At 61.1% G+C, this 380,547-nt stretch carries 344 protein-coding genes, 5 tRNA genes, 4 other RNA genes, 5 pseudogenes and 1 riboswitch (1 of these 359 only partly in view); of the genes and pseudogenes, 226 read left to right on the top strand and 132 right to left on the bottom strand.

Annotated features, from left to right (window positions below):
- Window positions 1–243: 243 nt before the first annotated feature.
- The 3 genes from F506_RS22440 to F506_RS22425 form a co-directional block, all read right to left on the bottom strand.
- Window positions 244–1,011, bottom strand: a complete 768-nt coding sequence (locus tag F506_RS22440) for a class II glutamine amidotransferase (RefSeq protein WP_053201084.1) — start codon at window positions 1,009–1,011, stop codon at window positions 244–246.
- 273 nt (window positions 1,012–1,284) lie between these two features.
- Window positions 1,285–1,605 carry a hypothetical protein gene (locus F506_RS22435; protein ID WP_053201082.1) on the bottom strand — a complete coding sequence of 107 codons (321 nt, stop codon included), beginning with the start codon at window positions 1,603–1,605 and terminating at the stop codon, window positions 1,285–1,287.
- A gap of 479 nt (window positions 1,606–2,084) precedes the next feature.
- Window positions 2,085–2,330: a hypothetical protein gene (locus F506_RS22425; RefSeq protein WP_053201077.1), complete on the bottom strand. Its 246-nt coding sequence runs from the start codon at window positions 2,328–2,330 to the stop codon at window positions 2,085–2,087.
- A 164-nt stretch (window positions 2,331–2,494) separates the two neighbouring features.
- On the opposite strand from F506_RS22425, the gene F506_RS22420 reads away from it, so the two are divergent.
- On the top strand, window positions 2,495–3,454 hold the full coding sequence (locus tag F506_RS22420) for a LysR family transcriptional regulator (RefSeq protein ID WP_053201076.1): 960 nt from the start codon (window positions 2,495–2,497) through the stop codon (window positions 3,452–3,454).
- A 58-nt stretch (window positions 3,455–3,512) separates the two neighbouring features.
- A complete protein-coding gene (locus tag F506_RS22415) occupies window positions 3,513–5,543 on the top strand; it encodes an AsmA family protein (protein ID WP_053201074.1) in 2,031 nt (676 codons plus the stop codon).
- Between the two features lie 341 nt (window positions 5,544–5,884).
- On the opposite strand, the gene F506_RS22410 is transcribed toward F506_RS22415, so the two are convergent.
- Both F506_RS22410 and F506_RS22405 read right to left on the bottom strand, forming a co-directional pair.
- Window positions 5,885–6,193 carry a 2Fe-2S iron-sulfur cluster-binding protein gene (locus tag F506_RS22410; RefSeq protein WP_053201853.1) on the bottom strand — a complete coding sequence of 103 codons (309 nt, stop codon included), beginning with the start codon at window positions 6,191–6,193 and terminating at the stop codon, window positions 5,885–5,887.
- Window positions 6,194–6,618: 425 nt separating this feature from the next.
- Window positions 6,619–7,500: a LysR family transcriptional regulator gene (locus F506_RS22405; protein ID WP_053201071.1), complete on the bottom strand. Its 882-nt coding sequence runs from the start codon at window positions 7,498–7,500 to the stop codon at window positions 6,619–6,621.
- A gap of 191 nt (window positions 7,501–7,691) precedes the next feature.
- Here F506_RS22405 and F506_RS22400 point away from each other — a divergent pair, with 191 nt between their 5' ends.
- From F506_RS22400 to F506_RS22295, 22 genes are all read left to right on the top strand, one after another.
- Window positions 7,692–9,209: a CoA-acylating methylmalonate-semialdehyde dehydrogenase gene (locus F506_RS22400; RefSeq protein ID WP_053201069.1), complete on the top strand. Its 1,518-nt coding sequence runs from the start codon at window positions 7,692–7,694 to the stop codon at window positions 9,207–9,209.
- Between the two features lie 43 nt (window positions 9,210–9,252).
- Window positions 9,253–10,899, top strand: coding sequence for a GMC family oxidoreductase (locus F506_RS22395; protein ID WP_053201067.1), 1,647 nt, complete (start codon window positions 9,253–9,255; stop codon window positions 10,897–10,899).
- 223 nt (window positions 10,900–11,122) lie between these two features.
- Window positions 11,123–11,893, top strand: coding sequence for an ABC transporter ATP-binding protein (locus tag F506_RS22390; protein WP_053201065.1), 771 nt, complete (start codon window positions 11,123–11,125; stop codon window positions 11,891–11,893).
- Window positions 11,893–12,648, top strand: a complete 756-nt coding sequence (locus tag F506_RS22385; protein ID WP_053201063.1) for an ABC transporter ATP-binding protein — start codon at window positions 11,893–11,895, stop codon at window positions 12,646–12,648. The genes F506_RS22390 and F506_RS22385 overlap by 1 nt, the downstream gene beginning before the upstream one ends.
- A 259-nt stretch (window positions 12,649–12,907) precedes the next feature.
- A complete protein-coding gene (locus tag F506_RS22380) occupies window positions 12,908–14,119 on the top strand; it encodes an ABC transporter substrate-binding protein (protein WP_053201060.1) in 1,212 nt (403 codons plus the stop codon).
- Between the two features lie 159 nt (window positions 14,120–14,278).
- The gene (locus F506_RS22375) at window positions 14,279–15,163 is read left to right on the top strand and encodes a branched-chain amino acid ABC transporter permease (protein WP_053201058.1); all 885 of its coding nucleotides are present in this window, start codon (window positions 14,279–14,281) and stop codon (window positions 15,161–15,163) included.
- A gap of 10 nt (window positions 15,164–15,173) precedes the next feature.
- On the top strand, window positions 15,174–16,166 hold the full coding sequence (locus F506_RS22370; protein WP_235471299.1) for a branched-chain amino acid ABC transporter permease: 993 nt from the start codon (window positions 15,174–15,176) through the stop codon (window positions 16,164–16,166).
- 243 nt (window positions 16,167–16,409) lie between these two features.
- On the top strand, window positions 16,410–17,438 hold the full coding sequence (locus tag F506_RS22365; RefSeq protein ID WP_235471297.1) for a helix-turn-helix domain-containing protein: 1,029 nt from the start codon (window positions 16,410–16,412) through the stop codon (window positions 17,436–17,438).
- Between the two features lie 141 nt (window positions 17,439–17,579).
- Window positions 17,580–18,464: an ABC transporter substrate-binding protein gene (locus F506_RS22360; RefSeq protein ID WP_235471575.1), complete on the top strand. Its 885-nt coding sequence runs from the start codon at window positions 17,580–17,582 to the stop codon at window positions 18,462–18,464.
- Window positions 18,465–18,485: 21 nt separating this feature from the next.
- On the top strand, window positions 18,486–20,003 hold the full coding sequence (locus F506_RS22355) for a sugar ABC transporter ATP-binding protein (RefSeq protein ID WP_053201052.1): 1,518 nt from the start codon (window positions 18,486–18,488) through the stop codon (window positions 20,001–20,003).
- Complete coding sequence (locus F506_RS22350; protein ID WP_083458180.1) at window positions 19,969–20,997, top strand: ABC transporter permease; 1,029 nt, start codon at window positions 19,969–19,971, stop codon at window positions 20,995–20,997. The genes F506_RS22355 and F506_RS22350 overlap by 35 nt, the downstream gene beginning before the upstream one ends.
- A gap of 79 nt (window positions 20,998–21,076) precedes the next feature.
- Window positions 21,077–22,153, top strand: a complete 1,077-nt coding sequence (locus F506_RS22345; protein ID WP_235471295.1) for a zinc-binding dehydrogenase — start codon at window positions 21,077–21,079, stop codon at window positions 22,151–22,153.
- Window positions 22,154–22,166: 13 nt separating this feature from the next.
- Complete coding sequence (locus F506_RS22340) at window positions 22,167–23,711, top strand: FGGY-family carbohydrate kinase (protein WP_053201047.1); 1,545 nt, start codon at window positions 22,167–22,169, stop codon at window positions 23,709–23,711.
- A gap of 22 nt (window positions 23,712–23,733) precedes the next feature.
- Entirely contained in the window at window positions 23,734–24,471 is a 738-nt protein-coding gene (locus tag F506_RS22335) for an SDR family oxidoreductase (RefSeq protein WP_162490555.1), read from the top strand.
- Between the two features lie 642 nt (window positions 24,472–25,113).
- On the top strand, window positions 25,114–25,899 hold the full coding sequence (locus F506_RS22330; protein ID WP_053201044.1) for a sulfite exporter TauE/SafE family protein: 786 nt from the start codon (window positions 25,114–25,116) through the stop codon (window positions 25,897–25,899).
- Window positions 25,900–26,148: 249 nt separating this feature from the next.
- Window positions 26,149–28,083 carry a tRNA uridine-5-carboxymethylaminomethyl(34) synthesis enzyme MnmG gene (mnmG, locus tag F506_RS22325; protein WP_053201041.1) on the top strand — a complete coding sequence of 645 codons (1,935 nt, stop codon included), beginning with the start codon at window positions 26,149–26,151 and terminating at the stop codon, window positions 28,081–28,083.
- 5 nt (window positions 28,084–28,088) lie between these two features.
- The gene (gene rsmG / locus F506_RS22320) at window positions 28,089–28,748 is read left to right on the top strand and encodes a 16S rRNA (guanine(527)-N(7))-methyltransferase RsmG (RefSeq protein WP_053201039.1); all 660 of its coding nucleotides are present in this window, start codon (window positions 28,089–28,091) and stop codon (window positions 28,746–28,748) included.
- A complete protein-coding gene (locus F506_RS22315) occupies window positions 28,749–29,312 on the top strand; it encodes a lipocalin family protein (RefSeq protein WP_053201037.1) in 564 nt (187 codons plus the stop codon).
- Between the two features lie 31 nt (window positions 29,313–29,343).
- Complete coding sequence (leuE, locus tag F506_RS22310) at window positions 29,344–29,976, top strand: leucine efflux protein LeuE (RefSeq protein WP_053201035.1); 633 nt, start codon at window positions 29,344–29,346, stop codon at window positions 29,974–29,976.
- Window positions 29,977–30,051: 75 nt separating this feature from the next.
- Entirely contained in the window at window positions 30,052–30,822 is a 771-nt protein-coding gene (locus F506_RS22305) for a ParA family protein (RefSeq protein ID WP_053201033.1), read from the top strand.
- A gap of 81 nt (window positions 30,823–30,903) precedes the next feature.
- Complete coding sequence (locus F506_RS22300; protein ID WP_053201031.1) at window positions 30,904–31,812, top strand: ParB/RepB/Spo0J family partition protein; 909 nt, start codon at window positions 30,904–30,906, stop codon at window positions 31,810–31,812.
- Between the two features lie 62 nt (window positions 31,813–31,874).
- Window positions 31,875–32,279 carry a tautomerase family protein gene (locus tag F506_RS22295; protein ID WP_053201029.1) on the top strand — a complete coding sequence of 135 codons (405 nt, stop codon included), beginning with the start codon at window positions 31,875–31,877 and terminating at the stop codon, window positions 32,277–32,279.
- Window positions 32,280–32,291: 12 nt separating this feature from the next.
- On the opposite strand, the gene F506_RS22290 is transcribed toward F506_RS22295, so the two are convergent.
- The gene (locus tag F506_RS22290; RefSeq protein ID WP_053201851.1) at window positions 32,292–33,272 is read right to left on the bottom strand and encodes a GlxA family transcriptional regulator; all 981 of its coding nucleotides are present in this window, start codon (window positions 33,270–33,272) and stop codon (window positions 32,292–32,294) included.
- A 318-nt stretch (window positions 33,273–33,590) separates the two neighbouring features.
- Between F506_RS22290 and F506_RS22285 the strand changes: the two genes are divergently transcribed.
- Window positions 33,591–34,217 (top strand): M24 family metallopeptidase, encoded by a 627-nt coding sequence (locus F506_RS22285; RefSeq protein ID WP_053201850.1) that lies wholly within the window; start codon window positions 33,591–33,593, stop codon window positions 34,215–34,217.
- 22 nt (window positions 34,218–34,239) lie between these two features.
- Here F506_RS22285 and F506_RS22280 read toward each other — a convergent pair whose 3' ends face one another.
- On the bottom strand, window positions 34,240–36,081 hold the full coding sequence (locus tag F506_RS22280) for an ABC transporter ATP-binding protein (RefSeq protein ID WP_053201027.1): 1,842 nt from the start codon (window positions 36,079–36,081) through the stop codon (window positions 34,240–34,242).
- Between the two features lie 83 nt (window positions 36,082–36,164).
- On the opposite strand from F506_RS22280, the gene F506_RS22930 reads away from it, so the two are divergent.
- The 4 genes from F506_RS22930 (at window position 36,165) to F506_RS22265 (ending at window position 39,659) form a co-directional block, all read left to right on the top strand.
- Window positions 36,165–36,239: non-coding RNA, sX9 sRNA (locus F506_RS22930), on the top strand.
- A gap of 222 nt (window positions 36,240–36,461) precedes the next feature.
- Window positions 36,462–38,219 carry an ABC transporter ATP-binding protein/permease gene (locus F506_RS22275; protein ID WP_053201025.1) on the top strand — a complete coding sequence of 586 codons (1,758 nt, stop codon included), beginning with the start codon at window positions 36,462–36,464 and terminating at the stop codon, window positions 38,217–38,219.
- 137 nt (window positions 38,220–38,356) lie between these two features.
- Window positions 38,357–39,208 carry a D-amino acid aminotransferase gene (locus tag F506_RS22270; RefSeq protein WP_053201023.1) on the top strand — a complete coding sequence of 284 codons (852 nt, stop codon included), beginning with the start codon at window positions 38,357–38,359 and terminating at the stop codon, window positions 39,206–39,208.
- A gap of 175 nt (window positions 39,209–39,383) precedes the next feature.
- Window positions 39,384–39,659, top strand: a complete 276-nt coding sequence (locus tag F506_RS22265) for an HP0495 family protein (protein WP_053201021.1) — start codon at window positions 39,384–39,386, stop codon at window positions 39,657–39,659.
- Window positions 39,660–39,771: 112 nt separating this feature from the next.
- Here F506_RS22265 and F506_RS22260 read toward each other — a convergent pair whose 3' ends face one another.
- Window positions 39,772–41,313, bottom strand: coding sequence for a methyl-accepting chemotaxis protein (locus F506_RS22260; protein ID WP_053201019.1), 1,542 nt, complete (start codon window positions 41,311–41,313; stop codon window positions 39,772–39,774).
- Window positions 41,314–41,638: 325 nt separating this feature from the next.
- Window positions 41,639–42,559 (bottom strand): transcriptional regulator GcvA, encoded by a 921-nt coding sequence (gene gcvA / locus F506_RS22255; RefSeq protein WP_053201017.1) that lies wholly within the window; start codon window positions 42,557–42,559, stop codon window positions 41,639–41,641.
- A gap of 159 nt (window positions 42,560–42,718) precedes the next feature.
- On the opposite strand from gcvA, the gene F506_RS22250 reads away from it, so the two are divergent.
- From F506_RS22250 to lipA, 3 genes are all read left to right on the top strand, one after another.
- Complete coding sequence (locus tag F506_RS22250; RefSeq protein WP_053201015.1) at window positions 42,719–43,048, top strand: DUF2917 domain-containing protein; 330 nt, start codon at window positions 42,719–42,721, stop codon at window positions 43,046–43,048.
- Between the two features lie 81 nt (window positions 43,049–43,129).
- Entirely contained in the window at window positions 43,130–43,822 is a 693-nt protein-coding gene (gene lipB, locus F506_RS22245; RefSeq protein WP_053201013.1) for a lipoyl(octanoyl) transferase LipB, read from the top strand.
- Window positions 43,823–43,842: 20 nt separating this feature from the next.
- Window positions 43,843–44,814: a lipoyl synthase gene (gene lipA / locus F506_RS22240; protein ID WP_053201849.1), complete on the top strand. Its 972-nt coding sequence runs from the start codon at window positions 43,843–43,845 to the stop codon at window positions 44,812–44,814.
- Window positions 44,815–44,901: 87 nt separating this feature from the next.
- On the opposite strand, the gene F506_RS22235 is transcribed toward lipA, so the two are convergent.
- Both F506_RS22235 and F506_RS22230 read right to left on the bottom strand, forming a co-directional pair.
- Complete coding sequence (locus tag F506_RS22235) at window positions 44,902–45,801, bottom strand: polysaccharide deacetylase family protein (protein ID WP_053201011.1); 900 nt, start codon at window positions 45,799–45,801, stop codon at window positions 44,902–44,904.
- 91 nt (window positions 45,802–45,892) lie between these two features.
- Window positions 45,893–47,122: an MFS transporter gene (locus tag F506_RS22230; RefSeq protein WP_053201009.1), complete on the bottom strand. Its 1,230-nt coding sequence runs from the start codon at window positions 47,120–47,122 to the stop codon at window positions 45,893–45,895.
- Between the two features lie 154 nt (window positions 47,123–47,276).
- Here F506_RS22230 and F506_RS22225 point away from each other — a divergent pair, with 154 nt between their 5' ends.
- Window positions 47,277–48,161 carry a LysR family transcriptional regulator gene (locus F506_RS22225; protein WP_053201007.1) on the top strand — a complete coding sequence of 295 codons (885 nt, stop codon included), beginning with the start codon at window positions 47,277–47,279 and terminating at the stop codon, window positions 48,159–48,161.
- Between the two features lie 3 nt (window positions 48,162–48,164).
- On the opposite strand, the gene F506_RS22220 is transcribed toward F506_RS22225, so the two are convergent.
- Both F506_RS22220 and F506_RS23810 read right to left on the bottom strand, forming a co-directional pair.
- Window positions 48,165–48,839, bottom strand: coding sequence for a glutathione S-transferase family protein (locus tag F506_RS22220; protein ID WP_053201848.1), 675 nt, complete (start codon window positions 48,837–48,839; stop codon window positions 48,165–48,167).
- Window positions 48,840–48,847: 8 nt separating this feature from the next.
- Window positions 48,848–49,303 (bottom strand): annotated as a pseudogene (locus F506_RS23810) (DoxX family protein).
- A gap of 80 nt (window positions 49,304–49,383) precedes the next feature.
- On the opposite strand from F506_RS23810, the gene F506_RS22210 reads away from it, so the two are divergent.
- Window positions 49,384–50,277 carry a LysR family transcriptional regulator gene (locus tag F506_RS22210; RefSeq protein WP_053201005.1) on the top strand — a complete coding sequence of 298 codons (894 nt, stop codon included), beginning with the start codon at window positions 49,384–49,386 and terminating at the stop codon, window positions 50,275–50,277.
- A 181-nt stretch (window positions 50,278–50,458) separates the two neighbouring features.
- Window positions 50,459–51,205, top strand: a pseudogene (locus F506_RS22205) (YoaK family protein); the annotation flags it as partial.
- Between the two features lie 86 nt (window positions 51,206–51,291).
- Here the strand turns inward: F506_RS22205 and F506_RS22200 are convergent.
- The 5 genes from F506_RS22200 to F506_RS22180 all read right to left on the bottom strand — a co-directional run bounded on the left by F506_RS22200 (window position 51,292) and on the right by F506_RS22180 (window position 58,282).
- Window positions 51,292–51,963 (bottom strand): DUF1120 domain-containing protein, encoded by a 672-nt coding sequence (locus tag F506_RS22200; protein WP_053195226.1) that lies wholly within the window; start codon window positions 51,961–51,963, stop codon window positions 51,292–51,294.
- A 167-nt stretch (window positions 51,964–52,130) separates the two neighbouring features.
- Complete coding sequence (locus tag F506_RS22195; protein ID WP_235471289.1) at window positions 52,131–54,608, bottom strand: hypothetical protein; 2,478 nt, start codon at window positions 54,606–54,608, stop codon at window positions 52,131–52,133.
- 1 nt (window position 54,609) lies between these two features.
- Window positions 54,610–55,782: a DUF3142 domain-containing protein gene (locus F506_RS22190; RefSeq protein WP_235471288.1), complete on the bottom strand. Its 1,173-nt coding sequence runs from the start codon at window positions 55,780–55,782 to the stop codon at window positions 54,610–54,612.
- A gap of 268 nt (window positions 55,783–56,050) precedes the next feature.
- The gene (locus F506_RS22185; protein ID WP_053200999.1) at window positions 56,051–57,121 is read right to left on the bottom strand and encodes an SMP-30/gluconolactonase/LRE family protein; all 1,071 of its coding nucleotides are present in this window, start codon (window positions 57,119–57,121) and stop codon (window positions 56,051–56,053) included.
- A 255-nt stretch (window positions 57,122–57,376) separates the two neighbouring features.
- The gene (locus F506_RS22180) at window positions 57,377–58,282 is read right to left on the bottom strand and encodes a LysR family transcriptional regulator (RefSeq protein ID WP_053200997.1); all 906 of its coding nucleotides are present in this window, start codon (window positions 58,280–58,282) and stop codon (window positions 57,377–57,379) included.
- 168 nt (window positions 58,283–58,450) lie between these two features.
- On the opposite strand from F506_RS22180, the gene F506_RS22175 reads away from it, so the two are divergent.
- Together F506_RS22175 and F506_RS22170 are read left to right on the top strand one after the other, a co-directional pair.
- Window positions 58,451–59,206 carry an SDR family oxidoreductase gene (locus tag F506_RS22175; RefSeq protein WP_053200995.1) on the top strand — a complete coding sequence of 252 codons (756 nt, stop codon included), beginning with the start codon at window positions 58,451–58,453 and terminating at the stop codon, window positions 59,204–59,206.
- Between the two features lie 27 nt (window positions 59,207–59,233).
- Entirely contained in the window at window positions 59,234–60,130 is an 897-nt protein-coding gene (locus F506_RS22170; RefSeq protein WP_053200993.1) for an SDR family oxidoreductase, read from the top strand.
- Between the two features lie 85 nt (window positions 60,131–60,215).
- Here the strand turns inward: F506_RS22170 and F506_RS22165 are convergent, their stop codons facing one another.
- On the bottom strand, window positions 60,216–62,363 hold the full coding sequence (locus F506_RS22165; protein WP_053200991.1) for a TonB-dependent siderophore receptor: 2,148 nt from the start codon (window positions 62,361–62,363) through the stop codon (window positions 60,216–60,218).
- Between the two features lie 470 nt (window positions 62,364–62,833).
- Here F506_RS22165 and F506_RS22160 point away from each other — a divergent pair, with 470 nt between their 5' ends.
- The gene (locus tag F506_RS22160; RefSeq protein ID WP_053200989.1) at window positions 62,834–63,724 is read left to right on the top strand and encodes an EamA family transporter; all 891 of its coding nucleotides are present in this window, start codon (window positions 62,834–62,836) and stop codon (window positions 63,722–63,724) included.
- A gap of 18 nt (window positions 63,725–63,742) precedes the next feature.
- On the opposite strand, the gene F506_RS22155 is transcribed toward F506_RS22160, so the two are convergent.
- On the bottom strand, window positions 63,743–65,350 hold the full coding sequence (locus tag F506_RS22155) for an EAL domain-containing protein (RefSeq protein ID WP_053200987.1): 1,608 nt from the start codon (window positions 65,348–65,350) through the stop codon (window positions 63,743–63,745).
- A 164-nt stretch (window positions 65,351–65,514) separates the two neighbouring features.
- On the bottom strand, window positions 65,515–67,110 hold the full coding sequence (locus F506_RS22150) for an EAL domain-containing protein (protein ID WP_053200985.1): 1,596 nt from the start codon (window positions 67,108–67,110) through the stop codon (window positions 65,515–65,517).
- 207 nt (window positions 67,111–67,317) lie between these two features.
- On the opposite strand from F506_RS22150, the gene F506_RS22145 reads away from it, so the two are divergent.
- A complete protein-coding gene (locus tag F506_RS22145) occupies window positions 67,318–68,181 on the top strand; it encodes an NmrA family NAD(P)-binding protein (RefSeq protein ID WP_053200983.1) in 864 nt (287 codons plus the stop codon).
- Between the two features lie 11 nt (window positions 68,182–68,192).
- Here the strand turns inward: F506_RS22145 and F506_RS22140 are convergent, their stop codons facing one another.
- A complete protein-coding gene (locus F506_RS22140; RefSeq protein WP_053200981.1) occupies window positions 68,193–69,143 on the bottom strand; it encodes a DMT family transporter in 951 nt (316 codons plus the stop codon).
- A gap of 130 nt (window positions 69,144–69,273) precedes the next feature.
- On the opposite strand from F506_RS22140, the gene F506_RS22135 reads away from it, so the two are divergent.
- Complete coding sequence (locus tag F506_RS22135; protein ID WP_053200979.1) at window positions 69,274–70,179, top strand: LysR family transcriptional regulator; 906 nt, start codon at window positions 69,274–69,276, stop codon at window positions 70,177–70,179.
- Window positions 70,180–70,194: 15 nt separating this feature from the next.
- Here F506_RS22135 and F506_RS22130 read toward each other — a convergent pair whose 3' ends face one another.
- The 4 genes from F506_RS22130 to F506_RS22115 form a co-directional block, all read right to left on the bottom strand.
- Window positions 70,195–70,593 carry an OsmC family protein gene (locus F506_RS22130; protein WP_053200977.1) on the bottom strand — a complete coding sequence of 133 codons (399 nt, stop codon included), beginning with the start codon at window positions 70,591–70,593 and terminating at the stop codon, window positions 70,195–70,197.
- A gap of 68 nt (window positions 70,594–70,661) precedes the next feature.
- Window positions 70,662–72,923 carry a xanthine dehydrogenase family protein molybdopterin-binding subunit gene (locus tag F506_RS22125; RefSeq protein ID WP_235471280.1) on the bottom strand — a complete coding sequence of 754 codons (2,262 nt, stop codon included), beginning with the start codon at window positions 72,921–72,923 and terminating at the stop codon, window positions 70,662–70,664.
- Window positions 72,920–73,939, bottom strand: coding sequence for an FAD binding domain-containing protein (locus tag F506_RS22120; RefSeq protein WP_053200974.1), 1,020 nt, complete (start codon window positions 73,937–73,939; stop codon window positions 72,920–72,922). Before F506_RS22120 ends, F506_RS22125 begins: the two co-directional genes overlap by 4 nt.
- Window positions 73,940–73,966: 27 nt before the next feature.
- Window positions 73,967–74,515, bottom strand: coding sequence for a (2Fe-2S)-binding protein (locus F506_RS22115; protein WP_144424211.1), 549 nt, complete (start codon window positions 74,513–74,515; stop codon window positions 73,967–73,969).
- A gap of 524 nt (window positions 74,516–75,039) precedes the next feature.
- Between F506_RS22115 and F506_RS22110 the strand changes: the two genes are divergently transcribed.
- The 3 genes from F506_RS22110 (at window position 75,040) to F506_RS22100 (ending at window position 82,706) form a co-directional block, all read left to right on the top strand.
- Window positions 75,040–78,672: a response regulator gene (locus tag F506_RS22110; RefSeq protein ID WP_053200970.1), complete on the top strand. Its 3,633-nt coding sequence runs from the start codon at window positions 75,040–75,042 to the stop codon at window positions 78,670–78,672.
- A 107-nt stretch (window positions 78,673–78,779) separates the two neighbouring features.
- On the top strand, window positions 78,780–80,009 hold the full coding sequence (locus F506_RS22105; protein ID WP_083458170.1) for a serine hydrolase domain-containing protein: 1,230 nt from the start codon (window positions 78,780–78,782) through the stop codon (window positions 80,007–80,009).
- 462 nt (window positions 80,010–80,471) lie between these two features.
- The gene (locus tag F506_RS22100) at window positions 80,472–82,706 is read left to right on the top strand and encodes an NADP-dependent isocitrate dehydrogenase (protein ID WP_053200966.1); all 2,235 of its coding nucleotides are present in this window, start codon (window positions 80,472–80,474) and stop codon (window positions 82,704–82,706) included.
- A 231-nt stretch (window positions 82,707–82,937) separates the two neighbouring features.
- On the opposite strand, the gene F506_RS22095 is transcribed toward F506_RS22100, so the two are convergent.
- Window positions 82,938–83,219, bottom strand: a complete 282-nt coding sequence (locus tag F506_RS22095) for a DUF4148 domain-containing protein (protein ID WP_053200964.1) — start codon at window positions 83,217–83,219, stop codon at window positions 82,938–82,940.
- 413 nt (window positions 83,220–83,632) lie between these two features.
- Between F506_RS22095 and F506_RS22090 the strand changes: the two genes are divergently transcribed.
- On the top strand, window positions 83,633–84,301 hold the full coding sequence (locus F506_RS22090; protein WP_235471278.1) for a hypothetical protein: 669 nt from the start codon (window positions 83,633–83,635) through the stop codon (window positions 84,299–84,301).
- 5 nt (window positions 84,302–84,306) lie between these two features.
- Window positions 84,307–85,371 carry an Lnb N-terminal periplasmic domain-containing protein gene (locus F506_RS22085; RefSeq protein ID WP_083458168.1) on the top strand — a complete coding sequence of 355 codons (1,065 nt, stop codon included), beginning with the start codon at window positions 84,307–84,309 and terminating at the stop codon, window positions 85,369–85,371.
- A 1-nt stretch (window position 85,372) separates the two neighbouring features.
- On the opposite strand, the gene F506_RS22080 is transcribed toward F506_RS22085, so the two are convergent.
- Entirely contained in the window at window positions 85,373–86,347 is a 975-nt protein-coding gene (locus F506_RS22080) for a LysR family transcriptional regulator (protein WP_053200962.1), read from the bottom strand.
- 98 nt (window positions 86,348–86,445) lie between these two features.
- On the opposite strand from F506_RS22080, the gene F506_RS22075 reads away from it, so the two are divergent.
- From F506_RS22075 to F506_RS22060, 4 genes are all read left to right on the top strand, one after another.
- Entirely contained in the window at window positions 86,446–87,684 is a 1,239-nt protein-coding gene (locus F506_RS22075) for an MFS transporter (RefSeq protein ID WP_053200960.1), read from the top strand.
- Between the two features lie 180 nt (window positions 87,685–87,864).
- Window positions 87,865–88,512, top strand: a complete 648-nt coding sequence (gene ribA, locus F506_RS22070) for a GTP cyclohydrolase II (RefSeq protein WP_053201844.1) — start codon at window positions 87,865–87,867, stop codon at window positions 88,510–88,512.
- A gap of 44 nt (window positions 88,513–88,556) precedes the next feature.
- On the top strand, window positions 88,557–89,714 hold the full coding sequence (locus F506_RS22065) for a CobW family GTP-binding protein (protein WP_053201843.1): 1,158 nt from the start codon (window positions 88,557–88,559) through the stop codon (window positions 89,712–89,714).
- A gap of 296 nt (window positions 89,715–90,010) precedes the next feature.
- A complete protein-coding gene (locus tag F506_RS22060) occupies window positions 90,011–92,872 on the top strand; it encodes a bifunctional diguanylate cyclase/phosphodiesterase (RefSeq protein WP_053200958.1) in 2,862 nt (953 codons plus the stop codon).
- A 12-nt stretch (window positions 92,873–92,884) separates the two neighbouring features.
- On the opposite strand, the gene F506_RS22055 is transcribed toward F506_RS22060, so the two are convergent.
- The 4 genes from F506_RS22055 to F506_RS22040 all read right to left on the bottom strand — a co-directional run bounded on the left by F506_RS22055 (window position 92,885) and on the right by F506_RS22040 (window position 97,100).
- On the bottom strand, window positions 92,885–93,694 hold the full coding sequence (locus tag F506_RS22055; RefSeq protein WP_053200956.1) for a metallophosphoesterase: 810 nt from the start codon (window positions 93,692–93,694) through the stop codon (window positions 92,885–92,887).
- A gap of 12 nt (window positions 93,695–93,706) precedes the next feature.
- A complete protein-coding gene (locus tag F506_RS22050; RefSeq protein WP_053200953.1) occupies window positions 93,707–94,639 on the bottom strand; it encodes an AEC family transporter in 933 nt (310 codons plus the stop codon).
- A gap of 125 nt (window positions 94,640–94,764) precedes the next feature.
- Complete coding sequence (locus tag F506_RS22045; RefSeq protein WP_053200951.1) at window positions 94,765–96,051, bottom strand: MFS transporter; 1,287 nt, start codon at window positions 96,049–96,051, stop codon at window positions 94,765–94,767.
- Window positions 96,052–96,167: 116 nt separating this feature from the next.
- A complete protein-coding gene (locus F506_RS22040; protein WP_053200949.1) occupies window positions 96,168–97,100 on the bottom strand; it encodes a LysR substrate-binding domain-containing protein in 933 nt (310 codons plus the stop codon).
- Between the two features lie 135 nt (window positions 97,101–97,235).
- Here F506_RS22040 and mnmC point away from each other — a divergent pair, with 135 nt between their 5' ends.
- On the top strand, window positions 97,236–99,026 hold the full coding sequence (gene mnmC, locus F506_RS22035) for an FAD-dependent 5-carboxymethylaminomethyl-2-thiouridine(34) oxidoreductase MnmC (protein ID WP_083458165.1): 1,791 nt from the start codon (window positions 97,236–97,238) through the stop codon (window positions 99,024–99,026).
- A gap of 98 nt (window positions 99,027–99,124) precedes the next feature.
- On the opposite strand, the gene F506_RS22030 is transcribed toward mnmC, so the two are convergent.
- Complete coding sequence (locus F506_RS22030) at window positions 99,125–99,451, bottom strand: YXWGXW repeat-containing protein (protein WP_053200947.1); 327 nt, start codon at window positions 99,449–99,451, stop codon at window positions 99,125–99,127.
- A 273-nt stretch (window positions 99,452–99,724) separates the two neighbouring features.
- Here F506_RS22030 and F506_RS22025 point away from each other — a divergent pair, with 273 nt between their 5' ends.
- On the top strand, window positions 99,725–100,933 hold the full coding sequence (locus F506_RS22025; protein WP_053200945.1) for a low temperature requirement protein A: 1,209 nt from the start codon (window positions 99,725–99,727) through the stop codon (window positions 100,931–100,933).
- Between the two features lie 14 nt (window positions 100,934–100,947).
- Here the strand turns inward: F506_RS22025 and F506_RS22020 are convergent, their stop codons facing one another.
- Genes F506_RS22020 through F506_RS22010 form a run of 3 tightly spaced genes read right to left on the bottom strand, consistent with a single transcriptional unit; the run spans window position 100,948 to window position 102,996 of the window.
- Entirely contained in the window at window positions 100,948–101,736 is a 789-nt protein-coding gene (locus tag F506_RS22020; protein WP_053200943.1) for a molybdopterin-dependent oxidoreductase, read from the bottom strand.
- On the bottom strand, window positions 101,733–102,356 hold the full coding sequence (locus F506_RS22015) for a cytochrome b/b6 domain-containing protein (protein WP_053200941.1): 624 nt from the start codon (window positions 102,354–102,356) through the stop codon (window positions 101,733–101,735). Before F506_RS22015 ends, F506_RS22020 begins: the two co-directional genes overlap by 4 nt.
- A 10-nt stretch (window positions 102,357–102,366) precedes the next feature.
- Window positions 102,367–102,996: a DUF5666 domain-containing protein gene (locus F506_RS22010; protein ID WP_053200939.1), complete on the bottom strand. Its 630-nt coding sequence runs from the start codon at window positions 102,994–102,996 to the stop codon at window positions 102,367–102,369.
- 215 nt (window positions 102,997–103,211) lie between these two features.
- Here F506_RS22010 and F506_RS22005 point away from each other — a divergent pair, with 215 nt between their 5' ends.
- A complete protein-coding gene (locus F506_RS22005; protein ID WP_053200937.1) occupies window positions 103,212–104,825 on the top strand; it encodes an NAD(P)/FAD-dependent oxidoreductase in 1,614 nt (537 codons plus the stop codon).
- Window positions 104,826–104,890: 65 nt separating this feature from the next.
- On the opposite strand, the gene F506_RS22000 is transcribed toward F506_RS22005, so the two are convergent.
- From F506_RS22000 to F506_RS21945, 12 genes are all read right to left on the bottom strand, one after another.
- A complete protein-coding gene (locus F506_RS22000; RefSeq protein WP_053200935.1) occupies window positions 104,891–105,130 on the bottom strand; it encodes a 2-hydroxymuconate tautomerase family protein in 240 nt (79 codons plus the stop codon).
- 155 nt (window positions 105,131–105,285) lie between these two features.
- Window positions 105,286–105,864, bottom strand: coding sequence for a HutD/Ves family protein (locus F506_RS21995; RefSeq protein WP_053200933.1), 579 nt, complete (start codon window positions 105,862–105,864; stop codon window positions 105,286–105,288).
- Window positions 105,865–105,940: 76 nt separating this feature from the next.
- On the bottom strand, window positions 105,941–106,873 hold the full coding sequence (gene hutG, locus F506_RS21990) for a formimidoylglutamase (RefSeq protein WP_083458163.1): 933 nt from the start codon (window positions 106,871–106,873) through the stop codon (window positions 105,941–105,943).
- A gap of 12 nt (window positions 106,874–106,885) precedes the next feature.
- Window positions 106,886–107,662, bottom strand: a complete 777-nt coding sequence (locus F506_RS21985; protein ID WP_053200930.1) for an amino acid ABC transporter ATP-binding protein — start codon at window positions 107,660–107,662, stop codon at window positions 106,886–106,888.
- Window positions 107,662–108,327 (bottom strand): ectoine/hydroxyectoine ABC transporter permease subunit EhuC, encoded by a 666-nt coding sequence (gene ehuC, locus F506_RS21980; protein ID WP_053200928.1) that lies wholly within the window; start codon window positions 108,325–108,327, stop codon window positions 107,662–107,664. The genes F506_RS21985 and ehuC overlap by 1 nt, the downstream gene beginning before the upstream one ends.
- Before the next feature lie 29 nt (window positions 108,328–108,356).
- Entirely contained in the window at window positions 108,357–109,121 is a 765-nt protein-coding gene (locus F506_RS21975) for a transporter substrate-binding domain-containing protein (protein WP_053200926.1), read from the bottom strand.
- Window positions 109,122–109,187: 66 nt separating this feature from the next.
- Complete coding sequence (locus F506_RS21970; protein WP_053200924.1) at window positions 109,188–109,952, bottom strand: IclR family transcriptional regulator; 765 nt, start codon at window positions 109,950–109,952, stop codon at window positions 109,188–109,190.
- Between the two features lie 244 nt (window positions 109,953–110,196).
- The gene (locus F506_RS21965; protein WP_053200922.1) at window positions 110,197–110,988 is read right to left on the bottom strand and encodes an SDR family NAD(P)-dependent oxidoreductase; all 792 of its coding nucleotides are present in this window, start codon (window positions 110,986–110,988) and stop codon (window positions 110,197–110,199) included.
- 151 nt (window positions 110,989–111,139) lie between these two features.
- Window positions 111,140–111,628, bottom strand: a complete 489-nt coding sequence (locus F506_RS21960; RefSeq protein ID WP_053200920.1) for a DUF2846 domain-containing protein — start codon at window positions 111,626–111,628, stop codon at window positions 111,140–111,142.
- A 226-nt stretch (window positions 111,629–111,854) separates the two neighbouring features.
- Entirely contained in the window at window positions 111,855–112,109 is a 255-nt protein-coding gene (locus F506_RS21955; RefSeq protein WP_053200917.1) for a hypothetical protein, read from the bottom strand.
- 46 nt (window positions 112,110–112,155) lie between these two features.
- Window positions 112,156–112,650: a hypothetical protein gene (locus F506_RS21950; protein ID WP_053200914.1), complete on the bottom strand. Its 495-nt coding sequence runs from the start codon at window positions 112,648–112,650 to the stop codon at window positions 112,156–112,158.
- 171 nt (window positions 112,651–112,821) lie between these two features.
- Window positions 112,822–113,406: a TetR/AcrR family transcriptional regulator gene (locus F506_RS21945; RefSeq protein WP_053200912.1), complete on the bottom strand. Its 585-nt coding sequence runs from the start codon at window positions 113,404–113,406 to the stop codon at window positions 112,822–112,824.
- Window positions 113,407–113,978: 572 nt separating this feature from the next.
- Here F506_RS21945 and F506_RS21940 point away from each other — a divergent pair.
- A pseudogene (locus F506_RS21940) lies at window positions 113,979–115,013 on the top strand (diguanylate cyclase domain-containing protein); the annotation flags it as partial.
- Between the two features lie 83 nt (window positions 115,014–115,096).
- On the opposite strand, the gene phaP reads toward F506_RS21940, so the two are convergent.
- The 5 genes from phaP to F506_RS21920 all read right to left on the bottom strand — a co-directional run bounded on the left by phaP (window position 115,097) and on the right by F506_RS21920 (window position 118,821).
- Window positions 115,097–115,657 carry a TIGR01841 family phasin gene (phaP, locus tag F506_RS21935; protein WP_053200910.1) on the bottom strand — a complete coding sequence of 187 codons (561 nt, stop codon included), beginning with the start codon at window positions 115,655–115,657 and terminating at the stop codon, window positions 115,097–115,099.
- A 213-nt stretch (window positions 115,658–115,870) separates the two neighbouring features.
- A complete protein-coding gene (locus F506_RS21930) occupies window positions 115,871–117,049 on the bottom strand; it encodes a patatin-like phospholipase family protein (protein ID WP_053200908.1) in 1,179 nt (392 codons plus the stop codon).
- A 133-nt stretch (window positions 117,050–117,182) separates the two neighbouring features.
- Window positions 117,183–117,428 (bottom strand): DUF3717 domain-containing protein, encoded by a 246-nt coding sequence (locus F506_RS21925; RefSeq protein ID WP_083458157.1) that lies wholly within the window; start codon window positions 117,426–117,428, stop codon window positions 117,183–117,185.
- Window positions 117,429–117,450: 22 nt separating this feature from the next.
- Window positions 117,451–117,591: a hypothetical protein gene (locus F506_RS23520; RefSeq protein WP_167552713.1), complete on the bottom strand. Its 141-nt coding sequence runs from the start codon at window positions 117,589–117,591 to the stop codon at window positions 117,451–117,453.
- Window positions 117,592–117,603: 12 nt separating this feature from the next.
- Window positions 117,604–118,821 (bottom strand): MFS transporter, encoded by a 1,218-nt coding sequence (locus tag F506_RS21920; protein ID WP_053200906.1) that lies wholly within the window; start codon window positions 118,819–118,821, stop codon window positions 117,604–117,606.
- A 376-nt stretch (window positions 118,822–119,197) separates the two neighbouring features.
- Here F506_RS21920 and F506_RS21915 point away from each other — a divergent pair, with 376 nt between their 5' ends.
- Together F506_RS21915 and F506_RS21910 are read left to right on the top strand one after the other, a co-directional pair.
- Entirely contained in the window at window positions 119,198–121,474 is a 2,277-nt protein-coding gene (locus F506_RS21915) for a catecholate siderophore receptor Fiu (RefSeq protein WP_053200904.1), read from the top strand.
- Window positions 121,475–121,579: 105 nt separating this feature from the next.
- Window positions 121,580–122,272, top strand: coding sequence for a Fe2+-dependent dioxygenase (locus tag F506_RS21910; RefSeq protein WP_053200903.1), 693 nt, complete (start codon window positions 121,580–121,582; stop codon window positions 122,270–122,272).
- A 171-nt stretch (window positions 122,273–122,443) separates the two neighbouring features.
- Here the strand turns inward: F506_RS21910 and F506_RS21905 are convergent, their stop codons facing one another.
- The 5 genes from F506_RS21905 to F506_RS21885 all read right to left on the bottom strand — a co-directional run bounded on the left by F506_RS21905 (window position 122,444) and on the right by F506_RS21885 (window position 126,893).
- Window positions 122,444–123,310 carry an ABC transporter permease gene (locus tag F506_RS21905; RefSeq protein WP_053200901.1) on the bottom strand — a complete coding sequence of 289 codons (867 nt, stop codon included), beginning with the start codon at window positions 123,308–123,310 and terminating at the stop codon, window positions 122,444–122,446.
- Between the two features lie 184 nt (window positions 123,311–123,494).
- Window positions 123,495–123,890 carry a nuclear transport factor 2 family protein gene (locus F506_RS21900; RefSeq protein ID WP_053200899.1) on the bottom strand — a complete coding sequence of 132 codons (396 nt, stop codon included), beginning with the start codon at window positions 123,888–123,890 and terminating at the stop codon, window positions 123,495–123,497.
- 118 nt (window positions 123,891–124,008) lie between these two features.
- On the bottom strand, window positions 124,009–124,887 hold the full coding sequence (locus F506_RS21895) for an ABC transporter ATP-binding protein (RefSeq protein WP_235471277.1): 879 nt from the start codon (window positions 124,885–124,887) through the stop codon (window positions 124,009–124,011).
- Window positions 124,868–125,875, bottom strand: coding sequence for an ABC transporter substrate-binding protein (locus F506_RS21890; RefSeq protein ID WP_053200898.1), 1,008 nt, complete (start codon window positions 125,873–125,875; stop codon window positions 124,868–124,870). Before F506_RS21890 ends, F506_RS21895 begins: the two co-directional genes overlap by 20 nt.
- 1 nt (window position 125,876) lies before the next feature.
- On the bottom strand, window positions 125,877–126,893 hold the full coding sequence (locus F506_RS21885; RefSeq protein WP_053200895.1) for an ABC transporter substrate-binding protein: 1,017 nt from the start codon (window positions 126,891–126,893) through the stop codon (window positions 125,877–125,879).
- 421 nt (window positions 126,894–127,314) lie between these two features.
- Between F506_RS21885 and F506_RS21880 the strand changes: the two genes are divergently transcribed.
- On the top strand, window positions 127,315–129,216 hold the full coding sequence (locus F506_RS21880; RefSeq protein WP_053200893.1) for a potassium transporter Kup: 1,902 nt from the start codon (window positions 127,315–127,317) through the stop codon (window positions 129,214–129,216).
- 13 nt (window positions 129,217–129,229) lie between these two features.
- Here F506_RS21880 and F506_RS21875 read toward each other — a convergent pair whose 3' ends face one another.
- The 7 genes from F506_RS21875 to rsmB all read right to left on the bottom strand — a co-directional run bounded on the left by F506_RS21875 (window position 129,230) and on the right by rsmB (window position 136,920).
- Entirely contained in the window at window positions 129,230–130,066 is an 837-nt protein-coding gene (locus F506_RS21875; RefSeq protein WP_053200891.1) for a DMT family transporter, read from the bottom strand.
- A gap of 94 nt (window positions 130,067–130,160) precedes the next feature.
- Window positions 130,161–130,850, bottom strand: coding sequence for a tRNA (guanine(46)-N(7))-methyltransferase TrmB (trmB, locus tag F506_RS21870; protein ID WP_053200889.1), 690 nt, complete (start codon window positions 130,848–130,850; stop codon window positions 130,161–130,163).
- A gap of 195 nt (window positions 130,851–131,045) precedes the next feature.
- Window positions 131,046–131,303, bottom strand: a complete 258-nt coding sequence (locus F506_RS21865) for a BTH_I0359 family protein (RefSeq protein WP_016836074.1) — start codon at window positions 131,301–131,303, stop codon at window positions 131,046–131,048.
- Window positions 131,304–131,739: 436 nt separating this feature from the next.
- Window positions 131,740–132,471, bottom strand: coding sequence for a response regulator (locus F506_RS21860; protein WP_053200887.1), 732 nt, complete (start codon window positions 132,469–132,471; stop codon window positions 131,740–131,742).
- A 210-nt stretch (window positions 132,472–132,681) separates the two neighbouring features.
- The gene (locus tag F506_RS21855) at window positions 132,682–134,955 is read right to left on the bottom strand and encodes a sensor histidine kinase (protein WP_053200885.1); all 2,274 of its coding nucleotides are present in this window, start codon (window positions 134,953–134,955) and stop codon (window positions 132,682–132,684) included.
- The gene (locus F506_RS21850) at window positions 134,952–135,560 is read right to left on the bottom strand and encodes a DUF4390 domain-containing protein (RefSeq protein ID WP_053200883.1); all 609 of its coding nucleotides are present in this window, start codon (window positions 135,558–135,560) and stop codon (window positions 134,952–134,954) included. The genes F506_RS21855 and F506_RS21850 overlap by 4 nt, the downstream gene beginning before the upstream one ends.
- A 31-nt stretch (window positions 135,561–135,591) precedes the next feature.
- Complete coding sequence (gene rsmB / locus F506_RS21845; protein WP_200907696.1) at window positions 135,592–136,920, bottom strand: 16S rRNA (cytosine(967)-C(5))-methyltransferase RsmB; 1,329 nt, start codon at window positions 136,918–136,920, stop codon at window positions 135,592–135,594.
- Between the two features lie 250 nt (window positions 136,921–137,170).
- Here rsmB and F506_RS21840 point away from each other — a divergent pair, with 250 nt between their 5' ends.
- Window positions 137,171–138,379, top strand: coding sequence for an MFS transporter (locus F506_RS21840; protein WP_053200881.1), 1,209 nt, complete (start codon window positions 137,171–137,173; stop codon window positions 138,377–138,379).
- An 80-nt stretch (window positions 138,380–138,459) separates the two neighbouring features.
- Here F506_RS21840 and F506_RS21835 read toward each other — a convergent pair whose 3' ends face one another.
- Window positions 138,460–138,804, bottom strand: coding sequence for a DUF1840 domain-containing protein (locus tag F506_RS21835; protein ID WP_053200879.1), 345 nt, complete (start codon window positions 138,802–138,804; stop codon window positions 138,460–138,462).
- On the opposite strand from F506_RS21835, the gene F506_RS23760 reads away from it, so the two are divergent.
- Window positions 138,761–138,886: a hypothetical protein gene (locus F506_RS23760; protein ID WP_268762611.1), complete on the top strand. Its 126-nt coding sequence runs from the start codon at window positions 138,761–138,763 to the stop codon at window positions 138,884–138,886. The two genes, F506_RS21835 and F506_RS23760, sit on opposite strands and share 44 nt — an antisense overlap.
- 71 nt (window positions 138,887–138,957) lie before the next feature.
- On the opposite strand, the gene F506_RS21830 is transcribed toward F506_RS23760, so the two are convergent.
- From F506_RS21830 to F506_RS21820, 3 genes are all read right to left on the bottom strand, one after another.
- Complete coding sequence (locus F506_RS21830) at window positions 138,958–139,485, bottom strand: hypothetical protein (RefSeq protein ID WP_053200877.1); 528 nt, start codon at window positions 139,483–139,485, stop codon at window positions 138,958–138,960.
- Between the two features lie 13 nt (window positions 139,486–139,498).
- Window positions 139,499–140,470 (bottom strand): DMT family transporter, encoded by a 972-nt coding sequence (locus F506_RS21825; RefSeq protein ID WP_053200875.1) that lies wholly within the window; start codon window positions 140,468–140,470, stop codon window positions 139,499–139,501.
- A gap of 86 nt (window positions 140,471–140,556) precedes the next feature.
- The gene (locus F506_RS21820) at window positions 140,557–141,027 is read right to left on the bottom strand and encodes a hypothetical protein (protein WP_053200873.1); all 471 of its coding nucleotides are present in this window, start codon (window positions 141,025–141,027) and stop codon (window positions 140,557–140,559) included.
- Window positions 141,028–141,165: 138 nt separating this feature from the next.
- Between F506_RS21820 and F506_RS21815 the strand changes: the two genes are divergently transcribed.
- Window positions 141,166–143,187 carry an OPT family oligopeptide transporter gene (locus F506_RS21815; RefSeq protein ID WP_053200871.1) on the top strand — a complete coding sequence of 674 codons (2,022 nt, stop codon included), beginning with the start codon at window positions 141,166–141,168 and terminating at the stop codon, window positions 143,185–143,187.
- A 44-nt stretch (window positions 143,188–143,231) separates the two neighbouring features.
- Here F506_RS21815 and F506_RS21810 read toward each other — a convergent pair whose 3' ends face one another.
- Together F506_RS21810 and F506_RS21805 are read right to left on the bottom strand one after the other, a co-directional pair.
- Entirely contained in the window at window positions 143,232–144,761 is a 1,530-nt protein-coding gene (locus F506_RS21810; RefSeq protein ID WP_053200868.1) for a YifB family Mg chelatase-like AAA ATPase, read from the bottom strand.
- A 10-nt stretch (window positions 144,762–144,771) separates the two neighbouring features.
- A complete protein-coding gene (locus tag F506_RS21805) occupies window positions 144,772–145,014 on the bottom strand; it encodes an accessory factor UbiK family protein (protein ID WP_016836063.1) in 243 nt (80 codons plus the stop codon).
- A gap of 531 nt (window positions 145,015–145,545) precedes the next feature.
- On the opposite strand from F506_RS21805, the gene F506_RS21800 reads away from it, so the two are divergent.
- The 64 genes from F506_RS21800 (at window position 145,546) to F506_RS21490 (ending at window position 199,500) form a co-directional block, all read left to right on the top strand.
- The gene (locus tag F506_RS21800) at window positions 145,546–146,319 is read left to right on the top strand and encodes a TorF family putative porin (RefSeq protein ID WP_053200866.1); all 774 of its coding nucleotides are present in this window, start codon (window positions 145,546–145,548) and stop codon (window positions 146,317–146,319) included.
- 11 nt (window positions 146,320–146,330) lie between these two features.
- A complete protein-coding gene (locus F506_RS21795) occupies window positions 146,331–146,669 on the top strand; it encodes a P-II family nitrogen regulator (protein ID WP_007884397.1) in 339 nt (112 codons plus the stop codon).
- A gap of 12 nt (window positions 146,670–146,681) precedes the next feature.
- On the top strand, window positions 146,682–148,205 hold the full coding sequence (locus tag F506_RS21790; RefSeq protein ID WP_053200865.1) for an ammonium transporter: 1,524 nt from the start codon (window positions 146,682–146,684) through the stop codon (window positions 148,203–148,205).
- A gap of 271 nt (window positions 148,206–148,476) precedes the next feature.
- Window positions 148,477–149,772 carry a glutamate--cysteine ligase gene (gene gshA, locus F506_RS21785; RefSeq protein WP_053200863.1) on the top strand — a complete coding sequence of 432 codons (1,296 nt, stop codon included), beginning with the start codon at window positions 148,477–148,479 and terminating at the stop codon, window positions 149,770–149,772.
- A gap of 24 nt (window positions 149,773–149,796) precedes the next feature.
- The gene (gene gshB, locus F506_RS21780) at window positions 149,797–150,744 is read left to right on the top strand and encodes a glutathione synthase (RefSeq protein WP_053200860.1); all 948 of its coding nucleotides are present in this window, start codon (window positions 149,797–149,799) and stop codon (window positions 150,742–150,744) included.
- A gap of 49 nt (window positions 150,745–150,793) precedes the next feature.
- The gene (locus F506_RS21775; protein WP_029363889.1) at window positions 150,794–151,201 is read left to right on the top strand and encodes a PTS sugar transporter subunit IIA; all 408 of its coding nucleotides are present in this window, start codon (window positions 150,794–150,796) and stop codon (window positions 151,199–151,201) included.
- Between the two features lie 21 nt (window positions 151,202–151,222).
- Window positions 151,223–151,492: an HPr family phosphocarrier protein gene (locus F506_RS21770; RefSeq protein WP_016836057.1), complete on the top strand. Its 270-nt coding sequence runs from the start codon at window positions 151,223–151,225 to the stop codon at window positions 151,490–151,492.
- Between the two features lie 162 nt (window positions 151,493–151,654).
- Entirely contained in the window at window positions 151,655–153,445 is a 1,791-nt protein-coding gene (gene ptsP / locus F506_RS21765; RefSeq protein ID WP_053200858.1) for a phosphoenolpyruvate--protein phosphotransferase, read from the top strand.
- Between the two features lie 268 nt (window positions 153,446–153,713).
- Entirely contained in the window at window positions 153,714–154,853 is a 1,140-nt protein-coding gene (gene metX, locus F506_RS21760) for a homoserine O-succinyltransferase MetX (protein ID WP_053200857.1), read from the top strand.
- Entirely contained in the window at window positions 154,850–155,452 is a 603-nt protein-coding gene (gene metW, locus F506_RS21755; RefSeq protein ID WP_053200855.1) for a methionine biosynthesis protein MetW, read from the top strand. Before metX ends, metW begins: the two co-directional genes overlap by 4 nt.
- A gap of 151 nt (window positions 155,453–155,603) precedes the next feature.
- Window positions 155,604–156,872 (top strand): AmpG family muropeptide MFS transporter, encoded by a 1,269-nt coding sequence (locus tag F506_RS21750; RefSeq protein WP_053200853.1) that lies wholly within the window; start codon window positions 155,604–155,606, stop codon window positions 156,870–156,872.
- A gap of 88 nt (window positions 156,873–156,960) precedes the next feature.
- Window positions 156,961–157,046 (top strand) — tRNA-Tyr (locus F506_RS21745).
- A 62-nt stretch (window positions 157,047–157,108) separates the two neighbouring features.
- Window positions 157,109–157,182: transfer RNA gene (locus tag F506_RS21740), tRNA-Gly, on the top strand.
- Window positions 157,183–157,232: 50 nt separating this feature from the next.
- Window positions 157,233–157,307: transfer RNA gene (locus tag F506_RS21735), tRNA-Thr, on the top strand.
- 94 nt (window positions 157,308–157,401) lie between these two features.
- On the top strand, window positions 157,402–158,598 hold the full coding sequence (gene tuf, locus F506_RS21730; RefSeq protein WP_016836040.1) for an elongation factor Tu: 1,197 nt from the start codon (window positions 157,402–157,404) through the stop codon (window positions 158,596–158,598).
- Window positions 158,599–158,710: 112 nt separating this feature from the next.
- Window positions 158,711–158,786, top strand: a tRNA-Trp gene (locus F506_RS21725).
- Window positions 158,787–158,821: 35 nt separating this feature from the next.
- The gene (secE, locus tag F506_RS21720; protein WP_016836053.1) at window positions 158,822–159,202 is read left to right on the top strand and encodes a preprotein translocase subunit SecE; all 381 of its coding nucleotides are present in this window, start codon (window positions 158,822–158,824) and stop codon (window positions 159,200–159,202) included.
- A gap of 2 nt (window positions 159,203–159,204) precedes the next feature.
- Window positions 159,205–159,795 carry a transcription termination/antitermination protein NusG gene (nusG, locus tag F506_RS21715; protein WP_053200851.1) on the top strand — a complete coding sequence of 197 codons (591 nt, stop codon included), beginning with the start codon at window positions 159,205–159,207 and terminating at the stop codon, window positions 159,793–159,795.
- A gap of 134 nt (window positions 159,796–159,929) precedes the next feature.
- On the top strand, window positions 159,930–160,361 hold the full coding sequence (rplK, locus tag F506_RS21710) for a 50S ribosomal protein L11 (RefSeq protein WP_007875265.1): 432 nt from the start codon (window positions 159,930–159,932) through the stop codon (window positions 160,359–160,361).
- Complete coding sequence (gene rplA, locus F506_RS21705; RefSeq protein WP_053200850.1) at window positions 160,361–161,056, top strand: 50S ribosomal protein L1; 696 nt, start codon at window positions 160,361–160,363, stop codon at window positions 161,054–161,056. Before rplK ends, rplA begins: the two co-directional genes overlap by 1 nt.
- A 325-nt stretch (window positions 161,057–161,381) precedes the next feature.
- Entirely contained in the window at window positions 161,382–161,879 is a 498-nt protein-coding gene (gene rplJ, locus F506_RS21700) for a 50S ribosomal protein L10 (RefSeq protein ID WP_053201821.1), read from the top strand.
- 99 nt (window positions 161,880–161,978) lie between these two features.
- Window positions 161,979–162,356 (top strand): 50S ribosomal protein L7/L12, encoded by a 378-nt coding sequence (gene rplL / locus F506_RS21695; protein WP_007875269.1) that lies wholly within the window; start codon window positions 161,979–161,981, stop codon window positions 162,354–162,356.
- Between the two features lie 335 nt (window positions 162,357–162,691).
- Window positions 162,692–166,798 carry a DNA-directed RNA polymerase subunit beta gene (gene rpoB, locus F506_RS21690; RefSeq protein ID WP_053200558.1) on the top strand — a complete coding sequence of 1,369 codons (4,107 nt, stop codon included), beginning with the start codon at window positions 162,692–162,694 and terminating at the stop codon, window positions 166,796–166,798.
- Between the two features lie 288 nt (window positions 166,799–167,086).
- Complete coding sequence (gene rpoC, locus F506_RS21685) at window positions 167,087–171,325, top strand: DNA-directed RNA polymerase subunit beta' (protein ID WP_053200556.1); 4,239 nt, start codon at window positions 167,087–167,089, stop codon at window positions 171,323–171,325.
- Window positions 171,326–171,734: 409 nt separating this feature from the next.
- The gene (locus F506_RS21680; protein WP_053201820.1) at window positions 171,735–173,987 is read left to right on the top strand and encodes a TonB-dependent hemoglobin/transferrin/lactoferrin family receptor; all 2,253 of its coding nucleotides are present in this window, start codon (window positions 171,735–171,737) and stop codon (window positions 173,985–173,987) included.
- Window positions 173,988–174,029: 42 nt separating this feature from the next.
- On the top strand, window positions 174,030–175,163 hold the full coding sequence (locus tag F506_RS21675) for a hemin-degrading factor (protein ID WP_053200554.1): 1,134 nt from the start codon (window positions 174,030–174,032) through the stop codon (window positions 175,161–175,163).
- Between the two features lie 301 nt (window positions 175,164–175,464).
- Window positions 175,465–175,848, top strand: a complete 384-nt coding sequence (rpsL, locus tag F506_RS21670) for a 30S ribosomal protein S12 (protein WP_053200552.1) — start codon at window positions 175,465–175,467, stop codon at window positions 175,846–175,848.
- Between the two features lie 147 nt (window positions 175,849–175,995).
- Entirely contained in the window at window positions 175,996–176,466 is a 471-nt protein-coding gene (gene rpsG / locus F506_RS21665; RefSeq protein ID WP_016836042.1) for a 30S ribosomal protein S7, read from the top strand.
- Window positions 176,467–176,592: 126 nt separating this feature from the next.
- Window positions 176,593–178,698 carry an elongation factor G gene (gene fusA / locus F506_RS21660; protein WP_053200848.1) on the top strand — a complete coding sequence of 702 codons (2,106 nt, stop codon included), beginning with the start codon at window positions 176,593–176,595 and terminating at the stop codon, window positions 178,696–178,698.
- A gap of 83 nt (window positions 178,699–178,781) precedes the next feature.
- A complete protein-coding gene (gene tuf, locus F506_RS21655) occupies window positions 178,782–179,978 on the top strand; it encodes an elongation factor Tu (protein ID WP_016836040.1) in 1,197 nt (398 codons plus the stop codon).
- A 64-nt stretch (window positions 179,979–180,042) separates the two neighbouring features.
- Complete coding sequence (gene rpsJ / locus F506_RS21650; protein ID WP_016836039.1) at window positions 180,043–180,360, top strand: 30S ribosomal protein S10; 318 nt, start codon at window positions 180,043–180,045, stop codon at window positions 180,358–180,360.
- A 205-nt stretch (window positions 180,361–180,565) separates the two neighbouring features.
- Complete coding sequence (rplC, locus tag F506_RS21645; RefSeq protein WP_053200846.1) at window positions 180,566–181,222, top strand: 50S ribosomal protein L3; 657 nt, start codon at window positions 180,566–180,568, stop codon at window positions 181,220–181,222.
- Window positions 181,223–181,225: 3 nt separating this feature from the next.
- A complete protein-coding gene (rplD, locus tag F506_RS21640) occupies window positions 181,226–181,846 on the top strand; it encodes a 50S ribosomal protein L4 (protein WP_016836037.1) in 621 nt (206 codons plus the stop codon).
- Entirely contained in the window at window positions 181,843–182,157 is a 315-nt protein-coding gene (rplW, locus tag F506_RS21635; protein ID WP_016836036.1) for a 50S ribosomal protein L23, read from the top strand. Before rplD ends, rplW begins: the two co-directional genes overlap by 4 nt.
- Window positions 182,157–182,981: a 50S ribosomal protein L2 gene (gene rplB / locus F506_RS21630; RefSeq protein ID WP_053200844.1), complete on the top strand. Its 825-nt coding sequence runs from the start codon at window positions 182,157–182,159 to the stop codon at window positions 182,979–182,981. Before rplW ends, rplB begins: the two co-directional genes overlap by 1 nt.
- 9 nt (window positions 182,982–182,990) lie before the next feature.
- Window positions 182,991–183,266 (top strand): 30S ribosomal protein S19, encoded by a 276-nt coding sequence (rpsS, locus tag F506_RS21625; RefSeq protein ID WP_007875308.1) that lies wholly within the window; start codon window positions 182,991–182,993, stop codon window positions 183,264–183,266.
- Between the two features lie 6 nt (window positions 183,267–183,272).
- Complete coding sequence (rplV, locus tag F506_RS21620; protein ID WP_016836033.1) at window positions 183,273–183,605, top strand: 50S ribosomal protein L22; 333 nt, start codon at window positions 183,273–183,275, stop codon at window positions 183,603–183,605.
- Window positions 183,606–183,614: 9 nt separating this feature from the next.
- On the top strand, window positions 183,615–184,433 hold the full coding sequence (gene rpsC / locus F506_RS21615) for a 30S ribosomal protein S3 (protein ID WP_053200843.1): 819 nt from the start codon (window positions 183,615–183,617) through the stop codon (window positions 184,431–184,433).
- A gap of 2 nt (window positions 184,434–184,435) precedes the next feature.
- Complete coding sequence (gene rplP, locus F506_RS21610) at window positions 184,436–184,855, top strand: 50S ribosomal protein L16 (RefSeq protein ID WP_007875315.1); 420 nt, start codon at window positions 184,436–184,438, stop codon at window positions 184,853–184,855.
- A gap of 12 nt (window positions 184,856–184,867) precedes the next feature.
- Window positions 184,868–185,059, top strand: a complete 192-nt coding sequence (gene rpmC, locus F506_RS21605; RefSeq protein WP_016836031.1) for a 50S ribosomal protein L29 — start codon at window positions 184,868–184,870, stop codon at window positions 185,057–185,059.
- On the top strand, window positions 185,056–185,328 hold the full coding sequence (gene rpsQ / locus F506_RS21600) for a 30S ribosomal protein S17 (protein ID WP_016836030.1): 273 nt from the start codon (window positions 185,056–185,058) through the stop codon (window positions 185,326–185,328). The genes rpmC and rpsQ overlap by 4 nt, the downstream gene beginning before the upstream one ends.
- 201 nt (window positions 185,329–185,529) lie before the next feature.
- Window positions 185,530–185,898 (top strand): 50S ribosomal protein L14, encoded by a 369-nt coding sequence (rplN, locus tag F506_RS21595; RefSeq protein ID WP_016836029.1) that lies wholly within the window; start codon window positions 185,530–185,532, stop codon window positions 185,896–185,898.
- A 9-nt stretch (window positions 185,899–185,907) separates the two neighbouring features.
- Entirely contained in the window at window positions 185,908–186,222 is a 315-nt protein-coding gene (gene rplX, locus F506_RS21590) for a 50S ribosomal protein L24 (protein WP_016836028.1), read from the top strand.
- Between the two features lie 6 nt (window positions 186,223–186,228).
- A complete protein-coding gene (gene rplE, locus F506_RS21585; protein ID WP_016836027.1) occupies window positions 186,229–186,768 on the top strand; it encodes a 50S ribosomal protein L5 in 540 nt (179 codons plus the stop codon).
- Window positions 186,769–186,775: 7 nt separating this feature from the next.
- Window positions 186,776–187,081: a 30S ribosomal protein S14 gene (gene rpsN / locus F506_RS21580; protein ID WP_007875333.1), complete on the top strand. Its 306-nt coding sequence runs from the start codon at window positions 186,776–186,778 to the stop codon at window positions 187,079–187,081.
- A gap of 14 nt (window positions 187,082–187,095) precedes the next feature.
- Window positions 187,096–187,491: a 30S ribosomal protein S8 gene (rpsH, locus tag F506_RS21575; RefSeq protein ID WP_007875335.1), complete on the top strand. Its 396-nt coding sequence runs from the start codon at window positions 187,096–187,098 to the stop codon at window positions 187,489–187,491.
- A gap of 10 nt (window positions 187,492–187,501) precedes the next feature.
- On the top strand, window positions 187,502–188,035 hold the full coding sequence (rplF, locus tag F506_RS21570; protein ID WP_016836026.1) for a 50S ribosomal protein L6: 534 nt from the start codon (window positions 187,502–187,504) through the stop codon (window positions 188,033–188,035).
- Window positions 188,036–188,047: 12 nt separating this feature from the next.
- The gene (gene rplR / locus F506_RS21565) at window positions 188,048–188,410 is read left to right on the top strand and encodes a 50S ribosomal protein L18 (RefSeq protein ID WP_016836025.1); all 363 of its coding nucleotides are present in this window, start codon (window positions 188,048–188,050) and stop codon (window positions 188,408–188,410) included.
- A gap of 11 nt (window positions 188,411–188,421) precedes the next feature.
- Window positions 188,422–188,940: a 30S ribosomal protein S5 gene (gene rpsE, locus F506_RS21560; protein ID WP_016836024.1), complete on the top strand. Its 519-nt coding sequence runs from the start codon at window positions 188,422–188,424 to the stop codon at window positions 188,938–188,940.
- Between the two features lie 10 nt (window positions 188,941–188,950).
- Window positions 188,951–189,130, top strand: a complete 180-nt coding sequence (gene rpmD, locus F506_RS21555; RefSeq protein ID WP_007875342.1) for a 50S ribosomal protein L30 — start codon at window positions 188,951–188,953, stop codon at window positions 189,128–189,130.
- A gap of 27 nt (window positions 189,131–189,157) precedes the next feature.
- Window positions 189,158–189,589, top strand: a complete 432-nt coding sequence (rplO, locus tag F506_RS21550) for a 50S ribosomal protein L15 (protein ID WP_053200841.1) — start codon at window positions 189,158–189,160, stop codon at window positions 189,587–189,589.
- A 25-nt stretch (window positions 189,590–189,614) separates the two neighbouring features.
- Complete coding sequence (secY, locus tag F506_RS21545; protein ID WP_029363882.1) at window positions 189,615–190,946, top strand: preprotein translocase subunit SecY; 1,332 nt, start codon at window positions 189,615–189,617, stop codon at window positions 190,944–190,946.
- Between the two features lie 34 nt (window positions 190,947–190,980).
- Window positions 190,981–191,199: a translation initiation factor IF-1 gene (gene infA / locus F506_RS21540; RefSeq protein WP_005663428.1), complete on the top strand. Its 219-nt coding sequence runs from the start codon at window positions 190,981–190,983 to the stop codon at window positions 191,197–191,199.
- A 38-nt stretch (window positions 191,200–191,237) separates the two neighbouring features.
- Complete coding sequence (gene rpmJ, locus F506_RS22925) at window positions 191,238–191,351, top strand: 50S ribosomal protein L36 (RefSeq protein ID WP_014004415.1); 114 nt, start codon at window positions 191,238–191,240, stop codon at window positions 191,349–191,351.
- A 28-nt stretch (window positions 191,352–191,379) separates the two neighbouring features.
- A complete protein-coding gene (gene rpsM, locus F506_RS21535; RefSeq protein WP_016836021.1) occupies window positions 191,380–191,745 on the top strand; it encodes a 30S ribosomal protein S13 in 366 nt (121 codons plus the stop codon).
- 43 nt (window positions 191,746–191,788) lie between these two features.
- Window positions 191,789–192,193: a 30S ribosomal protein S11 gene (gene rpsK, locus F506_RS21530; protein WP_016836020.1), complete on the top strand. Its 405-nt coding sequence runs from the start codon at window positions 191,789–191,791 to the stop codon at window positions 192,191–192,193.
- Window positions 192,194–192,361: 168 nt separating this feature from the next.
- Window positions 192,362–192,985, top strand: a complete 624-nt coding sequence (gene rpsD / locus F506_RS21525) for a 30S ribosomal protein S4 (protein WP_053200839.1) — start codon at window positions 192,362–192,364, stop codon at window positions 192,983–192,985.
- Window positions 192,986–193,090: 105 nt separating this feature from the next.
- On the top strand, window positions 193,091–194,068 hold the full coding sequence (locus tag F506_RS21520; protein ID WP_007875351.1) for a DNA-directed RNA polymerase subunit alpha: 978 nt from the start codon (window positions 193,091–193,093) through the stop codon (window positions 194,066–194,068).
- A gap of 189 nt (window positions 194,069–194,257) precedes the next feature.
- Complete coding sequence (rplQ, locus tag F506_RS21515; RefSeq protein WP_053200838.1) at window positions 194,258–194,647, top strand: 50S ribosomal protein L17; 390 nt, start codon at window positions 194,258–194,260, stop codon at window positions 194,645–194,647.
- A 242-nt stretch (window positions 194,648–194,889) separates the two neighbouring features.
- A complete protein-coding gene (locus tag F506_RS21510) occupies window positions 194,890–195,822 on the top strand; it encodes an ATP-binding cassette domain-containing protein (RefSeq protein ID WP_053201838.1) in 933 nt (310 codons plus the stop codon).
- Window positions 195,823–195,837: 15 nt separating this feature from the next.
- Complete coding sequence (locus F506_RS21505; RefSeq protein ID WP_053200836.1) at window positions 195,838–196,614, top strand: ABC transporter permease; 777 nt, start codon at window positions 195,838–195,840, stop codon at window positions 196,612–196,614.
- A gap of 17 nt (window positions 196,615–196,631) precedes the next feature.
- Window positions 196,632–196,964: a divalent-cation tolerance protein CutA gene (cutA, locus tag F506_RS21500; protein WP_053200834.1), complete on the top strand. Its 333-nt coding sequence runs from the start codon at window positions 196,632–196,634 to the stop codon at window positions 196,962–196,964.
- On the top strand, window positions 196,957–198,738 hold the full coding sequence (gene dsbD / locus F506_RS21495) for a protein-disulfide reductase DsbD (RefSeq protein ID WP_053200832.1): 1,782 nt from the start codon (window positions 196,957–196,959) through the stop codon (window positions 198,736–198,738). Before cutA ends, dsbD begins: the two co-directional genes overlap by 8 nt.
- Before the next feature lie 123 nt (window positions 198,739–198,861).
- Window positions 198,862–199,500: a peroxiredoxin gene (locus F506_RS21490; protein WP_053200830.1), complete on the top strand. Its 639-nt coding sequence runs from the start codon at window positions 198,862–198,864 to the stop codon at window positions 199,498–199,500.
- Between the two features lie 55 nt (window positions 199,501–199,555).
- Here F506_RS21490 and F506_RS21485 read toward each other — a convergent pair whose 3' ends face one another.
- Complete coding sequence (locus tag F506_RS21485; RefSeq protein ID WP_053200829.1) at window positions 199,556–200,500, bottom strand: LysR family transcriptional regulator; 945 nt, start codon at window positions 200,498–200,500, stop codon at window positions 199,556–199,558.
- 181 nt (window positions 200,501–200,681) lie between these two features.
- Between F506_RS21485 and F506_RS21480 the strand changes: the two genes are divergently transcribed.
- From F506_RS21480 to F506_RS21470, 3 genes are all read left to right on the top strand, one after another.
- Entirely contained in the window at window positions 200,682–201,821 is a 1,140-nt protein-coding gene (locus tag F506_RS21480; protein ID WP_053200827.1) for an iron-containing alcohol dehydrogenase, read from the top strand.
- A gap of 18 nt (window positions 201,822–201,839) precedes the next feature.
- The gene (locus tag F506_RS21475) at window positions 201,840–203,435 is read left to right on the top strand and encodes an aldehyde dehydrogenase (NADP(+)) (protein ID WP_053200825.1); all 1,596 of its coding nucleotides are present in this window, start codon (window positions 201,840–201,842) and stop codon (window positions 203,433–203,435) included.
- A gap of 118 nt (window positions 203,436–203,553) precedes the next feature.
- Window positions 203,554–204,729: an ABC transporter substrate-binding protein gene (locus tag F506_RS21470; RefSeq protein WP_407638249.1), complete on the top strand. Its 1,176-nt coding sequence runs from the start codon at window positions 203,554–203,556 to the stop codon at window positions 204,727–204,729.
- 171 nt (window positions 204,730–204,900) lie between these two features.
- Here F506_RS21470 and hemB read toward each other — a convergent pair whose 3' ends face one another.
- Together hemB and yihA are read right to left on the bottom strand one after the other, a co-directional pair.
- Complete coding sequence (gene hemB, locus F506_RS21465) at window positions 204,901–205,911, bottom strand: porphobilinogen synthase (protein ID WP_053200823.1); 1,011 nt, start codon at window positions 205,909–205,911, stop codon at window positions 204,901–204,903.
- Window positions 205,912–206,253: 342 nt separating this feature from the next.
- Window positions 206,254–206,982 (bottom strand): ribosome biogenesis GTP-binding protein YihA/YsxC, encoded by a 729-nt coding sequence (yihA, locus tag F506_RS21460; RefSeq protein ID WP_053200821.1) that lies wholly within the window; start codon window positions 206,980–206,982, stop codon window positions 206,254–206,256.
- Between the two features lie 198 nt (window positions 206,983–207,180).
- Between yihA and F506_RS21455 the strand changes: the two genes are divergently transcribed.
- The 7 genes from F506_RS21455 (at window position 207,181) to F506_RS21425 (ending at window position 214,303) form a co-directional block, all read left to right on the top strand.
- Window positions 207,181–207,849, top strand: coding sequence for a c-type cytochrome (locus tag F506_RS21455; RefSeq protein WP_053200819.1), 669 nt, complete (start codon window positions 207,181–207,183; stop codon window positions 207,847–207,849).
- A gap of 164 nt (window positions 207,850–208,013) precedes the next feature.
- Window positions 208,014–210,125: a cytochrome c biogenesis protein ResB gene (locus F506_RS21450; RefSeq protein ID WP_053200817.1), complete on the top strand. Its 2,112-nt coding sequence runs from the start codon at window positions 208,014–208,016 to the stop codon at window positions 210,123–210,125.
- A 144-nt stretch (window positions 210,126–210,269) separates the two neighbouring features.
- A complete protein-coding gene (gene ccsB / locus F506_RS21445) occupies window positions 210,270–211,421 on the top strand; it encodes a c-type cytochrome biogenesis protein CcsB (RefSeq protein WP_053200815.1) in 1,152 nt (383 codons plus the stop codon).
- Between the two features lie 12 nt (window positions 211,422–211,433).
- On the top strand, window positions 211,434–212,099 hold the full coding sequence (locus F506_RS21440) for an HAD-IA family hydrolase (RefSeq protein ID WP_053200813.1): 666 nt from the start codon (window positions 211,434–211,436) through the stop codon (window positions 212,097–212,099).
- A gap of 108 nt (window positions 212,100–212,207) precedes the next feature.
- On the top strand, window positions 212,208–213,188 hold the full coding sequence (gene msrP, locus F506_RS21435) for a protein-methionine-sulfoxide reductase catalytic subunit MsrP (protein ID WP_053200811.1): 981 nt from the start codon (window positions 212,208–212,210) through the stop codon (window positions 213,186–213,188).
- Between the two features lie 8 nt (window positions 213,189–213,196).
- Window positions 213,197–213,820, top strand: coding sequence for a protein-methionine-sulfoxide reductase heme-binding subunit MsrQ (locus F506_RS21430; RefSeq protein ID WP_053200809.1), 624 nt, complete (start codon window positions 213,197–213,199; stop codon window positions 213,818–213,820).
- Window positions 213,821–214,054: 234 nt separating this feature from the next.
- The gene (locus F506_RS21425; RefSeq protein ID WP_053200807.1) at window positions 214,055–214,303 is read left to right on the top strand and encodes a hypothetical protein; all 249 of its coding nucleotides are present in this window, start codon (window positions 214,055–214,057) and stop codon (window positions 214,301–214,303) included.
- Window positions 214,304–214,395: 92 nt separating this feature from the next.
- Here F506_RS21425 and F506_RS21420 read toward each other — a convergent pair whose 3' ends face one another.
- From F506_RS21420 to F506_RS21400, 5 genes are all read right to left on the bottom strand, one after another.
- Window positions 214,396–215,394, bottom strand: coding sequence for an NAD(P)H-dependent glycerol-3-phosphate dehydrogenase (locus tag F506_RS21420; protein WP_053200804.1), 999 nt, complete (start codon window positions 215,392–215,394; stop codon window positions 214,396–214,398).
- Window positions 215,395–215,448: 54 nt separating this feature from the next.
- Entirely contained in the window at window positions 215,449–215,904 is a 456-nt protein-coding gene (locus tag F506_RS21415) for an SH3 domain-containing protein (protein WP_053200802.1), read from the bottom strand.
- A 149-nt stretch (window positions 215,905–216,053) separates the two neighbouring features.
- Window positions 216,054–216,548: a protein-export chaperone SecB gene (gene secB, locus F506_RS21410; protein ID WP_053200800.1), complete on the bottom strand. Its 495-nt coding sequence runs from the start codon at window positions 216,546–216,548 to the stop codon at window positions 216,054–216,056.
- A 77-nt stretch (window positions 216,549–216,625) separates the two neighbouring features.
- Window positions 216,626–216,886, bottom strand: a complete 261-nt coding sequence (gene grxC, locus F506_RS21405; RefSeq protein WP_053200798.1) for a glutaredoxin 3 — start codon at window positions 216,884–216,886, stop codon at window positions 216,626–216,628.
- Complete coding sequence (locus tag F506_RS21400; RefSeq protein ID WP_053200796.1) at window positions 216,883–217,299, bottom strand: rhodanese-like domain-containing protein; 417 nt, start codon at window positions 217,297–217,299, stop codon at window positions 216,883–216,885. Before F506_RS21400 ends, grxC begins: the two co-directional genes overlap by 4 nt.
- A gap of 122 nt (window positions 217,300–217,421) precedes the next feature.
- On the opposite strand from F506_RS21400, the gene gpmA reads away from it, so the two are divergent.
- The 8 genes from gpmA to F506_RS21360 all read left to right on the top strand — a co-directional run bounded on the left by gpmA (window position 217,422) and on the right by F506_RS21360 (window position 227,100).
- Entirely contained in the window at window positions 217,422–218,168 is a 747-nt protein-coding gene (gene gpmA, locus F506_RS21395; protein ID WP_053200794.1) for a 2,3-diphosphoglycerate-dependent phosphoglycerate mutase, read from the top strand.
- Between the two features lie 14 nt (window positions 218,169–218,182).
- Window positions 218,183–219,574 carry a murein hydrolase activator EnvC family protein gene (locus tag F506_RS21390; protein WP_235471275.1) on the top strand — a complete coding sequence of 464 codons (1,392 nt, stop codon included), beginning with the start codon at window positions 218,183–218,185 and terminating at the stop codon, window positions 219,572–219,574.
- A 3-nt stretch (window positions 219,575–219,577) separates the two neighbouring features.
- Window positions 219,578–221,074 (top strand): S41 family peptidase, encoded by a 1,497-nt coding sequence (locus F506_RS21385; RefSeq protein ID WP_053200792.1) that lies wholly within the window; start codon window positions 219,578–219,580, stop codon window positions 221,072–221,074.
- A gap of 65 nt (window positions 221,075–221,139) precedes the next feature.
- The gene (locus tag F506_RS21380) at window positions 221,140–221,898 is read left to right on the top strand and encodes a HesA/MoeB/ThiF family protein (RefSeq protein ID WP_053200790.1); all 759 of its coding nucleotides are present in this window, start codon (window positions 221,140–221,142) and stop codon (window positions 221,896–221,898) included.
- 755 nt (window positions 221,899–222,653) lie between these two features.
- The gene (gene dksA, locus F506_RS23805) at window positions 222,654–223,058 is read left to right on the top strand and encodes an RNA polymerase-binding protein DksA (protein WP_016835981.1); all 405 of its coding nucleotides are present in this window, start codon (window positions 222,654–222,656) and stop codon (window positions 223,056–223,058) included.
- Window positions 223,059–223,248: 190 nt separating this feature from the next.
- Window positions 223,249–223,701: a hypothetical protein gene (locus F506_RS21370; RefSeq protein ID WP_083458154.1), complete on the top strand. Its 453-nt coding sequence runs from the start codon at window positions 223,249–223,251 to the stop codon at window positions 223,699–223,701.
- A 92-nt stretch (window positions 223,702–223,793) separates the two neighbouring features.
- Complete coding sequence (locus F506_RS21365) at window positions 223,794–225,818, top strand: TonB-dependent receptor (protein WP_053200788.1); 2,025 nt, start codon at window positions 223,794–223,796, stop codon at window positions 225,816–225,818.
- Between the two features lie 157 nt (window positions 225,819–225,975).
- Window positions 225,976–227,100 carry a branched-chain amino acid ABC transporter substrate-binding protein gene (locus F506_RS21360; RefSeq protein ID WP_053200786.1) on the top strand — a complete coding sequence of 375 codons (1,125 nt, stop codon included), beginning with the start codon at window positions 225,976–225,978 and terminating at the stop codon, window positions 227,098–227,100.
- Window positions 227,101–227,103: 3 nt separating this feature from the next.
- Here the strand turns inward: F506_RS21360 and F506_RS21355 are convergent, their stop codons facing one another.
- Window positions 227,104–227,568: an Lrp/AsnC ligand binding domain-containing protein gene (locus F506_RS21355; RefSeq protein WP_016832045.1), complete on the bottom strand. Its 465-nt coding sequence runs from the start codon at window positions 227,566–227,568 to the stop codon at window positions 227,104–227,106.
- Window positions 227,569–227,851: 283 nt separating this feature from the next.
- Between F506_RS21355 and F506_RS21350 the strand changes: the two genes are divergently transcribed.
- The 8 genes from F506_RS21350 (at window position 227,852) to F506_RS21315 (ending at window position 235,677) form a co-directional block, all read left to right on the top strand.
- The gene (locus F506_RS21350; RefSeq protein ID WP_053200784.1) at window positions 227,852–228,979 is read left to right on the top strand and encodes a branched-chain amino acid ABC transporter substrate-binding protein; all 1,128 of its coding nucleotides are present in this window, start codon (window positions 227,852–227,854) and stop codon (window positions 228,977–228,979) included.
- A 255-nt stretch (window positions 228,980–229,234) separates the two neighbouring features.
- On the top strand, window positions 229,235–230,245 hold the full coding sequence (lhpH, locus tag F506_RS21345; protein ID WP_053200782.1) for a trans-3-hydroxy-L-proline dehydratase: 1,011 nt from the start codon (window positions 229,235–229,237) through the stop codon (window positions 230,243–230,245).
- A 4-nt stretch (window positions 230,246–230,249) separates the two neighbouring features.
- On the top strand, window positions 230,250–231,188 hold the full coding sequence (locus tag F506_RS21340; RefSeq protein WP_053200780.1) for a delta(1)-pyrroline-2-carboxylate reductase family protein: 939 nt from the start codon (window positions 230,250–230,252) through the stop codon (window positions 231,186–231,188).
- Between the two features lie 99 nt (window positions 231,189–231,287).
- Window positions 231,288–232,217, top strand: a complete 930-nt coding sequence (locus F506_RS21335) for a branched-chain amino acid ABC transporter permease (RefSeq protein ID WP_053196745.1) — start codon at window positions 231,288–231,290, stop codon at window positions 232,215–232,217.
- 31 nt (window positions 232,218–232,248) lie between these two features.
- Entirely contained in the window at window positions 232,249–233,466 is a 1,218-nt protein-coding gene (locus tag F506_RS21330) for an ABC transporter permease subunit (protein WP_053196743.1), read from the top strand.
- 39 nt (window positions 233,467–233,505) lie between these two features.
- Window positions 233,506–234,276: an ABC transporter ATP-binding protein gene (locus F506_RS21325; RefSeq protein ID WP_053196741.1), complete on the top strand. Its 771-nt coding sequence runs from the start codon at window positions 233,506–233,508 to the stop codon at window positions 234,274–234,276.
- Window positions 234,277–234,300: 24 nt separating this feature from the next.
- The gene (locus tag F506_RS21320) at window positions 234,301–235,026 is read left to right on the top strand and encodes an ABC transporter ATP-binding protein (RefSeq protein WP_053196739.1); all 726 of its coding nucleotides are present in this window, start codon (window positions 234,301–234,303) and stop codon (window positions 235,024–235,026) included.
- Window positions 235,027–235,110: 84 nt separating this feature from the next.
- Window positions 235,111–235,677 (top strand): NADPH-dependent FMN reductase, encoded by a 567-nt coding sequence (locus F506_RS21315; protein ID WP_053200778.1) that lies wholly within the window; start codon window positions 235,111–235,113, stop codon window positions 235,675–235,677.
- A 75-nt stretch (window positions 235,678–235,752) separates the two neighbouring features.
- On the opposite strand, the gene F506_RS21310 is transcribed toward F506_RS21315, so the two are convergent.
- On the bottom strand, window positions 235,753–236,217 hold the full coding sequence (locus F506_RS21310; protein WP_053200776.1) for a PA2169 family four-helix-bundle protein: 465 nt from the start codon (window positions 236,215–236,217) through the stop codon (window positions 235,753–235,755).
- Between the two features lie 496 nt (window positions 236,218–236,713).
- Between F506_RS21310 and F506_RS21305 the strand changes: the two genes are divergently transcribed.
- The 13 genes from F506_RS21305 to F506_RS21245 all read left to right on the top strand — a co-directional run bounded on the left by F506_RS21305 (window position 236,714) and on the right by F506_RS21245 (window position 244,529).
- Window positions 236,714–236,908: a hypothetical protein gene (locus tag F506_RS21305; RefSeq protein WP_016833184.1), complete on the top strand. Its 195-nt coding sequence runs from the start codon at window positions 236,714–236,716 to the stop codon at window positions 236,906–236,908.
- A 33-nt stretch (window positions 236,909–236,941) separates the two neighbouring features.
- Window positions 236,942–237,148: a hypothetical protein gene (locus F506_RS21300; protein ID WP_144424139.1), complete on the top strand. Its 207-nt coding sequence runs from the start codon at window positions 236,942–236,944 to the stop codon at window positions 237,146–237,148.
- 362 nt (window positions 237,149–237,510) lie between these two features.
- Complete coding sequence (locus F506_RS21295; protein ID WP_053200772.1) at window positions 237,511–237,822, top strand: DUF883 family protein; 312 nt, start codon at window positions 237,511–237,513, stop codon at window positions 237,820–237,822.
- Window positions 237,823–237,911: 89 nt separating this feature from the next.
- Window positions 237,912–238,466: a ferritin-like domain-containing protein gene (locus F506_RS21290; RefSeq protein WP_053200770.1), complete on the top strand. Its 555-nt coding sequence runs from the start codon at window positions 237,912–237,914 to the stop codon at window positions 238,464–238,466.
- 76 nt (window positions 238,467–238,542) lie between these two features.
- Complete coding sequence (locus F506_RS21285) at window positions 238,543–238,755, top strand: CsbD family protein (protein WP_053200768.1); 213 nt, start codon at window positions 238,543–238,545, stop codon at window positions 238,753–238,755.
- A gap of 81 nt (window positions 238,756–238,836) precedes the next feature.
- Window positions 238,837–239,214 carry a hypothetical protein gene (locus F506_RS21280; protein WP_053200766.1) on the top strand — a complete coding sequence of 126 codons (378 nt, stop codon included), beginning with the start codon at window positions 238,837–238,839 and terminating at the stop codon, window positions 239,212–239,214.
- Window positions 239,215–239,338: 124 nt separating this feature from the next.
- Complete coding sequence (locus F506_RS21275; RefSeq protein ID WP_053200764.1) at window positions 239,339–239,656, top strand: BON domain-containing protein; 318 nt, start codon at window positions 239,339–239,341, stop codon at window positions 239,654–239,656.
- A gap of 243 nt (window positions 239,657–239,899) precedes the next feature.
- Window positions 239,900–240,529 (top strand): response regulator, encoded by a 630-nt coding sequence (locus tag F506_RS21270; protein WP_029363191.1) that lies wholly within the window; start codon window positions 239,900–239,902, stop codon window positions 240,527–240,529.
- A gap of 108 nt (window positions 240,530–240,637) precedes the next feature.
- Entirely contained in the window at window positions 240,638–241,111 is a 474-nt protein-coding gene (locus F506_RS21265; protein ID WP_053200762.1) for a response regulator, read from the top strand.
- Window positions 241,112–241,266: 155 nt separating this feature from the next.
- Entirely contained in the window at window positions 241,267–243,282 is a 2,016-nt protein-coding gene (locus F506_RS21260; RefSeq protein WP_053200760.1) for a PAS domain-containing sensor histidine kinase, read from the top strand.
- 213 nt (window positions 243,283–243,495) lie between these two features.
- Window positions 243,496–243,669 carry a CsbD family protein gene (locus F506_RS21255; protein ID WP_053200758.1) on the top strand — a complete coding sequence of 58 codons (174 nt, stop codon included), beginning with the start codon at window positions 243,496–243,498 and terminating at the stop codon, window positions 243,667–243,669.
- Between the two features lie 206 nt (window positions 243,670–243,875).
- Window positions 243,876–244,196 (top strand): hypothetical protein, encoded by a 321-nt coding sequence (locus F506_RS21250; RefSeq protein ID WP_144424138.1) that lies wholly within the window; start codon window positions 243,876–243,878, stop codon window positions 244,194–244,196.
- 117 nt (window positions 244,197–244,313) lie between these two features.
- Window positions 244,314–244,529, top strand: coding sequence for a glycine zipper 2TM domain-containing protein (locus F506_RS21245; RefSeq protein ID WP_053200754.1), 216 nt, complete (start codon window positions 244,314–244,316; stop codon window positions 244,527–244,529).
- 92 nt (window positions 244,530–244,621) lie between these two features.
- Here F506_RS21245 and F506_RS21240 read toward each other — a convergent pair whose 3' ends face one another.
- From F506_RS21240 to F506_RS21230, 3 genes are all read right to left on the bottom strand, one after another.
- Window positions 244,622–244,942 carry a hypothetical protein gene (locus F506_RS21240; protein WP_053200753.1) on the bottom strand — a complete coding sequence of 107 codons (321 nt, stop codon included), beginning with the start codon at window positions 244,940–244,942 and terminating at the stop codon, window positions 244,622–244,624.
- A gap of 105 nt (window positions 244,943–245,047) precedes the next feature.
- Window positions 245,048–245,206, bottom strand: coding sequence for a DUF3309 family protein (locus tag F506_RS21235; protein WP_083458346.1), 159 nt, complete (start codon window positions 245,204–245,206; stop codon window positions 245,048–245,050).
- A 73-nt stretch (window positions 245,207–245,279) separates the two neighbouring features.
- A complete protein-coding gene (locus F506_RS21230; RefSeq protein ID WP_053200748.1) occupies window positions 245,280–246,122 on the bottom strand; it encodes a hypothetical protein in 843 nt (280 codons plus the stop codon).
- A gap of 467 nt (window positions 246,123–246,589) precedes the next feature.
- Between F506_RS21230 and F506_RS21225 the strand changes: the two genes are divergently transcribed.
- From F506_RS21225 to F506_RS21185, 9 genes are all read left to right on the top strand, one after another.
- A complete protein-coding gene (locus F506_RS21225; protein ID WP_053200747.1) occupies window positions 246,590–247,213 on the top strand; it encodes an ANTAR domain-containing response regulator in 624 nt (207 codons plus the stop codon).
- Window positions 247,214–247,651: 438 nt separating this feature from the next.
- Window positions 247,652–248,824 carry a CmpA/NrtA family ABC transporter substrate-binding protein gene (locus F506_RS21220; RefSeq protein ID WP_407638194.1) on the top strand — a complete coding sequence of 391 codons (1,173 nt, stop codon included), beginning with the start codon at window positions 247,652–247,654 and terminating at the stop codon, window positions 248,822–248,824.
- Between the two features lie 63 nt (window positions 248,825–248,887).
- Window positions 248,888–249,811 (top strand): nitrate ABC transporter permease, encoded by a 924-nt coding sequence (gene ntrB, locus F506_RS21215; protein WP_053200745.1) that lies wholly within the window; start codon window positions 248,888–248,890, stop codon window positions 249,809–249,811.
- A gap of 63 nt (window positions 249,812–249,874) precedes the next feature.
- Window positions 249,875–250,684, top strand: coding sequence for an ABC transporter ATP-binding protein (locus tag F506_RS21210; RefSeq protein WP_053200743.1), 810 nt, complete (start codon window positions 249,875–249,877; stop codon window positions 250,682–250,684).
- 32 nt (window positions 250,685–250,716) lie between these two features.
- Window positions 250,717–251,427, top strand: a complete 711-nt coding sequence (locus F506_RS21205; RefSeq protein WP_144424137.1) for a methyl-accepting chemotaxis protein — start codon at window positions 250,717–250,719, stop codon at window positions 251,425–251,427.
- 83 nt (window positions 251,428–251,510) lie between these two features.
- Entirely contained in the window at window positions 251,511–252,425 is a 915-nt protein-coding gene (locus F506_RS21200) for a LysR family transcriptional regulator (protein WP_053200740.1), read from the top strand.
- A gap of 135 nt (window positions 252,426–252,560) precedes the next feature.
- A complete protein-coding gene (locus tag F506_RS21195) occupies window positions 252,561–253,433 on the top strand; it encodes an NAD(P)-dependent oxidoreductase (protein WP_053200739.1) in 873 nt (290 codons plus the stop codon).
- 26 nt (window positions 253,434–253,459) lie between these two features.
- Window positions 253,460–254,971 (top strand): aldehyde dehydrogenase family protein, encoded by a 1,512-nt coding sequence (locus F506_RS21190; RefSeq protein ID WP_053200737.1) that lies wholly within the window; start codon window positions 253,460–253,462, stop codon window positions 254,969–254,971.
- Between the two features lie 208 nt (window positions 254,972–255,179).
- Entirely contained in the window at window positions 255,180–256,505 is a 1,326-nt protein-coding gene (locus F506_RS21185) for a DUF3100 domain-containing protein (RefSeq protein WP_053200735.1), read from the top strand.
- A 97-nt stretch (window positions 256,506–256,602) separates the two neighbouring features.
- Here the strand turns inward: F506_RS21185 and F506_RS21180 are convergent, their stop codons facing one another.
- Both F506_RS21180 and F506_RS21175 read right to left on the bottom strand, forming a co-directional pair.
- The gene (locus F506_RS21180) at window positions 256,603–256,977 is read right to left on the bottom strand and encodes a DUF423 domain-containing protein (RefSeq protein WP_053200733.1); all 375 of its coding nucleotides are present in this window, start codon (window positions 256,975–256,977) and stop codon (window positions 256,603–256,605) included.
- 86 nt (window positions 256,978–257,063) lie between these two features.
- Window positions 257,064–258,065: a ChuX/HutX family heme-like substrate-binding protein gene (locus F506_RS21175; RefSeq protein WP_053200731.1), complete on the bottom strand. Its 1,002-nt coding sequence runs from the start codon at window positions 258,063–258,065 to the stop codon at window positions 257,064–257,066.
- A gap of 677 nt (window positions 258,066–258,742) precedes the next feature.
- Here F506_RS21175 and F506_RS21170 point away from each other — a divergent pair.
- The 3 genes from F506_RS21170 to F506_RS21160 all read left to right on the top strand — a co-directional run bounded on the left by F506_RS21170 (window position 258,743) and on the right by F506_RS21160 (window position 262,095).
- Window positions 258,743–259,636: a phytanoyl-CoA dioxygenase family protein gene (locus F506_RS21170; RefSeq protein WP_053200729.1), complete on the top strand. Its 894-nt coding sequence runs from the start codon at window positions 258,743–258,745 to the stop codon at window positions 259,634–259,636.
- A gap of 14 nt (window positions 259,637–259,650) precedes the next feature.
- Window positions 259,651–260,538 carry a sugar phosphate isomerase/epimerase family protein gene (locus tag F506_RS21165; protein ID WP_053200727.1) on the top strand — a complete coding sequence of 296 codons (888 nt, stop codon included), beginning with the start codon at window positions 259,651–259,653 and terminating at the stop codon, window positions 260,536–260,538.
- Between the two features lie 168 nt (window positions 260,539–260,706).
- Window positions 260,707–262,095, top strand: a complete 1,389-nt coding sequence (locus F506_RS21160) for an MFS transporter (protein ID WP_235471269.1) — start codon at window positions 260,707–260,709, stop codon at window positions 262,093–262,095.
- A gap of 22 nt (window positions 262,096–262,117) precedes the next feature.
- Here the strand turns inward: F506_RS21160 and F506_RS21155 are convergent, their stop codons facing one another.
- The 10 genes from F506_RS21155 to F506_RS21110 all read right to left on the bottom strand — a co-directional run bounded on the left by F506_RS21155 (window position 262,118) and on the right by F506_RS21110 (window position 269,685).
- Window positions 262,118–263,149, bottom strand: coding sequence for a LacI family DNA-binding transcriptional regulator (locus tag F506_RS21155; RefSeq protein WP_053200724.1), 1,032 nt, complete (start codon window positions 263,147–263,149; stop codon window positions 262,118–262,120).
- 311 nt (window positions 263,150–263,460) lie between these two features.
- Window positions 263,461–263,536, bottom strand: a tRNA-Lys gene (locus F506_RS21150).
- 54 nt (window positions 263,537–263,590) lie between these two features.
- Window positions 263,591–264,361, bottom strand: coding sequence for a tol-pal system protein YbgF (gene ybgF, locus F506_RS21145; RefSeq protein ID WP_053200722.1), 771 nt, complete (start codon window positions 264,359–264,361; stop codon window positions 263,591–263,593).
- A 5-nt stretch (window positions 264,362–264,366) separates the two neighbouring features.
- Window positions 264,367–264,891, bottom strand: coding sequence for a peptidoglycan-associated lipoprotein Pal (pal, locus tag F506_RS21140; protein ID WP_053200720.1), 525 nt, complete (start codon window positions 264,889–264,891; stop codon window positions 264,367–264,369).
- Between the two features lie 39 nt (window positions 264,892–264,930).
- Window positions 264,931–266,241 (bottom strand): Tol-Pal system beta propeller repeat protein TolB, encoded by a 1,311-nt coding sequence (gene tolB, locus F506_RS21135; protein ID WP_053200718.1) that lies wholly within the window; start codon window positions 266,239–266,241, stop codon window positions 264,931–264,933.
- 11 nt (window positions 266,242–266,252) lie between these two features.
- Window positions 266,253–267,173 carry a cell envelope integrity protein TolA gene (gene tolA / locus F506_RS21130; RefSeq protein ID WP_053200716.1) on the bottom strand — a complete coding sequence of 307 codons (921 nt, stop codon included), beginning with the start codon at window positions 267,171–267,173 and terminating at the stop codon, window positions 266,253–266,255.
- Between the two features lies 1 nt (window position 267,174).
- Entirely contained in the window at window positions 267,175–267,603 is a 429-nt protein-coding gene (locus F506_RS21125; protein WP_053200713.1) for an ExbD/TolR family protein, read from the bottom strand.
- The gene (tolQ, locus tag F506_RS21120) at window positions 267,603–268,304 is read right to left on the bottom strand and encodes a protein TolQ (protein WP_053200711.1); all 702 of its coding nucleotides are present in this window, start codon (window positions 268,302–268,304) and stop codon (window positions 267,603–267,605) included. The genes F506_RS21125 and tolQ overlap by 1 nt, the downstream gene beginning before the upstream one ends.
- 140 nt (window positions 268,305–268,444) lie before the next feature.
- Window positions 268,445–268,918, bottom strand: coding sequence for a tol-pal system-associated acyl-CoA thioesterase (ybgC, locus tag F506_RS21115; protein WP_053200710.1), 474 nt, complete (start codon window positions 268,916–268,918; stop codon window positions 268,445–268,447).
- 14 nt (window positions 268,919–268,932) lie between these two features.
- On the bottom strand, window positions 268,933–269,685 hold the full coding sequence (locus F506_RS21110; RefSeq protein ID WP_053200708.1) for an SDR family oxidoreductase: 753 nt from the start codon (window positions 269,683–269,685) through the stop codon (window positions 268,933–268,935).
- Between the two features lie 159 nt (window positions 269,686–269,844).
- Window positions 269,845–269,948: riboswitch (ZMP/ZTP riboswitch) on the top strand.
- Window positions 269,949–270,107: 159 nt separating this feature from the next.
- Between F506_RS21110 and glyA the strand changes: the two genes are divergently transcribed.
- Together glyA and nrdR are read left to right on the top strand one after the other, a co-directional pair.
- Window positions 270,108–271,355, top strand: coding sequence for a serine hydroxymethyltransferase (gene glyA / locus F506_RS21105; RefSeq protein ID WP_053200706.1), 1,248 nt, complete (start codon window positions 270,108–270,110; stop codon window positions 271,353–271,355).
- Between the two features lie 169 nt (window positions 271,356–271,524).
- A complete protein-coding gene (nrdR, locus tag F506_RS21100) occupies window positions 271,525–272,007 on the top strand; it encodes a transcriptional regulator NrdR (RefSeq protein ID WP_053200704.1) in 483 nt (160 codons plus the stop codon).
- A 120-nt stretch (window positions 272,008–272,127) separates the two neighbouring features.
- Here nrdR and ssrS read toward each other — a convergent pair.
- The 4 genes from ssrS to F506_RS21085 all read right to left on the bottom strand — a co-directional run bounded on the left by ssrS (window position 272,128) and on the right by F506_RS21085 (window position 274,230).
- Window positions 272,128–272,306, bottom strand: a non-coding RNA gene (gene ssrS / locus F506_RS22920) — 6S RNA.
- A gap of 235 nt (window positions 272,307–272,541) precedes the next feature.
- Window positions 272,542–272,853, bottom strand: a complete 312-nt coding sequence (locus tag F506_RS21095) for a cell division protein ZapA (protein ID WP_200907695.1) — start codon at window positions 272,851–272,853, stop codon at window positions 272,542–272,544.
- On the bottom strand, window positions 272,853–273,083 hold the full coding sequence (locus F506_RS21090; protein ID WP_053201831.1) for a BRLZ domain containing protein: 231 nt from the start codon (window positions 273,081–273,083) through the stop codon (window positions 272,853–272,855). Before F506_RS21090 ends, F506_RS21095 begins: the two co-directional genes overlap by 1 nt.
- 223 nt (window positions 273,084–273,306) lie before the next feature.
- Window positions 273,307–274,230: a DNA-3-methyladenine glycosylase family protein gene (locus tag F506_RS21085; RefSeq protein ID WP_053200700.1), complete on the bottom strand. Its 924-nt coding sequence runs from the start codon at window positions 274,228–274,230 to the stop codon at window positions 273,307–273,309.
- 162 nt (window positions 274,231–274,392) lie between these two features.
- Here F506_RS21085 and F506_RS21080 point away from each other — a divergent pair, with 162 nt between their 5' ends.
- Both F506_RS21080 and F506_RS21075 read left to right on the top strand, forming a co-directional pair.
- Entirely contained in the window at window positions 274,393–274,872 is a 480-nt protein-coding gene (locus F506_RS21080; RefSeq protein ID WP_053200699.1) for a hemerythrin domain-containing protein, read from the top strand.
- Between the two features lie 237 nt (window positions 274,873–275,109).
- Complete coding sequence (locus F506_RS21075) at window positions 275,110–275,340, top strand: hypothetical protein (protein ID WP_053200697.1); 231 nt, start codon at window positions 275,110–275,112, stop codon at window positions 275,338–275,340.
- An 81-nt stretch (window positions 275,341–275,421) separates the two neighbouring features.
- Here F506_RS21075 and ssrA read toward each other — a convergent pair.
- From ssrA to F506_RS21050, 6 genes are all read right to left on the bottom strand, one after another.
- Window positions 275,422–275,784: a transfer-messenger RNA gene (gene ssrA, locus F506_RS22915) on the bottom strand.
- An 87-nt stretch (window positions 275,785–275,871) separates the two neighbouring features.
- Window positions 275,872–279,588 carry a DUF748 domain-containing protein gene (locus F506_RS21070; protein WP_053200695.1) on the bottom strand — a complete coding sequence of 1,239 codons (3,717 nt, stop codon included), beginning with the start codon at window positions 279,586–279,588 and terminating at the stop codon, window positions 275,872–275,874.
- Between the two features lie 104 nt (window positions 279,589–279,692).
- Window positions 279,693–280,352, bottom strand: a complete 660-nt coding sequence (locus F506_RS21065) for an HAD family hydrolase (protein WP_053200693.1) — start codon at window positions 280,350–280,352, stop codon at window positions 279,693–279,695.
- A gap of 97 nt (window positions 280,353–280,449) precedes the next feature.
- Window positions 280,450–281,148, bottom strand: coding sequence for a bifunctional 2-polyprenyl-6-hydroxyphenol methylase/3-demethylubiquinol 3-O-methyltransferase UbiG (gene ubiG, locus F506_RS21060; RefSeq protein ID WP_053200692.1), 699 nt, complete (start codon window positions 281,146–281,148; stop codon window positions 280,450–280,452).
- A gap of 109 nt (window positions 281,149–281,257) precedes the next feature.
- The gene (ompA, locus tag F506_RS21055) at window positions 281,258–281,878 is read right to left on the bottom strand and encodes an outer membrane protein OmpA (protein ID WP_053200690.1); all 621 of its coding nucleotides are present in this window, start codon (window positions 281,876–281,878) and stop codon (window positions 281,258–281,260) included.
- A gap of 285 nt (window positions 281,879–282,163) precedes the next feature.
- Complete coding sequence (locus F506_RS21050; protein WP_235471267.1) at window positions 282,164–282,937, bottom strand: OmpA family protein; 774 nt, start codon at window positions 282,935–282,937, stop codon at window positions 282,164–282,166.
- 212 nt (window positions 282,938–283,149) lie between these two features.
- Here F506_RS21050 and gyrA point away from each other — a divergent pair, with 212 nt between their 5' ends.
- From gyrA to F506_RS20925, 25 genes are all read left to right on the top strand, one after another.
- Window positions 283,150–285,798, top strand: coding sequence for a DNA gyrase subunit A (gene gyrA / locus F506_RS21045; RefSeq protein WP_053200686.1), 2,649 nt, complete (start codon window positions 283,150–283,152; stop codon window positions 285,796–285,798).
- Between the two features lie 184 nt (window positions 285,799–285,982).
- Window positions 285,983–287,080: a 3-phosphoserine/phosphohydroxythreonine transaminase gene (serC, locus tag F506_RS21040; RefSeq protein ID WP_053200684.1), complete on the top strand. Its 1,098-nt coding sequence runs from the start codon at window positions 285,983–285,985 to the stop codon at window positions 287,078–287,080.
- Between the two features lie 203 nt (window positions 287,081–287,283).
- Window positions 287,284–288,357: a prephenate dehydratase gene (gene pheA, locus F506_RS21035; RefSeq protein WP_053200682.1), complete on the top strand. Its 1,074-nt coding sequence runs from the start codon at window positions 287,284–287,286 to the stop codon at window positions 288,355–288,357.
- A gap of 18 nt (window positions 288,358–288,375) precedes the next feature.
- Window positions 288,376–289,482 carry a histidinol-phosphate transaminase gene (gene hisC, locus F506_RS21030; RefSeq protein ID WP_053200680.1) on the top strand — a complete coding sequence of 369 codons (1,107 nt, stop codon included), beginning with the start codon at window positions 288,376–288,378 and terminating at the stop codon, window positions 289,480–289,482.
- 12 nt (window positions 289,483–289,494) lie between these two features.
- Window positions 289,495–290,391 (top strand): prephenate dehydrogenase, encoded by an 897-nt coding sequence (locus F506_RS21025; protein WP_053200678.1) that lies wholly within the window; start codon window positions 289,495–289,497, stop codon window positions 290,389–290,391.
- A gap of 77 nt (window positions 290,392–290,468) precedes the next feature.
- Window positions 290,469–291,800 (top strand): 3-phosphoshikimate 1-carboxyvinyltransferase, encoded by a 1,332-nt coding sequence (gene aroA, locus F506_RS21020; protein WP_053200676.1) that lies wholly within the window; start codon window positions 290,469–290,471, stop codon window positions 291,798–291,800.
- 34 nt (window positions 291,801–291,834) lie between these two features.
- Window positions 291,835–292,497, top strand: a complete 663-nt coding sequence (gene cmk, locus F506_RS21015) for a (d)CMP kinase (protein ID WP_053200674.1) — start codon at window positions 291,835–291,837, stop codon at window positions 292,495–292,497.
- Window positions 292,498–292,672: 175 nt separating this feature from the next.
- On the top strand, window positions 292,673–294,388 hold the full coding sequence (rpsA, locus tag F506_RS21010) for a 30S ribosomal protein S1 (protein WP_083458148.1): 1,716 nt from the start codon (window positions 292,673–292,675) through the stop codon (window positions 294,386–294,388).
- Between the two features lie 13 nt (window positions 294,389–294,401).
- Entirely contained in the window at window positions 294,402–294,707 is a 306-nt protein-coding gene (locus F506_RS21005; protein ID WP_007876341.1) for an integration host factor subunit beta, read from the top strand.
- Between the two features lie 201 nt (window positions 294,708–294,908).
- Window positions 294,909–295,235 carry a LapA family protein gene (locus F506_RS21000; RefSeq protein ID WP_053200670.1) on the top strand — a complete coding sequence of 109 codons (327 nt, stop codon included), beginning with the start codon at window positions 294,909–294,911 and terminating at the stop codon, window positions 295,233–295,235.
- Between the two features lie 12 nt (window positions 295,236–295,247).
- Window positions 295,248–296,423 carry a lipopolysaccharide assembly protein LapB gene (lapB, locus tag F506_RS20995; RefSeq protein WP_053200667.1) on the top strand — a complete coding sequence of 392 codons (1,176 nt, stop codon included), beginning with the start codon at window positions 295,248–295,250 and terminating at the stop codon, window positions 296,421–296,423.
- 32 nt (window positions 296,424–296,455) lie between these two features.
- Window positions 296,456–297,832 (top strand): UDP-glucose dehydrogenase family protein, encoded by a 1,377-nt coding sequence (locus F506_RS20990; protein WP_053200665.1) that lies wholly within the window; start codon window positions 296,456–296,458, stop codon window positions 297,830–297,832.
- Window positions 297,833–297,836: 4 nt separating this feature from the next.
- Window positions 297,837–298,754: a D-glycero-beta-D-manno-heptose-7-phosphate kinase gene (rfaE1, locus tag F506_RS20985; RefSeq protein ID WP_083458145.1), complete on the top strand. Its 918-nt coding sequence runs from the start codon at window positions 297,837–297,839 to the stop codon at window positions 298,752–298,754.
- A 197-nt stretch (window positions 298,755–298,951) separates the two neighbouring features.
- Entirely contained in the window at window positions 298,952–299,329 is a 378-nt protein-coding gene (locus F506_RS20980; protein ID WP_053200661.1) for a ComEA family DNA-binding protein, read from the top strand.
- A gap of 309 nt (window positions 299,330–299,638) precedes the next feature.
- Window positions 299,639–300,607 (top strand): GGDEF domain-containing protein, encoded by a 969-nt coding sequence (locus F506_RS20975; protein WP_053200659.1) that lies wholly within the window; start codon window positions 299,639–299,641, stop codon window positions 300,605–300,607.
- A 30-nt stretch (window positions 300,608–300,637) separates the two neighbouring features.
- Window positions 300,638–302,083, top strand: a complete 1,446-nt coding sequence (locus tag F506_RS20970) for a mannose-1-phosphate guanylyltransferase/mannose-6-phosphate isomerase (RefSeq protein ID WP_200907694.1) — start codon at window positions 300,638–300,640, stop codon at window positions 302,081–302,083.
- Between the two features lie 116 nt (window positions 302,084–302,199).
- The gene (locus F506_RS20965; RefSeq protein ID WP_053200656.1) at window positions 302,200–304,221 is read left to right on the top strand and encodes a DNA polymerase III subunit gamma/tau; all 2,022 of its coding nucleotides are present in this window, start codon (window positions 302,200–302,202) and stop codon (window positions 304,219–304,221) included.
- A gap of 115 nt (window positions 304,222–304,336) precedes the next feature.
- Complete coding sequence (locus tag F506_RS20960; protein WP_053201829.1) at window positions 304,337–304,663, top strand: YbaB/EbfC family nucleoid-associated protein; 327 nt, start codon at window positions 304,337–304,339, stop codon at window positions 304,661–304,663.
- A 126-nt stretch (window positions 304,664–304,789) separates the two neighbouring features.
- The gene (locus tag F506_RS20955; protein WP_053200654.1) at window positions 304,790–305,092 is read left to right on the top strand and encodes a YciI family protein; all 303 of its coding nucleotides are present in this window, start codon (window positions 304,790–304,792) and stop codon (window positions 305,090–305,092) included.
- Entirely contained in the window at window positions 305,089–305,685 is a 597-nt protein-coding gene (gene recR / locus F506_RS20950) for a recombination mediator RecR (protein ID WP_053200652.1), read from the top strand. Before F506_RS20955 ends, recR begins: the two co-directional genes overlap by 4 nt.
- Before the next feature lie 107 nt (window positions 305,686–305,792).
- Window positions 305,793–306,860 (top strand): alpha/beta hydrolase family protein, encoded by a 1,068-nt coding sequence (locus F506_RS20945; protein ID WP_053200650.1) that lies wholly within the window; start codon window positions 305,793–305,795, stop codon window positions 306,858–306,860.
- 18 nt (window positions 306,861–306,878) lie between these two features.
- Complete coding sequence (locus F506_RS20940; protein ID WP_053200648.1) at window positions 306,879–308,126, top strand: CaiB/BaiF CoA transferase family protein; 1,248 nt, start codon at window positions 306,879–306,881, stop codon at window positions 308,124–308,126.
- 61 nt (window positions 308,127–308,187) lie between these two features.
- Window positions 308,188–309,225 (top strand): ABC transporter substrate-binding protein, encoded by a 1,038-nt coding sequence (locus tag F506_RS20935; RefSeq protein WP_053200646.1) that lies wholly within the window; start codon window positions 308,188–308,190, stop codon window positions 309,223–309,225.
- 152 nt (window positions 309,226–309,377) lie between these two features.
- Window positions 309,378–310,187, top strand: a complete 810-nt coding sequence (locus F506_RS20930; protein ID WP_053200644.1) for an ABC transporter ATP-binding protein — start codon at window positions 309,378–309,380, stop codon at window positions 310,185–310,187.
- 45 nt (window positions 310,188–310,232) lie between these two features.
- Window positions 310,233–311,084, top strand: coding sequence for an ABC transporter permease (locus tag F506_RS20925; protein WP_053200642.1), 852 nt, complete (start codon window positions 310,233–310,235; stop codon window positions 311,082–311,084).
- Window positions 311,085–311,179: 95 nt separating this feature from the next.
- Here the strand turns inward: F506_RS20925 and tal are convergent, their stop codons facing one another.
- The 5 genes from tal to pgi form a co-directional block, all read right to left on the bottom strand.
- A complete protein-coding gene (gene tal, locus F506_RS20920) occupies window positions 311,180–312,115 on the bottom strand; it encodes a transaldolase (RefSeq protein ID WP_053200640.1) in 936 nt (311 codons plus the stop codon).
- A 55-nt stretch (window positions 312,116–312,170) separates the two neighbouring features.
- Window positions 312,171–313,388: an AGE family epimerase/isomerase gene (locus F506_RS20915; RefSeq protein WP_235471265.1), complete on the bottom strand. Its 1,218-nt coding sequence runs from the start codon at window positions 313,386–313,388 to the stop codon at window positions 312,171–312,173.
- A gap of 46 nt (window positions 313,389–313,434) precedes the next feature.
- Complete coding sequence (locus F506_RS20910; RefSeq protein WP_053200635.1) at window positions 313,435–314,289, bottom strand: SIS domain-containing protein; 855 nt, start codon at window positions 314,287–314,289, stop codon at window positions 313,435–313,437.
- Window positions 314,290–314,357: 68 nt separating this feature from the next.
- A complete protein-coding gene (gene zwf / locus F506_RS20905) occupies window positions 314,358–315,827 on the bottom strand; it encodes a glucose-6-phosphate dehydrogenase (RefSeq protein ID WP_053200633.1) in 1,470 nt (489 codons plus the stop codon).
- Between the two features lie 72 nt (window positions 315,828–315,899).
- Window positions 315,900–317,558: a glucose-6-phosphate isomerase gene (gene pgi, locus F506_RS20900; protein ID WP_053200631.1), complete on the bottom strand. Its 1,659-nt coding sequence runs from the start codon at window positions 317,556–317,558 to the stop codon at window positions 315,900–315,902.
- Between the two features lie 260 nt (window positions 317,559–317,818).
- On the opposite strand from pgi, the gene edd reads away from it, so the two are divergent.
- The 5 genes from edd (at window position 317,819) to F506_RS20875 (ending at window position 322,554) form a co-directional block, all read left to right on the top strand.
- The gene (gene edd / locus F506_RS20895; RefSeq protein WP_053200629.1) at window positions 317,819–319,672 is read left to right on the top strand and encodes a phosphogluconate dehydratase; all 1,854 of its coding nucleotides are present in this window, start codon (window positions 317,819–317,821) and stop codon (window positions 319,670–319,672) included.
- A complete protein-coding gene (locus tag F506_RS20890; protein WP_053200628.1) occupies window positions 319,669–320,292 on the top strand; it encodes a bifunctional 4-hydroxy-2-oxoglutarate aldolase/2-dehydro-3-deoxy-phosphogluconate aldolase in 624 nt (207 codons plus the stop codon). Before edd ends, F506_RS20890 begins: the two co-directional genes overlap by 4 nt.
- A 203-nt stretch (window positions 320,293–320,495) precedes the next feature.
- The gene (locus tag F506_RS20885; protein ID WP_053200626.1) at window positions 320,496–321,050 is read left to right on the top strand and encodes an outer membrane beta-barrel protein; all 555 of its coding nucleotides are present in this window, start codon (window positions 320,496–320,498) and stop codon (window positions 321,048–321,050) included.
- A gap of 366 nt (window positions 321,051–321,416) precedes the next feature.
- Entirely contained in the window at window positions 321,417–321,803 is a 387-nt protein-coding gene (locus tag F506_RS20880) for a thioredoxin family protein (RefSeq protein ID WP_053201828.1), read from the top strand.
- A gap of 22 nt (window positions 321,804–321,825) precedes the next feature.
- Window positions 321,826–322,554 carry a cytochrome c biogenesis CcdA family protein gene (locus tag F506_RS20875; protein WP_053200624.1) on the top strand — a complete coding sequence of 243 codons (729 nt, stop codon included), beginning with the start codon at window positions 321,826–321,828 and terminating at the stop codon, window positions 322,552–322,554.
- A 145-nt stretch (window positions 322,555–322,699) separates the two neighbouring features.
- Here F506_RS20875 and lgt read toward each other — a convergent pair whose 3' ends face one another.
- Both lgt and F506_RS20865 read right to left on the bottom strand, forming a co-directional pair.
- Entirely contained in the window at window positions 322,700–323,509 is an 810-nt protein-coding gene (lgt, locus tag F506_RS20870; RefSeq protein ID WP_053200622.1) for a prolipoprotein diacylglyceryl transferase, read from the bottom strand.
- A 59-nt stretch (window positions 323,510–323,568) separates the two neighbouring features.
- Complete coding sequence (locus F506_RS20865) at window positions 323,569–324,474, bottom strand: LysR substrate-binding domain-containing protein (RefSeq protein WP_144424136.1); 906 nt, start codon at window positions 324,472–324,474, stop codon at window positions 323,569–323,571.
- A gap of 223 nt (window positions 324,475–324,697) precedes the next feature.
- Here F506_RS20865 and ilvD point away from each other — a divergent pair, with 223 nt between their 5' ends.
- Window positions 324,698–326,368, top strand: a complete 1,671-nt coding sequence (ilvD, locus tag F506_RS20860; protein ID WP_053200618.1) for a dihydroxy-acid dehydratase — start codon at window positions 324,698–324,700, stop codon at window positions 326,366–326,368.
- Between the two features lie 179 nt (window positions 326,369–326,547).
- Entirely contained in the window at window positions 326,548–326,859 is a 312-nt protein-coding gene (locus tag F506_RS20855; RefSeq protein ID WP_053200616.1) for a c-type cytochrome, read from the top strand.
- A 171-nt stretch (window positions 326,860–327,030) separates the two neighbouring features.
- Here the strand turns inward: F506_RS20855 and F506_RS20850 are convergent, their stop codons facing one another.
- Complete coding sequence (locus F506_RS20850) at window positions 327,031–328,173, bottom strand: branched-chain amino acid ABC transporter substrate-binding protein (protein ID WP_053200614.1); 1,143 nt, start codon at window positions 328,171–328,173, stop codon at window positions 327,031–327,033.
- Between the two features lie 271 nt (window positions 328,174–328,444).
- On the opposite strand from F506_RS20850, the gene F506_RS20845 reads away from it, so the two are divergent.
- From F506_RS20845 to rpiA, 3 genes are all read left to right on the top strand, one after another.
- Window positions 328,445–328,954 carry an Lrp/AsnC family transcriptional regulator gene (locus tag F506_RS20845; RefSeq protein ID WP_053200612.1) on the top strand — a complete coding sequence of 170 codons (510 nt, stop codon included), beginning with the start codon at window positions 328,445–328,447 and terminating at the stop codon, window positions 328,952–328,954.
- Window positions 328,955–329,427: 473 nt separating this feature from the next.
- A complete protein-coding gene (locus F506_RS20840) occupies window positions 329,428–331,191 on the top strand; it encodes a cation:proton antiporter (protein ID WP_053200611.1) in 1,764 nt (587 codons plus the stop codon).
- A gap of 34 nt (window positions 331,192–331,225) precedes the next feature.
- Window positions 331,226–331,897: a ribose-5-phosphate isomerase RpiA gene (gene rpiA, locus F506_RS20835; RefSeq protein WP_053200609.1), complete on the top strand. Its 672-nt coding sequence runs from the start codon at window positions 331,226–331,228 to the stop codon at window positions 331,895–331,897.
- A 75-nt stretch (window positions 331,898–331,972) separates the two neighbouring features.
- Here the strand turns inward: rpiA and F506_RS20830 are convergent, their stop codons facing one another.
- From F506_RS20830 to argA, 3 genes are all read right to left on the bottom strand, one after another.
- A complete protein-coding gene (locus tag F506_RS20830) occupies window positions 331,973–334,711 on the bottom strand; it encodes a M16 family metallopeptidase (RefSeq protein WP_053200607.1) in 2,739 nt (912 codons plus the stop codon).
- A 201-nt stretch (window positions 334,712–334,912) separates the two neighbouring features.
- On the bottom strand, window positions 334,913–335,185 hold the full coding sequence (locus F506_RS20825) for an oxidative damage protection protein (RefSeq protein ID WP_053200604.1): 273 nt from the start codon (window positions 335,183–335,185) through the stop codon (window positions 334,913–334,915).
- A gap of 115 nt (window positions 335,186–335,300) precedes the next feature.
- A complete protein-coding gene (gene argA / locus F506_RS20820; RefSeq protein ID WP_144424206.1) occupies window positions 335,301–336,629 on the bottom strand; it encodes an amino-acid N-acetyltransferase in 1,329 nt (442 codons plus the stop codon).
- Window positions 336,630–336,772: 143 nt separating this feature from the next.
- On the opposite strand from argA, the gene hrpA reads away from it, so the two are divergent.
- The 3 genes from hrpA (at window position 336,773) to F506_RS20805 (ending at window position 342,381) form a co-directional block, all read left to right on the top strand.
- Entirely contained in the window at window positions 336,773–340,786 is a 4,014-nt protein-coding gene (hrpA, locus tag F506_RS20815; protein WP_053200602.1) for an ATP-dependent RNA helicase HrpA, read from the top strand.
- Window positions 340,787–340,872: 86 nt separating this feature from the next.
- Entirely contained in the window at window positions 340,873–341,439 is a 567-nt protein-coding gene (gene dcd / locus F506_RS20810) for a dCTP deaminase (RefSeq protein ID WP_053200600.1), read from the top strand.
- A gap of 333 nt (window positions 341,440–341,772) precedes the next feature.
- Window positions 341,773–342,381, top strand: coding sequence for an outer membrane beta-barrel protein (locus tag F506_RS20805; protein ID WP_053200598.1), 609 nt, complete (start codon window positions 341,773–341,775; stop codon window positions 342,379–342,381).
- A gap of 76 nt (window positions 342,382–342,457) precedes the next feature.
- On the opposite strand, the gene F506_RS20800 is transcribed toward F506_RS20805, so the two are convergent.
- Window positions 342,458–343,399: a LysR family transcriptional regulator gene (locus F506_RS20800; protein ID WP_053200596.1), complete on the bottom strand. Its 942-nt coding sequence runs from the start codon at window positions 343,397–343,399 to the stop codon at window positions 342,458–342,460.
- A gap of 109 nt (window positions 343,400–343,508) precedes the next feature.
- On the opposite strand from F506_RS20800, the gene F506_RS20795 reads away from it, so the two are divergent.
- Together F506_RS20795 and F506_RS20790 are read left to right on the top strand one after the other, a co-directional pair.
- Entirely contained in the window at window positions 343,509–344,147 is a 639-nt protein-coding gene (locus tag F506_RS20795) for a chromate transporter (RefSeq protein ID WP_053200594.1), read from the top strand.
- Complete coding sequence (locus F506_RS20790) at window positions 344,144–344,668, top strand: chromate transporter (protein ID WP_053200592.1); 525 nt, start codon at window positions 344,144–344,146, stop codon at window positions 344,666–344,668. The genes F506_RS20795 and F506_RS20790 overlap by 4 nt, the downstream gene beginning before the upstream one ends.
- Before the next feature lie 88 nt (window positions 344,669–344,756).
- On the opposite strand, the gene F506_RS20785 is transcribed toward F506_RS20790, so the two are convergent.
- Complete coding sequence (locus F506_RS20785; protein ID WP_053200590.1) at window positions 344,757–347,021, bottom strand: arginine/lysine/ornithine decarboxylase; 2,265 nt, start codon at window positions 347,019–347,021, stop codon at window positions 344,757–344,759.
- Between the two features lie 367 nt (window positions 347,022–347,388).
- Window positions 347,389–347,904: a dihydrofolate reductase gene (locus tag F506_RS20780; RefSeq protein WP_053200588.1), complete on the bottom strand. Its 516-nt coding sequence runs from the start codon at window positions 347,902–347,904 to the stop codon at window positions 347,389–347,391.
- A gap of 407 nt (window positions 347,905–348,311) precedes the next feature.
- Here F506_RS20780 and F506_RS20775 point away from each other — a divergent pair, with 407 nt between their 5' ends.
- From F506_RS20775 to F506_RS20760, 4 genes are read left to right on the top strand one after another with little or no spacing between them, the layout of a single operon-like run.
- Complete coding sequence (locus F506_RS20775) at window positions 348,312–349,895, top strand: glucan biosynthesis protein G (protein ID WP_053200586.1); 1,584 nt, start codon at window positions 348,312–348,314, stop codon at window positions 349,893–349,895.
- The gene (mdoH, locus tag F506_RS20770; RefSeq protein ID WP_053200584.1) at window positions 349,868–352,432 is read left to right on the top strand and encodes a glucans biosynthesis glucosyltransferase MdoH; all 2,565 of its coding nucleotides are present in this window, start codon (window positions 349,868–349,870) and stop codon (window positions 352,430–352,432) included. The genes F506_RS20775 and mdoH overlap by 28 nt, the downstream gene beginning before the upstream one ends.
- Window positions 352,429–353,682 (top strand): efflux RND transporter periplasmic adaptor subunit, encoded by a 1,254-nt coding sequence (locus tag F506_RS20765; RefSeq protein ID WP_083458344.1) that lies wholly within the window; start codon window positions 352,429–352,431, stop codon window positions 353,680–353,682. The genes mdoH and F506_RS20765 overlap by 4 nt, the downstream gene beginning before the upstream one ends.
- 27 nt (window positions 353,683–353,709) lie before the next feature.
- Complete coding sequence (locus F506_RS20760; protein WP_053200582.1) at window positions 353,710–355,188, top strand: efflux transporter outer membrane subunit; 1,479 nt, start codon at window positions 353,710–353,712, stop codon at window positions 355,186–355,188.
- Between the two features lie 51 nt (window positions 355,189–355,239).
- On the opposite strand, the gene F506_RS20755 is transcribed toward F506_RS20760, so the two are convergent.
- From F506_RS20755 to F506_RS20735, 5 genes are all read right to left on the bottom strand, one after another.
- Window positions 355,240–355,497, bottom strand: a complete 258-nt coding sequence (locus F506_RS20755; protein WP_144424135.1) for a hypothetical protein — start codon at window positions 355,495–355,497, stop codon at window positions 355,240–355,242.
- Window positions 355,498–355,615: 118 nt separating this feature from the next.
- Entirely contained in the window at window positions 355,616–356,410 is a 795-nt protein-coding gene (locus F506_RS20750) for a thymidylate synthase (protein ID WP_053200577.1), read from the bottom strand.
- 437 nt (window positions 356,411–356,847) lie between these two features.
- The gene (locus F506_RS20745; RefSeq protein WP_053200575.1) at window positions 356,848–358,617 is read right to left on the bottom strand and encodes an allantoate amidohydrolase; all 1,770 of its coding nucleotides are present in this window, start codon (window positions 358,615–358,617) and stop codon (window positions 356,848–356,850) included.
- 99 nt (window positions 358,618–358,716) lie between these two features.
- Complete coding sequence (locus F506_RS20740; protein ID WP_053200573.1) at window positions 358,717–360,120, bottom strand: nucleobase:cation symporter-2 family protein; 1,404 nt, start codon at window positions 360,118–360,120, stop codon at window positions 358,717–358,719.
- 223 nt (window positions 360,121–360,343) lie between these two features.
- Window positions 360,344–361,279 carry a LysR substrate-binding domain-containing protein gene (locus F506_RS20735; RefSeq protein WP_053200571.1) on the bottom strand — a complete coding sequence of 312 codons (936 nt, stop codon included), beginning with the start codon at window positions 361,277–361,279 and terminating at the stop codon, window positions 360,344–360,346.
- Window positions 361,280–361,763: 484 nt separating this feature from the next.
- On the opposite strand from F506_RS20735, the gene F506_RS20730 reads away from it, so the two are divergent.
- The 3 genes and pseudogenes from F506_RS20730 (at window position 361,764) to F506_RS20720 (ending at window position 369,280) form a co-directional block, all read left to right on the top strand.
- Window positions 361,764–363,044, top strand: coding sequence for a urate hydroxylase PuuD (locus tag F506_RS20730; RefSeq protein WP_053200569.1), 1,281 nt, complete (start codon window positions 361,764–361,766; stop codon window positions 363,042–363,044).
- Window positions 363,045–363,103: 59 nt separating this feature from the next.
- Window positions 363,104–364,737, top strand: a pseudogene (locus F506_RS20725) (HAL/PAL/TAL family ammonia-lyase).
- A gap of 49 nt (window positions 364,738–364,786) precedes the next feature.
- Window positions 364,787–369,280, top strand: a complete 4,494-nt coding sequence (locus F506_RS20720) for a translocation/assembly module TamB domain-containing protein (protein ID WP_083458138.1) — start codon at window positions 364,787–364,789, stop codon at window positions 369,278–369,280.
- An 80-nt stretch (window positions 369,281–369,360) separates the two neighbouring features.
- On the opposite strand, the gene corA is transcribed toward F506_RS20720, so the two are convergent.
- From corA to F506_RS20705, 4 genes are all read right to left on the bottom strand, one after another.
- Entirely contained in the window at window positions 369,361–370,341 is a 981-nt protein-coding gene (gene corA, locus F506_RS20715) for a magnesium/cobalt transporter CorA (RefSeq protein ID WP_053200568.1), read from the bottom strand.
- A gap of 34 nt (window positions 370,342–370,375) precedes the next feature.
- Window positions 370,376–370,450, bottom strand: a non-coding RNA gene (locus tag F506_RS22910) — sX9 sRNA.
- A 62-nt stretch (window positions 370,451–370,512) separates the two neighbouring features.
- Window positions 370,513–371,412, bottom strand: coding sequence for a DMT family transporter (locus F506_RS20710; protein ID WP_083458135.1), 900 nt, complete (start codon window positions 371,410–371,412; stop codon window positions 370,513–370,515).
- A gap of 30 nt (window positions 371,413–371,442) precedes the next feature.
- The gene (locus F506_RS20705) at window positions 371,443–372,852 is read right to left on the bottom strand and encodes a DHA2 family efflux MFS transporter permease subunit (RefSeq protein WP_053200566.1); all 1,410 of its coding nucleotides are present in this window, start codon (window positions 372,850–372,852) and stop codon (window positions 371,443–371,445) included.
- Window positions 372,853–373,044: 192 nt separating this feature from the next.
- On the opposite strand from F506_RS20705, the gene pabB reads away from it, so the two are divergent.
- Window positions 373,045–374,913, top strand: a complete 1,869-nt coding sequence (pabB, locus tag F506_RS20700) for an aminodeoxychorismate synthase component I (protein WP_053200565.1) — start codon at window positions 373,045–373,047, stop codon at window positions 374,911–374,913.
- Window positions 374,914–374,959: 46 nt separating this feature from the next.
- Here pabB and F506_RS20695 read toward each other — a convergent pair whose 3' ends face one another.
- From F506_RS20695 to F506_RS20685, 3 genes and pseudogenes are all read right to left on the bottom strand, one after another.
- Window positions 374,960–376,450: an efflux transporter outer membrane subunit gene (locus F506_RS20695; protein ID WP_053201823.1), complete on the bottom strand. Its 1,491-nt coding sequence runs from the start codon at window positions 376,448–376,450 to the stop codon at window positions 374,960–374,962.
- Window positions 376,451–376,473: 23 nt separating this feature from the next.
- Complete coding sequence (locus F506_RS20690) at window positions 376,474–379,707, bottom strand: efflux RND transporter permease subunit (protein ID WP_053200563.1); 3,234 nt, start codon at window positions 379,705–379,707, stop codon at window positions 376,474–376,476.
- Window positions 379,708–379,719: 12 nt separating this feature from the next.
- Window positions 379,720–380,547 (bottom strand): annotated as a pseudogene (locus F506_RS20685) (efflux RND transporter permease subunit); its annotated part runs 909 nt beyond the window's last position; the annotation flags it as partial.

The raw sequence follows: 380,547 nt of genomic DNA, 5'->3' as shown, positions 1-380,547 counted from the left end.
TATAAAAAACGGGTGGGATGCGTGTTGACCGGCTTGGGCTGAAGGAATCCTGGAGCGCCCGATATCAACACCATAAGGGCGCCATTCTACTCTGACCGGCAAAAGTTATCCACAGGCTGGGGCGGTTTTTGACAGAGTAAAAATGTATATCGATAGCCGGCAAAAGCTTCGCCGGAAATATCGAAGGAGTGCGACATAAAGAGGCAGGCGGCAAGGAGGGAAAACTCTTGCCGCCTGGACAATCTATTCCACCACGGCGCCGTCGACGAAGACTTTCAGCTCGCCTTGGGCGAACTGGGTCCAGGTCTCGTTGGTGGTGAGCGGCTGGGTCACGATGACCGCGACGCGGTCGTTGGCGGTGGTGAGTTCGGAGAAGTCTACCGACACGTCCTGGTCGGACAGGTGGGCCGAGGCGAACGGATGCTGGCGGATGATGTAGTACAGATTGGTGGAGCAATGCGAGAACAGCGCCGAACCATCCGACAACAGCATGTTAAATGGCCCATGTCCGGCGATATATGCCGTAAGTTCGCGCAACACCGGCGTTAATTCGGCCAGGGACGGCAAGGTCTCGCCAAAGCGCTTGCGCAGCTCCTGCAACAGGTAGCAAAACGCCAGTTCGCTGTCGGTAGTGCCGACCGGGCGATAAGGGCCGTCGAGCGCGGGGGTGAAATTCTTCAGGTCGCCGTTGTGGGCGAATACCCAGTAGCGTCCCCACAATTCGCGCACGAAGGGATGGCAGTTGGCCAGCGAGACGCGGCCTTGCGTGGCTTTGCGGATGTGGGCGATGACGTGCTGCGATTTGATCGGACAGCTCTTGATCAGCTCGGCCACCGGCGAACTGACCGCCGACTGGTAGTCGACAAAGTGACGCACGCCGGAGCCTTCAAAGAATGCGATGCCCCAGCCGTCGCTGTGGTGATCCGTCAGGCCGCCGCGGGTTGCAAAACCGGTGAAGCTGAAAACGATGTCGGTGGGCGTGTTGCAATTCATCCCGAGTAACTGGCACATGATGTCGACGAGGTGTTGAGGCTGGAGTAGCGGAAATACGAAGGAGATCAGGCCCCTACGTTATCACGCGGGCATGGTGCAAGAAAGCCGTCAGGCCCCAAAACCCGGCTGATTTCCACAAATACCTTGGCGCACATAAAAAAAGCCCCACGAATTGGGGCTCGTGGGGCTAATCCTTCCTGAAGAGGGAGGAGGAGACGCGGTACTTACTGCTTGATCGGTACTAATAAACTCTGGCGCCTGATGGCGGCTATCGTCTGCTATCTGCGGCGATCAGTTGTCGCGCGCGGCCAGGTTGCGCAGCTCGGCTGCGAAATTCGGTTGGCTGCCGCTGTAATCATTGGCCATGCGGTTGAGCATGCGAACGCCGCTGAAACGGTGTGCGGCGACACGTTGCTCGAACGACTTGCGCGGCACGAAGAAGGCGACCACGGCGCGCATGATGCCGGCCAGCAAGGGCTTGAACACCATGAGCAGCGTCACGAGCGCGCCCAGGCCCAGCAAGGGGCGCGTCAGCGCGATGCCGGCTCCGATCAGCGATTGCGCGACCGGCACGGCGGCTTCAACTGGAAAGGCGATGGCGAGGACTGACATGATATTGATTTCCCTGATATGAAACTGCTTTTGAGCTCGATTGCTTTGTTGTTGCATTGCAGTATAGGTTTTCCGGCACGGGATAGCCAATTTAGACTGGGGATATCAGATATAGGTATTGTGAATAAAGCCGGGGATGCAGTATGCTCAAGGCTTGTGGAGGGGGCTCTCGAACAATCACCGGACTTCATAGACAAAAAAATCCCCGCGAAGCCGAAGCTTGCGGGGAAATCCTTCCTAAAGAGGGAGGAGGAGACGCCGGACAGATTCCCATGTCGCGCGATCGCTGCGGGCTTGTTTGCCTGCATACGCGCCAGGACGCGGGCCTGAGAAACTCAGGACTGAAACCGTTGTTGCCCTACAGAACTGCTGAAATGCGTCGTTACCGGTTGGTTCCGCGCACTACGCGCCGTGCTGTAGTGTTGCTGCAAATGCTTGTTGCTGCTCTATACCCAGATACTCAGATACCTGGATGCAGATCAGCCGCGCGATGCGATGAAACGCAGTTCGGCTGCCAGGTTAGGCTGGCTGGATTCGAACTTGTTGGCCAGGCGGTTCAGTTGCGAAGCGCCTTCGACCTTGCTGTTGTAGTCAGCGGTCATCAGAGCGGCTTGCGATTCGTGGGCTTGGACGAAGCGAACGAAGATGTTGCGCAGGGCGGCGCCGAACTTGCTGGAACCGGCTGCAGTAGTCTTCGAAGAGTAATTGGCGGTCAATGTAGTCATGATGGACTCCTTGCGAAATGTGTTATGTTGCATTGCAGTGTAATGACGACCGACTGCCTTTACCAATTTCGTTTTCAGATATCAGTTATACCTTTTGTGAATAGCGTTTTTTTGACCTTGAAGATTTTTCTCTCCTCCTCTCTGCCTTATGGGGCGCGGCTGACATGAGCTTCCTTACTCTTGACCTTAACCTGTTGCGCGTCTTTGACGCGGTGATGACGGAGCAGAACCTGACGCGCGCGGCCAATCTGCTGGCGATGACCCAGCCGGCCGTGTCAAACGCGTTGCGCCGGCTGCGCGACACGCTCAACGATGAACTCGTGATACGCACCGCGCACGGCGTCAAGCCGACGCCGCGCGCCGAAGAGTTGTGGCCGACCGTGCGCCGCGCGCTGTCGGAACTGGAAGCGGTGATCACGCCTGAGACCTTCGACGTGACGCGCGCACAAAACACCTTCCGCATGGCGATGGTCGATGCGACTGCGGCGCTGTGGCTGCCATCGCTGGTGCGCACCATCATGCGCGATGCGCCGCGCCTGAAAATCCGCATGATGCCGCTGACCACGCGCGATCCGCGCGCCATGCTGCTGCGCGGCGACGTCGATCTGGCAGTGGGATTTTTCCCGGGCGTGACGGCGCAGCTGGCCGACGGCCAGGGCACGGTCAAGACGCAGATCAGCCACGAACGTTTGTACACCGGCCAATATGTGTGCGTGATGCACAAGAACCATCCGCTGGCCGACAAGGAACTGACGCTCGACAATTATTGCGCCGCCGACCACTTGCTGGTCAGTCTGTCAGGCAAACCCCATGCCGTGATTGACGATGTCCTCGCCGGCATGGGACGCGAACGTAAGATTCTGCTGACGGTGAACCAGTTCTTCACTGCCGGTCGCATCGTCGCCAGTTCGGAGCTGATTACGGTGTTGCCGCGCCATCTGATTGCCGCCACCGGCATGACGGAAGTCCTTGTGGTGAAAGAGCTTCCGTTCAAGACGCCGGAAGAACATGTGGACATGCTGTGGCACGAACGGGACGCGAGAAATCCGGCTCACAAATGGCTGCGCGCGCATTTAGTTGCAACAACTCATGACGAATTCGGTCGTATCAACATGAAGCGCTGACGACCGCCTGAATTTTCCTTGATGCCGTCGGCGCAGTCACTCACCTTCAGGATGGTTTATGCCACGGACATCAAAAATAATCGGATTCAGTCTGGCCGGCGTCATTGCGCTGATCGTGTTGCTGGTCATTCTGATCATCACCTTCGACTGGAATCGCGCGCGGCCGTGGATCAACCAGCGCGTCAGCGACGCCACCGGACGCCACTTCGCTATCCAGGGCGATCTCGTCGTCAAATGGCGGGCACCTGATTCTCCGCAGACCAGCTGGGCCAGATGGATCCCGTGGCCGCATGTGAGCGCCAACGACATCGTGCTCGGCAATCCCGATTGGGCGCCGGCCAACTCCAACATGGCGACGGTCAAACAACTCAACGTCACGCTCAATCCGTGGCCGCTGCTGCAGCACAAGATCGTGCTGCCCGATCTCGAAGCGCAGGATCCTTACCTGCAATTGCTGCGCAGGAAAGACGCCGTCAACAACTGGACGTTCAAGTCCGACGACAGTCCGTCGACCTGGCAATTCCGTCCTGAAAAAATCGTCATCCGCAAAGGCGTGGTTGAGCTCGACGACGCGATTCAAAAAGCACGCGCGCGCGCTGAAATCGATACGCTCGATCCCGACAAGGAAAAAATCTACGGCATCGGCTGGAGTGTGAAGGGCTCGTTCAACAAGGCCGACATCAACGGCGAAGGCAAGGCCGGCGGCGTGTTGTCGCTGCAGGATGAAAGCAAACCGTATCCGCTCGAAGCCGATGTGCGCGTCGGCAAGACGCGCATCGCCGTCAAGGGCACGCTGACCAAGCCGCAGGAGTTGGCCGCGCTAGACCTGCAGCTGAACCTGTCGGGCGACAGCATGGCGCATCTGTTTCCGCTGACCGGCGTGCTGCTGCCGGAAACGCCGCCATTTTCCACCTCCGGCCATCTGATCGGCAAACTCAATACGGTGGGTCAGAAGAACGGCAGCACTTGGACCTATGAAAAATTCAAGGGCCAGGTCGGTTCCAGCGACATCGGCGGTACGCTCGAATATCAATCGAAAGAACCGCGTCCCCTGCTGCAGGGTGAAGTGGTATCGAACCTGCTGCGCTTTGAAGACCTGGGCCCGCTGATCGGCGCCGACTCCAACGCCAGCAAGGAAAAGCGCGGTGCGGAAGAGCGCCAGCCGGCCGACAAGGTGTTGCCGGTCAAGGAATTCCAGACCGAAGCCTGGGGTGCGATCGACGCCGACGTCAAGCTGACTGCACATCGCGTGGTCAAGGAAAAGGATCTGCCGGTCAACAACATTCAGGCCGATCTGCACCTGAAGGACAAAGTCTTGTCGCTGACGCCGCTGAACTTCGGCATCGCCGGCGGCAACCTGACGTCGAACATGCGGCTGGACGGCCGCGAGCCGAAGATGAAATCCGACGTCAAACTGTCGGCGCGACGCATCAAGATCCAGCAGTTGTTCCCTAATCTCAATGCGGCCCAGACCAGTTTCGGTGAGATCAACGGCGACGCGGCGTTGACGGCGACCGGCAATTCGGTGGCGGCAATGCTGGGTTCCTCCAACGGCGAACTGAAGACGCTGATCAATCACGGCGCCATCAGCAAGCTGCTGCTGGAAGAGATGGGTCTCAACATCGGCAACGTGGTGGTGTCCAAGCTGTTCGGCGACAAGCAGGTCAAGCTCAATTGCATGGCCGGTGATTTCACCGTGACCAACGGCCTGGCGCAGGCGCGCACGTTCACGCTGGATACCGAGGACGCAATCATCACCATCACCGGCGACGTCAACCTGGCGCAGGAACAGCTGAACCTGACCATCAATCCGCGCAGCAAGGGCTTGCGCATCATTTCGCTGCGCTCACCCCTGTATGTGACCGGTCCGTTCAAGGATCCGAACGTCGGCGTCGACAAGGGCGTGCTGGCGCTGAAGACCGGAGGCGCAATCGCTCTGGGTGTGCTGGCGCCGGTGGCGGCGATCCTCCCGCTGATCAATATCAGCGGTGAACAACAAACGGATTGCGCCAATCTTTTGCAAGAAGTGCAAAAAAAACCGACTGCGCCTCCACCCGGCAAAACCAGGCCAGAGGCGGCCAGGCGGTAGATTGTCGTTTGGCAATACGAATTCTTATCAGAACGTCATCCTGTGGATAACTTTGTGAATAAGGTTTGCGCGGATTGGGGATAGTTGACGAGTTTTACACAGGCGCGATTTCTGTCCCCGAACTGTTCTTTTGTCATACAAGACTTGCCAAGCGTTTATGAATTTCGCAAGTCGATGATTCAATGACGATTTACCGGGTTATCCACAGAAAAGGCGCTGCGTTAACTACTACTACTATTTATATATATATAAACTTTTATATAAAAACCAGAAACCCTGAAAACCCGCTTTCTTTCCAAACGGGTTAAAAAATTGAAAAACACTTCAAAAGCCGAAGATGCTCATTTCAGGGAAAGAGCATCCGGTGCATCAATGACCAAGTCCGATTCGGCAACCGCCACGCAGGGCAACAAATAGCCTTCGGCTTTTTCTTCCCTGGTCAGACCGGGCCAGTCGATCTGGTAACTGATTTCCCCGCTTTTCAACATGCACAGGCAAGTGCGGCATGTCCCATTTCGGCAAGAACTGGGCAAACGTATTTGCGCTCGCAAAGCCGCCTGAAGCAAAGAACTTTCCGCACCGGCTTCAAATTCCAATCCTGAAGGCAGCAAGGAGACCTTGTAGGCATGTTTGGGTATTGGTTCATCCATGGGCATTGGAAAAATCTGTTTGGCTCTGGAGCTTGATTGAAGGCCATCCATGCCGAAAAGGCGAATCTGGATGGATACAGGTCTATTGTTTTGGTTTGATTAACAAAATACCAATAAAAACAGCTATTTTCAGCTAATCTGTGGATAAGTCTTTGGATAACTCGGGTGTGAATTGGGGATAGCTCAAGAGTTTTGCACAGCGTGCATTTCTCTCCAACATCTGTTCTTTTGCCATACAAGACTTGCCAAGCACTTATGAATTTCGCAAGTCGATGATTCGATGAAGGTTTACCCGGTTATCCACAGAAAAGTGCCTGTGTTAACTACTACTACTATTTATATATATAAACTATTAATTTAAAAACCAAATCACCTCATTTTCGGGAAACCTGAAAAATTCCTTTCTGGAAACCTACATAAAAAACTCAGCTCCAGACGTTCTGCAACAAGGCAAACACCGCGCTGATGGCTGGTTCATTCCTGCGTTTCTCCAGCGCAATGAAAGACAGTTCGGTAGAAAGATCCACCGCATCCGCGATCACCAGCCCGTGTGCATGGGACTGGCTCAGCGCAATCGACTCGCGCGCCAGCGACAGGCCGACACCGGATTTCACCAGATCCAGCATGGAGGATTCCTGATCGACCAGCGCGACGGTATTGGGCGTCAGCTTGTATTGCGTGAAAACCCGGTTTAGCAGACGGTGATGCGCGGACTCCGGTGGGGTCCAGATCCAGGGAAGCTGTGCCAGCTCCTTCCAGCCCTTGCCAGCGACGCGGTTCTTCCAACCGGCGGGGGCGATGACGTTGTAGGTGAACGGCGTCAGGGTGAGGCTGTGGAAGCCCTTGCCGGGCGTTCCCAGGAAGAAGCCGACGTCGAGTTCGCCGTTTTTCACCAATTGCAGCACCGAACCGGACATATGATGTTGAAGACGTGTGGACAGTTGGGGATAACGTTCGACCAGCAGCTTGAGGAAGGCGCCAAGACGGATGAATTCGGGATCGAGGATGGTTCCCAGCGATAAGGTGCCGCTCAGGGTGCCGGCGCTGGTGTGGAGGGCATCGGCGTGCTGGTGGAATTCCTGCAGGGTGTTGAGTACGCGTTCCGCGACCGGCAACAGCTTGCTGCCTTCGTTGGTCAGCCGCATGCCGGCGCTGGTGCGCACGAACAATTGCAGCTTGAGCCGTTCTTGCAGGAGTTTGATCTGGAGGCTGACGGCCGGCTGGGTGACGTGGAGCCGGTCGGCGGCGCGCGTCAGGTTACCTTCCTCGGCGACGGCGATAAAAGCGCGTAACTGCGTGAAATCCATGGCTAAATGCGGAAAAAGAAGAATAAACAGCCAGGTGGAAACCTTCGCTGGCCGCATTATTATCAGCGATTCTTATATTGCTGTTGATAATAACTGATTGGATTCATCTGAATCTACGCGATATTCTCCCAAAACAAGATAAATACGCCATTTTTTCCAATCTGACATTACTTCATACCAAAGGGACGCTTATGACTGCCGCACCATCCACGATTCAGCATTACATCAATGGCCGCATCGCGCCGTCCGAAAGCGGACGCCGGCAGGACGTATTCAACCCGGCGACCGGCGAAGTCTCCGGCCAGGTCGTATTGGCCTCGACAGCGGAAGTCAATGCGGCGGTCGCTTCCGCCAGCGCCGCTGCGCCTGGCTGGGCCGAGACCGCGCCGTTGAAGCGCGCCCGCGTGCTGTTCAAGTTCAAGGAGCTGATCGAGCAGCATCACGACGATCTGGCTGCCGCGATCACGCGTGAACACGGCAAGGTGTTTTCCGATGCCAAGGGCGAAGTTACGCGCGGCCTGGAAATCGTCGAGTTCGCTTGCGGCGTGCCGCAATTGCTGAAGACCCAGTTCACCGACAACATTGGCGGCGGCATCGACAACTGGAATCTGCGCCAGCCGCTGGGCGTCACCGCCGGCATCACGCCGTTCAATTTCCCCGTCATGGTGCCGCTGTGGATGGCGCCGATGGCGATCGCTACCGGCAACAGCTTCATCCTCAAGCCGTCCGAGCGCGATCCGACGCCGTCGCTGATGCTGGCCGACCTGTTCAAGCGCGCCGGTTTGCCGGATGGCGTGTTCAATGTGGTCCAGGGCGACAAGGTGGCGGTCGATGCGCTGCTGCAGCATCCGGAGGTGCAGGCGATTTCCTTCGTCGGCTCGACGCCGATTGCGGAATACATTTACAGCGAGGCGACCAAGCGCGCCGGCACTTTCCCGTTGCGTGCGCAAGCGCTGGGCGGCGCCAAGAATCACCTGGTGGTGATGCCCGACGCCAACCTGGAGCAGGCGGTCGATGCGCTGATCGGTGCGGCCTACGGTTCGGCCGGCGAACGCTGCATGGCGATTTCGGTGGCGGTGGCAGTCGGCAGCGTGGCCGACAAGCTGGTAGAAGCGCTGATTCCGCGCGTGAAAGCCCTGAAGATCAAGAACGGCATGGAAGCCGACGCCGAAATGGGCCCGCTGGTCACTGCGGCGCACAAGGCTAAGGTGGAAGGCTACATCGACGACGGCGTCAACGCCGGCGCCAAGCTGCTGGTCGACGGCCGCGGCATCAAGGTGCCGGGTCATGAAAACGGCTTCTACGTCGGCGGCACCTTGTTCGACCACGTCACGCCGGACATGAAGATCTACAAGGAAGAAATTTTCGGACCGGTGCTGTGCGTGGTGCGCGTGCCCGATTTCGCCGAAGCGGTGCGGCTGATCAATGCACATGAGTACGGCAACGGCGTGTCGCTGTTCACCGCCGACGGCAACACGGCGCATGAGTTCTCGCGCCGCATCCAGGTCGGCATGGTCGGCATCAACGTGCCGATTCCGGTGCCGATGGCCTGGCATTCGTTCGGCGGCTGGAAGCGTTCGCTGTTCGGCGATACGCATGCTTATGGCGAAGAGGGCATCAAGTTCTATACGCGATATAAGTCCATTATGCAGCGCTGGTCGGCTACTATCGGCAAGGGCGCGGAATTTACGATGCCGGTGGCGAAATAATTGCGCAGCAAAACCAAGCGATAAAAATAACGGAGACAGGAATATGGAGTCAGCAGGTAAATACGATTACATCATCGTCGGTGGCGGCACGGCTGGTTGCGTGCTGGCCAACCGCCTGAGCAAGGATCGCGGCGTCAGGGTGCTGCTGATCGAGGCGGGCGCCAAGGATGATTACCTGTGGATCCATATTCCTGTCGGTTACCTGTATTGCATCAACAATCCGCGCACCGACTGGCTGTATCGCACCGAAGCCGATGTCGGCCTCAACGGCCGCAGCCTGATTTATCCGCGCGGTAAAGTGTTGGGCGGCTGCTCGTCGATCAACGGCATGATCTACATGCGCGGCCAGGAACGCGACTACAACGAGTGGGCGCAACTGACCGGCGACGACAGCTGGCGCTGGGATCAGGTGCTGCCGCTGTTCAAGAAGAGCGAAGACCATTACAAGGGCGCCGACCAGTTCCACGGCGCCGGCGGCGAATGGCGCGTCGAGAAGCAGCGGCTGTCGTGGGAAATCCTCGACGCCTTCCGCGATGCGGCGGCGCAAACCGGCATTCCCAAGATCGACGATTTCAATCGCGGCGACAACGAGGGCAGTTCCTATTTCGACGTCAATCAAAAACGCGGCATCCGCTGGAACGCATCGAAGGCATTTTTGAAACCGGCCATGAAAAGCGGCAACCTCGACATCATGACCGGCTCGCACGTGAAGCGCCTGCGCATTGAACAACGCGAAGTCAATGGAATAAGCGGTCCCGTGTGCGTCGGTGTGGAATTCACTGGCGGCGGCAGCGAGTGGTATGCCGAATCGACCTGCGAAACCATTCTCGCCGCCGGTGCGGTGGGTTCGCCGCATCTCCTGCAGTTGTCCGGAATCGGTCCGGTCGCCTTGCTGCAGCAACATCAGATTCCGGTGGTGAAGGAACTCGCCGGCGTCGGTGAAAATCTGCAGGATCATCTGCAGATCCGCATGGCATTCAAGGTGAAGGGCGTGAAGACGCTCAACATGATGGCCGGCAACTGGTACGGCAAGATGATGATCGGCGTGCAGTACGCGATGTTCCAGAGCGGCCCGATGTCGATGGCGCCGTCGCAGCTCGGCGTGTTCGCCAAGTCCGATCCGTCGCAAAGCAGCGCCAACCTCGAATATCACGTGCAGCCCTTGTCGCTGGAAAAATTCGGCGATCCGCTGCATCCGTTCCCGGCGTTCACCGCCAGCGTCTGCAACCTGCGTCCGACTTCGCGCGGGCATATCCGACTGGGTAGCAATGACGGTGCTTTAGCGCCAAAAATCACGCTCAATTATCTGAGCACGGAAGCCGATCGCAAGGTTGCCGCCGACTCGCTCAAACTGACCCGAAAAATCGTCTCCGCGCCGGCGTTGCGAAAGTACCAACCCGATGAATGCAAGCCCGGTGTGGAATACCAGTCTGAGGAAGAGTTATACAAGGCCGCCGGCGAAATCGGCACGACGATTTTCCATCCGGTCGGCACCTGCAAGATGGGTCGCGCCGACGACTTGCACGCCGTGACGGACAGTCAGCTGCGCGTGCGCGGCGTAGGCGGGCTGCGGGTTGTAGACGCGTCCGTGATGCCCACCATCACCTCCGGCAACACCAACTCTCCGACCCTGATGATTGCCGAAAAGGCAGCAGAATTGATCCGCGCAGCACGGCGCGGAACACCCTGAAAGTTGCGCCGAAAATAAAATTTCCGACCTTTCCCCAATACGGTACTTATACGTATTGTAGTAATGGTACGACTCGGCTACTATGCGCCAGATATTAAAAAAATAAGACTCTCGCACGAGAGCCTCACAGGCTCAGATTGCGGCGCCAGAAGCGTAGCGATTTACACAAGGCGGCCTTGCGGACACACGCAAGGTATTCATGGGAAGAATGAGAAGAGACACTATGACAGATGTCATTCTGGAGACAAAAAACCTGACGAAGGAATTCAAGGGTTTTACAGCAGTAAGCAAAGTCAACCTGCAAGTCGAGCGCGGCCATATCCATGCGCTGATCGGCCCGAACGGCGCCGGCAAGACGACGTGCTTCAACCTGCTGACCAAATTCCTGGTGCCGACCTCGGGCCAGATCCTGTTCAACGGCCGTGACATCACGATGGAAGCGCCGGCGCAGATTGCGCGCCAGGGCATCATCCGTTCGTTCCAGATTTCCGCGGTGTTTCCCCACCTGAGCGTGATGGAGAATGTGCGCATCGGTTTGCAGCGCACGCTCGGCACCTCCTTCCATTTCTGGAAGAGCAGCGACAGCCTGAAGCAACTCAACGACCGCGCCATGGCCTTGCTCGACGAAGTCGACCTGACCAGTTTCGCCGATACGCTGACCGTCGATTTGCCGTACGGCCGCAAGCGCGCACTGGAAATCGCCACGACGCTGGCGATGGAACCCGAACTGATGCTGCTCGATGAACCGACCCAGGGCATGGGCCACGAAGACGTCGATCGCGTGACGGCGCTGATCAAGAAGGTTTCCGCCGGCCGCACCATCCTGATGGTGGAACACAACATGAACGTCATCGCCGGCATCTGCGACCGCATCAGCGTGCTGCAACGCGGCGCCGTGCTGGCCGAAGGCACGTATGACCAGGTATCGAAGAATCCGCAGGTGATGGAAGCCTACATGGGCACCACTGCCGGCGCGCTGGAAGGAGCACACTGATGAGCACGGCGACAATGCAACAAGGCGGCGTGGCCTCCACCGGCAGCGGCACGGCCGCGCTGGAGATCTCCGACCTGCAATCCTGGTACGGCGAATCGCACATCCTGCACAACGTCAACCTGTCGGTGAACAAAGGTGAAGTGGTGACGCTGCTGGGCCGCAACGGCGCCGGCCGCACCACGACGCTGCGTTCCATCATGGGACTGGTCGGCGCGCGCAAGGGCTCGATCAAGATCAACGGCAATGAAACCATCGCCATGCCGACCTACAAGATCGCGCATCAGGGTGTCGGTTATTGTCCGGAAGAGCGCGGCATCTTCTCATCGCTGTCGGCGGAAGAGAACCTGATGCTGCCGCCGTTCGTATCGAAGACAGACAAGGGCATGTCGATCGAAGAGATCTACGACATGTTCCCCAACCTCAAGGAACGCCGCAACAGCCAGGGCACGCGTTTGTCCGGCGGTGAACAGCAGATGCTGGCGGTGGCGCGCATCCTGCGCACGGGCGCCCGCCTGTTGCTGCTCGACGAGATTTCCGAAGGCCTGGCGCCGGTGATCGTGCAGGCGCTGGCGCGCATGATCCTCATGCTCAAGGCCAAGGGTTACACGATTGTGATGGTGGAACAGAACTTCCGCTTTGCCGCGCCCCTGGCTGATCGTTTCTATGTGATGGAACACGGCCAGATCGTCGAGTCGTTCGCTTCTTCGGAACTCGAGTCGAAGACGCAGAAGCTCAATGAGCTGCTGGGCGTTTGAGTAAAGCAGAGGCGGATCATCGTTTCGCTAGTTTCGCTGGTTTCGCTATCCAAGCTGTCGCATCATTATTCTGAATTAACAAAGCAGTCATAAAAAGAATGCACCATGGTTCGTGGATCATGGTGCGACGAGCGGTCGCGTGATCATTCATGCGCCCGTTTGTAAAAATCGGCATTACGCACGTATTGAATAAATACTTATTGAGCGGGCATCACAAACGTTACCAGCATCACTGGCGTTATAACAAAAGGAGATGGAAATGAAGTTAAAGGCAATGTCACTCGCCGTGTCGACTGCAGCAGCAGCGTTCGCATTCGCGGCACCGGCTTCGGCGCAAATTTCCGGAGACGTGATCAAGATCGGTTTCATCACCGACATCTCCGGCGTCTATTCGGACATCGACGGCCAGGGCGGTGCGGAAGCGATCAAGTTCGCGATCGCCGACATGGGCGGTTCGATCAACGGCAAGAAAATCGAACTGGTTGTCGCCGATCACCAGAACAAGGCTGACGTCGCCGCCAGCAAGTCGCGCGAATGGTTCGACCAGCAGGGCGTTGACGTCCTGATCGGCGGCACCAATTCCGGCACGGCGCTGGCAATGGCCAAGGTCGCCAACGAAAAGAAAAAGGTCTTCATCGAAAACGGCGCCGGCTCGGCTCGCCTGACCAATGAAGAATGCTCGCCTTACACCGTCCACTACGCCTACGACACCGTCGCGCTGGCCAAAGGCACCGGTTCGGCAGTCGTGAAGCAGGGCGGCAAGAGCTGGTTCTTCCTGACCGCCGACTACGCGTTCGGCCACTCGCTGGAAAGCGACACCAGCAACGTCGTCAAGGCATCGGGCGGCACGGTCGTGGGTTCGGTCAAGCATCCACTGGGCGCATCCGACTTCTCGTCCTTCCTGCTGCAGGCGCAGACTTCCAAGGCCCAGATCATCGGCCTGGCCAACGCCGGCGGCGACTTCATCAACTCGGTGAAGGCAGCCAACGAGTTCGGCATCACCAAGACCGCCAAGCTGGCCGGCCTGCTGGTGTTCATCAACGACGTGCACTCGCTGACGCCGAAGCTGACCCAGGGCATGTACCTGACCGACAGCTGGTACTGGGACACCAACGACGAGACTCGCAAGTTCGCCAAGCGCTACTTCGAAAAGCAAAAGAAGATGCCGTCGAGCCTGCAAGCGGCCGACTACTCCGCCGCGCTGCAATACCTGCAAGCGGTGAAGGCTGCCGGTACGGATGATTCGGACAAGGTCATGGCACAACTGCGCAAGACCAAGTTCAACGACGTGTTCCAGAAGAACGGCTACCTGCGCGCCGACGGCCGCGTGGTCCATGACATGTACCTGTACCAGGTCAAGACACCGGCCGAGTCCAAGTATCCATGGGACTACTACAAGCTGGTCCAGACCATCCCTGGAGAACAAGCCTGGACCACCAAGGCTGAATCCAAGTGCTCGGCCTGGAAATAATCCGCCGGTAATCGACGGACAATCAACGCACCAAAAGGATCTGTCATTTCTGATTTCTGTTGAAGAATCGGGATGACAGATTTTTCTTGTTGTATTTGATAAGCCGGAAGCGAGCGGTCCGCCGCGCAACTTCCGGTCAATCGGAATGAATGAGTTTCTATGGAATTATTCGGCATACCCCTGCAAGCCTTGTTGAGCCAGCTGCTGTTGGGCCTCGTGAACGGTTCGTTCTACGCGATGCTGTCGCTGGGACTGGCGGTCATCTTCGGCCTGCTCAACGTGATCAACTTTGCACACGGCACCCTTTACATGCTCGGCGCGTTCGCGGCATGGATAGGCTTGAGCTATTTCAATATCAATTACTGGGTGATGCTGATTCTGGCGCCGCTCATCGTCGGCGCATTCGGCATCGTGATCGAAAAGACCATGCTGCGCTGGCTCTACAAGCTCGATCACCTTTACGGTCTGCTGCTGACCTTCGGCATCACGCTGATGGTGGAAGGCATCTTCCGTTCGATCTACGGCGTCTCCGGTCAACCTTACTCTGTGCCTGACGCACTGCAGGGCGCCACCAACCTCGGGTTCATGGTCTTGCCGAACTACCGTGCCTGGGTTGTGCTGGCGTCGGTGGTGGTGTGTTTCTCGACCTGGTTCGTGATCGAAAAGACCCGTCTGGGCGCCTACCTGCGCGCCGGCACTGAGAACCCGAAGCTGGTGGAAGCCTTCGGCATCAACGTGCCGCTGATGGTGACCCTGACCTACGGCTTCGGCGTGGCGCTGGCGGCATTTGCCGGCGTGCTGGCGGCGCCGGTGATTCAGGTGTCGCCGCTGATGGGCTCGAACCTGATCATCGTGGTGTTTGCGGTGGTGGTGATCGGCGGGATGGGATCCATCCTCGGCTCGATCGTCACCGGCCTGGGCCTGGGCGTGATCGAAGGCCTGACCCGCGTGTTTTATCCGGAACTGTCGGCAACCGTCGTGTTCATCATCATGGCCATCGTGCTGATGATTCGTCCGGCCGGTCTGTTCGGTAAAGAGAAATAAGGCGCACAAGATGAACAACCCATTGAACAAGAAACTTTTTTACGGCGTGCTGCTGATCCTCGCGTTGCTGGCGCCGTTCGGCCTGTATCCGGTGTTCCTGATGAAGATGCTGTGTTTCGCGCTGTTCGCGTGCGCCTTCAATCTGCTGATCGGCTACACCGGCCTGCTGTCGTTCGGCCATGCCGCTTTCTTCGGCGGCGCCGGTTACGTCGCCGGTCAGGCGATCAAGGCCTGGGGCGTGCCGACTGAAATCGGCCTGATTCTGGGTACGCTGACAGGCGCGCTGATCGGTCTGGTGATGGGCCTGCTGGCGATTCGCCGCCAGGGCATCTACTTCACCATGATCACCCTGGCGCTGGCGCAAATGCTGTTCTTCGTTGCGCTGCAGGCGCCGTTCACCGGCGGCGAAGATGGCCTGCAAGGCATCCCGCGCGGCAAGCTGCTTGGCTTCATCGATCTGTCCAGCGACATGACCTTGTACTACGTCGTGCTGGCGATCGCGATTGCCGGCTTTGCCCTGATCGTGCGGACCATTCACTCGCCGTTCGGCCAGGTGCTCAAGGCGATCAAGGAAAACGAGCCGCGCGCGATCTCGCTGGGCTACGACGTTGACCGCTACAAACTGCTGGCGTTTGTGCTGTCGGCGGCGCTGACCGGTCTGGCGGGTTCGACCAAGGCGCTGGTGCTGGGTTTCGAAACGCTGACCGATGTGCACTGGAGCATGTCGGGCCTGGTGGTGCTGATGACGCTGGTCGGCGGCCTGGGCACGATCGTCGGTCCTATCGTCGGCGCGGTGATCATCATCATGCTGGAGAACAAGCTGGGCGACATCGGCAACTGGCTGGCCGGCGTGACGCACATCGAGTGGTTCAATACGCTGGGCGACTCGGTCACCATCGTGACGGGCTTCATCTTCATCGTCTGCGTGCTGGCGTTCCGCCGCGGTATCGTGGGCGAGATCCTGCACCTGTTCGGCAAACGTTCGCCGACTGCATCACACTAGTTTGTCGCTCAGGCCGGCTTGCCGGCTAGAGCAATCGCAACAACCGCAGCAATCACTGCCGCCGCACAGTTCAGACTGTCCGGCGGCAGTTTCATTTGAACTCGCACGGACATGGCGTGCAGCAAGGGAGAGTGCGTGCTGTTTTCGTCACGATAACACTGCCGTCCATGCTCATCTGAACGCGGTTCTTTCAAGCATCGGTTGCATCAATCTAGTCAAAAAAGTATCTGAATCTTCAAGTATTTGTATTGGCGTAACTGTGCGCGACTCTCTATATTAGGAATCATAAAAAAGAGCGGCAAGCCAAAACAAGGAGACAGTACGATGAAAGGTTGTATCTCGGACAGTGGCGTCGGGCATGGGCGTGCAACAAACCTTGCTGCGCTGCCGGATCTGGAACTGGTGGATGTGCGTCGGAACGAGTCTTTCACGATCTGGTCGCATGGTTATCCGTATCGGACGGTGCGCTGGCACTTTCATCCCGAATACGAAATCCAGTTTATCACCGCGACCAGCGGTAAATATTTTGTTGGCGATTTCATCGGCCAATTCGAACCCGGTAATCTGGTGCTACTGGGACCGAACCTTCCGCACAACTGGGTCAGCGATGTCGCTCCCGGCGAACAGGTGCCCGAGCGTGGCCTCATCATCCAGTTCCCCAGCGAGTTCATCAACAACGGCATCCACGCATTCGCCGAATTACACGAACTGGAAGACCTGTTGCTTGATGCCCAGGCCGGGCTGGTGTTTACCGCTGCTACCGGCGCCGCAGCCGAATCCATCATGCGCCAGTTGCTGACGGCCCAAGGATGTAAGCGGATACAACTGTTCCTGGCCTTGTTTGATCTGATGATCGCCGATGCCGGCCGCATGCCGTTGGCTAGTCCCGGCTATGTGCCGGATGCGCTGGCGTACATGTCGTCGCGGCTGAATCATGTATTGCGTTTCATTGCTGAGAATCTTGATACCGACTTGCGCGAATCCGTGCTGGCGGAACTGGCGCAGCAAAGCACTAGCGCGTTTTCGCGATCATTCCGCAAACATACCGGCATGAGTTGCATCCAGTACATCAACCAGTTGCGCATCAACGGCGCGTGCGAATTGCTGATGCAGGGCGACCTGGGCATTACGGATATCTGTTTCCGCGTCGGCTTCAACAACGTTTCCAATTTCAATCGCCATTTCCTGATACAGAAGGGCGTTTCGCCGTCCGCCTTTCGTAAGTACCAGGAGATCAACATGGCGTCGCGCAATCTTGCGCAAGCCGCCTGAATGGCGGGTACACGCGAGTACGTAAGCGCGTGTTTCTACAGCGGCTGCGCATCGTTTCATTCACTGTCAGGCAATCAAAGGAGATCAAGCATGTTCCATCCCCGTCGGTCGCATTTTTGTAAATTCGTGTCATCGATCTGCATGGCATTTGGTTTCACCGGCCTGTCGTTTTCGGTTTCAGCGGCACCGCCATTGAAGATCGGTTTGTCTTTGCAGGAGATGAACAATCCCTACTTCGTCACCATGAAAAAGGCTGCTGAAGAAGCCGCTACCAGCATCGGTGCCACGCTGATCGTGACGGATGCGCGGCACGACATTGCCAAGCAGACCAGCGATGTGGAAGACCTGATTCAAAAGAAGATTGATATCCTGCTGCTCAATCCGACCGATTCCGTCGGCATACAGTCGGCGGTGAAGTCAGCCAAGAAGGCCGGTATCGTGGTCGTTACCGTGGATGCCAATGCGCAAGGCCCGGTCGATTCCTTCGTCGGCTCCAAGAACTTTGATGCCGGTCAGGCGGCCTGTACGTATCTGGCGAATACCCTGAAGGGCAAGGGAGATGTCGCCATTCTCGACGGCATTCCGGTCGTTCCTATTCTGGAGCGTGTGCGCGGCTGCAAGGCAGCGTTCACCAATTTCCCCGGCATCAAGTTGGTCGCTACGCAAAACGGTAAGCAGGAGCGCGACCAGGCTCTGAGCGTGACGGAAAACATCTTGCAATCGCATCCCCGGCTGCAAGGCATGTTCAGCGTCAACGATATCGGCGCGCTGGGAGCATTGTCAGCGATCGAATCGAGCGGCAAGGACGTCAAGCTGGTGAGTGTGGATGGCGCGCCGGATGCGATCAAGGCGATCCTGAAGAGCAATGCCAAATTCATCGCGACCGCCGCGCAATATCCGCGCGATCAGATCAGGCTGGCACTCGGCGTGGCGCTGGCGAAGAAGTGGGGGGCGACGCCGCCGGCGACCATTCCCGTGGACATCAAGCTGATCGACAGAGAACAGGCCGCCAGTTTCCGCTGGTAAGTATGCGCTACTGAGATAATCATGCACACCATTCTGGAATTGCAGGGCATCTGCAAACAGTTCGGCCGGATCAAGGCGCTTAACGGCGTTGATCTGGCAGTCGCCGGCGGCGAGATTCACGCGCTGCTCGGCGAGAACGGCGCGGGTAAATCGACGCTGATGAAGATACTGGGCGGTGTCCACCGTCCAGATCAGGGCCGCATCATCGTGGGCGGCGAGGAGCGGCATTTTACCAGTTACCATGACGCGATCAAGTCGGGCGTCGCGATCATCTTTCAGGAATTCAGCCTGATACCTTATCTCAACGCGGTGGACAACATGTTCCTCGGCCGCGAGATGCGCAACACCTTTGGCCTGTTGTCGAGAACGATGATGCGCAGACGCGCGGAAGCGATTTTCCGGCGTCTTGGCGTCACGATCGATTTGTCGATGGAGGTCAGGCGCTTGAGCCTGGCGCAGCAGCAGTTCGTGGAGATCGGCAAGGCCTTGTCGCTGGAGGCGCGCATCCTGATTCTCGATGAACCGACGGCGACGCTGACGCCAGCGGAAGCCGCGCATCTGTTCACGGTGATGCGTGAACTGAAACGGTTGGGCGTGGCGATGATCTTCATCTCGCACCATATGGAAGAGATTTTCGAAGTCTGTGATCGCGTTACGGTGTTGCGCGACGGTGCTTATGTTGGCAGTGCGGAGGTGGTGGCGACGACGGTAGACGATCTGGTGGAAATGATGGTCGGTCGGCGTTTGCAAAATACCTTTCCTCCCAAAACGGCGGCGCGCATGTCGACGTCAATGAGAACCGCGATGGATGTGCGCGCCATACAATTGCGTCGTGACGGTCCGGTTAATCGTTTTCAGTTGCGTGAGGGCGAGATACTCGGCTTCGCCGGTCTGGTCGGCTCCGGCCGCACCGAGCTGGCATTGGGGCTGATCGGTGCGGATCCGTGTCATCGCAAGGATGTATCGGTACACGGCGTGACGATGGCCTTGCACGATCCCGCCGAGGCGCTGGTCGCCGGCGTCGGTCTGCTGCCGGAGAATCGCAAGACCGAGGGACTGATTCTCGACTTCAGTATCAAGGACAACATTTCGCTTAACAACCTGCAGAAGTATTGCAGCGCTTTGCCGTTCATTCGGCGCGGCGCAGAGCGCGAGGATGCGCAATGCATGTCTCGCGATATCGATATCAAGGCGCCGGACGTGTTTGCTCGCGTGGGCAATCTGAGTGGCGGCAATCAGCAAAAGGTCGTCATTGCGCGCTGGCTCAATCACCATTGCAAGATTTTGATTTTCGATGAGCCGACACGTGGCATCGACGTCGGCGCCAAGGCGGAAATCTATCGCTTGATGCGACGGCTGACGGTACAAGGCTACGCGGTCATCATGATCTCTTCCGAACTGCCGGAGATCGTCGGCATGTGCGATCGCGTCGCTGTGTTCCGGCAAGGAGCGATCGTCACCATTCTGGAGGGAGACTCCATTCAATCTAACGAGGTAATGCGCCATGCAACCACAGGTTCGCGACTTGAATTCGTCTGAATCACACAAAGTAGATACCGGCATTGATGTCAGCGTCGGGATCAGAACGCGCATCTCACTGGCGCGTTTCGCCAAAGGACCGGTGTGTTATCCGCTGGTCGGACTGATGATGGTGTGCCTGGTGATGGTGACGATGACGGATGCATTTCTGACGCCAGACAATTTGATCAACGTCGGCCGGCAAGTATCTATCAACGCCATCATCGCGGTCGGCATGACCTGCGTCATCCTGAGCGGCGGCATCGATTTGTCGGTGGGGTCGGTGATGGCATTGTCGGGTACGCTGACTGCCGCACTGATGATTGCCGCCGTGCCGCCGGCGCTGGCGATACCGATCGGTTTTGCCGTTGGTATCGCCGTCGGCCTGGTGAACGGCTTTTGCATTGCCTATGCCGGAATGCCGCCGATCATCGTGACGCTGGCGACCATGGGTATCGCGCGCGGCATTGCGCTGGTGGCGACCGGCGGCTATCCAATCGACGGGTTGCCTGATTGGTTCGAGTTCTTCGGTCGCGGCGACGTATTCGGTTTGCAGACGCCAATCTTGATCATGCTGTTGGTGTTCGCCGTCATGTATGTGGTGCTCGACCACACGCCATTCGGGCGCTACGTCTACGCTCTCGGCGGCAATGAAGAAGCGGCGCGTCTGAGTGGCGTGCGGGTGGCGCGTTACAAGCTGCTTGTCTACGCCATCAGCGGGCTGTGCGCGTCAATCGCCGGACTGGTTCTGACGTCTCGCCTGATGAGCGGTCAGCCGAATGCGGGCGTGTCGTTCGAACTCGATGCGATCGCCGCTGTGGTGATAGGCGGCACGTCGATCAGCGGCGGGCGCGGCTCCATCATCGGCACGCTGATCGGGGCGATGCTGCTGGGCGTGCTGAACAATGGCCTGAACATGATCGGCGTCTCTCCGTATGTGCAGAACATCATCAAGGGCGTGATCATTCTGCTTGCCATTTATATCAGCCGGGAGCGCAGCAAGCGGCTGAGCTGATTGTATTCGTCTCCGCCCATTCCTTTCTATCTCTCTTCATCATCCTTCAGGAGAAAAAATGCAGTATTCAGCAGTGGACATGAAAGCCGTCGTTTGCCACGGTCCCAAGGACTATCGTTTGCAAACGATTCGTTGTCCGCAGGCGGGGCGCAATGAGCTGGTGATCCGGATCGGCGCATGCGGTATTTGCGCCAGCGATTGCAAGTGCCATTCCGGGGCGGCGATGTTCTGGGGCGGCGACGGTCAGGACTCCTGGGTCAAGCCGCCGGTGGTGGCGGGCCATGAATTTTTCGGCTACGTCGCCGCGTTGGGCGAGGGTGCCGCCGAGCACTTTGGCGTGCAGCAGGGCGATCGCGTGATAGCTGAACAGATCGTGCCTTGCGAAGCATGCCTGTTCTGCAAGACGGGCAAGTACTGGATGTGTGAAGTCCACAACATCTTCGGCTTCCAGCGAGAAGTCGCCGATGGAGGCATGGCGGAATACATGCGCTTGCCGTCGAACGCGGTGGTGCACAAGATCCCGATGGACATGCCGTTGGAAGACGCGGCAATCATCGAACCGTTGTCCTGCGCCATTCATACCGTCAATCGCGGCGACATTCAGCTCGACGATGTGGTGGTGATCGCCGGAGCGGGTCCGCTGGGACTGATGATGACCCAAGTGGCGAAACTGAAGACGCCGAAGAAACTGGTGGTCGTCGATCTGGTGCCGGAACGACTGGCGCTGGCGCGCGAATTCGGCGCCGATGTGGTCATCGATCCGACCAAGGAAGACGCTTTGGCGGTGATCAAGGGATTGACCGGAGGTTATGGCTGCGATGTCTATATCGAGACCACCGGCGTGCCCGCAGGCGTAACCCAAGGGCTGCAACTGATCCGCCGCTTGGGGCGCTTCGTGGAGTTTAGCGTGTTCGGGAAGGAAACCAGCGCGGACTGGTCCATCATCGGCGACCGCAAGGAGCTCGATGTGCGTGGCGCGCATCTCGGTCCTTATTGCTATCCCGTAGCGATTGATCTGCTGGCACGCGGGCTGGTGACGTCAAAGGGGATCGTCACTCACAGCTTCCCGCTGGAAAAATGGGAAGAGGCTTTCGCCTTGGCGAATTCGGTGGCGTCCATCAAGGTGCTACTCAAGCCGGCCGTCAACGATTGCTAGGACGCCGGGCCATATGCATTATGTGATTGGCGTCGACATCGGGACGCAAAGTACCAAGGCTCTGTGCATAGACGCAACGGACGGCAGGATCGTCGCTCAACATACCCGGGCTTATGCCGTGGAAACGCCGCAACCGATGTGGGCCGAGCAATGGCCGGATGTCTGGTTTCAGGCAGTCAGCGATTGCATCCGGCATTGCGTGGCGCAAGCCGCCGCCGCCGGTATTTCGGCGACTGCCATTCGCGCGTTGTGCGTCAGCAGTCTGTATGGCGGTTCGGGCATTCCGGTGGATGCGGAGATGCGGCCTTTGCATCCCTGCCTGATCTGGATGGATCGGCGCGCCGACGACGAGGTCAAGTGGGTGCGACGGCATGTCGATCTGGAGCGGCTGGCGGTGTTGACAGGTAACGGCGTCGACAGCTACTACGGCTACACCAAGATGCTGTGGCTGAAGAACCGGCGCCCAGAAGTATGGGCGAAAACACGTTATTTTCTGCCGCCGAACAGTTATGTCAATTATTTGCTGACTGGCGAATTGGCGGTGGACCACAGCTCGGCGGGCAACATCGGCGGGGTGTACGACATTACGCAGCGTTGCTGGTCAACGGAGGCGATGGCAATGCTGGGCATTCCGCCGATGCTGATGCCTGAGCGGCTGATCGCCAGCAGCGATGTGGTTGGCCCGTTGTTGCCGTCGCAGGCGATGGCGTTGGGTCTTGCCGCAGGCACGCCAGTGATTGCGGGCGGCGTAGATGCTGCGATGGCGACGTTTGCTGCCGGCGTCACCAAGGCCGGCAATCATGTGGCGATGATCGGCACCAGCATGTGCTGGGGCTATATCAACCAGCAAGTCGACGCCGGTCACGGTCTGATCAGCATGCCGCACGTGTACAACGGTTTGCAGGATCTCTACATTTTTGGCGGCGCGATTACGGCGGGTGCAGCAGTGAGCTGGTTTTTGGAGCAATTCTGCCAGGCTGAAATGACGGAGGCGTTACGCAGCGATGTCGATCCGCATTTTCTGTTGGAGCGGGACGCCGCTGCGATTGCGCCGGGCGCTGAGGGTATCGTGTTCTTGCCCTATCTGATGGGCGAGCGCGGCCCGATCTGGGATGCCAAGGCCAGTGGCGCTTTTGTTGGACTGAGTCTATATCATCGGCGTGCGCATTTATATCGCGCCGTGCTGGAAGGTGTGGCATTCGCGCTCAAGCACAACATCGACGCTGGCGCCTGCGGTGCACAGTTCCTCGATGAACGGCTGGTGGTAGTCGGAGGCGCCAGCCATTCCAATTTGTGGATGCAGATCATTGCAGACGTCACAGGTTATCCGGTCTATACCATCGACGACAATGTCGAAGCGGCATTGGGAGCAGCGTTGCTGGCGGCTTTCGGCGTGGGTCTGATCGATACGTCTCAGGTCGAAAAGGGGTGGGCACGGCTGCGCTTGAGAACGACGCCGGATATCGCAGCCAGCCGGCGCTACCAGCATATTTTTGCGCAATATCGCGGGCTATATCCAAGTCTGAAATCAGCGATGCATCAATTGCATGCGTGCTGATCATTTGCCATTTCCTTAAGGAATAATCATGCTCTTTGATGTTGCAAAAAGAAAATATGTTGTCACGGGCGCCACCAGTGGCATTGGTGAAGTCACGGCAAGGCTGTTGCGGTCATGCGGCGCTGCCGTTGTTGCGGTAGGTCGGCAAAAAGACAAACTGGCGTTGCTGAAGGAGGAGATCGGCTGTGAAACGCTGGTGCTGGACATCGCCGATGACCGGGCAATGGAAGTGGCGTTGCAGGATGTCCGAGGTATCGACGGCCTGGTTAATTGCTCCGGCATATCGGTGCTGGAAAATTCGCTAGCATTGACCTCCGAAAATTTCGATCGGGTGATGCAGGTTAATGCTCGCGGTACAGCCATGATGTCGCGGCATGTCGCGGCGACCATGATCAGGGAAGGGCGCAGCGGCAGTATCGTCAATGTTTCCAGTCAGGCGGCCCTGGTTGCGTTGGACGATCATCTCGCCTATTGCGCATCGAAGGCGGCGATGGATGCCATCACGCGCGTCATGTGTGCAGAACTCGGTCCGCACAGAATCCGCGTCAACAGTGTCAATCCTACGGTAACGCTGACGCCGATGGCATTGCAGGCCTGGGCCGATCCTGAGAAAAACCGGCGGGTTCTGGAAGCCATTCCTTTACGCAAGTTCGCTGCACCCGAAGATGTGGCGGCGCCCATCCTGTTCCTGTTGAGCGATGCTGCGGCGATGATCAGTGGTGTGAGCTTGCCGATCGATGGGGGTTACACCTCGCAATGAGTCGGAGGCGTTCGTCGACGGCAAGAAGGCAATCACTGCCGCTGCACAGTTCAGACTGTCCGGCGGCAGTTTTCATTTCACGCCGGTCGGTTTGCTTGTAGCGTGTCACTCCGCGCAATAATGCAGCAATTGTATTCCGGAGAATTGAAGGGCAGTGCCCCAGACCGACGAGCAAATTGGGATTTTGAAGTGTCGCGGTGTTCCGCCCAGATCGTCATGATCGAGGCGGTTGCCGGCTCGGGTAAAACCACCACGTTGGCGATAGTTATCAAATAGTTAATTTTTCGCGCGGTGTGGATATTGTCTATTCCACCGCCGATCTTGAGATGGCGTTCCCGAATGCACACAGTACCTGCCGTCGGGGAAATCCTATCGTTTCGGGACTTCACTGTCCAAGCTGGCGCAGCGTCTTGATGGATCGTGTGCGCAAGTAACGTTCGCCGCGACATGCTGTCGGCTACCTCATGGGAGTGGAGAAGCACGGGTCACAGGAGTAAAATGCTTGTCGCTCTGACAGTGCCGTCGGCTCGCTTCGCGGCTCTGGATGTCAGGCTGAGCCGACAAGCACTTCCTTCCCCATTTACCGAAAGCCCTCGATGTCGTTGTTTTTCCCGCGCAGTATCTTCACGCAGACAGGTCGTTATGGCTGACCTTTTTCCTGCTCTCTTTTCCAATTATTTGATTCTCTGTCTCGGCGCCTTCGTCGCCGGCCTGGTTGATGCGGTGGTCGGCGGCGGCGGCCTGGTGCTGATTCCGACCTTGTTCTCGGTTTTTCCCAATGTCGCGCCGGCGACGCTGCTCGGCACCAACAAGGTGGCCGGCGTCATGGGCACCAGTGCCGCTGCGATCAATTTCGCCCGTAAGGTTCGCATCCATTGGGCGGCGGCGGCGCCTGCGGCGTTGGCCGCATTTGCCTTGTCCTTTTCCGGTGCCTACCTTGTTACGCATGTGCCGACCGATATGATGCGTAAGGCTTTGCCGTTTGTCTTGCTAGCGGTGGCGATCTATACCCTGAAGAAGAAAGACTTCGGTCAGCACCATGCGCCGTTATTGTCCGGGAGCAAGGAAAAACTCTACGCTGTTCTGGTTGGTGCCGGGGTAGGGTTCTACGACGGCTTGTTCGGACCGGGTACCGGCAGCTTCTTTGTATTCCTTTTCGTCCGGATCTTTGGCTATGATTTCCTGCGTGCCTCGGCGGTGTCCAAGGTGGTGAACATTGCGACCAATCTGGCGGCGCTGCTCTGGTTCTCGTATAGCGGCCACGTGATCTGGCAGTTGGGTCTGTTGATGGCGGTGTTCAATATCGGCGGTTCCTTGGTCGGTACGCGCTTGGCGATGAAGCACGGCAGCAGCTTCGTCCGCAAACTCTTCTTGTTCGTGGTGGGCGCGCTGATTTTGAAGACCGGCTACGACGCATTTCTAAAATGAGAGCCGCATAGATTCCGGCGATTGTTTCACGTGGAACAATCGCCGGAGGATATTGATGTAGTTAAAAAGGGAGGCCAAGGCTTCTCTTTTTATTTGTCCATCGCTTGTCGGTAGACGTTCATTTTTTTCAAACTGTTTCACGTGAAACAAAAAACGTGAATAAAAAGGGAATAACTGGGGTAGGGCCTGATACCTGTCCAAAAAGACTTTATAATCTCGCCTCTGTTCACCGTCTCCACGAGGCGCATTATGCTATTTCCCACACACTTTGATGTCATTGTCGTCGGCGGCGGTCACGCCGGTACCGAAGCTGCATTGGCATCCGCCCGCATGGGGCAAACGACTTTGCTGCTGACCCACAACATCGAGACCCTCGGTCAGATGTCGTGCAATCCTTCCATTGGCGGCATCGGCAAGGGCCACCTGGTCAAGGAAGTCGACGCCATGGGCGGGGCGATGGCGATTGCGACGGACGAGGCGGGTATCCAGTTCCGCATCCTGAATTCCTCCAAAGGTCCTGCCGTACGCGCCACGCGCGCCCAGGCCGACCGCATCCTGTACAAGCAGGCGATTCGTTCGCGCCTGGAAAACCAGCCCAATCTGTGGCTGTTCCAGCAGGCGGTGGACGACCTGATGGTCGAAGGCGACCGCGTAATCGGCGCCGTGACCCAGGCCGGGATCCGCTTTGCGGGCAGGGCGGTGGTGCTGACAGCGGGTACTTTCCTCGACGGGAAGATCCACGTCGGCCTCAATAATTACTCCGCCGGCCGCGCCGGCGACCCGCCGGCGATCTCGCTGTCGGCGCGCCTGAAAGAACTCAAGCTGCCGCAAGGCCGCCTGAAAACCGGTACACCACCGCGCATCGACGGCCGCAGCATCGACTTTTCAGTCCTGGAAGAGCAGCCCGGTGACCTCGATCCCATCCCGGTATTCTCGGTCATGGGCAATGTCGGCATGCATCCGCAACAAATGCCATGCTGGATTACCCATACCAACACCCAGACCCACGACATCATCCGTGCCGGTCTCGACCGCAGCCCGATGTACACCGGCGTGATCGAAGGAGTCGGTCCGCGTTATTGCCCGTCGATCGAAGACAAGATCCACCGCTTCGCCGGCAAGGATTCGCACCAGATTTACCTGGAGCCGGAAGGCCTGACAACCAACGAGTTCTACCCCAACGGGATCTCCACCAGCCTGCCGTTCGACGTACAGCTGGCGCTGGTGCGTTCGATGCGCGGCATGGAAAACGCCCACATCCTGCGCCCGGGCTACGCCATCGAGTACGACTACTTCGATCCGCGCGGCCTGAAATCTTCGCTGGAAACGCGGCAAATCCAGGGCTTGTTCTTCGCCGGCCAGATCAACGGCACCACCGGTTACGAAGAAGCGGCAGCCCAAGGCATGCTGGCCGGTCTCAACGCCGCGCTGCAAACACAGGGCCGCGAGTCCTGGACGCCGCGCCGTGACGAGGCTTACCTCGGCGTGCTGGTCGACGACCTGATTACCCAGGGCGTGCAGGAGCCGTATCGTATGTTCACCAGCCGCGCCGAATATCGCCTGAGCCTGCGCGAAGACAACGCCGACCTGCGCCTGACCGAAATCGGCCGCCAGCTCGGTTGCGTCGGCGACGCCCAATGGGAAATGTTCGACAAGAAGCGCGAAGCTGTTGCACGTGAAATGGAGCGCCTCAAATCCACCTGGGTCAACCCGCGCATCCTCGCCGACGCCGAAGCCGAGCGCGTGCTGGGCAAAGCCATCGAGCGCGAATACAACCTGGTCGATCTGCTGCGCCGTCCGAACGTAACCTACGACAGCCTGATGACGCTGACCGGCGCCGACGGCCAGGCGCTGGCGGGTCCGGGCGTCAGCGATGACCCGGTGCGCGAACAGATCGAGATCCAGATCAAGTACGCCGGCTACATCGATCGCCAGGCCAAGGAAATCGGACGCCAGGAACACAACGAAAGCCTCAAGCTGCCGGCCGACCTCGATTACATGGACGTCCAGGCGCTGTCGATCGAAGTGCGCCAGAAGCTCAACAAGCACAAGCCGGAAACCCTGGGCCAGGCTTCGCGCATTTCCGGCGTGACGCCGGCGGCCTTGTCCCTGCTGCTGGTCCACCTGAAAAAAGGCGGCCTGAAGAACGTCGCCGTGTCCGACAACCACAACGAAGCGGCCTGAGCATCTTGAACACCACGACTACCGACCTGCAATTGGGCGACACACTCACCGCCGGCGCCCAAGCGCTCGGCCTGACGCTGAGCGCCGGCCAGCACAAGAAGCTGTTGGCTTACCTGGCCCTGATGGCCAAGTGGAACCGCACCTACAACCTGACCGCGTTGCGCGATCCGGCGCAGATGATGACGCATCACCTGCTCGATTCCCTGGCTGCCGTGACGGCTTTCGCGCAAGCCGACAATGTGTTGGACGTCGGTGCAGGCGGCGGTTTGCCGGGCATCGTGCTGGCCATCTGGGCGGCCGAAGCGCGTCCGGCGATGAAGGTGTCGATGATCGATACCGTGCATAAAAAAACGGCATTCCTCACGCAGGCCAAGGCAGAGTTGCAATTAAGCAATGTTTCGGTCTACACCGCGCGCGTCGAGCAGTTGCAGGTCGAGCAACTGTTCGACGTCATCACTTCGCGCGCCTTTGCGGAACTCAACGATTTCATCAACTGGTCGAACCATCTGCTGCAACCGGGCGGCCGTTATATCGCCATGAAGGGCGTGATGCCGCAGGAAGAAATCGCGCGCCTGCCGGATGGATGGAAAGTGGAAAAGACCCAGGCCCTGCATGTGCCTGGACTGGATGCAGAACGTCATCTGATCTTTATCGAAAGGTCTTGAATGAATTGCCTACCCGTCACCCGCGCACTCTCGGGCTTCGCCATCGCCGCCGCACTCCTGTCGGCCATAGCGCCGGCGCCCGCGCAAGCGCAGGAAGTCGTCACCGTGCCTTCGGTCGACCTGAAGCGCTACGTCGGCAAATGGTACGAAATCGCCCGCTTCCCCAACAGCTTCCAGAAGAAGTGCATCGCCAACGTGACCGCCGAATATCGCGCGCGCAGCGACGGCGACATTGACGTCATCAACCGCTGCAAAGTCGAGGGCGGCGTGCTGGACCAGGCCGACGGCCAGGCGCGCGTCATCGAAGGCAGTCATAACGCCAGACTGCAGGTGCGTTTTGCGCCGGCCTGGCTGGCATGGTTCCCGCTGGTGTGGGGGGACTACTGGGTGATCGATCTGGATGCCGACTACTCGGTTGCGACCGTCGGCACGCCGTCGCGCGATTACCTGTGGATCCTGGCGCGCAAGCCGGTGCTGTCGACCGCGGAATATGAAGCCGCCGTCAACAACGCCACCAAGCAAGGCTTCGATACCTCCAAGCTGGTCAAGACGCCGCAAGAATAATTCCGACCGATATCCCAATCAAGGAGACGCCATGCAAGCACTGTTTCACACGATTGGCATTACCGATGTCTGGCAACTGATCGCCGCCACGGTCGTGTTCCTGATGTTGCCCGGTCCCGGTACTTTCTGCGTGCTGACCTGCTCGGCCAAGCACGGCTTGCGCGGCGGTTTTGCGGCGATCGCCGGCCTGATGCTGGGCGACATCGTGCTGATGTTTCTCGCGGCGATCGGCGTGGCGGCGCTGTTGCACGCGAATCCCTTGCTGTTCAAGGGCATGCAGTATGTGGGTGCGGCATATCTCGCCTACCTCGGTGGGCGCCTGCTGTTTGCAAAGGAAGAGGGCGGATCGTCGGTGGTGCCATTCTCGGACATGGAAGATTTCCGCCGCGGCTTCTTCGTGACGCTGATGAACCCGAAGGCCATCGTGTTCTACATGGCCTTCTTCCCGCTGTTCATCGACCCGGCCACGCAAAAGGGCGCCGTCACGTTCCTGATCATGGGCACGGTGATTTGCACCTGCACGCTGATTTATGGCAGTCTGCTGGTCCTGGCCGGCAACGCCGCGGCGAAACGTCTCGCGCGCAACCGCAAGATCGCTGCGCTGGCGTCGCGCGCGGCCGGTGTCTTCCTGATCGGCTTCGGCATCAAGCTGGGCACGCATTGACCCGGCACTGAAGATAACCCGGATAGAAACTGAAGATTCACTGTAATCCCAACGGAACACTAACTAGAAGAACCTATGGCTAAAATCTTTTGCGTTGCGAATCAAAAAGGCGGTGTCGGCAAAACCACCACAGCAGTCAATCTCGCCGCCGGCCTGGCGCAGCACAATCAGCGCGTGCTGCTCGCCGACCTCGATCCGCAGGGCAACGCCACCATGGGCTCCGGCATCAACAAGGCCGAGTTGCAAGGTTCGATCTACGAAGTGCTGCTCGGCATGTCCGACATCAAGAGCGTGCGCAAGCGTTCCGAAAGCGGCAACTTTGACGTGCTGCCGGCCAATCGCGAACTGGCCGGCGCCGAAGTCGAAATGGTCGAGCTCGAGAATCGCGAGAAGCGCCTAAAAGACGCCTTCGCCGCCGTCGCCGACGACTACGATTTCATCCTCATCGATTGTCCGCCGGCGCTGTCGCTGCTGACGCTCAACGGCCTGTGCTCGGCACATGGCGTGGTGATTCCGATGCAGTGCGAATACTATGCGCTGGAAGGTTTGTCCGACCTCGTCAACACCATCAAGAAAGTGCACGCCAAGCTCAATCCCGATCTCAAGATCATCGGCTTGCTGCGCGTGATGTTCGACCCGCGCATGACGTTGTCGCAGCAGGTGTCCGAACAGCTCGAGCAGCATTTTGGCGACAAGGTTTTCAAGACGGTCATTCCGCGCAATGTCCGTCTGGCCGAAGCGCCGTCGTACGGCATGCCGGGCGTGAACTTCGACGCCGCGTCGAAAGGCGCGCAGGCGTACATCGCCTTTGGCGCCGAAATGGTCGAGCGCATCAAGACGCTGTAAAAGTAGATCCGAAGTCTTGAAATGCACTAAACGATATAAACAATTTCAGTAATCAGCAATTCAGAAACAGGTAGGTAAAAGATGGCAACCAAAAAATCAAAAGGCCTCGGCCGCGGTCTCGACGCACTTCTCGGCGGGTCTTCCGATATCACCGAAGACGTGCCGGTGGTCGCAGGTTCGCCATCGGTGATGCCGGTCACGGATCTGCAGGCCGGCAAGTATCAGCCGCGCAGCCGCATGGACGAAGGCGCACTCAATGAGCTGGCCGCCTCGATCAAGGAGCAGGGCCTGCTGCAACCGATCCTGATCCGCGCCATCGGCCAGAAGAACGGCAAGGACATCTACGAGATCATCGCCGGCGAACGCCGCTTCCGCGCTGCCAAGATCGCCGGCCTGACCGAAGTGCCGGTGCTGGTGAAGAACGTCGACGACCAGACCACCGCCGCGATGGCGCTGATCGAAAACATGCAGCGCGAGGATCTCAATCCGCTGGAAGAAGCCCAGGGTATCCACCGCCTGATCACCGATTTCAACTTCACGCATGAACAGGCGGCAGTCGCGGTCGGCCGCTCGCGCAGCGCGGTGTCGAACCTGTTGCGCTTGCTGAACCTGGCCAAGCCGGTGCAGACCATGCTCATGGCCGGCGATATCGACATGGGCCACGCCCGCGCCTTGCTGGCGGTGGATTCCGCCACGCAGATCACGCTGGCGAACCAGATCGTCGCCAAGCGCATGTCGGTGCGTGAAGCCGAGAAGCTGGTGGTGCGCACCACTGCCGAGCAAGCCGCATCGAACAAGCCGCGCGACGGGGGCAAGGAAAAATCGCGCGACATCGCCCGCCTGGAAGAAGAATTGTCCGACATCCTGGCGACGCAGGTATCGATCAAGACCGGCGCCAAGAATCGCGGTCAGCTGATCATCAATTTCTCCGACCTCGATGCACTCGACGGCGTGATTGCCCGCCTGCGCGGCGAAGCGGTCGAACAGTAAACCGTGAGTTTCGGCGGCTGCAACCGCAGATGCAAATGCAGCCGCAATGAAAGGAATGCGCCATGCCTTACCTGCAACTCGACGTCAACGACAGCTATCCCGCGCAGCAGAAAAAGCAGCTCGCTGCGCGCATGGCGCAGACCTATGCCGACATGATGAGCGTCGATATCCGCCGCATCAGCATCGTGATCCGCGAGTGCGGCGCAGGCAGTGTCTGGCGCACGGTCGACGGCGGCGAAGTGGAGCCGGTATCGGTGCTGATGTGCGACATCCGCCGCGGCCGCACGCCCGAGTTGCGCATGGAAGTCGCCAAGGCATTGTGCCGCGATTGCATCGAGGTGCTGGGCCTGCGCGAAGACCGTCTCAACGTCGAATTCACCCAGCACAGCGGCGATGAAATGTACCACCCGACTCTGGGCGGCTACAGTCCGGAATGGTCCGCCGGTGAAGTCGCGCCGGATAGCTGATCCCGGCTTTGATCACGCCGCATCGGCGCCCGCAAAAAAATTATCCCGATACTGTTGCGCACTGATGCCGAGCCGGCGCAGGAACACCACGCGCATATGGCCGGCGTCGCGGAAGCCGCAACGATAAGCGACCGTCTTCAAGGGCGCCGCCGAACTTCCCGATCTCTCCAGCATTGCGCGCGCCGCATCGACGCGCGCACTTTCGATGAACTCCGCCGGCGTCATGCGTGCATCGCGTGCAAACACGCGCGCGAAATTGCGCGGACTGCTCGACACCAGCTTGGCCAACAGTGCGACGCTGAGCTTTTCCTGCAGATGCTCGCGCACGTAATGTTGCACCTGGCCGACCAGTGAGGTCTCTTCCGCATACGGAGTGAGGTAAGGACTGAACTGCGATTGTCCGCCGCTGCGCTGCATGAATACCACCAGCCGCTTGGCGACGTTGAGGGCGACTTCCTGGCCGGCGTCTTCGGCCAGCAACGCCAGCGACAAATCGATGCCGGCGGTGACTCCCGCCGACGTCACCAGTTTGCCGTCGCACAGATAGATGCGATCGGCGTCGACTTCAAGCTCGGGAAAATCGCGCGCCAATGCAGCGGCGTCATTCCAATGCGTGGTCACGCGTTTGCCCCTGAGCAGTCCTGCGCGCGCCAGCAAGAACGCGCCGTTGCAGATCGAGCCATGGCGGCCGGCGCGTTGCGCGGCATCGGCCAGCCAGTCGCTCAGCGCGGCGTCGCGTTCCTGCTGCGGCAAGCCGGGGCCGCCGGCCGCGAGCAGCAGGTCGTAGTCTTCGCGCGCTTCGCTGTAGTGCAGGTGCGGCACGATCTGCATGCCGTTGGAGCAGGCGACGGTGTCGCGTGTGCTTCCGATGACGCTGAGACGGTAATGCTGTTGCGGCAGCAGGAAACGGTTGGCCTCGGCGAACACGTCGAGCGGACCGGAGACGTCGAGCGCCTGGACTCCGGGGAATACCAGCAGGGCGACAGTAGGCATGGCGGCAATCGGCAGTGGAACGATAGACGCCATCATAGCGCCGTCCGGGCCGGGCAGCAGAACCCAGGCAAGGCCTTGGCAGGAAAACGCCGCAGCATGGCTGTCAACGCCGCCTTGCCGCGCTGTCATTAGATCGCAGCGCCGCCGATAATTTTCTCCGTAGCGGAAGCGCATGTCGCGCTTTCCGCGATCCTCATTCCGGAGAACATCATGAACACCACTACAATCACCGCCGCGATCACCGCCGCCACGGATGCCACCGATGCCACCGATGCCACGAACGCCGAGCGCGTCGGTCCCGCCTTTTCCGTGGAGGGCATGCTGGCCGCGCGCGGCAAGACGCGCCAGGCGATTCGCGACATCGCGTCGCGCGTGCAGCCCGGCATGGTGGAAGAAGACGCCGTCGCCATGGCCAAACAAGTCCTCCTCGACGCCGGCCTGACGCTGAGCTGGCATCCGACGCGCGTGCGCTTCGGCCGCAACACCATCAAGCCGATGCGCCAGGCATCCGAACCGGGCGTGGTGCTGCAGCAGGACGACATCTTCTTCATCGACATCGCGCCGCGCCACGGCGCCTGGGAAGGCGACGGCGGCGCCGCGTTCGTGATCGGAAATCATGAAAAATACGCGCGCTGCGCACGGGATGCGGAAGCCGTGTTTCACGCCGCGCGACGCGCGTGGAGCGAGCAGGGACTGAGCGGAGAAGCGTTGTACGCCTTCGCCGATAGCGAAGCGCGCAAGCGCGGCTGGGAGCTCAATTTCGACTTGCCCGGCCATCGCGTATCGGACTTCCCGCACGCGGCAATCCATACCGGATCGCTGGCGGAGTTCGACGGCGTGCCGTCGGCGATGCGCTGGATTCTGGAGATCCATTTGCGCCACCCGGAAGGACGCTACGGCGCCTTCTTCGAGGACATGCTGCTGGACGACAGCTACTACGTCTGACGGTCGCGCGTGAGCAACGGCGTCACGCTTCCTCGCCCAGGAATCCGCCGCTCTGATGCGACCACAGGCGCGCATACAAACCGTTGTGCGCCAGCAGTTCCTGGTGACTGCCTTGCTCGACGATGCGGCCCTGGTCGAGCACGATCAGGCGATCCATCGCGGCAATGGTCGACAGGCGATGGGCGATGGCGACCACGGTCTTGCCTTCCATGAGGCGATACAGGCTCTCCTGGATGGCCGCTTCCACTTCCGAGTCGAGCGCACTGGTGGCTTCGTCCAGCAACAGGATGGGCGCGTCCTTGAGCATCACGCGCGCAATCGCGATGCGCTGGCGCTGACCGCCGGACAGTTTCACGCCGCGTTCGCCGACGTGGGCATCGTAGCCGCGGCGGCCGTGCGCATCGGCCAGATTGCCGATGAATTCGTGTGCTTCGGCGCGGCGCGCGGCGGCGATCATGTCGTCGTCGCCAGCGTCGGGACGGCCGTACAGGATGTTGTCGCGCACCGAGCGATGCAGCAGCGAGGTGTCTTGAGTGACCATGCCGACTTGCGCGCGCAGGCTGTCCTGCGTGACGTGCGCGATGTCCTGGCCATCGATCAGCACGCGGCCTTGCTCGACATCGTAGAAGCGCAGCAGCAGGTTGACGATGGTCGACTTGCCGGCGCCGGAACGGCCCACCAGGCCGATCTTTTCACCGGGACGGATGTGCAGGTTGAGCTTGTCGATTACCTGGCGCGCATCGGGTCCGGTGGCGCCGTAGGCGAAGCTGACGTTGTCGAAGACCAGTTCGCCGCGGCTGACATCCAATGGCTGCGCATCCGGCAAATCCTTGACCTCATGCGCGCGCGACAGCGTGTTGATGCCGTCCTGCACGGTGCCGACGTGTTCGAACAGCGCAGCCATTTCCCACATCACCCAATGCGCGATGCCGTTCAGGCGCAGCGCCATCGCCGTGGCTGCGGCGACCGCGCCGATGCCGACCTGGCCTTGCGTCCAGAGCCACAGCGCCACGCCTGCGGTCGACAGGATCAGCACCATGTTGAGCGAGTGATTGACGATTTCAAAACCGCTGACCAGACGCATCTGGCGATTCACCGTGACCAAGAAATCCTGCATCGCGCTGCGTGCATAACCGGCCTCGCGACCGGCGTGCGAGAACAGCTTGACGGTGGCGATGTTGGTATAGGCATCGGTGATGCGTCCGGTCATCAGCGAGCGCGCGTCGGCCTGGTTGCGCGCCACTTTCGACAGGCGCGGCACGAAGTAGCGCAGCGCCGCCATGTACAGCACCAGCCAGCCGAAGAAGGGTGCCAGCATCCACAGGTCGAAGCCGCCGACCACGGCCGCCATGGTGACGAAATAGATCATCACGAACACCAGGATGTCGCCCATGATCATGCACACGTCGCGCACCGCGAGCGCGGTCTGCATCACCTTGGCGGCGACGCGGCCGGCGAACTCGTCCTGATAAAAGCTCATGCTCTGGTTGAGCATCAGGCGGTGGAATTTCCAGCGCAGCATCATCGGGAATGCGCCCGCCAGGGTCTGGTGCTTGAAGAAGGTCTGCAGCGCGATGAGCAGCGGACTGCCGGCCAGCACCACCGCCAGCCAGATCAGGCTGCCGCGCTCCTGCGTCCACAGTTGCGACGGCTCGATATGGCTGAGCCAGTCGACGATACGGCCCATCATCGCAAACAGCAGCGCTTCGAACGCGCCGATGATCGCGGTCAATGCGGTCATCGCCACGATATAGCGGCGCAGACCCTTGGTACAGGCCCAGATGAAGGCGGTGAAACCGCGCGGCGGCGGCTTGATGACGTTGTCGGGGTAGGGGTGAACCAGTTTTTCAAACCATGCAAGCATGCAATCTCCAGAGTGTCGCCGGAACGTGCTCACGATCTTACTGCGAGGCCGTGATCCGGCGTCGGGCGGTGCTCGGAATCCTCATGTACTCAAGTACATTCCGGTTCCTCCGCTCCGTCCGACACCGGCTGACGGCCTCTCGCTACAGATCGTGAGCACGTTCGGCACCGAGGTGTGCATGAAACAATTCATGCGATGGAATCGGTGCGGCGAAGAACAGAGATTCTAACCCGTTCACCAAAACAGGGCGGGTAGCTTGCTGAAGCCTGACGGGCGCCGCCGGCGGGCGCGTGGTTGCACTTGGTTGCATTTATTCCGCAGCCGAAAACGGCCGGATTGCTTATCATCGCAGATGATCTTGCACAGACTCCGGAAAATCCATGACAGCCAACAAGAAAAAATCCACCGACAACGCCTTTGACCGCCACGCCGTCTGGCGACTCATCAAACCATACTGGGTCTCGGAAGAACGAGGGAAGGCGTGGGGATTGCTGGCGGTGATCATCGCGCTGGTGCTGGTCATGGTCTACATCAACGTACTCATCACCGACTGGAATCGCACCATGTACGATTCCATGCAGAACAAGGATTACGTCGCCTTCAAAGGCCTGCTGTGGCAGTTCAGCTACCTGGCCTTTGCCTACATCGTGGTCGCCACCGCGCGCATCTACCTGACGCAGTCGCTGCAGATCCGCTGGCGCACCTGGATGACCGAAAAGTACATGGGCAAGTGGCTCGAGCATCACGCCTACTACCGCATGGAGCAGGGCCGCATCGCCGACAACCCGGACCAGCGTATCGCCGAGGACTTGCGTTCGCTGACCTCGAACACCATCAGCCTGGTGCTGGGTTTCATCTCCAGCCTGGTGACGCTGGTGTCCTTCGTTGGCATCCTGTGGGCCATCAGTGGTCCGATCTCGTTTGCGTTCATGCAGCGCGATTGGGTCATCCCCGGCTACATGGTGTGGTTCGCCATCGCCTATGCCGGCGTCGGTTCATGGATCATCTGGTGGATCGGCAAGCCGCTGGTGGTGCAGAGCTACAACCAGGAGCGCTTCGAGGCGAACTACCGTTTCGGCCTGATCCGGATTCGTGAACATGCCGAAGCCATCGCCCTGTATCGCGGCGAGCGGCGCGAACGCGGCGAACTCAACCTGCGCTTCGAAGACATCCGCCAAAACTGGTGGGCCATCATGCGCACCACCAAGAGCCTCAACATCGCGACCAATTTCTACGGCCAGTTTGCGATCATTTTTCCGTTGCTGGTGGCGGCGCCGCGCTATTTCTCCGGCGCCATGTCGCTGGGCGTGCTGATGCAGCTCAGCAGCGCCTTCGGCCAGGTGCAGGACGCCTTGTCGTGGTTCATCAACGCCTTCACCACGCTGGCCGACTGGAAGGCCAGCATCAACCGTCTGGCCGGCTTCAATCTCGCGGTGGAACTGGCGCAGAAGCAACCCGCCAGCATCTCGGTGGAACGCAACAATGTCGGCGCCATCCTGTTCGACAAACTGAACCTCGCGCTGCCTGACGGCCGCACGCTGATCGGCGGCGATCAGGGCATCAGCGGTGCGATCCATCCCGGCGAGCGCATCCTGGTCAGCGGTCCCTCCGGCTGCGGCAAGTCGACGCTGTTCCGCGCCATCGCCGGCATCTGGCCCTACGGCGGCGGCGACATTCAGATCCCGCACAAGGCCAGGCTGATGTTCGTGCCGCAAGCGAGTTACCTGCCGATCGGTACGCTGCGCTCGGTGCTGGCCTATCCGGCCGACGAGGACGCCTACACCGACCTCGCGATCCGTCACTATCTCGACCTGTGCCGCCTGCCGCATCTCAAGGATCAGCTCGACGTCTACAACAACTGGGGCAATCGCCTGTCGCCGGGCGAGCAGCAACGCCTGGCGTTTGCACGCGTGTTCCTCACGCGGCCGGAGATGGTCTTCCTCGATGAAGCCAGCAGCGCCATGGACGGCGAAACCGAAGAAGCCTTGTACGCGCTGTTGCAGGAAGAGCTGCCCGATGCCGCCGTGGTCAGCATCGCCCATCGCGAGACCGTGGCGCGCTATCACCGGCAGCGCTGGCATTTCTCCCGCAAGGACGCGGACAGCAACGTCAGCAGTCTGAGCATCCAGCCGCTGTGACCATTGAACGGTCCCGGGCGACGCCGGTGAGCGGCATCGCCCGATGCCGACTTTGCATAACGGCCTGCGCGGGTCTGTGCAAGAATGTCTCCATTCCGCTATCCATCTCCCTCTGAACCTCCCTAAGAAGACCTGCCATGAACGACCCCATCGTGTACCTCAACGGCGACATGACGCCGCTCTCCGAAGCCCGCATCCCCGTGCTGGATCGCGGCTTCATCTTTGGCGACGGCGTGTATGAAGTGATCCCGATGTACGGCCGCAAGCCGTTCCGCGGCACGCATCACATTGCGCGCCTGTTCCGCAGCCTCGGCACCATCGGTATTACCAATCCGCATAACGAAGCCGAATGGCTGGCGCTGATCGACCGCGTGGTGCAGGCCAACGATCTCAATGACCAGATCGTCTATATCCAGGTCACGCGCGGCGTCGCCAAGCGCGGCCACGCGTTCCCGAAGGATCCGGTGACGCCGACGGTGTTCATGATGACCAGCCCGCTGGCGGTGCCTTCGGCCGAAGTCCGCGCCAAAGGCGTGGCTTGCGTCACGCTCGAAGACAAGCGCTGGCTCAATTGCCAGATCAAGTCGACCTCGCTGCTGGGCAATGTACTGGCGGCCCAATATGCCGCCGAGCACGAAGTCACCGAAGCGATCCAGTTCCGCGACGGCTTCCTCAGCGAAGCCTCGTCGTCCAACGTCTGGATCGTCAAGGACGGCAAGCTGTCGGCGCCGCCCAAGGACAACCTGATCCTCGAAGGCATTCGTTACGGCCTGATCGAAGAGCTGTGCAAGTCGCAGGGTATCGTGTTCGAAGCGCGCCGCATCACGCGCGAAGAAGTTTTCGGCGCCGATGAAGTGCTGCTGTCGTCGGCGACCAAGGAAGTCTTGCCGGTGGTCGCCATCGACGACCAGCGCGTCGGCGACGGCAAGCCGGGTCCGGTGTTCGGCAAGCTGTACGCGGCCTACCAGGCGGCCAAGGCAGCGCTCTGATCATCGCTCTGACAATCGCTGCGTCCGGAACGAACGCATGTCTTGTCGCCCGGCAAGACATGCGCAGGAGCGCGGCGACTGGCGTAAAATAGGCGGATCCCATACAAGTTTTCAACATACCGCCATGTCATTGCCCAACGACCCTGCTGATCCCATTGAACCAGCCATTCCCGCCATGCCCGTGATTCCCGCGGAAGAATCGCTGATCGAATATCCCAGCGATTTTCCCATCAAAGTCGTCGGCGTCATGCACGATGAATTCACCGACATCATCATCAACATGGTGACCGAACACGACCCGACCTTCCATGCCGGCAAGGTCGAGATGCGGCCCTCGACGCAAGGCAAATACCTGTCGCTGACGGTTACCGTGCGCGCCACCAGCCGCGAGCAGCTCGACAATCTCTACCGCGCGCTGTCGTCGCATGAGATGGTCAAGTTCGTGCTGTAAACTCTAACGATTCCCGCCTCTCATCGGAGGCGTAAAAAAACCGGTTTATCCTCGCAAGAGGCGAACCGGTTTTTCGTTTGCGGCCGCAGATCCGGCGCAACGCCGTTGCGTGCTATCGATCCAGCTTGAACACGCTGACCACCTGCGCCAGGCGTCCGGCCTGATCCTGCAGCGATTGCGCGGCGGCGGCGGCTTGTTCCACCAGCGCGGCGTTCTGTTGGGTCGATTCATCCATCTGCGTGATGGCCTGGCCGACCTGGTTGATGCCGGCGCTTTGTTCCTGGCTGGCCGAGCTGATCTCGCCGACGATGTCGGTCACGCGCTTGACGCTGGCGACCACCTCGTTCATGGTTTCACCGGCTTGCTGCACCAGCTTGCTGCCGACGTCGACCTTGGATACCGAGTCGTCGATCAGCGTCTTGATTTCCTTCGCCGCTGCCGAGGAGCGTTGCGCCAGGCTGCGCACTTCACTCGCCACCACCGCGAAGCCGCGGCCTTGTTCGCCGGCGCGTGCGGCTTCCACCGCAGCGTTCAGCGCCAGGATGTTGGTCTGGAAGGCGATGCCGTCGATCACGCTGATGATGTCCACGATCTTGCGCGAGGATTCATTGATGGAACCCATCGTGTCGACCACTTCGCTCACCACGGCGCCGCCCTGTTGCGCGACTTCGGAGGCGGACACCGCAAGTTGATTCGCCTGGCGCGCGTTGTCGGCATTCTGCTTCACGGTCGAGGTCAGTTCTTCCATCGCGGAAGCGGTTTCTTCCAGCGAGCCGGCCTGCTGTTCGGTGCGGCCCGAGAGATCAAGATTGCCGCTGGCGATTTCGCTCGACGCCGTGCTGATGGTGTCGGTGCCGACGCGCACCTGGCTGACGATATTGAGCAGGTTGTCGTTCATGGTCTTGAGCGCAGTGAGCAACTGGCCGGTCTCGTCCTTGCCTCCGGCCACGATGTCCGAGCTCAGGTCGCCCGCCGCCACCGTTTCGGCTATGCCCACTGCCTGTGTGAGCGGGCGCGTGATGCTGATCGTCAGCAGCCACGCCAGCGCGCCGCCCAGCACCAGTTCGACGATGCCGAGGATGATCAGCAGGTTGCGGCTGGACGAATAGTAGTTGGCGACCGCGTCGGCCGAGGTGCTGATTTCCTGGCGCTGCATGTCGCGGAACTTGGCGACCACGTCGGTGTAGGAGGCATATAGCGGCATGAATTTCTCGGCCGTCATCTTCTTGGCCTCGTCGAGATTGCCGGCCTTCTTGAGCTTGAAGATATCGTTGCGCGTCGCCTGGTAGGCATCGCGCACCTTGTTGATCTCGGCCAGCTGTGCGACCTCGTGCGGCGAGGTGTTGATCTCTTCGATCTTTTTGCGCATTGGCGCAATGCGCGCCGACTCGGCAGCGATCTGCGCAGTGAAGTATTGCTGTGTATCGGGGTCTTCGGACTTGATCACGGCCATCGTGCGGATGCCACTCTCGCGGATCACCGCCAGCCATTCGACCGCGTTGCGCTCATTGGTGATCGAGTCGGTAGTGATCGACACCACGGCGGAATTGATCTGCTGCAAGCGCCAGACGCTGATGCCGAGCATCACGACCATGAGCATGAGGATGACGACAAAACCGATGCCGAGGCGTGTTCCGATTTTAAGATTTTTCATAAGAGACTCCTGGCGAAAACAAACAATATTCAAAAGCGATTGCAAGACAATTTCAACACCATGCCAACCGGAAAGCGCCGGCAGTTCTCAGGTGAGCAGTAGCGCACGGGCAAGATAAAACGTCGCCTGCGCGGGGCGATGTGCAACACGTCGCGGATGGCAAACCGGTGCAGCAAATTTGGGAGAGAGGTGTCATTGGCAGCCGCGATCGGCGGATACCTGTCGGCAATTGTTTTATATTGTTCGCCGCTCCATACCTGAACGATAGGGCATCCGGCGTTTTCCAAGCAGTCGAACAGAGAGGTTTTCGGGCGGTATTTGCGAGTTAGGGTCCGGGCCAGCGCTGGTTGGATTTGAACAGCGCGATTTCTTCCAGCAGCCAGTTGCGGAAATATCCGACCTGCGACTTGCCCAGCGTTTCCGCATGGCACACGAAATAGTAGGCGCGCTCGCTTTTCCAGGCGATGTCGAACAGGCGCACCAACTCGCCGGCGGCGATTTCCTGGGAGGCGATGGCATGCCGCGTCAACGCCACGCCGGCGCCGTCGGCAGCCGCGCGCAAGGTCAGCGACGAATCTTCCGTCACCAGTCCGCCGGCCGGGTCCGGCAGATCCAGACCGGCCAGCTTGAACCACGGCAACCAGGACTCCTGCAGGCCGTCCATGCGCAGCAACACGCAGTCGCGCAATTGCTGCGGCGACGAGGGCAGGCGACCCTGGCGATAGTGAGGGCTGGCCACCGGGTAATAGAAATCCTCCATGATCAACTCGGTTTTCAGTCCGGGATAATTGCCCAGCCCGAAGCGTACGCCGACGTCGATGCCGTCGCGCGCGAGGTCGTTGAGATGGCTGCTCGATTGCAGGATCACCTCGATGTCCGGATAGTGGTCGATGAACTTCCACAGCCGCGGCGCCAGCCAGCGCGAGGCAAAAGAGGGTGGCGACGACACTACCAGGCGCTGACGGCCGCCCTGTTCCTGCAGCGTTTCGGCGGCGGTGGCGATCTCGGTCAGGGCGTTGCGGATGGCGGCGGCGAAGCGCCGGCCGGCGTCGGTGATGGCGATGCGCTTGCCGTTGCGGGTGAACAACGGCAGCCCCAGTTCTTCTTCCAGCGCGCGGATCTGGTGGCTGATGGCGCCCGGCGTGACATGGATTTCCTCGGCCGCGCGCGAAAAGCTGTCGTGCCGAGCCGCCGCCTCGAAGGCGCGCAAGGCGGCGAGATTCGGCAATTTACGGAAGTCGGCCATGGCATGTGAATAAAACTAGCAAGAGACGCCAATATATATCGTTTTGGTTTGCCTGGGGCGCTGACTAGAATGTCCTTACTGATCGTAAAAAAAGTATGTGCAAGCCGGGACCGCAGGGCATGTTGCCTGACCTTCCCGGCGCAACCGAGCGAGGGCATCATGCAAAATATATTCACTAAGAGAGCCATCCGGCTGCAAGCCGGCGACGTCATGTCGCTGCAGGTCACGCGTCCGGTCTGCCTGCACGTCGGCAGCGGCCGCGTCTGGATCACGATAGAAGGCGGCCGCACCGATTACTGGCTGGCCGGCGGCCAGAGCCTGGATATTCCCGGACACGGCCTGGTGGTGATCGAATCGGTCGATACCGCCAGCCGGCTGCAAGTCGGACTGTGCCGCCGCCATTGGCTGATGCGGCTGGCCCAGGGAATGCTGACGCTGGCCCGGCGTCTGCGCGGCCGTACCCGGACCTGGATGGTTGAGAGGTTCTGAGTTTCCTTGGGGTAATTCGGCCGGCGCCGAACCTGGCGCAATCCGGCGCAATCCGGCGATTTTCGTTACACTTGCGGGCATATGCATACCGCTCCACAAGCCCCCGCGGCACTCCTGGCGCCACCGGCGCCGCAGATCATCCGGCGCGGCGTTGAAGACTACCAGGCCAGCTTCGACGCCATGCGTGCGTACACCGACAGCCGCACCGCAGATTCCCCCGACCAGCTCTGGATCGTCGAACACCCGCCGGTGTTCACGCTCGGCCTGGGCGCCGACATCGCCCACGTGCTCAACCCCCATGCCATTCCCGTGGTCCAGACCGACCGCGGCGGCGAAGTCACTTACCACGGCCCCGGCCAGGTGGTGATTTACCTGCTCATGGACCTGCGCCGCAACCATCCCGGCGCGCGCCTGTTCGCGCGCGAATTCGTGCAAAAGATCGAACAGGCGGTGATCGACACGCTGGCGGCGTATAATCTCGCTGGTGAGCGCAAGCAGGGCGCGCCCGGCATCTACGTCAGCGCAGGGCCGTGGCAGGGCGCCAAGATTGCCGCGCTGGGCTTGAAAATCCGCGCCAGCGGTTGCACCTATCATGGCGTATCGCTCAATGTGGCGATGGACCTGACGCCGTTTTCCTGGATCAACCCCTGCGGTTACGAAGGCCTCGCCACCGTCGACATGCGGACGTTGGATGTCGACGCGCCGCTGAGCGACGTGCAGACGCTGCTTGCCGACAAACTTGTTGCGCATTTTGCTATGGCGCCATCGCCTTGATGGCCAAAGAAATCACTACTATGACTACCGAAATCACTCCAGCCGCGCCGACACTGCGCAATGCCACCGACAAGCAAAAGGGCGCCGGCAAGACGGCCTGGATCCCGATCAAGATCATGCCGGCGGAAAAGCTCAAGAAGCCCGACTGGATTCGCGTCAAGGCCGGCTCGCCGACCACCCGCTTCTACGAAATCAAGGACATCCTGCGCGCCAACAATCTGGTGACGGTGTGCGAAGAAGCATCCTGCCCCAATATCGGCGAATGCTTCGGCAAGGGCACCGCGACCTTCATGATCATGGGCGACAAGTGCACCCGCCGCTGCCCGTTCTGCGACGTCGGCCACGGCCGTCCCGATCCGCTCGACCCGAATGAACCGGAAAACCTGGCCCGCACCATCGCCCAGCTCAATCTCAGCTACGTCGTCATCACCAGCGTCGACCGCGACGACCTGCGCGACGGCGGCGCCGGTCACTTCGCCGCCTGCATCCAGCGCGTGCGCGAACTGTCGCCCGAGACCCGCATCGAGATCCTGACCCCGGACTTCCGCGGCCGCATGGACCGTGCGCTGGAAATCCTCAAGATGGCCCCGCCGGACGTCATGAACCATAACCTCGAAACCGCACCGCGCCTGTACAAGGAAGCGCGTCCCGGTTCCGACTACGAGTATTCGCTGAACCTGCTCAAGCGCTTCAAGGACTTGCACCCGAACACCCCGACCAAGTCCGGCATCATGGTCGGCCTCGGCGAGACCGACGAAGAAGTCCTGCAAGTCATGCGCGACATGCGCGCCCACAACGTCGACATGCTGACCATCGGCCAATACCTGATGCCCAGCGGCGACCACTTGCCGGTGCGCCGCTACGTGCATCCCGACACCTTCAAGATGTACGAAGAAGAAGCCTACAAGATGGGTTTCGTCCATGCGGCGGTCGGCGCCATGGTGCGTTCCAGCTACCACGCGGATCAACAGGCGCACGGCCTGGTTGGCTAAGCAATCTCGCCGGCTACGGCGGCGTAAAAAAACGGCCTGGTTCATTGAAGAACCAGGCCGTTTTTTATTGTCTCCGCATCCGGACACTCAGTGCGAATTGCCGTCCCACATCCACGCCCACAATCCCGGCAAATGCAGTGGTTTGGTGCGATCCGTAACCGTGCGCGCCATGACCGCGCGCTGCAAAGCCGCGCTATCGTCGTAGAACGGTTTGGCTGCCACTTTCAGGCCGGTTTCCTGCGCGCTGTCGAGCAGGATCTGCATGTACTCCAGCATATGGCGCGAGGTGTAGCGGTTCAGATCGTGGAAAGTGACTTCCACCGGGATCACCCCATCCACCGTCGGCAGTTCGCCGTCGGCGATGCGTTCGCGCACCTCCGACAACTGCCGCAGGATATTCGAGCGGCGGCGCAGGCTGAAGTTATAGCCCCAGATCTTGCCGTCGTTCAGGCTGACATCGGTCATCAGCACGTGAAAGCCGTGCTGCTGATAGGCGGCGAAGGTGCGCTGATCGAAGTTCCAGAACGGCGGACGCAAAAAGACCGGCTTGGCGCCGGTGATGGCGGCAATGTCCGCGCTGCCGTCGGTGAGCGATTGTTCCAGCGCCTGCGGGCTCAGATCCCGATGATTGGTGTGTCCCCGGGTGCTGGTATGGAAGCCCAGAATATGTCCTTCGGCATGCTCGCGCCGCATGATCTCGCGACCGAGTTCGCTACCGCCTGCGCCGCTGGCGCGCGTCTGGACAAAGAACACCGCCTTGACGCCGGGTTGATGGGGATTGTTGGCGAGGTCATCAAGAATCGACAGCGTCGGATTGGCAAAAGCGGAGGCGCTCGGACCGTCGTCAAAGGTCAGCAGGAAACGAATCGGCGCCTGCACTTTCAGGCGCTGCTCGGTCAGCGGCGTCAGCGCGATGGGCGGCGCAATGCAGCCGCTCAGGCCAAGCGCCATGATGATTGCCGATAAAGTGGAGGAGATGGTTTTCAAGCTGCAGACCTGTCAAGTATTTCAGTGTCGACAAATCCACGGAAGAGCCGCACAGAGGCGGCCTGATTATACCTGAGCGCCCGCCTTCAGATTAATGGTGCCCGGTCGCCGGAAAGCCTTTGTGTCTGGCCAGCCACGCCACCGCCAGCGTCGGCGCCAGCAGCGCCAGCAAGGCCCACGGAAACGATTCCACCCCGACGGTATCGAGCAGGACGCCGCCGACAATCCCGCCGCCGGCGATTGCCAGATTCCACACCGTCACGATCATCGCCTGCGCGACGTCGGCCGCTTCGCCTGCATTCTTGGCCGACGCCGTCTGGAACAAGGTCGGCACGCCGCCGTACGCCAGCCCCCACGCCGCCACGCCGGCATACACCATCGCCGGGACGCCGCCCCACACGCCCAGTGTCGCCGCTGCCAGGGAAAACAGCACGATGCTGAGCAGCACCAGCGTGCGCAGCCGGCGGTCAATCAGGGCGCCGGTGATCCAGATCGACGCCAGCGCGCTCACGCCGAAAATCAGCAGGATGGCGCCGACCCGGTCCGTCATGCCCGCCGGCGCGAGGAAGGGGGCGATGTAGGTGTACAGGATGTTGTGCGCCAGCACGAACGCCAGCGTCACAAACAAAACCGAACGTACTCCGGGCAGCATGAACACTCCGGCGATCGACAAGCGACTGTCGTCTTTCTGGCCGGGGAAATCCGGCACCCGGACGATGGTCCAGGCGATCAGTATCAGCGTCATCGCGCTCATGATGCCGAAGCTCAGGCGCCATCCCACGCTCGCGCCGAGAAAGGTCGCCGCGGGGATGCCCAGCGACAGCGCAACCGGGATGCCGGCCATCGTGACGGCGATGGCGCGGCCCTGCAGATGCGCAGGCGCCATACGCGCCGCATAACCCGCAATCAGCGCCCACACCACTCCCGCGAACACGCCGGCGAAGAAACGCGCCGCCAGGGTCAGCGGATAGCTGGTCGATATCGCGGTGACGGTGTTGACGACCACGAAGCCGACGATGGCGGTCATCAGCAGGGGCTTGCGCCCCCAGCTTTGTGTCGTCGCCGTGAGCGGAATCGCGGTGATCATCGAGCCGATTGCGTACAGGGTCACGAGCTGGCCGATCAGGGACTCCGACACGCGCAGGTCGGCGCCCATCTGCGGCAGCAAGCCGGCCGGCATGGCCTCGGTGAGGACGGTAATGAATGCCGCCATGGCCAGCGCCAGCAAACCGGACAGCGGAAGTTTGCCGGCGGCTTCGTTTGCCGGGTGAGGCCGTGCAGACGCCGGCGCGGTGGTATCGGAACTGGTGGAAGAAGTCATATCGATGGTCCGGTGTGAAGCAACGGGCAAACGCCATTGCATGAACGACCAAGATAAGGCTTTCAGCGACTGCGGACAATTGGGCTATAGTTTCAAACACCTCGGACCGATATGTCCGTAATAAAAATCGGCGCACTGCGCACGAAGGAGTGGCATGGACAGTCTCAACTCGCTCAACGCCTTTGTTCAGGCGGCCGAGGCGCGCAGCTTCACTGCCGCCGGCCAGCAGCTCGGCGTGTCGTCCTCGGCCGTCGGCAAGTCGATTGCCCGACTGGAGGAGCGACTCGGCGTGCGGCTGTTCCACCGGTCCACGCGTTCGGTGACGCTGACGCCGGAAGGCGCCGCCTTCCTCGAGCGTTGCCGCCGCATCTTCAGCGAGGTGGAAGCGGCCGAACAGGAATTCGCACATAGCCTGGGAGCACCGCGCGGCAAGCTGCGCGTGAGCATGCCTATCGTCGGCATGCTGATGATGCCGGCGTTGAGCGCCTTCATGCGCGCGCATCCCGAGATCGAACTGGAACTGGATTTCACCGACAGGCTGGTTGACGTTATCGCCGAAGGCTTCGACGCTGTGGTGCGTTCCGGCGACGTGGCCGATTCACGCCTGGTGGCGCGGCCGCTCGGCAAGTTCAGATTCAGGCTGGCGGCGTCGCCGGCTTATCTCAAGCGTGCCGGCATGCCGCAGACGCCCGACGATCTGCTGCAGCATGCCTGCCTGCATCACCGCTTTGCGACCAACGGCAAGCTGGAACGCTGGCCGCTGCGGCGGGGGCGCAAAGACCTCACGCTCGACTTGCCGACCACCGCAGTGGTCAACACCATCGAGCCGCTGATCCACATGGCCGAGGCGGGACTGGGCATCGCCTGCCTGCCGGATTTCTCGATCCGCGAACAGGAGCGCAAGGGCACGCTGGTGAGCGTACTCGACAGCTATATTCACCATTCCGGCACCTTCCGCATGCTGTGGCCGTCGAGTCCCTATCTCTCTCCCAAGCTGCGCGCGTTTGTGGATTTCATGGCGGCGCATCTGTTCACGTAATCTTCACATGCCTACGGACTTCATTCGTGCGCTCAGCGCCGATTTGCGTTGCAATAGAAAGAGCTGCAGCGCTGCCTCGTAGTCGGACGGCGCTGCGGCACGCACCGAAGGACGCGCCCGCAACGCCTCGCGCCATGCGTGTACTTTCGGCGTCGTCGCCATGAAGCCGAAATCGGCGATGGCGTCGAACACGTCGAAGTAGCGGAACACCGGCCCGAACACCGCGTCGACCATGCAAAATCCGTCGCCTGCAAAGTACGGACCATCGCCCAGCACGTCTTCCAGTTGCAGGAATCTGTCGCGGATATCTTCGGCGCGACGCTGCAAGCTGACGTCATCCGGGGCAGCGTAAAAGCCGCCGATGGCGTTCAGCAGCGACGACCCGAATTCCATCCATCCGCGATGGCGCGCGCGCGTCAGCACGTGGACCGGATGCAATGGCGGCGCCACGCTGTCGTCGAGGTATTCGCAGATCACGGCCGATTCGAAAATCGCCTCGCCATCCACCAGCAACACCGGCGTCTTGCCCAACGGAGACACGCGCAGAAACCAGCCGGGTTTGTCGGCCAGGTCGATGTCGATGCGCTCGAAGGGCAGGCCTTTTTCCTGCAGCACGATGGCGACGCGCTGCACGTAGGGGCACAGGTAATGACTGATCAGCGTAAGGGGAGTAGCCACGGCGCGCCTCACACCGTCGGCACGAAGCGCTGGCTGCGCGCCAGAGCATACGCGCCGTCGCCGGTCAGCCACAGCACCACCGACATGGCGATGAGGAAGGCCGGATATTCCCAGCCGCCGCCCTGGCTGGTGTGCACCTAGCCATTGTTCCAATGCACCGCGGTCGCGAGCGCCAGGATCGGCGTCAACGCCAGTGCAACCTGGCGCGCATACACGCCAAGGAGGATAGCGACGCCGCCGATGATTTCCGTCGCGAACACCGGGTATGCCAGGACGCCTGCAAAGCCGATGCTCTCGAAGTACTGCGCCGTGCCCGGCAGCGTGAACACCAGCAGCTTGAGCAACGCATGCGAAATCCACATCGCCGCCAGGCTCGCGCGCAACAGCAGGGTGCCCCAGGCATGGACGGGGATGGCGACGCCGCGCTCCGCGGCATGTGCGCGCGGGGAAGAAAGAGAAGACATGAAATACTCCCGATGAATGAAAAAGACAGGGGTAATATAGGTCTACAGAAATGCAATGAAAATAGGCAGGGGCGCAAACAATGAATGCAAAGTTGCAATACAAGCCGGGATACAGAATCAGCCAGCCGGATCTGGAAATCATCCTCGCATTGGTGCGCGCGCAGACGCTGGCGGTAGCCGGCGAACGGCTGGGCGTGGACGCGTCAACCGTGTTTCGCGCCGTGCAGCGCATGGAAAAGGGACTCGGCATTCGTCTGTTTGAACGCTCGCGCAGCGGCTACCAGCCCTCTGAACTGGCGCAGGAACTGGCGGTGCATGCAGAACAGATGGAAGCGCAACTCGAGGCGGCGCGCTCAGCCGTACAGTTGCAGCCGGACCAGGTGTCCGGCGTCGTGCGCATCAGCACCACAGACACCGTGCTGCACGGCCTGGTGGCGCCGGCGTTGAAATTGCTGCGCACCAGCCATCCGCTGCTGACCTATGACATTCATGCCGGCAATGAACTGGCCAGCCTGACGCGGCGCGACACCGACATCGCCGTGCGCGCCACGCGGCGGCCGCCGCAGCACCTGGTCGGCAAGCACGTCGGGCCGATCCGCGTGGCGCTGTATGCGGGCAAGAAAAGCGGGATAAAGGATATCGACGCCGGCATCGCTGCAGGCAGCTGGATCGCTCCGGACGACGCGCTGCCTGAGCACCCTTCGGTGATCTGGCGCAAGAAACATTTCCCCAGGGCGATGCCGGCTTATCGCGTCAACAGCATCCTCACGGTTGCCGAATTGACGGCGCAAGGTTTGGGCATCGGCCTGTTGCCGGTGTTCCTGGCAGAGCGGCGCAACGACCTGCTTCAGCTGACCGAAACGATCGATGAATGCCAGACCGAGCTATGGCTGCTCACGCACACGGAATCACGCCACCTGCGTCGCGTGTCGGCGGTGTTCAATCATCTGGCGGAGCAGGTCGCGCTGGTGTGAATTCGCAGGTTCTATTTGCGCGGGTCGTCCGTCGTCCCAAGCCTGCCTCATCAGCGAACCGAGCCGGCGACGAACCAGCGGTGCATCGGCGGCCCATGTGGCGGCTTTTTTTTGCCGGCGCTTGTTTTATACTCGTCGGACAGGATGGTTTCACTTCCTTTCACCGCATTAGAAAGTCTTTATGCCCGTCTCCTATCTGCGCAGTCTCGCCGGCAAGAATCGTACCCTGACCGCCAACCGGCATCTGGCGTTCGTGTTGTCGGGGGTTGCCGGTGCGATCAACGCCGGCGGCTTTCTGGTAGTGGGGCAATTCACGTCGCACATGTCCGGCATCCTGTCGATGATGGCCGAGGACCTGGCCGTCGGCGCGATCGGCCTGCTGTTGTCGGGCGCGGCCAGCATGCTGTTCTTCGTCGCCGGCGCAGCCTGTTCGGCGGTGATGATCAACTGGGCCCGCAAACGCCACCTTGAAGCCGAATACGCCACGCCGCTGATCGTCGAGGCGCTGCTGCTGCTGTGCTTCGCCCTGCTGGGCGGCAATATCGCCGGCATCGAATGGCTGTTCGTGCCGGTCACGGTGTTGCTGCTGTGCTTCATCATGGGATTGCAGAACGCCATGATCACCAAGCTTTCGCGGGCGGAAATCCGCACCACCCACGTTACCGGCATGGTCACCGACATCGGCATCGAACTGGGCAAGGCGCTTTACTGGAACAGCGGTCGCCATCCCGACATGCAGGTGCGCGCCGATGTCGCCAAGCTCAGGACGCTGAGCACGCTGGTGGCGCTGTTCTTCGCCGGCGGTGTGACCGGCGCACTGGGATTCAGGCACATCGGCTTCGTCTTCACTTTGCCGCTCGCCGCGTTGCTGGTCTTCGTCGCGCTGGTGCCGGTGCTGGATGACGTGCGCCGCGCATTGCATCGGCGCTGACAAGCGCAATAGAAAAAGCCCGTCGCCGCGCAATGCAGAGACGGGCTTTGCGCCGACGACAGCGCCTCCTCAAGTCAATTCAATTACAGGTACTGCACTTCGATCGTGGCCGAGCCGTCGAGGTCGATGTTTTGTGTCAGCGGCAGGTTGGCGCCCTTGTCCAGCACGGCGGTCACGCCAAGGTTGCCGGACATGGTCTTGTAGGAGCCGGGTGTGGTCGTGCCGGTGGCGGCGAAGGACTTGCGGCCGGCGCCGTCGGCGTGGAAGCGGCCATCCCCCGATTTGATCCAGGTGCCGTTGTTGGCTTCGTCGTAGATGACGTCAGGCGTGGCGCCGTCCGCGCTGAACGAATTGGGGATGACGCGAACGCTGTAGGCACCGATGTTCTTGCCGCCTGCTGCGCCCAGGCCGTAGGCATACTTGTCGGTCAGACGCGATTCGATTGCCGTCATCAGGCCGGTGACCACAGTCGAGGCCTTGTTGTCGATGGCGCGGACAGCGACTTTGGTTGCTGCATCGCAAGTGACGGTGAAGGCGATGGTCTTTTCCGCCAGTACGTTCGCTGCCGTGGTGCTCAGGCCCTTGGCGGAGATGGTGCCGTAGTCGACCACGTTGGTGCCGGTGAAGCTCGGGGTGCAGGCCGAAGGACGAATGACGCCTTTGACCTTCAGTTCGGCGGTATCGGCAGCCTGGGCGGCGAAAGACACCAGCAGGGAAGCAGCCAGGGCGGAGAAGAGAGTGATTTGCTTGGTCATGATCGTTTCCTCAAAGAGTCAGAATGGGTTGAATTCGGTCGAATTCGGTTCAAATCGTTTTGCTTCAGCGCCTTGTGTTTGCTTAAGCAGTGAAGCCATTCTGACGATTTAAGGATCGGATTTATATGAGAAAACTCTCAAAAACAGAGTTGTAAAAATTGCAATAACTACGATTCAACAGCGCGTCGCCGGCGTCGCACCAGCCCCGCTGCAAGCGCTGCGGCGGCAATCAGCACTGCCGCCGCAGTGACCAGCGCGGCACCGCGATGCGTCGCCACCCAATGACGCGTCTTCTTCCACGCCTGCACATACGGGAAACGTCCCGCCGCCTTGAAGTCCGGCTCCGCGCAGTTCTGGCCGAAGTCCGCCGAGAACGGCACGGCCGCGCCTTCCTTCACGTAGCGGCGATACGGCAGCGGTGCCAGCGCGGCATCGTAGTAGACGAAGCCGGTGCCCTTGCACAGCACGGCGGCGAAAGCCTGCGAGCGGGCAGGCAGTTCGTCGGCCGATTTCATGACGTAGTCGACGGCGATGTTGCGGTAGTGATAGCGCTGGTTGGGCTTGCTCTCGCTGGCGGCGTAGCGCTTGCGTTCGCCATCGGTGACGAAGGGGCCGGGCAGGTCGGCGGCGGCGCGCTGTTCGGGTGTTTTAACGAGGGGCGCCTTGCCGGTGTCGCCGCGCGGATATTCCAGGACTTCCGTGCGGCCAATGCCGAACGCCAGCATGCCGCCAAGGCCGGCGTAGTCGGGCGCTTCTTCGTATCCCATGATTTCCATGCCGCGCAGGCGCGCCAGCGTGGCGGCCTTGTACCAGGCTTCGGCGCGCGTCACGGCGCGCCATGCATGTTTGGCGTCATCGAGCGCGTCGCCATATTCTTTAGCTGTGGCGCGATAGCGCCAGGAGGCCAGCGTCCGCTTGCCGTCCGTGTAGTAGTTTTCGTCGATATCGACGTAGCGCCAATCCTGGTCGTCAGGGAAGTAGGGCAGCGCATCGTTGATGCGGCCCTCGCGCACCAGGCGGCGCGCCAGCAGCCTGCGCAGGTAGTCGGACTGTTGCGCCGGATGCGCGCTCAGCCAGTCGTAGTAGGGCTTGTCGGGTGTGCTCGGGAGGACTTGCGGCGGTGGCGGTACCGGCGTCGCGGGCACGTGCGCGTCGACATAGGTTTTGAGTTCATCGACGGTCAGCACGCGCTCGGCCAGGTACCAGGTGTCGCCACTGTAGTCGCTGTAGAGTGGATGGCTCAGGCTGTCATCCTTGCCGCGCGCCTGGCTGGCGCTGGTGACCTTGTAGAGCTGGTCGAAGGCTTCGACGTATTGTCCGCGCGACAGCGACAGCACGCTTTGCTCGGCCCTGATCAGGCCGAGCGAGGCAGGCTCGACGCTGGCGTCATTCTGCGGAAAGGCTTTGGAGGCTTCGGCATAGGCTTGCGCAGCTGCCGCCGCGTCGCCTTTGCGCAAGGCCAGCTTGGCGCGCACCCAGCTCGACAAAGCGCTGCGCTGCTTATCCGCCAGCGTCTGCGCCAGGTCATACATCCCGCTGCGATATGCGAGAGCCGCCACACGGTCGGCGTCGGCGAGATTGGCGATGCCGCGTTTCTGCAAGGCCGCCACCAGCGACGGCAGCACCGGATTGACCTTGGCGTCCTTGCCGCCTCTGGCGGCGTCGACGTAACCGTAGCCGCCCCACGAAACCTCATATTCCGCAGGCCGGGTGGCGTCGGCGCCGCTCATGTCGCCCACGCGCGCCAGGGCATAGCTGACCAGCAGGCGTTGCGCGACCGGATCGTCGATCAGCTTTTGCGCGCGTTCCGGATCGCTCAGCGCCCATTCCGCGATGATGCGCAGCGACTGCACGCCGCTGTTGGAATTGCGCGCGGCTTGTTCCGCATACAAGCGGACGGCTTGCTTCAGATCGGCGGCGGCGACATCATCGGCGCAAGGCATGGCGTTGACGAAGTCGAGATAGCCGCACATCGTCGCGCCGTTGACCAGGAACGTGCGTGCCTGCTCGCCGTAGCTCGCCACCGCCAGGCCGCTGGAATCAAGAGCACCCGCAACCGCGCGCGAGCGTGCCAGTGCATATGCGCGGATGGCTTGCGCACGTTCTTCGTTTGGCTTATTGCCGGCGCCGGACATCGCGCCCGCGTGGCTCTGTCCGAGCATGTAGGCGGCCCACACGGCGCGTTTGTCGCCATCGGCTTTGTCGGGCAGATCGAGCACGGCCTGGAAGCGTTTCTGCGCGCGCGTTCCTGAGTCCGTTGCTGCAAGATAATCCACCGCGCCGGCCGCATACAGCCGTACCGCCGGCGGGAGGTCGATACCTTGTGCGTAAGCGGCATCGCCGTCCTTGAGTGCACGCACTGCCTTGAGCTGGGCCAGCTGGACGGGGTTCATGAAAGCGGCATCGGCGGCGTCGGGCTTGCCGGATGGATCGGACGCGCCGCCGCCTTCATTGGCCTGCAAGGCGTCGGTGGGCTTCACCAGATGCGCGGCTTCATAGGCGAAGGAATTGGCCGGCGTCGCCTTGAGCGTGCCGGCGCGATCGTCGAGCACCTGCGGCGGGAAGTCGGGGCCGCAGGCGATCACGACGGCGGTGCTGAAGGGGATCGCGAGCGCGACTGCGATGCGGAGATGTTTGATATGCATGTCAGTGTTCCACATGGAGTTGGATGTGTTGTTGTCCGCAATGGGCCCAGCCGATATTACGTTGGTAGCCGGCGCGCAGCAGGCCTTCGCGCGTGCGCCGCAGATATTTTCCCTGGGCGTCGGCTTCCAGCGCGTAGCCGTTGATGCCATCGGCGGCGTCGCAGGCCGAGGCCGCATCGATGCGCACGATCAGTGGCAGCGCGCTGTCGGCGTTGCCGTTGTTGCGCAGCGTGAGGTCGTGCAGGCCGGCTTGTGCAGTAGCGAGTGCTTCCACCGTCACGGCGGGTTTGAGCGGCTGGCGCGCCAGCACCGCCTGCCAGGTCGGCTGGCTCCAGTTGCGCACATCGTCTTCGGTCGGCAGGCGGAACCAGACCACGCCGACCAGGCCCGGTGAGGGATCCTTGTCCAGTTGCGCGAGGAAGGCGCTTACCACCGTCGGCGACGCCGTCAGTTCCTGCGCGACGTTGCCGGACGCCAGCAGCGGGCGTTCGCTCTCGACCGTGCTGATGCGGCCGTTGTCGTCCCAGCTTACGCGCGTGCTGTATGAGGGGAGCGCCACGCGCCAGGGATGCGAGGTCTGTTTTGCATACGCCTTCAGCCACGCCTGCGCGCGCTCGGCGTCGAACAGCCCTTGGCGCGGATTCATCACTGCATGCACCTGCAACACCGACTCATCGGTGACGGCCAGCAGCTTGCTCAGCTCGGGGCTATTGAGCCAGGTCGGCAGCGCCGTGATCGACAGCGAGGTGTCGCGGTCCAGACTCTGGCGCAAGCCGGTCAGAAAATTCCGATATGCCGGCAATTGCGAGGTCGGGCAGTCGTAGTCGATTTCCACGCCGGCGACCGGTACGCCCTGTTGCTTCCAGCGTGCAAGCATTCCCGTGACGTGGTTTTGCGTGGCGGCGTCGAGCGAGTCGGTCTGGCCGTCCAGCCGCACCACCATCACGACGGCATGCTGCGTCGTTTTCAGCGCCTCCCAGTCGGGATTGGCGGTCTTCCATTGACGCTGTGACGTGAGTTCCGCCGCGAGCACGCGCCAGCCGCGGACCAGTTGGTCGCTGGCCTGCATGGCGGCGGCGACGGCGGGACTCCATTGCCGCTGCCAGATGTAGGCCTGCTGCGGCAAGGCTTGCGGTGCGCGCTGGCAGGCGGCAAGTACGCCGCACAGTGTCAAAAAAAACAGAAGCGAAATCGAGCGCAGACGCCGGGAATGAGATTGCAGGCCGAATGAGAGGCAGCGCGGCATGTGTGGTGTGGGGAATGCAGGTTGAGAAGCGCGCGCAGGATGCAGCGCTGGCAGCCATTCTAGTTTATCCGTCTGACGCTGCGCTGAGGCACGCAGGATTTATTCGCACGGGCGGCGAACAAAGAGGGGGAAGCCGCGCCGCTCCGCCCCGCCTTGACGGAGCAGCACGATCAGATACGACTAAGTTCGCAACGCCTTACACCGCGCCGCGCGTATCCACGAACAGCGCGTACAGAGAATGGCTGCTGGCCATGAACAGGCGGTTCTTCTTTGCCCCGCCGAACACCAGGTTCGGGCAGCGTTCCGGCAGGTGGATGTGGCCGATGGCTTTGCCTTGCGGGGTGAACACGCGCACGCCGTCGAGCTCGGCCGGTTTGGCGTCGAGCGCGCCGTTGCTGCCCCAGCCGCACCACAGGTTGCCGTCGACATCGACCTTGAAGCCGTCGATTGCGCCGGCGCCGGCGGCGTCGACCGCCAGCGTGCGCGAACCGAGTTTGGTGCCGTTGTCGGTCAGCTGATAGGCCCAGATCAGGCGGTTCGGCGTGGCGCGCGACTCGACGATGTAGATGACTTTTTCATCCGGCGAGAAGGCCAGTCCGTTGGGGCCGGCCAGCGCATCGGTGATCAGGCTCAGCTTGCCGCTCTGGCCGTCGATGCGATACACCGCGTGCGGCAGTTCCGAGGCTTGCTTGTCGCCTTCCCATTCGCCGGAAATGCCGAACGGCGGATCGGTGAACCAGATCGAGCCGTCCGATTTGCAGATGATGTCGTTGGGTGAGTTGAAGCGCTTGCCGTTGTAGTTGTCGGCCAGCACCGTGATGCGACCGTCGTATTCGGTGCGGGTGATGCGGCGGGTCAGGTGTTCGCAGGCGATCAGGCGGCCCTGGCGATCGCGCGCCAGACCGTTGGTGAAGTTGGCCGGGTTGCGGAACACCGAGGTGGCGCCGGTGACTTCATCCCAGCGCATGATGCGGTTGTTGGGGATGTCGCTGAACAACAGATAGCGGCCATCGCCGAACCAGACCGGACCTTCCACCCAGCGGAAACCGGTCGCCAGCTGCTCCACCGTCGAGCTGTACAGGCGGTACTTCAGGAAGCTGTTGTCCAGCACCTGCACGCTGGGATCGGGATAGCGCTGGCTGGCCTTGAAGTCGAAACTCTGGGCCTTGGCGGTTACGGCGGTGGCGGCCATGGCCAGGCCGCCGAGCAATGTTGTACGACGAGTTGCATCGAAACCGGCGTTTGTCTTCTTGTCTTCTTGATTCATCGTTGTCTCCGTGTGGGAAAAATACCGATCTCGCCGGTGCCGGACGGCATCCGAGGCAGGTGAGGAAATCGGCTCTGTTCCATATAGGCATGCGCTGCGACGGGGAATGCCGGTCGGCATGTCGCAAAGAGGGGTGAGGCTATCTCCTGAATGGCAGGTCGCGGCGGGTAGCCGGCCCGTTCATACTTATATGTTGTCGTACATCATATAAGTTGGGCCGGGGATTGGCAATGTCAATTTACGGACGTGCCGGCCTCAGGCTGCGTGTTCGCCCTGGCGCATCAGATCCGCCATCCAGTCCACCAGCACGCGCACCCGCCGCGACAGCTGGCGCTGATGCGGATACAGGACGGACACCGCCATCGGCGCCGGGCGGAACGCCGCCATCACCTCGACCAGCCGGCCCTCGGCCAGTTGCTGCTGCACGTGATAGCGCGGCAACTGCACCAGCCCGAGTCCGCCTTCGCAGCAGCTGACATAGGCCTCGGCATGGCTCACCGCGACCTGGCCGGGCAGGCTGACACTGTGTTCCGTACCGTCGACGAGGAAGTCGAAGGGCAGGATCTTGCCGCTCACCGAGGAAAAGAAATTGACCGCCCGATGCTGCGCGAAGCTCGCCAGTGAATCAGGCGTGCCGTGCTGCTCCAGATAAGCCGGACTGGCCACGGTCACCTGCTGCAAGCGCGCCACGCGCCGGATCACCAGGCTTGAATCGCGCGGCTCGCCGGCGCGCAGCACGCAGTCGTAACCCTCGCGCACCAGATCGACGGCGCGGTCGCCCATACCGATCTCCAGTTCGATCTGCGGATACCGCGCACAGAACTCGGGCAGCTGCGGCAGGATGAAATGCATCGCCAGCGAGCCCTGCAAATCGACCCGCACCTTGCCGCGCGGATTGGAGGCGGCGGCGCTGAAGGCCGATTCCGTCTCTTCCAGGTCGGCCATCAGCTGCACGCAGCGCGCGTAATAGGCGTTGCCGTCCAGCGTCGCGCTGACCTGGCGCGTGGTTCGCTGCAGCAGGCGTACGCCGAGCCGCGCTTCCATCTGCTTGATGGTGTGCGTGACAGTGGCGCGCGGGATGTGCAGGTCGTCGGCCGCTTTGGTAAAGCTGCCCAGTTCCACGATGCGGGTGAATACGCGCATGGCGTCGAAGCGATCCATCGGCTGCCTTCATTGTTGGTGATTTTTGAATAGTAATAGCAATTTAAGCATATTTATCCAATTCAAGCCAAGGTCCACAATCGCTTCACTGGCTCACGAATCAGGGCCCACACGGCAAACGAACTTGCTTTCTCATTTTCTTCATTCACCAGCTATCAGGAGCACACCATGAACCACGCCCACACCACCCCGGCGCCACAAGTCGCCATCGTCACCGGCGCCTCGCGCGGCATCGGCGCTGAAATCGCCAGACAACTCGGCAAGAAAGGCTACGCCGTCGTCGTCAACTACGCCGGCAACGCTACCGAAGCACAAAACGTGGTCGACGCCATCGTCGCCGGCCAGGGCAAAGCCATCGCCGTCCAGGCCGACGTCGCCGACTCCGGCGCCGTCAACGCGCTGTTCGAACAAACCATCGCCGCCTTCGGCCGCGTCGACGTACTGATCAACAATGCCGGCATCATGCCGCCCCATCTGCCGATGCTGGCCGATACCGACGACGCCACCTTCGACCGCCTGGTGGCGGTCAACCTGAAGGGCAGCTTCAACACCATGCGCGCCGCCGCCGTCCACCTGCAGCAGGGCGGTCGCATCGTCAACTTCTCGAGCAGCCTGACCGGCACCAGATTGCCCGGCTACTCGGTCTATGTCGCCGCCAAGGCGGCAATCGAAGCGATGACCAATATCTTCGCCAAGGAACTGCGCGGCAAGCGGATCGCCGTCAACGCCGTCGCGCCGGGACCCACCGCGACCGCCTTGTTCTTCGACGGCAAGACACCGGAAGCCATCGAACGCCTGGCCAGGATGGCGCCGCTGGAACGCCTCGGCACACCCGACGACATCGCCCGCGCAGTGACCTTCCTGGCGGCGCCGGACGGCTGGGTCAACGGCCAGACGCTGCGCGCCAACGGCGGCCTGGTGTGAACATCAACCGGATTCCAGGGAAAAATCATGAACAAATCAGTCATCCTCATCACCGGCGCGTCGGCCGGCATCGGTAACCTCACGGCGCGTGCGCTGGCGCAAGCGGGCCACGTGGTCTACGCCGGCATGCGCGACATCCGGGGCCGCAACGCGCCCAAGGTGCGTGAACTGCAGGACTGGAGTTTCGCGCATGGCCTGGATGTGCGCGCCGTCGAGCTCGACGTGCTGTCGCAAGTGTCCGCCGATGCCGCCACCGCTGAGATCATCGCCGGCCAAGGCCGCATCGACGTCGTCGTGCACAACGCCGGCCATCTCGTGGTGGGACCGACCGAAGCCTTCACGCCGGAAGAAATGATCAAGGTCTTCGACACCAACGTACTCGGCGCGCAGCGCGTCAATCGTGCCGCCTTGCCCTACATGCGCGAACGCCAGTCGGGTTTGCTGCTGTGGGTCAGCAGCACCACGGTGCGTGGCGGCTTCCCGCCGTTCATGGGGCCGTACGCCGCCGCCAAGGCGGCGATGGATTCGATCGCCGTGACCCAGTCGTACGAGTTGGCGCGCTTCGGCATTGAAACCTCGATCATGGTGCCGGGTGCGTTTACACGCGGCACCGATCATTTTCCCAATGCCGGCAAACCGGCCGACCAAAAAACCGCAGGCGCCTATGCACGCTACGAAGGATTGATGGACCAGGTCGGTGTGCGCCTGTCGGCGCTGTCGCCCGACAATGCCGATCCGCGGGCGGTAGCCGATGAAATGACGCGCATCGTCAACCTGCCCGCCGGACAGCGCCCGTTCCGCGCCGTGGTGGATTTCATCGACGATGGCGCCGGTGAAGTGAGCGAGGTGGCCGAGCGCGTGCGCGAAGAGTTCGCCCGCCGCATCGGCATCGACGATCTGCTGCATGCGGCGGTGATCGCCTAGGGCCGGCCAGGCAAGGCGCCAGCGTGGACGGCGGCGACGCTGCCGCGCCCAGCGTGAGTTTGACCGGCCGTCGCCGGCATCTTTGTCAGAACCTGACGTTCAGGCCGAGCGTGGCGGCGCGTTCGTCGCCGGGCGCGATCCAGACGCTGCTGTAGGAACTGGCGTAGTAGCGCTTGTTGAACAGGTTGCTGACATCCAGCGACAAGCGCATGGCCGGCGTGAGTTGCCAGTAAGCCAGCGCCTTCGCCGTCACGTAAGCCGGCAGCATGAAGGTAGCGCCGGCGTCGCCGGTGCGCGCGCCGACATAGTTGGCGCCGCCGCCCACGCCATACACGCCGCCGCGCGGGTCGACATCTTCATACACCGTCAGCAGGCTGCCCGAGGTGCGCGGCACGTTGATCAGGCGCGCCCCGGTCGCCAGCGTGTTGTCTTTGATCACGGCAGCATCGGTATAAGCCAGGTTGCCGGTGATGCGCCAATGCCGCGCGAACTTGCCGTTGAAATCCAATTCGATGCCGCGGCTGCGCACTTCGCCGGCGGCGATGCTGTAGGAGGTATTGGCCGGATCGACGGTCAGCACGTTGCGCTTGGTGATGTTGAACACCGCCAGCGTGGCGCCCGCCAGCTTGTCGCTGCTCTCGTACTTGAGACCGGCCTCGGCGGCGCGCGCGGTCTCCGGACTGAAGGCGTTGCCGCTTGCATCGCTGCCGCTGTTCGGACGGAACGACTTGCCTACGCTGGCGTACAGCGACAGCGAAGGCGTCGCCAGGTAGGTCAGGCCGAGGCGCGGCGAAGTCGCACTCTTGTCCTGGCGTGTGGCGGTGCCAACGCGTCGGTTGTCCGGCGTCGAACGGAAACTGTCGAAGCGTACTCCCGCCAGCAGGCGCCAGCGCTGCGCCAGGCTCAGCTGGTCTTGCAGGAACAGCGCCGTGCTTGTCTGGCGTTCCGCGGTGTCGGTGTTGGGCAGCGGCGTCGGCTGGGGCTGGCCGTAGACCGGATTGCCGACGTTGATCGCATACGGCGCGCCGGCGCCCGGATTGATGCGCAGCATGCGCTGGTCGAGCGTCATGCGGTCGGCTTCGACGCCGGTCAGGATGTCGTGGCCGATGCCGCCGGTCTCGAACTTGCCGCCGATTTCCGCCTGCAGCGAAGTATCGTGCCAGGCGTAGTCGCGATAGCGGCGCTGGCGCCACAGCGTGGCGTTGTCGGCGCGCAGCGACGAGGCCTCGGTCGAGTAGCCGTCCAGCGTGCCTTGCTTGTGGAACACGCCGGTGCGCAGATGCCATTGCTCGTTGAACTGGTGTTCCAGCGTGAACAGGTGGTTCTGGTTGTCCATCTTGATATTGCCGTCGTTCGGCTCGCCCAGGAAGCGTGACGCCGGCAGTGCATCGAGACGGCCGTTGACGGCGACGATGCCGCGATCCAGCGGTGCGGTCTGGCGCAGGAACTCGGCCTCGTAGCTAAGCGTGGTGTGATTGCCGAGCAGCCAGGTGAATGCCGGTGCGACGAATTCGCGTTTGCTGCGCACGTTGTCGCGGCTGCCGCCCTTGCTCTCGACGGCGGCGTCAAGACGGTAGGCCGCGTTGTCGCCGAGCGCACCGGTCGAGTCGATGGCGCTGCGATAAAAGTCATTGCTGCCGATCGACAGGTCGAGTGCGTTGGCAGCCTTGAACTGCGGTTTCCTGGTCACGACGTTGAGCGTGCCGCCGGGCTCGCTGCCGCCGTACAGCGCCGCGGCGGGGCCTTTCAGGAAATCGATGCGCTCCACGTTGGCGACATCGCGCGGCGGCGAATAACCGCGGTTGGAGGCGAAGCCGTTCCACAGGATATTCATGCCGCCGTTTTCATTGCCGGAAAAACCGCGCACCGAGTAGTTGTCCCACAGTCCGCCGAAATTGTTCTGGCGCGCCACGCCGCTGACGTACGGCAGCACGTCGTCCATGCGCGTGGCGTGCAGGTCATCCATCAGCTGGCGCGACACCACCTGCACCGACTGCGGCAATTCCTGCAAGGGGGTGTCGGTGCGCGTGGCGCTGGCGCTGCGCGACTGCCGATATTGTTCCTTGTCGCTGCTTTCGGTGACGGTGATGGCTTGCAGCACCGACGACGGAGGATTGACGGAGCCGGCCGATGCACCGGCAGCGGCGGTGGCGGTGGATTGCGCTTGCGCGTAACCGGTCTGCGCGCAGGCGACCAGGCTCAATACCGCAAAGCGGATGGCGTTGTTTTTCATGGAACGGTGACTTCCCCAGGAGTGATGTTGGTGATGTTTCCGGCGTCATGTTGGTGGCCCATGCGGCTGGCGGCAGCGGCTGGCGCGGCGATACAAGCCTGATCGACGTAACGGAGATGCTTGCTGACAATATGCCGGCCGCATTGTAATGCAACTTAGTTGCAAATAATGGCCGCGTGCGCACGTAGTGCGGAAAACTCTGATTTTTGAAACCGGACGAGCGAATAATGTTGAGAGCGGATCCAAGCGCATGCACCGGCGCCGCATCACGCTCCCGCAGCAGGATCGTGAACAGGTCGCGAGTCGCCGCGCGCATGGCGCATTTGGTCCGCGCCTTGGCCGGCGCAGGCCTTGACGGCGTCCGGCGCGATTTTATGATGGGCGATCCCTGTCGCGACTAAGCGATAAAATGTCCGGCTGTCTCCGGTCATCAAAGATCAACCCATAGGTCACTCATGCTCGCTCAACCCATGCGCCCCGGCCACGTGGCGCTCGTCCTGCTGGTCATCCTGGTCTGGGGCGTCAACTTCGCCATCATCAAGGTCGGCCTGGCCGGCGTGCCGCCGCTGCTGCTGGGCGCGCTGCGGTTCTTGCTGGCGGCGTTTCCGGCGCTGCTGTTCGTGCGCCCGCCAAAATTGCCGCTGCGCCTTTATCTGGCGTTCGGGCTGACCATGTCGGTCGGGCAGTTCGCCTTCCTGTTCAGCGCCATCCACGTCGGCATGCCGTCCGGACTGGCTTCGCTGGTGCTGCAGTCGCAGTCCTTCTTCACCTTGCTGCTGACGGTGCTCTGGCTGCGCGAAAAATGGCAGGCCAACCAGCTCGCGGGACTCGCGCTGGCCGCCGCCGGACTGGTGCTGATCGGCAGCGCGCACGGCGCGACCATGCCGCTCAACGGTTTCCTGCTGACGATTGCGGCTGCGGCCATGTGGGCATGCGGCAATATCGTCAGCCGCGCGGTCGGCCGCCACGGTCCGATCAACCAGGTGGCGTTCGTGGTGTGGGCCAGCCTGGTGCCGCCGCTGCCGCTCCTGCTGCTATCGTGGCTGATCGAAGGCCCAGCCGCCATCGCTTCGGCGCTACAGCATTTCAGCCTGCAGTCCTTCGCCGCGGTGGCCTACATCGCCTGGGCGTCGACGCTGTTCGGCTACGCGGTGTGGAATTTCCTGATGTCGCGCTACGCCGTCAACCGCATCGCGCCGTTCACGCTGCTGGTGCCGCTGGTCGGCCTGACGACCGGCCGGCTGGCCTTCGGCGAAGAGCTGCAGGCGGTGCACCTGATCGGCGGCGCCTTGCTGATGGTGGGACTGATCGTGAATTTATTCGGGGCGCCGTTGCTGGCCCGGCTCAGGCTGAAAACCTGAAGGCGGGCAGGCGATCGCCTAATCAGGATCGCGCTGAACGGCGCCTTCCTCCTGCGCCGCCTTCGCCACCACCTCCTGCGCACTGCGATTCTGCCGGTGAAAGGCAATGAACGCCGCCGCCGGCATCGGCATTGCATACAGCCAGCCTTGTGCGTAGTCGACCTTTTGCCGGCGCAGGTACTCGGCCTGTTCTTCGGTTTCCACGCCCTCGGCGACGATCTTGAGGAACAGCGTGCGCGCCATGCCGATGATGTGGGGCGTCACGCTGCTGATGGCGGAGTCGGTGCCGATGGTGTCGATGAAGGTCTTGTCGATTTTGAGCGCGTCCAGCGGCAGGCTTTGCAGGTGCGACAGGCTGGAGTAACCGGTGCCGAAGTCGTCGATCACCACCGCGTGGCCCAGCGCACGCGCGTTGCCCAGCGTAAGGCGCGCCGGCAGCACGTTGATGAAGCCGCGTTCGGTGGCTTCCAGCCAGATTTGCGCCGCCTCGACGCCGCTGCGTGCGAGGGCTTGCTGCAGTACGTCGATGATGCGGCCGGTGCGGATGTCATCGGCGCCGAGGTTGACGGCGACGTGGACGCTGCGGTCGTTGACCAGCAGCACGCCGAGGTCTTTGATGACCTCGTCGATGACCTGGTCGGTGATCGCCAGGATCAGGCCGCTGTCTTCCGCCAGCGGGACGAACAGATCGGGCAGCACCAGGCTGCCGTCCGGACGCATCCAGCGCACCAGCGCTTCGGCGCCGATGCAGTTGCCGCTGGCCAGTTCGATGATGGGCTGGTAATGGACGATGAATTCGCGTTTCCTGACGGCGATTTCCAGCTCCCCCAGCGGTGACAGGCGACGCCGCAGGCTCCACATCACCAGGCCCACCATGAGTACGCTGAGCAGCACGCCGATGGGAATCAGCCGCAGTTCTTCTGCACGCATGCGTTCAAAAAGGAAACTGCGCGGCTCCATCGTCACCGCAACCATGTTGTCGCCGCGCGCCACCGCAATGAGCCGCTCGTCGTCGATGCCGTTGACCGGGTTGGCGACGACCCGGCGCACCACCTCCGGATCGGGCGCATTGAGGTCGCCCAGGATCTGGCCGGCGGCGGTGGCGACCGCCAGGCGCATGCCGGGATCGAGGATCACGTCGGCGAAGCGCGACGGCACGGTCAGCACGTTGTGCGAACGGTATTGCAGCGCCATCATCGGGTTGCCGCTGCTGACCAGCGGCTGCATGCGCAGCGTGACCTCGATGCCGTCTTCGGTGACGAAGTCGGCCGGGGTCTGCTGGATGCGTTCGCTTACCAGCCCCCAGGAGGTGCATTTGAGCAGGCCGTTTTCGAAGTAGCCAATTTCATCGACCACGCGCGTGTTGACGGTCAGGCGGCGCATGCGCGCGATGTGGTCGGGCGAGCAGGGCAGCAGGTTGAGCGGCTCGACCGCGTAGAGCGCGGAGCGGATTTCGCGCAGCGAGATGTCGGCGCGCTGGATGGCGCGCCGGGCGAACAGTTCCAGGCGTCCCTGTTCTTCGTTGACGGCGCGGGTCCAGGCCAGGTACATCATGCTGCCCAACGGCGCAGCGATGGAAACGATGACCAGCACGGTGGCGATGATGATGGCGCGAGAGCGGTCCAAGATGGGCTCCTTCCCTGGGCAGGAAACGGCGGGGGCGGGGGCGGGGACAGGATGACCCGGCTATGTTCCAGTGTAGGCACAAATTCTGCCGTTGTCCGTTTGGCAATGTGCGTTGTGTTGCGAAACAACCGACAGACGGTCTGCCGGCGGCGTTGAATGCCGGATCAGGGCCGCGCCAGGCCGTCGTCCTCGTCTTCCGGCACTTGCGGCACGCGGGCGCGGTTGAGCCGGTAGTAGGCGATGAAGTCCGCCGCCGGCATCGCCTTGGCGTACAGCCATCCCTGCACGTATTCGACGCGGTGCTTGCGCAGGTAGTCGGCCTGTTCCTGGGTTTCGACCCCCTCGGCGACGATCCCCAGGCCCAGGGTCTTGGCCATGCTGATGATGTGCCGGGTGACGCTGCTGGTGGCGGAATCGGTGCCGATGGTGTCGACGAAGGATTTATCGATCTTGAGCGCATCCAGCGGCAGGGTTTGCAGATACGACAGGCTCGAATAGCCGGTGCCGAAGTCGTCGATGGCGACCGCATAACCGGTGCTGCGCGCATTGGTCAGCGTGACGCGCGCCGAGTTGACATCCATGAAGCCGCGTTCGGTGGCTTCCAGCCAGATCTGCTGCGGCTCGATGCCGGTGTGCAGGAGCGCGGCCGCGACCGAGTTCAGCGCACGCCCGCTCTTGATGTCGTCGGCGCTCAGGTTGATCGCGATGTGCAGGCCGCGATCGGACACCAGCAGCGCCTTGAGTTCGCTCACCACGCTCCGGATCACCTGGTCGGTGATGGGCAGGATGAGGCCGCTTTCCTCCGCCAGCGGGATGAACAGGTCGGGGCGCACCATGGTGCCGTCCGGGCGGCGCCAGCGCACCAGCGCTTCGGCGCCGATGCAGCGTCCACTGGCGAGTTCGATGATGGGTTGGTAATGCACCACAAACTCGGCGCGCTTGACTGCAAGGCTCAGTTCACCCAGCGGCGACAGGCGCCGGCGCACGCCCCAGATCAGCGCGCCGACCAGCAGCATCGCCACCACGATGCCGACCGGCAAGAGCAACAGTTGCTCCTGGCGTAGCCGCTTGGACAGGAAATTGCGCGGCTCGATCGCGATGGCGATCAGGCCGAACGACCGCGCGGTCGCGATCAGGTAACTGTCGTCGACGCCGTTGACCGGATTGGCGATGATGTCGCGCACCAGCATCGGATCGGGAGCGTTCTGCTCGCCGAGCACGAAGCCCTGGTCGGTCGCGGTGGCCAGCTGGATGCCCGGATCGACGATCACGTCGGCGAAGCGCGAGGGGACCGCCAGCACGTTGTGCGAACCATACTGCACCGATGTCATCGGATTGCTCTGGGTGATCACCGGCAACATGCGCAGCGTCACCTCCAAGCCGTCGGCGGTGACGAAGTCGGGCGGCGTTATCGCCACGCGCTGGCTGGTGCGGCCCCATGAGGTGCATTGCAGGAAGCCATTGCGGAAGTAGCCGATTTCTTCCACCGAGCGCGTGTTGACGGTCAGCTGGCGCATGCGCGCGATGTGGGCATCCGAGCAGGGCGGCAGTTTGAGCGGCTCGATCGCATGCAGCGCTGAGCGGATCTCGATGAAGGAAATATTGGCGCGCGCAATGGCGCGTTCGGCGTACTGGGTGAGGCGGGTTTGTTCTTCGCTGACCGCGCGCGTCCACGACAGGTACAGCATGCAGGCCAGCGGCAGCACGGCGCACAGGATGGCCAGTATTGTGGCGATAAGGATGACGCGCGATCGTTTCAAGGCCGCTCTCCCCGTTGTTGTTGTGCGGAGCTTGCTTTGGGATGAGTGTAGGGTAAATTCCGGCGCTCGTGGCAACGTGCGTGGCGACGTGTGTGGTGATTCATGCATCCATGTCATGGATGAAATGACATTGATGCTGTTTTAAAGAAGGCATTGAAGCGCCACAATCCACTCCGTCAATCGAACACCTCATCAACGGAGAAAACCATGTACGCAATTACCGGAATCACAGGCCAGGTCGGCGGCGTCGTTGCGCGCCAGCTGCTGGCGCGGCACAAGGGCGTGCGCGCGGTCGTGCGCGACGCCGCCAAGGGCGCGCAATGGGCGGCGCAGGGCTGCGGCCTGGCGCTCGCCGACATGAACGATGCGGCCGCGCTGGAGTGCGCTTTCCACGGTGCGCAGGGCGTATTCATTTTGCTGCCGCCGACCTTCGATCCGAGCCCGGGTTTCCCGGAAGCGCGCCAGTGCATTGTTGCCGTTCGCCAGGCCTTGCTGGCGGCGCAGCCGAAGAAGGTGGTCTGCCTCTCGACCGTCGGCGCCCAGGCCAGCCAGGAAAACCTGCTCAACCAGCTCGGTCTGCTGGAAGAGGCATTGAACGGCTTGCCGATGCCGGTGGCCTTCCTGCGCGCCGGCTGGTTCATCGAGAATGCGTTGTGGGATGTGGCGGCGGCGCGCGAAGGCGTCATGCCGAGCTACCTGCAGCCGCTCGACAAGCCGGTGCCGATGGTCGCCACCGCCGACGTCGGCCGCGTCGCGGCGGAGTTGCTGCTGGAGGAATGGACGGGCCCGCGCGTGATCGAACTGGAAGGACCGGCGCGCATTACGCCGCAGCAGCTCGCCGCCGGTTTCGGCAAGCTGCTGGGCCGCGAAGTCGAAGCGCAGATTGTGCCGCGCTTCACCTGGGCCGACCGGTTCCGTGCGCAAGGCATGGGCAATCCCTTGCCGCGCATGCAGATGCTGGATGGCTTCAACGAAGGCTGGATCGAGTTCGAAGGCGGTCGCGCCGGCTCGCGCAAGGGTGAGGTTGAACTGGAAACCGTGCTGCGCGAGCTGATTGCACGCGCAGGCTGATCGGCTTCAACTCAGCGCACGGTGCGCTGGCCCCAGATGACTCCCGCCAGCACCAGCGCACCGGCCAGCGCATGATAAGCGTGCAGCTGTTCGCCCAGCAGCGCCCACGCCGCCAGCGCCACCAGCAACGGCAACAGGTTGGCAAACAAGGCGCTGCGCGGCGCGCCCAGATGCCTGACGGCGTTCATCCACAGGAACGGCGCGCCGATCGACGCCAGCAGGCCGGCGTACAGCACCATCGGCAGGTTCTGCGCCGTCAGCGGCGAGGCCGGCGCGGCCAGCCAGAACGGCAGCAGGATCAGGCTGCCGAACATTGCCTGCACATACAGCTGGGTCCACGTCGTCAACGGCAGCGACCAGCGTTTGAGCAGGACGCCGTACAGCGCGTTGGACGCCACCGCGATCAGCATGAGCGCGTCGCCGATGTGCAGGCCGCCGCTCAACAGCTTGTGCGGCGCGCCGTGCGTGCTCAGCACGACCAGGCCCAGCAGCGACACCAGGCCGCCCGCGACGCGCGCCGTCGACAGCTGTTCACCGGACAGCATGCTGCTCAGGCATGCGGAAATCAGCGGCATCAGCGCCACCGTCACGCCCATGTTGACGGCCGAGGTGCTGTGCGCCGCCTCATACGCCAGTCCCTGGTACATCGCCATGCCCAGCGCACCGAGCAGCAACAGGCGCGCCCAGTTCCAGTCGGCGGCAATCGCCGCGCGCCGCCGCCACGCTTCGCGGCCGAGGAAGGGCGTCATCACCAGCACCGCCAGCAACCAGCGATAGAAGGCGATGGCGGCCGGCTCGATGGCGGTCGACGCGGCCTTGGTGACGATGGTATTGCCGGACCAGATGCAGACGGCCAGCAGGGGCAGCAGGTAAAACTTGCCGCCGGTTCTGGCGGTGGCAACGGCTGCCGCCGCGGAAGAGTTGTGCGCAGGCGCGGCCAGTGCGGAAGTACGATTTGACATGATGGCTCCTTGAAGTGTTGCACCATCGTGCGCGTTTTCCATGCATGCATAAAGTGATATTGTTGCAGTTCATCAGTGCAATCGATGCAGCATTCCACCCGGCGTCATCCACTTCTGCGGAGCAAGCTTCATGCGCGATCTCGACTTCAACATGGTGCTCGACCTGGAGGCCCTGCTGCGCGAAGGCAGCGTGGTCGGCGCCGCCCGTCGTCTGCATCTGTCCGCACCGGCCATGAGCCGCCGCCTGGCCAACCTGCGCCACGCGGTCGGCGATCCCTTGTTCGTCCCGGCAGGGCGCGGGCTGGTGCCGACCCAGCGCGCGCTGGAACTGCGCGACAAGGTGGACGCCCTGGCGCAGGAAATGCGCAAGGTCTTCATGACCGGCCAGGTCGATCTGTCGACGGTGGAGCGCACGATGGTGTTGCGCACCAATGACGGTTTCGCCGGCGCCTGGGCGGCGCGGCTGGCGCAACGGGTGGCGCAGGAAGCGCCGGGCATTTCACTGCGTTTTTCGCCGCGCACCGACAAGCACGTGGCCGGCCTGCGCGATGGCCTGATCGATCTGGAAGTCGGAGCCTTGCATGCGGGCGACGATACGTCGGATGAGCTGCACACGCAGCTGCTGTTCCGCACGCCTTTCGTCGGCGTGGTGCGCGCCGATCATCCGCTGGCGCGCAAGAAAATCAGTCTCGCCAATTTCACCGCCTGGCCGCACATCTCGGCCTCGCGCCACGGCCACGATAGCGGCCCGATCGACGACGCGCTCGAAGCGCAAGGCCTGCAACGCAAGGTCCGGCTCGTAGCGCCTGGGTTCCAGTCGGCGATGGTGATGGCGGCGTCGTCCGACATGATCGCCGCCGCCCCGGAACTGTTCGCTCGTTGGGCCATGCAGCATCTGCGCCTGTATATCTTCCGCCTGCCGCTGGCGACGCCGGAAGTGGAAGTCTCGCAAAGCTGGCATCCGCGCCGCCATGCCGACCCGGTGCATAAATGGCTGCGCGGGCTGGTGCGGGAGTTGTGCAGTGAGGGCGCGTGAGCAGGGTGCGACCGGTCAGGCCAGCGTGGTGGTGACTTCAGTCTTGACGCTGGTCATCAGCTTTTGCACCGGACATTTTTCGGCGACGGCCAGCAGTTCCTGGCGCTGTGCTTCCGTGAGATCGCCGCTGAGGCTGATCGACGCGGCCAGGCGATAGAGGCCCTGGCGTTCTTCGCTATTGTCGCGTTCGATGCTGACCTGGATATCTTCCACCGGAATGTTCTTGCGCTTGGCGTACCACACCAGCGTCAGCGCCTTGCAGGCGCCCAGCGCGGCGTCGTACAGGTCATGCGGATTGGGGCCGGCGTCGACGCCGCCTTCTTCCACCGAACCGTCGACCGAAATCACGTGGTTGCGCACGTGGACGATGTGGCGCATGGCGAGCGACTGGTCGCGCTTGATCTGGATGGACATGGACGTTCCTTGCAGTGAATGGAGAACGCACAATGTAGCGCAGTTTCCGCTGCTGCGGCGCCCGGCCTCTAGGCGCGATAGCGGAACGGCGCCTTCAGCAGATCCTCGATCTTCACCGGCAGATCGCGCACGCGCACGCCGGTGGCGTGATACACCGCCGCCGTCACGGCCGGCGCCAGGCCGGCGATGCCGATCTCGCCGATGCCGCGCGCGCCGAGTTCGTCCAGCGCCTTGTCCGGATAGTCGAGGAACACCACATCCATGTCCGGCGAATCGGCATTGGTCACCATCACGTAATCGGCCAGGTTGTTGTTGACCGGCTTGCCGTTGCGCTGGTCGTAATGGGTTTCTTCAAACAGCGCCATGCCCAGCCCCATCACCACTGCGCCTTCGATCTGATTGCGTCCGGTGCGCGGATTGATGATGCGGCCGGCGTCGATCACGGTCACTACGCGGCTCACGCGCAGGCGCGCGATGTCGGGTTGCCAGCGCACCTCGACGAAATGCGCGCCGTAGGAGTGGATGGAAATCTTGTCGGCGCCCGGATCGCTGCTGCTGGCGCCGGACTTGCCCTTGCCTTCGACCCCGCTCAGCTGCGCCGCGCGCAACACCTCGGCGAACGCCACGCCGCTTTGCGGCGATTGACCGCGGCGGTGGATGCGGCCGCCGGAAAAGGTCAAGTCTTCCGCACGCGTTCCGCGCAAGGGCGACGACGGATGTTCCGCCGCCAGCGCGACCGCCTGCTGCATGGCCGCACGCGCCGCCTGCGCCACCGCCGGCACCATCGACGCGGTGGCCATGGAGCCGCCCGACATCGGCCCCGGCGGCAGCCTGGTGTCGCCGATGGCGACGATGATGTCGGACATCGAAATGCCAGTGGTTTCGGCCACCATCTGCGACACCACGGTATAGGTACCGGTGCCGATATCCTGCACCCCCGACGAGACGCGCGCGTTGCCGTCGCTGCTCAGCGTCACCGACACTTCCGCGCCGACCCGTTTGGCCATCCACGAACACGCCGCCACGCCCCAGCCGAGGATCTCGCCATCCTGCTGCATGCTGCCCACGGCCGGAGTGCGGCGCTCCCAGCCGAAACGTTCGGCCCCGGTCTGCAAGGCCTCGCGCAGATGGCGCGATGAAAACGGCGCGTTGACGCTCTGGTCGATGGCCGGCTCGTTGAGCAGGCGCAGTTGCACCGGATCGATGTCGAGCGCAATCGCCAGCTCATCCATCGCCGACTCGGTGGCGAACAGGCCGGGCACCGCGCCGGGGCCGCGCATCGAAGTGTTGGGTGCGATGTGGCGCTTGACCGGCGCACCGGTGACACGCAGGTTCTCCGTGCCGTACAGATAGGCGGTGGCTTCGCCGCAGTGTTCCACGCTGGCTTCGACCTGCGCCACGTGGAACAGGTAATCCTGCTGCAGCGAGGTCAGCTTGCCGCCCGCCGTCGCCGACAAGCGTATGCGTTGCTGGGTGTTGGTGCGGTGGCCGACGTTGTGGAACATCATCTCGCGCGACACCACCAGCTTGACCGGCCGGCGCAGGTTGCGTGCCGCCTGCGCCGCCAGCAGGCTATGCCCCCACGGCCACAGCTTGCCGCCGAAACCGGAGCCGAGGTACTCGGTGACGATGCGCATGTTTTCCGGCGGCACGCCCAGCATCTGGCTCATCACGCCGCGATGGTTGACGATGGCCTGCGAGGTCTCGTACAGCGTGAACGATTGCGTCAGGCTGTCGTACAGCGCCACCGACGCATGCAGCTCGATCGGATTGTGCGTCTCCACCGGCGTGGTGTAGGTCTGGTCGATGCGCACCGCAGCCGCGGCATAGGCGGCGTCGGGACTGCCGCGCTCGCTGTCGACCTTGGGTTTGCCGTCGGCTGCCAGCTCCTTGCGCACGTCGTGGGCTTCCTTGCGGTAATCGACGCGCACCGCTGCGGCCGCCGCGGTGGCCTGCTCGAAGGTATCGGCCAGCACCAGCGCGACGTACTGGCCGTAGTAACGCACGGTCGCATCTTCCAGCGGCGGACGTTTTTCGTCGGTCTTGACGCCCGAGGACGGATTGATATGGAAGAAGCGGCCGATGTTTTCATGCGTGTAGATCATGCGCACGCCGGGCATCTTCGCTGCCGTCGCCGTATCGATGGCGCGGATGTCGCCGTGTGCGATGGTGGCGCACACCGGCACCGCGATGAGCATGTCGGAATAGCGATGATCGGAGGTGTAGCGGGCGCGGCCGGTGACCTTGAGCGGACCGTCGATGCGCGGTAGCGCAGCGCCGACGCCGGTCTGGATGGGCGGATTCTGTGGCTGGACGGGCGAGGGCATCATGCGCTCCTTTTACTGGTGTCTTGAGTAGCGGCAGTGCGGAGGGCTTGCACCAGGCAGCGCTGGATCAGGTCGACCTTGAAGAGGTTGTCGCGCAGCGGACGCGCATCGCGCACTGCGGCCGCGGCGGCGCGGGCGAATACCTCCACGGTGGCCGGCGCATCCTGCAGTACGGCTTCGGCTTCGGGAGAGCGCCACGGTTTGGCGCCGATGCCGCCGAGCGCCACCCGCGCCCGCGAAATGCGGCCGCCGTCCAGGCTCAGTTGCACCGCCGCAGAGGCCAGCGCAAATTCATACGAAGCGCGATCGCGCAGCTTGAGATAAGTCGATCCGGCGTTGGCCAGCGGCGGCCGCAGCGTCACATGCGTGACCAGTTCGCCCGGCGCCAGCACGGTCTCGCGCTGCGGCGTGCTGCCCGGCAGCAGATGGAAGTCGTTGACCGGAACGATGCGTGCGCCGTTCGCGCCCTGCACGTGAACGATCGCTTCCAGGGCCACCAGCGCGACGTTCATGTCAGACGGATTGGAAGCGATGCACTGCTCGCTGGTGCCGAGGATCGCCAGGTTGCGGTGGAAGCCTTCCTGGGCCGCGCAGCCGCTGCCGGGCCGGCGCTTGTTGCAGGCCGCGGCGGTGTCGCGGAAGTAAACGCAGCGGGTGCGCTGCAACAGGTTGCCGCCGGTAGTGGCCATGTTGCGCAGTTGCGCCGACGCGCCCGACAGCAGCGCCTGGCTCAGCATCGGATAACGCTGCACGATCAACGGATGGTTGGCGAGGTCGCTGTTGCGCACCAGCGCACCGATCCTGAGGCCGCCGTCGGCGGTTTGTTCGATCTGGTTCAGCGGCAGACGATTGATGTCGATGACTTGTTGCGGCTGCTCGACGTCGAGTTTCATGAGGTCGACCAGCGTCGTGCCGCCGGCAAGGAAGCGCACCGGCTGCGGTGCTGCTTCCGTCGCAGCGGCTGCAAGGCGCACGGCCTCGTCCGGACTTTGTGCGCGCAGCATCTCGAAGGTGTGCATGGCGGCTCCTGAATGAGGTGGTGGTGATCAGCCGGCGTCGCGCACCTGGCGGATGGCGGCGACGATGTTGGAGTACGCGCCGCAGCGGCAGATGTTGCCACTCATGGCTTCCTTGACGTCGGCATCGGTGCGTCCGCAGGGTTCGGTCAGCAGCGCCGCCGCCGACATGATCTGGCCGGACGTGCAATAGCCGCACTGCAGACCGTCGTGGGCGACGAAGGCGGCCTGCAGCGGATGCAGCCGATCCGGGGTCCCGAGTCCTTCGATGGTGGTGATGCTGTCGCCTTCGTGCATCGCCACCAGGCTCAGGCAGGAATTCACGCGACGGCCGTTGACGTGCACCGTGCAGGCGCCGCACTGGCCGTGGTCGCAGCCTTTCTTGGTGCCGGTGAGCCGAAGGTTCTCGCGCAGGTAGTCGAGCAGGCTGGTGCGCACGTCGACCCGGGCCTCCTGCGCAACGTCGTTGACGGTCAGGCGCACCGTGACCGGCACGTCGTCCGCCGCCCCGACCGGAACTGAGGCCGCCAGCGCCGCCGCCGGCAAGGCCCCGAGCGCGCCGCTGGAGCCGACCCACATCAGGAAGGAACGGCGCGTGAGTTGCGGTGCGCCGCCGTCATCGCCGGAGGAGGAAGGGTGACGGGGACTATCGGGCTCGCCGCAGGGTTCTTCTTGCTGGTTTTCATTCATGATGGACTCATCGAAAATTGGCTGGAAGCAGACCAGTTTGGCCGCATGCCTGCAACGAAAGTTCAACCGTATCCCTGCAAAAAATCGTGCCGTGCGATAAGGCATTGCACCGACGGCAAGATACGGTTTTGTCTGACTGTGCAGCGTGGCCGGGGAGCGTGTAATGGCAAGTTAAGTGCGTCGCCATATCGCCGGAAGCTGCGCGTCTTCCTTGATCGCCTGAGCCGACCTTGCCCATGTGAACCTCCATGCGCAAGTCAAATTGCCACGCCCAAAGTTCATGGGCATAATGGATCGATCAGGGCCGGATCAGAGTTGGCGGCGTCTTGGCGCAATAGCCGCAAAGCAACTCGCGCCGCTCTCCGCCATACCCTCAGCCACACCCCGCCACACGATTGCCGACAGGAGAATGCATGCGCAGGGCGAAGGGAAATCAGCATTACTTTCTGGCGCAGTTCCTGCCTCTGGCCTTGCTGGTGCTGGCCGCCGCCGGGTTTCTCTATTACAACCGCATCGAAGCCGAAACGCGCCGCCTGCAGCTGGAGCAGCGCGAACGCGTCTCGCTCGGCGTCGCCTCGCTGACCAACGACCTCGACTCGCCGCTGCGTCACCTCAGCATCCTTACCGGTGAAGTACCGATCGCGCGCGCCATCAACCATCCAACGCCGGAAAACCTGGTGCAGATGGCGGAGAGTTTTTCCACGCTGATGCTACGCAATCCTTACTATGACCAGGTGCGCTGGATCGACCAGGACGGCATGGAAAAAGTGCGCGTCAACATGACCAGCATGGGCCCCGCGCCGGTGCCGCCGGCCGCGCTGCAAAACCGCACGGACCGGCCGTACTTCGCCGACACTCTGGCGCTGCAACGCGGACAGATGCTGGTTTCGCCAATGGACCTGAACGTCGAGAACCAGCGCATCCAAGTGCCGCACAAACCGACCGTGCGGCTCGCGGTGCCGGTCATCGCGGCTGGCGGCGCACCCCGCGGCATCCTGATTATCAACGTGCTGATGGCGCCGCTGCTGGATCGCTTTTCCAACCAGGTGGAGCGCGGCGCCAATCGCGCCATGCTGCTCAACAGCGATGGCTACTGGCTCTACAGCACCAATTCGGCCGACGAATGGGCCTTCATGTTCAAGCGCGAAGAGACCCTCGCCAAACGTAATCCCAAGGTCTGGAAAGCCATCAGCGAGCAGGCCTCCGGCACCATGACCGATGACGGCATCTGGTCGTGGCAGCGCGTCGATCTCGACGCCAGCACCGGCCGTTACGGCCTGCGCCAGCAATCGCCCTGGACCGTGGTGCTGTACCTGCCAGAGAAGCGCGTGCAGATCGACAACTACAACATCCTGCTGCGCCTGTGCCTGTTCGTCGGCCTGATCCTGCTGGCGCTGGCCATGCTGAGCTGGCAGCTGGCGATCAACCGCCGCCGCCGCGAAGCCGCGGTGCATGAGCGCTTCAGGGCCGAGGCAGAACTGAGCGCCAGTGAAAAGCGCGTCGCCGAGTTATTGCAGCATCAGGAAACACGCTCCATCCTGGCCTCGATCGTGGCGTCGTCCGAAGACGCCATCATCGGCACCGGCCTGGATGACGTCATCAACAGCTGGAATCCGGCTGCCGAAAAGCTGTTCGGCTACCAGTCGCGTGAAGTGCTCAACCAGTCGGCCTACATTCTGGTGCCGCCGGAGCGCACCAGCGAGGCGCGCCACATCAACGCCCAGCTGATGGAAGGCAAGATCGTCAGCAACTTCGAGACCATGCGCTGGCACAAGGATGGCCGTTTGCTCGACATTTCGGTGACGGTGTCGCCGATCCTCGACGGCGACAAGAAGATCGTGGGCATCTCCTACATCGCGCGCGACATCACCAATCACAAGCGTCTGGAGAAAGAGCTCAGCCAGTACCGGCAGCATCTCGAAGGCCTGGTCGAGCAGCAGACCCGCACGCTGCGCGACACCAACAGCAATCTCGAACTGGCGCTGACCAGGTCGGAGTCGGCCACGCGTGCCAAGAGCAGCTTCCTGTCCAACATGAGCCATGAAATCCGCACGCCGATGAACGCCGTGCTCGGTCTTACCTACCTGCTCGAAAAGACCGCGCTGCAATCCGACCAGCGCGACCTGGTGCGCAAGATCATCGTCGCCGGCCATTCGCTGCTGGGTATCATCAACGACATCCTGGACGTCTCCAAGATCGAGGCCGGCCGGCTGGAGGTCGAGCACGTGCCGTTCCGTCTCAGCACCGTGCTGGAAAACGTCGTCAACGTCACCGCGCCCGCCATCGGCGACAAGGATGTCGAACTGGTGGTCGGCTTCAACGACGTCGGCGTCGAGCATCTCTATGGCGATGCGCTGCGGCTGGAGCAGATCCTCACCAACCTGACCAGCAACGCCATCAAGTTCACCGCGCGCGGCGAGATCAACATTCATGTCTCCGTGGTCAGCGAAATCGGCGACAAGGTGATGCTGCGCTTTGCCGTCACCGACAGCGGCATCGGCATTCCGCTCGAGCGCCAGCAAGATATCTTCCAGGCCTTCACGCAGGAAGATATCTCGACCACGCGCCGCTACGGCGGCACCGGTCTCGGCCTGACCATCTGCCGTCACCTGGTGCAACTGATGAACGGCGAGATCGGCCTCACCAGCGAGCCCGGCAAGGGGAGCCAGTTCTGGTTCATGCTGCCGTTCCAGGCGATGCAGCCCACCGCCGTCCAATTGCCGGCGGACGGTCCGCTGTGTGTGCTGGTGGCCGACGACAACGCCACTGCACGCGCTATGCTGTCGGACACCATCAAGTCGATGGGCTGGCAGGTCGACGTGGTGGACTCCGGCCAGGACGCAGTATCGAAGACCATGACGCGGCTGCGTCACAACCTGTACTACGACATCTACCTGCTCGACTGGAAGATGCCCGGCATGGACGGACTGGCAGCCGCCAGGGCGATCCGCGACGCCTCCTCGCCGCAAGGCCGGCCGCCCATCGTCATCATGGTCACGGCATATGCGCGCGATGAGGTGCTCAATGCGCCCGACGCCGAACTGGTGGACGCCGTGATCACCAAGCCGGTGACGCCGTCGACCTTGTATAACACCATCATCCACGTGCGCCAGCATCGCAGCGAAACCAGGGGTGGGAGCGACAGCGAAACAGCATCGCCGGCCTTCGCCGCGCGCGACGACCGCATCACCGGCGTGCGCGTGCTGGTGGTCGACGACAGCGAAATCAACCGCGAAGTCGCCAAGCGCATCCTCGAAGCCGACGGCGCCGAAGTGTTCACCGCCGCCGACGGCCAGGAAGCGGTCGACTGGCTGCGCGAACATGCGCAGGACGTCGACCTGGTGCTGATGGACATCCAGATGCCGGTCATGGACGGCTACACCGCTACGCATGAAATCCGTGACACGCTGCAACTGCGCGAGCTGCCGGTGATCGCGCTGTCCGCCGGCGCCTTCAAGGCGCAGCAGGAAGCGGCAATGGCGGCCGGCATGAACGGTTTTCTGTCCAAGCCCTACAACGTCGATCAGATCATCTCGATGGTGCGCCAGCACATCGCGCACCTGTCCGCTGATGAACTCGAACGGCGCCGCAATGCGCCGGCGACCGCATATCCGTCCGCGGCGGTCACGACCGTGTTCCCGAGCGCCACGGTCGGCGTGGAAGGCGCAGGGGCCACAGGATCGGCCGCGGCACCGGCGCAGGATCTGTCCGGCATCGATGTCGCCGTCGGCCTGGAAGCCTGGGGCAGCGAAGACCTCTATCGCAAGTTCCTCGGCAAGTTCGCCGAGCAATACGGCAAGACCGGCAGCGAGATCCTGGCGCACATCCACGCCGGAGAATTGCCGCAAGCCAAAACCCTGGCGCACAAGTTGCGCGGCAGCGCCGGCACCTTGGCGGTGATTGACGTGCAGCGGCTGGCCGGCGAACTGGAGGGCCTGCTCTCGGGCGCCGCGTCCGCCTCCGATTGCACCGTCAAGGCCGCCGAACTCGATGCCGCCCTGACGATCGCACGGCGCGCCATCGCCAGTTATGCCGGGACTGCCTGAGGTCCATTTTCTGCAGCAGGCAAGGCGTCGCACCACCACGGGTGGGGCGATTCGATTAAGCTTGTGCGCGTCTCCCTTGCCGGCCTCTTTTTAGCGATAAACCACCCGTGCCAATTCCCAAGAAAACTCCAGTCCGCACCGCCCGCACTACCCGGACTACCCGCACCACTCGTGCCATCGGCGCCGCCCTGGTCCTGATCGCCTTGTCCTACGCCGCCACTGGCGTGGCGCGTTTGCCGTCGCCGCCGGCGTTGATCGGGCTGGCGCTGGACTGGCAGCCGCCTTCGCGCAGCTGGGAATATTTCGACGGCGCGCCGGTGGCGGCAGCCGCCGTACCGGCCGTGTTTGAAGAGCGCAAGATCGGTCTGGCGCCCGAAGTGGCGTGGCGCGGCGGCGGTCGCATCGGCTTCGCCGATTTTCTCCGCGAGACCCATACCAACGCCTTGCTGGTGGTGCAGCATGGCCGCCTGGTCTACGAACATTATCCGCAGGGCGCGCAGCGCGCCACGGTGTTTCCGTCGTATTCGGTGGCCAAGTCGATGCTGTCGGACCTGGTCGGCGTGGCGCTGGCCGAAGGCAAGATTGCGGCGCTGTCGGATCCGGTGCGCAAGTATGTACCCGGCCTGCCGGAGAAATTCGCCACGCTGACCGTCGATGACCTGCTCAACATGCGATCCGGCATTCGCGTCGAAGAGAAGTACGACAGCGCGTTTTCGCAGATCGCCTACATGTACATCACCACCGATCTGAAGCGTTTCCTGCGCGGGCTGGACAAGACCGCGTTTACGCCGGGACAGGGATTCACCTACCGCAGCGTCGATTACCTGCTGCTGGGCATGGTGCTGTCGGCCGCTACCGGCGAGCCGGCCACGCGCTATCTGGAGCGCAAGTTGTGGCAGCCGATGGGCGCAGCCTACGGCGCCAGTTGGAGCGTCGACAGCAAAAAGCAGGGCGTGGAAAAAAGCTTTTGCTGCGTGAACGCGCGCGCCGTCGATTTCGCCCGTTACGGCCTGCTGCATTTGCACCAGGGCCGCGCGGGCGATGTCCAGGTGCTGCCGGCGGCGTGGATGCAGCGGCCGCCGGAAGCCGGCGCGGCCGATGCCGATTTCGCCTACGGCCGCGGCTGGTGGCTGCCGCGCCAACCCGCCGCCCGCGACGGCGGCAGCGCGCCACGCGATTACACCGCGATCGGCATCCACGGCCAGTATGTCTACATCGATCCGGTCAGCGACACCGTCATCGTCAAGCTCAGCGATCACGGCAACGAGCAGGATGAGGCGCTGACGGTGGCGGCCTTCCGCAGCATCGTTGCGGCGCTGCCGGCCGGCGAGCCCTGACGTTGCCGAAGGTGGCGCCGGGTTTGCCGCGGAGATTTTATCCCCGGCGCGAGGGCGGGAAATCGCGCTGGTTTGGCAGGATTTGACCGCCGTTGACGGCTTCGCCGCGCAATCCGGTGCTAAAGATGCAGTCCGGCAAGGCCGGCTTCGAAGCCATCAGGCCCGGTCTTCAACGGTTTTCGACGGTTTCGCGCTAAAATACGGGTTGTTTTTGTGTTGGCGCCAAGGCAGTGGCAGCAGAAAACGGCCTCTCGCTACAGATCGTGAACCGGTTCTTACAGGTTCATGAAAGGAAGCGCCACTACAATACGAAGTTGTTGCAACATCAATCCGACGCATTGCGCCGTCGGGCAGGCAAGCCAGGTACTACCAGTATCTTCCGCTTCGCCATGTCCGGCCCCCTTGATGGTGCGGCAGCCTCCGAGACGGCTCATCAAACACCAACCCCGCAAGGACATCACCGTGACTACTGATAATTCCACCATCATCTATACGCTGACTGATGAGGCGCCACTGCTGGCGACCTACTCTCTGCTGCCCATCATCAGGACGTTCACCGCGCCGGCCGGCGTCAACGTCGTTGAAAGCGATATCTCGGTGGCCACGCGGATTCTGGCCGAATTCCCGGACCGTCTGACACCTGAACAGCGTGTCCCGGACAATCTCGCCGCGCTGGGCCAGCTGACCCAGGACCCGAACGCCAACATCATCAAGCTGCCGAACATCAGCGCCTCGGTGCCGCAGCTGCAAGCCGCGATCCGCGAACTGCAATCGCGCGGCTATGCGATCCCCGACCTGCCGGAAGATCCGAAGACCGACGAAGAGAAAGAAATCCTGAAGAGCTACTCCAAGGTGCTGGGCAGCGCCGTCAACCCGGTCCTGCGCGAAGGCAATTCCGACCGCCGCGCACCGGCATCGATCAAGCGTTTCGCCCGCAAGCATCCGCACAGCATGGGCGAGTGGAGCATGGCCTCGCGCAGCCACGTGGCGCACATGAAGCATGGCGACTTCTACCACGGTGAAAAATCCATGACCATCGGCGCCGCGCGCGACGTCAAGATGGAGCTGGTCGGCAAGAGCGGCAAGACCACGGTCCTCAAGCCCAAGGTTGCCCTGAAGGCCGGCGAAATCATCGACAGCATGTTCATGAGCAAGAAGGCGCTGTGCGAGTTTTACGAAGAGCAATTTGAAGATGCGCGCAAGACCGGCGTGATGCTGTCGCTGCACGTCAAGGCGACCATGATGAAGGTGTCGCACCCGATCGTGTTCGGCCACGCCGTCAAGATCTTCTACAAGGAAGCCTTCGCCAAGCACGGCAAGTTGTTCGACGAACTGGGCGTGAACGTCAACAACGGCCTGGTCAACCTGTACGAAAAGATCGAGTCCCTGCCGTCGTCGAAGAAAGAAGAAATCATCCGCGACCTGCACGCCTGTCACGAACACCGTCCGTCGCTGGCGATGGTCGACTCGGCCAAGGGCATTTCCAACCTGCACGCACCGAACGACGTGATCGTCGATGCATCGATGCCGGCCATGATCCGTATCGGCGGCAAGATGTGGGACGCCAACGGCAAGCCGCAAGACACCAAGGCAGTGATCCCGGAAAGCACCTTCGCCCGTATCTACCAGGAAGTCATCAACTTCTGCAAAACCAACGGCAACTTCGATCCGACCACCATGGGCACCGTGCCTAACGTCGGCCTGATGGCGCAAAAGGCGGAAGAATACGGTTCGCACGACAAGACATTCGAAATCGCCGAAGACGGCGTGGCCAATATCGTCGACCTCGCCACCGGCGAAGTCCTGCTGACGCAAAATGTCGAGCAAGGCGACATCTGGCGCATGTGCCAGGTCAAGGACGAACCGATCCGCGACTGGGTCAAGCTGGCCGTCACGCGCGCACGCAACTCCGGCATGCCGGCCGTGTTCTGGCTGGACCCATACCGTCCGCACGAAGCCGAACTGATCAAGAAGGTCGAGACTTACCTGAAGGATCACGACACCAAGGGCCTGGACATCCAGATCATGTCGCAAGTGCGCGCCATGCGTTACACGCTGGAACGCGTCATCCGCGGCCTCGACACCATCTCGGTGACCGGCAACATCCTGCGCGACTACCTGACCGACCTGTTCCCGATCATGGAACTGGGCACCAGCGCCAAGATGCTGTCCATCGTTCCGCTGATGGCGGGCGGCGGCATGTACGAAACCGGCGCGGGCGGTTCGGCGCCGAAGCACGTCAAGCAACTGGTGGAAGAGAACCATCTGCGCTGGGATTCGCTGGGCGAGTTCCTGGCATTGGCGGTATCGCTGGAAGACATGGGCATCAAGACCGGCAACAAGAAGGCGCAAGTGCTGGGCAAGGCGCTCGACGATGCAACCGGCAAGCTGCTGGACAACAACAAGTCGCCATCGCCGAAGACCGGCGAGCTGGATAACCGCGGCAGCCATTTCTACCTGGCCATGTACTGGGCGCAGGAACTGGCCGCGCAAAAGGAAGACGCCGAACTGGCGGCGAAGTTTGCGCCGCTGGCCAAGACATTGACCGAGAACGAAGCCAAGATCACGGCTGAACTCAAGGCAGTGCAAGGCAATCCGGTCGACATCGGCGGCTACTTCCTGGCCGATCCGAAGAAGGTCAGCGCAGTCATGCGTCCGAGCGCCACGCTCAACGCAGCGCTGGCTTCGGTGAAGTAATCGCCGGGCAAGCACCAAAGAAGTACTAAAGCATCAAGTAGGCATCACGTAAAAAAGCGGATCTGCGTAATATGGCAGATCCGCTTTTTCGTATCGGCGGCCGGCGCGCATGGACGCATGTCCATGATGCGCGTCGCAGCCGCTTGCATCCTTCCTGCCGGCCTTGCACCATCAGCAGCGCAGCAGGCGATTTCCACTACGGATCAAACTTCAGGCATCAAGCATTCAGCATCAGGCGCCGGCGTACGTGGCGTCGTCATGCATGTTTTGTGCGTGCTGCAACTCCTGGCGCACATCCTGGCGGCTCAGGTGCGACGAGGCTTGCGAGAGGGCCGGATAGTTGTCGCCGTCCGCGATCTGGCCTTGCTGCTGGGCCTGGATCAGTTCCTGTTTGACTTCGGCGCGGCTGAGGCTGGAAACGAAGGGCTGTTCGACCGGATAGGGGGCTTCGGCGTAGGCGCCGGCAGCGGAAGTCAGGGCCAGGGCGGCGAAGGCGAGGGATAATTTACGCATGGTGTGTTCTCCAAAAAAGTCAGACGACAACCGCAGTCAGCCATGCAGACCGCATGGCTAGAGGGGAAACATGAAGGAGGGCTGCGGTCATCGTGGAACACATTCTGCGCCGCGCTGTCGGACAGAAGCATGACGAACATATGACAATCCGGTCATGCGCGTGTCAGGTTTTTCTCAGCTTGCGTTCAGCTTGAGGACGCCATTCGGAATCGCGCAATCCGTCGTGGCCGCCGATGCGGCGCACGGTATGCGCAACATGAACAATACGGCGGTGTACCATGGCAGCACCGTGTTGCAAGCCAAAGTGTCAGCCTCGGGGGCAGGTAGTCAAAAAAGGGGAGTCGGCGATGATGGAATTGTTTTATCGGATCAGGCAATCTCATAGTGCTCAGGGGGCATATCGAACCGCCCTGATGCTGGCGGCAGCCGTCGCCCTCTCATCCGCACCTCTCGCCGTGCGCGCAGCTGAAGCAAGCTGCGATTGCCAGCAGAGCGTGGGGACGTGTTCGGCCTCCATCGCGGTCAAGCCGGTGGAGGCGACCACCCTCGGTTCGTATGCATCGGAACTGCGCTTTACGTCTTCCGCGCCGGCGTGTTCCAAAGTCAATTACTACGTCGACGGCACGCCGTATTTCAACGTGCTGGTCAGCGGCAATACCGGCGCCGACACCATCTGGGGACCGAAGCAGATCAGCCGCGCCAACATCACCGAGATCAGTTGCCAAGTATGCAGGCAGGTCGCGATGACGCCGGTGCCGGTTGAAAAGAAACCCGAGAACGCGGAACTCAAACCGACCCTGTTTGACGGCCAGTGGGCCGGCGCCGGCAGCAACTCCTTCGGCTCGGCGCAACGCTGGACCTTGAACTTCGCCACCACCGCGGCAGGCAAGGCAGCCATCACCGGCACCATGGAAGGCAACTTCCCGACCGTTCCGATCAGCGCCAGCGGCACCGTCAGCGGCAGCACGCTGAGCTGGCTCGACCAGCAGACCACTTGCTCGGCCAAGCTGCTGACCGATGTCTCGCTGGCCTTCGAATGCCACGGCCAGGGCTCGGTGCAGATGGTGATGCGGCGGCAGTGAGCGGCATGAACCAGGGGCGACGCTTGCGCCGATTTTTCTTCATCGCGCTGTGCCTCGTGCTCAGTGTGCTGACCACGCTGGCCGGGGTATGGTCCGGTTTCGCCTTGTGGTATCAGTTGCAGGCGCCGGCGCAGATCCGGACGGTCGCTGTGGCTGTGCTCGCGTTGGCCGTGCTGGCGGCGCTGAACGGCCTGTGGCGACGACGCTGGCGTCCGCTGCTCGGGTTTGCCGTGCTGTTCGCCGGCATGCTGGGCTGGTGGAGCACGCTCAAGCCCTCGCATGATCGTATCTGGGCCGATGAGGTTGCGCGCCTTTTGCATATCGACATCGACGGCAATCACGCGCACCTGACCAACGTGCGCAACTTCGACTGGCGTAGCGAGACCGACTACACCGTGCGCTGGGAGGATCGCAACTATGATCTCGGCCGTTTGGTCAGCGCTGATCTGGTGCTGTCGTACTGGATGGGACCGGCGATTGCGCACACGCTGGTGTCTTTCGGTTTCGACGACGGCCGCTATCTGACGTTTTCGGTGGAGATCCGGAAGGAGAAGGGCGAGAGCTTTTCGGCGCTTGGCGGTTTCTTCCGCAAGTTCGAGGCCGTGCTGGTGGCCAGCGAGGAGCGCGACATTCTGCGCGTGCGCAGCAATGTGCGCGGGGAAGATGTGTATCTGTATCGCTTGCAGGTCGAGCCGGCCACCTTGCGCAAGCTGTTCGCCGGTTATGCCGGTGAAGCCGCCAAGCTCGAACGTGAACCGGCCTTCTACAACACCCTGACCAGCAATTGCACGACGATCGTGTTCGACCTGGCGCGCGCAATCAATCCGCAATTGCCGTTCGATTATCGTTTGCTGGCGTCGGGTTATCTTGCCGAATATGCCTACGACGTCGGCGGCCTGACGCCGGGATTCGATTACGCCACCCTGCATGCGCGCAGCCGCATTACAGAGCGGGCGCTCGCGGCAGGGAACGATGCGCGCTTTTCGGAATTGATCCGCGTCGGCATTCCCGGAACGCATCCCACGCCTGTTGGTGAAACGAGTGCCGGCACGCCGTCCATGAAAAAATGACTCAGCGCACCGTCCAGCGCGCGGCGCTGCCGACCGCCGCCGGCATCGCTTCGCGCATGGTGTCGACGAAGTAGCGCAACCGCGCCGGATAAAAGCGCGCATACGGATAAATGATCGACACCGGCAGCGGCGCGGCTTCCCACTCGGGCAAAAGCGGCACCAGCCGGCCTTGCTCGATGTGTTCCGCCAGCAGCCACGCCGAACCTAGGAGCAGGCCGACGCCTTCCACCGCCGCATTGGTCAGTGCATACAGGCTGTCGGAACTGAGGCGCGGCTGGAACGCCACTTCGGTGACTTCGCCGGTGACGGTGTTTTTCAGCGTGATGTCGCGCCGGTAAAACTGCGGGATCGCCAGCCACGGCATCGCCGCCAGGTCGCGCGGATGCGTCGGCGCCGGATGCTGCGCCAGCAACGCCGGCGCGATCGCCATCATGCGCGGCACTTCGGCCAGCCGGATCGCCACCACGGCGGGGTCGCTGACTTCGCCGACCTGGATCGCGCAGTCGATGCCGTGCGCGATGAAGTCGGCGACGCGGTCGTACAGCAGCCATTCCACCGTGATCGCCGGATGGCGCCGCATGAACTCGGCTAGCGGCGCGATCAGTTGCCGTTGCCCGAAGGCATTCGGCACCACCACGCGCAGCGAGCCCTCGGCCTCGACGCCGGCGCCGCGCACATCGAACTGGAAGGATTCCCAGCCGGCCAGCAGGTCGAGCGCGCGTTCGTAGCAACGCTCGCCGTCCTCGGTCAGCTTCATCGCATGCGTGGAACGTTGCAGCAGGCGCACGCCCAGCGAACGCTCCAGCAATTGCAGGCGGCGGCTGATGGTCGGCTGCGTGGTGTCGAGTTGGCTCGCGGCGGCCGACAGGCTGCCGGCCTGGACGATGCGCACGAACGTCTGGATCAGTTCGATGCGATCCGAGGGGCCGGAAGACGAAGGAAGGGCGGCGGGAGCCGAGATGGTCGCTTTGCTCATACGGGCAGCGTATAACAATTCTGCGCGCCGTGCTACTACCGCAGCGCAGCAATGGCGCGCAAACTCCACCCCGTCAATCAATAAAAGGGGTAGCCATCATGTCTTCCATTCAGAATACGCATACAAGTCACGGCGCCACGGTCGCGTCCGCAGCGGTCCATCAGCTTCCGGCCTCGCTGCTGCTCCTGCTGTCGTCCGGCGCTGGTCTGGCGGTGGCCTCGCTGTATTACTCGCAGCCGATGCTGGGCATTCTCGGCGCCGACATCGGTGCCTCCGACCGCGCCATCGGCATGGTGCCGATGCTGACCCAGCTCGGTTACGCGCTCGGCATCCTGCTGCTGGCGCCGCTGGGCGACCGTTATGATCGCCGCCGCATCATCCTGATCAAGGCGGCCGTGCTGACCGGCGCTTTGCTGCTGGCCGGCGCGTCGTCGGGCATCGCGGTGCTGCTCGTCGCCAGCCTGGCGATCGGCTTGTCGGCGACGCTGGCGCAGGACATCGTCCCGGCCGCCGCCACCCTGGCCCCGGAACAGAGCCGCGGCAAGGTGGTCGGCACCGTCATGACCGGCTTGCTGCTCGGCATCCTGCTGTCGCGCGTGCTGAGCGGTTTCGTCGCCGAGCACTTCGGCTGGCGCAGCATGTTCGTGGCGGCTTCGGTCAGCATCGCCCTGATCGGCATCGCCGCGTGGCGCGGCCTGCCGCGCTTCAAGGCGACCACGCATCTGTCGTACGGCGCTTTGCTGGGTTCGCTGGGCAAGCTGGTGGAAAAACATCCTGCGCTGCGTCGCGCCGCAATGGCCCAGGGTTTGCTGTCGGTCGGCTTCAGCGCCTTCTGGTCGACGCTGGCGGTGATGCTGCATGCCGCGCCGTTCCATCTGGGCAGCGCCGCCGCCGGCGCCTTCGGCCTGGCAGGCGCTGCGGGAGCCCTGGCTGCGCCGCTGGCCGGCCGCATCTCGGACAAGAAAGGCCCTGAACTGGTAACCCGCCTGGGCATCGGCCTGGCCATCCTGTCCTTCGTGGCGATGGCGTTCGGTCCGGCCTTCTCGACCAGCGGCCAGCTGTGGTTGCTGGCGTTGGCGGCAATCGGTTTCGACCTGGGCGTGCAGGCCACGCTGGTGGCGCATCAGACTATCGTCTACAGCATCGAACCGGGCGCCCGCAGCCGTCTCAATGCCGTGTTGTTTGTCGGCATGTTCATCGGCATGGCGGCCGGCGCGGCGCTGGGCAGCCTGTTGCTGGCGCAATGGGGCTGGATCGGTGTGGTCGGTCTGGCAACGGTGACTTCGCTGGGCGCCTTGCTGGTGCGCCTGCTGCCGGGCAAGAATCGCGACCGTTGATCGCTCCTGCCGGTGCATGAAACCAGCGCGGCCTCCGGGCCGCGCTTGTGTTTACGACAAAAAACGCCCGCCCGGGCTTGAAGAACCGCAGGGCCAGCCTGAAATAATTGGAGCCGCGTTGTAAGATACGCGGCTGCGCCCAATGTACCCATTGCGGCGCCATTACAAAGGTTGTTCATCATGTCGTCACCAGAAAACATCGAAACAGACGTCGCCATTCCGGAAGAAAACCTGGAATTCGTCAGCTCCTGCGCATTGCCGATGCCGTGGGCCACTTTCCAACTGCACGCTTTCGTCGACCACGTTTCCGGCAAGGAACACCTGGCCCTGGCCTTGGGCGACGTCGGCAACGGCGAGCCGGTGCTGGCGCGCGTGCATTCCGAATGCCTGACCGGCGACGCGCTGTTCAGCCAGCGCTGCGATTGCGGCGCGCAACTTGAAGCCGCTCTGCGGCGCATTGCAAAGGAAAAGCGCGGCGTGGTGTTTTACCTGCGCCAGGAAGGCCGCGGCATCGGCCTGCTCAACAAGGTGCGCGCCTACCATCTGCAGGACGGCGGCGCCGACACGGTCGAGGCCAACCTGCAACTCGGTTTCCCGGCCGACATGCGGCGCTACACCATGGTGGTGCCGATGGCCGATCACCTCGGCATCAAGGGCCTGCGCCTGATGACGAACAACCCGCGCAAGGTCAACGCCTTGGTGGAAAACGGCATCGAGGTACTGGAGCGCGTGCCGCTGGTGGAAAATCGCAACCCCTTCAACCTCCGCTACCTTCGCACCAAAGCCACCAAGCTGGGCCATCTGCTGCCGTCGCACGACAACGATTAAGCGCGATTGAATCCGTGACGGAAGCCGTCCCATCCATGACCAAAATGACACCAGACACTCCCGCACTGATCCCGATCTCGCTATTGACCGGCTTCCTCGGCAGCGGCAAGACCACGCTGCTGAACTACCTTGTGGCCCAGCCCGAGCTCAAGGACACGCTGGTCATCATCAATGAGTTCGGCGAGATCGGCCTCGACCATTTGCTGGTGGCGCACAGCCAGGATGAAGTCGTGGTCGAGATGAGCAGCGGCTGCCTGTGCTGCACCATCCGCGGCGACCTCAAGAAGACCCTCAAGGACATCACCTGGCGTTTCGCCGAAGGCGGCAAGCGCAAGTTCAATCGCGTCATCATCGAGACCACCGGACTGGCCTCGCCGATCCCGATCCTGCACACGCTGATGACCGACAATTTCATCGCGTCCAAGTACCGGCTCGATGGCGTCATCACCACCGTCGATGCCGTCAACGGCAACCAGACGCTGGACAACCATATCGAAGCGGTACAGCAGGCCGCGGTGGCGGATCGCGTGCTGCTGACCAAGAGCGACCTGGCCGACGCGGCAGCGCTGCAGGATTTGCAGGCGCGCCTGCAACAGATCAATCCGGGCGCGCAACAAATCCTCTCGCAGCAAGGCCAGGTGGCGCCGCAGCAGCTGCTCGACGCCGGCCTGTTCAGGGCGGCCGACAAGACGCCCGACGTCGAGCGCTGGCTCAGCGAAGAAGCGTACGAACCGCCGCACACGCACGGCCACGATCATGCGCATGATGGCCATCACCATCACCATCACCATCACAAGCACGCACACGAAGACCACGGCCACGACATCAACCGCCACGACGATCACATCCGCGCCTTCTGCTTCAGCTTCGACAAGCCGATCGAGCCGCATCTGTTCGATGAATGGCTGAGCCTGCTGGTCGGGTTCAAGGGCCAGAACATCCTGCGCATCAAAGGTATCGTCAATCTCGCCGGCGAAGACAAGCCGACCGTGATCCACGGCGTGCAGCACATCTTCCATCCGACCGTGACGCTGCCGGCCTGGCCGTCGGAAGATCGCCGCACGCGCATCGTGTTCATCACCAAGGACATCGAGCGCGCCACCATCGAACGTTCCTTTACGGCATTCATGCAAGCCCAGGCGATCGAGCAGAGTCAGGAGCAAGAGCGGCGGCAGGCACCGGGCAAGGACACTGCGTGGTAAAAATGCCGCAGTTGCAGCATGGCGCTCCGCACTAACATTTCCTGCAGGACACAATAACGCGCCGCATTTCATGGCGTGTTTTGCATTGCTGCACGCCCCGTTCTGGTGAGGCGCTACGCGGGGCAACAGTTTTCTCTGTAGGACAGCCTTGCGCAATTTCGGGGAGGCCCGGCGACGGTCTGCGCAGCAAAACTTTCTCTCAATAAAGTTGGAAAAAAATTAATCAATAAGGCGTCTGTGCGCCGGGTGGCGCGTTTATGATGACCTCATACCGGTCACGAAAATGTCACCCCCGCATGTACAAAGCGATCAAACGCATAGGAGCCTCGATCTCGGTGTCGCTGACGCTGATCATCGGCTTTGGCGTGACGGCTTTGCTGTTCCTTGCGACCTGCAAGCTGGAAGATGACGCCTTCAATCTCGACTTCGAGCGGCGCGCGCTGGTGCGCGTGACCACGCTGCAGCGCGGACTCGAAGAAGCGGTGCAGGTGCTGACCGTCATCAATCGTTTGTTCGCCACCGTCGACAACCCCACCCGCGAGCAATTCCACACCTTCACCGCACCATTGGTGGAGAAGTACCCGCACGTACAGGCCTTCAGCTTCCAGCGCTTCATCACGCGCGGCGAACGCGCCGGTTTCGAGAGCGCCATGCAGGCGCGCTATCCGGGCTTCGGCATCAACGCGATGGTGGAGGGCAAGACCGTGCCGTCGCCGATCCGCGAGCGCTACCTGGTGGTCGATTATCTTGAACCGCTGCAAGGCAACCGTCCCGCGCTCGGCCTCGACATGTCGGCCAACGCCACCGTGATGCAGGCGCTGGAGCTGGCCATTGACAGCGGCAAGCCGGTCTCGACCGGCGCGTTCCGGCTCGCCCAGGCGTCCACCAATGAACGCGGCCTGCTGGTGCTGATGCCGGTGTATCGCGCCGGCATGCCGCTCGACACGCTGGCGCAGCGCCGGGCGGCGGTGATCGGCGACACCACTGCGGTGTTCCATGCGCGCGTGTTGCTGCAACGGATTTTCAACGCGGCCGGTCCGCTGCGGCGCGAAGACGTCGACATCAGCGTGTTTATCGGCGAGCACGCCGATCCGGTGGATCTGGTCTATCGCAGCGAGAGCAGCGCCAGCAAATCGCTGCTGCCCTCATGGCTCGGCTATCGCAAGCCGGTGCGCATTCGCCGCACCTTCAACATCGCCGGCCAGCCGTGGCACCTGGAAGCGAGATCGGCGCCCATCTCGCTGACCTCCAATCATTCCAACTCGCTGCTGATCCTCGGCGCCGGCACCTTGCTGACGTTGCTGGCGGCGGCCTACCTGTACACGCTGTCGATGCGCTCGCGCCGCATCCAGCGCACCGTCGACGAGCGCACCGCCGAGCTGCGCCTGACCAACGTGCTGCTCAAGGAAGACATCCACGCGCGCCAGCAGGCCGAGCAGGCACTGCAACTGCGCCAGCGCGCCATCGAAGCGAGCGCCAACGCCATCATCATCATGCAGGCGACTGCACCCGACTATCCGATCGAATACGTCAATCCGGCGTTCGAGCGCATCACCGGCTACAGCGCCGGGGAAGTGATCGGGCATAGCATCCGCATGCTGGAAAGCGACAGCGGCGCCGATGCCCATGCCCACGGCTTCGAGGAAATCTGGAGCGCCATGCGCGAGCAACGCGAAGGTAATGTCGTGCTGCGCAACCACAACAAGAGCGGCGCCGAAGTCTGGAACGACTTGTACATCGCGCCGGTGAAGAGCGAGCAGGGTACGGTCACGCATTTCGTCGCCGCGCTGTACGACATCACATCGATGAAGCGTTATGAGGCGGAACTGGAATTTCAGGCCAACCGCGACGTGCTGACCGGTCTGGTCAACCGCAATATGCTGCGCAAGGTGCTGGAAGAAGCGATGGCCTACGCCGAGCGTTACCAGCGTTCGCTGTGGGTGGTGTTCGTCGATCTCGACCGCTTCAAGTTCGTCAACGACACTCTCGGCCACAAGGCCGGCGACCTGCTGCTCAAAACCATCGCCGGCCGTTTGCGGGCGGCAGTGCGCGACACCGACACCATCGCGCGCCTGGGCAGCGACGAGTTCGTCATCGTCATGTCCGAGTACACCGGCATCGGTCTCGATACGCGTCACCTGCATCGCATCCAGGAAGCCGTGGCGGCGCCGATGACGATCGAGGGGCATACCTTCTTCCCGACCTGCAGCATCGGCGTGGCCGCCTATCCCGACGACGGTCGCGACGCCGAGGTGCTGGTCAAGCACGCCGACATCGCGATGTACCGCGCCAAGCAGAGCGGTCGCGACAACTATCAGTTCTACACGCCCGCGATGAACGCGCAGGCGCTGGAACGCCTGCGCATCGAAGGCGATTTGCGCATCGCGCTGGAGCGCAATGAATTCCTGTTGCATTACCAGCCCAAGATCAATCTGCGCAGCGGCCGGATCGTTGGTATGGAGGCGCTGATCCGCTGGAACCATCCGGAGCTGGGCATGGTGTCGCCGGCGCGCTTCATCAGCCTGGCCGAAGAGACGGGCCTGATTCTGCCCATCGGTTCATGGGTGATCCGCACCGCCTGCGAGCAGGTGCGCGCATGGCAGGAAGCCGGGCTGGGAAACATGCGCGTCTCGGTCAATTTGTCGGTGCGCCAGTTCGTACAGAAAGACCTGGTGTCGTCGATCGCCAAGGTGCTGCAGGAGACCGGACTCGACGCCGATTTCCTCGAACTGGAACTGACCGAAAGCCTGGTGATGACTGACGTCGAACACGCCATCGGCATCCTGCGCGAACTCAAGGACCTCGGCGTGCATCTGTCGATCGACGATTTCGGCACCGGCTATTCCAGCTTGTCTTACCTGAAGAAATTTCCGATCGACGTGCTCAAGATCGACAAGTCCTTCGTGCGCGACATCACGCTCGATGCCGACGACGCGGCCATCACGGTCTCCATCATCTCGCTGGCGCACAGCCTCAAGCTGCACGTGATCGCCGAAGGCGTGGAAACCGAGGAGCAGCTGTCCTATCTGCGCCAGCACGGCTGCGACGAAATGCAGGGATACCTGTTCAGCCCGCCGGTGCCGCCCGAGCGGTTCGTCGAGCTGCTGCAGGAAAAGAACGACACGCAGGTCACCACGCTGGAGTTCAGCGCGCGCTGACGCCTGGCTCTCTCAGATCGCGATCACCAGCTGCGGATCGAAGGCCGGATTCTCCCACTCGATGTCATCGAGCGTCGCCGCCTGTTTCAGGTTGAGCGCATAGCCGCGCGGATTGGTCACGACGCGGCAGTTCGCGACCGTGTAGTCGAAACTGTCATGCACATGGCCGTGCACCCACAGGTCTGCCTGCGCCAGCAACGGCGTGAGGTCGCTGATGAAGCCGGGGTTCAGCGGCGAGCCGGCGAAGCGCTCATGCACCGACTGCGGATGCGGACCATGATGCGTGATCACCACGGTTTTGCCATCGAAGGGGCGCGCCAGTTCCTGCTCCAGCCAGGCGCGCGAACGCCGGTGCAATTGCAGCGCATCCTGCGGCGTGAATAGCACGCCGCCCGGCATGGTGATCACGCGATGGTCGAACAGGATGTTGCCGGCCTGTTCCATCGCAGCGTCCAGCGTCAGCGCGGGCGTTCCCTCTTGTTGCAAGGCGTAGTCGGTCCACAGGCAACAACCGAGAAAGCGCACGCCGCCTTCGACCGCGACGGCATTCTCCAGATGACGCACCCGCTCGCCCGAGGCTTGCGCGCTGCGGCCGATGTCGCCGACCACTTGCGGATATTGCGCGTGATAGGCCTCGTGGTTGCCGTGCACATACAGCACCGGAACCGGCCAGTCGGCGAAGGCCGCGATCGCCGCGTCGCCGTGGTGGATGTCGCCGGCGATGATCAGCAGGTCGGCGTCGGCAGGCGCGATGGCGCGGTAGCCGGGAAACTTCGGCGTCATCCGTTCAAGATGCAGGTCGGAGGCGATCTGGATTTTCATGCGCGGGTTTCCTCAATGGGCGATCCACGCCAGGATCAGCGTGATCGTCAGCAGCGACGTCGTGGTGGAAATCAGGATGGCGCGCGACATCAATGCCGCTTCGCGCCGGTACAGTTCGGCCAGCATGAACGGACCGGTGCCGATCGGCATGGCCGACAACAGCAGCGCGGTGTCGGCCCACATCTTCGGCAGCGGCAGGATCCAGTAGGCGAACAGCGCCGTGACGGCCGGATGCAGCAACAGCTTGAAGCCGACCAGCAGGCTCACCGAGCCGGCCTGTTTGTTCTCGATCGGCTGCGCCAGGAACAGGCCCAGCGACACCAGCGCGCACGGACTGGCGGCCGCCCCCAGCAACTTGAACAACTGCTGTACGCCGGTCGGGAGCGCAAAGCCGCCGGCCGCCACCAGGCTGCCGAGGATCGGTGCGATCAGGATGGGATTGCGGATCAGCGAGTTGCCGGTCTTGAGGAGGCTGCGGCCGATGTGCTTCTCGGCGTGCAGGCAGATTTCCAGCAGCACAATAGCGATGGCGAACAGCAGGCAGGCGGTCATCACCATGGCGATCACGGCCGGCGGCATGCCGTCGCGGCCGAAGGCCAGCAGGCACAGCGGGATGCCGATAAAGCCGACGTTGGCGTACGAGGTGCCGAGGCTGTCGATGATGATGTCGCCGGCCGCCGCGCCCTGGCGATACTTGATCCAGGCCGTCAGCACGAACACCACCGCGATGCCGATGGCAAATACCGCGATGAAGCGCAGGTTGCTGAAGTCGGCGGGCGTGAGCCGCGCGATCGAATCGAACAGCAGCGCCGGCAGGCCCAGATAGATGACGAAGCGGTTCAGTTCGCTGGCGGCGTTGACGCTGAGGATATTGCGCTTGCGGCACAGGTAGCCGAGGAAGATCAGCGCGAAAACCGGAAAGACGACATTGAAGATGGCGAGCATGAAGTGAACGCAGGGCGGCTGGCTGCATGGATGATGGAGTGCGGACGATTTTAAAGGGTTTTGCCGCACCCGGTTTTCCACCGCCGCGCGAGTGCGGCACGCACTGCGTTCTACAAGCCGGTTTTTCAGCTGAGCGCCGCCGCCAGCATGCCGGGGCTGGCGTCAGCCGGCTTGTCGCCGATGGCGAAATGCAGCAGCGCCGCCAGCACGCCGGCCGCCACCGTCGCACCCCACACCAGCGAGTACGAGCCGGTCAGGTCGAACATATAGCCGCCCAGCCAGGCGCCGAGGAAGGAGCCGAGCTGGTGGCTCAGGAAGCACACCCCGAACAGCGTGCCGAGGTGCCGCGTGCCGAACACTTTCGCCACCAGTCCGCTGGTGAGCGGCACCGTGCCGAGCCAGGTCAGTCCCATCACGGCGGCGAACACCATGACCGAGGCGCCGGTCGTGGGCAGCGCCAGGAATACCGCGATGGCCCCGCTGCGGATCAGGTACAGCCAGCCCAGCACGTATTGCTGGCGGAAGCGGCCGCCCAGCCAGCCGCAGCCCCAGCTGCCGGCCATGTTGAACAGGCCGATCAGCGCCAGCGCGGTGGCGCCCAGGCCGAGCGGCATGTGGCACAGCATCAGGTAGCCGGGCAGGTGGGTGCCGATGAAAGCCAGCTGGAAACCGCAGGTGAAGAAGCCGATGGTCAGCAGGCGATAGCCGCGATGACGTCCGGCCAGGGCCAGCACTTCCTTGAGTGAAGACGTGTCCGGTTCGGCGGCGGCGTGCGTCACGGATGCAGGGGATTTCTTGCGGCCCCGGTCCAGGATCAGGCCGGCCGGTGCAATCGCCAGCGCAATGACCGCCAGCACGAACAGCGAGACCGGCACGCCGGCGCCCTCACGCACCATCTGCGCCAGCGGCACCAGCAACACCTGGCCGAGCGAACCGCCGGCGCTGGCGATGCCCATCGCCATGCTGCGCTGCTGCGGCGTGGCGACGCGGCCGACCGAGGCCAGCACCACGCCGAAGCTGGTGCAGCTGATGCCGATGCCGACCAGCAGTCCCAGTCCGATGACCAGCAGCAGGCCGGACGGCGCCACCGCCGCCAGCCCCAGTCCGGCGGCGAAGGTGACGGCGCCGAACGCCACCACCGGCGTGGCGCCGTAACGGTCCGCAGCGGCGCCGGCGAACGGCTGCGCGAAGCCCCAGACCAGATTGTGCAGGGCGATGGCGAAGGCGATCACCGTGACCGGCAAGCCGCGGTCGTAGGAAAACGGATTGATGTACAGGCCGAAGGTCTGGCGCGTGCCCATGACGACGCTGAGCACCAGTGCGGCGGCGACGACGACCCACAGCGCGGGATTGCCGGCGCTGAAAAGGGGAGGAGAGAGGTGAGCCGGAGCTGGCTGGGTGGTTGCGGACATGATGGATGTCTCCGTTGCGATCACAGAACCGCACATTAGCAGCGGCGCAATCCGGCGACAAAGGAAAGGTTTTTGACGATGAGTGAGTCTGGCTCACTCATGCACGGCGCGCTGGTTCAGCGAGATGAATCCGCCTGTGCCGACGCCTGCGCTTCCGCCAGCAGCCAGCTGCGGAAGCCGGCCACGTCGGCGCGCTCGCCGCCGTCTTCGGTGCTGACCAGCCAGTAGGCGGTTTCGGCGTCGACCAGTCCGGTGTGCAGCTCGTTGCCGAGTTCCACCAGCACGCCGCTGGCCAGATCGCGATCGACCAGCGGACGTCGCCCGAGCGCCACACCGAGGCCGCCGATGGCCGCTTCGAACGCCAGCTGGATGGTGTCGACGTGCAAGCCGCGACGGGCGTCGACGCCGCCGGTGCCGGCAGGTGTGCCGGTACGCGCGAGCCAGGTCTGCCAGTCTTCGCTGGCCTGGGTGACGTGGATCAGCGTGGCGCGGCGCAGATCGAGCTTGCCGTCATCTCCGCGCAGGCTGTCGCGACAGGCCGGACTGCAGACCGGCACCAGCTGCTCGCCAAACAGTTTGCGCCAGGCCGGATCGGCGACCGGCGCACGGCTCATGCGGATGGCGAAATCGAAACCGTCGGTCGGCAAATTGACTTGGCGCGGCGAGGTGTCGACGGTGACATTGGTATCCGGCCACAGCGTGCGGAAATCATGCAGGCGCGGTAACAGCCAGCGCGAGGCCAGCGTCGGCGCACAGCTCACAGAAATGCTGCTGCCGCGGCGATCGGGCAGGCGCTGCGTGCCGGTGGCGATCAGTTCGAAGGCCTTGGAGATGTAGTGCAGGTAGTCGGCGCCGGCCGCCGTCAGCGTCAGGCTGCGCGGCGCGCGGACGAACAGTTCCACGCCCAGGGTTTGTTCGAGGCTGACGATGCCGTGGCTGACGGCGCTGGGAGTGACGTTGAGTTCGGCGGCGGCGAGCTTGAAACTCTGATGGCGGCCGGCGGCTTCAAAGAAGCGCAGGGAAGAAAGCGGTGGCAGGCGAAGCGGCATGGCAGGTGTCCCCAACGGCGGTCTGGCGGAGGCGAAGGTGATAGACCCGGCCGGCGCCTGCCGCAACGTGATGGAGGGACAGCGTATCATATTGCTGCTGCGGCCGATGTCCGCTCCCGAACCGTGAATGCCCGCATGACTCCAGCCGCTTTTCCCTCCGCCAGTCTCACCGACGACGCCTTGCGCCGGCATTGGCGCGGGCGCGCGGTTTACACAATTTTGCAGACCGGCTACAGCGCTGCATTCCTGCAAGCCTGGGCGGCGTTGTGCGAGCAGGCCGACGCTGCCGATGCTGCCGACGATGCCGATGCGCCGCAACGCCTGCATTATCTGCTGATCGACGCTGCGCCGCCGACGGCGCAGCAATTGCGCGCGATGGCGCCGGCTCCAACGAGTGCGCTCGCCGACGAACTCGCCAACGCCTGGCCGCCGTTGACGCCCGGCTATCACCGGTTGCTGCTCGGACAGGGCCGCGTGGTGTTGACGCTGATCATCGGCGATGTGGCGGCCAGCCTGGCGCAGGCCGATGCGCGGGTTGATCTGTTCCTGTTGCATGACGACGCCGTGTGGAACGCGCAGCAGTTGAAACGACTGGCGGCGCCGCGCGCGCAATTGCGTACCGGCGGCACATGGCGTGTGACGCCGGCCGACTTGGCTGCAACAGGTTTCACTGCAGACGAAAACGATCCCTCGCTGGCACATTTCACGCCGCGCTGGAGAGTCGCCGAGCGCACGATTCCGCAAGACCGTCGCGCCCTCGTGATCGGCGCCGGCCTGGCCGGCAGCGCCGCCTGCGAAGCACTCGCCGCGCGCGGCTGGCAGGTGACGCTGGTCGAACGGCATGCGCACGCCGCGCAGGAGGCTTCCGGCAATCTGGCCGGAGTTTATATGCCGGCGATTTCAAGCGATGACAATCCGACTGCGCGTCTCACGCGGGTGGCTTTCCTGTTTGCACAGCAGGTGTGGCAGCGCGCCGGCGTGCTGGACGGCGCGCAGCAAAGCAAGGGCCAGGTCTGTGGCGTGCTGCAGGTGGCGCGCGACGCCCAACAGGCAGAGGTATTCGAGCGGGCGGCGCGGCACTGGAATTATCCGCACGACTACGCGCAGTGGCTGCCGGCGCAGGAAGCGAGCGCGCGGCTGGGCATGCCGACCGGCAGCGGCTGGTTTTTTCCGCGCGGCGGCTGGCTGCGTCCGGCGGCGGTGTGCGAAGCCATGCTGCATGCCTGCGGCGAGCGCCTGCATAAGCGCTTCGGAAAAGACGTGCATTCCTTGCACCGCGCCGAGGGACAATGGCAGGCGCTCGACGCCGACGGCGCCGTCATCGCCGCAGCGCCGGTCGTCATCCTCGCCAACGGCATGCAGTCGGGCGGACTGGCGCAGGCGGCCGCATTGCCTTTGCAGGCGATACGCGGGCAGGTCAGCCACTTGCCGGCGGCGTCGTTACCGGACTTGCCGTTCGTATTGTGCGGCGACGGCTACCTGACCGGAGCGGTGAACGGACTGATCAGCGTCGGCGCAAGTTACGATCGCGACGATCACGACACGGCAGTGCGCGCCGACAGCCACGCCGGCAATCTCGACAAGTTGCGGCAATTGCTGCCCGGCGTGTCGTCCGATATCGATCCGGACACCTTGCCGGGACGCGTGGGTTTTCGCTGCGTCTCGGCCGACCGGCTGCCGCTGGTCGGCGCCTTGCCCGATCAGGCGGCGCTGGCCGCGGGCGGCGAAGTCCAGCTGCGCGATGCGCCGCGCTGGCCGCAGCTGTACGGCCTGCTGGCCTACGCCTCGCGCGGATTGATCTGGGCGCCGCTGGCGGCCGAGATCGTGGCGTGCGCGCTGGAGGATGAACCGGCGCCGCTCGGCAAGGACTTGCTGGCCTTGCTCGATCCGGCGCGTTTCGCGCTCAGGGCGCACAGGAAGAATTAGGCGCAGCGAGAACCGCATCACATTGGCAGGCGGCCGCACCCGACAAAAAAAGGCCTGCCGCGGAAGCAGGCCTTTCTCTTTTTCATGAGCGCCGGTATCTATCGCCCCCAGCCACCACGATTGAAGCGCCAGCCTCCCGGTTCCTGATGCCAGCCCGGCGGCACGTAATGGCGGCCGCGGCGCATGCGCTCCCAATGGCCGCCGACCCAGACGTGGCGATAACCGTTCCAGGCCCAGTAGCCCGGCGCCCAGACATAGCCGCGCCGCGGTGGCGGCATGCGTTCATAGCGCACCGGCGGCGGCGGCGTGCCGATGCGGATATCGACCGAGGTGCGCGCCTGCGCTTGCGCGACCGGTGCCACCAGGACCGAGGAGGCCGCACCGGCGGCGAGAACGACGGCGAGGATGATGTTCTTGTAACGCATGATGTGCTCCCTGTGAATTGTTTCTTTGAAGCGACCGTGACAGCATGTCGCGATGGATTCAATGTAGATCAGGCAGCGCCCGGCAGCTGTAATTTTGTGTTTCGCCGCAGGCGTGAAACTGCGAAATGGAAACGCCTCGAAACAAATTCGTCGTGAGTTCTGTGTCAGATATAAGCAACTGTCGGGGCCGCATGAGGCCCCGGAGACGCCGTGCGGCTTGTCCATAGCGGAGTGCGTGTGCGACGATAGATGCATCTGATTCAGGGAGGAAACATGAACACGTCGTCGGCAAAAAAACCGCTCACCGGTCTGCTGCGCATTCGCGACGGGCATGAGGCGCGCGTCTCCTTCGTGGAGTTGTTCTTTGACCTGATCTACGTCTTTGCGGTGACCCAGCTATCGCACCGGCTGCTGGAAAATCTCACCGTGGCCGGCGCCGTCGAGACGCTGGTGCTGTGGTTCGCAGTCTGGCTGGCGTGGCAATACACCTCGTGGGTCATCAACTGGTTCGATCCCGAAACGCTGCAGATCCGCGTGTTGTTGTTCGCCATCATGCTGGCCGGCCTGCTGATGGCGGCGGCGATTCCGGACGCCTTCGGCGGGCGCGGCCTGGTGTTTGCCGTCGCCTATGCCGCGATCCAGGTCGGGCGCACATTGTTTGTGCTGTGCTGCCTGGGCAAGGACCATGCGCTGACGCCGAATTTCCGCCGCATGTTCGGCTGGCTGTTGATCTCGGCGGCGTTCTGGATCGCCGGGGGGCTGTCGCAGGAATACCGGCTCGCGCTGTGGATTGCCGCGGTCGCCTGTGAATACTTCTCGCCGATGATCGGCTTCGCGTTGCCCGGACTGGGCCGTTCGGACACGCGCGAATGGACCATTGAAGGCGGCCACCTGGCCGAGCGTTGCCAGCTGTTCGTCATCGTCGCGCTGGGCGAGGCGCTGCTGGTCACCGGCGCCACCGTGGCTCATGCCGGGCAGTGGGAAGCGCCGGTGATGGTGGCGTTCGTGGTGACCTTCGCCAGCGCGTTGGCGATGTGGTGGCTGTATTTCGACACCAGCAGCAAGGACGGCAGCGACGCCATCGTGCATTCCAGCGATCCGGGCCGCATCGGCGCCTACTTCCATTATGTCCACGTGATCATCGTGGCCGGCGTGATCGTCTCGGCGGTCGGCGCCGAACTGGTGATCGCGCATCCCGACCAGCGCATCGCCCCGACTTCGCTGCTGGTGCTGATCGCCGGCCCGGCACTCTACCTGCTGGGCAATGCGGTCTACAAGAAGGTGGTGTACCGCCGCCTGCCACTGTCGCATCTGGCCGGGCTGGTGCTGCTGGCCTTGCTGGCGGCCTTCGGCTACATGACCGACCTGCTGATGGTGGGCGGGCTGGCGGCGGCGATCCTGATCCTGACCGCCGCCTGGGAAAGCTGCTCACGCCGCAAGACGGCGCTGGCGTATCAGGACGAGCATGCTTCGCAGTGGTGACCCGGTGATTTGAATCAGACGCCGCTGAACCAGTTGTAGCCCTGATCTTCCCAGTAGCCACCGGGATTCTGATTGGTCACGTAGAGGGCGACCACGTGCTTCGGATTCTTGAAGCCGAGCTTGGTCGGCACCCGCACCTTGAGCGGAAATCCGTAAGACGTGGGCAAAGCTTCGTTGCCGAAGTCGAGCGCCAGAATCGTCTGCGGATGCAAGGCCGTCGGCATGTCCAGGCTGGAGTAATAGCGGTCTGCGCATTTGAAGCCGACGTACTTTGCGGTCATGTCGGCGCCGATGGCTTGCAGGAAGGTCCGCAGCGGAATGCCCGACCATTGTCCGATGGCGCTCCAGCCTTCGATGCAGATGTGCCGGGTGATCTGGGCGGCCTGCGGCAGTGTGCGCAGGCGTTCTATCGTCCACGGCTTCTTGTCGCTCACCATGCCCGAGACTTCGAGACGCCAGTCGGCGATATCAATGTCGGGAGCGTTGACTTCGTCATAGAAAGCATTGAAGGGGAACGGATTGGTGATTTGGCTTGCGGCATACGTCGGCGCCAGCTTGTCGCTGCGGAAGAGCGCAGCCTGCACCCGGTCGTTCCAGCGCGACATGGCCCACAAGACCTTGTCCACCTGATCGTTGTCTTGCAGATCGCAGCCGGACAGCATCGACAGCGCGCCCACCGACAACGTCGCCTTCAGGGACGAACGCAAAAACAGCCGCCGCTCCAACTTCACCAGCGCCGTGCGGTGGTCCGTGAGGCGAATACCCTCAGGCTTGCGCGGCGGTTTGTCGTCTTCCCGGCTCATGGCAGATTCTCCGCAGGCTCGTTGACACGTCCCCGTCCCGTGATCATGGGCAACAGGGTTTTGGGGACCAGCACCACCAGCAGCAGATGAATCACGACGAAGGCCGCGATGCCGGCCATGGCGGCAAAATGCACCTTGCGCGCGAAGTCGAAACCGCCCAGCAGATCGCACAAAAAATCCAGCTGCACCGGTTTCCAGATCGACAGTCCCGACAGCACGACCAGCAACCCGAGCGCGATCACGCCCCAATACAGCAGTTTCTGGACTGCGTTATACACGCCCGGCCGGTGAGGCAGTTTGAAACGCAAGGCTTGGCGCGCATCGTCGACCACGTCGCGTGCATGCAGCGGCAAAAAATGCCGGCGGAAGTGCCCGCTGACCACGCCATAGATCACGTAGAACACGCCGTTGGCTACCAGCAGCCACATCGCCGCGAAATGCCAGGCAATCGCGCCGCCCAGCCAGCCGCCCAGCGTGGCCCACAAGGGGAACTTGAAGCCGAAGATCGGCGAGGCGTTGTAGATGGCCCAGCCGCTCATCAGCATGCAGCCGATGGCGAATGCGTTGAGCCAGTGCGCGATGCGCACCGCCAGCGGATGAAGCAGCACTTTCTTGCGCATCGGAGCCCTTTTACATCGGCGGCGCGACGCCGTTCTTGCCGGCGCTGATCGATACGGCGGTCATGCTGCCGTCCGGATTCTTGCGGGCGCGCACGACAACTTTTGCACCCACCACCAGCAGCGAGCGGTCGCCGGCTTCGATGTTCACGATAGGCACGTCTTCAGGCACGACGATCTTCTTTTCGCCGCCCTTGTACTTGAGCGTGAGCGTGCGGCCGTTGCTGGCCACCACATCGCCGACGGTGCCGTTGGTCATGGTGCTGTTGGGGGCCAGGTCAAACGGGCGGTGGCCGTCGCCGGTGCCGGCCAGCGCAGGCGGGAACACGTGCACTTCCAGCGCTTTCTGCGAGCCGTCCGGCTGTGGAATGCCTGCCGCGCCGATGTAGCTGCCGGGCTTGATGTCATTGATGTTGGCCAGGGAAATTGCCGCGACGCGGGTGTCCTTGTCGAGCTTGATCGCTTGTTCAGCGCCGCGGTTGGTCTTGACGACCAGGTTGTCGCCGCTGGCCGAGACGATGGCGCCGCGGACACCGGTCGGCGCCGGTGCCGGCGTCTGTGCGAAGGCGGCGGGAGCGAGGAAACCTGCTGCAAGGATGGATACTGCCGCGCCGCGAAGGCGCTTCTGGAGGGAGGCGTTCATAGGGGAGTGGGACCGGTGGGTTGAGGTAAGCTCATGGTAGGCAAGCCAGCTGCCAATCTGATGACATTTACATGACAAAAATGTCATTTTGGAGTCGCGACATGGCGCCCGCAGGACACAAGGGGCGAGGGGCAAGGGAAGGAGGGTAAAATGCCGGCTGCTGCAAAAAAACACCCGAAACGGCCATGCAGCGTTTCTCAACTGAAAGACTGCACATGCTGCGACTGACTGAAATACAACTCCCCCTCGACCATCCCGAAGCCGACCTGCGCGCCGCCATCCTCGCGCGCCTCGGCGTTGCCGATGCGGATCTGTTGAGCGTGAGCCTGTTTCGCCGCAGCTACGATGCCCGCAAGAAATCGGCCGTCACGCTGACGTATGCCGTCGACGTCGAAGTGCGCGACGAAGCCGCCGTGCTGGCCAGGCACAAGGGCAAGCAAAACGTCGGACCGACGCCCGATACCAATTACCATTTTGTCGCCAGGGCGCCGGCCGGACTGAGCAAGCGTCCGATCGTCATCGGCACCGGACCGTGCGGGATTTTCGCCGGTTTGATCCTGGCCGAGATGGGCTTCAATCCGCTGATCCTGGAACGCGGCAAGACCGTGCGCGAGCGCACCAAGGACACCTGGGGCCTGTGGCGCCAGCGCGAACTGAAGCCGGAATCGAACGTGCAATACGGCGAAGGCGGCGCCGGCACCTTCTCCGACGGCAAGCTCTACAGCCAGGTCAAGGACCCCAAGCATTACGGCCGCAAGGTGCTGACCGAGTTCGTCGCCGCCGACGCGCCGCCGGAAATCATGTACGTCAGCAAGCCGCACATCGGCACCTTCCGCCTGGTGAAGATGGTGCAGCTGATGCGCGAAAAGATCGTCGCCCTGGGCGGCGAGTTTCGCTTTGAACAGCGGGTCGACGACATCGTCATCGAAGACGGCCAAGTGCGCGGCGTGACGCTGGCCGGCGGCGAGCACATCGAAGCCGATCACGTCGTGCTGGCGATCGGCCACAGCGCGCGCGACACCTTCCAGATGCTGTACGACCGCGGCGTCTACATGGAAGCCAAGCCGTTCTCGATCGGCTTCCGCGCCGAACACCCGCAGTCGCTGATCGACAAGTGCCGCTTCGGCCCCAGCGCGGGCCATCCCATCCTGGGCGCGGCCGACTACAAGCTGGTGCATCATGCCTCCAACGGCCGGTCGGTCTACAGCTTCTGCATGTGCCCGGGCGGCACCGTGGTGGCGGCGACCTCGGAACCGGAGCGCGTGGTCACCAACGGCATGAGCCAGTATTCGCGCAACGAGCGCAACGCCAACAGCGGCATCGTGGTCGGCATTTCACCGGCCGACTATCCCGGCCATCCGCTGGCCGGCATCGCATTTCAGCGCCAATGGGAATCGCGCGCCTACGAACTGGGCGGCCGCAACTATGACGCGCCGGGCCAGCTGGTGGGCGATTTCCTGGCGAAGAAGCCGTCCACCCAGCTCGGCAGCGTGACGCCGTCGTACAAGCCCGGCGTGCTGCTGGGCGAACTCGACCAGTCGCTGCCGGACTACGCCATCGACGCCATCCGTGAATCGCTGCCGTTCTTCGACAAGCAGATCCGCGGCTATGCGATGCACGACGCAGTGCTGACCGGCGTCGAGACGCGCACCTCGTCGCCGGTGCGCATCCGCCGCAACGACGACACGCTGCAAAGTCTCAATACCAAGGGGTTGTACCCGGCCGGCGAGGGCGCCGGTTATGCGGGCGGGATCATGTCGGCCTCCATTGACGGCATCAAGGTGGCCGAAGCGGTGGCGCTGGCGATCTTGGGAACGCAAGGCGCGTAATCTCACCAGGAGATGACGCCAGCGGGTTCATCGCCGAAGACGTGGCCTGGCCGCTGCGGTGAGTTTCATTTCTTGTCCTGATCCGCTGCAGATTTTCCGGCGGCTTCGCGCCGGCGCAAGTTCGTAACGCTTTCCATGCCGACGCCCCAGTTGTCGGTGTCGACTTCGTCGATAACGACGAAGGTGGAGGAGGGCTTTTTGTTGAGGACACGCTCGAGCAGTTCGGCGGTTCCCTGGATCAGTTCCAGTTTCTGTGCAGCGGTGATGACGCCTTCGCGGGTGACGCGGATGTTGACGTAGGGCATGGCAAAACTCCTTGGCTCGTGAGGTGACGGGGAACATCTGGTTCACGATGGACTATACCGCTGCCCTCCGCATCGATAAATACGGAGCAGTGCAATTGAATTGATACACGGTGTAATCAATATACGCCGCCGGGACCGGCAGCGGGATGAGGAGCCTAGCCCGGTTGCCGGTACAACTGCACCAGCATCAGTTCCGCTGCGTCGGAAATCAGCAGGCGTTCTTCGTTCGCATCGCGGAACAGCACGGCGTCGCCGGCATGAACCCTGGTGTCGTTGGCCAGGCGGCAATTGCCGTTGACGACGTACACCAGCGCGGTGTCGCCCGCCGCCGGCAGTACCGTGGGTCTGGTGATGGTCAGTTGTTCCAGCGTGTGGATACAGGCGGCGCGGCGCGTCATGACGTTGAAGTCGACGATGCCGCCGCCCATCAGCGTGCAGTGGATCGCGGTTTCGCCGTCGAAGCGATAGATCGGATCGCGCGGCGTCAGTTCTTGCCGGCCGGCCTTGCCGGCGACGTCGAGCAGGATGCCTTTGCCTTCCAGGATCGCCAGCGAGCGATCAATACCGGGAAACAGCGAAAACTCATTGGCTTGCTGCACCGTTGCGACGCTGACGCGCCAGTCGAAGGAGTCGAGCGAGCTGTCCTGCGGAAAGCGCTGGATCTCGCACGTCATGCCCCCGCCGTTTTTCCAGCGCATCAGGCGTTGTTGCGATTGCGGGATCAGGACGGACATGGATGCGGCCGGTTAGGAAAAGAGGGGGTGAACGATGGAAAGTGCTGCCGCCGCAAGGCGCACAGCACGCTCTATTCTATGCCGGTTGCAGGATCAGGTGCGCCAGACGTGCGGCGACCTTGGCGGTCATGCCGTCGCGGTCGTAGACCGGATTGCATTCGGCGATGTCGGCGGCGATCAGTTTGCCGCTGGTGCGGATGGAGGAAACCAGCTTTTCGACTTTCTCCAGCGCCATGCCGAAGGCGGCCGGGGCCGAGACGCCGGGCGCCTTTTCGCCGGGCAAGACATCAAGGTCGATGGTCAGGTAGACATCGGTAACGTCTTCCAGGCGCCGGCGCAGTTGCGCGTCGAGTTCCGCCAGGCCGCGGGTGGCGACGTCGGTGTCGCTGACATATTCCACGCCCAGTTGCTGCGCGCGCGTGAACAGCGCCGGCGTGTTGCCCAGCTGGCTGATGCCGAAGCACAGATAGTGGAAGCCGACGTCGGCCCATTCGCACCATTCGGCGATCTGCTTGAACGGCGTACCCGAGGTCGAACGTTCGGCTTCACGCAAATCGAAATGGGCGTCGAAATTGATGATCAGCAGTTTGCGCTGCGGCATCGAGCGGCCGAGGTGGCGCATGATGCCGAGGAAGCTGCCGTAAGCCACTTCATGGCCGCCGCCCAGCACCAGCGGGAACACGCCTTGCGCCATGACGTCGGCGATCTTGGCGGCCAGCCGTTGCTGCGCCTGTTCGAGGTCGCCGTCGTTGCAGTCGATGTTGCCGGCGTCGGCCAGTTGCGTGATGCGGTGGGCCGGCAGGTTCGCCAGCATGCGGCGAATCGCGTCGGGACCTTGCGCGGCGCCGACGCGGCCGTGGTTGCGGCGCACGCCTTCGTCGCTGGCGAAGCCGATCAGCGCGCCGCCGCCCTTGACGTCGTTGCCGAACGGTACCACCAGTTGATGCAAGCGGCGGGTGTCGCCGGCGCTGTCATGATCGACGCGGCCGTTCCAGAGAGAGTGATCCATCCTCAAATCGTCCTATGCTGCCTGTGAGTTGTTGTTGCGCGCCAGCACCGCCTGCAGGAAGCTGCGGGTGCGCTCCTGCACCGGGTTGACGAAAATCTGTTCGGGTTTGCCGGCCTCGACGATGCGGCCCTGGTCCATCACCACGACGACATCGGCGACTTCGCGCGCGAAGCCCATTTCATGCGTGACCACGATCATGGTCATGCCTTCGTTGGCCAGCGCCTTCATCACCTGCAGCACTTCGCCGACCAGTTCCGGATCGAGCGCCGAAGTCGGTTCGTCGAACAGCATGACCTTCGGTTGCATCGCCAGTGCGCGGGCAATCGCCACGCGTTGCTTCTGGCCGCCCGACAAGGTGGCGGGCATGGCGTCGGCCTTGGCGGCGAGGCCGACCTTGGCCAGCAGCGCGCGCGCCAGCGTGTCGGCCTGGTCCTTGGGCGTGCCGCGGATCTTGCGCGGACCGACCGTGACGTTCTCCAGCACCGACAGGTGAGGGAACAGGTTGAACGACTGGAACACCATGCCGACTTGCGTACGCAGATCGTTGAGCGCATGGTCGGCGATCATCTTGCCGTCGACCAGCAGGTCCTGGTTGCAGATCGAGATGCTGCCTTCTTCCGCCACTTCGAGGCCGTTGCAGCAGCGCAGCAGCGTGCTCTTGCCGGAGCCGCTGGGGCCGATGATGACGACCACTTGCGAGGCCGCGACTTCGAGGTCGATGCCGTGGAGGATGCGGTGGCCGGAGAAGGATTTGCCAAGTTTGGAAACATTGATCATGGGTGTGGACATCAGACGGCTCCTCCTGCACGCAGGTGTTTCTCGATCCGTTGCAAGGCCAGGCTGGTGAGGCTGGTGAGCACCAGATAAACCAGCGCGACGGCGATATAGACTTCCAGCGAACGGTAGGACACGCTGATGATCTTCTGGCCTTCGTGCATCAGGTCGGCGATGGTCAGCAGCGACACCAGCGCCGAGTTCTTGATCAGCGCGATGAACTCGTTGCCCAGCGGCGGAATCATGCGCACGATGGCTTGCGGCAGGATGATGGTGCGCATCGCCTTGCCGGACGACATCCCGAGGGAACGCGCCGCTTCCATCTGGCCCTTGTCGATCGACTGGATGGCGCCGCGCACGATCTCCGATACATAGGCGCCGGAGTAGATGCCCAGGCCCAGCACGCCGCAGAGGAATGCCGGCAGCAGGATGTCGAATTGCGGCAGGCCGAAGAACAGCAGGAACAGTTGCACCAGCAGCGGCGTGCCGCGGATGAAGGTGACGTAAGCAGTACAGATGCCGTAGCGCAGGCGCTTGCTGCGATCCAGTCGACCGAGGCCGACCAGCAGGCCGAGGATGCAACCGAGCACCAGCGAGATGGCGGTGATTTCCACCGTCACGATCGCCCCGTGCAGCAGGTCCGGCCAACCCTCAAATACGGGCAAAAAGTCGAGGCTCATCTGTTCTCCTTACGTCTGTTTTTATGAAGTTACTTGGCCGACGACGACAGCCACTTTTGCACCAGCTTGTCGTAGCTGCCGTCGAGCTTGACCTTCTTGAGCGCGGCGTTCATTTCTTCGGTCAGCTGCGGCAGGTCCTTGCGCACGGCGTAGCCGTACAGCTCGATGCTGACCTGTTTGTCGAGCACCTTCATGCCGGGGCGGGTCTTGGCGTATTCGATGGCGGCGGGCTTGCCGGTGACGGCGGCGTCGGCGCGGCCGATTTCAACCAGGTTGAACATCTCCTGGTTCTTCTCGACTTCGATGCGCTCGGCTTGCGGGTAGTACTCTTTCAGGTAGTTCGCCGACTTGGTGCCGACCTGTACCGAGACCTTCTTGCCGGCCAGGTCGGACGGTTGCTTGATCGCGGTGTTGCTGGCCTTGGTCAAGACCACCAGGCCGCCCGGATAGTACGGGTCGGTAAAGTTGACGACGCGGCGGCGCTCTTCCGTGATGTAGATGGCCGACGATGCGACGTCGAAGCGGCGCGATACCAGGCCCGGGATCAGGCCCTTGAAATCGATGTCGGTCCATTCGACCTTCTTGCCCATGGTCTTGGCCAGCAATTCGATCAGTTCGATGTCGAAGCCGGTGCGCTTGCCGTCCTTGAAGAATTCAAACGGCGGGAAGGTGGCGTCGGTGGCGACGCGGATGACGTCAACAGTTTGTGCAGCGGCCAATGCCGGGGCGACGGTAAAACCGGCGGCGAGACTGACGGCGGCGAGCATGCGGATGAGGCGGCGGCGGTGGTTCATGGTTTCTCCCTCAGGATTGGACGACTTATGATGGACGACTTGTAATGACGACTTTTGGTGAACTGATTAAAACAACGCAAGACGTTCGCTGATGGTTGCTGCCGCCTGGACCGTGGCGGCAATCAGCTCGCGCTGCCGCTCTTCGGCCCGGATTGCCGGCGCCATCAGGGTAATCGCTCCGGCGGCCTGGCCGGGCTTGTAAAACACCGGGGCGCTCACGCCCCACACGCCCCAGTCGACTTCGCCTTCGCTGACCGCATAACCCTGGCTGCGGATGGCGGCGAGTTCGGCGTGCAGGCGGGCGATGTCGTCATCCTTGCCGTGTAGCTGGCGTGCGACGATGTTCTCGGCCATGGCTTGCGGCAGATGCGCCAGCACCGCCTTGGCCGACGCGCCGCGCGACAGCGGATGCGAGCGGCCCTTGGAAAACGAACAGCGCAGCGATTGCTCGCTGTCGACCATGTCGAGGCAGGTGACCTGATCGTTGACCGCCACCATCAGGCCCACGCTCTCGCCGCACTTCTTGGCCAGTTGCAGCATTTCGGGCTGGGCGTTGCTGACCAGATAAGAGGTATGGTCGAAGCCCCAGGCCAGCTGCACGCTCAGCGGACCGGGCGCGTAGAAATTGTCCTGCTCCTGCACCAGGCCCCATTTCTTGAGCGGCAGCAGATGGCGATACAGCGTGCTCTGCGGCAAGCCGGTCAGCTCCTTCAGCTTGCGCACCGCAATCGGCTTGCCGTGACGCGCAATCACCGACAGCACCATGAGCGAACGTTCGCTGGTGGCAACCGCAGGCGGCTGCGTCAGATGAGAGGGGGCGGAAGAGTTCATGGCCGGATGATTCCTCATTTTTCTCATATTCAGAAATCAAATTCTCGTAAATCGGGAATTCAATTGTAAATCTGGGAAATGGAATCGGCGGGCCTGTTTTCTTTAAAAGGGGGAAATTTCCCTTGGGAACGAGAAAGCCATCGCAGCTTTACCGGAAAAACAGCCGTACAGGCGCCGGAATGAAAAAAGCCGGCAACAGGTGCCGGCTTGATTGATGCTCACCAGGTACAACGGCGCATCTTCGTCAGAAGGCGCTCTTGATCACGCCGCCGTCGACGCGCAGCGCCGCACCGGTGGTTGCGGAGGCGAGCGGGCTGGCTACGTAGGCCACCAGCGAGGCCACTTCCTGCGGGGTCCCGAAGCGCTTGATCAGCGACGTCGGACGCACGTGATCGAAGAATTCCGTCTCGACCTGCTCGACGGTCTTGTCGCCCGATCTTGCCAAATCTTCGACGAAGTCCCCGACGCCACGGGATTTCGTCGGGCCGGGCAATACGCTGTTGACGGTGATGCCGGTGCCGGCGACCGATTCCGCCAGGCCGCGCGACACCGCGAGTTGCGCAGTCTTGGTCATGCCGTAGTGGATCATTTCGGTGGGGATCTGCACCGCGCTTTCGCTGGAGATGAAGATGATGCGGCCCCAATTCGCCCGCTTCATTTCCGGCAGCACCAGGCGCGCGAGGCGCACGCCGCTCAAGACATTGACGTCGAAAAAGCGCAGCCAGTCTTCGTCGGGAATATCTTCAAAGGCCTTGGGCTCGAAGATGCCGAGATTGTTCACGAGGATGTTGATGCCCGGATGACGCCTGACAGCCTCGTTGGCCACCTCGGCCTGGCTGAGGTCGCCGGCAAAACCCTGGACCGTCCCCTTGGTATCCGAACGTATGCGCTCCACCGCCTCGTCGACGCCGGCCTGCGTCCTGCCGTTGACGATGATGTTCGCGCCTTCCCGGGCCAGCGTGTGCGCGATCGCGTAACCGATGCCGGCCGTACTGCCACTCACCAGCGCCGTCTTGCCTTTCAGTTGCAAGTCCATGTCGATTCTCCAGAGTTGATTGCGGAAAATAGTGCCACGTCACTATATCAAGAAGTCTTTCCCGGCATCGCGATGGAAAAAGCCGGCAACGCGTGCCGGCTTTGGGATTGACTGCTTTTGACGGGAACTGGGTGAATTGCAATCGCAATGCTTACCTGGCAGCCGCCGGTGCCATCGGCGCAACGGGGGTGACCGGCGCAATCGGTCTCCCGGTATAGCTCAGATCCTGCAACTCCTCCTCGGCGATAGACGCGTCCAGTAGGGAGAAACCGATACGGGCAAGCAGCAGACCGAAGGCCGCTTCCGTGCGCACGTACTTCACTTCACCCGGATACAGGGAGAAATCCAGAGCCATCACCGTCTCGGTCGAGGTCTTGGCCCGGTACGGTCCCGCCGGACGATCAACGAAGAAGAAGCCGCCCGGCTGCGACTTGCCTACGACGTGATTGTTGAGTTGAATTTCCGGCTGCAGGGCCCCGCCGAACACTGAGGTCGAGCGCATGAAATAAATGCGACCCTGGCCAGGCTTGATGGCAGGGATTGCATCGGCCACTTCAGCGTACTTCGGGCCCGAGGCGCAACCGGTCAGGACGGCTGCCAGCAGGGTGATGGCCAGCAACGGACGAATCGTTTTAGTCATTTTTTTCTCATAGTTGGCTTTGTTGAATGAGACAACGCGAGTCTTCAACATCGAGTACACGTGCCCCCTTGATTGACATGTGAAGCAAGCCCCCCAGCCCACTTGTCCATCTGGTTGCGGATTCATGTCGATTCTGCAAACAGACAAGGTCCAAATACTATCAAAAAATGTCATCCGCCCTGGCAGATTAATCCGGTGTTATCCGCGGCAATCGACCTTACATCATCTAGCGCTTCAGATGGCGGGTGTCAGCCTGGGCTGCATCGGACAACATGCGGGAGAATTCGCTTTCCCCGGCCGGTTGTTCCTGCGCCGCCTGTTGTCGTTGTTGCTGTTGTTTTGCGCGCCGTTCGACGGCATACGCCTCGGAGGCGAGCTGCCATTGGTCCAGATGGCGGAAATAGGTGGAGCCGCTGTCGACGCGTCTGATCGCGCCGACCGGGTCGACGGGCCGAACGGGGGTGACGGGATTGCGTGCCATCTGGTTCTCCTCGGGAAGCTGCCGACGCCGCATGGCGTCAGCTTGATTATGCGCGTATGCGTGCGGCCTTGCCCTGCTTGCGCAAATACACGATCTGAACGATCAGTCCGACGATCAGTATGGCGAACAGAGCTCCTTGGGATCCCAGCAGCAGCGGCGACTTCAGGTCGGTCACAAACGGGTGGCCGTCCGGCACCCGGCGCAGCGTTTCCGAGACGGTCGGCACCATCAGCAAAAAGGCGGTGATGGTCAGGAACACCGTCTCCACATAGGCGGCTGCGCGTCGCGCCGTCGGCAGTCTTCCCACGCCGTAGCCGGCAAGGAGAAAGACCAGCGTGGCCACGGCGATTCCGTAGCTGATCGCCTGATGCGCAACCAGGAAAACACTGACGGCGCCGATCAGCATCGACACGAAATAGATGCCGCCTGCGGTCGAACGCGGCACGATGCGGCCGTGGCGGGCGAACATATACACTGCTGCCGGGATGGCCGGCAGGCTACCCAGGGTGTGTACCCAGCCGAGATGAGAAATTCCAAACATGGAGTGATCCTTTATCAAAAAAGTTGAAGGAGGCATCGACCTTGTTCCGGAAGAGCAACTCCACAATAAACTACCTACTAATCGGTAGGTAAAATGGCCAAACGTTGAAACAATCCTTGGGCAGCTTAGAGCCTGTTCGCAGCCTCGCAGCGAGATCGCGACCAGGTTTTCTCAGGCTTCGCGTGCGACGCGCGCCAGCACCGGGTTGACGATGGCGCCGAACATCTTTACATCGCCGTAGGCGCGGGCCGACAGCATGGCGCCATGCACGGTCGCCATGAAAATGTCAGCTTCCGCTTCGGCCGACCCGTTCAGCACCAGTCTGTCTTGCTGCGCGCCGCGCGTGAAAACGCTGGTCAGCCAGGCTGCCAGCGCACGGAAATGGGCGCGCACTTCCAGCGCGATTTCCTCCGGAAGGATCGGCATCTCGCTCGCCAGCAGGGCGCAGACGCAGAACGAGGACGACGCATCGGCGATGCAGACCTCCCAGAATCCGGCATACGCGCGAAGCTGCTCAAGCGGATCGGAAACGTGTTGCTCCAGCCTGGCGACGCCCGCCTGCATCTCCTCGCGATAGCGCGCCACCAGCGTGCGAACCAGCACCGCCTTGCCGGGGAAATGGTGATGGATGCTGGCGTTGCGGATGCCGATGACTTTCGCGATGTCGGCATAGCTGAAGCCGTTGTAGCCGCCGGCGATAATCAGGGATTGCGCACAGCGCAGGATGCTGTCGGCGGTATTGGAGGAATCAGTCATTTGCGTAGCCTACCTTTTAGTAGGTAGATCGTCAAGCGATGATTTGTAGTTGCCGGAAGACCCGCTTTGACTCCGTCATGGTTTGGCGGGGAAGTCCGGTTGGGCAAGCCGGGCTGAGCGCCCGGCGTTAAAATAGCAGCGCCCATTTTCATCAGTCTCCTTGGGCAGGCTCAAGCACCTGTTCCGTTATCCATGGCCCTCGATCCCACCACCATCCTTATTCTCACCACCGCGCTGGCTGCGGCGGCCGCGCTTTACCTGGCCGTGGAGTGGAACAGCGTGCGCGAAAAGTCGCTGCTGTTCTAGGGCCTGTTACCAATCAATGTGCGAGATGCGTTGCTGCCAGAAAGCGTGCTGGCAAGGCGCGTGGCGTAGCAGGTGGTGGGCCACCTGCTACGCCATGCAACGCCGCCAGCGCGCTTTCTGGCAGCAACCCTCCGGGAACGGCTGCAGGCGTCGCCTGCCGTTGTTGCAGCTCCTTGCCGTAGCACCGCTACGTCGCGTCGCTGCGCCTAGGCAGTCAACGCCTGCCGCGCGTTCGCACTCGCACATTGATTGGTAACAGGCCCTAGAGCGCCGGCTTTGCCGTCATCACCGTAGGTTCGGTGCTGGCCTTGCTGCGCTCGCATGGGTTTTTGCTGATCGGCATCTGGTTTGCCAACGGCTTGCTGATCGTCGCGCACTGGTTGTTCCTGGCGGGTGTCGCACGCTTCACGAACACCCGGCTGTCGCGCGGCTGGCGGCTGATCGGCGTCGCTTGGCTGGCCGTGCTGTTGTTGCCGACGGAGCCGTGGTGGTCCAGGGTGATGCTGTGCATCCAGTCGCTGCTGATCGGTGGCGTTACGCTGCGCGCCAGTTTCCTGTTGCGCCCGCATGGCGTTTCGCTGAGCGTGGGCGCGGTGCAGTTGCGTTACGTGCTGCTGGCGCACGGCTTGTTCTATGTCGCCAAAGCCGGTTCAACCGTAGCGCTGGGAGCCTTGGTCGACCTGGCGGCCTTCCGCGGCGGCGTGATCCAGATCTCGCTGGTGGAAGGCGCCATGGCCATCATGCTGATCGCCTTGTCCATGACCGGCACCGAACGTCACCGGCGTGAAGAACGCATCGAACAGCTGGCCGCGCGCGACCCGCTGACCGCGCTGTACAACCGCCGTGCGCTCGACAAGCGTGCGCCCGCATTGCTCGCCCAGGCTTCGCCGGCCACTCCCGGCGCACTGTTGCTGATCGACATCGACAACTTCAAACAGGTCAACGATCTGCACGGCCACAGCGCCGGCGACAGGCTGCTGGTGGCGTTGAGCGAAATGATCCGCGATGCATTACCGCGCGGTTCCCTGGCGGCGCGACTGGGCGGGGACGAGTTCGTGATCCTGCTGCGCGAGGCTTCCGGCGACAGCGTCGTGGCGCTGGGCAATGGCTTGCGGGAGGTGTTCGGGCAGATGGCGCGGGAGACGTTTTCAACGCCGTCGGCGGTCACGCTGAGCATGGGGGCGACACTGTTCGACCAGCCGCCGCCGGACCTGGCCGCCTTGCTTGAACGAGGAGATGTGGCGCTGTACGAATCCAAGCGAGGCGGGCGGGACAGCGTGAGGGTGGCGCCTGCGGCGTAGGCAAACGGAAACCGGCCGGGCAATAAAAAACGGACCGCATGGCGGTCCGTGAATGCTTGCTGCAGGTACTGCTTTGCTACAGATTACTTCTTGCGGCCGGCGGTCTTTTCAGCGACTTGAGTGAACTGCTTGGCAGCGTTGCTCAGGTGGCCTTCCAGTGTTTCCACGGCTTGCTTGGTGTTCTTGGTCAGTTGCTCGTAGCTGGCGTTGGCGTTGCCGATGGCCGACTTCAACAGGGCGACTGCGTTTTCCGAACCGGCTGGTGCGTTCTTGGCGATTTCTTCGACCAGGGCGCTGACCTTGCGGCTGGTTTCAGCGACTTGCGCTTCAGTAGCCTTGGTCAGTTCAGCCTGGGTGGCCGACACGATGCTGGCCAGGTGACGACCGTAAGCGGCGGCCTTTTCAGCTGTCGGTTGGGCTTGTGCCTGGGCCAGGGCCAGCAGTTCTTGCGGATCCTTGATGGAGGCGAATTGCTGTGCTGTAGCGGCGGACTCTTCCAGCGATGCCTTGGCGGCGCTCAGGTTCAGTTCAACGATCTTCTCCAGACCTTCAAAAGTCTTGGTGGTGATGGTGTTGATCAGATCCAGTTGAGCTTGGAAGTGGGTCTTGGTTGCGGCGGAAAATTGATCTTGGTACGAAAACATGGACTTCTCCTTTGGTTTCAAAAACAGTGATGGACTTGGCGGCTTCGGTCTCGAATTACTATTTTTGTGCGCCGCAACAATTACTATTTTACGCACTTATTTGGTGAGGTCAAGAACTTTTTGTGCGGCGCACAAAATGTTCTGGAATTGCAATTTTAACAACATAATTTGTTATTGCACAGCACCAATTGTTTCCCTTCCGCAACGGCAGCATCAGCCCGTTGCGATCTCCACCACGGGCGGCAATTCATGTACCACCACGCCGGCGTCCGATACGTTGAACGGGCATCCTTGACTGACTTGGATGCCGCGCAATGCGTCCTGGTAACCCTGTTCCCAGCGCCATTCAATCGAGCCGCGCGAGAAGTTGACGTCCTTGGACGCCATGTTCCAGTCGCGACCCGCGTAGGGCAGGCGCACGATGTGGATGGTGGTGTCGGCGCCCAGTTCGGCCAGCTGCTTGCGGTCGGACGGCTTGCGCAGCTCCGCTGGCATCCGTTCATACAGTTCGCGCGCCATCTTGCGCAGCTGGTGCTGCTTCAGGTAGGCGTCGATGTGGCGTTGCGAACGCGAAGCGAAGGTGACGTCCTTCTGGCGCGTCTGCACTTCTTCGTAGGTGCGCGGTTCGGGGCCGTCGGCATGCCACAGGTCGACCATCATGCACAGCGTATCCTGCCGCGGTTCGTCGCTGAGCACCGCTTCCAGCGGCGTGTTCGAATACAGACCGCCGTCCCAGTACAGATCGCCGTCCACCCGCACCGGTGCGAAACCGGGCGGCAGCGCGCCGCTGGCCATCACGTGCTCGGCGCTCAGCATGTGTAGCGAGGAGTCGAACGCGACCAGCGAGCCGCAGGTAACCTTGACCGCGCTGACGGTCAGACGGATACCCTCGGTCTTGTCATTCAGATAATCGAAGTCGACGTATTTGTTGAGCGTGGTGCGCAGTTCTTCGGTGTTGTAGAAGCTGGCCTCTTCAGGCGGCACCGGCAGGCCGACGGCGAACGGATTGAACGGGCGCGGCGTGAAAAATCCCGGCACGCCGCGCGCGAAGGTATCCATGGTGGTGGCCCAGGTCATCAGCTGGCGGGTGGCGTCAGGCACCGCGTGCAGGTCGAGCGCGTCGGGGTGCGACACGCTTTCCCAGAATGCACGCAGGCGCGGAATGCGGTCCTCGCGGCGGTTGCCGGCGATGATGGCCGCGTTGATTGCGCCGATCGAGGTGCCGACCACCCAGTCAGGCGTCAGGTCGTGTTCATGCATGGCCTGGTAGACGCCGGCCTGGTAGGCGCCGAGCGCGCCACCGCCTTGCAGCACCAGCGCAATGCGCGCTTTCGGCGAGGCAGAGGAGGAACGCGGGGAAGAGGGACTGCTGGCGTCGGGTTTGCGTCGCATCGTGATCCTTGCGGTGAGAGTACGGAAAGACTGCGTGCCGGAAAGATCGTTCCGCAGCTCGTCTTGCAAAAATCATACGCCACAAATGCGACAGGCGCGCTACGCGTGCAGCGCCGGGGAGGGGGACGGAACCTCAGGCGCCCTGGCCGGCGCGGGCCTGCCGCCAAGCCTCGAACAACTGGCGCGACTCCTTGCCGATCAGGTCGACGGCAATGCTGTGCAGATGTTCAATGATCATCACGGCGTAGACGTCGGCCAGCGCATTGACTTCAGGCGACAGCGCGCATTCCTCGCCGGTGGCGGGACGCTGGATGCGCCAGTAGTTGATTGCCTCTTCCAGTTCCGTCAGGGAAATAGTGGTATCGCTCATGCCGGCCATTGTACCCCCGCCGCCGAAGGGCTCAAAAACACAGCACGATGCGGTTGGCGACGTCGAAGATGAAATCCGGCCGGAGATACGCCAGGAAAGTCGCACCCAGCACCACGCCAAGCGCAGCCAGAACGGCGAATCGCCTGAGGCGCGGATGCGAGCGGGAGCGCATGGTGCGGGGACCTTACGACGCCGCCAGCGGCGCGCGCCGGATGGCCTTCTCGTTGACCGGCAGGTTCATGACCGTGGCGAACAGGCCGAGTCCGATGGTGATCATCCAGACCGTGTTGTAGCTGCCTTCGCGGGTGAACAGATAGCCGCCCAGCCAGACCCCCAGGAAACTGCCGACCTGATGCGACAGGAACACGAAGCCCGACAGCATCGACAGATGCTTGAGCCCGAAAATGCCCGCGATGATGCCGTTGGTGAGCGGCACCGTCGACAGCCACAGCAAGCCCATCGCAGCCGAGAAGATATACACCGACCACGGCGACAGCGGCGCCAGCAGGAACAGGCTGATGGCGATGGTGCGCGACAGATAGATGGTCGACAGCAGGTAGCGCTTGGGCAGGAAGCCGCCAAGCTTGCCGGCGTAATACGAACCGAAGATGTTGAACAGGCCGATCAGCGCCAGCGCCGCGACCGCAATGTTGGGATCCATCAGGCCCTTGTCCTTGAGGTAGGACGGCAGATGTGCGCCGATGAACACCACCTGGAAGCCGCACACGAAATAACCCGCGATCAGGAACTGGAACGGCCGGTAGGCGAACGCCTCGCGCGTCGCATCCCAGATGCTCTGTTCGTGCTTGCCGTCGTGCGCCAGCTTCGGCTCGCGCAGGCGGAACGCCATCGGTACCATCACCGCCACCACCAGCGCCGCCAGCCAATAGAACGCCTGTTGCCAGCCGGTCACCGAAATCAGTTGCTGCTCAACCGGCATCATCACGAACTGGCCGAAGGAACCCGCCGCCGATGAAATCCCGAAAGCCAGCGAGCGTTTTTCCGGCGGCGCGCTGCGGCCGACGATGCCGCTGATCGCGCCGAAGGCGGTACACGACAAGGCCGCGCCGATCAGCACGCCCGAGCCCACCGCGAACAGCATCGGCTGATCCACCAGCGCCATCCACAGCAAGCCGCCCATGTATAACAGCGCGCCGAAGACAATCACGCGCGCGGTGCCGTAGCGATCCGCCGCCATCCCGGCGAACGGCCCGAACACACCCCACATCAGATTCTGCAAGGCGATTGCCAGTGAAAATGTCTCGCGCGTCCAGCCATGCGCCTGCGAAATCGGCTGCAGCCAGAAGCCCAGCCCGTGACGCACGCCCATGGCCAGCGTCAGCACCAGGCCGCTGGCGAGGAGGACGGTCTTGAAATCGGGCGCGCGCTCGGAATGGAACATGATGTTGTCTCGGTTATCTGTTATTAAAATAATTCGGACAGTTTAACGTAAGGATTCGGTCGTCGCCGGACGCCTCCATTTTGTAGCAAACGATAAAAATCCCGAGACTCATCGTGGTTGAAGCCGATGACTTTCGAGCGGTCGATTGGCATCCGTCAAGGAAACCGGAATATCTGCAGGATCCGGCCCGAAAGCATTGTCTCGCTCCGCGTCCGAAAACTATAGTCGCAGCGCCGATCGCCGCATCGCGATGTCCCGTTCGCAGCAACAGCCCGCCAGCATCCCCGCCAGTCAGTCCGCCAGTCAATCACTTTCCCGCGCACATCGTCCTTCCGATCGTGGTCGGTCCTGATCGTCACTCACTACTGGGATTTCCATGTCTATCTACATCAAGAGCAAGAAACACGGCGCCGCCGGCCGCCTGGTCAATCTGCACAATCTGGGTTCGTCGCTGGCACTGTCGACGCTGGCGCTGGCCGCACCGTTCCATGTCGCCGCCGACACGCTGCCCGAAGTCAATGCCAACGAGCGCAACGAATCCTACAAGGCCGAGCGCGTCAGCTCGCCCAAATTCACGCAGCCGCTGGTCAACACCACGCAGACCATCACCGTCATCAAGAAGGAGCTGCTGCAATCGCAGCTGGCAACCACGCTCACGGAAGCGCTGCAAAACAGCGCGGGCGTCGGGACCTTCAGCGCCGGCGAGAATGGTCGAACCGACACCGGCGATGCGATCTTCATGCGCGGCTTCAGCACCGCCAACAGCATCTTTGTCGACAACATCCGCGACCTCGGCGGCGTGTCGCGCGATCTGTTCAACATCGAGCAGATTGAAGTGGTCAAGGGTCCGGCCGGCGCCGACAACGGTCGCAGCGCACCGACCGGCTATATCAACATGGTGACCAAGCAGCCCATGCTGGAGAATGCCTATTCCGGAACAGCGACCTACGGCACGGGCGACCAGAAACGCATCACCGCCGATCTCAATCGCCATATCGACGGACTCAACGGCGCCGCCTTCCGGCTCAACCTGCTCAAGCAGGACAGCGGCGTGCCTGGCCGCGACCGAGTACGGAACAATCGCTGGGGCGTTGCGCCGTCGTTCGCCATCGGGCTCGGCACGCCGACCCGGGTCTTCCTGAATTATTTGCATCTGGACCGGGACAACGTGCCGGATGCGGGCATTCCTACCATCGGCACTCCGGGATTCTTCAATGCTTCGACGGCGGGCAAGTCGCTCCAGCCGGTAGCGCGCCGCAACTACTACGGCATGGCCGGCGACTACGACAAAAGCACTACCGACATGTTTACCGCCGTCTTTGAACACGATCTCAGCGCCGACGTGACGATTCGCAACATCGCGCGCTATGGCAAGACCAAGCAGAACTATCTGATCGGCAGTCCGTACACCATTGACGGCAGCAATGCCAACCCCGCCAACTGGACGGTAAACAGACTGCTGCAGACGAGGGATCAGGAAAATGAAATCTTCACCAACCAGACCAATACCCTGATCAAATTCAGCACCGGGCCTGTCAGGCATGCCATCACGACGGGGCTGGAGTTCATTCGGGAAAAACAGACCACGATTCTTTACACTGGTCCGACGCTCGCCGCCGCCAATCTGTATGCGCCGAATCCCTACGCACCTGCGGGTGTTCAGGTGCGTGCAAGCGGCGCTCGCAACGACGGTACGACCAACACCATCGGCACGTATCTGTTTGACACGCTCGAATTGACTCCTTCTTTTCAATTGAATGCCGGCGTGCGCTTGGATCGTTACACCACGGACTTCAGCGGCATCGGTTTGTCGACCGCCACCAGCAATCCGACCCTGCCCGTCGGGACCCTGGTGCCGACTACGCTGAGCAAATCCGACACCCTGCTCAACTGGAAGGTCGGCGCGCTGTACAAGCCCGCTCCCAACGGCAGTATCTACGCCGCCTATGCAACTTCACAACAGCCGCCGGGCGGGGCCGCATTTGTGTTGACCAGCAACGGTAGCAGTTTGGACAACCCCAACTTCACGCCGCAAAGAACCAAGACAGTGGAAATTGGTAGCAAATGGGAAGTGTTCGAGAAGAAGCTGCTGCTTTCCGCGGCACTGTTCCGCACCGAAGTCAGCAACGAGATCAAGCAGGACGCCGTCACCTCCAATGCGTTTACACAAACCGGCAAGAAGCGCGTTGACGGCATTGAGCTGGGCGCCTCCGGTGAGATCGTGCGAGGCTGGTCGCTCAATGCAAGTGCCGCACTGATGAACGCGAAGGTATCGGATGGCACCACCAATAGCTTGGCAACCAGCAATCAGAACAATGCAGCCATGAGCTTTTCTCCGAAAAAAACCATGACCTTGTGGAGTACCTATCAACTTCCCACTGGCTTCACTATCGGTGGCGGAGTTCGTTATGTCGACACGATGGCGCGCACTGCGAGCACCACCATAAATGGCGCCACCAACACACCGTACGCACAAAGCTATTGGATCGCCGACGCTATGGCGGCATACCAGATCGACAAGAACGCCAGCATCCAGCTGAACTTGTACAACTTGAACAACGCACGTTACACAGCGTCGCTCAACAATAGCGGTACGCGCTACATCCCAGGCGTAGAACGCTCGGCCAAACTTAGCCTGAACCTCGCGTACTGATTGCTTGATCTATTGATCTTTTCCGCGTCAAAAGCCCCGCCGTCAACGGCGGGGTTTGTCATTCAAACGCCTCTCTTCTTCAACCACGATAAAAAGGAGTACATCGTGTTGCTGCATATCCCGCAAATCCTCAACCCGGAACAGGTCGCCCTGATCCGCAAGCAACTCGACGCCGCCGACTGGACCGACGGTCGCGCCACGGTCGGTTCTCAAGGCGCGCGCATGAAACGCAACCGGCAGCTGTCGGAACATTCCGCGGCCGGCACGGAGCTGGCGCACACCGTGCTGGCTGCGCTGGCAATCCATCCGACCTTCTTCGCCGCCGCCTTGCCGGCGCGCACCATGCCGCCGCTGTTCAATCGCTATGAGGGCGGCGAGCAATACGGCGTGCATATCGACGGCGCCGTACGCAACGTGGCGGGCGCCACACCCGGCGCCGGCTATCAGTTGCGCACCGACGTGTCGTCCACGTTGTTCCTGAGCGAGCCCGGGGACTACGACGGCGGCGAGCTGGTGGTGCATGACACCTACGGTGCGCACGAGGTCAAGCTGCCGGCCGGCGACCTGATCCTGTACCCGTCCACCAGCCGCCACGAAGTCACCGCCGTCACGCGCGGTTGCCGCATCAGCGCCTTCTTCTGGACCCAGAGCATGATTCGCGACGACCAGCGGCGCGGCATGCTGTACGAGCTCGACCAGGCCATTCATGCGCTGCGCCGGCGTCATGGCGACAGCGACGAGACCGTGGTGCTGACCGGGCACTATCACAACCTGCTGCGGCTCTGGGCCGAGACCTGAGCGCCTATCGGGACGATGGCGATCTTCTCCAGGAAGTGTCGCAGCGCGAATGACATTGCGGCCGACGAAGTCTTTCAGACGACTTTGCCGGGGTTTGTCCCTAGCGAAGGATTGAACGAAGAGAGAAAAGACGAAATTACTTAAAAATGGCACGCCCGAACAAAACACCGCTCACCGCTGCATTCCCCACCGCTTGACAGTCAATCTCTCAATCGTATTGAACCCGAAATTCTCCACCACCAACCCAATCAGAATCACCATCGCCAACCCCGCAAACACCTTATCGGTATACAGCTCATTGCGATTCTGAAAGATATACCAGCCCAGCCCGCCCTTGCCGCTGGAAGCCCCAAACACCAGCTCCGCAGCAATCAAGGTGCGCCAGGCAAACGCCCAGCCAATCCGCAAGCCCGCAAGAATCGAGGGCAAAGCCGCCGGCACCAGCATGAACAGCACGAACCGCAAGCCGCGCAAACCATAATTACGCCCCGCCATCCGCAAGGTATCCGACACGCCCAAAAATCCCGCATAGGTATTCAAAGCCAAAGCCCACAGCACCGAATGCACCAGCACAAAAATCAGGCTGTTCTCACCGAGTCCGAACCACAGCAGCGCCAGCGGCAGCATGGCAATCGCCGGCAGCGGATTGAACATCGACGTCAGCGTGCTCAGCAGATCGCGGCCCAGCTGCGTCGACACCGCGAGCGTGGTCAGTCCGAACGCCAGCGCAATGCCGATCAGGTAACCCTTGACCAACACCTTCAGCGAAATCCATACCTTGCCGATCAGCTCGCCCGTGGCGACGCCGTCAACGAAGGCGTGCGCGGTCTGCACGAAGCCCGGCAAGAGTAGATCGTTATCCTGGACGCGAGCGACGATTTCCCAGATTAGCGCCAGCACCAGCAGGATCACCGTCTTGCGCACCCAGCTTTGCTGCCAGATGCGCTGCGGCAGCGACAGCGTGCGTTCCAACGGGACGTCGTCCAGCGGCGTCAGGGCGATTTCGTATTCGTCGCGGATGGGAGGGGATAGATGCATGGCGGCTCGACCTGTTGATTGGCGGATCTTGAAAATCCTCCAACATAACGGAAGCGAGATATGCCGGAAACGAATCGTTTCGCACAAACAAATGCGAATTGCGTATATGGCTGCGGGAGCGAGAACGGACGGGGAAAGGATCAATTCCCGCCGGCGCCGGGGCCGGCGGAAAGTACAACCCGGATCAGCTCGGGCGGCCGTGGAAGGCCTTGTTGGCGATCTTCCAGCCGTCCGCGGTTTTCAGCAGCACGAAGTAATCGGTGAAAGTAACCGGGCCGTGCACCAGCGTGATCTTGGCGCTGGCCGAGAGGCCGCCGACGTCGATCCACTCCACCGTGCGGCGGCGATTCGCCTCATCGGCGGCCGGCGTGCCTTTGAAGCGCTCGCAGTAGACGTCGAGCGGCCAGGAAGTGAACACGCCTTCGCGCATCGATTCGATGTGCGCGGTCGGCAGGAAGGCTTGCCGCATGTGGCTGGCGTCATCGCGCGCATGGCCGAGGAAGTATTGTTCGATGGGGACCAGCACCTCGGCTTGTTCGGCGTTGACGCTTGGCGGGGACGATGTTGGGGTTGCGGTCATGGGCGGACTCCTGATTGAAGTCGCCCATGATGCGCGAACGGCGGCGTCGTGTACAGCGCCGTCAATGATAAGCGGTATATGCAAACCCGCATAGCGCGATGGAAAAACCGCTGCCTGCTCAATACGAAAACCGCACGTCCTTGAAATTGACCTGCGCCGGTTCTCCATGGCCTTCATTGAACAGCAGGCGATGGATGCGCCGCGCGGTTTCCTGGAAACCGACGCCGCCCAGGCTTTGCAGGTCGTACTGGTGGCTGTTGATTTCAGCGCGCACGCGGCCAGGATGCGGCGACAGCAGCAGGATGCGGTTGCCGACCACCAGCGCTTCTTCGATCGAGTGGGTGACGAACAGCAGCGTGAAGCGTACTTCTTCCCACAGGATCAGCAGTTCTTCCTGCATCTTGCGGCGCGTCAGCGCGTCGAGCGCGGCGAAGGGTTCGTCCATCAGCAGGATCTTCGGCTGCATGGCCAGCGCGCGGGCGATCGCAACGCGCGCCTTCATGCCGCCCGACAGCGTGTGCGGATAGGCGTCGGCGAACTTGCCGAGGCCGACCTTGTCGAGGTAGTGCAGCGCGCGTTCGGCCGCTTCGCGCTTGCCCAGCGTGCGGGAGGCCAGCAGCGGGAACATGACGTTCTGCTTCACGGTTTTCCACGGCGGCAGCTGGTCGAATTCCTGGAACACCACGATGCGATCCGGACCTGGCTGATGGATGGCGGCGCCGTCAAGACGGATCTCGCCGGCAGCCGGCTTGAGGAAGCCGGCGACGGCTTTCAGCAGGCTCGATTTGCCGCAGCCGGACGGTCCCAGCAGTACGAAACGATCGGCCGGATAGACGTCGAAACTGACGTCGTGCGTGGCTTGCACCACGGCGGTGGGGCTGCGGTATTGCAGGCCGACGCGGTCGACCTGCAGTAGCGCTGCGTGTTCGCCGACGGCGCGCAGGATCGGCGCGTGCGGGTTGTGCCGATTCTGCGGATCAGCTGCCTGGCTGGGCATAGGCTTCTTCAAAAAAGTAATCCTTCCATGATGCGGCGCGGTTTTTCAGCACGCCGATGTCGTAGAGCTTGTCGGCGTAGACATAGCTGCGTTGCGGCGAGACGGTGAAGTCGATTTCCGGATCTTCGATAATCTTGCGCACGAACCCGGGCGCCAGTTTGGACTTCTGCACGCGGATGAAGGTGTCGGCGGCCTTGGCCTTGTTGGCGCGGATGAATTGCGCCGCTTCGACCAGGGCGTTGTAGAAGGCTTTGTAGGTCTTCGGATTGTCGTCGTGGAATTTCTGCGTGGTGTAAAGCACGTTGAAGGTCGCCGGTCCGCCGAGGATGTCGTAGGAGCTGAGGATCTTGTGGACGTTCTTGTTCTCCAGCGCCTGGTACTGGAACGGCGGGCTGGAAAAATGCGTATCGATCTCCGAGCCGCCGGAGATCAGCGCCACGGTGGCATCGGGATGCGACAGGCTTACCGAGATATTGTCGAAGCGCTTGTAATCGGCCTTGCCGAACACGCGCGCGGTTTCGATCTGCAGGGTGCGCGACTGGTAGCCGACACCGGCGGCCGGCACCGCGATGCGATCCTTGTCGCTGAGGTCTTGCAGCGTCCTGACCTTGGGATTATTGGTCAGCAGATAGTTGGGCATGGAGCCGAGCGAGGCGATCGCCTTGACGTTCTGGCGGCCGCGCGTGCGGTCCCACAGCGTCAGCATCGGCGGCACGCCGGCCGAGACCACGTCGAGCGCGCCGGCCAGCAGCGCTTCGTTCATGGCGGTGGCGCCGGAGATGCTGTTCCATTCCACCTTGATGTCGACGCCTTGCTGCTTGCCGTATTTTTCAATGAGTTTCTGGTCTTGTACGACGTCGAGGATCAGGTAGCCGACGCCGAATTGCTGGGCGATGCGGATCTGGCCTTCGGCATGGGCGCCGGCGCTAATGCCGAGGGTGAGGGCTGCAATCGCGGCCGCAATCAGGGTGTGGAACGTGGCGCGCATCTCAGCTGCCTCCGTTGACGTGAGCGTCGTCGAAGAAGTAATCCTTCACCGAGGCCGGCTTGTTCTTGATGGCGCCGACGCGATACATGAATTCGGCCAGCGGATAAGTATTCTGCGGTGCGATCTTGAACTGCACTTCGGGGTTCTTGATGATCTTCAGCAGCAGGTCGCGGTCGATCCTGGCGTTGCTGACGCGGATGTAGGTGTCGGCCGCCTTGTCGGGATTGGCGGCGATGAATCTGGCGGCTTCATCGAGCGCGCCGAGGAAGGCCTTGTAGGTCTTGGGATTGTCCTTGCGGAATTTTTCGGTGGCGTACAGCACCGTGGCCGACGACGGGCCGCCCAGCACCTGATAGGAGTTCAACACGATATGCGCCTTGGGATTGCCCGCCAGTTCCTGATCCTGGAACGGCGGATTGCCGAAGTGAGCGCTGATCTCGGTGCCGCCGTTGATGATGGCGGCGGCCGCATCCGGATGCGGTACGGCGACGCTGATCTTGTCGAGCTTGTTGTATTGGGCGTCGCTCCACTGCCTGGCCGAGGCCAGTTGCAGTACGCGCGATTGCACCGAGACGCCGACGGCCGGCAGCGCGATGCGGTCCTTGTCGGTGAAGTCGGCGATGGTCTTGACGTTGGGATTGTTGCTCACGAGGTAGTAAGGCAGGTTGCCCAGCGATGCCACGCCGCGCACGTTCTGCCGCCCGTGGGTGCGGTCCCAGATGGTCAGCAGCGGGCCGACGCCGGCGCCGGCGATGTCGATTGCGCCCGACAGCAGTGCGTCATTGACGGCCGATCCTCCCGACAGCTTGACCCAGTCGACCTTGATGTCGACGCCCTGGGCCTTGCCGTGCTTCTCGATCAGTTTCTGGTCCTGGGCGACGTTCAGCAACAAATAGACGACGCCGAATTGTTCGGCGATACGCAGCTGGCCTTCAGCGCGTGCGGGTGCGGTGGCGGCGAGGCCGACGCTCAGCAGGCCGAGGCTCAGCGCGGCGGAGAGAAGTCGTTTGGCAAACATGGATACTCCGGTAAAAGCGGGGACCTCGTTCTTGTGGGCGAGGGCTTAAGAACAACCTTGAATGACAACCGCTGTTCTTTATGAGCGAGGAGTATATAAAGCCGCAGGCAGAATGAAAAACGCGTTTATCGCATATCTTTATGCGGTTTTCGAAGCATTTTGGAAGCCATAGCCGTGACTTGCGGTTTTCGGCGAAATTCGCGGCGCGCCGCGATGCTCGTGGGCGCGCCATTGTCAAGGCCGCACCGTCGGGTAGATGCCTTTGCGCAACGCAGCATCCCGGCGAGGGGATAGTGCGATAAAGTACGCGCTATCCGGTTTCACCGGCGTAACGCGCATTCAAAGCTGCAGGTCGAAACGAACACGAAAACGACGAGCAAGACGCTGCAGACATGAGCATCAAATCAAATACGGGAAAACAATGAGTTCAACTCAGGTCAGACCAAATTATTCCTTCCGGTCGCAAAAACTCCACATCATCACTCTGGCAGCCCTCGGGGTTGTCTTCGGCGACATCGGCACCAGTCCGCTGTATGCGCTGAAAGAATGCTTCAGTCCGGAACACGGCATCGCGTTTTCTCCCGATGCGGTGCTGGGCATCATCTCCATGCTGTTCTGGTCGATCACGATCGTGGTCTCGCTCAAGTATGTGCTGTTCGTCATGCGCGCCGACAACAACGGCGAGGGCGGCGTGCTGGCGCTGATGGCGCTGTCGCTGCGCACGGCCGTGAGCGGTTCGCCGCGCGCCAAGTTGCTGATGATGCTGGGCGTGTTCGGGGCCTGCATGTTCTATGGCGACGTGGTGATCACGCCGGCCATCTCGGTGCTGTCGGCGGTGGAAGGCATGGACATCGCGGCGCCGGGGACTTCGCATTACGTGATCCCGCTGACGCTGGTGATCCTGATCGGCCTGTTCCTGATCCAGCGCCACGGCACCAACCTGGTGGGCAAGCTGTTCGGGCCGATCATGTTCCTGTGGTTCATTTCGCTGGGAGCGCTGGGCCTGTATCACATCCTCAAGGCGCCGGACATCCTGGTGGCGATCAATCCGTATTACGCCGTGCATTTCATGATCGAGCATTCGCTGCAGGCCTTCATCGTGCTGGGCTCGGTGGTGCTGGTGCTGACCGGCGCCGAAGCGCTGTACGCCGACATGGGCCACTTCGGCATCCGGCCGATCCGCTTCGCGTGGCTGTATACCGTGATGCCTTGCCTGGTGATCAATTACTTTGGCCAGGGGGCCAACCTGTTGTCGAATCCCGAAGCGATCAAGAACCCGTTTTACCTGATGGTGCCGGATATGCTGCTGGTGCCGATGGTGGTGCTGGCGACGTTCGCCACGGTGATCGCCTCGCAGGCGGTGATCTCGGGCGCGTTCTCGCTGACCAGCCAGGCCATCCTGCTGGGCTTCGTGCCGCGCATGCGCATCCTGCATACGTCGGAAGACGAGCGCGGCCAGATCTATATCCCGCTGATCAACTGGATGCTGCTGGTGCTGGTGGTGGCGGTGGTGCTGGCGTTCAAGAAATCCGACAACCTGGCGGCGGCTTACGGCGTTGCCGTGACGACCACGATGGTGATCACCACGATGTTGGCGGCGGTGGTCATGCGCGCCGAATGGAAATGGCATCCGGTGCTGGTGACGCTGGTGATCGGTGCTTTCATTACGGTCGATCTGGCATTCTTCACGGCCAACCTGCTGAAGATCGCCGATGGCGGCTGGTTCCCGCTGCTGCTCGGCGGCGCGGCGTTCTTCCTGCTGATGACCTGGTACTCGGGCCGCATGTTGCTGCGCACCCGCATCAAGGACGACGGCATTCCGCTGGAACCTTTCGTCGAAGGCTTGCTGGCGCATCCGCCGCATCGCGTTGGCGGCACGGCGGTCTTCATGACCGGCAACATCAATACCGTGCCGGTGGCGCTGCTGCACAACCTCAAGCACAACCGCATCCTGCACGAGCGGGTGTTTTTCCTGAAGATCAGTATCTGGGACGTGCCGTTCGTCGCCGATGAAGAGCGCCTGACGCTCAAGGATCTGGGCGGCAACGTCTATCTGCTGCGCGCTGCGTTCGGCTTCAAGGAAGCGCCGGAAATGCACAAGGTGCTGGATTTGACGGCGGCGCAGTTCGGCATGGAGTTCGACCTGATGGACACGTCCTTCTTCCTGGCGCGCGATACGGTGGTGCCGAGCAAGTTGCTGGGCATGTCGCTGTGGCGCGAGCAGCTGTTTGCGTGGATGTACCAGAACGGCGCCAAGCCGTCGGACTTCTTCCACATCCCGGCCAACCGCGTGGTTGAGCTGGGCACCAAGGTGGAAATTTAGAAACTTGCCTGGACTATCGGTGCCAACCCAGCACGACGGCGCCGAGGGTGATGACGATGCAGGCGAAGATGCGCCGCATCGTCAGTTTCTCTCCCAGGAAGAGCGTGCCGATCAGGGCCGCAAACAGCACCGAGGTTTCGCGCAACGCGGACACCGTTCCCATGGGCGCCAGCGTCACGGCCCAGATCACAATCCCGTAAGCCAGCAAGGACATCATGCCGCCCGCCAGGCTGAGCCAGTTCTGTTTGCGCTCGGCCGCCATCGGCAGGCGCCTGTGCATCCACATGAAGATCAGCGCTAGCGGGAAACTGTCGAGCACGAACAGCCAGCCTGAATACGCCAGCGCATTGCCGGCAGCGCGCGCGCCGATGCCGTCGGTGACGGTGTAGGCGGCGATGAAGGCGCCGGTGGTGAAGGCCGCAATCGGACCGGACAGGTTGTGGCGATCCTTGATGTTGGCCAGGCTGATGATGCCGATCGAGACCAGCGCCACGCCCAGCCAGGTGTAGATGCTCATCTGTTCGCCGACGAAGAGGGCCGCGCCGATCGACACCAGCATGGGCGACGAGCCGCGCGCAATCGGATAGGACTGGCTGAAATCGCCGATGCGGTAAGCGCGGATCAGGAACACGTTGTAGCCGGTGTGCAGGATCGCCGACAGGATGATGTAGGGCCAGGCGGCGGCATGCGGCAGGGGCGTGAACAGCACCAGCGGAATCGCGCCGATGCCCGCACCGATGGTCATGATGGTCAGCGAGGCCAGGCGGTCGCCGCTGCTTTTCAGCAAGGCATTCCAGGAAGCGTGCAACAGGGCGGCGCACAGCACCAGGGCGACGATGGCGAGGCTCATGCAGACAATCCGGTGGTGTGGGTCATGACGAAGAACGCGGGAATCGGGGCGGCAAAAAAGGCCCTATGATACTGCGCCCGGCGCAAACCCGCCTTCAGCCGGCGTCGTTTTTCTGCGGCGGCAGCTCGCTGCGGCAGCGCCATAATGCGTGTCCCGAGGCGAGGTATTTGCGCTCGAACGGCGTGATTGGCGTGTCGGTGGCGTAGGCTTCGCAGGCCGTCGGCCGTCCGCTCAGTTGCGTCAGCGCGGCGGCGAATTCTTCCACGTAAATCCGCCAGTTGCTGCGGCATTCGATGACGCCGCCCAGCGCGATGATGCTCGGGAACACCGCATGGCCATGCCAGCGCCGCGCCAGGTGGCCGATCTTGGGCCAGGGATTGGGATACAGCAGGTACTGGCGCGCCGGGAAGACTTTTGCTTCCAGCAGCAGCCGCCAGTAGTCGACCAGGTCGGCGCGGATGAAGCACAGGTTACCCGGCGGCGGCCCGTCCCATTGTGTGTTGCGCCCGAGGCGATCTTCCGACTGGTCGATGCCGATGACGAAATGATCGGGGAACTGGGTCGCCAGGTTCAGCGTCGACAGGCCGACGCCGCAGCCGGTGTCGAGGATCAGCGGCGCGGCGCCGGCCGCCCTCCAGGCGGCGATGCTGTGCTCGAAGGCGCGCCGGTTGTAGTCGGTTACCGGCTTGCGAAACGGCGCGCCGGCATCCGCATGGCGCGCAACCAGCGCCGACAAATGTTCGTGGACGCCGGTCTGGCTGCTGGTGATGGGCAAGGAATTCATTGAGGCGGATGTCAGGCGGAAGCAAACCGCGGCACGCGCCGCAAGCCTGAAATTATAAAGCGGGAAGGCCGGGAAGAAAAAGCAGAAGCAGAGGTGGAAGCAAAGGCGGAAGCAGAAACGCGGCCGCAAGCGGTGCGGGCCGGGAATAATCCGGCGAGGTGCAGCGCCGCCGTCGCCGGCGGGCCGCAGGCCGGATCAGTGCAGCGTCATTGGATGACGCATCATCAGATCGTACTTGCTGAGGAAGGTATCGATGTCTTCCATCGACGGTTCCGTCGCGATCAGGTCTTGTACGTCCTTGCGGAACAGTTCGGCGGCCGGGCCGTCGATGTAGATTTCACGCTGGCCGGATTTGTCCATGATTTCATAGCCGCCGAAACGCAGGGCTTCGTGGTCGCGGTCGGCACCGAATTCAACGACGCTGTATTGCTCACTGTTGTAGATCAGGTTCATAGTGGCTCCTTGTGCAAATGCTTAAGCTTTGAAAAGGAAGTGGCGTCATATCGGGGTATTTCAAGGGTGATGCGACGGTCGCTCCTGGCGGCGTCGCTGTTGCGTCTCCCTGAATATGGTTACGGCGCAATTGCCGATAACTTTTGCCCGAATGACAAAATGACATGAAGAACGGGCGAGCTTGCAGGGCCATAGCGGCCGGCCCTACAGGAATGGAGGGGGTGGAAACAAGAAGGTTCCTGAGAACCTGTTGACGATCTTGCCGCGGAGACCACATGAAGCGGCGCCACGCCGGGCTTGCCGGCAATCAAGCCGGAACGGAGGCGGCAGTAAAACTACGGTAGCGGGAACAGAAGGGGAAAACCGCGGCGAGGGGAAATGCCGGTAGTGCGGCAAACGGACGTCCGACGGCATTGCGCCGTCAGACGAGGGCCGTTCAAAGGTTTTTCTTGGACAGTTTGCCCGGCTCGACGCCAAGCTGCTTGAGTTTGCGGTACAAGTGCGTGCGCTCCAGGCCGGTGCGCTCGGCCACGCGCGTCATGCTGCCGTTTTCGCGCACCAGGTGGTATTCGAAATAGGCGCGTTCGAAGGCGTCGCGCGCCTCGCGCAACGGCAGGTCGAAGGAGATGTTGGAGGCGTTGTCGGCGATGGGCGCATAGGCCGGCGCCGCTGCCAGGCCGTGATGCAGCGTGTCGGTGGCGCTTGGCGGCGCATAGGACGACAGAGGGCTGGCGTGGTGATCGACGCTGTCGGCGCTGGCGGCGACGGTCGGACGGATGTACGACACCGGACGCGCCGGTTCGCGGCTGTGCGACAAACCTTGCTGGACCGCCTTGAGCAGTTTTTGCAGGGCGATCGGCTTTTCGAGGAAATTGAGTGCGCCGATGCGGGTCGCTTCGACGGCGGTGTCGATGGTGGCATGACCCGACATCATGATCACGGGCATGGTCAACAAGCCATCGCGCTGCCATTCCTTGAGCAGGGTGACGCCGTCGGTGTCCGGCATCCAGATATCCAGCAGCACCAGATCCGGAACGCTACTCAACCGCAACTCGCGCGCTTGCTGAGCGTTCTCGGCGGTTGCTACGACATGTCCTTCATCGCCCAAAATTTCCGAGAGCAACTCGCGGATACCCATTTCGTCGTCGACGACCAGGATGTTAGCCATGTGCCTGCTTTCCTCACTAGATATTTTTGAGATTTTCCGTGCAACCGCTGAACTCTTCACAGCACTGCTGCAAAAATCAATCTGGCTGGGTTATGACTGGAACGGTATCTGAATACGGCACACAGACACACAACAGCGCCGGGCTAATTTCGCAACCTTACTTGGTAAAGACCCATGTATCAACGGCAGCAATGAGAAAAATCTTAATCCTTATGCATCGGACGCTAACTTTAACAGCAAAATCAGTATTTTTGCGCCTCTTGTATCGCTACGATTTTGGATATCGATGCGACCTCCATGTTCGTCGACTATTTTCTTAACCATTGCCAAGCCCAAACCCGTCCCTTTAGGTTTGGATGTTACATAAGGTTCGAACGCACTGGCTAAAATTTTCTGATCGAAGCCGGGTCCATTGTCGGTGATGGAGAGCCGTACGGCGCTGCGCGCAACGCCGTTGGAACCCGGGTACTTGACCAGTTCGGTGACGACATCGATATGCGGTGTGACGTCGCCGTTCTCGGCAACCGCGTCCTGAGCATTCTGCAGCAGGTTGTGGATGACCTGGCGCAGCTGGGTGGCGTCGCCCATCACCTTCGGCAGATCGGGGGCCAGGCGCGCGTGGATGGTATCGCGGCCGTCGCCGGCCAGGTAGAGGTGCAGGATTTCCTCGGTCAATGCGTTGAGATCGAGCGCCGAGGGTTTGGCCGGCGGCGTCTTGGCGTATTCGCGGAAGTCGTCGACCATGCGCTTCATGGCGCTGACCTGGTTGACGATGGTGGTCGTGCTCTTGTCGAGGATGGCGGCATCCGCCGGCAGCAGCTTGTCGGCCAGGCGCATCTGCAGGCGTTCGGCCGACAGCTGGATGGGCGTGAGCGGATTCTTGATTTCATGCGCCAGGCGCCGCGCCACTTCGCCCCAGGCGATCGAACGCTGCGCCGAAATGACCTTGCTGATGTCATCGAACACCACCACGTAGCCGACGCCGCTTTGCACCGGGAGATGCGAACCGCGCGCCAGCAGGATGGTTTTGCTGCCGTCCTTGCTGGTTTCGGTGTTGTCGCCGGCGCCATTGCTGCTGCGGTGCGGCAGTTCGATCTGCTGTTGCCAGTGCAGGCCGTCTTCGGCGCTGTCGGCGAGGTGGGCGCGCTGCTCCGAGAAGGCCTTGATGATCGCTTCGGCAAACAATGCCTGGCCGTCGATGGTGTGCAGCGGCGTGCCGGTGCTGCCGTTGAAGTCGTAACCGAGGATGCGGCGCACCGAGTCGTTGACGCTGACGATGCAGAACTCGCTGTCGAGCACCATCACGCCGGCCGACATGTTGGCCAGCACGGATTCCAGGTAGGCCTTGGCGTTTTCCAGCTCGGCGCGGTTTCTTTCGACCGAGGTGCGGGCTTCCAGCAATTGCCGCGTCATGGTGTTGAACGACTGCGTCAGCGTGCCGAGTTCATCCGAGGTGCTGACGATGGGGCGCGGCGAGAGGTTGCCTTCGGCCACCGCCTTGGTGCCTTCGGCCAGCAGCAGCAACGGTTTGGCTAGATCGCTGGCGATCAGGAAGGCGCTGGCGATGGCGCCGAAGATGGCCAGCAGCAGCGTGAGCGTCAGCGTGACGATGTAAATCTTGCGCAGGCCCGAACGCGCCACCGAGCGCTGCTGGTATTCGCTGTAAGCCAATCGCAAGGTTTCGGCGTTGGTGGCGAGGTAGTCCGGCACAGGCTGCAGGATCTGCAGGAAGCGGCTGTCGTTCTGCAGGCCCATGGCCTTGGACGAGGCCGGTACGGCGATGACCACGTGCAGGCGCAGGTTGCCGTCGGCATCCGACTCGCCGTTGAGCGGGCGAGAGTCATCGCTTTCCACCACCGAGAAACCGCGCGAGAGACGGGCCTGGCGTATCATCGCTGCGGTCGGCAGGGTAGGCGTGAGCACGCCGATGCGTCCCCCCACGGTTGCCTGCACCTGGCCGTTGGCGTTGACCACGGTGATTTCCATGCTCTGGTCGCGCTGGCGCGACAGATAGGTGACCTGTTCGGACTCCGACATATCGGACAGTTCCTGCGCCATTGCACGCCCGCGCGAGGCCAGGTCGGTCAGGGAGGAATCGAGCGCATTGCGGCCGAGGTTGAGGCCGGATTCCAGCGCCGCTTCCATGCGCACGTCGAACCACGACTCGATCGAGCGCGACACGAACTGCACCGACACCAGGTAGATGACTGCACCGGGCAGGATGCCGATCAGCGCAAACAGCATCACCAGCCGCGCCAGCAATCTGGAGCCGAACTTGCCGCGCCGGTAGCGCTTGTACAGTCGCGTCAGCAGCAGCACGACCAGCAGCAGCAGCGCTATCGCGGCCAGGGCGTTGAGACCCAGCAGCCACGGATAGTGCTGATCGAACAAGGCGGAGTTTTCGGAGGCGGACGCCAGCAGGAACAGCAGGATGCTGATGACGCCGCCGCCCACCACCAGCAAATAGCGCAAGGTACGGGTCATTCTACTTTGAAGGTGAATTCTTTCCAGTCGGAGGAAAGCCGCCAGTCGCTATTGTTGAGCGCGTTGATCTGGAACGGTTTGGGCAATTGCGCCACGTCCAGGCGCATGCGCAGGCCGACGTTGTAGACGTCGCCGGACTTGAGGGTGTTCTTGTCGGCGATGTTCCAGCGCGGCGGCCGGCGGATCAGCGACATGGCGTCTTCCAGCGTGGAAAAACTCTGCTGCAGCTGGCCGCTGGTGGAAGCATGGTACTGCCGGGTCAGCACGTTATACGAAATGCGCATCGTGCGGGAAAGCGAGATGGAGACTTCGTCGAACCAGTACCAGCGCCGCCGCGTAAGCTGGACGTCGGTGGTGAAATACAGCGGCACGCCGCGCACCAGTGCATCTTCCAGGCTGCGGTTGAGTTCGAAGGAGTACGACGTCGACAGCCGGTAGCCGTCGTCGGTGGCTTCCAGCGAAGCCTGGACGACATCGATTTCCGCAGCCTGGATGCCGGCCTGGCAGAACAGCAATACCAGCGCCAGCAGTACGCGCCGCAGCCATCGGGAAGGATGCAATGAGGTTGCCGGGGCCGCCGACGGAAGTTGGCGGAATGACGGCATATGCGTGGAAATAAGAGCCGATTGCGTCAATTCATGGTCCAGTTTTTTGAAACAGGGCATAAAACAGGCCGTCATGGTCGGTTTCTGCACTGGCGGTCGGCAGCAATTGACCTGGAGCTGGCAGTCGGACGGCGTGATTGCCTTCTTGGTTATCTTGATGGCGTTTGGCAAACGCGGCGGCCTGTTCTTCCGATTCCTGCGGCCACAACGAGCATGTCACCAGCAGCAATTTACCACCCGGCTTTAGCATCTGCCAAAGATTGTCGAGTATTTGGGCGGAAAGTGTTGTGAGTTGCGCCGTGTCGTTTTTGCGGCGCAGCCAGCGGATATCGGGATGGCGGCGCACGATTCCCGAGGCCGTGCAGGGGACATCGGCGAGGATGCGGTCAAACTGTTCTCCGCCCCACCAATCCTGGCTGTTGCGGGCGTCTCCGGCCAGCAATTGCGCCTTGAGTTGCAGGCGTTGCAGGTTTTCCTCGATGCGGCGCAGGCGTTTGTGGTCATGGTCCAGCGCCACCAGATCGAGGTCGGCGCATTCCAGCAGATGACCGGTCTTACCGCCCGGCGCCGCACAGGCGTCCAGCACGCGCATGCCGTCCTGCACGTCGAGCAGCGGCGCCGCCATCTGCGCGGCGGCGTCCTGCACCGACACCAGGCCGTCGGCGAAGCCCGGAATCTGGCTCACCGGCAGCGGTTTGTCGAGCCGCACCGCGTCGGCGCCGACCTGGCGTGCGCCGATGCCGTTGAGGGCCAGCAGGTGCAGGTAATCGGGCGCGTTCGACTTGCGGCGGTTCACGCGCAGCGTCAGCGGCGGCGCGGCGTTGCCGGCCCGCAGAATGTCTTGCCATTGGGCCGGATAGGCGCCCTTGAGGCGGTCGATCCACCAGGTCGGATAATTCCAGGCGCCGGGAGGCGTCTTTTCCACTTGCGGCAGCAGCGTCGCGCGCTCGCGCAGGAAGCGCCGCAGGATGGCGTTGACCACGCCCTTGGCATGGCTCATTTCGGCGTCGGCGGCAGCCGCTTCGACGGCCTGGTTGACCACGGTGAAAGCGTCGTAGGCCGGATGGTCCTCGTCCAGCAGCAGGCTCAGCGCACAGGTCAGCAGGCCGTGCAGCACTTCCGGCTGCGGCGGTTTGTTGGCGAGCAGGGACAGCAAGCCGTCGGCCAGGCCAAGGCGGCGCATCGACAGGTAGGCCAGGTCCTGGATTGCTCCCCGTGCCTGGGGGGTCATGTCGGGCTGGGCGAACAGGCGCGCCAGGGCTTGCGGCAGCGCGGTGCCGGCGCGCACGTCGGCGATGGCGCGTGCAGCGCCGTGCAGGGCATGAGCCAGGGAATCGGTTTTCAGGGAAAGGTGGGTCACATTATTGCTTGCTAAGGGCCGGTTTGACGCCGAGGCCGATGAAGGCGCCGCCGATCACGCGTTCCAGCCATGTTTGAGACGCGAACTTGACGATGCCCGGGCGCCCATGCGGAGCGTCAGTGTACCAGCGACGAAGGCGGTGGCGCTATGCCGGAACGCCGGCATGACGATGAAAGTGGTCCCAGGCCGGCAAGAACCGGCCGATTCGGCTACAGTGTGCTCCTCATTTTTCGACCGAAGGCTCCGTCTCATGGGTACCGCTGCAGCATTGCAAGGCAAGCAACAGGATATCGCCGGCTGGATGATTACGCTGCTGGCGGCGGCCTGCGGCATCATCGTCGCCAATCTCTACTACGCCCAGCCGCTGATCGGCCCGATCGCGGTCGCCACCGGCATCTCGCCCGGGGCCGCAGGCCTGATCGTCACGCTGGCGCAGATCGGCTACGGTCTCGGCCTGCTGTTCATCGTGCCGGCCGGCGACCTGATCGAAAACCGCAAGATGGTGCTGGTGCTGCTCGCGATCACCTGCGTCGCGCTGGTCGGCGCCGCTTTTGCGCAGAGCGCTGCGCAGTTTTTCCTGGCGGCGTTCGTGATCGGGGTCAGTTCGGTGGGCGCCCAGGTACTGGTGCCGTATGCCGCGCACATGTCGCTGCCGGAGACCCGCGGGCGCGCGGTCGGCAACGTCATGAGCGGTTTGCTGATGGGGATACTGCTGGCGCGGCCGTTGTCGAGCCTGGTGGCGGACCTGTTCGGCTGGCACGCGATCTTCGGCATGTCGGCAGTGGCCATCGCCTTGCTGGCCCTGGTGCTGGCGCGCTACCTGCCGGCGCGCCGTCCGCCGGCCGGCATGCACTATGGGGCCTTGCTGGCGTCGATGTGGCATCTGGTGCGGACCACGCCCATCCTGCGCCGCCGTTCGGCGTACCACGCCATGATGTTCGCGGCGTTCAGCCTGTACTGGACCACTTCGCCGCTGTTCCTGGCCGGTCCGACCTTCAACATGTCGCAAAAGGGCATTGCGCTGTTCGCCTTCGCCGGCGTGATCGGTGTGATTGCAGCGCCGATTGCCGGTCGCGTGGCCGACCGCGGCTGGAGTCGTCCGGCCACCTGCGTCGCCATGCTGGCGGTCGCCGCCTCGTTCCTGATGACGCATTTCTGGGGCGGCGGACGCGAATCGTCGCTGATGGTGTTGCTGGCCTCGGCGATCCTGCTCGACTTCGGCGTCTCGGCCAACCTGGTGCTGAGCCAGCGCGCTATCTATGCGCTCGGCGGCGAAATTCGTAGCCGCCTCAACGGCCTGTTCATGGCCACTTTCTTCGGCGGCGGCGCGCTCGGTTCGGCGCTGGGGGGATGGATTTATGCGCAGGGCGGCTGGAGCGCCACCACCTGGCTGGGATTTGCGTTCCCGGCGCTGGCCTTGCTGTACTACTGCACCGAGCTGCGCACTCGCGCGAAGTAATTTTTTCAGCCTGTACAAACGACTGCAGGAGCCCAAGGCTCCTGCAGTCGTTTGGCATTACAGCAATGGGTCTGCCTGACTCAGACGCCCCACAGCACGTCGTAATTTCCCTTTTTCGCTTCACGGAGCATGTCCAGCAGCGGATAGGCGCGGGCCGAAAACGTCACCGGTTCGATTTTTTCATGGCCGTTGTCGTCGCCGTTGGCGTTGTGATGCGCATGCACATCGCGCTCCAGGGCTTCGGCAGCTTCGTGGGCCTTGCTGCTGTCGATCTGCTTCTCGATCAGTGCGACCGCGTCGGCGCTTTCGGCCGCGGTGATCACGCCGCGCTTGATGTCCTTGTGCAACATGTCGAGGATGGGCTTGGCATGGGATTCATACATGACAACATCTGCAGCCGCTTTTGATTTGAACGTTACCAGCATATTTCCTCAGGGTATTGGTGTTGATGAGAGCGTATCCGCCTGTTTCCTTCCGGATAACGCCTTGGTGCTTATTATTGCCTAATGGTTTTACGGCAGGCTGACAGAATACCCCGGACGCGCTGCCCTTGTCATCTGCGCCGGCCCCCGGGCGTGTCAGCTTGGAGCAAACGAGGTGAAAAAGGTTTCGGCGTGTTCGGCTTCGATGGATTTCTCCGGGCCGACGATCAGCACCTGGTAAATGCGCTTGTCGCGCGCCAGCAGCCGCGCCATGAGCCGTACCGGCCGGCCGCCTGCCGTGCCGGCGGCAACTACATCGACGGTGCGGTCGCCGGCGGGTTTGCCGGGAATCGTCGCCGGCACCGGGGCACCGCCGATGTTGTTGATCAGCGCGACGCGCATCGCTTCCAGCGCCTTCGGGGTTTGTGCGGCGTCGGCCAGCTCGGCGGCGCCGACGGCGAACGTGACGCCGTCAATTTCGGCGGCGGTCATGGTCATCGACACCGGCAGGCCGTCCAGGTCGATCTGGCGCGTGAAGGAAGCCGGCTTGGCCGGCAGCAGCACGGTGAACTGAATCTTTTCGCCATGGGCTTCGCGCCAGTTGTATTTCGGCGAACAGGCCGTCAATGCACAGGCAAAGAGAGCGAGCAGAGCGACGGAAAAGGCAGCGGATATCTGGCGCATGGTCGTGGAAAAATCAGGATGAATGGGAAACCGCAGCCCGGCGCGAAAACGTCCGCACGCCGTAGACCACGCCGATGCACAGCAGCACCACGCCGGCCAGCACGCGCAGATCGGGGGCCGTGCCGCGCAGCAGGAAAGCATACAGCAAGGCCGCCAGCGTTTCGAACACAATCAGCTGCGCCACCAGCGCCGTCGGCAGCAACTGGCTGGCCTTGTTCCACAGCAGCGTGCCCAGCCACGAGGCCGACAGTCCGATCACCAGCATCGTGACGACGAAGACGCCGGGGCGCGGTCCCAGCGGGAACGCATAATCGCTGCCGCTGGCGTAACCGCAGATCCCGAACAGCGTGAAGCCGATCAGCGCCATCGGCAATGTGGCCAGTCCCTGCGCGGTGGCCCAAGTGATTGAGTTGATGTGCGTGTGGGTGCGCAGGTAACGGGAATTGACGATCGGATACCAGGTCCAGGCGGCGATGGCGCAGACGGCGATGATGCAGCCCAGCGCATAGTCGGTGGTGGAACGCATGTTGCCGATGGTGCTGCGCAGACGTTCCAGTTCGCTGCTGTTGACCAGTGTCAGGCCCAGGCAAAGGATCACCAGCGACGGCGCCAGCCTGCTCCATGCAACCGATTCCGAGACATGGCCTGGACGCCAGTTGGCGCACACCGAAATCACGATCGGCAAGGTGCCGATCAGCATCGTCGGCAACGGTGCATCGGCCAGCTGGATCGCGGTGGCCAGCATGGCGTAGTAGAGCAGGTTGCCGACCAGCGCCAGCTTGAAGGCCACGGTCCAGTCCTGCCGGTTCAGCAGTCCGATGCGACGGCGATCGAACCAGGCCGGCACCAGCGCGATCAGGCCGAAGGCGACATAGCGTCCCAGCGACAGCACCACGCCGGGGTAATCGCCGAGCAGCAGCGGTGTGACAAACACCAGGCCCCACATCAGGCCGGCGCACAGCGCGCAAAGTATTCCAATGAGCATGGATGAATCGATCAGATAAGGATGAGAGTCTGGGTCGACAGGCGCGGCCCGAAGGCGACCTTCAAGCGACCGTCAAGTGTCGCCGTTTATTGGCATTCGCGCTGGAATTGGTCTTCCGCCCTGGCGCGCCGGCTGTATTCGATGTCGCCGGAAGGACGGCCCGGCAAGCTGTTGGACGATTGCACCTGCAGACCGGGCATCGGTGACGGCGGAGGCATCGGTGCTGCACGCCTGCCGTCGCGGCGCGGCCCTTCCGGATAGGTGTCGCGCGGCGGTTCAGGCGGCGCGTGGCGGGCGCGGTCGATGTCGGCGCGCAGCTGGCGGCAGCGTGGGCTCAGGGTTGCCGGCGGTGTTTTGTCGCCGGGATTCCTGCCGGCGTTACCGAGGTCGAGGTTGAGGCTCTTTTGCGCGCCGGGCGGCAAGGGATTCATTGCCTTGTCGATATCGCGTTCACTGGCGACACTTTCCGCAGGCGTTGAACTTGCGGCACCGAATGCGATGCCGGCGGTCAAAGCCAGCAGCAGGGAGGCGACGGCAAGGCGGATGAGCTGGTTCATGGCGGCGGAATTTTTTCGAAGAGCCTCATGATAGCAAACGGCGCAGCCGCAGAAGAAGAGGCAGACGGGGCAGATGGGACGAAATGACGGCAGATCATTCCAACCGGCCAACGGCAATTCAAGAAGGAGACATTTCCCATGCCTGATCCTCACTCCGGTGTCGCACAGCACAACGTGGCCGACGTGGCCGAACTGACGCTGCGCGGCGTCGTTCTCGGTGCGCTCATCACCGTCGTGTTTACGGCGTCCAACGTTTACCTGGGCCTGAAGGTCGGCCTGACCTTTTCGTCGGCCATCCCCGCGGCGGTGATTTCGATGGCGGTGCTGCGCCTGTTCGGCTCCTCCGGCATCCTTGAAAACAACATGGTGCAGACGCAGGCCTCGGCTGCGGGCACGCTGTCGTCGGTGATCTTCATCCTGCCCGGACTGGTGATGATCGGCCATTGGCAGGGTTTCCCGTATTGGCAGACGTTCGGTATCTGCGCTGCGGGCGGCATGCTCGGCGTGCTGTTCACGATTCCGCTGCGGCGGGTGATGGTGGTGCAAAGCGAACTGCCGTATCCGGAAGGGCTTGCGGCGGCGGAAATCCTGCGCGTCGGCAATGCCGATACCGCCGGCGGCGACGATGTGCGCAGAGGGCTCAACGACATCTGGGCCGGCAGCATCGTCTCGGCGGCGGTGGGGCTGGTCACCGGCGGTTTTCGGCTGCTGTCGGAGGGATTGAATGTCTGGGTCGGCGCCGGCAATGCGATCTTCCGCTTGCCGCTGGGATTTTCGCTGGCCCTGCTTGGCGCCGGTTACCTGATCGGCATCGTCGCCGGCGTGGCGGTATTGATCGGCGTGATCATCAGCTGGGTGTTTGCCGTACCGATCCTGAGCGTGCTGACGCCCGCGCCGCAGGGCGCCGCACTCGCCGCGTACGCCACCGGCCTGTGGAGCAGCCAGGTGCGCTTCATGGGCGCCGGCACCATCGGCGTGGCGGCGGTGTGGACACTGATCACGTTGTTCCTGCCGATGGTGGCGGGCGTGCGCGAGTCGCTGCGCAGCCGCAGCACGCTCGACGACGGCAGTGAGCGGCCGCTGACCGACCGTGATTTGCCGGTGCGCGCGATTGCCTTGATCGGCATCGCCGTGATGGCGTTGCTGACGCTGATCTTCGCGGTGTTCCTGATCGACGCCGGCCTGTCGCTACCGCTGTTGTGCGGACTGGTGCTCATGAGCCTGGTGTTTTCGTGCGTGTTCGGTTTCCTGGTGGCGGCGGCCTGCGGCTACATGGCCGGGCTGGTGGGATCGTCGAGCAGTCCGATTTCCGGCGTCGGCATCATCGCGATGATCCTGGTGTCGCTGTTGCTGCTGGCCTCGGGCAGCGTCGATCATCTGCTCGACGCGCCCGGTTCCGGCAAGTTGCCCATTGCGCTGGCGATCTTCGTCACCTCGGCTATCATCGCCATCGCGGCCATCGCCAACGACAACCTGCAAGACCTCAAGACCGGCTGGCTGGTGGGCGCGACGCCTTACCGCCAGCAAATCGCGCTGCTGATCGGTTGCGTGGTCGGCGCAGCGGTGATCTCGCCGATCCTTGAGTTGCTCTACAACGCCTATGGCTTCGTCGGCGCGCTGCCGCGTCCCGGCATGGATGCCTCGCATGCGCTGGCGGCGCCGCAGGCGACGCTGATGACGGCCATCGCCAATGGCATCTTCACGCGTCAACTGAACTGGACCATGATTCTGATCGGCGTGGCCATCGGCGCGCTGCTGATCATCATCGATGTCATCCTGGAAAAACGCGGCAGCAAGGCGCGCGTGCCGGCGCTGGCAGTCGGCCTGGGCATCTACCTGCCGCCATCGGTGGGCATGGCGCTGGTGGCGGGCGCGCTGATCGCGTGGGGCTTGCAGCTGCATCTGGCCAGACGCAAGGCGTCCGGCGACCGGGCCGGGGTGGAGCGCATCGAGCGGCGCGGCGTGCTCGTGACCTCCGGGCTGATCGTCGGCGAAAGCCTCATGGGCGTGATCCTGGCGGCGGTGATCGGCGCGACCGGACGCGACGATCCGCTGGCCCTGGTCGGCGCCGGTTTTGCGCCGGCCGCGCAGTGGTTGGGACTGGCGGTGTTCGCGCTGGTGATTGCGTGGTTTGTACGCCGGCTGCTCAAGGCCGCCTGACAGGCGAGCCGGTCGCAGGGGGATGACGTTGTTCCGATCCCGGATTATTGCTCGCGCAGCGCCCGTCGATATTGAATCGCCTCGGCGATATGGGCCTTGCCGATCACCGGTTCGGCCGCCAGGTCGGCCACCGTGCGCGCCACCTTCAGCACGCGATGATAGGCGCGCGCCGACCAGTTCAGACGCGTCATCGCAGTACGCAGCAAATCTTCGCCGGCGGCGTCGGGTTTGCAGTACAGGTCGATTTCAGTGGTCGACAGCAGATGGTTGCTTTTGCGCTGGCGCTGTTGTTGCGCCTCGAAGCTCTGCGTCACGCGCGCGGCGATGTGCGCGGATGATTCGCCGGCGGCTTGTTGCAGCAGATCGTCGTGGGCGATGGCGCCGACCTGGATTTGCATGTCGATGCGGTCCAGCAGGGGACCTGAAATCTTGCCCTGGTAACGCGCCACCTGATCCGGCGTGCAGCGGCATTCGCGATGAAGCGCGCCGAGGAAGCCGCACGGGCACGGATTCATGGCGGCAATCAATTGGAAGCGCGCCGGGAAATCGGCCTGGCGCGCCGCCCGTGAAATCGTGATCTGGCCCGATTCGAGCGGCTCGCGCAGTACTTCCAGCACCTTGCGGTCGAACTCGGGGATCTCGTCGAGGAACAACACGCCGCGGTGCGCCAACGAAATTTCTCCGGGACGCGGCGTGCCGCCGCCGCCCACCAGCGCTACGCCGGATGCGGTGTGGTGTGGCGCGCGATAGGGACGCACCTTCCAGCGTGCGGTGGAAAAGCCGCCGGTCAGCGATTGCACCGCCGCCGATTCCAGCGCTTCTTCGTCCGTCATGGGCGGCAAGATGCCCGGAAATCGCGCCGCCAGCATCGACTTGCCGGTGCCGGGAGGACCGACCAGCAGCACGCTGTGACCGCCGGCGGCCGCGACTTCGAGTGCGCGCTTGGCTTGCAACTGGCCTTTGACGTCGGAGAAATCGAGATAAGCAGGCGCAGAAGACCTGATCGCCGGCCGGTGCTGCGTCAGCCGGGCGTCGCTGTCGCTGCCGCGGGCGGCGAAATGGGCGCAGACCTGCAGCAGCGAGTCGGCGGGGAAAATGGTGGCGTCGGCGACCAGCGCGGCTTCGTCGGCGCTCTCGCGCGGCAGGATGAAGATGCGCCGGCGACCGTCGCTGTGATGCGAGGTGCGCATGGCGTATGTCATCGCCAGTGCGCCGCGGATCGCGCGCAGATCGCCCGACAGCGAGAGCTCGCCCGCGAATTCGTACTCGTCGAGGCCATCGCCGGGCATTTGTCCGGAGGCGGCCAGGATACCCAGCGCAATCGGCAGATCGAAACGGCCGGATTCCTTGGGCAGATCCGCCGGTGCGAGGTTGACGGTGATTCGCTTGGCGGGGAATGCAAAGCGCGCATTCTGCAATGCGGCGCGTACGCGGTCCCGGGATTCCTTGACCTCGGTTTCCGGCAGGCCGACGATGGTGAAGGACGGCAGGCCGTTGGCCAGGTGTACTTCCACCGTGACTTGTGGCGCATGCATGCCCGCCAGCGCACGGCTTTTCAATACAGCAAGGCTCATCGGGACCGGATCAGGAGGCTTTCTGGCGCGCTTCGAGCTCGGCCACGCGGGCTTCCAGCTCTTCCAGTTTGGCGCGGGTTTTGGCCAACACCTGCGCCTGGATGTCGAATTCTTCGCGGGTGACCAGGTCCAGCTTGGAGAAGCCCTGGCTCAGCATGGCCTTGACGTTCTTTTCGATATCCTTGGCCGGCGAGTTCTCGATGGCCTTATTGATCTTGGATTGAATATCTTCGAAGAATTGTGGTTTGTCCATGATGCTTCCTTTTATGAATAATGACGATCCGACAAGTGTAGCGCTTTCGTTGTCCTGCGGGAAAACAAAGCGGTACAAAAGGCCTCGGCGCCATTAAAGTGACGGTTACTCAGTCAGAACGGCGTTGCGCGCAAACGTTCAGCGCCGGTCGCGCAAGCAGTGATACTTGACCCATAAAAACCATGATGTAGTCGGGTCAAAAACAATCACTCATTAATTGCATTTTTACAACATTCCCCCTCGTGCCCAACCGGGTGGCAAAACCGCGCCCAGTCATGCACCATAAAAAACAAAAATTTCCCAGTGGAAAATGTTGTGTCGAAATTGTTGCGCACTATTGTTGTGCGACCAGGTTTGTGTTTCACTTTAATGCACTATTTTTGGGAATAAAATAAAAAATGCCTAATTGGAATGTTGGTTTGCCCTAAAAAAAGGAACGCAAACAGCTAAAAAAGGGTTGGCATGGCTCCTGCTATACAGATTGTGCAGAAATGAACAATTTGTTGTTTAACAGAAACTTAGAGGGACGCCATGAAAAAATTGATTCTTGCAACAGCAGTCGCAGCATCGTTTGTCACCAGCTTCGCACACGCGGAAGACGCACCCAAGCCAGATAATGAAGTGACGTTCAACGCTGCCGTCGTCAGCGACTACCGTTATCGCGGCCTGACACAAACTCGCTTCGATCCCGCTCTGCAAGTTGGTGCTGACTACACGCACAACCCGACAGGTCTGTATGCCGGCACATGGCTGACCAACATCAAGTGGATCAAGGACACCGTCGGCAACGGCGGCAAGGGCAATATCGAGTGGGATCTGTATGCCGGTAAGCGCGGCGACATCGGCGGTGGCTTCACTTATGACGTCGGCGGCCTGTATTACTACTATCCACGCAACAACTACGCGAACATCGCCAAGAACGCCAATACCTTTGAACTGTACGGCCAGGTCGGTTACGGCCCTGCTTACTTCAAATACTCGCAATCCCTTACCAATTTGTTCGGCGCGACCAACAGCAAATATAGCCAGTACTACGATCTGGGCGGCAATTTCGAAACCTACTATGGCGTGATGCTGGGTCTGCATCTGGGTCACCAGACCATCCACGGCTCTCCGGCGGCATCCAGCTACAACGACTGGAAAATCGGCCTGAGCAAGACGTTTGACGACCTGGCCGGCATCACTCTGGGCGTCGCCTATGTCGGCACCGATCTGAAAGACGGCGTTTCCACCACACCAGCATCGGACGGCTCCAAGAACGTAGGCAAGAACGGCGTCGTGTTTTCTCTCAGCAAAACTTTCTAATTGAGGTCGGTATGAAACTGATTACAGCGATCATCAAACCATTCAAGCTCGACGAGGTGCGTGAAGCCTTGTCGGCGATCGGCGTGCAAGGCATCACCGTGACGGAAGTCAAGGGCTTCGGGCGCCAAAAGGGCCACACCGAGCTGTATCGCGGTGCGGAATATGTTGTGGACTTCCTGCCGAAGACCAAGATCGAAGCCGCAGTCGACGATTCCATCGTCGAGCGCGCGCTGGAAGCCATCGAGGCTGCAGCACGCACAGGCAAAATCGGCGACGGCAAGATCTTTGTACAGGATCTGCTGGACGTTATCCGCATCCGTACCGGCGAAACCGGCAAAGACGCTCTTTAAGGGGGAACAGTAATGAGTATCAAAAAAATGTTTTCAAGTGCGCTCGCAATCGGCACGTTGTTGTTGGCGGTAGGTTTTGCCGCACCGGCCCAGGCGCAAGACGCGCCGAAGCCGGAAGCCGCCGTCGCGGCTGCTCCTGCGGCGGAAGCGCCAAAGGCTGATGCACCGAAGGCCGCGGCGCCTGCAGCGGCTCCGGCTGCTGCCGCCGCCGCTGCGCCGGCGCCTGTTCCGAACAAGGGCGACACGGCCTGGATGCTGGTATGTACTGCATTCGTGATCCTGATGACCTTGCCGGGCCTGGGCCTGTTCTACGGCGGCCTGGTCCGCAGCAAGAACATGCTGTCGGTGCTGATGCAATGTTTCGTGATCTTCTCGCTGATCTACATCCTGTGGTTCGTCTACGGCTATAGCATCGCATTCACCGAAGGCAGCGCGTTCTTCGGCGGCTTCGATCGTCTGTTCCTGCACGGCCTGAACGGCGATTCGACCACTGCGACTTTCAGCAAGGGCGTCGTGATTCCCGAGCTGTCGTTCGTGGCCTTCCAGGGCGCGTTCGCAGCCATCACCGTGGCGCTGATTATCGGTTCCTTCGCAGAGCGCGTGAAGTTCTCCGCCGTGATCGTGTTCTCGATCCTGTGGTTCACTTTCTCGTATCTGCCGATGGCGCACATGGTCTGGTTCTGGCCTGGTCCGGATGCATTCACCGACGCTGCTGCTGCAGAAAAGGCGACTGCGATTTCGGGTTGGCTGTTCCAGAAGGGCGCGCTGGATTATGCCGGCGGCACCGTGGTGCACATCAACGCTGCGATCGCCGGTCTGGTCGGTTCGTATGTGATCGGCAAGCGCGTCGGTTACGGCAAGGAAGCGTTCAAGCCGCATAGCCTGACTCTGACCATGGTCGGCGCCTCGCTGCTGTGGTTCGGCTGGTTCGGTTTCAATGCCGGCTCCGGTCTGGAAGCCAACGGCGGTGCTGCGTTGTCCTTCGTCAACACCATCCTCGCAACTGCTGCTGCAGTGCTGTCGTGGAGCTTCGGTGAATGGATCGGCAAGGGCAAGCCTTCGATGCTGGGTGCAGCGTCGGGTGCGGTCGCCGGTCTGGTGGCGATTACTCCTGCAGCCGGTTTCGTCGGTGTCTGCGGTGCGGTCGTGATGGGCCTGCTGGCCGGTCTGCTGTGCCTGTGGGGTGTCACCGGCCTGAAGAAGCTGCTGGGTTCGGACGATGCGCTGGACGTGTTCGGCGTGCACGGCGTGGGCGGTATCCTGGGTGCGATCCTGACTGGCGTGTTCGCTGCGCCTAGCCTGGGCGGCACAGGTATCTATGACTACGTCGCCAACGCAGTCGCTCCCGACTACTCGATCGGCGGTCAGGTCTGGATTCAGTTCCAGGGCGTGCTGACCACAGTGATCCTGTCGGGCGTGGTCTCCTTCATCGCCTACAAGCTGGTCGACATCGTGATCGGTCTGCGTGTGACGGAAGAAGAAGAACGCGAAGGTCTGGACATCTCCAGCCACGGCGAGTCGGCTTACCACTCCTGATCAGTTTCCCGGGGGCTTTCGAGCCCTCTTCAGAAGCGCCCGCGACTCCGGTCCGGGCGCTTTTTTTATGCCTCTTTAAAAAAACGACAACGCCGCCATGTAAAAAGCCTCTCCACCAGATATTGCCGTGTGGCGGGCGACGTAATAGCCAGAATCCCGCTAAAATGGCCGGTTCCTGACGGTTTTGTTATCGGTACTTGCCATCCGACGCCAGCCGCTACGTTGTCTAATTTCCGTCCAATCGCTACCGAGCACGCGCAGAAGGTCTTTTATGGTTCCGCATCTTGTCACCGCCCTCAACGGTCCGCTTCTCGACCTGGAAAAGAAAATCCTGGGCGCAACGCCTGCGATCGAGCGCTGGTTCCGCATGGAGTGGCAAGAGCACACGCCGCCGTTCTATTGTTCCGTCGACCTGCGCAACGCGGGCTTCAAGCTGGCGCCGGTGGATACCAACCTGTTCCCGGGCGGTTTCAACAATCTGTCGCCGGAAATGCTGCCGCTGGCCGTGCAAGCCGCGATGGCCGCGATCGAAAAATATTGCCCGGACGCAAAAAACCTGCTGCTGATTCCCGAGAATCACACGCGCAACAGCTTCTACCTGCAAAATATCGCGCGGCTGATGCAGATCTTCCGCCAGACCGGCCTGAATGTGCGCCTGGGTACGCTGGAAGACATCAAGAAGCCCAAGCAGATCGACCTGCCCGACGGCAGCACCATCACGCTGGAGCCGCTTGAGCGCTCCAAGAACGGCCGGCGCCTGGGTTTGAAGAACTTCGATCCGTGCACCGTGCTGCTCAACAACGACCTGTCGATCGGCATCCCGTCGGTGCTGGAAAACCTCGACGAACAAAACGTCTTGCCGCCGCTGCATGCCGGCTGGGCTGTGCGCCGCAAGAGCAACCACTTCTCGGCCTATGACGACGTGGTGAAGAAATTTGCCAAGCTGGTCGACGTCGACCCCTGGATGCTCAATCCGCTGTATGCGAAATGCGGCGAGCTCAATCTGCAGGAAGACGCCGGCTCGGATTGCCTGGCCGACAATGTCAGCAGCCTGCTGTCGAAGATCCGCAAGAAGTACAAGGAATACGGCATCAAGGAGCAGCCCTTCGTCATCGTCAAGGCCAATGCCGGCACTTACGGCATGGGCATCATGACCGTTCGGGACGCCAGCGAGGTCAAGGACCTCAACCGCAAGCAGCGCAGCAAGCTGGTGGTCGGCAAGGAAGGCCTGGAGGTCAACGAACTGGTGATCCAGGAAGGCGTGCATTCGTTCGAGCGCATCAACGAAGCCGTCGCCGAACCGGTGGTCTACATGATCGACCGCTACGTGGTGGGCGGCTTCTACCGCGTCCACGCCGAGCGCGGCATCAATGAAAACCTGAACGCCCCCGGCGCGCATTTCGTGCCGCTGGCGTTCCAGCAGCAACACGCCTTGCCGGATCTGCAAGCCAAGCCCGGCACTGCGGCGCCGAACCGTTTCTACATGTACGGCGTGGTCGCGCGCCTGGCGCTGCTGGCCGCTTCGCTGGAAATGGAAAAGACCGATCCAAATCCGGAAGTCTATTAATCTTTATCCGATGACGGACATTTCATGAAAATCGCTTTCCTCGCCGACCCGCTCGACACTTTCAAGACCTACAAGGACTCGACTTTCGCCATGATGCGCGAAGCCGCCCGGCGCGGCCACGCCATCTACGCGTTCGAGCAGAACGACGTCGTGCTGGAAAGCGGCCTGGTGACCGCCAACGTCGCGAAGATCACGCTCACCGGCGAGGCCGACGACTGGTATCGCGCCGACGCGCCGGCCTCGGCCTTCCTGTCGGAATTCGACGCCATCGTGATCCGCAAGGATCCGCCGTTCGACATGGAGTACATCTACACGACGTATCTGCTGGAACTGGCCGAGAAGCAGGGCGCACGCGTCTTCAACAAGCCCGAAGCGATCCGCAGCCACAACGAAAAACTGGCGATTGCGCAATTTCCGCAGTACACCGCGCCGACGCTGGTCACGCGCGACGCCAAACGCCTGCGCGCATTCCACGCCGAACACAAGGACGTGATCCTGAAGCCGCTCGACGGCATGGGCGGCATGGGTATTTTCCGCATCGGCCAGGATGGCATGAACCTCGGCTCGGTCATCGAAACCCTGACCGACAACGGCAACCGGACCATCATGGCGCAGCGTTTCATCCCGGAAATTTCCCAGGGCGACAAGCGCATTCTGCTGATTGGCGGTAAAGTGGTGCCGCACGTTTTGGCGCGCATCCCGCAAGGCGGGGAAGTGCGCGGCAATCTGGCGGCCGGCGGTCTCGGCGTGGCGCAACCGATTTCGCCGCGCGAGCTGGAGATCGCCGAAGCACTGGCGCCGGTATTGGCGCAGCGGGGGTTGTTGCTGGTAGGATTGGACGCTATTGGCAATTATTTAACAGAAATCAACGTCACCAGTCCGACCTGTTTCCAGGAAATCACGCAGCAAAGCGGCTTCGATGTTACCGCCATGTTCGTCGATGCGCTGGAAGCTGCAGTCGCCGGCAGCTGAAGCAATGCACCCAGCGTCGAGTCTGGCAACATACATAGCGTAGAAATTCATGGTCGGAATCCTTCTCCTCACGCATGCCCCGCTGGGCCAGGCTTTCATTGCAGCGGCCACGCATGTCTTCCGCGGCTTGCCGGAGCGCATCGAAGCAATCGACGTCATCGCCGACCAGAATCCGGCGGAGGTGCAGCGCATGGCCGCTGACGCCGTACATCGCCTCGACGACGGCAGCGGCGTGCTGGTCATCACCGACGTCATGGGCGGCACGCCGTCCAATTGCACGGGTTACCTGTGCGCCATCGACAATGTCGAAATCATCGCCGGCATCAGCCTGCCGATGCTGCTGCGCGCGCTGACCTACCGCAACGACACGCTCGACGTCGTCATGGAAATGGCGCTCGCCGGCGGCCAGAGCGGCGCCGTCCGGATCGACAACCGCATTCGCGTTTCATCCCAATAAAAGCACAAAGAAAGAATTGCCATGATTCAAAAAGAACTTGAGATCATCAACAAGCTCGGTCTGCATGCGCGCGCATCGGCCAAATTCACGCAGCTGGCGTCGAAGTACAAGTGTGAAGTCTGGATGACCTTCAACAAGCGCCGCGTCAACGCCAAGTCCATCATGGGCGTCATGATGCTGGCAGCCGGCAAGGGCACCAAAGTACTGCTGGAAACCGAAGGCGACGACGAGCAGGATTGCTTCAATGCATTGGAAGCGCTGATCCTGGACCGTTTCGGCGAAGGCCAGTAGGCCCGTCTTGCAGTAATACGGCAGGATCTCGAAATTTTCCTGTTTGTTCCTCTCTTGTTTTTCGCGCGATTGCCAAACCGGGCGTTGTCCGGTAAGGTTTTGAGAGCTACCGCGCATGAACACAGATGACGGCACAATAAAATAACGCAGGAGACAAACGCGATGGCATCTTTCACCTTACACGGCATTCCTGTTTCCAAAGGGATCGCCATCGGCCGCGCGCATCTGCTCGCGCCGGCCGCGCTGGACGTCAAACATTATCTGATTCCCGAAGAGCAGGTCGAAGCCGAAGTCTTGCGCCTCAAGAACGCAATCGCCGCCGTCCATCAGGAACTGCAAATCATCCGCGATGACTTGCCCAAGGACGCGCCGCCGGAACTGGGCGCCTTCATCGACGTGCATGCGCTGATCCTGTCGGACCCGATGCTGGCCGAAGTGCCGCTCAACATCATCCGTCATCGTTATTACAACGCCGAATGGGCGCTGGTGACGCAGATTGACGGCTTGTCGGCGCAGTTCGACGAGATCGAAGACCCCTACCTGCGCGAGCGCAAGGCCGACATCCAGCAAGTCGGCGACCGCGTGCTCAAGGTATTGACCGGCAGCGCCATCAATTTGCCGCCGGCTGCGGGAGAGGGCGCCACCGCCAGCATCATCGTCGTTGCGCATGACATTTCGCCGGCCGACATGCTGCAGTTCCGCGACGGCGCTTTCGCCGGTTTTGTCACCGACCTCGGCGGCCAGAATTCGCATACCGCCATCGTTGCGCGCAGCCTCGACATCCCCGCCTCGGTCGGGATGAACAATGCCTCGGTGCTGGTCAAGCAGGACGATGTGCTGATCATCGACGGCGACGCCGGCGTGGCCATCGTCAATCCGTCGCCGCTGGTGCTGGCGCAATACCGCGCGCGGCAGGAGCGCATGCTGCGCGACCGCAAGAAATTAGGCCGTCTCAAGAAAACCCCGGCGATCACCCAGGACGGCACCGAAATCACGCTGCTGGCCAACATCGAGTTGCCCTCCGACAGCGCTCCGGCGCTGGAAGCGGGCGCCAACGGCGTCGGCCTGTTCCGCTCCGAATTCCTGTTCATGGGCCGCGCCGGGCATCTGGAAAAATTCCCGTCCGAGGACGAACAATTCGATTCGTATTGCCAGACCGTGGTGTCCATGAAGGGCCGGCCGGTCACGATCCGCACGCTCGACGTCGGCGCCGACAAGCCGCTCGACGAAGACGAGCAGACCGCACTGAATCCGGCCCTGGGTTTGCGCGCGATCCGCTACTGCCTGAGCGAGCCGCAGATGTTCCTGACCCAGCTGCGGGCGATTTTGCGCGCCTCGGCCTTCGGCCCGATCAAGCTGCTGATCCCGATGATGGCGCACGCATTCGAAGTCGACCAGACGCTGGCCCTGATCGAGCAGGCCAAGGAGCAATTGCGCCAACGCAAGCAGAAGTTCGACGAGGACATCGAGATCGGCGCCATGATCGAAATCCCGGCGGCCGCGCTGGCCTTGCCGATTTTCATCAAGCGCCTCGACTTCCTGTCGATCGGCACCAACGATCTGATCCAGTACACGCTGGCCATCGATCGCGTCGACCACGAGGTGGCGCATCTGTACGATCCCTTGCATCCGGCCGTGCTGTTCCTGTTGTCGAGCGTGATTTCGATGGCGCGCAAGGCCGGCATCCCGGTCGCCGTGTGCGGAGAAATGGCGGGCGACGTGAAGTGGACCAGGCTGTTGCTCGGCATGGGCCTGCTGGAGTTTTCCATGCATCCTTCGCAACTGTTGTCGGTCAAGCAGGAAATCCTCAACAGCGACCTCACCCTGCTGGAGCCGCAGGTCAAAAAGGTGCTGAAGGCCACCGAGCCGTCCGCCATCGAGGCCGCCATGGCGCAATTGCGCGCCATCAGCAGCGAACCGGAAATCAAGGCGGCCGCCGCAAGGCGCCGCTGATTGCAAGTCCGGGGCATGCCGTCGATGTGGTTTGACGGCATGCCCCGACTTGGTTATTCTTACACCACTGCGCCGATTTGAATGGTTTATCCAAACCTCAGCTTGCGGGCGCCGGAACCCCGGGTTCCATCTAAATACGGCTAAAGCGAGCTTGGTGCAATACAAGACAAGCCCAGAATTTAGCCCGTGAGCGCAAGCTCCGGGCTTTTTTGTTTTCGGGCCCCTGAATCTGTGCACGGACATAACCGCAAGATAACGAAGAGAGCCCATGTCGATCGGAATCGTTTCGCCGCAACTCATGCATTTTCCCGAGCCGCTGCCGCTCAAGAACGGCACGGCGCTGGCCGACTACGTGCTGATGTATGAAACCTACGGCACCCTCAATGCCGACAAGTCCAACGCCGTGCTGGTGTGCCACGCGCTCAATGCCTCGCACCACGTGGCTGGTGTCTATCAGGACGATCCCGACAATGTCGGCTGGTGGGACAACATGGTCGGGCCCGGCAAGTCGCTCGACACCGACAAGTTCTTCGTCATCGGCGTCAATAACCTCGGTTCCTGTTTCGGCTCGACCGGCCCGATGCATACCAATCCGGCCACCGGCAAGCCCTACGGCGCGAGTTTCCCGGTCGTGACCGTGGAAGACTGGGTCAATGCCCAGGCGCGCCTGGCAGACCGGCTCGGCATCGCCCAGTTTGCTGCGGTAATGGGCGGCTCGCTGGGCGGCATGCAGGCGCTGGCGTGGAGCATCATGTATCCGGATTGCCTGCGTCACTGCGTGGTGATCGCCTCGACCCCGAAACTGTCGGCGCAGAACATCGCTTTCAACGACGTCGCGCGCCAGGCGATTCTGACCGATCCGGATTATCACGGCGGCGACTTCTATGCACACGGGGTGGTGCCGAAAAACGGCCTGCGCGTGGCGCGCATGGTGGGCCACATCACCTACCTGTCGGACGACGACATGGCGGAAAAATTCGGCCGCGACCTGCGTTCGGGCGAATACCAGTTCGGCTACGGCGTGGATTTCGAAATCGAATCCTACCTGCGCTATCAGGGCGACAAATTCTCGACCTACTTTGATGCCAATACCTATCTGCTGATCACCAAGGCGCTCGACTATTTCGATCCCGCGCGCGACTTCGGCGGCGATCTGAGCAAGGCGCTGGCAGGCACCAAGGCGCAATTCCTGCTCGCCTCGTTCACCACCGACTGGCGCTTCTCGCCGGAGCGCAGCCGCGAACTCGTGCAGGCGCTGGTCAGCAACAAGCGCCGCGTCAGCTACGCCGAAATCGACGCGCCGCACGGGCACGATGCCTTCCTGCTGGACGACGCGCGCTACATGACCTTGCTGCGCGAATACTATCAACGCGTCTGGGCGGAAATCGCCATGGAGGAGAGCGCATGAATTTCCCTGAACTGAGCGTACTGCGCCCCGACCTGGCCTTCATCGCGCATTGGATCCCGGCCGGCTCGCAGGTGCTGGACGTCGGCTGCGGCGACGGCGTCATGCTCGACTACCTGCAGACCGACAAGGCCTGCAACGGCTACGGCATCGAAATCGACGACGCCCGCATCCCGGAATGCGTGGCGCGCAACGTGTCGGTGATCCAGCAGGATCTGGAAGGCGGCCTGGCCATGTTCGAAGACAATGCCTTCGACAACGTCCTGTGCCTGTCGGCGCTGCAGATGGTCAAGGACGTCGAAGGCATCCTGCGTGAAATCGCCCGCGTCGGCCGCGAAGCCACCGTATCCTTCCCCAACTTCGCCTACTGGTCGCACCGCGTGGCGCTGCTGCGCGGCCGCATGCCGGTGTCGAAGTCGCTGCCTTACGAATGGTACGACACGCCTAACCTGCGTTGCGCCACGATCAAGGACTTCGAGGCGCTGGCCAATGACGTCGGCCTCGATGTGCTGGAATGCGTGGCGTTGCACGAGGGCAGGCCGGTGACCTTCCTGCCGAACTGGCGCGGCAGTCTGGCGGTGTTCCGTCTCAAGAAGAAGTAGGCCGTCGTCTTCATCGCCGCCGCCGTGGCAGCCGCAGCACGAAAAATCGTACCGGCGCCGGCAAATTCCTTATACTCCGCAGACGTCTCCGCCCGGCTTCCCATGGGCGGAGTCCTTCCCGCTTGCACTTACGTTTCGCCGATTCCTTTCTATGACCGATAACCGCATTTCGTGGCACAGCTATCTCAACCGTCGCATGCTGATTTGCGTGTTTCTGGGCTTTACCTCGGGGTTACCGCTGTTCATCCTGCTGAGCCTGCTGCAGGCCTGGCTGGCCAAGTCCGGGCTCAACGTCAAGGCGCTGGGTTTGTTCGCGCTGGTGATGTTCCCCTACACCTGGAAATTCCTGTGGTCGCCGCTGATGGATCGTTTCCATTTCGGCCGCATGGGACGCCGGCGCGGCTGGATGTTCTTCACCCAGATCGGCCTGTTCCTGGGCATCGGCGCCATGGGCATGCTGGATCCGCAGACCCAGATCGGCACGATCGCGTTCATGGCGTCGGCGGTGGCCTTCCTGTCCGCCAGCCAGGACATCGTGGTTGACGCCTATCGCCGTGAAATCCTGCCGGAAGAAGAACTCGGCCTGGGCAGCGCCATCCACGTCAATGCCTACAAGTTGTCGGGCATGGTGCCGGGCGCCTTGTCGCTGGTGCTGGCCGATCTGATGCCGTGGCAAACCGTGTTCTGGATCACGGCCGGCTTCATGCTGCCAGGTTTGCTGTGCACGCTGGCGGTAAAGGAGCCCGTGGTCTACGGCGTGCCGCCGAAGAACCTGCGCGAAGCGGTGGTGCTGCCGTTCCGCGAATTCGTCACGCGCGGCGGCTGGAACAAGGCGCTGTGGGTGTTGGCCTTCATCTTTCTGTACAAGCTCGGCGACAGCATGGCGACCGCGCTGGCGACCAAGTTCTACATCGACCTCGGCTTTTCCATGACCCAGATCGGCGTGGTGTCGAAAACCACCAGTCTGTGGGCCAGCGTGGTGGGCGGCATCGTCGGCGGCGTCTGGATGATTCGCCTGGGCATCAACAAGGCGCTGTGGGTGTTCGGCGTGATCCAGGCGGTGGCGATCCTCGGCTTTGCCTGGCTGGCCCACGTCGGCGCCAGCACCGTGGCGCTGGCGGTGGTGATTGGCATTGAAGCCTTCGGCGTCGGCCTTGGCACGGCGGCTTTCGTCGCTTACATCATGCGCGAGACCGATCCGCGCTATACGGCGACCCAATTTGCTCTGTTTACCAGTCTGGCGGCGGTGCCGCGCACCTTTGTCAATTCTTCGGTGGGCTACATCGTCGCCTACATGGGCTGGTTCAACTTCTTCATCCTGTGCTTCATCCTGGCCTTGCCAGGCATGCTCATGCTGCTGAAAATTGCCCCGTGGAATCATGTCGAACATCGTCCCAAGGCAACAGTCGGGATTCGCTGATCCGCCTGAAGCTAAAAATAATGCGTCTGCCCTCGTATTTTAGTTGACAAGGGAAAAGTGTTCACCTATAGTTTTGAGTTCCCTGCGCGGAGAGGTGGCCGAGTGGTTAATGGCAGCAGACTGTAAATCTGCCCTCTTACGAGTACGCTGGTTCGAATCCAGCCCTCTCCACCATTTTGGGAGCAGTCTTAAGTTGTTGCGGCTGTGAAGTGATAAGAGTTCGATGGCAGTTCCTCGCGGGTGTAGCTCAATGGTAGAGCTGAAGCCTTCCAAGCTTATGACGAGGGTTCGATTCCCTTCACCCGCTCCAGAGTTTTTGTCCGGTTGCATCGTTTGGCAGTTGGTGCAGTCGGCAGGTATGCCCTTGTAGCTCAGTGGTAGAGCACTCCCTTGGTAAGGGAGAGGCCACGTGTTCAATCCACGTCAAGGGCACCAGTTATGGCAGGTGTTTCACAGTAAGCGCTGCAGCAAGTCAGCAAGTCGATCGGGCGCGTTGCCTGAACATTCTCATAATCGTTAGGAGTCTAAGATGGCAAAAGGCAAATTCGAGCGGACCAAGCCGCACGTGAACGTTGGCACGATTGGTCACGTTGACCACGGCAAGACCACACTGACAGCCGCAATCGCGACCGTGTTGTCGAAGAAATTCGGCGGCGAAGCGAAGGCCTACGATCAAATTGACGCAGCGCCGGAAGAAAAAGCGCGCGGCATCACGATCAACACAGCGCACGTTGAATACGAAACAGCAAACCGTCACTACGCCCACGTTGACTGCCCAGGCCACGCCGATTATGTGAAGAACATGATCACCGGCGCCGCGCAGATGGACGGCGCGATCCTGGTTTGCTCCGCAGCAGACGGCCCGATGCCACAAACCCGCGAACACATCCTGCTGTCGCGTCAGGTCGGCGTTCCTTACATCATCGTGTTCCTGAACAAGGCCGACATGGTGGATGATGAAGAACTGCTGGAACTGGTCGAAATGGAAGTGCGCGAGCTGCTGACCAAGTACGAATTCCCAGGCGACGACCTGCCAATCATCAAGGGTTCGGCCAAGCTGGCCCTCGAAGGCGACACTGGCCCGCTGGGCGAGCAAGCGATCATGGCACTGGCAGAAGCGCTGGACACTTACATCCCGACACCGGAACGTGCTGTTGACGGCGCTTTCCTGCTGCCAGTGGAAGATGTGTTCTCGATCTCCGGCCGCGGCACTGTGGTGACCGGTCGCGTTGAGCGCGGTATCGTCAAGGTCGGCGAAGCACTGCAAATCGTCGGTATCCGCGACACGCAAGACACGGTTTGCACCGGCGTCGAAATGTTCCGCAAGCTGCTGGACCAAGGTCAGGCAGGCGACAACGTCGGCGTGCTGCTGCGCGGCACCAAGCGTGAAGACGTGGAGCGCGGCCAAGTGTTGGCCAAGCCAGGTTCGATCAAGCCGCACAAGCACTTCACCGGCGAGATCTATGTGCTGTCGAAAGACGAAGGCGGCCGCCATACGCCGTTCTTCAACAACTATCGTCCACAGTTCTACTTCCGTACCACGGACGTGACTGGTTCGATCGAGTTGCCGAAGGATAAGGAAATGGTCATGCCGGGCGACAACGTGTCGATCACCGTGATGCTGATCAACCCGATCGCGATGGAAGAAGGTCTGCGCTTCGCGATCCGCGAAGGCGGCCGTACCGTCGGCGCTGGTGTGGTTGCCAAGATCCTGCCTGACGCGTAATAAGAAGAGTAGCAATCGCCGCGATTCGGGAAATTCCCGCCTCGCGGCGTTGATGTCTGAGCGGCAAGCGTAAGTTGGCTGGCCAAGCCGCTCAGATCAGTGTTTTGATCGTAGGGGTGTAGCTCAATTGGCAGAGCGCCGGTCTCCAAAACCGGAGGTTGGGGGTTCGATGCCCTCCGCCCCTGCCACCGATTCAGGTGAGTAGGGTACTGAAAGTAAATAAATGTCTAACCAGCCTGTACAAACCGTCAATACATCAAGCGACAAGCTCAAGGTTGCCCTGGCAATCGTAGCGGTCATCGCGGGTGTGGTCGGTTTTTTTGTGTTGTCGGGTCAATCGACTCCGGTGCGCGCACTGGCCCTGGTGGCCGGCTTGCTGGTGGCGGTGGGTTTCGCCTGGACATCGTCGCAAGGTCGCGGTTTCGTCGGCTTTGCCAAAGAATCGGTACGTGAAACCAAAAAAGTTGTCTGGCCTACCCGCAAGGAAGCGACGCAGATCACGGCGATTGTGTTCGCCTTCGTGCTGATCATGGCGATCTTCCTCTGGGGTACGGACAAGTTGCTCGAATTCCTGTTGTATGACGTAATTTTGGGCTGGAAATAAAAATGAGCGATAGCACACAAGACAGCGCACCGATTGGTGCGCAAAGCGTTTCAAGCGCAGGTAAAAAGCGCTGGTACGTTGTGCATGCCTATTCCGGCATGGAAAAGAGTGTGCAGCGCGCACTGACCGAGCGCATCGTCCGCGCCGGCATGGAAGAACAGTTCGGCCAGATTCTGGTGCCGACCGAAGAAGTAGTGGATATGAAAAACGGTCACAAGTCGGTGACCGAGCGTCGTTTCTTCCCGGGCTACGTCCTGGTTGAGATGGAAATGACGGACGAAACCTGGCATCTGGTGAAAAACACCAGCAAGGTGACCGGTTTCATCGGCGGCAAGTCGAACCGCCCGACACCGATTCCGCCGCATGAAGTCGACAAGATCATGCAGCAAATGCAGGACGGCATCGAAAAGCCGCGTCCGAAGGTCTTGTACGAAGTGGGCGAGCTGGTTCGCATCAAGGATGGTCCTTTTACCGATTTCAACGGCAACGTGGAAGAAGTGAATTACGAAAAATCCCGCGTGCGCGTCTCCGTGACCATTTTCGGTCGTGCAACACCGGTCGAGCTCGAGTTCGGCCAGGTCGAAAAAGTCTAAGCAATACCCGTCAAGCGCCCGCAGGAGCGCGGCGAAATGCAAGTTTCCCGAATCCTGCAGCAGCAGAGGAGCCTTAGTAAAACGCCGCAAGGCAGATGAACAGGCGCTAACACTCAATCAACGTAGGAGCCATCATGGCAAAGAAAATCATCGGTTTTATCAAGCTGCAAGTGCCAGCTGGTAAAGCAAATCCATCCCCACCGATCGGCCCGGCGCTGGGTCAGCGCGGTCTGAACATCATGGAATTCTGTAAGGCATTCAATGCCCAGACTCAAGGCGTTGAGCCAGGTCTGCCGATTCCAGTCGTGATCACTGCATTTGCGGACAAGTCCTTCACCTTCGTGATGAAGACGCCTCCAGCAACCATCCTGATCAAGAAGGCTGCCGGTATTCAAAAGGGTTCTGCCAAGCCGCATACAGACAAGGTTGGCAAGATCACTCGTAAACAAGCGGAAGAAATCGCTACCCAGAAGAAGCCGGATCTTACCGCTGCTGATCTGGAAGCGGCTGTGCGCACCATCGCTGGTTCGGCACGTTCCATGGGCATCACGGTGGAGGGTCTGTAATGGCTAAGTTGACAAAACGCGCTAAGGCGCAAGAAGGCAAGATCGATAGCACCAAGGCTTATCCTTTCGATAACGCGCTGGCGCTGGTCAAGGAATTCGCAACAGCAAAGTTCAACGAATCGATCGACGTGTCCGTCCAACTGGGCGTTGACGCGAAGAAGTCGGACCAGGTCGTCCGCGGTTCCGTCGTTCTGCCGGCTGGTACAGGCAAGACCGTTCGCGTCGCCGTGTTCGCTTCGGGCGAAAAGGCCGAGCAAGCCAAGGCGGCCGGCGCAGACGTCGTCGGTATGGAAGATCTGGCTGAGCAAGTCAAGGCCGGCAACATGCCTTTCGACATCGTGATCGCTTCGCCGGACACCATGCGTATCGTCGGTACCCTGGGTCAGATCCTGGGCCCACGTGGCCTGATGCCTAACCCGAAGGTCGGCACCGTGACTCCTGACGTCGCCACCGCCGTCAAGAACGCCAAGGCTGGTCAAGTGCAATACCGTACCGACAAGGCCGGCATCATTCACGCCACCATCGGTCGCAAGTCGTTCAGCGACGCAGATCTGAAGTCGAATCTGGTTGCACTGATCGACGCGCTGAACAAGGCAAAGCCAGCCACCAGCAAGGGTGTTTACCTGCGCAAGGTGTCGCTGTCGTCCACTATGGGCGCTGGCGTCCGCGTGGACCAATCGACCCTGTCGGCTTAAGTAAAGAATCAAGTCCTCGTTTCCTTGCGGAGACGGGGCGCATCTTTGGGCTGGAGCATTTTGCAATTGTGAAGTGCTTCAGGCAATCAAAGACCGTTGGGCGGCGTGCAGCAGGCAGGCACAAAGTTAAAACGTCGGAAGCTCCCGTTTCCGATTACCCAGCGCAGATGGTGACCCCGAACAAGTTTTGCAGTCTCACACAGCGTTTCACGGTTCACGAAACGTTGCAATGAACTCCTAACGTCGGACGCCGTGTTCGAACCGATGTAAGGCAAGCAGGTTTTTCGCCTGTGTGGTCGCCAAGCATCATTTTTGGAGGTTGATCTTGAGTCTCAATCTGAATGACAAAAAGGCCGTTGTCGCCGAAGTCGCCGCAAAAGTAGCAGCTGCGCAGACTATCGTCGTGGCCGAATACCGTGGCATCCAGGTTGGTCACTTGACGCAACTGCGCGCCAAAGCGCGTGACCAAGGCGTGTACCTGCGCGTGTTGAAAAACACACTCGCGCGTCGTGCCGTTGAAGGTTCCGCGTTTGCTGACCTCGCTTCTGAAATGACCGGCCCGCTGATCTATTCGATCTCGGAAGATGCCGTTGCTGCAGCTAAAGTCATCTCCGACTTTGCTAAGACCAACGACAAGCTGGTTGTCAAGGCAGGTAACTATGCAGGCAAGCCGCTGGATAAGGCTGCTGTGACTGCATTGGCAAATATCCCGTCCCGCGAAGTTCTGCTGGCCCAATTGCTGGGCATGATGCAGGTTCCGGTCGCTGGTTTTGCGCGTGGTCTGGCTGCTCTGGCAGCCAAGAAAGAAGCCGAAGCAGCTTAAGAACGCCGGCCGCAGCAATGTGGCGGTTGTTCATGAGCGCTTTGACCTCTGCGTCAGTACCGATTAGATGTTATTACCGAAATAAATTAGGAGTTTCAAATGGCAATTAGCAAAGACGATATCTTGGAAGCCGTAGGCGCCTTGACCGTGTTGGAATTGAATGACCTGGTGAAGGCATTCGAAGAGAAGTTCGGCGTTTCCGCAGCAGCAATGGCTGTTGCCGGTCCTGCCGGTGGTGGCGCTGGCGCCGCTGCTGCTGAAGAGCAAACAGAGTTCACCGTTGTTCTGGCCGAAGTCGGCGCGAACAAGGTTGGCGTCATTAAGGCAGTTCGCGAAATCACCGGTCTGGGCTTGAAAGAAGCCAAGGATCTGGTTGACGGCGCACCGAAGCCAGTTAAAGAAGGCATCGCCAAGGCAGACGCCGAAGCAGCCAAGAAGAAGCTGGAAGAAGCTGGCGCGAAAGCTGAACTCAAGTAATTTTTACTTGAGCTGGAATATCGCCGGTTCGCCGGCGCATCGTTCCACCGGAGTCAAAGTGCAGAATCCTTTGAAAGAAGGATTCGGCTTTGGCTCCTTTGTCGTTTCGTAATTTTGTATGTGAATTTGAGTCCGATTCGAATTTGCGTCGAATTCAAGTTCGTTAATGGTCAGCAGTTTCTTGCCAGCTTCGCCGGCGAAGCAAGAGAAGGCGCCAACCAAGACTGAAGGGCTGAGACTTGAGGTTTCGCTGCTAACGGATTGCAGCAACAAGGCGACAAGCAATCCGGGCGAGTCCTGAACTCTCTATCCTTCCTGTCACTCACGGAGTGTCCATGCACTACTCATTTACTGAGAAGAAGCGTATTCGTAAATCCTTTGCGAAACGCGCTAACGTCCACAACGTTCCGTTCCTGCTAGCGACTCAGATCGAGTCATACCAGACATTCTTGCAGACGGACAAAACAACGTCCCAACGCAAGAACGAAGGTCTGCAATCGGCCTTTACATCGATTTTCCCTATCGTTTCGCACAATGGTTTTGCGCGTCTCGAGTTTCTGTCCTATGTGTTGGGCGCGCCGCCGTTCGACGTCAAGGAATGCCAACAACGTGGCCTGACCTTCGCGTCGCCGCTGCGTGCCAAAGTGCGTCTGGTGATCCTGGACAAGGAATCGCCGACCAAGCCGGTCATCAAGGAAATGAAGGAACAGGAAGTCTACATGGGCGAATTGCCGCTCATGACGACCACCGGTTCGTTCGTCATCAACGGCACCGAACGCGTCATCGTGTCGCAGCTGCACCGTTCGCCGGGCGTGTTCTTCGAACATGACCGCGGCAAGACGCATTCGTCCGGCAAGCTGTTGTTCTCCGCACGCATCATTCCTTACCGCGGTTCGTGGCTCGACTTCGAATTCGATCCGAAGGACATCCTGTTCTTCCGCGTCGACCGTCGTCGCAAGATGCCGGTAACGATCCTGCTCAAGGCCATCGGCATGACGTCCGAGCAGATCCTGGCGAACTTCTTCGTGTTCGACAATTTCACCCTGCGCGCTGAAGGCGCCGAGATGGAATTCGTGTCCGAGCGCCTGCGCGGCGAAGTAGCGCGTTTCGACATCCTCGACAAGGCCGGCAAGCCGCTGGTCGCGAAGGACAAGCGCATCAACGCCAAGCACGTGCGCGACATCGAAGCTGCAGGCATCAAGCAGATCTCCGTGCCGGAAGACTACCTGCTGGGTCGCGTCCTGGCGAAGAACATCGTCGACGGCGACACCGGCGAAGTCATCGCTTCGGCCAACGACGAACTGACTGAAGAATTGCTGGCCCGCCTGCGCGAAGCCAACATCGATGCAGTCCAGACGCTGTACACCAACGACCTGGATCAGGGCGGCTACATCTCGCAAACCCTGCGTACCGACGACACAGCGGATCAGACCGCTGCGCGCGTGGCGATCTATCGCATGATGCGTCCTGGCGAACCGCCGACCGAAGACTCGGTGGAAGCCCTGTTCAACGGCCTGTTCTACAGCGAAGACCGTTACGACCTGTCGGCCGTCGGCCGCATGAAGTTCAACCGCCGTATCGGCCGTGATGAACTGACCGGCGCGATGACCTTGTCGAACGAAGACATCCTGGCCGTGATCAAGATTCTGGTTGAACTGCGCAATGGCCGCGGCGAAGTCGATGACATCGATCACTTGGGTAACCGTCGCGTCCGTTGCGTCGGCGAACTGGCGGAGAATCAATTCCGCGCCGGTCTGGTCCGCGTTGAGCGCGCCGTCAAGGAACGTCTCGGCCAGGCCGAAGCGGACAACCTGATGCCGCATGACCTGATCAACTCGAAGCCGATCTCGGCAGCGATCCGCGAATTCTTCGGTTCGTCGCAGTTGTCGCAGTTTATGGATCAAACCAACCCGCTGTCGGAAATCACGCACAAACGCCGTGTTTCCGCCCTGGGACCTGGCGGTCTGACCCGCGAACGTGCCGGCTTTGAAGTCCGCGACGTGCACCCGACCCACTACGGCCGCGTGTGCCCGATCGAAACGCCTGAAGGCCCGAACATCGGCCTGATCAACTCGCTGGCGCTGTATGCCCGCCTGAACGAATACGGCTTCCTGGAAACCCCATACCGCAAGGTTGAGGGCAGCAAGGTCACCAACCAGATCGACTATCTGTCGGCAATCGAAGAAGGCCGCTACATCATCGCCCAGGCGAATGCGACCATCGACGCTTCGCTGAAGCTGTCCGATGAACTGGTTTCGGCGCGTGAAGCCGGCGAAACCATTCTGGTCTCGCCGGAACGCGTGCAGTACATGGACGTGGCCCCAGGCCAGGTCGTGTCGGTGGCGGCGTCGCTGATTCCGTTCCTCGAACACGATGATGCGAACCGCGCATTGATGGGCGCCAACATGCAACGTCAGGCGGTTCCTTGCTTGCGTCCGGAAAAGCCGCTGGTCGGCACCGGCATCGAGCGCACCGTTGCAGTCGACTCCGGCACCACCGTGCAAGCGTTGCGTGGCGGTATCGTCGATTACGTCGATGCAGGCCGTGTGGTGATTCGTGTGAACGATGAAGAAGCGCAGGCTGGCGAAGTCGGCGTCGACATCTACAACCTGATCAAGTACACACGTTCGAACCAGAACACCAACATCAACCAGCGTCCGATCGTCAAGGTTGGCGACCGTGTCGCCAAGCATGACGTGATCGCCGACGGCGCATCGACCGACCTGGGCGAACTGGCTCTGGGTCAGAACATGCTGGTGGCGTTTATGCCATGGAACGGCTACAACTTCGAAGATTCGATTCTGATCTCCGAAAAAGTTGTGGCTGATGACCGCTACACCTCGATTCACATCGAAGAGCTGTCGGTTGTCGCTCGCGACACCAAGCTCGGCGCGGAAGAAATCACCCGCGATATTTCGAACCTGGCGGAAAACCAGCTGGCGCGTCTGGACGAATCCGGCATCACCTACATCGGTGCTGAAGTCGAAGCCGGCGATACGCTGGTCGGTAAAGTGACGCCAAAGGGCGAAACCCAGCTGACACCGGAAGAGAAGCTGCTGCGCGCGATCTTCGGCGAAAAGGCATCCGATGTGAAGGACACCTCGCTGCGCGTGCCTTCGGGCATGGTCGGCACCGTCATCGACGTGCAAGTGTTCACCCGCGAAGGCATCCAGCGCGACAAGCGCGCACAACAGATCATCGACGATGAACTGAAGCGCTATCGCCTGGACCTGAACGACCAGCTGCGTATCGTTGAAGGCGATGCCTTCCAGCGTCTGGAAAAGATGCTGATCGGCAAGGTCGCCAACGGCGGTCCGAAGAAACTGGTCAAGGGCACCAAGCTGGACAAGGCGTACCTGGACGATCTGGACAAGTACCACTGGTTCGACATCCGCCCGGCGGATGACGACATGGCGACAGCATTGGAAGCGATCAAGGAATCGATCGCCGAAAAGCGTCACCAGTTCGATCTGGCGTTTGAAGAAAAGCGCAAGAAGCTGACACAAGGTGACGAACTGCCGCCAGGCGTGCAGAAGATGGTCAAGGTTTACTTGGCCGTGAAGCGCCGCCTGCAACCAGGCGACAAGATGGCGGGTCGTCACGGCAACAAGGGTGTGGTTTCGCGCATCCTGCCGATCGAAGACATGCCGCACATGGCCGACGGTACACCAGCCGACATCGTGCTGAACCCGCTGGGCGTGCCATCGCGCATGAACGTCGGTCAGGTTCTCGAAGTCCATCTGGGCTGGGCAGCCAAGGGTCTGGGCCTGCGCATCGGCGAAATGCTGACTGCACAAGTGAAGATCGCTGAACTGCGCAAGTTCCTGACCACGATCTACAACGAATCGGGCAAGAAGGAAGCGCTCGACGAGTTCAGCGATCAGGAGATTCTGGAACTGGCAGCCAACCTGAAGAAGGGCGTTCCGTTCGCCACGCCGGTGTTTGACGGCGCGCACGAAGACGAAACCCGTCGCATGCTGGATCTGGCATACCCGGATCACATCGCCAAGCAACTGGGCATGACGCCGTCGAAGAATCAGGTCACCATGTATGACGGCCGTACCGGCGAAGCTTTCGAGCGCACCGTGACGGTTGGCTACATGCATTACCTGAAGCTGCATCATCTGGTTGACGACAAGATGCACGCACGTTCGACCGGTCCTTACTCGCTGGTGACTCAGCAGCCTCTGGGCGGTAAGGCGCAGTTCGGCGGCCAACGCTTCGGTGAAATGGAAGTCTGGGCACTGGAAGCCTACGGCGCATCGTATGTGCTGCAGGAAATGCTGACCGTGAAGTCCGATGACGTGAACGGCCGTACCAAGGTTTATGAAAACCTGGTCAAGGGCGACCACGTGATCGACGCCGGCATGCCGGAGTCCTTCAACGTGCTGGTCAAGGAAATCCGTTCGCTCGGTATCGACATCGATCTCGAACGCGACTGATGTTCCCGGGGGCAAGGCGGCGCGGCCGTCTTGCCCTGTTTTATCGTCTGATCCTGCCGCCGGCAGGAACGGCGGCGACGCAGTAAAGTAAAGCAACAAAGCAGTTCAGCAAGCAGCTACAAGCAATTGTAAGCAGTCAAGGACGACCAAGTCTGTCCCGGTACATGCGGAACCCGGCGCAAGCCACGGCTCTCCCGCAGGTGCGAACAGGGTGTGCGCAGATTGTGGTGCGGCCGTCTCGATATACATAGCATTACCTAGCGTTCTCACGCCAACCTGGAGTGATACATGAAAGCACTGCTCGATCTATTCAAGCAAGTTCAGCAAAACGAACAATTCGACGCGATCAAAATTGGTCTGGCGTCCCCCGAAAAAATCCGTTCGTGGTCCTACGGCGAAGTCAAAAAGCCGGAAACCATTAACTACCGTACTTTCAAGCCTGAGCGCGACGGTCTGTTCTGCGCCAAGATCTTTGGCCCGATCAAAGACTACGAATGCCTCTGCGGCAAGTACAAGCGCCTCAAGCACCGCGGCGTCATCTGCGAAAAATGCGGCGTCGAAGTCACGCTGGCCAAGGTGCGCCGTGAGCGCATGGGCCACATCGAACTGGCTTCGCCGACTGCGCACATCTGGTTCCTGAAATCGCTGCCGTCGCGTCTGGGCATGGTCCTCGACATGACCCTGCGCGATATCGAACGCGTGCTGTACTTCGAAGCCTACGTCGTGACCGATCCGGGCATGACGCCGCTGAAGAAGTGCCAGATCATGTCGGAAGACGACTACGCCGCCAAGTACGAAGAGTACGGCGACGACTTCACCGCATTCATGGGCGCCGAAGGCATCCGTGAACTGCTGCGCTCGATCGACATCGACCGCGATGCAGAAACCCTGCGCGTGGAACTGAAGGAATCGAAGTCCGAAGCCAAGATCAAGAAATACGCCAAGCGCCTGAAGGTGCTGGAAGCGTTCCAGCGTTCGGGCATCAAGCCCGACTGGATGATCATGGAAGTGCTGCCGGTGCTGCCGCCGGAACTGCGTCCGCTGGTGCCGCTGGACGGCGGCCGCTTTGCGACCTCCGATCTGAACGATCTGTATCGCCGCGTCATCAACCGTAACAACCGTCTGAAGCGCCTGATGGAATTGCGCGCTCCGGAAATCATCACGCGCAACGAAAAGCGCATGCTGCAAGAAGCGGTTGACTCGCTGCTGGATAACGGCCGTCGCGGCAAGGCGATGACCGGCGCCAACAAGCGTCCGTTGAAGTCGCTGGCCGAAATGATCAAGGGCAAGGGCGGTCGTTTCCGTCAGAACTTGCTGGGTAAGCGCGTCGACTACTCCGGCCGTTCCGTCATCGTGGTGGGTCCGCAGCTCAAGTTGCACCAATGCGGTCTGCCGAAGCTGATGGCCCTCGAGCTGTTTAAACCATTTATCTTCAACAAGCTCGAACTGATGGGGCTGGCAACGACCATCAAGGCAGCCAAGAAACTGGTCGAAATCCAGGAACCGGTGGTCTGGGACATCCTGGAAGACGTGATCCGCGAACATCCGGTCATGCTGAACCGCGCGCCGACATTGCACCGTCTGGGTATCCAGGCGTTCGAGCCGGTCCTGATCGAAGGCAAGGCGATCCAGCTGCATCCGCTGGTTTGCGCCGCGTTCAACGCCGACTTCGACGGCGACCAGATGGCGGTCCACGTTCCACTGTCGATCGAAGCGCAGATGGAAGCGCGCACGCTGATGCTGGCGTCGAACAACATCCTGTTCCCATCGAACGGTGAACCGTCGATCGTGCCGTCCCAGGATATCGTGCTGGGTCTGTACTACGCAACGCGTGAGGCGATCAACGCCAAGAACGAAGGCATGCTGTTCCAGGACGTCTCGGAAGTCATCCGTGCGTACGACAACAAGGAAGTCGAACTGGCTACCCGCGTCACCGTACGTATCGTTGAAAATCCAAAGGACCCGGTCACCGGCGAATTCGTGCGTACCGTCAAGCGTTACGAAACGACTGTCGGCCGCGCCATCCTGTCGGAAATTCTGCCGAAGGGTCTGCCATTCTCGGTGCTGAACCGTGCACTGAAGAAGAAGGAAATTTCGAAGCTGATCAACACGTCATTCCGCAAGTGCGGTCTGCGCGCGACGGTCGTGTTCGCCGATCAACTGATGCAGTCGGGCTTCCGTCTGGCGACACGCGCCGGTATCTCGATCTGCGTGGACGACATGCTGGTGCCGCCGCAAAAGGCGACCATCATTGCGACCGCCGAAAGCGAAGTCAAGCAGATCGAACAGCAATACTCGTCCGGTCTGGTTACCGCCGGCGAACGCTACAACAAGGTTGTGGACATCTGGGGCAAGGCCGGCGACGACGTCGGCAAGGCCATGATGGACCAGCTAAAGGTCGAAGATGTGGTCCGCCGCGACGGCACCAAGGGTACGCAAGAGTCGTTCAACGCGATTTACATGATGGCCGACTCCGGCGCCCGCGGTTCCGCAGCGCAGATTCGTCAGCTGGCAGGTATGCGCGGTCTGATGGCTAAACCGGACGGTTCGATTATCGAAACGCCGATTACCGCGAACTTCCGCGAAGGCCTGAACGTGTTGCAGTACTTCATCTCGACGCACGGCGCCCGTAAGGGTCTGGCCGATACCGCGCTGAAGACCGCGAACTCCGGTTACCTGACACGCCGTCTGGTCGACGTGACCCAGGATCTGGTCGTGATCGAAGATGATTGCGGCACTTCCAACGGCGCCTCGATGAAGGCAATGGTTGAAGGCGGTGAAGTCATTGAAGCGCTGCGCGACCGTATCCTCGGCCGCGTTGCCGCCACCGACATCATCAATCCGGAAACCCAGGCTACGCTGTATGAAGCCGGTACCCTGATGGACGAAGACACCGTTGAAGAAGTCGAACGCCTCGGCATCGACGAAGTCAAGGTTCGCACTCCGCTGACTTGCGACACGCGCTACGGTCTGTGCGCCAAGTGCTACGGCCGCGATCTGGGTCGCGGCGTGCTGGTCAACAGCGGCGAAGCAGTCGGCGTTATCGCTGCGCAGTCGATCGGCGAACCAGGTACTCAGCTGACCATGCGTACGTTCCACATCGGTGGTGCGGCGTCGCGTGCAGCAGTGGCCTCGTCGGTGGAAGCCAAGTCGAACGGCACCATCCGCTTCACGGCGACCATGCGTTACGTCACCAACGGCAAGGGCGAGCTGATCGTCATTTCCCGTTCGGGCGAAGTGCTGATCACCGACGACCTCGGTCGTGAGCGTGAGCGTCATAAAGTGCCGTACGGTGCGACCCTGATCGTCAAGGACGGCATGGTCATCAAGGCCGGTACTGCATTGGCGACATGGGATCCGCTGACACGTCCGATCATCACCGAGTACACCGGTACCGTGAAGTTCGAAAATGTCGAAGAAGGTTCGACCGTCGCCAAGCAGATTGACGAAGTGACCGGTCTGTCGACGCTGGTGGTTATCGATGCCAAGCGCCGCGGTTCGTCCGCTGCCAAGGTGTTGCGTCCACAGGTCAAGCTGTTGAACGAGCAAGGCGAAGAAGTCAAGATCGCCGGCACCGAACATGCAGTGACGATCGGCTTCCAGGTGGGCGCGCTGATTACAGTGAAGGACGGTCAGCAAGTTCACGTTGGTGAAGTGCTGGCGCGTATCCCGACCGAATCGCAAAAGACCCGTGACATTACCGGTGGTCTGCCGCGCGTTGCCGAACTGTTCGAAGCACGTTCGCCGAAGGATGCCGGCATGCTGGCGGAAGTCACCGGTACTGTGGCGTTCGGTAAGGAAACCAAGGGCAAGCAACGTCTGGAAATCACCGACATGGACGGCGCCAAGCACGAGTTCCTGATCACCAAGGACAAGCAAGTGCTGGTGCATGACGGCCAAGTGGTGAACAAGGGCGAAATGATTGTCGACGGTCCTGCCGATCCGCAAGACATCCTGCGCCTGCTGGGTATCGAAGCGCTGGCGCGTTACATCGTCGACGAAGTTCAGGACGTGTACCGCTTGCAAGGCGTGAAGATCAACGACAAGCACATCGAAGTCATCGTGCGTCAGATGCTGCGTCGCGTGCAGGTTGTGGATCCGGGCGATACCAACTACATCACCGGCGAACAGGTCGAACGTTCCGAACTGCTGGACGAAAACGATCGCGTCAATGCAGAGACCAAGATCCCTGCGACGTACGAAAACGTCTTGCTGGGTATCACCAAGGCATCGCTGTCGACCGACTCGTTCATCTCGGCTGCATCGTTCCAGGAGACTACCCGTGTCCTGACCGAAGCTGCGATCATGGGCAAGAAGGACGGCCTGCGCGGTCTGAAGGAAAACGTCATCGTTGGTCGTCTGATCCCGGCTGGTACCGGTCTGGCGTTCCACCGTGCACGCAAGGAAAAAGACGCATGGGAAGCCGACGAGCGCGCAGCGCTGTTGGAATCCGAGCGTCAGGCGCGTGTGACCGAAACCGAAGCGCACTCTGCCGAGACTTTCGGCGGTGCGGACGGCGAAGCGTAATGATGTAATCGCAGTACATCTGCCTTGAGGGGCCGATGTACTGCAAGGAAGAACGGCGTCGGAAGAAATTCCGGCGCCGTTTTTTCATGGGCGGACGCATTGCAGCAGGCTTCGTGTCGCCGCCGGATAGTGAAACGTAAATGTTGACGAATCATCTTGAGCGGATTGAAGTTTTGTCCTACAATTCCTGAATAAGAATTATTCTTATTAAAAATAATCAGCCTCGGGAACGCTCGGCGACAACGCCATCCGGTTTCATCGGAACAGACGCCGCGCAATAAAACAAAATGACTCCGCGCGACCAGCATGTCGCAGCGCAGCCGCGAGGCAGGCAAAACTCTCGTATTCACATCCAGGTAGCCAGCTAGCAGCATGCCAGTAACCGAACTCACTCAGGGGAATGGTTACCATGAAGCTATGCAAGAAAAAACTCGTCCTTGCGACGGCCGTCGTGCTGCAACAATGGGCAATGACACCTGCGACTGCGCAGCAAACTACGCAGCAACTGGCGGCGCTGAATCGCCCGCTCGATGAAATCACCGTCACCGCCACGCGCGGCGTCGACAGCGACCTGAACCGGGTTGCCGCCACCGTCTCGGTGATCACCGCCGAAGAACTCGAACAGCAAAACGCCAAGGACATCAAGGATGCCCTGCGCTATGAGCCAGGTGTGGAAGTGCGCCGCTCGGTCTATCGCGTCGGCGGCGTGACCGGCGCGTCAGCCACCATGGGGCGCGGCGGCAACGAAGGCATCAACATTCGCGGCTTGGAAGGCAATCGCGTCATGTTGCTGGAAGACGGCGTGGCCTTGCCGCGCGCGTTCAGCCAGGGCACGTTGAGCGCCGGCCGTGGCGCCTACACCGACACCGATCTGTACCAGCGCATCGAAATCCTGCGCGGTCCGGCGTCATCGATGTACGGAAGTGACGGCCTGACAGGCGTGGTCAACTTCGTCACCAAGGATCCGCAAGATCTGCTGAACGTATTTGGCAAGAGCAGCTACTTTGCGCTGCGTCCTTCCTACGATTCCAGCGACAGCAGCTATGGTGCGACCGGCACCATGGCCTTCGGCAATGATCACGTGCAAGGCATGCTGGTGCTGAATGCGCGCCATGGCAACGAGACCGAAACCAATGGCAGCGTCGGCGGCACCGGCGCGGCGCGCACCAAAGCCGATCCGCTGACCTACAACAATCGCTCGGCGCTGGGCAAGCTGGTGTTCAAGATCGATCCACGCAACGTCTTCAAGCTGAGTTTCGAAACGGTGGAAAACAAGTTGCGCGGCGACAGCCTCTCCGCCGTGGCGGCGCCGACGATCACGGGCTATCAAAGCGCCAGCGACGTCAAGAGCAACAAGCTGCAGCTGCAATACGAGCATGACGACACGGACAATCCGGTGTTCCAGAAGCTGCGCGCCAATCTCTACTACCGCGATTCGAAGACCAGCCAGTACTCCTTTGAAAACGGCGCTGCGCCGACCCGTCCGCGTTTCCGTGACATCAGCTATCAGGACGACATTTTCGGCGGCGGCGTGCTGGCCGAAAGCGGCTTCAACACCGGTATCATCAAGCACAAGCTGACCTACGGCGTCGACCTCAGCGTGGCGAAGTTGCAGATGGCGGCGTCGGGCACCGGCTGGACCACCTGCACCGGCACGCAATACTGCGAGTACTTCCCGAAAACCGAGTACAGCGTATTCGGCGCCTATCTGCAGGACGACATGCGCATCGGCGCGCTGAGTATCGTGCCGGGCCTGCGTTACGATTCCTACAAGATCAAGCCGGAGGCCAGCGCCAAGTACGATGCGCAAGCCATCGCAAACCGCCAGCCGGCGTCGACCAGCAAGGACAGCGCATTCTCGCCGCGCCTCGCTTTCATCTACGAAGTCGCACCGGCGTTTGCACCCTACATCCAGTACGCACGCGGCTTCCGTTCGCCGTCGCCGCACGAGGTCAATTCCTACTTCAACAATGCGTCGCAAGGGTACTCGCAAATCGCCAACCCGAATCTCAAGCCGGAGACCAGCAATTCCTATGAGATCGGCTTCCGCGGCAAGCTGCCGACATCGGCCGGCCTGTTCAGCTACAGCACGGCCGCTTATGCCGGCGAGTATCGCAACTTCATCGACTCGGTGTCCGTCGCCGGCGCCGGCACCGTGCTCAACCCGACCATCTTCCAGTACGTGAACGCGGCCAAGGCATCAATCCACGGCTTCGAAGGGCGTCTCGACTGGCGCATGGAACGCGGCCTGTCGCTGAAGACCGGTTTCGCCTATACCAAGGGCACGACAACCGACCGGACCGGCAAGAAAACCGGACTGGAATCGGTGGCGCCGCTGTCGGTGGTTGCCGGCGTGCGCTACGAGCCGACGCAGGTCTGGTTCGTGCAAAGCGATGTGATCTACAACGCGTCCAAGAAGAAGGAAGACATCGCGACGCCGACCAACTTCGTCTCGCCGTCGTTCTTCGTCATGGACCTGAGCTCAGGCTATCGCTTCAGCAAGAACGCCGTGCTCTACGCCGGCATTCGCAACCTGTTCGATCGCAAGTACTGGAACTGGACCGATATACGCGGCCTGTCGCTGGCCGACAGCGCCACCAACAAGGACGCGTACACCGAGCCGGGTCGCAGCTTCAACGTCAGCATGAAGTTCGAATACTGATCATCCGTCAACCGAAACCACTTAACCGAAAAGAGGCCTTCAATGAAATACACCAAACTGGGCGCGTTGCTGTTGGCTGCAGGCGTCATCAGCATCGCAGCGTGTTCGACCACGCCTGACAACAACCTGGCCGAACGCTGGTCGGCGTTGCGCGTGGAGCAGCCCAGGCTGCAGCCGCGCGATGCCGCGCAGAAGCTCAACGTCTCGGAAGCCGAACTGGTGGCGACCAACGTCGGCAAGGGCGCGACCCGCCTGCGCGACGGCAGCGCTTCCTACAAGGCGGTGTACGACCGCTTGCATGAGCTCGGTCAGATCAAGGCCATCACGCGCAACGACAGCGCCGTACTGGAACGTGTCGGTACGGTCACCCAGGCAAAGCTCAACCAAGACGGCCGCGTGATTCCGGGTACCGGATTCGCCGGCGGTCCGATCGACCTGCGCTTCGGCACCGACCAATGGCGTTCGGCGTTCGCCGTGGTGCAGCCCGGCCGCGAAGGCAAGATCAGCCGCAGCCTGCAATTTTTCGACGTGCATGGCAACGCGGTCAACAAGGTGTATCTCGACAACGAAGCCGGCGTGGCGGCGTTTGACAAGCTGGTCGCCGATTTCAAGGCGGCCGAGCAAGTGGCCCACCTGAGCGTCGACAAGGCGCCGGTCAAGGTCGTCAAAAAGCCGAACGGCGAAGTCGACCTCAAGGAATTACGCGACACCTGGAGCGAGCTCAGCGACGTGCATGAATTCCCGCGTCTGCTCAAGGACCTAGGCATCACGCGTGAACAGGCGCTGGACCTGATCGGCAAGGACGCCGCCTACCGCATCAGTGCGCAGTCGGTGCAGACCCTGCTCGACAGCGCCGCCAGGCAAGGACAGCCGATCATGGTGTTCGTGAGCAACCCGGGCATGACGCAGATCTTCAGCGGCACGATCAAGAAAGTGAAGCAGACCGATGAGTGGTACAACGTGCTGGATCCGGACTTCAACCTGCATCTGCGCCAGGCCGGCATCGATCGCGGCTGGGTGGTCAAGCGTCCGGCCAAGGACGGCGTGATCACTTCGGTGGAGTTCTATGACGCCAAGGGTGAGCAGGTTGTCAACTTCTTCTCGCGCCGCGATCGCAACAAGGAAGAGACGACGGCCTGGCGCCAGATTGTTGCCAGTCTGGCAAAGGCTTCGTGAGGTTTGGCACCGCTTGATTAAAAAAGTGGCAAAAACGTCGTAAAACAGTCACGGGGGTCAGGGCGCAGGGAGCTGCCCTTGACCCTTTTGCGTTTCAGGCATATACTCGCGAGTTCTCGAATTTGGGCTCTCCTGAGCTTAAGCGTTCTTTGGTCTGCTTCCGGCTTTCTTCGGCGCTTCTCTCGTTTTCTCTAAAATCGGTGTGCACAGGTTTCTTCCGTGCAAGTTTCTTGTTTAATTCCGGGCAACCGTTTCTGGAATTAATGTTATTAACGTCGTAAATTTTGTTGGATATAAAACGATGCCAACCATCAATCAATTGATTCGCAACCCACGTGTCTCCGCGACCGTGAAAAGCAAATCGCCGGCGCTGGAAAACAGCCCGCAAAAACGCGGCGTATGTACCCGTGTTTACACAACGACTCCTAAAAAGCCAAACTCCGCTTTGCGTAAGGTTGCAAAAGTGCGTTTGACCAACGGCTTCGAAGTGATTTCGTACATCGGTGGTGAAGGCCACAACCTGCAAGAACATAGCGTCGTGCTGTTGCGCGGCGGCCGTGTGAAGGATTTGCCGGGTGTGCGTTACCACATGGTTCGCGGTGCTCTGGATACCCAAGGCGTCAAGGATCGTAAGCAAGCTCGCTCGAAGTACGGTGCCAAGCGCGCCAAGGCAGCTAAAAAGTAACATCGAGTAATTTGTTTTTTGTCGGGCGCAAGCCTGGTGAAATGTGTCGGTCCGTAACGGGCCGAGTAAGTGGGTGGCTATGATGGCCGTCCGCGAGTGCGGCAAGAGTTTATCTGCGCGCTCAACTGAAGACTGAAAGGAATTGAAATGCCACGTCGTCGTGAAGTACCCAAGCGGGATATCCTGCCTGATCCAAAGTTCGGCAATGTTGAAGTTGCTAAGTTCGTCAACGTGTTGATGCTGTCCGGCAAGAAGTCGGTCGCTGAAAACATCATCTACGGTGCGTTCGACCATATCCAAACCAAAACCGGTAAAGACCCGCTGGAAGTGTTCTCCGCTGCGCTGAACAACTGCAAGCCGCTGGTCGAAGTGAAGTCCCGCCGCGTCGGCGGCGCCAACTACCAGGTTCCGGTGGAAGTGCGTCCAGTCCGTCGTATGGCGTTGTCGATGCGTTGGTTGCGCGAAGCCGCAAACAAGCGTAGCGAAAAGTCCATGCCGCAACGTCTGGGTGGCGAGTTGATCGAAGCGGCTGAAGGCCGTGGCGGTGCGATGAAGAAGCGTGACGAAGTTCACCGTATGGCTGAAGCGAACAAGGCGTTCTCGCACTTCCGCTTCTAACAAGACTGCGCGGGGCTTTCCGGCTTTTTTGGAAAGACTTCGCTTGTATCTAAATTTGTTCGAGCCGAGCGACTATTTTACAAAAATGGCGCTCGGTTTCGCGCATTAAAGACTTAGGAATAAATCATGGCTCGCAAGACCCCCATTGAGCGCTACCGCAACATCGGTATTTCCGCTCACATTGACGCCGGTAAGACAACGACGACTGAGCGCGTTCTGTTCTACACGGGCGTGAACCACAAGATCGGTGAAGTGCATGATGGCGCCGCCACCATGGACTGGATGGAACAAGAGCAAGAGCGCGGTATCACCATTACCTCGGCTGCGACGACCTGTTTCTGGAAGGGCATGGCGAACAACTTCCCGGCTCACCACATCAACATCATCGACACCCCGGGCCACGTTGACTTCACGATTGAAGTTGAGCGTTCGATGCGCGTGCTCGACGGCGCCTGCATGGTTTACTGCGCAGTCGGCGGCGTTCAGCCACAGTCGGAAACGGTCTGGCGTCAAGCGAACAAGTACAAGGTTCCACGTCTGGCGTTCGTCAACAAGATGGACCGTACCGGCGCGAACTTCTTCAAGGTGTACGACCAGATGCGTGCACGCCTGAAGGCCAACCCGATTCCTATGCAAGTGCCTATCGGCGCCGAAGACAACTTCGAAGGCGTGATCGATCTGGTCAAGATGCGCGCGATCTACTGGGATGACGCTTCCCAGGGCATGAAGTTCGACTACCGTGACATTCCTGAGCATCTGAAGGAAGAAGCTCAAAAATGGCGCGAGAACATGGTCGAAGCGGCTGCTGAAGCATCCGAAGAGCTGATGAACAAGTACCTGGAAGACGGCGACCTGAGCGAAGAAGAAATCAAGGCAGCGATTCGCCAGCGCACCATCGCCAGCGAAATCGTTCCGATGATGTGCGGCACCGCGTTCAAGAACAAGGGCGTGCAAGCCATGCTGGACGGCGTGATCGAATACCTGCCGTCGCCCGTCGACATTCCGCCTGTCCCAGGTCTGGATGAAGACGACGAGCCGGTCGTGCGCAAAGCAGAAGACACCGAGAAGTTCTCGGCTCTGGCATTCAAGATTGCAACTGACCCGTTCGTCGGTCAGCTGTGCTTCATCCGTTGCTACTCGGGCACCCTGAATTCGGGCGACACCGTGTTCAACTCGGTGAAGTCGAAGAAAGAGCGTATTGGTCGTATCGTTCAGATGCACGCCAATCAACGTGAAGAAATCAAGGAAATGCTGGCAGGCGACATCGCTGCCGTGGTCGGTCTGAAAGACACCACAACCGGCGACACCCTGTGCGACGACAAGGCTGTGGTCGTGCTGGAACGCATGGTCTTCCCTGAGCCTGTGATTTCGCAAGCTGTCGAGCCAAAGACCAAGGCTGACCAGGAAAAGATGGGCCTGGCGCTGAACCGTCTGGCTGCAGAAGATCCGTCGTTCCGCGTGCGTACCGACGAAGAATCGGGTCAAACGATCATCGCCGGTATGGGCGAATTGCATCTGGACATCATCGTCGACCGCATGAAGCGCGAATTCAACGTCGAAGCGACCGTCGGCAAGCCGCAAGTTGCTTACCGCGAAACCATCCGCAAGACTTGCGAAGAAATCGAAGGCAAGTTCGTCAAGCAATCCGGTGGTCGTGGTCAGTACGGTCACGTGGTTCTGAAGATCGAACCGCAAGAACCGGGCAAGGGCTTCGAGTTCGTTGACGCGATCAAGGGCGGTACCGTTCCTCGCGAATTCATCCCTGCAGTTGAAAAGGGTGTGCGTGAAACACTGAACACCGGCGTGTTGGCCGGCTATCCGGTGGTTGACGTCAAGGTTACCCTGTTCTTCGGTTCCTACCATGACGTTGACTCGAATGAAAATGCGTTCCGCATGGCCGGTTCGATGGCGTTCAAGGACGGCTGCCGCAAGGCCAGCCCGGTCATTCTGGAACCAATGATGGCCGTTGAAGTTGAAACACCGGAAGACTACGCCGGTACCGTGATGGGCGATCTGTCGTCCCGCCGCGGTATGGTGCAAGGCATGGATGAAATCGCTGGCGGTGGCGGCAAGATCATCAAGGCCGAAGTGCCGCTGTCGGAAATGTTCGGTTACTCGACTTCGTTGCGTTCGGCAACACAAGGTCGTGCGACATATTCGATGGAATTCAAGCACTACTCCGAAGCACCGAAGAACGTCATCGACGCGATCGTTACTTCCAAGGCCAAGTAATTTAAGTTTTGCTCATTCCTTGCGTTGGCAGGGGATGAGCTTTTAATTGTTGAGAAAATCGTTCTTTTTGAAGGAAATGCAAAATGGCAAAAGGCAAATTCGAGCGGACCAAGCCGCACGTGAACGTTGGCACGATTGGTCACGTTGACCACGGCAAGACCACACTGACAGCCGCAATCGCGACCGTGTTGTCGAAGAAATTCGGCGGCGAAGCGAAGGCCTACGATCAAATTGACGCAGCGCCGGAAGAAAAAGCGCGCGGCATCACGATCAACACAGCGCACGTTGAATACGAAACAGCAAACCGTCACTACGCCCACGTTGACTGCCCAGGCCACGCCGATTATGTGAAGAACATGATCACCGGCGCCGCGCAGATGGACGGCGCGATCCTGGTTTGCTCCGCAGCAGACGGCCCGATGCCACAAACCCGCGAACACATCCTGCTGTCGCGTCAGGTCGGCGTTCCTTACATCATCGTGTTCCTGAACAAGGCCGACATGGTGGATGATGAAGAACTGCTGGAACTGGTCGAAATGGAAGTGCGCGAGCTGCTGACCAAGTACGAATTCCCAGGCGACGACCTGCCAATCATCAAGGGTTCGGCCAAGCTGGCCCTCGAAGGCGACACTGGCCCGCTGGGCGAGCAAGCGATCATGGCACTGGCAGAAGCGCTGGACACTTACATCCCGACACCGGAACGTGCTGTTGACGGCGCTTTCCTGCTGCCAGTGGAAGATGTGTTCTCGATCTCCGGCCGCGGCACTGTGGTGACCGGTCGCGTTGAGCGCGGTATCGTCAAGGTCGGCGAAGCACTGCAAATCGTCGGTATCCGCGACACGCAAGACACGGTTTGCACCGGCGTCGAAATGTTCCGCAAGCTGCTGGACCAAGGTCAGGCAGGCGACAACGTCGGCGTGCTGCTGCGCGGCACCAAGCGTGAAGACGTGGAGCGCGGCCAAGTGTTGGCCAAGCCAGGTTCGATCAAGCCGCACAAGCACTTCACCGGCGAGATCTATGTGCTGTCGAAAGACGAAGGCGGCCGCCATACGCCGTTCTTCAACAACTATCGTCCACAGTTCTACTTCCGTACCACGGACGTGACTGGTTCGATCGAGTTGCCGAAGGATAAGGAAATGGTCATGCCGGGCGACAACGTGTCGATCACCGTGATGCTGATCAACCCGATCGCGATGGAAGAAGGTCTGCGCTTCGCGATCCGCGAAGGCGGCCGTACCGTCGGCGCTGGTGTGGTTGCCAAGATCCTGCCTGACGCGTAATAAGCAGTTATTTATCATTGCCGCGGATGGCTGTCATCCGCGGTTCGTTCTTTAAAGGAAAACCATGTCAGTTCCTAGCCAAAAAATCCGTATCCGCCTGAAGGCATTCGACTACCGTCTGATCGACCAATCCGCACAGGAAATCGTCGACACGGCAAAGCGCACCGGCGCCGTCGTCAAGGGTCCTGTTCCGCTGCCGACACGCATTCAGCGTTTCGACGTTCTGCGTTCGCCGCACGTCAACAAGACTTCGCGCGATCAATTCGAAATCCGCACGCACCAACGCCTGATGGACATCGTTGATCCGACCGACAAGACTGTCGATGCACTGATGAAGCTGGATCTGCCGGCTGGCGTTGATGTAGAAATCAAGCTGCAATAAGCTTTTGCGGCAGGTGTTGTAAAAAGTATGACCGGATAAGACTTTGACATACCACGACACTGTCGGGTATTGCAAATAAAAATTTACCCGGTTATACTGATCGGCTTCGGTGGAGTCGCGCAGACTTTTTGTCTCAGCGACTTCGCATATTTTAGTAGTACAAACATCAGCCCCGCCCAATCGCAGGCGGGAATGGAGAAAAACAATGAGCCTAGGCCTTGTTGGTCGCAAGGTTGGTATGATGCGTATCTTCACGGAAGACGGGGATTCTATTCCTGTGACCGTGTTGGATGTGTCGAACAACCGCGTGACCCAAATCAAAACGCCTGAAGTGGATGGTTATTCCGCTGTTCAGGTCGCATACGGTCAGCGTCGCGCCTCGCGTGTGACTAAAGCTGCTGCCGGTCACTACGCCAAAGCCGGCGTCGAAGCTGGTACCGTCCTGAAAGAATTCCGCATTGACGCAGCCAAGGCTGCCGAGTTGAAAGCTGGCGACGTCGTCGCTGCAAGCTTGTTCGAAGCTGGCCAGAAAGTGGACGTGCAAGGCGTGTCCATCGGTAAGGGCTACGCTGGTACGATCAAGCGCCACAACTTCGCATCCGGTCGCGCATCCCACGGTAACTCCCGTTCGCACAATGTTCCCGGCTCCATCGGTATGGCGCAGGATCCAGGTCGTGTTTTCCCTGGTAAGCGCATGACCGGTCACCTGGGTGACGTTACCTGCACAGTGCAAAACCTCGAGATCGCACGCATCGACGCTGAGCGTCAGTTGCTGCTGGTCAAGGGTGCCGTGCCAGGCGCGAAGAACGGCCAAGTGGTCGTGTCGCCGGCAGTCAAAGTTAAAGCCAAGAAGGGAGCCTAATTCATGGAACTCAAGCTCCTGAATGATCAAGGTCAAGCCGCATCGAACGTCGCTGCTCCTGACACGATCTTTGGTCGTGACTACAACGAAGCGCTGATTCACCAGGTCGTCGTGGCTTATCAAGCCAATGCTCGCAGCGGTAACCGCAAGCAAAAAGACCGTGAAGAAGTACACCACACAACCAAGAAGCCATGGCGCCAAAAGGGTACTGGCCGCGCTCGTGCCGGTATGTCGTCCTCGCCACTGTGGCGCGGCGGTGGTCGCATTTTCCCGAACTCGCCTGACGAAAATTTCTCGCACAAGGTCAACAAGAAGATGTATCGCGCAGGTGTCTGCTCGATTCTGTCCCAGTTGGCTCGCGAAGGTCGTCTGTCGATCGTCGAGAATTTCTCGGTCGAAGCACCGAAGACCAAGCTGCTGTCGGAAAAGCTGAAGGTCATGGGTCTGGACTCCGTGTTGGTCATTACCGACAACCTGGAAGAAAACCTGTTGCTGGCATCGCGCAATCTGCCGAACGTGCTGATTGTCGAGCCACGTCAAGCTGATCCAGTCTCCCTGGTGTTCTACAAGAAAGTGCTGATCACCAAGCAAGCACTGGCCAAGATTGAGGAGTTGCTGGCATGAACGCAATTAAACATAGCGAAGAGCGCTTGCTGAAAGTGCTGCTGGCGCCGGTGATCTCTGAAAAGGCAACCTTCGTCGCCGAGAAAAACGAGCAAGTCGTTTTTCTGGTGACGCAAGATGCGACCAAGCTGGAAGTCAAGGCTGCGGTCGAACTGCTGTTCAAGGTCCAGGTGGAGTCCGTTCAGGTCGCGAATCGTCAAGGTAAGCAAAAGCGTTCCGGCCGTTCGGTTGGTCGTCGCAACCACACACGTCGCGCATTTGTCAGCCTGAAGCCTGGTCAAGAGATCAACTTCACCGAGGAGGCTAAATAATGGCACTCGTAAAAGTTAAACCAACCTCGCCAGGTCGGCGCGGTATGGTCAAGGTCGTCAGCGACCTGTACAAGGGTCGTCCGTTTGCCGGCCTGATCGAAAAGAAGTCCAAGACCGCTGGTCGTAACAACAACGGTCACATCACCACCCGTCATATCGGTGGCGGCCACAAGCAACACTACCGTGTTATCGACTTCCGTCGTAACAAGGACGGTATCGTTGCGAAGGTCGAGCGTATTGAATACGACCCGAACCGCACTGCGCACATTGCTCTGCTGTGCTACGCAGACGGCGAACGCAAGTACATCATCGCTCCCAAGGGCGTCGCAGTCGGCGATCAGCTGATCAGTGGCTCCGAAGCACCGATCAAGGCAGGCAACTCGCTGCCGATCCGCAACATTCCTGTCGGTACAACAATCCACTGCGTGGAAATGTTGCCAGGCAAGGGTGCTCAGATCGCGCGTACCGCCGGCGCCGGCGTCGTGCTGATGGCACGCGAAGGTACCTACGCTCAGGTGCGTCTGCGCTCCGGTGAAGTGCGCCGCATTCACATCGAATGCCGTGCAACCATCGGTGAAGTCGGTAACGGCGAACACAATCTGCGCAAAATCGGTAAAGCTGGTGCCATGCGTTGGCGCGGCGTCCGTCCGACAGTGCGTGGTGTGGTCATGAACCCGGTCGATCACCCGCACGGTGGTGGTGAAGGTAAGACTGCAGCAGGTCGTCATCCAGTTTCGCCGTGGGGTCAACAGACCAAGGGCAAGAAGACACGCAGCAACAAGCGTACGACTTCAATGATTGTCTCGCGCCGCGGCAAGAAATAAGGATAAAACATGACACGTTCATTGAAAAAAGGTCCATTCTGCGACGCTCACCTGGTCAAAAAGGTTGAAGCCGCTCAAGCGACTAAAGACAAGAAGCCAATCAAGACATGGTCCCGTCGTTCGACAATCATGCCGGATTTCATCGGTTTGACGATCGCGGTGCACAACGGCAAGCAGCACGTGCCGGTTTATGTGTCCGAAAACATGGTTGGTCATAAGCTCGGCGAATTCGCGCTGACCCGTACGTTCAAGGGTCACGCCGCCGATAAGAAGGCTAAGAAATAAGGTCCTATGATGGAAACTAAAGCTACCCTGCGTGGTGTGCATCTGTCGGCCCAAAAGGGCCGTCTGGTTGCAGACCTGATCCGCGGCAAAAAAGTTGATCAAGCACTGAATATCTTGGCCTTCAGCCCTAAAAAGGGTGCGGTCATCATCAAGAAGGTTCTGGAGTCCGCGATTGCGAACGCCGAGCACAATGATGGCGCCGACATTGACGAGCTCAAAGTCACGACTATTTATGTGGAAAAAGGTACGGTCCTCAAGCGCTTCACAGCGCGTGCAAAAGGCCGTGGTGATCGTATTTCCAAGCAATCCTGTCACATTTACGTGACTGTCGGAAACTAAGGAGTCACGATGGGACAGAAGATTCATCCAACCGGTTTCCGTCTGGCGGTTACACGTAACTGGGGATCGCGCTGGTATGCAGGCAATAACAATTTTGCCGACATGCTCAACGAAGATCTGAAGGTTCGCGCTTACCTGAAGACAAAACTGAAGAACGCTTCGGTTGGTCGCGTCGTTATCGAGCGTCCGGCGAAGAATGCCCGCATCACCATTTACAGCTCCCGTCCAGGCGTTGTGATCGGTAAGAAGGGTGAAGACATCGAAGTGCTGAAGGCAGCGCTGGGTAAATTGATGGGCGTGCCCGTGCACGTCAACATCGAAGAAATCCGCAAGCCGGAAGCCGATGCGCAACTGATCGCCGATTCGATCGCTCAACAGCTCGAAAAGCGCATCATGTTCCGCCGCGCCATGAAGCGTGCGATGCAAAACGCAATGCGTCTGGGTGCTCAAGGCATCAAGATCATGTCGTCCGGTCGTCTGAACGGCATCGAAATCGCCCGCAAGGAATGGTATCGCGAAGGCCGCGTGCCTCTGCACACCCTGCGCGCTGATATCGACTACGGCTTCGGCGAAGCACAAACCACGTACGGCATCATCGGTATCAAGGTTTGGGTTTACAAGGGCGATCGTCTGGCTAACGGCGATGCACCAGTGTTGGTCGGTGAGCCAGAAGACGACAAGAAGCGTCGCGGTCCACGTCGTGATGATGGCAAGCCAGGTGCTCGTCCTCGTCCGAAGACCGCCGGTGCTCCAGCAGGTGCGGGCGCCAAGCGTGCTCCACGTCAAGCTGCCGATGCCGGTGTGTCGGCTGAGAAAGCAGGAGAATAATCATGCTGCAACCAGCACGTAGAAAATATCGTAAAGAACAAAAAGGTCGCAATACGGGTATCTCGCACTCGCGTGGTACAGCCGTATCGTTTGGCGAATTTGGTCTGAAGGCAGTTGGCCGTGGTCGTATCACGGCACGTCAGATCGAAGCCGCTCGTCGTGCTATGACCCGTCACATCAAGCGTGGCGGTCGTATCTGGATCCGTGTTTTCCCGGACAAGCCGATTTCCCAAAAGCCTGCTGAAGTGCGTATGGGTAACGGTAAGGGTAATCCAGAATACTACGTGGCTGAAATTCAGCCAGGTAAGATGCTGTACGAGATGGATGGTGTTGACGAAGCTCTGGCGCGTGAAGCGTTCCGCTTGGCAGCAGCCAAATTGCCACTGTCGACGACTTTTGTTGTTCGTCAAGTCGGTCAATAATAGGAGCGGAATATGAAAGCATCTGAACTCCGTGGTAAAGACGAAGCGGCTCTGGCCAAAGAACTGAATGAGCTGCTGAAGGCTCATTTCAGCTTGCGCATGCAAGTGGCTACGCAGCAACTGAACAATACTGCGCAACTGAAGAAAGTACGTCGCGATATCGCACGTGTGAAAACAGTCATCAATTCGAAGGGTCAACAATGAACGATCAAGTGAAACAAGCGCTCAAGCGCACGCTGATTGGCAAGGTTGTGTCCGACAAGATGGATAAGACTGTTACCGTTCTGATCGAGCGTCACGTCAAGCATCCTCTGTACGGCAAAATCATCGTGCGTACCAACAAGTACCACGCTCATGATGAGGCCAACCAGGCGAAGACTGGCGATACCGTCGAGATCCAGGAAGGTCGTCCAATCTCCAAGACCAAAGCTTGGAGCGTGACACGCGTTGTACAAGTGGCACAGATAGTTTAAGTAGTGCTTGCTTACTCAGCATTATGGCGTCATAATGCTGAGCTCTCCTTTGCTTCTTGGTGTTTGGCGAAGCTGAGAGGCAAGATGCAGTTACGTAGCTTAATCGTCCCCTAACTAGCAGGTTCGCTTGCTAACAGGACCAAGACTGACCGCGATTCACATTGTGTGATTTAAGCGGATTAAGTTGGGAAAGAAAATATCATGATTCAAACTGAAAGCCGGCTCGAAGTGGCCGACAACACCGGTGCGCGCGAAGTTTTGTGCATCAAAGTCTTGGGTGGTTCCAAGCGCCGTTACGCAGGCATCGGTGACGTGATTAAAGTTACCGTGAAGAGCGCAGCTCCACGCGGTCGCGTCAAAAAAGGTGAAATTTACAACGCTGTCGTCGTTCGTACCGCCAAGGGCGTACGTCGTCAGGATGGTTCCTTGGTCAAGTTCGACAGCAATGCTGCTGTTCTGCTGAACGCCAAGCTTGAGCCAATCGGTACCCGTATTTTCGGGCCAGTTACTCGTGAGCTGCGTACAGAGCGCTTCATGAAGATCGTCTCTCTGGCGCCTGAAGTTCTGTAAGGAGTGGTCATGGGAAAGATTCGTAAGAACGATGAAGTCATCGTGCTGACCGGCAAAGACAAAGGTAAGCGCGGTGTGGTAACTCAGCGTGTCAGCGCTGATTACGTTGTTGTTGACGGCATTAACGTCGCTAAAAAAGCGACCAAGCCTAATCCAATGACTGGTGCAACTGGCGGCATCGTCGATAAGCTGATGCCAATTCATGTGTCGAACCTCGCATTGTTCAATGCGACGGCCGGCAAGGCAGATCGCGTGGGTTACAAGAGCGTGGACGGTAAGAAAGTCCGTGCTTATAAATCCAGCGGCGAAGTTGTTAAGGTTTAATAGATCATGGCACGTCTCCAAGAGTTCTATAAAGAAAAAGTCGTTGCCGACTTGACTGCTAAGTACGCTTATAAGTCGGTAATGGAAGTTCCGCGCATTCTGAAGATCACATTGAACATGGGTCTGTCGGAAGCCGTTGCGGATAAGAAAATCATCGAGCACGCTGTCGGCGATTTGACCAAGATTGCTGGTCAGAAGCCGGTCGTGACCAAGGCGCGTAAAGCGATCGCGGGTTTCAAGATCCGTGAAGGCTATCCGATTGGTTGCATGGTGACCCTGCGTGGCGCCCAGATGTACGAGTTCCTGGATCGTTTCATCACCGTGGCTCTGCCGCGCGTGCGTGACTTCCGTGGTGTCTCCGGTCGTGCTTTCGATGGTCGTGGTAATTACAATATCGGTGTGAAAGAGCAAATCATTTTCCCCGAAATTGAATACGACAAAATCGATGCGCTGCGTGGCTTGAATATCAGCATCACGACAACCGCGAAGACCGACGACGAAGCGAAATCGCTCCTCGCCGCATTTAAATTCCCGTTCAGAAACTGAGGCTGCCATGGCAAAACTGGCACTGATTAACCGTGAACAAAAGCGTGCAGATCTGGTGAAGAAATACGCCGGCAAGCGCGCTGAGTTGAAGGCAATCATCGACGACCAATCCAAGTCGGAAGAAGAACGTTACGAAGCGCGCCTGAAATTGCAAGCGCTGCCACGTAACTCTGCTCCGACCCGCCAACGTAATCGTTGCGCACTGACAGGTCGTCCACGTGGCACATTCCGTAAATTCGGTTTGGGCCGTATTAAGGTCCGTGAAATCGCCATGCGTGGTGAAATCCCGGGTTTGACTAAAGCCAGCTGGTAATAGGAGAACAAGCAATGAGTATGAGCGATCCTATCGCCGATATGCTGACCCGTATCCGCAATGCGCAAGTTGTGCAAAAAACGACAGTAGCAATGCCGTCGTCGAAAGTCAAAATCGCAATTGCTAACGTCCTCAAGGACGAGGGCTATATCGAAGACTTCGCCGTGGCAGAAGCCGGCGGCAAAGCAGAACTGAAAATCGGCCTGAAGTACTATGCCGGTCGTCCAGTTATCGAGCGCCTCGAGCGCGTGTCGCGTCCTGGCCTGCGTATTTACAAAGGCAAAGACGAGATTCCTAACGTGATGAACGGCCTGGGTGTGGCAATCGTTTCCACTCCACGTGGCGTCATGACAGATCGCAAAGCGCGCGCTACCGGTGTCGGTGGCGAAGTGATTTGCTACGTGGCCTAAGGAGTGCAATATGTCTCGTGTTGGTAAAATGCCGATTGCACTGCCAGGTGGCGCGGAAGCGACCATTACTGCAGCGCAGATCACAGTAAAGGGCCCGTTGGGCTCGCTTTCCCAGCCATTAACTGGCCTGGTGAAAGTTGCAAACAACAATGGCACGCTGAACTTCGAAGTGGCAGATGACAGCCGCGAAGCGAATGCGATGTCCGGTACCCTGCGTGCGTTGGTCAATAACATGGTCAACGGTGTCACTAAGGGTTTCGAAAAGAAGCTGAACTTGGTTGGTGTGGGTTTCCGCGCTCAAGCACAAGGCGACAAGCTGAATCTGTCGCTGGGCTTTTCGCACCCGATCGTTCACCAGATGCCACAAGGCATCAAGTGTGAAACCCCGACTCAAACCGAGATCTTAATCAAGGGTATCGACCGCCAGGTAGTTGGCCAGGTCGCCGCTGAAATCCGTGCATATCGTCAGCCAGAGCCATACAAGGGCAAGGGCGTTCGTTATTCGGATGAAGTGGTTGTACTCAAAGAAACCAAGAAGAAGTAATAGGGGTTGACGATGGACAAGAAACAATCACGTCTGCGCCGCGCGACTCAAACCCGTGCCAAGATCGCAGAATTAAAGGTCAATCGCCTGGCCGTGCATCGTACCAACACGCACATCTACGCGAGCATCATCGGCCCCGACGCAAACGTCCTGGCTTCGGCATCGACGTTGGAAGCGGAAGTTCGCCAACAACTGGCTGGCCAATCGGGCAAGGGCGGCAACGCTGCTGCCGCGACACTGGTAGGCAAGCGCGTCGCCGAGAAGGCACTGAAAGCCGGAGTCACCGAAGTCGCGTTTGACCGCTCCGGTTTCCGTTATCACGGTCGCGTCAAGGCGCTGGCTGAAGCTGCGCGTGAAGCCGGCCTGAAGTTCTAAGGAAAATCATCATGGCAAAAATGCAATCGAAAATGCAAAGCGACAAGCCGGATGACGGCATGCGCGAAAAAATGATCGCGGTCAACCGTGTCACCAAAGTGGTGAAGGGTGGTCGTATCATGGGTTTCGCCGCGCTGGCAGTTGTTGGTGACGGCGATGGCCGTATCGGCATGGGCAAGGGCAAGTCGAAGGAAGTGCCAGTTGCAGTGCAGAAGGCAATGGAAGAAGCCCGTCGCAAGATGATCAAGGTCACCTTGAAGAACGGTACCCTGCAACACACAGTGACCGGCAAGCACGGCGCATCGTCAGTTCTGATGTCGCCAGCCAAAGACGGTACTGGCGTGATCGCCGGCGGCCCGATGCGCGCAATTTTCGAAGTGATGGGCGTAACCAACGTTGTTGCTAAGTCGAATGGTTCCACCAATCCTTACAACATGGTCCGTGCAACACTCGACGGTTTGGCCAAAATGAACACTCCAGCAGAGATTGCAGCCAAGCGCGGCAAGTCTGTTGAAGACATCCTGGGCTAAGGTGAAACAGATGGCAAACACAATCAAAGTACAACTGGTCAAAGGTTTGATCGGTACTCGCCAAGACCACCGTGCAACAGTGCGCGGTCTGGGACTGCGTCGCGTTAATTCGGTCTCCGAATTGCAAGACACTCCATCGGTTCGCGGCATGATCAACAAAGTGTCCTATCTTGTGAAAGTGGTTTCGTAAGCCGTCGGCTTGCGAACGGAGCAAATCATGGAATTAAACACAATCCAACCCGCAGATGGCGCCAAGCACTACAAGCGTCGCGTCGGTCGTGGTATCGGTTCTGGCTTGGGCAAGACTGCCGGCCGTGGTCACAAAGGTCAAAAATCGCGTTCGGGCGGCTTCCATAAAGTCGGTTTCGAAGGCGGTCAGATGCCTCTGCAACGTCGTCTGCCAAAGCGTGGTTTCAAGTCGCTGGCAACGCCGTACAAGGCTGAAGTCCGTTTGTCCGATCTGGAAGCCCTGCCGGTTACCGAAATCGATATCCTGGCGTTGAAGCAAGCCGGTGTTATCGGCGAACTGGCGAAGGTCGTCCGCATCATTCTGTCGGGTGAGCTGACCAAGAAAGTAACAGTCAAAGGTTTGATTGCTACCAAGGGCGCAAAAGCAGCTATTGAAGCTGCCGGCGGTTCGGTAGCTTAATCTGACGTTTGACGCGGAGCATTAATTGGCGACTACACCTCAACTTGCTAAAGGCGCTGCAAAAGGTTTCCCTTGGAACCGTTTGTGGTTTTTGCTGGCGGCATTAGTTGTATATCGCATCGGTGCTCACATTCCTGTTCCAGGAATTGACCCGACGCAGTTGGCGCAATTGTTCAAACAAAACCAGGGCGGCATCTTGGGCATGTTCAACATGTTCTCCGGCGGCGCCCTGTCGCGTTTCACAATTTTCGCTCTTGGGATCATGCCGTACATCTCGGCGTCGATCATCATGCAGTTGCTGTCGGTGGTATCGCCGCAGCTCGAAGCGTTGAAAAAAGAAGGTGAAGCCGGGCGTCGCAAGATTACCCAGTACACCCGCTACGGCACCCTGGTGCTGGCAACGTTTCAGGCGCTGGGTATTGCTGTTGCACTGGAGTCGCAAGCCGGTCTTGTGTTGGATCCGGGTCTGGCGTTTCGCCTGACGACGGTCGTGACGCTGGTGACCGGTACGATGTTCCTGATGTGGCTGGGCGAGCAAATTACAGAGCGCGGCTTGGGTAATGGCATTTCGATCATTATCTTCGCCGGTATCGCAGCTGGTTTGCCGAACGCATTGGGTGGCTTGTTTGAACTGGTTCGTACAGGTTCGATGAGCGCATTGTCGGCGATCCTGATCTGCGTGATTGTCGCGCTGGTGACGTTCCTGGTGGTGTTCATTGAACGCGGCCAACGCAAGATCCTGGTGAACTATGCGAAGCGCCAGGTCGGTAACAAGATCTACGGCGGGCAAAGCAGTCATTTGCCGCTGAAGCTGAATATGGCGGGTGTGATTCCTCCCATCTTCGCTTCGTCGATCATCCTGTTCCCGGCGACGATCACGAGCTGGTTCACTTCCGGCGATACATCGAATCCTTTCATTCGTTTCTTGAAGGATTTGGCTGCATCGATGGCGCCGGGCGAACCGATTCATGCGCTGCTGTATGCGATTGCAATTGTTTTCTTCTGTTTTTTCTACACTGCGTTGGTTTTCAACAGCAAAGAAACTGCAGATAACCTGAAAAAGAGCGGTGCGTTTGTTCCTGGTATTCGTCCTGGCGACCAGACGGCCCGTTACATCGACAAGATCTTGATGCGCTTGACGTTGGCCGGTGCGGTGTACATCACATTGGTTTGCTTGTTGCCTGAATTTTTGATCGCACGTTGGAAGGTGCCTTTCTACTTCGGTGGAACCTCTCTTCTGATTATTGTGGTCGTCACCATGGATTTCATGGCGCAGGTCCAGAATTATGTAATGTCTCAGCAGTATGAATCGTTGCTTCGCAAGGCAAATTTCAAGGGCGGTATGACTTCACGATAGGTGAAGGGTAGCGCCCAAAGGAACAGACGATCGAATGGCAAAAGACGACGTTATTCAGATGCAAGGCGAGATTCTGGAGAATCTGCCTAATGCGACATTCAGAGTTAAGTTGGAAAACGGACATGTTGTACTCGGCCATATTTCCGGGAAAATGCGGATGAACTATATTCGCATCCTCCCAGGAGATAAGGTCACGGTGGAACTGACTCCTTATGATTTGAGCCGGGCACGTATCGTGTTCCGTACCAAGTAGTGTGAAACGAACCTAGTATCGAAAGAAAGAGGGCCACAATGAAAGTGCTCGCATCAGTCAAGCGGATCTGCCGCAACTGCAAAATCATCAAGCGCAAAGGCGTAGTTCGTGTTATCTGCACAGAACCGCGTCATAAACAGCGCCAAGGTTAATTTAACGTTATTGATCGAGGAATAACGCATGGCACGTATTGCAGGGGTCAACATCCCCAACCATCAGCACACTGTAATCGGCTTGACAGCCATCTACGGTATTGGCCGTCCACGCGCGCAAGATATTTGCGTCGCCACCGGTGTCCCGACCAATAAAAAGGTCAAGGATCTGGACGATAACGAACTGGAAAAGCTCCGTGACGAAATTGCAAAATTCGTCGTCGAGGGTGACCTGCGTCGCGAACTGTCGATGAACATCAAGCGTTTGATGGACCTGGGCTGCTACCGTGGTATGCGTCACCGCAAGGGCTTGCCTTGCCGTGGCCAACGTACCCGCACCAATGCGCGTACTCGTAAGGGTCCACGTAAAGCCGCACAATCGTTGAAGAAATAATCCCGGCACCCGCTAGTCGATTACCGGATTCAAGGAAATAATTATGGCAAAAAGCCCAAATAACGCCGCAGCAGCACGCGTGCGCAAGAAAGTTAAGAAGAACGTTGCAGAAGGTATCGCTCACGTTCACGCTTCGTTCAACAATACCATCATCACGATCACCGATCGCCAAGGTAATGCTTTGTCTTGGGCGACTTCGGGTGGTGCCGGTTTCAAGGGTTCGCGTAAATCGACTCCGTTTGCTGCCCAGGTCGCTGCTGAAGCTGCCGGCAAGGTTGCAATCGAATGCGGCATCAAGAATCTGGAAGTGCGTATCAAGGGCCCAGGCCCAGGCCGTGAATCGGCTGTGCGCGCACTGAACAACCTGGGCATCAAGATCACCCAGATCCAGGACGTGACTCCGGTCCCGCACAACGGCTGCCGCCCACCAAAGCGTCGTCGTATCTAATCTGTAGTATAATCTTGCGCTTTCGCAGAACATGCGAAAGCGTTGGAAATCACCCGCCAATGACCTTGGCGGGTTTTGTTCTTAAGCCCACTGTTTGATAGCAGGCAGATCAAACTAGCGTTCAGGTCGGCGACGGCCTTGGGACGTCATTTAATTAAAGGAAATACCGTGGCACGTTATATCGGACCTAAAGCAAAACTTTCCCGCCGTGAAGGCACCGACCTGTTCCTGAAGAGCGCACGCCGCTCGCTGGATTCCAAGTGCAAACTGGATTCCAAGCCAGGTCAACACGGTCGCACTTCCGGTGCTCGCACTTCGGATTACGGCAACCAATTGCGCGAAAAGCAAAAGGTCAAGCGTATCTACGGCGTGCTCGAGCGCCAATTCCGCCGTTACTTCGCAGAAGCCGACCGCCGCAAGGGCAATACCGGCGAAACGCTGCTGAAGCTGCTGGAAGCCCGTCTGGACAACGTCGTTTATCGTATGGGTTTCGGTTCGACCCGTGCTGAAGCGCGTCAGCTGGTTTCGCACAAGGCGCTGACCGTCAACGGTATCGTCGTGAACATCGCTTCGTACCAAGTCAAGGCTGGTGACGTCGTCGCCGTCCGCGAAAAGGCCAAGAAGCAAGTGCGTATCGCCGAAGCCCTGTCGCTGGCTGAGCAATCCGGTTTCCCATCGTGGGTTTCCGTCGATGCCAAGAAGCTGGAAGGCACTTACAAGGCTTCCCCGGACCGTAACGAAATCGCCAACGACGTCAACGAATCGCTGATCGTCGAACTGTATTCGCGTTAATCCGTACCCTGAGTTTTCCCTGTGCCCACCTTTCGGTGGGCATTTTTCCGACATGCCATCAGCCTTATCGGTGTAACGAACCGAGGGTATTGAAGAGGACATTTCATGCAAAATAGTTTGTTGAAGCCACGTATCATCGAAGTTGAAGCACTGGGCGCCGGTCACGCGAAGGTCGTGATGGAGCCGTTCGAGCGTGGCTATGGCCACACCCTGGGCAACGCGCTGCGTCGCGTTCTGCTGTCGTCGATGATCGGTTACGCCCCGACCGAAGTCACCATCGCCGGCGTCGTACATGAGTATTCCTCCCTCGACGGCGTGCAGGAAGACGTCGTTGACATCCTGTTGAACCTGAAGGGCGTCGTGTTCAAGTTGCATAACCGCGACGAAGTCACACTGACCCTGAAGAAAGAAGGCGAAGGCGTGGTGCTGGCATCGGATATCGATCTGCCGCACGATGTCGAGCTGATCAATCCGGATCACGTGATTGCCAACCTGACCGCAGGCGGCAAGCTGGACATGCAGATCAAGGTCGAAAAGGGCCGTGGCTATGTGCCGGGTAACGTTCGCCGTTTGTCCGAAGATGCCAACAAGACCATCGGTCGCATCATCCTGGACGCGTCGTTCTCGCCAGTGCGCCGTGTTTCCTACGCTGTCGAATCGGCACGTGTGGAACAACGCACCGACCTGGACAAGCTGGTCATCAACATCGAAACCAACGGTGTGATCACACCGGAAGAAGCGATCCGTCAATCGGCTCGCGTCCTGGTTGATCAACTGAACGTGTTCGCAGCCCTGGAAGGCACCGAAGCGACTGCCGAAGCTCCATCGCGCGCACCGCAAGTCGATCCTATCCTGCTGCGTCCGGTCGACGATCTGGAACTGACTGTCCGTTCGGCAAACTGCCTGAAGGCCGAAAACATCTACTACATTGGCGATCTGATCCAGCGTAGCGAGAATGAACTGCTGAAGACGCCGAACCTGGGCCGCAAGTCCCTGAACGAAATCAAGGAAGTTCTGGCATCCCGCGGTCTGACCCTGGGCATGAAGCTGGAAAACTGGCCGCCGGCCGGCCTGGAAAAGTAATCTTGCAATGATGGCGGGCGGCTGGTTTCAGCCGTCCGCCATGCAAAGCGAAACAGTAGAAGCAGCACCAGCAGTACCGGCAGCACCAAGTCCTGGCGACAGGCAATAACCCAATCGATACCGGTCCGCGGCAACTAGACACTGCCGATAGAAGAACTGGATTAAAACTGTAATCTGAAAGGAAATATCATGCGTCACCGTCACGGTCTCCGTAAGCTGAATCGTACTTCCTCGCATCGCCTGGCGATGCTGCGCAACATGACAGTCTCCCTGCTGCGCCACGAAGCCATCAAGACAACCCTGCCAAAAGCCAAGGAACTGCGCCGCGTCGTCGAGCCTATCCTGACTCTGGGCAAGACCGACACACTGGCCAACAAGCGCCTGGCATTCTCCCGCCTGCGCGACCGCGAAATCGTCGGCAAGCTGTTCTCCGAACTGGGTCCACGTTACGCAGCACGTAACGGCGGCTACCTGCGCATCCTGAAAATGGGTTTCCGCGTCGGCGACAATGCTCCTATGGCTTTCGTTGAACTGGTCGATCGTCCGGAAGTCTCGGAAGAAGCGCCAAGCGTCGAGTAATCACGCTGCTGCATGCTGACATCGCGTCAAGCACGATGAAAGAGAAAAGCCAGGCTATGCCTGGCTTTTTGCATTTCCGACGGATGGAATGCGGAGCGGCTGCAACAAGCCTGTGCGAACATGGTCGAATCGCAATTCGATCCTCGCCTGCATCGGGCGAGCGATTGTGATTGCATGGGGCAAGCCCGACGCGACAAACCAGCAAGCCAACCATGGAGCGCCCGCGCGGCGCCGGGAATGATATGACGGAACCATCGATACTGTCGGTCAGCAAGCTGCACAAGGCATTCGGCGCCGGCGCGCAACGCGTGGCGATCATCAACGACCTGAGCTTCGCCCTGCGTCCCGGCGAGTGCTACGGCCTGCTTGGCCCCAACGGCGCCGGCAAGACCACGACGCTGCGCCTTTGCCTCGGACTGGCCACGGCCGACAGCGGCGAGATCCGGCTCGGCGGCAAGGCCATCCCCGATCACGCACGGGCCGCGCGCATGCGTGTCGGCGTGGTGCCGCAGGCCGACAACCTCGATCCCGATTTCACCGTGCAGGAAAACCTGCTGGTGTTCGCGCGCTACTTCGGCATCAGCGATGCGACCATGGCGCAGCGCATTCCCGAGCTGCTCGAGTTCGCCAACCTGACCGCCAAGAAGGATGCGCGCATCGCCGAACTCTCCGGCGGCATGAAGCGGCGGCTGACGCTGGCGCGTGCGCTGGTCAACGATCCCGACCTGATTTTCATGGATGAGCCGACCACCGGACTCGATCCGCAGGCGCGCCACATGATCTGGGAGCGCCTCAAGAACTTGCTGGCGCGCGGCAAGACCATCTTGCTCACCACTCACTTCATGGACGAAGCCGAACGGCTGTGCGATCGTCTCGCGGTGATCGATCACGGCAAGATGATCGCCGAAGGCTCGCCGCAGGATCTGATCGCGCAACATATCGAAGCAGAAGTGCTCGAGATCTACGGCGAGAACGCCAGATCGTGGGCAGAGCAGCACGGCCGCAGCCATGCCTCGCGCGTCGAATACAGCGGCGAGACCGTGTTCTGCTACACCAACGATGCGCAGGCACTGCTGGCCACGCTGCAGCACGTGCAGGGCGTGCGCTACATGCACCGTCCGGCCAACCTCGAAGACCTCTTCCTCAAACTCACCGGCCGCGAGATGCGCGACTAGGCGCCAGGAACCGATATGACGACAATCTACGCACCACCGGTATTCTCGCTGCGCTTCTATCCGATCTGGCGCCGCAATTTCCTGGTCTGGCGAAAGCTCATGGCCGCCAGCATCATCGGCAACATCGCCGAGCCGCTGATCACGCTGATCGCCTTCGGCTACGGTCTCGGCAGCATCCTCAAGGAAATCGACGGGATTCCCTACATCCACTATCTCGCCTCAGGCTCGATCTGCATGTCGGTGATGACGGCGGCGTCGTTCGAGGCGCTGTATTCGGCCTATTCGCGCATGAGCGTGCAGCGTACCTGGGACGCGCTGATGAACGCGCCGCTGGCGCTCGACGACATCGTGCTCGCCGAACTGCTGTGGAGCGCCACCAAATCGCTGTTCAGCGGCGTCGCCATCCTGTGCGTGATGTTCGCGCTCGGCATCGGCCTGCACCCCCAGGTGTTGCTGGTGCCGCCGGTGCTGTTCCTGGCCGGCATGACATTCGGTGCGCTCGGGCTGATCACGAATGCGCTCGCCAAGGGATACGATTTCTTCACGTATTACTTCACGCTGGTGCTCACGCCGATGACCTTCCTGTCGGGCGTGTATTATCCGGTTGCGCAGTTGCCGTCATGGCTGCAAACGGTGTCGCAATTCCTGCCGCTGAGCGCCGCCGTGAACCTGGTGCGTCCGCTCGTGCTGGGCGGCTGGCCGCAGGCGCCGCTGCTGGATCTGGCGGTGCTGGCGTTTTATTGCTGCGCGGGATTCTACGCCGCGGTGATCTTCACGCGCCGACGCTTCTGACGCAAACGGAGAAAATCATGGAACAAGCGCTGATCGTAGTGACCAACGTGCCTGACGCCGAGCTGGCGAAATCGCTGGCGCACACACTGGTGGAGCGCCGTCTGGCGGCCTGCGTGAATATCATGCCTGCGGTACAGTCGATATATCGGTGGCAAGGCGCCGTCGAGCACGCCAGCGAAGTAAGCTTGATGATCAAGAGCACGCAGGCGCGCTATGCGGAACTCGAAGCGGTGATCGTCGCTTTGCATCCCTACGATGTGCCGGAAGTCATCGCGCTGCCGATTGCCGCCGGCTTGCCTGCCTACCTGAATTGGATCGTTGCAGAAACCGGGAAAGAGATGAATGTTTAAGCGTTTGCTGGTCGCCGCATGGGGCGGCTCCTTGATGAAACAGTGGTTGGCGGCGTTGCTGCTGGCCGCTTCGCTGATGCCAGCGACGGCGTCGTCGGAAGAGTATCTTGCCCCGGAAGCGGCGTTCCGTTTTTCCGCCGTGATGGTCGATGCCGGCACGCTGCAGATCACGTATGCGATCGCCGACGGCTACTACATGTATCGCGATCGTTTCCATTTCAAGGCCGACGACGCCACGCTGGGCCAGCCCGATTTTCCGCACGGTAAAGTCAAGTACGACGAGAATTTCCAGAAGGAAGTCGAGACCTATCGCAACAGCGTCAGCATCCGGATTCCGGTCGAGGCGGGGGCATCTGCAGGTGCATTCAGGCTGACCTCGACCGCGCAGGGCTGCGCCGACAAGGGCCTGTGCTATCCGCCGATGGATACCGTGGCGGAAATGTCGGCGAGCACCGTCGGCAAGGTCGTCGGTCCGTCGGACGCATCCGGCAACGCCATCCCTTCCGGCGGCTCTGACATGGACAGGATCGCCGCCGCGCTCAGGAGCGGCAAGTTGCTGACCGTGCTGTCGCTGTTCTTCCTGCTGGGCGTCGGCCTCTCGTTCACGCCCTGCGTGCTGCCGATGGTGCCTATCCTGTCGTCCATCATCGTCGGGGAAGGCGCGCAAGCCAAACGCGGCCGCGGCCTGTTGCTCTCGGCCGATTACGTGCTCGGCATGGCGCTGGTCTACACCGCGCTCGGCATCGCGGCCGGCCTGATCGGCGAAGGCCTGTCGGCGGCGCTGCAGAACCCGTGGGTGCTGTCGGCATTCGCGCTGCTGATGGTCGGCCTGTCGCTGTCGATGTTCGACTACTATCAACTGCAGGTGCCGGCGGCATGGCAATCCAGACTGACCGAGGCATCCGGGCAGGGCGGGGGCAAGCTGGCCGGCGTATTTGCGATGGGCGCGATTTCGGCTCTGATCGTCGGCCCCTGCGTCGCCGCGCCGCTGGCCGGCGCACTGCTCTACATCAGCCAGACGCGCGACGTCGTGCTCGGCGGCAGCGCCTTGTTCGCGATGGCGCTCGGCATGGGCGTGCCGCTGCTGGCCATCGGCGCCTCCGCCGGCGCCTTGCTGCCGCGCGCCGGTGGCTGGATGGAGTCGGTCAAGCGCTTCTTCGGCGTACTGATGCTGGCCACCGCCTTGTGGATGGTGTCCCCGGTGATCCCGGACTGGGCCTTCGTCGCAGGCTGGGCGGTGCTGGGCATCGCCTACGGCGCTTACTTGCTATGGAGCAAGCCGGGGCATTGGGCCGCGCGCGCCTGCGGCCTGGCGTTCGCCGCGCTGGGTGTGCTGCAACTGGTTAGCGTCGCCACCGGCGGCCGCGATCCGTTGGCGCCGTTGTCGCATCTGCGCGGCGGCAAGCCGGCGGCGCACACCGATTTCGTGCGTGTGCGCTCGGTCGCCGAACTCGATGCCGCACTCGCGCAGACCGGCGGCAAACCGGCCCTGCTCGACTTCTATGCCGACTGGTGCGTGTCGTGCAAGGAGATGGAAAAATTCACCTTCACCGATCCGCGCGTGCGTGAGAAATTCGCTCGCATGGTCTTGCTGCAGATCGACGTCACCGCCAACAACGCCGACGACAAGGCCATGCTCAAGCGCTTCCAGCTGTTCGGGCCGCCCGGCATCATCCTGTTCGACAGCCAGGGCCGCGAACTGGCCGGCAAGCGCGTGATCGGCTATCAGAACGCCGACCAATTCTTGCAAAGCCTGCAAGCTTCTTTGCCTTGAGACCGGTCGCAGCGGGCGATTTTCATAGCGCCGCGTTATTTGGTTAATCGTTAATAATTGTTGGGCCGGGACGTCACTGACGTTATAGTGGACGTCCTGAATTTTGTTACCAAGGAGACTGACATGACACTACGTTTGGGCGATACCGCGCCGGATTTCGAGCAAGATTCCTCCATCGGCAAAATCAAGTTCCACGAATGGGCAGGCGACTCCTGGGTGGTCCTGTTTTCGCACCCGGCCGACTTCACGCCGGTCTGCACCACCGAACTCGGCCTGACCGCCAAGCTGAAACCTGAATTCGACAAGCGCAACGTCAAGGCCATCGCGCTGTCGGTCGACGGCGCCGAAGCGCATACCCAGTGGATCAAGGATATCGAAGACACGCAGAAGACCGTGGTCGGTTTCCCTATCGTCGCCGACGTCGACAAGAAAGTCGCCGGCCTGTACGACATGATCCATCCGAACCAATCCGAAACCGCCACCGTGCGTTCGCTGTTCATCATCGATCCGAAGAAGAAGGTGCGCCTGATCATCACTTACCCGATGAGCACCGGCCGCAACTTCGACGAAGTGCTGCGCGTGCTGGATGCGCTGCAACTGACCGACGGCTACACCGTGGCTACACCGGGCAACTGGAAAGACGGCGACGACGTCATTATCCCGTTGTCGGTCAAGGACGAAGAAGTCATCAAGCAAAAGTACCCGAAGGGTTACACCTCGCCGCGTCCTTACCTGCGTATCACGCCGCAGCCGAACAAGTAACCGGGCAACGGGTTCGGGCAAGGCCAGAGAAGCGCTCCTTCATGGAGCGCTTTTTTTATGCCTCTTCCTTCGGCGTCTCGGTGAACTCGTCGATGAACAACTGCGCCACCGATGAACGCATGCCGCCGTGGCGCGTCACCAGTTGGTAAGGCTCGCTGCGCGAATGCAGCGGCAGCGGCAGGATCGTGGTCATGCCGAAGCGCGTGCAGAATTGCGCCACATCGACCGACATCAGCGCGACGAAGGACGGGTTCCTTTGCAATAGCGATAAGGTGGTGAAGGCCGACGTGGTTTCCAGCAAGTGCAGCGGGAAGCGCAGGTTGGCTTCGTGGAATTCGCGCTCCAGCAGCAGGCGCATCGGCATGTTGGCCGAATACACCACCCAGCGTGAATCGGCCAGGTCGGTCAGCTGCAGCGTCTCGCGCCGCGCGAGCGGATGGTGAATGTTGGCCACCACCGCCAGTTTTTCATTGTGGATGTCGATGCTGTCGTACAAGTGCGGCTGCTGGCTGATGCTGGTGCGGCAAATCGCCATGTCCAGCCGGCCCTGGTCGAGCAGGCGCAGCAGCCGCGCGCTGGTGTCCTCGACGATTTCCACCGACAGCGCCGGACGCTTTTCCAGCAGCCGCGTCAGCGCATCGGTCAGCAGCGGCACTGCCCCCATGATGACCCCGAGCGCCAGCCGGCCGCCGTGGCCCTGCAGGATGCCGATCATGTCTTCGCGCAGATGCGCCAGGTCGGTCTGGATCAGGCGCGCGTAGCGGATCACGCAATGGCCGAGGTCGGTGGCTTCCAGGCCGCGGTTGGTGCGCACGAACAACTGCGCGCCCAGGGTGGTTTCGATCTCCTGCAAAGCCTTGCTGGCGCCCGGTTGTGTCAGCGCGACCTGTTCCGCAGCCTTGAGCAGCGAGCCGTGGTCGGCCAGCGCAATGAGCAGGCGCAGCTGCTTCAGGTGGAGGCGGGAAGTGATGGAGCTCAGCGAAGGGATTTCTTGCGTCATGGATATGAATAGTAGTTATAGCTGTATCAGCAGTTCTCATTAGGCAAAGCCTGCCGATTGGCATACAGTTTTGCCTCTAAAGCTTGAATCGCACAGGGAAACCGCCTGATGCGCCGTGTTTCGGAAGCTACCGGCTTCGCCACACGCTGCAAGTATATCTATAACTTTAAGGCTAAGCCCGATGGCATTGATCAATTACATCACCCAAGTCCAGTTCGACTTCGGCGCGCTCGCTCTGCTGCAGCAGGAATGCGACCGCATCGGCATCCGCAAGCCCCTGATCGTCACCGACATGGGCATCCGCAATGCCGGCATCCTCGACAAGGTGGTCGCCCAGCTGAAAGACGGCGCCCAGGTCGCCGTATTCGACCAGACTCCGCCGAATCCGAATGAAAACGCCGTGCGTGCCGCCGTCAAGATGTTCCGCGACGGCGCCTGCGACGGCATCATCGCCGTCGGCGGCGGTTCCTCGATCGACCTTGCCAAGGGCGTGGCCGTCTGCGGTACGCACGAAGGCCCGCTCAAGTCCTTCGCACTGATCGAAGGCGGCCTCGCCAACATCACCGCCAAGACCGCGCCCGTGATCGCCATCCCGACCACCGCCGGCACCGGTAGCGAAGTCGGCCGCGGCGCCATCCTGATCCTTGATGACGGCCGCAAGGTCGGCGTGCTGTCGCCGTATCTGGTGCCGCGCCTGGCGATCTGCGACCCCGAGCTGACATTGAATCTGCCGGCCATGATGACCGCCGCCACCGGCATGGACGCCATCGCCCACTGCCTGGAAACCTTCATGGCGCCGTCTTTCAATCCGCCGGCCGATGGCATCGCGCTGGATGGTCTGTGGCGCGCCTGGGCGCACATCGAACGCGCCACCAAGGAGCCGCACGACCGCGAAGCGCGCCTGAACATGATGAGCGCATCGATGCAAGGCGCCATGGCATTCCAGAAGGGGCTCGGCTGCGTGCACAGCCTCAGCCATTCCCTGGGCGGCATCAATCCGCGCCTGCACCACGGCACCCTGAACGCCATCTTCCTGCCGGCCATCATCGAGTTCAACAAGGATTCGGAATCGGTCATCAAGGAAAAGAAACTGGCGCGCATCGCGCACGCCATGGGACTGGCCGGCGAAGCCGACATCGGCCCTGCAATCAAGGACATGAGCAAGCGCCTCGGCCTGCCGACCGGCCTGGCCGAACTCGGCGTGACCGAAGACATGTATCCGAAGATCATCCAGGGCGCGCTGGCTGACCACAGCCACAAAACCAATCCGCGCGTGGCGTCGGAAGACGACTACGCTCGTATGCTCACCCAATCGATGTAAATCAGGAGAACGATAAAAATGACTCTGCTCGGACATAACTATATCGGCGGCGGACGCAGCGGCGAAGGCGACGTCAAGTTGCTCAGCATCGCAGCGGCGACTGGCGAAGCGCATGCCGTCCAATTCGTGACTGCAACGGAATCCGAAGTCAGTGCTGCGGTCGATGCCGCCAGCGCGGCTTATCCGGCTTACCGCGCTTTGCCGGCCGAAGCGCGCGCCAAATTCCTCGACGCCATCGCGGAAGAAATCGACGCCCTCGGCGACGACTTCATCGCTGAAGTGTCGCGTGAAACCGCCTTGCCTGCAGGTCGCCTGCAAGGCGAGCGCAGCCGCACCAGCAACCAGATGCGCCTGTTCGCCAAGGTCCTGCGCCGCGGCGATTTCTATGGCGCACGCATCGATACCGCTTTGCCGCAACGCCAGCCGCTGCCGCGTCCCGACCTGCGTCAATATCGCATCGGCGTCGGTCCGGTGGCTGTGTTCGGCGCCAGCAATTTCCCGTTGGCGTTTTCGGTAGCAGGCGGTGACACTGCCGCGGCACTCGCGGCCGGTTGCCCGGTCGTGTTCAAGGCGCACAGCGGCCATCTGATCACTTCCGAACTGGTGGCTGACGCCATCGAACGCGCCGTCAAGCGCAGCGGCGTGCCGGCCGGCACCTTCAACATGATCTACGGCGATCGCGTCGGTGCGCAACTGGTCAAGAGCGCCGGCATCCAGGCGGTCGGCTTCACCGGTTCGCTGCGCGGCGGCCGTGCGCTGTGCGACATGGCGGCAGCACGTCCGCAACCGATCCCGGTGTTCGCCGAAATGTCGAGCATCAACCCGATCATCGTGTTGCCGCAAGCATTGGCGACACGCGGTGAAGCGATTGCCCGCGACCTGATCGGCTCGGTCGTGGTCGGCGTCGGCCAGTTGTGCACCAGCCCAGGCCTGGTGCTCGGCGTTCGTTCGCCGGAACTGACGAAATTCATCGAGCATCTGCGCGAAGCGATGGCTGCGCAAACGCCTCAGACCATGCTCAACAGCGCCGGTCTCAAGACCTACGGCGGCGGCGTGGAACGCCTGAGCAAGGTCCCCGGCGTGGTCGCCGTTGCCGCCGGCGGCAGCAGCGATACCCAAGCCGTGCCGCACCTGTTCAAGGCGGAGGCTTCGGTGCTGTTCACCAAGGACGCGCCGCTGGAAGAAGAAGTCTTCGGCCCCGCGACCGTGATCGTCGAGCTGGAAAGCCGCGAACAGCTGATCGATTTCGCCCGCAACATGCACGGTCAGCTGACCGCGACCTTGCAGGCGCAACCGGAAGACCTGCGCGGCCACCAGGACCTGATCGCGCTGTTGGAACAAAAGGCCGGCCGCTTGCTGGTCAACGGCTTCCCCACCGGTGTCGAAGTCAGCGACGCGATGGTGCACGGCGGTCCGTATCCGGCCACATCCGACGCGCGCGGCACTTCGGTGGGCACGCTGGCGATCGATCGCTTCCTGCGCCCGATCTGCTACCAGAACTATCCGGACGAATTGCTGCCGGCAGCGCTGCAAAACGCCAATCCGCTCGGCCTGCTGCGTCTGGTCGACGGTGAACCGACCAAGGCGGCCGTGAACGATCCGCGTGCTGTGTAAGGTATTGAAGAAACAGTGAGCTGAACAGGGAGGCGGTGCGGAATCGCGGATTCCGCACCGTGGCAGGACCATAACAACAGAGGAGACGGGTTTGAAGAAATTTCTGAAACTGGCGGCAATGTCCGCTGCAATGTGCGCAGCATTCAGCGGTAACGCCAACGCAGCCGGCGACACCATCAAGATCGGTTTCATCACCGATCTGTCGGGCACCTATGCCGACATGGACGGCCAGGGCGGCATCGAAGCCATCAAGATGGCGATCGCCGATGCCGGCGGCACCATCAATGGCAAGAAGGTCGAGTTCGTTTTTGCCGATCACCAGAACAAGGCCGACATCGCTGCCAACAAGGCACGCGAATGGTTCGACCGCGACGGCGTCGACATGCTCGTCGGCGGCGTGAACTCAGCAGCCAGCCTGGCCATGGGCAAAGTCGCCGGCGAAAAGAAAAAGGTCTTCATGTCCATCGGCGCCGGCACCACGCGCCAGACCAACGAGGAATGCAACGCCTACACCATCCAGTACGCCTATGACACCACCGCGCTGGCGCGCGGCACGGGTGCGGCCATCACCAAGCAGGGCGGCAAGTCGTGGTACTTCGTGACGGCCGATTACGCGTTCGGCACATCGCTCGAGAAAGACACCAGCGAAGTGGTGAAGGCCGGCGGCGGCACCGTCGTGGGGCAGGTCCGCGCACCGCTGGCGACCTCGGACTTCTCGTCCTTCCTGCTGCAGGCGCAATCCTCCAAGGCACAGATCCTGGGCCTGGCGGTTGCCGGCGGCGACGTCATCAACGCCATCAAGGCGGCCAATGAATTTGGCGTGAACAAGACGATGAAGCTGGCGGGTCTGCTGATCTTCATCACCGATACGCACTCGCTGGGCCTGCAAGTCACCCAGGGCATGTACCTGACCGACGGCTGGTACTGGGACATGAACGACCAGGCGCGCGCATGGGGCAATCGCTACTTCAGCAAGATGAAGAAGATGCCGACCATGTTCCAGGCCGGCGATGCATCGGCAGTGGGCCAGTACCTGAAGGCGGTCAAGGCGGTCGGCAGCACCGACGCCGACAAGGTCATGGATTACCTGCGCAAGAACAAGATCAACGACTTCTTCACCTCCAACGGCGTGGTCCGTCCGGATGGCCGCATGGTGCATGACATGTACCTGATGGAAGTGAAAAAGCCGTCGGAATCCAAGCGTCCATGGGATTACTACAAACTGGTGCAGACGATTCCGGGCGACCAGGCGTACATGACCAAGGCCGAGTCGAAGTGCGCGCTGTGGAAGTGATCCGAAAAGAACAGCAAGGACAGATTTGAAGCAGTAACGTTTCTGAGCAGAAGTCGGCGCAAGCCGATGCATTTCAGCGCATCTCGACTCACGTCGGGGTGCGCTTTTTTTATGCGGCGCTCTGAGCGGCGTCGCGCTGAAGGCGACGCCGGCGGGATTGCTGTTTCAGGTTTATTTCTTCAGATAGCGTGCAATGTCGCGTGCGAAATACGTCAGCACGCCGTCGGCGCCGGCGCGCTTGAAGGCCATCATCGCTTCCATCATGGCCTTGTCGTGATCGAGCCAGCCGTTCTGCGCAGCTGCCTTGATCATCGCGTATTCGCCGCTGACCTGATAAGCGAAGGTCGGCACCTTGAATTCATCCTTCACGCGGCGCACGATGTCCAGATAAGGCATGCCGGGTTTGACCATGACCATGTCGGCGCCTTCCTGCAGGTCCAGCGCCACTTCGCGCAAGGCTTCATCGCTGTTGGCCGGATCCATCTGGTAGGTGTTCTTGCTGCCCTTGCCGAGATTGGCGGCCGAGCCGACCGCATCGCGGAACGGGCCGTAGAAGGCCGAGGCGTATTTGGCCGAGTAGGCCATGATGCGGGTGTAGATGAATTTCTCCGCTTCCAGCGCATCGCGCACCGCGCCGATACGGCCGTCCATCATGTCCGACGGCGCCACGATGTCGACGCCGGCCTGCGCCTGCGCCAAGGCCTGGCGCACCAGCAGTGCGGTGGTTTCATCGTTGAGCACGTAGCCGTTGTCATCCATCACGCCATCCTGGCCGTGGCTGGTGTACGGATCGAGCGCGACGTCGGTGAGGATGCCGAGTTCGGGGAAGCGCTGCTTGAGCGCCGCCACCGCGCGCGGCACCAGGCCGTCGGGATTGACGGCTTCGATGCCGTCGGGGGTTTTCAGCGCGACGTCGATGACCGGGAACAGCGCCAGCACCGGAATGCCGAGCGCGACCGTGTCTTCGGCCACGTGCAGCAACTGGTCGATCGACAGGCGTTCGACGCCGGGCAGCGAGCCGACGGGTGTGCGCAGGTTCTGGCCTTCCTGGATGAATACCGGATAGATCAGGTCGGCGGGCGTGATGATATTTTCCTGCATCATGGCGCGCGAAAATGCGTCCTTGCGCATGCGGCGCATGCGGATGGCGGGGAAGTGGGCGGACTTGGAGGTCGATGACATAGTAGTAGGTGCTCGCTAAACCGCAGGAAGGCTGCAATTCACTATGGCGAACAAGCGGGTTGGCGGCATCGGCCAAGCTTTTCGCCGCAATGTTGCCGGCCTTTTAACTGCGGACAAATTTAAACAATTTCAATTAAAAAATAGTTAAAAGACGATAATTAAAAAATCGATTCGTCCTCTGAAACTTTTCTCCGGAGGGGTGTTCTGACGCATAGGCAATGTATGTTGCCTCCCGCTTCCCCTTCCCTCCCTGAGCGGGGCTCATCGTGCAAACGATAGGCGTTCGCCCTGGAACGGTTTCCCCCCTTCCAGGGCATTTTTATTTGCGGTGCTGCTTTCGGCTCACTTTACTTCAGGGCCGGCGTCACCGGCGGCGCCATCCACTTCATCCTCGTCGGTATCTTCATCATCCGACAAACCCGCCAGTTCCAGAATCTTGTCGTTGGCTTCATCGAGGCCGGTGCGGTTGAGCGCCGAAAACAATTGCGCCGTGAACGGAAACGGTTCGCCCTTTTCATCGACGTAGCTGGCCAGGAAGGTGCGCGCCTGGCGCAACGCATTGGTCGCTTCGTTGCGGTTGAGCTTGTCGGCTTTGCTGAGGATGCAGTGCAGCGGCTTGCCGGTGGGTGCAAACCACTCCACCATCTGGATATCCAGGTCGGTAAACGGCCGGCGCGAGTCGACGATCATCACCAGCGCGGCGAGCTGGTCGCGGCGGCGCACGTAGTCGCCCAGCAGCTCCTGCCAGTGCAGCTTGGCCGAGCCGGACACCTGCGCGTAGCCGTAACCGGGCAAATCGACCAGCAGGGCGCGGATCTCATCCACTTTTGTCTCATCTTTGCGATGCTGCGCCACATGCGCGCCGCCGATGGAGAAATAGTTGATATGCTGTGTGCGTCCTGGCGTTTTTGACGCAAACGCCAACTTTTTTTGATTGCACAGTACGTTGATGGCCGTGGATTTGCCGGCATTGGAGCGGCCGGCGAAGGCGATCTCGGGTACCTGGGTGTTTGGCAAATCACGGAGATGATTCACCGTGGTGAAGAAGCGGGCTTGCCAAAGTTGGGACATAGTAGGAGGAAAATGCATTGAAAGTGGGCAAAAATGCCGAAAAGCTATTGTACAATAAGGGGTTATCTCTTGTTGTGTTGTACTGGGGGAAACACTTTTCAGATGTGCATTTTCCAGCGCACCTGAAAAGTTAGGGAAAGAGGAATCGCGTCGCCAACCTGGCAATTTATTATCACAATCAAGTCTCAGGGTGTTTGAATGAATCGTGCCTTTTCGCCGTTGTTGAAATCCTTGTTCATTGCAATGCTGGCGGTATCTTCCGCAGCATTTGCAGCCGAAGAAAAAAAGCCCGAGCCCGTCGCCAAGGTTGATCCGGCCAAAGGCGAAGCGCTATATACCAACGGCGACGCAGCGCGCAACATTACCGCCTGCGTTTCCTGTCATGGCGCCGCGGGCAATTCGACCATTACCGCCAATCCGCGCCTGGCGGGCCAGCATACCGCCTACATCGTCAAGCAATTGACCGATTTCCGCGCGGCCGGCCGCAGCAACCCCATCATGTCGCCGCTGGCCAAGGCCTTGTCGGATGAAGACGTGAAGAACATCGCCGCGTATCTCAACGCCCAGGCGCCGAAGCCGGGCGCCGCCAAGAGCAAGGACACCCTTGAACTCGGCAAGCAGATCTGGCGCGGCGGCATCGCCTCCAAGAACGTTCCGGCCTGCGCCGGCTGCCACAGCCCGAACGGCGCCGGCATCCCGGCACAGTATCCGCGCCTGGCCGGCCAGCATCAGGATTACACGGTGACCGAACTGACAGCCTTCCGCGGCGGCACACGCAGCAACAGCCCGCAGATGAGCACCATCGCGGACCGCTTGTCGGACAAGGAAATCAAGGCAGTGGCAGACTATATCGCCGGCCTGAAGTAAGAACCAGATGTAAACATCAGATGTAAAAAATCGGGTAGCAACAAATTGGAGGGGGTGGCTGCGAAGCCGCCCCTTTTGCATTTCCGCCATGCCGCCCCGGCCGGCGGGGCAGCCGCTGAAAACTGCATCGCAAGCAGCATCGGGCATCGATAAAGGTAGCACTTATGACAGGCAGTACCGCAGGCATCCAACTGAAGACCCGCCAACGCTGGGTGGCCGAAGTCGTCGAACTGTTTTCCTCGATGCGCTTTGCCATCAGCCTGCTGACGCTGATCGCCATCGCCTCCATCATTGGTACCGTGCTGCAGCAAAACCAGCCGATGCCGAACTACGTCAATCAGTTCGGGCCGTTCTGGTTCGAGGTGTTCGGCAAGCTCGGGCTGTACGCCGTTTATTCGGCCTGGTGGTTCTTGCTGATCATGGGGTTCCTGGTGCTGTCGACCTCGCTGTGCATCGCCCGCAACGGTCCCAAGATGCTCAAGGACATCAGCAGCTGGCGTGAAAACGTGCGCGAGCAATCGCTGCGCAATTTCCACCACAAGGTCGAATGGACCGCCGCCGTGCCGGCCGCCGGGCTGGCGCAGCAACTGGCGCAGCGCATCGGCGCCAACGGCTACAAGGTGAAACTGGTGGAAAAGGACGGCGCCACGCTGATCGCCGCCAAGAAGGGCGCCGCCAACAAGTGGGGCTACATCTTCGCCCACTCGGCCATCGTCATCATCTGCTTGGGCGGGCTGCTCGACTCCGACCTGCCGATCCGCTTCCAGCAATGGTTCTACGGCAAGACGCCGTTCGCCGGCAACGGCGTGATCTCGCAGATCCCGGCCGAGCACCGGCTGGGCCTGGGCAATCCGACCTTCCGCGGCAATACGCTGATTCCCGAAGGCGCCAGCAGCAGCACCGCGATCATCCCGCAGCAGAACGGCGTGATGATCCAGGACCTGCCGTTCACGATTCAGTTGAAGCGCTTCGTCATCGACTACTACTCGACCGGCATGCCGAAGCTGTTCGCGAGCGATGTGATCGTGCGCGACAACGCCACCGGCAAGGATTTCGCCGCCACCATCAAGGTCAATGAACCGCTGATCTACAACGGCATCGCGGTGTACCAGTCGAGCTTCGAGGACGGCGGCAGCAAGCTGCGCCTGACCGGCCATGCAATGACCGGCGCCGCCGACAAGCGTTTCGAGATCGCCGGCGAAGTCAACGGCAGCACGCCCTTGTCGGCTGCCAAGGACAATGAATACACGGTGGAGTGGAGCGGCTTCCGGCCGTTCAACGTGGAAAACATGAACAACAGCGGTAACAGCGGCAACGATGTCCGCAGCGTCAACAAGAGCATCAACAAGTCGTTCGCCGAAGGCCTCGACAAGCATCTCGGTTCGGGCGCCAAGAACGCCAACAGCAAAGACCTCAAGAACGTCGGTCCGAGCGTGCAATACAAACTGCGCGACAAGACCGGCCAGGCGCGCGAGTTCCTCAATTACATGCAGCCGGTGCTGGTCGACGGCGCCTATGTCTTCCTGGCGGGCGTGCGCGATATGCCGGATGAGCAATTCCGTTACCTGCGCATTCCGGCCGATGACGAAGACAGCGTCGACGAGTGGATGCGCCTGCGCGCCGCGCTGGCCAATCCGGGATTGCGCGCGGAAGCCGCAGCGCGGTATGCGCGCCAGGCCATGAAAGGCGAGGGCGCCAATGCTCAGCAGTTGCGCGCACAGGTGGAGCAATCGGCGTTGCGCGGCCTCACCATTTTCGCCGGCGACGGAAAGGAGTCGGGCTACATCGCGGTGTCGCGCTTCATCGAGAAGATCCCGGCCGCCGAGCAAGAAAAGGCCGCCGATATTTTCATGAAGATCCTCAACGGCAGCATGTGGGAACTGTGGCAGGCCGCGCGCGCGAAGGCCGGCCTCAACGCGATCGGCGCCGACGAAAAGCATGCGCGCTTCCTGCAACTGGCGATCAATGCGATGGCCGACGCCGGCTTCTACCATGCGCCGGTGTACCTCAAGCTGAGCGGTTTCGACGAAATCAAGGCTTCGGTGTTCCAGGTCACGCGCTCGCCGGGCAAGAAAGTGGTCTACCTGGGTTGCCTGTTCCTGGTGCTGGGGGTGTTTTCGATGCTGTACATCCGCGAGCGTCGCCTGTGGGTCTGGATCCGCCCCCAAGATGACGGCGGATCGCATTCGCTGATGGCCATGAGCACCCAGCGCAAGACGATGGATTTCGATAAGGAATTCGAATTACTCAAGACGAAGCTGACGCAAACGGCGTAAGCTAGCGTCGGACAACATATAGGCATCGGTGGTATCGCTTATGCCTGCAACGACATATCTCCCGCTTGCCGCACGGGTAGGATGTCGGAGGGCCTGATGCCGCGAGGATGCGCGGCGGGCCCGGGAATTGAACTGGAGATCGAAATGGAATTGAGCCAAACCCACGCTTACTCGCAGGATATCGGCTTTTTCAGGCGCCTGAGCGTGCTCGACTGGATTTACGCGGCTGCACTGGTGGTGGCGTCGCTGTTTGCGCTGAGCCGCTACGGCAGCCACATGGATTACTACGAAAAGGCGGTGCTGCTGCTGGCGGCGCCGACCTTCGCCTGGCTCGGCTGGCACTGGAAATCGGTGCGCTGGCTGATGGCCTTGCTGGCGGTGCTGGCGCTGTCGGCGATCGCCATGTACGGCGGCGCGCTGGACATGGCCGACAAGAAATTCTTCCTCAAATACCTGCTCTCCAGCCAATCCGCGATCCTGTGGATGAGCGCGCTGTTCGTGCTGTCTACGCTGTTCTACTGGGTCGGCCTGGTGGCGCGCTCCGGCACCGGCGCCGCGCTCGGTTCCAAGCTGTGCTGGGCGGCGGTGGTGCTGGGCTTCACCGGCATGCTGGTGCGCTGGTACGAGTCCTACCTGATCGGTCCGGACATCGGCCACATTCCGATTTCCAACCTGTATGAAGTGTTCATCCTGTTCTGCATGATTACGGCGCTGTTCTACCTCTACTACGAAGAACGTTACGCCACGCGCCAGTTGGGTGCCTTCGTGCTGCTGGTGATTTCGGCCGCGGTCGGTTTCTTGCTGTGGTATACGGTCTCGCGCGACGCCGCCGAGATCCAGCCGCTGGTGCCTGCGCTGCAGAGCTGGTGGATGAAAATCCACGTGCCCGCCAACTTCATCGGTTACGGCACCTTCGCGCTGGCGGCGATGGTGGCGGTGGCCTATCTGCTCAAGTCCAAGGGTTACCTGGAAGACCGCCTGCCGTCGCTGGAAGTGCTCGACGACGTCATGTACAAGGCCATTGCGGTCGGTTTCGCCTTCTTCACCATTGCCACCATCCTCGGCGCGCTGTGGGCTGCCGAAGCCTGGGGCGGCTACTGGTCCTGGGATCCGAAGGAAACCTGGGCGCTGATCGTCTGGCTCAACTACGCGGCGTGGCTGCACATGCGCCTGATGAAGGGACTGCGCGGCCAGGTCGCGGCCTGGTGGGCGCTGGTCGGCCTGCTGGTCACGACCTTCGCCTTCCTCGGCGTGAACATGTTCCTGTCCGGCCTGCATTCCTACGGCGAACTGTAGGCGAACCGCACCATGACGACAGCGTTGCCCGGCATTGACCTGATCCTGTTCGACTGCGACGGTACCCTGGTCGACAGCGAAATCGTCGCTGCCGACGCCTGGGTCGAGCACAGCGCGCGCTTCGGCGTCAGCATCACCGCCACCGAGGCGCTGGAAAAATTCAAAGGCGTCAACATGGCCGACTGCGTGGCCGAGATCGAACGCCTTGCCGGCAGCCCCTTGCCGACCAGCTTCGTGGCCGAGCTGCGCGACCTGATGGCGATCATGTTCCGCGCCCGCCTTCAGCCGATCGCCGGCGCGCTTGAGCTGGTGCAGTCGCTGGCCGTACCGTTTTGCCTGGCGTCGAATGCGCCGCGCGACAAGATCGAGCTGTGCTTGCGCGTGACGGGCATGCTGCCGTATTTTGAAGGCCGCATCTACAGCGCCTACGACGTGCAGAAATGGAAGCCGGATCCGGCCTTGTTCCTGCATGCCGCGAGCGCCATGGCTGTCGCGCCGGCACGCTGCGCCGTGGTCGAAGACAGCCTGCCCGGCGTCAAGGCCGGTCTGGCGGCGGGCATGACGGTGTTTGCGCTGCAGTCGGAAGATCATGTGCTGACGCTGCCCGACGGCGTGCACGTGATTCGCGAACTGGCGGAATTGCCGGGCCGCCTGGCGCCGGTCGCCAGTTTCTCCTGAACCTCAGGTTCCTCCGGCACGATCAAATCGGCGAACTTCTGTAAGATGGTGCGGATCAACGCGACCAATGGTCGTCCGCGATTGCCATTGTCCGCCACAGGAGATTCCATGTTCATCAAGCGCCAGATCCGCAACATCGAGGTTCCGCTGTCTTCCGAGATCACGCCGCGTGCGCTGTTCGAATCGCGCCGCGATTTCATGCGCCACGTCGCGGTCGGGTCGATCGCCGGCGGCGCCCTTCTGGAAACCCTGACGCAAACCGCCTTGGCGCAGACGCCGGGAGCGCAGAAGCTGGCCGCCAAGGCCAATGCCGCTTATGTCGTGATGGACAAGCAGACCAGCTTCAAGGACGCCAGCACCTACAACAACTTCTATGAATTCGGCACCGACAAGAGCGATCCTGCGCAAAACGCCGGTACGCTGAAGACCCGGCCGTGGACGATTGCCATCGAGGGCGAGGTGAAGAAGCCGCTGACGCTCGACATCGATGCACTGCTCAAGCTGGCGCCGCTGGAAGAGCGGATCTACCGGCTACGCTGCGTCGAGGGCTGGTCCATGGTGATTCCGTGGATCGGCTATTCGCTGTCCGAGCTGATCAAAAAGGCCGAGCCCACCGGCAGCGCCAAATACATTGAGTTCGTCACTCTCGACGACAAGAAGCAGATGCCCGGCGTCTACGAGCGCGTGCTGCAATGGCCCTATACCGAAGGCTTGCGCCTGGACGAGGCCAACCACCCGCTGACGTTGCTGACGGTGGGCATGTACGGCGAAGTGCTGCCGAACCAGAACGGCGCACCGGTGCGCGTGGTGGTGCCGTGGAAATATGGTTTCAAGTCGGCCAAGTCCATCGTCAGGATCCGTTTCCTCAAGGAACAGCCCAAGACCGCGTGGAACGTGTCTGCGCCGCACGAATACGGCTTCTATTCCAACGTCAACCCGGCCGTCGACCACCCGCGCTGGTCGCAGGCCTCGGAGCGCCGCATCGGCGAAGACGGCTTCCTGGCCCGCAAGCGCAAGACGCTGATGTTCAACGGCTATAGCGAAGTCGCGCCGCTGTACGCGGGCATGGACCTGAAAAAATTCTTTTGAGTGCGCCCATGAATGCGCTGCGCAACCTCAAGCCGCGCCAGGTCGGCATCCTCAAGGGCGTACTGTTCGTATTGGCGCTGTTGCCGTTCGTGCGCCTGATTGCCTTCGGCTTCCTCGACCGGCTCGGCGCCAACCCCATCGAGTTCATTACGCGCAACACCGGCGACTGGACGCTGTATTTCCTCTGCATCACGCTGGCGGTCACGCCGCTGCGGCGCCTGACCGGGTGGAACTGGCTGATCCGGCTGCGCCGCATGCTGGGGTTGTTCTCGTTCTTTTACGTGGTGCTGCACTTCATGACGTTCTTGTGGTTCGACCACTTTTTCGACGTCGGGGAAATGTGGCGCGACGTCCTCAAGCGGCCGTTCATCACGGTTGGCTTCATTGCCTTCGTGCTGCTGATCCCGCTGGCGGCCACCAGCACCAACGCGATGGTGCGCCGGCTGGGCGCGAAACGCTGGCTGTGGCTGCATCGGCTGATGTACCTGATCTTGCCGCTGGGCATCTTGCACTTCTGGTGGATGAAGGCGGGCAAGAACCTGCTGGCGCAGCCGATACTTTTTGCAACAATTGTTTCGACTCTGCTGCTACTGCGTATGTTTTTTAGATTTCAATCGAAGAAAGCATCATAAGTCATTGTAAATAAAATATTTTTCGTATTGCTGCTTTGCAGCAAAAACGGTGCTATTTTATTTTTTCTTGCTACTCCCTGACAAAAAATCGGATTTTGCGTATTCCAAATCGAATTTGGTGCGTTAGTTGACTTACAGCGCGCCAAAAACGCGCAACTGCGATGGCGCCGCAAGGTGTTGATCGTCGCAGAACGCCACGAACGGGAACGTCAGAAGACGTGTAAGGACAGGGTCATGCAAGCAATCGAACGCGATATCGCAGTCAAGAATGCAAAGGGCGGCGTCGCTCATCACCAGCAATATGCGCTCTCGGCCAAGGAAGGCCGTTTCAGCAAGACAGGAAAATCGTTCCGCGCGAAAGAGCGCGAAGACGATTGCTCGGTATACGACAAGTTGCCGAAGCAGATCGACGACATCGTCGAGGGCGAATCGCCCAAGCGTTTCAAGCGCCCTAAAATGGAGAGCGACATCGTCGCACGTTAAGTTTTTCGGGTTGCAGCAGCGGGACTGAGCGCCAGGCGCCAGTCCCGTTTTTCTTCAGCGGGCAGTTTTGCCCGGCGTCAATACCGGGTCGTTCAGTTTTCTTCGCGCGGATCGCGCGACAGCAGCTGCGCCACCATTTCCTGTACCGAAACGCCATCGAACAAGGCGCCGGCCACGGCATCGGTGATCGGCATGTCGATGCCCAGCTCCTGCGCCAGCGAGCGCACCGCCTGCGCGCAGCGCACGCCTTCGGCAACATGGCCGAGTTCGGTCACGATGGCGTCGAGTTTCTTTCCCTGCGCCAGGCCGAGACCGACACGGCGATTGCGCGACAGGTCGCCGGTGCAGGTCAGAATCAAATCGCCGACACCGGACAGGCCCATGAAGGTCTCGGCGCGGCCGCCCAGCGCAATGCCGAGCCGGCTGATTTCCGCCAGGCCGCGCGTGATTAGCGCGGCGCGCGCATTCAATCCCAGTTGCAGGCCGTCGGCTGCGCCGGTGGCGATGGCCAGGATGTTCTTTACGGCGCCGCCGATTTCCACCCCGATCAGATCGTCGCTCGAATAGACTCGCAGGTTGCCGCCGTGCACCGCGCCGACCACACGCTCGCACAGGGCTTTGTCGTGGCTGGCGATGGTCAGGGCGCAGGGCAGGCCGCGCGCTACTTCCTGAGCGAAGGACGGGCCCGAAAGAGCGCTGGCCGGAATCTTGTCGCCCAGCACTTCACGCACGATCTGGTGCGGCAGCAGGCGGGTTTGCTCTTCCAGCCCCTTGCACAGCCAGACGATGTTGGGGATCGGATGATCGCGCAGCATCTCGGCCAAGGCGCGCAGGCCGGATACCGACGAGGCGACGATCAGCAGGCTGTCCTGGCAGGACGTGACGTGATCGACCGTGCGCGCGAAGTCGGCCGTCACAACCAGCGACTCCGGCAGATGGAAGCCGCGCAGGTAGGCCATGTTTTCACGTTGCAGGGAGGCTGTCTGCATGGCCTGGCTGTCACGGCCCCACAGCACGACCTGATGCCGCTGCGCCAGCACGATGGCGAGCGCGGTGCCCCAGGCGCCGGCGCCGAGTATGGAAATATTCATGAAGATTCGCTTGTAGAGGCCGGAATGGGGGGAGTATGCACCAGCTCGCCCGGCTTAATCGCCCCAGACCTCGGAGGTCTTGACGAAGCCGCTCTGGCCGTCGCGGTGCTTGACTTTGACCCAGCCGCCGGACACCGGCGTCGCATCGGTCAGTTCCAGCAATACGTTCTTATCAGCGCTGAACACGGTGGGGCTGTTGTCGTCCGCCGCCGCATGGATCCTGGCGTTGGCGACATTGACCACGACGTTGCGCTTGGCAGTCAACGATTTGGACATGACCCACGACAGCGTACCCGCCGCATCGCGCACCTTGCTCCACTCGCCATAGGTCAGGACCACTTCGACCGGCATGCCGCGCGGCGCCACGAAGACGCGGCGGCCTTTTTCGGAAGGGGCGTCGTACAGCACGGCCGGCGCCGCGCCGACCGACTTGAAGTCGAGCGCCAAGGCGGGCGCTGCTACGGCCGAGCCGAGGATCAGGGCGGAAAGGATGAGAGGGGAAAATTTCATGGACTTGCTCCGCTGGAGAGGTTGAGGCCGTACATGGCGCGGTTGGTCGCCGTGTACGGCATCGGATAGCAGGGTGACAATAGCTGGTGAAGCGCCGGCCGCAGCGCGCTCCGCGCGGAGCGGAGCAGCGTGCGGCGGATGGAACGAGATCAGTTGACGGTGGTGGTGCCGTTGACCAGCGTGCCGTCGGTCTGTTGTTCGGCCAGCGCCTGCAGGCGTTGCTGGTAGAACACTTCGAAATTGATTTCGGCCAGGTGGATCGGCGGGAAACCGGCGCGGGTGATCACATCGGCAATGTTGGCGCGCAGGTAAGGATAGATGATGTTCGGGCAACCGATGCCCAGCAGCGGATCCAGTTGCTCGGCAGGAATGTTGCGCACTTCGAAGATGCCGGCTTGCTTGCCTTCAACCAGGAACGCGACCTTGTCCTTGACCTTGGCGGTCACGGTGATGGTGACGGTGGATTCGAAGATGCCGTCGGCCAGCGCTTCGGCGCCGACGTCGACTGCCACTTCGATCGCAGGCGCATCCTGTTCAAGGAAGATCGCCGGGGAGTTCGGTTGCTCCAGCGACAGGTCCTTCAGGTAGACGCGCTGGATCTGGAATACGGGTTGCTGTTCAGCTTGTTGGTTCTCTTCCGCCATGGAATGCTCTCGTTTCAGGTTGGATTGTTTGATCGTTGGATCGTTGGATTGATACGGATAAATCAGTTCGGAACGGCTCAGCCCTGCAGCAGCGGATCAAGACCGCCGGCGCGGTCCAATGCGCTGAGGTCGTCGAAACCGCCGACGTGGGTATCGCCGATGTAGATTTGCGGCACCGTGCGGCGGCCGGTCTTCTCCATCATGATGTCCTTCTGCTGCGGATCGAGGTCGACACGGATCTTTTCGATGTCATCGACGCCCTTGCTCTTGAGCAGACGCTCGGCCATCATGCAATAGGGGCACACGCCGGTGCTGTACATGAGGACGCGCGCTGTCATTTTGCCGCCTTCTGGCTGGCGGTCGGCAAGCCTTGCGCCTGCCAGGCCGCAATGCCGCCGGTCAGGCCGTGCACTTCGGTGAAGCCGGCCTTCTTGAGGATGCCTTCAGCCTTGGCGGTCTGGGTGCCGGACTGGCACACCACGATGACGTTCTTGCCTTTGAACTTGTCGAGTTCGGCGATGCGTTGCGACAGGTCCTTGAGCGGGATGTTGCGGGCGTCGCGCAGGTGGGCGGCATTGAATTGCTCCACGTCGCGCACGTCCAGGACCAGCGTCTTGCCGGTGTTGATCAGTTGGGTGGCTTGCAGCAATGTCAGCTTGCTGCCGCGCTGTTGCAGGAAGGGAATGAGCAGCGCGCCACCGGAAATGATGACCAGGCCGATCAGGAAAATATTGTCTACGATGAATTTCACGGGATCTCAATGGGTTTACTGAATCCCGGCATTATAAAATAGAAGCTGACACGCTATTTGATTCTTCCATTGCTATTTTCTGATCTCTTCCCGTTTCTTCCTATTTCTCACGAATCCACACTATGTACAAAATCGTTTTCATGCGCCACGGCGAGTCGACCTGGAACCTCGCCAACCGTTTCACCGGCTGGGTTGACGTCGATCTGACCGAAAAAGGCGTGGCCGAAGCCAGGCAGGCCGGCAAGCTGCTCAAGGAAGCCGGTTTCACTTTCGACCAGGCCTACACCTCGGTGTTGAAGCGCGCCATCCGCACGTTGTGGACCACGCTCGACGAAATGGACCTGATGTATCTGCCGGTGCAGCACGACTGGCGTCTTAACGAGCGCCACTACGGCGCGCTGCAAGGCCTGAACAAGGCGGAAACCGCCGCCCAGTACGGCGATGAGCAGGTGCTGGTATGGCGCCGCAGCTACGACACGCCGCCGCTGCCGCTGGAGCCTAGCGATCCGCGCGCGTCCTACAACGATCCGCGCTATGCCAACCTGAGGCGCGAAGACATCCCGCTGACCGAATGCCTCAAGGACACGGTGGCGCGCGTGCTGCCGGCCTGGAACGACACCATTGCACCGGCCATCCGCGCCGGCAAGAAGATCATCATTTCGGCCCACGGCAACAGCCTGCGCGCGCTGATCAAGTACCTGGACGGCATCAGCGACAACGACATCGTCGGTCTCAACATCCCCAACGGTCAGCCGCTGGTGTATGAACTCGACGCCGACCTCAAGCCGATCAAGAGTTACTATCTGGGCGACCAGTCGGCCATCGATGCGGCGCTCAAGGCCGTGGCAAATCAAGGGAAATCGAAATAACTAAGCTTTTTTGCATGACTAACGTACTGTGGCGCCGGCGCGCCGGCAGCCCGGCAGTTCTCGGCGCTGCGGCCTTGGCCGCGGCCTTGTGCCTGCCGCTGCCGGCCGCCGCCCAGATTACCGAACGCGCCAAACAAAAGCAGGTGGCCGAGAAGGAACGCGCCGACCTGCAGCAAAAGCTGGCCAACCTCAAGCGCGATATCGACAAGACCGAGACCGCCAAGGGCAATGCCGCCGATGCGCTGGCCGAGTCGGAGCAGGCGATTTCCAAGGCCAACCGCTCGCTGCGCGAACTCAGCCAGGAGCAGGCCGGCACCGAAGCCAAGCTCAATGTGCTGGTGAAGCAGCAGGCCGAACTGTCCGGCGTGGTTAACAGCCAGCAGGCGCAATTGTCGAAACTGCTGCGCGACCAGTACGTGGCCGGCAACGAGGATCGCATCAAGCTGCTGCTGTCGGGCGACAATCCCAACCGCATCAACCGCGAGCTGCAATACATGGGCTACGTGTCGCAGGCGCAGGCGAAACTGATCGAGACGCTGCGCGTGAACCTGCAGGCCATCAAGGACAACAAGGCCGCGACCCAGAACGCCAAGTTCGAACTGGAAGAAATCGCCCAGGAAGAGAACGAGCAAAAGAAACTGCTGGAGAAGGAAAAGGCCAAGCGCGGCACGCTGCTGGCGCAGCTGTCGACCAAGCTGAACTCGCAGCGCAAGGAAGTCGGCAACCTGCAGCGCGACGAGCAGCGCCTGTCCGGCCTGGTCGACAAACTGGCGCAATTGATCGAAGACCAGAAAAAGGCCGAAGCCGCGGCGCGCGAAAAACGACGTCAGGAACAATTGGCCAAAGCCAAGGCTGAACACGAACGGCGCGCAGCCGCGGCCCAGCAAGCCAAGGCCGCACCGGGAACCAAGGTCAAGCCGGCGCCGTCGGACACCATCGACGACGACGAAGCGCCGCAATCGCTGGGCCGCAACGAGGCCACGCCGTCGCCGGAAGAAAATTTCGGCAAACCGTTCGCCAGCCTGCGCGGCCAGTTGCGCCTGCCGGTGCGCGGCGACCTGATCGCCAAGTTCGGCGGCAAGCGCGGCGACGGACCGAGCTGGAAGGGCCTGTTCATCCGCACGCCGGAAGGCTCGGAAGTCAGGGCCGTGGCGGCTGGGCGGGTGGTGTATGCGGACTGGCTGCGCGGTTTCGGCAACCTGCTGATCATTGATCACGGCAACCAGTACATGACGATTTATGGCAATAATCAGTCCGTTCTGAAGCGGGCGGGGGATCTCGTCAAAACCGGAGATGTCATCGCCAGCGCAGGCAATAGCGGCGGCAATGAGCAATCGGGTTTATACTTTGAAATGCGGCATCAGGGCCGCGCTTTCGACCCACTGGGCTGGGTAACTACTAGGTGAAAAATGGGCAGCAAACTCAAGAACGTTGGACTTATCAGTTTGGGCATGATTGCAGGTGTGGCTGCTTCGATGCAATTCGACGCCATCGCGCAAAAGAATGCGACGGCGCCGTTGCCGTTGGAAGAATTGCGGCAACTGACCGACGTGTTCGGTCTGATCAAGTCCGATTACGTTGAGCCGGTCGAAGACAAGAAACTGCTCACCGAAGCGATTTCCGGCATGGTTGCTTCGCTCGATCCGCATTCCGCCTACCTCGACAAGAAGGCCTACAAGGAGCTGCGCGAAGGCACCATGGGCAAGTTCGTCGGCCTCGGCATCGAAGTCGGCATGGAAGACGGCTACGTCAAGGTAATCTCGCCGATCGAGGATTCGCCGGCCTACCGTGCCGGCATCAAGGCGGGCGACCTGATCACGCGTCTCGACGCCACGCCCGTCAAGGGACTGACGCTCGATGAAGCCGTCAAGAAGATGCGTGGCGAACCGAACACCAAGATCACGCTGACCATCGCCCGCAAGGACGAGGACAAGCCGATCATCCTGAGCATCACCCGTCAGGAAATCCGCGTGCAAAGCGTCAAGTCGAAAGTGGTCGAACCCGGCTACGCCTGGCTGCGCGTGACGCAATTCCAGGAACCGACGGTTGACGACATGGCCAAGAAGATCCTGGCGATCTACGCCCAGGAACCGAACCTCAAGGGCCTCGTGCTCGACCTGCGCAACGATCCGGGCGGCGTGTTGCCGGGCGCGATCGGCGTGTCGGCCACCTTCCTGCCCAAGGATGCAGTGGTGGTGACCACCAACGGCCAGCTGCCGAGCTCCAAGTCGAGCTTCCTGGCCAAGCGTGAGTTCTACGCCTCCAACCCGCTCAACGATCCGCTGTCCAGGCTGCCTGACGCGATCAAGAAGGTGCCGCTGGTGGTGCTGATCAACTCCGGTTCCGCTTCGGCTTCCGAAATCGTGGCCGGCGCGCTGCAGGATTACAAACGCGCCACCATCATGGGCACGCAGTCGTTTGGCAAAGGCTCGGTGCAGTCGGTGATCTCGCTGCCACCGGACAAGCTGACGGCGGTCAAGCTGACCACGGCGCGCTACTACACGCCGAACGGCCGCTCGATCCAGGCGCGCGGCATCGTGCCGGACATCATGGTGGATGAATACGCCGACGGCGACGGCCTTAACGGCCTGCGCCTGCGCGAAGCCGACCTGACCAAGCATCTGACCAACGACAAGGACAAGGACGCCAAGGAAGTGAAGGCATCCACGGTCGACGAGAAGGAAGAAGAACGCCTGATCGCCCAGGAAAAGAAGCGCAAGCCGCTCGAGTTCGGCAGCAAGGACGACTTCCAGCTGGCGCAGGCGCTCAACCACCTGAAGGGCCAGCCGGTCCAGGTGTCCAAGGTCAAGCCTGAAATCCGCGACGAGTCCAGCAAGGACGACAAACCGGTCAAGGACATCCGCAAGGACAACAAGGCGCCGCCGGAAAAGATCGAGAAAAAATAAGATCGTAAATTGCGTTACATTAAGAGGGCTGCAAACATGCAGCCCTCTTTCATTTCATCGCCACCATGAACGACCAGCAGCTGCTGCGCTACTCGCGCCACATTCTCCTCGACGAGATCGACATTGCCGGACAGGAAAAACTGCTGGCCGGCCATGCGCTCGTCATCGGCGCCGGCGGTCTGGGGTCGCCGGCGGCGATGTATCTGGCATCGGCCGGCATGGGCAGGATCACGCTGGTGGATGACGATACCGTCGACCTGACCAATCTGCAGCGGCAGATCATGCACACCACCGGTCGCGTCGGTCAGCTCAAGGTGCGGTCGGGACAACAGGCGCTCCAAGAAATCAATCCCGAGATCGACATCGTCGCCATTGCCGAGCGCGTCAGCGACGCCCGTCTCGGCGAGCTGGTGCGCAGCGCCACCGTGGTGCTCGACTGCAGCGATAATTTCGACACCCGCCACGCCGTCAACCGCGCCTGCGTCGCCCACAAGGTGCCGCTGGTATCGGGCGCGGCGATCCGCTTCGACGGCCAGATCAGCGTGTTCGATCCGCGTTCGGGAGCGGCGCCGTGCTACGCCTGCCTGTTTCCACCTGATCAGAAGTTCGATGAGGTGCAATGCTCGACCATGGGCGTATTTTCGCCGCTGGTGGGCATCATCGGCACCATGCAGGCGGCCGAAGCGCTCAAGCTGACGGCCGGGATCGGCGAATCGCTGGCCGGACGGCTGCAGATCCTCGACGCCCGCAACATGGAATGGACCACCATTCGGCTGGCGCGCAACCCGGCTTGCCCGGTGTGCGGCGCTGCACATCCGGCCTGACCGCGTCGGGCAGGCCCCAGGCGGGCACCGGCGGGTACGGCGCAGTGTGTGAAGTGCTATTTATGCGCCAAGTTCTGGTATACACTGTATTGGATTTGCGTGCCGGATGACACGCTTCCCATCTGCGTGTCATGGCGTGAGCCAGGCACGATCGTCGATTGACCAGATAACCGGAAGTTTCGGGGGAAGGACTCATGGGCGTCACCGCAAAGAAGGACAGTTCCAAAGCCACCGCGGCCAAAAGTGCAGCCAAGAAGGCTGGCGCCACTGCCGCAGCGGTCAAAACGCCAAAGGCGGCGGCCGAAAAGCTGAAGCCGAAACCGGCCAGCCGGGCGGCGGCGCCGGCTCGCAAAACCGCTGCAGTGAAAACTGCACCGGCCGCGCAGCCCAAGGCCGGCGCGGCGGCGCCGAAGAAGGCAACAACTTCATCGGCAGCCAATGTTGTTGTAGTAAAATCCCTGACCGTTAAAAAAACGGCATCAGCGACCGCCGGGTCCGGTACAGGGAAGGGCACCGGCAAGACAGCCGGAGCGGCGTCTCAAAAAGCGCCCAAAACAGCGGTAACACCGGCAGCAAGGGAAGTGGATTCAAAAGCGACCAAATCCGGTCAGGCTGGCGGCGGCAAAGCCGGCAGCAGCAAGGCAGAAAAGCAGGATGCAAGCACCGGATTAAAGGATAAAATTGAAAAACCCGTAGTATTGAAAGTAAGCGAAGTGGCAACTAAAACTCCCAAAACTACCCCTGATACGCAAACCTTGCTCACCGAGGAACAAATCCTCAAGATGGGCGAGAAGGACTACATGAACGAAGCGCAACTTGCTTTCTTCAAGGCCCGTTTGCAACAGCTGGAACGAGATCTGCTCAAGAACGCCGGCGAGACCACCGAGCATCTGCGCGAAACCGTGCTGGTGCCTGATCCTGCCGATCGCGCCACGATCGAAGAAGAACACGCGCTGGAATTGCGTACCCGCGACCGCGAACGCAAGCTGCTCAAGAAGGTGCAGCAATCCATCGTCTCCATCGATAGCGGCGAATACGGCTGGTGCGAAGAAACCGGAGAACCGATCGGCATCCCGCGCCTGTTGGCGCGTCCTACCGCGACGCTGTCGCTGGAAGCGCAACAACGCCGCGAACTCAAGCAAAAGCTGTACGGCGACTGAGTTTCTTCCGTGATTACAAGCAATGGCGCCGCGAGTCGGCGCCATTCGCTTTTGTTCTCCAGGTCTTTCATTTTTCATGCTTCCGCCACGCGGATGATGATGAGCTTGTAAATGCAACAGTGTTGCAATTAGGTGCTATAATTCGCGCTCTCCGGCTCATGCCGAACCACCGCTGAATCCACCTGACACCATGGCCGTTGCCACCGCCACATTGCTGCGTATCGTCCGTCCTGCCGGCATCCTTGCCCGGCGCAGGCGCAGCGGCCACATGGGTTTGGCGTTGGCATTGGCGGTGATGCTGCTGTTTTCGCAGTGGCTCGGCTTGCTGCACGGTATCGCTCACGCCGGCTGGCCGGAGCAGGCGTCTGCCTCCCCGGTTGCTTCCTTCAATGCCGCGCTGTTCAATTATGTCGACGATGATGCTGACGTTAATGCTGACGACGGCAAGCTCCCCGCCGCACATGGAAAGCCGCATCATTCCTGCGCCGAATATGACGCCGCCGCCGGGGCGGCCGGTATTCACGCCCGCTTCTTTTCCCCTCCGCTGATTCCCGGTACGCAAGTGCTGGCGCTGTGGCAGGCCTTCGCTTCCTGGGATGCGCCGGCCGTCTGCCATTTTTCCTCGCGCGCACCGCCGCGCTGACATCTGAACGCAACGATTTTCCGGCCGGACCGCCTCGCGCGGATCCGCGTCCGCACGCACGCCATCCTTTCATTTGTCAGTCAAGGAACACCATGCAAGCCCAGCCCAATCTGCTGGCCAGCGCCGTCCTGTCCGCGCTTGCCGTCATGTCCACCGCCGCCTCCGCACAGACCACGGTGCAAACCGCGCCGCCGCAACAATCACAGCAGTTGCAGGAAGTCGTCGTCACCGCCAGCCCCTTCGCCAACGAAGAAAACGCCCAGATCCTCACCCCCGCCAAAGTGCTGGCCGGCGACGAGCTGCGTAACAAGCTCGGCAATTCGCTCGGCGACACCTTGTCGCAGGAACTCGGCGTGTCGGCGTCCGCCTTCGGCGCCGGCGCCTCGCGTCCCATCATCCGCGGCATGGAAGGTCCGCGCGTCCTGATGCTGCAAAACGGCATGCCGACAGCCGACGTGTCGACCGTCTCCAACGACCACGCCGTCGCCACCGAAGCCGCCACCGCACGCCAGATCGAAATCCTGCGCGGTCCGGCGGCGCTGCTGTACGGCTCGGGCGCCATCGGCGGCCTGGTCAACGTGGTCAATGACCGTATCCCGACCGAACTGGTGGGCAAGCCGACCGGCCAGGTCGAGGCGCGCTACGGCACCGCCGACGGCCAGAAAAACACCTCGTTCTCGGTCGACGGTTCAGCCGGCCAGATCGGCCTGCATGTCGACGGCAACTACCGCGACACCGATAACTACAAAATCCCCGGCAACGCCCGGCAAGGCGACGCCACCAGCGCTTCCGGCCGCCTGCCGAATTCCTTCACGCACGAAAGCAGCGTCGGCGTCGGCGGCTCCTACATCGCGGACTGGGGCCACATCGGCGCGTCGGTGTCGTCGCTGGACGATCACTACGGCATCCCGACCGCGGAAAAATCCTTCATCGACCTGCACCAGACCCGTTACGACATCGACAGCCTGGTCAAGGAGCCGTTTGCCGGCATCGAGTCCTTCAAGTTCAAGCTCGGTTACACCGACTACACTCACACCGAAAAGAAGAAGGACGGCACCGCCGACACGGTTTTTTCCAACCGCTCGCTGCAGACGCGCTGGGAGCTGGCGCACAAACCGCTGGCCGGCTGGCGCGGCAACTTCGGCATCCAGACCGATCAAAATAATTACTCGGCCTTGTCGGCAGTCGACGGTTCGCCGCAACTGACGCCCAGGACCAAGTCGAGCACCTTCGCCGGCTTCCTCGTCGAGGAGCGCAAGTTCGGTTCGGTGCTGGCCAGCGCCGGCTTGCGCCTGGAGTCGGTCAAGCGCCGTCCGGAAGGTCTGCAGGACCGCGACTTCAACCTGTTCTCCTGGTCCACCGGCGCGCTTTGGAGCTTCGTTCCCGGCTACGGCCTGGGCGCGACCTATTCGGTGGCGCAGCGCGCGCCGACCGTCGAGGAGCTGTACTCCAACGGTCCGCATGAATCGACGTCGACCTTCGATATCGGCAACAGCAGCTTGCAAAAGGAAACCTCGCACAATATCGAACTGAGCCTGCAAAAGACCGAAGGCCTGGTGCGCTGGAAGGGCAATCTGTTCCAGAACAAGGTGAAGAACTACGTCTACGGCCGCACCAACGGCCAGGTCGACGACGCCGGCAATGCCGATCCGGCCGGCGAATTCCTGCAGCGCTTCTGGTCGCAGGGCGACGCCACCATCCATGGCGCTGAAGTCGAAGTCAGCTACAACCTGAACAACGAGGGCTTCTCGGTGCGCGGCTTTGCCGACACCTCGCGCGGGAAGCTGGACAACCAGGGCAACCTGCCGTTGCAGCCGGCCACCCGCTACGGCGTCGACCTCGGCTGGCGCCAAGGGCCGTGGGCCAGCGGCGTACGCGTGCTGCGCGCGCTCAAACAGGATCGCCTGGCGTCCTTCGAATCCAGCCAGACGCCGTCTTACACCCAGCTCGACGCCAACCTGTCGTACACGCAGAAGCTGCAGACGATGCGCGTGACCTGGTTTGCGCTGGTAAAGAACTTGCTCAACCAGGACATCCGCTATTCCACCGCCGTGCTCAAGGACACCGTGCCGCAGGCCGGCCGCAACCTGATCGTCGGGGTGCGCACGCAGTTTTGACGGGTTCTCGCGACGCTGGTCGTCTGAGCCAGCCAAAACCGGCAAAAGAGCATGCCTTTTGCCGGTGTTCCACCAATGAACGGCGGCATATTGGGCTATTCTGGAAAGACTCGCCGGCAATGCCGCCGGCGCAGCCTGTCCCGGCACCGAGGAGCGCATGTCACTCGTCCGCATCATTGCAACAGCCCTGTCCCTGCTGTCCGCCTGCGCTTTTGCGCAAGAGCGGCAGGTGGTCAAACTCGGGTTCAGCAGCCCGTTGTCGGGGCCGCAGGCCGCTGCCGGCAAGGATGCGCTGAACGGCGTGCAGATGGGCATCGAACGCCTCAACCAGCAAAACCTGCAATTGGACGGCAAGGCGATTCGTTTCGAGCTGCTGGTGCGGGACGACAAGGCGAGCGCGCAAGAGGGCGCAGCGGTCGCGCGTGAACTGGTAGCGGCGGGAGTCAGAGCGGTGCTGGGACCGTTCAATTCCGGGGTGGCGCTGAGCGCCGCGAAGATTTACAACGATGCGGGCGTGGTGGCGCTGACGGTGGCTTCCAACCCGAAGGTCACTCAAACTTCGCTACCGCAGGTGTTCCGTATTGCCGCCAGCGACACCGACATGGGTGGCAAGATGGCCTTCTATGCCGCACGCCATCTCAAACTCAAAAGAGTGGCGATTATCGAGGATGGCTCGCCCTACGCGCGCGGACTGACAGACGAGTTCGAGCGGGTCGCCAAAATGAACGGCGTCCAGCTGGTGTACAAGGAAGCGGTCGGCGACAAGCTGGAAGAATTCGGCGCCGCGCTGGGCGCCGTCGTTGCCGCCAAAGCCGACGCCATCTTCTTCGGCGGCTATGCACCGCAGGGCAGCGCGCTGTTGCGGCAGATGCAGCAGCACGGCATGCCGATCGCCTTGCTCGGCGGCGACGCCTTGTGTTCGTCGGCCATGCTGGCGCAAGCCGGCAGCGCGTTGGGCAATCGTACTTATTGCGTGCAAGGAGGCGTATGGCTGACCAGGGTCTCCGACGGCGCCGTCTTCGCCTCCGCCTATCAAGGCAAATACGGCAGCGCGCCGGATGTCTATGCGCCGACCTTCTACGACGGCGTGCTGCTGTTGTGGCAAGCGATGAAATCCGCCAATTCGCCCGACCCGCGCGTCTTTGCGCCGGTGCTGGCGCGCATGCGCTACAAGGGCGTGACCGCGACCTACGAGTTCAATCCGCGCCACGACATGACCGAATCGACCGTGACCATCCTGCGTTTCAAGGATGGCAAGCTGACGCCATTGTCCAGCTTTTGAGAGCTACTTGATCGGCAGCCGGATCGTATTCTTGACCTCTTCCATCACCGCATAAGTATGCGTTTCGCGTACGCCCTTGAGCTGCAGCAGCGACTTGCCGAGGAATTCACGGTAGGCGTTCATGTCCTTCACGCGCGACTTGACCAGGTAATCGAAGCCGCCCGCAACCATGTGGCATTCCATGATTTCAGGGATGCTCTGCACGCTTTTCTTGAAGGCTTCGAAGACGTCGGCCGTGGTGCGGTCCAGCACTACCTCGATGAACACCAGCAGCGATACGTCCAGCAATTCGGGATTGAGCTGAGCCGCGTAGCCGAGGATGTAGCCGGCGTCCTGCAGCTTGCGCACCCGCTCAAGGCAGGCCGCCGGCGACAGGTTCACGCGCGCGGCCAGATCGACATTGCTGATGCGGCCATCGTTTTGCAGTTCGGACAGAATTTTTTTGCTGATTTTATCAAGCGTAGCCATGGAATCTGAATTTTCTTCTGTCTAATTTAGTAATGCTGAATTAAATTCTGATTATAAGGGCAATTATCGGGACTAATATCATCAAAGAGTAAATAGAATCGAGCACCATAAAAAGTAGTTGCGCCGGACCACCGGACGCAACAGGCCGACCAAAGCACAGAAGAGAGACCCACCCGCCATGCCTATCTGCAGTTGCGCTTGCGACCGTCTTGCCTTTTTGCCGCCGCGGCTTGAATTCAGTGTTTTAACGCAAGCCTGACCTTCAACCAAGAGAGGAAACAACATGTATAACCGCATGCATATCATCGCCGCTTCACTTGCCATCATCCCGGCATTCGCATCTGCTCAGGAAGTGCAAACAGTGAAGATCGGTTTCAGCAGTCCGCTGACCGGGCCACAAGCTTCGGCCGGCAAGGATAACCAAGGCGGTTTGCAAATGGCGGTCGAGCGTCTGAATACGCAAGGTCTCGTCATCGGCGGCAAAAAGATCAAATTCGAAATCGTGGCGGAAGACGACCAGGCCGATCCGAAATCGGGCGTGGGTGTGGCCCAGAAGCTGGTTGACCAGGGCGTCAAGGCCATCGTCGGTCCGTACAACTCGGGCGTGACCATTCCTGCTTCGCGCGTCTACAACGACGCTGGCATCGTGACTGCAACCGTGGCTTCCAATCCGAAGATCACCCAGCAAGGTTTTGCCACGCTGTACCGCGTGGCGGCAAGCGACAGCCAGCTGGGCGGCAAGATGGCGCTGTACGCAGCCAAGGAACTGAAGATCAAGACCGTGTCCGTGATCGATGACCGCACCGCTTATGGCCAAGGCCTGGCGGAAGAGTTCATCAAGATCGCTCAAGCCAACGGCATCAAAATCGTCAGCAAGGACTTCACCAACGACAAGGCGACCGACTTCACCGCCATCCTGACCTCGATCAAGGGCAAGAAGCCGCAAGCCGTATTCATCGGTGGTTACGCGCCACAAGGCGGTCCGATCAAGCGCCAGATGAAGCAACTGGGCATCGACGCGCTGTTGATGGGCGGCGACGGCATCTGCTCGCCTGAGATGGGCCGTCTGGGTGGCGACGCCATCGGTGAAAGCGTCTACTGTACCCAAGGCGGCACGATCCTCGAGAAGGCAAAGGAAGGCAAGGCGTTCGCCGACGACTATCAAAAGAAGTTCGGTCGTCCTGCGGAAGTCTATGCAGTCTCGTTCTATGACGGCATGATGGTCATCGCCCAGGCAATGAAGGCAGCCAACTCCGTCGAACCAAAGGTCTATGGCCCTGCGCTGGCTAAAATCAAATACAAAGGCGTGGCAGGCCAGTACGAGTTCGACGACAAGCATGACCTGAAGCAATCGCCAGTGACGATCTTCCGCTTCAAGGACGGCGTGCCGGTTGCTCTGACCAGCTACTGATCGTCCATTCCCGCGTTTCATTTCTGCCAGGGAACAATCGCAGCCTTGTGATTGTTCCCTGAAATGATCCCCTGGCAGTTTCGGTAATTTATCTCCGGCCCTCTGCAGTGCAGCAGGGCCGGAGATGGTCATAGCCCCGTCTTGTCGACCGGGCAAGGCATTGATGCATCCGTATCACCAATACGGCGCACGCAACGGGAAATGCAATACACTGCCCCTTGCACTGGTTTCCTGTATTTCGCAGAAGGAAGTTTCATGCTCAGTTACACCCGCACCGTCCAGACCATTGACGCCCACACCGGCGGCGAACCCCTGCGCATCCTGGTGTCCGGCCTGCCGCAAGTGCCCGGCGCCACGATCCTTGAGAAGCGCACCTGGCTGAAAGAAAACCGCGACGACCTGCGCCAGTTCCTCATGAACGAGCCGCGCGGTCACGCCGACATGTACGGTGCCTACCTGTTTCCGCCACTGACGCCGAATGCCGATTTCGGCGTTATTTTTATCCACAACGAAGGCTACAGCGACATGTGCGGCCACGGCATCATCGCGCTCGGCAAAGTGCTGGTCGAAATGGGCTACGTTGAGCGCACTTCACCGGTGACGCGCATCTGCTTCGACGCGCCGGCCGGCTTCATCGACGCCAGTGTGGAATGGGACGGCCAGCGCGCCGGCAAGGTCACCTTCAAGAACGTGCCTTCCTTCATCTATCAACGCGACGTCGAAGTCGATACGCCGAGCTTCGGCAAGATCACCGGCGACATCGTCTTCGGCGGCGCCTTCTACTATTACATCAACGCCGACCAGGCCGGGCTGACCGTCAAGCCGGAACTGGTGCGTCAACTGATCCAGCTCGGTGCCGAAACCAAGGCCGCAGTCAAAGCCAAGGTGCAGATCCGGCATCCGCTCGAGCCGGGTTTGAATACGCTGTACGGCACCATCATCGACAGCGCGCCCAATTTCCCCGGCGCCGATCAGTCCAATGTCTGCATCTTCGCCGACCGCGAAGTCGACCGCTCGCCGACCGGCACCGGCACCTCCGGCCGCGCGGCGCAGCTGTTCCTGCGCGGCAAGCTGGACCTCAACCAGGACTACGTCAACGGCAGCATCGTCGGCAGCAACTTCAGCGTGCGCGTTACCGGCACGACCAAGGTCGGCGAGCTCGATGCGGCCTTTACCGAAGTCACCGGTTCGGCGCACATCATGAGCACCAACCAGTGGGTGCTGGAAGAGTCCGACCCGTTCCCGACCGGCTTCTTCCTGAGGTAAATCGATGCATATTCTCGACGCCCAACAAACCGCCGACGCGTTGCCGTACGACCGTCTGGTGCCGGCGCTGGCGCAAGCCGCGCAAGAGTTCGCCGATGGCCGCATCACTGCGCCTGAACGCCAGGTGGTGCCGATTGACGCCAACAGCGTGCTGCTCAGCATGCCTGCCGTCAGCGCCGACCTCAGCGTCACCAAGCTGATCACCGTCCATGGAAACAATGCCCAGCACGGCCTGCCGGCGATCCAGGGCGAAGTCATCGTCTTCGAGACCCAGACCGGTCGCCGCATCGCCTTGCTGCACGGCCCGACCGTTACCGCGCGTCGCACCGCCGCGATGACGCTGCTCGGCATCCAGACGCTGGCGCCGGCCAAGCCGAAATCGGCGCTGCTGATCGGCACCGGCGTGCAGGCCGCCGCGCATGCGGATGCACTGGTGGAGTTCTTCGGCGTCACGCAATTCTGGATCGTGGCGCGCGACGTTTCCCGCATGCAGGCGTTCTGCAGCGAGCTCAGCACGCGTCATGACGGTATCGTCGCCAGTCCGCTGGCGGCTGACGCCATGCAAAAAGACGTGCCCGCGACCGACGTGCTGATCGCACTGACCACCTCGCGCACCGCGGTGATTCCGGCCAGACTTGCACCACAGACATTGGCGATCGGCGTCGGCGCCTTCAAGCCTGACATGGTGGAATTCCCGGCAGCGCTGCTGGCTGAACGCACCATCGTCGTCGACGATCTCGGCGGCGCCAAGCATGAAGCCGGCGACCTGATCCAGGCTGGCGTCGACTGGAGCCGCGTACGCGCCATCGGCGACATCCTGGCTGGTCGCGGTGAAAAGCTTCAGCCTTCGCAGGGTTTGCCGGTCTTCAAGACCGTAGGCCAGGCTTCATGGGATCTGGCGGCGGCGCGCGTGGCGCGAGACACGCTTCAAGGCAGATCCTGAACAGGTTCTGAAGACCGATCAAGCAAAGATTCAATCCACAAATTTACACAGAACCGCTCCGCAACAAGCAGGGCGGAAAAAAGGGAGCTTAGGAGACATATGGACATATTCATCCAGCAAATCATCAACGGCCTGGTTCTGGGGAGCATGTACGCCCTGATCGCCCTGGGTTACACGATGGTGTACGGGGTCTTGAACCTGATCAATTTTGCGCACGGTGACGTGCTCATGATCGGCGCGATGGCCGGCTTGAGCATTTTGAAGCTGGTGCAGCACGTGGCGCCGGACCTGCCGGGCATCGTCAAGCTCATCATCGCCATCATTGGTGCGATCCCGGTGTGCGTGATCGTCAGCATGATCATCGAACGCGTGGCGTATCGTCCGCTGCGCAACGCCCCGCGCCTGGCGCCGCTGATCACCGCCATCGGCGTGTCGATCCTGCTGCAGACGCTGGCCATGATGATCTGGGGCCGCAGCCCGCTGCCGTTCCCGCAAATCATGCCCTCGGACCCGGTGCACATCGCCGGCGCGCTGATCTCGCCGACCCAGATCATGCTGTTGCTGCTGGCGTTGGCCGCCATGATCGGCCTGGTCCTCATCGTCGAGAAGACCAAGATGGGCCGCGCCATGCGCGCCACCGCCGAGAACCCGCGCATTGCCGGCTTGATGGGTGTGGATTCGAACCGCGTCATCGTCGTCACCTTCATCATCGGCGCCGCGCTGGCGGCCATCGCCGGCGTCATGTGGGCCGCGAATTACTCCACCGCGCAATTCGCCATGGGCTTCGTCCCCGGCCTGAAAGCCTTCTCGGCAGCGGTGCTGGGCGGCATCGGCAACATCTACGGCGCCATGCTCGGCGGCATCCTGCTGGGCCTGATCGAAAGCCTCGGCGCCGGCTACATCGGCGACCTCACGGGCGACTTCCTGGGCAGCAACTACCAGGACATCTTCGCCTTCATCGTGCTCATCATCGTGCTCACACTGCGTCCGTCCGGGATCATGGGTGAACGCGTGGCCGACCGCGCTTAAGTCAAACCGATACTAAAAAAGAGAGACCGACATGGCCTTCCTCAGCTTCGACAAGAAACGCAACCCGCGCCAGGCCAATATCAGCCTGGTGGCGCTGTTGATCCTCATGATCATCTTCCCCTTCATTGCCAGCCAGTTCGGCAATTCCTGGGTACGCATCATGGACATCGCCCTGCTGTACATCATGCTGGCCCTGGGCCTGAACGTGGTGGTGGGCTTTGCCGGCCTGCTCGACCTGGGCTACATCGCGTTCTACGCCATCGGCGCGTATACCGCCGGTTTGCTGGCCTCGCCGCAGTTCGCCGACGTGCTGCAATCCTTCGTCAACACCTACCCTGCGGTGGGCAACTTCCTCGTGATGGTGTGCGGCCCGCAGATCGTGCAGACCGGCATCCACCTGTCGCTGTGGATCATCGTACCGCTGTCGGCATTGATTGCCGCCTTGTTCGGCGCCTTGCTGGGCGCCCCGACCCTGAAGCTGCGCGGCGACTACCTCGCCATCGTGACCCTGGGCTTCGGTGAAATCATCCGCATCTTCATGAACAACCTCAATGCGCCGGTCAACATCACCAACGGCCCGCAAGGGATCAACCTGATCGACCCGATCCGCGTCTTCGGCGTCTCGCTGGCCGGCGAACCCGGCTCCGGCTCGATCGTCAAGTTTCTCGGCTTCTCAATGCCCTCGGTGAACGCCTACTACTTCCTCTTCCTGCTGCTGTGCATCGGCGTGATCTTCTTCTCGATCCGGCTGCAAGACTCGCGCCTGGGCCGCGCCTGGGTCGCCATCCGCGAAGACGAGATCGCCGCCAAGGCCATGGGCATCAACACCCGCAACGTGAAACTGCTGGCGTTTGCCATGGGCGCCTCCTTCGGCGGCGTGGCCGGCGCCATGTTCGCCTCCTTCCAGGGATTCGTCTCGCCGGAATCCTTCTCCCTGACCGAATCGATTGCGGTGCTGGCCATGGTCGTGCTGGGCGGCATCGGCCACATCCCCGGCGTGGTGCTCGGCGGCGTCATCCTGGCCGCCTTGCCGGAAGTCCTGCGCCACGTGGTGGAGCCGGTGCAGATGAGCCTGTTCGGTAAAGTCTGGATCGACGCCGAAGTGCTGCGCCAGCTGCTCTACGGACTGGCCATGGTGGTCATCATGCTCAACCGTCCTGCCGGCCTGTGGCCCTCGCCGCGCCACGAAGACCGGCCCGAAGCCGACCACCCGCATGGCAGTGATGCCGTCGGTGTCGTCAAAGCATAACCATCGACGCGCATAGAAAAGACAGCAGAGGACGAATCCATGAGCACCAGCACCCTGTTAAAAATCGCCGACGTCAGCAAACGCTTCGGCGGCCTGCAAGCCCTCTCGGGCGTAAGCCTGACCATTGAACAAGGCCAGATCTACGGCCTGATCGGCCCCAACGGCGCCGGCAAGACCACCTTCTTCAACGTCATCACCGGCCTGTACCAGCCCGACACCGGCAGTTTCGAGCTGGCCGGCAAGCCCTACAGCCCCAGCGCCCCGCACGAAGTGGCCAAGGCCGGCATTGCCCGCACCTTCCAGAACATCCGCCTCTTCGGCGACATGACCGTCCTGGAAAACGTCATGGTCGGCTGCCATGTCAGAACGAAACAGAACGTCTTCGGCGCCGTGTTCCGGCACAAGGCCGCCCGCGACGAAGAAGCGGCGATCAAGGACAAATCGCAGAAGCTGCTCGACTTCGTCGGCATCGGCAAATTCGCCTCCAGAACGGCACGGCACCTGTCGTACGGCGACCAGAGAAGACTGGAAATCGCCCGCGCGCTGGCCACCGAACCGCAACTGCTGGCACTGGACGAACCGGCTGCCGGCATGAACGCCACCGAGAAGATCGGCCTGCGCGAACTGCTGGTCAAGATCCAGGCCGAAGGCAAGACGATCCTGCTGATCGAACACGACGTCAAACTGATGATGGGCCTGTGCAACCGGTTGACGGTGCTGGACTACGGCAAGCCGATTGCCGAAGGGGTGCCGGCCGACGTGCAGAAGAACCCCGCCGTGATTGAAGCCTACCTCGGCGCCAGTCATTAAGAGACGGAAAACGGAAAGATCACAATGACAACGAACATCCTGAAAATCGAAGACCTGAGCGTGGCCTACGGCGGCATCAAGGCCGTCAAGGGCGCGAGCCTGGAAGTCAACGAAGGCGAACTGGTGACCCTGATCGGGGCCAATGGCGCAGGCAAGACCACCACCCTCAAGGCCGTCACCGGCACGCTGCCGGACTCGAAAGTGGGCGGCCACATCAGCTACCTCGGCCAGCCGCTGAAGGGGCAAAGCTCCTTCAACCTGGTGCAGCAAAAGCTGGCGATGGTGCCGGAAGGCCGGGGCGTCTTTACGCGCATGAGCATCCACGAGAACCTCCTCATGGGCGCCTACACCAGCGACGACAAGCAGCAGATCGCCCGCGACATCGAACACTGGTTCAGCGTCTTCCCGCGGTTGAAGGAGCGGGCGAGCCAGATGGCCGGCACGCTGTCGGGCGGTGAACAGCAGATGCTGGCGATGGCGCGCGCGCTGATGAGCCATCCGAAACTGCTGTTGCTGGACGAACCGTCGATGGGCTTGTCGCCGATCATGGTGGAGAAGATCTTCGAGGTGATCCGCAATGTGTCGGCGCAGGGCATCACGATCCTGCTGGTGGAGCAGAACGCCAAGCTGGCGCTGGAGGCGGCGCATCGCGGGTATGTGATGGAGTCGGGACTCATTACCATGAGTGGCAATGCCAGCGAGATGCTCAATGATCCGCGCGTGAAGGCGGCTTATTTGGGGGAAGGGTAGGACAAGGAACCCGGGCTCGTGGTGTAGCATAGTCCGGTGTTTCCGCGTTTACCTTCCTTCCTCCATTTCGTAAAAGGCACTGACATGAGCGATACCCCGATCACCATCCTCGGCATTTCCGGCAGCTTGCGCGCGGGCTCGTACAACACGGCGGCATTGCATGCCGCAGCAGAATTGCTGCCGCCCGGCGTGCGCCTGATCCAGGCCGACATTTCAGATATTCCGCTGTACAACGACGATGTGCGCGCCAAGGGATTGCCGGCTTCGGTCGAGCGTTTTCGCAAGCAGATCGCCGAAGCCGATGCGATCTTGTTCTCCACGCCGGAATATAACTATTCCATTCCCGGCTTGTTGAAAAACGCCATCGACTGGGCCTCGCGTCCGCCGGAGCAACCATTTGCCGGCAAGGCCGCGGCAATCATGGGCGCCAGTCCCGGCGCCGTCGGCACCGCGCGTGCGCAATATCACCTGCGCCAGATCGGCGTGTTCCTCGACCTCAAATTCCTGAACAAGCCGGAAGTCATGATCGGCGGCGCGGGTGATCGTTTCGCCGACGGCAAGCTCACGCACGAACCGACCCGCGAATTCATCCGGACGCTGTTGACCGCGCTGAACGACCTCGCGCTGCAGCTGAAGCAGCACAAGAAATAGACGTTCGGACGTTCGGCTCATGCAATAAAAAAGCGGCCCGCAGGCCGCTTTTTTATTGCATGCAGAACAAGAGGCTCAAGCCGCTTTCTTGGCGCGCACCTGATCGCGCAATGCCTTCACACGGTCATGGTTGGCCAGCACGCCTTGGTACTGGCGTTCGACGATCAGGCGGACATCGCTCGGCAGGTCCTCCGACAGCGCCTTGCGATAGGCATTGACGGCAGCATCTTCGCCGCGTTCGCACTCGTTCAGGATGGCTTCATCGTCCTTGCCCATGATGACGCTCTTGATGTTCACCCATTGGCGGTGCAGGGTGCCGCTCACGCTGCTGTGCGTGGCCGGATCGCCGCCCAGCGCGCGCACCAGGTTTTGCAATTCCAGCACGGTCTGGCCGCAGGCCTGCGAGCGTTCCAGGAACTGGGTCTTGTAATAGGCCTGACGTTCCGAGGCATCTTCGGCGCAGGTCCGGAAACCTTCTTCACCATCCTTGGAGATCTGGATCAGGTCGTTCAGGGTGTCAATCAGTCGGTCGTTTTTCATGATGTGTGCCTTTCAGTCGAAGCGTGGAAAAGAAATATTCTTTTTCTGGTGTTTCTGCTGGTATGTGCCGATGCATCAGTGCAATCAGTGCAGGAAAAAGTAAATCAGCACCAGTACGAAGGCAGGGACGCCGAGTATCCAGGCGAGGAAATACTTACCCATGGCTTGTTCCTTGTTCAAGAGTGAGGTCAGGTGACCGGGATGATGCGCACAGCCGTTGCATTCAACACAAACGCAACACAAGCGTCGTGCAAATCCGTCTATGCATCGTAGTCGCCACGATGCGCAGCCGCCATCAGACGCCTGCGCAATCTGTTGTAGGAGACAAGGGGAGAATGCCGGTAAATATTCCTGCCAGATCGGCTGAAACCCTTGTCCATAAAGGGTTCTCATCTTGTCCTACAAGACAATGGGCGGGCGTCCTATACCTCTTGCCAGGGGGCATTGCTACGATCTGTTCCACTGCTTCATCCATCCAATCACCGAGGAGCGCGTCATGAACAAGGATCAACTGCTTGGCAACATGAAAATCGTCGTGGCCCGCCTGGAAGAAAACCTGGCGACCCTGATGCACGATAAGGCGCACCTCCGCCACGCCGCGCAATTGCAGCAAGCCGGCAAGGTGCAGCGCACGATGGGTGAAGCGCGGCAGCTTATCAAGCGTTCGCTCAAACAGCACATGTCCGCCTGAGCCGCGCCACCGTATGACGAACAGGGAGCCGACATGCTGAATACACGAAATCTTTTGCTCACGCTGGGGCTGACCGGCGCCGCTGTCGTCGCGGTCCTGAATGTCTGCGCCAACCGCTTGTCGAGCCGCGATGCGCGGTTGCATCGCAAGGCATTGCAGCGCTGGGAAGGCGAAGGCGGCAACGTCGTTACGCCGGCCATGCCCGTCAAGGACGACCTGTCGCAGGACGCAACACCTTGACGACAGCCGATTGCGGCCTTGTCCTACAAGGTAATCAGCCGCAGTCCTATCGCCGCTGCACACCACCGTCAGTATCGTTGAGTTACCGACTTATCGGCATCGGCAGCAAGCAAGGAACGAGGTAGTAACCGCAGCAGTGAAGCAAAGGGAATTGCAAGGAAGAGACAAGCTGTTCGTTTCAATACACAAGAACGATCGAAACGGGTGCAACCATGGAAAAAGAAAAACTGGTGATTTGCTGGTTATTGGGCATGCCTCTGCTGATGCTGCTCATCCTTCAGTACTTCATGGATTGAGCGCCGGCATCAAGAAAATGCCGCTCGCTGCTGAAGCTGACAACCAACATGAAAGAGAGGCAAGAAATGCGCGAAGATAAATTGCGAACCGTCCGTAGCGACGTCCAGGTCCTGCTGCAGGAAGCGCAGGAGCTGTTCACCGAAGCTGCCGCAACCACAGGCAAGAAAGCCGAGGACCTGCGCGCCAAGGGTGAAGAAATCCTGGATCGCGCCTTCATCAAGGCGCAAGGCATTCAATCCTATGTGGTCCAGACCGGCAAGGAGATCGTCTCCACGACCGACGACTACGTGCAATCGAACCCGTGGCGCGCCATCGCGATCTCGACCGGCCTCGGCTTGCTGCTCGGCCTGTGCGTGTCGCGCACCGGTGAACGCTGAGCGTTCGCCTGTTCACGGTCCACAGCCGCGCACCATGCGCAATAGCAATAGCTGCTTGTAGCCAGCCAACCGGATAAGAGGACATCATCATGTCAAGCAAACCATCGACGGTCAGCCATATTTCAGGTGAGCCGTTTCACATCGATCGCGACAAAGTGCGCGAAGCCGCGAAGAAAATCGGCGACGGCGCGGTGACCCAGGGTTACAAGGGCAATCGCGAAGAAGTCGTGGCGATGCTCAACGATGCGCTGGCGACCGAACTGGTCTGTGTATTGCGCTACAAGCGCCACTATTTCACCGCCAGCGGCCTGGAGAACGAGCCGATCAAGGCCGAGTTCCTGGAGCACGCGGCGGAAGAAGAAGCGCATGCCAACCAGATCGCCGAGCGCATCGTGCAATTGAACGGCGAACCGGATTTCAATCCGAGCAAGCTGTCCGAGCGCAGCCATGCGGACTACGACGATTCCAGCGATATCAAGTCGATGATCCGCGCCAACCTGATCGCCGAGCGCATCGCCATCGAAACGTATCGCCAGATGATCGAACGCATCGGCGACGACGATCCAACCACCAAGCATTTGCTCATTTCCATCATGGCGAAGGAAGAAGAACACGCCGACGACATGAGCGACCTGCTCGATTGACTGCGCCTGTCCGGCCTGTGAGCCGGGCGTGCACCATCAACACGGCATTCGTGCCATCACCACAAAGGAGCGAAACATGAATTGGGACATCATCGAAGGCAACTGGAAACAGTTCAAAGGCAAGGCCAAGGAACAATGGGGCAAGCTGACCGACGACCAGCTCGACACCATCAACGGCAAGCGCGAACAACTGGCCGGCCGCATCCAGGAAGTCTACGGCATCAACAAGGACGAAACCGAGAAGCAGATCAAGGCTTTCGAAGAGAGCCACAAGGATTGGCGTCACTGATCCTTCCCGCAGTCTGAAGTCGCTTGCCTGCCGCACGACGGCGCAAAAAACCAACGTTCAATAAAACCAGAGGAGTTACTCATGAAAAAAATTATCGCCGCTTGTATCCTGACTTCCGCCGCATTGGGCGCCCATGGCCTGGCCAGCGCGGCAGATGCCGTCAAATCGCAATACAAGGCTGACGTTGCTGCCGCCGATGCGGACTACAAGACCGCCAAGGCCAAGTGCAAACCGCTCAAGGGCAATGAACAGGATGTCTGCCAGAAGGAAGCCAAGGCTGCCCATGAAACGGCCGTAGCCGACGCCAAGGCCAAGCGCAAGTCGACCGACGCCAAGAAGGACGCAAAAGAAACCAGCAATGACGCCAACTACAGCGCCGCCAAGGAAAAATGCGACGCCATGAGCGGTGCTGCCAAGGACAAGTGCCAGGCCGACGCCAAGGTCAAGTACGCCAAGTAATCTGTATCCCCCGGATGCATTTGAGCAACCCAGTATCACAGTAAGGTCATGGAGAGGTAGCGATGCTTCTCCATAAAACAATCGCAGGCAACACGAATTGAATTTACCAACAAGGAGATCCATCATGACTTTATCTTTGACCAAACGCATTACAGGCTTTTTCCTCGCACTGATGATGGTGTCGCTGGTCGGTTGCGCCTCCGGACCGAACAAGGAAGGCACCGGCGAATACGTCGATGACGCTGTCATCACAACCAAGGTGAAGACTGCCATCCTGCAGGAACCGAACCTGAAGGCGACTGAAATCAACGTCGAAACTTATAAGGGCGTGGTCCAGCTGAGCGGTTTTGTCAGTTCGGCAACAGCGGCGAGCCGCGCAACTGAACTGGCTCGCGGCGTCAAGGGCGTGACCTCGGTCAAGAATGATCTGCGCCTGAAATAAGTAGTCCGTCCGCAGGGAGGCTGCCGCGAACGCGGTCGCCTCCCTGAGGTGCATTCAAATGGTACGAAATTTGCAATCGTTGAGGTATAGTTAGCCGCGGAAGATGTCCGGATTCCCGGATCACTCTGAACAAATGGCGGGCGGGCTGCAGAATCATCAGGTGTGCATGCACCGCAGGCAGTTTGACCACATTTGCCTGATCAATGAGAGATATGCAGCATTGCCTTGATGCTGGTAAAAACTATGACAAAAATATTGGTAGTCGATGATCACGCAGTAGTGCGCGCCGGTGTTCAGCATTTCATTGCCGACATCCCGAACATGGAAGTCGGCGGCGAAGCCAGCACGGCCGAAGAAGCGATTCGCCTGGTGCGCACCCAGGAGTGGGACATCGTCCTGCTCGATATCGCCATGCCCGACAAGAGCGGTGTTGAAGTGTTGAAACAGATCAAGCGCGAAAAGCCTAACCTGCCGGTCCTGATGCTCAGCATGCATCCCGAAAGCCGCTATGCGGTCCAGGTATTGCGCAGCGGCGCCAGCGGTTACGTACAGAAAGAAGCGCTCGCGACCGATCTGGTCAGCGCCATCAACACGATTTTGCGCGGCCATAAATACATCAGCTACGGCGTGGCCGAGCTGCTGACCACCGATCCGGTTGATTCGGAAAAACCGCTGCATGAGACTTTGTCGCAGCGTGAATACGAAATTTTCTACAAGCTGGGGCAGGGGCAGGGCGTGACGCAAATCGCCGATGAACTCTGCCTGAGCGTCAAGACCGTGAGCACCTATCGCTCACGTGTGCTGCAAAAGATGAACATGGCGAACAACGCCGACATTATTTATTACGCAATCAAGAACAACCTGATTGACTGATGGCGGACTTGCCGGCCGGAAGGGGCATGACGAGGCATTGCGAGGCGGGAGACGAGCGGCAGTGTGCCGCATTGATGGTGGATTGTTAGACGTTTTTGGATAGTTATCATGGAAGATGCACTGCAAGAACTGGCGACAAGGAAGGGGCATGCACCGGATACGCCGCTCAAGATCTTCCTGGTTGAAGATTCGGCGGACGTGCGCGACCTCATCATCGAGAGTCTCGCCGAAATCCCCGGCGTGATGCTGGCCGGCTATTCCGAGACGGAACAGGATGCGATGACGCGTCTGGAAAACGAGAACTATGACGTGCTCATCCTCGACATCCAGCTCAAGCAGGGCAACGGCATGCACTTGCTGCAATCGCTGGCGCGCACGGGCCAGCGCCGCCATGATGAACTCAAGATCATCTTCAGCAACCATGTCAGCTCGACCTATCGCCGCGTTGGCGTTCAATACGGCGTACAGTTCTTCTTTGACAAATCGTCGGAGTTCACCAAACTGCGCAATCTGATCGAGCGCATCAGCGGACGTGGCGCGTCGGGGAAAAACAATCCATCGCGCGGATTCGCGCCAGCTTAGTTTCTCTCTCCGGGATATCGTCCCCGCCGTTCAGGTCGCGTTCACATCGCCAAGACGTGATGCCGCGATGCCACGATGCCGCAACCCAATATAATGTCACTGCATGCCGCCGCGCCTCGCTGCGCGGCCCACGAAAAAATCAGGGGCTTCAGCACATGACGTCAGTCAGAAACGATATCGGCGAGAGTTCTTCGCTCGAGCACTACGTCGCCACCCAGGCCAATTTCGCCAGCATCATCAGCGCCGCCATGAGTCTGGCGATGATCATCGCGCTGTTCGGCGTGGTGGTTCTCAGCAGTTGCTACGCGGAAGACGGCTATCGCAAGATCTTGGCCGACCTGATCGCCGTCCAGGGCAGTTCGGCGGCCGGCTTCATTCTCTCCGGCGTAGCTCTTTACCTGCAATGCCTCAATGTCGACAAGACCAGCCGCAAGCTGGCGCTGGCTGCCCGTGTACTTGCCACGTTGCTGTTGCTGTTGAGCGCGGGCTTCCTGTTGCAAAATCTGTTCGGCGTGAAATTGCTGCATGCCGCGCTGCCGGTACTGTCCATGGCGGGCAGCGCGTTCGGCGCGGAGATTCATCCGCTGGCGGCCGGCTGTTTCCTGCTCACGGCGCTGATCCTGTTGCTGCAAGAGCTGCGCATTCGCGGCGGCCACTATCCGGCTGAATATCTGGCGTTCATCCTGATCGGTCTGAGCGCCATTCCGCTGGTCGGTTATCTGTACGGCATCAGCAAACTGACCTTCCTGCGCTATTCGACCGGCATTCCCTTGCTGACGGCACTGGGCTTCCTGGTGCTCGGTGCAGCCTTGCTGATGGCGCGGCCTTCGCACCGCCTGATGTCCATCATCATCGGCCATGCGCCGGGAGGCAATATGCTTCGGCGCCTGCTGCCGTCGATGCTGTTCCTGATCTTGCTGCTCAACCTGCTGGTCGCCAAGGGGGCGGAGCGCGGGCTGTATTCCGATCAGCTGATGCTGCCTTTCCTGACCCTGATCGACGGCGCGCTGGTGGTGTTCGTATTCTGGCGTTTCGCCGGCAAGCTGGACCGCGAATACGGCGCGCGCATGCAGAGCGCGGCCAAGCTGGCCGAGGCCAACTCCTTGCTGACCGCGGTCAGTGACAGCACTCGCGAACCGATCTTCGTGAAGAATCGCCAGGGATTGCTGGTGTTTGCGAATCCGGCGCTATTGCAGCAGGTTGGCAAGAGCTGGGAAGAAGCCATGTACCGCTCCAGCCGCGAGCTGTTTGCCGAACGCGACGAAGCCGACCGCATTGATGAAGATGACAGGCGCGTCATGGCGCACGGTTTGCCGGAGACGATCGAGCAGACGCTGCATCTGCAGCACGGCGTCTTCACGTATCAGTCCACGCGCGTGCCGTGGTTCGACAAGGCCGGCAATGTCCTCGGCGTGATTGGCATCAGCACCGACATTTCCGAACGCAAGCGCGCCGAGGATTCCTTGCGCGAACGCGAAGCGCAGCTGGAGAAGACCGTGGTCGAGCGAACCGCCTTGTTGCGCGAGCTGACCAACCACCTGGAAACCGTGCGCGAAGAAGAGAAGCGCGCCATCGCCCGCGAGCTGCACGACAACATGGGCGCGTCGCTGACGGCGCTGAGCATGCACCTGGAGAGCGTCTACAAGATCCTGCCCGAAGACGAGAAGTGGCAGGAGCGCAAGCCGCGCATGCAGGGACTGATGAGTTCGCTGGTGAGCACCACGCGGCGCATCCAGACCGAGCTGCGGCCGAACATGCTGGATCTGTTCGGCCTCAAGGCGGCCATCACCGAACAGCTCGACGACCTTGCCGAGCGCACCGGCATGACATGCAAGGCCAGCCTGCCCGATGAAGATGTGACCATCGGCCATGAGATGGAAATCGCGATCTATCGCATGCTGCAGGAGATGCTCAACAATGTCACCAAGCACGCCAAGGCGAACCAGGTCGACGTCATCCTCGACGTCGATGAGGAGCAGGTCTCGCTGACGGTGCGCGACAACGGCGTCGGCATTCCGCAGGAACGCCAGGACAACAACAAGACTTACGGTTTGCGCGGCTTGCGCGAGCGCGCCACTTTCTTCGGGGGCAACGTCGTCATCCGTTCGACTCCCGGCAATGGCTCCATCATCTCGATACGTCTCCCGCTGGCGCCCGTTGCTGACGTCTGAACCCCGGCCTGCACGCTTGCTGCAGGCCGGTTTGCGTCAATTCCTCTTCCTGAATCTTTCTTTGCGCATTGTCCTACGCTGCAAAGCGGGGCTGTCTTATGGTCGCGAAAAGCGCGGCTGATTAAGATGAATCATCGCGTTTCCACCAAGGAGATGTGTGCAGTTGACTGTGCTGGATGACAGTAACTGGTCCCTTCACTTTCAGGAGCCATCATGAATAAAGATCAAGTTCAAGGCAAGGCAAAAGAAGTAGCAGGCAAGGTCCAGCAAAAGGCAGGCGAAATGGTCGATAGCAAGGAGCAGCAAGTCAAGGGCGCCGCCAAGCAAATTGACGGTACTGCTCAGAAGAGCTACGGCGACGCCAAGGAAGCGCTGAAGGACCGTTAAGCCGGCCTGCCGAAATGGGAGCTTCCAGCTCCCATTTTCATGTCAGGTCATGCCGGTCCGACGATTTGTAGGAATCGTCTTACGGCAGAATCGGAGAAGCACGGCTGTTGAGCGCAATCCTATTTTGTCATGATGGCCCGGTATCGCTGGTGCATCCATTAAACATTCCCGCGTCGCGACGTAGGCGATTTGTCGAGGGAGGGATTATGAAAAAAATAACTGCAATGGCTTTGCTCGTATTGACCGGCGCAATGGTCTGTTCTCCCACCTTCGCTGGCAATGGAACAACGGGCTGCGGCGATGCGTCGCGTTCAGTGACGCTCGCCAAGGCAAGCGCTGCAAAGTCCAAAGCCGCCCTCGGCGCGGGCAAGAAGAAATTCCTCTACCTCGACATGGTCCAGCGCAAGCATCCTCAATCGATCCGCAATGCGGTCATCGTTTATGAGCATCCCGGTCTGAAAAAACAGGCCTGCGATGTCAACGACGCGAAAAGTGTAAGCGAATGTTTGCGTAGTCCGTCGACATGAAACTCGGACGTTGAACGCGGTCTAAAAAATACCGGCTCTTCATTTGAGTCAACAAGAAGCCACGAGAATCGACTGCTGCATCCCGCAGCAACAACCATTTTTTGAAGAGGTGTGATCATGAAAATAGCACATAAAATCGCCGTAACTTCGATCACCGTCTGTGCCCTGACAGTTCTGAGCGGTTGCAGCGGCATGTCGCAGCGAGACAAGAATACTGCCGTTGGCGCCGGTGTCGGCGCAGTCGGCGGCGCCGTGCTGACGGGCGGTAGCGCAGTGGGCACTGTGGGTGGTGCTGCGGTTGGCGGTGTGATCGGCAACCAGGTCGGCAAGTAGGCAACTAATATGGGATACCAGTAGCGGACAGGCCGCCGCTGCAATGAAAAAGGGGACCGGCAGGTCCCCTTTTTCATGTCGCGCGCTGCGGCTTATTCGGCAGCACTGCGTGCCTTCAGAATGCGTTTGGCGCGCGCCAGATCGCTGTTCTGGTTGGCGCGGGCTTCCTTGCGGCAGCCCTTGGCTTCGGCCCCTTTGAGCGACTTGCATTCCTGCAGTGCTTGGGCGCCGGCTGCGCGGGCTTCTTTCACCAGCGTCTTGTAATGCAGTTGGGCGGTGTCGTCGCCCTGATACCAGCGTGCAGGATCTTCCTGCGAAACGTCCTCTTCGGCGGCAAACACGGGTGCAGACAGGGTGACGGCGGCCAGCAGCACCGGCAGCAGAAGCAGATATGGTCGGCGATTTTTTCTCATCGTTGCGGACTCCTCCGGTAGAAATGATGAACGGCGCTGCATCCTCGAGATGCAACGCCGTCCATCATATCCTGTTTGCCCAGGGCTACAGGGAAACCCCGCCGACTATAGTCGTCCGAGCAACACCAGGATCAGCAGGATGATAACGATCGTGCCGGCGATCCCGCTGGGGCCGTAACCCCATGAGCGGCTATGCGGCCAGGTCGGCAGGGCGCCGATCAGGATCAGGATGAGGACGATCAGAAGTATGGTGCCGAGTGTCATGTTGTTCTCCTTGTTGTACTGCAGGGTTGCAGCGTTCATCGTGGCCGTGTGGGGGACCGCACGGCATCCATGTTCAGAAACGCACCTTCACGTAAGCCGAGGGGCCTTTCAGGCGGATGTCCAGATTGGCGTCGTCGATGGCGCCGCCGCCGTCGCGGTTGATCTTGATGCGGGTAATTCCATAGTCAGCGCCGATCCCGAGATTGGCCAGCGGATACCACTCTGCGCCGATGGCCGCGCCGTAGATGTGGCCGGTGACCTTGCCCCAGTTCTTTTTGACGCCCGAGGCTTCGGCATAGAGACGGAAGTCCTTGCTGAAAGCGTGTTTCCAGCCGAGTTCAAGCAAGGGCGCCCAGGTTTTTTCTGAATAGCTGTCGCTGAACGTGCCGGAAGCGCCGTTCAGCGTGGCGGCGGCATTGACGTCGAGCTTGGCGCGATAGTAGCCGGCGCCGAGGCCGATGCCGAAGACGTCATTGCCTTGTCCGATCCACCATTTGTAGGCCAGCGACGCCATGTCGACCTGGATGTCGGCATTGCCGTTGCCGTTGAGGGTGGAGCCGCTGCCGAGGGGAATGGTGCGGTTGATGGCGCCGGCGTAATTCTTCTTGTACGTGAAATAGTCGAACGACAAGCCCTGGCTGTCGAACAGCAGCAGTTCTGCGCGTACGCGTGGCAACGCAGTGCGGTCGCGGTCGATGTCGCCGGACTGGTAAGAGCCGTACTGCGAGTTGGCGTTGACGCGGAAAGTCGGATCGACATAGTAGGCGCCGGCCGACAGGCTGAAGCGATCCAGCGCCGGCGAGGGGTCGGCCAGCGCGCTGGCCGACGTCAGCGCAAGCGCACTGCCGGCGGCAAAATAGGTGGCGAGCTGTACGGACTTGCCGACAACCGGCAGGCAACGAATGCGACGTGACATGGGTAATCTCCTCCAGGCGGGTGGTGCGAATCCAAGGTGGCGTTCAATGTGCCAAACAACATGCCAAAGACAGTTGATGCGATGGATGTTAACAACCGCTTTGCTTGCGGTAGATAGGCGTCTTCCTCAATTTCCTGTAGGAAAAGGCGAGTGGCGGAGTAGGGGATGCGGCATGGGCGAGGCGACCGCGTTGCGGTTTTCTGGTTTGATTTTTGCTTGATTGTTGCCTGCAAGTGCAGCCGCGGCATGTAGCCAATGTACATCACAAGATGATGGAAAGTGTGCCGCATTTTCCAAATGGGTTACTATTCGCCCGCTGCAGCCAGGGATATTCGGGAGGGCATGCAGCGTGGAGGTATGGCAACATGAAGCCGGCATTAGTCCGGTACCGGATGTGCCACAGCCACCCAGACCCGTAACGAGTTCGGAAGCGATTTACGATGTCCAGGCGAACATTGGAACCTCACATGCGCAATCTACGCATTGTCGTTGTCAATACCATCATCGACCATGCCGATGAGACCGACACCGACCTGCAGGAGCAGGCCGAGCGCGGCAAAGCTCTGCGCATTGGATTGCTGGAGGCGGGTTACAACATCATCGCCTCGCTGCCGGCCGACCAGTACCTGCCCGAACGCATTGCCCAGCTCCAGCCCGACATGATCATCATCGATGCCGAATCGGATGCGCGCGACGTACTCGAGCATATCGTCATCGCCACGCGCGACGAACGCCGTCCCATCGTCATGTTCACTGAAGACGACAACACCAGTACCATGGAAGCCGCCATGGAAGCCGGCGTCACCGCCTATATCGTGGCCGGGCTGCAAGCCGAACGGATCAAGCCGGTGCTCGACGTGGCGCTGGCGCGTTTCCGCCAGGAGCAGAAGCTGCTGACCGAGCTGTCGGACACCAAGCACAAGCTGGCCGAGCGCAAGGTGATCGAGCGCGCCAAGGGCCTGCTGATGTCCCGGCACAAACTGTCGGAAGACGAGGCCTATCAAAAGCTGCGCAGCATGGCCATGAACAAGAACCTCAAACTTTCCGAAATCGCCCAGCGCTTGCTGGATGTCGAGGACTTGCTCGGCTGACATTTTTTTCCTGGGGCGGCGGTGTGCATGCACCGCCAAATTGGTGCGCAGCACAAAGCCGGTGCGCCGCCGCCTTCGCAAATTCCCCTCGCTTTCGCTTCCATCGGGCCACGCAGGATTGGCGCTTTGCCTATGGGCGGCGCGGCTTTCACGCGATTTTCCATCTGCTTGGCACGCTCTTTGCTGAATCGTCTCCGTTAGCGCAAGGTTTGCGCAATGAACGATCCGGCCAATGGCGGTCGGATCCATCCAAGACAAAGGCGTCTTTCGACATGACTCAGTGCATGCCGGAGGGACGCCTTTTTTTTTGCCGCCGAAAAAATGGGGAATGCGATGGAATTCAAAGAGCAAGCGAGCAAGGCCGTGGAGGCTGTGAACGAAGTGGATTTCAAGCGTCGTCAATTGATTCAGACTGCAGGACTGGCAACGGGAGCGAGCATGTTGGGACTAGCAACAGGAGGAGCCTGGGCGGCCGGCTCGGACAAACCTGAGAAGGAAGAAGTGAAGATCGGTTTCATTCCGCTGACCGATTGCGCTTCCGTCGTGATGGCCTCGGTGCTCGGCTTCGACAAGAAATACGGCATCAAGATCGTGCTCAGCAAGGAAGCCTCCTGGGCCGGCGTGCGCGACAAGCTGACCAACGGCGAGCTGGATGCGGCGCACGTTCTGTACGGCCTCATCTATGGCGTGCAAATGGGCATCGGCGGCCAGAAGAAAGACATGGCCGTGCTCATGAGCCTGAACAATAACGGCCAGGCCATCACGCTGTCGAAAAAGATCGCCGACAAGGGGGGCGTCGACGGCCAGTCGCTGGCCAAGCTGATGCAAACCGACAAGCGCGAATACACCTTTGCGCAGACTTTCCCGACCGGTACCCACGCGATGTGGCTGTACTACTGGCTGGCCGCCAACGGCATCAATCCGATGAAGGACGCCAAGGTCATCACCGTGCCGCCGCCGCAGATGGTGGCCAACATGCGGGTCGGCAACATGGACGGCTTCTGCGTCGGCGAGCCCTGGGGCCACCGCGCGATCGTCGACGGCGTGGGCATTACCGCGACCACGACGCAAGATATCTGGAAAGATCATCCGGAAAAAGTCCTCGGCACCACGCTCGATTTCGCCAAGAAATATCCGAACACCTGCCGCGCCATGATGGCGGCGGTCCTTGAGGCCAGCAAATGGATCGATGCGTCGCTGGCCAACAAGAACAAGATGGCCGAAGTGATCGCCGACAAGTCCTACGTCAACACCAGCAAGGATGTCATCGACCAGCGCATCATGGGCCGCTACCAGAACGGCCTGGGCAAGACCTGGGACGATCCGAACTACATGAAGTTCTACAACGACGGCGCGGTCAACTTCCCGTACCTGTCGGACGGCATGTGGTTCATGACGCAGCATCGCCGCTGGGGCCTGCTCAAGGACGATCCGGATTACCTGGCCGTGGCCAAGGCGGTCAACCAGATCGACTTGTTCAAGGACGCCGCGACCATGACCAAGACCAGCATTCCGAAGGACGTGATGCGCACATCGAAGCTGATGGACGGCACCGTATGGGACGGCAAGAATCCGAAAGCCTACGCGGCTTCGTTCAAGGTCAGGGCGTAGTCAAGGCGCCAGTCAAGCCGGACCGCAGGACATTTTGCAGCAGCCTCCAGTGAAGGAATCGATATGAGCGCAGTCATGGAAACGATGATGAACGACAAACCGGCGCCGGCCGCACCGGCCGCCGGAGCAGGCGTGGCACCGGCGCCGGCTGCCGCTGCCACGCCTGCTCCGGCGGCGAAGAAGATGAAAGCGGCGAAGAAAAATCTGCCGTTTTCAGGCTGGTTCATGACGGTGCTGCCACCGGTGACCGGCCTGGCTTTCCTGGTGCTGGTGTGGCAGATCATCGCCGCCAGGACCGGCAATTTCCCGACGCCGCTGGTGACCTTGCAGGAGGCGATCAAGCTGTTTTCCGATCCGTTCTACCGCACCGGTCCCAATGACCAGGGCATCGGCTGGAACGTGCTGGCATCGCTGCAGCGCGTGGCGATCGGCTTCGGCCTGGCCGCGCTGGTAGGGATTCCGCTGGGTTTCATGATTGGCCGCGTGCGCTTTTTGTCGGGCATGTTCGGCCCCATCATCAGCTTGCTGAAACCGGTGTCACCGCTGGCCTGGCTGCCGATCGGCCTGCTCGTGTTCAAGTCGGCCAATCCGGCTGCAATCTGGTCGATCTTCATCTGCTCGATCTGGCCGATGATCATCAACACCGCCGTCGGCGTTCAGCGCGTGCCGCAGGATTACATGAACGTGGCGCGCGTGCTCAACCTGTCGGAGTGGAAGATCCTCACCAAGATCCTGTTCCCGTCGGTGCTGCCGTACATGCTCACCGGCGTGCGCCTGGCCATCGGCACCGCCTGGCTGGTGATCGTGGCGGCGGAAATGCTGACCGGCGGCGTCGGCATCGGCTTCTGGGTCTGGGATGAATGGAACAACCTGAACGTGCCGCACATCATCATCGCCATCGTCGTGATCGGTGTGGTGGGGCTGATCCTCGAACAATTGCTGGTGGCGCTGGCAAAGGCCTTCACGTATGAAGAAGTCAGCAGCTGAGACTGAGCTGCGCCCGATATCGATGCAACGACTTAACGCTTAACGAAGCAACAGGGGGTTCTGATGGACATGCATAACAAGTTTATCGACATCAACGAAGTCGAGATGATGTTCCACACCAAGAAGGGCAGCTTCCACGCGCTGCGCGACATCAACCTGACCGTGCAGAAGGGTGAGTTCATTACGCTGATCGGCCATTCCGGCTGCGGCAAGTCGACGCTGCTGAACCTGATCGCCGGCCTGCTCAAGCCCAGCGATGGCTTGCTCTTGTGCGCCAACCGTGAGATCGCCGGCCCGTCGCCGGAGCGCTCGGTGGTGTTCCAGAACCACTCGCTGTTGCCGTGGCTGACATGCTACGAAAATATCTTCCTGGGCGTCGAGCGCGTCTTCGGTGCCACCGAAAATCGCACCCAACTGCGCGACCGCACGCGCGCGGCGCTGGCGCTGGTGGGGTTGACGGCGGCGGAGAGCAAGCGTCCCAATGAAATCTCCGGCGGCATGAAGCAGCGCGTCGGCATCGCCCGCGCGCTGGCGATGGAGCCCAAAGTCCTGCTGATGGACGAGCCGTTTGGCGCGCTGGATGCACTGACCCGTGCACACCTGCAGGACGAGTTGCTGAAGATTGTCGCCAAGACCGAATCGACCGTCGTCATGGTCACGCACGATGTCGATGAAGCGGTGCTGCTGTCGGACCGCATCGTCATGATGACCAATGGCCCAGCCGCCACCATCGGCGAAATCCTCGAAGTCAAGCTGGCGCGTCCGCGCGAACGCGTGGCGCTGGCGCAGGATGCACGGTATTCCGAATATCGCACGGCGGTGCTGGAATTCCTGTATCGCAAGCAAGCGCATCCGGCCAGAGAAGCTGCATAAACCATCTCCAGGACTCATACGAAAGGAGCGCCATGACGGCGTCCGTACAAATCAGGCCGGTGCCATACAACGAAACCGGCGAGGAGGGCGGCGATAAAAGCGGCAGCGGCATCAAGCCATTGTCGGGTGAAGTGTTCGGCGCATTGATCAATCTGTCGGGACGCCGGCGTTTCACCTCGCAGCGCCTGGTGCTGTATGCGGTGCTGGCGTCGCAGGGACACGATGGCGCGGTGAAGACGGCGCGCGACGCGCTGGCCTTGTTCCGTGGGGCGCATACGGCGCTGGTCAAGGGTTCCGACACGGTGCCGGGAATTTTTTGCGAAGAAGTGCGGGAAGCCTATTTCGGCAAGCTCGACGGCGACGCGCAAATTGTTTACTTCATGAACCTGGCTGAGCGCACGCTCAATGCCATCGAGGACCGCCTGCGCGATGCGCCGGCGCTGCTGGAAGAACTGGTGCGCATTACCACGCCGCTGCTGAGCGTGCTGAACCAGATCACCACCGTCTACGAAGAACAATCGAAGCGCCACGCCGTGCTGATGAAGAAGCAGCTGCGCGGCATCATGACCGACATCGAAACCATCGCCAAACAGGCCAAGATGGTGTCCTTCAATGCGCGCATCGTGGCGGCGCGCGCGGGACAGGCCGGCAAGGAATTTTCGGTCGTTGCCGGTGTGCTGTCGAACATCACCACCGAGATCGACGACCTCGTCAGGGCAGCTCTCGCCGGTGCGACGGCTTAGGTGTTTTTCTCGGCCTATTGAGATCGTTTCCCTGATTCTGTTCTAATTGAGGCAACTCAAGACGGAACAGGCAGGGACGGGAAATGAAAAAACTCAGCGAGCAGAGGCTCGTCTATTTCTTTGAAGCGGTGCAGTGCGGCAGCGTGCGCGCGGCGGCCGACAAGCTCGATATCGCGCCATCGGCGGTGAGTCGCCAGATCTCGCTGCTCGAACAGGAAATCGCCATCCCCGTGATGGAACGGCACCGCCGCGGCGTGGTGCCGACCGAAGCGGGCCAACTGCTGATCGATTACTACCGTGAGCAAGGCGCTCACCAGGCCGACCTGTTGTCCAAGCTGCAAGGCCTGCGCGGACTCAAGCGCGGACACGTCAGCATCGTCATCGGCGAAGGTTTCGTGAGCGATTTCATGAGCCGGCCGATGGCCTATTTCTGCGAACGCCATCCACAGATTTCAGTCTCGCTCGACCTCGCCGGCACCAACGACGTGCTGCGCATGGTGGCCGAAGACATCGCCGAAATCGGCCTGGTCTACAACCCGCCCACGGATCCCAAGATCGTCTCTCGTTCGGTGCAGCGGCAACCGATGATGGCGGTGGTCAGCGCCAATTCGCCGCTGCGCAACAGCAAATCCTGCACCTTGCAGGAGCTCAGCGAATATCCGGTCGGGCTGATGCATACGTCCTACGGCACGCGACAGCTGCTGGCGCTGGCCGAATACGCGGCCAAGATCAAGCTCAATCCTACGCTCACCACCAACTCCATCAATGTGCTCAAGCATTTCGTCAGGTCCGACCTTGGGGTGACGCTGTTGCCGCGCTTCGCCGTGTCGACCGAACTGGCGGCGGGCGAATTGTTTGCGATTCCGCTGGAAGACGACGTGCTGGCGGTGGCCGAGGTGCACCTGGTCACGCGCGTAGGGCGCAAGCTGTCGGTAGCAGCCAATCGTTTCGTGTCGTATTCGAGTTCGCTGATGCAGGCGTTCCAGGTCACCAGCTGACGCCTGTTGCGTGCTGTTTTATGTGTTCTCATAAGTAGAACAATATTGGCTTTTCGATGTAATTGACGCTTATTCCCCCTGCTTGCACACTGGACCCGTCTGATTTGACGTACGACTTATCCAGTGAGGAGCGGCATGAAACACATCGGTGTGGCAGGGTTGGGCAATATGGGGCGCGGCATGGCGCTGTCGTTGCAACGCGGCGGCTTTACGGTGTCCGGTTACGATCCGGCGACCGCGGCGGCCGAAAGCATCGCGCGCGAAGGCGTGCGGACATTTGCGTCGGTGGCGGCGCTGGCGGCGGAAGTCGATGTATTGATCCTGTCGCTGCCGACCTCGGACGTGGTGGAGGCGGTGGTGTTCGGCGCCGACGGCGTGCTGGCCGGCGCCAAAGCCGGCCTGCTGGTGGTCGACACCACCACGGCCGATCCCAACAGTACGCGCAGGGTCGCCGCCGCACTGGCGGAAAAGGGCGTGCGCTTCATCGACGCGCCGGTCAGCGGCGGCCCCAAGGGCGCGGCCACCGGCACCATGACCATGGTGCTGGGTGGCGCGGCGGAAGACGTCGCGGCGGTCACGCCGGTGCTGGAAGCGATGAGCGCCAAGCGCGTGCACGTCGGTCCGGTCGGCGCCGGCCATGTCACCAAATTGCTCAACAACCTGATGTGTGGTGCGCACCTGATCGTCGCAGGCGAGGCCGCGCGCATTGCTGCCGCCGCCGGCCTCGATGCGCAACAGATCTTTGAAGGCATCAACGCCGGCTCGGGGCGCAGCGGCGTCACGCAAGTCAACTATCCCACCTGGATTTTCAACGACGCCTTCGACTCCGGATTCACGATGAAGCTCATGCGCAAGGACCTGCGCCTGGCGATGGGTCTGCTGGGCGAGCTCGGCACCTCGGCACCGCTGTCGGGCGAAGTCGGCCGCCTGTGGGCCGCCAGCGCAGAAGCAGCGGGTACCGCCGACGGCGAAGATTTCAATCGCATCGTGCAGTTCATCGAGAAATAAATCACGTACATCATCAGGAGTCTTGAATGCAATCGAATGAAGCAGAACAGTTGTTGGCGGCGTTCACGCCGTTCTTCCCGGGCGCCGGATTTGTCGGTTCGTATGTCGGCGGCAAGCTGGTGCAGGGCGACGGCGCGGCCGTGGTGCTGCAGAATCCCGCCACCGGTGCCGACAGCCTGAGCTATCGCGACGGCGGCGCGGCGGTGGTGCAGCAGGCCGCCGAAGCGGCGCTGGCGGCGCAGGCCGAATGGTGGAAGCTGACGCATGCCGCGCGCGGCCGCATCGTCTTCGCCGTCGGCCAGAAAATCCGCGACAACACCGAAGCGCTGGCGCAACTGGAGTCGCTCAGCGCCGGCAAGCCGATCCGCGATTGCCGCGGCGAAGTCGGCAAGGTCGCCGAGATGTTCGAATACTACGCAGGCTGGACCGACAAATTTTATGGCGACGTGATTCCGGTGCCGAGTTCGCATCTGAACTACACGCGCCGCGAGCCGGTCGGCGCGGTGTTGCAGATCACGCCGTGGAATGCACCGATCTTCACCTGCGGCTGGCAAGTCGCGCCGGCGATTGCAATGGGCAATGCGGTGTTGCTCAAGCCGTCCGAACTGACGCCGTTCACCTCGCTGGCGGTGGCGGCGCTGGCCGAACAGGCCGGCGTTCCCAAGGGCCTGATCAACGTGCTGGCCGGCCAGGGCCATACTGTCGGCCAGGCTGCCATCGATCACCGCGTCGTCAAGAAAGTGGTGTTCGTCGGCTCGCCGCAAACCGGCAAGAAGATTGCCGAAGCCGCTGCGCGCCGCTTGCTGCCTTGCGTGCTGGAGCTGGGCGGCAAGTCGGCCAACATCGTGTTTGCAGACGCGGACCTGAAGCGCGCCTGTCTCGGTGCGCAGGCGGCGATCTTTTCGTCGGCCGGACAAAGCTGCGTGGCCGGGTCGCGGTTGCTGGTGCAGCGTGCGGTGTATGAAGAATTCGTCGCCATGCTGGCCAACGGCGCGAGCAAGATCAAGGTCGGGCAGCCGGGCGATGCACAGACTGAAGTCGGACCGATTTCCAACCGCAAGCAATACGAACACGTGCGCGGCATGATCGCCGAAGGCGTGCGCAACGGCGCGCGGCTCGCGACGGCGGAGCAGGATTTTTCAGCGCCGGGATTCTTTGTGCGGCCGACCATACTGGCCGACGTCAGCAACGACATGGACGTGGCGCAGCAGGAGATTTTCGGGCCGGTGGTGGTGGCAATTCCGTTCGACACCGAGGAAGACGCGGTGCGCATCGCCAACGACAGCGACTTCGGCCTGGCCGGCGCGGTATGGACCAACGATGTGGCGCGCGCGCATCGCGTGGCCGCCAACATCAACGCCGGTACCTTCTGGATCAACGGCTACAAGACGATCAACATCACTTCGCCGTTCGGCGGTTACGGGCAGAGCGGCTATGGCCGTTCCAGCGGCGTCGAGGCCTTGTATGAATACACGCAGACCAAGAGCGTGTGGGTCGAGACGGCGAAGGAACCGGCAGCGACCTTCGGTTACGTATGACGCGAGCCGGATGACGGACCTGTTCCCGTCCGATGAGAACGTTTTCATTTTCATTGCAGCGTGGGGCAGGGCAAGGCATGATTGACGCCGGACAACGAAGGCGCTCAAAAAAGCCGTGATTAATCGTTGCAAAAAGAATAGCTGTATCAGGGAGGGCCGTGCACAATGCGGCTTTTGAACACAGGACTCAAGATCCGGAGGGAATAATATGCAAGCATCCGCAACAGCAACACCCGTCATTCAGCCAGGACTGCAAACATGGAAGCTCTATGTGTATGCGGTGCTGATCCTTGTCGTGGCTGAACTGATCGGTTCGGTGGCGTTCAAGATGGGACCGGGCAAAGTCGTGCTCCTGCCGATGGTCTGGGCGCTCATCATGGGCGCCGTGATCGGCAGTGTGCAATCGAAAATGGGACCGTTGGCGCTGACCCGGCCCTTGCAATTCCGGGCTGCCGCAATCCTGCAACCGGCGTTGCTGCTGTTCGTCGCCAAGCTCGGCCTGATGGTCGGCAGTTCGCTGCCAAAGATCATCGGCGCCGGCTGGGCATTGGTGTTCCAGGAGTTCGGCCACTTCGTCGGCACCATCGTGATCGGCCTGCCGCTGGCGCTGCTGCTGGGTATCAAGCGTGAAGCCATCGGTGCGACGTTCTCGGTCGGCCGCGAACCGAGCCTGGCGATCATCGGCGAACGCTACGGCATGAATTCTCCGGAAGGACGCGGCGTCCTGGCCGAGTACATTACCGGCACGCTGTTCGGCGCGGTCTTCATCGCGATCTTCGCCGGCTTCATCACCAGCCTCAACATCTTCCATCCGGTCGCGCTGGCGATGGGCGCAGGCGTCGGTTCGGGCAGCATGATGGCGGCCGCAGCCGGCGCCATCGCGGCGCAACAGACGCCCGAGATGGCCAAGGACGTGGCGACCTTCGCCGCCGCCAGCAACCTGATCACGACCACCATCGGCACGTACTTCACGCTGTTCATCTCGCTGCCGCTGGCGGTGTGGGGCTACCGCGTTCTGGAACCGATCATCGGCCGCACCACGTCGTCCTCGAGCACGGCCGCCGACGACAAGCTGCATGAACAGACCCATACCGAAGTGGCCGACCTGAACCTGGCCGGCCGCGTCGGCGCCTGGGTGTTCGCCGGTGTGCTGACCATCATCGCCAACTGGATCGCCTACAAGGTCGCGCCGCTGGAATCGGTGGGTTGCATCGTCATCATGATCGGTGCGGTGCTGGTGGGCGATCTGCTGTGCAACCTGACCGGCAGGAAGATTCCGGCGGTGTGCTGGGTGACGCTGGCGGCGATGTTCCTGACCTCGCCGGCCTGTCCATGGGCTGACGCGATCGTGGCAATTACCGGAAAGATCAACTTCCTCGCCGTCATCACGCCAATGCTGACTTTCGCCGGCCTGTCGATCGCCAAGGATATCCCGGCGTTCCGCAAGCTCGGCTGGCGCATTGTGCTGGTGTCGTTTGCCGCCAACGCAGGCACCTTCATCGGCGCGACGCTGATCGCGGAGTTCTTCCACTGATCGGCATGCCTGCATGCTGTAAGGCGGTTGGTAAAAATGAAAAGGCCGGTAATGTGAATTACCGGCCTTTTTTGTTTTTGCATGTATGCAGCGAAGTTTATTGCGCCTTGTAAGCCGCCCACGCCACCAGCAGCCAGCCGGCCAGGAAAGCCAATCCGCCGATCGGCGTGATCGCGCCAAGGAAGCGCACGCCGCTCAGTGCCAGTACATACAGGCTGCCGCTGAAAATCACGATGCCGATGAACATCGCACTGCCGGCCCAGCCGAGGATGGCGGGACCGAACCTGGGAATCAGCAGCGCTACCGCGAACATGCCCAGTGCATGCACCATTTGGTAGATCACGGCGGTTTGCCAGATCGCCAGCATGTCGGCATCGAGGATCTGCTTGAGGCCGTGCGCACCGAACGCGCCGGCGCCGACCGCGATGAACATGTTGAGACCTGCCAGGATGACGAGAAGACGTTCGCTCATGAGTGATTTCCCAAAAATATAAGACGATTATTTTAATTCTTGTGCGCCATTGCCACATTGCCACCGCTGGCAATGGCGAGATCGCTTCAGACGCCGAAGATCGGCATCAGCCGCATGATGGCTTCGCGCCATTCACGCGGTTCGGGCTGGCCGTTGGATTTCTTGCTCAGGAAGCTGGCGATGTGCGTGCCCTGGCGGTTGAACAATTCCAGCGAGGTGATGATGCCGTCGGTAGTGGGCTTCTTGGCGACCCACACCGAATCGATGTGATCTTCGCGCAGCTGCATGCGGAAACCTGCATTCATGATCTTCAGGCGCGAATCCTTAACGCGGATGTTCTTGATCTTGCCGTAGTAAGCCTGGACGATGCCGGCATTGCCGACCTGGGCCATGATGGAAGTGCCGAATTCGGTCATGCGCTGCAGGATCACGCGCGCCGAGTCGTTGGCGACCTGATAGGCGAACGCTTTGCCGGCCAGGCGCAGCTTGCGCAGCCGTTGCCGGTCGAAGGCTTCCTGGCGCTGGATGAAATCCTCGTGGTTGTGGGTGTGGGCCCACTCTGCGCGCAAGGCGTCGACGTCGATTCGGCCCAGGCTGTCGTCGCCGGTTCCAGTAGCGCTGTCGAGTGGATGGACCAGGTGCGGCGCCAGCTGTTCGGCGGCGGCATGGTCACTGACCAATTGCCGGAACGACGCGATGTCGCCATCTTCGCCGAGCATGATCTTGTGCATCATGTTGCCGTAGCGGTCGAAAAATTGCAGGCTGTGCCGCTTGCCGCCACTGCAGGCGTCATGCTCTTCGAGCGCGTAGCCGTGCTCCCACTGCGGATAGAAAATGCGCAGGTGCATGGCTTCGGCCGGCGCGAGTTCGATTTCATTGTCGACGTACAACGCGCCGCTGACGTTGTCTTTTTCAAGCAGGGCGGAGGAGTTGCGCGTCACTTCAGTGAGGTTGCCGAGCGCGGCGAGACGCTGCATCAGGGGCGCGAATTCACTGTCCAGGCGTGTCGCATGCGGCTGCAGCGCAACGCGTTGTACATCGGTCAGGTTGGGCAGTTGCTGATCGTCGAGGGGGCGCAGACGCATCATGATCTTTCCTTCTCGGTATTCTTTACGGCTTCATTTCTGGCGGCCGGTGCGAATGGAGCGGCAGCTTCGCGGCGTGCTCCGCATTCTTGATTCCGACCCATGTGGGGGCGGGTTGCCGATATCCAAGAGATGCCGGTGCCGCCGAAGCATCGCATCCGAAGAAAAGTCCGTTGATCATGGTGTTTCCGATCTTGAAATCCTTCAAATGAGAATAATTCTCATCCATTGTCGTGCATGGATCATCAAATAGCAAGCACGGATAAACACTTTTACAGAAAGTTGATGACGCGGCGCTGTTAGGGAAGTGTTGAAAGTGTGTCCGTGTGTAAGTCCTGTGGCAACCGATGCTGCGCCGCGATAACCTGAATCCGTCTCCTCCAATTCCTCCCTCTTGAATTGGATTCAGCCCCCGGCCTGCGAAGTCCGGGGGCTTTTTTTCGTATCGTTCCGGCCTCGCCCCGGCAGGTCTGCATCACGCCGTGATGCCGCTCCCCCTGCTGCTGTGCGCCATCGAAGTTCCCGGGTTTATCGGGATTTCAGGTTGACACGGGATTTTCGCAGTCCTAATATGTTCGCGCGAACATCAGTTTTTGCTTTCATCCGAAAAACTGCAAATTAGCTGCAAATTGGCGGCAGATTTGCTTGCCGCAGCCATTCCAACATCAAGGAGAGTCTTCATGCTGACCCCTGCGCAGATCGAACAGTATCGAACCGACGGCTTGCTGGTCGTGCCCGGTTTATTGGATGTTTTCACGCTGCAGCGGATGAAGGAAGCGCTGGCGCAATGGCTGGAGCAATCGCGCGCAGTCGACGCCCACACTCAGGTTTTCGATCTGGAGAACGGCCATAGCGCCGAGGAGCCGCGCCTGCGCCGCATCAAGCAGCCGCACAAGCATCATCCGGTGTTCGAAGAGTTCATCCGATCGCAGCCGATGGTGGCGGTGCTGCGCGACTTGCTGGGGCAGGGACTGCGCTTGCAGAGCTCCAAGCTCAACCTCAAATCGCCGCGCTTCGGTTCGCCGGTGGAATGGCATCAGGACTGGGCTTTTTATCCGCACACCAACGACGATATCCTGGCGGTAGGCGTGATGCTCGACGACACCTCGCTGGAAAACGGCGCGATGCTGGTGGTGCCCGGTTCGCATACCGGCCCGACCTACGATCACCATGCCGACGGCCGCTTCTGCGGTGCCATCGATCCGGCCACGCCCGGGCTTAATCTCGACCGGGCGGTGCCGGTGACGGGCAAGGCGGGGGCGGTGTCTTTCCACCACGTGCGGGCAGTGCATGGCTCGGCGCAGAACCGCTCGACCATGTCGCGTAATTTCCTGCTGTATGAAGTGTGCGCGGCGGATGCCTTTCCTTTACTGGGCGTGGCGGATTTTGACGAATTCAACTCGCGCCTGCTCAGCGGCGAGCCTACCGTCGTGCCGCGCTTTCGCGATGTGCCGGTGCGCATGCCGCTGCCGCCGGCTTTGAACCAGGGCTCGATCTACGAGAACCAGGCTTCCAGCGGAAAACGATTTTTCGATATTGCCGACGATGCGGCGTTGCAAGCCGCCTCCACCTGACCCCGCCGCACACCATGCAGCAGTTACTCATCTATCAATCCTTGTGGGCCATGGAACGCCGTCGTCCCGACGGCCATGAGTGGACCCTGGAGCAGAAGCTCGCCATGATCCGCGATGCCGGTTTCGACGGCGCCGGCGTGCGCTTCTTCGATCGCGATTATGCGCGGGAAGTCACCGCCTTCCTGCGTGAACACGGCATGAGCTGGCAGGCGCAGTGTTATCCGCGCAGCGTCGACGAGCTCAAGCCCATCATCGAGCACGTGCAGGAATTCGGCGCCGACCACATCAACCTGCAGGCCGACGTCCGACCGTACACGCTGGATGAGTGCATTCCCTACATCGAAGGATGGCGGCGGCTGGCCGACGACGCCGGCATCGCGCTGCACATCGAGACGCATCGCGATCGCATGACCACCGATCTCTTCTTCACGCTGCAGTTGCTGGATCGGTTTCCGGATCTGCGGCTTACGGCGGACTTGTCGCATTACGTAGTGGCGCGCGAATTCGCATGGCCGATTTCGGACGAGAACCATGCGCTGATGCACCGGATCATCGACAACGCCTGGGGCTTCCACGGTCGCGTCGCCAGCCGCGAACAGATCCAGTTGCAACTGGCGTTTCCGCAGCACCAGAAGTGGCTGCAGCTGTTCATGCAATGGTGGGAATACGGATTCCGGAGCTGGTGCCGCCGTGCGCCGTCCGACGGCGTGCTGACTTTCCTGTGTGAACTGGGCCCGCCGGAATATGCGATGACCGGCGCCGACGGCCATGAATTGTCGGATCGCTGGCAGGAGGCCGGCAGTATGAAGGACAGCGTGCGTGCGTTGTGGCAGGCCTGCGCAGATGCAGGAACGAGGAAAGCCGCGGCGCAGGAAAAGGCGCAAAAAGCGGCAGCAGCATGATTTCAATGTTTCACGTTTTCATATCAACCAGCAAGGCCAAGGAGAAGTATCGCTTCCATCAATGAGCACACGGCGCCCGGCCGGTCGTAGATCGAGACAACACGACACGTCCCCATGATTTACCATGGGACCGGCAAGGGCGCCGGCATCCACCAGGAGACAGACAGCATGAATACAATCGCCAGCAGCCCGCGCGCGGACCACGCCCTCGGGGCCGCTTCAGAGCACCAGACCGAACGCGACGCCAGCAATGCCGCAGACCGCGCCAGCGCCGGACTGGAGCGCCAGCGCGTCATCGCCTTGCGTTCCTCGGTGGTGGGCACTGCGCTCGAATGGTATGACTTCTTCCTCTACGGCACCGCGGCGGCGATTGTCTTCAACGTGCTGTTCTTCACCAGGCTCGATCCCATGATCGGCACGCTCGCGGCCTTCGGTTCGTATGCGCTGGGCTTTGTCGTGCGCCCGCTGGGCGGTTTCGTGTTCGGCCATATCGGCGACCGCATCGGGCGCAAGAACGTGCTGGTGATTACCTTGCTGATGATGGGGCTGAGCACGACGCTGATCGGCTTCCTGCCGACCTACGCCAGCATCGGCATCGCCGCGCCCATCCTGCTGACGCTGTTGCGGCTGATCCAGGGTTTCGCCGCCGGTGCGGAATTCGGCGGCGCCGTTACCATGTCGGCTGAATATGCGCCGGTCCACAAGCGCGGCTATTACGCCAGTTGGCCAGGCGTCGGCGTGGCGTTGGGCGTGGTGCTGTCGGCAGGCGTATTCACGCTGGTACGGCAGATGCCGGAAGCCGATTTCATGGACTACGGCTGGCGCATTCCCTTCATCCTGAGCAGCATCGGCCTGGCGGTCGGGATGTATATCCGCCTGTACGTGCTGGAGTCTCCCGCGTTTGAAAAGATCAAGTCGAAGAAGGCCGTGCAGAAGTCGCCGATTTCCGCAGTATGGAAGCACCATCGCCGTCACCTGCTCATCGCCATCGGTGCGCGTTTTTCAGAAAATACCGCGGGCTATATCTTCCAGGTGTGGGCGTTGTCCTACCTGACCGCCCAACTGAAAGTCGACGCCAGCATCGGCCTGATAGCGGTGCTGATCGGCGCCGGCCTCGGCGCGCTGCTCAATCCATTGTGGGGCATGCTGTCCGACCGCATCGGCCGCAAGCCGGTGTACATCCTCGGAATCGTGGTCATGATCCTAGGCTCGTGGCCGTTCTTCATGATGCTGGAGACGCGCGAGACGCCGATGATCATCGGCGGCTTCGTGATGATGATCGTGTTCGGCTTGTATCCGATGTTCTCGGTGCAGGCGGCGTTCTTCGCCGAGCTGTTCCCGCCCAGCGTGCGCATGAGCGGCATCTGCATGGCGCGTGAACTGTCGTCGGTGATCACGGGCGGCATGGCGCCGGTGATAGCAACGGGTTTGCTGGCGTATTACGGCGGCAGCTATTATCCGATCATCGGCTATCTGGTGTTCATGGGCGGCGTTGCGCTGATCGCGCTGCTGATGGCGCCGGAAACGCGCGGCGTGATCTACGAGGAAGACGCCTGAAAGCGAAGTGCGTAGTCTGCGCTCAGGCGCTGCCGCGGCGCACGATGGAGAAGCCGAGATCGCTGACCGTGTCGGCCTCGGCGTCTTTGCCGCCCAGGCGCGCCAGCAGCATCCTGGCTGCGGTCTCACCAATGCGATGGCTGCTGACGTGCACGGTGGTGAGCGGCGGATTGATTTCCGAGGCGATGTCGAGATTGGCGAAGCCCGCGATGGCGATATCCTGCGGAATGCGGACCTTGCGGCGATCGCATTCCAGCACCGCGCCGGCGGCGATGACGTCGTTGCTGAAGAAGGCGGCGTCAATGTCGCGATGCTGCTCCAGCAGCGTCACCATGGCTTCGCGGCCGCCTTGCAGGAACGATCCCGGCGACGCCGTGATGCGCACCGGCGCCCGCAGGCGATGCCGCTTGAGCGCGGCGCTGAGGCCGGCCAGTCGCGCCACGCCGCGCGGATCATCGCCGCCTACGAAGGCGATGCGCCGATATCCTTGTTCGACCAGATAATCGCCCATAGCCGCGCCGGCGTCGTAGTTGGAGAAGCCGGCCAGCATGTCGATCGGCTCGGGCGTCAGGTCCCAGGTTTCCACCACCGGAATGCCGGCGGTCCTGAGCCGTTGCCGCGTCGCCGGCGTATGCTGCACGCCGGTCAGCACCAGGCCATCCACGCGGCGGCCGATGAAGGCTTCGACCAGCCTGGTTTCGATGTCTTCGGAATAATCGCTTTGGCCCAGCAGCAACTGGTAGCCGTGCGCCATCAGGTATTCCGACATGCCGCGCACGGTTTCCGCAAAAATCGAGTGGCCGATGGTCGGCACCACGGCCGCGACAATGCGCGTGCGCCGCGACGCCAGCCCGCCCGCCAGCAGATTGGGGATATAACCCATGCGCGCAATCTCGGCCAGCACTTTCTCGCGCGTGGCCGGCGCCACCTTGTCGGGCGAATTGATCACGCGCGACACGGTGATGTGCGACACGCCGGCGACGCGCGCGACATCTTCCTTGGTGACGGCCCGCGCCGGACCGCTGTCTTCTTGCGATGTGATTCTTTTTGCCATGCGGGATCGGAGTAACAGGTTGTCGCCGGAGAAACCTTCCCGGCGGTGCCTATTCTGACATCAAATACGCGGTTTGCGATGGCGATGAAGGCGAGTTGTCGCGGCGGCACGCGTAAAACGGCACGGCAGTGGTAACGACGGGCAGCAGGGGGGTATGGCTGCGGAAGAAGGGCGGTGATAGAGCCATTGCACGGACCAAAGCCAGGTTGACCAAGTTGAGTCTTGCAGAAAAATGCACGCTAGCACATGGGACGCACAAAACAAAAAGGGCTCCAATTGCTTGGAACCCTTTTTATCTACTGCTGAATTTCTGGTAGGCCGTGCGGGACTCGAACCTGCGACCAACGGATTAAAAGTCCGCTGCTCTACCAACTGAGCTAACGACCCGAAAGACCGCTATTATAAGCAAAATCGATCAATCGTGTCAAACGCGTAGGGAAACTATTTCAACGTCGCCAGTTTTTCCTTGCCGGTCTGCGCAGCCGGGCTTTCCGGGTACTTCGCAATCAGCGCGTCCCAGGTCTTCTTCGCCGCCGCCTTGTCCTTGAGCTCCACGTAGGAACTGCCGATGTTGAGCATCGCGTCCGCTACCTTGGGGCTGTCCGGATAATTCTTTGTCACCACTTGCTGAGCAGCGATCGCTCCCTTGTAGTCGCGTTGTGCATACAGGGAATTGCCCACCCAGTATTGCGCCGACGGCGCGTAACCGGATTGCGGATAGCGTTTCAGGAAGTCGCTGAAGGCTGCGCCGGCGCCCTTGTAGTCGCCGCCCTTGAACATGTTCAGGGCCGCGTCATAGGCTTTCTGCTCATTCAGGTCGACGCTGGATTCCTTGCCGTCGATCGTGACTTTTTGCGGTTCGAGCTTGCGCAGGCGGGCGTCCAGATCGACGTAGAAGTCTTTCTGGCGTTGCTGCGTGTTGGCGAGTTCATTGCTGAGGACTTCGACCTGGCCGCGCAAGCGTGCGATCTCCTGCAGCAATCGGTCGTTCTGGTCGGACAGGCTCAGCGCGCTGTTCTTGTCCGCCTTGTTGGCGACGTCTTTTTGCAGGGCATCGATCTTGCTGCGGATATCGAGGATGGCCTTGCGCGCTTCCTCATCGTCAAACAAGCCTGCGTGCGCCGTTGCCGGCAACACGGACAGGCTTGCGACAGCGGCCATCATGGCCGCTGCGGAAAACGACTTGAGCGCGGTCTTCAGGGAAGTGCGCATAAGTCTTATTGGTAAGCGATGTCGGAACGACGGTTTTCAGCCCATGCTGCTTCGTCGCTGCCCAGGGCCTTCGGTTTTTCCTTGCCGAACGACACTGCTTCAACTTGGGCATCGGACACGCCCAGCAGGACCAGCGCCTTGCGGACTGCTTCGGCGCGCTTCTGACCCAGGGCCAGGTTGTACTCGGTGCCGCCGCGATCATCGGTGTTGCCCTGGATGATGACCTTGCGATCCTTGTGCGAATTCAGGTACTTGGCATGCGCTTCGACGACCGGACGGAACTCGTCCTTGACGGTGTAGCTGTCATAGTCGAAATAGATGCTGCGCTTGGAGAGGATGCCTTGCGGGTCGTTCAGCGGGTCGGAACCGGTGTTGACGGTGTTGACTGCGCGCGGATCTGCACCGGTGGTGGCGCCTGTGCCTGCGCGGTTTTCAACCGGGGCGTTCTTGTCGTCCAGTTTGGTGGACGAGCATGCCGCCAGCAGCACGGCTGCCGAAAGAACGATTGCAAAAGAACTGAATGTACGCATGTGAAACTCCTTGTGTCGTGAATGAATGTGAATAATTGTTTATTTCATGAACGGCCCCCAGGTGGGCTCCCTGACATCGCCAATCTGGGTTGTTAAGCGCTGTTTGATCCGGCCATCAGTGGAAACGATGGCCAACGACCCGCGACGACCTGATTCCGTCGCGTACATGATGTATTTGCCGTTTGGCGAGAAGCTTGGCGACTCATCTTTGACGGTGTCGGACAGGCGTTGTTCCTGACCGTTGGTCAAATCCAGCGCGTAAAGCTGGAATTTGCCGTCGCGGCGCGAAATATACGCCAAAGTCTTGCCGTCCGGGGAAATCCGCGGGCTGATGTTGTAGCTGCCGCTGAAGGTGACGCGCTGGGCGTCGCCGCCGTTCGGGCTGACCTTGTAAATCTGCGGGCCGCCGCTGCGGTCGCTGGTGAAGTAGACATAATTGCCGTCCGGCGAGAAGCGCGGTTCGGTGTCGATGCCGGCGGTGTTGGTCAGGCGGCGCAGGCCGCTGCCGTCGGCGTTGATCACGTAGACCTGGGTCAGGCCGTCGCGGGTGAGCGCCACGGCGAGGCGCTGGCCGTCAGGGGCCCAGGCCGGCGCCGAGTTGCTGCCCTTGAAGTTGGCCACCAACGTACGCTGGCGCGTCACCAGGTTCTGGATGTAGATGACCGGCTTCTTGGCTTCGAAGGAAACGTAGGCGACCTTGCCGCCGTCCGGCGACCACGACGGCGAAATGATCGGTTCGTTGGAGCGCAGCGCCACTTGCACGCCTTCGCCGTCGGCGTCGGCCACTTCCAGGCGATATTCCTTGCCGGAACGTGTCACATAGGCAATGCGGGTCGAGAAAATGCCGGGGATGCCGGTCAGCTTTTCATAGATATCGTCGGCGATCTTGTGCGCGGTGAGGCGCATCAGTTGCGGCTGGCTGCCGAACGACAGCGCCGACAATTGCGCCGCCTTGATGGTGTCGAAGAGGCGATAGCGCACATCGAAACGGCCGTCGGCCAAGCGCTGCACGCTGCCTACCGCGAGGGCGTTGGCGCCGCGGTTCTTCCAGTCGCCGTAGTTGATGGCGGAGGCATCGGACAGGGAGTCGCTGTTGTCGATGAGCTTGAAGACGCCGCTGCGCGCGAGGTCGGCCTTGACGATGGAAGTGATCTGTTGCGGCGCGCCTTCTTCGCCCGGGAAAGCGGCGATGGCGACCGGGATCTGGCTGGCGCCGACGCCGGAAATTTCAAAGCGCAATTCTGCGTGTGCAGCGGACGCCGCGGCAATACCCATGACAGTCAGAGCAATGCTGCTCAGGCGGCGGAAACCATGCTGTGCGTTCAGTGCGGTGCGCGAGTTGTTGATCATCCTCATTTTCATCAGTTCTGATCCTTCGGGTAGTGTTTAAAGGTAAAGCTGTTCGGCACCCTGCCATCCTTGTCGGGAGGGAAAGGTTGCGATTTGTTGATCGCTTGCTGGACTGCTTCGTCAAAGCCCGGAATGCCGGATGACTTGTTCTTGCGGATGCCGCGCACCGTGCCGTCAGGCAGCAGTTCGACAGTGTATTCTACCGCCGGGTTTGCACTCAATTCACCGGGCATGTCGAAGATGGTATTGGAGCGGATCTTCGCGCCCAGCTTGGCGCCATAGTCGGCGGAGCCGCGCGGACCCTGCGACTGGGCGGCGCTACCGGTGCCGCCGGCGGCGCTGGTGGCCTGGCCCATCATGCGCTTCAAGTCATCCTGGCGGCGTTGTTCGGCGGCCTTGCTGTCGGCGGCTTGCTGCTTCTGTTTCTTCTCGGCGGCAAGCTTGTCGGCTTCGGCTTTTTTCTTGGCCTCGGCGTCGTCTTTTTCCTTGGCAAGCTTCTTGTCGGCGTCGATCTTGTCCTGCTTTTCCTTCTTCAGGCGATCGGCTTTTTCACGCTCGAGCTTGGCTTCTTTTTCCTTCTCGTCGCGTTCCTTCTTTTCCGCTTCCTTGCGCTTCTTTTCCTTCTCTTTTTCGAGCGCGATGTCGGGCTTGGCCACGGGCGGTTCTTCCACCTTCGGTGGCGGCGGCTTGACGGGTTCTGGTACGGGCGTCGGGGTTGGCTTCGGCGGTTCCGGCTCGGGGGCGGGTTGCGGCAACGGCGCCGCTTCCTTGATGTTCGGATCCCAGATTTCCGCTTCGACGGTCAGCGGCGTTTCGCTCTGCCAGCTGATGCCGAACCAGAGGAAAGCCAGCAAGGCCATGTGGACCACCACCGCCAGGGCGATGGCGCGCCAGCGGCCCGGTTGTCTCGGTACTTGGTAAGGAGTGCTCATATTACTTCGTTGCCAGTCCCACGCGTGCGATGCCCAGTTTCTTGGCTGCGGCGATGACCTGGACGACTTCGTCGTACTTGATTTCCTTGTCGGCGGAAATCATCACCGGCATATCCGGGCTGTCCGCGTGCAGCGCCTGCAGCTTTTGCGTCAGGTCGGGACGGCCGGAGGCGGTCTGCGTTTCACCGCGCTTGGGGCCGTTGACCTTGATGGTGGCCTTGGCGTCGGGTTTCAGCGCGATCTCGATGTATTCGCTCGGCGGCACGGTCGACTTGCCGGCGGTCGGCAGGTTGATGACGCTCGGGTCGTTCACCGGCGCGGCCACCATGAAGATGATCAGCAGCACCAGCATCACGTCGATGTACGGCACGACGTTGATCTCGGACTTGAACTTGCGGGGACGTCCCCCGCGCATGGATGAGCCTGCCATCAGCGTGCCTGACGTTGCAAGATGTTGGAGAATTCTTCGATGAAGCTTTCGAAGCGGATCGCCAGTCGATCGATGTCATGCGAGAAACGGTTGTAGGCGATCACCGCAGGGATCGCGGCGAACAGGCCGATGGCAGTGGCGATCAGCGCCTCGGCAATACCTGGAGCAACCGCTGCCAGTGTGGCCTGTTGCACGTTGGCAAGGCCGCGGAAGGCGTTCATGATGCCCCACACCGTGCCGAACAGACCGACGTAAGGCGACACCGAACCGACCGTCGCCAGGAAGGCCAGGTGTGATTCCAGTGCATCCATTTCGCGTTGGTAAGCGGCGCGCATGGCGCGGCGGGCACCGTCGAGCACGCCGGTCGAATCGATCGCGGCGCCTTTGCCGACTTGCGCCTTGGCCTTGTTGAATTCACCCATGCCGGCCTGGAAGATGCGTTCCAGCGCGCCGCCGTGGCCGCCGCCCTTGCGGCGGTTGGACAGCGTGTCCTGGTACAGCGCGATCAGGTTGCCGCCGGACCAGAACGAACGCTCGAATTCTTCGGTCTGCGAGCGCGCGCTGCGGATCGTGAACATCTTGCGGAAGATGTAAGTCCAGCTGAAAACGGAGGCCAGCAACAGCAGCAGCATGACAAACTGCACGATGACGGAGGCGTTGGTGATCAGGGCAAAGAAGGATAGATCTTGAGTGACGTTCATGGAGGCGTGTGGGGGTCGAGGTTCAGTACGGGGTTCAATTCCGGGTTCAGTCGGAGAGGCTCAATTGTACGTGCAAATTTTTTCAGTCTCGTCGCGGCAGGTGTAAAGAGGCCGCTGCGTTCGTGCATGGCAATGATGAATTATAAGTTTCCCTTGAGACGTGCCAGCATTTCTTCCGGAATGGCCTGGAGCCGGAAGTTGGCGGCATTGACGCAGGCAATCTTGATTTGGCCGCGCGCCAGCAATGTCTGTTCTGTTCCCTGGAGGCGCCAGGCCTCCTGTACGAAGGCCATGGACGCGTTGCGGAACTGTTCGACCACGACGGTCAGTTTCAGTTCATCGTCAAGCCGCGCGGGCGCAAAGTAGTCCACCGTGGTGCTCTTGACCACGAAGATCAGACCGCTCGATTCGACCAGTGCTTGCTGGGAAAAGCCCAGCGCGCGCAGCCATTCGGTGCGCGCGCGCTCAAAGAACTTGAGGTAGTTGGCATAGAACACGACGCCGCCGGTGTCGGTGTCTTCATAGTAGACCCGGACCGGCCACGAGAAAGCGTCGTTGTTCCTGCTGCTGCCGACGCTGTTGCTGCTATTGTTTTTATTGGTTGAATCGGACATTGAGGCGCGTTTTTTTATTGGGTGCGTTTGATGTTCAACGGACCGAAACCTTGGCAAGTTGGCATCATTTCGATGTAGTTGATATTGACGTGCGCCGGCAGCGTGGCGACCCAGAATGCGGCTTCGGCGATATCGACCGCGGTCAGCGGGGTGGTGCCTTCGTAGACCTTGGCGGCGGCGCTGTCATTGCCCTTGAAGCGCACGTTGGAGAACTCGGTGCCGCCGCACAGGCCGGGCGCCAGGTTGGTGGCGCGGACGCCGGTGCCGACAAGATCGGCGCGCAGGTTCAGCGTGAACTGATCGACGAATGCCTTGGTGGCGCCGTAAACATTGCCGCCCGGATACGGATAGGCGCCGGCGATCGAGCCGAGGTTGATGATGGTGCCGGTGCCGCGCTTGACCATGTTCGGCAGAATGTGATGGGTGACCGTGACCAGCCCCTTGACGTTGGTGTCGATCATGGTTTCCCAGTCTTCCAGCGCGACCTGGTGGGCGGGCTCCAGGCCCAGCGCCAGACCGGCGTTGTTGATCAGGACGTCAATGTCCTGCCAGCCTTGCGGCAGCGAGGCGAGGGCGCTCTTGATCGAATTCTTGTCGGTGACGTCGAGCACCAGCGGCAGCACCTTGTCGGCGCCGAATTCGCCGGCCAGCGCATCCAGGCGGTCCTTGCGGCGACCGGTGGCGATGATCTTGTGGCCATTTTGAACGAACTTGCGCGCCATTTCGGCGCCGAAACCGGCTGTTGCACCTGTAATCAAAACGATCATCTGTAATTCTCCCTGTTGGCGTCGGACGAATGCATGCTTGCATCAATAACCCGAAATTGTAGCCCAAAGCGCCGCTGCGCGAGATGCAACGCTTTCATGCGGCCGGCCGGAGGCAATTCTTGCCGAATCCGAAGGCATCCCTTACAATGCGCAGACCATTTCGTCTCACGTGACTGGCGAAAAACCGGAGCCTTGTTCCGGCACAAGATGGGTATCCATCGGGAAGCGTGAGATTTCATTAGCCGTGCGCCTGGGCAGCCCTGAATGGAAAGAACGATTGAGGCTGCCTGCAATTCCCTTATTCATCCTGGCCCTCATTCGATTTGGAAGTCTTCAAGTCGGCATCGCCTATTGTGTTTCTGGCGCTACCAGGCGTTACCGGCTGATGTGCTTCAGGCGCACCCTCATCCATTGGAGAAATCATGTTTGCAAAGAATCACACCATCGCGAATGTCGACCCGGAACTGTGGTCCGTCATCCAGAAGGAAAACGTCCGTCAGCAGGAACATATCGAGCTGATCGCTTCCGAAAACTACACCTCGCCTGCAGTCATGGAAGCGCAAGGCACGCAACTGACCAACAAGTACGCCGAAGGTTATCCGGGCAAGCGTTACTACGGCGGCTGCGAGTTCGTCGACATGGCCGAGCAACTGGCCATCGATCGCCTCAAGAAACTGTTCGGCGCGGAAGCCGCCAACGTGCAGCCGAACTCCGGTTCGCAAGCCAACCAGGGCGTGTTCTTCGCCATGCTCAAGCCGGGCGACACCATCATGGGCATGTCGCTGGCTGAAGGCGGCCACCTCACGCACGGCATGGCATTGAACATGTCCGGCAAGTGGTTCAACGTGATTTCCTATGGCCTGAACGACAAGGAAGAAATCGACTACGAAGCCATGGAAGCAATGGCGCGCGAAAAGAAGCCGAAGCTGATCATCGCCGGCGCATCCGCCTACGCGCTGCGCATCGACTTTGAACGTTTCGCCAAGATAGCCAAGGAAGTCGGCGCTTACTTCATGGTCGACATGGCGCATTACGCCGGTCTGATCGCTGCGGGTGTTTACCCGAACCCTGTGCCGCACGCCGACTTCGTCACGTCGACTACGCACAAGTCGCTGCGCGGTCCGCGCGGCGGCGTGATCCTGATGAAGGCCGAGCACGAGAAGGCCATCAACTCCGCGATCTTCCCGGGCATCCAGGGCGGTCCGCTGATGCACGTCATCGCGGGCAAGGCAGTGGCATTCAAGGAAGCGCTGTCGCCGGAATTCAAGGCATATCAACAGCAAGTCGTGAAGAACGCCGATGTGCTGGCCAAGACGCTGATCAAGCGTGGTCTGCGCATCGTCTCCGGTCGTACCGAGTCGCACGTGATGCTGGTGGATCTGCGTCCGAAGAATCTGACCGGCAAGGAAGCCGAAGCGATTCTGGGTTCGGCCCACATGACCTGCAACAAGAACGGCATTCCTAACGATCCTGAGAAGCCATTTGTGACTTCCGGTATTCGTCTGGGCAGCCCGGCGATGACTACACGCGGTTTCAAGGAAGCGGAAGCGGAACAGGTTGCCAACCTGATCGCCGACGTGCTGGACAATCCGCATGACGCCGCCACCATCGAACGCGTGAAGGCAGAAGTCAAGAAGCTGACTGACGCCTTCCCGGTCTATGCAGCGTAATTGCTTGAGGTGACAAAGTAGTTGCTTGCAGTTGCTTGATCCCGCGGCCTTCGCTGATGCGAAGGCCGCGGCGCAGTAAGAACCTCTTCACGGTTTTCGCAACAAGATCGTGAACAGGGGCTAAGATGGTTCCCGGTCTCCAACCTGTAGTCTGCCTTGACTTGCCTCTATGAAATGTCCGTTCTGCAATCATGACGACACGCCCGTGCTGGACACGCGCCTCTCCGAAGAGGGCGACGCGATCCGCCGCCGCCGCCGTTGCGCCAATTGCGACAAGCGTTTCACGACTTACGAGCGCATCGAACTGACGATGCCCGTCATCGTCAAGAAGAACGGCAGCCGCAGCGAATTCGATCCTTCCAAATTGCGCGCCAGCCTGATGCTGGCCTTGCGCAAGCGTCCGGTGTCGGCCGAAGCGGTCGATGCGGCGATCCAGAGCATCCAGGAAAAACTGTTGTCCAGCGGCGCCCGCGAAGTGGTGTCGGGGCAGGTCGGTGAACTGGTGATGCGCGAATTGAAGCGTCTGGACAAGATCGCGTATATCCGTTTCGCGTCGGTCTACAAGAGCTTTGAAGACGTCACCGAATTTCAGGACGCCATCGCCGAAGTCGGCCAGGAGCGCAAGGCCGCAGCGAAGAAACGCAACGACTGACGCCGGCAATCCCCGTCGTGGCATGCACATCGCCGTGCATTCCGCACCCCTTCCGATTTACATTTTCCATTCCGTGCAGGCATAAAAAAAGCGACTGTATTTCTACAGTCGCTTCAGTAATTCAGTCCCGCCTGTGCCGCTATGCTGGCATCCTGAACCAAGCGGTTCAAGTTGGCTGCAGTTAGTTTAATTTCGGGTTCATCGGACTAGCGACGCTCACGCCCACCAAACAAAATCCCACAGCCTGTGCACATAAATGGTTCAAGGAATATAAGCATTCGCGAACACGGCAGGAGACTTAAGTCTACTCTATTCGGGATTCTTGTCAAAGCCTTTGCGTAAAAATCCCGAGGTATTTTTACTCTGTGACAGTGTGAATTCTTCATGCGCGCGCGGCAACATCCGTGCACACCAAATGCCGCGCCAATGACGTTTCTCGCAGGTCAATCATTGGACAGGACAGAGGGGAAATTGCGGCGCGTGCATGAGCACGCGCGCAGCGGAGAGAATATTCGAAGAGAAATCAGGAAACTATCAGAACAATTTTTCCTGCGGCGCCAGTGCCTCGTCGAGCACGCTATGCATGGAGGCGATGCTTTGCTTCCACTCCGCCACCGTCAGGCCGGCGAAGGAGCCGTCGCCGCCCGGTTGGGTCGACAGGAGTTCGGCGGCGATGCCGAGCGCGGCCATCACGGCGATGCGATCGTTGCCCTTGATCTTGCCGGTGTCGCGGATGGCGCACATCTTTTCATCGAGGTAAGCCACCGCCTGGCGCAGGGTGGCTTCTTCGTCTTCCTTGCACACCAGCGTGTAGGCATGGCCCATGATCGAAACATTGAGCTGCATCACGCGGTCTCCTCTTCATTGTCGGCCGGCGTCGGCGCCGTAACCGGAAGTTTTTCGATCAGCGCAGCGACGCGCTGATGAGCCTCATCCATACGTCGCGACAATTCCGCGTTCTCCGTGGTCAGGGCGGATACGTTAAGACGCAGGTCGGCGTTTTCCCGGCGCAGCGATTGCGTCATTGCGGCAAGTTGCGCGACTTTCTCTGAGAGTAGGTGGAATTCGGAGCTCATGGCCTCAGCTGTAGTGCAAAAGATGTGCGCCATTATATTCTGTTGGCGGCGTCCGGCACGACAAATAGCGCGACGGTTGCAGAACGTTACAGAATTCCCGGCGTGATTTTGCAACGTCGCCGGCCACCCGCGCAAAAATGAAACGGTTTGTTGTCAGAGAATTAATCGCTCACGGCCTGCACGCCTGTTCCACTGGTGCGGCCGTCATCAGTCTGCGCTGATTTCAGCCGCCGCGCGCTTGGCCCATGCGGTCGGCAATTTCATTCCATAGATGCATGGCGACGTAGGCGCGCCACGGCCGCCAGATCTCAGCACGGCTTTTTTGATGCGCCAGTTTCAGCAGGGCGGGATCGCGTTCGACGATCGCTTGCATCAGCACGAGATCGGAAGCGGGCCAGGCATCGGCATCGCGCCACGCACGCATGGCGACGTATTCGACGGTCCACGGGCCGATGCCGGGCAAGCCGAGCAAGGCCTTGCGCAGGTCGGCAATGTCGGCGCCGGGATCGTCTACCGGCACGTCGCCTTGCGCCACGGCGCGAGCGAAATTCTGCAGCGCGGCGATGCGTTTTCCGGGCATGCCGATCGCAGCAAGATCGACAGCGGCCAGCGCATGCGGCGTCGGGAAGCGCCATGCGGTTGCCGCGTGCGCATGGCCTTCGATGCGTTCGCCGGCGCGTTCTACCAGACGGCCGACGATGGTGGTCGCAGCTTTCACACCCACTTGCTGGCCGACGACGGTGCGCACCACCAGTTCGAACGCTGACCACGCACCGGGCACACGCAAGCCCGGCGCCGCCTTGAATAGCGGCGCCAGCCACGGATCGCGCGCCAGGTGTTTGCGGATGCGCCTGGTGTCCGTCTGCAGATCGAACATGCGGCTCAGCGGCGCCACCAGTGCATCGGCATGGCGACTGGCCTTGCCGTCGATCCGCGCGACCAGGCAATCCTTGTCGGGATGGCGCGACACGGCCAGTGTTCCCTGGTCGCCATTCCATTCGATGGCGCGCAGATAGACGCCGTTTTCAACTGCTTCCACACCAGCCGTGGCACGCCCGCCGAAGAAGCGCAGCAAGCGTTGCCAGTCGAGCGGCGGCTGGAACGGCAATTCGCGGACGGCGAAGGAGGCTTGCTTATGGGCGGGCATGTTGGTGTTGCGAGAAAGTTTCGCCGGAGTGCGGAAGCACGATCATATATCGCTTCACCTGCGCCTACACGAGGAGAAGGAATTTGCTGATCGCGCCGCACGTCTCTCCGCTTAATAATGAAGCGGCGCATATGTGTGCGCTTATCACCATCGGAGACACAAGTGAACGCTACTAGCCAAGACGCCATCGCGTTACTGAAATCGGATCACCAGGAAGCCAGGGAACTGTTCGAGGAATATGAAAAGAAAAAAGACCACGCCAGCGACGAACAGAAGATGGATATTGCAAGAGCGGTCTGCGGCGCATTGCTGATCCATATGGAGATCGAGGAAAAGATCTTTTATCCGCGCGTTCGCCAGGAAATTGACGACAATGATTTGATGAACGAAGCAGAGGTCGAGCATGAAGGTGCCAAGGAACTCATCCGCCAGCTCGGCGAGTTGCAGCCCGGCGATCCGATGTTCGATGCAAAGATCAAAGTCCTCGGCGAGCAGATCGATCATCACGTCGAAGAAGAGGAGGGCGACATGTTTCCCAAGGCGCGCAAAGCCGGTATCGATCTCGACGCGCTAGGCGCCGAGTTGCTGGCGGCGAAGAACAAGATGCGCATGGAGCACGGCTTGCCTGCCGTACCCGCGTGAAGTGGCGACCCGGAGGCTCGCCGAGGCCGCGCGGCGCCTCTTTCACTAGTCGTGCGCTTTCAAAATCCGCCCTGGTGGCGGATTTTTATTTATTTGACAATAAAGGAGGAGGCTACAAAACGCCTCAAGTTAATAGAAAAGTTCTAATGCGCACAAAACATTCTGATGGGTATAATGTTTCCAAAACGAAGCCTTACTATTGTGCCGCGCAAGCGGATGTGTCCGGGGGGACAATCAATGAACTCATTTGCAACTGCGCCATTCCTGGGTGCAAGCCTGGCCGCTCTTTTCCTGGTGGTTGCCGGCTTGGTGTTCATTTTCCAGCAAGTCATTGCAGAGCGGCGTTACGTGCGTCTGCGCGCCGAATACGAGGCGCGCAGGGCGGCTTATTTTGCGGCGGAGTCGTCTGTGGCGCTGGAATTCGGCGACGATTTTCGCGTCGTGGATGAGGGCATTGCGCGCCGCTGACGTCTTTTCTTCAGTTCACCGATGTTCCCTGGCGGATGCCAATAAAAAAGGCCACCTTTTCAGGTGGCCTTTTTGCAATGGTGGTGGAGCCGGCGGGAATCGAACCCGCGTCCGCAAGCACTCTACAGACAGTTCTACATACTTAGCGCTGCCATTTGATTTAACCCGAACGACGCGGACGCGCACGCTGCGTTAAGGCGAGTCACCTTAGATTTAACTTCGAACCAAGTGACCCGGTTCAAAGCGATTCCTTGTAAATGACTCTACTGCTGTTTTACCAGCCTACCCCAAGGAAGAAGTAGTGTAGAGCAAGCGGGTATTAAGCCGCTTGTGCGTACGAGTTATCGTTTGCAGTTATATCTTGTCTGATTGTATTTACGAGGTAGTCAGTCCTCGGTATGCCCTGCGCTGCTTTGCAACCCACGTCGAAACCAAGTCGGCCCCATGCAGACTTGTATTATAACCCAGTGTGGGGGCGGCTCGCCGGATTATCAAGAGTCCGGGGCGCCGCCGTTGCCGTTACTGTTGCTTCTATTGCTGCAGACTCAGGTCAACCCGGCTGCCCTGGCCCTTGTCCTTGATGCCTTCGGCCGTGAGCTTGGGGGCAATCAGGAAGATGCGGTCGGCGGAGATGATGCTCTGGTCCTGCAGATAATTGCGCACCACGTCCGCACGACGCTGAGCGAGGTTGCGGAGGTCATCTTCCGTGACAGGCGTGTTGTCGACGATCAACTGCTGCATCTCCTCCGGCGGCAGGGATTTGGCGAGACCGACCATGTTGCGCGGTTTCTTGAACTTCTCTTCCTTGTAAACCTTTTCCATGTACTTGGCGCGGTCGGCTTCGCTGAGCTCGTTGTCCTTGCCGGTCGGCTGCCCTTCCTTCTCGATGACATCCTTGCGTTTCAGGGCGCGCATCTTGCGATTGAGGACTTCCTTGCGCAGGCCGGCATCGTCGACCGTGGGGTCGGCACGGCCCATGACGTCGATCTTGAGCGCCGGACGCTGGTGCAGGGCGTAGCCGAGGGTGTCGAGCTTCTTGCGGATGTCGGCGGTGATCTCGGACGAGCCCGGCTCGAATTCGATATAGCTGAGTTCGGCGTCGCCGCCGCCGCTGCCGAACATCGAACTGATGAGCGCGAACGGCGAGGTGACGGCTTTGACGATCAGGTTGACGAAGACGCGCATGATGATGCCGCCGATCGAGAACTGCGGATCGGACAGCGAGCCGGAAATCGGCAGGTTGAGATTGATGGTGCCGTCGCGGTCCTTGAGCAGCGACACCGCCAGCATCACCGGCAGCTTGGTGACATTGGGGCCGTCGACGTGGTCGCCGAAGGTCAGTTGCTCAATGCGCACGTCGTTCTGGGCCACCAGCTTGTCGTTCTCGATCTTGTATTGCACGTCCATCGACAGCTTGCCCTTGGTGATCGGGTAGCCCGCATATTTGGCCGAGTAGGGAGTCAGGCGCGGCAGTTGCACGCCATTGGCGCTGGCCTTGACGTCGAGGAACATCGGTTTGAACAGGGGATTGAGCGCGCCCGAGATCTGCAGCGGCGCGTCGTTGTCGACCTTGCCGCGCAAATCGATGGTGGCCGGTTGCGGCTTGTCGGAAGCGATGCTGCCGATGGTGCCGCCCATGCCGGTCATGTTGACCGTGTAGTTCGGTTTGACGAAGTTGTCGGTGAAGTTGATGTTGCCGCTTTGCAGGACAGTCTGGCCGATGCGGATCACCGGTGCATTGGGATCGGGGGCGGCGGGCGTGACCGGCGCGGTCGACGTGGTGGTCTTGGCGACCGTGGTCGATGGCTTGTCGGCGCTGGCTTCGGGCGCAGTGACCGAGCTGCGCGGCGCTTCCTTGGAAACCACGATGTCTTGCAGATTGAGCTTGCCCTGGTCGGACAGGATGGCGCGTGCGTAGAAATCGGACAGTGCGATTTTTTCCAGCGTGACCAGCGGTTTGCCGCCGATCCTGGCGTTGATGCCTTGCAGGTTCAGCGTGCGCCAGCGCAGGAAATCGCTCGAGGTGAGCTTGTCGAGCACGCGGAAATTATTGAGGCTGGCCGAACCGTTGTATTGCAGCGCCAGCGTCTGTTTGTTGATGGGCGGCGTCAGCGCCAGCTTGCCCTTGGTGCTGAGCGTGCCGCTGGTTAGCGTGACGTTGAGGTAGTCGGTGAAATAGGTTTGGAACGGAGCGATCGGCAGGTTCAGCGCATCCAGCGCAAGGTCTACGCTCTTGAGTTGCGGCGTCGCCTGGCCGGTCACGGACAACTTGCCGTTCTTGTTCAGCGTGGCGTGCAGCGACAGCTTGCTGCTCTGGTCGAGTTGGCTGGAGAGATTGTCCACCTTGAGATCCAGACCTTCGACGCGCAGCTTCTGCGTCGGCGTCACGCCGCTGTCTTCGTAGGAAATATTGCTGTTGCTGATCGACAGGTTGCGCAGGCGCGCTTGCCAGGCGGCGGTGGCGGCAGTGTTGGTGCTTTGCTTCTTTGCAGGTTCGCTGACTGCCGCAGGTTTGCTTCCTGGTGCCGCCAGGAGGTCTTGCAGGTTCAATGCGCCCTTGGCATCGCGGCGCAGATCGCCGTTGAGGCCGACGATGCGGAAGGCATCCGCTTCGGCTTTGCGACCCTGCAGGTCGATGGTAGCGTTGTCGAGAGCGATGGTTTTGGCGCCGATGACGCCGGCGGCGGATTTGGTCTTGGGAGACAGTTTGAGGTCGGCGATTTCCACGCCGAGCTTGCCGAGCTTGATCTGGCCATTGGCAATCTGCACCTCGGTACTGCCGGAAACCTGGCCGCTGAGCGCGCCGTTCAGCGAGCGGTTGAGGTAGTTCTGGTAGCCGCTCAGCTGGATCGCTTTCAAGCTCGCGGTGCCGTTGATTTCACCTTTGAGCGGCGCCAGTGCGCCGGTGAAGCCGATTTCACCTTTGTCGTTTTCGGTGAGCGACAGCGCGAGTCTGGCCGGTTTGGCATCTGCCGTCGTGGAGACTTCTTCGGCGTCGACGGTGATCTTGCCGAGGTGAACGGTCTGGCGCAGCGATGCGTTGGCGTCATCGGTCCACTGCACGCTGCCGTCGCGCACCAGCAGTTTGCGAATGGTAATGGCCGGGGCGGCGGCGTCCTTCGCTTCGGCCTTGGTTTCGGTTGCCGGCGTCGTCGTGGCCGGTTTCCTGGCAGATGCTGCAGGTGCCGCAGATGCCGGGGATTTGGCCCGGACGTCCTTCTTGCCGATGCGGGTCCAGTTGATTTCGCCGCGGGCGTTCATGTCGGCCCACACTTGCGGTTTGTCGATGGCGATCTCGTCAATCACGCCGCTCAGCTTGAGCAGGTCGAGCTTGTTGATTTTGGCCGAAACCGAGCCGATCTTGATCAGCGGCGCGGCATTATTTTCCTGGACCGAAATGTCGGTCAGCGTGAAGTCGCCGTCGAGTCCGATTTGCGGCTTGTCCTTGTCGCGGCTGAAGGTCAGGTCCAGTTGCGTGGAGAGTTTCGCGCTTTCCAGTTTGACCGGCAACGGGACGGGTGAAAAGGGCAGGTAGCTGGCGACGTCCAGCTTGTCGATGTCGATCGCCAGCGTGGTGTCGAGCGAACTGGCGAAGGGTTTGCTGCGGCCCTTGAGCGAGAACGGCGTGCCGTTGACCGTCATCGACAGCACCGGTTGCACGAAGGTGTCGACGTTGCGCGGCAGGTTGGAGACGAAGGGCACGCCGATGTTCAGCGCGCGGATGTCGATGGTCTTGCCGCTGACCTTGTCGTCGAACAGGATGGCGCCGTTTTGCAATTGCACGTTGGCCAGCGAGAACAGCGTCTGGCCTTCGCTCTTGGGCATCGCCAGCACGCGGTCGATGATGTCGGAGAAGTTGTAGCGGCCGATGCCTTCATCGCTCAGGCGCACGACGTGGACTTTTGGCTCGACCAGCTTGATTTCGTCGAGGATCGCGGCCAGGCGCAGTGCAGAAGTGGACGATGCGTTGACCACCAGTTCCCTGGCGCTGAAGGCGGCAGTCTTCTGGTCCGGCTCGTACAGCGTGACGTCATGCACGCGCAATGCGAGCAGGAACGGATTGAAGCTGAGTTCGCCAATGTCGAGTTTGCGTCCGATTTTTTCCTGGGTCTGTTCGATCGCGATTTTCTTGACAAGCGACGGCAGTGCAAGCCAGCTGACCAGCGCCAGCAGAAGCAGGAAAGCAATGGTGTATGCGGACCAGCGCAACGTGCGCAGTTGCCAGGCGGGACGGGGATGATTGGTCATGATCGGTTCCTCGTGAGGAGAGGCGCTTGCGCCAGCGGCATGCGCCTTCGTTTAGTTGTATGGCCGGCGCGGCAAAACGTCGGCGGATGATGCAAATACTGCAATTACGGCTTGATCAGGTCGAGCAGCTGCAAGGGATCATGCAACAAAGCGTCGGCTTCCCAGGATGCCGGTGCGACGTGGCCGCAATAGCCCCACGCTGCGGCGATGGTCTGCATGCCGGCAGCGCGGCCGGCCTGGATGTCGCGCAGGTCGTCGCCGACATACCAGCATTCGTGCGCAGCCAGTTGCAGCCGGCTCGCAGCTTCATACAGCGGCGCCGGGTGGGGTTTGGTATGCGGCGTGGTATCGCCGGAGACCACGCAGCCGGCATGGCCCAGGCCGATTTGCGGCACCAGCGGGTCGGTGAAGCGCGATGCCTTGTTGGTGACGATGCCCCAAGCTAGCCCGCGTGCTTCCAGCTGCTTGAGCAGGTCGGGAATGCCGTCGAAGAGTTTGCTTTTGACGACCAGCTTGGCTTCGTAATTGTTGAGGAAGCGCACGCGCAGGTCTTCATAGCCGGCGTCGTCCGGCTTCACGCCGAAGGCTGCGCCGATCAGGCCGCGCGCGCCTGCGGACGCTACCGGGCGCAGGTGCTCATAGGGTGTCGGTTCCAGGCCGCGTTCGGCGCGCAGCTGGTTGACGGCTTCGGCCAGGTCGGGCGCCGTGTCGGCGAGCGTGCCGTCGAGGTCGAACAGGATGGCGCGGGGTGTTTTCAATGGCATGGTCGGCACGGTGAAGGCGGTTGGCGTAACAGCGGAAGCTGCTGCGGTTTGCCGGCGATGTCCGCAGGGGGACGTCGCCGGCCATCGGGTATTGCGGTCAGGACAGCGGCTTGCGGCAAGCCACCATGTAATTGACGCTGGTATCCTGGTTGATCGAATACAGCTTGGTCAGCGGATTGTAGGTGAGTCCCTTGAGTCCATCGAGTTCCAGTCCGGCTTCGCGGATGAAGCGGGCCAATTCGGCCGGCGTGATGAACTTGGCATAATCATGCGTGCCCCTAGGCAGCATGCGCAACAGGTACTCGGCGCCGATGATGGCGAACAGGTAAGCCTTGGGATTGCGATTTAGCGTGGAAAAGAACACATGGCCGCCGGGTTTCACCATCGCCGTGCAGGCGCGCACGATGGAAGCGGGATCGGGAACGTGTTCCAGCATTTCCATGCAGGTGACGACGTCGAATTGGCCGGGTTCACGCGCGGCCAGGTCTTCTGCGGCTATCTTTTCGTAGCGAACCTGAACCCCGGATTCCATGCCGTGCAGATCGGCGACCTTGAGCGCTTTGTCGGACAGATCGATGCCGGTCACCCGGGCGCCTTTGCGCGCCATGGATTCGGCCAGGATGCCGCCGCCGCAGCCGACATCGACCACGCTCTTGCCGGATAGCGCCGCACGGGCGTTGATCCATTCCAGCCGGAGCGGATTGATTTCGTGCAAGGGACGAAATTCGGAAGTGGGGTCCCACCAACGATGGGCGAGATCGCTAAATTTTTGAAGTTCTTGAGGATCGGCATTCATAGGCTGAATGATAGCTGAAGCCGCCTGATGCTGTTCGTCACAAAACAAATTTCCATAAAAAAACCCCGCCGAAGCGGGGTTTTTCTCGATTGAGAATCGTGTGTCGGTATTACTTGTTACGTGTACCGACGACTTCGATTTCAACGCGGCGGTTCTTGGCGCGGCCAGCTGCTGTCTTGTTGTCAGCGACTGGTTGCGATTTGCCCTTGCCTTCAGTGTAGACGCGGTTGGCTTCGACACCCTTGGAAACCAGGTATGCCTTGACCGATTCAGCGCGGCGGACGGACAGTTTTTGGTTGTAGGCAACGGAACCGACGGAGTCAGTGTGGCCGACAGCGATGATGACTTCCAGGTTCAGGCCCTTCAGGTTTGCAACCAGTTCGTCCAGTTTGGACTTGCCGGCTGGCTTCAGAACTGCCTTGTCGAAGTCAAAGAATGCGTCAGCAGCGTAAGTGACTTTTTCCGATGTCGGAGCGGCTGCAGCAGCGGCAGCTGGAGCGGCTGGAGCAGCAGCAGGAGCAGCGGCTTGAGCAGGAGCTTCTTCGCATGGGCCGTTGACAAACGCTGTTTGCCAGCACAGGCCGAAACCGCTACGAGTAACGACATCACGGCCATCTTGCAGGTACAGGCTGTTTGGACGGACTTTGATGTCCTTGATTTCCTGTGCGGTCGCAGACAGAGCGATGGCTGCGGACGCAGCAGCGAAGACGAGTTTTGCTAATTTGTTCATGTTTCTCCTCTCGGGTGAGATATCCGCAGATAAACTGCGCTACAAAATTACGACATCAAAAAAACGAATAATATCATGTGTTCAGGTCGTCACACGTCCCACTTTACAAGGGGGGCGTGCAATGAACTTAGCCGCCATTCTGCCACAGGCTGGTGCAATCAGCGAACGTTGCCAAATAGTCCAATCAACGTTTTTAACACTCTGTTGTTTTTTGGTAACAAGACGTTTACCTTCACAAAGTGCCGCACTCTGTTGCCAAAAAAGCCAAATTTTGGCTAAAAAACCTTATTTTTCATGCCCTTGCACGCGAATAACCACACGGCGATCGGGTGATAGGCAGCCTGCCAATTTCCGTGGGGGAATATTTCCCCCGCATTGCGCAACCGGTTCGCTGCTGCCGGCACCGACGACCTGGATCGGCGCGGCAACATTTTTGCTCTTCAGAAATGCAGCGACCGTTTCTGCTCGTTTGACGGCAATTTCCTCATTATGTTTCCGGGTGCCAAGCCGATCGGCGTGGCCGGTGACAATAATTGCGTCAATTTCACCGCAAGCCGCCAGTCGCTCGACAACCTGTTTCTGGATGCGCTGCTGCGCGGCCTTGTTCAGCGCCGTCTCGCCGGAGCCGAACGTCTGGCCCGCGCCGAGCGTGACCTGGAAGTTGCAGTCCGCGCTTGCCGTCGGCGTGGCAGCGCCGACCACAATGGCAGCCGGATTGCTCACCAGCGCGGGAGCGATCGGGTTCGTGACGGGAGGCGCCAGCTCGCCGTCGCAGCCGCTCAGGGAGTCCGATGGCGTCCAGTAACCGGTCCGCCAGCACAGGCCATACTGGCTGCGGGCGACGCTGCCCTGGTTGTCCTGTCCGTATGCCGCGCCCGGGGTGGCGGCAATGGCTGTGTTGTTCTGTGCGTGAGCGGGAAGTGCGGCGCCCAGCAAGAGGCCGAGCAGGCAGAGGAATTTATAAGGCATATTAATTAGAGGGTTGCGACAGCATGGGCAGGGCGGCCTGTCATGGCGCGGCTTGTCCGGCGGAAATGCAGCGGATGCCGTGATTTCCATGATGCGTCTTTTTCTGTTGAAGGCTCGCATTTTAATCACAATTGCCGCTTTTGCCCGTATTTGTTTGTACCGGCCGCTGCATATTGCCTGGGAGCTAAAACCGGCGCTGCAAAGGCTCGGCGTGCTAGAATGCTTCGTTTGTAGTCGCTGCCCGCAATGAACAGGTTTCGGGCCTGATTCAACCCCCAAAATCAATACCTCTCGACTCGCCAATGGATCAATTCGCCAAAGAAACCATCCCCATTTCCCTTGAAGAAGAGATGCGCAAGAGCTACCTCGATTACGCCATGAGCGTGATCGTCGGACGTGCTCTTCCGGACGTGCGTGACGGCCTCAAGCCGGTACACCGCCGCGTGCTGTTTGCGATGCATGAAATGAACAACGTCTGGAATCGCCCGTTCGTGAAATGCGCGCGCGTGGTCGGTGAAGTCATGGGTAAATACCACCCGCACGGCGACGCGTCCATTTACGACACGCTGGTGCGTATGGCGCAGGATTTTTCGCTGCGTTACATGCTGGTGGACGGACAAGGCAATTTCGGCTCGATCGACGGCGACGGCGCCGCGGCGATGCGTTATACCGAGTGCCGGCTGGACAAGATCGCCAACGAATTGCTGGCCGATATCGAGAAGGAAACCGTCGATTTCGATCCCAACTACGACGGCAAGGAAAAAGAACCGTCGGTGCTGCCGACTCGCATCCCCAACCTGCTGATCAACGGTTCGTCCGGCATCGCGGTGGGCATGGCTACCAACATTCCTCCGCATAACATCACCGAAGTCATCAACGGCGCGCTGCATGTGCTGGCCAACGCGGATTGCACCATCGACGAGCTGATCGAGCTGATTCCGGCGCCGGACTTCCCGACGGGCGGCATCATTTACGGCGTGTCCGGCGTACGCGATGGTTATCGCACCGGCCGCGGCCGCGTCGTGATGCGCGCCAAGACCCACTTCGAGGAATTCGGTCGCGAAGGCCGTACGGCGATCATCGTCGACGAGCTGCCGTACCAGGTCAACAAGAAGGCCTTGCTCGAGCGTATCGCCGAGCTGGTGCGCGACAAGAAACTGGAAGGCATCTCCGACCTGCGCGACGAATCCGACAAGTCGGGCATGCGCGTGGTGATCGAACTCAAGCGCGGCGAAGTGCCTGAAGTGGTGCTCAACAATCTGTACAAGCAGACCCAGCTGCAGGACACCTTCGGCATGAACATGGTGGCGCTGGTCGACCGCCAGCCGAAGCTGCTGAACCTGAAGCAGATGCTGGAATGCTTCCTGTCGCATCGCCGCGAGGTGGTCACACGCCGCACGATCTTCGAACTGCGCAAGGCGCGCGAACGCGGCCACGTGCTGGAAGGCCTGGCGGTTGCGCTGGCCAACATCGACGACTTCATCGCCATCATCCGCGCGGCGCCGACGCCGCCGATCGCGAAATCGGAACTGATGGCACGCGCCTGGGATTCGTCCATGGTGCGCGAAATGCTGGCCCGCACCGGTGCGGAAAACAGCAGCGGCATCGAGGCCTTCCGTCCGGAAAACCTGCCGGCGCATTACGGCATTCAGACCGACGGTCTGTATAAGCTGTCCGACGACCAGGCGCAGGAAATCCTGCAAATGCGTCTGCAACGCCTGACCGGTCTGGAACAAGACAAGATCGTCAATGAGTACAAGGAAGTGATGGAACAAATCGCCGACCTGCTGGACATTCTGTCCAAGCCGGCGCGCGTGACCGCCATCATCACCGACGAACTGACGGCCGCGAAGAACGACTTCGGCATCGGCGTCAAGGACGAGCGCCGCTCGACCATCGAACACAATGCCACCGATCTCGGCACTGAAGACCTGATCACGCCGCAAGACCTGGTCGTGACGCTGTCGCACTCGGGCTACATGAAGTCGCAGCCGGTGTCCGAATACCGTGCACAAAAACGCGGCGGCCGCGGCAAGCAAGCCATGGCGACCAAGGACGACGACTGGATCGACCAGCTGTTCATCGCCAACACGCACGATTACATCCTGTGCTTCTCCAACCGCGGCCGTCTGTACTGGCTCAAGGTGTGGGAAGTGCCGCAGGGTTCGCGCAATTCGCGCGGCAAGCCTATCGTCAACATGTTCCCGCTGCAGGATGGCGAAAAGATTACCGTGGTCCTGCCGCTGTCGGGCGAGAACCGCGTCTTCCCCGAAGACCGTTACGTCTTCATGTCGACCAGCCTCGGCACCGTCAAGAAGACGCCGTTGTCCGACTTCAGCAATCCGCGCAAGGCCGGCATCATCGCGGTCGATCTCGATGAGGGCGACTTCCTGATCGGCGCTGCGTTGACTGACGGCCAGCACGACGTCATGCTGTTCTCCGATTCCGGCAAGGCAGTGCGCTTCGACGAGAACGACGTGCGTCCGATGGGCCGCACGGCACGTGGCGTGCGCGGCATGAACCTGGAAGAAGGTCAGCAAGTCATCGCGCTGCTGGTTGCCGAAAACGAACAGCAGTCGGTCCTGACGGCGACCGAGAACGGCTTCGGCAAACGTACGCCGATCACCGAGTACACCCGCCACGGCCGCGGCACCAAGGGCATGATCGCGATCCAGACCAGCGAACGCAACGGCAAGGTGGTTGCGGCAACCCTGGTCGAAGCCAGCGATGAAATCATGCTGATCACCACCGGCGGCGTGCTGATCCGCACCCGTGTCGCGGAAATTCGCGAAATGGGCCGGGCAACGCAAGGCGTAACGCTGATCGCCGTGGAAGACGGCACCAAGCTGAGCGGCCTGCAGCGAGTGGTTGAGTCCGATGCCGAAGAAGACAAGGCCGAAGACGATGTCGAAGGTACGGCTGCTCCCGAAGGCGACGCGCCTGCTGAATAAGCCGGGTTAAGCAGAAAATGACCGGCTGATGGCCGGTCATTTTCATCCTGCAGCGTTTGTTTCGCCAACTGGTCTGCCGGTTGTTCTGCCTGTTTGTCCGGTCTTCTGTTCCTGTCTTTCCTGTTCGTGCTCTTGTATTGTTGCTTCATCGTTGCTTTGTTTTTCTTTATTTTTACCCTAGATCATGGTCTACAATTTTTCCGCCGGTCCGGCCGTATTGCCGAAAGAAGTGTTGCAGCAAGCAGCTGACGAAATGCTGGACTGGCACGGCAGCGGCATGTCCGTGATGGAAATGAGTCATCGCGGCAAGGAATACATGTCGATCATCGAGGCGGCCTTGCGCGACATGCGCGAGCTGTTTGCGGTGCCGACCAACTACAAGATCCTGTTCCTGCAAGGCGGCGCCATCGCCGAAAACGCCATCATCCCGATGAATCTCGCGGGCCTGCGCGGCAAAGGCGCGGGCGTGGCGGACTACATCAACACCGGTTCATGGTCGACCAAGTCGATCAAGGAAGCGCGGCGCTATTGCGAAGTCAACGTCGCCGCCTCGTCGGAAGCCGAAAAATTTGCCCGCATCCCGGCACGCGACACATGGAAGCTGTCGCGCGACGCAGCTTATGTCCATCTGTGCACCAATGAAACCATCGACGGCGTTGAATACCAGTTCACGCCCGACGTCGCCGCCGACACCGACAACGCCCCCATCGTGGCCGACATGTCGTCGCATATTCTGTCGCGCGCGGTCGATGTCTCCAAATATGGCGTCATCTATGGCGGCGCGCAAAAGAACATCGGCCCGGCCGGCCTGACCATCGTCATCGTGCGCGAAGACCTGCTCGGCCACGCCTTGCCGATCTGTCCGTCGGCCTTCGACTGGAAGACCGTCGCCGACAACGATTCCATGTACAACACGCCGCCGACTTACGCGATCTATATCGCCGGCCTGGTGTTCCAGTGGCTCAAGCGCCAGGGTGGCGTAGCTGAAATGGAACGCCGCAATATCGCCAAGGCAAAGCTGCTGTACGACTATCTCGACAGCACCGAATTTTATACAACGCGGATTGCGAAGGACTGCCGTTCACGCATGAACGCGCCGTTTTTCCTGCATGACGAAACATTGAACGAGACATTCCTGGCCGGCGCCAAAGAGCGCGGCCTGCTGCAGCTGAAAGGCCACAAGTCGGTCGGCGGCATGCGCGCATCGATCTATAACGCGATGCCGATAGAAGGCGTCGAAGCACTGGTGGAGTACCTCCGCCACTTCGAACGCACACACTGAACGGCTGCTGCAAAACAAATCTGGCGTTGTCGCAACGTCTTGCCGTGCTAACGCACTGTCTGCGACGCTGCGCCTGGCCAGCTTTTGCTTTGCAGCACCCGTTCAATCGAGCTTGGGCTGGCCGCGTTCACTTGCCAATTACTTGCCAGTTACTTGCTATGTATTTGCAGCCAGCCGAAACAGATTGAACAAGAAAGACCACAATGAGTGACGATAAACTCTTGCCCTTGCGTCAGAAGATCGACGCCATCGACGCGCAAATCCTTGATTTGCTGAACCAGCGCGCACGCGTCGCGCAGGAAGTCGGGCACGTCAAGGCCGAGACCAACGCGCCGGTGTTCCGTCCCGAGCGTGAAGCGCAAGTGCTGCGCAAGGCCGCCGAGCGCAACCCGGGGCCGCTGCTGGGCAGCGACATCCAGACGATTTTCCGTGAAGTCATGTCGGCCTGCCGCGCGCTGGAAAAACGCGTCGTGGTGGCCTATCTCGGTCCCGAAGGCACCTTCAGCGAACAAGCCGTGTACCAGCAGTTCGGCCATGCCGTCGAAGGCTTGCCGTGCGTTTCGATCGACGAGGTCTTCCGCGATGCAGAAGCCGGCACCGCCGATTTCGGCGTGGTGCCGATCGAGAATTCTTCCGAAGGCGTGATCAACCGTACGCTTGATCTGCTGCTGCAGACCACGTTGCGCATCAGCGGCGAGATTTCGATTCCCGTGCATCACAGCCTGATGACCAAGGTCGGCGGCATGCAAGGCGTGACGCGCATTTGCGCGCATTCGCAGGCGCTGGCGCAATGCAATGCGTGGCTGAACCAGAACTATCCGGGTATCGAACGCCAGGCCGTGGCGTCCAACGCCGAAGCTGCACGCATCGCCGGCGAAGATACTACGGTGGCCGCCATCGCCGGTGAAATCGCCGGGCAGAAATACGGTCTGCAAACCGTCAATGCGCACATCCAGGACGATCCGCACAACCGCACGCGCTTTGCCGTCATCGGCCGTCTGCAAACCGCGCCGTCCGGTCGCGATCAGACCTCCATCGTGCTATCCGTGCCGAACAAGGCCGGCGCTGTCTACAACCTGCTGGCGCCGCTGGCCAGGCATGGCGTGTCGATGACGCGCTTCGAGTCGCGTCCGGCGCGCATGGGGGCGTGGGAATACTATTTCTACGTCGACCTGGAAGGTCACGAGCAAGACGACAAAGTCGCCAAGGCGCTGGCCGAGCTCAAGGAGAACGCGGCGTTCTTCAAGCTGCTCGGCTCTTACCCTTTTACCGTATAAATCATTAGAAGGTTCATCATGTCCACATCATTAGGTCCGGAATACGTGCGCGCGCTGGCGCCTTACCAGGCGGGCAAGCCCATTGCCGAGGTCGCCCGCGAATTCGGGCTTGATGAAAGCAAGATCATCAAGCTCGCATCCAACGAAAATCCGCTCGGCATGCCGGAATCGGCACGGCTGGCGATGCAGCAGGCGGTGGCCGACATCGGCCGTTATCCCGACGCCAACGGTTTCGACCTGAAGGCCGCGATCAGCGCCAAGTACGGCGTGCCGCAGGACTGGATCACGCTGGGCAACGGCAGCAACGACATTCTCGAACTGGCGGCGCACGCCTTCGTGCAGCCGAAGCAATCGGTGGTGTATGCGCAATACGGTTTCCTGGTCTACGCCCTGGCTACGCAAGCGGTCGGCGCGCGCGCCATCGAAGTCAAGGCCAAGGATTTCGGCCACGACCTGCAGGCCATGGCGGCGGCGATTGCCGACGACACGCGCCTGGTGTTCATCGCCAATCCGAACAATCCGACCGGGACTTTCCTGCCGGCGGCCGAGCTGGAGGCATTCCTCAAGGCGGTGCCGCAGCACGTGGTGGTGGTCATCGACGAGGCTTACAACGAATACCTGTCGGCCGATCTGCAATACGAATCGACCGACTGGGTGCGCACTTTCCCGAATCTGATCGTCTCGCGCACCATGTCCAAGGCCTACGGCCTGGCCGGTCTGCGTGTCGGTTTCGCGATCGGACAACCGGGTGTGACCGATCTGCTCAATCGCATTCGCCAGCCATTCAACGTCAATTCTCTGGCCCAGGCTGCAGCAGTTGCCGCACTTACCGACAAGGCTTTCCTGCAAAAGAGCGCCGAGGTCAATGCTCAGGGCTACAAGCAATTGATCCAGGCGTTCGACTCGCTCGGCCTTACCTACGTGCCGTCCTACGGCAACTTCGTGCTGGTCAAGGTCGGCGACGATGACGGCGCTGGCGCGCGCGTCAATCTCGCGCTGCTCAGGAAGGGCATCATCGTACGTCCGGTCGGCAACTACGGCTTGCCGCAATGGTTGCGTGTCACGGTCGGTTTGCCGGAAGAAAACGCTGCGTTCATCGCCGCGCTGAAAACCATCCTGGGCTGAAGGCGGCACATAGTGAAGAAAATTGTTGTCTTCGGCGTCGGCCTGATCGGCGGTTCGTTTGCGCTGGCGCTGAAAAAAGCCGGTGCGGCTGCTCATGTGGTCGGCGTCGGCCGCAGCGAAACATCGCTATTGCGTGCGAAAGAACTGGGTATCATTGACGAAGCAAGCACGTCGGTCTCCGATGCGGTGCAGGGTGCGGATCTGATCTTGCTGGCGGCGCCGGTGGCGCAGACAGGCGTCATCCTGTCGAGCATTGCGCCGCATCTGCAAGCCGGCACCGTGGTGACCGATGCCGGCAGCACCAAGGCCGACGTGGTGGCGGCTGCGCGCGCGGCGCTGGGCGACAAGATCGGGCAATTCGTGCCCGGCCATCCGATTGCAGGACGCGAGCAGAACGGTCCCGATGCGGCGCTGGCCGATTTGTACGTCGGCAAGAAGACCGTCATCACGGCGCTCGATGAGAATTCCGAACAAGACGTCGAACGCGTGGCGCAAGCCTGGCAGGCCTGCGGTGCAGTCATCCATCGCCTCAGCCCGCAAGAACACGACGCGGTATTTGCCTCCGTCAGCCATTTGCCGCACCTGCTGGCGTATGCGCTGGTCGACGATATCGCCTCCAAGCCGCATGCGCCGATTCTGTTTCAGTACGCTGCGAGCGGCTTCCGAGATTTCACGCGCATTGCCGGTTCGTCGCCTGAAATGTGGCGCGATATTTCGCTGGCCAATCGCGCCGCGTTGCTGCATGAGCTGGACGCGTATCTGGTGCAGCTGATACGCATGCGCAAGATGCTGGTCGAGCGCGACAGCGACGGTCTGGAAAAAATTTACGCGAATGCCCAGCAGGCGCGGCACAATTGGACTGCCGCGATCGAAACTGCCGAACGGCAGAGCAAAGAGGGCGGCGACTGAGCGCGGATTGCCGTTTTGCACGCCTGTTTCCCCGATTTTCAGAACGATTCCAGAACCACCACAGACAACTATTTCCGATGAAGCCAGCTTCCTATCCACGTCATATCGACCTCAATCCGGTGGCGCATGTCCAGGGCACGGTCAAACTGCCCGGCTCCAAAAGCATCTCCAACCGCATCCTGCTGCTGGCGGCCTTGTCGCGCGGCACCACCAAGATCATGGACTTGCTGGCCTCCGACGATACGCTGGTGATGCTGATGGCCTTGCAGCAACTCGGCGTCAAATGGGAGCAGGTCGACGGCACCCAGGATTACATCGTGCACGGCGTCGATGGCGTGCTGCCGGTGCACCAGGCCGATCTCTTCATGGGCAACGCCGGTACTGCCATCCGTCCGCTGACGGCGGCGCTGGCCGTGATCGGCGGCGATTACACGCTGCATGGCGTGCCGCGCATGCATGAGCGGCCGATCGGCGATCTGGTCGACGCGCTCAATGACGTCGGCATGCGCATCGAGTACACCGGCAATCCCGGCTATCCGCCACTGCATATCCGTCGCGGCATGCTCAATGCGCACCGCATGAAAGTGCGCGGCAATGTCTCCAGCCAGTTCCTGACGGCCTTGCTGATGGCGGCGCCGCTGATGGCCAGGGACGAGCCGATGACCATCGAGGTGATCGGCGAGTTGATCTCCAAGCCGTACATCGAGATCACACTGAACCTGATGCGCCGCTTCGGCGTGGATGTCCAGCGTGACGGCTGGCAGTCCTTCACGGTGGCAGCCGGCCAGCACTATCAAAGTCCCGGCGCCATTCATGTCGAAGGCGATGCCTCCTCCGCCTCGTATTTCCTGGCGGCAGGCGCCATTGCCGGCGGTCCGATCCGCGTGGAAGGCGTCGGCCGCGACAGCATCCAGGGCGATGTGCGCTTCGTCGAAGCCCTGCGCCAGATGGGTGTGACCATTACCATGGGCGATAACTGGATCGAAGCGTCGTCGAACGGCGTGCTGAAGGCCATCGACACCGATTTCAACCATATTCCCGACGCCGCCATGACGATCGCGGTTGCCGCGTTGTACGCCGAAGGCACCAGCGTGCTGCGCAACATCGCCAGCTGGCGCGTCAAGGAGACCGACCGCCTGGCGGCGATGGCGACCGAACTGCGTAAGCTCGGCGCGACCGTGGAAGAGGGGGCGGATTACCTGAGCGTGACGCCGCCGCAACAACTGACGCCGGCCACCATCGACACCTATGACGACCACCGCATGGCGATGTGTTTCTCGCTGGCATCGCTGGACGGCACTGCGCGCCGCGGTACGCAGGTGCGCATCAATGATCCGAAGTGCGTGGCGAAGACTTTCCCCGACTATTTCCGGGTGTTTCAGCATATTGCCGAACAGACACTGATTTGACTTATCAAGAATTGACCAACAAGCGGGGATTCCCATGAACGCGGCAAATATTCCCGTCATCGCCATTGACGGCCCGACCGCATCGGGCAAGGGTACAGTGGCACAAAAGGTCGCCCGGCAACTGGGCTTCCATTATCTCGATTCGGGTGCCTTGTACCGCCTGACGGCGTTGTCGGCGATCCGCCGCGGCATCGCAATGAATGACGAGCACGGTCTTGCCAAGAGCGCCGAGCACCTCAACTGCCATTTCGACGGCGGCCATATCTTCCTGGCCAATGAAGACGTTTCCCAGGCCATCCGGGCCGAAGAAGTGGGCAATACGGCATCGAAAATTGCCGTTCTGGCAACAGTGCGGCATGCGCTGTACGGCCTGCAATTGAGTTTTCGCAAGGCGCCCGGCCTGGTCGCGGATGGTCGCGACATGGGCACGGTAATCTTTCCGCATGCTCCCCTGAAGGTGTTTTTGACCGCCAGCGTCGAGGCGAGGGCGCAAAGACGCTATAAGCAATTGATTGACAAGGGTTTTCCTGCTAATATGGAAGACCTCTCCAAGGACCTGCGGGAACGCGATGCGCGCGATATGAATCGCGCCTCGGCCCCGCTCAAGCCGGCGGAGGGTGCTTATCTACTGGATACTTCCGAGATGACGGCCGATGAGGCTGTCAGGCAGGTACTCAGCTGGTACGCGGCTTTATAAGTTTTGTTGCAGTGTAGTCTGTTGTTTCTGTAACGCCATTGGTGCCCGCCTGATGCAAAGTCCGGCGGGTGTTGATAAACCTAAACCCATTATTCATCGCCTTTTGCATGCATCTCCAGCAGTCTGATTTATGCAAGTTGCGACCGGATACTGGCCAACACCTTTCTTAAATTCTATGTCTACCACTACTGTCCTGGCTCCTGGAGCCGCTGGCGCTGATGCATTTGCAGCGCTGTTTGAAGAATCGCTGTCACGTCAAGACATGCGTTCTGGTGAAGTCATTTCGGCTGAAGTCGTCCGCCTCGACCATAACTTCGTTATCGTCAACGCCGGCCTGAAGTCCGAAGCCTTCATTCCTATCGAAGAATTCAAAAATGACAACGGCGAACTCGAAGTCAACGTCGGCGATTTCATCTCCGTCGCGATCGAATCGCTGGAAAACGGTTTCGGCGACACTATCCTGTCGCGTGACAAGGCCAAGCGTCTGGCATCGTGGCTCTCGCTCGAAAAGGCGATGGAGTCCGGCGAGATCGTCGTTGGTACTGTCAATGGCAAGGTCAAGGGCGGCCTGACCGTTCTGACCAACGGCATCCGTGCCTTCCTGCCAGGCTCGCTGGTGGATACACGTCCGGTCAAGGACACAACGCCTTTCGAAGGCAAGACCCTGGAATTCAAGGTCATCAAGCTGGATCGCAAGCGCAACAACGTCGTGTTGTCGCGTCGCGCCGTCATCGAAGCGTCGATGGGCGAAGAGCGTCAAAAGCTGATGGAAACCCTGAAAGAAGGCACCGTGGTTACCGGCGTCGTCAAGAACATCACCGACTACGGCGCGTTCGTGGATCTGGGTGGCATCGACGGCCTGCTGCACATCACCGATCTGGCATGGCGTCGTGTGCGTCACCCGTCGGAAGTGCTTACAGTCGGTCAAGAGATCACTGCCAAGGTCCTCAAGTACGATCAAGAGAAGAACCGCGTTTCGCTGGGCGTCAAGCAACTGGGCGACGATCCATGGACCGGTCTGTCCCGTCGCTACCCGCAAGGCACACGCCTGTTCGGTAAGGTCACCAACCTGACAGACTACGGCGCATTCGTCGAAGTCGAGCAAGGTATCGAAGGCCTGGTGCACGTTTCCGAAATGGACTGGACCAACAAGAACGTCGCGCCTAACAAGGTTGTTCAGCTGGGCGACGAAGTTGAAGTCATGGTTCTGGAAATCGACGAAGAGCGTCGCCGTATCAGCCTGGGCATGAAGCAATGCAAGGCCAATCCATGGGACGATTTCGCGGTCACCCACAAGAAGGGCGACAAGGTCAAGGGCGCCATCAAGTCGATCACTGACTTCGGCGTGTTCATCGGCCTGACCGGCAACATCGACGGTCTGGTTCACCTGTCCGACCTGTCCTGGACTGAAACCGGCGAAGAAGCCGTGCGCAAGTTCAAGAAGGGCGACGAACTGGAAGCAGTTGTTCTGGCGATTGACGTCGAGCGTGAGCGCGTTTCCCTGGGCGTCAAGCAACTGGAAGGCGATCCGTTCAACAACTTCGCTGCAATGAACGACAAGGGCGCACTGGTCAATGGTACGGTCAAGTCGGTCGAGCCTAAGGGCGCAGTGATCCAGTTGTCGGAAGAAGTCGAAGGCTACCTGCGTGCATCCGAAATCTCGCGCGATCGCGTTGAAGATGCCGGTACCCACCTGAAGGTCGGCGACAGCGTTGAAGCGCTGGTCATCAACATCGACCGCAAGGCACGCAGCATCCAATTGTCCATCAAGGCTAAGGACAACGCTGAGACTCAGGAAGCAATGCAAAAGATGTCTTCGGACTCCAGCGCCGCTTCCGGTACTACCAGCCTGGGTGCACTGCTGAAGGCAAAGCTCGACAACAAGAACTGATCAGTCGAGCATAATGACCAAGTCTGAGCTGATCGCTCGCCTGGCTGAGCGTTATCCGCAACTTGTCGCCAAGGATGCGGATTACGCGGTCAAAACCATTCTCGATGCCATGGTTGATGCATTAGCAACCGGCCAGCGCATCGAGATCCGCGGTTTTGGCAGCTTTGCGTTAAATCGCAGGCCGCCTCGCATCGGTCGCAATCCCAAGTCGGGCGATAAAGTGATGGTGCCGGAAAAGCGCGTACCCCACTTCAAGCCCGGCAAGGAATTGCGGGAGCGTGTCGACGCCATGGTGGGGCAACCCATCAAGGAAGACTAAGTTGAGGCTTCGCCGCTGTATCGGCGAAGCAGTTGGGCGCTACGAGTGTAAATAGCGCTTAACAAAATGAACGGCATCTTTGGATGCCGTTTTTTTTCACGTACAATTTCACATCTGCCGCGCCTCTTGCGCGAGCGGTTGAGCAGTACCCTGTCGCCATGCCTGCGGGCCGGCCCCTACATCGAAAAAAGGATTTGCGCCATGAAGATAATTTCAAGACTGATTGCGGCCATCCTGTTCATCCTTTTCTTTTTCTTCGCGCTGAAGAACACGCAGGAAATCACGCTGCATTTCTTCCTCGGCTATGAGCGCACCGATCCGCTGGTGCTGGTGCTGCTGGTGTGCTTCGTCGGGGGCGCCATTCTCGGCGTGCTGGCGATGACGCCGCTGGTGTTCCGCCATCGCCGCGAAGCCTCGAAGCAAAGGAAGAATCTTTCCGTGCTGCAGAAGGAGCGCGAAGCCCAGTTGCTGGCCCAGACTCAGCCGCCGCAGCCGGACAGCGTGGTTCCACCGCAGCACCTCATCTGATCGCGGTTTTATATGGAATTTGAATTCTGGTGGTTGCTGGGCATCCCGGTCTTTTTCGGATTGGGATGGATCGCGGCCCGCGTCGACATCAATCAGTTGCTGTCCGAATCGCGCACGCTGCCGCGCGGCTATTTCAAGGGCTTGAATTTCCTGCTCAACGAGCAACCGGACAAGGCGATCGACGCTTTCATCGAAATCGTCAAACTTGATCCTGAAACGGTAGATCTGCATTTTGCCCTCGGCAACCTGTTCCGCCGGCGCGGCGAAACCGAACGCGCCATCCGGGTTCACCAGAACCTGCTGGCGCGCCCCGATTTGCCGGCCGAGCACAAGGCGCACGCCCAGTACGAACTCGGTCAGGATTATCTCAAGGCCGGTCTGCTGGATCGTTCCGAGGAAACCTTCCATCTGCTCAACGACACCCAATACGGCGCCCAGGCCGGGCGCGCGCTGCTGGAAATCTACCAGCGCGAAAAGGAATGGGCGCGCGCCATCAAGGCGGCGGAAACTTTGCAGGCAGCCGGCGTCGGCGGTCGGCAAAAGGAAATCGCGCAGTTCTATTGCGAACTGGCCGAAGATGAGCTGGTGCACACCCATCCTGACGCCGCCATGGCTTTGCTGGAAAAAGCGCTGGCAACCGATCGCAAGAGCGTGCGCGCGACCATGCTGCTGGGCGATGTCTATCTGGCCAAGGGCGACGTCGAAGCCGCTTTGCTGGCCTGGCGCCGCGTCGAGCATCAAAGCGTTCCGCATGCGGCGCTGGTAGCGCAGCGCCTGCTTGACGGCTATCAGGCGGTGGGACGCATGAAAGAAGGCCTGAATCTGCTGCGCTCCTATCTGGCTGAAGCGTCGTCGATCGACTTGCTGGAAGTGGTGTTCAAGGCGGTGCTGGAACTGGAAGGCGTGGAAGCCGCCAATCAGCTGGTCAGCGACGAGTTGCGCCGCACGCCGACCTTGCTGGGACTTGATAAATTCCTCGAGGCGCGCATGCTGAACGCGCCTGCGGAAATACGCCCGGAACTCTCGGTAGTGAAGACGCTGGTGCATAGCTATACACAAAAACTGGCACGTTACCAGTGCAGCCATTGCGGTTTCAAGGCGCGCCAATTCTATTGGCACTGCCCGGGCTGCAACCATTGGGAAACCTACCCGCCGCGTCGTACTGAAGAATTGAACGTGATGAACTAGAGTGCCAATGCACTCATCTCTGTAGGAATATTATGAAAATTACCATCATCGGCACCGGCTATGTCGGACTTGTCACCGGCGCTTGCCTGGCGGAACTGGGCAACGACGTATTCTGTCTTGATGTCGACCAGAGCAAGGTCGATATCCTCAATAACGGCGGCATTCCTATTCATGAGCCTGGCCTGGAAGACGTGGTGGCGCGCAATCGCGCCGCCGGACGCCTGAAGTTTTCCACCGACCTCGCCGCCAGCGTGGCGCATGGCGACGTGCAGTTCATCGCCGTCGGCACGCCGCCTGATGAAGACGGCTCGGCCGACTTGCAGTACGTGCTGGCCGCCGCACGCAACATCGGCAAGCACATGACCGGTTTCAAGGTGATCGTCGACAAGTCGACCGTGCCGGTCGGCACCGCCGGCAAGGTCAGCGCAGCGATTGCGCAGGAATTGCAGCAACGCGGCAACACCGGGGCGACGTTCTCGGTGGTGTCGAATCCTGAATTCCTCAAGGAGGGCGCTGCCGTCGAAGACTTCATGCGTCCCGACCGCATCGTCATTGGTCATGACAGCACGGCCGAAGGCCTGCAGGCATATGCCGCCATGAAGAAGTTGTACGCGCCGTTCAATCGCAATCACGAGCGCACTTACTGGATGGACGTACGTTCCGCCGAATTTACCAAGTATGCCGCCAACGCCATGTTGGCGACTCGCATCTCGTTCATGAACGAACTGGCCAATCTGGCGGATCAGGTCGGCGCCGACATCGAGGCGGTGCGTCACGGCATCGGTTCCGATCCGCGCATCGGTCACAGCTTCCTGTACGCAGGCTGCGGCTATGGCGGCTCCTGTTTCCCGAAAGACGTGCAGGCGCTGGAGCGCACCGCGCGCGCCTATGGCCAGGAATTGCATATCCTGCGCGCCGTCGAGCAGGTCAACAACAACCAGAAGCATGTGCTCGGCAAGAAAGTCGTGGCGCGCTTCGGCGAGAATCTGCAAGGCCGCCATTTTGCTATCTGGGGCCTGGCGTTCAAGCCCAATACCGACGACATGCGCGAAGCATCGTCGCGTGTGCTGCTGGGCGAGCTGATCGCGCGCGGCGCCACGGTGGCCGTGTTCGACCCGGTCGCCATGAAGGAAGCGAAGCGCGTATTGGCGCTGGACTTCAATAGCGACGAAAGTATTCTGAGCCGCATCCGCTTCAGCGAAAGCCCGATGGATGCGTTGCAAGACGCCGACGCGCTGGCCATCGTGACTGAGTGGAAGGCATTCCGCAGCCCGGATTTTGAGCAGCTCAAGAGCAAGCTCAAGGCGCCGGTGATTTTCGACGGCCGCAATCTGTTCGAGCCGCAAGTGATGGCGGATGCAAGTATCGAGTACCACGGCATCGGCCGTTCCATCCTGACCAAGAGTTGAATCGATGACAACCATGAATTCTGCACGCATCCTGATCGTCGGCGACGTCATGCTGGATCGCTACTGGTTCGGTGAAGTCAATCGCATTTCGCCGGAAGCGCCGGTGCCCGTGGTGCGCGTCGAACGCCGCGAAGAACGTCTGGGCGGCGCCGCCAACGTGGCGCGCAACGCAGCCACGCTGGGTGCGCAGACCGGCTTGCTGGGCGTGATCGGGCAGGATGAGGCGGGCGCCGTGGTCGAAGGCTTGTTGACCGACCTCGGCATCAGCAGCTACCTCAATCGCGACCCGGCTATTTCGACCATCATCAAGTTGCGCGTGATCGGCCGCCAGCAGCAATTGGTGCGCGTGGATTTTGAAGATGCGCCGACCGATACCGTGCTGCGCGACAAGCTCACGCAATTCAATGCGCTGATCGACAATTACGACGTCATCGTCTTGTCCGACTATGCCAAGGGCAGCCTGGTCAACGTCGCCGACATGATCAGCGTCGGCAAGAAGCTTGGCAAACGCCTCTTGGTGGATCCCAAGGGCGACGATTTTGCGCGTTACAAGGGGGCATCCATCCTGACGCCGAACCGTTCCGAACTGATCCGCATCACCGGCAACTGGAAATCCGAAGAAGAACTCACTACCAAGGCGCAGAACCTGCGCCGGTCGCTTGATCTGGAAGCGCTGTTGCTGACGCGTTCGGAAGAGGGCATGACGCTGTATCAGGAGAACGAAGTCGTCAATTTCCCGGCAGTGGCGCGGGAAGTGTATGACGTCTCCGGCGCCGGCGACACCGTGATCGCCACGCTGGCAGTCATGCTTGGCAACGGCGTGGCGCTGGCGGAAGCGGTTCGCATCGCCAATCTGGCCGGCGGCATCGTGGTCGGCAAGCTCGGCACGGCGACCGTCACGCGCGAGGAACTGGCGCTCTGAGCCGCTTTTCCTCGATCGCTCGCCATTGAGTTCCGAAAATCGGGTGCCTGCAGGCAGAATTAATACTGTTGCAATTTCGTTTTCATTTCGTCAACTGTTGTTCCAGGGAATCGTTAAATCTCTCAGCTTGCCGAGATTCGCCAGCTGAGATTTTCCTTCCGATGATTTAACGATGACCTTTAAAAGGAACAATACCCATGTTGAAGAAATTCACTGCCGCCATTTTCGCTTTCATCCTCAGTACTGGCCTGGCGTTCGCCCAGGCAGACGTCAACAAGGCCGACCAGGCTGCGCTGGACGGCATCAAAGGGATCGGCCCGGCGATGTCCAAACGCATCCTCGATGAGCGCAAGAAGGGCGAATTCAAGGACTGGTCCGACTTCGAAACACGCGTCAAGGGCGTCGGTGAGAAGAGCGCCGTCAAGCTTTCCGATGCAGGCCTGACCGTGAACGGGCAGGCACGCGGCAAATCGGCGGTGGCACCCGTTAAGCCGACGGGCAAGCCATTCGGCAAGAAAAACAAGGATGGCAAGGAAGACGCTGCGATGGACAAACCGGGCGCCGCCAAAGGCTGACGTTGCAAAGTACGTTCGTGCCGCCGGAGAACCCCGCTTTTGCGGGGTTTTTTGTTTGTTCCCACATACGGACAAGTCGGATGCTTGCGAAGACGGGGGATCGGCATTACAGTCACAGATAGAAAAATAACCAACAAAACACCAATAATCGTCTGTCCAAAACAGTCAGCCTGTTTACGAGGCAGAAGGGCAATTGAGGTTGTGGGGTTGCGGCGATTTGCTCGTACACGATGTTTGACGGGCAAGGATTCGCTTGCATCGCATGTATCTGCGGATTGGATTTCTAATCAACAACTGGCACAGAGACCGATGAAAATCGCTGATATTCCCGTCAATGAACAGGCGCGCGTCGCCGACCTGCATGGGTTGCAGATTCTCGATACGCCGCCGGAAGAACGCTTCGACCGGCTGACCAGGCTGGCGCGCCGGCTTTTTTCGGTGCCGATGGCCGTGGTCAGCCTGGTCGACACCAAACGCCAGTGGTTCAAGGCGCATGCCGGGGTGGATACCTGCGAAACCGGCCGGGACGTTTCCTTTTGCGCGCATGCCATTTTGCGCGATGACGTGATGGTGGTGCCCAATGCCCTGGAAGACGATCGCTTCAAGGACAATCCGCTGGTCACCGGCGATCCGTTCATCCGCTTCTATGCCGGTTGCCCGATTCGCAGCCCGCATGGACACAAGCTGGGCACGCTGTGCGTGCTCGATACCATTCCCCGCCAGTTCGATGCCGACGACCAGGCCTTGCTGAGCGATCTCGCGCGCATGGTGGAGCAGGAAATGGCAGCGGTGCATCTGGCCACCATGGACGAGCTGACCAAGCTGTCCAACCGGCGCGGTTTTGAATCGCTCTCGCAGCATGCGTTGAACATGTGCAAACGCCTCGCCAGGCCCGCCTCGCTGCTGTATTTTGACCTCGACCTGTTCAAACAGATCAACGACCGCTTCGGGCATGCTGAAGGCGATCACGCGCTGGTGACGTTCAGCACCATTTTGGCGGCCAATTTCCGCGAGTCGGATGTCATCGGACGTCTGGGCGGCGACGAATTTGCGGTGTTCCTTACCAATACCGGCGGACAGGAAACCGCCACCGTACTGGGGCATTTCGAACAGGCGATAGAACGGCACAACCAGACCGGCAAGCGTGGTTACGATCTTCTGTACAGCGTCGGCGCGATTGAATATGATCCCGCCTCGCATGATACGATTGGCGACCTGATGAACAGCGCCGATGCCCTGATGTATCAGCAGAAAAAACGTCGCCGCGAAGCGTCGTAGTCCGTATTTCATAACCCAAAGACAGATTTGATGATCCATTTACAGCCGGTAATCCTATCGGGCGGCTCAGGCACGCGTTTGTGGCCGCTTTCCCGTGAACAGTATCCCAAGCAGCTGCTGCCGCTGGTCGGCGCAGAAACCATGTTGCAGGCAACGGCGTTGCGGGTGCAGGCCACCGGCGCTGCGTACAGCCTGGTCGATGCACCTGTCGTCGTATGCAATGAAGAGTATCGCTTCATCACCGCCGAGCAACTGCGTGCAATAGGCAAGGAGAGCAAGCATATCGTGCTTGAACCGGTCGGTCGCAATACCGCGCCCGCGTTAACGCTCGCCGCCTTGCTGGCAGCCAAGAACGGCGATGATCCGGTTTTGCTGGTCATGCCGGCAGATCATGTCATCCGCGACGTGGATGCGTTCCGTTCGGCAATTGCCCAGGGGGTGCCGCATGCGGCTGCCGGCGCCATGGTGACTTTCGGTATCGTCGCCGATCGCCCCGAAACCGGTTACGGCTACATCCAGCGCGGTGCGCAAACCGATGATGCTTACGCGATCACCCGTTTCGTCGAGAAGCCTGACGCCGCTACGGCGCAGGCGTATGTCGATTCCGGCGATTATCTGTGGAACAGCGGCTTGTTCATGATGCGCGCCAGTGTCTGGCTGCGCGCCATCGAGCGTTTCCAGCCGGCCATGGGCAAGGCCTGCCGCGCCGCTTTCGACGGCGGCAAGCAGGACAACGATTTTTATCGCATCGACAAGGCGGCGTTCGAGGCGTGCCCGCCTGACTCCATCGACTACGCCGTGATGGAAAAGCTGGCCGACACGCCCGATCTGGGCATCGAAGGCCGGATCATTCCTTTGTCGGCCGGCTGGTCCGACGTCGGCGCTTGGGACGCGCTGTGGCAAGTTTCGGAAAAAGACGAGGCCGGCAACGTCACGCGCGGCGACGTCATGCTGGAGCAGGCTACGGACAACCTGGTGTTCGCCCAGGGACGGCTGGTGGCCTGCGTCGGCATCGACAACATGATCATTGTCGAAACTCCCGATGCGGTGCTGGTCGCCGACAAGGACAAGATGCAGGAGGTCAAGAGCATCGTCGCCCGCCTCAAGGGGCAGCAGCGCGACGAGGCGCTCACGCACCGCAAGATCCACCGCCCCTGGGGCTGGTACGACTCCATTGACGGCGGCGAGCGTTTCCAGGTCAAGCGCATTGTCGTCAATCCGGGGTGTGCGCTGAGCCTGCAGATGCACCATCATCGCGCCGAGCACTGGATTATCGTCAAGGGCACGGCGCGCATTACGCGCGGCGATGAGGTGTTCCTGCTGTCCGAGAACCAGTCCACCTACATCCCGCTGGGCGTTACTCACCGGCTCGAGAATCCCGGGAAATTCCCGCTGGAAATGATAGAAGTGCAATCCGGCAGCTATCTCGGCGAAGACGACATCGTGCGCTTCGAGGATACTTACGGGCGCAAGTGAGTCTGCCTCTTTCCTGGTGCGCCGGGGGAATCGAAGCAATTCCGCGATAGTCGGCAAAGACGGGCTCGAAATAGAATAAAATGCCCGTCTGAACCAACGCAGGTAACCTCACGTTTATGTCCTACCAAGTCCTCGCCCGTAAATACCGCCCCCGCAGCTTCGAAACGCTGGTCGGGCAGGAGCACGTCGTGCGGGCGCTGACGCATGCGCTGGAACAGCAACGGCTGCACCACGCCTACCTGTTCACCGGCACCCGCGGCGTCGGCAAGACCACGCTGTCGCGCATCCTGGCCAAATCGCTGAATTGCCAGGGTCCGGACGGCAATGGCGGCATCACGGCGCAACCGTGCGGCGTTTGCGACGCCTGCGTGGCGATCGACGCCGGCCGTTTTGTCGATTACATCGAAATGGATGCCGCCTCCAATCGCGGTGTCGACGAGATGGCACAATTGCTGGAGCAGGCGGTCTATGCGCCGTCCAATGCGCGCTTCAAGGTCTACATGATCGACGAAGTCCACATGCTCACCAACCACGCCTTCAACTCCATGCTGAAGACGCTGGAGGAGCCGCCGGAACACGTCAAGTTCATCCTGGCGACCACCGACCCGCAAAAGATTCCCGTGACCGTGCTGTCGCGCTGCCTGCAGTTCAATCTGAAGCAGATGCCGCCGGGTCATATCATCAGCCACCTGGACAATATCCTCGGGCAGGAAAACATTGAATTCGAAGCACCGGCGCTGCGCCTGCTGGCGCAAGGCGCGCACGGCTCGATGCGCGATGCACTGTCGCTGACCGACCAGGCGATCGCCTACGCCGCCGGCAAGGTCACGCTGGAAGCGGTGCAGGGCATGCTCGGCGCGCTCGACCAGTCCTATCTGATCCGCGTGCTCGATGCACTGGCCGTACAAGACGGCGCCGGCCTGCTCGCCGTGGCCGATGAAATGGCCACGCGCAGCCTGTCGTACAACGCCGCGTTGCAAGACCTAGCGACGCTGCTGCATCAGATCGCCCTGGCGCAGACCGTTCCCGCCGCCTTGGCCGAAGATTTGCCGCAGCGCGAAGACATCGTGCGTCTGGCCTCGCAGTTCAGCGCCGAAGAAGCGCAATTGTTCTATCAGATCGTCGTGCACGGCCGCAACGAACTCGGCCTGGCGCCGGATGAATATGCCGGCTTCAGCATGACCCTGCTGCGCATGCTGGCGTTCCGTCCGGTGGCTGCTAATGCGGCAGCTGCGGGTAGCACGCCGGCGCCGGCGGTGCGTCCTCAGGCCGCTGCACCGTCGCGTCCGAATCCCGCAGTCGCGCCTTTGAGCGCCGCACCGCAAGTTGCCACGGCAAGTACGCCGGTTGCGCGTCCTGCCGCAGCGGCACCGGCCGCGTCTGCCGGGCCAGCCAATTCCGCACGCGCCGCTGCGCTGGAAGCTGCCCGTGCCGCCTCCGGCAAGAGTTCGCCGCGTCCCGCGGTACAGGCTCCGGCCCCTGCGCCTGCTCCTGCAGTCGCCGCATCGGCTCCTGCTCCGTCTGCGGTTCCGGCGGCACTGGACGAACGGGCGCCGCCACCGTGGGATGAAGAGCCGGCAGCAGCCGCTGCTCAAAAAAAAACTGAACAATATTCAGCAGGCAACGCCGTAGCCAATGCCGCCCCGTCTGCGCCGATCGTGATCGCCGCAGACGAAGCCATCGTCGTTGCCGCGCCGGCCAGCACCGTTACGCCGGCGATGGCCGCGCAGACCGCCAAGGTCGCCGCCGAACTCGGCTGGGACGGCAACTGGCCGCAACTGGCCGCCGATCTGTCGCTGCGCGGCATGGTGGCGCAGATGGCGCAGCAAAGTGAACTGGTGCGCTGCGAACAAAGCGGCAACAGCGTGATTTTCCATTTGCGGATCCCGGTGGAAACCCTGCGCGCCTCGGGCAACATCGAAAAGCTGACCGCCGTTCTCGGCGAGCGATTCAACCGGAGCGTGCGCGTCGAGACCGAGATCGGCGCCGTGGCGCTCACGGCCAATGCCCGGGCGCAAGCCGACCGCGCCGAGCGGCAACGCGAAGCCGAGCAGACCATGCACAATGATCCGTTCGTGCAGGTCATGATGCGGGAATTCGACGCATCCATCGTGCCGGGATCGATCCGGCCGTTGTGAGCACCCGATAAGAACCCGATTGCCGGGCAGTGGGGATGTGCCGAATGTGCCGAATGTTCCATTTCCACCACGGCTGATACAAGATGAATCAACTTAGTTACGAAGGAGTATGACCATGATGAAAGGCCAACTGGCAGGCTTGATGAAGCAGGCTCAAGCGATGCAGGACAACATGAAGAAGATGCAGGACCAGCTTGCATTGATCGAAGTCGAAGGACAGTCCGGCGCAGGGCTGGTCAAAGTCGTGATGACCTGTAAGAATGACGTCAAGCGCGTCACCATTGACCCATCGCTGTTGACCGACGACAAGGACATGCTGGAAGACCTCGTCGCCGCAGCCTTCAATGACGCCGTGCGCAAGGCTGAAGCAACCTCGCAGGAAAAGATGGCGGGCATGACCTCGGGCATGCCTTTGCCGCCAGGCTTCAAGATGCCGTTCTGACGCGACAAGGCAAGGCGCCGACGTAGACAGTACGAACGTGCGGCAAGGTGAGAGGCCGCCGGCGGTGTTTTAGCGGCTCTTATGCTGTCGCGATGATTTTGCAGGCTGCTTTCATGAGGAGGCATCATGTTCGTAATCTCGATTACCTATACCAAGCCGGCAAGCGACATCGATTCGCTGCTGACTGCGCATAAGCAATTCCTGAACGAGCAGTATGCCGACGGCGTGTTCCTGATGTCCGGCCGCAAGGTCCCGCGCAGCGGCGGCATCATCATCGCCGATGCCGCCGATCGCGCCGAAGTTGAAGCGATCATCGAGACCGATCCGTTTTACATCGGCGGCGTAGCCGAATATGAAATCACCGAATTTGTTCCATCCATGACGGCCGAAGCGCTGTCCGTTTTCCGGCATACCACAGACCGAAATTGAAAACCCCGTCCAGTCTCACCCAGCTCACCGAATCCCTGCGCACGCTTCCCGGCGTCGGTCCCAAATCGGCGCAGCGCATGGCATATCACTTGCTGCAGCATGACCGCGACGGCGCCCTGCAACTGAGCCGCGCGCTGGCGCAGGCGGCTGAGACGATCCGTCACTGCGCTCTGTGCAATACCTTCACCGAACAAGTCATCTGCGACACCTGCCAGGATGGCGGGCGCGACACCACGATTCTGTGCGTGGTCGAGACGCCGAGCGATCAGTTGATGATTGAACAGACGCTGACCTTCAAGGGTTTGTACTTCGTGCTGATGGGGCGCCTGTCGCCGCTGGACGGCGTCGGGCCCAAGGACATCCACATCGAGAAGCTGATCACGCGCGCCACCGACGGCGTGGTTGCCGAGATCGTGCTGGCCACCAATTTCACCAACGAAGGCGAAGCCACCGCGCATTACATCAGCGAGACGCTCAAGGCGCGCGGCCTCAAGGTGAGTCGCCTGGCGCGCGGCGTGCCGGTCGGCGGCGAACTGGAATACGTGGACGCAGGAACCATCGCGCGCGCCATGCTGGACCGACGCGCCACCTGATCATCCGACCATCGGACCATCCGACGCCGCGAAGATCAGCGCATCATGACGGACGATCTGCCACAGAGCAGACGTCAGGGATGATTAAATCCATGCTGGAGACAAACATGCAATTTCTTTCCCGTTGTTCCGGTCGTTCGAGCTTGCTGGCGTTGGCGTTGACATTGGCCGGTTGCGCAGTCTCGCCCACGGATTCGCCCGCGGATCGCAGTTATGAAGTCGCGGAAGTCGGCAGTTTCCATGTCGGCGGCAGGCAGGTGACGCTGGCGGGATTGCCGTCGCGCGAAATCGTCTTCACCGAAGGCGCCGCGCCGCGCAAGGTCGATCCCAACGGCGATTTTGAAACCGGCCAGATGTACGCCCAGTTCGTCAGGCTCAAAAATCCCCGCGCGCGCTATCCGCTGCTCATGTGGCACGGCGGCGGCCTCGCCGGCACGACCTGGGAAACCAAACCTGACGGCGCCCCCGGCTGGCAACAATTTTTCCTGACGCAAGGTCATACCGTCTACGTGACCGATGCGGTGGAGCGAGGACGCGCATCCTGGTCGCGCTATCCCGAAGTCTATAAAACCGAGCCGTTCTTCCGCACCAAACAGGAAGGCTGGGAATTGTTCCGCATCGGCGGCGCAGGGTCCTACGACAGCGATCCGGCCAAACGCATCGCCTATCCCGGCACGCAGTTTCCGGTCGCCGCCTACGACCAGTTTTCCAAGCAGGGCATCCCGCGCTGGGCCACCAACGACGCCGCCACGCAGACCGCCTACGACGCGCTGGTGCAGAAGGTCTGCCCCTGCGTGATCGTGGTGCACAGCCAGGGCGGCAACTTCGCCATCAATGCCGCGCTGCATGCGCCGGACAAGATCAAGGCCATCATCGCCGTCGAAGGATCAGGTGCGCCCGATCCCGACAAGGTCGATATCTCGGCGCTGAAAAATATTCCTTTCCTGTTTGTGTGGGGCGATTTCATCGATCAGAATACGTCCTGGAAGCAATACATCGTGGCGCCGAATAAATTCCAGAAGGCGCTGCGCGCGCAAGGCGGCGTGGCCGACCGGCTCGACCTGCCGCAGCACGGCATCAAGGGCAACTCCCACATGCTGATGATGGACCGCAACTCCGATCAGGTCGCTGCGCTGGTGCAGGCCTGGATGGACAAGAACGGATTGATGAAATAACCTGCCACTGCCTCATTCATGACAACGACGACACCATCGTCCGGCCCGCTGGCCGGCATCAAAGTACTCGAACTCGGCACGCTGATCGCCGGCCCGTTCTGCTCGCGCATGCTGGCTGAATTCGGCGCCGACGTCATCAAGGTGGAAGCGCCCGGCGTAGGCGATCCCCTGCGCCAGTGGCGCGTGCTCAAGGACGGCACCTCGCTGTGGTGGTCGGTGCAGGCGCGCAACAAGAAAAGCCTGACGCTCAACATGAAGGATCCGCAGGCCCAGGACATCGCACGCAAGCTGGCGCTGGAAGCCGACATCATCATCGAGAACTACCGCCCCGGCGTGCTTGAGAAGTGGAACCTCGGTTACGAAGACCTGAAGAAACTCAATCCCGCCACCATCATGGTGCGCCTGTCCGGCTACGGCCAGACCGGGCCGCTGAAGGACTTGCCCGGCTTCGGCGCGATTGGCGAATCGATGGGTGGCATCCGTTACGTATCGGGCCATCAGGACCGTCCGCCGGTGCGTATCGGCATTTCCATCGGCGACTCGGTCGCCGCCTTGCATGGCGTCATCGGCGCCATGATGGCGCTGCGCCACCGTGACGTCACGGGCGGCCGCTGGAACGGCAAGGATGGCGAACTGCGCGTGGCGGGGCAGGGCCAGATGGTCGACGTCGCGCTGTACGAGTCGGTCTTCAACCTGATGGAATCGCTGGTGCCGGAGTTCGACCAGGCCGGCGTGGTGCGCGAACGCACCGGCGGCGCCTTGCCGGGCATCGTACCGTCCAACACCTACACCACCGCCGATGGCAAGAACATCGTGATCGCCGGCAACGGCGACGCCATCTTCAAACGCCTGATGCTGGCCATTGACCGCGCGGACATGGCCAACGATCCGCAACTGGAGCGCAACGACGGCCGCGTGCCGCGTACGGAAGAAATCGACCGCGCGATCCAGGCCTGGTGCAGCGGCAAGACCATCGACGATGCGCTGGCGATTTTGCAGGCGGCCGACGTGCCGGTGGGTAAAATTTACTCGGTGCGGGACATGATGACCGATCCGCAATTCCTGGCCCGCAACATGTTCGAACAGCATGCGTTTGCCGACGGTACGCCGATCAAGTTGCCGGCGGTGACGCCGAAATTGTCGGAGACGCCGGGCGGCACCAAATGGATCGGTCCTGAGCTTGGGCAGCATAACGCTGAAATCTTGCGTTCGCTGGGGTATGATGACGCACAAATTGCACAGTTGCGCGAAGACAAGGTCATTTGACGGTAGTGGAAACTGCCGCGCAACATAAGCAGATATCGCAAAGCTCATAGGAGGAGACCACATGAAATTCAACCTGAAGCAATTCGCCATCGCCCTGGCGCTGTTCCTGGCCGGCTACCTGACGTTCAACACCAACCTGTTCGCCCAGGCGCTGGAAAAACCGAAGGTCTCCATCGCCGTCGGCGGCAAGAACCTGTTCTACTACCTGCCGCTGACGGTCGCCGAGCAGCTGGGTTACTTCAAGGATGAAGGCCTGCAAGTCGAGATCTCCGACTTCGCCGGCGGCGCCAAGGCGCTGCAAGCCATGGTGGGCGGCAGCGCGGACGTGGTGTCCGGCGCTTACGAGCACACCATCAACATGCAGGCAAAGAACCAGCCCATCGTCGCCTTCGTGCTGCAAGGCCGCGCACCGCAGATCGTGCTGGCCGTCAGCAACAAGACCATGCCGAACTACAAGAGCGTGGCCGACCTGAAGGGCAAGAAGATCGGCGTCACCGCGCCGGGTTCCTCGACCAGCATCATGGCCAGCTTCGTGCTGGCCAAGGCCGGCCTCAAGCCGACCGACGTCTCCTTCATCGGTGTCGGCGCCGCGGCAGGCGCCTTGTCGGCGCTGCGCTCCGGCCAGATCGATGCGATCGCCAACCTGGATCCGGTCATCTCCATGCTGGAACAAAAGAACGAAATCAAGACCATCGCCGACACCCGTACGCTGAAGGACACCAACGCCGTGTTCGGCGGCCCGATGCCGGCAGCCACGCTGTATGCGCCGGAAGCCTTCATCAAGAAGTATCCGAACACCACCCAGGCGCTGACCAACGCCATGGTGCGTGCGCTCAAATGGATCCAGCAGGCCGGTCCTTCCGACATCATCAAGGCGGTGCCGGAGAGCTATCTGCTGGGCGACCGTGCGCTGTACATTTCGGCTTTCCTGAAAGTGCGCGAAGCGATGTCGCCGGACGGCATCTTCCCGGACGCCGGCCCCGCCACTGCGCTGCGCACGCTGCAAGCGTTTGAGCCTGACCTGGCCACCAAGAAGATCGACCTGTCCAGGACTTACACCAACGAATTTGCCAAGAAGGCCAATGCCAAGCACAAGTAGGCATTGAACAAAGGCAAAATACACGGGCGCCTTCGGGTGCCCGTCTGCAATTTGCCGCACCGTATTTTTTGCGATGACGATGCAGCATGCGCCATCCTTACCGATGTTTTTTTCAACGTACAAGAATTCGGCCTGGCCGGAGACTCCTCGCTATGACGCCAGCACTTTTCCTCGACGACATTACCTGCACCTTCGTTTCCAAGGATGATCGCACCCAGCGCTACACTGCGGTTGCCAACACCACGCTGGCGATCGCGCCGGGCGAGTTCGTCTCGGTGGTCGGTCCGACCGGTTGCGGCAAATCGACCCTGCTCAACGTCGGCGCCGGCCTGCTGCAACCCTCCTCGGGTAGCATCAAGGTGTTCGGCGAAGAACTGGTCGGCATCAACAAGCGCGCCGGCTACATGTTCCAGGCGGAAGCGCTGATGCCGTGGCGCAGCGCGCTGGAAAACGTCATCGCCGGCCTGCAATACCGTGGCCTCGATGCCGGCGAAGCCAAGGCGCTCGGCGAACAATGGCTGGCGCGCGTCGGACTCAAGGGTTTCGGCGACCGCTACCCGCACCAGCTGTCCGGCGGCATGCGCAAGCGCGTGGCGCTGGCGCAGACGCTGATCATGGATCCGGACATCATCCTGATGGATGAACCGTTTTCGGCACTCGACATCCAGACCCGCCAGTTGATGGAAAACGAAGTGCTCGACCTGTGGAACGCCAAGAAAAAAGCCGTGCTGTTCATCACCCATGACCTCGACGAAGCGATCGCCATGTCGGACCGCGTGGTGGTGCTGTCGGCCGGTCCGGCCACGCACCCCATCGGCGAATTCACCATCGATCTGCCGCGTCCGCGCGACGTCGCCGAAATTCGCACGCATCCGCGTTTCATCGAACTGCACCAGCAAATCTGGTCGGTCCTGCGCGATGAAGTGCTCAAGGGATATCAACAACAGAAGACCGCGGCTTAAGCCAACGGCGGCCGGCACCTATAAAAAATCGGGCAAAGAATCATCATGTGGAAACTCCTCAAACCTAGTCATAAAAACCTGCGCTTCTGGCAATTGATGGTGCTGGTCGTGGTCCTGCTGGTCTGGCACTTCGCCACCCGCAATGAACAGACCGCGTTCTTCTTCGGCGAACCGCTCAAGGTCGCCGTGCGCATCTGGCAGTGGTTCACCGTCGGCAGCGGTTCGCTGGAAGTCGGCTTCGGCGACACCACATTCTTCACGCTTAACTTCCCGGCGGAAATTTATTCGCACTTGCTGATCACGCTGACTGAAACCGTCCTGGCGTTCGGCATCGGCACCGTGCTGGGCCTGGGCATCGGCCTGTGGCTGGCGTTGTCGCCGGTGGCGTCGGCGATCCTCGATCCTTACGTCAAGGCCGCCAACTCGATGCCGCGCGTGATCCTGGCGCCGATCTTCGCGATGTGGTTCGGCCTGGGCATCTGGTCCAAGGTGGCGCTGGCGGTGACGCTGGTGTTCTTCATCGTGTTCTTCAACGTCTATCAGGGCGTCAAGGAAGTCAGCCCGGTCGTGTTGGCCAACGCCCGCATGCTCGGCGCCAACGCGCGTCAATTGCTGCGCACGGTCTATCTGCCGTCGGCGACCTCGTGGGTGTTTTCAAGCTTGCATACTTCCATCGGCCTGGCCTTCGTCGGCGCCGTGGTGGGTGAATACCTGGGTTCGGCGCGCGGCGTCGGCTATCTGATTCTGCAGGCGGAAGGCAGCTTCGACATCAACACGGTGTTCGCCGGCATCGTCGTGCTGACCGCGTTTGCGCTGGTGCTGGACGTCGCCGTGGGTGTGATCGAGAAGCGCCTGATGAAGTGGCAGCCGAAATCGGGCGAAACCGAGAAGATGTAAGCGGAAGGATTTTCTCCATAAAAAAGAGGCGACCATGTCGCCTCTTTTTTTTGCCTCGCCTGTCCGCTGCAGAGGAGGCGGAGGATCAGTGAAAATCAGCGCAAACCGTCGACGATCTTGTCCAGCTTGACGGCGTCGGCGCAGAACAGGCGGATGCCTTCCGACAGTTTTTCCGATGCCATGGCGTCGTCGTTGAGCGCCAGGCGGAAGCTCTTTTCGTCCAGCGAGATTTTCTTGAGATCGGCCGATTGCGCAGTTTCCTTGCTCAGTTTGCGTTGTACCGGTGCATCGCTTTCGGCCAGCTGCTTCAGCAGGTCCGGGCTGATGGTCAGCAAGTCGCAGCCGGCCAGTTCGACGATCTGCGAGGTGTTGCGGAAGCTCGCGCCCATGACTTCGGTGGCGTAGCCGAACTTGCGGTAGTAGGTGTAGATGCTGCGCACCGATTGCACGCCCGGGTCGTCGGCACCGGTGTAATCCTGGCCGGAGGATTTCTTGAACCAGTCATAAATGCGGCCGACGAACGGCGAGATCAGCTGGACCTTGGCGTCGGCGCAGGCGATCGCTTGCGGCAACGAGAACAGCAGGGTCAGGTTGCAGCGGATGCCTTCCTGTTCCAATACTTCCGCTGCGCGGATGCCTTCCCAGGTCGACGCAATCTTGATCAGGATGCGTTCGCGCCGGATGCCGGCGGCTTCGTACAACTTGATCAGCGCACGACCCTTGGCGATGGTGCCTTCGGTGTCGAATGACAGGCGCGCGTCCGTTTCGGTCGAGACGCGGCCGGGGATGAGTTTCAGGATTTCCAGCCCGAACGCCACCAGCAACTGGTCGATGATGCCGTCCGTGCTCAGCGCGGCGTGTTCGCGCACGATCTTTTCCAGCAAGGGCTTGTATTCGTCCTTCTGCACCGCCTTCAGGATCAGCGACGGATTGGTGGTCGCGTCTTGCGGCGCGAACGCCTTCATGGCCTGGAAGTCGCCGGTGTCGGCCACGATGGTGGTGAATTGCTTGAGTTGGTCTAGCTGGGTCATGGCAGTCAATCTCGAGGTAATGAACTAAACGACATTCTAACGCGGCCGATCGCGCTTATCGCTTTTTCGGCAGCGGCGCGCCGATGGCGGTCAGCGATTCCAGATAGGCGCCGAGCGGATGGTAGAAGTCGGTCTTGCCGTGCGGCGGTTTTTCAGGACCGTAGCGCTGGTTGTCGCGCCGGAGGATGCGATACCAGCCGCCGCGATCCTGATCGATCAGGTGCTGCATGCTGTACTGCCACAGCTGGTCGTAGACTTCCCAGTAGATATCTTCGCCGGTGCGTTGCGCCAGCAGGGAGGCGGTCGCCAGCGACTCGGCCTGCACCCAGAAATACTTGTCGCCGTCGCAGACGCTGTTGTCGGGCGCGATGCCGTAGAACAGGCCGCCGTGCTCCTCGTCCCATGCCACCGGAATGGTGGCGTCGAACAGCGCCCGCGCCCGTGGCGCCAGCCAGCTCGCATCGTCCTGCAGATGCTCGGCATGGCGCTCGAGGATCAGCAGCAGCTTGGCCCATTCGGTCATGTGGCCGGGCTGGTAGCCCCAGGGACGGAACATGTTGGTGTTGTCGTGCCGGTTGTATTCCCAGTCGATCTTCCAGTCGGCGTTGTAGTGTTCCCAGATCCAGCCGTTCGCCAGTGCGGCCTGGCGCACCGTGATGTTGCGGGCGAGGCGTTCGGCGCGATGCAGGAAGCGCGGTTCGCCGGTCGCCTCGAAGGCGGCCAGCAAGGCTTCGCAGCTGTGCATGTTGGCGTTCTGGCCGCGGTAGTCCGAGACCACGCCTTCAGGCGTCGCTTCGTCGGCGTAGAGACCGTGCTGTTCGGACCAGAACAGCTTTTCCATGTGGTCGAAGGTGGCGTCGATATGCGCGCGCGCTTCCCCGATGCCGATCTCCAGCGCATGGGCGTACGCCAGCAGCACAAACGCCAGGCCGTAGCAATGCTGGGTGCGGTCGACCGGGACGCCGTCATTGAGCACCCAGGCATAGCCGCCGTAGCTCGGTTGCCAGTGCTGTTCCTGCAAAAACCGGAGGCCGTGGCGCACCGCGTCGCGATGTTCTTCCTTGCCGTTGAAACGGTAGGCCAGCGCGTGGCAAAACACCATGCGCGTGCTGTTGACCAGATGGCGGCTGTTGTCGTACACGCTGCCGTCATCGTTGAGGTAATGGAAGAAGCCGCCGGCCGGGTCGAAAGCATGCTGCGTGAAGAACCCGATGTCGCGTTGCAGGCGTTCGTGCAGGAAGGCGGGGGTACGGAAAGCGGTGGTTTGTTTCATAGTCGAATTCATGAACAGGGCTCGGCGTAAGGGATCAGCCAATGAGTCAGCGGAAGAACGAATCGAATTGCATGTCGAATTTTTGCAGCGACTTCTGAGCATTTTGCATCTTCTTGCGGAATTCCGGGCCGCGCCGCAGCGCCAGTCCCACCGCAAGAATATCGATCACTACCAGATGCGCCAGGCGCGCCGAAATCGGCGTGTACGGGTCAATGTTGAAACTGAGATCGATCGGCACCAGGACAGTCGCCAGTTCGGCCAGCGGCGTGCCGCTGGGGCCCAGCACGATGATGTCGGCGCCGCCCTTGCGCGCCAGCTGCACGCTGCGCAGCAGCGCCGCATTGCCGCCGCGCTGCGAGATCGCCACCACGGCGTCGCCGGGTTGGAGCAGGGAGGCGGCGATGCTGTGGATGTGTGGATCGGAGTAGGCCACGGTGGGCACACCGGAGCGGAAGAATTTGTGTTGCGCATCGTTGGCCACGATGCCCGAGGTGCCCTGGCCGTAGAACTCGATCTTGCTGGCGCGCGCCAGCACGTCGAGCGCCAGCTGGATGGCGTCGGGATTGAGGTGATTGCGCAGGTCCAGCAACGTGTTGATCGAGCGGCTGCAGATCTTGTTGACCAGGTCCACTGCGAGGTCGTCCTGCGCCAGCGATTCGTCCGCACCGGGCAAGGCCAGCGCCAGGCTTTGCGCCAGCTTCAGCTTGAAGTCGTGCCAGCCTTCATAGCCGATGGCGCGGCAGAAACGGATCACGGTCGGCTCCGACACTTCGGCATTCTTCGCCAGCGCCGTCAGGTTTTCCTGCAGCGCCAGTTGCGGATTGGCGAGGATGGCGGCCGCCACCTTCTTTTCCGATTTGGAAAGCGAGTTGATGTGCGTACGGATCGAGTCGAGTAGCATGGACTTTGCTGAGTCTCCGATGTGGAATGCCGCGAGACGATGTTGTCATCCTGCGGCATGGTTAAAACTTAAACTTCCGGCAGCGCTTCTTCACGCCACTGGAGACCGTCGCGACCGATCAGCGCGCTGGCGGCGGCCGGGCCCCAGGTGCCTGCGCTGTAGGGGATCGGATCGCTTTCTTCCTGGTCCCAGTGTTCCAGGATCGGTTCCACCCATTCCCAGGCCGCTTCCAGTTCGTCGCTGCGCATGAACAGCGTGAGCTGGCCGCGCAGCACGTCGAGCAGCAGGCGCTCGTAGGCTTCCATGCGCGGCGTCTTGAATTTTTCGCGGAAATCCAGTTCCAGTTCCACCGGTTTCAGGCGCATGCCGTCGCCCGGGGTCTTGGCCATCAGGTTCATGTGCAGGCCTTCATCCGGCTGCAGGCGGATCACCAGGCAATTCGGCGTGCTGCGGCTATTGTGCGCGAAGATCGAATGCGGCACGCTCTTGAAACGAACCACGATTTCAGCCAGGCTGTCGGCCATGCGCTTGCCGGTGCGCAGGTAGAACGGCACGCCGGCCCAGCGCCAGGTGTCGATCTCGGCCTTGACCGCAACGAAGGTCTCGGTGCGCGAATCGGGATTGGCGTCTTCCTCCTTGCGATAGCCGGGCACGGCGACGCCGTTGACATGGCCGGCGCGATACTGGCCGCGCACCACGTTCATGGCCAGGGTGCTCGGCGTGAAGCGTTTGAGCGAACGCAGCACCTTCAGTTTTTCATCGCGCACGGAATCGGCCGAATTCGATACCGGCGGTTCCATCGCGACGATGCACAGCAATTGCAGCAAATGGTTTTGCAGCATGTCGCGCAGCGCACCCGAGGTGTCGTAGTAGTCGAAGCGGCCACCTACGCCAAGCTCTTCGGCGATGGTGATCTGCACGTCGGAAATCCATTCGCGGCGCCACAGCGGTTCGAACAGCACGTTGCCGAAGCGCAGGGCCAGCAGGTTTTGCACCGCCTCTTTGCCGAGGTAGTGATCGATGCGGAAGATCTGCGATTCGTTGAAATAGCGGCCGACCTGCTTGTTGATGTCCTTGGCGCTTTCGAGGTCGTGGCCGAGCGGTTTTTCCAGCACCACGCGCGCATTGGCGGTCGCCAGTCCGGCTTGCGACAGGTTGTCGCAGATCATGGAAAACAGCGTCGGCGGGGTGGCCAGGTAGAACACCCGCGAGATGGCGGGATCGTCGCGCATGGCCGCGACCAGGTTCTGGTAGGTCGCCGGTTCCTTGGCGTTCAGCGAGACGTACTGGATGCGGCCGCAGAAGCGCTGCCAGACGTCGGCGTCCAGAGTGGCGCTGCTGACGTGCGGCTTGGAATTCTTTTCCACGATCTGCAGGAAATCTTCATTGCTCTTGTTGTCGCGGCCGATACAGATGATGCGCGCGCTCGGCATCAGATCACGGGCGCGGTCGCGGGCGTACAGCGCCGGCAGCAGCTTGCGCATCGCCAGGTCGCCGGTGCCGCCGAATAAAACCAGGTCAAAATCGGAAATAGCCATAGCAGTCTTCTTAACGGGTTGTTGTTCAGGTCAACGCAAGTTCGCGTATGAGGCAGGCAATATTGTTGCGTATCAATCCTGCGTATCGGACAAGGCCTTCTTTGCCAACGCAATCAGTGCATTGGTGGAGCAGTCGTGCCGTGCCGGCACCGCTTCGCCGGCGAGTTCGGACTGGATGGTCTTGGCCAGCACTTTGCCCAGTTCCACGCCCCACTGGTCGAAACTGTTGATGCCCCAGATCGTGCCTTGCACAAAGGTCTTGTGCTCGTACAGCGCGATCAGGGCGCCCAGCGTGGCCGGCGTCAATGCGTCGAGCAGCAGCGTGTTGCTCGGACGGTTGCCGTTGAAAGTCTTGTGCGGCAGCAGGAAATTGATTTCATCGTCGTCCACGCCCAGCTTCTTCAGGTCGTCGCGCACCTCTTCCGCTTGCTTGCCGCGCATGAAGGCTTCCGACTGCGCGAAGCAGTTGGCCAGCAGCACCGCATGATGGCCGGGCAGGTCGTGCGTCGCGTGCAGCACGGCGATGAAGTCGATCGGTGTAATGTCGGTGCCCTGGTGCAGCAGCTGGAAAAACGCATGCTGGCCGTTGGTGCCGACATCGCCCCAGATGAACGGGCAGGTCGCCACGCCGACGGCGCTGCCGTCGCGCGTGATGCGCTTGCCGTTGCTCTCCATTTCCAGCTGTTGCAGGTAAGCCGGGAAGTGGCGCAGGTCGTGATGGTAAGGAGCGATCGACAGCGATTCGCTGTTGAAGCAGTTGCGGTTCCAGATGCCGATCAGGGCCTGGATGATGGGCATGTTGCGTTCCAGCGGCGCTTCGCAGAAATGCTTGTCCATCGCATGGGCGCCCGCCAGCAGCTCGCTGAAATTCTTGAAGCCGATCGCCAGCGCAATCGACAGTCCGATCGACGACCACATCGAGTAGCGTCCGCCAACCCAATCCCAGAACGGGAACATGTTGTCGGTGTCGATGCCGAAGGCGCGTACCGCTTCCGTATTGGTCGAGACCGCGACGAAGTGTTTCGCCAGATCGGCCGCAGCGGCGCGCTGCAGGAACCAGTCGCGCGCCGAGCCGGCGTTCATCATGGTTTCCTGGGTGGTGAAGGTCTTGGAGGCGACGATGAATAATGTTGTCTCAACGTCAACGCGTTGCAGCACATCGTGCAGATCGTGGCCATCGACGTTGGAGACGAAGTGCATCGTCAGGCGCGGATGGGCGAAGGTGCGCAGCGCCGTGCACGCCATTTGCGGGCCCAGATGCGAGCCGCCGATGCCGATGTTGACGATGTCGGTGATCGGCTTGCCGCTCAGGCCCAGCCACTGGCTCTCGCGCACGCGTTCGGTGAAGCTGTGAATGCGATCCAATACGGCATGAACGTCCTCGCCTACGTGCTGTCCATCAACAATCAGGGCCTGGCCGCGCGGTGCGCGCAGGGCGGTGTGCAGGACGGCGCGGTGTTCGGTGAAATTGATCTTCTCGCCGCTGAACATGGCGGCGCGCTGCCGCTCCACGCCACGTTCGCGCGCCAGCTCGAACAGCAACTTGAGCGTAGTATGGTCGACACGGTTTTTGGAGTAATCCAACAGGATGCCGGCGGCCTTGACGGTCATGTTGTCGAAGCGCTGGGGATCGGCGGCAAACAGGTCGCGCATGTGGCGGTCGCGGACCTCGGCATGGTGAGACAAAAGTGCTTGGAAGGCTGCGGTCGCGGGGAGTGCTGTATGCGGCATGTTCTGCAATCTTGACTGAGGTGATGGGTCTGGAAGAATCTTTACTATACAGGATTTACTACTTTTATGGTAATTTCACTACAATATTAATTGTCGTGCAAGATCGGTAGTATCCCGTACAGCGCCTGTTTACAGTCGTTAGTGGTTGGAAATGAAAAATGGTTTCAATTAAATGTAGCCAGATAAAACAAGCGAAAGAGGAAGTTTTATTTAAAATTTTGTAGTAAAATTACATTTGTTAACGCTATCAGGAACCCAACATGTCTCTCAACGCTACCTTAGCCAGCGTCACGCGACGCATCGCCGAACGTAGTCGGCCTTATCGCACCGCCTATCTCGCCCGCCTCGACGCCGCGCGCCATGAAGGCGTGCAACGCGGGGCGCTGTCGTGTACCAACCTGGCGCACGGCTTCGCGGCTTTTCCCGCCAACGACAAGCTCAAGCTGAAGCAGGACCGCGCGCCTTCCGTCGCCATCGTTTCGTCGTACAACGACATGTTGTCGGCGCATCAACCTTTTGAGCGTTACCCGCAAATCATCCGCGATGCGGTCCGTGAAGACGGCGGCGTGGCGCAGTTCGCCGGCGGTGTGCCCGCCATGTGCGACGGCATCACGCAAGGCCAGACCGGCATGGAACTGTCGCTGTTCTCGCGCGACGCCATCGCCATGGGCACTGCGGTCGCGCTGTCGCACAACATGTTCGACGCCGCGCTGTATCTGGGCGTGTGCGACAAGATCGTGCCGGGTCTTCTGATCGGCGCATTGCATTTCGGCCACATCCCGGCGGTATTTGTTCCCGCCGGTCCGATGACCAGCGGCATGACCAACAGCGAAAAGGTCAAGATCCGCCAGTTGTACACCGAAGGCAAGATCGGCCGCGCCGAATTGCTCGAAGCCGAATCCAAGTCCTACCACGACGCCGGCACCTGCACGTTCTACGGCACCGCCAACAGTAACCAGATGCTGATGGAAGCGATGGGCCTGCATTTGCCGGGTTCCGCCTTCATCACGCCGAATACGCCGATGCGCGACGCGCTGACCGCCGCCGCCGCCAAACAGGCGCTGAAGATTACCGCCCAAGGCCAGCAGTACACGCCGGTAGGCCGTCTGGTCGACGAGAAGTCCATCGTCAACGCCATCGTCGCGCTGCTGGCGACGGGCGGCTCCACCAATCACACGCTGCATCTGGTCGCCATCGCCAAGGCGGCCGGCCTGGTGATCGACTGGGACGACTTCTCCAAGCTGTCGTCGGTCGTGCCGCTGGTCACGCGCATCTATCCGAACGGCACCGCCGACGTCAATCATTTTCACGCCGCCGGCGGCACCGGCTTCGTGCTGCGCGAACTGATCGATGCCGGCCTGATGCATGACGACGTCATGACCATCCTCGGCCAGGGTTTGCGCGCGCATGCCACCGAGCCGCTGTTCGACGAGGCCGGCAAGGTCACGTGGAAGGCGACGCCGAAGGACAGTGGCGACGATACCGTCTTGCGTCCCGCGGCCAACCCGTTCTCGGCAGATGGCGGCCTCAAGCTGTTGCAAGGCAATCTGGGCCGCTCGGTCATCAAGGTCTCGGCCGTCAAGCATGAGCATCGCGCCGTGCAGGCGCCGGCCATCGTGTTCCACTCGCAGGAAGCCTTCATGAAGGCCTTCAAGGCCGGCGAGCTGGACAAGGATTTTGTCGCCGTCCTGACGTTCCAGGGGCCGCGCGCCAACGGCATGCCGGAACTGCATGCGCTGACGCCGGCGCTGGGCATCCTGCAGGACAAGGGCCGCCACGTGGCGCTGGTCACCGACGGCCGCATGTCGGGCGCATCGGGCAAAGTGCCGGCGGCGATTCACGTGACGCCGGAAGTGCTGGCCGGCGGTCCTTTGGGTTTTGTGCGGACTGGCGATATGATTCGTCTGGACGCGGAAGCCGGCATTCTGGAAGCGCTGGTTTCGGAAGCCGAGTGGGCTTCGCGCACCTCGGAAACCGCCGACCTGTCGGGAAACCAGACCGGCATGGGTCGCGAATTGTTCAGCGTATTCCGCGCTTCGGTAAGCGCGGCGGAAGAGGGCGGCACCAGCTTCGGTTTGCCGCCGGTTTTGGAAAATGAGAAAGCGACAGTATGAATATCCTAGACATCATGCGTACCTCGGCGGTCATTCCGGTGATCGCCATCGACAAACTGGAACACGCGGTGCCGCTGGCCAAGGCGCTGGTGGCAGGCGGTATTCGCGTGCTTGAAGTGACCCTGCGCACCGAACACGGCTTGCCGGCGATCCGCGCCATCGCGGAGCAGGTGCCTGAGGCGATTGTCGGCGTCGGCACCCTGACCAGCCCGGAAGAATTCGCCGCCTCGCGCGATGCAGGCGCCGTATTCGGCGTCTCGCCCGGCCTGACGGCTGCGCTGATCGCTGCGGCCAAGTCCAGCGGCCTGCCTTTGCTGCCGGGCGTGATGACGCCATCGGAAGTGATGGCCGCGCGCGAAGCGGGCTTCCGCCAGTTGAAGCTGTTCCCGGCGGTGCCGGCGGGCGGCATCGGCATGCTCAACGCGATCGCCGGTCCGCTGGGCGATGTCACGTTCTGCCCGACCGGCGGCATCTCGCAAGAGACCGCGTCGCAGTTCCTGGCCTTGAAGAACGTGGCCTGCGTCGGCGGTTCCTGGCTGACGCCGAAGAACGCCATCGAGATCGGCGACTGGCACAAGATCACCGCACTGGCCAAGGCGGCCAGCTCACTGCGTATTTAACGATCTGTTTTCCTATTGATTGAGTGATCGCACATGAATTTTTTCGAAAATTCATGGCTTTCGTAATGCTCGATAGTTTCGAGTCCAGTCAGGACGAAACTCGGATGATCTCTTCTCATCAAACCGGACTTGATACCCGGAATGGAACCTATTCCTAGGTATCAAGTTTGTCCGATTTGAAGAATCATCCATATAGGAAACTCATGAAATTAACTACAAAAGCACTGATTGCCGCCGCGTTGCTCGCGGGTGTCGCCGGAACTTCCAATGCTGCGGAAGCCGGCTGGTATATCGGTGCGGGGGTTGGAGCGGCGCAAACCACGATTGATATCCAGAGAGATACCAACTACAAGGAAGATAAGAACACGACGAACTACAAGGTTTTTGGCGGATACCAGTTCAACAAGAATTGGGCACTGGAATTGCAATACGCCGATCTGGGTACGTACAAGCGGACGAATGGCAACTCATCTTTTGAACTCAAAACAAACGTGGTTTCTTTGAGCGGTGTGGGGATGTTGCCGTTGGCCGATCATTTTTCTCTTCTCGGGAAAATCGGCGTGGCGGCTCAGAATGGGAAAACCACCTCAAGAGGGATTTACACCGGTACGGACGGCACCAATACCGCCTTGTTGCTGGGAGCTGGAGCTGAATACAACTTCACGAAAAGCGTCGCGGTCCGCGCCGAGTACGAACGTATCGGTTCCAGCAATCTCAAGAACAATCTGCTGACGGTCGGTCTGCGCTATTCGTTCTAAAAATACCGCATCATAAATACGCAAGGCCCTTGTTTTGCAACAGGGGCCTTGTCGTATTCGCCTGTCGTCAGAATTTCACAACCTGGATCTCGGGATTATGGAAGGCAATGGCGCTTTTGTTTCCAGAGGCGACAATCAACGACACGATCATCGGCAACGACAATATCTGATCTGAAGCCGTGTCGGCGGCGTCAATATGGAGGCACATACATCGACTATCCGATGCATGTGCTTTTTTGTTTTTGCAACGTTAAAACACGATGGGCAAACAAACTGTAAGATTTCCCGGAATCGAACGACCAAAAGGCAGGCAACGTAGTGGTCCGCAATCAAACCATGTTCTTCCAGGCAACCAAAGGAAACATCATGAAAATCCTCAAAACGCTCGTCGTTTTCATCCTCCTGCAAGTCGGTGTCGCCGCTTCGGTCTCAGCTGCCGGCCAGCATTACACGCAGGCGCAGTTCGACGCGCTCAACAAGAGCGGCAAGCCGGTCGTCATCCATGTTCACGCCGACTGGTGCCCTACCTGCCGGGCACAGGACCCCATCGTCTCCGCGCTGATCAAGGATCCGGCGTTCAAGAATGTCAGCTTCCTTGAAGTCGACTTCGATGCGCAGAAGGATGTTGTCAAGGCATTCAATGTCTCGCAACAAAGCACGCTGATCGTCTTCAAGGGCGGCAAGGAGCAGGGACGTTCCACCGGCGACACGCGCAAGGCATCCATCGACAGCCTGATCAACAAGGCGCTGTGATCGAGGCCTGAAAGCAAGCACCATGGAATTCGGCGTCGCCTCCTATTTCATCGCATTGGCGGCAGGCGTGCTCTCGACCTTGTCGCCTTGCGTGTTGCCGCTGCTGCCGGTGATCATCGGCTCGGCCATCCACGAGCATCGCTACGGCCCATTCGCAGTTGCGGCCGGCATGTCAGCCTCGTTCGCCGTGATCGGCACCGCACTGGCAAGCGCCGGCGCGCGTCTGGGAGTCGGGCAGGGCGACTTTCAGCTGGTGGCTGCGATCGTTCTGGTCCTGATCGGTGTCGTGCTGTTGTCGAAGAAATTACAGGAGCGCTTTGCCGTTGCCACCTCAGGCGCCAGCGGCGCCGGCAGCCAGATATTGTCGGCGCTGAATCCCGGCGGATTGCGCGGGCAGTTTCTGGTGGGTTTGCTGCTCGGCCTGATCTGGAGTCCTTGCGTCGGTCCGACGCTGGGCGCGGCGATTACCCTGGCCAGCCAGGGGCGTGACTTGCCGCAAATTGTGGCGATGATGGCGGTGTTCGGATTGGGGGCGGGTTTGCCGATTGCCTTGCTGGGCATGCTGTCGCGTCAGGCGATGCAGAAGATGCGCGGGAAACTGCAAGGCGCCGGTTCGTGGGGGAAGAATGTGCTGGGCGTGTTGTTCATCGCCATCGGCATGCTCACCCTCACGGGATGGGACAAACCGGTGGAAGTCTTCCTGCTCGACCATTCACCGGCATGGCTCACCGAACTGACTACTTCGCTGTAGCGGGTGTCCGAAATTCAGGGACGAATTTTCTCCATCTTCAATGCCGCAACAGCGTCATCACCGCTCAGCCTGAATACGTCCCTCACAATAGGTCTTGAGAGGGAGATCGTCGACGGCTTCGATTGTCAACCCGAGACGGTGATCTTCAGGCAGGAGAGGTAACCGTATTTCGCTTGTACGCGACAATCAACAGCGCGATCCCCAGTACGATCATCGGCACCGACAGCATCTGGCCCGCCGAAATCGTGATGCCGCCGAAGCTGACGTTGTAGTCCGGCGTACGGAAGTACTCGGTGAAGAAGCGCGCGCAGCCATACAGCAGCGAGAACATCCCGGCCACCGCCATGCGCGGGCGCGGCTTGCGCGCGAAGAACCACAGCACGATGAACAGCAGGATGCCGTCGACCAGCATCTGGTAGATCGGCGAAGGATGGCGCGGCAGGTTGTCGACGTTGGGCCAGATCATGGCCCACGGCAGCGACGCATCGGCGACGCGGCCGGGCAATTCGGCGTTGATGAAGTTTCCCAGGCGACCGGCGGCATAGCCCAGCGGCACCATCGGTGCGATGAAATCCATGATGTCCATCAGATGGCGGCCGCGCTTGCGTCCCCAGATATACATGGCGATCAGCACGCCGAGGAAGCCGCCGTGGAAGGACATGCCGCCTTTCCACACGGCGATCATGTCGGCCGGATTGGCGAAATAGTAGCTCGGGTTGTAGAACAGGATTTCGCCGAGACGCCCGCCGATGACCACGCCCAGTACGCCATAGAACAGCATGTCGTCGAGGTCTTCTTTCTTCCAGCCGACTGCGGCAATGTGCGGTTGCCTGATGCGCAGGCGGCCGAGCGCGATGAACTGGGCGAATGCCAGCAGGTACATCAGGCCGTACCAGTGCACCTGTAGCGGGCCGATGGAAAAGGCGATCGGGTCGGGCATCGGGTGGATCAGCATGGAAACTCTTTCAAACGATAGTGGGTAATGAAGGCGGCAGACCGGCTCGGAACAGGTTCTCAGGCCGGCGGCGTCGCCACCATGTCAAGAAACGCTCGCAGCACCGGCGACGCACTGTCGCGCCGCCAGGCCAGCCCGGTTTCGATCAGCGGTGTCTTGCCGCTGAGCGGGCGGTAATCGACGCCGGGACGCTGCAGGTTAGACACGGATTGTGGCACAAGTGCCATGCCCATGCCAGCCGACACCAGGCCGACGATGGTTTGCATCTGGATCGCCTCCTGGCCGATGTGCGGCGTCACGCCGGCGTCACGGAAACAGCTCAGGATGGTGTCATGGAAGGCCGGTGAAATGCGGCGCGGGAAAATGATCAGCGGCAGCTCGCGCAGGCTCTTGAGCGCTACGGCGTTCTTGCCGCGCACTACGCCGCTCGGGACCGCCGCAACCAGCGGCTCCGACAGCAGCGGCAGGTAGTCGAGCGCGGCCTGGGATTTGTCCGGCAGCGGCGGCAAGAGCAAGCCGGCGTCGATCTTGCCCTGCATCAGGTCTTCCAGCTGGATATCGGTGGTGGCTTCGCGCAGGTCGATCTGCACCTGCGGATAGCGCGCGCGGAAGCGTTGCAGCAGCGGCGGCAGGATGCTGTAGTCGGCAGTCGAGATGAACGACAGCGACAGCAGTCCGGAAGCGCCGCTGGCAGCCCGCCGCGCCAGGTCGGGCAGGGCGCCGGCCTGTTGCAGGATGCGCTGCGCTTCGGGCAGCAGCGCCAGTCCGGCCGGCGTCAATGCGACGCTGCGCTTGGTGCGCGCGAACAGCGGCGTACCCAGCATTTCCTCCAGCGCCTGGATGGTTTGCGACAACGGCGGTTGCGTCATGTGCAGCCGCACGGCGGCGCGGCCGAAGTGTTTTTCTTCGGCAACGGCGACGAAATAGCGTAGTTGGCGCAATTCCAGACGGGACTCGGTGTTCATTTTAGTAATATGCAATCCATATTTATCGGTAATGAATCATATATTTGACAGCAGGCATCGCGCAAGGCAATCTAACCGGCAGCCAGAACCGCGTCCGCGCCTTGACGGACAGGTTCGCGCCAGTTTCGCTTCTGGTGTGGACCACAAGGGTTCCGTTCGAGATACCCCCGATCAATTCGACGCCGTTTCAATTCGACGTCGTTCAATTCCCCAGGAGACCAGCATGCCATTCAACCGCCGTTCAAAGAACATTACGCAAGGCGTTTCGCGTAGCCCCAACCGCTCGATGTATTACGCCCTGGGCTACGAAAAGGAAGATTTCGACAAGCCGATGATCGGCGTCGCCAACGGCCATTCCACCATCACGCCATGCAACTCCGGCCTGCAGAAGCTGGCCGACGTGGCGATTTCCGCGATCAAACAGGCCGGCGCCAATCCGCAGGTGTTCGGCACGCCGACCATTTCCGACGGCATGTCGATGGGCACGGAAGGCATGAAGTATTCGCTGATTTCGCGCGAAGTCATTGCCGACTGTATCGAGACTGCCGTCAACGGCCAGTGGATGGACGGCGTCGTCGTCATCGGCGGCTGCGACAAGAACATGCCAGGCGGCATGATCGCGCTGGCGCGCACCAACGTGCCGGGCATCTATGTCTACGGCGGCACCATCAAGCCGGGCAACTGGAAGGGCAAGGACCTGACCATCGTCTCGGCCTTCGAAGCCGTCGGTGAGTTCTCCGCCGGCCGCATGTCGCAGGAAGACTTCGACGGCATCGAGCGCAACGCCTGTCCTTCGTCCGGTTCCTGCGGCGGCATGTACACCGCCAACACCATGTCGTCGGCGTTCGAAGCCCTGGGCATGGGCTTGTTCTACTCGTCGACCATGGCCAACCCCGACGACGAAAAGACCGGCTCCGCAGCCGAGTCGGCTCGCGTGCTGGTCGAAGCCGTCAAGAAGGACATCAAGCCGCGCGACATCATCACGCGCAAGTCGATCGAGAACGCCGTCAGCCTGATCATGGCCACCGGCGGCTCCACCAACGCGGTGCTGCATTTCCTGGCCATCGCCCACGCCGCGGAAGTCGAATGGACCATCGACGATTTCGAGCGCGTGCGCCAGAAAGTCCCGGTCATCTGCGATCTCAAGCCGTCCGGCAAATACGTCGCCACCGACCTGCACAAGGCCGGCGGCATTCCGGCCGTGCTGAAGGTGCTGCACGAAGCCGGCATGCTGCACGGCGATTGCCTGACCATCACCGGCAAGACGCTCGCCGAGGAATTGGAAAACGTCCCCGCGTTGCGCGCCGACCAGGATGTCATCCGCCCCATCGACAAAGCGCTCTACCAGCAAGGCCATCTGGCCATCCTCAAGGGCAACCTGGCGCCGGAAGGCTGCGTGGCCAAAATCACCGGCCTGAAGAACCCCGTCATCACCGGCCCGGCGCGCGTGTTCGATGACGAATACAGCGCCATGGACGCCATCCTGGCCGACAAGATCAAGCCGGGCGATGTGCTCGTGATGCGCTACCTGGGACCGAAGGGCGGCCCCGGCATGCCCGAAATGCTGGCGCCGACCTCCGCCTTGATCGGCAAGGGCCTGGGAGAGTCGGTCGGCCTGATCACCGACGGCCGTTTCTCCGGCGGCACCTGGGGCATGGTAGTCGGCCACGTGGCGCCGGAAGCGTTCGTCGGCGGTGTCATCGGCCTGGTGGAAGAGGGCGACTCGGTCACCATCGACGCGCGCCGGCTGCTGATCCAGCTCAATGTCGACGACGCAGAAATCGAGCGCCGCCGCAGCCACTGGAAACAACCGGCGCCGCGCTACACACGCGGCGTGCTGGCCAAGTACGCGACGTTGGCGTCGACGGCCAGCAAGGGAGCGGTGACGGGCTGAGAGCGAAGAACTAAAAAAGCCGGAGCGATCCGGCTTTTTTCATGGACTCTTCGCAAGTAAATGCATCTCGTTTTTATTTGTTCGATGCGCATTGAAAAACATGATGTTTATATGCGCTGGCGCATACAGCTGCCCTTCCAATCAGTTGTAGAATACGCAGAACTTCCTGGAGGGTAATAATGAAAAAGCTTTTGTTCATCGCATCCGCTGTACTGGCATTTGGTGTCTCCGCCCAGGCTTCTGCCAATGCAGACCTGGCCAAGGCAAAGAACTGCATGGCCTGCCACTCGGTCCAGACCAAGATCGTCGGTCCGGCGTTCAAGGACGTGGCGGCAAAGTACAAAGGCCAGAAAGACGCCGAAGACAAGCTGACGCAAAAAGTGTTGAAGGGCGGTTCCGGCGTGTGGGGCGCGATCCCGATGCCGGCCAACGCGCAAGTGTCGGAAGCTGAGGCGCGCACGCTGGTGAAATGGGTGCTGTCGCTGAAGTAAGCAATCTAAGCAAAGCAAGCCGGCGCAGGTTCAGCCGGTCTGTTATTGGAAGCGTCCGCAAGGGCGCTTTTTTATTGCCTGCAGCATTTCCATAAAATTGTATCGGCAATAAAAAACGCGCCTGACTTTCATCAGGCGCGTTCTTCATGCAGAAGCTGCAGAAGCGGAAGCTTACTTGACCACAGCCAGCAGGGTGCGTTCACCCTTCTTGTATGTGTACAGAGTCAGCGAACCGTTCTTGATGTCGCCCTTGGCGTCGAAGGCGATGGTGCCTGTCACGCCCTTGTGGCTGATCTTTGCCAGTTCCGGCAGGTACTTGGCTGGCTCAGCCGAGTTTGCCTTCTTCATCGCGTCGGCGACAGTCATCGTTGCATCGTAAGCGTAGGCAGCGTTGTAGACCACGTCGATGCCGAACTTCTTCTTGTACGCAGCGCGGAAGTCGTCCATGCCCTTCTTGCCGGACTCGTCCACACCGCCTGCTTCAGCGCAGACGACCTGGTCGTCGATCAGGCCGTCGCCGGCCAGACCTGGCAGGGAGCCGGTGCAGATACCGTCACCACCCATGAACTTGGCATTGATGCCCAGTTGCTTCATCTGACGCAGCATCGGGCCGCCGACAGCGTCCATGCCGCCGAAGAACACGACTTCAGGCTTCTTGGCCTTGATCGAAGTCAGGATCGCGTTGAAGTCGGTTGCCTTGTCGTTGGTAAATTGCTTGCCGACGATGGTTGCGCCCGCGCCTTGTGCACCCTTGGCGAATTCTTCAGCAACGCCCTGGCCGTATGCAGTGCGGTCGTCGATGACGGCGACGTTCTTGGTCTTCAGTGCGGTGACAGCGTATTTACCCAGCACGGCGCCCAGTTGCGCATCGTTTGCAACCACGCGGAAGGCGGTCTTGAAGCCTTGTTGCGTGTACTTTGGATTGGTTGCCGATGGCGACACTTGCGGGATGCCTGCGTCGTTATAGATCTTTGATGCCGGGATGGTGGTGCCCGAATTCAAGTGGCCGATAACTGCAGCGACCTTCTGGTCGACCAGCTTGGTGGCGACGGCAGTGGCTTGTTTCGGATCCGATGCGTCGTCTTCGCCGACCAGTTCGAATTTGACTTTCTTGCCGCCGATGGTGAAACCCTTGGCGTTCAATTCGTCGATCGCCATGCGGGCGCCGTTTTCATTGTCCTTGCCCATGTGGGCATTCGGGCCGGAGAGTGGGCCGACGTGAGCGATCTTGACGACTTCCTGCGAATAAGCTGCACCAGCGAAAGCCAGTGCGATAGCGCCGGTCAATGGAATAATTGTGCTCTTGAGTTTCATAAATTCCCTCTGTAGATTGAAATAAACTACGCTTGCTTAGGACTGCTGAAAATCTATTCCGACTCGCGTCTTTCGTGGTCTTCCTCCGAAGCGGCCGATGTTCCTGATTTTGCAACAGCCTCTTTTTTGCTTATTCAGAGACGTTTCGCAGATACAAAACACCCTGTACTATTCAACGTCGGTTTCCGAATAATGCAGACGGTACAACATAAGAAACGGCTTGCAAAGGTTTTTTGAGTGCCGAATTAAAAAAAATTGAACTTTCGTTTTTATGCCCAAATACCACACGCTTGACAAGGTCGATCGCAAGCTCCTGAACCTGCTGCAAAAGGACAATCAGATTCCGACTCGTATCTTGGCGGAGAAATTGCATATATCGCAACCGACCTGCCTGCGGCGCATCCGGGAGCTGCGCGAGGCCGGCATCATCAATGCCGAGGTGGCGATGGTGGACCCGTTTGCGCTGGGCTACGGCATGCTGGCATTCCTCGAGATTTCGCTCAATAACCAGTCCGACGAGCATATGCAGGAGTTCGAGCAGCGCATGGCCAAGGAGGCCGAAGTGATGCAGTGCTACTTCGTGTCGGGCGAATATGACTATTTTCTGGCGGTGCATGTGATCGATATGGACGCGTACTATCAGTTCGTGCGCCGCGTCATTTCCGGCTCCGGAAATGTCCGTCACTTCCAGTCGCGTTTCCCGATGAAGCGAGCCAAGTTCGCCACACGGATCGCGTTTGACGAAAAAGCTGCCGAAATTCAGGTGCGTCTGCCGGAGTAGGGCGCAGCAGCAAAGCAAACCTCTTAGCACTTTCTGTGCCTGCATCCGCCCCGATCCGGGATTTTGCCGGCAGAAATTCCGCCATCCCGCACCGGCATTGCGTGTCCGCACCTCGATAAAATTTGCAGAGGCCTTGCCGTCTGTGCTAACTTTGCGCCTGCCAGCGACGATACGGTGCAGCAACTTTGTTCCGTGCACCAAATCCAATCGTCGTACCCATATCGGCTGCAGGTAGTCTGACTAAGCCGAAATCCGCTGTCACCAGCGAACCATACCAGGACCCGAGCGAGATTCAGCCTGCGCTGGCTCGGTCAAGGCGCCTATCCATTCCACGCACCGATGCATTGCCGCACAGGCGGCGAGCATGGCGCGTCCAATCCGAAAACCGGCCCGGCGAATGTGCAATTCCCGCAAGCCGGTCACACATCATTAACCATGCCGCCTGGCGGCAGACCTGAAGGGGAATCGTACGCATGCATGCTGTTGAACTGTTTATCCAGGACCTTGCCGTGATCATGCTGATCGCCGGCGTCGTCACCGTCGTGTTCAACCGTTTCAAGCAGCCGGTGGTGCTCGGCTATATCGTGGCCGGCGTCATCATCGGCCCGCACACGCCGCCGTTCAACCTGATCCAGGACGACAAGACCGTCCACATTCTGTCCGAGCTGGGCGTGATCTTCCTGCTGTTCTCGCTGGGCCTCGAATTCAGCCTCAAGAAGCTGGCCAAGGTCGGCGCCACCGCTGTGGTCGCCGCCGTCGCCGAGATCATGCTGATGATCTGGATCGGCTACGAGATCGGCATCTACTTCGGCTGGAAAACCATGGATGCGGTCTTCCTCGGCGCCATGCTGGCGGTATCGTCGACCACCATCATCGTCAAGGCGCTCAACGAGCTCGGCATGAAGAACGAGAAATTCGCGCAGATCATCTTCGGCATCCTGATCGTCGAAGACATCCTCGCCATCGGCATGATCGCGCTGCTGTCGGGCATCGCCACCAGCGGCTCCGTGGATTCCGGCGAAGTGGTCAATACGGTCGGCAAGCTGCTGCTGTTCATGGTGGTGTCGCTGGTGGTCGGCATCCTGATCGTGCCGCGGCTGCTCAACTACGTGGCGCGCTTCAAGAGCAACGAAATGCTGCTCGTGACGGTGCTGGGCATCCTGTTCGGCTTCTGCCTGCTGGTCATGAAGCTTGAGTACAGCGTCGCGCTGGGCGCCTTCCTGGTCGGCGCGGTGATGGCCGAATCGCGCCAGATCCATCGCATCGAACGCATCATCGAATCAATCCGCGACATGTTCAGCGCCATTTTCTTCGTCGCCATCGGCCTGCTGTTCGACCCCAACGTGCTGGCCAAATACTGGCTGCCGATCACGGTCATCACCTTTGCGGTGGTGTTCGGCAAACTGTTCAGCTGCGGCATCGGCACCTTCCTGGCGGGCCACGGCGGCCGCACGCCGATGCGTGTGGGCATGGGCCTGGCGCAGATCGGCGAGTTTTCCTTCATCATCGCCGCGCTCGGCGTCAGCCTCAAGGTCACCAGCGATTTCCTGTACCCGATCGTGGTGGCGGTGTCGGCCGTGACCGCGCTGCTCACGCCTTACCTGATCAAGGCCGCCGATCCGTTGTCGGCCAAAGCGGTGGAGCTGGTGCCGAAAAAGATTTCCGGCATCTTCGGCATGTACGCGAGCTGGCTGGAGAGCCTGCAGCCTCAGGGCGAGAAGGCCGAGATCAGCAAGATCATCCGGCGCATCCTGCTGCAGGTGCTGGTCAACATCGCGCTGGTGGTGGCGATTTTCCTCTGCGGCGCCTTCTTCGTTGACGGCATCGGCGGCTGGCTCTCGGCCTGGATCGGCGATGAGCAAGTGCGCAAGGCCGTGATCTGGGGCGGCGCTCTGGTATTATCGCTGCCGTTCCTGATCGCCACCTACCGCAAGCTGCAGGCGCTATCCATGCTGCTGGCCGAAGTCGGGGTCAAGCCGGAATTCGCCGGCGCCTACACCTCCGGCGTGCGGCGCGTGATTTCCGAAGTGATACCGGTGATGTCGATTCTCGGTATCATGTTGCTGATCTTTGTCCTGAGTGCCAGCATCTTGCCGCCGCTCAACCTGCTGGCCTTCGTGCTGCTGGGCGCGGCCGGGCTGCTGTGGCTGTTGTGGAGCAAGCTGGTCAAGCTGCATTCGCGCCTGCAGATTGCGTTGTTCGAGACGCTGGACGAAAAGCCGGAAGATTCCCACTAATTTGTTTTAACCTCAGTTTTAATCATTCATTGCCATGACTCAAGACGAACTCAAACAAGCGGTAGCCCGCGCCGCCATCGACTATGTGGTCGACGGCGAAATCATCGGTGTCGGCACCGGCTCGACCGCCAACTTCTTCATCGATGAGCTGGCCAAGATCAAGGACCGTATCAAGGGCGCGGTGGCGTCGTCGGAAACCACGGCAGAACGCCTGCGCGGCCACGGCATCAAGGTGTTCGACCTCAACGACGTGGAAACCATGCCGGTCTACATCGACGGCGCCGACGAGATCAACGGCCAGGGTGACATGATCAAGGGCGGCGGTGCGGCATTGACGCGCGAGAAGATCGTGGCCTCGGTGGCGCAGAAATTCGTCTGCATCGCCGACGGTTCCAAGCTGGTCGACGTGCTGGGCAAGTTCCCGCTGCCGGTGGAAGTGATTCCGATGGCCGCCAGCGTCGCGGCGCGCAAGTTGTCGGCGCTGGGTTGCGAAGCAAGGCTGCGCCTGAAGGACGGCAAGCCGCTGGTGACCGACAACGGCTGCTACATCCTCGATGCGGTCGGCCTGAGCATCACCGAGCCGGCTGAAATCGAAGCCGCGATCAACAACATCGTCGGCGTCGTGACGGTCGGCTTGTTCGCGCGCCAGGGCGCAGATGTCTGTTTGCTGGGTACGCCGGATGGGGTGAAAAAACTGGAGTTCTGATCATCGTCAAGGTGACAGCACCGACAAAAAAACCGCCTTCATCGGGCGGCTTTTTCATTGGGCATCGTCACTCGTTCACGGCTGCTTCGCCTTGCCCTCATCCCGAGCAATCGCCACGCTCATCTTCGCCGGCACGATCCGGCGGCGCAGCGCGTCGTTGAGCTGGTCCAGCGTCAGCGCGGCGATGCGTTCGTCCAGTTGCGCCGCCCAGGCATACGTGCGATCGAGGTCTAGTAGGTTGACCCAGCCGTTGCTGATGGTGTCGTCCTGCGCGCGGGATTGTTCGCGTTGCTGGCGGATGCCGGATTTGGCGCGTTCCAGTTCTTCCGAGGTGAAGCCTTCCGTGATCAGGCGCTGCAATTCTTCTCGGATGGCGGTGTCGACCTTGTCGAGGTTTTGCGGTGCGGCGATCGCGCCGATGCCGAACTGGCCGGCGTTGCTGAGTGCGCCGACCGCCAACGAGGTGCCGATGCTGTACGACAGGCCTTCACGCTGGCGCACGCGGTCGGCCAGGCGCGATTTCATGCTGGCGCCTCCGATCAGGTAATTCGCGACCACCAGCGCCGGATAGTCGGCATCCTCGTCGCGGATATCCAGACCGAGTTTGGCCAGGTAGGTGCCGTTCTCCTTGTCGGGCGTGTTGATGAACTGGCGCGTCGGGGCGACCTCGGAATACTCTTGCAGCACGCGCTGATAAGGCGCGGCGCTCTTCCAGCCGGCCAGGGTTTGCTGGATCACGCGTGCCGCCGCATCGGGATCGAAATCGCCGACGATGGCGACTTCGCCGGAAGAGGCGCCGTAGAAATCGCGATGGAAGGCTTTCACCTCGTCCAGCGTCAAGGCCTGGACTGCCGCGATGCGCTGGTCCAATGTACGCGCCGCACGCCAGTCGCCGGGCGGGTAGTGGTCGAATCGCAGCGACAAGGCTTCGGCGGCGCGCTCGGTCGGATCATTGCGCGACGACTCCAGGCTGACGAGGATCTGCTTGCGCAATTGCTCGAACTCGGCCGGGTCGAAACGCGGATGCTGCAGGATGTCCGCCATCAACTTCAACGCCGCATCGAGGTTGCCGCGCGTGGTCTGGAAATTGTTCGCACCGCCGCTGATCTTCAGGCGCGCAAATTCATCCGCCAGCTGGTCGCGCGTCATGGATGTGCTGCCGCGCAAAAGCATCTCGCTGGTCATCGCGGCGACGGTCTTCTTGCCGAACAAGGTTTTTTCATCGCCCCAGTCCAGCTTGATGCGTACCGATACGGTCTGTCCGCGCGTCTTCTTCGGCAACAGTGCCAGTTTGAGTCCGCCCACGCGCAATTGCGTGGTGCGCCGGTCCAGGTTGGCGGGCGAGGTGTCGAATGCTTCGCCGGTCGCGATCGCGGCGCGCGGGCGGTACGACTGCAACGCGCTTTCCACCGTCGGCGCGACCGGGATCTCGCTGCGTTGTGGCTGGTCTTCGGGAATGAATAGTCCCACCGTGCGGTTGTCGCGGCGGAAGTATTTCGCCGCAGCACCGGCGACTTGTTGCGCGTTCATCGCATCCACCTGATCGCGGCCGGCGAACAGCAGGCGCCAGTCGCCCAGCGCCAGCACGTTCGACAAGGAGACGCCGATGCGCTGGTGGTCGCTCAGCAGGCGTTCGTAGCCGTTGGCGTTGGATACCCGCACGCGCGCCATCTCGGCGTCGGTGGGCGGAGTGGTCGCGAACGATTCGATGGCGTCGGTCAGCGCTTTGCGCACGGGCTCCAGCGGCTCGCCTTTCTTGACGATCGCACCGATGATCTGTAGTCCCGGGGCATAGCCGCTGAGCTGGAACTGCACGATCGCGCTGGCCTTGCCGGTTTCCACCAGCAGTTTGTGCAGGCGGCCGTTGGGCGTGTCGGCGAGAATGTCGGCGGCCACGCCGGCGGCGTCGGAATCGATGTGGATGCCGGACGGGATCTTGTAGCCGACATACACCAGTTGCACGTCGCCGCTGCGGCGGATGGTGAACTGGCGCTCGCCGTCCTGGGTTGGTTCCACCGTCCAGAACGACGGCAACGCACGCGCCGGTTTCGGCATTCTCCCGAAGCTGTGGTCGACCCAGGCCAGCACTTTGGCGGGATCGAATTTTCCGGCCACCAGCAGTACTGCGTTGTCGGGCTGGTAGTAAGTGCGGTAGAAGGCTTGCAGATTCTCGATCTTCACGTGTTCGATATCGCTGCGGTTGCCGATGGTCGCGTTGCCGTAGTTGTGCCAGTCGAAGGCGACGCTTTGCATGCGCTTGACCATCACCGACGTCGGCGAATTCTCGCCGCTCTCGAATTCGTTGCGCACCACCGTCATTTCGCTGTCGAGATCCTTTTGCGCGATGAAGGAGTTGAGCATGCGATCGGCCTCCATCGCGATGGCCCATTGCAGGTTTTCATCGCCGGCCGGGAAGAATTCGTAATAGTTGGTGCGGTCCAGCGAGGTGGTGCCGTTGAAGCTCATGCCGCGCTTGCTGAACTCTTGCGGGATCGCGCCGTGCTGCGGCGTGCCCTTGAACATCAGGTGTTCCAGCAAATGCGCCATCCCGGTTTCGCCGTAGTTCTCCTGGCGCGAGCCGACCAGGTAAGTCATGTTGACGGTCACGGTCGGTTTGCTGGCGTCGGGCATCAGCAGCAGCTTGAAGCCATTGCCGAATCGGTATTCGGTGATGCCTTCGGCCGATGGCCCCTGGCTGACGCCGGCGGGCAAGGACAGCACCGGTGGCGTCTGGGCTTGTGCGTGCGCACCGCCTATGGTCAGGAACAAGGGGAGCAGGCAGCGGGCCAGTGAAGCGGGGCGGAGCAGGGACATGTTTTCCTGATGAGTGATCGAAGGGGAAGCGTGACGGCTATTCTACGGAATGCAGGACAAGGGCGTCGCGACCGGGACGGACCGGACAGGCGCGGGAAATATCCACGGTGGGGAGAAAACAGAAGGCGGGGAAAGACAGGAAGGACGCGGTTCAGGCAGCGCAATGCACCTGAACCGCGCAAGTGCGGTTCAGCGGACGGCTCAGTCGCTTGGCGGCACGAAGCCCTGGGCAGCGTCGGCGCCTTCGCCGAAGAAATGCTTTTCCATCTGCACGGCCAGGTATTTGCGCGCGCGCGCATCGGCCAGCATCAGGCGGTTTTCGTTGACCAGCATGGTCTGGTGCTTGAGCCAGCCGGCCCATGCTTCCTTCGAGACGCTTTCGTAAATGCGCTTGCCCAGTTCGCCCGGGTACGGCGGGAAGTCGAGACCTTCGGCTTCCTTGTTCAGTTTGATGCAGTGGATCATGCGTGCCATGTTGATTCCTTGGTTAAAACAGTGATGACGTGTTCAGGGAAGACATGAGACCGCCGCCTTTTACGATCAGCGGTTGAGTACGTCGGTGGTGCCGTCTCACGTCCTGATTCCTGCATTATAGATTCTTGATCAGCACCAGCGACTTGCGTTGCCAGTTGTACATGTGCTGGCGGTCTTTCGGCAGGTCGTCCACCGTGGCCGGCACGAAGCCGCGCCGCATGAACCAGTGCGAAGTGCGCGTGGTCAGCACGAACAGCTTGGTCAGGCCCGACTCGCGCGCGCGCGTTTCGATGTGCTTGAGGATACGCTCGCCGTCGCCCTGCGCCTGGACTTCCGGATTGACGGTCAGGCAGGCCATTTCACCCATTCTTTCCTTCGGGAAAGGATAGAGCGCGGCACAGCCGAAGATCACGTTGTCATGCTCGATCACCGAGAAGTAATGGATCTCGCGCTCGATCAGCTCGCGACCGCGCTTGACCAGGGTACCGTCGGCTTCCAGCGGCTCGATCAGCTTGAGGATGCCGCCGACGTCTTCGATGGTGGCTTCGCGCAGGCTTTCCAGGTTCTCGTAGGTGATCATGGTGCCGATGCCGTCATGCGTGAACAGCTCCAGCAGCACCGAACCGTCGGTGGCGAACGGCACGATGTGGGCGCGCGAGACGCCCGCGTTACAGGCCTTGACCGCGCTTTGCAGGTAGAAGGCCGCATCCGGCGGCAGGAAGTTGGCCTGCAGCACCGCCTCGGCCTGGTGCGATGACAGCTCGCGGATGTCGGTGCCGCCGGCGTCGTGCATCAGCGGGGTTTCGCTCAGGAAAATCAGCTTCTCGGCGCGCAGCGCGATGGCGGCGGTCACGGCCACGTCTTCCATCGCCAGGTTGAAGGCTTCGCCGGTCGGCGAAAAGCCCAGCGGCGACAGCAGCACGATGCCGCCGGCATTGAGAATGGGATGGATGGTGTCGGCCGCAACTTTACGCACGATGCCGGTCAGCTGCAGGTCGGCGCCGTCGATCACGCCCATCGGACGCGCCGTGACGAAATTGCCGGAAATGACGCGGATCGCGGCATGCGCCATCGGCGTGTTGGGCAAGCCCTGGCTGAATGCCGCTTCGATGTCCAGGCGCAACTCGCCGGCGGCTTCCTTGGCGCATTCCAGCGCAGCCGGGTCGGTGATGCGCAAGCCGTTGTGGAAACGGGCCTCGACATTACGCAGCGCCAGTTGCTCTTCGACCTGCGGCCGCGAGCCGTGCACCACGACAATACGGATGCCGAGCGCATGCAACAGCGACAGATCCTGGGCCAGCACCGCCAGCCCGCCGGCCGTGACCAGTTCGCCCGGGAAGGCGATCACGAAGGTCTTGCCGCGGAAGGCGTGGACGTAAGGCGCTACGGAGCGCAGCCAGGCTACGAAGCTGGCGAAATCGGTGTCATTTTCCATGTTGCGCATTATAACCAGTCGCATCGCCGGTCGCATCGCGGATGTGTGGCAAGGGGCCGATTTTTGCACCGCAATGCTGCAGCGCCGTTCCGCACGCGCGACAAAACGCGTTTTCGCCCGGCCGGGCAGGCCAAGCGCGGGGAGTAGGTATAATGCCAGCCGTTATGTCCGCCTCCAATTCCCCTCCAGCTTCCCAGCCCAAAAACAAGTCCGCGTCCGCCCAGCAGCCGCAGCGTGTTCAGATACGCAATCCGCTGCCCGCGATCACGTTTCCCGAAGAGTTGCCGGTCTCCGGCCGCCGCCAGGAAATCGCCGAGGCGCTGCAAGCCAACCAGGTCATCATCGTCAGCGGCGAGACCGGTTCCGGCAAGACCACCCAGCTGCCCAAGATCTGCCTGCAGCTGGGGCGCGGCGAAACCGGCCTGATCGGCCACACCCAGCCGCGCCGCATCGCCGCCTCGTCGACCGCCAAGCGCATCGCGCAGGAACTCGGCACGCCGCCGGGCGAGCACGTCGGCTTCAAGGTGCGCTTCAACGACACGCTGAGCAAAGGCGCCTGGGTCAAGCTGATGACCGACGGCATTCTGCTGGCGGAGACGCAGACCGATCCGCTGCTGAAGCAATACGACACCATCATCATCGATGAGGCGCACGAACGCAGCCTCAACATCGACTTCCTGCTCGGCTACCTGAAGCAGCTGCTGCCGCGGCGTCCCGACCTGAAGATCATCATCACCTCGGCGACCATCGACGCCGATCGCTTCGCGCGCCACTTCGGCGCCGAGGTCAACGGCGAGCTCAAGCCGGCGCCGGTGATCGAAGTGTCCGGCCGGCTGTATCCGGTCGAAATCCGCTATCGCCCGGTCGACAATGCCGACCGCAGCAAGCTCGCGCCGGAAGTGGCCACTGCGCGCGCCCGCGCCGAAGGCCGCGCAGGCCAGGCGCAGAAAGACCGCGAGCAGCGCGACCTGATGGACGCCGTGGTCGATGCCGTGGATGAGCTGGCGCGCATCGGTTCCGGCGATATCCTGGTGTTCCTGCCCGGTGAACGGGAAATCCGCGACGCCGCCGAGGCGCTGCGCAAGCATCATCCGCCGCACGTCGAAATCCTGCCGCTGTTCGCACGCTTGTCGGCGCAAGAACAGGAGCGTGTCTTCAAATCGAGCAATGCGCGCCGCATCGTGCTGGCCACCAACGTTGCCGAAACCTCCCTGACCGTGCCCGGCATCCGCTACGTGGTCGATGCCGGCCTGGCGCGCGTGAAGCGTTACAGTTACCGCAACAAGGTCGAGCAGCTGCAGATCGAGCCGGTCGCGCAATCGGCCGCCAACCAGCGTGCCGGCCGTTGCGGCCGCGTCGCTGCGGGCGTGTGCATCCGCTTGTACGAAGAGCAGGATTACCTGCAGCGGCCGAAATTCACCGAGCCGGAAATCCTGCGCTCGTCGCTGGCCTCGGTCATCCTGCGCATGAAATCGCTGCATCTGGCCGACGTCGAAACCTTCCCGTTCATCGAGCCGCCGCTGGGCCGTGCGATCGCCGACGGCTACCAGTTGCTGCAGGAGCTCGGCGCGGTCGATGAATTCAACCAGCTGACGCCGCTGGGCAAACAGTTGGCCAAGCTGCCGCTGGATCCGCGCGTGGGCCGGATGATCCTGGCCGGGCGCGAGAACGCCTGCCTGTCCGAACTGCTGATCATCGCCTCGGCCCTGTCGGTGCAGGATCCGCGTGACCGGCCGATGGAAGCGCAGGCCGCCGCCGACCAGGCGCACAAGAAATTCGCCGACGAGAAGTCCGAATTCCAGAGTTACCTGAAGATCTGGAAGTGGTTCGAAGAAGCTATCGAGCACAAGAAATCCAACCGCCAGCTGCAAGACCATTGCCGCGCCAACTTCCTGTCGCAGCTGCGCCTGCGCGAATGGCGCGATGTCCATTCGCAATTGCTGACCATCGTGCGCGAGCAGGGCTGGCGCATGAACGAAGCGGCAGCGACTTACGAACAATTGCATGCGGCCTTGCTGACTGGCTTGCTCGGCAACGTCGGCTTCAAGTCCGACGAGGATCCCCATTACCTGGGTGCGCGCGGCATCAAGTTCCACATCTGGCCAGGCTCGTCGCTGCAAAAAAAAGCAGGGAAGTGGATCGTCGCCGCCGAGCTGGTCGACACCTCACGCCTGTATGCGCGCTGCATCGCGCAGATCCAGCCGGAATGGCTGGAGCGCATCGGCGGGCATCTGCTCAAGAAATCCTGGGGCGAGCCGCGCTGGGAGAAGCGCAGCGCGCAGGTCACTGCGTCCGAGCGCGCCACCTTGTACGGGCTGGTGGTCTACAGCCAGCGCCGCATCAATTTCGGCCTGATCAATCCGCAGGAAGCGCGCGAAATATTCATCCGCGACGCCCTGGTCGGCGGCGACTTCGACACGCGCGCGCCTTTCTTCGCGCATAACCAGAAGCTGGTGCGCGAGATCGAGAACCTCGAACACAAATCGCGCCGCCTCGACGTGCTGGTCGACGACGAACTGATTGCCGCGTTCTACGACAAGCTGATTCCCGCCGATATCTGCAACGGCATCGGTTTCGAGAAATGGCACAAGGACGCCACCGCTGCCAACGCTGATCCCAAGCTGCTGTTCCTGAACCGCGACGACCTCATGCGCCATGAGGCGGCCGGCGTGACCACCGAGCTGTTCCCCAAGACCATGACGGTGGCGGGTTTGTCGATGGCGCTCTCCTACCACTTCGAACCCGGCACGCCGCGCGACGGCGTCACGCTGACGGTGCCGCTGTATGCGCTCAACCAGGTATCCGCCGCGCGCTGCGAATGGCTGGTGCCCGGCATGCTCAAGGAGAAGGTGCATCTGCTGCTCAAGTCGCTGCCGCAAAAGCTGCGCCGCCATTGCGTGCCGCTGCCCGACTACGCGGCCGGCTTCTGCGCGCGCATGGACGAGCGTCATCTGTTCGGCAAGGGCGACCTGATCGACGCGCTGATCGCCGACATTCGCGAGCAGATCACGATCATGCTCAAGAGCACGGACTTCAAGCAGGAGACCCTGCCGGCGCATCACGCGATGAATTTCAAGATCGTCGACGAGCACGGTCGCCAGCTGGAGATGGGGCGCAACCTCGGTAGCCTGCAAGCCGAATTCGGCGGCCAGGCGCGCGAGCAGTTCCAGAAGCTGGCCGAGCAGACGGCGATTACCGGGGTTGCCACGCCGACGGCGGCGCCCGCAGGCAAGCCCGTCGCCGGAAAAACCGCGTCGGCTGCACCTGCGGGAGCGAGCGCCGTCGCGGTCTCCGAATACGGCAACCTCACCGGCTGGACCTTCGGTGAACTGCCCGAGCTGCTGGAAATCCAGCGGGGCGCAGCTGGCCCCAATGCGGGCAAGTCGCAAACGCTGATCGGCTTCCCCGCGCTGGTCGACAAGAAGACCCATTGCGATCTTGAAGTCTTCGACGATCCTGCCGACGCCGCGCGCCAGCATTTTGCCGGTCTGCGCCGCCTGTTCGCGCTGCAACTGAAAGAGCAGCTCAAGTATCAGGAGAAGAACATCCCCGGCTTGCAGCAGATGGGGATGCAATTCATGGCGCTCGGTTCGCAGGAAGAATTGCGCGACCAGATCTTGTCCGCAGGTCTGGAGCGCGCCTTCATGCAGGAGCCGCTGCCGAAGAACGCCGACGAGTTCAATCGCCGCAGGGAAGAGGGCAAGGCGCGCTTCGGCCTGCTGGTCAACGAAATCGCACGTCTGGCCGGACTGGTGCTGGCCGAGTACTACACGCTGCCGAAAAAGCTGCAAACCATCAAGGCGCATGCGCAGGCCTCGGCGGACATCCAGTCGCAGTTGCAGAACCTGGTCGGCAAGCGCTTCATCGCCGACAGCGACTACAGCAACCTGATGCATTTCCCGCGCTACCTCAAGGCGATCAATGTGCGGCTGGAAAAGCTGCGCGCCGATCCGACCCGCGACGCGCGCCTGTTGTCCGAATGGACGCAGGTTGCTGCACCGTGGCAGCGTGCGCAGAAGGATCGCGGCGCCAGTGATCCGAAGATGCAGGAATTCCGCTGGCTGCTGGAAGAGCTGCGCGTGTCGCTCTATGCGCAGGAGCTGAAGACCCCGATGCCGGTGTCGGTCAAGCGGCTGCAGAAGGTGTGGGAGACCATGCAGCGTTGATGGCTCTGCATGGAGTATTTGAAGAACGATGCTGCGATTAGCGTAGAATTGCAGCACTTTTACCGCAATCTATTTCCAAAAAGACAATGGCAATCAAATCCGACAAATGGATCCGCCGCATGGCGGAAAACGAAGGCATGATCGAGCCCTTCGAGCCCGGCCAGGTCCGCGAAGCCAACGGCCAGAAAATCGTGTCCTACGGCACGTCGTCGTACGGCTACGACATCCGCTGCGCCAACGAATTCAAGATTTTCACCAACATCAACTCGACCATCGTCGATCCCAAGAACTTCGATGAAAAATCCTTCGTCGATTTCAAGGGCGATGTCTGCATCATCCCGCCGAATTCATTCGCGCTGGCGCGTACGGTCGAATACTTCCGCATCCCGCGCAGCGTGCTGACGATCTGCCTCGGCAAGTCGACTTACGCGCGCTGCGGCATCATCGTCAACGTCACGCCGTTCGAGCCGGAGTGGGAGGGCTACGTCACGCTGGAGTTCTCCAATACCACGCCGCTGCCGGCCAAGATCTACGCCGGCGAAGGCTGCGCGCAGGTGCTGTTCTTCGAAAGCGACGAGATCTGCGAAACCTCCTACAAGGATCGCGGCGGCAAATACCAGGGCCAGCACGGCGTGACATTGCCGAAGACCTGAATCCGGTCCTGCTCCTTATCGAAAAGCCACCACCGCTGATGCGCTGGTGGCTTTTTTTTGCGCCCGAGCCGTACAAAACTGTCCTGCGCCGTTGAATTTATATGGCCTGATTTTCCCCGTGCAGCGATAGGAATGAACGGCCGGCATCACTATCATCGCTTCACCCCATGGCAGCGGCATTCCAATCGTGTTCGGTTGGCGCGCTGCCCAGGCAGGCCGCAGCAAGCATGCAGGTCGACAGGATGACTGCGGCGCCTTGCTGCAGTTTTTACTTCTTGCGGGACAACGTCGGAACGACGGTTTATCTCCCGCTAAAAACTACAGGATCACTTCATGTTTTCACGTACTCTGAAATTATCGGCGCTCGCGTGCGCGCTGACCGCAGGCGTTTGCGCTTCGTCCGTCGCTGCAGAAGCGCAGGGATGGTATGCAGGCGCCAGTGCGGGCTATGCGCAGAACAAGGTAAGCGGGATCAATTTCATTCCCGGCACCACGCAAAAGAGCAGCGATACCGGCTTCAAGATTTTCGGCGGCTATCAGTTCAGCCCGATCTGGGCGGTGGAACTGGAAGCCGTCAATTTCGGCAAATTCCAGGCGAATTCCGCGTCGCTGAATTCGCGGGTGAAAGCTTCCGCCCTCGGCGCCAGTGTCATCGGCAGCTACCCCTTCTCGAACGAATTCTCCGTGTTCGGCAAGCTCGGCGCCGCCGCGAAATTCACTGACGTGGACGAGCGCGGCACAACTACCGGCGCGGGCGCGTCCACCTATTCCCAAAAGACGACATCCGGCAACGTCCTGGCCGGCGTGGGAGCGGAATATCAGCTGAGCAAGCAGTTTAGCCTGCGTGCGGAGTACGAGTACTTCGGCAAGACCTCGGTCGGCAACAACGGCGCAAAGTTGACCAACAGCCTGGCTTCGGTGGGATTGCGCTTCCATTTCTGATTCTCCCGGCTCTTCCGGCAGGAATCGAGATGAAAATCCGTCGCAGTGCGCTCCGCCTGCGACGGATTTTTCACGTTTATTTGCCAGGCGGGCGACCAGCGCCTCGCGACGCCTTCGCGCACTTCCTCGCTTCCACGATAAACCGCTTGACCGCTCCCGACTGTCCGCTGTCGCGATACGCCAGGTGCAGCGGCGCGGCGAGGCCGGGAGCGTCGTCGATGCTGAGGTAGTTCACCGACTCCAGTTCGACGTGGCGCATCGACGCCGGGATGATGGAGATGCCCAGGCCTGCGGCAACCAGGCTCAGCGTGGACAGGTTTTTGCGCGCCTCCTGTTCGACGTGCGGGCTGAAACCGGCGGCGCGGCAGGCTGCGATGATGGTGTCGTACAGCCCGGGGCCGCTGGGGCGCCGGTTGAGCACGAACACTTCTTCCGCCAATGCCGCCAGAGGCACGCTCTTGCGGCGCTTGTTGCGCACCAGCGGATGGCCGGCGGGCAGGGCGACGATCATTTCTTCCACCATCATGGTTTCGATCGTGATGTCGCTGACGTCGCCTACCGGCGAGCGGATGAAGGCGACGTCAATGCGATTGCGGCTCATCAGCTGGACCAGATCGGTGGTGCTGCTTTCCTCTACGGTCAAGGCGACGTCCGGCGCGGCGTCGCGGAATGCGCGGATCACGGTCGGCACGAACGGATGCAGCGACGCCGACTCGGTGAAACCCACCGCAATGCGGCCCAGCTCGCCGCGCGCGATGCGCCGCACGCCGGCCACGGTGGAGTCGACCTGGGCCAGGATCGTGCGCGCGTCGGCCAGCAGCGCCTGGCCGCTTTCGGTCAGCTCCATGCCGCGCGGCAGGCGCTTGAACAGCGTGACGCCGAGCTCGGTCTCGAGCGCACGGATCTGCTGGCTCAGCGGCGGCTGCTGGATGCCGATGCGTTGCGCGGCCTTGGTGAGGTGGCCTTCTTCGGCCACAGCGATGAAGTAGCGCAACAGGCGCAGGTCGATAGCTGACATATTAATTATGTATGGTTGATGTGATTGCCATATATTAGACAAAATAACGGCGCAAGAGTAGCCTTCTGTTTGTGGTCGCAACGGCCCGCAGAACAGAAGGCGAAACAGCATGCTCAACGACAATAATCCACTTTCATCAGCAGCACCGGCGACACCGGAACCCCGCGTGGTGCCAACCTCGCGCGAGCTGTTCCTCGGCTTCCTCGGCCTCGGCATGACGGCCTTCGGCGGCGCGCTGCCGCTGGCGCACCGCATGGTGGTCGAACGCCATCGCTGGCTCACCGAAGCCGAGTTCGTCGAGCTGCTCGGCCTGTGCCAGTTCCTGCCGGGCGGCAACATCATCAACCTGTCGGTGGCGCTGGGCATGCGCTTTCGCGGCGTCAAAGGCGCGCTGGCGGCGATCTTCGGGCTGATTGCGGTGCCCTCGATGGTGGTGGTGATGCTGGGCATCCTCTACCAGCATTACCAGCACGATCCGCTGATCAAGCATTTGTTCGCGGGACTGGCTGCCGCCGCGTCCGGCTTGCTGATCCAGATGGCAGTCAAGATTGCGCTGCCGCTGCGCAAGAACCTGGTGCTGGCCGGACTGGCGACGATCTGCTTCATCGCTATCGCCTGGCTGCGCCTTCCCCTGCTGTGGACCATGCTGGTGATGACGCCGGTGAGCGTGCTGATCACGGCGAAGTTCGCGGGGAAGGCAAGCGCGAAAGCCGCAAAGGATGACGTCAAGAAGGGAGCGGCATCATGATCCAGACCCTGATTGCACTCGGACTGATCTTCTCGGAATTGTCGGTGCTGGCGTTCGGCGGCGGCAACACGATCCTGCCGGAGATGCAGCGCCAGGTGGTGGAGGTGCACCACTGGATGACGGCGGAAGACTTCAGCGCGCTGTTTGCGCTGGGCCAGGCCGCGCCCGGACCGAACCTGATGATCGTGACGCTGGTCGGCTGGCACGTGGCCGGCTTCTACGGCATGCTGGTCACGACCATCGCCAAGTTCGGCCCGTCTTCGCTGGTGACCATCCTGATGCTGCACGTGTGGGAGCGCTTCAAGGACCGGCCGTGGCGGCGTCACGTGCAGTCCGGCCTGCTGCCGGTGACTGCCGGGCTGGTGGCTGCCAGCGCCGCACTGATTGCGCATGCCTCGGTCAGCAACGGCATCCTCGCGGCGATCACGGCGGCGACGGCGATCGTCGCGCTCAAGACCAAGCTGCATCCCTTGTGGCTGCTGTTCGGCGGCGCCATGGCAGGAATGATCTTCCTGCGGTAGATCGCGCCTGTTCCGGACTTGCCGCGGCAATAAAAAAGCCGATCCGGGTTGGCCGGATCGGCTTTTTATTTATGCCTGACGCTGTCGTTTACTGGCGCACGCAATCCACAAAGTAATCACGGCGGCCGTCCACTTCACGCTTGACCAGGCCATGCACGTCGGTTTCGAAGCCCGGGAATTTCTCGTTGAAATCACGCGCGAACTTGAGGTAGTCGACGATGGTCTTGTTGAAGATTTCACCAGGAATCAGCAGCGGGATGCCCGGTGGATACGGCGTCAGCAGGATCGAGGTGACGCGGCCTTCGAGTTCGTCCAGCGGCACACGGTCGATTTCGCGGTGCGCCATCTTGGAGAACGCATCGGACGGCTTCATTGCCGGCTGCATGTCGGACAGGTACATCTCCGTGGTCAGGCGCGCGACGTCATAGGCGCGATAGGTTTCATGGATTTGCTGGCACAGGTCGCGCAGACCCAGGCGCTCGTAGCGCGCGTTGCGGCCCTGGTTGGCGGCGGCGAACTCGGGCAGGATGCGCCAGATCGGCTGGTTCTTGTCGTAGTCGTCCTTGAACTGCTGCAGCGCCGTCACCAGCGTGTTCCAGCGGCCCTTGGTGATGCCGATGGTGAACATGATGAAGAAGGAGTACAGGCCGCATTTCTCGACGATAACGCCATGCTCCGCCAGGTACTTGGTGACGATCGAGGCCGGGATGCCGTTCTCGCCGAACTTGCCGTCCAGCGACAAGCCGGGCGTAACGATGGTCGCCTTGATCGGATCGAGCATGTTGAAGCCCGGGGCCAGGTTGCCGAAACCGTGCCAGTCGTCTTCCGCCTTGATGACCCAGTCTTCGCGCTCGCCGATGCCGTCGGCGGAGAAGCTGTTCGGCCCCCATACCTGGAACCACCAGTCCTGGCCAAATTCCTGGTCGATTTTCTTCATGGCGCGGCGGAAGTCCAGCGCTTCGAGGATGCTTTCTTCCACCAGCGCGGTGCCGCCCGGCGCTTCCATCATCGCTGCGGCGACATCGCACGAGGCGATGATCGAGTATTGCGGCGAGGTCGAGGTGTGCATCAGGAAGGCTTCATTGAAGGCGTCCTGGTCGAGCTGCACGGTTTCCGATTCGCGCACCAGGATTTGCGACGCCTGCGACAGGCCGGCCAGCAGCTTGTGGGTCGACTGGGTCGAGAAGATCATCGACTTCTTGGCGCGCGGACGGTCCTTGCCGATGGCGTGCATGTCCTTGTAGAAGTCATGGAAAGTCGCGTGCGGCAGCCAGGCTTCGTCGAAGTGCAGCGTGTCGATTTCACCGTCCAGCATTTCCTTCAGCGTCTCGACGTTGTACACCACGCCGTCGTAGGTCGATTGCGTGATGGTCAGGATGCGCGGCTTCTTGTTCACGGCTTCGCGGGCGAACGGATTGGCTTCGATCTTGCGGCGGATGCTCTCCATCGTGAACTCTTCCAGCGGGATCGGTCCGATGATGCCGAGGTGGTTGCGCGTCGGCATCAGGAACACCGGAATCGCGCCGGTCATGATGATGGAGTGCAGGATCGATTTGTGGCAGTTGCGGTCGACCACGACGATGTCGCCCGGCGCTACCGTCGAGTGCCAGACCATCTTGTTGGAGGTCGAGGTGCCGTTGGTGACGAAGTAGCAGTGGTCGGCATTGAAGATGCGCGCGGCATTGCGTTCCGAATCGGCGACCGGACCGGTATGGTCGAGCAGCTGGCCGAGTTCTTCGACGGCGTTGCAGACGTCGGCGCGCAGCATGTTTTCACCGAAGAATTGGTGGAACATTTGGCCGATCGGCGACTTCAGGAACGCCACGCCGCCCGAGTGGCCGGGGCAGTGCCACGAATAGGAACCGTCCTGCGCGTAGTGCACCAGCGCGCGGAAGAACGGCGGCGCCAGGCCGTCGAGGTAGGACTTGGCTTCGCGGATGATGTGGCGCGCCACGAACTCCGGCGTGTCTTCGAACATGTGGATGAAGCCGTGCAGTTCGCGCAGGATGTCGTTGGGGATATCGCGCGAGGTGCGGGTTTCACCGTACAGGTAAATCGGGATGTCGGCGTTCTTGTGGCGGATCTCGCCGACGAAGGCGCGCAGCGACTTCAGCGCGAAGTCGGTTTCTTCGGAGGAGCCGGCGCCGAATTCTTCGTCGTCGATCGACAGGATGAAGGCGGAGGCGCGCGATTGCTGCTGGGCAAACTGCGACAGGTCGCCGTAGCTGGTCACGCCGAGCACTTCCATGCCTTCTTCCTTGATGGCGTCGGCGAGGGCGCGGATGCCCAGGCCGGAAGTATTTTCAGAGCGGAAATCTTCGTCGATGATGACGATGGGGAAACGGAATTTCATAGGTTCTCCAGGAGAACGCATGTGGGATCAGGGTCATGCGTTCAGTTCAGTTAACACTTCGACTGCGCCTGGGCGAAAAGCTTACGCGCTCGGACGGTTGCTTGTTGATAGGGCAAACCGGTCAAAACAATATCGCTGCGAGTTGAAAGGCAGAATCGGAATGATCCGGATCCGGTGCGCTTCCAGCCTGGCAGAACCTTCGTGGACCTGGCGTTCATGCTGGCGTTCCGGATCGCGGCGACGGTGCAGCAGAGGCAGGTTTTAAAAAGAAGCCGAATTTTCGCAGATATCGCCAAACGATGGGGCGAAAAATCCGCGCGTTTTTGTTGAAAATCAGGGAAAAACAACAAAAAAGCCCGCAGGCCTTTCAGCGTCTTTCGTATGTCACAAATGCGTAGTCAAATCCCTGCGCGACTCCCTGAGATTCAGCGTGCCGGGTTTCACGCGCCGTCTCGCGCCATACCTTGCTGTCGATGGCCGGAAAGAAGGCGTCGCAGTCGAAGGCCTGGGCTATTTCGGTGACGATCAGGCGCGTCGCCAGCGGCAGCGACTCGGCGTAGATCTGGGCGCCGCCGATGATGAAGGCGTCGGCACCGGCCACCAGCACCGCCGCCTCTTGCAAGGATGACACTGTTTCGACGCCGGCGTGCGACCAGTCGCGGTTGCGCGTGATGACGATGTTACGGCGGTTCGGCAAAGGCCGTCCGATCGAGTCGAAGGTCTTGCGGCCCATGATGATCGGGTGGCCCGAGGTGGTGCGCTTGAAGTGGGCGAGGTCTTCCGGCAGATGCCAGGGCAGGGTGTTGTTGATGCCGATGCCGTTCTGGCTGTCGGTGGCGACGATGACGCACAGTGCGCCGGAGGCGGAAGGTGTAGGTGACATGCCGATACTTGTGTAGGATTGCCGGAAGTCCGGCGCGCCTGATGGTCTTGCGTCGCCGGTGAGCGCGTCATCTTACAGGACAGCTGCCTGCGATGGAACTTTATGGGACGGAGTTGTCTTTATAGAGGTATTCCCGGTAATGTCCTCAATCAACCCGGCCAGCCTGCATCTGTAATGTCAGCGATGGGTCAGCGATGGTTCTTTGCGGCAACTTCGATTCCGGCGTAGTCTGCAGCGCCGTTGCGGGAAGCCCGCTGGCGCGGCCAACTCGGCAATCATTCACGGTCTTCCCTGTTTCCCGACGAAGTGTTGGGTCAACTCGGGCAACATTGGGTAAACTACGCCAACTTTCGAAACGCGGAAGCGCGTTATCGGATAAGAAAAACTGCATGTCAGACGGAAATCCAATGGTCTTATCTTTGTATCGGCGGGGCGCCTTGAAAGCTGCCGCCACATCCTCCCGTCTTTTGGGCCAGGTGCTTGTACCGGCTGCGCTGATCGCGCTGCTGGCGTTTGTAAACAATGCCGCCGCGTTCGATTTCAACGACGTCGCGGTGCGCGCCAGGGCGCTGGCCGGCAAGTCGTACAAGAAGCCGGCCGACAGACTGCCCAAGGAGATCAAGGATCTCAGCTATGAGCAGGCCAATCAGTTGCATTTCAAGCAAGACCGCGCCTATTGGCGTCCGGAAAAACTGCCCTTCGAGTTGTCATTCGTGCATCAGGGCGGGGGTTACGTCGAGCCGGTGCGCATCAATGAAATCGTCGGCGGCGGAGTGCGCGAGATCGCCTTCAATTCGGCATTGTTCGATTACAGCCATACCCGCATCGATCCGCGCCGCGTGCGCAACATCGGGTTCGCCGGTTTCCGCATTCGCTATCCCGTCAATTCCGCCAAGGAAAAAGACGACGTCCTGACTTTCCTCGGCGCGAGCTATTTCCGCGCCATGGGCAAGGGCCAGGGCTACGGCATTTCGGCGCGCGGCCTGGCGCTCGACACGGCGCTGTATTCGGGCGAGGAGTTTCCGCGCTTCACCGAGTTCTGGCTGGCCCGGCCGAACCCGGGCGACAAGGAACTGACCATCTATGCGCTGCTGGATTCTCCGCGCGCCACCGGCGCCTATCGCTTCGTGCTCCGGCCCGGCGTGGACACCACCATTGACGTCAAGGCGCAGCTGTACCTGCGCGCCAACGTCACCAAGCTGGGCGTGGCGCCGCTGACCAGCATGTTCTTCTTCGGTGAAAACCAGAACGGACCGAGCGACGATTTCCGTCCCGAGGTGCATGACTCCGACGGCCTGTCGATCCAGTCCGGCACCGGCGAATGGATCTGGCGTCCGCTGGTCAATCCGAAGCGCCTGCTGGTGACTGCGTTCAGCCTCGACAATCCGCTCGGCTTCGGCCTGATGCAGCGCGACCGCCAGTTCTCCAGCTATGAAGACCTGGATTACCATTACGAAGCGCGTCCGAGCACCTGGATCGAACCCAAGGGCAAGTGGGGCGCTGGCCGCGTCGAGCTGGTGCAGATCCCGACGCCGGACGAGACCAACGACAATATCGTCGCGTACTGGATGCCGAACGCCATGCCCAAGCCGGGCCAGCCGTTCAATGTCGAGTACAAGATGTACTGGCAAAAGGAAAACGAGAAAAAGCCGCCGCTGGCCTGGGTGGCGCAAACACGTTTCGGACATGGCTATCGCGCCAAGTCCGATGACACCATCGGCATGTCGATTGATTTCGACGGCGGCACGCTCAAGAAGCTGCCTGCCAATGCCAGGGTGGAGGGGACAGTGGAAAGTGACGGCAACGGCAAGATCGTGAGCGTGACAACACGGCGCAACGACGTCACTGGCGGCTGGCGCATGGAGTTGAAATTGCGCCGCAATGAAGATAACAAGCCGGTCGAACTGCGCGGATTCCTGAGGAATGCCGCCCAGAGCGGCGCCGGCGCAACCCTGTCTGAAACGTGGAGCTACATATTACCCCCCAACTGAGGCACGCCTCCGACGCATCCCGCGCGTCGCAACAACTGGAGCGTTATCTCGACCGCCTGCCGCTGACGCCTGAACAGCGCCAGGCGCTGACCGCCCGCGTGGGCGAGCAGGATTCCGGCGATGCCATGCGCGACTTGCACGGCCTGCTGGCAGGGGAGCAGCAACATCGGCATGACAATTCCGCGCAGGACTCCATCGCAGGGCGTCTCGAACTGGCTTATCCGCGCGCTGCGGCCGACGCCATGGCGCCTGCCGCACGCGCCCGGCCGGCCGAGTCGCCGCCTCCTGTCCCGGGGCCCGGCGACGACATCAAGCTGGCGCCGCCGCTCAACCGCCGCTCAATGGTGCCGCGTCCCTGGGGGACCCTCAATCCGCTGTCGCGCTGGGTTGAGGAAGCCACCCGCGCCTTCGAGCAGCGCGCAGCACGCCGCAAGGGCCTGCCGCCGAAAGAACCGGTTTTCGTCGAAGACACGCTCGATCTGCCCGATTCGCCGGATCCGCGCGGCTACTGGACGCACAGCGGCAACGTGCGCCGCGTGGTGCTGCTGATCCTGATGGTGATGCAAAGCGCGCTGGCCACGTATTTCATGAGCGACGTGTTGCCGTACCACGGCGAGAAGCCGCTCGAAATGGTCATCCTCGGTTTGTTCGGCTTGCTGTTCTGCTGGGTTTCGGCCGGCTTCTGGACCGCCATGACCGGCTTCCTGGTGCTCATGCGCGGCGACGATCCGTATCTGATTTCGCACGAGCAGGCCGGTCCGAAATGGATTGCGCCCGATGCGCGCACCGCCATCGTCATGCCGATCTGCAACGAAGACGTGGCGCGCGTGTTTGCCGGCCTGCGCGCAACCTACGAATCGGTGCAGCGCAACGGCGATCTCGACCGTTTCGATTTCTTCGTCCTCAGCGACAGCGGCGAGTCCGACATCTGCGTCGCCGAGCTGCAGGCCTGGGCCGCGCTGTGCAAGGAAGTCGACGGCTTCGGCCGCATCTTCTACCGCCATCGCCGCCGCCGGGTCAAACGCAAGAGCGGCAACCTCGACGATTTTTGCCGCCGCTGGGGCGCCGACTACCGCTACATGCTGGTGCTCGACGCCGACAGCGTCATGAGCGGCCAATGCTTGTCGACGCTGGTTCGCCTGATGGAAGCGCACCCCGGCGCCGGCATCATCCAGACCGCGCCGCGCGCTGCCGGACGCGATACGCTGTACGCGCGCATCCAGCAATTTTCGACGCGCGTGTACGGGCCCCTGTTCACCGCCGGACTGCATTACTGGCAGCTTGGCGAATCGCATTACTGGGGCCACAACGCCATCATCCGGATGGCGCCGTTCATGAAGCATTGCGCGCTGGCGCCGTTGCCGGGCGACGGCAATCTGTCCGGCCCGATTCTCTCGCACGACTTCGTCGAAGCTTCGCTGATGCGTCGCGCCGGCTGGTCGGTGTGGATCGCCTACGACCTTGACGGCAGCTACGAAGAAATGCCGCCGGCGCTGCTCGATGAACTTGGCCGCGACCGCCGCTGGTGCCAGGGTAACCTGATGAACTTCCGGCTGTTCCTGGCGCGCGGCATGCATGTGGTGCATCGTGCGGTATTCGTCACCGGCGTCATGGCCTATCTGTCAGCGCCGTTGTGGGCGCTGTTCCTGGCCTTGTCGACGGTGCTGCTGGCGACGCATACGCTGATCGACCCGCAATATTTCGTCGAGCCGCGCCAGTTGTTCCCGATCTGGCCCGAATGGCATCCCGAAAAGGCCCTGGCGCTGGTCTCGGCCACCGCTACCATCCTGTTCCTGCCGAAGATCCTCAGCGTGCTGCTGATCATCGTCAAGGGGGCGAAAGGCTACGGCGGCGCGTTGCGCGTCACGCTGAGCATGTTGCTCGAACTGCTGTTCTCGATGATGCTGGCGCCGGTGCGCATGTTGTTTCACACGCGCTTCGTGCTGGGCGCTTTCCTCGGCTGGGCGCTGAGCTGGAAGTCGCCGCCGCGCGCCGATAATGAAACCGGCTGGGGCCAGGCGGTGCGCCGCCACGGCGTGCATTCCGTGCTGGGTGTGGCCTGGGGCGCGCTGGTGTACTGGCTCAACCCGTCCTTCATCTGGTGGCTCATGCCGATCGCCGGTTCGCTGATGTTCTCGGTGCCGTTGTCGGTGTTGTCGAGCCGCGTTTCCTTCGGCCGGCTGTTTCGCCGTTTCCAACTGTTTTCGATTCCCGAAGAAGTCGACGCGCCGCGCGAACTGCGCGACACCGTGGCGCATTTGAACGCCACTGCGCCGCTGCCTGGATTTATCGACGCCGTCGTCGATCCGGCCGTCAACGCCTTGGTCTGCGCCGGTGCGCACGGTCATCCGCGCATGCCCGACGCCGGTCGCAGCGCCGGCGATTCGCTGGTGCTGCAGGCGCTGCGTCGCGGCCCTGGGGTATTGACCGAAAAGCAGAAGCACACCTTGCTTGACGATCCGCGCCTGCTGTCGGCGCTGCATTACGCGGTATGGAGTCAGCCGACGCGGCATTCTTCCTGGATGACGCCGACATGAAGAGGGAACCCGTGGACAATCTCGACGACATGACCGCTGAAAATCGCCACCTGGCGGATCAGATCGCGCCGTCCGGCGACGATCGCCGCCGCACGCTGGCGCGACGTGGCTGGAGTGCGTTGGCGCTGGTGCTGGTGATCGCCGCCGGCGTCGCCGGCTGGTACGGCTATCGCCAGCGCCATCCGCAGGCGGTGCCGGTCCGGCTGGAAAGCGTGATCGCCGAGCGCAGCGACATCGAACAGGTGGTCAACGCCACCGGCAACGTCGCCATGCAGAATTACGTCGACGTCGGCACCAAGGTGTCGGGACAGATTTCCGACGTCTATGTCGGCATCGGTGAAACGGTCAAGGAAGGCAAACTGCTGGTGGCGGTCTCGCCGGTGGTGCAAGCCGGCCGCGTCGAAAACAATCGCGCCCAGATGGCGCGCCTGAAGGCGGAACTGGCCGGGCAAAACGCCCAGCTTGATTTCGCCCAACTGCAATTCCAGCGCCAGACCCAGCTCAAGGCCGAGAATGCCACGCGCGAAGAAACCTACGAGTCGAGCCGCATGGGCATGTATTCGGCCGCCGCCAAAGTGGACGCCATCAACGCCCAGATCCAGCAGCTCGACGCCGCCATGAAGGAAGACGAGGCGATCCAGAAGCAGACCCGCATCGTGGCTCCCATCAGCGGCACCGTGGTGGCCTTGTCGGCGCGCGTCGGCCAGACCCTCTCGGCCAACCAGGACGTGCTGATGCGCATCGCCGACCTGAGCAAGATGAGCGTGCAGGCGCGCGTCGCGGAAGAAGACGTGACGCGGCTCCACAAGGGCATGACGGCCTACTTCACCACCCCCGGCTATCCAGGCAAGCGCTGGGCCGGCAAGCTGCGCCAGATCATGCTGCTGCCGGCGGATGACAGCGGCCGCCAGGGCAAGAGGGCGTTCTACACGGTGCTCTTCGACGTCGCCAATCCCAGCCGCGAGCTGATGGCCGGCATGACCGCGGACGTCTTCTTCGTGCTGGACAAAGCCGAACGCGCCATCACCATTCCGGCGGCTCTGGTGGTCAAGCCGGACAACAAGGGCATGCAGAAGCTCAAGGTCCTGCACGCCGGCGGCAAGCTGGAAACACGCGACGTGCGCATCGGCTTGCGCAACGCCGACAAGGCCCAGGTGCTGACCGGCCTGGCCGAGGGCGAGCAGGTGTTGCTGCCGGCGTCGGTGGCGTCATCGCAGCAGCCACAGCAGCAGCGCGACAGTCCCCGCTGATCGCAGTTTGATTTCAGGTATTCGTTCATGATCTTGCGCCCCACATTCCCGTCGCTGAAGCCCCTGTCCCTGGCGGTACTGGCCTTGCTGCTGGCCGGCTGTGCAGCGACCCAGGTCGATGTCGAGCCGGTGCAGAAGGTCGATGTGCCCAGACAATGGGGTGACGCCGCCGGCGCCAATAGTACGGACAGTACTGCGCAGCCGGTGATCGACGCCGACTGGTGGAAGCAGTTTGGCAGCGCCGAACTGAGCAGCCTGGTCAAGGAGGGCCGGAGCAACAATTTTGAAATCGCCGCCGCCATGTCGCGCGTACGCCAGGCGGAGGCCAATGCGCGCATCGCCGGCGCGCCGCTGTTGCCCGATGCGGATATCGCCTTGAGCGCCAACCGCGCCTTGCCGCTGAGCGGCGGTAGTCCGACCACCAGTGCCAGCGGTATGCTGGAGATTAATTACGAAGTCGATTTCTGGGGCAGGAACCGGGCCGGGCTGGCCGCCGCGGAAGCCTCGCTGCGCGCCAACCTGTACGACCGCGAGACCGTCGCATTGACCGTCACCAGCGGTATCGTCTCGACGTTCCTGCAAGTGCTGTCGCTGCGCGACCGCCTTGAAATCGCCAGGCAGAACGTCGGCAACGCCCAGCGCGTGCTCAAGCTGGTCGAAGCGCAAAGCCGCGCCGGCGCCGCCTCGCCGCTGGACCTTGCGCGCCAGCGTTCGGCGCTGGCCAACCAGCAGGCGGCGTTGCCCGACCTGATGCAGCAGGAGCGCGATGCGCAGACTGCGCTGGCGATCCTGCTGGGACGTCCGCCGCAAAATTTCAGCGTCGGTGAAAAAGGCCTGGCAGCGATTCAGATGCCGAAGATTGCCGCCGGTCTGCCGTCCGAATTGCTCACGCGCCGTCCCGACATCCGCCGCGCCGAAGCGCGCCTGGCCGAAGCCAACGCCAATGTCGCGGTGGCGCGTGCGGCGCTGTTCCCGAGTATCCGCCTGACCGGTTCCACCGGCGCGCAAAGCAACGCGCTGCTGTCGCTGTTCGACGGCCCCAATCTGCTGGCCAATCTGGGTGCTTCGCTGACGGCGCCGATCTTCGATGCGGGCCGCCTGAGCAGCCGCCGCGATCTCGCAGTGGCGCAGAAGCAGGAGTTGGTGCAGGTGTATCGCTCGGCGGTGGTGAGCGCCTTGTCGGAGGTGGAAAAATCGCTGGGTGCGATTCGCAGCCTGGAGGAACGCTATCGCCTCAAGAACCAGGAAGTGGACCAGGCGCGCTTCGCGTTTGAATTATCGGAAATCCGCTATCGCAGCGGCGCCGAGGATCTGATGGTGGTGCTTGATACGCAGCGCATCCTGTCGGAAGCGCAGAACCAGCTCGGCCAGATCAAGCTGCAACGGCTGCAGGCCACGGTGTCGCTGTACAAGGCGCTGGGCGGCGGCTGGCGCGACGATGTCCGCTACGGAAATCCGGGCACCGACTCGGGCGGCACCCCGCAAAAAACCAACGGCGCTTCCTGAGCGCCGTTCGGTTCATCTCTTCATTTCACGACTTCGTATTTCAGCGTTTCTTCAGAACAGGATCGCGCTCGTCGCCGGCCCCACTTCAACGTCCTGTATGTGCTGAGGCGGATTCGCCTGTCCGGAAACGATCAGGGGATAGAGCACGCCGATACCGGCGATCATGAGCATGACTGCGGCACACAGCGCGTCCCACGCCGACACGCCTGGCAACGCCAGCACCAGCAGGGTGCAAATGAATGTCAGCAGAACAATGTTTCTTCCTGAGCGCAGCATGGGGAATCCCTTCGGGCCGGTGAGTGCAGTCACTATAGGATGCCGCGCCGCCGAAGGGAAATAACAAATACGACTTAGCTTAGATGCAGATGAAAACGCCTGCGATTGCAGGCGTTTTCACGTACGGACGGAAGGAGGAGGGACGCCGGCTTCAGACCGCCACGGGCGCCTTGATGTGGGCCTGTGCTTCGTAGCCGGTGATTTCGAAATCATCGAACTGGTAGTCGAAGATGGTCTCCGGCTTGCGCTTGATGACCAGCTTGGGCAACGGGCCGGGCGTGCGTGCCAGTTGCTCCCGTACCTGTTCCATGTGATTGGAATACAGATGACAGTCGCCGCCGGTCCAGACGAAGTCGCCGACTTCGAGGCCGGTCTGTTGCGCCACCATGTGGGTCAGCAGCGCGTAGGACGCGATGTTGAACGGCACGCCGAGGAAGATATCGGCGCTGCGCTGGTACAACTGGCAGGACAGCTTGCCGTCGGCTACGTAGAACTGGAAGAAGGCATGGCAGGGAGGCAACTTCATCTGCGGGATGTCGGCCACGTTCCATGCGGACACGATCAGGCGGCGTGAGTCGGGGTTGTTCCTGATCTGGCTGACGACCTGGGCGATCTGGTCGATGTGTTCGCCGTTGGGGGCGGGCCAGGAGCGCCATTGGTAGCCGTAGATCGGTCCCAGGTTGCCTTCCGCGTCGGCCCATTCGTCCCAGATCTTGACGCCGTTGTCTTTCAAATAAGCAATATTGGTCGAGCCGGCCAGGAACCAGATCAGTTCATGCACGATGGACTTGATGTGCAGCTTCTTGGTGGTCAGCAGGGGAAAGCCTTCCTGCAGGTTGAAGCGCATCTGGTGGCCGAAGACGGAGCGGGTGCCGGTGCCGGTGCGGTCGGTTTTTTCGGTGCCATGTTCGTAGACGTGGCGCATGAAATCGAGGTATTGGCGCATGGGGTTTGGTGCTGATGGAATGAGGGGATTGTAGCTTATTTGGGGAAGTGGGCAGGGTTTGGGGGCGGTCGTGCAGTTGGTTTTGTTCCGACTTGCCTTTGTCTGTAGCTGATTCTGTTTTTTCTTCGATCAACCGTGGTTGCCGGGGGCGGCCCGGCAGCCGCTCACTTTCTTTGCTTCGCCAAAGAAAGTAAGCAAAGAAAGGCGACCGCGACTCGCCGCCCCTTCGGGGTTCCCGTTGGCGCCGTACTCAAATCGGGAAGGGAAACAAACTCGCTGCGCTCAGACAAGTTTCCCTTCTTTATCCGATTTGAGCACGTCACCAACGGCGACTCATAAGCGGAACTTCTTTTTCGCCTCGCTTCGCATTGCCTTGGGTGGCTCGCCTTCGGCATCGTGATTGAGGCTTCTGGCGTTGTCGCTTGCGACGTTACTGCTTAAACCTTCGCCTTGAAATTCCGCAGGAAATCCAACAGGATCTGCGCCGACACTTCCGCGTCATCGGCCGTCATCGTCTCCAGCGGGTTATGACTGATGCCGCCGTTGCCGCAGCGCGTGAAGAGCATGGCGACGTCGGTGATTCTGGCGATCGTCATGGCGTCGTGGCCGGCGCCGGAGGCCAGTTCGAACGGTTTGACGCCGGCGCGTTCGGTGGCCGCGGCGAGTTGTTGCATCAGCCAGCCGGCGCAAGGGGCGGCGGGGGCGGAGACCGTTTTTTCGATGTTGGCGTCGACGCTGCGGCGCTGGCAGATTTCTTCGATTTTTCCGAGCACGTCTTCCACCGCGGCGTCGCGCACGTCGTCGCGGGCGGCGCGGATGTCCAGCGACAGGGTGCACGCGCCGGGAATGACGTTGGTGGAGCCGTTCGGCACTTGCAGCTGGCCGACGGTGCCGACCAGCGAGGCGTGCTGGTCTTGGCTGCAGCGCTGCTCGACGTAGAGGATGATTTCGGCGGCGGCGGCGGCGGCGTCCTTGCGCATGCTCATCGGCGTGGTGCCGGCGTGGCTGGCGACGCCTTTGAGGTTGACCAGGTAGCGCGAGCTGCCGGCGATCGAGGTGACGATGCCAACCGGGAGGTCGCGGTTGAGCAGGACCGGGCCTTGTTCGATGTGGACTTCGACGTAGCCGAGCAAGTCGGACGGATCGCGCGCGATCTGCGGAATCGTGGTGACGTCATGGCCGGCTTGCGTGAGGACGTCGCGCATGCTGACGCCATCGCGATCGGTGAGGTTGAGCAGGTTGAGGTCGAACTGGCCGATGATGGCGTTGCTGCCCAGGAAGGTGCTCTTGAAGCGCACGCCTTCTTCTTCCGAGAAAGCGATGATCTCGAAATGGAAGGGCAGGGTTTCGCCTTTTTCGTGCAGGTGCCTGACGATGGCGATCGGCAGCAGGATGCCTTCGCGGCCGTCGTACTTGCCGCCGTTGCGCACCGTGTCGTAGTGCGAGCCGGTCATCAATGTCTTGGCTTGCGGATCGGTCGAGAGGTAGCGGCCGACCACGTTACCGACCGCGTCGATATGCGCATGCATGCCGGCTTCGCGCATCCAGTGGGCGATCTGGTCGGCAGTGCGGCGATGGGCGTCGGTCATGTAGGTGCAGGTCAGCGCGCCTTCGTCTTCGCTCCAGGCGCCGATCTCTTCAGCCCATTCCATGATGGTGGCGCCGATGGCCGGCGTGTAGCCGAGCAGGTCGTTGATGCGCATTTCGGCAATGCGGCCGATCTGGCGCAGCGCTTCGCGCAGTTCGTCTTCCGGCTGGTTGCGCAGGCGGCGCGTGAAGGTGGCGATGATCTGCTGGCGCGTCAGGCCCTTGCCGGTGGCACCCTTGACCGCGAGGATGAAGGGGAAGCCGAATTTTGCGTTGTAATCGGCATTGAGCTTTTGCAGCGTGGCGAATTCTTCCGGCGTGCACAGGTTGAGGCCGGCCTTGGCTTGTTCGCCGGTGGACTCGGCAGTCAGTTCGCCGGCGATGGCGGCCTTGCCTGCCAGTTCGGGGTGGGCGCGGATCAGGCCCAGCTGTTCCGTCCGGTCGGCGGCGGTCACCACGCCTTGCAGCGACTGCTTGAGCGCCGTGATAGTGGCGAAGGGGCCGAGTGCGGCTGCCCGCTCCGGAATCCATGGCGAGTGCTCGTAGATCCCGTGCAGGGTCTTGACGAAAGCCGGTACGTCGCGCGCGGCGCTGCCGTTCAATTGTTCTAGTGTGGTCATCGTGATACCTGTTGCCGATAAATGCTGCTGGTTGCCTGCTGGTTGTTTTGACAGGACGGCGCCCCGTCCTGTCGTGTTTCAAGTTTCAAATGTCAAGTTTCAATGATCCGAACTTTGTGCCGCCGCCAACGCATAGTCGGCGACTTCTTCATCGCTGCCGCGGCCGTTGAAGAACACGTTCAGTACGACCGCCATGGTGGATGCAAGCAATATGCCACTATGGAAGACCGTGGACAAGAAGCCCGGCATTTTGTCGAAGAAGGTCGGCGCCACAATCGGGATCATGCCCACGCCGATGCTGATGGCGACGATGAACAGGTTGTTGCGGTTGGTGTTGAAATCGACCTTGGCAAGGATCTTGATGCCGGTTGCCGCCACCATGCCGAACATCACGATGCCGGCGCCGCCCAGCACGAATTGCGGGATCGAGGCGGCCACGTGCGCCATTTTGGGGAACAGGCCGAATGCCGCCAGGATCACGCCGGCGGCCACGCAGACATAGCGGCTGCGGATGCCGGTAACGCCGACCAGGCCGACGTTCTGCGAGAACGAGGTGTACGGGAAGGTATTGAAGATGCCGCCGATGACCGTGCCCAGGCCGTCCACGCGCAGGCCGCGCGCCAACGTGCGGTCGTCGACCTTCTTCTCGACGATGTCGCCCAGCGCCATGAACATGCCGGTCGATTCGATCATGGTGACGATCATGACCAGGCACATGCTGATGATGGAGCCGGCGTCGAACTGCGGCCAGCCGTAGTGGAAGGGCTTGATCATCGCGAACCAGTCGGTTGCGCCGAGGCCGTCAAAGTTGATCTTGCCCAGCGACAGGGCGATGACGAAGCCGACGATCATGCCCATCAGCACCGAGATGTTGGCGATGAAGCCCTTGACGTATTTGGTGATGAGCAGGATGGAGACGAGGACCACGGCGGCAATCGCCAGGCTCAGCGGCGAACCGTAGTCAGGGTTGGGGATCTTGACGAAGACGCCGTCGACAAGCCTGCCGATGATGGGTTGGCCGCCGGCCGCCCAGTTGATGCCGACGCCCATCAGCGATACGCCGATGACCGTGATGACGGTGCCGGTGACCACCGGCGGGAAGTAGCGCATGAGCTTGCTCATGTAGGGCGAGGCCAGGATGCAGAATATCCCGGCCGCGATCACCGCCCCGTAGATATGCAGGATGCTCAGCGAAGGATTGTTGGCCATGGCGACCATCGGTCCGACGGCGGCAAAGGTGACGCCCATCATGACCGGCATGCGGATGCCGAACTTCCAGATGCCGAGGCTTTGAATAATGGTGACCAGGCCGCAGCAGAACAGGTCGGCGCTGATGAGGTAGGCGATTTCGGATTTAGGCAGGTTTAGGGCACCGCCGACGATAAGCGGTACTGCGATGGCGCCGGCATACATCACGAGTACGTGCTGCATGCCCAGCGCGGCAAGTTTGAGTATCGGCAGTCTTTCGTCTACCGGGTGACCCTGAGGGCTTTGCGTTGTCATGGCTGTCTCCAAGTTTTTATATGAAGGCCGTTGCAAGCCGGATGCTGCTTGCTGCGGCCTTTCTTCAAGTCCTTGCAGAAGGGTGCAGATTCTGAGCAGGATCCTCCGTACAGGCTTGTGGGCCGATACTAAAGTAAATCACCCGGCCCGATATATAGGTCAGCCAATACTCGTTTTCTGAATGTGGATATAAGCAGCGTGACGTGAATGTTGCCGACAATCCTTATCCGGCAAGCATTTTCGCCGCCGCGCTGACTTGCGCGCGCAGCCATTTGTGTTCGGTCGCCTGATGCACGCGCTCGTGCCATAACTGGTAAAAGCGCAGCGGCGGAAATTTCACCGGGACGCTGTAACTCTTTAGCGACAAGGTTTTTTCATAGAAGCTGGCAAACTGCTGGCCGGCGCTCAGCACCAGGTCGGTTTGTGCCACCATGTAGGGCAGCATGCGGAAATGCGCCGACTCCACCACGACGTTGCGGCGAAGATTCTGCTTCTCCAGGAAGGTGTCGATGGTGCCGTGGTAGCCGGGCAAAATCTGCGACGGTGCGGCATGCGGCAGGGTCAGGTAGTCCTCGATGGTCATGGCGTCCCTGGCCGTGCGTTTGGCGTAGGCGCAATCGGAGCGCATCAGGCAGACGATGGGATCGTCGAACAGTTTGGACAAATGCAAATGCGGCGGCGGCTCATCCCAGTTGGCGATGACGAGGTCGAGTTCTCCATCCGACAGCAGGCGCACGTAATCGGTCTCGGGGCCGAGCGCGTGGATCACGATGTGGCTCTTGGGCGACTCGCGGCGCAGGCGTGCGATGACCTCGGTGAAAAAGGGCGTGTTCATGTAGTCCGGCGCGGCAATGTGAAAGGTGCGCGCTTCTTCTTGCGGCACGAAGGCGGTCTTGGGCACGAACAGACGCTCGGTTTCGTCGAGGATGCGCTTGGCCGGCTTGAGCAGGCTCTCGCCGTGCTGGGTCGGCACCATGCCGCGCGCGCCGCGCACCAGCAACGGATCGCCCGTGAGTTCGCGCAGCTTGCGCAGAGAGGCCGAGATCGATGGTTGCGGCTGGTTGAGCTTGAGGGCGACGCGCGAGACGTTCTTTTCGCACAGCAACAGATAGAGAATGCGGATCAGGTGGATATCGAGATGGTCTGGCAGCCTGGACATGATTGTCTCCGGATAACTGGTAAAGCGAGGCGGGCGTCTGCGCAGGGCGCGCTGGACTGCCTTCTTACCCGTGGAGGGTGGCCGCACGTTGTTGATGTTATGAAAGGTCTCTTGTTATATTTTTCAGTGTATAGAGCTTCCCACATAACCTGATCATTGTTGTATATGGATATGCGTATGTCAAATATAAGATGTTGGCGATGTTTTAAAGAACCAACACGTTTATCGTTCCAGCATCCCAGTCGCACCCTCTGTGCGCAGGCTGCGACTGAGAAATAACAGATGGCAATCGCCATCAAGGTCGTCGCGGCAGCAGGTAACGAAGATTTACGCAGGAGCAGGAGACGTTCTGCGCAAGTCCTCTTTATTTATCCGGAGCGCATGTTTTGCATTCGCTGCGGATCGACCGTTTTGTGATCTGAGGCCCGGCCTCGCTCACCTGAAGTGCCCGCAGTGGCAGGTGAGGAACAAACGTGGGGAAGACATGGAAGCATTGTTCGTATCGTATGGCGTCGAGTGGCTCAATCTGCTGGTGCGCTGGCTGCATCTGATCACCGGGATCGCGTGGATCGGCGCCTCGTTCTATTTCGTCTGGCTGGATAACTCCATCCGTCCGCCGAAGCCAGGCAGCGACCTGGCCAACAAGGGCGTGTCCGGCGAGTTGTGGGCCGTGCACGGCGGCGGGTTCTACAACCCGCAAAAGTATCTGGTCGCGCCTGCCGAGCTGCCTGCCGAGCTGCACTGGTTCAAGTGGGAAGCCTACGCCACCTGGCTCAGCGGCTTTGCGATGCTGTTCATCGTCTATTACTTCAACGCCTCGGCCATGATGGTCGACAAATCGGTCGCCGATCTGTCCGGCCTGCAATCGGTCGGCGTCGGCCTCGGCACGCTGGTGCTCGGCTGGATCGTCTACGACCTGCTGTGCAAATCGCCGCTGGGCAAACGCGAAGGCCTGCTCGGCGGCGTGATGTTCGTCTTCATCGTCGCCGTGGCCTACGTGCTGACGCATTTGCTGAGCGGTCGCGCCGCCTACATCCACGTCGGCGCGATGATCGGCACCATCATGGTCGGCAACGTGCTGATGGTGATCATCCCCGGCCAGCGCAAGCTGGTGGAGGCCATGAAGGAAGGCAAGTCGCCCGATCCGATCTACGGCAAGAAGGGCAAGCAGCGCAGCGTGCACAACAACTACTTCACGCTGCCGATCCTGTTCATCATGATCAGCAACCACTACGCGATGACCTATACCCACGCGTACAGCTGGCTGGTGCTGGCCGCGATCATGGCCGCCGGCGTGCTGATCCGTCACTTCTTCAACCTGCGCCATGCCGGCAAGGTCTCGATCGGCTTTCCGATTGCCGGCTGTGTGCTGCTGCTGGCGGTGGCGATCGCGATTGCGCCTAAGCCGCTGCCGAAGGTTGCCGCTGTACCGGCAGTTTCACCGGCCGCCGTTGCCGGCGCAAGCACGGATAGCACAGCAACTGTACCTGTCGCCGCCGCGGCGAGCGGCGTAGACTTTGCCCGCGTGCAGGAAGTCATCACCCAGCGTTGCGCCAGCTGCCACTCCGCGCAGCCGACGCAGGCCGGTTTCGCCACCGCGCCGGCAGGCATGATGCTGCAGACGCCGGAGCTGATTCGCCAGCACGCCGCCAAGGTGTACCAGCGTGCGGTCCAGACCAAGGACATGCCGCTGGCCAACATGACGCACATGACCGACGAAGAGCGCGCGCTGATCGGCGCCTGGTTCGAAGCGGGCGCGAAGTAATCCGACCGCCAGAGAAATCGATAGAGACATCGACAGAGAAATTCAAGGAATATTCATTCATGACCACCATCACCATCGACGGTTTCAACCTCAACGCCGCGCAAGTCGTCAGCGTCTCGCGCGGAGCCAATGGCACGTACGCCAAAGTCGCGCTGGCCGACTCCTCGCGTGCGGCCCTGAAGCAAAGCCGCGACTTCATCGAATCGACCTGGATGCACGACGAAGCGCCCATGATGTACAGCTTCAACACCGGCGTCGGCTTGCTGAAGGACACCCGCATCAAGGTCGAGCACATCGAACTGTTCCAGACCCAGCTCATCAAGGCGCACAGCGCCGGCATCGGCGAACCGTTCTCCGAAGAAGTCAGCCGCGCCACCATGCTGCTGCGCGCCAACGCCTTCGCCAGCAACTACTCCGCCCCGCGCGTGGAAGTGGTCGATCGGCTGCTGGCCTTCCTCAATGCCGGCATCCATCCGATCATGCCGCAAAAGGGTTCCGTCGGCGCCTCCGGAGATTTGGCGCCGCTGGCCTACCTGGCCGCCGCCATCGTCGGTTTCGACGAAGCCGAAGTGATGTACCAGGGCAAGCGCATGAGCGCTCCCGACGCCATCACCCAGGCCGGCATCGGCCCGGTCAAGTTCGACCTCAAGGCCAAGGACGCCTCGGCGCTGATCAACGGCTGCACCGCCTCGCTGGCCGTGGCCGTGCTGGCCGCGCACGATTCGCGCAACCTGCTCACCGACGCCTGCGTCTCGCTGGGCCTCACGCTCGAAGCCATGCGGGCCGAGATGTCCGCCTTCGACCCCCGCATCCAGCAGGCGCGCCCGCACGCCGGCCAGATCAAGACCGCAGAAGTCATTCGCACTTTGCTGAAGGGATCGACCCGCACCACCCACGAAGCCCGTGCGGTGCAACTGCCGGACGAATCGCGCCGCACCGACATTCCGTACTCCTCGCGCATCCAGGACGTCTACTCGCTGCGCTGCGCGCCGCAGGTCTATGGCCCGGTGTTCGATGCGCTGGACTACATCGACACCATCGTCGACAAGGAAATCAACTCCGCCACCGACAATCCGCTGATCTTTGACAAAGAAGGCGGCGGCTTCGAGATCATCTCCGGCGGCAACTTCCACGGCCAGTACCTGGCGCAGGCGATGGACTTGCTGGCGATGACCATCACCGACCTGGGCAGCATCTGCGAACGCCGCATTGCGCGGCTGATCGACCCGACCCTGTCGTGGGGCCTGCCGCGCAACCTGATGAGCGGCGTGCGCGGGGTCAACACCGGCTATCCGGTGGTGCAGTGCTCGATGAGTTCGCTGGTCATGGAAAACCGCACGCTGTCCATGCCGGGCAGCGTCGACAGCATCCCGTCCAAGGGCAACAGCGAAGACCACGTCTCCAACTCGACCTGGTGCGCGCGAAGGCCGCCACGGTGGTGGCCAATACGCAGTACATCGTCGGCGTGGAGATGCTGCTGGCGGCGCAGGGGCTGACCATGACGGAAGAGTTGTTGAAGGACTTCGTGCTGGGCGAGGGAACGCAGGCGGCGTATGAAGAGATCCGCAAGCAAATCCCGGCGTGCCTGGATGGCGACCGCTGGTTCCACAACGATATCCAGGCAGCGCATTCGTTCATTACCAGCGGGTCGGTGCGTGAGGCGGTGGTGGCGCGGATCGGCAAGTTCGTCTGAACCGGTTCGCCGGATAGTCAATTAAAAAAACAAACAGGGAAGGGCCGTCATGTTTACCTCAATCAGAACGCGTATTTTATTTTTCAGCATTGCCTTGCTTGTTGCGAGCCTGGGCGTAGTCGGCGCCGTCTCTTACGTCATCGTCAAGGCGGACAACGACCGCGCCATCGACGAGAGCGCGCGTTCCATTGCCGACGGCTATGCCTCGGCGATCAACGAATGGGTCGCGGCCAAGGCCAGCATGGCCGCGGCAGCGGCAGACGGTGTGTTGCAAGCCGATCCGGTATTCGTCATCAAGCAGTTGCAGAAGAGCGGCGGCTTCTATGTCACGACCTTCGGCAAGGAAGACAAGACTGCCTACACGTCCGCCGAGGGATTGCCGGCCGGCTACGATCCGACCGGTCGGTCCTGGTACCAGCAATCGGTCAAGGCCGGAAAGGCCGTGGTGACCAAACCCTACACCGATGTCGTGACGAAGAAACCGATGGTGTCCTTCACCGCGCAGGTGAGAAAAGACGGCGTCTTGCAGGGCGTGGTGGCGGCTGCGGTGTTCCTCGACGGCGTCAGCAATGTGGTGAAAGCGGTGCATCCGACCCCGGCCAGTTTTGCCTTCCTGGTCGACCGCGACGGCATGATGCTGGCCCACCCGGATGCGCAATGGATCAACAAGCCGGTCAAGGACTGGAACCCCGAACTGACGGCGGAACGTCTCAATAGCCTGGCCGGCAATGACGCCAGCAAGGAAATCGTGCTCAACGGCGCCGCCAAGCTGGTTCAGGCAATCGCGGTCAAAGACACCGAATGGACCTTGCTGGTGGCGATCGACAAGGCCGACGTCAACGCCGGCATGCGCCACGCCACGCAATCGTCGCTGATCGCCATCGTGCTGGTGGCGGCGTTGGCGGCACTGATCCTGCGACTGATCACTGCGGCGGTGTTCCGGCGCCTGTCGCAGGTGCGCAATGCGATGGACAGCATCGGTTCCGGCAACGGCGACCTGACCATGCGCCTGCCGGAAGACGGCAAGGATGAAGTCACCCAGATCGCCAGGTCCTTCAACGTCTTCGTGCAAAAGATCACCACCATCTTGCAAGAGATCCGGCATACCAGCGACGCCGTCAAGGTATCGTCGTCCGAAATCGCCAGCGGCAACCTCGACTTGTCCGGCCGCACCGAGCAGCAAGCCGGAGCCCTGGAAGAAACCGCTTCCGCGATGGAAGAACTGACCTCCACCGTCAAGCAGAACTCGGACAATGCACGGCAGGCCAATCAACTGGCGCTGGCGGCATCGGCGATTGCCAAAGAAGGCGGCGAAGTGGTCGGCAACGTCGTCGCCACGCCGTTTGCCACGGTGCCGCTCAAGCGCGCCAGGATCGACGTGCAGCATGTCAATCCGCAAGCCTTCAGCAGCGGCGCGCCGAAAGCCGACCTGCAACTGCGCGCCGATCTGGCGCCGGTGGCCGGCGCGACGGCAGAGAACCTCCGTGTGGCCGGCCCGGTCGCGATCTCCAACGCCATCCCCGGCAGTCTCGACCGGCAACGCCTGCCGCTGACCTCGGTCAAGGCCAGGGTCGACCTCGGCGTCGACAGCCAGCAGCTGAGCGACTTGCGCGTGGCGCTGCTCAAGGATGCGATGCTGACGGGCAAAGGTGAATTTCATCCGGCGGACAAGACAGGCCGCTTCGACTTCGACGTCGCCGGACTGGACCTGCAAGCGATCCACAACGAACTCAAACCGACCCGCCTGGCCGGACCGCTCAACGTCGTCCTCCATCCGGGCGGCCAGGATGTGGTTCTGAAACTGCAGGATGCGCAGTACGGCATCCACGCCGACGCCGCCATCACGCCTGAACAGGTCACGCTAAGGCAGGTATCGCTGACGGCCCGGAAGGCGCGACTGGAGCTGGCCGGCACGCTGGCTACGGTGGGCGCCATGGAATATGCCTTCAAGGGCAAGCTGGCCGACTTCGATCCTTCGCTGTGGGTGAAGACCGGCAAGGCGCCGGCCAGGTCCGGCAGCGGCGCTGACGCCGGCATTGCAGCGCACCCGGTCACCGCGCGCATCAACATGGACTTCGACACCACCGGCTCGCTCTCGCCGGCATTGCAGGCGAAGCTGAATTTCACCATCTACGACAGCAGCTATGACCAGTTGCCGATGAGCGGCGCCGGCAAGTTGCAACTGGCCGGCAAGCGCCTGCTGCCGAGCAGCCTGGAGCTGCTGGTGGCGGGCAACCAGTTGCAGCTCAAGGGTGCGTTCGGCGCCCCTGCCGACAAGCTCGACATCCACCTCGATGCGCCGCAGCTGGCGCGACTGGGCTTCGGGATTTCCGGCCTCCTCAAGCTGGACGGCCAGCTGACCGGCAGCATGCAGCGTCCCAACCTGCGTGCGACCTATAGCGGCCGGCAACTGGCCTTCGGCCCGCACCAGCTGAATCGCTTCGATGGCCAGGCCGACCTGCAGACCGATCTCAATGCGAGCGCCGCGTCGGCCAGCAACAAGCTGCAACTGAGCATCGACGGGGATGGCTATAGCGGCCCCGACGCTGCACTCAAGCAACTGAAACTGAGCCTGTCCGGCACCTACGGCGACCACAAGCTGGCCGTGCAAGCCGACGGTCGCGTGCGCAACCAGACGCTGGCCCTGCAGCTCAACGCCCACGGCAAAGTCACCGAAGACAAGAACGGCTACGGCTGGAACGGCGTCATCGACAAACTCGAGAACCAGGGCCTGCCGCGCATCGCGCTGGCGTCGCCACTCAGTCTCACGCTGGCCGCCGACACGCTGGTGGCCGGCGCCACCCGGCTCAATGTCGACCGCATGGCGATCGACCTGCGCAGCCTGAGCTACCAGCAAGGCCGTATCCGTTCCGAAGGCAGCGCCAAGGCCCTCGATGTCGGCCGCATCCTGGAACTGGTGCGGGAGATGACCGGTACTGCTCCGCCAGCGAAGACCGACCTGGTGCTTGACGCCGACTGGAATTTCTCGCTGGCCGACACTGCGTCCGGCTTCTTGCAGGTGCTGCGCAAGAGCGGCGACGTCGCCGTCAACACCGGCGTTTCGCAAGTGGCGCTGGGCCTGTCGGCGCTGCAGCTGCGCGTTGACCTCGCCGGCCGCGATGCGAAATTCAACGGCCGCGTCGTCGCCGATCGCATCGGCGCCATCGAAGCGCAGGGCCAGGCCGGCTTGCTGCATCAGGACGGCGTGCTGACACTGCTGCCGGACTCGCCGCTGACCGCCCACGCACGCCTGAACGTACCCGAGGTCAAGACCGTCGGCGCCCTGCTCGGTCCGCAATACAGTCTCGACGGCAAGCTCGCGATGGACCTCAACGCCGCCGGCACGCTGGCCAAGCCGCGCCTGACCGGCGCCATCAACGGCGACGGCCTGGCCGTGACGCTGTTCGACCAGGGCATCCAGCTCAAGGAAGGCACCGTACGCATCGCCATGGACGACAATGTGATCGACCTGCGCCAGATCGAATTCCACGGCGGCGAAGGCACGCTGCGCGCTACCGGCAAGGTGAAACTGGGCGACGCCGATCCCGACCTCAACGCCACCATCGTGGCCGACCGCCTGCAGCTGTTCGCCAGCCCCGACCGCCAGCTGATGCTGTCGGGTCAGGCCAAGCTGGCCAACGTCAACGAGCAGCTGCGCATCGACGGCAAGTTCACGGTCGACAAGGCCTTGTTCGACCTGCCCAAGAGCAGCGCGCCCAAGCTTGGCGACGATGTCGTGATCGTGCGCAAGGACAAGGATGGCAAGTCGCGGGCCAAGGCCGGCGCGGCCGCGACGTCGAAGGAAAAACTCACGGCCGCGACCGAGAAGCCGGCCGGACGTTTTGCGCCGGTCATGAATATCGTGGTGGACCTTGGCAACAACTTCCGCTTCAACGGCAGCGGCGCCGACCTCAAGCTGCGCGGCGAGATGAACGTGCGCAGCGAGCCGCTGCTGCCGCTGCGCGCCACCGGCACCGTACGCGTCGCCGAAGGCACCTATGAAGCCTTTGGCACCAAGCTCAACATCGAGCGCGGCATCATCAACTTCCAGGGACCGATCAGCAATCCGAACCTGAACATCCTCGCCATGCGCCGCAATCAGGACGTCGAGGCCGGCGTCGAGGTCACGGGCAACGCCAACCTGCCGCGCGTGCGCCTGGTGTCGGAACCGAACGTGCCCGATGACGAGAAGCTCTCGTGGATGATGTTCGGCCACGGCAGCGACAGTTCCGGCCTGGGTCAACGCAGCGCCAGCAGCCAGGCGCTGGCCTTCGTCGGCAACTTCGGCGGCAAGAAGATCGCCAAGGACATCGGTCTCGACCAGTTCTCGATCGGCGCCAGCGAATCGGGCCTGTCCGACGAGCAGGTGGTCAATCTGGGCAAGTCGATCTCGGAAAAACTCTCTGTCGGCTACGAGCAAAGCCTGACCGGCGCGGCCAGCATCGCCAAGGCCACCTGGCAGCTATCGCGACGCTGGTCGCTGGTGGCGCGCACCGGCACCATCAACGGCCTTAACGTGCTGTACAACCTGCGCTTCGACTGACGGCGCCGCTACCGCAATAAAAAGGGCGGCGAGGATATCTCCACGCCGCCCTTTGTTTTTCGTCATGCCGGCTGCCCGGCTTACAACCATCCCGCCCTGCGCAAGCGCCGCCACAGCAGCGAACAGCCGGTGACGATGCCGCCCAGCACCAGGGGGAAACTCCAGCGCCAATCCAGCCCCGGCATGTGGGCGAAGTTCATCCCGTACAAGCTGAAGATCATGGTCGGGATCGCCAGGATCGCCCCCCAGCCGGCCAGTGTCTGCACCACCTCGTTCTGGCGAATGGTCACCTGCGCGAGGTCAATCTGCATCGCCGCTGCCACCATTTCACGGAGGCGGTCGCCGGTCTCTATCAGGCGCACCACGTGGTCGTAGATGTCGCGGAAATAGATCTTGCCTTCCTTGGTGATGATGTTTTCATGGAAACGCAGCAGCTGCGTGCAGACATCGAGCAGCGGCATCGCCGCCGAACGGATCTTGATCAGCTGGCGCTTGAGCTGGTACAGGTCCTGCAAGTGCGCCCGCTCGGAATCGCGCTCGAAGAGCTCCGATTCGTACTTGTCGAAACGCTCTTCCAGATCGTTCATGATGGGACCGTAGTTGTCCACCACGAAGTCCATGATCGAATACAGCACATAGCTCGGGCCGCGCACCAGCCGCTCGGGCAGCATTTCGCAGTGTTCGCGCACCTTGGCGTAGCTCTTCGACGCGCCATGCCGCACCGACACCACGAAACGCGCGCCGACGAAGATGTGGGTCTCGCCGAATTGCACCTCGGCATCGACCACTTGCGCGGTCTGCAGCACCACGAACAGGGTGTCGCCGTATTCCTCGATCTTGGGGCGCTGATGCGCGGCGTAGGCATCCTCCACGGCCAGTTCATGGAGGTTGAATTCTTCCTTGATCTGGCGCATCAGTTCGACGCTCGGTTCGAGCAGGCCGACCCAGACGAAGGTGTTCTCCTCCTGCAGCACGTCGCTGATTTCCTCGATCGTGATGTCGCGCAGCTTTTTGCCGCTCTTGTAGGCCGTACAGTTGACGACCATGTTTGCGTTGTTCATGTCTACGCCTGCTTTCTTGTTTATTCTCAGAACCTGTTTACGATCTGTAGCGAGAGGCCGTCAGCCGGTGCCGGACGGCGCGGAGGAACCGGAATGTACTTGAGTACATGAGGATTCCGAGCACCGACCGGTGCCGGATCACGGCCTCGCAGTAAGATCGTGAACAGGTTCTCAGACGGCCGGCCGCACGATCCTGCGCCTGATCACCTGCGCCAGCACCACGCCGATGAGCGTGATGCCGCCGCCGACGGCGTGATACGAATGCAGTTCCTCGCCCAGCACGGCCATGGCAATTATGACGGTAAAAATGGGCGACAAGTTCATGAACATGGTGGAATGCGTCGCCCCAAGATGGGCGACGCCGTTCATCCACAGTATCTGCGAAATGATGGAGGCGGCGATGCCTGCATACAGCAGCAGCGGCAGATTGGCCGCGGTGACCGGCGAATACGGCGCCGCCAGACAGAGCGGAAACAGCAGGATCACCGCCACCCAGATTTGCATGTACAGCAGATGCCAGGCCGCGATCGGCAGCGCCCAGCGCTTGAGCAGCACGCTGTAGAAGGCATAGGCGACGGTCGCCACCAGCATCAGCAGGTCGCCGAACACCACGCCGTTGGTGAACAGCTGCGCCGGGTGGCCTTTGCCGATCAGGATCATCAGGCCGAACAGCGACAAGATGCCGCCGATCAGCGTGCCCCAGGTCGGCGGCTCGCGCAGCAGGATGCTGCTGAGCAGCAAGGTCAGCAGCGGCATCAGCGACGCAATCATGCCCATACTGGTAGCCGAGGACGTGGCCGCCGCAAAATACGCCAGGCTCTGGTACAGCACCATGCCGAACAAGGCCAGCAGCACCACTTTCGGCAGGTGTGGACGAATTTGCCGGCGCTGCCGCCAGACCCCGCGCAGGCAAAACGGCGTGAGCAGGATGCCTGCCATCAGCCAGCGGTAAAACGACATCGCCGCCGGCTCGATCACGCCCGCCGCCATCTTGCTGACGATGGTGTTGCCGGACCAGATCAGGATCGCGCTGATCGGGAAGACGCTGTATTTGAGCTGCATGTGGGCCATGGCGCTGTCGTGGTCGTGATCGTAGAAGGATTAGGTTGCGCTTGCCTTGGCCGGACCGCGGCCGGCCAGTTCGGCGCCGGCATCGGGAGGCAGGCGCATCAGCATCGGGATGGAGAACGACGCCGCCACCGCCACCGTCAGGAAAGCGGGCCAGAAATCCTGGCTCACCAGGGTGGCGTGTCCTTGCAAGTGGTTGGACATCTGCAAGGCGAAACCGCCCAGCACCACGCCCATGCCGACCGACAACTGCTGCGCCACGCTGGCGATGCTGGTGGCCTGGCTGAGGCGATTGCTATCGACGTCGGCGTAGGAAATCGCATTGAGACTGGTGAATTGCAGCGAGCGGAAGCAACCGCCGATCAGCAGCACGATCAGGATCACCGCATAAGGCGTAGCCGGCGTGAACAAGCCTATCGCCGCCAGCGATAGCACGCCGCAGATGCCGTTGACGATCATCACCCGGCGAAAACCGTAGCGCTTGAGGAATTTGGCGGCGATGGTCTTCATGAACATCGCGCCGGCCGCCGACGCGCAGGTCAGCAGACCGGAATGGAAGGCGCTGAAGCCGAAACCCAGCTGCAGCATCAGCGGCAACAGGAAGGGAATCGCGCCGATGCCGAGGCGGAACAGGGAGCCGCCGCCGACGCCGGCCTGCAAGGTCTCGATCTTGAGCAGCTTGAGGTCGATCAGCGGATGCTCGGTACGGCGCGCATGCCAGACGTAGGCGACCAGCGACAGGCTGCCGAGCACCACGCAGACCAGCGAAATGTCGCCCGACACCAGATGTCGTCCGGCGGTCGCCAGCCCCATCATCACCAGCGAACAACCCAGCGCCGACAGCAGGAAACCGACCCAGTCGAGCGGCGCGACGCTTTCCGCCCTGGCGTTGGCGATGAAGCGCGTGGCCAGGTAGAGGCCGAGGATGCTGATCGGGATATTGATGAAGAAGATCCAGCGCCAGTGGAAATACGTCGTGATGAAACCGCCCAGCGGCGGCCCCAGCACCGGTCCGAACATCGCCGGAATGGTGAGGTAGCTGAGCGCCTTGACCAGGTTGGCCTTGTCGACGCTGCGCAGGATCACCAGCCGCCCCACCGGCACCATCATGGCCCCGCCGATGCCCTGGAAGAATCGCGCCGCGACGAACTCCGGCAGGCTCTGCGAGACGCCGCACAGGATAGAACCCAGCATGAACACGCAGATCGCCGAGCGGAAAATCGTCAGCGCGCCGAAGCGGTCGGCCATCCAGCCGCTGATCGGAATGAACACGGCCAGGCTGACCAGGTAAGACGTCAGCGCCAGCTTGAGCGAAATCGGATCGACCGCTATGTCGATCGCCAGCACCGGCAGTGAGGTCGAAATCACGGTTGAGTCCATCTGTTCCATGAACAGGGCGCAAGCGACGATCAGGGGAATGGTGAATGTGCGCTGTAAAGCCATGGGATGGAGAATTGGTTGAGTCGGGGTTGAGTCGGGGTAGATTCGAGGAGAGCCGGCCCGGTGCGAAGCCGGCCCGTTGCATCACGGAAATATGCTCCAGTATACCGTTTAAGCTATGATGCTGCCGGGCCCCGGGCCGATGTCCGGCAGCTTCGCCCATCTTGTTTCCTATTCGCAAAACCGCGCACGATTATGTCCCTCCCCTGCTTCGCCCTGCTCGACGACAGCTACCGCCACGATGATGCCAACGCGTCCGCGGGCGAACCGCGTTCGCGCCTGTACACCGGCCATCATGCGACGCTGCGCTGCGACGATGCAGACGGCATGGGAAAGATGCTCGCCGACATGCACGATGCGCAGCGGCAAGGCCTGCATGCGGTGGCGCTGTTCAGCTACGAACTGGGCGGCCGCCTGCACGGCATTGCTGCCCATGCGAGGCAACCCGGTCCGCTCGCAGAAATCCTGCTCTTCAGCGAGTGCCGCCACCTCAGCGCTGCGCAGACCGATGAATGGCTGCAGCAACAGCAAGATGCCATTCCTACTGCTGCTGCTGCCGCTGCTGCCGGCGTCGCCAACGTCCGCGCCAGCGTCGACGAACAGCGTTTCAGCGCCGACATCGCGCGCATCCGCGACTACATCGCGGCCGGCGACACTTACCAGGTCAACTACACCTACCGTCTGCATTTCGACGCCTGGGGCGAACCGGTCAGCCTGTACAACAAGCTGCGCGCGCGCCAGCCGGTGCCGTACGGTGCACTGATCCGCCTGCCGGATGAGCGCTGGGTGCTGTCGTTTTCGCCGGAATTGTTCGTCCGCCACACGCAAGGAAAATTGCTCGCCCAGCCGATGAAAGGCACCGCACCGGCGCATGACGATGCTGCGAAAAATAGCCGCCGTGCCGATCAGCTGGCCAACGACGAAAAGAACCGCGCCGAGAACCTGATGATCGTCGATCTGCTGCGCAACGACCTCGGCCGCGTCGCCGTCGCCGGCTCGGTGCAGGTGCCGCATCTGTTCGCAGTCGGCCGCTTCGGCCAGGTGCTGCAGATGACCTCGACCGTCACGGCGCAGCTGCGCGATGACGCGCACATCGCCGACGTGGTCGCCGCGCTCTACCCTTGCGGTTCAATTACCGGCGCCCCCAAACGCCGCACCATGCAAATCATCCGCGAACTGGAGTCGACGCCGCGCGGCATCTACACCGGTGCGATCGGCTGGTTCGACGCCGCGCCGCCGGAACGGACGCTGGGCGACTTCTGCCTGTCGGTGCCGATCCGCACGCTGGTGCTGCAAGCCCCTCAAAACGGCGTACGCAGCGGTGAAATGGGCGTGGGCGCCGGCATCGTCTATGACAGCAAGGCAGCCGGGGAATTTGCGGAATGCCGGTTGAAGTCGGCGTTCCTGACCGGACTCGATAGCGACTTCAGCCTGTTTGAAACCATCCATGCCGATCGTGACAACGGCTGCCGCCACCTGGACCTGCATGTGCAGCGGCTGCAAGGCTCTGCGGCGTATTTCAATTTCGCATTTGACGAGACCGCCGTCCGCAATGCACTGACGCAAGTCTGCGCGCAACTGCCGTCGGCAACGCCGTATCGCTTGCGGCTGGACCTGTTCCGCGACGGCGCGATCCGGTTGCAGCAAGGCGTGCTATCCCCCTTGGGCGCGACGGTAAAGGTGTTCATCTCGCCGACGCCGAGCGCGAGCAACGCACTGTTCCTGCGCCACAAGACATCGGTGCGCACCGCTTACGATGAAGCCTGGAAAGAAGCGGAACGGCGCGGCGGTTTCGACACGCTGTTCTTCAACGAGCGCGACGAACTGACTGAAGGCGGCCGCAGCAATGTCTTCGTCCGACTGGATGGACGCTGGTACACGCCGCCGCTGGCGGCCGGAGCGCTGCCCGGCGTGATGCGTTCGGTGCTGCTCGCCGACGCTGCGTACGCAGCGAGCGAACGCAGCATCACGCGCGATGAATTGCGCCGCGCCGAGGCCGTGATGATCTGCAACGCCCTGCGCGGTGCGGTGCATGCAGACGTGGTCTGGGACATGGCCGCATAAAAAAAGCGCAGCACCGACGCTGCGCTTTTTGCCGAAGACGGCGCTTCTATTTCTTTTTGCTGTTCTCCGACTGGCTCGCCAACGCGCCCAGGTCGGCGATGTTCTGCTCGCTCCAGCCGCCGCCCAGTGCCTTGGTCAGCAGCACGCTGGCGGCCATGCGGCGATAGAGGATATCCAGCGCGGTGCGTTCGCTGGTCAGTGCGGTGGCTTGCGCCGTGATCACGCTGGTGTAGTTGACGGTGCCGGCCTTGTACTGGTTGGTGACCAGCGTCACGGCCTGGCGCGCCGATTGCAGCGCTTCGTTCTGCACCACGGCTTCCTGCTCGAGGATGCGCAACGCGGCGAGGTTGTCTTCCACTTCCTGGAAAGCGGTCAGCACGGTCTGCTTGTACGCCGCCGCCACGCCGTCATAGCTGGCGATCGCCTGGTCGGTGACCGAGCGGCGCGCGCCGCCGTCGAAAATCAACTGGCTCAGTTGCGGCCCCAGCGACCACACCCGGCTGGGCATCGTGAACCAGTTGGCCAGGCCGTTGGAAGTCTGGAATCCGCCCGATGCCGACAGCGACAGGCTCGGATAATACGCCGCCTGCGCCACGCCGATCTGGGCATTGGCGGCGGCGACGCGGCGTTCGGCGCCGGCAACGTCGGGACGGCGTTCCAGCAGCATCGACGGCAAGGCGACGGGAATCGGCGGCGCCGCAGCGGTCAATGGCGACGGCGTGATCGAGAAGGTCGAGGCCGGCTGGCCGACCAGCAAGGCAATCGCATGCTCCAGTTGCGCGCGCTGTACGCCATTGTCGAGCGCCTGCGCCTGGGCCGATTTCAATTGCGTCTGCGCCTGGATGACATCGGACTTCGCTACCACGCCGGCGTTGTATTGATTCAGCGTCAGCTGATACGAACGCTGGTATGCAGCGACGGTGTCGTCCAGCAGCTGCTGTTGCGCATCGAGCACGCGCAGTTGCAGATAGTTCTGCGCCAGTTGCGCCTGCGCGCTCAGCCGGGTCGCCGCGAGGTCGGCGGCGCTGGCCTGGGCGCTGGCTTCGTTCGATTCGACGTTGCGGCGCACACGGCCCCAGACGTCGATTTCCCAGTCGGCGTTGAGCGAGAAGGAATAGTTGTCGCGCACCGATGAACCGGAACTGCTGCCGCTGCTGCCGCTACCCGTTGCAGAGCGCGAACGCGTGCGCGACGCATCCGCCGACAGCGTCGGCGAATAGTCGGCGCGTGCGGCCTGCACCAGCGCCATGGCTTTGCGGAAATTGGCTTCCGACTGCGCCAGGTTCTGGTTGGAAATATCGATCTGCTCCACCAGCGCATTGAGCTGCGGATCGCCGAACATTTCCCACCACTTGCCGTTCATGGCCAATTCGCTGGGCTGGGCCGGTTTCCAGTCTTTCATTTCCTTGAAGGCGGCCGGGACCGCCGCGGCCTGCGGACGGACGTAGTCGGGGCCGACCGAGCAAGCCGCCAGGGCCAGAGTCAGCGGCGTCAGCATCAGGATGCGCGTCAAGTTGTGTTTTGCGTAGGTCATCATTTTTTCTCCGTGGACGCCGCGTGTCATGCCGCGCCCGTGTTCTGTTGCGGACTGGCTTTGCGTCCCGTCTTGCGCTCGAACAAACCCTTGCTCCACAGGCGGAACCGCTCCATGTAGAGATAGACCACCGGCGTGGTGTACAGCGTCAGCATCTGGCTGACGATGAGGCCGCCGACGATGGAAATGCCGAGCGGCTGGCGCAATTCGGCGCCGTCGCCGGTACCCAGCGCCAGCGGCACGGCGCCCAGCAGCGCCGCCATGGTGGTCATCATGATAGGCCGGAAGCGCAGGCTGCACGCTTCGAAGATCGCGTCGCGCGGCGACAGGCCGCGCGCACGCTCGGCCTGCAGGGCGAAGTCGATCATCATGATGGCGTTCTTCTTGACGATGCCAATCAGCAGGATCACGCCGATCAGCGCGATCAGGCTGAAGTCGGTGCCGGTCGCCAGCAAGGCCAGCAGCGCACCGACGCCGGCCGACGGCAGCGTCGAGATGATGGTGATCGGGTGCACCAGGCTTTCATACAAGACGCCGAGCACGATATACACCGCCAGCAAGGCAGTCAGGATCAGCACCGGCTGGCTGTTCAGCGACGACTGGAAGGCGTTGGCGGTGCCGGCAAAGGCGCCGTGCACCGCCGTCGGCACGCCCAGGCGCGCGAGCGTGTCGTTGATCACCTGGGTGGCTTGCGACAGCGAGACGCCTTCGGCCAGGTTGAAGGAGATCGTCGAGGCGATGAACTGTCCTTCGTGGCTCACGCTCAGCGAGGTAGTGGTCGGCGCGAAGCTGGAGAACGAGGTCAGCGGCACCTGCTTCGATGCCGCCGTCGACAGGGTCAGCGCCAGCGACGAGTTGGAGTTGAGCTTGCCGCCCGCCGTCAGCGCCGGCGGCGTACCCAGCGCCGAAGTGGTCGGCGACAGGTTGGCCGTACTGTTGGCGAGGCTGACGTAGGTGCTGTTGAGGATTTCCGGGCTTTGCCAGTATTGCGGCGCGGCTTCCATCACCACGTGGTACTGGTTCATCCCGCTGTAGATCGTCGAAATCTGGCGCTGGCCGAACAGGTCGCTCAGGCTGGTGTCGATCAGCTGCGGTGTGACGCCGCTGCGGATGGCGGTCTCGCGGTCGATCGTCAGCGTGGTCTGCAAACCCTTGTCCTGCTGGTCGGTGCTGACGTCTTCCAGCTGCGGCAGGTTGGAGAACGCCAGGCGGATCTTGGGCTCCCAGGTGCGCAGCAGTTCGAGATCGTCGGATTGCAGCGTGTATTCATATTGCGAATCGCTCTGCCGCGCGCCGACGCGGATATCCTGCACCGCCTGCAGGAACAGGCTGGCGCCGGCCACGTGGCCGAGCTTGATGCGTAGCCGTGCGATCACCTTGTCGGCGGAAATCTTGCGCTCCGCCAGCGGCTTGAGCGCGATATACATGCTGCCGCCATTGCGCCGGCCGCCGCCGGTGAAGGCGGTGACGTTGGCTACCGCAGGATCCTGGCGGACGATTTCAATGAACTCGTTGAGCTTGGTGCGCATGGCCTGGAACGAGATTGACTGGTCGCCGCGGATGCCGCCGACCAGCCGGCCGGTATCCTGCTGCGGGAAGAAACCCTTGGGCACGATCACGTACAGATAAACATTGAGCGCGATCGTGGCAAGCAGGATCACGATCATCAGCGGCGAAAACCGCAAGGCCCACGCCAGCGAGCGCTCATAACCGCGCAGCATGCTGTCGAACAGACGCTCAACCGCGGAGAAGAACCGCCCCGGCTTGCGCTCTTCTTCGCTCTGGTGTTTCAGCAACTTGGCGCACATCATCGGCGTGGTCGTCAGCGACACCACCAGGGACACCAGGATCGCCACCGACAGTGTCACGGCGAACTCGCGGAACAGGCGGCCGACGATGCCGCCCATCATCAGGATGGGGATGAACACCGCGATCAGCGAAATGCTCATCGACAGCACCGTGAAGCCCACTTCGCGCGCGCCGATCAGCGCCGCCCTGAACGGCTTCATGCCCTGCTCGATGTGGCGCGAAATGTTTTCCAGCACCACAATGGCGTCATCGACCACGAAGCCGGTGGCGATCGTGAGCGCCATCAGCGACAGGTTGTCGAGCGTGTAGCCGAGCAGATACATGACGCCGAAGGTGCCGATCAGCGAGACCGGCACCGCCACGCTCGGGATCAGCGTGGCGCGGCCGTTGCGCAGGAACAGGAACACCACCATGATCACCAGCGCGATCGACATCAGCAGGGTCTTCTCGGTGTCCTTGAGCGAGGCGCGGATGGTCGGCGTGCGGTCCATCATCACCTCGAGATTGATGGCGTTCGGGATCGATGCCTTCAGGTTGGGCAGCAAGGCATCCACGGCGTCGACGGTCTCGATGATGTTGGCGCCGGGCTGGCGGTTCAGGATCACCAGCACCGACGGCTTGCCGTTGGCGGAGCCGGAATTGCGCAGGTCGGCCACCGAATCCCTGACCTCGGCGATGTCGCGCACGCGCACCGGCGCACCGTTGCGGTAGGAAACGATCAGCGGCGCGTATTCGGCCGCAGTCTTGACCTGGTCATTGGCGTAGATCTGCCAGTTGCGGTCGCCGTCTTCGACGATGCCCTTGGGACGGTTGGCGTTGGTGGCGGCCACCGCGGTGCGTACGTCAGCGGTGCCGATGCCGTACTTGTTGAGCGCGGTCGGATTGAGCTCGATCCGCACCGCCGGCTGCGAACTGCCGCCCACGCTGACCTGGCCGATGCCGCGCACCTGCGACAGCTTTTGCGCCAGGATGCTGTCGGCGGCGTCGTACATCTGGCCCTGCGTCATGGTGTCCGAGGTCAGCGCCAGGATCATGATCGGCGCGTCGGCCGGATTCACCTTGCGGTAGGTCGGACTGCTCGGCATGCCGGACGGCAGCAAGCTTCGCGCGGCGTTGAGCGCCGCCTGCACGTCGCGCGCGGCGCCGTCGATGTCGCGGTTGAGGTCGAACTGCAAGGTGATGCGGGTCGAGTTGAGCGAGCTCGACGAAGTCATTTCGGTGACGCCGGCGATGGTGCCAAGGGCGCGCTCGAGCGGCGTGGCGATGGTCGCCGCCATGGTTTCCGGACTGGCGCCGGGCATCGAGGCCGATACCGAAATGGTCGGGTAGTCGACCTGCGGCAGCGGCGACACCGGCAACAGCTTGAACGCCAGCATGCCCGCCAGCGCGATGCCGATGGTCAGCAACGTGGTGGCGATGGGCCGTTCGATGAAGGGACGCGAAATATTCATGCTGTCCCTGCGTCAGGCGTGTGGTGGTGAAGGCTGCGGCGGCGAGGGCTGCGCCGGCGGCAGCAGCGGCGCGTTGGCCGAAGGTGCATCGTCGTCGTCCGAATGCTCTTCCTTGCCGAAACGCTTGCGCAGGCGTCGGGCCAGGCTGTCGAAACCGAGGTAGATTACCGGCGTGGTGAACAGCGTCAGCACCTGCGACACCAGCAGGCCGCCGACCATGGTAATGCCGAGCGGCTGGCGCAGCTCGGAGCCCACGCCCGTACCCAGCATCAACGGCAAGGCGCCCAGCAAGGCCGCCATGGTGGTCATCAGGATGGGACGGAAGCGCAGCAGGCAGGCCTGGTAGATCGCCTCGCGCGGCGACTTGCCTTCGTGCCGCTCAGCCTCGAGCGCGAAGTCGATCATCATGATGGCGTTCTTCTTGACGATGCCGATCAGCAGGATGATGCCGATGATGCCGATGATGCCGAGGTCGTTGCGCGAAATCATCAGCGACAGCAAGGCGCCCACACCGGCCGACGGCAAGGTCGACAGGATGGTGATCGGATGGATGTAGCTTTCGTACAGCACGCCGAGCACGATGTACATCGTCACGATCGCCGCCAAGATCAGCCACAGCGTATTCGACAGCGACGCCTGGAACGCCAGCGCTGCGCCCTGGAAGTTGGTCGAGATGCTGGCCGGCATGGCGATCTCTTTCTCGGCCGCCATGATGGCCTTGACCGCTTCACCCAGCGAGGCGCCCTGCGCGAGGTTGAACGAGACGGTGGCCGCCGGGAACTGGCCGAGATGGTTGACCACCAGCGGCGCGGTGCGCTCGGTCACCTTGGCAATGCTGGC

The organism is Herbaspirillum hiltneri N3 (genome assembly GCF_001267925.1).
In the GTDB taxonomy this organism is placed as follows: domain Bacteria; phylum Pseudomonadota; class Gammaproteobacteria; order Burkholderiales; family Burkholderiaceae_D; genus Herbaspirillum; species Herbaspirillum hiltneri.
The sequence above is the reverse complement of the archived record's forward strand: the minus strand, read 5'-3'. Positions and strand labels throughout refer to the sequence as shown.

Excerpts from the sequence above, each read along its gene's own strand:
- F506_RS22095 (WP_053200964.1), bottom strand. The coding sequence starts at position 83,219 with ATGCGTAAATTATCCCTCGCCTTCGCCGCCCTGGCCCTGACTTCCGCT.
- rpsL (WP_053200552.1), top strand. The coding sequence starts at position 175,465 with ATGCCAACCATCAATCAATTGATTCGCAACCCACGTGTCTCCGCGACC.
- F506_RS20960 (WP_053201829.1), top strand. The coding sequence starts at position 304,337 with ATGATGAAAGGCCAACTGGCAGGCTTGATGAAGCAGGCTCAAGCGATG.
- F506_RS20965 (WP_053200656.1), top strand. The coding sequence starts at position 302,200 with ATGTCCTACCAAGTCCTCGCCCGTAAATACCGCCCCCGCAGCTTCGAA.
- F506_RS20925 (WP_053200642.1), top strand. The coding sequence starts at position 310,233 with ATGTGGAAACTCCTCAAACCTAGTCATAAAAACCTGCGCTTCTGGCAA.
- F506_RS23520 (WP_167552713.1), bottom strand. The coding sequence starts at position 117,591 with ATGCGCTCCCGCTCGCATCCGCGCCTCAGGCGATTCGCCGTTCTGGCT.
- F506_RS22305 (WP_053201033.1), top strand. The coding sequence starts at position 30,052 with ATGGCTAAAATCTTTTGCGTTGCGAATCAAAAAGGCGGTGTCGGCAAA.
- ehuC (WP_053200928.1), bottom strand. The coding sequence starts at position 108,327 with ATGAGCCTCGACTTTTTGCCCGTATTTGAGGGTTGGCCGGACCTGCTG.
- F506_RS21490 (WP_053200830.1), top strand. The coding sequence starts at position 198,862 with ATGACACTACGTTTGGGCGATACCGCGCCGGATTTCGAGCAAGATTCC.
- F506_RS21200 (WP_053200740.1), top strand. The coding sequence starts at position 251,511 with ATGAAAAAACTCAGCGAGCAGAGGCTCGTCTATTTCTTTGAAGCGGTG.
- F506_RS20720 (WP_083458138.1), top strand. The coding sequence starts at position 364,787 with ATGTTTACCTCAATCAGAACGCGTATTTTATTTTTCAGCATTGCCTTG.
- F506_RS21995 (WP_053200933.1), bottom strand. The coding sequence starts at position 105,864 with ATGTCCGTCCTGATCCCGCAATCGCAACAACGCCTGATGCGCTGGAAA.
- F506_RS22375 (WP_053201058.1), top strand. The coding sequence starts at position 14,279 with ATGGAATTATTCGGCATACCCCTGCAAGCCTTGTTGAGCCAGCTGCTG.
- F506_RS22425 (WP_053201077.1), bottom strand. The coding sequence starts at position 2,330 with ATGACTACATTGACCGCCAATTACTCTTCGAAGACTACTGCAGCCGGT.
- tuf (WP_016836040.1), top strand. The coding sequence starts at position 157,402 with ATGGCAAAAGGCAAATTCGAGCGGACCAAGCCGCACGTGAACGTTGGC.
- F506_RS21220 (WP_407638194.1), top strand. The coding sequence starts at position 247,652 with ATGTTGGGACTAGCAACAGGAGGAGCCTGGGCGGCCGGCTCGGACAAA.
- F506_RS23760 (WP_268762611.1), top strand. The coding sequence starts at position 138,761 with ATGACAACATCTGCAGCCGCTTTTGATTTGAACGTTACCAGCATATTT.
- serC (WP_053200684.1), top strand. The coding sequence starts at position 285,983 with ATGGTCTACAATTTTTCCGCCGGTCCGGCCGTATTGCCGAAAGAAGTG.
- F506_RS22370 (WP_235471299.1), top strand. The coding sequence starts at position 15,174 with ATGAACAACCCATTGAACAAGAAACTTTTTTACGGCGTGCTGCTGATC.
- F506_RS21050 (WP_235471267.1), bottom strand. The coding sequence starts at position 282,937 with ATGGAAATCACGGCATCCGCTGCATTTCCGCCGGACAAGCCGCGCCAT.
- rpoC (WP_053200556.1), top strand. The coding sequence starts at position 167,087 with ATGAAAGCACTGCTCGATCTATTCAAGCAAGTTCAGCAAAACGAACAA.
- F506_RS20840 (WP_053200611.1), top strand. The coding sequence starts at position 329,428 with ATGCATGCTGTTGAACTGTTTATCCAGGACCTTGCCGTGATCATGCTG.
- lhpH (WP_053200782.1), top strand. The coding sequence starts at position 229,235 with ATGCTCAGTTACACCCGCACCGTCCAGACCATTGACGCCCACACCGGC.
- grxC (WP_053200798.1), bottom strand. The coding sequence starts at position 216,886 with ATGACAGCGCGCGTCCTCATGTACAGCACCGGCGTGTGCCCCTATTGC.
- F506_RS21210 (WP_053200743.1), top strand. The coding sequence starts at position 249,875 with ATGGACATGCATAACAAGTTTATCGACATCAACGAAGTCGAGATGATG.
- F506_RS20735 (WP_053200571.1), bottom strand. The coding sequence starts at position 361,279 with ATGTCCAGGCTGCCAGACCATCTCGATATCCACCTGATCCGCATTCTC.
- F506_RS22195 (WP_235471289.1), bottom strand. The coding sequence starts at position 54,608 with ATGCATATCAAACATCTCCGCATCGCAGTCGCGCTCGCGATCCCCTTC.
- F506_RS21355 (WP_016832045.1), bottom strand. The coding sequence starts at position 227,568 with ATGGCTACGCTTGATAAAATCAGCAAAAAAATTCTGTCCGAACTGCAA.
- gyrA (WP_053200686.1), top strand. The coding sequence starts at position 283,150 with ATGGATCAATTCGCCAAAGAAACCATCCCCATTTCCCTTGAAGAAGAG.
- F506_RS21290 (WP_053200770.1), top strand. The coding sequence starts at position 237,912 with ATGTCAAGCAAACCATCGACGGTCAGCCATATTTCAGGTGAGCCGTTT.
- rpsM (WP_016836021.1), top strand. The coding sequence starts at position 191,380 with ATGGCACGTATTGCAGGGGTCAACATCCCCAACCATCAGCACACTGTA.
- F506_RS22000 (WP_053200935.1), bottom strand. The coding sequence starts at position 105,130 with ATGCCCTACGTCAACATCCGCGTCACCCGCGAAGGCGTCATCACCGCT.
- rpoB (WP_053200558.1), top strand. The coding sequence starts at position 162,692 with ATGCACTACTCATTTACTGAGAAGAAGCGTATTCGTAAATCCTTTGCG.
- edd (WP_053200629.1), top strand. The coding sequence starts at position 317,819 with ATGTCTCTCAACGCTACCTTAGCCAGCGTCACGCGACGCATCGCCGAA.
- F506_RS21205 (WP_144424137.1), top strand. The coding sequence starts at position 250,717 with ATGACGGCGTCCGTACAAATCAGGCCGGTGCCATACAACGAAACCGGC.
- F506_RS20695 (WP_053201823.1), bottom strand. The coding sequence starts at position 376,450 with ATGATGACCTACGCAAAACACAACTTGACGCGCATCCTGATGCTGACG.
- rpmC (WP_016836031.1), top strand. The coding sequence starts at position 184,868 with ATGAAAGCATCTGAACTCCGTGGTAAAGACGAAGCGGCTCTGGCCAAA.
- rplA (WP_053200850.1), top strand. The coding sequence starts at position 160,361 with ATGGCTAAGTTGACAAAACGCGCTAAGGCGCAAGAAGGCAAGATCGAT.
- rplB (WP_053200844.1), top strand. The coding sequence starts at position 182,157 with ATGGCACTCGTAAAAGTTAAACCAACCTCGCCAGGTCGGCGCGGTATG.
- F506_RS22200 (WP_053195226.1), bottom strand. The coding sequence starts at position 51,963 with ATGACCAAGCAAATCACTCTCTTCTCCGCCCTGGCTGCTTCCCTGCTG.
- F506_RS21070 (WP_053200695.1), bottom strand. The coding sequence starts at position 279,588 with ATGACCAATCATCCCCGTCCCGCCTGGCAACTGCGCACGTTGCGCTGG.
- F506_RS20785 (WP_053200590.1), bottom strand. The coding sequence starts at position 347,021 with ATGAAATTCCGTTTCCCCATCGTCATCATCGACGAAGATTTCCGCTCT.
- F506_RS22165 (WP_053200991.1), bottom strand. The coding sequence starts at position 62,363 with ATGAAAAACAACGCCATCCGCTTTGCGGTATTGAGCCTGGTCGCCTGC.
- F506_RS21875 (WP_053200891.1), bottom strand. The coding sequence starts at position 130,066 with ATGAGCCTCGCCATCGTCGCCCTGGTGCTGTGCGCCGCCCTGTTGCAC.
- cmk (WP_053200674.1), top strand. The coding sequence starts at position 291,835 with ATGAACGCGGCAAATATTCCCGTCATCGCCATTGACGGCCCGACCGCA.
- F506_RS21900 (WP_053200899.1), bottom strand. The coding sequence starts at position 123,890 with ATGACCGCAACCCCAACATCGTCCCCGCCAAGCGTCAACGCCGAACAA.
- F506_RS21945 (WP_053200912.1), bottom strand. The coding sequence starts at position 113,406 with ATGACTGATTCCTCCAATACCGCCGACAGCATCCTGCGCTGTGCGCAA.
- F506_RS21795 (WP_007884397.1), top strand. The coding sequence starts at position 146,331 with ATGAAACTGATTACAGCGATCATCAAACCATTCAAGCTCGACGAGGTG.
- F506_RS21185 (WP_053200735.1), top strand. The coding sequence starts at position 255,180 with ATGCAAGCATCCGCAACAGCAACACCCGTCATTCAGCCAGGACTGCAA.
- F506_RS22025 (WP_053200945.1), top strand. The coding sequence starts at position 99,725 with ATGAACACGTCGTCGGCAAAAAAACCGCTCACCGGTCTGCTGCGCATT.
- F506_RS20745 (WP_053200575.1), bottom strand. The coding sequence starts at position 358,617 with ATGACCACACTAGAACAATTGAACGGCAGCGCCGCGCGCGACGTACCG.
- F506_RS20955 (WP_053200654.1), top strand. The coding sequence starts at position 304,790 with ATGTTCGTAATCTCGATTACCTATACCAAGCCGGCAAGCGACATCGAT.
- secB (WP_053200800.1), bottom strand. The coding sequence starts at position 216,548 with ATGGCGGAAGAGAACCAACAAGCTGAACAGCAACCCGTATTCCAGATC.
- F506_RS22400 (WP_053201069.1), top strand. The coding sequence starts at position 7,692 with ATGACTGCCGCACCATCCACGATTCAGCATTACATCAATGGCCGCATC.
- F506_RS22045 (WP_053200951.1), bottom strand. The coding sequence starts at position 96,051 with ATGTCCGCAACCACCCAGCCAGCTCCGGCTCACCTCTCTCCTCCCCTT.
- F506_RS22050 (WP_053200953.1), bottom strand. The coding sequence starts at position 94,639 with ATGCTCGCCATCTTCAATGTCGTCTTTCCGGTTTTCGCGCTGATCTTC.
- F506_RS21335 (WP_053196745.1), top strand. The coding sequence starts at position 231,288 with ATGGACATATTCATCCAGCAAATCATCAACGGCCTGGTTCTGGGGAGC.
- F506_RS21775 (WP_029363889.1), top strand. The coding sequence starts at position 150,794 with ATGGTCGGAATCCTTCTCCTCACGCATGCCCCGCTGGGCCAGGCTTTC.
- F506_RS21170 (WP_053200729.1), top strand. The coding sequence starts at position 258,743 with ATGCTGACCCCTGCGCAGATCGAACAGTATCGAACCGACGGCTTGCTG.
- F506_RS20805 (WP_053200598.1), top strand. The coding sequence starts at position 341,773 with ATGTTTTCACGTACTCTGAAATTATCGGCGCTCGCGTGCGCGCTGACC.
- msrP (WP_053200811.1), top strand. The coding sequence starts at position 212,208 with ATGTTCATCAAGCGCCAGATCCGCAACATCGAGGTTCCGCTGTCTTCC.
- F506_RS20740 (WP_053200573.1), bottom strand. The coding sequence starts at position 360,120 with ATGACAACGCAAAGCCCTCAGGGTCACCCGGTAGACGAAAGACTGCCG.
- F506_RS20705 (WP_053200566.1), bottom strand. The coding sequence starts at position 372,852 with ATGGCTTTACAGCGCACATTCACCATTCCCCTGATCGTCGCTTGCGCC.
- F506_RS21225 (WP_053200747.1), top strand. The coding sequence starts at position 246,590 with ATGCGCAATCTACGCATTGTCGTTGTCAATACCATCATCGACCATGCC.
- tolQ (WP_053200711.1), bottom strand. The coding sequence starts at position 268,304 with ATGAACGTCACTCAAGATCTATCCTTCTTTGCCCTGATCACCAACGCC.
- F506_RS22275 (WP_053201025.1), top strand. The coding sequence starts at position 36,462 with ATGACAGCCAACAAGAAAAAATCCACCGACAACGCCTTTGACCGCCAC.
- F506_RS21325 (WP_053196741.1), top strand. The coding sequence starts at position 233,506 with ATGAGCACCAGCACCCTGTTAAAAATCGCCGACGTCAGCAAACGCTTC.
- F506_RS21770 (WP_016836057.1), top strand. The coding sequence starts at position 151,223 with ATGATTCAAAAAGAACTTGAGATCATCAACAAGCTCGGTCTGCATGCG.
- F506_RS21975 (WP_053200926.1), bottom strand. The coding sequence starts at position 109,121 with ATGAACCACCGCCGCCGCCTCATCCGCATGCTCGCCGCCGTCAGTCTC.
- F506_RS22160 (WP_053200989.1), top strand. The coding sequence starts at position 62,834 with ATGCGCCCCGGCCACGTGGCGCTCGTCCTGCTGGTCATCCTGGTCTGG.
- F506_RS21235 (WP_083458346.1), bottom strand. The coding sequence starts at position 245,206 with ATGACACTCGGCACCATACTTCTGATCGTCCTCATCCTGATCCTGATC.
- F506_RS21245 (WP_053200754.1), top strand. The coding sequence starts at position 244,314 with ATGAAAATAGCACATAAAATCGCCGTAACTTCGATCACCGTCTGTGCC.
- F506_RS22360 (WP_235471575.1), top strand. The coding sequence starts at position 17,580 with ATGGCATTTGGTTTCACCGGCCTGTCGTTTTCGGTTTCAGCGGCACCG.
- rplD (WP_016836037.1), top strand. The coding sequence starts at position 181,226 with ATGGAACTCAAGCTCCTGAATGATCAAGGTCAAGCCGCATCGAACGTC.
- secE (WP_016836053.1), top strand. The coding sequence starts at position 158,822 with ATGTCTAACCAGCCTGTACAAACCGTCAATACATCAAGCGACAAGCTC.
- F506_RS22355 (WP_053201052.1), top strand. The coding sequence starts at position 18,486 with ATGCACACCATTCTGGAATTGCAGGGCATCTGCAAACAGTTCGGCCGG.
- F506_RS21000 (WP_053200670.1), top strand. The coding sequence starts at position 294,909 with ATGAAGATAATTTCAAGACTGATTGCGGCCATCCTGTTCATCCTTTTC.
- F506_RS21275 (WP_053200764.1), top strand. The coding sequence starts at position 239,339 with ATGACTTTATCTTTGACCAAACGCATTACAGGCTTTTTCCTCGCACTG.
- rpsG (WP_016836042.1), top strand. The coding sequence starts at position 175,996 with ATGCCACGTCGTCGTGAAGTACCCAAGCGGGATATCCTGCCTGATCCA.
- phaP (WP_053200910.1), bottom strand. The coding sequence starts at position 115,657 with ATGTTTTCGTACCAAGATCAATTTTCCGCCGCAACCAAGACCCACTTC.
- F506_RS21320 (WP_053196739.1), top strand. The coding sequence starts at position 234,301 with ATGACAACGAACATCCTGAAAATCGAAGACCTGAGCGTGGCCTACGGC.
- tolA (WP_053200716.1), bottom strand. The coding sequence starts at position 267,173 with ATGAGCACTCCTTACCAAGTACCGAGACAACCGGGCCGCTGGCGCGCC.
- F506_RS20775 (WP_053200586.1), top strand. The coding sequence starts at position 348,312 with ATGGTCTTATCTTTGTATCGGCGGGGCGCCTTGAAAGCTGCCGCCACA.
- F506_RS22270 (WP_053201023.1), top strand. The coding sequence starts at position 38,357 with ATGAACGACCCCATCGTGTACCTCAACGGCGACATGACGCCGCTCTCC.
- rplW (WP_016836036.1), top strand. The coding sequence starts at position 181,843 with ATGAACGCAATTAAACATAGCGAAGAGCGCTTGCTGAAAGTGCTGCTG.
- ybgF (WP_053200722.1), bottom strand. The coding sequence starts at position 264,361 with ATGCGCACTTCCCTGAAGACCGCGCTCAAGTCGTTTTCCGCAGCGGCC.
- F506_RS21960 (WP_053200920.1), bottom strand. The coding sequence starts at position 111,628 with ATGACTAAAACGATTCGTCCGTTGCTGGCCATCACCCTGCTGGCAGCC.
- cutA (WP_053200834.1), top strand. The coding sequence starts at position 196,632 with ATGGAACAAGCGCTGATCGTAGTGACCAACGTGCCTGACGCCGAGCTG.
- F506_RS22345 (WP_235471295.1), top strand. The coding sequence starts at position 21,077 with ATGAAAGCCGTCGTTTGCCACGGTCCCAAGGACTATCGTTTGCAAACG.
- F506_RS21805 (WP_016836063.1), bottom strand. The coding sequence starts at position 145,014 with ATGGACAAACCACAATTCTTCGAAGATATTCAATCCAAGATCAATAAG.
- F506_RS21915 (WP_053200904.1), top strand. The coding sequence starts at position 119,198 with ATGTCTATCTACATCAAGAGCAAGAAACACGGCGCCGCCGGCCGCCTG.
- F506_RS21305 (WP_016833184.1), top strand. The coding sequence starts at position 236,714 with ATGAACAAGGATCAACTGCTTGGCAACATGAAAATCGTCGTGGCCCGC.
- F506_RS22395 (WP_053201067.1), top strand. The coding sequence starts at position 9,253 with ATGGAGTCAGCAGGTAAATACGATTACATCATCGTCGGTGGCGGCACG.
- mnmC (WP_083458165.1), top strand. The coding sequence starts at position 97,236 with ATGACTCCAGCCGCTTTTCCCTCCGCCAGTCTCACCGACGACGCCTTG.
- F506_RS20945 (WP_053200650.1), top strand. The coding sequence starts at position 305,793 with ATGCAATTTCTTTCCCGTTGTTCCGGTCGTTCGAGCTTGCTGGCGTTG.
- rplV (WP_016836033.1), top strand. The coding sequence starts at position 183,273 with ATGATGGAAACTAAAGCTACCCTGCGTGGTGTGCATCTGTCGGCCCAA.
- F506_RS21365 (WP_053200788.1), top strand. The coding sequence starts at position 223,794 with ATGCAAGCCCAGCCCAATCTGCTGGCCAGCGCCGTCCTGTCCGCGCTT.
- ybgC (WP_053200710.1), bottom strand. The coding sequence starts at position 268,918 with ATGTCCGATTCAACCAATAAAAACAATAGCAGCAACAGCGTCGGCAGC.
- F506_RS21965 (WP_053200922.1), bottom strand. The coding sequence starts at position 110,988 with ATGGACTTGCAACTGAAAGGCAAGACGGCGCTGGTGAGTGGCAGTACG.
- yihA (WP_053200821.1), bottom strand. The coding sequence starts at position 206,982 with ATGTCCCAACTTTGGCAAGCCCGCTTCTTCACCACGGTGAATCATCTC.
- F506_RS22230 (WP_053201009.1), bottom strand. The coding sequence starts at position 47,122 with ATGACTTCTTCCACCAGTTCCGATACCACCGCGCCGGCGTCTGCACGG.
- F506_RS21390 (WP_235471275.1), top strand. The coding sequence starts at position 218,183 with ATGACTAACGTACTGTGGCGCCGGCGCGCCGGCAGCCCGGCAGTTCTC.
- F506_RS21485 (WP_053200829.1), bottom strand. The coding sequence starts at position 200,500 with ATGACGCAAGAAATCCCTTCGCTGAGCTCCATCACTTCCCGCCTCCAC.
- rpsQ (WP_016836030.1), top strand. The coding sequence starts at position 185,056 with ATGAACGATCAAGTGAAACAAGCGCTCAAGCGCACGCTGATTGGCAAG.
- rplK (WP_007875265.1), top strand. The coding sequence starts at position 159,930 with ATGGCAAAGAAAATCATCGGTTTTATCAAGCTGCAAGTGCCAGCTGGT.
- F506_RS21820 (WP_053200873.1), bottom strand. The coding sequence starts at position 141,027 with ATGAACCAGCTCATCCGCCTTGCCGTCGCCTCCCTGCTGCTGGCTTTG.
- F506_RS22055 (WP_053200956.1), bottom strand. The coding sequence starts at position 93,694 with ATGAAAATCCAGATCGCCTCCGACCTGCATCTTGAACGGATGACGCCG.
- F506_RS22185 (WP_053200999.1), bottom strand. The coding sequence starts at position 57,121 with ATGAATCAAGAAGACAAGAAGACAAACGCCGGTTTCGATGCAACTCGT.
- F506_RS21505 (WP_053200836.1), top strand. The coding sequence starts at position 195,838 with ATGACGACAATCTACGCACCACCGGTATTCTCGCTGCGCTTCTATCCG.
- F506_RS21300 (WP_144424139.1), top strand. The coding sequence starts at position 236,942 with ATGCTGAATACACGAAATCTTTTGCTCACGCTGGGGCTGACCGGCGCC.
- dsbD (WP_053200832.1), top strand. The coding sequence starts at position 196,957 with ATGTTTAAGCGTTTGCTGGTCGCCGCATGGGGCGGCTCCTTGATGAAA.
- F506_RS21165 (WP_053200727.1), top strand. The coding sequence starts at position 259,651 with ATGCAGCAGTTACTCATCTATCAATCCTTGTGGGCCATGGAACGCCGT.
- F506_RS22330 (WP_053201044.1), top strand. The coding sequence starts at position 25,114 with ATGGCTGACCTTTTTCCTGCTCTCTTTTCCAATTATTTGATTCTCTGT.
- F506_RS22405 (WP_053201071.1), bottom strand. The coding sequence starts at position 7,500 with ATGGATTTCACGCAGTTACGCGCTTTTATCGCCGTCGCCGAGGAAGGT.
- F506_RS21880 (WP_053200893.1), top strand. The coding sequence starts at position 127,315 with ATGAGTTCAACTCAGGTCAGACCAAATTATTCCTTCCGGTCGCAAAAA.
- F506_RS22135 (WP_053200979.1), top strand. The coding sequence starts at position 69,274 with ATGCGCGATCTCGACTTCAACATGGTGCTCGACCTGGAGGCCCTGCTG.
- F506_RS21415 (WP_053200802.1), bottom strand. The coding sequence starts at position 215,904 with ATGAAATTTTCCCCTCTCATCCTTTCCGCCCTGATCCTCGGCTCGGCC.
- F506_RS21195 (WP_053200739.1), top strand. The coding sequence starts at position 252,561 with ATGAAACACATCGGTGTGGCAGGGTTGGGCAATATGGGGCGCGGCATG.
- F506_RS22385 (WP_053201063.1), top strand. The coding sequence starts at position 11,893 with ATGAGCACGGCGACAATGCAACAAGGCGGCGTGGCCTCCACCGGCAGC.
- F506_RS21095 (WP_200907695.1), bottom strand. The coding sequence starts at position 272,853 with ATGCAGCTCAATGTTTCGATCATGGGCCATGCCTACACGCTGGTGTGC.
- F506_RS21865 (WP_016836074.1), bottom strand. The coding sequence starts at position 131,303 with ATGAACCTGATCTACAACAGTGAGCAATACAGCGTCGTTGAATTCGGT.
- F506_RS21510 (WP_053201838.1), top strand. The coding sequence starts at position 194,890 with ATGACGGAACCATCGATACTGTCGGTCAGCAAGCTGCACAAGGCATTC.
- F506_RS22260 (WP_053201019.1), bottom strand. The coding sequence starts at position 41,313 with ATGAAAAATCTTAAAATCGGAACACGCCTCGGCATCGGTTTTGTCGTC.
- F506_RS21895 (WP_235471277.1), bottom strand. The coding sequence starts at position 124,887 with ATGCCCAGCCAGGCAGCTGATCCGCAGAATCGGCACAACCCGCACGCG.
- rpsE (WP_016836024.1), top strand. The coding sequence starts at position 188,422 with ATGGCAAAAATGCAATCGAAAATGCAAAGCGACAAGCCGGATGACGGC.
- rplE (WP_016836027.1), top strand. The coding sequence starts at position 186,229 with ATGGCACGTCTCCAAGAGTTCTATAAAGAAAAAGTCGTTGCCGACTTG.
- aroA (WP_053200676.1), top strand. The coding sequence starts at position 290,469 with ATGAAGCCAGCTTCCTATCCACGTCATATCGACCTCAATCCGGTGGCG.
- dcd (WP_053200600.1), top strand. The coding sequence starts at position 340,873 with ATGGCAATCAAATCCGACAAATGGATCCGCCGCATGGCGGAAAACGAA.
- F506_RS21855 (WP_053200885.1), bottom strand. The coding sequence starts at position 134,955 with ATGACCCGTACCTTGCGCTATTTGCTGGTGGTGGGCGGCGGCGTCATC.
- F506_RS22180 (WP_053200997.1), bottom strand. The coding sequence starts at position 58,282 with ATGGATCGCTTCGACGCCATGCGCGTATTCACCCGCATCGTGGAACTG.
- rpsS (WP_007875308.1), top strand. The coding sequence starts at position 182,991 with ATGACACGTTCATTGAAAAAAGGTCCATTCTGCGACGCTCACCTGGTC.
- corA (WP_053200568.1), bottom strand. The coding sequence starts at position 370,341 with ATGAACAACGCAAACATGGTCGTCAACTGTACGGCCTACAAGAGCGGC.
- F506_RS21380 (WP_053200790.1), top strand. The coding sequence starts at position 221,140 with ATGAACGACCAGCAGCTGCTGCGCTACTCGCGCCACATTCTCCTCGAC.
- pgi (WP_053200631.1), bottom strand. The coding sequence starts at position 317,558 with ATGCCGCATACAGCACTCCCCGCGACCGCAGCCTTCCAAGCACTTTTG.
- F506_RS20855 (WP_053200616.1), top strand. The coding sequence starts at position 326,548 with ATGAAAAAGCTTTTGTTCATCGCATCCGCTGTACTGGCATTTGGTGTC.
- rplP (WP_007875315.1), top strand. The coding sequence starts at position 184,436 with ATGCTGCAACCAGCACGTAGAAAATATCGTAAAGAACAAAAAGGTCGC.
- F506_RS21440 (WP_053200813.1), top strand. The coding sequence starts at position 211,434 with ATGACGACAGCGTTGCCCGGCATTGACCTGATCCTGTTCGACTGCGAC.
- F506_RS21430 (WP_053200809.1), top strand. The coding sequence starts at position 213,197 with ATGAATGCGCTGCGCAACCTCAAGCCGCGCCAGGTCGGCATCCTCAAG.
- F506_RS21260 (WP_053200760.1), top strand. The coding sequence starts at position 241,267 with ATGACGTCAGTCAGAAACGATATCGGCGAGAGTTCTTCGCTCGAGCAC.
- ccsB (WP_053200815.1), top strand. The coding sequence starts at position 210,270 with ATGGAATTGAGCCAAACCCACGCTTACTCGCAGGATATCGGCTTTTTC.
- rpmD (WP_007875342.1), top strand. The coding sequence starts at position 188,951 with ATGGCAAACACAATCAAAGTACAACTGGTCAAAGGTTTGATCGGTACT.
- F506_RS20970 (WP_200907694.1), top strand. The coding sequence starts at position 300,638 with ATGATCCATTTACAGCCGGTAATCCTATCGGGCGGCTCAGGCACGCGT.
- F506_RS21850 (WP_053200883.1), bottom strand. The coding sequence starts at position 135,560 with ATGCCGTCATTCCGCCAACTTCCGTCGGCGGCCCCGGCAACCTCATTG.
- pheA (WP_053200682.1), top strand. The coding sequence starts at position 287,284 with ATGAGTGACGATAAACTCTTGCCCTTGCGTCAGAAGATCGACGCCATC.
- nusG (WP_053200851.1), top strand. The coding sequence starts at position 159,205 with ATGAGCGATAGCACACAAGACAGCGCACCGATTGGTGCGCAAAGCGTT.
- F506_RS20830 (WP_053200607.1), bottom strand. The coding sequence starts at position 334,711 with ATGTCCCTGCTCCGCCCCGCTTCACTGGCCCGCTGCCTGCTCCCCTTG.
- F506_RS22040 (WP_053200949.1), bottom strand. The coding sequence starts at position 97,100 with ATGCCGCTTCGCCTGCCACCGCTTTCTTCCCTGCGCTTCTTTGAAGCC.
- F506_RS21830 (WP_053200877.1), bottom strand. The coding sequence starts at position 139,485 with ATGCGCCAGATATCCGCTGCCTTTTCCGTCGCTCTGCTCGCTCTCTTT.
- ptsP (WP_053200858.1), top strand. The coding sequence starts at position 151,655 with ATGGCATCTTTCACCTTACACGGCATTCCTGTTTCCAAAGGGATCGCC.
- F506_RS22140 (WP_053200981.1), bottom strand. The coding sequence starts at position 69,143 with ATGTCAAATCGTACTTCCGCACTGGCCGCGCCTGCGCACAACTCTTCC.
- F506_RS20710 (WP_083458135.1), bottom strand. The coding sequence starts at position 371,412 with ATGGCCCACATGCAGCTCAAATACAGCGTCTTCCCGATCAGCGCGATC.
- F506_RS20760 (WP_053200582.1), top strand. The coding sequence starts at position 353,710 with ATGATCTTGCGCCCCACATTCCCGTCGCTGAAGCCCCTGTCCCTGGCG.
- lgt (WP_053200622.1), bottom strand. The coding sequence starts at position 323,509 with ATGCTGATCCACCCGATGCCCGACCCGATCGCCTTTTCCATCGGCCCG.
- hutG (WP_083458163.1), bottom strand. The coding sequence starts at position 106,873 with ATGGATCACTCTCTCTGGAACGGCCGCGTCGATCATGACAGCGCCGGC.
- hrpA (WP_053200602.1), top strand. The coding sequence starts at position 336,773 with ATGCCAGCCGTTATGTCCGCCTCCAATTCCCCTCCAGCTTCCCAGCCC.
- zwf (WP_053200633.1), bottom strand. The coding sequence starts at position 315,827 with ATGGCTATTTCCGATTTTGACCTGGTTTTATTCGGCGGCACCGGCGAC.
- F506_RS20975 (WP_053200659.1), top strand. The coding sequence starts at position 299,639 with ATGAAAATCGCTGATATTCCCGTCAATGAACAGGCGCGCGTCGCCGAC.
- F506_RS21860 (WP_053200887.1), bottom strand. The coding sequence starts at position 132,471 with ATGGCTAACATCCTGGTCGTCGACGACGAAATGGGTATCCGCGAGTTG.
- F506_RS22420 (WP_053201076.1), top strand. The coding sequence starts at position 2,495 with ATGAGCTTCCTTACTCTTGACCTTAACCTGTTGCGCGTCTTTGACGCG.
- F506_RS21250 (WP_144424138.1), top strand. The coding sequence starts at position 243,876 with ATGAAAAAAATAACTGCAATGGCTTTGCTCGTATTGACCGGCGCAATG.
- F506_RS20795 (WP_053200594.1), top strand. The coding sequence starts at position 343,509 with ATGCTCAACGACAATAATCCACTTTCATCAGCAGCACCGGCGACACCG.
- F506_RS20885 (WP_053200626.1), top strand. The coding sequence starts at position 320,496 with ATGAAATTAACTACAAAAGCACTGATTGCCGCCGCGTTGCTCGCGGGT.
- F506_RS22065 (WP_053201843.1), top strand. The coding sequence starts at position 88,557 with ATGACACCAGACACTCCCGCACTGATCCCGATCTCGCTATTGACCGGC.
- F506_RS21125 (WP_053200713.1), bottom strand. The coding sequence starts at position 267,603 with ATGGCAGGCTCATCCATGCGCGGGGGACGTCCCCGCAAGTTCAAGTCC.
- F506_RS22060 (WP_053200958.1), top strand. The coding sequence starts at position 90,011 with ATGTACAAAGCGATCAAACGCATAGGAGCCTCGATCTCGGTGTCGCTG.
- argA (WP_144424206.1), bottom strand. The coding sequence starts at position 336,629 with ATGCGCAACATGGAAAATGACACCGATTTCGCCAGCTTCGTAGCCTGG.
- F506_RS20875 (WP_053200624.1), top strand. The coding sequence starts at position 321,826 with ATGGAATTCGGCGTCGCCTCCTATTTCATCGCATTGGCGGCAGGCGTG.
- F506_RS22265 (WP_053201021.1), top strand. The coding sequence starts at position 39,384 with ATGCCCGTGATTCCCGCGGAAGAATCGCTGATCGAATATCCCAGCGAT.
- rplR (WP_016836025.1), top strand. The coding sequence starts at position 188,048 with ATGGACAAGAAACAATCACGTCTGCGCCGCGCGACTCAAACCCGTGCC.
- F506_RS21815 (WP_053200871.1), top strand. The coding sequence starts at position 141,166 with ATGCCTGATCCTCACTCCGGTGTCGCACAGCACAACGTGGCCGACGTG.
- pal (WP_053200720.1), bottom strand. The coding sequence starts at position 264,891 with ATGCGTACATTCAGTTCTTTTGCAATCGTTCTTTCGGCAGCCGTGCTG.
- F506_RS21885 (WP_053200895.1), bottom strand. The coding sequence starts at position 126,893 with ATGTTTGCCAAACGACTTCTCTCCGCCGCGCTGAGCCTCGGCCTGCTG.
- F506_RS20865 (WP_144424136.1), bottom strand. The coding sequence starts at position 324,474 with ATGAACACCGAGTCCCGTCTGGAATTGCGCCAACTACGCTATTTCGTC.
- F506_RS22390 (WP_053201065.1), top strand. The coding sequence starts at position 11,123 with ATGACAGATGTCATTCTGGAGACAAAAAACCTGACGAAGGAATTCAAG.
- F506_RS22380 (WP_053201060.1), top strand. The coding sequence starts at position 12,908 with ATGAAGTTAAAGGCAATGTCACTCGCCGTGTCGACTGCAGCAGCAGCG.
- leuE (WP_053201035.1), top strand. The coding sequence starts at position 29,344 with ATGCAAGCACTGTTTCACACGATTGGCATTACCGATGTCTGGCAACTG.
- F506_RS21180 (WP_053200733.1), bottom strand. The coding sequence starts at position 256,977 with ATGAGCGAACGTCTTCTCGTCATCCTGGCAGGTCTCAACATGTTCATC.
- F506_RS21905 (WP_053200901.1), bottom strand. The coding sequence starts at position 123,310 with ATGCATCTATCCCCTCCCATCCGCGACGAATACGAAATCGCCCTGACG.
- F506_RS21315 (WP_053200778.1), top strand. The coding sequence starts at position 235,111 with ATGAGCGATACCCCGATCACCATCCTCGGCATTTCCGGCAGCTTGCGC.
- F506_RS22005 (WP_053200937.1), top strand. The coding sequence starts at position 103,212 with ATGCTGCGACTGACTGAAATACAACTCCCCCTCGACCATCCCGAAGCC.
- rpmJ (WP_014004415.1), top strand. The coding sequence starts at position 191,238 with ATGAAAGTGCTCGCATCAGTCAAGCGGATCTGCCGCAACTGCAAAATC.
- hisC (WP_053200680.1), top strand. The coding sequence starts at position 288,376 with ATGTCCACATCATTAGGTCCGGAATACGTGCGCGCGCTGGCGCCTTAC.
- F506_RS21825 (WP_053200875.1), bottom strand. The coding sequence starts at position 140,470 with ATGCTCATTGGAATACTTTGCGCGCTGTGCGCCGGCCTGATGTGGGGC.
- F506_RS21520 (WP_007875351.1), top strand. The coding sequence starts at position 193,091 with ATGCAAAATAGTTTGTTGAAGCCACGTATCATCGAAGTTGAAGCACTG.
- F506_RS22090 (WP_235471278.1), top strand. The coding sequence starts at position 83,633 with ATGCTGGCGGCAGCCGTCGCCCTCTCATCCGCACCTCTCGCCGTGCGC.
- F506_RS20910 (WP_053200635.1), bottom strand. The coding sequence starts at position 314,289 with ATGCTACTCGACTCGATCCGTACGCACATCAACTCGCTTTCCAAATCG.
- F506_RS20990 (WP_053200665.1), top strand. The coding sequence starts at position 296,456 with ATGAAAATTACCATCATCGGCACCGGCTATGTCGGACTTGTCACCGGC.
- rpsC (WP_053200843.1), top strand. The coding sequence starts at position 183,615 with ATGGGACAGAAGATTCATCCAACCGGTTTCCGTCTGGCGGTTACACGT.
- tolB (WP_053200718.1), bottom strand. The coding sequence starts at position 266,241 with ATGATCAACAACTCGCGCACCGCACTGAACGCACAGCATGGTTTCCGC.
- F506_RS21470 (WP_407638249.1), top strand. The coding sequence starts at position 203,554 with ATGTCCGCTGCAATGTGCGCAGCATTCAGCGGTAACGCCAACGCAGCC.
- infA (WP_005663428.1), top strand. The coding sequence starts at position 190,981 with ATGGCAAAAGACGACGTTATTCAGATGCAAGGCGAGATTCTGGAGAAT.
- ompA (WP_053200690.1), bottom strand. The coding sequence starts at position 281,878 with ATGAACAAATTAGCAAAACTCGTCTTCGCTGCTGCGTCCGCAGCCATC.
- tal (WP_053200640.1), bottom strand. The coding sequence starts at position 312,115 with ATGACCCAGCTAGACCAACTCAAGCAATTCACCACCATCGTGGCCGAC.
- F506_RS22410 (WP_053201853.1), bottom strand. The coding sequence starts at position 6,193 with ATGGATGAACCAATACCCAAACATGCCTACAAGGTCTCCTTGCTGCCT.
- gpmA (WP_053200794.1), top strand. The coding sequence starts at position 217,422 with ATGTACAAAATCGTTTTCATGCGCCACGGCGAGTCGACCTGGAACCTC.
- F506_RS22120 (WP_053200974.1), bottom strand. The coding sequence starts at position 73,939 with ATGCACACCTTCGAGATGCTGCGCGCACAAAGTCCGGACGAGGCCGTG.
- F506_RS22115 (WP_144424211.1), bottom strand. The coding sequence starts at position 74,515 with ATGTGGGTCGGCTCCAGCGGCGCGCTCGGGGCCTTGCCGGCGGCGGCG.
- F506_RS21270 (WP_029363191.1), top strand. The coding sequence starts at position 239,900 with ATGACAAAAATATTGGTAGTCGATGATCACGCAGTAGTGCGCGCCGGT.
- rplX (WP_016836028.1), top strand. The coding sequence starts at position 185,908 with ATGGGAAAGATTCGTAAGAACGATGAAGTCATCGTGCTGACCGGCAAA.
- rfaE1 (WP_083458145.1), top strand. The coding sequence starts at position 297,837 with ATGACAACCATGAATTCTGCACGCATCCTGATCGTCGGCGACGTCATG.
- F506_RS22280 (WP_053201027.1), bottom strand. The coding sequence starts at position 36,081 with ATGCTTGCATGGTTTGAAAAACTGGTTCACCCCTACCCCGACAACGTC.
- rpsJ (WP_016836039.1), top strand. The coding sequence starts at position 180,043 with ATGTCAGTTCCTAGCCAAAAAATCCGTATCCGCCTGAAGGCATTCGAC.
- F506_RS20790 (WP_053200592.1), top strand. The coding sequence starts at position 344,144 with ATGATCCAGACCCTGATTGCACTCGGACTGATCTTCTCGGAATTGTCG.
- F506_RS22300 (WP_053201031.1), top strand. The coding sequence starts at position 30,904 with ATGGCAACCAAAAAATCAAAAGGCCTCGGCCGCGGTCTCGACGCACTT.
- F506_RS21085 (WP_053200700.1), bottom strand. The coding sequence starts at position 274,230 with ATGCCCGCCCATAAGCAAGCCTCCTTCGCCGTCCGCGAATTGCCGTTC.
- F506_RS20765 (WP_083458344.1), top strand. The coding sequence starts at position 352,429 with ATGAAGAGGGAACCCGTGGACAATCTCGACGACATGACCGCTGAAAAT.
- F506_RS21970 (WP_053200924.1), bottom strand. The coding sequence starts at position 109,952 with ATGAACTCTTCCGCCCCCTCTCATCTGACGCAGCCGCCTGCGGTTGCC.
- F506_RS22085 (WP_083458168.1), top strand. The coding sequence starts at position 84,307 with ATGAACCAGGGGCGACGCTTGCGCCGATTTTTCTTCATCGCGCTGTGC.
- F506_RS21675 (WP_053200554.1), top strand. The coding sequence starts at position 174,030 with ATGAAATACACCAAACTGGGCGCGTTGCTGTTGGCTGCAGGCGTCATC.
- F506_RS21330 (WP_053196743.1), top strand. The coding sequence starts at position 232,249 with ATGGCCTTCCTCAGCTTCGACAAGAAACGCAACCCGCGCCAGGCCAAT.
- F506_RS22315 (WP_053201037.1), top strand. The coding sequence starts at position 28,749 with ATGAATTGCCTACCCGTCACCCGCGCACTCTCGGGCTTCGCCATCGCC.
- metX (WP_053200857.1), top strand. The coding sequence starts at position 153,714 with ATGTCGATCGGAATCGTTTCGCCGCAACTCATGCATTTTCCCGAGCCG.
- rplF (WP_016836026.1), top strand. The coding sequence starts at position 187,502 with ATGTCTCGTGTTGGTAAAATGCCGATTGCACTGCCAGGTGGCGCGGAA.
- F506_RS21005 (WP_007876341.1), top strand. The coding sequence starts at position 294,402 with ATGACCAAGTCTGAGCTGATCGCTCGCCTGGCTGAGCGTTATCCGCAA.
- rplL (WP_007875269.1), top strand. The coding sequence starts at position 161,979 with ATGGCAATTAGCAAAGACGATATCTTGGAAGCCGTAGGCGCCTTGACC.
- F506_RS22010 (WP_053200939.1), bottom strand. The coding sequence starts at position 102,996 with ATGAACGCCTCCCTCCAGAAGCGCCTTCGCGGCGCGGCAGTATCCATC.
- F506_RS22435 (WP_053201082.1), bottom strand. The coding sequence starts at position 1,605 with ATGTCAGTCCTCGCCATCGCCTTTCCAGTTGAAGCCGCCGTGCCGGTC.
- F506_RS21280 (WP_053200766.1), top strand. The coding sequence starts at position 238,837 with ATGAAAAAAATTATCGCCGCTTGTATCCTGACTTCCGCCGCATTGGGC.
- glyA (WP_053200706.1), top strand. The coding sequence starts at position 270,108 with ATGTTTGCAAAGAATCACACCATCGCGAATGTCGACCCGGAACTGTGG.
- lipB (WP_053201013.1), top strand. The coding sequence starts at position 43,130 with ATGCATACCGCTCCACAAGCCCCCGCGGCACTCCTGGCGCCACCGGCG.
- F506_RS20940 (WP_053200648.1), top strand. The coding sequence starts at position 306,879 with ATGACAACGACGACACCATCGTCCGGCCCGCTGGCCGGCATCAAAGTA.
- F506_RS20730 (WP_053200569.1), top strand. The coding sequence starts at position 361,764 with ATGGAAGCATTGTTCGTATCGTATGGCGTCGAGTGGCTCAATCTGCTG.
- F506_RS21800 (WP_053200866.1), top strand. The coding sequence starts at position 145,546 with ATGAAAAAATTGATTCTTGCAACAGCAGTCGCAGCATCGTTTGTCACC.
- ribA (WP_053201844.1), top strand. The coding sequence starts at position 87,865 with ATGTCGTCACCAGAAAACATCGAAACAGACGTCGCCATTCCGGAAGAA.
- F506_RS21310 (WP_053200776.1), bottom strand. The coding sequence starts at position 236,217 with ATGAAAAACGACCGACTGATTGACACCCTGAACGACCTGATCCAGATC.
- F506_RS21680 (WP_053201820.1), top strand. The coding sequence starts at position 171,735 with ATGAAGCTATGCAAGAAAAAACTCGTCCTTGCGACGGCCGTCGTGCTG.
- F506_RS21340 (WP_053200780.1), top strand. The coding sequence starts at position 230,250 with ATGCATATTCTCGACGCCCAACAAACCGCCGACGCGTTGCCGTACGAC.
- F506_RS20880 (WP_053201828.1), top strand. The coding sequence starts at position 321,417 with ATGAAAATCCTCAAAACGCTCGTCGTTTTCATCCTCCTGCAAGTCGGT.
- F506_RS22225 (WP_053201007.1), top strand. The coding sequence starts at position 47,277 with ATGGACAGTCTCAACTCGCTCAACGCCTTTGTTCAGGCGGCCGAGGCG.
- F506_RS21255 (WP_053200758.1), top strand. The coding sequence starts at position 243,496 with ATGAATAAAGATCAAGTTCAAGGCAAGGCAAAAGAAGTAGCAGGCAAG.
- F506_RS22415 (WP_053201074.1), top strand. The coding sequence starts at position 3,513 with ATGCCACGGACATCAAAAATAATCGGATTCAGTCTGGCCGGCGTCATT.
- F506_RS20750 (WP_053200577.1), bottom strand. The coding sequence starts at position 356,410 with ATGCGCCAATACCTCGATTTCATGCGCCACGTCTACGAACATGGCACC.
- F506_RS21455 (WP_053200819.1), top strand. The coding sequence starts at position 207,181 with ATGAATCGTGCCTTTTCGCCGTTGTTGAAATCCTTGTTCATTGCAATG.
- F506_RS21370 (WP_083458154.1), top strand. The coding sequence starts at position 223,249 with ATGGCCGTTGCCACCGCCACATTGCTGCGTATCGTCCGTCCTGCCGGC.
- F506_RS21480 (WP_053200827.1), top strand. The coding sequence starts at position 200,682 with ATGGCATTGATCAATTACATCACCCAAGTCCAGTTCGACTTCGGCGCG.
- F506_RS21955 (WP_053200917.1), bottom strand. The coding sequence starts at position 112,109 with ATGGCACGCAATCCCGTCACCCCCGTTCGGCCCGTCGACCCGGTCGGC.
- F506_RS22175 (WP_053200995.1), top strand. The coding sequence starts at position 58,451 with ATGAACCACGCCCACACCACCCCGGCGCCACAAGTCGCCATCGTCACC.
- F506_RS21385 (WP_053200792.1), top strand. The coding sequence starts at position 219,578 with ATGGGCAGCAAACTCAAGAACGTTGGACTTATCAGTTTGGGCATGATT.
- F506_RS21175 (WP_053200731.1), bottom strand. The coding sequence starts at position 258,065 with ATGATGCGTCTGCGCCCCCTCGACGATCAGCAACTGCCCAACCTGACC.
- pabB (WP_053200565.1), top strand. The coding sequence starts at position 373,045 with ATGTCCCTCCCCTGCTTCGCCCTGCTCGACGACAGCTACCGCCACGAT.
- trmB (WP_053200889.1), bottom strand. The coding sequence starts at position 130,850 with ATGAATTCCTTGCCCATCACCAGCAGCCAGACCGGCGTCCACGAACAT.
- rpsK (WP_016836020.1), top strand. The coding sequence starts at position 191,789 with ATGGCAAAAAGCCCAAATAACGCCGCAGCAGCACGCGTGCGCAAGAAA.
- F506_RS22290 (WP_053201851.1), bottom strand. The coding sequence starts at position 33,272 with ATGCCTACTGTCGCCCTGCTGGTATTCCCCGGAGTCCAGGCGCTCGAC.
- F506_RS22125 (WP_235471280.1), bottom strand. The coding sequence starts at position 72,923 with ATGATGCCCTCGCCCGTCCAGCCACAGAATCCGCCCATCCAGACCGGC.
- F506_RS21350 (WP_053200784.1), top strand. The coding sequence starts at position 227,852 with ATGTATAACCGCATGCATATCATCGCCGCTTCACTTGCCATCATCCCG.
- F506_RS21930 (WP_053200908.1), bottom strand. The coding sequence starts at position 117,049 with ATGCGACGCAAACCCGACGCCAGCAGTCCCTCTTCCCCGCGTTCCTCC.
- F506_RS21925 (WP_083458157.1), bottom strand. The coding sequence starts at position 117,428 with ATGGCCGGCATGAGCGATACCACTATTTCCCTGACGGAACTGGAAGAG.
- tuf (WP_016836040.1), top strand. The coding sequence starts at position 178,782 with ATGGCAAAAGGCAAATTCGAGCGGACCAAGCCGCACGTGAACGTTGGC.
- metW (WP_053200855.1), top strand. The coding sequence starts at position 154,850 with ATGAATTTCCCTGAACTGAGCGTACTGCGCCCCGACCTGGCCTTCATC.
- F506_RS21920 (WP_053200906.1), bottom strand. The coding sequence starts at position 118,821 with ATGTTCCATTCCGAGCGCGCGCCCGATTTCAAGACCGTCCTCCTCGCC.
- F506_RS21265 (WP_053200762.1), top strand. The coding sequence starts at position 240,638 with ATGGAAGATGCACTGCAAGAACTGGCGACAAGGAAGGGGCATGCACCG.
- F506_RS20845 (WP_053200612.1), top strand. The coding sequence starts at position 328,445 with ATGCCCAAATACCACACGCTTGACAAGGTCGATCGCAAGCTCCTGAAC.
- lipA (WP_053201849.1), top strand. The coding sequence starts at position 43,843 with ATGACTACCGAAATCACTCCAGCCGCGCCGACACTGCGCAATGCCACC.
- F506_RS21840 (WP_053200881.1), top strand. The coding sequence starts at position 137,171 with ATGGGTACCGCTGCAGCATTGCAAGGCAAGCAACAGGATATCGCCGGC.
- F506_RS21810 (WP_053200868.1), bottom strand. The coding sequence starts at position 144,761 with ATGAGCCTTGCTGTATTGAAAAGCCGTGCGCTGGCGGGCATGCATGCG.
- rpiA (WP_053200609.1), top strand. The coding sequence starts at position 331,226 with ATGACTCAAGACGAACTCAAACAAGCGGTAGCCCGCGCCGCCATCGAC.
- F506_RS21190 (WP_053200737.1), top strand. The coding sequence starts at position 253,460 with ATGCAATCGAATGAAGCAGAACAGTTGTTGGCGGCGTTCACGCCGTTC.
- ilvD (WP_053200618.1), top strand. The coding sequence starts at position 324,698 with ATGCCATTCAACCGCCGTTCAAAGAACATTACGCAAGGCGTTTCGCGT.
- F506_RS22285 (WP_053201850.1), top strand. The coding sequence starts at position 33,591 with ATGCTGGCCGCGCGCGGCAAGACGCGCCAGGCGATTCGCGACATCGCG.
- F506_RS21835 (WP_053200879.1), bottom strand. The coding sequence starts at position 138,804 with ATGCTGGTAACGTTCAAATCAAAAGCGGCTGCAGATGTTGTCATGTAT.
- rpsA (WP_083458148.1), top strand. The coding sequence starts at position 292,673 with ATGTCTACCACTACTGTCCTGGCTCCTGGAGCCGCTGGCGCTGATGCA.
- F506_RS22340 (WP_053201047.1), top strand. The coding sequence starts at position 22,167 with ATGCATTATGTGATTGGCGTCGACATCGGGACGCAAAGTACCAAGGCT.
- F506_RS21065 (WP_053200693.1), bottom strand. The coding sequence starts at position 280,352 with ATGCCATTGAAAACACCCCGCGCCATCCTGTTCGACCTCGACGGCACG.
- F506_RS22295 (WP_053201029.1), top strand. The coding sequence starts at position 31,875 with ATGCCTTACCTGCAACTCGACGTCAACGACAGCTATCCCGCGCAGCAG.
- F506_RS20980 (WP_053200661.1), top strand. The coding sequence starts at position 298,952 with ATGTTGAAGAAATTCACTGCCGCCATTTTCGCTTTCATCCTCAGTACT.
- F506_RS21230 (WP_053200748.1), bottom strand. The coding sequence starts at position 246,122 with ATGTCACGTCGCATTCGTTGCCTGCCGGTTGTCGGCAAGTCCGTACAG.
- F506_RS21155 (WP_053200724.1), bottom strand. The coding sequence starts at position 263,149 with ATGGCAAAAAGAATCACATCGCAAGAAGACAGCGGTCCGGCGCGGGCC.
- F506_RS21110 (WP_053200708.1), bottom strand. The coding sequence starts at position 269,685 with ATGATCGTTTTGATTACAGGTGCAACAGCCGGTTTCGGCGCCGAAATG.
- F506_RS21360 (WP_053200786.1), top strand. The coding sequence starts at position 225,976 with ATGTCACTCGTCCGCATCATTGCAACAGCCCTGTCCCTGCTGTCCGCC.
- F506_RS22020 (WP_053200943.1), bottom strand. The coding sequence starts at position 101,736 with ATGAGCCGGGAAGACGACAAACCGCCGCGCAAGCCTGAGGGTATTCGC.
- ubiG (WP_053200692.1), bottom strand. The coding sequence starts at position 281,148 with ATGAATGCCGATCCTCAAGAACTTCAAAAATTTAGCGATCTCGCCCAT.
- rpsN (WP_007875333.1), top strand. The coding sequence starts at position 186,776 with ATGGCAAAACTGGCACTGATTAACCGTGAACAAAAGCGTGCAGATCTG.
- F506_RS21950 (WP_053200914.1), bottom strand. The coding sequence starts at position 112,650 with ATGTTTGGAATTTCTCATCTCGGCTGGGTACACACCCTGGGTAGCCTG.
- F506_RS22440 (WP_053201084.1), bottom strand. The coding sequence starts at position 1,011 with ATGTGCCAGTTACTCGGGATGAATTGCAACACGCCCACCGACATCGTT.
- F506_RS22145 (WP_053200983.1), top strand. The coding sequence starts at position 67,318 with ATGTACGCAATTACCGGAATCACAGGCCAGGTCGGCGGCGTCGTTGCG.
- F506_RS22030 (WP_053200947.1), bottom strand. The coding sequence starts at position 99,451 with ATGCGTTACAAGAACATCATCCTCGCCGTCGTTCTCGCCGCCGGTGCG.
- hemB (WP_053200823.1), bottom strand. The coding sequence starts at position 205,911 with ATGTCATCGACCTCCAAGTCCGCCCACTTCCCCGCCATCCGCATGCGC.
- F506_RS22130 (WP_053200977.1), bottom strand. The coding sequence starts at position 70,593 with ATGTCCATCCAGATCAAGCGCGACCAGTCGCTCGCCATGCGCCACATC.
- F506_RS22170 (WP_053200993.1), top strand. The coding sequence starts at position 59,234 with ATGAACAAATCAGTCATCCTCATCACCGGCGCGTCGGCCGGCATCGGT.
- fusA (WP_053200848.1), top strand. The coding sequence starts at position 176,593 with ATGGCTCGCAAGACCCCCATTGAGCGCTACCGCAACATCGGTATTTCC.
- F506_RS22110 (WP_053200970.1), top strand. The coding sequence starts at position 75,040 with ATGCGCAGGGCGAAGGGAAATCAGCATTACTTTCTGGCGCAGTTCCTG.
- F506_RS22015 (WP_053200941.1), bottom strand. The coding sequence starts at position 102,356 with ATGCGCAAGAAAGTGCTGCTTCATCCGCTGGCGGTGCGCATCGCGCAC.
- F506_RS20890 (WP_053200628.1), top strand. The coding sequence starts at position 319,669 with ATGAATATCCTAGACATCATGCGTACCTCGGCGGTCATTCCGGTGATC.
- gcvA (WP_053201017.1), bottom strand. The coding sequence starts at position 42,559 with ATGGCCGACTTCCGTAAATTGCCGAATCTCGCCGCCTTGCGCGCCTTC.
- F506_RS21160 (WP_235471269.1), top strand. The coding sequence starts at position 260,707 with ATGAATACAATCGCCAGCAGCCCGCGCGCGGACCACGCCCTCGGGGCC.
- rplQ (WP_053200838.1), top strand. The coding sequence starts at position 194,258 with ATGCGTCACCGTCACGGTCTCCGTAAGCTGAATCGTACTTCCTCGCAT.
- lapB (WP_053200667.1), top strand. The coding sequence starts at position 295,248 with ATGGAATTTGAATTCTGGTGGTTGCTGGGCATCCCGGTCTTTTTCGGA.
- F506_RS22080 (WP_053200962.1), bottom strand. The coding sequence starts at position 86,347 with ATGAGCAAAGCGACCATCTCGGCTCCCGCCGCCCTTCCTTCGTCTTCC.
- F506_RS21420 (WP_053200804.1), bottom strand. The coding sequence starts at position 215,394 with ATGAATATTTCCATACTCGGCGCCGGCGCCTGGGGCACCGCGCTCGCC.
- F506_RS21285 (WP_053200768.1), top strand. The coding sequence starts at position 238,543 with ATGAATTGGGACATCATCGAAGGCAACTGGAAACAGTTCAAAGGCAAG.
- F506_RS21090 (WP_053201831.1), bottom strand. The coding sequence starts at position 273,083 with ATGAGCTCCGAATTCCACCTACTCTCAGAGAAAGTCGCGCAACTTGCC.
- F506_RS20935 (WP_053200646.1), top strand. The coding sequence starts at position 308,188 with ATGAAATTCAACCTGAAGCAATTCGCCATCGCCCTGGCGCTGTTCCTG.
- F506_RS21750 (WP_053200853.1), top strand. The coding sequence starts at position 155,604 with ATGACCGATAACCGCATTTCGTGGCACAGCTATCTCAACCGTCGCATG.
- F506_RS22075 (WP_053200960.1), top strand. The coding sequence starts at position 86,446 with ATGTCTTCCATTCAGAATACGCATACAAGTCACGGCGCCACGGTCGCG.
- F506_RS21475 (WP_053200825.1), top strand. The coding sequence starts at position 201,840 with ATGACTCTGCTCGGACATAACTATATCGGCGGCGGACGCAGCGGCGAA.
- F506_RS20930 (WP_053200644.1), top strand. The coding sequence starts at position 309,378 with ATGACGCCAGCACTTTTCCTCGACGACATTACCTGCACCTTCGTTTCC.
- F506_RS21425 (WP_053200807.1), top strand. The coding sequence starts at position 214,055 with ATGCAAGCAATCGAACGCGATATCGCAGTCAAGAATGCAAAGGGCGGC.
- F506_RS22350 (WP_083458180.1), top strand. The coding sequence starts at position 19,969 with ATGCAACCACAGGTTCGCGACTTGAATTCGTCTGAATCACACAAAGTA.
- rpsH (WP_007875335.1), top strand. The coding sequence starts at position 187,096 with ATGAGTATGAGCGATCCTATCGCCGATATGCTGACCCGTATCCGCAAT.
- F506_RS21890 (WP_053200898.1), bottom strand. The coding sequence starts at position 125,875 with ATGCGCGCCACGTTCCACACCCTGATTGCGGCCGCGATTGCAGCCCTC.
- nrdR (WP_053200704.1), top strand. The coding sequence starts at position 271,525 with ATGAAATGTCCGTTCTGCAATCATGACGACACGCCCGTGCTGGACACG.
- F506_RS20800 (WP_053200596.1), bottom strand. The coding sequence starts at position 343,399 with ATGTCAGCTATCGACCTGCGCCTGTTGCGCTACTTCATCGCTGTGGCC.
- rplC (WP_053200846.1), top strand. The coding sequence starts at position 180,566 with ATGAGCCTAGGCCTTGTTGGTCGCAAGGTTGGTATGATGCGTATCTTC.
- F506_RS21450 (WP_053200817.1), top strand. The coding sequence starts at position 208,014 with ATGACAGGCAGTACCGCAGGCATCCAACTGAAGACCCGCCAACGCTGG.
- F506_RS21295 (WP_053200772.1), top strand. The coding sequence starts at position 237,511 with ATGCGCGAAGATAAATTGCGAACCGTCCGTAGCGACGTCCAGGTCCTG.
- F506_RS21985 (WP_053200930.1), bottom strand. The coding sequence starts at position 107,662 with ATGTCCACACCCATGATCAATGTTTCCAAACTTGGCAAATCCTTCTCC.
- F506_RS20780 (WP_053200588.1), bottom strand. The coding sequence starts at position 347,904 with ATGTCACCTACACCTTCCGCCTCCGGCGCACTGTGCGTCATCGTCGCC.
- ntrB (WP_053200745.1), top strand. The coding sequence starts at position 248,888 with ATGAGCGCAGTCATGGAAACGATGATGAACGACAAACCGGCGCCGGCC.
- gshA (WP_053200863.1), top strand. The coding sequence starts at position 148,477 with ATGGTTCCGCATCTTGTCACCGCCCTCAACGGTCCGCTTCTCGACCTG.
- rplO (WP_053200841.1), top strand. The coding sequence starts at position 189,158 with ATGGAATTAAACACAATCCAACCCGCAGATGGCGCCAAGCACTACAAG.
- F506_RS20850 (WP_053200614.1), bottom strand. The coding sequence starts at position 328,173 with ATGAAACTCAAGAGCACAATTATTCCATTGACCGGCGCTATCGCACTG.
- F506_RS21790 (WP_053200865.1), top strand. The coding sequence starts at position 146,682 with ATGAGTATCAAAAAAATGTTTTCAAGTGCGCTCGCAATCGGCACGTTG.
- gshB (WP_053200860.1), top strand. The coding sequence starts at position 149,797 with ATGAAAATCGCTTTCCTCGCCGACCCGCTCGACACTTTCAAGACCTAC.
- mnmG (WP_053201041.1), top strand. The coding sequence starts at position 26,149 with ATGCTATTTCCCACACACTTTGATGTCATTGTCGTCGGCGGCGGTCAC.
- rplN (WP_016836029.1), top strand. The coding sequence starts at position 185,530 with ATGATTCAAACTGAAAGCCGGCTCGAAGTGGCCGACAACACCGGTGCG.
- F506_RS21240 (WP_053200753.1), bottom strand. The coding sequence starts at position 244,942 with ATGAGAAAAAATCGCCGACCATATCTGCTTCTGCTGCCGGTGCTGCTG.
- F506_RS20915 (WP_235471265.1), bottom strand. The coding sequence starts at position 313,388 with ATGAAACAAACCACCGCTTTCCGTACCCCCGCCTTCCTGCACGAACGC.
- F506_RS20690 (WP_053200563.1), bottom strand. The coding sequence starts at position 379,707 with ATGAATATTTCGCGTCCCTTCATCGAACGGCCCATCGCCACCACGTTG.
- F506_RS20825 (WP_053200604.1), bottom strand. The coding sequence starts at position 335,185 with ATGGCACGCATGATCCACTGCATCAAACTGAACAAGGAAGCCGAAGGT.
- F506_RS22210 (WP_053201005.1), top strand. The coding sequence starts at position 49,384 with ATGAATGCAAAGTTGCAATACAAGCCGGGATACAGAATCAGCCAGCCG.
- F506_RS22250 (WP_053201015.1), top strand. The coding sequence starts at position 42,719 with ATGCAAAATATATTCACTAAGAGAGCCATCCGGCTGCAAGCCGGCGAC.
- F506_RS21075 (WP_053200697.1), top strand. The coding sequence starts at position 275,110 with ATGAACTCATTTGCAACTGCGCCATTCCTGGGTGCAAGCCTGGCCGCT.